This is a genomic window from Acinetobacter tibetensis (assembly GCF_023824315.1).
GTDB lineage: Bacteria > Pseudomonadota > Gammaproteobacteria > Pseudomonadales > Moraxellaceae > Acinetobacter > Acinetobacter tibetensis.
On record NZ_CP098732.1, the window covers coordinates 922744 to 1384116 of the forward strand.

A 461373-nucleotide genomic window follows, 5' to 3' on the forward strand; every position below is an offset into this window, starting at 1 on the left:
ATCTTCTTGGCTAATACATAAACTGAGAATATTAGATAAATCGTTCAGGCTAGCATTGAAGTTTTCTGGTGCTTGGAAAAAAGCAGCCATATTACGTTCTATATCAATCAGGCTACGTAAACGCGCATCTGTGAACAGCAGATTATCAATTTGATTAAATGCCACATGAACCAGTCCCCAGTATTGTTGACTTGGTAATTGGTTAGCTAAGCCTGCTAAATAGGTACCCACAATGCGAATTGCTTGCAAATCGAGTTCTGTTTCTTGCTGCTGGAGCAATTTGTTCAAGGCAAGTTTATATAAGCGGTGCACATACTCGGACTTTTCTAGGGTCGGAATATGAGGTAACTGGAAGTTTGGTTCTATACAGTTCAGCAGTGATTCAAGATGCTGACCTTCATGCGTCAGTGGTTTACCCAAAGCCAGTTCTAAGCGATTTAAAGTATCGAGTAGAAATTGAGGAATTTTGACTTCACGCAGGCAGATAAACTCAATATAGCGTTTTAGCATGGTCGTGCCTTCACTGAGCGCGATCACGTCCTGTGTGTTGATATTTTCAGGATTTGCCATAATCTTGCGCATGAGTTCAGCAGCGTATTGAGCAATTTGTCCTAAGTTTGGCATATCAATTAAGACTAAAACTTGAGCACATTGTTCAAATTGATTCAGCGCATCATCAATACCAAACGGTAGAGTATGATCCTCTGCTAAGGTACTGACGGCAGACTCAACTAACTTGATCGAGTTATCAACCTCATTTTTTATTATCAGTAAGGCCGTAGGATCAAAATGAATAGAGGTTTGGTAAGACATTTATCTGCACCTTTCCTAGTGTATTATCTGTTTATGTTTGGCTGAGTTAGAGCGTTATTTCTTGTATTTAACTATAACTGATGTCCCCAAAGTTTAAATACAAAAAATAACAGAATCTGTAGAAATTATTTTGAAAAAAAGCAAGATTTGCCCTGTTTTTCCTCAATTTGTTTGACCCAAGTCTCATGTGCGGCCAATTCTTCTTCGGAAGGTAAGATGACGGCTAAGCCCGTTTCATCAACTTGGCGTCGTCCACTTGTGCCTTGTTGTTGTTCACTTTGCGATAGCGCATCGATATCAAATGACACTTGTCCGCCCGTCATTGCCAAATAGACGTCGGCTAAAATTTCAGCATCGAGCAATGCACCATGGAAAGTACGGTCGCGTTGTGCGATTTCGTAGCGTCGTACCAAGGCATCCAAGGAGTTCTTTTGTCCAGGATGTTTGCTTTTTGCCATCGCTAAAGTATCAGTGACTTCGCAGACTTCAGAGAGTGCACCATGACCTGTACGCTTAAACTCCATATTTAAGAAGTTCATATCGAAGGTCGCGTTATGCGCAATAATCTCTGCGCCTTTTAAGTAGTCAAACAAGACGTCTGCAATTTCTGCATATTTGGGTTTGTCTGTTAAAAACTCATCGGTAATGCCGTGGACATTGACCGAGTCACCGACTTCCTTTTCAGGATTGATATAAATATGGATGGAGCTGCCTGTGAGTTTACGATTGATCATTTCAATCGCACCGACTTCAATAATGCGATCGCTGTCCTGAAAATAGAAACCTGTGGTTTCGGTATCCAGAATTAACTGACGAGGACCAATGGCTTCAACGGTTGAAGGCGTAATCACAATATGCGGATGCATCGTAGTCGTTTGTTTTTGTGAATCTTGAAGCATTTCCATAGGAATGGTGGATTCAGAGACTTCATCTTCAACACATTCAGGTTCCACAGGCTCAGCTTCTTCTCCTGCAAAATCTAGTCCGAAAGGGTCGTCAAAAAGCCAGTCGGATTCAGCTTTTTTTTTATCTTCCGTGTTGTTTTCTAGTACTGCTGTTAAATTTTTTGCGGTTTGGTCAGCGCCTAAATTCGCTAATTGATCTGCCATTTCGTTGCCCGCGTGACCTGAATGACCTTTGATCCAGTTCCATTCAATTTCTCGACCTTGGCAGACACTATCCAACTTTTGCCATAAATCGGGATTCTTAACATCTTTCCAGTTTTTCTTTTTCCAACCATGAATCCATTCGGTAATGCCTTGTTTGACATAGTTGGAGTCTGTCCAGATAATTAACTTGGCAGATTTGGGACAAGCGAGTACGCCTTCAATTGCTGCGGTTAACTCCATGCGGTTATTGGTGGTTTGAGTTTCGCCGCCAAAGATTTTACGTTCTTCGGTCGCTGTAACAATATAAGCTCCCCAACCTCCGAGTGCACTATCTTTACCATTTCCGCGACAAGCGCCATCGACATAGAGCGTAATTGTTTCAGACATAAAGGGTCATCCAGCCAGCAAAGAAAGTTAACAGAAGCGAATCTAATTTCGTATTGTATAACGCATTTGTGCTTTGGAAGTGGATTACATGGTTAAATTTTAATTTCTTGTAACATTTATCATGGAATCGCGCTAAATTATTGCCTTGAGTCTCTGCCGTGCTTCACTACAATGGCAGTGCTAAAAATAAATTTTATACGAGTTGTTTGGATTTTTTTATGTATAAACCAACCACGTTCTTGTGGCAGCCCTCGGTTCCGACATTATTTAAGATTACTGTATTGGGTTCAGCACTTGCTGCATTAGGATTAACCACAGGTTGTGCATCGAGCCAGAGTGCAACTAAGGCTGCTGCATCAAAACAGGTTGGCTCGAATTATTTAGATGCAAATAGTTTAGATTCTTTGGAAGATCTTTTATCTGCCACCGATATGCGTGCCGTAGAAGGGGATCGTCTACTTATTTTAAAACATGGTGATGTGTGGAAGCGCATGACGGTCGGTTTTAAAATGGATCTCAATCACTGGGATTCGCGTATTGAAGCACAGCGCAGTTGGTTCGTCTCTCGACAACCCTATATTGAGCGTTTAAGTGCGCGTGCATCACGTTATCTTTATCACACTGTAAAAGAAGCCGAGCGTCGTGGTTTGCCGACTGAACTCGCGCTATTGCCGATTATTGAAAGTTCTTATGACCCTGCTGCAACCAGTAGTGCGGCGGCGGCGGGACTTTGGCAGTTTATTCCAAGTACGGGTCGTATTTATGGGTTAAAACAGTCTGGCATGTATGATGGCCGTCGTGATGTGGTCGAATCTACCCGTGCAGCTTATGAATTCTTAGGTAGTCTGTATAACCAGTTTGGTTCTTGGGAGTTGGCTTTGGCAGCGTATAACGCCGGTCCGGGGCGAATTCAACAGGCGATTAACCGTAACCGTGAGGCTGGATTGCCAACCGATTATTGGTCTTTACGTTTACCACAAGAAACCATGAACTATGTGCCACGTTTCTTGGCAGTGGCGCAGATTATTAAGAATCCGAATGCTTATGGTGTGACATTACCTCCGATTGCCAACCGACCGCACTTTAGAGAAATTAGTGTAGGGCCAGCAAACTTAAATGATGTTGCTGCGATTACAGGTTTAAGCCGCGCAGAATTGTATGCGCTCAATCCAGGTCATCGTGGTGATCAGATTGATAGTAGCAGCCCAATGCGTATTTTGATTCCTGCGGATATTAGTCCATCGATTGATGCAAAATTATCTAAATTACAATCGAACTCAGGCGGTTTATGGGCAAGTGCTGCACCTATTACGAATAATAATTCGACTGCGACGGTCATTACGCCAAGTAAAGCCACACCGCCGACTTTGGTTGCCAGCAACACCACGAAAACAACAAGTTCGAAAACGACCACTACAGTGACGACGAATACAGGCCGTCCTTTATCCACTACACCACGCGGTGCGGATGCTTTAGCGGCTTTTGCTTCGAATACAGTTGTTCCGAGCGCGCCACGTATTCCTGTTGCAGTCACACCTGCTAAAGATGTGAAGCCAGTGAGTGTAGAACCACCAATTTCTGCGGTGGAACGTGAGCAGATTATGGCAGCGGTTCAAGCGGAAGATGCAACCAAAACTGTGGATCAAGTCTTACAACCTGTAGCAACTAAGGCTGAACAAGAACAAGTGGTTGCAGAGATCAAACAGATTGCACCGCAGGGCACAGAAATTGTTGATCCTTATGATGGCAAGATTAAACTGACCGCTATTCAGACCAGCCAATCTGTAGCAGAGCAACAAGGTAAAGAGTTAACCAAAGGTTTCGCTTATCCAAAATCGGTAACAGACAATACCAAGTTAGACTCAGAAGAAGCTCAACTGAATAAAGACAAGAACTATGTGAAAACAGCATCTGAAGTGGTTGTGGTACCGCCTAAAGGGAAGCGGACCACTTATACAGTTCTGCCAGGTGATACTTTAGCAACGATCGCATTGAAAAACGGCGTGAACTGGCGCGATATTGCCAAATGGAATCAGATTGATCCGAATGCAATGTTATTTGTGGGCACCAGTATTTATTTATACGATGCTAAACCTGTTGCGCAAGATCGTTCTTCCAATAATGCCAATAGCAAACCAGACAGTTATGTGGTGCAAGCCAATGACAATTTGACCAGTGTTGCAAGCCAGTTTGGTTTATCGGTGAAACAGTTGGCGGACTATAATGATTTGACCGTGACCAGCGGTTTATTTGTGGGTCAGAAATTGTCTTTAAAAGACAGTGGTTTAACCACAGCGAAGAAGTCGACTGAAAAAGCCGCGGCAAAGAGCAGCAATATTAAAACCAAATCATACGTGGTGAAACGCGGTGAGTATTTAAAACTGATTGCTGACCGTTATGCTTTATCTAACCAAGAGTTGGCGGAATTAACATCTGGCTTACATGCGGGTAGTGATTTAATGGTTGGACAAAAAATTAATGTTCCAGTCAATACCGTAAATCAGGATGCATCGACATCGGAAAAAAATATCACGGTAAAAGTAGACAGTCCAAAAGTTGAGACCAACATTAAGACTGAAACTTATAAAGTTCAGCGTGGCGATACCCTATATAGTATTGCATCACAGTCGAAAATCTCGCTCAGTGATTTGGCTGAACTGAATAAGATTTCAACCAACAGTGGTGTTTACGTTGGACAAACCATTAAAGTACCAGCAGGTTCTACTGTGCCAGAAAGTTATGTGGTGCAATCTGGCGATAGTTTGTCCGCTATTGCCAGTAAATACAATTTAAACCAAGCCAATTTAGCGACCTTAAATGGCATGAGTCGTAATGCCAATGTTCGTGTTGGGCAGCGATTAAAACTCACAGGGGAACTTCCTGAGATTGAACAGCCAAGTGAGAGTTCAGTTACTACAAAAGACCTGCATGTGGTGAAATCGGGTGAGACCTTAAGCAGCATAGCCAAGAAATATCACTTGCAGTTAAGTTATTTGGCAGCGCTAAATGACTTGTCAACCAATGCTTCGGTTCGTATTGGGCAGCGTTTAAAAGTTGAAGGTGATTTACCAAGCAAGATGACAGCTAAAGTTGATACAGCCGTGAAAAAAAGCAGTATGAGTAATAAAGATACTGAGAAATATACGGTAAGATCGGGCGAGTCATTGAATGCAATTGCGAATCGTACAGGTATTTCAGTTTCCGAATTGGCAAGTTTAAATGACATGAGTTCGCGTACTGGCTTACAGGTTGGTCAAACCATTCTGATTCCGAAAACGGTGAAAGAATATAAGGTGAAATCAGGTGATAATCTGATTCGCTTGGCTATACGTTATGGTGTTGAGGCAAGTGCTTTGGCTGAAATGAATGATTTGAAACCATCTGCACAGTTAAAAATTGGTGATGTGATTAAAGTTCCGAATCTTTAATTCGTCAATCTAAGATGTCGGATGTTCGTTTAACGAGCCAAAAAGTTGCCATGCTATTGCTATGTTTAAGCAGTGGTATGGTGACGCAGCAGGTGTGGTCAGCTTTGCAGACGACGCCGTATATTGCTGTACATGGTCAGCCCCAATATACCAAGCTCAAGGCAATGCCTTATGCTAACCCTCAGGCCCCAAAAGGCGGATATATCAGCACTGCTGCAAATGGTACTTTTGATAATCTCAACAGTATGAATGGCAAAGGTAGTGCAACAGAAGGTGTCAATTATTTATTCGATACATTAATGGATAATTCCTTAGATGAATCTGGGGTGATGTATCCGTTATTGGCAGATCAAGTCACGTTTGACCCTGCAAATCCGCAATTTATGATTTTTCATTTGAATCCTCGGGCGCGTTTTAGCAATGGAACGCCTGTGACAGCAGAAGATGTTAAATTCAGTTTTGATGCGTATCAAACCAAAGCCAATTTAGGCTTACAGATGTATTTGTCGAATTTGGCGAAAACAGAAGTCCTGTCCAAATCACAAGTTAAATTTATTTTTAGGTCGAGCAAAAACAAGGAAATGCCACTGATTGTGGCGAGTTTACCCATTTATTCCAAATTAGATTGGAAAAATAAGGATTTTACTCGAATTACCTTGCAACCCATTTTAGGCTCGGGTCCTTATTTAATTGAGCGTATAGATGCAGGGCGCAGTATTACCTATAAGCGCAATCCGAATTATTGGGCAAAAGATTTAATGGTCAATCGGGGGCGTTATAATTTTGATCGGTTGAAATATGTCTATTACCGTAATAATGATATTGCCTTTGAAGGTTTTAAGTCGGGACAGTACACCTTACACGAAGAAAAGAAGACCAAGACATGGGTCACGGGCTATCAATTTCCTGCTGTAAAAGCAGGATGGGTCAAGCGATATAGTCATCGTTTAGCGCGACCCGTGGTCAATCAGAGTCTGGTCTTGAATACGCGTAAAGATCTTTTTAATGATATTTATTTTCGTCAGGCGCTGAGTTATGCCTACGATTTTGAATGGCTGAATAAAGCGTTGTTCTATGGACAGTATCAGCGTTTGCAAAGCCATTTTCAGAACAGCGAATTGGCAGCAACGGGACAACCGAGTGCTGCTGAATTAAAATTATTACAACCTTATTTACCCAAGTTACATCCTGTGCAACGACAAGGTGCGCTCTTCAATTGGCAGTATCCAAAATCGGATGCGGGTGGATTCAATCGCCCGAATTTACTCCAAGCACGCACTATTTTGCTGAAGGCGGGTTACCAATATCGACAAGGTCAGTTGTATGGTAAAAATGGACGGGCGATCCAGTTTGAAGTTTTGCTTTATCAAGAAGGCGCACAGCGTACGATTATGCCGTGGATTCGAAACCTAAAAAAATTAGGTATCAATGTGAAGCTGCGTCAGGTTGATGTCTCGCAATATATGGAACGGATGCGTCGTTACGAATTTGATGTAACCACTTTGGAAATGCCACAATCGCTTTCACCTGGTAGTGAGCAAGCACAAATGTGGAGTAGCAGTGCAGCGCGCGAGTTTGGCAACTATAATTATGCAGGCATTCAAAATGCTGCCATCGATGCTGCGGTGCAACAGGTCATTCAAGCACCGAATCGGCAACAATTAATTCTGCGCACTCGAGTGTTGGATCGCTTGTTGCGGGCAGGTTATTATCAAATCTTGACCTATGGTAAAAATGACAATTGGTATGCGTATTGGAATATGTATCAACAACCTAAAGTCAAACCAAAACTATCTTTGGGTTTAGATTATTGGTGGAGTGACCCCACTCAAGCCCAAAAAGTCAGTCAATTTCTCGGTAAGTAAGACGAGAAATATGCCCGTTTTGACAGAGATAACCAGATCGGGAAGGTAAATTATACAGAAGATAAGGATAAGCAATTGGGTACGTATATTCTAAAAAGGTTATTCCTGATTATTCCGACCTTATTTTTTATTTTGTGCATTAATTTTGCCGTGATTCAGATTGCCCCAGGTGGACCTGTGGAGCGTGCCATTGAACAGGCGGAGTCTTTTCAGCGCTTACAAGCCGCGAAAGTGGGTGTCTCTGCTGAAAACAGTAATTATCAAGGGGCGAAGGGACTCAGTCAGGAGATGATTCATCAGATTGAAGCCCAGTATGGTTTTGATCAGCCTGCGTATATACGTTTTGGCGTGATGCTTAAGAATTATGTCACTTTGGATTTTGGTGTCAGTTTTTTTAAAGATAAACCAGTGACGCAATTAATTTTGGAAAAAATGCCAGTCTCTGTTTCACTCGGGCTGTGGAGCAGTTTGCTGATTTATTTTATTGCGATTCCTTTGGGGATTAAAAAAGCCAAGCAACATGGTTTATGGTTTGATAAAACAACGTCTCTCATTTTAGCCATTGGTTATGCTGTCCCAGCTTTTGTTTTTGCTATTTTGTTGATTGTTTTTTTTGCAGGTGGCAGCTATTTTCAATGGTTCCCGTTGCAAGGTTTGGTCTCGGATAATTTTCAACAATTGAGTTTACTGGGTAAAATTCAGGACTATTTCTGGCATTTAAGCTTGCCTTTATTGGCGATGGTTTTGGGAGGCTTTGCCAGTTTGGCTTATTTGACCAAATATTCTTTTTTGGAAGAATTGAATAAACCTTATGTTTGGGCAGCACGTGCCAAAGGCTTGAGTGAATCTCGTGTTCAGTATGGGCATATATTTCGAAATGCTGTATTGGTGATTATGGCGGGTTTACCCGAAGCATTGGTCAGTATTTTCTTTGTTGGTAATTTATTTATCGAGATTGTATTTAACCTTGACGGCTTGGGTTTGTTGGGATTCGAGGCCATTATTCAGCGCGATTATCCTGTCATCTTCGGGACGTTATTTGTTTTTACCTTATTGGGCTTAATTCTGCGTTTAATTTGCGATGTGCTCTATCAATGGATTGACCCACGAATTGATTTTGAATCACGAGGGAAATACTAATGTCTCCCATGATTCAAACACGTCTACAACGTTTTCGACAAAACCGTTTGGGGTTTCTTTGCTTTATTTTATTTAGTCTAATTTTTGCGGTGTCCTTAGCTGCAAATTTAATTGCCAATGAAAAACCCTTATTGGTCAAATATCAGCAGTCTTTTTATTTTCCTGTATTTAAGAGCTATCCCGAAACCACATTTGGCGGGGTATTTGAAACAGAAGCTGATTATAAAGATCCTGTAGTACAGCAATTGATTGCTGATCAGGGCTGGGCGGTATGGCCCGTGATTCGGTACGCGGCACAAACACCAAATTTAGATTTAGCGGTACCTGTTCCGTCTGAACCGACAGCGCAAAATTGGTTGGGTACGGATGATCAAGGCCGAGATGTGCTCGCCAGAATTTTATACGCTTTACGTGTTTCACTATTGTTTGGTTTTGCTGTAACCCTATTTTCAGCAGTAATAGGTATCTTTATTGGAGCAGTACAAGGCTATTATGGTGGTTGGGTCGACTTAATTGGTCAGAGGATACTGGAAGTATGGGGTGGTTTACCCATGCTATTTATGGTCATGATTTTAGTCAGTATCTTCACCCCGAGTGTGTATTGGTTATTTTTGATCATGTTGTTCTTTGGTTGGACCACGTTGGTGAATTTAGTTCGGACGGAGTTTTTACGTGCACGAAATTTCGATTATGTTCGAGCTGCGCGTGCGCTAGGGGTTGTTGATACACGTATTATAGTTCGGCATATTTTACCGAATGTCATCAGTTCCAGTTTGTCACAGCTCCCTTTTATGTTAACTGCCAATATTACTGCTTTAGCTGCTTTGGACTTTTTGGGGCTTGGATTACCTGCTGATACAGCCTCCTTGGGGGAACTCTTGTTGCAAGGTAAAAATAATTTAAATGCGCCGTGGTTGGCTTTATCTGGTTTCTTCACGTTGGCTATTGTCTTGTCACTTTTGATTTATATTGGGGAGGCTGCACGAGATGCATTCGATCCACGACAATAACCATGCAGCAGGCGTGATTTTAGATGTCCAGAAATTGCATATTCAACATGAACAAACGACATTACTGGACAATTTATCCTTTCAACTGTATCGGGGTAAAACATTGGCTCTGGTGGGTGAGAGTGGTTCGGGTAAAACGATCAGTTGTTTAGCGCTGTTAGGTTTATTGCCCCCAAGTTTGCTCAGATCCGGCAGGGTAAATTATGCTGATATTGATTTACTCAAACTTTCTACCCAGCAGTTACAATCTATTCGTGGTCATAAAATTGCTTTGATTTTCCAAGACCCAATGGCAGCATTGAATCCATTACATCAGGTTGAAAAAATTGTTGGGGAGGTCTTAATTTTACAAGGCTTGTCTAAGCAATTTGTCCGTCAGCAGGTGATACAGTTATTAAATGATGTTGGATTAACTCAAACAGAAGCCCTTCTAAAGCGTTATCCGCATCAGCTTTCGGGCGGTCAGCGACAGCGTGTGATGATTGCTGCTGCTTTAGCGTTAGACCCTGAAATTTTAATTGCGGATGAACCTACAACTGCTTTGGATGTGACCCTGCAAGTACAGATTCTAGATTTGATCAAGACGCTGCAACAACAGCGCCAGATGTCCCTGATTTTGATTAGCCATGATTTGAATTTGGTCCGTCAATATGCAGATGATGTGATTGTGATGAATCAAGGGTGTGTTGAGCAACAGGGGGCTACCGAGCAGGTATTTCAACATCCTACAACGGACTATACCCATGAATTGATGAACCATGATTTTGGGGAAGCACTCGCACCTTCTGTGACTCCAACAGTCCTGCAACTAGAACAGTTATTGGTGCAGTATCCAATTAAACAAGGTTGGCTGAATCGTGTGACGGGTCAGCAGATTGCAGTTGAGATTCCTCATCTAACGTTAATGCAGGGTGAATGTTTAGGGATTGTGGGAGAAAGTGGATCGGGTAAAAGTTCTCTGGCCTTAGCTATTGTGCGTTTGGTTCAGAGTCAAGGACAGATCCTGTTTCAGCAGCAGAATTTAAATACTTTGAATCAGAAACAATTACGTCCGCTACGCGCAAATTTCCAGATTGTTTTTCAAGATCCTTTTAGCAGTCTCAACCCACGTTTAACCGTGCAACAGATTATTGCTGAAGGATTGACGCTCGGTCATCAATATGAAAATCCTATTGAAGCGAAAGTGAGTCAGGCTTTATTGGATGTTGAGTTGGATGATAGTTTCAAACATCGTTATCCTCATGAATTATCAGGTGGTCAGCGTCAGCGGATTGCTTTGGCTCGCGCACTGGTGTTACAGCCACGGTTGATGATCTTGGATGAACCAACATCTTCTTTAGACCGTACGACACAACGAGCTATTGTGCAGCTATTACGCCGTTTACAGCAGCAGTATCAACTGAGTTATTTATTGATTAGCCATGACTTACATGTAGTACGTGCAATTAGTCAAAAAGTTTTGGTATTACGTGCGTCGCAAGTGATTGAAATGCAGACCACGGAAGCACTGTTTGCTCATCCCTTACACTTGTATACTCAGCAATTGATCCAAGCCAGTCAATATCACTCAATTGACAAAGTTGACAAAATAAATTGTCAGAAATGACTTGACCTCAGTAACAAACCGATTAGAGTAAAACATCTAAATATAAGAATGAGGAAGTTCACATGAGTCATATTGCAGCGCCTTTGCAAATTCGAAATACAACCTTTAAAAACCGTATTATTAAAGGGGCAATGAGTGAGGCTTTAGCCAACCATGCGGGACAACCGAATCGATTACATTTAGGTTTATATGAAGCTTGGGCAAAAGGTGGCTTGGGCTGTGCCATTACGGGTAATGTGATGGTGGATTTTCGTGCCAAGAATGAGCCTGGGGTCGTGGTCGTAGAATCTGAACGTGACATGGCTGAATTGAGTCAATGGGCAGCTTTGGGTAATCAATATGGGATGGTGCAGTTGGTTCAGCTATCCCATCCTGGACGACAATGCCCGAAAGGTCTAAATAAAGAAACCGTAGCCCCTTCGGCAGTGCCGTTTAGTCCAATGCTTGCCACCACTTTTGGTACACCACGTGAACTTCGTGAAGATGAAATTTTAGACATTATTCAACGCTTTGCCCGTGCAGCGCAGATTTGTGAAAAAGCGGGATTTGAAGGCGTGCAACTGCATGGTGCGCATGGTTATCTGATTAGTCAGTTTCTCTCACCATTGACCAATAAACGTCAAGATCAATGGGGCGGTAGCGTTGAAAATCGTATGCGCTTTTTGTTGGAAATTTATCAAGCTGTTCGTGCAGCGACATCAGATAACTTTATCATTTCAGTTAAGCTAAATTCTGCGGATTTCCAACGTGGCGGCATCACTGAAGAAGATGTGATTGCTGTGTTTAAAGCGATTGATGCAGCAGGTATTGACCTGATTGAAATTTCGGGTGGTACTTATGAAGCTCCTGCCATGGCTGGTGCGAAGGAAGATAAACGAAAAGCCAGCACCATCGCTCGCGAAGCCTATTTCCTCGACTTTGCTGAAAAAATTCGTCAGCAGGTCAGTTGTCACTTGATGGTGACAGGTGGCTTCCGTACAGTGCAAGGTATGAATGCTGCACTTGACAGTGGTGCCTGTGATTTTATAGGGATTGCACGTCCATTTGCCGTAGAAACTGATTTGACTGAGCGTTTATTGGTTGGGCAAGATGTCCGTTATGCGGTGGATAAGATTAAAACGGGTATTCCAATGGTGGATAAAATGGCCATTATGGAAATTATTTGGTATGCCGCTCAATTTAAGACCATTGCGCAAGGTAAACAGCCAAATCCGAAACTTTCTCCGCTTAAAGTGTTCTTCCATTATGTGAAGGGGAATTTAAAAGCCGTGATTCAAGGGCAAATCAACTCCCGTAAAAGCGCATAATACTAGTTGGCTTCGGTCCAATACTGTTTGAAGATTGAGGCAGACCATTGACCTTTTGACAAAGCGCGTTGAAAGGCGGGTCTGTCTTCAATCTGTTGTAAATAGCTATTGATCGCAGGGTAGTGCATATAACGGTCATTTAGATGGGTGCAGGCATGTAATGGAAACCAGAGCAAGATATCCGCAATAGTCAATTGAGAGCCTGCCACCCACGGTTGTGTGGTGAGATGCTGATTGATCATTTGCATTTGTTGTTGCAGTAGGGGATTTAAATAGCCTCGGTTAAATCCATATTGAATGGCTCGTGGAATAAAACGTATAGGCCAAGGTGTTCTGATCGCCAATTGGGAAAATATCTGTTTTAACGCCAAATTTGGCATAAATGAGGCTTCAGCGAAGTTTTTCCAATAGTAGTAATCCACTAAGGCAGAACCGTCTAAATTCATTGAACCTAAACTTTGCTGGTGAGCACTGAACCATTCAGCAATAGCACTGGTTTCAGATAAGAAAAAAGTATGCTCAAGTTTTGTTATTTTGACTGTTGGAAATTTTGCCAAAGGATGTGCTTGTTGTAATTGATGCGTATTGGCATCGTCTAGTGTGTCGCAAACCAAAATGTCATAATCGAGACCGAGTTCTTCGAAAAGCCAGACAATACGTTGCGAACGTGAATTGGGTTTATGGTAAAGTTGAATCTGCATTTTGTTGTTTCAATTGCCTTTTATTAAATATGTTTTTTATTTTGCTCAAAGCGTATTACTGAAATAATCATATTGATTAGTGCCACAATATATACCTTTATCAAGGTCTGCTTTAGCTTCTAATAATACAGTTTTACCTTCACTGGTTCTATTTACGCAAATGCTTTGTGCATATGATTGGTCTGTTTCAAGGATAACATCATATGGAAGAGACTCTTTAAATTCAGAAGATTTAATTTTAATACAGTTCTCTTCAATAATTTGCATTTTAAGATTAAAAAAAGTTTTTGAATAAGAATCATGAAAAGTATTAATCCCATCTGCTTTTCCCATATAAATTAATGTCTTGTTATCAGATATTTTATCATAACCTCACTTTTGTAAATACACACACATCATTGTCTTTAATTTTTACATTTAGGGTGGCATATGGAGAAGCACTAACAGTACAACTAATAAACAGCAACAAATACAATAATTTCATTCAATTTTTATCTTGTTGATGATAATTAATTACTATCAGGGTTAAAATTTTATTTATATTTAGCATGACATTTTTCTATAAAAGCTGAGTCCTCCTCTCTACTATTTTGTAATAGCACGTTATTTCCTTTTATACAGAAACCTAGAGATTTTAGGCTAGCATTTAAATCATGATCATTTTCTTGAGTCATAACATAAAAATAAGCATGATCTGGTATAATATTGTATTTTGAAATATTTTCTATTTTTATATGATCAACTTCTTTGTAGTATGAGTTTTCTAATACTTTTCTATACTCTTTTGGTCCATTTGAATTTGAAAAATTATCTTTTTCAAAATCTTTAATGGCATAATTTTTAACAAAGATTTTATTTGGAAAATTGATAACTAAGCTATCATTTATTAAGCTTATTTTAAATTCTTCATGCTTATTTTTATTGAGTATAAAAATAATTGAAAGTAAAAATAATGCTATTAAGGTGTACCCAATAATTTTTCTGTCTTTCATATCGATCTGCTTAATTTTCTCTCTTATTCTGTAAGTCAAATGGAGGTATCACTAATAATCATTGAATACTATGAGAATTTTTTAAAATTTTAAATTAATTTTAATCCTGCTTAAGCCAATATTTCCATAACCTGAATCATCGGCTTATTTTGATGACATATTTGATAAGCATATAAAGATACATAAATATCAGCTAAATAGCCTATAATACTTCTAGTTGTCACCAAATTGTACATCCCTTTCAGCAAACTGAATAAAGTTTCTATTTTATTGCATTTTTTTAGATGGTGTTTATCTGCTTTTGATAATTGTATAGATTTCATATTCTTATCGGTGATAAGAAACTAAATCAATGCCTTGTAATTTCAATCTATTTTTTAACTCCTGACTAATATAGCTACGATCAGCATATAGTTTGGCAGTCATTCCTTATCTTATACGTTTAAAGTTTTGTTTTAAGAATTTCCAATAAATTGATTCGAATTTTAGAAAGAAATCATCAATGACAGAGAATAACTAAGTACTATCAAACATAAGGACTAGAGCTGTAAGTTTGGCGTGGTAACCCAACTGATGGCTCTAGTCTTTCTCTTTTTCAAATCAGTTGCTTATCCTCGATTCGGGTTAAATTATAAATTATTTTAGATTAATGGAGGCAACTAGTAATAAAATTATCATCATTTTTTTTCAGAGTAAACTATATTATGATTCTTAATGCAAAAATTTACTGACTGCATTCCAACTCCAGGTTCATTAAAAATACCTTCTCTAGATATAGATATGTAATATGGTTTTTTTTCTTCAATGCCATAATTTTTATATTTATGAATAACAATCTTAGATACCTTTCTTTCAATATTTTTTTCTAAAACTTGCTTATATTCAAAACTATTTTCTTTTTTATCAAGTAAACTTCTTACTTCATAGCTATGAACTATTACTCCTTTTTTTCAGTGAGAAGATAATATCTAAATTGTTAATACTTACTTCTATTTTATTTTCTTCTTTCTTTGAGAAAAAACTATAAGCAATATAAAATAGATATGAGATAAATATAATAAACGAAATTAATATTACTTTATGACCAAAAGATGAATTACTCATTTCTAATAATTTCTCACCAAAGGTAATTAATTTATTACTTGCCTAATCTTTTGTTCATACATAGGAAGAACTTGTTCTCTATTTCTACTCTCAGTATTTTTCCTTTTGATTCAATCATGTAGATCACACTGTGATTTTTTAGAGCCAATAGTCAGCTAAAATTTCTGCTTGAGATTCCAAATTGTAATCCAATAATTTTTTAGGTAAATGTTTAACTAAATTAGGTATGAATTCTGACTTATATTTTTTAGTTCATGTATGTTGTATAGATGTAGGTCTGATCAAACCATCCTAATCTTGCCGTCTCGACTCCTCGAAATGAACTAGATTCGATCAGTATATAGTAGTAAAAGCTCTTCACTTGAGGAAATGAAGAGCTATAAAAAGAATATAGGTATAGTAAATAAAGTAATCTATAATCTCTTTAAAAGTATTTTAATTTAAAAAATTAATTAACCAATAATAGAGATTCTTTAATTTAGTCCAAAGGCCATTACTAGAGTAATCATATTGGTTAGTGCCACAATATATACCTTTCTCTAAGTCTGCTTTAGTATCTAATAATACAGTTTTTCCTTCAGCAGTCCTATTTACGCAAATTCTTTGCGTATATGATTGGTTTGTTTCAAGAATAACATCATACGGAAAAGGCTCTTTAAATTCGGATGGCTTAATTTTAATACAGTTCTCTTCAATAATAGGCATTTTAAGATTCAAATAAGTTTTTGAATAAGAATCATGAAAGGTATTAATTCCATCTACTTTTCCCATATAAATTAAGGTCTGATTCTCATATGCTATTGTCATAGCCTCCTTTTGTAAATACACAGACATCATTGTCTTTAATTTTTACATTTAGGATGGCATAGGGAGAAGCACTAACAGTACTACTAATAAAAAGCAGTAAATATAATAATTTCATAGAAAGTATGTTGAATATAATTCCAAAAATATTAGGTCTGAGGTTAAGCATCTACGTAATTTTATTTACAACCTCATAAATCATGGCATTTTTGAATAAATGCGGAAGTGTTTTAATTTTGTTGCTTAGTAAGAATTTTCTCTTTATGTAAACAAAAACCTATTGTAGTGAATCCAACACCATTTTTATTTAACCCTTGTTTGCCTAGGAACATATAATAAGCATGATTTTCTAAAATTTTATTTATAGTTATCTAAAATAATTTCTTTCATTTATTTGTTAATTTCTTTAGAAACAAATAATCACTTATAAGTCATGCAATCTGATTCAAAGTTTTCATAATCGTTAATTTCATAATGATAAACCAAAACATTTTTATCTTTTGAAAATGAGAAATGAAGATTTCCTTCATTTTTATAAATAGCGATATCAGTTCTTACACTGTTATGATTTGTACATCCAATAACTAGAAATAGAAGAAATGAAATAAATAGAATATTAAAGGGTTTCATATAAATTACTTTGAATTTAAAAGACCTAAAATAAGCTAACTAACCAATAATAGAGATTCTTTAATTTAGTCCAAAGGCCATTACTAGAGTAATCATATTGGTTAGTGCCACAATATTTTCCTTTCTCTAGATCTGCTTTAGCTTCTAATAATATAGTTTCTCCTTCAGAATTTTGATTTACGCATACCCGTTGATTATATTCTCTATCAGTTCCAAGCCAAATGGAATAGGGAAAATTATCTTTAAACTCTGATTTATTAATTTTAATACAGTTCTTTTCAATAATAGGCATTTTAAGATTAAAATAAGTTTTTGAATATAAAGAATGAAAAGCATTAATTCCATCTACTTTCCCCATATAAATTAAGGTCTGATTTTCATATGCTTTATCATAGCCTCCTTTTGTAAATACACACACATCATTGTCTTTAATTTTTACATTTAGGATGGCATATGGAGAGGCGTTAACAGCACTACTAATAAAAAGTAGTAAATATAATAATTTAATTTTATCTTGTTGATAATAGTTCATTGATATCAGGGTTAAAATTTTATTTATCTTTAGCATAACATTTTTCTATAAAATCTGAATCAGTCTCTCTACTATTTTGTAATAGCACATTATCTATTTTTATACAAAAACCAAGACTTTCAGTCTGGAATTTAAATCATGATCATTTTCTTGAGTCATAACATAAAATAAGGATGATCTAGTATAATGCTATATGTTGAAATATTTTCTATTTTTATATGATCAACTTCTTTGTAGTATGAGTTTTCTAATACTTTTCTATACTCAGTTGCTCCATTTGAATTTGAAAATTATCTTTTTCAAAGTCTCTAATTGTATAATTTTTAACAAAGACTTTATTGGGGAAACTAATAATCAAGCTATCATTTATTAAGATTATTTTAAAATCTTAATTCTTGTTTTATTAGGTATGAAAATAATATTATTAAGGTATACTCAATGATTTTTTTTATGCTGTCTCGTTTAATTTTATTATTTCTTTAAATAAATGTAAACACTTTAATCAATTTAAGTGGTTTTTATCTGTATTAGGTTTTTAAAGATAAAGAGATTGATATTTTATAGATTAATTCAATCATTTGGAGCTGAATTGAATAGTTTTAAAAGCCCTGAATGATCAGGGCTTTTTTATGGTTTAAGTTGAAAACTAATTGATAATATATTTCTTTTGTTTTTGAATAACCTGCTCATATTCATTTAAATTGTATAACTTTAAACAGTTCATCAATATTGCAGTTTTTCCTGTAGATTGATAGACATCTTTACTTTTAGTTGAGAGTTTTTCAATAAATAGTTTTACATTTTCATAAGCATTTTCATCATAAACACCATTTTGAAAATACCCTCCCATTGCTAAAGATGCTTCTTTAGCGACTGCTTCGTTATCAGATCTTGATAAACAATATGAAAAGCCAAAGTTTTTTAAATTGATTTCATTTTTATTTAGTACAGGTGCTGCAATATTTTTTGCATAGCATGAACTAATTAACCCTATAGTTAACAATACAAAGATTAATCTCATCACTTTAAATTCCAAAATAAGACTTCTGTAGTAGTCACACCTTGTTGATGGTGAACAAAGTAACAACTATCACCACAATCGTTACCATTCCATAAAGTTACATGTCCTGTTGCATCCCCCCAGCCACTAACTTTGAAGATAATGATTCCTTTTTTATTACTTAATTGACTTGATACATCTTCATTGTTTTTAGGTCTTAAGGTAATATCAGCTTTACCTAAATTATTTTCAACAAAAGAGATCATTTCTTTGACGCGTAATAAATAAGGTTTGTTATCTTTGCCTTTAACTTTATAGCCTTTTGTTGTTTGTTTAATTGGCATTCCACCATAATTTAAGGCTTTACTTAATCTTAGTGCACAGGCATTTGCATATCCTGTTGGATTTTCTTGATATAAAGCAAAAGCTTGACCACCAACAGTTTGATAAACATCAGGTGCAGCCATTTTGATGGGATAATTTTTCCATAATTCATAAAATAGCGGTCTATTCACCTGAATAGTTGAGGCTTGCCCACTTGATGTAGCTCTTATGCCAGTACCCATACTTAATATTCCGTATCTATTATTAAAGTTTTACCACGAAAGACATCTTTTAATATTCCTTCACCATTACTATCGACTTTAATTGTTATTGCAAATGGTTCAAATGTTGAGATATCGGAATTTTCAGGTTCTATACTTATTGATACGTTCTCACCTTGTGAATAACCTGTAGTTTTGACATGAATATTTAAATCATTAAAAAATCTAGATTTATCATTTAATGGATTGAAATTATTACCATAACTCCAAGTGATCTCTGTAACTTTTTTCTCGGTATTATTCTCGGAAAAATTATTTTTCTGCGTAGTTTCTTTTACAGAATAAGGACTACCACTATCTCCTACAACATGAGACTGTTGTGGTTGAATGGTCGCTCCACACGATAGCTTATCACCTGCATATGCCACTGACTTACCATCACAAATCACATGGTCATGACTTTTAATAACTACAGACCAACACCTACATTTAGGACACATATGGCCATCACCAGCTCTAACAAACAAATTCCCCATTTGAGAACTTCTCGCTTGCGTAGAAGGAATGACTCCACCATGATCAGTAATAGCATTGTGAATTGCAAAACCTTTAGCCATGATTTACTCCTTATAAATTAGTCATGACTTAAAAAGTTTTTAGGCTTTGGTTGATCTTTGTAAATTCTGATAGCAACAGTAGTATTTGGACTCTCAATAATCTCATCACCATTTTCTAAGAGACTACCCACTAGAGCTACTGGTGATCCCTCAACAACACATGCAGTCCCTGCACCAGAGATAATCTTGGAGGTTGTGCCATCTGTATAAATAACTTCATCTCCAACACAGGCAATAGATAAACCGTCAATTTTCCCACTATTAGAGGATGCATTAACTAAACCGCCATTTTGAGATTTAGCACCATCTACAACAACATGGTATATGGTATGAGGTTTGTCATTCCAATAAAGTTGTTCAGCATTAGAAATTTGTAGAATGTCATTTTCTGAAAGCTTTTCTAATTGCTGAATAGAAAGGTCTTGTAAAAAAATAGAGCTTGTCATTATGTTTCCTGATCTAATTTTCAAAACAATAATATAAAAATTACTCAAATTAAAAAATAAGTTATATGTAAATAATAAAATAGTAATTGGAAAGTATGATTTCATCCTTTTTGGTGAAAAGGTAAGTATATTTTTAAAACATATTAGTACTATAACCCGAATCCTGTTTAAGCCAAAGATTCCATAATTTGAATTTTCGGCTTATTTCGATGGGTTAATTGATATGCGCATAACGATGCGTAAATCCCACTTAGAAATCCATGAATACTACGAGCTTTACTCGTCACTAAATTGTATTGGCATTTCAATAAGCTGAATAACGTTTCTATTTTATTACGCTGTTTTAAGTGATATTCATCTGATGCACAGAGTTGAACAGACTGCATATTCTTTCGATGATAGGTAATTAAATCAATCCCTTGATTTTTTAATCTGCTTTTTAATTCTTGGCCGATATAGCCACGATCTGCATAAAGCTTTGCTTCTAAGCCTTCAACTAAATGCTCAACCATTTTTATGTCAGCCACATGTCCATTAGATAAAGCAGAACATGCTATTTCACCCAATTGATTCATCGCGATATGTAATTTACAGCCATAAAACCAGCCCATCGAGCTTTTACCACGTGATGCAATTTTGGCTAATGATTTATGGCGTTGAATCCGTTGATTTTTACAGACTGGTAAAGTGGTTGAATCAACCCATAAATATTGACTGCGTTGGCCTTTCATTAAGGCGACATGTAAAGCATGTAGCGCCAATTGATGCATATTGATGAGGTGAATCATCCGTTGGTAGCAGGGTAAACTTTTAAATAAATGATTTTTATCCTGTTTCAACCATGAAAAGAATGCTTTGAAATTGTTGATATGAGAACACTTATACCAAATGGCGATAAAATTGATTTCTGAGAGACTCAATTGAGCTGGGCGAATTCTTACGGAGTGACGACTTTGTTTGAGAAATTTCCAATAAGTTGCTTCAAATTTAAGAAAGAAATCATCAATTACGCAGAATAATTCGGTACTATTGAACATTAGGACTAGAGCTTTAGGTTTGGTGTGGTAACTCAACTGATGGCTCTAGTTCCTTTATTTTTCAAGTCAATTTCTTATCCGCGATTCGGGTTACTATACAGTATTTGATTGCTACTGAACTTTCGTATAGATTTTATCTTTTTTTAATAATTTAAAATTTTTGATATGGTGTGTCACTAGTGTTAATAATATTTTTACTAAGTGATATTTATACTGGTTGTACAGGGTTAGTTTTAATAGCTCATTTAGATAAGAAGAAATAGACAGCTTTCATGAGTGATTATATTTTAAAATAAGATTCATACAATTAAGTCATGTTAGTGATCAAAATTATTTCTTGATGAGAAATAATTTTCTAGTTTATGTCAAAAAGTATTTTTCTAGACTAAGTGATGATGTACATAAAAATAAAAAAATAGGATGGACTTGTAGATTATACACTTTCTAATAACAGGGTGTGGATTACTATAGGCAATGAAATATAAGATTGAGAAGGAGTTTTATAATTCCAAAATCCTTATGTCTTCTTTTTCTCGTAGTTCAAGTCAATCTTGAGCAATAAGTTAAAAGGTATTAATCATGCTTGATTAGCTTGTTTGATTTTACTATCACATTCACTAGCTAGGCCGCTATCTTCTGCAAGTTATCGTTTTCCTTCATCATGGAGCTCTTCCTTGCTCATTTTAGTGTAATCGTTGGATAAACTCTTTGAGTAAGTGTATTACACCTTTAGTAATTGAATGGGCATTGTCCATACGCAAGTATTTGCTACTACTTTTATTGGTCTGTAAATAACCCCCGATAGGTGCGTTTGTTACTAGTAGGCTCATTAAATTTTTTACTTTTAAGGTTGTTACTCTATTTATTCATCTAGACATAACTGTTTCCCCCTTAATGGTATCCTAGAGGTACCAAGATAAATCGTTTAGAGTGGTGGATTTGGGGGCGTGAATAGCTATAGACAACAAAAAACCCTTGAACTTAATGAATTCAAGGGTTTGTGTACTACTGTATAAAATACAGTAGATTTGAATATGGCGTCCCTACGGGGATTCGAACCCCGGTTACCGCCGTGAAAGGGCGATGTCCTAGGCCTCTAGACGATAGGGACTTAATGAGGCAGTTACTTCTGAAAACTAAACCATAAATTAAATGGCGTCCCTACGGGGATTCGAACCCCGGTTACCGCCGTGAAAGGGCGATGTCCTAGGCCTCTAGACGATAGGGACGTTTCAGAGGTGGGCGTATATTAGGGTGAATATAGGAGAGTGTCAAACGTTTTCTTGAGCATAATCATTAAAAAAGAATTGAGTGAATAAAAAGAATACAAATTTGTGAAATATACTTTATGGTGGTTGTTTTTTAGGCTTTAAGGTATCCAAAATACTTTGGATAACAGTTGAGTTTTCTAAATAATCGGTAATTTGATAGGGTCTGTTCACAAGTGTAGTGATTGCTTGATTAATGATCGGTGATTCAAAATTGAAAGGTGATTCAGATTAGGGGAAGGCGGTCAGGAAATCATCAGGAGAATAAAAATTAAACCAATCACCATGTAGTTGAGGTGGTCGAGAAATCGGTAAGGTGAGTTTTTCTTGAATCACTTTAAAGGCAAGCGGTGAATCGAGAGTAATAAAACGATGTGCTCTAAAATGGGTAAATTGATGTAATAAGTGATAGGCAATGACGGTACCTAATGAATGAGCGACAATAATGTGATCTTTGCTTGGATGAAGATGCGACATAATTCTGTGGTGAACTTCAGGCATAAAATCAGAATTGGATAAGTATAAATAGGTCTCAATGAGAAATTTATGCATGAGTGTTTCATGGGGTTTGGGGTAATGATTGAGGAACATGATTAATTCTTTAAATGCATGATCTTTGCTGAGTGCTGTAATGACAGATGCAGGGTAAGCGACTCAGATTGCTCTGGCTTGAAGCTGGGTGAGGGGTGGCACATGGACTATGTTCTTGAACAATTGATGTGTTATGCCAGAGATGAAAAGGAAAATGTAAATGCGACAGTGATTTAGGAAGCAGTGTGTTTAAATCTAAACTGTTATTGAGTTGGTGTTTGGTGAGTAAATCACCATAAAAAGGGAGTTTGATATCTAGTGCTTTAAGTTCGATATTTTGCTCGGTATGACTCAAGCCAGTTTTAAATAAATTTAACTAATGCTGTTTTAAAGTCTCTTCATCATAATTTTGTTGATTTATACCGTGAATAAAAATGATTTTCATACAGGGTCAGGCTTTTTATAGAGAACATTGTTTATATTTAGCTTAAAAAAAGAGTGGTACTTGACCACTCTTTTTTATGTGTTAATTTTGCTTTCGATAAAAAATATAATAACTTAGATAACACAAGGCGATAAAGATTAAACAGCCAATAAAGCCTGCAATCATTTCAGGGTCTGCTGCCATACTGATGCCAGTAATAAAACAGAATGTAAAACCTAAAATTGGCACAATTGGAAATAGTGGTGCTGCAAAGCCTAATTCTTTCGCAGTACGACCCTGCTTATACCATTGGCGACGGAAATTGAACTGGCTTAAGCAGATGCTCATCCACACCACGACCATCGTAAATGCAGCGACACCGAGTAGGTTTTTGAAAATGGTTTCAGGCGCAAATTGTTCAGACAGCAATCCCGGAATTGCACCAAACATGGTGACAATAATGGCAACAAAAGGAATGCCTTTATGATTTAACTTAGAGAACACTTCAGGCAGTTGCTTTTTGTAAGATAAAGACCACATCATACGTGAAGCAGCATATAAGCCTGAATTTGCCGCTGAAAGAAGCGCGGTAATAATCACAAAGCGGATGATGTCTTCTGCATGTGGAATGCCAATATAGTTAAACACCGTTACAAAGGGACTGCTGCTCACGCCATTACCGCCTAAGCCCGCCATTTGATGTGGAAGCAGTGCGCTAATGACTACAATCGTACCAACAAAGAAGATTAATAAGCGCCAAATGGCTGCATTAATCGCTTTAGGCACATTTTTCGCTGGGTCTTGAGTTTCACCTGCCGCAACACCAATTAACTCTGTGCCTGAAAAGGCAAAGTTCACAATCAGCATGGTCGCAAAAATAGGGAAGAAGCCCTGTGGAAACCATCCTTCTGCGGTCAAATTACTAAACAAAGGTGCAGAGCTATAACCTTGAAAAGACAGCACACCAAAAATGGCCAATAAACCCAAAATAATGAAACTGATGACAGTGACGACTTTGACCAGAGACAACCAGAACTCTGATTCAGCAAACAGTCGGGTTGAACTCATGTTTAAGCTAAAAATAATGGCAGCAAATATGAGCGTCCAAATCCAGACTGATATATGGGGAAACCATTCTTGCATAAGCAAAGCAGCAGCAGTGAATTCAGTACCGAGCGTTGCCGTCCAAGTCAGCCAATATAACCATGTAATTGTGTAGCCTGTCCCTGGACCAATATACTTTTGTGCATAAGCACCGAAAGAACCCGATACAGGCATATGTACCGCAAGTTCTCCCAGACATAGCATCACCATATAGGCAATAATTCCACCTAAAATATAAGCGATGATGGCACCTACAGGCCCCGTTTGTGCAATGACTTCACCCGACCCTAAAAACAGACCAGTACCGATTGCACCACCAAGTGAAATCATGACCAGATGTCGAGTACTCATAGCGCGTTTTAAAGGCGCAGAATTGCCCTGATGCATAGCATCATTCGGAGATTGAGATGACTGCATAAGAGAGAGAAAATAGAATAATGAAGCGCGCTATTGTAGTGCAAAACTACAAATCTGCAATCGAATAATAATGAATTATGCGTTTTGAATGATCGTATAAACGATAGATGGCGTCCCTACGGGGATTCGAACCCCGGTTACCGCCGTGAAAGGGCGATGTCCTAGGCCTCTAGACGATAGGGACGTTGCGAGGTGATGCGTATATTATGTATTTTTTTCTTTACTGTCAAATATGTTATTACAATATTTCTAAAAAATGGGTTTGTTTGTGTAAAAAATGTCTTACTTGCAGGATATAACGCAATTTTTTACGTTTTTCGACATGCTAGATCTATCTTTTTTATTGGTGGGGGAATGCTAAATTCATTTGATGGCCTAAGCATGAAGGTTTTGATGTGACTCTGAGAGTCGGTTTAATTAGATTGCATGTATTTGATATGGAGAAAACCGAAATTTCAATAGGATGGATTCATAGAAAAACGAAAGCACCCAGCAAATTTAATGTTCAGGCGTTGGGTATGGTGTGTGAGCTTTATCTGACTTTACCGCATTAGATGTGGGTGGTGTAGGTTTTTGCTGTTCATTGGCAATATAGAGATAAACAGCAGAAGGAGAAAGAATGAGTAAAACCAGTAATATTTTCTTTAACATGGGTCAATCGGGAAAAATAAAGACAACAGTATAAACAATGCTTAAGAATAGAATGAGATGGAAATTTTAAAATTAAAGTTTTGCGAGTGCAAATAGATGGCGTCCCTACGGGGATTCGAACCCCGGTTACCGCCGTGAAAGGGCGATGTCCTAGGCCTCTAGACGATAGGGACGTTTAGAAGATGGCGGTATCTTATTGATCCGCCACCATGGTGTCAAGTAGGTGTGGGGACAGTTTGTTCAAAATATAGCAAAACAGTTCAGCAGTCTTTCGAGTGTCATACAAAGCCGAGTGTGCCTCTTTGCCATCGAACTCAATTCCAGCTTGAATACATGACTTGGCAAGTACCGTTTGACCAAAGGTAATGGCACTTAAAGTCACTGTATCAAACACAGAGAAGCTGTGAAATGGATTTTGATTTTTAGTGCCAGTACGCGCAATCGCAGCCTGAACAAAACCTAAATCAAAGTGCGCATTGTGACCGACCAAAATCGCGTGAGTACAATTTTGTTGGCGACGAACGTCATTCACGGCTTTAAAAATACGTTTTAGTGCTGATTTTTCATCTTCTGCCATTGCAACACGCATAGGATTAAATGGATCAATGCCAATAAAATCTAATGAGCGTCGATCCAGATTGGCACCTGCAAATGGATTGATGTGTGCATGATGGGCTTCACCTGGAACGAATTGGCCTTCAGCATTATAAATAATTGGAATCGCAGCTATTTCTAGCAGCGCGTCAGTTTGCGAATTAAAACCTGCAGTTTCGACGTCGACTACCACAGGTAAGAATCCACGGAAACGCTGACCAATTACTGGTAGAGTTTCATTTGTCACACTTTTCTCCACTGGATGGTTTTACCTGCATAAAGCGGGATAATCTTGTCACCATCTAAATAATCAAAACTTTCAGGAATGACTTGCTCTTCTTTAACCAGTGTAATGGTTTCAGTATTACGCGGAAGACCATAAAAGTCTGCACCAAAAAGACTGGCAAAGCCTTCCAGGCGTTCGAGTTTGTTTACTTGGTCAAAAGCTTGAGCATACAGTTCTATTGCTGTTGGTGCGCTATAGCAACCCGCACAACCACAGGCATTTTCTTTGGCATTTTTTGAGTGTGGTGCACTGTCTGTGCCTAAGAAAAATTTAGGATTGCCACTGGTTGCCACTTCCAACAGGGTTTGTTGATGTGTTTGGCGCTTTAAAATTGGCAAGCAGTAGAAATGAGGCTTAATCCCGCCCACCAACATGTCGTTACGGTTGAACAATAAATGTTGAGGCGTAATTGTTGCAGCAACATTACGGTCTTGTTCTAACACAAAATGCGCAGCTTCGCTGGTAGTAATGTGCTCAAGTACCAATTTTAATTTCGGGAACTGTTTTAATAGTGGTGCTAAAACTTCATCTAGGAAACGTTTTTCACGGTCAAAAATATCGACGTGATTATGTGTGACTTCACCGTGTAACAGTAATGGTACTTGATGTTCTTCAAGTTGCTCAATCACGGCGTACACTTTACGAATATCGCTTACGCCATTGTCCGAGTTGGTGGTTGCACCCGCAGGATAAAGCTTGATGGCATTAACAAACTCAGAGTCTTTAATTTTTTTGACTTCGCTTGCAGGCGTGCTATCAGTAAAATACAGCACCATACGCGGGTCAAATGCGTTACCTTCAGGCACATGCGCCATAATTCGCTCACGATAAGCAAGCGCTTCTTCCACAGTTTTTACGGGTGGAACAAGGTTTGGCATACAAATCGCACGCTTAAATTGCTTAGCTAAATCTGGAACAGTGCGTTTCAGGGCAAGGCCGTCACGTAAGTGGGCATGCCAATCGTCTGGCTGCAAAAGAGTAATCGTATTCAAGGCGATTTCGGACTAAAAAATAAATCAGATGATAATCTATATCAGTCTGTAATGCTAAGCTGAATTACAGATAAATGGCTTAATTCTGGTAAATAAAAAAGGCTTTTTTATTGTTTTTGTGTGATTAAGAAATGTCAAAAGCAATCAGTTCTTTGATTGAGGCTATTTCATCTGCGAAGAATCAATACGGGCAGGGCGTGACTCATTAAAAGAAAAAACCGCCAACTTAGGACGGTTTTTTCTTTAGGTATTCAGCAATTGAAAACTTAGTTTTTGTCTTTCAATTGTGGAACTGCAGAACCAGTACCTACAGCTAACAAACCTGAGTTTGTATAAATGCCGAGTTTTGCACGTGTATCTGTAATATCGAGGTTACGCATAGTAAGCTGACCAATACGATCCATCGGCGTAAACATTGAATCACCTTTTTCCATGGTTAAACGCTCAGCTTCATATGTGAGGTTTGGAGATTCGGTGTTCATGATGGTGTAGTCATTACCACGACGTAATTCTAAAGTAACTGTGCCCGTAATGGCTTTAGCAACCCAACGTTGTGCAGTTTCACGCAACATAAGTGCTTGAGAATCGAACCAACGACCTTGGTATAACAAACGACCTAAACGTAAACCGTTAATGCGGTATTGTTCAATGGTATCTTCGTTATGAATACCAGTAACTAAACGCTCGTAAGCAATATGAAGAAGGGCCATACCCGGTGCTTCATAAATACCACGAGATTTCGCTTCGATAATACGGTTTTCGATTTGGTCAGACATACCTAGACCATGACGACCACCAATACGGTTCGCTTCAAGAATAAATTCGACTGGATTTTCAAAACGTTGACCATTGATTGCAACAGGGAAGCCTTCTTCAAAAGTAATCGATACTTCTTCAGCTTTAACTTCTACGTCGTCTTTCCAGAACGCAACGCCCATGATTGGGTCAACAATTTTGATACCCGCATTGAGGTATTCAAGATCTTTTGCTTCGTGAGTTGCACCCAACATGTTTGAGTCAGTTGAGTAGGCTTTTTCTTTTGACATTTTGTAGTCAAAGCCGTTGTCGATCAAGAATTGTGACATTTCAGCACGGCCACCTAACTCATCAATAAACGTTTGGTCTAACCAAGGTTTATAGATTTTAAGTGCAGGGTTGGTCAACAAACCATAACGATAGAAACGTTCAATATCGTTTCCTTTATATGTTGAACCATCACCCCAGATGTTTACATCATCTTCTTTCATCGCGGTAACAAGCATGGTGCCTGTTACTGCACGGCCAAGCGGAGTCGTGTTGAAATATGGCATACCGCCAGTGCTGATATGGAATGCACCACACTGAATCGCCGCAATACCTTCAAGTGCAAGCTGTAAACGGCAGTCTACTAGACGTGCTTTTACTGCACCGTAAGCTTCCGCTTTTTTTGGAATCGCATCGTAGTCGTCTTCATCAGGCTGACCTAAGTTTGCTGTATAAGCATAAGGTTCTGCGCCTTTTTGTTTCATCCACAAAAGTGCAGCTGAAGTATCTAGACCACCAGAGAAGGCAATACCAACTTTTTTGCCAACTGGGACATTCTGCAAGATAGTTGCATTATCAGTCATTGTTAATCCTAACGATATAAATATAGGCACCGAGAATGGGTGGCCTGAAAGAATACATATGTCCGCGATTGTAGCACTTTTCCAAATGGTTTTTCTAAAAAATCATAACGCTTTAAAAATATTAAAGCTCATGTACATATCGATACTGCTGAAAAAATTCTGGATAAAATCGGTTTCTATATTGTGTGCTCAATTTTTGTCTTTCTAGAAGATGTTTGGGCTGTAAATTAATCAATAAAGGGGTTCGGTTAGTTTGGTTTTAAATTGGTATTACCAATATTGTGTGATTTTTCCAATTTTTGCGTATTAAGCTAGGTTTGAGTGGGGTGATTATTTTTTATATTATTAGACTAAAGTCTAAAATTAGCTATATTTTCATAAAAAAATAAGTAAAAACAATAATGTGAATTTGATTGAAATATGATCGGGTTTGTAAAAGTTGAAAATATTGGTCATACCAAAATCAACTTTTAATTGAAGTTTTACTTCGTTTTAAATCAAAATAAGCCAAGTATAAGTCATTATTGGTTTGTTTCTCTTTACAGTTGCTTATATTGGTCTGTCCAATATGAGTAAAAGTACCAATAATATGCTCAAAATTAAATCTTAGTAAGCATTTCAAGGAGATGACAATGCTTCAATGGCAGCAAATGTATGACCCTATGGGGAATATTTGGATTTCAAGTCTAATTGCACTGATTCCGATTATCTTTTTCTTTTTGGCGCTCGCGGTATTCCGTTTAAAAGGCAGTGTGGCAGGTACGATCACCGTTGTACTTGCACTTCTTGTTTCTTTATTTGCCTATAAGATGCCTGTGCTGATGGCATTCGCATCGATGGCCTATGGTTTCCTCTACGGTTTATGGCCGATTGCATGGATCATTATTGGCGCTGTATTCCTGTATAAAATTTCAGTGAAGACAGGCCAGTTCGACATCATTCGTTCTTCTATTCTTTCGATTACTGAAGATCAGCGTTTACAAATGCTGTTGGTGGGTTTTGCTTTTGGTACCTTCTTAGAGGGTGCAGCAGGCTTTGGTGCACCTGTGGCGATTACCGCAGCACTATTAGTAGGTTTAGGCTTTAAACCTTTATATGCAGCAGGTCTGTGTTTAATCGTAAATACTGCACCTGTGGCTTTTGGTGCGATGGGTATTCCAATTATCGTTGCGGGACAAGTGTCTGGTGTCGATACGATGGAAATCAGTCAAATGGTGGGTCGTCAGCTACCATTTATGGTACCAATCGTGCTGTTCTGGATTATGGCGATTATGGATGGCTGGCGCGGTATTAAAGAAACATGGCCAGCGGTTATTGTGGGTGCAAGTAGCTTTGCAATTGCGCAATATTTAACCTCGAACTTTGTCGGGCCAGAATTGCCAGATATTACGGCTGCAATTGCATCCTTGGTTTCTTTAACAATTTTGTTTAAATACTGGCAGCCGAAGCATATTTTCCGTTTTGCAGATCAAGACGCAAATATGAATGAAGATGTTGCAGCACAAAAACAGAAAAAATATAGCGTTGGCCAAATTGCTAAAGCATGGTCTCCATTCGCGATTTTAACTGTGATGGTAACGATCTGGAGTGTGAAACCGTTTAAGGATTTATTTGCCAAAGACGGTGCATTGCATGATCTCGTGATTTCAATCAAAGTGCCATTTTTGCATCAAATGATTCAAAAAATGCCACCTGTAGTTGCTGAAATTAAAGACTATGACGCGATTTACAAGTTTGATTGGATCTCGGCAACAGGAACTGCGATTTTTATTGCAGCATTGATCACCATTGCCTATTTGAAGATGAAACCGAAAGATGCTGTGGTGACTTTTGGTGAAACCCTGAATGAGTTGAAAGTACCAATTTATTCAATTGGTATGGTGTTGTCTTTTGCTTTTATCGCAAACTATTCAGGTATGTCTTCGACCTTGGCTTTGGCTCTTGCACATACGGGTTCGGCATTTACGTTCTTCTCACCTTTCTTGGGTTGGTTGGGTGTATTCCTCACAGGTTCAGATACCTCTGCCAATGCACTATTTTCAGCACTTCAAGCCACTACAGCTCAGCAAATTGGGGTGCCAGAAGTTTTACTGGTGGCAGCAAATACCAGTGGTGGTGTGACTGGTAAGATGATTTCACCGCAATCAATTGCGATTGCGTGTGCAGCGGTAGGACTTGTTGGTAAAGAGTCTGATTTATTCCGTTTTACCTTAAAACACAGTATAACGTTCACAATTATGATGGGTATTATGATCACCCTACAAGCTTATGTGTTCCCATGGATGATTCCATAACACAAATTGTGTATCAACGTTAAGGAAAGCAGATGAAAGTCTCCGATAAAGCTGTACAAAGCCTGCGTGTATTGATTGAACAAAGCAATATGCAAGTTGGAGACCGTCTGCCTGCTGAAAGAAAACTGTGTGAACAGCTTCAAGTCTCTCGCTCTTCTTTAAGAGAGGCTATTTCGCAACTGACCAGCATGGGTATGTTGGTCAGCAAAGTGGGGGCGGGGACTTTTTTAAAACAATTACCAGCAACGTGGTCCAGTTATCAAATCGTACAACCGATCAGTAATTTGATGAGTGAAGATCCTGCTTATCGATTTGATGTGCAAGAGGCGCGCATTATTTTAGAAGGCGGGACGACGTGGTATGCAGCACAACGCGCAACCAAAGAAGATTTGGTGAACATCCGATATCATTATGATCAGATTAATCATTTTCAGGCTTTGGGAAATGACGACGAGGCGGCTCGTGCAGATGCAAAATTTCATTTGGCGATTGCTGAAGCGTCTCATAATTTGGTCTTGATTCAGATGATGCGTGGTCTGTTCGATTTGTTGCAGTTCAACGTCGCTTTGGGACGCCGAAAAGTCTATAGCGAAGCACACCGTTTTGATCAATTGCATGATCAGCACTTTCAAGTCATGAATGCAATTGAACGTCGTGATCCAGAAGCTGCACGTAAAGCAGTCTGTGGACACATTGAGTTTGTAGTACAACAGGTGCGAATGATTGATGAAGAAGAAGCTCGTCGTCAGCGCGCCAGTCGATTAAACAGGATATAAGCATGATTATTTCTTCTGCCAATGACTACCGTGAAGCGGCACGACGTCGTTTACCACCATTTTTATTCCATTACATTGATGGTGGTGCGTATGCAGAATATACCCTGAAGCGTAATGTAGAAGATTTATCAAAAATTGCTTTGCGCCAGCGTGTACTGAACGACATGTCGCAGTTAAGTTTAGAAACCAAACTGTTTGATGAAACTTTGTCGATGCCTGTTGCATTATCTCCTGTGGGTTTAACAGGCATGTATGCGCGTCGCGGTGAAGTTCAAGCTGCGGTTGCAGCAGATAAAAAGGGTATTCCATTTACGCTTTCTACCGTTTCAGTGTGTCCAATTGAGGAAGTTGCGCCTGCGATTCAGCGTCCAATGTGGTTTCAGCTCTATGTGCTGCGTGACCGTGGTTTCATGAAAAATGCTTTGGAACGTGCTAAAGCGGCAGGCTGTTCAACCTTGGTATTTACCGTGGATATGCCTGTACCGGGTGCGCGTTACCGTGATGCCCACTCGGGTATGAGTGGTCCAAATGCAGCAATGCGTCGTTATATGCAGTCGTGTTTCCATCCACATTGGGCGTGGAATGTCGGCATGATGGGCCGTCCACATGACTTGGGTAATATTTCTAAATACTTAGGTAAGCCTACGGGTCTCGAAGATTACATTGGTTGGTTGGGTTCTAACTTCGATCCATCTATTTCATGGAAAGATCTAGAATGGATCCGTGAGTTCTGGGATGGCCCAATGGTCATTAAAGGAATTCTAGATCCTGAAGATGCCAAAGATGCAGTACGTTTCGGTGCAGATGGGATTGTGGTGTCAAACCATGGTGGTCGTCAGCTCGATGGTGTTTTATCTTCGGCACGTGCGCTTCCGCCAATTGCCGATGCAGTCAAGGGCGATATTAAAATCCTCGCAGATTCAGGTATTCGTAATGGTCTAGATGTTGTACGTATGCTGGCATTGGGTGCGGACACGTGTATGCTCGGTCGTGCCTTTGTTTATGCTCTAGGTGCAGCAGGCGGTGAAGGTGTTTCCAATCTTTTAGAATTGATTGATAAAGAAATGCGTGTTGCCATGACCTTAACAGGGGCAAAAACCATTGCAGATATTACGTCTGACTGTTTGGTGAGGTTAGAGCGAGAATTGGCTGAGTGATGATCTACCCGAACTCTTTTTTTTGATAAGAAGAAGTTCTCCCCTCTTTAATAAAGAGGGGTTAGGGGAGATTTTGAGAATTTATAGATTCCAAAAAAATAGTTTCGCTTTTTTAGTTTTTCTCTAAGTATCTGTTAATCATATACATAAGAAATTCCAACAAGGCGAGTTTAGACGGAGTCTTATCATTAAAAAGCAACTACTTGCAGCTTAGCTGTTACTTTGGTTTTGCCCAAAGTAACCAAAGGCATTTGTCACCCGTTGAACTCGTTAAATAACAAAATGAACTAATCTCTCGCAGAAACATAAGGTTCATATTTCAGTCTGCCTCAAACAGCAACGGATGACGTTTTCGTGTATCAAATGTTTTAGTTATTACGATATTTTTAAAGCGCATTAAAAGAGCGGTGAGTAGCTCAAAATGACTTTAGAAAAGGATTAGAAATATGTTCATGCAATCAGTTGCACAGCAAACCATTCAAAAGCTCATCGCTATTGTCGGTAAACAACACGTTTTAACCGAAGATAAAGACACACGTTTATACCGACAAGGTCGTCGCTATGGTGCGGGAAAAGTGTTGGCTGTTGTCGCACCGGGTTCATTACTTGAACAATGGCAAGTCCTACAAGCTGCTGTTGATGCGGATTGTATTGTAATTATGCAAGCGGCCAATACAGGTTTGACAGGTGGTTCAACCCCCTTTGGCGATAATTATGACCGCCCTGTGGTACTAATGAGCACGCGACGTTTGGCAGGCATTCAAATTATTCGTGATGGGCAGCAAGTGATTTGTCTGCCTGGAGCAACGTTAGATCGTTTGGAAAAAGAACTGGCGCCATTTAATCGTGAACCACATTCGGTGATTGGGTCTTCTTGTATTGGTGCATCTGTATTGGGTGGTGTGTGTAATAACTCAGGCGGTGCCTTGGTACGTCGTGGCCCTGCTTATACTGAGCTGGCACTTTATGCACGAGTCAATGAATCGGGGCAACTGGAGCTGATTAACCATTTGGGGGTGGATTTAGGTACTACGCCTGAAGAAATCCTATCTCGTCTACAAAACCAGCAATATCAAATGCTTGACGTGCAGCATAATCCAAGCTGTTGTGCATCTGACCAGCGTTATGCCCATGATGTCAAACAAGTGGATGAAGCGACCCCTGCACGATTTAATGCCGATCCATCTCGCTTGTTTGAAGCATCTGGTTCAGCAGGAAAAATTTGTGTGTTTGCAGTTCGACTAGATACCTTCGAGAAGATTCCAAGTCAGGTGTTTTATGTGGGCACCAATGCACAGGATGATTTGACCGAAATTCGTCGTTTTTTACTGAAAGATTTACCGCGATTACCCATTGCAGGGGAATACATTCACCGCGTCGCATATGACATTGGTGCAGAATACGGTAAAGATACTTTTGTCTTTATTGAAAAATTTGGGACTGCCAAAGTGCCTGCTGCCTTTGCCATGAAGGACAAAGTTGATGGTTATTTGGAAAAAGTAGGCTTGAAAGGATTATCCGATAAAGTTCTGCAATTGATCACCAAGTTTATGCCGAATCATTTACCAAAACGTATGAATGAATTTCGTGATCTTTACGAACATCATCTGATTTTACGTATTGAAAATCAGGATGTGGAGCAAGTGAAACAGTTCCTGAGCGGCTATTTCGCTCAACGTACGACAGGCAATTTTTTCCATTGTACGGATGAAGAAGGGCGAAAAGCCTTTTTACATCGCTTTGCTGTCGCGGGCGCTGCGATTCGTTATCGTGATACCCACCGCAGTGAAGTGGAAGATATTGTCGCGCTGGATATTGCTTTGCGTCGTAATGACCGTGAATGGGTAGAAACCTTGCCTAAAGAAATGGACGAGATGATCGTGCATAAACTGTATTACGGTCATTTCTTATGTCATGTGTTCCATCAAGACTACATCGTCAAAAAAGGCGTCGATCCTTTGGCGATGGAGCATCAAATGTGGCATTTACTGGATGATCGTGGTGCTGAATATCCAGCGGAGCACAACGTTGGTCATTTATATGTGGCGAAACCTGCGTTAAAACAGCATTATCAAAAACTCGACCCAACCAATAGTTTTAATGTGGGCATTGGACAGACTTCGAAGTTAAAATACTGGAAGTAAATACAACAGATGATTCATAAGTTGTGATAAAAGTGTAGTCAACTCGTAATAGAATTTGGCTACACTTTTTTATTGGCTGATTATTTTGCGAATCAGTCTGCTAAAGCCATAAACAAAATAAAAAATCACGTTAAAGTATTATGCAACAAGTTGCAAAGCAAATAAATTATAAGGATTCACCATGACCACACCCTATGCAAATATTTTGAAACCCCTACATTTGGGTTTTACCACCATTAAAAACCGTGTGGTGATGGGCTCTATGCATACAGGTTTAGAAGACCGTTTTTATAATTATCCTAAACTGGCTGCCTATTTTGGCGAGCGCGCGAAAGGTGGGGTTGGGCTGATTATTACGGGTGGAATTTCGCCGAACCGTCAAGGTTGGCTACTTCCAGCAGGCGGTACCATGAATACTATGGGGGATATTGCGCCACATCGTTTGGTGACCCATGCGGTGCATCAGCATGGGGCTAAAATTTTGATGCAGATTTTGCATTCAGGTCGTTATGGTTATCAACCTTTCGTGGTGTCTGCTAGCCCGATCAAGTCGCCAATTTCACCATTCAAACCACGTCAAATGAGCGAAAAGCAGATTTTGGCGACTATTCAAGATTATGCCCAAACATCACATCTTGCAAAATTGGCAGGTTATGATGGTATCGAAATTATGGGTTCTGAAGGTTATTTACTGAATCAGTTTTTAAGCCGTCATGTCAATCAACGACAAGATCGTTGGGGTGGTTCGATTGATAACCGTATGCGTTTTGCGGTTGAAATTGTCAAAGCAATCCGTCAGAAAGTGGGGGAGAAATTTATTATCTGTTTCCGCTTATCTATGTTGGATTTGGTCCATGATGGCAACACCATGCAAGAAGTGATTACCGTTGCACAAGCTTTAGAAAAAGCAGGTATTACGTTATTAAATACAGGCATTGGTTGGCATGAAGCCCGTATTCCAACCATTGTGACTTCGGTGCCACGTGCAGCATTCGCTGACTATACCGCAGAAGTGAAAAAGCATGTGACAGTACCTGTGATTGCCTCAAACCGAATTAATATGCCAGACACAGCGGAAGAAATATTGGCGCAAGGCAAAGCCGATATGGTGCAAATGGCACGTCCATTCTTGGCAGATCCTTATTGGGTCAATAAAACTGCGACTAATCGGGTAGATGAGATTAATACCTGTATTGCCTGTAATCAGGCGTGTTTGGATCATACCTTTAAAAATCAACGAGCAACTTGCTTGGTCAACCCACGTGCAGCATTTGAGACTGAATTGGTTTATGTCAAAACCGCTAAGCCTAAACGTGTCGCGGTTGTAGGTGGTGGTGTGGCAGGCATGTCGGCAGCGACAGTTGCGGCAGAACGTGGACATCAAGTGACATTGTTTGAAGCCAGTCATGAAGTAGGTGGACAATTTAATTTAGCTAAAGTGATTCCTGGCAAAGAAGAATTCCACGAAACGATTCGCTATTTTAAAGTGCAACTGGAAAAAACAGGGGTTGAGCTACGTTTAAATACCCAAGTCAGCCGTGAACAATTAGAACGAGAAGGTTTTGAAGAGGTCATTATTGCTACGGGAGTCGTGCCACGTGCCTTAAAGATTCAAGGTAGTGATACGCCGAATGTACTTTCTTATGCGGAAGTACTGCGTGGAGCAGCAGTCGGTCACCGTGTTGCCGTGATTGGCGCAGGGGGAATTGGTTTTGATGTGTCCGAATTTTTGTTGAAACCACCACATCAGCCTCAGCCACAACCTTTGGCAGAATGGAAGCGAGAATGGGGCGTCGATCCTGAAGCGCACTATATGACAGAAGGTGGTTTACAGCGCGCAGAAGTTGAAGCGCCTGTACGTGAAATTTATTTATTACAACGTAAAACCACGCCGTTAGGCATTGGGCTGGGTAAGACTTCGGGTTGGGTGCATCGAGCCCAATTAAAAAAGCATGCGGTACGCATGTTACGTGGTGTGCAATATAAAGCGGTGACCAATGAAGGTTTATGGGTTGAAACCAATGGTCAGGATCAGTTACTTCGAGTGGATACAATTGTGGTGTGTGCAGGACAAGAATCTGTGAAAGATTTAATGCCAAATGAAGGGCAAGCTACTTTAGCCAATTACCATATTATTGGTGGTGCAAAGCTTGCAGCAGAGCTTGATGCAAAGCGTGCAATCCGCGATGGTGCTGAAATTGCAGCCAAACTTTAAGGAATTGATGAAACAATATGCACTTGAATGCTTTAACCGTATTTTTTACTTGTCTAAAATGGAAAAGCTTAGTATTCTTGCGCACATGGAAGCGTGGCAGAGCGGTTTAATGCACCGGTCTTGAAAACCGACGAGGGTGTGAGTCCTCCGTGAGTTCGAATCTCACCGCTTCCGCCAAATTCAAAAAGCCCCTATATCAATATAGGGGCTTTTTTATTGTCTATCATTTTGTAAAGAATGGTCACTACATCAAATTTTGGATTGAATTGGCTTCTTTTAGCCGTATTTAGAAGATTAAGGAATGTAGTTTAAAAAACTGTATTTAAATCTGACTATATTCTTATTCAAACATTTCATAATTCTAAATAATTTCAATTATTCATTCTTTTAGCTGACTTGACGCTCTACACCGTGCAGATGATCTCCTTAGCCTGCTGACCTACATCGTCAGTGGATTTTGACAGACCCATAAACAAAGACAATATGTGAAACCTCATTTTACATGTTGTGGAGCAGCTAGTCCCTCTTTTTTTGTGGCAGGGCTGAGGGGGCACCTTCGGGTGTGCTGATTCTTAGGTTCAGTCGGCTTTGTTGCACAAAGATTTAAAGATTAGATTTACCCTAAGCAACTCAGGTTTAAGTGACAACTTGGGTATGAGGTCGGCCTAATTCCGTAAATTTATTGAGTACGGCCACACGGGCATGAATCCCATTCACTTGGCTTTGAAAGTTCCTAGCACTGAGTTTATCTCCCAATAATTTGATGCAATGCATCTTGGTTTCTACCAAGCTTCGCCTATTATACCCAGACCATTTTTCCAAATCGTTCTTCCTAGTCCATTTGATTGTTTTCAGTAATTCATTTCTCTCTAAATATCCCAGTTTTTTGTTTTTTTCAAGGCTTCGTATTTTCTCTTGGTAGAATCACTGCATGCACATGTCGGTCTGCAATGAACTATTGGCAGTGTTTCGTGTTATAAGCTCCATAGATATATTTGTTCGTGACTTCGTTGAGGCTAAAAGGAGAAAAGCTACTCTCTACCGAATACAGAAATGTACGCCAGAAAATAAACGTTGATTGCGGTAAAGGTCATATATGGAATCCTACTTTCCAGAGTATATTATACAATGACTCTTGGTGTCCTACTTGTGCTGGTGTAGGTCGAAGAACTTATGGGAAACGTCTTAGAGTACAATCTTAATCGCTAATGCGATTTAATGATTCGGCATGTTATTTTTGCTTGATTTATCGTCTATACGATTTTACGCTCTGGCTCCCTACAAATGAGGGAACCGTTGTTCAGTGAATTAAATATTACTATCTAAAATATTCAAGGTATGTTTCCACGGATCATTTAAATAAATGAAGTTTTCATCAGAACTTTTGGGTGGATTATTGTGAATGAAATTCGAGAGTTGTTCTCGTTGATGCTGGGGTAAAGTTGAAACAATGCTCGAATTTTCAGCAATACTTGCTCCAATACTACTGATTACAGTATCTCTCACAGTAGTATCCTTATTATTTAAAGCTGTTAATACAGTAGATAACTCTTTTCCATTCAAAACTGATGTTGCCAAATAACTTGCTTCATTCGGCGTAATCCTACTTTGGCTCAAAATTTCATTGCCTGAGTATCTTCCAATGATGGGTTAGTTGCAGAATAGGTTGAAATCAACGCTTGTTTTACTTTAGCTGACGTATCTGGGTTTGATTTCAATTCATTTACAGCTTCAGAAATTCGTTTACGTACTGCCTCATTTTCAGGCAATGAGCGTTTCAATTCATGTTCTTTTTCAGTTAGAAGCGAAGCATTATTAAGAGCACCAAGCGCTGTACTTTGGACCTTTGGATCAGAACTCTTCAGATAAGGAATAATATCATCTGCAGCCTCAATAGGATTTAGAGCAGTCAATGAAATAAGGATTCCACTTAAAGCTTGTGGATTAGATTCATTTTGTTTGAGCAGTTCAACTAAATTTTGAATTTTATCTTCTCGTGAATATGCCAGATTATCATTAATATCCATAAGATTCTGTGCCCATTTTGGTGGTGTACCGCTTGGCAGATTTTGCGAGTCAATCATTGAACCATCTTCAGTTTTGGTAGGGGCCATTGGATTATTTATTTTATCCTTAGTGCTAACTTGCCCATCTAAATTTGCATTATTACTTTTTTTTGCATAAATGATGATCCCTACAAGAAATATCACTACTACCGAAATGCTGATATAAAGCATTTTACTGTTATTTTTCATACAACCTTTTATTTCAAGTCAATATACCCTTACCTGTGTGAATCACTTTCAAGTAAGAGCATTGTTAAAGCTTTAAGTTACGTTCGAGTAATTGTGAGTAATGAGCTGCCAAATGTCGTATTTGGGAAGCTGCCACCTAAATCGCCGTTACCTGTTTAGGTATATAGCCATTTGACAAATGCATCACAGCGGAAAGAGCCTTTCTGCCAAGTATATGAAGTACATGTACCACTTGAACTATACGATGAGCATACCTGTACAGCAGGATTGGCAGTTAAGGATCAAAGTTATAAGAAACATGAGGCTTTTGTTGAGTAGAAAGTGTGTTGATCTGATTGGTTGCTGAAGTATATGGTGATTTCTAAGTGAATTTTGACTTAGCTTTAGCTCCCCAATATGTATCTACTTTGAAGCCTGAAACAGTTACGTTTTGAACCACGTTCGCATAGGCTGTAGCATTCATAACTTGGGCAACATTGTTAGATGAAGCAAGGATACCTAAGTGCCCCAATGCACCAAAGCCAGTCACGGATAAATCACGTCTTAAGACATCGCCTATCTAAAGGCTTATTCAATAATATAATTATTCAGATGAATAAGCCTACACCATTAAACTCTTACGTTTTTCAAGATACGCTTCACTAAGTCAGCAGCTTCAACTTCATCTGGCAGTAAAAATAGTTAAAGTGAGAATGTATTGAGCATGAATTTATCTTGGCTTGAGGCTTGAGGTTTAGATAAACCAAAAGTTTTATAGCGTAATAAAATCATTTCTGCCCAATTACGATGTGTCGCTGGTTCTAACATGGAGCCGTGGCTTTTAAATACACTTTTCGCATCTTGCGCTAAAATTTGCTGTGCTTCATTAAATTCTTCGCTATTGATTTGAAAGGCGCGATGAATATATTCAATTTGTGAGGGATGAATGGCCGTTTTGGTATAAATGCCGTTATTCATATCTTGGCATAATTCATCCATCAGCAATTGCGTGCGGTCAATATGTTCACATACGGGTGAACTGAGTTGAAAGCCCGCTGGAATAAATAAGCCTGCCAATTGTGCAATTAACATCCCCACTGGAGTTTGGTAAATCGTACTGTTTTTAGGGCGACGTAAATGTAAACAGGACAACAGGTCATTACCGCCAATTCTTAGACATAGGGTTTTATGAAAGTCATATTTGAGTGCTTGATTAAGCTCCATATTATGACCCATATCAAAAATTTCTTTGGTTTCAAGCGTCGGCATCAGGTTGATATTGGGTGGCAAAATGTCCATCCACTGCTTTAAATCGTGCAGCGTAAACTTGGGTAAAATCATGCCACTATAGGTGTGATTTAAGTCCCAATCGACAATATGTTTCGCCATTTCAATATTTCTAGGGCGAATAAATATCGCAGGTGCTTTTAAGTTTGGCTGCTCTAAACGTTTTTGTAATAAGTGCTTTAAGTTGACCATGGCTGTTTGTACATCTTTTTCCAACACGGCATCTTCTAAACAGACCGCAATAGACTTCAGTATCGGAAATTTAATGCCTTCAGTCACTTCCCATAATTGCTCATGGGTTGCAGGAATGTACATGGTTGCACCCAGCTCAATCGCATGTTGCAGTTGTTTCATTTATTTTTCTCGACTTTTTTTATCAGAGTCACTGCATGATATGGGCCTAACTTGGCACCTAAAATATCTACGGCAATATTCCGTTCTTTGGCAAAATGCAGCAGTAATTGTACATGTGGATTGGATGGATCACGGATTAATATTTTTTCAGGAACGCGTCTTAATACAGCGCGCGTGGCTTCTGCAATGCTGGGCTTAATATGATTAATATTTTTAATCGCGTAAGTCTCAGATATCCAGTCAATGGTGTCTAAACAAATTTTTTGTTGTTTGAGTCGAATGTGATTATTCCAATTTGCCAAATCGCTATGCGGATGCTGTTGAATAAGATTTAATATTTTGTCGATAAACTCAACTGAAATATCATACTGAGCCAGATGTTGATAGATTAAACAGCTATGCCAATTATTCGGATCGTAGCAATTTTTCTTTGCCAGATCGAAATCAATTGTATCTTTTAAAATAGTTCGTGAGATTAAGCCTGAGATCACGGAACCTAGCATACCAAAAGGAATCAGCCAATCTTCACAACTGGCACTTAACCACGAATAACCACCTAAATCGGCTAAGGTCACAAGGCGAGGAACCTCCCACCCTGCATCAAATAATGCCGGATAATCTGCCAAATTTTGGGTCAATTCTCGACAAATTGCACCCTTACCCGTCCAGCCATCGACAAAAACAATATTTTCCGCGCCGTGTTGTTCGATAATCGCCTGCAATGCTGCAAAATCAATACCGCGATCACGGATAATACTAATCCCGTAATGCTCACAATCCTGATGCTTGTGAATATAGTGTTTAAGGAGTACACCTAAAGGGACGCCAGCGCGAACCAAGCTAACTAAAATAATCGGTTGCTTGGGAAATCGAACCATCAGTGAGTTGCCAATCTTCTGCACATCACTTGCCAGACGTTCAGCACCTTGCTCAAAAGCGTATTCAAAATGTCGCATTTGCTCATCTGAAGGTGGATGTTCAACACTAATCATTTGTGAATAGTGTTTTTTCCCAGATTGAATCAGATACTCTTTTTCAGCTACGGGTGTGGGGTCTATTTCATCAATATTGAGCAAGAAGGTCACATCTTCAGGTCGATAAGAGCCATGGAACCCCAGTGTTTGAAGACTAGATGCTAACGCATGGTTTTTATACATGTCCTAAATATCCTTTTGCCTGATGATCTTGTGCTAGATTTTGTACTAAAAATTTATCCAACTGACTATTTTTAGGCATACCAAACCAATCACAGCAGCCTAAAAAGCCTGCATCAGACAAACTATCGCCCCAACCTAAAATGGCACGTTCGCGATTTGGGTCATATTTATTGATAAAAAATTCAACCGCTTTTTGTTTAGACACAAACTTGGGAAGAATGGCTAAATTATTGCCATTGATATGGACATAGCAGTGTTCAAGTACTTCAGCAGGTAACTGTTCAATCATTTGGTGCAGAAATAAAGGCGCAGGATCATTTTGCTTGGCAACGGTATAAATTTTCCCACCATTTTCTTGCATCGTCCACGTCCGAATTGAACCAAATGGTTTGGCATAATCGAGCAATAGCGCTGGCAATTCATCCAGTAACTCATCCAATTCAGCCGCCGCCTTGTGCTGGATGGCAAGCCATTCCTGATCAACCTGTTGATCTGCCGCTAAAATGGTTCCACCATGTGAGCATACCGCACCATGCAGAAAAGGAAGATGTACCCGCTGCAAGCCTGCAACTGAGCGTGCAGTCACAGGAATAACATCAGCAGATGCCAACAACCAATTCACAAAAATTTGCTGTTTGGGAAGCATATAAGACAGCGGCTCACCAAATTGATCTAGCGTGGCAATTTTATGTAGCGGTGTCGGGGGACTTTTACGATTTGTTTGAAACAGCGTGTCATCTAAGTCAACAAAAATTAACGGCTTAGGATTCATAACTAATAATTTCCAAATTTTTTATTTGTTCAAACAGGACAGGATCGACGCTATCTTGTGCTGTTTCAATGACCAATAAAACCCGATCAAACTGTTGATGTTTAACGTTATAGGCATAGTTATTAATATTCAGTCCATAATTGTCTTTAAATGCACAAATACTTTCAACGGCATGACCTTGTTTGATGGGAGAGCGCGTGGTTGAGCTGTAATAAACTTCCGCCCCTTGCTGCTCTAATTGCTCGGCAATTAGAAATGGAACCCAACTAAACTCACCCGAACCTAAGACCAAGATTTTTTCATGAGGCAAAGGCGGTTGAATATTTTGCCAAGCGCTACAATCTAGAAAGGTTGGTTCGCGTCCCCAATCATGAGGAGCAATAATTTTTTGAGCTTGCTGCTGGGTTGAGCTGACATCGGGCATGTCAATGTCAATAGGTTGTTGGTTCGGCTGCCACTGCCAATGACCATGTAATAATGACACCACTTCAACTGGAATCCCTAAGTCATCAGTGACTAAATGTTGTTCCGCCCAATTGACCAAGGTCACCAAAATAATCCGTTCAACCTGTTGTAAACCCGATTTTTTTAGGCTCAAGATTAAATTTCTAAAGGTCTTTCCTGTTGAAATTTCATCATCAATTAAAATGAGCGTTTTCGATGCAATAATATGTTGATGCTTAAGCGGATCATGACTGGATAAAATAAATTGATCTTGTGCATGGCTATGTTCTTCTAAAAACAAGCCTAAGGTCGGTAAGGTTTCAACGGGATGTCGCGTAGTGGTTAAAAAAATGGCATTTTGCCCAAAATCTTGTTTGAGTTCGCGATAAACGCCTGCCCCTAAACCCACTGCGGTCTCTGCCATACCAATCACGCTAATGGGGTAGGGCAAATCTTTAGGAATGATTGCAGCAAGGTCTTGATAACTTTTTTGCATTGCCGATGGTGCAACAGGGATATGTTTTCCAAGAACTTTAGAAACAAATAAGAATGCACGTTTGGGGTTAATTCTTTCTGCAAAACTGAGCAGATCATCCAATTTCCATTGTGGATGATGCTGATTCACAGTCACACTAATACGACCACGACTTAAATCAATATGTTTTATCAATGCGTACAATCCATTTTGAAACTTTGTGTAATGGGTAAAACTTGAACGAGGGGAACGAAGTCAGTATGTTGCAGTGTCAATTGCAATTTTTCAGCCATCAGTTCTGCAATTAAATTAATTCCAGTATGTTGTGTATAGGCAAAACCACCTGCGGGACGCGGGTTAATTTCTAAAATATGCCATACCCCCAGATCGTCTTGCTTAAATTGAATATTGATCAATCCATCACATTGGAAATGTTGCACCAGAATTTTGCAGATTGCATGACAAGGATGCTCGATATAGCATTGCTGATAAAATTTAAATTTAACACGGGTCACTAAGGCTAAAATTTGCCCATGGCTACAGGCAATATCCACGGAACATTCTTGTCCTGTTAAAAAAGGCATAATCAAATATTCAATAGGTTGATCTAATTGAGCATAGGCCTCTATAAATTGTTGCGTATTACACTGCGTATTGAGTTGAAATTGCTTAAAATATGAAACTTCATCTCGTAGTTGAACAAAACCAGAACCATATACGCCGTACACAGGTTTTGCACAAATATGTGAATATTTTTTTTGATAATCATCAATCGCTTGCTTTAATCCAACGACATGATCCACTTTTGCAGCAGGAATGTTTGGTAGGTTTAAAGCTTCACAAATTTCTCCGAATAGGAATTTATTGTTCATGTTTTCATGCTGTGCTATGCCAGTGGCACCTGTCACCAGTTGAATATCATGCCGAGCAAATTCTTCACGAAATTTTTCAATAAATTGACTGTGTTTTCCACAAAACAGCAGTTGAATGGAATGCACTTTACATTGTTCTAAAAGCCAATCTGCACTGTGTTCAACGGGAGGTTGTTGAAAAAAATAATCTGCGCAGAGTTTTAATTCTGGACGTTGTTTACTATGAGAACAAAAAATCGTCAGATGGGCAGATAAATTTGAGCGTTTTAATAATTGAATAATGTCATTTTGACAGGAGTAACTTTCAGCAATCCAGATATTATAGTGCGATTTCACAGTTGATTTGATCTCAATTTTCTTGAATAACAATTATTAATTTGTGCTTGTCATATATACCGCGTCGGGAATATATAGTTTTTTATGCTGTTGATGCAATAATTTTGTAAGACCTGATATGAAATTGCCAAAATTGATTAAAAAACTCAATTTTGCTATTGTGCTTAAAAAAAATATGTTAAAACATTAGGGGCTTATTTAACTCGTTTTTTGACGAGCAATCTTAATTTTTTATATCAATAATTCATGTGGTTAATGAATTAAAAGAAAATATTACAATATCATAAGAGGATAATATGCAACTTGTTGCTGGTGGGAATATTGCTTTAGCATCTGAAATTATTGAAATACTCATAAAAACAACTGTCCCTATGCAAATAGAACTCGATCTGACTGCATATCTTTTAGCAAAAGACACCCAAAAAGTGCGCGGTGACCAAGATATGATTTTCTATGGACAGCCTCAAACCCCGAATCAGAGTGTTGTTTTAGTTCAATCTAGTTCAAATGATCCCTATTTAACTCAACTTAAAATTAATACCGCATTGCTTGATCCAGACATTCAAAAAGTCACCTTATGTGCAACGCTCAATGAACCGAATAATTTTAGTCGAATATCTCCTATTCAGATGGAACTTTTATCCGCTCATCAAACCATCGCCAATGCATTGATTCAGACTCAGGCTAAAACTGAAAAAGCCCTAATTTTGGCTGAAGTGTATAAGCATAATGATAAATGGAAATTTAGATTTATCGATCAAGGTTTTAATGGGGGCTTAAAACCTTTGGCTGAAAACTTTGGTGTGGTGATTGAGGAGACTCAAAGTAACATTTCACCAACACCAACACCAACACCAACACCAACACCAACACCAACACCAACACCAACACCAACACCAACACCAACACCAACACCAACACCAACACCAATACCATCGAAGTCGAACCTTAACTTGTCAAAAATTAAGTTAGATAAAAATAATTCTAGAATTAATTTAACTAAAAAAGGCGCAGGCTTTGGCAAAATTTCAGTGAATTTAAACTGGAATAAATCTGCAGCTAAATCTGAATCCTTTTTCCAAAAATTAACCCGTTCTAATTCAATTGATTTAGATTTAGGGGCGATGGTACAGCTTAAAGATGGCAGTATTGATTTAGTCCAACCGCTTGGAAACCGATTTGGTCATTTTGACCAAATGCCTTATATCAAATTAGATGCAGATGATCGTACGGGTGCATCTATAAATGGTGAAAATTTACATATTAATGGTAATCAATGGGATCGCATTGAGCGAATTGTCATCTATACCTATATTTATGAAGGTGCAGCGCAGTGGGCAGCAACAGATGGGGTAGTGACCATTCATCTTCCAGATCAACCTGAAATTGAGGTACGTTTAACTGAAGGTAATCAATTAACTACCTGTGCAATTGTAGAATTAAAAAATATAAATGGCGAAATTCAAGCCAATCGAGAAGTCCGTTATTTTGAAGGTCAAAAAACCTTAGATCAGTTTTATGGTTTTGGTTTCCGTTGGACCAAAGGCTCAAAAGATTAACGCTATCCATTTAATTTACATGTAATAAAGAAGAGGGAAAATTATGGCGATTTCATTAAATAAAGGTGGAAATCTATCTTTAAGCAAAACAGATCCATCACTTAACCAAGTTTTGATTGGCTTAGGTTGGGATGCTCGGGCCACTGATGGCGTAGATTTTGATTTGGATGCTTCGGCATTTTTATTGGCGGCAAACGACAAAGTTCGTGCTGAAACAGATTTCATTTTTTATAACCAAACACGCTCTCCTGAAGGTTCTGTAGAACATACTGGTGATAACCGTACGGGCGCGGGTGAGGGTGATGATGAAGCGGTTAAGATTGATTTAGCGAAAGTTCCCGCTGAAGTGCAAAAAATTGCCATTACTGTCACCATTCATGATGCAGCAAGCCGTGGTCAAAATTTTGGCCAAGTGCAAAATGCGTTTATTCGCGTCGTCAATGATCAAACGAATGTTGAAATTGTACGTTTTGACTTAAATGAAGATTATTCAACAGAAACCGCGATGATTTTTGGCGAGTTATATCGTCATAACGGTGAATGGAAGTTCAGAGCCGTGGGTCAAGGTTATAACGGTGGTTTAAGTGCCATGTGCCGTCAATATGGCATCAGTATTTAAACGCTATTTTTAGGTGAAAAATGAAACATTTCCGTTTTTCGATCATCTTTAGCATTATCTGCTTGGCCATTTCGGCATATTGGGGTTTTACTCATGGCCCTCAAGCAGGCTTAATGGCAATGTTCAAAGTCTTGGCTATTACTGCAATTTTAGCGGTCATGGAGGTATCACTCTCCTTTGATAATGCAGTCGTCAATGCCTCTGTACTGAAACATTGGAACCAATTTTGGCGAACCCTATTTTTAACCGTGGGTATTATCGTTGCTGTTTTTGGTATGCGACTCATTTTCCCGTTGCTTATTGTCGGTGTCACCGCCGATATGAGCATGATTGAAGTCGCTAAATTAGCATTAAATGATCCTACAACTTATTCAGAAAAACTGATGGCCCATCATGCTGAAATCGCAGCATTTGGTGGCATGTTCTTATTATTGGTATTTCTGAATTTCTTGTTTGATGATGAAAAAGATGAACATTGGTTTCATTGGCTTGAATCAAAATTAGCAGATTTAGGCAATATTCAAGCGATTTCAGTTTTCATTTCATTGGTTGTGCTACTTATTCTGGCAAGCTACATCCCTGATACATCACGTTTAGTTGTGATGATGGCTGGTGTTTGGGGTATTGTCGTCTATGTGGGGGTGAAAGTTATTGGCCATCTATTAGAAGGCAGTAGCAATGATGATGAATCTGAAAAATCAAATGGTGCCACTGCAACAGGTACGATTGTCAAAGGTGGTATTGGTGGTTTCTTATATTTAGAAGTATTAGATGCCTCTTTTAGTTTCGATGGTGTAATCGGTGCTTTTGCAATTACCAGTGATGTGGTAATTATAATGCTGGGTCTCGCCATCGGTGCGATGTTTGTCCGTTCAATGACCATTTATCTGGTTGAAAAAGGTACGCTTGATGCTTATGTATATTTAGAACATGGTGCGCATTATGCAATTGGTGCACTTGCGTTGATTATGTTGGCGAGCGGTACAGGATTACATATTCCAGAGGTTATTACCGGATTAGTGGGTGTTGCCTTCATTGTTTGGGCTGTCATCTCTTCAATTTCATATAGTAAAAAGCAACAATCTTCATAAACGAAAGTTAAGGAAACAAAAATGGCTATTAATTTATCAAAAGGCGGAAATATTAATCTTTCCAAAACTGCTCCGACAATGAATAAAGTCGACTTGGGTTTAGGTTGGAATCCACGCGCAACAGATGGTAAAGCATTCGATCTAGATGCTGTTGCATTCTTAACAGGTGAAGATGGTAAAGTCCGTTTAGATGGTGAATTTATTTTCTTCAATCAAAAAGTTTCACCATGTGGTTCAGTTACCCATAAAGGTGATAACCGTACTGGCGATGGCGAGGGTGATGACGAAACAATTTCTGTAGACCTGTCTAAGGTTCCTCAAGAAGTTGCAAAAATTGTATTTGCTGTGACGATCCACGAAGGACAGCAAAATGGTCAAAACTTCGGTATGGTGGATAAAGCCTATATCCGTGTGATTAACCAAGATGCAAATGCAGAAGAGTTGGCGCGTTTCGACTTGTCTGAAGACGGTAGTACTGAAGTTGCGATGATTTTTGGTGAGTTATATCGTCACAATGGCGAATGGAAATTCAAAGCAGTCGGTCAAGGCTTTAATGGTGGTCTGGGTGTGTTAGCAGCAAGTTACGGTGTTGCAGTTTAAGCGAATAAATTAAAGTACTAAAAGAGTCATCTTTTAGTACTTGAAAGTAATTGGTATAAATCTATTTTATATTGAATTATTTTCAAGTACTAAAATAGAGAAGAATAATGCAATTAGTTTCAGGACAAAAAATAGCGCTCAATCAAGTTATTCAAAATGATCAAAAATTTACTTTACGTGTGCAATTTAAAGCAGCATTTGATGTCGATATATCCAGTTTTGGTATAGGACAAAACGATCAGCTTTTCCATGATGATTATATGACTTTTTATAATCAACCCCAGACGCCTCACTGTGAAGTGCAATATCGTCAGCAAGACAACCTGAATTTATTTACTTTTGATTTAAGTAAAATAAACGCGACACAGACGCCCCGATTTGTCATTTGTGCAACTGTAGCAAATGATCAAGCAACGATGCAAAATATTCAAAGTGGTCGAATTGATCTTGTGAATCAGCAAGGCGAAGTGTTGGCAAATTATCAATTAAATCCATCAAATTTTAGCCAAGAAAAAGCAGTCATGTTGACTGAAATTTACTTTAAAAATGATCTGTGGCGAATGGCTGCTATCGGACAAGGTTTTAATGGTGGATTAACCGCATTAGTGAAACATTTTGGCGGGGAGGTTGCTGAAAATTCTTCTCCTGCCCCTGCAGCGTCTAAAATTGATTTAAAGAAAAAAGTTGTTTTAGATAAGGTGGAAAAATTTGCACCCCATTTGCTTGATATCACTAAAAAATCACTGATTAGTTTAGAAAAAAATAAGTTACTTGAGGTAAAAGCAAGAGTGGCATTGATATTGGATTATTCAGGTTCAATGTCGCATCAATATAAATGTGGTGATGTACAGAAAGTTATGGATCGCATTATACCTTTGGCAATCAATTTTGATGACGATGGCAGCTTTGAGTGCTGGGCATTTGCAGAAAAAGCACTCCGTTTAAATGATGTAAGCCTGAATAATTTGAATAACTATATAGCTTCAGAACAAGGAGGCTATAAAAAATGGAATGCGGGAGCTGGCTATAATAATGAGCCTGCCGTTCTTGAAGAGGTGTTACATTATTTTAGCAAGGAAAGCCCATCCAATTTACCAGTCTATATTGTTTTTATTTCTGATGGTGGTGTTTCTGAAGCTAGAAAAATTAAAAAGATTTTACAAGAGGCATCATTGCAGCCCATATTCTGGCAATTTGTAGGGATTGGTGGCAGAAATTACGGTGTGTTAGAAAAATTAGATACCATGGAGGGGAGAGTGGTAGACAATTGTAATTTCTTTAAAATTGATAATATTGAAAGTATTTCTGAATCAATGTTGTATGACTTTTTACTTCAAGAATTTCCGATATGGTTAACAGAAGCAAAAAATAAAAATATCGTGAGAGCATAGGTAAATGTAATGGCAGAATTTAATCTTGTTGGTAGCCCAGAACCTTTTTTACATGTCAGTATGCAGCAAGGTGAAGCAATCTATTGTGAATCTGATGCGATGGTCATGGTTGAACAAAATCTTGAAGTTGGCGGTAAATTACGTGGCGGAATTTTTCAAGCTTTTATGCGTAAATTTACCTCTGGAGAGTCTTTGTTTCAACAGCAAATTAAAGCCGTGAAAGGTGCAGGAGAGTGTCTTTTATCACCGAATTTGGATGGTGATATGCAGATTCTGGATGTGGGTCAACGACAGTATATTTTATCTGATGGCTCTTTTGTTGCAGCAACCGAACACACCATGATCAAAGCAAAAGTGCAAAGTAATATAGGCGGTGCATTGTTCGGAGGCACGGGCGGTTTTGTGGTCATGGAAACCAGTGGGCAGGGTAAAGTGTGTATTTCTGGCAGTGGAACTTTACTCGAACTGGATATTACACCAGAGCAAGGTGAAGTTACCATCGACAATGGTCATGTTGCGGCTTGGGATGCATCGTTAAATTATAATATTGGCATTCCAAGTTCAGGTAGCGGTGGTTTTGTTGGCAATATCGTCAATAGTTTTACCAGTGGTGAAGGTTTAGTGATTAAGTTCCGTGGACATGGCAAAGTGATTGTGTGCTCACGTAATCGTGCGAGTTATTTACAGTGGTTAGCTACGGCTTTAGGTCGTGGTCATTCAAATTCAAACTGAAGGAAATTATAAATGGGCATTAGCTTAGTAAAAGGTCAAAAAATTTCTTTAGAAAAAGGTGATGGTTCATCTTTAACTAAAATATTTCTTGGTGCAGGTTGGGATGTCGCAAAAAAAGGCGGTTTACTTGGCATGTTTGGCGGTGGTGGTGATTCGATTGATCTTGATGCCTCTGCAATTGTTTTTGATGAAAATAACAAAGCGTTAGATAGCATTTGGTTCGGTCAATTACAGAGTCGTGATGGCAGTATTAAACATTCTGGTGACAATCGTACTGGTGATGGCGCAGGTGATGATGAGGCGATCCATGTGGATCTGACTCAAGTTCCTAGCCAAGTAAAATCAATTGTATTTACAATCAGCAGCTTCCGTGGACAAACTTTCGAAAAAGTTGAAAATGCTTTTTGCCGTGTAGTTGACGCTACAACCAATGTTGAAATTGCAAAATATAATCTTTCAGCAAAAGGTAATTATACAGCGTTAATTATTGCTAAAGTTTATCGTCACAATGGTGCATGGAAAATGTCTGCATTAGGCGAAACCTGTAATGGCAAAACCATTCAGGATATGGTTCCATCCATTTTACCTATTTTATAAAGTCGTTTAATTTCGTTAAAGTGGCTAGATGAATGCAATAAAAGGGTTCATCTAGCTTTTGCTCAACATAAATAATAGGTTTTTCATAAACCATTTTTACTCAGTTCCAAGTTGTAGATTTCGGCGATTAAATTAAATCTCAAACTGAGTCGTTGATATCTATTTCGATAGCATTCCGCAAGGAGCTTGAAGGTTTTCAGGCTACCAAACACATGCTGAATACCTATTCTTCTTTTATTGATTTCCTGATTATAGATTTTGAGTTCAGGACTCAATTTACTGTGTCTTTTGGCTTTTAATGGCAATAGGCTATGTTGCTCGAAATCATAAGATGATTCCTATTATTCCGAGAAAATCGAACAGCAAAAAACCAAAGATAGACTTTGATTCCTATCTCTATCGTCTAAGGCATCTTTTTGAAAATGCCTTCGCACGACTAACGCATTTTTGTGGTATCGCCACTCGTTTTGAAAAGTTAGCTCGCAACTATAAGCCCATGTTGTTCTTGGCTTGTTTGTTTATTTGGTACAAAACCAAATGAGGACATGCTCTAGTCAGTACCGGTATAGAGTTCAACATGAAGAATAAAAAACAATTGGTACTCTTTCACCGGCATTAAATGGCTCTCGTATCTTTACTCAAAAAAGTTCAAATTAAGGGCATAGAGCAAAGATATTTAATGCTTCTTAAGGTCTGAAGGGGAGGACCCATCTCTTCAGACCTTGTTTTATCTTATTGATATTAATTTTGATGATTCAAAAGTATAAATTTATCAATTCATATTTTTTCAATGTGCGCATGATTTTATAGCGTATTCATTCATCATTATTGATTTAATCTCGTTTATTAAATGATAGACCTCAATGTTCCCGTCAGGCTGATGAACTGTATATCGATATTGTGCATATGGTTTGTAAGAGGATTGGATATTTTATTTTTTAATTTAAACGCAATTCAAGATCGCTCTTTGTGTAACTTTACATTTCAACGGTTACTTAACTTGCGGTATTTTTAGTTTAAATAACGTAAGTTTTTGAAAAATATAATCAACCTGAATCGCAGATAAAAAATAATTTGAAAAAAAGGTGGCTGAAAACCCTTAGGGCGTTACCATACCACCTATGCCTTCAGCCATCATGTTCGATTTTTACATATTCCTTCTGCATGATTGATGATTTTTTCAAAAAATCGAAGCAACCTATTGGCAATGTTTAAAACACAACAACAATCGTTTGAGAAAGCTGTTTTCTCAATTGAAAATTTCAGAGATTGTCTTCATCACCATTTGGTATAAATGCTCATATTTCAATAACGTCAAAGCATTTTTCTTTTCATGAAAGAAAAATCACAATCAACTCTTTAGATATTTATCGTGTTGCCAATGGATCATTTATCTCATCAGAACAGACAAATTGGCACTGCATGCCTTACACTTTGCTTTGATAAAAGATTGTCAAAGCAATCATTTATAGATAGCTGCTATGACCACTACCGAGACGTATTGCAATGGTCGTACATTAAATTTTATGACAGTATGTATGACCTGTCATAGAAAGCATCATAGATTCCTCAAGTAAATAGTTTATGTAACTTGTGTTTCGATTTATCGCTCATCTTAAAAAGGGTGAGCGCCAAACATTTTTAAGTTTGTATTTATCGTATCCTTACTTTGTTCAACAGTTGAGTAAAAAAACGCATTTGAACTGCCAAGCATTGCACAAGAATACATAAAGCTTAGAAATTCATCATTAAACTACCGATTTCAATTTGCATATAACTGGTTCAGAATAGATGGAAACCAATCGTTGAGTCTTGATCTTAGGAACAGTGTATGAGCGTGATTTTACCCGTTGCCCAACGTGGAGAAGACATCTTAAAATTGAAAGCTGCACCTGTTGCCGAAGCAGAGTTTAATAGTGCATGGCTGATGCAATTGGCTTCAGCCATGCACGCGACCATGCTAGAGCGTAATGGTGTCGGGATAGCCGCACCGCAATTGTATATTTCTAAACAGGTGATTATTGTTGCTTCGCGTCCGAATCCACGTTATCCCGATGCGTCTGAGATGCAGCCTGTGGTCATGATTAATCCGCAAATCTTAGAGTTTTCTGAAACCACGTGTCTAGGTGAAGAAGGTTGTCTAAGTGTGCCCAATCAACGTGCGCAGGTTGAGCGTGCACAAGTCATTAGAGTGCTTTATCACACATTGGAAGGGGATGTCATGGAAACAACTTTTGAAGGATTTCCAGCACGCATCGTGCAACATGAAGTAGATCACCTCAATGGTATTTTATTTGTTGACCGATTAACTGCCTAAGCTATATCGGCTGTTTCATTCATCTGTATATTTAAATTGCTGCGGTGTTTGCCCGAAATGTCGTTTAAACATGGCACTAAATGCGCTTGGATTGCTGTATCCCAGTGCCCTAGAAATTTGTGCAACAGATTCGCCACTGGCGATTTTACTTAAGGCCTGCGCAATATGCATTCGTTGCAGCCACGCCCGATAGGACAGCCCAGTTTCCTTTTGGAACATCCGCATCAGTGTTCTGGTACTGGTGCCAATTTCATCTGCCCATGTGCTTAAGTCTTTAGGATATTGTGGTTCATGTAAGAGCGTTTGACAGATGTTTAACAGCCGTTTGTCTTGGGGCCAAGGGATCTGAATGGGTAAAGAATTGGCTTTCTGAATTTCATCAAAAATCAAAATTTGTATTGCACGAGAAAGCTCATCCGAACTCAGTAATTCGGATGCGGGAATATGTTCAATCACATTTAAACGAATGAGGAGTTCATGCAATAACTTGCTGACCCGAATAATAAAACACTGTTGACCCAATACTGATGCTGCGTGAGCTTCGACCAGTGCAGTATTCATTTTGACCCGACTTAAAGAAATTACACTATGTTCAATATGTGCAGGAATCCATAGCGCACACATGGGCGGAATCAACCAAACATGATTCGGTGTAAACACCTGAATAATCCCAGTCGAGGCATACAGGAACTGTGCCCGTGAATGGTGATGGGCAGGAGTAATTTCGCGGTAAGTATGCTCAGAGGAAAGTCCAATCACCAATTCAGACATTTCTGTTTCAATCAGAGAATCTGATATTTTCATGAAATTTGTCACTTATACAGGGATTATTGGAAGATAATACTATGAATGACATTTTACAATATTGGTTGAAATATCAATGATTGGAGTTTTTCAGCTATGACGTCTTCAATACAGACGAAGGAAAGCATGGATGAAGCTGTGGCAAATCTTCAGCCACAAGGGATGATTGTAAAAATTGTAGGTGCTGTGGCACTGGCACATCTACTGAATGACTTGATTCAAGCCGTTCTGCCTGCGATTTACCCGATGCTGAAAACCAACTTCTCGCTGAGCTTTGCTCAAGTTGGACTCATTTCATTGGTATATCAAATTACTGGTTCATTACTGCAACCTTGGATTGGTCTTTATACCGACAAAAATCCTAAACCGTATTTATTGCCACTGGGTATGTTAGTGACCTTGAGTGGTATTTTATTGTTGGCATTTTCTCCTAGTTTTACGGTATTGCTTATCGGGTCTGCTCTGATTGGCGTGGGGTCATCGACCTTTCATCCAGAGGCTTCACGTGTGGCGCGTATGGCATCGGGTGGGCGTTTTGGCACAGCACAATCGACCTTTCAGGTGGGAGGTAATACAGGAACTGCAATAGGACCTTTATTGGCTGCGCTGATTATTGTGCCCTTTGGACAGCATGCAGTGGCCTTGTTGATTGTGTTTGCATTACTTGCCATTTGGGTATTGTTTGGTGTGAGTCGTTGGAGTATCGGCTACAGTAAAAAACAACTGGCGGCCAAAGCACAACAAGTACAAAGTAAATTGCACGGGCGCCAGTTAGTGATCGCGCTCTCGACCATCTGCGTGCTGATGTTCGCCAAATTTACTTATATTGCCAGTATCAGTAATTACTTTACTTTTTACTTGATGCATAAATTCCATATCAGTTTGCAAAGCGCTCAGTTGCATTTATTTGCCTTTTTGGCTGCGGTGGCATTAGGAACCTTTGCAGGTGGACCAATTGGTGACAAGATTGGACGTAAAGCAGTGATTTGGGTGTCGTTTGTCGGCATGGCACCCTTCGCTTTAATGATGCCGTTTGCCAATCTTTTTTGGACCACAGTATTGTCGGTAATCACAGGCTTGGTGTTGTCTTCTGCCTTTGCTGCCATGGTGGTGTATGCACAAGAAGCGGTACCTGGACGAGTGGGCATGATTGCAGGTTTAATGTTCGGTTTAATGTTTGGCGTGAGTGGCATTGCCGCGGCAGGTTTGGGCTATTTGGCAGATTTAAAGGGCATTGAATGGGTATTTGGTGTGTGTTCGTTATTACCATTACTGGGTTTTGCCACTGCATTTTTACCGAAGACCCAAGCAAATTAAACCGAATACCGCAGAACTTTATGCTCAGACGCGCTATCTTAGAAAATGAACAAGATGGCGCGTTTGTTTTTTACTGGGTTGTTGTGTCCAAAACCAATACAACGATGGGTGAACCGTTTTGATTCTGGAAGATGAATGTCATGACTACTCCCGATGCTGTAATAAAAATTTCCTTAGGCTTGGAGCAGCTCAGCTTTGAACTCGATGGGCAGCACTTTCAGATTGATAAAGGCTTACAATTCATCAAGTCGAATAGTATGCGTCATGGTCTACTAGACGAACTCGCCATTGAATTGATGATCTATGTGATTGAAGAAATATTAGAATCGCTTCCCATTCAATATGCTCCACCCAAAAATGCAATCACTGAGGATGCTTTATTTCAACAAGTGTTGAGCTTATTTTTTCCGAATCAGCACAATATAGATCGAGTGCAGCTTGAAAGTGGCTTTAATGAGTTTATCGAGTATCGCGAATATTATGTGTGTAAAGTAGCGGAGCAGGGCGTATTCAGTCTGGTTTACTTTGTATTTTTACGCGAGATGATGCATCACTGGAATGTGATCGATACGAAATTTGAATCGCTTGAAACCGCTAAATCACTTTAAAAGCGTAAAAAATAAGGAAAGATCGACAGTAGAATACCAATACTACCAAGCAAAACATTGCTTTCAATAAAATAAGGGAAAACCATTAGAACCAGACCGACAACAAAAGGCACGGTCAGTTTTTGTTTTTTGCCATACAGAAAATAGCCTAAACCAATTGAGCTAAAGATCACGCCGAGAAAAAGTTGGGTTGCGTTCATGATGATGTTTCGTGCATTGTTATTTTCTGGTGAATATTATGCCAAGATTCTTAAAAGAATATTTAAAAAAAAGAGCGTCATGATGCAACCTTATAACAAATACTTAAAACTTCCATCGCGTGATTTACGCAACAATATGACCGATGCTGAACACTGGCTATGGCAAAGATTACGCCGTAAGCAAATTTTAGGATTACAGTTTTATCGGCAAAAGCCAATTCTTAACTTTATCGTGGATTTTTATTGTTCCTCTGCGAACCTCGTCATTGAGTGTGATGGAGGACAACATTACACCGAAGATGGTCGTTTAGCAGATCAAATTCGAGATCAGGCTTTAAGTGAGTTAGGACTAGTGGTGCTGAGGTTTAGTAATCGGCAGATTTTGACTGAAACTGATGCTGTGGTGGAACAGGTTTATTGGATTGCGAAACAGAGGTTGGAATCCCCCTAAATCCCCCTTTGTGAAAGGGGGACTTTACGCGAATTTGATGATGGTTTTTTGATTCTCGGTACTCCCTCCTTTTTAAAGGAGGGTTGGGGAGGATTTATTTGAAGATTTTATCCCAAAAAATATTGTAATCATGCATCATTGCTTCAAAAGATTTTGAATCAGCAGTTTTATCTAAATTGCTTATAACTGTTTCATATACTTTATTGCTTTGATCTTCTGAAATACCGCTAACCTTGACTTGGATTTCTCTAGCCTTATCTTTCATATAACCTAATAAATATTCTGGCATAACCAAATTTGATGGTCGTAGAATTCCTTGTTTAAGTGCAACTCTACTAGCTCGCATTTGTTTTGAATATTTTGAACTGATAATACCTATAATTAAGAATGTTGGGAGTTTAGTGAAAGTATAGATATCTTTGTCACCTGTAAGAACATCAATACCAATACTTCGAAGAAAGTAGCGATTAATATTTGGTGGAAAATTCAATGATTCAGGTAGTTTTTCTATTTCAGATAAAGGAAAAATATGTTGTTCATATTGATCTAGGTTAGATGTATTTCCTAATAGAAAGTTTCTTAGATGAGTTTCAGCTTGATGCATTTGTTTTTAAAAATACTCTGACTCATCGTTAAAGTCATTATTTTGTCGTTTTATATATATTAATGTCCGCCATGATAGTGATGCACAAAATTTTGAAAGCCATTCACTGTAAGATGAAATATATTGTTTTTTGTCTAAGCTAGGCAAAAATATTTGTTCGGAAAATAGCTTTTCCCATCCTGAAAATAAAATTTCACAGTTATGACAAAGTAGATATTCTTTGAAAATATCTTGTTGCCTTTTATTTATATTCTTTATGTCACGGAGATAACCTGTAGCACTTGTTCGTTTTAACCATTTGCCTACAAATTTTGGAATTAAATGGCTTTCTTTTAAATTAGTTTCATCTTTACAAAGAGCGCAGATACCATGCATTTACAAACTCATTAGAATATTGAATAGGTTGTTATTTGATCTTATATAAAATATTTGAATGCAACAATAATCCCTCCCAACCTCCCTTTAAAAAGGGAGGGGCTGTCACGTAATTCACTTGATACGCAAAAGTTCCCCTCTTTTTAAAGAGGGGGTAGGGGATTAAACAATCGAATCATCTAAATTCGGCCCTAACCAACGCTTCGCTTCATCGAGTGTCCAACCTTTACGTTTTGCATAATCTTCAAGTTGGTCTTGAGATATTTTGCCCACGTTAAAGTATTCACTTTGAGGATGTGAATAATAGAAACCACTTACTGAAGATGGTGGCATCATCGCAAAGTGCTCAGTGAGTTTAGTGCCGATTTTGTCTGTAGACCCTAACCAGTCAAACAACACCGCTTTTTCAGAGTGCTCTGGACACGCTGGGTAACCCGGCGCAGGGCGAATGCCGACATATTTCTCTTTAATCAGCTCTTCATTGGTGAGTGTTTCATCTGCTTTATAACCCCAGAACTCTTTACGAATGCGTTCATGCAAATGTTCGGCAAAGGCCTCAGCAAAACGGTCTGCCAATGACTGAACTAAAATTGCAGAGTAGTCATCGCCTTTGGCTTTGTATTCATTCGCTAATTCTTCTGCACCAAAAATCGATACAGTGAATCCACCTAAGTAGTCCTGTTGCTCACGGTCAGTACGAATGTAATCTGCCAAAGACAAGTTTGGTTTACCTGTGACTTTGTCAGATTGCTGACGCAAATGTTCAAATGTATGCGTAACATTTTGACCCGCTTCATCAAATACGCTGATGGTGTCGGCGTCAGTGCGCTGAGCAGGGAACATACCAAATACAGCACGTGCATCAAAAAGGTTGTTGTCGATAATATCTTTCAACATTGCTTGAGCTTGGTTGTACAAATCTGTTGCAGCTTCGCCAACCACTTCATCTTGTAAAATTTTCGGGAACTTACCAGCCAAGCTCCAAGAAATGAAGAATGGTGTCCAGTCAAAATATGCAACCAATGTTTCAAGCGGGTAGTTTGTTAAAACTTGAGTTCCCAAAAGGTTTGGTTTTGCTGGAACGTAGCTTTCATCAATTTTAAAACCGTTTTTAACAGACTCTGCATAAGTTAGCTTGGCAGCTTTAGGTTGTTTGTTGGCTAAGCGCTCACGAATTTTGGCATATTCAGCACGGTGTTCTTCAATGAATTTTCCACGCATTTCTTTTGAAAGCAGTGTAGTTGCAACACCCACAGCACGTGAGGCATCGGCAACATAAATCACCGCATCGTTATGGTACTGAGGATCAATTTTTACTGCTGTGTGTGCTTTCGATGTCGTAGCACCACCAATTAATAAAGGAATATTAAAACCTTTACGTTGCATTTCTTTCGCAACAAACACCATTTCATCTAAAGATGGAGTAATCAGACCTGACAACCCGATGATGTCACATTTTTCATCAATCGCAGTTTGCAAGATTTTCTCACAAGGTACCATCACACCAAGGTCAACAATGTCGTAACCATTACAGCCGAGTACAACACCCACAATATTTTTACCAATATCGTGTACGTCGCCCTTAACAGTTGCCATCAGGACTTTACCTTTAGATTGGCTACCTGTTTTTTCAGCTTCAATGTACGGGTTGAGCCAAGCCACAGCTTGCTTCATGACACGTGCAGATTTCACAACCTGTGGTAAGAACATTTTGCCTGAACCGAACAAGTCACCGACCACGTTCATACCGTCCATCAAAGCGCCTTCAATCACATCTAATGGACGTTTAGCTTTTAGACGAGCTTCTTCGGTATCTTCGTCAATGTATGTGGTAATACCTTTGACTAATGCATATTCAAGACGTTTTTCTACAGGTTCGTTACGCCATTCAAGGTTTTCGGCTTCACGTTGTGCTCCGCTATGACCACGGTATTTTTCAGCGACTTCAAGCAGTTTTTCTGTGGCGTTTTGGCCAGACTCACCTTGGTTCTGGTTTAAAACAACATCTTCAACCGCATCTTTGAGTTCTTTAGGAATATCATCATAAATTGCCATTTGGCCAGCATTTACAATCCCCATAGTCATGCCTTGTTTAATGGCATGGTACAAGAACACAGAGTGAATGGCTTCACGAACAGGCTCATTTCCACGGAATGAGAACGATACGTTCGATACACCACCAGAAATCATGGCATGAGGTAAGTTCTGTTTAATCCAACCTGTGGCTTCAATAAAATCGACGCCATAGTTATTGTGTTCTTCAATACCTGTTGCCACTGCAAACACGTTCGGGTCAAAAATAATATCTTCAGCAGGGAAGCCAACATCATTGACCAAAACATCATAAGAACGTTTACAGATTTCACGTTTGCGTGCAGCAGTATCTGCCTGACCTGTTTCATCAAAGGCCATCACAATAATCGCGGCACCATATTGACGGCAGAGGCGAGCCTTTTCGACAAACTCGTCATAACCTTCTTTTAACGAAATCGAGTTAACAACAGGTTTACCTTGTACACATTTTAAGCCTGCTTCAATGATTTCCCATTTTGATGAGTCAATCATGATTGGCACACGTGAAATATCTGGCTCAGATGCCACAAGATTTAAGAAATGAACCATCGCATTTTGCGAATCGAGCATCCCTTCATCCATGTTAATGTCAATAATCTGTGCGCCAGCTTCCACTTGTTGCTGTGCAACTTCTAAAGCTTCAGAAAAGTTTTCTTCACGAATAAGACGTAAGAATTTTTTTGAACCTGTAACGTTAGTACGTTCACCCACGTTTACAAACAGTGAGTCATCATAAATATTAAATGGTTCTAAACCACTTAAGCGGCAAGCTGGTTTAGTTTCAGGAATTTGACGGGGTGCAATGTCTTTTACAGCATTGGCAATAGCACGAATATGGTCTGGTGTTGTACCACAGCAACCGCCGGTAATATTGATCAAACCACTTTCTGCAAATTCTTTTAAGAAGGCAGCAGTTTGTTCTGGTGTTTCGTCATATTCACCAAAAGCATTTGGTAAGCCTGCATTTGGATGAGCAGAAATGAACGTATCAGCAACATCAGATACGGTTTTAACGTGAGGACGCATGGCATCTGCACCAAGGGCACAGTTAAAACCAATTGAAAGTAAATCACCATGACGCACAGAGTTCCAGAACGCTTCGGCAGTTTGACCTGTCAAGGTACGGCCTGAGGCATCGGTAATGGTGCCTGAAATCATGAGTGGTAATTCATGACCAATTTGCTTAAAGACTTCTTTCACCGCAAAAATTGCAGCTTTACAGTTTAATGTATCAAAAACGGTTTCAATCAGAATGATATCTGCACCACCTTCAATCAGCGCATGAGTGGCCTCAATGTAGTTTTCTTTTAGCGCATCAAAGGTAATGTTACGAAAGGCAGGATCATTTACATTGGGTGAAATTGAACAGGTACGCGATGTTGGGCCGAGTACACCCGCTACAAAACGAGGTTTGTCAGGTGTTGAATATTTTTCACAAGCTGCTTTGGCTAAACGCGCTGCTTCACGGTTAATCTCGGGAACAAGGTCTTCCATGTGGTAATCAGACATAGAAACACGTGTGCCGTTAAAGCTGTTGGTTTCAATAATGTCTGCGCCTGCATCAAGATAAGCTTCATGAATGCCTTGAATGATTTCTGGCTGTGTTAAAACTAAAAGGTCATTGTTACCTTTTAAGTCATGTGCCCAATCTGCAAAACGCTCACCACGGTAATCTTCTTCTTCAAGCTTATGGCGTTGAATCATGGTGCCCATCGCACCATCAATGATCAATATACGCTCAGCGAGAAGCTTTTTAAGGGTGGTAAGCGTGGACATAAATAACCCCAATACACGGCAAGTCTTGAAATGGAGCATATTTTAACAGAACTCAGACTTAATTTTATTTTAATTCAGCTTTTTGACTGTCAAGTTAGTAGTATTCATGCAAAAAAGAAGAGTTATTTGGCGATTTCATTGAAATGCAATATTACATAGGCATGATGAATCTATTTCGATTTCAAGGTGAAAGCGCATCAGAGAGTGACAAATTTTTTTACAATTCTGAAAATCAACTACTTTTTTGCATGAAATATTTTTTTGTTATAAGTATTTGAAAAAAACAGATTTACAGCTAAAAATCCTCCCCATCGTAGCGCGGAGTGATTTAAAACAGGTCAATTGTTAAAAATTTGGCTTTATATGACACCTGTTTGTCATATAATTGTCATAATTTAATTGAACAATAAGGGGATTTTATTATCCTCTTAACCGTCTGCATGAATTCAAAAACTCCTCCCGTCCAAGATCGTATGCATTCAGCATCGAACAAGTCGACGAATGTGCATGTTCCAACACCGAAGTTTTTTATGCCGGTGTTTTTTACGGTCATTATTGCGACCCTCATTTATATTGGGTTTCAGGTATCTGCGGACTTGTCGCATGTACCACCATTAAGTTTGTATTCTGTTATTCTTTTAGCGACGGCATTATTGATTGCACTAGGCTTTGAGTTTGTGAATGGTTTCCATGACACAGCCAATGCAGTTGCAACAGTGATTTATACCAATGCACTGTCTGCGCCTGTTGCGGTGATGTGGGCTGGTTTTTGTAATTTCCTTGGGGTTATGGTCGCTAGCGGCGCGGTTGCTTATGGCATTATTGCTTTACTGCCAGTTGAACTGATTATGAATGTGAGTTCAGGGGCAGGCTTTGCGATGGTCTTTGCCATGCTGATTGCTGCAATTCTGTGGAATTTAGGTACTTGGTTCTTGGGTATTCCTGCATCGAGCTCGCACACTTTGATTGGTTCTATTTTGGGTGTAGGGATTATGAACTACCTATTACACTCGGGTAGTGGTGCCAGCGGTGTCGATATGGACCAAGTGATGAAAGTGGGTAAAGCATTACTGTTTTCTCCTTTAATCGGTTTTGCATTTGCTGCTGTTGTTTTCTTATTGGTGAAAAAAATCTTCAAGCGTCAGCTCGAATTATTCCAACCACCTGAAGGCAATAAGCCTCCACCACCACTTATTCGTGCCATTCTAATTTTTACCTGTACAGGGGTAAGCTTTGCACATGGTTCAAACGATGGTCAAAAAGGCATGGGCTTAATCATGTTAATTTTGATTGGTTTGGTGCCATTGGCTTATTCACTGAATAAGAATTTAGACTCAGCACATATCCAGTCATTTGAGCAATTGTCATCTCAAGCTGCGGTTGCTATGTATCCCGCACATGCAGACATTCCAGATGAACAAGCGCGTCAAACCATTACTGCTTATATTCAAACCAAAGAAATGACTCCAGAAGTGGTGCCTGCTTTGGCAAGTTTGACCGATCATTTGGGTGACCGTATTTCGCAATATGGCGACTTGAAAAATATTCCTGAAGATGCAATTTCATCTATTCGTAATGATATGTATTTGAGCACAACAGCGTTCAAACGTTTGGATAAAGCAGACCAGTTACCTGCGATGCCTGAAGCTCAGCAAAAGGTGGTGAAAGAGTATCGTAGCAAGTTGGATAGTTTCTTACAGTACATTCCAACGTGGGTAAAAGTTGCAGTCGCTTTGGCTTTAGGTCTAGGTACAATGGTGGGTTGGAAGCGTATTGTGGTGACTGTCGGTGAGCGTATTGGTAAGCATCACATGACGTATGGTCAGGGTATGTCTGCTGAACTTGTGGCAATGTCGACCATTGCAGCGGCGGATGGTTTTGGTATGCCAGTTTCTACAACTCACGTATTAAACAGTGCGGTTGCAGGTACGATGGTAGCCAACAAGTCAGGTTTGAATTTTGCCACTGTAAAAACAATTCTTTCGGCATGGATTTTTACACTTCCTGCCACCATTTGTTTATCTGGTGGTTTATACTGGATTTTCCTCCAGTTCGTTTCTTAAAGTTCTTAAGAGACGGAATTAAAGCGCTGCATGGTCAGCGCTTTTTTTATGCCTGTTTGATTATAAACTCCATCGTTTTGATGTGAAGAAAGGCTGCTTTAGCACAGGTACTCATTGCGATTAGAAGCAGATTGATTGCTATGCTTCAATCAGATTCACGCCTATTTTCATAGATATTTCAAAAGCAAAAGTGTCAATGATGATTAAAACAAGAGGCAGGCAGCTTTGTTTTTATTTTGGCAAGGATTTAGATGCGGCAATACTTTGGTTTTGAAAAATACGAATTGAATAAAAAAGACCCCAAGATATCTTGAGGTCAATTGTTTTAAAAAGGGGAGCAGTGATCTATATTTCATTATGCTAGATCAACGATTTGCCCTTGATCATTATGATGAACCACGGTGATTTTATGCTGTCGAGATTGTTCAATTTTTTGGTTGCTGAGCTCGAAATAATCGGCATATTGCTGTGTCGTTAAAGACTGTTCTTGCTCTACTTTAACACTTGCAGACGGCATAAATCGACTCCAGAGCAATAACCCCACACTACAGAGCAGCAGTTCTAATCCACCATATTCAATGCTTATACTCAGTGCACTTAACAGATGGTGTACCGCTGAACTTTTCTGTAATTGTATGAGAATCCAGACCAGTAAGAAGGGACGCCAAAGCATGAACCATGCACCCCACATTAATGCCGTAGTGGTATTCGACATATAGCGTTTATGCCAAGGCAGTAAATGACGCAAATCAATCACTAAATCATGTTGAGATTTCATTTTGAGATACTCTAATCGTGTTGAGTGTTATAAACGGATACCACGGTCTGGGCTGACCCAGCGCGCGCGCTTATCTTCACCACGTAACAGTACTTTTGGAAAAGCCATAATGGTGGCACTTATAGTAATGAGCCAGAATACAAATGGATACCAAATCATCCAGAAGTAGTTCTTGCCTAAATTCGGTTCATAACGACTATCCATCCATTTGCTTAAAGCAAACTGAATAAGACAGGTCGCTCCCAGTAATACACCACTGCCATAAGGTAAGAATGGAGAGCTAATGCTACTCAATGCGGCTATTGAGAAAATAAAATGCACAAGCCACAAAACGGCCAATAACAACATTAAATAAGACCAAACCAGCGTCAGACAAAGCTCTAACATCAGTGGCCATAAAAAATTGAGTTTGGGTTGAATGAGTACATCCAAATTTTTGATTAAGACCTGAGCGCCACCCATTGCCCAACGGAGACGTTGTTTCCAAAGTCCAGAAAGCGTTTCAGGCATTAAAATCCACACCAATGCATTCGGTTCAAACTGAATGTCCCAACCCGCACGCTGCAATTTCCATGTGATGTCAATGTCTTCGGTGAGCATGTTTGGCGACCAATATCCAACTTGATGCACGGCACTTTTACGAAATGCAGTAACCACTCCTGAAACTGTAAATAGACGTCCGAAGCTGCGCTGGGCACGTTTGATCATTCCCACAATCGAAGAAAACTCACCCACTTGAATACGTCCCAAGAGTGTTGAACGGGTGCGAATACGTGGATTGCCTGTCACTGCTGCAATCTTCGGATTGGCAATGAAATGTTGCATCATCCATGTTGCTGCATGTGGATCAAGTAGTGCATCCCCATCAATTCCTAATAGGAATTCTGCTTCTGTCACAAGGCTACCTGCTTGTAACGCCATGGCTTTACCTTGATTTTTCGCAAGGTGTACCACACGTAGGCGTTCATGTTGATGTGCCAATCGGTTCAATACTTCAGCGGTGTTGTCCGAACTACCATCATTAATCGCAATCACTTCAAAATTCGGATAGTCGAGTTTTAAGGCATGACTAATGGTTTCTTCCGCATTATCACCCTCATTAAAACAAGGAATTAATACCGCAACCAGAGGGTAGTGCGGTAATGTCTTGGGTTGTTGATAGGCAGGTTGTTTGCGCTCTTTACGATAGAAAATTAGTGCACCTAACATCCACAGGTACGACATGAACAAGGGGTAATAAAACACAAAGTTGAGCGCGTGACGCAGCCAAAGATTGAAATGAGGTAACATACTCAACTGCCTTTATGGAATTAATTGAGAAGATTTGGTTGCAAAGACATCATGCATGACTTTTGGGTCTGGATGTCCTTGAATTGGGTCGTCAGGGTAATAGGCAACATGCATAACCCCTTGGCTGTATAAGGACTGAATCGTGCTTGCTAGTTCCTGTGACGGAATTTTCTGATTGTTACGCCAGTTGGTCGCTTGCAATTCAAAGACTGTTTTTTTCATACCATTCGGGAAAGATTTGACCCGTTGAACGATGTCACGATAAAACTGATCAGCATCAGGGGTCTGTTCCATATAGGGCATTGCCATAATTGCAGTAAAGTCGTAACGTTTTAAGGACTCTTCAAGTGACTGTGAATACCAGTTTTCTGCATAAGGTTTTAATGCGACTTGCGCATATAAATTACGTGCAGTGAGCAGAAAGGGTTCGTACTGACGGACTTGGCTGGTAAGTTGCATGGCAAAATCATCAATCGTTTTGGTTTTATACGCTGTCCACTTTTGCAATAAGGCATCATCTGCACGAATTTTTGCTAAATCAGTCGGTAAGCCTTGTGCTGCATAGGCTGTTAAAGCATTTGGGCTGGCATCTTCGTAATCGGAGAGGGTGGTATCGTCATGGAACAGAATGCCATTAAACGGTGTGGATTTTGCTAAGTCTTGATAGATCTCACTGATGGTCTGGCGTGCGCGAGGAGAATAAGGCGATAAGCGTAGATAGCCCATATTTAAATGATCTTGGCTGACTTGTTGGGTCTCAACCACATCTTTGCTTACTGGATCCGTTTGAGGGAGTTCCCATGCCAAGAGTGGCATCCAAGCATAAATACGGCTGACTTGGGTTCGAGTCTGAATTTGCCAAGCCACATGATTAAATAGATCAGCACGCATAGGTAAATGACGATTGGGGAAATACACCATATTGGCAGAACCGTCACCATCAGAATCTGAAAATGCCTGAAGATAAACAGTATTGATTCCCATAGCACGAATGCGATCTAGCAAAATGCCAAGGTTGCGTTCTTGTTGTTTAGGATTAGGGTCATAAACATAATCCAAATCGATATGCATGATTTTTTGTGGGCGGTTGTTATCGCCCAAATTCATTTCACGATTTTTGATTTCTTGTGCCAGATCGGCGGTACTCATATTGCCTTCGACCAAAATACGGTTCAGCGTTTGCAAAGAACCATGCACATGATCGGGGCCATCATCCAGAGTGATGGTAATTGGCATACCTAACTGTTTCGCAATATTCACATCCTGCATGTTATAGCGACCATATGGCCAAACCATGACACGTGGTGCTTTTAAACCATGAGCTTGGAGTAACTCGTTGTTATGCTTTAAATCTTGGGTGATGTGGGTGGTATATTGCTGATCATTTTCATAGCGTTGCTGTTTTGCATCATATTCACGTGTAATGGCTGCAGGTTCAGAGTTACCTTGCGGATTGGCATTGATACCACGATGTAAATTAAAACTATGATTCCCAATCTCGACTAAACCACTGTCCTGCATTTCTTTCAGTTCTGACCAAGTCAGAATTTTGTCACGCGAAATAACATCATCGCCAAAATGTACAGCTTGATTGGCTTTCGGAGTGAGCCATGAACCGACCACAGCAAGTACGACAGGAATATGTTTGGCTTTAAGAATAGGGTAGGCATGGGTGTAAAATGATTGATAGCCATCATCTACGGTCAATAACACAGGTTTACTTGGCAAGCGGTATTTGCCTTGGTGGGCTTGAATCAATTGGTTGACATTCACAAAGTGAAAACCATTGTTTTGTAGCCAGTCAAGGTGCTGACTAAACTGTTGTGATGTTACTGCATAATCGGGGATCAGGGCATTTTTTTGATCGGTAATTTCATGATAGCCAATAATGGTTAGGGTAGATGAGTCAGCTTTGGGAGGCTCGGCTGCCATACTGAATGACGCGCTGAGCGAACACAATAATCCTAGCGAAAGGGGAAACCAAGGAGATGCAAAGCGAGCAAGCATAGCGATATCTTCTAAAAAACTTTTAGTGCGGGAGATTAGTGATCACAAAAACTCAAAATTGTTCTTATTTCTGGGAGTCGACTAAGGTCTTTTGTTCATTGCGCATTTATAAATTCTGAACCTGAACGTTTTCTTAAAAAATGCACTTTTTAAAGAGGTAATACAAAATAAAAACAATTGATTGCAGATGTATTGCATTTGGGATGGGGTGATGCAGAGTAATTTTAACAATGTCACCATTGTAAAAATAAAAAACCCAGTGCGGACACTGGGTTTTTTAAAGATTGAACCTGAAAATTCGTTCTTAGGTAATTTTCTGTAAGATTTGCAATAGCACATCAAATTCGCTTTGCAATGGTGTGCTCTTACGAGTAATTAATGCCAATGTGCGACTCGGTGCATCTTGAATCGGTTTTACAATCAAGTCTGGGTTGGCTTTAATCATATTGGTGTGCAACGCAATTTCAGGCAATAAAGTAAAGCCCAAGTTTGCAGAGACCATTTCAATTAGAGTCGGTAATGAACTTGCCTTTAAGCGGTGATCATTTTTACGTTCCCCAATTGGGCAGGCACTTAAGGCATGATCACGTAAGCAATGTCCTTCTTCCAACAATGTTAAACGTGATAAATCTAAATCTTCCAGCGTTACCGCTTGTGCTGAACGTTGGTCAGATTTATGACACACCAAGAACAAGTCTTCTTTTGCAATTTCAGCAACTTTAAGTCCACGCGTGTCAAATGGCAGAGCCAACAACACCATGTCTAAGTTACCATGTTCCAGTTTTTCAACAATTTTTTCGCTTTGTGCTTCATGCAAATGCAACTGAATTTTAGGAAGTTGCTTATGCACTTCGTTAAGTAGTTGTGACAAAATAAAAGGCGCAATCGTTGGAATAACACCTAAATGTAGATCGCCAGTCAAAGGCTCACTCATTTCACGACTTAAGCGCATTAAGTCTTGAGCATCAGCAAGTAGAACACGGGCTCGAGCGACAACTTGTTCGCCAAGCGGGGTTAAACGTACATTTTGGCGATCGCGTTCAACGAGGACGCCACCCAGTAAGCGTTCAAGTTCCATGATCCCACCCGAAAGAGTAGATTGGGTCACGAACGAACGACGCGCCGCTTCAGTGAAGTGCAGCGTTTCAGACAGTGTTACAAGGTATGACAGCTGTCTCAGGGATGGTAATGCAGCCATAGTGTCCTAATGTTTAAGATTTAAAATGATGAGCAAATAATCCGCTAAGATGAGGAATGAAATGCGGAGGGATATCATGCCCCATTCCATCAATTAATTCAAACTTAGCGCCTGTAATTGCTTTTGCAACAGCTTTACCATGACTAGGCGGGAGCAAGCGATCACGTGAACCATGTACCACAAGGGTCGGTTGTTGAATCTGCTTGTCCAGTTGTAACAATGAGCCTGTACATAATATTGCTAAAAACTGTTGAAGTACACCCGCTGGGTAATAACTTCGTTGATATAATCTACGAGCGGTTTGCATGGTTTCAAGCTGATTGATATAACCAGGTGAACCAATAATGTTAAATACTTTTAAACTGTGATTAATAATTCCTTCCTCATCATTTGATTCTGGTCGGCCAATAAGGCTGAACAGTTGCTTTGGAAAAGGAGGAGGGAGTAAAGGTTGATTGTTGCTGGTAAACACCAATCCTAATTTGCTGACTTTATCTGGATTTTTTGCAGCTAGAATTTGTGCGATCATTCCGCCCATGGATGCACCCAGTACAAAGACGTTTTCTAGTCCCATGCGTTCAATGAGCAAGGCGGCATCATCGGCCATATCATGTAAATTATAAGGTGCGCCTTGGTTTTCTAAGCCCAGTGCAAAACGACCCATTAATTTAATGGTATTTAGACGTGGTCCCTGATGACGTATTTTAGAAGACAAACCAATATCACGATTATCGTAACGAACAACGCGATAGCCATGATCAATCAGTGTTTTACAAAAGAAATCGGGCCAGAATAATAATTGAGCGCCTAAACCCATAATAAGTAAAATAGTTGGATGCTCAGGTTGACCACCAACTTCGACGTGTAATTCAATTCCATTCCCCAAGTTTACCTTGGTTTCATGCATAAACGGGGTGTAAGGTGAATTTTTGAATTGTAATACGCTATTCATTCTTCTTTCTCCCCTAATAAGAGGACATTCAAAAATGTGAACGTCCTCTCTATTTTGAACTTAAACTGATACAGGAATCAAGTCTGGAACTAACTTGGTTAGTGTTAATCGTTGTTTCGCTGCTGTTGCACCTAACAGTACAAAACCACGTAAAGTCCCTGTACTATCAAATGCTTTGGCTAACATGCCATCATCAAATTCTTCCGTTTCCCAATTCACGTCAACATCAATCGGCGCTGGTAAAACAGTGAGTGGTGCCGCAGGCGTTTTGACCGCTACAGGCATCGCAGGATAATGTACTGCAGTATGCTCACCATTTAAGGTTTTTGCCAGTGCTCGTGCTTGCTGCATGATTGGCATTACATATGGAAGTAGTGTGCCATTCACTTCTGCACAGTCACCCACTGCATAAATATTCGCTTGATTGGTTTCTAAATGGCTATTGGTCAAAATGCCACGACTGGTGTGAATATTACCTGTTTTAGCCAAACTAATATTGGGCTGTAAACCAATTGCTGAAAGTACTATATCAGCGATTACAGATTGTCCATTGGCTAAAGTGACAAGATAATCGCCATTTTCGACTTTAGATACTTTCTCAACAGTCGTGCCCAATACAAAATGAATACCTGTTTCTTCCAGATTTTCTTGGAAGGCTGAAGCAATATGCGCAGGCAGTAGTCGACCTAAAGGTTGTGCAGCCAAATCGATGACCGTGGCATGATATCCTGTATTTTGTAGATCATTGGCAAACTCGCAGCCAATTAATCCTGCACCTAAAATCACCACACGTTTATCTTGACGTTTGTCTAGGTTTTCACGGAATGCTTTATAGTCATTGAGAGAGTTGACCACATGAATATCATCACTGCCATCTCCAGCAATTGCTAGACGAATTGGATTTGCACCTACCGCAAGAATCAGTTTTGCATAGTCTAAGGTACTCGATTCACCGTCTTTTTCTAAGACAAGTTGATGTTGCTCACTACGAATTTCTTTAACCCAAGTATGGGTTTCAATGCGCATATTGAGCTGAGTACTCATTTTTTCTGCATCGCCCAAGGCGATTTGTTCAGGAGATTTTTTGCCTGCTAATGCATTAGATAAGGTTGGCTTCGCATAATTGCTGGCATCATCTGCGGTAATCATAATCAGTTCTTGTTCCGCATTGAGTTTGCGAAACTCACGTGCCACGGTATAGCCAGCCATGCCTGAACCAATGATAACGATAGGCTGCATTTTTTTCTCCAAAAATAAGGTGTAAAAAAAGACCACTAGAAGGGTCTTTTAGTTATTATTAAATTTCAATCATTTCAAAGTCGGCTTTAGAAACACCACAATCTGGGCAAGTCCAGTCATCTGGAATATCATCCCATTTGGTGCCCGCAACGATACCGTCTTGCGGCCAGCCTTCTGCTTCGTCGTAAATCCATCCACAAACGATGCATTGATACTTTTTCATCTGATTCTCCAATTCTGATCGGGATATTTTAGATCAGCAATAACTCATATACCGCATGGCTCTAATGATCTAATTGCTAGCGCTATTTTCGCCTAAATTTTTACGCAGTTCTAGGACGAATGTAAAGCAAATATCGGATTTTAATTAGAGAATTACAGATCTGAATGGCTGAGTAGGACAAAACTTATCAATTCAAACGTAGCCATGTATTTTTGTTAGACAATTTAGAGAAAACTCATTACAACGGGTTTTATTGGAGGATTATCAGACTAAGGTCGAGCAGATTTAAAACAGTAAAATTGCTATATTAGAATCATACAAGTCTATAGTTAATATTTATTATAAAAATTATTTATATAATTCAAGTTTTTGTAGAAATCAATAAAAAATATCCTCGCCTGAAAAGTTGGCTATTATCTATCCTGAACGTCGAATAAACGTTAAAATTCACCTATTCTTTTCGTTTTAAATTCTCTCCCATGAAAAATTTGTCTGCTGTATTGTGGTCACACATTCGTACTGTCCAAGATTTCCCAAAACCGGGAATTTGTTTCTATGATTTGACCCCATTGTTTATGAGTAATATTACGCCATTAGCCGATGCTCTTATTGCAAGTATTCCAGCAGAACAGTTGGCAGAAGTAGAGAGCTTTGTGGCAGTTGAAGCACGTGGTTTTGTGCTTGCAAGCCTATTGGCTCAACGCTTAAATAAAGGTCTTTTATTGGTTCGTAAAGCAGGGAAATTACCACCTCCAGTGGTTGGTGTGGGGTATAGTCTTGAATATGGTGTAGATCGTTTAGAAATTGCAGCCAATATTCAGCCACAAAAGGTGATTATTGTAGATGATGTGCTTGCCACAGGCGGGACATTAAAAGCTGTAAAACAATTAATGGATAAATGTCAGCATCAAGTATTGGGTGCGAGCATTTTCTTAGATTTACCGACATTGCATCAAGATTTAGGCTTTAAGGTTTGGACAGTGTTGGAAGAAAACTCAAAACCATTAGAAGCTGCTGTCGCTTAAGCATTTAATATCTGCAAAAAAGCCAATCAAATGCATTTGATTGGCTTTTTTATTGCGCTAAAAAATAAAGGTTTGTTCCATATAATGAATGAGATGGTTGATGCGTTCTGGTGTAACCAGTCGATGATGCCCACCTTCAACCGTTTCGACTTGCATATAAGGTTCTAAAAAAGCTGTAGTCGCGTACATGTCTAAAACCTCATCACCAAGCTCAATGTAGGCAATTTGAGGAATATCATGTTCTAAATCTAATTCAGTAATTGCAGGATAATCAGAGCGGAAATCTGGAGTTAAATTGGGATTCGCTACAATACAAGGAATTCGGTGTTGTAAGGACATTTTGAGCGCCCAATATCCGCCTAAACTGTGGCCTATTAATAAGTCTGGTTTAATAGTGACTAAAGCATTTTTATAAAATTCGGCAACAGTGGAATAGTTTAAATTTCTGTAATCGACATCTATACAATATTTTTTTGCAGAGTCAATAGCATGGAATTTGGTCGATTCTTTGGACGAGTCTAATCCATGAAAAAAAAGAATTTTCGATTGGTCTATATTGATGGTTATCGCATTCATAGGCTCTCTTTTTGCAAAGATAGAACGGATTAATAAACGTTCACTTTTCAACTTTTTTAAATTGTTTTTATTTTACGAATCTTCAGTTGGCATTGATCTTAGCATTTGGTCTAAGGGGGATGTGTGCAATAGGGTGATATGGTTTTTAATAATAGATAAAACAGAGAGATATGTTGTGTTTATTGCTAAATTAGCAAAGTTGATAAATATTTTTTAACGATTTATTTTACTGCTTATTGTAATTATTCAGTAGTTTGGAAGGAACTCGTTTGAGAAAAACAAAATGATGGAACATCTACGCTTTAGTATCTGTATAGAGGCAAGCCCTGAAAAAATATGGAATATTCTTTGGTCTCCAGATACTTATACTGAATGGACCAAGTTCTTTACGGAAGGATCAAAAATACAGTCCGATTGGACAGTTGGCGGAAGAACTTTATTTATAGACAACAAGGGCGATGGTTTGATTGCCACCATTTTAGTTTATTTACCGTATTGTTCAGTTATTTTTCAATATCAAGGTCTATTACAAGGTGGGGTGGAGGATTTAACTAGCCCTGAAGTTCAGCAGTGGCAAGGATTGCTCGAACAATATTCTTTGGAGGAGGTTGATGGAAAAACTGTACTGAGTGTCGAATTGGAAACGATGGAAGATTATAAATACATGATGGAGCAAGCTTTTGAACAAGGACTGCAGCGTGTTCGAGAATTAGCAGAACAATAAAATAATAGAGTTGTAAAAAAGAAAGTTAAATTCACGGTCATTATTTTGTTTAAGAGAAATCATACGAAATCATGAATGAATCTGCTATGCTATAGCACTTCATTTTTTAGTATTTTTACGAGGCAGAGATGACGCAAAACAACGCTCAATCGACTTCTGAACAACCTATTTCCGAAAACGATTTAATTGCACAGCGTCATGCCAAGTTGAAGCAAATTGAAGAGCAAGCCAAACAAACGGGCGTTAGCCCATGGCCGAACTCGTTCAAGCGCGAACATTATGCACAAGATTTACAAGAACAATTCCAAGATCAATCGAAAGAGCAGATTGAAGCAGCCGAGCATGTTTATGTAAAAGTTGCAGGTCGTGTCATGTTAAATCGTGGATCATTTATTGTGATTCAAGATATGACAGGTCGTATTCAGCTTTATGTTGCACGCAAAGAGTTAGACGAAGCCACTTTAGCGACCATTAAAGGTTTAGATCTTGGTGATATTATTGCGGTAGAAGGCTATATTGGTCGTTCGGGCAAAGGTGATTTATATGTTCATATTCAACATTTTGAATTATTGACGAAATCATTACGTCCACTGCCAGATAAGTTCCATGGTCTAAATGACACTGAAGTTAAATACCGTAAGCGTTATCTTGATTTGATTGTGAATGAAGAAACACGTAAAACTTTTGAAATTCGTGCCAAAGTTGTTGCAGGAATTCGTACATTCTTGAACAACGAACGTTTCATGGAAGTTGAAACACCGATGATGCATGTGATTCCAGGTGGTGCATCTGCACGTCCATTTGAAACGCATCATAATGCTTTGGATATGCCTTTGTTCTTGCGTATTGCGCCTGAACTTTATTTAAAGCGTTTGGTTGTTGGTGGTTTTGAGCGCGTGTTTGAAATTAACCGTAACTTCCGTAATGAAGGGGTTTCAACGCGTCATAACCCTGAATTTACCATGATTGAATTTTACCAAGCCTATGCAGATTACAAAGACTTAATGGCTTTGACTGAAAATATGCTGGAAAAATTGGCTTTGGATATTTTGGGCAGCACTGATGTGCCGTATCAAGGTGAAGTCTTCAGCTTTAAAGGGCCGTTCAAGAAAATTTCAATGTTTGATGCAATCTTGGAAAACAACCCAGACTTCACCCCTGAAAATGTAAATGACCGTGAGTTCTTGGCTAAATTCACCAAAGAAGTGTTGAAAGAAGAAGTGAAGCCTGGTTTTGGTTTGGGTAAATTACAAACTATCGTGTTTGAAGAAACGGTTGAAACCAAATTACGTCAACCGACCTTTATTACTGAATATCCAGCTGAAACTTCACCTTTAGCACGCCGTAATGATGATAATCCGCATATTACCGACCGTTTTGAGTTCTTTATCGGTGGTCGTGAATTAGCAAATGGTTTCTCAGAGTTGAATGATCCAATTGATCAAGCAGAACGTTTCCAAGCACAAGTTCAGGAAAAAGATGCGGGTGATGATGAAGCGATGCACTACGATGCAGAGTTTGTTGAAGCACTTGAATACGGTTTGCCTCCAACTGCGGGTGAAGGTATTGGTATTGACCGTTTAGTCATGTTATTTGCTGACGCGCCAAGTATCCGTGATGTGATTTTATTCCCACACATGCGCCGTAAAGACTAAGCTTTGTATCTCATAAAAAACTCGCTTTATGCGAGTTTTTTTATTGCTGATTTACAACAAAAATCAATACTCAGGTTGCAATATTGAATCAAAGAAAATATGGTAGTCGGCAGAATTAAGTAACGAGAAAGTCACGATAATGTTTTTAAAAAGATCTTTAGTTTCGGCGTTGTTGGTGGTATCTGCGTCATCTGGTTTTGCGCAAGGGATTGTCGTGAATAATGAAGATTTACGTTCGGATTTGAACTGGTTAAATCAACAAGGTGTTATTCAAATTAGTACCTCAACATGGCCAATGAGTGGGGATGAAATTCAACGTGCGTTATCCCAAGCCCGCATCAGTCAACCAGAACAACAAAAAGTAATTGACTCTGTTCTAGCCAGTCTAAAAGCAGACAATCATCTGGCGAAAGTGAGTCTTTATGCTGCAACTGACGAAAAGCAATTTCCACAAGCATTTGCTACAAGTAACAAGTCTCAATATGTGGGTGCATTGGAATTAAACGCGGGTAGCGAGAATTGGGATGCCAAATTAAAAATAAACGTTGAACATGACCCGATGATTGATAATGGGGAATATGTAAATGTTGAAGGTTCATATTTGGCGGGTAAGCTGTGGAACCAGTGGTTGATTGCAGGTCAAATGCCAACGTATTGGGGGCCAGGACATGATGGCAGCCTAATCCGTGGTGATGCAAGCCGTCCTGTTTATGGTTTGACCATGCAGCGTGCTGACCAAAGCGCATTCGAAACTAAATGGTTATCGTGGATTGGATCTTGGCAATATCAAGCCTTTGCAGGACAACTCGCGGATTATGATGCTATTCCAGATACAAAACTCATTGGCTTGCGTTTAACTGCACAGCCTTTGCCGTATTTGGAGTTGGGTGCATCGCGCATGATTCAATGGGGAGGGGATGGGCGCTCGGAAAGTTTGGATTCATTATGGAATGCAATTAAAGGGAATGATAATTTCTATAATTCGGATGATGATAAATCGAACCAACTTGCTGGCTTTGATGCACGTTTAAATTTGAATCAATGGTTGAATACACCGCTGAGTGTTTATGGTCAGTATGTGGGTGAAGATGAGGCGGGGCTGCTTCCATCTAAAAAAATGTATTTAGCTGGCGTAGATTATTCTTCAAGCTTTAAAAATATGCCATTCCAATTGTATACAGAGTGGGCGGATACCCGTACCAATGGTGATGTAAAAGGTATTTCGTATAATCACTATGTCTATAAAGATGGTTACTACCAACATGGCTTCCCATTAGGTCATGCGATGGGTGGTGATGGTGAAATGTATTCAGTCGGCGGTAATATTCGTTTGGATCCTATGAACCGTGTTTCTGGACGTGTTTTAGTGGCTAAAGCCAATCAATCTAATCTGGATATTAATCAGGCATTTCCAGAAAAAGATGAAGTGAAAGCACTCGATTTAACATGGTCACATTATCTTCGTCCAGATATTCCTTTGAAATTAAATGGATGGGTGAGTGATTCAGATGTGCATGGTAATGATACAGGGCTTTCAGTTGCTGTAGATTTACCATTAGACCCAAAAGCTTGGGGCTATTAATTTCTAAATAGAATAAAAAAACCTCACAATTGTGAGGTTTTTTTATTACAGTGTTACCAATATAAGTTAACTTCGATAATGAGATAGCATTCAAAGACATTAGTAAATCAATCCCATGCCTAGCAATGCATGTACTGATTAAACAGGTAAATCAAACCAAATTAATTGACTGTCTGCCAAAGCTTTAATTTCAGCTTCTTCGGCAAATGCTAAAGCATCACCTGCTTTTAAGGTCTCACCTGCAATTTCAAGCTCGCCAGAAATCACATGGACATAATTGAGTTTCTGCGTCGCTTTGATTGCTAAACTATGCATCGCTTGTATAAAGGCGGTTTTAACCTCAGCCTGCTGACGGATTTGCATAGCAGCATCACCATTTGGACCTGCAATGACATGCCATTGATTCGGATGTAATTTTGGATCACATTGAATCTGTTGGTAATTAGGTTCGGCATCACGTACATTAGGATGAATCCAAATTTGCAGCATGTGTACGGGAACATCGCCCTGATTAATTTCGCTATGTTGTACACCTGTACCTGCACTCATGAGCTGCCATTCACCCGCAGAGATATGACGTTCATTGCCCATACTGTCTTTATGAGAAATTGTCCCTTCAAGTACACAGGTCAAAATTTCCATATTGTCGTGTGGGTGTGTGCCGAAGCCATTATGGGCTGCAATTAAGTCATCATTAATGACACGTAATACGCTTACACCCATATATTTTGGATCGTACCAACTACCAAAAGAAAAACTATGTTTAGACTCTAGCCATCCTGCTTTGACATGACCGCGATTTTCACTACGATGTAAATAACTTTGCATGATCGTTATCCTATTTTTAATTTGTTCATGGGCTCATTATAGTGTTTCGATTATGTTGTTTAAATTATATAAAAGCGACAATTCGTTCTATTTTTGCAACAAAAAACTGTAAGAAATGTAGCTTAAAAAAATAGCCTGCAAAAGCAGGCTATTTTTGACTGCTTTTCTAGAATTACTGTAAGAATTTCACAGTCACGCCAGAACGAACTTTTTTACCGAGGTCGTTGGCATCCCAGTTGGTTAAACGGATACAGCCATGCGATGCAGTTTTTGAAATTGCAGATGGGTTAGGTGTACCGTGAATACCAAATGATTTTTTGCTTAGACCAATCCAAATATTACCTACAGGGCCATTTGGACCAGGTGGTAAAGAAAGCGGCTTTAAGTTTTTACCTTGTACAAAGTTGCTTGGTGAGTAGCTATACCACGGGTTTGGTGCTACACCAGTGACTTTATAGGTACCTTCTGGTGATGGGGTATCCGAGCTACCAATGGTCGCAGGGAAAGAAGCAATCATTTGGTTGCGGCTATTAAATAGATACAGTTGTTTTGCACCTTTATGCGCAACAATTAAATGAATGTCTTCTGGGAGTTCATTGCGAATATTCGTCACAATAATCTTTTCACCAGCTTTCTTGAATGTTGCTTTTGGATTAAGTTTCTTTAAGAAATCTTCATCCATATGGAATTTTTCACCCAACATTTCAGTCACACGAGTGTAGTACAAACCTTTCATTTTGGCTTGTAATGCGTAGTCGTGTGGAATAGATGGTGCATATGGACCTTTAAGGTCAGCATCGGTAATGGTGTATTCTACAAATGCTGGACGATTCCCTTGTTTAGCCACTAAGGCATCCCAAGTTTGTTTGGTTAACGTCCCAGTTGGTTGTAAACCATTCATTTGCTGAAAAGTAGCAAGTGCTTTTAATGTATTTTTACCACTGGTACCGTCGATTGCGCCTGGCGAAGCATGTGAGTTATTCAACATGACTTGCGTTCGTGCATAGACAGGGAATTGACCTTTACCAATGTTGTCAAACCAAGATGCATTATTTAGACCATCAAGTGTCCAAGAGGCCTTTGCAGCAGGAGAGGTAGGTGCTGTTGCTGAACTCGTTGCTACAGCCGCGCTAGCTGGAGCAGTTCCAATATCTGCTGTGTTATCTTCAGATTGTTGAAGATTTTGTAAAGTCTGTGACGCTTTATTTAAGTCTTGCTGTTCTTGAGGCGTAATTTGTGTATCTTGTGCTGAAGATGCAGAGCCTATTGCAAGAGGATTAATTGGGTCTTCTACGGCAGTATTGGTAACGACTTTGGGCTTTAATGGTTGTTCAGCAGTAGTAGCTGTGGCAAAAGCTGTGCCAGCAAAAAGGCAGCCTAAACTCATTGCGAGTATTGTGCGAACGAACATGTAATTCAACCTTAAGAATTATTCATTTACTAAGTGACAAACGACACAAGTATTGCAGAAAAAAATGGCAGATGCAGTATTTGTTTTGTGTAAATAGACATTTGTCGAACAAGAACATTAAATTTTAATCATGCGAGAAGTTATTAAAATTTAGTCCTTTTTGTTATGATGCTGCAAAGATTAAATTAAGTTAGGAAAGTCAATGGCGACCTTAAAAAATGATCGTTTTCTGCGTGCTTTATTGCGTGAGCCTGTTGATACTACGCCTGTATGGATGATGCGTCAGGCAGGGCGCTATTTACCTGAGTATCGTGAAACACGTGCAAAGGCAGGTGATTTCCTTTCTTTATGTAAAAATACTGAGTTTGCATGTGAAGTCACTTTACAACCTTTACGTCGTTATGACTTAGATGCCGCAATTTTATTTTCAGATATTTTGACCGTTCCAGATGCCTTGGGTTTAGGTCTGTATTTTGAGGCAGGTGAAGGTCCAAAGTTTCATAAAACTGTACGTACTGAACAAGATGTCATGAATTTACCGACATTTAATGCAAAGTCGGATTTAGATTATGTCATGAATGCAGTATCGACCATTCGTTCGGCTTTAGGCGGTCAGGTACCGTTGATTGGTTTTTCGGGAAGCCCATGGACTTTAGCGACTTATATGGTTGAAGGTGGTTCTAGCAAAGACTTCCGCTTTACTAAGAACATGATGTACGCACAGCCTGAAGTTTTACATGCTTTGCTTGATCGGTTGGCTATAGCAGTTATTGATTATTTAAATGCGCAAATTGATGCGGGCGCACAAGCTGTTCAAATTTTTGATAGCTGGGGTGGGGCATTAGCACATCGTGAATACATCGAATTTTCATTAAATTACATGCAAAAAATTGTTTGTGGCTTAAAACGTGAAAAAGATGGTCGAAAAATTCCAGTGATTTTATTCACTAAAGGTGGTGGTCAATGGCTAGAGCCAATGGTTGCAACAGGTGCAGATGCACTTGGATTAGACTGGACGACGCCACTAACTGTAGCACGTAAAATTGTCAATGGTCGTGCAGCATTACAAGGTAACTTAGACCCTGCAACCCTATACGGATCATCGCAAACGATTCAAAAAGCCACTCAAGCCATGTTAGATGACGCGTATGCCAATGGTGAAAAAACGGGGTATATTGCGAATTTGGGTCATGGTATTACCCAATGGGTGAACCCAGATCATCCGAAAGTGTTTATCGACACCGTACATGAATATAGCGCAAAGTATCTATAAATTTAGGTTGAGTATTTACAGTGTTGCGTGTTGCTCAATCTTGTGTTGAGTTTTCTTATAAGGCAGCTTCGGCTGCCTTATTTGGAATACTTTTATTATTGGCTTTTGTATTTACTGCTCCATTAGGTTATGAGCAACATTATGGTTTTTATCGTTATGACTACCTGTTGTTTTATGCCTTAATTATTCAGTGCTGCTTATTATATTTAAAATTAGAATCTTGGGCAGAAGCCAGAGTCATCGCGCTGTTTCACATTATGGCAATGGGGATGGAAATTTTCCTTACGCATCCAGCCATTGCTTCATGGCAATATCCACAACCTGCAATTTTTAAACTGTGGACAGTGCCCTTATTTGCTGGATTTATGTATTCAGCCGTCGGAAGCTTTTTTGCTCGTTCTTTACGGCTTTATACCGTGTCTTTTAAGGCTTTGCCAAAGTTCAGTCATATGTTGACCTTGGCGGTGTTGTCTTATTTAAATTTTATGAGCAAATTCTTTATTCCAGATATTCGCTATGTATTGTTTGGCTGGAGTATTGTGATGTTTTGGAAAACCAAGATTCGTTTTGAGTTACAACATCACACCATTCAATTGCCGATGTTGCCTATTTTGTGGGTCTTGGCTTTTGTTATTTGGCTTGCAGAAAACGTGAGTACTTTCTACAAAATTTGGCTTTATCCGAGTCAGGTCGATGCTTGGCATATGGTGGGTTGGGGCAAGCTAGGTTCATGGTATTTGTTGCTATTATTAAGTCTAGTTTTAGTCTTGAAAATACTTGGAATACGCAACTCAAAGGGTGATTGGCAGTTAAATAATGATGAATATGAATAGTTTAGTTTTATTTTTTTAACTTTAGAATAAATTGTTTTGCGTTATTAAAGATATGCGGATAATCTAAGTTCGTGTAATCCATTATTACATGTAAATAATTAGAACACTCATAGAATAATTCTGGAGAAGTGCGATGTTAAAAAAAGTAGCGTTAGCAGCAGTATTGGCAATAGGTTCTACAGCAGCATTTGCAGATAGCGATGCAGGTTGCGGTATTGGTTCTGAGATTTGGGCGGGTCAATCAGGTAAAGTGCCGAAGTTACTTGCTGCTACAACAAATGGTTTATTTGCCAACCAATTATTTGGTATCACCTTTGGTACGCTTGGTTGTAGTGGTTCGGGTACAGTCACTGCACAAGCAGTCACGTTTACCAATGAAAATGCAGAAGCTTTGGCGCGCGATATGGCGGTAGGTCAGGGCGAAAGCTTGAATGTATTGGCTGAATTACTCAATATTAAAGCGCAAGATAAAGCGCGTTTCTTTGCCGTATCTAAGCAAAACTTTGCTGAGATTTACTCTACAGAGAATAAAGATTCCTACCAAGTGCTCACATCACTACAAGCTGTAATGGCAAAAGACCAAGTTCTTAAAGCTTACGTCTAATCGATTGTTGTAAAACCCTGTCAATCTGACAGGGTTTTTTATATCTCAAAAAAATTAAATTTAATGAAAAAGATTGCTTTATTTACGGCTTTATTCGGTTCTAGTCTGGCGTATGCGGTTGAACCGACATCATCTATCCACTATGTTCAAATGGCGACCCAGCAACATCTGGTACAAGAGACAACTTGGCAAAGATTAATGTATGCCAATGCCAAAGGGCAAAGTGAAGTTCACTATGCAGGTTATTTTTTGAGTCCAGAAGGGCGCACACATTTACAAAATGAATTAAATGCCAATATCGAAGCATTGTTCTTATCCGCAGCGCCGAATCAATCAGTACGTTGTAAATTTCCAGCACGCAGTCAATGGTTAATCAAGCAACTGAATATTTCCGCGACAGATTTACCACAAGTTGAATGTCCTGAATTAGACAAGTGGATTGGTGAAATTAAACCCTATAAAGCGACTTTAATTTATGCAACTGACTTTATGGGCAATCCAAGTTCGATGTTTGGGCACACTTTATTGCGTTTAGACCCCAAAGATCAGAAACAATTAAATTTGGTTTCCTATGCGGTGAACTATGCAGCCACGGTCGCAGGCGCTGATGGTTGGTCTTTTGCTTGGAAAGGCTTAACTGGACAATATCCTGGCGAATATTCTTTAATGCCGTATTATCGCAAAGTAAAAGAATATGGAGACTTAGAAAGTCGTGATTTGTGGGAATATGAACTTAATTTAAACCCAGAAGAAACTCGCTTTTTGGTACAGCATATCTGGGAAATGCAACATGTGACTTTTCCCTATTATTTTGTCAGTGATAACTGTGCTTACCGACTGTTAGGACTGATTGATTTGGTGCGTCCCGAACTTAATTTAAGTCAACAGTTTAAAGTCGCAGCCATTCCAATGCAGACCATTAAAGCCATTGATCAGCAAGGAATTGTTCGTGAAACAGTCTATCGTCCTGCCTTAGAAACCCAATTATTGGCACAAGCCAAACAGCATGGGCAAAGTTTGGCTAAAACAGCCCATCAGGTTGCCTTTACCGAACAAAAACAAAGATTAGAGATTTTGGCAGCTTATTCTGCGGAAGATCGTGCCAAAATTTTAGAAATGGCCTATGACGATTTGTATTTGCAATTGGTCGCACGTAAAGTAGACGTCGCTTTTGCACAGCCTAATCTACGTGAATTACTCATTTTACGCAGTACGATTGATTTAGATAAGCAGCGCCAAGCGCCTGAGCGCCCACGTATTGATCCGACAAAATCTCATGATGCTCGAAATTTCTCGGTAAAAGCAGGAACTGTGCAAGGCGATGAATTTATTGAGTTGGGACACCGTCAAGCCTATCATGATTTGATTGATCCTCAAGGCGGATACCGAGTCGGAACACAATTGTTGTTTTGGGATGGCGCCATTCAATTGCGTGAGGATGAATTAAAGTTAGAACATTTTGACTTTCTGACAGTAAATTCTTATAACCCGATTACAGCGTTTAAAACGCCGTTGACATGGGGGTTCAATCTGGGTTGGCAACAAGAAGCGACTGATTCTTCGGGAAATTTTAGCGAACAGGATCAACATGGTGTTGCCAGTTTGAAAATGCAGATGGGTTATAGCTATGCAGATTCAAACCGAGAGAATCTATGTTATGCACAAATGCAAACCTATCTTCAAGGTGGAAAATCATTAGATAAAGGCTGGCGATTGGGTATGGGGCCGACGGTCGGTTGTCAGAATATTTGGACAGACCATATTAATTCGATTGTGCAGGTCGAATTGCCATATTGGGAAGATTCACACCAGTGGCAAGTTCGATTGAATTCGCAAGTGCAGTATGCCTTGAATGCGCAGAATGCATTACGTGTAGGGTGGGAATACCAATATCAAGATGAAAAAGATTGGAATAAATTGAGCTTCGGTTATGTTCGATTCTTCTGAATTTAATGCTAGAAAAAAGGTGCATCGAAAGCCCCTTTTTTCTTAAATCCATTTTACTTTTCAATCCATTTTCCTTGATTAATCGCTCACCATTTTTTTGTTAAAAGAACCCCGTTGTGGTGCAGAAAGAATTTTAAGAACGACTTCGGAGGATCGACATAACCTTACGCCAAGTTCCGTTACCACAAAAGGACGATTGATTAAAATTGGATATTGCAGCATAAAATCAATAAGTTACTTATCACTATGCATTGACTGCTCCAATTTTAGTTCTTCATAAGATGGAAAATTTTCGCGTATAGCGTTACGAACAGATAAACCTGAGCGCTTGATTCAATCGATCAATTTCTGGTTTAGTAGGCAGGGTTTTAAGATATTCAATTATTTCTGATTTTTGACCTGTGTTTGGTATTAGACCAAGGGTATTTCTGGACGTACCACAAGCAGGATTATGATAAATCTTAATCATTTTTTAGACATCATTTTTCATTAAATCAACTTTATCGCACTTATATGTGGATATGTGTATGCTTTAAATTATTAAATAATAGGCTGCAAAATGGATCAAACTGATTTCTTTAAATGTCTCTCTGACGCCACTCGCTTGGAGATTATTAAGTGAATCATGGTGCGGGAAAATATTTGCATCTGTGAACTGACGGAATTATTGCAATTGAGTTAGCCTAAGATTTCACGACATTTGGCATTGTTAAGAAATTTATCGGTTTTATTGGATCAGCGCAAAGGGCAGTGGTGTATTACCGTGTGAATCCAGATTTACCTGAATGGGCGAATGTGGTGTTAAAGATCATTGCTCAGTCAGCGTAAACAGACAGAAATTCTTTATTTGAATACTTCGACCAATATCCATTGTGATTGATCTTATGGTCGTTTCTTAGTACAAGAGTTGGGATGAATTTAGCAGTATTTCGGTGCTGAAGTTAGGATTTTCATCCCAAAGCTTGACCTTGACCAGAAGATGGCGCAATGAAGCCATCATCCTATTACAATCGTATTGTGGGTATGATGGGAAGAAGTGTACAAATAGATTGTATTGACCCGTGGACAGCCAGCCTATCTAACGGATCGTTATTCGGAACGTGTTGAAACCGCAGAGCAGTTGTCGAAGCGCGTGAATTAGCGTTCGCAATAAGATAAAAATAAACCCCGAATGTTTCGGGGTTTATTTTTTAATTCATTTGAGATGAATCAGTAACTTTCAGGTACTGCACTAAGGAATTCACGACGTGATTCTTTATCTGTTTTAAATTCACCGACAAATGAAACCGTACGTGTCGTCGATTCTTGTTTGCCCACACCGCGCATCATCATGCACATATGTGCAGAATCAATAACTACGGCAACACCACGCGCTTGCGTTACTTCAGCAACAGCTTCGGCAATTTGTTGAGTCAAGTTTTCTTGAATTTGTAAACGACGTGCGAACATTTCAGTAATGCGAGCAAATTTAGATAAGCCAAGCACATGACCTTCAGGTAAATAAGCGATATGCACACGACCATAGAACGGGAGGAGATGGTGTTCGCAAAGCGAATAAAATTCAATATTTTTCACCAAGACCATTTCACGGTTGTCCGATGGGAACACCGCTTTATTGGTCACTTCTTCTAGCGTCTTACTATAACCAGACGTTAAATACGAAAACGCTTTAGCAGCACGCACAGGTGTATCAAGTAAACCTGGACGATTCAGGTCTTCACCAACGGCAGTTAAAATGTTTGCGTAGGATTGCTGCATAGACATAAGACGTTTTCACTTACTCTTATATTGAACAAGGACGGCATTGTACCAGAAAACCGAAAAAATACCGTGTTTAATATCAAAATCCGATTACTGTTTGTGTTTCGGATTTTTTTCTGAACGTTTTAGTAAAACTAAAACAGCACCCGTACCACCCTGATTATCCGGTGCACTGACAAATGCCAGTACGTCACGATGCTGACGTAACCAGCCATTCACATAGGTTTTTAAAACCGCTTCAGGGCCTTTGCCGTGTACAATTTTAATGACATTTTGATTTTCATCTTTTGCCATTTGAATAATTTGAAGTACGGCAGCACGGGCTTGCTCTACGGTACAGCCATGCAAATCTACCGCTTCAAACCAACGTATTTTACCTGCTTTTAAATCTTCAAAAACCTTATGTTGCAATGTCGCAATGCGATAACTCAAATTCGCTTGACTGGCAACTGGGTTGAGCATGGCTTGTGTGTCGGAAAGTTCAGCCATTTCAGATTCAGTTGGACCAACAGCCGCTGCTCGCTTTGCTAAAACCTGAGCATCTAATTTCTTTTTCGGACTTTTGGCAATTTGAGCGATATTGCCGACATCCATTTTGTGTACGCCTTGCATGGATTTTAGAAATAATTCGGCATCATCGGGTTCAGCCACCACCGCTTGCTTTTGAGTTTCAGCCTGCTGCTCAATCGCTGTTGAATGGGGATGATTGATTTGCTTTTTAAAGGCTTTCAGTAAGTTGTACTGATCTTTAGAAAGCGATGAATCATGTTTGCTCATAATTTTCAGACATAACTGCAAGATAAGGTTTAAGCGGCAATTATAATCTGAAATTGCTGTAAATTGAACTGAATTACATTCAAAGGCTGTTGTATGTAATATGAACAGAAAATGTGGATTAGCTGCTTTATCTATGTATTTAAATATTTATTCTTTGGGTCAGAAAATGTTTGATATTGATTGTTCAAGTACCTGAAGAGCCGACTAAGTCGTGATTGCCTAGTTTAGAAACTTTTATTTTAATTGATCTTATGGAAGGGTGGGCTTGAATTGAATGCTGATGAAGTAGCCATCAGAGTACAACGTTGACTCTGATGGCATTCAGCTTAAATTTCGACAGGCTGACCAAATAATGCGCTAAAAGCATGGTCTGGACGTGGTTGCTTCATGAAGCTTTCGCCCACCAAGAAGCTGTGAATATCATGCTCTTGCATCATCTTCACATCTTCTGGGGTTGCAATACCGCTTTCAGTAATGAGCAAGCGAGAAGGATCGAGTAATTTCTTCAAACGAATTGATGTATTTAAATCCACATCAAAAGTTTTAAGGTTACGGTTATTTACCCCTAACAAGCAGCGCTCAGAAAGTTGTAATGCACGTTCAAGTTCTTCCTCATCATGCACTTCAACCAAAACATCCAAATGATGCTCAAACGCTGTTTTTGACATTTCTTCTAATTGTTGGTCCGACAAGCAAGCCACAATCAGTAAAATACAGTCAGCATGCAGGGCACGCGCCTCGATGACATTGTACGGGTCGACTAGGAAGTCCTTACGCAGTGCAGGCAAAGCACAGTGTGTACGCGCGATTTGAATATTTTCATCTGCACCTTGGAAAAAATCGACATCAGTTAAAACTGACAGGCAAGCCGCACCCGCTTGTTCATATTGTGCTGCAATTTCCGCAGGATTAAAGTTTTCACGAATAATCCCTTTTGAAGGAGAGGCTTTTTTGATTTCAGCAATCACACCAGGGCGTTTGTGAATCAGAGCTTGAGCAAAACCACGCACGGGTGTTGCTTCTTGTGCCCATTGTTCTACATCATGCAGGCTACGTTGCTTGAGGCGTGCTGCCAGTTCTTCATGTTTACGATCAACAATTTTACCTAAAATTGTATTTACGATATCGACCATGTGAGCATCCTTCCTTAAGCTTCGTATTGTTTGAGTGTTTTGGTAAATTCAGATAGCACACTCATTTTTTCTAAAGCCTGCCCACCATAAATAATGTCATGTGCTAAAGCTACGCCTTGTTTATACGTTTTGGCTAAACCTGAAACATAAATGCCTGCACCAGCATTTAAGGCAATCATGTCTGCGGCTTTGGCACCACGATCAGATTTTTTTCGGCCCAGCGCATCTTTAATCAGGGCTAAACTTTCAGCAGAATCTTCAATGATTAAGCCTGTGAGGGTTTGCGATTCAATCGCAACATCTTCAGGATTAATTATCCATTCAGTCACTTCACCATCTTTGAGTTCCGCAACATAAGTCGATGATGCGAGGCTAATTTCATCTAGTCCGTCTTTAGAATGCACCACCATCACGTGTTCAGCGCCAAGTTGCTTCATCACTTCTGCAATTGGGCGGCACAATTCATTCGAGAATACGCCAATCACCAAACGCTTTACTCCAGCCGGATTCGTAAGCGGGCCGAGTAAGTTGAAGATGCTACGGATACCGAGTTCCTTACGTGGACCCACTGCATATTTCATGGCTTTATGATGGTTGGGTGCAAATAGGAAACCAACGCCAACTTCACGAATGCAACGCTCAGTTTGTTGCATGTTCAAATCAAGATTAATGCCTGCTTGTTCTAACAAGTCGGATGAGCCAGACTTGGTTGATACACCGCGGTTACCATGTTTGGCAATAGTGGCACCAGCCGCAGCGATGACAAAGGCTGAAGCGGTAGAAACGTTAAATAAGTTTTGTCCATCACCACCTGTACCGACAATATCAATCAGGTTGGGTACATCACTCACATCAATTTTTGTGGCAAACTCACGCATCACGCGTGCAGCAGCCGTAATTTCATCAATGCTTTCGCCCTTTAAGCGTAGCCCCATCATTAATGCACCAATCTGTGCATCAGTGGCTTCACCACTCATGATGGTGCGCATGACCTCTTCCATTTGAGTCTGGGTAAGATGGATATTTTTGGTAATATGATTTAAAGCTTGTTGAATATTCATTTATGCATAAATCTCTAAAAAGTTTTTGAAGATTTGGTGACCGTGTTGGCTAAGGATTGATTCAGGGTGGAACTGCACACCTTCGACAGGCAGTGTCTTATGTTTTACGCCCATAATTTCTTCCATTGAGCCATCAGCTTCTTGGGTCCAGCAAGTGACTTCTAGGCAATCTGGCAAACTCGCTTGATCAATCACCAAAGAGTGATAGCGGGTTGCAGAGAATGGGGAAGGTAGATTGCTAAAAATTCCCTTGTCACTGTGATACATGTCCGATAAACGCCCATGCATGACGGTTTTGGCGCGAATAATATTGCCGCCAAAAGCTTGTCCGATACTTTGATGACCTAAGCACACACCCAACAATGGAATTTTTCCAGCAAAATGTTGAATGGCTGGAATAGAAATGCCTGCTTCAGTAGGTGAGCAAGGTCCCGGACCAATGACCAAATACTTCGGTTGCCATCGTTCAATGTCTTCCAAAGTCACGGCATCATTACGGACTACGTTCACTTCTTGGTTCAACTCGCCAAAATATTGCACGATGTTGTAAGTAAAGGAGTCATAATTGTCGATCATGAGAAGCATTTCAGATGTAACCTCTTGAGTTGCATAATTTTATCGCTTTGTACTTTTATCGTTACTCATCTAGTTACTCATTTAAAAATGAGTGCCATGGTGAGGCAGCATAAAAAAGCCTGCTAAGCGCAGGCTACTTTATCAGTTTTTAACTGTCTTGTGATAATTTCATACACAATCATCATGCTAGGAAGAATTTAATTGCTATTTAAACCCAAGTGCATAATCCGAATTTTGGTTTCTTTAATGGCATCTTTTACTTTCTGTTGAAAGTCCTGCATATGCGCTGTGTTTAAATGCTGCTCCAAATGAGCTAAAGATTGCCATTTTTCAAACATAATAATCGAATTTGCAGGTTTGTACTGGAAACTGGCGTTACTGTCTTGATCAATATAAAGCTCATAACCAAAACAACCTGCTTCCTGTAGCACTTTAGGCGTGACATCCTTAAACGCATTCAGGACAGTTTCAAAATGTGCTGTACCTTCATGAATTTGAATTTCTGCAATGACAGTTAACATGGCGATGTCCTTTATACCGTAAAAATCGTGTCTAAGTGTGAGCGATAGGCTTCTAAATATTGAGGTACATTTGGTGCTTTAATGACATCATTGACAATGAAAGTTTCTAAACCTTGCATACCTAAAAATTGATTTGCTTTGTGAAAGGGCAGATAGACACCATCGACACCGACTCCTTCAAAGAACTGTTCTTGATCTTCAAATGCTTCAATCGGAGCATTCCACGTGAGAGAGAGCATATATTTTTTGTCGTGAATTAGCCCACCTGATCCATATGTCTTAGTTGCATCACTACGTGAACGTCCATCATTGGCATACAACGTACCATGACCAATGGTAAAAACATCATCGATATATTTCTTCATAGTCCATGGAGCGCCCATCCACCAACCTGGCATTTGATAAATAATTACATCCGCCCAAACATAGTTTTCAACTTCTTGCTGAATGTCATATTCAGCATCTGTTCTGGTAATGCGGACATTGTGTCCCTGTTGGCTTAAATGCGTGTTTGCGAAATTGGCTAGTGTGTCGTTAAGTTCGCCATTTGAATGCGCGAATTGTTTTGCACCGTTGACAATCAGAATGTTTTTCATTGGATGAATCAACCAAATTTTTTGAATTGGGCAAAAGTATAAGTAAGTCTTTGATGCTGAAAAATCGATGAATCTGCAAAATATTATTGATTATAAGTCAATAATTGGATTTCAGCTTTAACCCATGTTGATCAGTCAGCATTGTACGAGGCATAACTTATGTTTTGCTGTACTAAAAAATGCATCTTTTATTTCTAAGTACTCATTTAAATGTGGACCAGTATTAAGATTTAATCAAGATATTGATTTTTAATCATAAATTTAGATGAGTATAGAGTTCGCTATATAAATCTTAACTTGTATACAAGATAGGATGCATAAAGTGAGCATACTTCAATCTCTCGGTTGGAGCATTGCAGAATGGCAAAATGCCTATAAAACACAACAAATTCAATTGACGGATTTAATTAACTGCGTGCAGGCTTTTGATACAGAAGATACCGCTTAGATTTCCCTTACGACTCCCCAAATTTTGCAACAACAAATTGAAGAATTAGAAAAACACAGTGCAACAAGTACAGCATTATTTGAACAGTTTCCCCTGTATGGCATTCCATTGCTGTCAGTTTTTCATCAACAGCAGGTTGTATGCTTTTAAAAGATATTGTGACTGAAGATGCGAAAACTGTAGGTTTGCTAAAACAGGCTGGTGCGATAGTGGTGGGTAAAACCAACCTTGATCAATTTGCAACAGGCTTGGTTGGTACGCGCTCTCCATTTGGTGTAGTCCCAAATAGTTTTAACTCTGAGTATGTCAGTGGTGGTTCAAGTTCAGGTTCTGCCAGTGTGGTGGCACGTGGTTTAGTACCATTTTTATTAGGGATAGATACCGCAGGTTCTGGTCATGTAACTGCCGCTTTTAACAATATTGTCGGGTTAAAATCAACCAAAGGACGCTTTTCTAATTATGGTTTAATGCAAGCCTGTAAAAGCATAGCCTGCATTTCTGTATTTGCCTTAACAGTAGACGATGCAGAAGTTGTGGCACAAGTGTTGGAACAGTTTGATGTCCGTGATAGCGATTCACGACATCATCCTAAAACGGCACCTGCAAAATTATCTTCGGCTCTTAATTTTGCGATTCCAAAAACCTTGCAATTCTTTGGCGATGCGCAAGCAGAGTAGGCTTTGAACAGCAAGATTATCTGAATGATATTAAACAGCTTTCATAACTAAATGAAGATTTTCACTGTACTTTGGTTCGGGCAGCAGGCAATAATGAGATGGCGCGGATTCACCTAGACTTAAGTGAAAAAATACGGATTATTCGCCGTTTAGATTTTTTAAAACAGTACCCTATTGAAGCCACTTATCAGGAACATCAATATATTTTAAACCTGATTTTTGAGCAAAAAACTGAAGACGCAATCGCGGAAATAGCCACCCATATTCTGCAAAGTCGGGATGAGGTGAAAAAGATAACCTTACACATGTTGGATCCGAGCCAGTTTGTTTAAGTGTGTATTCAATATCAGTTTAAAAATGAATTCGACAGTAAATGAGTGGTTAAGCTCTGCATGTAACGAAAGTGAAGATTTTGTTATACTATTACATTGATCTTCACCTTTCGTTTGGCTTGCGAGCATCTCATTTTGAAACTGTTAACCCCACAAAAATCCGTGCCTACCCATATTATTTCTGGATTTTTAGGTGCAGGAAAAACCACATTACTGAATAGTTTATTGGCACAAAAGCCTGAAGATGAAGTCTGGGCAGTCTTGATGAATGAGTTTGGTCAAATAGGGGTGGATCAAAACCTGCTTCCGCAAGCCGAAGGCTATGCCGTGAAAGAGCTTTTAGGCGGTTGTTTGTGTTGTAGCAGTCAATTGCCAATGCAAATTGCATTATCGCGGTTATTGTCTGAAACTCAGCCGGATCGTTTATTTATAGAACCTACAGGTTTGGGGCATCCAGCTCAACTGTTAGAACAACTGACTGAACCACATTGGCAAAACCAAATTCAGATGTGTGCTTTGGTCACGGTGGTGGATGGTTCGCGTTTGCATGAACAGGAATGGGTGAAACAGAACCTGTATGCTGATCAGTTGAAAGCCGCACAAATCGTAGTGATTTCACATATGGAACATATGCAAGCCGCTGATGAAGAGGCTTTACAACAGTTGCAGCAGGAATATTTGGCTTATGCCCAGACATGGCTAAAACCTACTTTGGGGCAACTCCAACTGATAGAAATTGATTTGCCATATCAAGGTGTGCAACGCAAAATCCAGCCATTAATTCAAATTCAGAAACAGTACAATAATGAGTCAGCATTACCTGAAATTAAGCAGTTACCCTATCATTATGTAGAAACTGCACAGGGTTATAGTGTGGCAGGGTGGAAGTTTTCCAAGCGTTGGCAATTTGATTTCTACGATTTACTGGACCTGTTATGCGAGCAACAGCAGTGGCTCAGAATCAAGGGCATTTTTAATACCAATCAAGGTTGGAAAAGTTTTAATTTCAATCCGAATCAGTTTAATTATCAGTCTGCACCTGAAAATATCGATAACCGTATTGAAGTGATTGTACAAACTGAACGAGATTGGGCGTTATTCGAAACTCAGTTACTTGCCTGCCGTATAGATAGTGAAACGGACTAAAACTGTTCAGCAAAATTGTGTTAAATCTTATATGCTAGGCGCCAAAATTGAGGAACATTTCATGGCGCTAAAAGCAACAATTTATAAGGTAGATTTAAATATTGCCAACATGGATATTCACCAATACGGTGATTATCAATTCACGATGGCATTGCACCCATCTGAAACGATTGAACGCTTGATGGTTCGAATTTTGGCATTTGCACGTTACGCGAGCGAACAGTTGGAATTTACCAAAGATCTATTTGAAACTGATGAGCCTGCATTGTGGTCAAAAGACCTGACTGGGCAGTTGGTACAATGGATTGAAGTGGGTTGCCCTGATGAAGATAAAGTCAAGAAAGCCAGTGCACGTTGTAAGTCAGTTGCCGTGGTTACTTATGGTACAGCCGTGGACGAATGGTACAAGCGCAATAGCAAATTAAAAACCCTCAGTAATGTTGAAGTTTGGCAATTATCGCCAGCGACTACCGAAGCCATTCAGCAATTGTGTGAACGTACCATGCAATTACAGCTCAATGTGATGGATGGTGAGTGGACGCTCATTGGGGATCATGCCCAAGCTCAAATTGAGTGGATTCAGTTACAGTAAAAATAAGTGATTGTGAGGAGTAATGAAGATGTCAAATGAATTAGAAATTATTGATTTAGTTGTAGGCGAAGGTAAAGAGGCGGTAAAAGGCGCTTTAATTACCACGCATTATACAGGTTGGTTAGAAGACGGAACGAAGTTTGACTCTTCGCTTGACCGTGGCAACTATTTTGAATGTGTGATTGGTACGGGCCGTGTGATTAAAGGTTGGGATCAAGGCATTATGGGCATGAAAGTGGGGGGTAAACGTAAACTGATTGTACCTGCGCATTTAGCCTATGGTGAGCGAAAAATGGGTAATATTATTCCAGCCAACTCGAATTTAATTTTTGAAATTGAATTATATGACGTGAAAACACGTGACTAATAATATTTGAAAAATAAACCATAGCATGTTTGGGAAAAAGCGTGCTATGGTTAAAATTGCTACTGAAAATAAACGGTTTTTAGTACATTCTATTTTATATTAAAAATCAAATTCGCGAATAAGGAATAAACGCGACTTGAAGATAACAATATTTAAGCCATATGCGATATTGCATTTTATCCTTTATGCGCTGACATGTTTCATGTTGCTCTTACAGCAATCCAGTTGGGCACTGTATGAACCAGTTGCCGAGTCTTATTACGCGTATCAAAAGAATATTAATTCAGTCTCATTTGAAGAAAATACAACCACGTATTTGTCAGGACAATGGCAGTATTATCCAAAACAATTATTGCAAACCGCAACACCGACCAGACCTTCTGGAACCGTGATTTTACCGATTTCCTTTAAAGAAATGGGTTATCCGCAAAATACTTATGGAACTTTTATCGGTCACTTTAAGATACCGAAAGAATTTATTGGACGCCGTATTGCCATTTGGATTCCAAATCAATACGGTGCCTATCGAATGTATTTAAATGGTGACTTTCTATTAAGACTAGGTGAGGTTGGTAAAACAATTCAAACTCATAAAACCGAGAATACCCCACGGTTTGCCTATTTTATTGCTGAGAATGAATATTTTACAGTCACCATGCAGGTATCAAGTTTTCAAAGTTTACATGGTGGTTTAGAAAATCCAATGCGAATTGGTGTCAGTAAAACAGTAAACTATCAGTTTCAACAATTAATGATGAGCATTGCGGGCGTATGCGGTGCAGTGATTGGTGTTGGTGTATTTACAATATTGTTTGCCTTTTTTCGTGGGGTCAGGAATGGCCAAAGCCAAGGCTTTTTGGTATTTGGTAGCTTTATTATTTTTTTAGCCTTACACAATTTATTTTCTGCACCTTATGTGTATACGGTGTTCACCAATATTGATTGGTTATGGGGAACACGGCTCGAATATATTTTTACCTATCTATCGGCGTTCTTCTTTATCAATTACATGTTTTTACTCAATCAGCGTTATTTACATCCCGCAGTTTTTACGATTGCTGTATTTGTATTGAGTTTCGACATAGTGATTACCTGTTTATCAATGCCATATGTTTTTGAAAAGTTGGCATTTTATAGTTTTCTTTTGGGAATCATTGTGGTGCTGAACTTCGCTTACGGGTTCTATCAAACCATAAGCAGACATGAGCCATATTCCACCATTAATTTATGGGCAGTGGTATTGTTGTGTGTCACTTTTCTACATGACTTTTTACTCAATTTAAACTGGATTGATTCGGTTAATTTATCCTTTGCTTCGACCAGTTTTTATGCCTTTTTGATTATGGTGCAACAATCTAAGAATTATGCGTATCACTCCGATCGAATTGAGAAGTTGAATAATAATTTATTAGAACTGAATTCCTCATTGGATCAAAAAGTAAGAGAACGAACCGTCCAGTTAAGTGAGCTAAATGAAAGGCTAGAATTACAGGCGAAAACAGATGCACTGACAGGGGCTTTTAACCGCCGTGCTTTGAACGCCGAAATTCAGCGTCAGTTTAATGAAACTGCCCAACAGCATAATGCTGTGTTGGCATTTGCGATGTTGGATGTTGATTATTTTAAAAATTATAATGATTATTATGGACATCTAAAAGGGGATGAAATCCTGCAACAATTGGTGCAAGTGATTCAAAGTAATTTACCAGAACATGCCTATTTGGCACGTTATGGCGGTGAGGAGTTTGCGGTCATATTACGAAATATGCCTGTAGTGGTGGTGGAAAAATCATTGCAGCATTTGCTTCATATTATTCGCGAACATCAGTTTGAACATATGAACCGAGGGGATATTAAACAATACGTTACCGTCAGTATTGGCGCTGCCTATATGGATCGAAATCGTCTTTATCATGATATTCATGAACTAATGAAAGCAGCCGATCAGCAGCTTTATCTCGCCAAGAATGCAGGGCGAGATCGACTGGAAATGTAAAAGACTAAATATATTTAATCATGGGGATCGTGTGTTGTTCTGGCGTGGCATATGCACGGATTTGGAAACCATGCTTTTGGTAAAACGACATTGCTGTTTGGGTACTATCGAGTGTAATTTGTTGCAAACCTTTCAGTTTTAAATGGGAAATGGCACTGTTGAGCAAGGCAGAACCAATACCCTGATGCTGCATTTCTGGCAGCGTATAATTCAGCAATATTTTGCCAGTGTCACTGACCATAATAAAGCCGACAGTCTGTTGATTGATGCTATAAATCCAACTGTCGTTATAATGCATCCATAACAATAAATGACTATGCGTTTTGTTTTCCAGCCAAGCCTGAATTTTACTTTCCACACGTTGATGATCTTGTACACAAGAACGAATACTTTCCTGCAATACATGAAGAATCTCAGGAATATCCTGAATTTTTGCTGCCCTAATCATTGTTTGTTCTTATTTCCTGAAAACAGGCTTATTTCATGTGAATTCGTGACATTGGAACAGTAGAGATTTGTTGTTTTTTTGGTGTGTTTTAGGGTTGATCTTTTAATAAAAAGTAGCCTTCAAACTTGAAGTAAATCACAAATTTGAACGAACTGTATATGCATTTAACTGATTTTTAAGATAATTGGACTCATCCAAAATATAAAACAGCGTATGATATAAGTGACTGTAATGCTGAAAATATGCCTGAATAGGGGGACAATATGTTTAAAATTATTGTTTTGTGTTTATTAGGCTTTGCCCTGACAGCAGCGTGGCAAATTTTTATCAAAATCAAAGTGACTGAAAAGTATCGTGCTCGCTATTTTTCTAAAATCCTACCTAAAGATGTTCAAACTGAGCTAACGCAAACAAAAGTAAGAGAAAGCAAAGTAATCGAAATTGAATATTATGATCAAGTGCTGTTTGATGATGCTGTGCAACAGTTTTTTGAACAAAATATACATATTCGTGACATTCACGCGGCGGAAGAAATCCAACATAATCTGCTCAAAAAATTACCCGCCAAAGCGTTAACCCAAATTCGTAAGTTAGATTTAAATGAGTGGTCGATTTATTGGAATTTCTATGACCAGTCACTCGAATATTATGTTGGAAAGTATGGCGTGTTTTGTAGCCATGTTGACCGAAATGGTGCGGAACATAAGTCTGAGTTTAAGATGCATCCTCAAGCCAAAGATCTCGTCTCTTAATCGTGTCAAAAGTTTAAAAATCGCCTTGTCTGCCTCTTTTATTGCAACTTGCGTTCTATCAAAAATTTCTCATAATGTGCCATCGGTTTTTAAAGTGAATCATTGATGTCTGGACTGGAAATTTTTGCTGTCATCATCAGCGTGATTGGCGTGGCGTTAACCATTAAACGCAACATGTGGTGTTGGTGGTTTAACTTTCTCGCCTTCGTTTTATATGCTTATTTGTTTTATACTTTTAAATTGTATGGAGAAACCATTTTACAGTTTTTCTTTATGGTGGTGAATTTCTACGGGTTTTATCATTGGCTAAAAGGTAAGCAACAAGACCATGATATCCGTATCGAGCCGATTAAAACTAGTACGGTAATTTGGCAAATGTTGCTGGCTGCGCTGGCTGGACTAGCCTTTGGCTTAAGTCTGAAATTCTGGACAGATGCAGCAGTACCGATGTTAGATGCGCAATTGGCAGCATTTAGCTTATTGGCAACCTATTGGACCAGCCGCAAGCATATTGCGACATGGGTACTTTGGGTATTTGTTGATATTGTGTATGTTGGGATGTTTATTTATAAAGACCTGTTTTTGACCGCAGGTTTATATGCAGCCTTTGTTGGCTTAGCGGCTTTTGGTTGGTCGCAATGGATTCAAGTCCAAAAGAAACAACAATTGGCAGGCACGGAAGCTGCATAGTTGGGGGTAAGCGGATGTTGATCCATTTTAATCAAGCCAAGTTACAGCAGTTTGATGAACTTGCTCAAAAAATTATTCAAAATCCAGAACAATATTTACAATTTGATTCTGTTTCAGACTTTTATCAAGCAGCTTGGCTTGACCTATTTCCTAAAGGTACGACTTGGGCTGCAACAGGTTTAGATGATGGTGCAACAGAATTCTATGCCATCATTGAATTTCAACAACATTATTTAAAGATCAATTGCTTATCAGAAATCAGTGTTACTTTTGGCATTTCCAATACGTAAAACAAAAAATAGGTCAATGACAGTCTAAGCAGAATTGAGTTTAATGAGCCATAATATCAACGTATAGTGAACGTTGTTTTGTAATAAAATACTTGTACTTTTCCAACAGGACAAAACAAAAAATAAGGAACCATCATGGCACATCAGTTTATTGTCAATGCAACCATACAGGGTGTATCTCTAGAAGAATTTAAACGTTTAACAGCCGATACTAGTTTACATGAACAAGTTTGCCGTCGAATTCCAGGTGAACATTTAGAAATTTTAGAATCAAAAAAAGTAGGGGACATCTACACCCTTAAACGTGCTTATAATTTAGATGTAAACATTCCAGACATTGCCAAAAAACTATTAAAAGATGCATTCCGCTTACACCGTACAGATGTTAGTAATCTCGAAGCGATGACATCTACTGTCGATTTAGGTGCAAATTTACCTTTACATGCCAGTTGCAACCGTTCGGTTAAAGGTTCAGATCAGCATATTGAATTTCAATTGGAATGGACTGTCAAAGTAAAAGTCCCTTTAATCGGTGGATTGTTAGAAAAACATGCTGAGGGTGAAATTCGTAAGTTCAGTGAAATTGAATTGACGATTGTTGAAGACGAGTTAAAAAAGAATTTAACCGTTTAAGTTTATTTGGGGCTGAGATAAAAGCAAAGGGCGCCAGCTTGATGGCGCCCTTTGCTATTTCAAGCGCTTAGGCTTGATTGACTTAGATATTTTAATATTTAGCTTTTTAACTTCGCCAACGCTTTTTTAAGCGGAAGTTTATCTGTAGCAAAGCCATAAATTGCAGCAAACGGTAGTGCTGTTCGTGCCAAATAAGCTACACGCCATAATCCACCATGATTGGCCCCCTGCATCATCAACTCTAATGGATGATCCATCACTGTTTCAGGATTTGCGACTGATTCAGGGTTACGTAAATCATGAATCCACAGTGCTGCCATAATGGCATTGGTCGTTTCAGGTTTAAACGCTTCGACATCAAATAAACTGGCACCATTAAATGCGGCTTTTAGCAGCGGATTTTTCGTCACCGAGTGTGTGGTGGTTGATGGGGCAATATTAATACTCACGCGTTGCCCTTCATGACGGGCTAAAGTTGCACGCCATTGCTGAATTCGTTTCGCCAATGCGTAGTTTGGGCCTTGCTCAATCACTAGGCAGTCTGCAATGCCATAAGCTTGACCATTGTCAGATTTAATCAGGTCGTGCAGGTTTTTCTGGAAAAAATGCTTTAACGATGCTGTTGCCACGCCCTTGGTCAACAACTTCTGCATTTGAGAGCGATAACGGAATTTATTTGCTGAAGATTCAACTACCTCTTTAGGTACCGCATAGACATCGGTTGGCGTACACATAAACATTAAGCTGGTATCGGCTTTTTGTTCACTAACGACTTTCATAATGCTGTCCATTGCCATCGCAACACGGACATGCTTCTCGCCATCGAGATAAGCAATTGCTGCTAAATCTAGTTGATGTTGGCTTTGTAATAGCCATTGGGCAATTTCAGGAGTTTGGGTGAGTAAATTTGCCCCAAGCTTGGCACTGAGTTCACGAGTTGGCGTTTGATCAGGAAGAGAAGTCTGACTTGGCGCATACAAGGTCGCGTTACCATTTTGAATGGTATTGAGAATTTTTTGCCAAACTTTGGTGTTGGGTAAATCTACTGCCACAATATTGGCTTTCCATTTGGACAGCCATGTGAGTGGACCTGCCTCAGAACCTGCACCAAACAGTACCATGGTACGGTCAGAAAGATCGAACCATTCAGGATGTGCATTGGCTAAACGTAAGGCATCTGCATGAGAAGGTTCAATAATGCCGTCATCTTCCCATTTTTGAACTTGCGCAAGTAAAGCTTCACCTTTCAGATTTTGCCCGTGATAAGGAATGTACCATTCAGGCTCAGCTAAACTTTCGCCTTTTAACTGAACAGTATGCAACTGAGCTAAGGGCACATCCATCATGTCTTTTAATAAATAACGTTGACCATTACGGTAAAACTCAAAACTATGTTCTGCTTTATGCAGACCTTGCTTGGCAATAGTAATGGGATTACTACAATTACGAATGCCATGTTCGACCAAGGCTTTAAAGTATTTAGGATAGTTTTTACGCCATTTCTTTTCTTTTAGCACTTGCTGGGCAGATTGATTGTCTACAATCGATAATGCCTCAGCAATAATTTCCTTGCCTGTGCGAGTTGTACTTGGTTTTTGAGTATCGGGTTGAACAGGGAACTGTAGACCCTCTAAAGTGCTGGACATGCAAAAAATCTCGTCTGATTACAGTATTAATATACAGATGTATTCATTATCTATGCCAAATTAAAGTTTGGGGTGGCATTAACTACCAATTTATGTCCCAAGCGTCTAAAGTTTTAAACTCAGTTGTTGAGAGCTTGGAACAGCGCAAGGACGCTTACACATTTTGAGGGAACTAAGTTGAAATCGTCTGGTACTCTCAGTCAGGGCAATAGACCGAGAGTCAGAGGAAATTCAATTTAAGCGATGACTAACAACGCCCTTTCTTGGCTTGACCCGGTGGGCAGAAATCACCGCCATGTTCGTAGTGTCCTAAGTTGCCATTTGGATCAACCACAATACTGCCTTCGCGTGTATGTACTGCACAAGCCGTTAGGACATTTAAACTGAGACAAGTGGCGATAATCATGAGAAATTTATACATATATTTATTCTCCATATTCTATTGTTTTAAGCTTAATTTTAGAGAAATCACTTTATTGTTACGATTTATTTTATGTAAAAGATGTAATCAAATAAAATTTTATGTTTAAAAGTGAAAAGAAAATGGACAGAGACGGTTAATGTCTCCATCCATTCATCAATGATATAAAGCCTTGATTAAAAATATTTAAAATGGCAATTGAGTTAGTTTATTGAAGAAGTGTGGAATTAAACGTGGCTCAAGTAAAATGGTCACAACGACGCCATATGCTGCGCCCCATAAGTGCGCACTATGGTTAATATGAGAGTTACCTCGTTTGCCTGACCAAATGCTATAGGCAATGTAGAGCACCGCAAAAATAATGGCAGGAACAGGAATAAAGAATACAAAAATCAGCTTCCATGGTTCAAATAGGATGTACGCAAAAAGAACTGCGGAAACTGCACCAGAAGCACCAAGGCTGGCCCATTGAAAGTCATTTTTGTGCTTTAAGTAACTTGGTAAAATGGCAAAAATTAATCCACCCAAATAAAACAAGGCAAAGCCAAGGTCATAAAAGTACTGACGATAAAAGCTTTCAATAATACTCCCAAAGAAAAACAGGGTGATCATATTGAACAATAGATGAGCGCCATCGACATGAATAAAACCGTGCGTGATAAAACGGTCATATTGTCCTTTTTGCATTGCTGGTGGCCAAAAGATCAATCGACTCATCAATTTCTGATTGGAAAACGCCAGAAGTGAAACCACCACAGTAATGATAATCAGCGCTACAGTATGGTTGAAAGGCAGATTTAGCATATAGAAAAGGTTCAATTTTTAATGACTCAAGCTCAATAATGCCATTAATTGTTTAATTGCACAGGACTTTTAGAATAAATCCGACAATTTTAGTTGATTTTTTTTAATTTAGCCGCATCTTCAGTTAAAATGGCAACTTCAGCTAGAGGAAATATTGTTATGTCGACTGAGAACACCAGCACTGCAGTTGCAGAAGAAATTCCAAACTTATTGATTACACCAACTGCACAAGAGTATTTACGTGATTTATTGGCGAAACAAAATACTCCGGGTATTGGTGTACGCGTTTTTGTGGAAAATCCTGGAACACCTCGTGCTGAATGTTGTATGGCATATAGCGCACCTGAAGAAGTTGTGCCAACAGATTATAAGCAAGACTATCCAGATTTCCCTGCCTATGTTGATGCACCATCTATTCCATATTTATTAGATGCAGTGATTGACTACAACAAAGACCGTTTTGGTGGTCAGTTGACTTTCCGCGCACCCAACTCAAAAGTGCCACGCGTTGGCCCTGATGCTTCTGTCGAAGAGCGTATTACTTATATTTTACAATCTGAAATCAATCCAGGTTTGGCAGGTCATGGTGGTAACTGTGCGTTGGTTGAAGTGGTTGAAGATGAAGAACATGGTTTAACTGCTGTACTTAAATTTGGTGGTGGTTGCCAAGGTTGTTCAGCGATTGATGTGACCTTGAAACAAGGGGTTGAAACGACGCTGAAACAGCATGTACCAGAGTTACAGCGTGTGATTGACCAGACGGATCATACTCAGGCAGAAGGTGCATATTTCAAGTAAATATTTGCATGAAATAAATAAAAAACCTCCATAGAATGGAGGTTTTTTTACGTCTGTTCAATATAAAACGATGAATAATATAAGCAATCAATACATGTTAATGATAATTATTATTAATAGTAATTGCATTTATATTTATGTTTGTTACACTCTGAAACCGAAATTTCACGTTTTTTTCTATCTTCCACATCTTTGGGATATTTGTATGAACAGACGTATTGTCCAATCAGCATTAGCACTTTCAATTTTGTCGGTCATGAGTGTGATGAGTAATGCTGAAGATTTACAGACAGAACAGCAAACTTCTTCAACTGAGCAAATTACGACACAACAAACAGATCCAACCAAACTCGAAAAAATTGTTCTGACTGCTGAAGAACAAGTAAAACAATCCTTAGGGGCATCTATCATTACTGAAGAAGATTTAGATAAGCTTCCTGTAGTGAATGACATTTCTGAATATGTTCGTCGTATGCCTGGTGTGAATTTGACGGGTAACAGCGCAACAGGACAACGTGGTAACAACCGCCAAATTGATATTCGTGGTATGGGTCCCGAAAATACCTTAATTTTGATTGATGGTAAGCCTGTTAATTCTAGAAACTCAGTCCGTTATGGTTGGCGTGGTGAACGTGATACGCGCGGTGACTCTAACTGGGTTCCCGCAGATGCAATTGAATCGATTGAAGTGTTACGTGGTCCCGCTGCTGCACGTTATGGTTCAGGTGCCATGGGTGGTGTGGTCAATATTAAAACTAAGAAAGTAACTAATGAAGTGCATGGTTCGGTAGAGCTGTATGGCAATCAGCCAGAAGATTCTAAAGAAGGGGCAACCAATCGTATTGGCTTTAATTTAAGTGGTCCGATTGTCAAAGATGTCTTGTCTTATCGCTTGTATGGTAATTACAACCAGACCGATGCAGATGCACCAGATATTAATCCTCTCACTGAGTCAGGAACGCGTGCAGCAGGTCGTGAAGGTGTAGAGAATCAAGATATTGCAGGACGACTGGCTTGGCAAGTGAATGATCAGCAAACCTTTTTATTGGATATTGCGACAGGCCGACAAGGCAATGAATATACAGGTGATATTCAAAACAGTAACTTTGATGCCGCTGGTACAGGTGGAAGCTTTAGCAATGCAGATTATGTCCGAGGCTTATTAGGGCAAGAAACCAATACCATGTATCGTGATAGTTATGCCTTAACGCATGAAGGAAAATGGGACTGGGGTGATACTAAACTCATCGCACAATACGATAAAACCAAGAATAAACGTATTCCAGAATCCCTTGCTGGTGGTCCAGAAGGAAGTCCAAATTCATTTAATAAAAAGACTTCAACTTTAGAAACATTACGTTTTAATGCAGAAACGAACATCCCTTTAGAGATTGTTGTTCCTCAAGTTTTAACCTTGGGTGCTGAATGGGTAGAAGATGATTTCACCGATCCATCGAGCACAGTACAAACCGATGCTTCTGGACTCATTAGCTTAGCTGCCGATCGTGAGAGCATGGAGTCTCGAATTGCTTCTGCCTATATTGAAGATAACTTTAAGGTGACAGATAGTACTGATTTAGTCCTTGGAATTCGTTTCGACGACCACAATAAATCAGGTTCGAATTGGAGTCCAAGCTTAAACATTACCCAGAAATTGGGCGATTACTTTACCCTGAAAGGCGGCATTGCAAAGGCGTATAAAGCACCAAATATGTATCAAACTTCAGAAGGATACTTATTATATACGCGCGGAAATGGTTGTCCGATTAAAGCTACGCAAATTTCTCAATGTTATTTAATTGGTAATGCTGATCTAAAGCCTGAAACATCTATCAATAAAGAATTAGGTGTTCAATTCGAAAAAGATATGGTCAATGCTAGCTTGACTTGGTTTAGAAACGATTATGAAAATAAAATTACAGCAGGTGAAACGGTTTTAGCCACTTCAACTGCGGGGCATAACATTTTACAGTGGGAAAATGTACCCGAAGCATTGATTCAAGGGATGGAGGGAAGTGTAACTTTAACCTTTGATAACGCAAGTTGGACCAATAATGTGACATATATGATGGATTCGGAGAATAAAAAGACTGGTAACCCGCTGTCGATTGTGCCGAATTATACGATTAACTCTATCTTTAACTACAACGTCACCGATGCCATGGATGTGAACTTTGTATATACCCAGTATGGGCGTCAAAAACCACGTCAATACGCAGAATCGAATACTGAAAATGGTGATATGAATGTTACGGCTGTGAAAAGTTATGGTATAGCAGGCATCAATGCGGGTTATAAATTCACGGATCAAATCAGTGGTCGTCTTGGTGTTAGCAATTTGTTTGATGAAAAGTTATTACGTGATAACTCAGTGAATCAAACTTACAACGAACCAGGTCGTGCTTATTATGCAAGTCTGAAATATCAGTTTTAAGTTGATTTAAAGGCAGAACCAAAAGGCGCTATTCAGCGCCTTTTTTCAAGATTGCTAAGGTACTGTCGGAATAATAGAACTTTTCTAAATAATGACGCGCACGTTGAGCTAGGTAATCTGTTTGCAGCATATTCTGAATAATCGGTTCTAACAGATGCTGTAACTGATTTTGGATTAATGCTTCATCAATATTTAAGTCTCTGAATAATAAATCAAAACTTCGGTCTTGATTGCGTGCATACCATGCAGAGATACCATCTTTCACTTGCTGTTCTAAGTATTCCGTTTGGCGCAAATGATCCCAAATTTCATGACCTAAGCCAACAGTTTGAGGCAAGTCATCAATCTCAATATAATTTTTTAACACATTGAGCGGAAGGTCTTTAATTTTATGCCATAAATTGGCTTGAAAATGATAAAGCTTATCGTCATTAAAATGCTGATTTAGCACTTGTTCACTCATTTGACTGAGTTTCTGAATATTTTTCTGTAAATAATGTTGAATGGCTTGATCTAAGTTTGAATCAGTCACACTTTCTAAAACCGATTTCCCCATTTTCATAAAACGAGAAACACCTGGCACATGCTTGACCATGACGGAGTTATCTAAATAGTCATGAATCGCGTGCTGAATGAGTTGTGTAATCATGGCAGAGAAAGATGGGTTGTTCACGACGGTATGAATTAAGCGTTGTCTATGCCCACTTTTACTGGCGACATATTGAGCAATTTTATCGACCGTAAGCACAGGAATTGCATCTGCGATTTTGGTCTGGTCATTTGTGGGATGAACCAAGGCAAAGCGAATATGCTCTGCAATTTGTTCAATTAAAAAATCACTGGCAGGCGTCTTTAAGATTTGCTGGTCAATCAATTGATGAATCTGCTCAACAGTCCAAATCTGTTTTAATTTTTGTTTTCTGAACCAATGATAAAATTCAACAAACTCATTTTTAATGGTTTCTGACTGAGTAAATTCATCATTTAAAAATTGTAGATGAGCTTCGATCAGTTGCTCAATCATGGGGTGTTTTTGCATAAAAATTCAAATTTAATGTAAGGGAATCAGTTGGTCTGCCAAGGGATTTTTCAGACTTTGGGTCTTTGCAAGAAACGGAAGATAGTAATTCGCAACTTGTTTATCTGCTTCCAACAAAGGCATATGACCTACATTATTCAGGATGACAGGTGCTTCGGCACGTTTCAACAGAGATTTTAATTCATCTGCAACCTCAACATTAAAAATTTTATCTTGTTTGCCCCATAAAATTAAAGTTGGTGCTTCTACATTGCGGGTAATTCTGGCAAAGGTTTCAGGGGTATAGATGCGATTTAATGTCGAAATTTGCTCAATGACCAGATTATTTCTACCTGCTTGTGCAATCAATAATTGCTCTTTAGCACGTTTGAGTTCGGGTGAAAGTTTCGGTGGATTTTGCATAATCTCATGGCGAACTTCGTCATAATCACCAGGTTTTGACACAATAATATGCTTTAAAAAATGAGGATCTCTCGTGTAAGGCGTGTTGGCTTTTTTATAGATGCCTGCACTATTTAACAGAAATAAGCTTTGCGTATCAAAAGGATATTGCGCAGCATAGAGCGTAGCAATTGAGCCACCCAAAGAGTGACCTGCAATATTCAATTTATTTTCAATATCAATGGCTTCGGCAAATTGTCGAAGGCTGGAGGTGACATTGGGAACAGCAATATCAAAATTTGAAGGAACTTTGGTGTCCCCATAAATGGGTAAATCAGGCACAATCACGTGATAGTTTGGCGTTAGATAAGAGGCGACACGGTTCCAGTTGTCACGATTTCCTCCAAACCCATGAATCAGTAAAACAGTAGGTTTTTGGCTCGATCCTCCTTCGTTATAGCTCCAAAGAATATCCCCTACTTTGAGGGTTTTGGTTTTTAATCCGGAATCTTCACGTTCTTGTTGTAAATAATTTTGTAGCGTAATTTGCTCAGAAGAAAGCTGTAGGGGTTTGGCAGAAGCAATATTGAGCAATGACATTGTAATGAGGATTCCTATTGCAGTAACAAAATGAAAAAAATATTGACTGCTTTGTGTCATTGACTTAAATCCTTGTTACTAAAATTCTGTTGTCGAAAATCTATTTTTGAAACTGCAAAAAAGCTGGAATTGGTATAAAGAATAATCTTTGACTTTATAAAGATCTATTGTAAATACAATCACTAAAATGTCACGAACAAGTTTATTGAGATGATTGATATAAAAACCCAATAATGTGATTTACTTCAATGTAATGGAAAAAGTGTTTGAACTTTTTTGCCAATCTAAAAATGCCTAGCAGTATTCTTTTTTGCAAGTGACATTCATTTTTGCTGGTATTAGAATATTGACACTTCAAATCATGGTGGAAAAAAGAATGCTAACGGCTCAAGAAGCATTAGACCGTCTTAAAAAAGGAAACCAACGTTTTGTTTCTGGGGAAACAACCCTCCCTAAACAATTGACGCACCAAGAACGTGCTGAAATGTCGGAAGATCAGAATCCATTTGCAATTGTACTGGGTTGTTCTGACTCGCGTGTTCCTGCCGAGATGGTTTTTGACCAAGGCTTAGGTGATCTATTTGTTATTCGTGTTGCGGGTAACGTGGTTGCGCCTTCGCAAGTGGGTAGTGTGGAATTTGCTGCTGAACGTTATGACTGCGCAGTGGTTGTTGTTCTTGGCCATAGCCATTGTGGCGCCATTCAAGCGACCATTGACACTTTAATGAACCCAGACTGTCCACCATCAAATAATTTAATGTCAATTGTGAACCGTGTGCGCCCATCTGTCGAAACTTTGATGCAGACTGAGCTGAAAAACGATTTGAAAAAACTTTCGAACCACGCCGTTCGTTCAAATGTATTTGCTTCAGTCAATCAATTACGCCATGGTTCGGCTGTATTGGAACAATTAATTGCGAAAGGCAAAATGATTGTTGTGGGTGCTGAATATTCATTAGAAACTGGCGAAGTGATTTTTTTTGATTTCTAAGACATCTGATCTATAAAAATATGGATGTGATTAAAGGCGCTTTATAAAGCGCCTTTAATGTATGGATAAGCGAGATTTAATAATTTTACTTGTGCTTGTGCATTGGGATGAATTAAATCGTTTTGCATTAAATTTTTATGACCTGCGATGCCTTCTAAAAAGAAAGGCAGTAATTTCACTTGATAACGTTGACTGACAATAGTGTAGTTTTGTTGAAAAGCCTTGCTATAAGCGGTGCCATAATTCGGTGGAATTTTCATTCCAAACAAAATAACTTTTGCTTTCGCCTTTTGGCTTTGCTCAACTAAACGTGCTAGATTTTGTTGAATCATTTGTGGTGGTTGACCACGCAAACCATCGTTTCCCCCCAGTTCGATGACCACAATATTTGGCTTATAAGTTGCAAGTAGTTTGGGTAAACGTGCTAAAGCACCACTGCTAGTTTCACCACTCACACTCGCATTGACCACTTGATGCTGTTTCGGATACTGTTGGTCTAATCGTTTTTGTAACTGTGTGACCCATCCTTGTTGTGGCTGTAGACCATAACCTGCGCTAATACTATCACCGAGAATCATAATAGTTTTAGCTGAGGTCAGCATTGGATTTAGGCAGAGCATTAGCCCTATCACTGAAGAATAAACGAATACTTTGAAACGATATTGACGCATAGTAACTGACGAAAACCTGAGCACAATAGAAGAGAGATTCATCATGCCACAAGCCGTAATTTCTGCCCAGAATTTGACACAAAAAATACAACTTGCAGATAAAAGTCTCTCAATTTTTGAAAATTTAAATCTCGACATTATGGAAGGTGAACAAATTGCCATTACAGGACGTTCAGGTTCTGGTAAGTCGACTTTGTTGGGAATTTTAGCAACTTTAGATCAAGCCAGTGGTGGTGAGTTAACCGTTTGTGGAGAAAATATTGCTGCGCTTAATGAAGAACAGCGAGCGCTTGTCCGTTTGAAGTATATTGGTTTTGTTTTTCAATCTTTTCAACTTTTACCGCACTTAACCGCATTGGAAAATGTCATGTTGCCTTTGCGTTTGCATGCTAATTTTCAATATGCAGAGGCAGAACAACGTGCTTTAGAGCTACTTAAAAAGGTCGGGTTAGAGCGACAGGCGGAGCAAACGCCAAAAGTACTTTCTGGTGGAGAACAACAGCGTGTGGCGATTGCGCGAGCTTTAATTAGCCAGCCTAAAATTATTTTTGCAGATGAACCTACGGGAAATCTAGACAGTCAAACTGCCAAAGACATTGAGCAGTTACTATTTGCTTTAAATCAGGAGTTAGGCACCACACTGGTTTTAGTCACGCATGATTTGAAATTGGCGAGACAATGTCAGCGCCATGTGCATTTATTTGAAGGTCAGTTGCATGAACACGTGCAGGGCGGTGATCACGCATGAGTGCTCTATTTCGACCTTTATTCAAGCAAAGTCTGAAAAGTAGCGGTATGTATTTGTTGATTATTGCTTTACTGCTGGCCATTAGCGTGACCACAGCACTCAAATTTAGTAATGAGCAAATCCAGAATGCAGTGACTTTGCAAGCCGCAGAGCTGATGGCCGCAGATTTGGTGTTGTCGGATCAGTCGGAAATAGAACAGCGTTGGAAAGATCAGGCGACTGCGTTACATTTAAAACAGTCGCAAGTCACTGTGTTTAACTCCATGGCACATACTGAGTCACAATTTGTCATGGTGAATGTTAAAGCTGTTGATGCACATTTTCCATTGCGAGGACAGTTACAGCTTCAGCCTCAACAGCAGGCGATTCAAAGTGGGGAAGTCTGGTTAAGTCCACGGGTGATGGATTTATTACAGGTGAAGTTGGGAGACCAAATTCAAATTGCAGATGGCACGTTTAAAGTCTCTGCAAAGATTCAGCATGATTCGAATCAGGAACTTGGTTTTTCGGGTTTTTCACCAACAGTGATGATTGCACAACAAGATATTGCACGAACCAACGCCATTCAAGTCGGCAGCCGAATTGATTACCGTCTACTGATGGCGGGCGATGCGAAGAATATTCAACAGTTTCAAACGCAATTTAAGCAGCAACAAGCAAAACAACAATCCACCGCTGTCAATACTGAAGATGCCAATGGGTTGAAACTGCGGAATGCTACTGAAGGTAATACGCGCTTGATGCGCCCAATTGAGAATTTAGATACCTTTTTACAGTTGGCAAATATCTTGACCATTTTGCTGTGTGGTATCGCGATTGCATTGACCAGTCAACGTTATGTACAGCAAAACCAAGACTATATTGCTTTATTACGTTGCATGGGGGCTTCCAAAGCCCAAATTTTAAAAGTCTACGCTTCTCTTTTGTTGGTTATATTAAGTATTTCCATTTTGATTGGGGTGTTACTTGGAATGGCTTTAGGGTATGGGTTGTTACAGCTTATGCTGCAACTGATTCCGAATTTGCAGCTTCAGTTTTCTGCATGGGCAATGTTGAAAGGACCATTACCGATTGCCATATTGACCAGCGCAGTGGTATTAACTGGTTTTATTTTGCCGAATTTGTGGCAATTGATGTACACCCCACCAATCCGAGTGATTCGTCAGCAAACGCAGTCTATGCAAGTTCTATTATGGACCTTACTGTCGGGCACACTGAGTTTATTTATTTTTAGTCTGATACTGACAGAGAATTTACTGTTAACCAGTTTGGTGATTGGTGGCATTATTGCCCTAAGTGTGCTCTTGTATGTTGTGGTCTGGCTGGTTTTAAAAGCTTTAAAACGCTTAAAAATGGCGGTTTCGGCCTATGTTAAAGTACCTTATCAGACTGCATTTCAGATTACCGCTTTGGCACTAGGACTAAGCTTGATTACAGTTTTGGCCGTCCTGCGTACAGACTTGTTAGAACGTTGGCAACAACAGTTGCCACAAGGTACGCCTAATCAGTTTGTGTATGGTTTGCCGCCATTTGATCTACCTCAGTTTAAACAGCAATTACAGGCACATGGCTGGAATAGCACACCATTGTATCCGAATATTCGAGGTCGATTGGTGGCCAAAAATGAACAACCTTTTTCGGAGCAATTGGTTAAAGAAAATAACTCATTACGCCGTGAGTTAAACCTGACGCAAAGTAGCAGCTTGCCAACAGACAATAAGATTGTGCAAGGACAAGCAAAATTTACTCATGTTGGAGAGGTTTCTGTCGAAGCGAAAACCGCGGCAGAATTGGGTATACAGGTGGGTGATCGGTTAAGCTTTAGTTTGCCTGAAGGCATGCTACATGCCAAAGTAGTCAATTTAAGAGAAGTTGAATGGGAAAGTTTTAGCCCGAACTTTTTCTTTATCTTTTCACCACAAACGCTCGATGAAAATGCAGGCAGTTATTTGGGGAGTTTTTATGTTCCAGAACAAGACAAACCAAAACTGATTCAATTAATTCAGCAATTTAGTAATACCGTCTTTATTGATGTGGGCTTAATACTGGATGAGATTAAGCGCTTGATGAATGTGTTGATTCAAGTCGTCACTATTCTTGCTTCATTGGTCAGTCTTGCGGGTATTTTGGTCTTAATTGCCTGTCTTAATTTATTGATGGATGAGCGAAAAAGGGAAGTTGCTTTACTCCGTTCATTTGGTAGCTCTAAGCGCATGCTCAAAAATATGCTGACACTGGAAATTGGCTTTATGGGGTTATTGGCGGGTATTGTGGCTTGTTTCTTTGCCGAATTGATCAGTGCAATTGCCAGTTATCGAATGAATCTAAGTATGCAAGTCCATTGGGAAATCTGGTTGATTCTACCCGTGAGCATGATGTTGTTATGCGCGCTGATTGGGCGTTATCGTTTGAGTTATCTCTGCGATATCCCACCTTTACAAAGTTTAAGAGAGATGAATCAATCTTAAGATTCCTCTCTCTGTCTTTAAAAATGGTAGCGTTGACGCATAGCCTGTAATAATTCAGCCCAAATCGGTTGAATCAGTTGAACTTGTTGCAGGCAATACTGGTATAGAAACCAGCAGCTCACGACGGCTACAGTTGTACCTAAAATGAAGCTTAGGGCAGGTTTTTGCCACTTTTGGCACAAATACCAAATACCTGCGAGAACCGCGCCCATTAGCATTCCGCCAACATGCGCAGCATTATTAATTCCAGAGATCGTGAGTCCAATCACCAAGTTAATGCCCATGACCATAATTAAGGTCTTTTTATCTAGAATAAAGCGTTGTTGTGGTAGAACAGGAAAGAGGGATAGTAAGGTTAAAGCACCACCTAAGCCCATCACAGCACCAGAGGCACCTGCGCTGACATGTGGCAGTAAAGAGGGATCAATCACCTGCTGATTCAACATACTTAGCGTGTCATGTATTGCCAAATAACCACTAAAGAGACTACCCATTAATCCTGCGGCAAAATAGAGCATGAAATAATAGAACCGACCAAAGAGTTGTTCTGCGACACTGCCAAAAATATACAATGCCCACATGTTTAACATTAAATGAATCAGCCCAAAATGAAAAAACATGCTGCTGAACAGGCGAGTGGGTTCCTCTAAAAAGGTTAAAGGTGCATAATCAGCTCCCCAGCGAATAGCATCTGCTAGGCTTGGATCGCTGACATTGACCCCTGAGACAATTTGCCAGAGGAATAAACCCACATTGATGGCAATGAAAAGGGTGGTGAGCCACCAATCCTGCATATTCAGTTTGCTTGGAACCCAAGGTGGTGTTGAATGAGACATGCTATTGTTTGACTTTGAATCTACATTTTAACCAAGCTTAGCACGAAAGAATGAAAATATTAGGAGCAACTTACTGACATGAAAGCTTTTTTTGTTCGAACTTTGTTAGTCATTGTCAGTTTGATTCTACTTGTACAGCTATGGATTTTTAGTAGTTTAGTCTGGTGGCGTACACATCCAGTTGAAACCACGATGTTTATGCGTCTAGATTACTGGTCTGAACCATCAAAACCAATTCAGCACACATGGCGGGATTATGATGAGATTAGTGATTATGTAAAACGCGCTGTGGTCACTTCTGAAGATGGAAAATTCATGCACCATCATGGTTTTGACTGGGAAGGCATGCAATACGCTTTAGAACGTAACCAAGACAAAGGCAAAGTGGTTGCGGGCGGATCGACTATTTCTCAACAGTTGGCGAAAAACTTATTTTTATACAATAAGCGTTCTTTTATTCGTAAAGGGCAAGAGGCTGTCGCCACTTGGATGATGGAGCTTATGTGGTCAAAACAGCGTATTCTGGAAGTCTATTTAAACTCGGTAGAGTTTGGGGAAAATATTTACGGGGTTGAAGCAGCAACACAGCATTATTTTGGCAAAAGTGCGCGAAGTTTAACCCGTGATCAGGCAGTATTTTTAGCAGCAATTTTACCTAATCCTAAATACTATCAAGATCATCAAAATGATCGAAAAGTCCAAATTCGTAAAAGAATGATTCGTAAATATATGCGTTATAGCCAAATCCCTTAATACGGCCTAATTCAGCGATCAGTATAAAGCAACATAAGCCCAAATTATTTTGGGCTTTTTTATGAAAATGTCACAAAATTGAAGCATACTTATGACTATACAGATAACGTCTTAAAATCATGGGTTGATTATGAATACGGCGGCACAGACTCCATTAGAGCCAGTTGAATATACTTATAATGATCGATTTATTAATCGGGAACTTTCAATTTTAGATTTCCATTTACGTGTTCTTGAGCAAGCTGTCGATCCGTTGCATCCATTGCTAGAACGCATGAATTTCTTGCTGATTTTTTCAAGAAATTTAGATGAGTTCTTTGAAATTCGTGTTGCTGGCATGTTGGAACAGTTGGATTTGGGCAATGAAAGTCATACCCCCGATGGTCTGACCCCAAAACAGGTTTTAGATCAAATTTCGCAAACGACACATGCTGCGATTGAACGCCAATATCGTATTTTAAATGAAGAAATCTTAGCGAAACTGCGCGAAGAAGATATTTGTTTTTTACGTCGTGGCGAGCTAACCCCCGCTCAATCTTCTTGGGTGAAAAAGTATTTCCAAGAACAGGTTGCTCCAGTATTAACCCCGATTAGTTTAGACCCTGCACATCCATTCCCACGTTTAGTTAACAAAAGCTTGAACTTCATTGTGACTTTAGAAGGTAAAGATGCCTTTGGTCGTCAAATTGATTTGGCTGTCGTACCTGCACCACGTTCATTGCCGCGTGTTGTACGCTTACCCGATGAGCTGACGGGTGGTAAAGAGCACCATGTCATGTTATCTGCGATTATTCATGAGCATGTTTCCGACCTATTCCCGGGAATGATCGCAACGGGTTGTTATCAGTTCCGCGTAACGCGGAATGCAGACTTGGCTTTAAATGAAGATGTAGAAGACTTAGCGAAAGCGTTAAAAGGTGAGCTAAATTCACGTCGCTTTGGTCGTGCGGTACGTTTAGAGGTCACTGAAAACTGCCCTAAACATATTTATGATTACTTGCTGAATGAATTCGATTTAGAAGAAGAGCAGTTGTATAAAGTGGATGGTCCAGTAAATTTGGCACGATTGTTGTCAAATTTTAAGCGTCCACATTTGCGCTATGACTCACATACGCCTGTAATTCCTAAAGTGTTGAAAAAATCTGAAAACATTTTTTCAGCGATGCAAAAGCAAGACATTTTATTGCATCATCCGTTTGAATCCTTTGCTCCAGTCATTAACTTGTTACGTGAAGCTGCGCGAGACCCACAAGTTCTAGCAATTAAGCAAACGTTGTACCGTAGTGGAGCAGATTCTGAGATTGTACAAGTCTTGGCAGAAGCAGCGCGTAATGGTAAAGAAGTCACCGCGGTGATTGAGTTACGTGCTCGTTTTGATGAAGAGTCGAATATTGCAGTGGCCAATGTTTTACAAGAAGCAGGCGCTGTGGTGGTATATGGTATTGTTGGCTATAAAACGCATGCCAAAATGATTCTAGTTGTCCGCCGTGAAAATAATAAACTGGTACGTTATGTCCATTTAGGTACAGGAAATTACCATGCAGGTAATGCCCGTATTTATACCGACTACGGTTTACTCACAACCGACAAAGAACTGTGTGAAGATGTACATCGCATTTTCCAAGAGTTAACAGGTATGGGCAAAATGGCAAAGCTGAAAAAGCTTTTGCATGCGCCATTTACGTTACATGCCCAGTTGATCAATTTTATTGATGATGAAATTGCCAATGCCAAAGCAGGAAAACCAGCACAGATTATTGTGAAGGTAAATGCCCTGACGGAATTGCAGTTGATTAATAAGCTGTATGAAGCTTCGCAGGCGGGCGTGCAGATAGACCTTATTATTCGTTCTATTTGTTGTTTACGTCCTGGGCTTCCGGGTTTGTCAGAGAATATTCGTGTACGTTCTATCGTTGGGCGTTTCTTGGAACATACACGGGTTTACTATTTTAGTAATAATGGCAATCCACATATCTACTGTTCAAGTGCGGACTGGATGGATCGTAATTTATTTAATCGTGTTGAGGCTTGCTTCCCAATTGAAGATCCTGCATTAAAAAAACGGATTTATCAGCAGGGCTTACTCACTTATCTAAAAGACAATCAACAAGCATGGCTATTACAAGGTGATGGTTCATGGGTACGTGCTCAAGTGGCAGAAGGGGAAGAGCCACATAATGCCCAACGGACCTTGTTAGAAATCATTAAATAACAGTCAAAAGAAAGAGCCTCAAGTAGGCTCTTTCTTATTTATGACTTAAATGCCGGTAAATCGATTTGATCCGCCCTTCTACGCTGTAAAGAGGAATCCCCAATTTATGCGCAATTTCACGAGTATTTAACTGATTTGCGAGCAAAGATAAAATTTCTAACTCGATATCAGAGAACAATTGGCTTGGGCTTTCTTTAAAATGGTTGATGAATTGTTGAGCTTGGTTTTGAGTCTGAGTATTGAGAATATATTGTGCCAATTCGCCATGTAAGGTTGCACCACCCCTTAAAATGGTTCTGATCTGTTGCAAAATCTCACGGTCAGTCTGCTCAATAAAAAAGTAGCCATATGCGCCAGATTGAATTCCTCGGAAGATTTGCTCTGTTTGCCCTTTGGGCGCCAGTAAAATAATGACCACATAAGGATGATAAGCTTTTAATGAGCGTATTAAATCGTGTAAAGGCACTTGCGTAAAATTGAGATCGACTAGGACAATATTGGGTAAATGTAAACGGTAGATTTCAAGTGCATCATCTAAATAAGGTGTAGAGTGAATTAAAGGCGCAGGGTAGCCTAACTCCATCAATAATATTCTAAGGCGAAGGTCTAAATTCATTTCTTCCGAGAGAATTAATACGGGTGCTGGGAGTAAAAGCTCATTCACTATTTTTTGTCCTAAACTTGAGCATCCAATTACCTTTTGACTGTGTTCCAAATACTGAAAATGTTCTATACCTGTAAATTGGGATTTTCTGTCTCTGGTGCTAGTGTAAGTATTTGTTGAATAAAAATTAATTGAAAATGGTTTTAATTTTGTTGTGAATTTTAGGTAATTTGTTGAGATTGTTTTTTTTATTAGAATAAATGTTCATGAATATTATTGTTTAAGAGAAATTAAAGTAAATCTTTGCGCAGTTCGCGTGCACTTGGTATAGAGGTATAACGAAATACCGTATAACCTGCTTCTGTCAGCATTAAGTCGCGTTGACGGTCTTCATCTTCTTTACCAATATGACTTGGGTCATCTAATTCAATAATTGCGATAACTTTCATATCACGATTTAACACCACAAAATCTGTGACTTTTCGATTGAATTGTTGACGTATTTTGAAATTGTCACTGGTAATTAGGGCACTAAATGCGACTTGTGCCAAAATATGATGTTCAGGCAGTGCTTCATTCAGTCGAACAAACATTTTTTGTTCAAAGGCCGTAATGAGGGGTTTTTGATAAAATTGCTGCCGATTCCAAAAAAAATGTTGGAATAGCATCAGAAGCAAAAAAAAACTTGCCAGACAGCCAATAATAAAAAACAGCGTTTGAATTGATGTAAACACAAATTGAACTCAATAAAAAACCCACTACAAACTGAGTGGGTTTTTAGAATCTTGGCTCTCCAACCTGGGCTCGAACCAGGGACCTGCGGATTAACAGTCCGTCGCTCTACCGACTGAGCTATTGGAGAATCTGGAACGCATTTTAGGGGGCGAAGCGCAAGTGGTCAAGTAAAAAGTTAAAAAATTCAAATATTTTCAGTTAAGTGAATTAAAAATAGGCAAATAGATTATTTAATACGCTGTATTGCGTCAATATAAGTGGCTTGCGTTTTGAGGGGATTGGCTTGGCGACATGAATTGATCAATTGCATGAGTTCTTGTTGAGTCATATTCGAATGAATTTGTTTTTGAATCGCTGTTAAGACGCTAGGGTTTTTCCCAGCTAAATCACGACTACATTGATATAAGCGTTCGTACATCAGGGCAGAAGCAGACTTATTATTTTCAGACTTTTGTGTGCATTGAAAGGCAGCAAAAATAACCACAATGATAACAATCCAAAAAATCAGGGATTTTAGCCAAGGCAGATTCATTTTTATTCTCTATGCTGTTGTTATGTGGTGAAGATATTCAAAATACGACGAAATTACAATTTGCAATTAGATTGATTTTAAAATATAGGCAATAAAAAACCCACAACATAATGTGTGGGTTTTTTAGAATCTTGGCTCTTCCACCTGGGCTCGAACCAGGGACCTGCGGATTAACAGTCCGTCGCTCTACCGACTGAGCTATGGAAGAATAGTGGCTCTCCAACCTGGGCTCGAACCAGGGACCTGCGGATTAACAGTCCGTCGCTCTACCGACTGAGCTATTGGAGAATCTGATGCGCATTTTAGGGATGAAAGTAGGCGTCGTCAACCCGTTCCTGAAGATAATTGTTTTATTTGATTTATAATTATTCAGTTAAAGCCTAAAAATGAAAAAATCACCCGTAAAGGGTGATTTTTTATGCAGAAAAATAAAAATTATTTTTCAACACCAGCAGCTTGACCTGCATATTTCGCGTTTGCATAGTCCCAGTTCACTAAGCTTTCTAAGAAAGTTGTGATGTATTTAGGACGAGCATTGCGGAAATCGATGTAGTAAGCATGTTCCCAAACGTCAATGGTTAATACTGCTACTTTACCGTGAGCAAGTGGAGTATCGGCATTTGCAGTTTTCATAATAGAAAGCGCGCCATTTACTTCATCAGCCACTAACCAAGCCCAGCCTGAACCGAACTGAGTTGTTGCCGCAGCAGCAAATTCTTCAGCAAATTTTTCGTATGAACCAAAAGTTTCATCAATTTTTGCTGCTAATGCGCCAGTTGCTTTACCGCCACCGTTTTTAGCCATACAGTTCCAGTAGAACGTGTGGTTCCAAACTTGAGCTGCATTGTTGAAAACACCTACTTTAGCAGCATCGCCAGCAGAAGCTTTGATGATTTCTTCTAAAGTTTTACCTTCAAGGTCAGTGCCTTTGATTAAGTTGTTTAAGTTAACAACATAAGTATTGTGGTGTTTGTCGTGATGGTATTCTAAAGTTTCTTTGCTGATATGAGGAGCAAGATCTTCATAGCCATATGGAAGTGCTGGTAAAGTGATCGTTGTCATGATTTCAATTCCTTGCATTTTGCTGGGTTTTGACATTAAGTGGCACTATTGTAAAGGATTCTGGGCTAAATTTGCGCAATACTTTTAAATAACAATACAGAATAGCGCTCGAATTTATACGTATATAAAAAATACTTTAAATCTAATCACACTGCTTTAAATCCATATTTTAAGTAAGGAAAATTTGCCCAGCCCAAATTAAATCGGATTGTTTAATTCGAAATAACTATACTCAAGATTAAACTGTTCTGAAATAGCTTGTCCTAGGCGTTGTACACCATAACGTTCAGTCGCATGATGTCCGCAAGCGTAGTAATGAACATCCAATTCTTTCGCTTCATAATACGTTCGTTCGCTGACTTCTCCAGATATGTAGGCATCACAAAGTTGCTCAGCAGCTTTGCCAATAAAGTCTTGCGCTGCACCTGTACAAAAACCCACTTTCTGAATGGTTTTTTTATTCGCATTTAAATGAATAGTGTTAAAGCCTAAGCGTTCCGTGAGGATTTCCTTAAAAGCTTCTGGAGAAATCGCTTGCTTTAAATAACCAATATTGCCGATAGGGTGGCGTTCTGAAGCATCTAAAGCCTCAATATTTTCCAGTTCTAAAATTTCAGCAATTGCAGCATTATTTCCCAGTATTGGGTGTGAATCTAAAGGAAGGTGATAAGCCACCAATGAAATATCATTTTGGATCAGTGTCTTAATACGCTTTCCACGCATACCCGTAATCGGGTAGGGTTCGCCTTTCCAAAAATAACCATGATGGACTAAGAGTAGATCAGCTTGCTGTGCAATCGCGGCATCAATTGCCTCTTGAGAAGCAGTGACTGCGCAGAGAATTTTTTTAACTTCAGAGCGTCCTTCAATTTGTAAACCATTGGGTGCATAGTCTTTAAACTCTTGAGTTTTTAACGTGTCATTACACCATTGCAGAATTTCTTGCAGAGTCGCCATAAAAGTCTCTTAAGTTACGAATTAATATCATCAAAACATAGTTTGAATTGTAACTAAAGCATCACAAAACTCTTGCATGAATTTTGTGTACCGAACTGTATTTGCCTTTACAATAAGCATAAATTCTTCGTTATTAATAAATTAAAATATTTTAAGAGGATAGAAACGTGCGCCGGACCTTTACATGGTTACCTTGGGTGTTACTCATTATTGTGATTATTGGTTTTATTGCATGGCAACAATACCAAAAACCAAAAGCGCCTGTTGCTCCTGATGGCGTAAAAATGCCTGCTGAAAAAGTTGAACCGCTGATTGATACGTCCAGAACGGGTGGGATAGTGTCTTATAGTGCAGCGGTAAAAGTTGCTGCACCTGCGGTGGTCAATATTTTTACCACACAGAAAGTCAAACAACTTGATCACCCGCTCATGAATGATCCTGCATTTAGAGAGTTTTTTGGTAATCAACTTCCAGAACAATTAAATCCTGAACAAAATGAAAATAGTCTGGGGTCTGGGGTGATTGTTCGCCCAGATGGTTATATTTTGACTAATAATCATGTGGTTTCTCAGGCTGATCAAATTATTGTTGCATTACAAGATGGTCGACGTGCGGCTGCTAAAATTATTGGTACAGATCCTGATACTGATTTAGCTGTGATTAAAATTGAGTTGGATAAACTGCCTGTATTACCTTTTAAGCTGAGTGGTAATGAAGTGGGGGATGTGGTACTAGCGATTGGTAACCCATTTGGTGTTGGTCAAACTGTAACGCAAGGGATTATCTCTGCAACAGGGCGTTCAGATTTAGGCATTAATACTTATGAAGACTTTATTCAAACTGATGCGGCAATTAATCCTGGTAACTCAGGTGGAGCCTTGATTGATGTAGCAGGCAATTTAATTGGGGTCAACACTGCTATTTTCTCACAATCAGGTGGTTCACTGGGGATAGGTTTTGCGATTCCTGCAAAAATCTGTCAGCAAGTGCTTAATTCAATTTTGAAAGATGGTCGTGTGGTTCGTGGTTGGTTAGGTATTAGTTTAATGCCTGTACAGCAAGAAAATATTATTGAACCAAAACAAGCGGGTGTGGTTGTTGCAGACGTGCTAAAAAATGGGCCAGCAGCTCAAGCAGGATTATTAAAAGGCGATAAAATTACTCAAGTGAATGAGGAAAAAATTACCTCAGCATCGCATTTGATTAATTATGTGGCATTGCAAGCGCCGAACAGTACCGTCAAGATTCAAGTCGAACGTGCTGGTAAACCATTAACTCTGAATGTGGTGGTTGGGGAACGTAAAGTCCAGAATTCGGATTCGCAATATATTCCGTTACCGCAAAGATAAATATTTTAAAAACAAGCTCCTGAAAAGGGGCTTTTTTTATACCTAGAGCAAACTCACTTAGGCGAATTGATAAGGACGTTTTACTTCATTCGTTTATCCATTTATGGTCAAATACAGCGTGAGAATATAAAGCAATATAGGGAAACATCATGACAAATCCAATGATGCATCAGGTAGTGATTACCGAAGTAGGTGGACCAGAAAAATTAGCCATTGAGCAAACTGTGGTGCCAGAACCTAAGGCTGATGAGGTTTTGGTTCAAGTCCATGCTTTTGGATTGAATCGACCAGATATTTTACAGCGTCAAGGTTTATATCCAATGCCAAAAGGTGTGACTCCTGTGCCAGGTTTAGAAGTTGCTGGTGAAGTCGTTGCAGTCGGATCGGATGTTCAGAAGTTTGAAGTCGGTGATCAGGTGTGTGGTTTAACCAATGGTGGTGGTTATGCCGAATATTGTGTTGTACCTGAAAGCCAAACTTTAAATATTCCAACAGGCTTAAGCTATGTGCAGGCTGCGGCAATTCCAGAAACATTTTTTACGGTATGGGCCAATGTGTTTCAAATGGGTAAAGCCAAAGCAGGAGAAACGGTGCTGATTCATGGTGGCACAAGTGGTATTGGGACCACAGCATTAATGTTATGTAATGCACTGGGTCTGAAAACCTTTGCAACCGTTGGCTCAGATGAAAAAGTTCAAGCTATTGCTCATTTAACGGATGCAATTAATTATAAAACACAAAATTTTGAAAGTTATATTTTAGAAAAGACCGATCAGGCAGGTGTTGATGTCATTCTAGATATTGTGGGTGCACCTTATCTTGAACAAAACCTGAACTTATTACGTAAAGATGGTCGTTTGGTTTATATCGCCTTCCTTGGTGGAGCAAAAGCCAAAGAGGTCAAGCTTGGTCAAATTATGATGAAGCGTTTGACGATTACGGGTTCGACCATGCGTGCGCGGAATACAGCCGAAAAAGCAGAAATTCGCCAAGGTTTGCAAGAGCATGTTTGGCCGTTATTGGAGCAAGGTCAATGTGTTCCAATGATCTATAAAACTTTTAAATTTGACCAAATTCAAGATGCACATCGTGCTATGGATACAGGTGAGCATATTGGTAAAATTGTGGTTGAAGTGATTTAACCCATTGAGTTATTGATCATGAAGTAAGCTTAAATATAGCGTAATGAGAATATATTGAAGCTTCTCTTCATGTTCATCCCTAGGCATGAAGTAAAGACTGCTCTTTATGTTGGAAATATGAGAGAATAGTAGATTCCTTTTAATGTAAATGAGCAGTGCATGACTGAACAATCTCCTGAGCAATTAAGTGATATCGAAATTTTAGACATCTTAAAGTCTATGAAAAACGATAAGCTCAATGTTGAAGCCAATCAAATCATTCGTGATGGAGGCAAGGCTGGACGTCAGGAAGCACATAAACAGGCTTTAGTAGCATTACACCAAGCTTTTGAAGAAAATTTTGTTGAAGCAGTGACGTTGGCTTTACATTTAAATTCAACTCAAGCGAAAAAAATTCGTTATAAAAAAGACCGTATTCGTATTTTAAAAGCGCAAGGGATTGATTATTTAGCCATTGATGGGGCTGAAACAGCACAAGTTCTGGCGCAAATTGCACAAGCAATTACCCGTGAAGAAGCGATGGTGACAGAAGATTTGCATAATATTTTCCCATTCTGGAAGCAGGGTTGGCCAATGGTGCAGTTCGACAACGCCTACAAAATTCTAGAAGATGATATTTTGATTCACTATCAATCTGTTTTAGAGGCTTTATTGGAAAAGTATTAATCTTTTAATGCACAATGAAAATAAAAAAGAGCACCATGAGATGCTCTTTTTTATTAGCAGTTTTTTATCCAAGTGTTGAATAAAGTGGAAATATTCCAAAAATTACAGCAGTGACTAACATCACTAAGCAAGTAATAACTGCCCACTTAATGGTGAACTCTTGATGTTCACCAAAATTGATTCCTGCAAGTCCGCACAATAAATAAGTCGATGGAACCAAAGGTGATAAGAGATGTACAGGTTGTCCAACAATTGCAGCGCGAGCCATTTCAGCAGGGCTAATGCCATAATGCCCAGCGGCTTCAGACAATACGGGTAGTACACCAAAATAGAAGGCATCATTTGACATAAAAAAGGTGAGTGGCATACTTATCACAGCAGTGATAGGTGCTAAATAAGGTCCCATGCTTGGAGGAATAATTGCTACCAATTCTTTGGACATAGCATCGACCATACCAGTGCCTGAAAGAATACCTGTGAATATACCTGCGGCAAAAATAATACCGACCACAGCCAATGCACTTGCAGAGTGATTGCCAACTAAACGCTTTTGCATATCTAAATCTGGATAATTCACAATCAACGCAATACACAATGCCACCATAAATAAAATTGGTGCAGGTAAAATACCCATAACTAAGGCAAACATGAGTCCCAGTGTTAACACCGCATTAAATACACGCAGATGATGGCGGTTCGCTTCAGGGACTTGAGAGATTTGAATGTTATCTCCATGACTAATATCTAATTCGACTATTCCAATACGTTTACGTTCCATGCGACCATACATAAAACCTAAAAAGTATAACCAGATAATTGCGACAAACATTGGAAATAGCATTGGTACAAATACATCATTTGGGTCTACGTGTAGTGCAGTTGCAGCACGTGCCGTTGGTCCACCCCATGGAGTTAAATTCATGATGCCGCTGGCAAGCATCATTAAGCACGCCATAATCAAAGGGCTCATACCAATACGTTTATACAGTGGTAGCATCGCAGCAACACAGATCATATAAGTCGTTGAACCATCACCATCTAATGACACAATCAGGGTCAATGTGATTGTCCCTAAAGTCACTTTCAGAGGGTCACCTTTGACTTGTTTTAAAATCCATTTCACAGATGGATCAAACAAGCCTGTATCAATCATGATGGCAAAATAAAGAATAGCGAATAACAGCATGACACCTGTCGGGGCAAGTTTCTTAATCCCCTCCATCATCATGTTGCCTAATTCTGAAATATTAAATCCTGCTAGACTGTCAACAAAAAAGCTTAAAGCATACGTAATTAATGCAAAAAGAATTGGAATTAAAGTTAAAGCGACAAGAGCGCTCAAACGCTTGGACATGATTAAATACATAAAGCAAATAATCATGCCCAAGCCTAAGATAGTCAGCATGGATCAGTCCTTTGAGTGTGATGGTTTTATTTAATATTTGAGTGAAATTGATAGTATTCAAATACTGGTGTTTTTTAAAGATTATTTAACAAATGGTATTTTTTATTCTATTTTTCTAATAAATAATATATATCGATAAAGTATGTCAGAGTACCAAATTGGTATGGATTTGCATCAATTGGGTGCAAAAAAAACCTTGCATCATTTGCAAGGCTTAGAAAGTAAGAAATAGCTAACTTTTATTCTTGCGGTTCCGTGTTATTGGAGTCTTTTGACTCTGGAAGTAGGCGAGTCACTAGCAGTTGGTCAATCTTAAAATGATCGACATCGACCACTTCAAATTTAAAACCTGCGTATTCTACGGTATCGGCAGGGCGTGGAATTTTGCGTAGACGGTACATCATAAAACCAGCCAAAGTTTCATAATTTTCTTCATCTGGCATTTCGTCGATTGCCAGTGCATGTTTCATGTCTTCAATCGGCGTGCTGCCATCAATTAGCCATGAATTATTATCACGTTTAATAATCTGTTGTTCAGCTTCAATCGGAGTAACCCAGTCGCCCATCACTGTAATCATAATGTCTGACAGGGTGATGACGCCCACAACTAAGGCATATTCGTTAATCACCACTGCAAATTTTTCTTTGGTTGAGCGGAAACGGTCTAATAACTCAGATAAGGTTAATGTGTCTGGAATGGTGAGAACATTACGAATGGTACTTTCATTGAGTTGGAGTAAAGATTGATTATTCAGAATACGGACCAGAATGTCTTTAGCATCGACATAGCCAATCACATCATCAATATTTTTACTACACACCAAGAACTTTGAATAAGGATATTCCGCCAATTTTTGACGGATGCTGGCTTCGGATTCATTTAAAGTAAAATACACCACATTTTCACGTGTGGTCATACTTGAAGGTACGTTACGTTCTTCAAGTTCAAATACGTTTTCAATGAAATGGTGTTCTTGCTTTTGTAGCACTCCGGCTTGTGCGCCAGCATCCATTACGGCAGAAATGTCATCAAAGGTAATGTTGTCATCACGGATGGTGTTGACTTTAAATAGACGAAATAACAAGTTGGCAAGGGCATTAATAATCCAAGCCAAAGGTTTGCAGACCTTAATAAACACCTGAATGGGGTTAATCACCGCAATAGAGATTTTTTCAGGAGCAATCATAGCCAAACGTTTCGGCATGAGGTCGGCAAACAAAATAAACAAGGAGGTGACTAAAGTGAAAGATAGAGCAAAGCTAATAGTTTCAGACCAAGGGCCAGTATAAAAACGAGAAACAAAGCTCATGAAGTAAGGACGAAAAGCCCCTTCACCTAAAATACCACCTAAAATTGCGACTGCATTTAGACCAATTTGGGAGGCTGCAAAAAAATCAGCAGAATTTGCCTGCAAATCTAAAACTTTTTGCGCTCGCTCTTCGCCAGCTTCGGCCAGAATTTTCAATTTGACTTTGCGTGCACCAGCAAGTGCAATTTCAGTCAGTGACAGAAATCCCGCCCCTGTAATCAGAAGTGCGATGATTATAATATTCTGGAAGAGACTCACGAAATCCACCTGCGGATCATCATTATTATGAAATATTTTTAACACAAAAAAGCACTAGGGGAATAATCGAATTATGCCCGAAGTGCTAACAGTATAATCTTAAAAAAGAAGAATTTAAGAAAAATCTAATTAATAATGTGAAAATTGTGAGTTATTTAATAAAAATTCACGATTTTCTTCTTCGATCATTTGACGAGCGACATATAAAATTAACTGGCGTAACCAACGGTGTGCTGGATGATGATGTAACAGAGGACACCATGCCATTTTTAACTCGAATTCAGGAATATAGAACGGTGGGTCTTTGATGAGTAAATGTTGGCTCTTGGCTTGTAAACGTGCAATACGTGTTGGCAAAGTTGCAATCAAATCGACATTTGATGCTAATAGTGCCGGCATTTGATAATGGCGGGTAAAGACAGAAATTTTACGCTTTTGCCCGATTCGTTCTAATGCTTGATCAATCCAACCTAAGCCCGCTTGTTTTTCAGGATTTACCCCAAAACCTACACCCATACCTGTTTTAGACACCCAAATATGTTGCGCATCGAGATAACTTTTTAAGTTTAAATTTGATGCAGCAGGGTGCTTACCATTCAATAAGCAGGAAAAACTGTCACGCCATACTAAAACTTGATGGAAACTTTGCGGAATTTCATTAAATCGGTTGATGGCTAAATCGACTTTACCTTGTTCCATATCACGATAGGACACGTCACTCGGAGTTAAAAAGTCCAACACGACGTTGGGTGCTTCTGAGCGTAAGGCTTTAACTAAACGAGGAACCAACGTGGCCTCGGCATAGTCAGAAGTCATAATGCGAAAAACACGATTAGAGGTATAAGGACGGAACTCTGTACGTGGTTCTAAAATCATGGAAAGGTCTGACAACGCATCGCGAATTCTTGGCTGTAATTCAAGCGCACGTTCGGTAGGGGTCATACCTTCGGAAGAACGAATCAATAGAGGGTCATTAAAGAGATTACGAAGGCGACGTAAGATGTTACTCATTGCAGGTTGGGTAACGCCCAATTGTTCTGCTGCACGCGTGACATTTTTTTCACGCAATAATACATCAAGATAAATGAGTAAATTAAGGTCGACCCGCTCCAGATTCATAAAATAAATACCAAGAATAAACTTATGAAATTATGTTGATTATGCCATAAGCGATAAGGCTTGTGTAGAAAATATGATGAAAAAAAGCTGGCGGGAGGTGAAACGAATTGCGAATGAATAGTAAAGGAAAATGACTAAAAATAAAAGTTAAAAGCCTTAAAAATCCAAGACCCCATGATTCTGAGTTCATGGTTAAAGTGCCCCTAGAGTTTATGGTTTTTCGATTTAAAGAATTGCTAGACAAGGAACAATCGAGTTTATATTTTATACAGTCGTATTTAAATGTTAGAGCTCAAAACTGCGAAATAAAATCGCTGAAATTAGACGGAAATAGTCAAAACTAGGGGTGCAAGACTTAAGTCTAATGCTTGTTTTGTGATCTAATCTCTCATTTTGTAAGAAATAATATTTTTTCTTTTATTTAATAAATAATTAAATAACAGGTATTTACAATATATTGGTTTGCTTATAATACGACTTTGATCTATATATTTTTTTAAAAAATACCGAAAATTACTTGAGGATATTGGATTAATTTTACAACTCAATCTAATCTGTATTCATCGTAATGAAGTGTAGTAAATCTGAACAAAAATGATTATTCAGATTCTAGTGCTTCAATTGATGAAATCCTAATATTATTACAGGAAAATATCATGACAACATACCAAACAGCGATTGATGCAATCCGCGAATTAAAAGCAAAATTCGGAAGCACTTGGGCAGACATCAGTCCTGAAGATGCTGCGCGTATGCAATTACAAAACCGTTTCAAAACTGGTTTAGACATTGCTAAATACACAGCTGCAATTATGCGTCGTGATATGGCTGCTTATGATGCTGATTCAAGCAAATATACTCAATCATTAGGTTGCTGGCACGGTTTTATCGCACAACAAAAAATGATTGCGAACAAAAAATATTTTGGTACTACTGAACGCCGTTATATCTACCTTTCTGGTTGGATGGTTGCTGCTCTTCGTTCAGAATTTGGTCCACTTCCTGACCAATCTATGCACGAAAAAACTTCAGTTCCTGCATTAATCGAAGAAATTTACACTTTCTTACGTCAAGCTGATGCGAAAGAACTAAACGACTTGTTCCGTGCGCTTAAAAAAGCTCAAGAAGCTGGCGACACTGCTAAAGCTGCTGAAATTACTGCTCAAATCGACAACTTTGAAACTCACGTTGTGCCAATTATTGCGGACATCGATGCTGGTTTCGGTAACGAAGAAGCGACCTACTTACTTGCTAAGAAAATGATCGAAGCTGGTGCTTGTGCACTACAAATCGAAAACCAAGTATCTGACGCGAAACAATGTGGTCACCAAGCTGGTAAAGTAACTGTTCCACATGAAGACTTCATCTCTAAAATCCATGCATTACGTTATGCATTCTTAGAAATGGGTCTTGATGACGGTATCATCGTTGCGCGTACTGACTCTGAAGGCGCTGACTTGACTCAAAAAATCCCAGTGGTTAAAGAGCCAGGTGACATCGCTTCTCAATACATCGGTTTCTTAGACACTGTTGAAATTGACATTGCTGATGCGCAAGAAGATGAAATCCTAATCAAACGTGATGGTAAACTTCACCGTCCAAAACGTTTGGCTTCTGGTCTATACCAATTCCGTCCAGACACACAAATTGACCGTGTTGTTCTTGACTGCGTATCTAGCCTTCAAAATGGTGCTGACCTTCTTTGGATCGAAACTGCGACTCCAAACGTAGAAGAAATCGCTCACATGGTTAACCGTGTACGTGAAGCAGTTCCAAATGCGAAGCTTGTTTATAACAACAGCCCATCATTCAACTGGACTTTAAACTTCCGTCAACAAGCTTACGACCGTTGGGTTGCTGAAGGTAAAGACGTTTCTGCTTACGACCGTGCTAAATTAATGAGCGCTGAGTACGATGCTACTGAATTAGCTGCTGATGCAGACGCTAAGATCCGTACATTCCAAGCAGATGCTTCTCGTGAAGCGGGTGTGTTCCATCACTTGATCACACTTCCGACTTACCATACTGCTGCTCTTTCTACTCATGAGCTTGCACAAGGTTACTTTGGTTCTGAAGGTATGTTGGCTTATGTTGCTGGCGTACAACGTAAAGAAATCCGCGGTGGTATCGCTTGTGTTAAACACCAAGCAATGGCTGGTTCTGACATCGGTGATGATCACAAAGAAATCTTCTCTGGTGACAACGCGCTTAAAGCACATGATGATGCTAAAAACACAATGAACCAATTCGCTGCTCACTAAGTCGCGATCTGATTCAAAAAAACCCTGCGTAAGCGGGGTTTTTTAATGGAGAATTTTAAATAAAAATTACTTTAGTTAATTGCTTTATTTAAGATGTAATGTTCAGCCAAGTTGCCTTCAATTTTCTTACCATCTTGGTCAAGTGCATAAAGTCGATTTTCTGCAATAAAGTATTTGCGCTGATCACCATTTTTATCCAATGTAATGACACTACCACTATTGTCAAAACTGAATTGACCTTTAGCGTTAAATGGATTGTTATCACCTTTGCCTAGGTATGTTTCAGTTAAGTGATAAGTTGAATCGGCATTTAAAACTAATAAGGTCTTAATGCCTTCACAGTCTGCACAAGGCAATGTGCCCTGATAATCTCCAGCCCAATCTAAAGAATTTTGGGCATTATGCGCAGAATCAATTTCAGTTGAAGATGCAACTTTCGCTTCGGATGTTGTGGTGTTTACTTCAGCATTTTGAGTAGGTTTGGAGCAGGCAGTTAATGCACAAGCAGCTAATAATGTAGCAATCAGTGTTTTATTCATCATTAGATTCCCAGTATTGTCATGGAGTAAATGGTTAATTGATTTTATGACCAAAAGGTAAAATAAATTATCTGATAAATAAGTAAAATATTTAAAATGTAAAGCAAAGTAGCATTGTGTAATGTGGATCCTCATCATTAATCAAGTTGAGTTCAGGTGGCATAGTATTGATTGAATGGTAATGACGAGATATTTGCTTACAAATGAAATGCGCTGTAGCAGTGAACAGTACTGCGGCATAAATAAGAATTAATCACCTATTTATCTATATTTACCGAAGTTTAATGTCTAAAAAATTACATGATGAAAATCATTCAATAATTAAAAGGTTGAGTTAAAAAGCGGTAATAAACAATTTATACATTTATATATTAATGGGGTGATTTTTAATCAATTGGTGCTTTTTTTATTCAATTAGACTGGTAGAATTCGCTGTCTTTTTTTGTTGGTTTTGGTGTTGCTGTGTTTGAGAAGTTGGCTGAACAATCTTTGGCATTGATGGGGTGGAAGACAGATAATCAATGGCCTGAGCATTTAGATCAATGTGTCATGATTGCTGCACCGCACACCAGTAATTGGGATGCACTTTACGCACGTTTGGCTTTGAAAGCCCTTGGTGTCAATGTTCGTCTGACGATCAAAGACAGTTATATGAAATTACCTTTTGGTCCTTTTGTACGTGCAATGGGTGGAATTGGTATTAATCGTCGCCCTAAAAATGAAGGTGAGGCTCGACCAAGTATGGTGGAGTTAATGACTGATTTATTTAAAACACATCCTAAATTAGTCATGCTGGTTACACCTGAAGGCACGCGTTCAAAGCAGGAACAATGGAAAACGGGTTTTTATCATGTGGCCGTCAAGGCAGGTGTACCGATTGCGTTGGCCTATATGGATTATGTAAAAAAAGAAGCGGGTGTCGGTAAGATTGTTTACCCAACAGGTAATTATGAGCAGGACATGCAAGAAATTATGCAATTCTATGCCGATATTCAGCCTAAGTTTCCAGAAAAATTTAGTATTGATACCCGTTATTTGAATCAACAAGATGCCTGATAAATTTGAAATCATCTTTCAAGCGAGGTCGTTACAGACGGACCTCGCTTTTTTATGCCTGAAAATCTTATTGGCTTAATCCCCCAAGTAACTGACAAGCTTCTTTATAATGTTCATATTCTGCCGAAATGACTTCAGGTAGCGGTTCATGAAACAGAATGTCGCCATCTTTATAGCTTTGAACATACGCTTCAACTTTTTGTCTAGAGTTTCCTAATGCGTGTTCATAATAATTAATGATGGGACTGTGCATCATTTGGCTAGATTCAATATTGTGGCATTGAAAATGTTCGAGTAATTTTTCAGCTTGTTTTATTTCTTTGCTGGTGCCGAAAGCACAACCTGTGAACAGCAGGGCGCAAGCAATGAAGGAAAGGCGTAACATGAGGAATTGTGCTTTATAAAAGTGCTCAGCATTCTACGTGTCAATCAAATGATATAAAATCTTTTTAATGTATAGATTTGATTCTTTGCCCGTAAAGTAAACAGTGGTGCGGTAAAACCAAAAAAGAAAAATTCAAATAATCGTTTTTGAATGGTCAGTAGAATTCTAAAGCAGTAAGATAGTGCAGAATCAATTGCTGGTCCAAATCATGAAAATTGTGGCTGATGAAAATCTTGCTTTTACCGATTATTTTTTTGCAGAATTTGGTGCAATCCAACATGTCCCAGGTCGCAATTTAAGTCATTCTGATGTTGTAGATGCTGATGCACTCTTGGTGCGCTCGGTAACCAAAGTAAATGCCACATTGGTACAAGATACAGCACTTCGTTATGTGGGTAGCGCCACCATTGGTACGGATCATCTAGATATTCAAGCTTTAAATGCTGCGGGTATTCCGTGGTCGAATGCTGCGGGCTGTAATGCTCAAGCGGTTGCGGAATATGTGATTACAGCTCTTTTACATTTAAAACCTAAACTGATTTCTGCCGAGCAAAATTTTTGCTTGGGGATTGTTGGATTAGGTAATGTCGGTTCTCGTCTAGCAACTATGGCGCAGCTATTGGGCTGGCAGGTGATTGCCTATGATCCTTTTGTGCAAAGAGATCATATCACGCAAGTGGATTTTACACAGTTATTACAACAAGCCGATGCAATTTCAATTCATGTGCCTTTGACCAAAGCAGGTCAACATCCAACTTATCATTTATTTAATGCGACAACTTTGGCTCAAATGAAGCCAAATGCCATATTGATTAATTCGGCACGTGGACCTGTGATTGCGGAAGCTGATTTAATGGTTGATATTCGGAAAACCAATCGTACTGTGGTATTGGATGTTTTTGAGCATGAGCCAGAAATTTCATCTGAACTATTAGAGCTTTTGGCGTTGGCGACACCACATATCGCAGGTTATAGCTTAGAAGGCAAGGCACGTGGTACTCAGATGATTTATGAGGCATTTTGTCAGGTCTTTGCTCAAGCTGCGACAAAACGGTTTGAAACTCAACTTCCAAGTTGTGAGCAATATTTTGCCCAAGCTGATTTTAAAACCGTGCTGACTCAATATTTAAACCAGATTTATGATATTGCTCAAGATGATGCCAATTTAAGAGCATGTGTAAAGCAAGGAAAAGTCGAACAGCAAGCCTTTGATACTTTAAGAAAAAACTACCCGCTACGACGTGAGTGGGCAGCACATGGAGGTCCACAGGCGTGAGTCAAGTTCATTATCAACCGACTTGTGATTTAGCGGCAATGCAAGCGCGTGCCAAAATGTATGCACAAATTCGACAGTTTTTTGCTGAACGTCAAGTTTTAGAAGTTGAAACTCCAATTTTATCGCAAGCAGGTGTAACAGATGTGCACTTAGCTTCGGTGCAGGCACAGCGCCATGTACAAGGTAAACTTGCAACACATTATTTACAGACTTCACCAGAATTTGCCATGAAACGTTTATTGGCAAGTGGCAGCGGACCAATTTATCAAATTTGTAAGGTTTTCCGTGACGATGAGCATGGGCGTAAGCACAACAGTGAATTTAGTATGCTGGAGTGGTATCGTCCGCATTTTAGTTTGAAAGATTTAATGTTCGAAGTTACTGATCTATTAAATGTGACTTTGGCACAGCGTTTTGGCGAAATCCGTCCGACCATTTTAAGTTATAAACATGCGTTTATGGACCGTTTGGAGTTAAATCCTTTACAGGCTAGCTTGAAAGAACTGAAAGATTGTTGTCAGCGCGTCGGTTTAAATCTGGATTTGGGTGATGATCGACTGGGATATATTGATTTACTGTTTTCACATTTTGTAGAACCTAGTTTAGGTTTTGACACGGCTGTATTTTTGACAGATTTCCCACCTGAGTTAGCATCTTTGGCAAAAACCAAACATGATGAAGATGGTGAATTGGTTGCAGCACGTTTTGAACTGTATATCGAAGGTTTGGAATTGGCGAATGCTTATGATGAATTGATTGATGCAGATGTATTGCGTCAACGTTTTGAGGCAGATAATCAAGAGCGTAAGCAGTTAGGTTTGCATGTCATGCCTATTGACGAATATCTATTAGCTGCTTTGCCGAATATGTCAGAATGTGCAGGGATTGCTTTAGGCTTAGATCGTTTATTGATGGTGGCGACTGAAAAAATGCGCTTGGAGCAGGTGATTACTTTTCCAGCACAGATTGCATAATCATAAATAACTGGAAGATTCAAAGCCCCTGATTGATTGAGATCAAGGGCTTTTGATTATTCTGGCTTATTTGTCGCAGTATGCTGTGATTTATAAGCTTCCAAAGCCTGAATACGACGTTGAATCAACATTTCACCGATTTCAGAGCCTTGAACATTCTCAGGTAAATCTTGTGCTTTAATTGTACGCACAATTTCCATCGCATCACGCATATAAGTGGCTTGCGGATACTCACGATCTTCAAGCCCAAGACGTCCGCGTGCATCACACTCACAGGCTTGTATGAAGGCTTCAACTCGTTCTGGACGGCGTAGTACATCAAGACGTTGTAGTAGGCGCCAGAGTGTTCCAGGCTTTAAAGCAAAAGCTTGATGGCACTTTAAGTGTTCTTTGCAGACGGCTAAGGCCAATTGTTTGGTTTGAGTCGGTACTTTTAATCGATCACAGACTTGAGTTACGGGTTGAATCCCACGCTCTTCATGCATGATATGCCGAGGTAATTCATGCTCAGGGGTGAGGGCTTTACCCAAATCATGCACCAAAACAGCAAAGCGTACATCCAGTGAATAATTGGCTTTACAGGCTTGATGGAGAGACATGAGTGTATGAACACCACAGTCAATTTCGGGATGATACTCAGGGCGCTGTGGAATGCCAAAGAGTGCATCAATTTCAGGAAATAAAACTTTTAAAGCACCACAAGCTTCTAAAACCTCAAAATAGACATCTGCATGAGTTTCCATCAGCGCACGTGAAGTTTCTTTCCAGACCCGTTCTGGGGTAAGCGCATTTAATTCACCTGATTCAGCTAATTCCCGCATTAAATCAAGCGTTTCTGTGGCTATGCTAAAACCTAAAGGTTTATAACGCGCAGCAAAACGAGCCACACGCAATACGCGAAGCGGATCTTCAACAAAGGCATGGGATACATGGCGGAGTATTTTATTGGCTAAATCTTGTTGACCTTGATAGGGATCATAGATTTTCCCAGCTTCGTCCATGGCTATCGCATTAATAGTTAAGTCGCGGCGAATCAAATCATCTTCAAGGGTCACGCTAACATCGGTAAAGAACTCAAAACCATGATAACCCTGTCCTGACTTACGCTCAGTACGGGCTAAGGCATATTCTTCTTTTGATTCTGGGTGTAGAAAAACGGGAAAATCTTTGCCTACAGGCTGATAGCCAAGTGCCAGTAATTGCTCTGGAGTAGCGCCAACAACAACATAATCTTTTTCGTGATAGGGGTGTCCGAGTAAGTGATCTCGTACTGCACCGCCTACTAAATAAACTTGCATGAAAAAACCTCTATTCTTCAAGCAATCATGCTACAGAATAGAGGTTTTCTCAAGTCAATAACTTGAGCTTTTCACTAAAGATTAAAGTGCTTCAGTTTCAGCTTGCTGAATTTCAGCCACAGTTAATGCTGTCATGTTTACTAAACGACGTGTTGTAGTCGTTGGGGTAAGAATATGAACAGGTTTTGCTGCACCTAATAAAATAGGACCAATAGTAACGTTGTTACCAGAAGTTGATTTCAAGAGGTTGAATGAAATGTTAGCAGCATCTAAGTTCGGCATAATTAACAAGTTAGCAGAACCTTTGAAACGTGAGTTCGGGAAGGCAAAATGACGAATAGTTTCGTCCATTGCTGCATCACCGTGCATTTCACCTTCAACTTCAAGTTCAGGTGCGATTTCACTCAAGATTTCAAATACTTTACGCATTTTTTGTGCACTTGGATCATTTTGATCTGAACCAAAACTAGAATGTGAAAGTAGAGCAACACGTGGAGTAATACCAAAACGACGCACTTCTTCAGCCGCTAAAATGGTCATTTCAGCCAACTGTTCAGCTGTTGGATTCGTATTTACATAAGTATCCGCAATGAACAAGTTACGATCTTCAAGCATTAATGCATTGAGGGTAAAGAAGTTGGTACGACCTTCTTTCAAGCCAATCACATTTTTAACGAAGTCTAAGTGAATGTCATAGCTTGAATAAGTACCACACAACATACCATCCGCTAGACCATGTTTAACCAACATACCTGCGATTAATGTAGAACGACGACGCGCTTCACGATGTGCGTATTCAGGTGTTACCCCTTTACGTTGCATGATGTCGTAATAGTCTTCAGCAAATTTTTCGTAGTTCGGGTTTTGCTCTTGGTCAACAATTTCAATGTTTACGCCATGTTCTAAGCGTAGACCTAATTTCTTAATGTTGGCTTCGATCACCGCAGTACGACCCACCAAAATTGGTTTCGCCATACCTTCATCTACAGCAATTTGTACAGCACGTAATACGCGGAGGTCTTCACCTTCAGCATAAGCAATACGCTTAGGATCTGTTTTTGCTTGAGCGAAAATCGGTTTCATAATGAATGCAGAGTTATAAACAAACTCAGACAAACGTTGGCGATATGCCGAGAAATCTTCGATTGGACGTGTCGCAACACCAGAATCCATAGCTGCTTGCGCAACTGCTGGTGCAATTTCAAGGATTAAACGTTGATCAAGTGGGCGTGGAATTAAATAGTCACGACCAAAAGATGCAGATTTTTCACCATAAGTTGCAGCATCTGCTTCAATGTGTGCCATACGTGCAATGGCGTATACGCAAGCAATTTTCATTTCTTCGTTAATGGTCGTTGCACCTACATCGAGTGCACCACGGAAGATATATGGGAAGCAAAGCGCATTGTTCACTTGGTTCGGATAGTCTGAACGACCTGTTGCCATGATCACGTCATCACGAACTTCATGTGCATGTTCAGGTAAAATTTCTGGATCTGGGTTAGCAAGGGCAAAAATAATAGGATCTTTTGCCATGACCTTAACCATTTCTTTGGTTAAGATACCTGCCGCTGAAAGGCCAAGGAACATGTCAGCATCTGCAATCACGTCAGCCAGTTGTGTACCTTCAATGTCTTGTACATAGCGTTTTTTAGAGTCATCTAGACCTTCACGCTGAGTCGTGAGTAGACCACGTGAGTCAGCGACGATAATGTTTTCTTTCTTTGCACCAATTGCGCAAAGTAAGTCTAAACATGAAAGGGCCGCAGCACCTGCACCCGAAGCGACAATTTTGATTTCTTCAATTTTCTTGCCATTTAACTGAAGTGCATTCAGTAAAGCAGCACCTACAATGATTGAAGTACCGTGTTGGTCATCATGGAACACAGGAATATTCATGCGTTCGCGAAGTTTACGCTCAATGTAAAAACATTCTGGCGCTTTAATATCTTCGAGGTTAATCCCGCCAAAAGTTGGTTCTAACGCTGCAACAATATCAACGATTTTGTCTGGATCATTTTCAGCGATTTCGATGTCGAAGACATCAACACCAGCAAATTTTTTGAACAGGACGCCTTTACCTTCCATTACTGGTTTTGACGCTAATGGACCGATGTTACCTAGTCCAAGTACTGCGGTACCATTAGTGATAACGGCAACAAGGTTACCACGTGCAGTATATAGGGCGGCAGTTGAAGGGTCGCGTTCAATCTCTAAACAAGGCGCAGCCACACCTGGGGAGTAAGCAAGTGCTAAGTCATGTTGGTTGACCAGCTGCTTGCTAGGTGTAACACTGATTTTACCTGGGGTTGGAAACTCGTGATAATACAAAGCTTGCTGTTTTAATGATTGATCGTCCATCTGAATCTCGTTTGTTACTGAGTGGTCCAGCTTATGCTGGTGGTTTTGCTGAATTTGCTCGAATATACCATTACTTGTCTTTTAAGCCCAGTCGAACACGCTTCTTTTTTACACAAACTTAGACCTCAAGCCTATTGACTTAGACTAAGAAGGGATAAGTTTATGTAATTGCAAGTATTCGGTGGCATTTTTTTCAGAGAGTGGTTTAGAAAAAAGATAACCTTGGGCAATGTCGCATTGTAGTTTTTCGAGATAGCAGAGCTGCTGTTCAGTTTCAATCCCTTCTGCGACGACAGTTAATCCCATTGCTTTACCCATGGCAACCATGGCACTAATAATGGCATCTTGTTTGCCATCTCCAATGTTGGCGATGAAGGCACGATCTATTTTTAGAATATCAATCGGGAAATCTGCGAGATAAGCAAGAGATGAATAGCCTGTACCAAAATCGTCTAGAGCAATATTAATATGACGTTGCTTAATTTGATCCAATAATATTTTGACCGTTTTTGAGTTTTCAATCAGGGAAGATTCAGTAATTTCAAGTTCTAAACTTTCACCAGAAATTTGATACGTTGCAATGGCTTCATCTAAATCGGAGAGAAGTTGTCCACGTTGTAATTGTTGAGCAACGACATTGACAGATACGCAAATATTTTTAAAACCAATCGAATTCCAATAGCTAATTTGCTTAGCTGTTTTTCGAATGACAATTCTTCCAATATCTGAAATTAAGCTGGTTTTTTCTGCCATTGGAATAAAGAGTGCAGGAGGAATAATGCCTTTAGTTGGATGATTCCAGCGAACCAAAGCTTCAAAACCGTAAACATGTTGATCTTTAAAGTCGATTTTAGGTTGGTAATAAACAACCAGCTCATCATTACGAATAGCTTGGCGTAAGTCACGTTCTAAATAAATGCCTTGTTCAAGCAATGCTGTGTTATCACTCGAGTAATATTTCATGGTATGCCCCCCCAAACGCTTGGCTTCAGTTAAGGCTTGTTCGGCACAATTATTTAAATAATCGAGTTGTCGACCATGTTCAGGGTAGAAGGAGATCCCCATGGAAACCGTAATAATATGATCCTGTCCAAAAATATCAAATGGTTCAGCAAAAGCATCTTGAATACGCTCACAATGCTGTTGAATGGATGGGCGGATATGAGAAATCTCATACACAATCGCAAAGTCATCGCCATTTAAATGTGCCAGGAACAACGCATCTGTGTTGGTTAAGCGTAAACGTTGAGCGACTTGTCTTAACAGTTCATCACCACCATTATTGCTTAAATATTCATTGAGTGGTCGGAATCGGTCAATATTGAGTCGAATCACAGCGAGTTGTTGAATGGAATCTTGATGCGATACTAAATATTGATGTAGTTGATAATTATAGTAAAAACGGTTTGGTAAGTCCGTTAACGTGTCATAATTTTCAAGATAAGATAAACGTTGTTCTTGAAGTTTACGTTCTGTCAGATCGGAAACAATCCCAATATAGTTGATGACACGATTATGTTCGTCGTGTATCGCATTAATATGTAGCCAAAACGTCAGCTCTTTGCCTGTACTGAATTTTTCAGTGAGTTCACCGTCATATTCACCTGTGCGTGCTAATTGTTCTAAAATAGCCTGATGGTTTTGTTGCTGTACGGATTTAAGGTTTGAGGTGATTGCGAAAAGATGCTGTCCTAAGCAGAGGTCTTTATTAAAGCCTGTGATCTTTTCATAAAAAGGATTTACATTGACATAATGCAAATGTTTATCGAGGATAAAAATACCCTCAGCCGCTTGTTCTAAGACACTTGCAGCCAGTTTTAGACGTTCTTGATCGGTGCGTTCCTGATGAATGTCGCGTTGTATGCCAACCATGCGCAAAGGCTTTTTATTGGTTGGATCTCGTTCAATCACACGTCCAATATCGTGTACCCAACTCCACTCACCATTGGATTGCTGTACACGATAGGTGGCTTCATAGCGATCAGTCTCGGCACGAAGATGCTGTTTTAATGCTGCTTTGAAGCAGAATAAATCATCTGGATGAATGATGTTTTGTAGCTGAATACTGTGTTCTTTTGAATGTTTACGTTTTTTCTGTTGTTGGTAGTTACTGACAGATATATGACGTTCTTTAATATTCCAGTCCCAAGGTTTTAAACCTGCAATTTCATGTGCAAGATCCAAGTTTTGTTGCTGGTTTTCTAGATTACGATTCATTTGCTCAATATCAAAAGTACGTTCTTTAATTTTGTGCTCTAATTGCTGGTTATTTTGCTGTAGTTGTAATTCAATTTCTTTGGATTTGTTCATTTCATTTTGCAGTTGTTCACATAATTCTTCAGTCCGAGTCACTTGTTGCTCAGCATTTTTTATGAGTTGACCATTACGTAAATATAAAGCAGATAAGCGTTTATGGATTCGTACAGTAGAATTGGCACACAATAAAATGACGATAAGAACAAAGTTCACGGTTAGATGAAATAATTGGTTAATTTGGTCAGTAAGAATAAATTGAGATATAAAGTAAGGAATAATAGACGGAATGAAAATTAGACAAAAATAATCAAGGCGTTGGGTTAGGAAGGTAAGCGCTAATGTTTGAGTCACGATTAACAATAAGGCGGATAATGTTAAAGCATGAACAGGTTCAAAACTTGGATTGACCAGAGGTAAATAGTAATAAATAAGACTAATTCCAGTTGCAATGAGTATGCCGATACCTATGCAGAGAAATTGCACCCAGTGATGCGCTTGGGAAATAGAATATTGTTCAAATTTAAATCGAGTTGCGGTCAGTAACCAAAAACTGCCGACAAGGAGCTCTGTGAGCAAGAACCAAACATTGAAATAGATGGAAAAGTGGGAAAAGTTAAACTGATAAACACAATAAACATATAAAAAAATAATGAGAATACTGGCCAAAAATAATTGGATATGCCTTATGGAATTATGAATTTGCGCAGCACGTAACTGCGATCTAAGATTCGCATCTAAAAAATCGGGCATAATATTCATAACCTTATTTTTGTTTTGTTCTAGATACTGTAGAGGTTATACGTTCCATTCATCTGCTTAGTCGTTTAATAAAATCACAAAATATTGAATCAGTTTTAGATTAATCAGGTTATTCATAAATATCAATCTTATCCATCTGTATTTTCATCTTTTTAGAAAAACTATGGTCTAACATTGTAATTTAAGATGGATAATGCAACCACAGGGGTCGTTTCGGTACGTAATACTCGTTCGCCGATACACCAGTTGACAAAACCTACATCATTTGCAGCTTGAATTTCTGCTTCACTCAAACCGCCTTCAGGCCCGATCAGCAGTGCGATATTTGGTTTGGCATTGTTCAAAGGATTTGTCTCATCCTTATTTGGTGCGAGCACAAGTTTCGTCTCTGGCAGTTCAGACACAAGCCATTTCTCTAAACTGAGTGGTGCAAGGATTTTTGGCACAAGGTTCATGCCACATTGTTCGCAAGCAGCAATCGCAATGCCTTGCCAATGATCTAACTTCTTTTGGTCGCGGTCATATTTTAAACGCATTTCACAACGTTCAGAGGTCAACAATTGAATTTCGGATACACCCAGTTCAACGGCTTTTTGAATCGCATAATCCATACGGTCACCTTTACTCATGACTTGACCAAGTAAAGTATGAATGGCTGGAGTACGATTGGTTGGGTTAAAAGCAGTGACCTGAACCGATGCTGACTTTTTGGCAACGTCACTTAAGGTCACTTCATATTCGCCGCCTTGTCCATTAAACAAAGTCGCTGTTTCACCGACTTGAGCGCGTAAAACTTTTACCCAGTGGTGAAACACTGTTTCAGTCAGTTCGACAGTGTGATCAACATTGAGTTCTGCTTCCATAAAAAAACGAGGCATTCGGTTTTACTCTCAAATAAGGTGAGTCTAGTTTAAATACTTATGCCAAACCTAGGTCTAGTACAAGCTGACGGGTAGGGTCAGTCGTGTTCATGGTGTAGAAGTGCAAACTTGGTGCACCACCAGCAATTAGGCGTTCGCAAAGTTTCACAATCACTTCATGACCAAATGCTTTAATGCTTGCCGTATCATCACCATAGGTTGCCAATTGCTTGCGAATCCAACGTGGAATCTCAGCGCCTGTACCATCTGCAAAGCGAATTAAGTTGCTGGCATTGGTAATCGGCATAATGCCCGGTGCAACTGGGATGTTCACACCTTCTTTTTGAATGCGATCGACAAAGTAGAAGTAGGCATCTGGATTAAAGAAGAACTGGGTTAAACCAGCGTTAGCACCTGCATTGGCTTTGTCGCAAAAACGTTGAATGTCTAAGTCAAAGCTTTCTGCTTGTGGATGCATTTCAGGATATGCAGCAACTTCAATGTGGAAATGGTCACCAGAATGTTCACGAATAAAGCGGACCAAATCTGTTGCATAAGGTAATTCGCCTAGACCGACCTGACCTGAAGGTAGGTCACCACGTAGCGCCACAATACGGTCAATGCCTTGTGCTTTATAAATGTCGAGTAATTCTGCAATACGAGCTTTGTCATCACCAATACAAGAGAGGTGAGGGGCAACAGGTGTACCTTTGCCATTAAATTCAGCAATGGCTGCTAAGGTACGTTCACGGGTTGAACCGCCAGCACCGTAAGTAATTGAAAAGAACTCTGGATTTAAGCGTTGTAGTTCTTGGTGTACGACTTTCAGTTTTTCTGCACCCGCATCCGTTTTGGTCGGGAAAAACTCAAAAGAAATAGGAATGTGTTTAGACATGTTCAAATCCTTTTTTATAAATGCTTGTATTCTTTTACCCTCGCCCTGACCCTCTCCCAGAGGGGGAGAGGAACCTCGCGGTATTTAATTCAGGGAAAAGTCCTCTCCTCTTAAGAGAGGATTTAGGAGAGGTGAAAAATTAGTATTTATAAGTATCCGATTTGAATGGGCCTTCAACTGCTACACCTAAGTAGTCTGCTTGTTCTTGAGTCAATTGAGTCAGAACACCACCAAAACCAGCAACCATCGCAGCAGCAACTTCTTCGTCTAATTTCTTAGGAATAAGTTCTACACGGATTTTCGCAGCTTTTTCAGCTTCAGGAAGATCTGCAAATTTCTCAGCGAACAAATGCATTTGACCCAATACTTGGTTAGCAAAAGAACCATCCATAATGCGTGATGGGTGACCTGTTGCATTACCAAGGTTAACCAAACGACCTTCAGAAAGCAGGATTAGGTAGTTATTTTCATCTTCTGAACGGTAAACTTGGTGAACTTGTGGCTTAACTTCAACCCACTTGTAACCACGTAAGTAGTTTGTGTCGATTTCAGTATCAAAGTGACCGATGTTACAAACAACAGCGCCTGCTTTTAATGAATCAAGCATTGCAGCGTCACATACGTGGTAGTTACCCGTTGTAGTTACGATTAGGTCAGTGTTTTGAAGAAGATCAGCATTTACGTCTTCTTTTTTACCTGTTTGTACGCCATTTTTGTATGGAGATACAACTTCGTAACCGTCCATGCATGCTTGCATAGCACAGATAGGATCAACTTCAGTTACACGTACAATCATACCTTCTTGGCGAAGAGATTGAGCAGAACCTTTACCTACGTCACCGTAACCGATTACAAGTGCACGACGGCCAGATAAAAGCATATCTGTACCACGTTTGATTGCATCGTTAAGTGAGTGACGGCAACCGTATTTGTTGTCGTTTTTAGATTTAGTAACAGAATCGTTTACGTTGATTGCAGGAACTTTTAAAGTGCCATCACGAAGCATTTCGTACAGACGTTGAACACCTGTTGTTGTTTCTTCTGTTACACCGTGAATTTTAGCAATGACTTCTGGATATTTTTCATGAACAAGTAGTGTTAAGTCACCACCATCATCCAAAATCATATTGGCATCCCAAGGTGTGCCATTGACATTGATTTGTTGTTCTAAACACCACATGTATTCTTCTTCTGTTTCGCCCTTCCAAGCAAATACAGGTACACCAGAAGCCGCAATTGCAGCAGCAGCGTGGTCTTGAGTAGAGAAGATGTTACAAGATGTCCAGCGAACTTCTGCGCCCAATTCAACCAATGTTTCAATGAGAACAGCAGTTTGAATGGTCATATGGATACAACCAAGGATTTTTGCGCCAGCAAGTGGTTTTGCAGCTGCATAACGCTTACGTAGACCCATCAATGCTGGCATTTCTGCTTCAGCAAGTTTAATTTCTTTACGGCCGTAATCAGCAAGTGAAATATCAGCAACTTTGTAATCTGTAAATGAAGCAGTAACCGCGTTCATCTGGATCTCCTAGTTATTAAATAACAATAAAAATAGATTGGATCGTTATGTTCGCGGATGCCGTTGTTAATCAAAACCAGTATTTCACAGAAGTTTTGACCGAATCGTCGAGCCTAGCGATTTCACATTACTGTTTTTGAAAATCAGCCTGTGAAAAAGTCGCAGCACCCCTCGACGAGTTGCATATTGTACTTGGAAATTGTTTTAGTTCCAATCAGTAATTGGTTATTATTTGACTGATAAATGAGTACTTAGATAACTTAGTGATGAATAAAGAAATAAATTATAAAATAAAAAATTGGAGTGATATTTCGGCTGACTAGGTTAATGGCAGTGTAATCATTGGTAACGGTGCTGGTATGGCGCTTCATTCGAAATTTGTTTTAAATCTTTAAAAGAAAAAGCTGAAAAATTACAACTTTTCAATGAAGACATTTCAATGCTTTTTCAAGAATTTGATACCATCGACTTTGAGTTAATTCTTCGTTTAGTTTGGCATGCAAAATTGATTAATGAAAAATTGCGAATAGAAGAGAGTACGACCAATAAAGCCTATGAAAATATAAAAAATGCATTGATTCAAGTTGTGCGAGCAGTACATTGTTCTAGAGATCAGATTGCAGGTCAGTTCCCCCAACTTTATGAATTTACAAAATGCTTGAGCACCATTTTCTATGAAGTTTTGCCAGATTGAATAACGCAAAAACTAATTTGGTGATTTACGGTTGGGGTATAGGGAAACAAGAGTCTCACTTGGTTGATCAAATTTTTAAGCATAAATTAAGTGGCAAAATTGCAATTTCTACTTACTCTAAAGATCAATCAGAGTGTCATCGTATTTATACTGAAATAAATAAGTTAGCTCCACAAGTTGAGGTGGAATTTTTTGATAGTCAAAGCTCAGGTTGTTGGAATAATCCTTGAGTTTAAATCTGTAAGCATTATCATCCGCCTCATATCATCTTGAGAGTGAACCTATGGCTTTAGAGATTCCTGATTCTTTGCTGAATCTAGAAGCGAATTGTGGTGTATTTGCCGTTTGGATGTTGCTGCAACATCATGGTGTGCATGTCGACATGAATGAATTGATTAAGTTATGCCGACATGATCGTCAAGATGGTACCTTTACGATTGCACTAGCCGTTGCTTTAAAAAAGATCGGATTTAAGGTCACTTTCTCTACAGACCCCGACCCCAACATAGATAGAACTGAAAGACAAAGTTATGCCGAGGCGAAAGCTTTACGCATCCCAATTGAGCCTGCGCTGAGCTATACCCAGATCCAGTCCCAGATTGAGCAGGGTAAAATGGTCATTGTCTACTATGACACTTTAGATGAAGTGGGCAACCAGTCCTTGGTGTATTCAATAGATGATCAGGAAATTTGTTTCTTTGATAATTTTGAACCAATGCCAGCCTTAGTGTTTGAACAACAACGAAAAGCAGAAGGCATCTGCCGACAGGTTATTATTATTGATGATCGTGAGGCGAAACTTCAATCAACTCTATTGAACTGATTGCATCGGACTTTGGCTTTATTTATTTCGTTAAGATGCCGAATAGATAAAGCCATATTGTTGAGTCGATTTGCAGATCAAGATTGAAGGGTAATATTGATCTGATTTTAAATTATCGGTTTACTAATAAAGTATTGAAGAACTAAAAAAACAGAAGAAGGAAGAATCAGATGAAATGGAGCTATGGTTTAGGGCTGTTGTGTATATGTGGTTTGGTGAATGCCAATGACAGTACCGGTTTTGTGGCAACAGGCGGTGTGCAATATCTGAAAAATCCTAAAATCTCCATGCAAAGTGAAGATTTGTTTGTGAGTAAAAAGCAGATCCGTGTGGATTATCAATTTAAGAATCTGACCAATCAAGACCTTCAAGAAACAGTGTTATTTCCTTTACCGCGTGTGGGAAGTTCGCGTGAAAGCGATTTTGCAAATACTGAACATTTGCTGCAAAGCTTTAAAGTGCAAGCCAATGGCAAGAGTATTCAACCCCAACAGCATGTGCGTGCATTTTTACCGACGTTGACCAAACAAGGTGAAATTAATTGGGAAGGTGAACCTGTTGATGTGACCGCTGCTTTAAAAAAATGTGGATTTACTGAACATGATTTGATGTATCCGTGGAGTATGCAGCAAGATATAAATTACAGTGGTCGGATGTTTGCCTGTAAAGAGCCTCAAGTGCAGCAGTTGTTAAAACCGTATCAAGCGGGCGATGAAATCTATTGGGAAGCGCAGGTTATTTATAGTTGGCAGCAAAATTTTAAAGCCAATAGTACTACGCGCATTCAGCATCAATATGCACCATTGGTGGGCGGTTCAGTGTCACTTTATCCAGAAGAAGATGAAAAAACCTACTGTATGGATAAGCACTTTAAAGCGGGACTCGCCAAAGCCAAGGCACAGCACGCACCTTATCAAGCATTGAGCTATATTTTAACGACAGGGGCTAACTGGGCTAAACCCATTGCAGATTTTAAACTGACCGTTGAGCGAGATGCAGGAGAGTTAGTTTCATTCTGTTGGGAGGGCAAAGTTGAAAAAATAAGCCCAACACGGTTTGAAATGCGGAAAAAGAATTTTGTACCGAAATATGATTTAGACCTTATTTTTGTCCATATCCGTCAGTAAATTGATTGAATAAAAACAGAAACCCATTTTGGACGGGGTTTCTGTTGATTTTTTATTGTTCGCGTTTAGTTGGATTGTTGCGCTTTACTGTTCCATTCATCTGCTTTGGCTTCATCAATTTCAACACCTAGACCATGTGCATAGATACAAGCTAAATCGCGCATGGCTTGTACGTCACCTAGTTCTGCGGCTTGTTGTACCAAGGCTACAGATTTGGCAACATCTTTTTCGACCACATCACCACGACGGTAGAAACCTGCAAGTTCTAAAATAGAAGCCGCATGTTTGACGCTACTGGCTTGCTTAAGCCAATGGTAGGCTTGTTCAAAATAATATTTGGCTTCTTTAGGATCTTCTTCTAAAAGGTCCTTTGCATAAACGGTATAACCTTCACCAAGCCAGTACATGGCTTCGACATTGCCATTTCCAGCAGCTTTCAGTGCCCATTCTTCAGCAAGTTCAATGTGTTGTTCATCTTCACTTTCCATGTATAAAGTGGCAACTTCGAACTGTGCTGCTGCATTTCCGGCAATTGCACGATTAATCAGTTCTGCTGAAATAGAAGGAAGCTGAGACATAGAAATTCCAAAGGCAGTCAATTAAAAAAGCCAATCTGATGATTGGCTCAGTGATTATAGCCTAAAAGCCTTGGCGAAGTGCAGCATTAAAACCAAGCGATCAAAGCACTGACTAAACTGAGTGCAGAAAGTAGATAGCCACCTAATTGCCAAAGCAAAACGATAAAACACCATGCAATGATATTTGAGTAGATTGGAATTAGATTGTGGATTTGATTTTGAGGATGGAGGCTAAACAGAGAAATCCATATTTTTATTGATGATGAATTAAAGCAAAATGGTCGAAGGTTTAGTCAAATTTTCTGGGGGTGAAACCAATATACATGTTTGAAGTGATCGTGCTTGCTTGTATTTTAAGAAGTAATCATTCAACAATACGCATATTTATGTAGATTTGAAAAAAAGGGTACTTATGCTGAAATTAATTTATTACGTTCCAGAGAGTCACCTAGAGTCGACTAAACAAGCAATTTTTTCAGCAGGGGCTGGGGGAATTGGCAATTATGAACACTGTGCTTGGCAGGTTTTGGGGACAGGGCAGTTTAAGCCTATGCAAGGTGCAAATCCATTTATTGGTGAGTTGGACAGTTTAGAACAAGTACCTGAATGGCGTGTAGAAACCATTGTGCCAGAAGCCCATGCCAAAGCTGTGGCTCACGCGCTTAAAATCAGCCATCCTTATGAAGAGCCTGCTTTTGAGTTTATTCAAATACTGGATATTTAATATTAAAGAAAGCTTAGTAGTGTCTTTATTGTTGATGTTGTAATTTCGGGTTTGACCCATTTCGTCTTGCACTGCGATTGAAATATATTTCAATCTTGTTCAGGTTCGACCTACTTTTCTTTCGGGAAAAGTAAGCAAAACCATTGTCATCAGCAAAACTCGGCAGAAATGATTATTTGATGTAGTGGATCGCAGAAACTATACGAAACATATTGATCTTGCCTCGAACAGTTGCTGATGACGTGAATGTGTATCCAACTTTTGTGATGAATTCAATTGAGTTTAAAATTAAACCTTCTGAATAAATAACTCACGATTAAAACGATATTGTGGGAAAAACACGCCGTCTTTCGCACGTTCGCCTGCTGCAATGACCATGACAGGATATTGCTGCTCATTCAGTTTTAAGATTTTTCGAACCATTGGCTCATCAAAACCTTCCATCATGCAGCTATCGAAACCATAGGCACGCAAAGCCAAAACCAGATTTTCACACGCCAGCGCTGTGGTTTTGCTTGCCCATAATTTGGCATCAGCCGCATTAAAAGCCGTGACGGGCAATTGCTTATCAAAGGTACGTACCAACTTGAACGCGACTTTTTTAACATTGCCTAAGGCATTGAAGTAACCAGTTTTATAGTTATATGGAATCACTCGATAATATTTTTGCACCGCGGGAGGTGTTTCAGGAAATGGAAATTCGCTGATGTTGCGTTTTGCCATATCATCCAAACGGTCTGTACGCGCAATACAGACAATCAGTTCGGCAGCAGTTTTGGCCGCCAATTGATTTAAGCAGGCTTTAATTAGTTGTTTTTTCTTGCTGGGGCTTTGTACCACATAAAAAGTCCACGGTTGTAAATTGGATGAGTTGGGCGCGAGCAGTGCTAAATCCAAACAAGCATCTAAAACTTCGTTAGGAATGGCACGGTCTGTAAATTTTCGCACTGAACGACGGCTTTCAATCACTTTACGGAAATTAGCAACATCAATATCTTGTGGTGCAGGTTCGTAATAACGTGGTTTGCCTGAGTCATCTGCAATGAAATTTGTATGATTGGTATCTGTCATAGGATTTATAAATTTTGAAAGTTGTTGTTTTAGAATATATCGGGTGCTGTTTAACAGGTGTTGTATTTGGGTGAGCTAAAATAAAGGGGCATAAGGCCCCTTTTGAGGTTCAATTAGTTAAATTGAGCAAAATCAGGTTTACGTTTTTGCATAAATGCAGCAACCGCTTCAGCCATTTCTGGTGAAGAAACACGCTGCATGAAAATCTCAGCCTCATGGTCAATACAGTCCACGATGCTGTCTAGGTTATGCTTCATGAGCGCTTTGGTTTGACGTAAAGATGCCAATGGTAATGCCGCTAAAATTTGCGCTTGTTTGAGTGCTGCTGCATAAACATCTTCTTCGATGCTGTTGACTAGACCTGCTGCAACTGCTTTTTCACTGTTAAATTTTTGGGCAGTAAACAACAATTCAGCCGCTTTGTGGTAACCCGCTTGTTGAATCAGTAATTGGCTAGCTGCACCTTCTGGTGAAAGCCCAAGGCTGACAAATGGGATTTGGAATAATGCAGTTTGGTCGCTATACACAAGGTCAGCATGCAGCAAAATAGTCACGCCAATGCCAATGGCCACACCACGCACCGCAGCAATTAATGGTTTAGAAAAACGCGCCGCGGCTTTTAACACCACAAAAGGGGGCGCATCGCCAGATTTTCCTTGTAGTGGGGATTGAATGAATTGCATAAAGTCTTGCATGTCATTTCCCGCAGTGAAATCTGCATCTTCACCCCGTAAAATCACTACGCGTACATCTTTAGATTGATCCGCTTCATTTAGGGCTTGAGCAATCCATAAATACAATTCACCATACAATGCATTTTTTGCTTTTGGGCGGTTAATGGCTAACGTCAAAATACCGTTGTCTAAATTTGCATTTAAATGTTCATGTGGTTGTTGAATACAACTGAGCGTCATCGTACTATCCTTGCTTTAAAATTTAGTTAAATTTTATGAGCCATTATGTCGTATCTTAAACAATAACGCTGCTACTGATGAGTTCATAAAAAAGTTCATTCTCTATGAAACATACATTTGATTATCTGGTATTTATTGGTCGTTTTCAGCCGTTTCACTTGGCACATATGCGAACCATCCAAATTGCGCTGGAACTGAGTGACCATGTTATTTTGGCATTGGGTTCAGCACAGATGGAACGAAATATTAAGAACCCATTTACCGCTCAAGAACGTGAACAGATGATTTTGTCGAATTTCTCTGCGGAAGATGCTGCGCGTATTCATTTTGTACATGTTGTCGATGTTTATAATGATAAAAAATGGGTGAATTTGGTCAAAAGCTTAGTTGCAGTGGTGGTAAAACCTGAACATAAAGTGGGGTTGATTGGACATTTTAAAGATGAATCTTCTTATTATTTAGAACTTTTTCCAGAATGGGAAATGGTTGAAATTGACAGTTTAGAAGGTGCGATGTCTGCGACCCCTATGCGTGAAGCTTATTATCGTGGGGAGATTTGGGAAGATACTTTTCCGCAAGGCACGGTTGCCTTTTTACAAAACTTCAAGCAAAGCGTGCTTTATCAACAATTACAACACAAATACCAGACCCAAGATAAAACCAATCTTGAGTAAACTATATCTTCATCACCTCGTTTGAGGGAATGGATATGCGATACCATGTTGGAGCTTACGGGGCTTCACGTCCACCTCGGGTTTCTGGGTATATTTATGCATTTGCCATGATTATGTCTATTCAAACTGCATTGGCTAGCCCATGGCATTTATCTGCGGATTCTGAAGTTGGTTTTCATATTGACTCTTTTGGCGTGACTTTTGTGAAAGGTCAGTTTGAAAAAGTCCAATCCAGTCTTCAGTTTGATTTGAAACAACCCGAACAAGCCACAGCCGAGGTGATATTCGATATCACCAGTATCCGCTTGAATAGACCGTCTTTCAAACAGATGGTTTTGGGCCCAGACTTATTTTATGTAGAAAAATATAAAACAGCGACATTTACCAGCACTCAATTTAAAGCGCTTGGAGATCATCGTTATCAGATTCTCGGCAATTTGACCTTAAGAGGTGTGACCCATCCAATTTCGTTTAATGCTAGATTAGTTCCGAATTCGAATAATCCTGATGTGTTAGATGTCGAGGCGTATACCATAATTCGCCGTAGCGATTTTGGTATGAAAAAAGCCCTAGGTGGAATTGGTGAAAAAGTAAATATTCAAGTCATCGGACAATGGAAAAAGGCTGACTAAACCCGATGTGCTCAGTTCATGCGTAGCGTGTCTGATTAAAAAGAAGTATTCATTTGCTGATTCATATAGCTTGGCGCTTTGTCGATCATATCTCGCGTGAGTTGTGCCAATGGCGGTGATTGTTGCTTCCAGTGGTGCCAATATAATTGAATATTGATATGTGAATCGGGTAATAGTTCAAGCCATTCTCCCGTATGTAAGCGCTGTCCAATTTGATAATCTGGTACCATTCCAAATCCTAAACCAAATTCTATCGCTTCTACAAAAGCCGTTGAAGAAGGAATAAAGTGGTGTGGATAGCTCTCAATATTTAAGCCAAATTTTTCCAGAATAATATCGGTATGCAGATGGTCTTTATCATTATAAATCACCGCTGGCGCCATTCTTAAGCTCTGACGGTTTAAACCTTGTGCAAACCAGCGTCGGCTGAATTCTGGGGTTGCCACCATTCGATAATTCATACAGCCTAAGCGCTTTGCAACACAGCCTTTCATTGGTTGCTGTTCCGTTGTAATACAGGCACTGACTAATCCTGCTTCAAGTAAATGGTGAGTTTGGGTTTGATCATCTACTTTTAAATGCACCACAATTTTTTCACGTAACAAGGTTTCGCGTATTGCTCGCAGTAACCAAGTCGCAAGGGAATCATCATTAGTGGCAATATTGAGTTGATAGAATGGTGATTCAGGTGTTTGTCCCGTTAAGTCCTGTAACAGGTTCTGTTCTAATCGTCGAGTGTGTTGCAAATAATGTAATAAGGATAATCCTGCCTGAGTGGCACGGCAAGGACGCTCACGCACAATTAAAAGATGCCCTAAAGATTTTTCTAAACTTTGCACGCGCATGGTGACGGCAGATGCCGTAATACATAAACGTTCTGCCGCCAAATCAAAACTACCTGTTTCTGCAACAGCTAAAAACGCATCGCATTGTTTACTGTTCAACATGATGGGGTTTTAGTCCAAGCAATAAGTCATGGTTATAATCTAAGATAAATTGAGTTAAATTGATATTTTTTTAGTTTTATTTAGTTAAATAAAAAATGATTGATAATGCGATGGAGCAAAAAATAGAGTTGAAAAAGTCATGTTACAAACGTATTTACAGGGGATCGCGATTGGTTTTAGTCTAATCGTGGCGATTGGGGCACAGAATGCTTTTGTTTTAAAGCAGGGTTTAAAACAGCAGTCGGTATTTTGGGTTTGCTTTGTTTGTGCGCTGTCCGATTCGATTTTAATTCTATTAGGAATCACAGGTTTTTCAGTAGTACTTCAGCATTACCCTGAAATATTGGGCATGGCGAAATGGGCAGGGGCATTATTTTTATTTTGGTATGGCTTACAACATTTACGTGCGGCTTTCAAATCCAATCAGGCTTTGCATGCAGCAGAGCAAAACGAAACAAAATTGGGTCAAATCTTGATGGTGTGTTTGGCATTAACTTGGCTCAATCCACACGTTTATTTGGATACTGTGGTCCTGATTGGCTCTATCTCAACCCAATTTGAGCAGAGCAAACTCTATTTTGCGCTGGGTACTATGACTGCATCATGGTTATTCTTTTTCAGTTTAGGTTATGGGGCACGATTATTAACGCCAATTTTTGAAAATCCTAAAGCATGGAAAGTTTTAGATGGTTTAATTGCCTTGATGATGTGGGGTATCTCACTGTCTTTAATTATGGGTGTTTAAGGGGTAAAGCCGCTGACCTTGCAATGTTCAGAGTGACAGCGGCTTTGGGTCTTAGGCTTGTAATGCTTTTAGATCTGCAAGAACTTGTTCTGCATGTCCCGCAGCTTTGACTTTACGATATTCTTTAACGAGCTTGCCTTGATGGAAAATAAAGGTTGAGCGTTCAATGCCCATGACTTGTTTGCCATACATATTCTTTTCTTTAATCACATCGAAGTGTTTGCACAGAACTTCTTCTTTGTCACTGATTAAATTAATCGTTAAAGCCTGCTTTTCAGTAAAGTTCTGATGGGCTTTAACTGAATCACGTGAAACCCCAAAAATACTGGTATTAAGTGCATCAAATTGGTCTTTTAAACATGAAAAACCAACGGCTTGTGTGGTACAGCCTGGCGTTGAATCTTTCGGGTAGAAATAAACAATTAACCATTCAGTAGGTACTTCAGTTAAATTGATTTCGCCAGTAGTGGTGGGGAAAGCTTGATTTGGAAGTTGAATTGTATCCGTCATGGTTTATCCTTCAATCTGGTGTTGTTCTAGTTCAAGGGGTAAAAAGGCGTAATTTTCGTGATAGAGAATATCACCTTTCATAATGTTGAGCGCATGTTTAAAAATAGGGCCATTAATCACTGTTGTGTGGAATTCACCCGCTTCACCACAAGGGTCAATACCTCTTTCCACAAGCTGTTGAATATATTCAAGCGTGAGGATTTGCCCTAAATCTTCAGCTTTCATGCGTAGGTTAAGATTCACGGTAACAATCATGCTGTGAAATCCCAGTGAAATAAATTCCTGTACAATGTCTAAACGAGGACGTTGCCAAAGTGGCATACATAAACTGAGCTGACTTTTATCGCAAACCGATTGATTCCATTCAGCGTGTGCCATTAAATCAATATCACCTGTGACCAAGGTTTCCGCACCGAGGGCTTGGGCTTTTTGCAGCAGTTGAATGAAATGACTTTCATAATCTTGCCAAGTTGCAGAAGCAGTAAAGATGGGTAATCCAATGGCATTAGCTTGAGCATGAATAATGTCGAGCGACATACCATGTGAGCGTGACTTTAAGCCTTGTTCTTCAAGCATAACAATTAGTGCAACAGGCTGACCCATTTGCATGGCTTGGTAGAGTGCAAGAGTGCTATCTTTCCCACCGCTATAAGAAGCGACAAATTTTTGACCTTGAGCGTTTGTATTCCATTCAATGCACATAGTTTCGAGTTCTATCAATTTTGTGACATAGAAAAAGCCTGCATAAAGCAGGCTTCATTCACGTTGAGCGAATTATTTTTTCGCTTGTGCGTTTTTCATTGCTGCTTCAGTTAATGACTTTAATTTTGTCGTTAACTGAGGACCAAAGCAGGCTTGTAAATCTTTATTCTGCTTTTGAACAAAAGCCAATGTGCTTGGGCTTTTCTTTTGGTTAATTGTGCTTTGAATTTCCCATTTTTGAGCATTGGTTAATTTACCATCTGCTTCAACTGCACAAGTACAGTATTTGCTTACTTCAGCGCTCGATAATTTATTACCTTTGGCTGTTTCTTCTTTACAAACATTAATTAATGCAGCTTTTACATTGGTGCTTTTATATGCTTCTTGTAGTTTGTTTGACTCAGCAGCATGTGAAGCTGTTGCGAACAATGCCGCTGCTGAAACCAATGTAGAAAGAATAATGTTTGATTTTAAATTTTTCATAAACTGTACCCTGTAATTACGGTATGTAACGTGTTGGGTCTGCTACGCCTGCATCTTCAAAGCCTTGTTTGCGTAAGCGGCAGCTGTCGCATTTACCACAAGCACGTCCTTGGTCATCTGCTTGGTAGCAAGACACCGTTTGACTATAGTCTACGCCATGTTCTATACCTAAGCGAATGATATTTGCTTTGGATAAATGTAACAGAGGTGTTTCAAATTTAAGAGGTTTTCCTTCCACGCCAACTTTAGTTGCCAAGCGTGCCATGTTGGCAAAAGCGTCAATAAATTCAGGACGACAGTCTGGATAACCTGAATAATCAACGGCATTGATGCCAATCACAATGGCCTCTGCACCAAAAACTTCCGCTGCCGCTAAAGCATAAGATAAGAAAATAGTGTTACGTGCTGGAACATAAGTTACAGGAATACCTTCTTGCAACTGTTCAGGTACATCAATGCTGTGATCTGTTAAAGCAGAACCACCTAAGTTACCTAAATCAATATTAATGACACGATGTTCTACACCAGCACGTTGAGTTAATGCACGAGCAGCATCAAGTTCAGTGGTCGAGCGTTGACCATACATAAAACTGATTGCAATACATTCATAACGTGCTTGCGCCCAAGCCAAACAAGTTGTTGAGTCTAAGCCGCCAGATAACAAAACTATGGCACGAGGGCGCATATTAAAATCTCCAAATAGATGTATTTAAGAACAGAACTAAATTAACGACCAGTTTCATCATTCCAAAGCAATTTGTGTAATTGCAATTGGAAGCGAACAGGGAGATGGTCTTCTAAAATCCATTGCGCTAAGTCTCGCGCAAGTTGTGGTAAGCGTACCGCACCTTTTTCTACAGCAAAAGCAGGGGAGAACCAAACGGTACTGACTTTATCCTGTAGTTGGTATTCTGCAACCTGTAATTTTGACCACTCATAATCTTCACGGTTGCAAATCACGAATTTAATTTGGTCGTGTGGTGTCAAGTAATCAAGATTGCTGATTAAATTGCGCTGTTCTTCACCGGAAGTTGGGGTTTTAAGATCTAAAACTTTAGAAACACGCGGGTCAACTTTAGAAACGTCTAAGGCACCACTGGTTTCTAAAGACACTTCACAGCCAAGGTCAGCTAGACGTTGCATTAATGGTAAAGCATTGGGCTGTGCCAGAGGTTCACCACCTGTCACGCAGACATAGGGGGTTTTAAAATCGAGTGTGGTTTGAATAATGTGTTCGAGCGATAGACGCTCTCCACCTTCAAAGGAGTAGGTAGTATCACAATAGGTACAGCGTAGTGGGCAACCCGTTAGGCGAATAAATACCGTAGGGAGTCCTGCTGCATTTGCTTCACCTTGTAATGAATAGAAAATCTCCGTGATGCGTAAGCCCGCAGCCGGATCAGAAACAGGAATAGCCGAAGATCTGAGAGTATTCATAGTACAAAATAACCACAAGATAGAAAAATAAAAATCTCTACGATCATGTCTGACCGTAGAGACCGAAAAGCATTTTGAAAAATTAGTCTTCGCGTAATAATTCGTTCAAGCTCGTTTTAGAACGTGTTTGCGCATCAACTTTTTTCACGATAATTGCAGCATATAAGCTGTAAGTACCGCATTTAGAAGGAAGGCTACCCGCAACAACGACAGAACCCGCAGGTACGCGGCCGTAGTGGATTTCACCAGTTGCACGGTCATAAATCTTGGTTGATTGACCAATGAATACGCCCATTGAAATGACAGAGCCTTCTTCAACAATCACGCCTTCCACGATTTCAGAACGTGCACCAATGAAGCAGTTATCTTCAATAATGGTTGGGTTTGCTTGCAATGGCTCAAGTACGCCACCGATACCTACGCCACCAGACAAGTGTACGTTTTTACCGATTTGTGCGCATGAACCTACAGTTGCCCATGTATCAACCATTGTGCCTTCATCTACATAAGCACCAATGTTGACGTATGATGGCATCAATACTACATTTTTGGCTTGGAAGCTGCCTTTACGAGCAACTGCTGGAGGTACTACACGAACACCTGCTGCTTTGAACTGTTCTTCAGTCCAACCAGAGAATTTAGTGTCTACTTTGTCGTAAAAACGAAGATCGCCTGACTCGATTGGCTTGTTGTCGTTTAATTTGAACGATAACAATACTGCTTTTTTAAGCCATTGGTGAACAACCCACTCACCATCGATTTTTTCTGCAACGCGTAATGAGCCATTATCTAAACCTGCAATCGCTTGTTCTACAGCGTCACGGATTTCAGCAGAGCAGTCTGCTGCTGTGAAATTGGCACGGTCTTCAAAGGCTTGTTCGATAATTGTCGAAAGCTGAGACATGATCTTCCATCCAAAAAAATTTTGAAGATTTTACACTATATTTGCTCCAAAATAGATGAAAAATCGTCTTAGCATCGGAATTTATAATTAAGGTAGTTAAGTAAAAACCTATGTTAAATTGTATAAGTTTCTAAACTGATAGGTATTTGCAAACTATATTTTATAAAATGTGTATCAAAAGTTAACAAAAACCAAGCAAATCGTTCATAAAAAATACTGATGTTCTGGTCTATGATGAGTTCATCAAAACAACTTCACGATTAAAAGTTTAATCTTCTGAGGAGACCGGTAATGAAAAAACTAAGTTTAATTGCGATTGCAACCACAATGACCGTTTTTGCAGGTACTGCAATGGCAGAAGAACCAGTCATTAATGATGGTCGCGTTTCTAATCAATTAATGCCAACTTCTGTCCGTGCTGAAGCGGGAACAACAGGGTATGGTGGTGCTGTCACTTGGACCGCAAACCCATATGTTGGTGTAACCCTTGGTTATAATGGTGGTGATGTTTCTACTACTGATGATATTTCAGTTGATGGCACCAAATACGATCTAGACATGAAAAATAATACGACTTATTTGAATGCAGAGATTCGTCCTTGGGGAACAAGTGAAGGTAAGTTTGCTAAAGCTGTCTATGTTGCTGCAGGTGCCGCATACATTGACAATGACTATGATTTAACTAAACGTTCTCAAGATGGTACGATCAAAATTAACGGAACCAATTATTCTTATAATGGTTCAGTAAATGGTCAGATGTCCTATAAAAATACCATTGCTCCTTATGTTGGTGTAGGCTTTTCTCCTAAAGTGACCGATCGTGTTGGTGTGTTTGGTGAAGTCGGTGCTTATTACACAGGGAACCCAACTGTAGAGTTGGATAAGCAAGGTACCTTTGTGAACGCAGCAGGCGGCAATGCTGAGCAAGATTTACGTGCTGAAGAAAACAAAATCCGTAATGACGATAAATATGCGTGGATGCCAGTGGCGAAACTGGGTGTAAGCTATCACTTCTAAGTAACATCTTACGTATGAAAAAACGGGCGTTAAGCCCGTTTTTTTATGCCAAAAGACTGTATGGATTAAAAGTGATGACCGATTTTGGCACCAAAGACCCAAGCATCATTTTGATTGACTGAATATAAGGTGGCGAGTTTGGGATTTACCTCAGTGTTTTGTAGCGTTTTGGCTTTATTGAAGTGCAAATATTGTGTGCCTAAAGCAAAAAAGGATTGGGGTTGCCAGTAGTAAAGTCCACCAAGTCCTAAACTGTAGTAACCATCGACAGGGCTTAGAGTAGAAGCGGTATTGCCACTACCTACATCCCAGCCCAAATCAAAGGTTGAAACCCAACGCTGATTATATTGATGTGCGATTCCAACCTTTCCAGACCACTGATCTTCTTGATATTGAATCATTTTGAATGAGGCAATTTCAGGGGCATATTGCGCGGCACTGTCAATAATGGCGGCAAACTGTGTGGGCTGAATGATGTAGTCACTCCAATTAACCCAGCGCAGTGAAGCATAAAGCAGATTTTTCTGCGAAATCCCTGTTTGAAAATCAAAATTAACCGAAGCGGGTGTTTCTATCTTGGTTTTATTTTCAGTCGTTAAGTGAATAGGCTGGTTCTGAATCGATTCATTTACATGCACTTGATGTTTAATTGCAGAGCGATAAGTGAGACTACTACGTAATGCGTATTCTGGAATTTGATAATTTAGACCTGCAAGCCAACCTAGCGCATGATCTTTTTTGAATTCGGCACGATAGCCATTTAAAAAGTAGAAACTTTGCCCAAAAACCTGTAAGTCGCCTTTAAAGCTTTGTACACCTAGGCCTGCATAAATTTGCCAAGTAGGGTTGAGTTGATAACCGAATAAGGTGGTGATGTTCTGACTGTCAAAATGAATTTCTGTAGATTCTATTTCAATAGGTCCAATCACGGTATTGGGGCGATAATGGTATTGAATATCCACACCAAAGGGTTGATCGAAGATAAGACCGAATGAAACTTTCGGATAAGGCTGAAATTTTAAAGCAGCCTGTACAAAATTACGATCTTCTACAAAGTTTCCTGTAGAAAAGTCAGTGACCCCGATTTCAGCCAATTCAGCTTGATTTTGGACTTGACCTGAAATATCTGCATTTAAGCGAGCTAGCGTTATTTCAGTATAATTACCTTGCTCAAAGAAAGGTCCAATGGATTGACCAGACAATTCCATGCCACCCGCCTGCAATGTGGGGGGAATAAAAATAACCATAGAGGTAAAGGTTCGGATCACCCACATATTGAAATACTCTAAATTATTATAAAAAGAGGTTTTGTTTTGGTGTGCGAGCGATTGTTATTGTGTGGAATTCTACAGAGTGAAGCAAGAGGTTTATGCGATTCAGATTTTCATTGAATAGTAAATTTTAGTGTTGCAGCGTCCTATGAAAGACAAGGAGGCAATTCATAAAATTGCCTCCAATATCAATATTTATTCTTCAGGATATGCGACTCTTTTCAAAGCTTTGATATCCGTTTCGGGCGAGCAAAGTGAAATAAACTCATAGCCATAACCACGCAATAAATGCCCTTTGCGTACTGCAAGCCATGTGGTGTTTACACCAAAAATATCAGTTTGAATTTGCTTTAAGCGATAGTCACGTTCGGCATCATAAGCCACATTATTGACAATCCCAACGCCCATACCAAGTTCAACATAGGTTTTAATGACATCGGCATCCAGTGCTGACATGACGATATCGACATCGATATGCGCTTCTTCAAATGCTTTATCAATTTTAGAACGACCCGTGAAACCACCGTGGTAAGTGATTAATGGGTAATGTGCTAAATCTGCTAATTCAATCGTTTCTTTTTGCGCCAATGCATGTTGTTGTGGGGTAATAATGCAGTGTTGCCAATTATAAAATGGCACACTGGCTAAATTATCTTCAGTGGTCAAGGATTCTGTCGCAATACCGATATCCGCTTCGCCTTGTAACAACATTTCTGTAATTTCAACAGGGCTGGCTTGTTGCAGAATAAGATGAACTTTAGGAAATTCTTTTTTAAATAAGTTCACAATTGGCGGCAGGACATAACGCGCTTGGGTATGCGTGGTTGCAATGGTCAAAGTCCCTTCATCTACTTTATTAAAGTCATCGGCTAAACGTTTAATATTGTCAGCATCGACCAACATCCGTTCCACAATGCCGAGTAGGGCTTGTCCTGGTTCTGTTAAGCCCAGTAGACGTTTACCCTTACGAATAAATAATTGAACCCCTAATTCATCTTCTAAGTCTTTAATATGTTTACTTACCCCAGATTGAGAGGTGTATAAAGCCGCAGATGCTTCGGTCAAGTTGAAGTTCTGTCGCACTGTTTCTCGAATAATTCTGAGTTGTTGGAAATTCATTTCTCTATACCTTAAAGCGGGTGAGGTGTTGATGCCTCACCTCTATGTCTCTATGCGACTTGATTTTCGAATAAGTGTAATGCAGTTGCACTCAACCAAACAGTTTGATTTGGTCTAAATTGATGTAATTTTGACTCTTCTGGGCTGAGTGTAATTTCAATCAGGTTGCCTTGGCGGTCTTGTAACTCAGCCAAGACTTTGCCCGCAATCCAAATTTCACGTAAGAATGTGGCTTGAATCGCATTGTCTTGGGGTTGAGTATGAATGCGTAATTCATTGGGACGTGCAAAGGCAATGACATTGCCATGTGGCACATATTGAGCAGCATCTAACTGAATACGGTCTTCACCCAGTTGAATGATGCCTTGATGATTGTGTCCTTCAAAGCGATTCGCCTGCCCTAAAAAGTCAAAGACAAACGGTGTGGCAGGTTTTTCATAGACTTCGCGAGGCGAACCAATTTGTTCGACATTGCCTTTGTTCATCACCACAATTTGATCGGCAACTTCTAGTGCTTCTTCCTGATCGTGCGTCACGAAAATTGAAGTAATGTGCAATTCGTCATGTAAGGTACGTAACCAGCGACGTAGTTCTTTACGTACTTTGGCATCGAGTGCGCCAAAAGGTTCATCCAGCAGCAATACTCGTGGCTCAACTGCTAAGGCACGTGCCAAGGCAATACGTTGACGTTGTCCACCTGAAAGTTGCGCAGGATAACGGTCTGATAAGAAACCTAACTGAACCAAATCCAGTAAACGGGTAACACGTTTTTTAATTTCTGCTTCTGAAGGGCGTGTTGCACGTGGACGAACGCGTAAACCAAAGGCAATATTGTCAAAGACCGTCATATGACGGAATAGGGCATAGTGTTGGAATACAAAGCCAACTTGGCGCTCCCGCACATGTACATCAGTGGCATCTTGACCTTCTAAAATCACTTGTCCACCATCTGCCGATTCTAAACCCGCAATAATACGGAGCAGGGTGGTTTTACCGCAACCTGAAGGACCAAGCAAAGCCACCAATTGACCCTCAGGGAAATCTAAAGAAATATTTTTAAGTGCATGGAATGCACCAAAGTTTTTTTCAATGTTTTTGACTTGAATACTCATGGGGACATTCCTATTTAAAGACTTGAACTGCTGTTACTTTTGTTTTGCTTTTCCTGACGATATTCAACCCAAGTTTTCAAAATCAAGGTGACAATCGCCAGTAAAGCCAATAAGGAGGACACTGCAAAAGCCGCACTAAAGGTGTACTCGTTATAAAGAATTTCGACATGCAAGGGTAAGGTGTTGGTTTCTCCGCGAATGTGTCCTGAAACTACGGATACTGCACCGAATTCACCCATAGCTCGTGCATTACACAGAATCACACCGTAAATCAGACCCCATTTAATATTGGGTAGGGTGACTTTCCAGAAAGTTTGCCAACCTGAAGCACCAAGAACCATTGCGGCTTCTTCTTCTTCGGTACCTTGCGCTTCCATAAGCGGGATCAGTTCACGTGCTACAAAAGGAACGGTAATAAATATAGTGGCAAGTACAATGGCGGGTACGGCATACAGAATTTTAATGTCATGGTCGAGTAACCAATTTCCCATCCAACCTTGGGTACCAAAAATAAGCACCAACATTAAACCTGCAATGACAGGCGAAACAGAAAATGGCAGATCAATTAAGGTGGTCAAAATGGATTTACCACGGAAATTAAACTTAGCCACCGACCATGCTGCTGCTACGCCAAACACCACATTTAATGGAACTGCGATTACTGCTGTGAGTAAAGTAAGTTTTACCGCAGACAAGGTGTCTGGATCGACCAGTGCCTGAATATAAACCGTAATCCCTTGCTTAAAGGCTTCTACAAAAACCAGAATGAGCGGAAGAATTAAGCAACTTAAGAAAAAAATTAAGGCAATGCTCAGTAATGTGTAACGGACCCAAACAGGTTCACGGGTGGCATCACGAGACTGTAGGCGTTCAGCAAAGGCATTGCTGTTGGTAACTAAGCTCATATTGCAGTTCTCCCTGTGCGACGACTTGCCCATCCTTGTAATAAGTTAATTAAAAAGAGCAGTGCGAATGAAATTAACAGCATGACCACAGCAATGGTGGTTGCACCAGCATAATCATATTCTTCCAAACGAGAGATAATCATGAGGGGTGCAATTTCAGTTTTGAATGGTTGATTGCCTGCAATAAAAATGACAGAGCCATATTCGCCAACACCACGTGCAAATGCCAAAGCAAAACCTGTGAGTAGCGCAGGGAATAAAATCGGTAAAATAATTTTAGTCACAATTTGCAGACGATTCGCACCCAAAGCCGAAGCGGCCTCTTCTAGTTCTGTTTCTAAGTCACTTAATACAGGTTGAACAGTACGCACTACAAAAGGAATACCAATAAAAATAAGTGCAAGCGTGATCCCGATAGGGGTGTATGCCACTTGAATACCTAAAGGATCGAGATATTGTCCAACCCAACCGGTAGGTGCATAAAGTGAAGTTAACGCGATACCTGCCACCGCAGTGGGTAAGGCAAAAGGTAAATCGACCAAGGCATCGACAATGCGTTTACCAGGAAAACGATAACGAACCAAGCACCACGCCAGTAATAAGCCAAAAATGACATTAATGATGGCTGCTAAGAGTGCAGTACTAAAGCTGAGTTGCAAGGCTTTTAAGATACGTTCAGAACTTAAAATTTCCCATAAACCTGACCAACCAATATCTAGCGATCGAATAAAAACTGCCGAAAGTGGAATCAGTACAATTAAAGATAAATAGGCGAGGGTAAAACCTAGCGAAAGTCCAAACCCTGGCAGCACTCGGGATCGCTGCGACATGACAATTCCTCAAAATGTGAGAATACTGATCAAATAAAATCAGTAAAATAATCAGTAAATTAAATTATGCAGACCCTAGTGTGCATAGTTTAGAAAATGTGGGTAATCATCAGACAGACACATTCGAGACATTGAGCATTCAGGAATCAGGTAGTCATAAATTTCAGGAAATGGGCCAAAACCTGATGCAACATTAATATGTCCCACTTGACCTAAATTCACAGGTTGCAGCTTCCAGCTACGTGCCAATTGCTGTGCATCTTCAAAGCTTAACCATGGATCATTTTCACTAATGAGCAAGGTTGTAGGCACCTGAATCTTCAATTGGTGAAAGAACGCTTGATAATCAGTTTTACTGTCACGTGCGAAACCTGCTTCGCCAAATCGGGCAGGATTGGCAGGCGCAACTAAAATCAACTTTTTCACATGCTTGTTCAGTTCAGGATGCAATGCCAATGCAGCCACTGTCGTTAAACAGCCAAAGCTATGAGCCACAATTTGTACATCACTTTGAAGAGGGCGCAGAGTTTTCGTAAATTGCTCTACCCAGTGATTAAGGACAGGTTGGTTCCAATCGGTCTGATTTACACGGGAGCTAGACATGAGGTTACGTTGCAACCAAGATTGCCAGTGTTGTGCTTCACTACCACCTACACCCGGTACGATTACGGTATGAATCATGACGTTGCTCCTGTGGAATTAAATAACGTTTTATTTTGCGCTATTGATTTTCACGATTTGATCGAAAATACCGCCGTTGTCAAAATGCTGTTTTTGCACTTTGCTCCAACCACCAAATTCTTTATCAATTGTGACCAGTTTTAATGGTTTGAAGGTTGTTGAATATTTTTTCAGTACGCTTGCATTACGTGGACGGTAATAGTTCTTCGCTGCGATCTCTTGTCCCTGAGGTGAATACAGAAAGTTCAGATAACCTTTCGCAAGATTTAAATTGCCATCTTTTTGTGCGTTCTTTTCAACAATCGCAACGGGAGGTTCCGCTAAAATAGATAAAGATGGTGTGATAATCTCGAATTTACCTGGTTGTTCACGTACAGCGAGGTAAGCTTCATTTTCCCAAGCCAGTAATACATCTCCGATCCCGCGCTCAGCAAAAGTTGTTGTGGCACCACGGGCACCTGAGTCGAGTACTTTGGTTTGTTTATAAATTTGACGAACAAACTCTTGTGCTTTGGCATCAGAACCATATTTGTGTTTAGCCCATGCCCATGCCCCTAAATAGTTCCAACGTGCGCCACCAGAGGTTTTTGGGTTAGGTGTAATAATATCTACACCTGGCTTAACCAAATCGCCCCAATCTTTGATTCCTTTAGGGTTGCCTTTACGAACCAAAAACACGATAGTTGAAGTATAAGGTGTCGAGTTTTGTGGGAATTTCTTTTGCCAGTCTTTCGGGAGGAGGCTAGTTTTGTCTGCAATCGCATCAATATCGGCTGCCAAAGCCAACGTAACAACGTCGGCATCTAAGCCATCAATTATGGCACGTGCCTGTTTTCCTGAACCGCCATGAGATTGTTTAAAATTAATGTCTTGACCTGTGCGGCTTTTCCAATATTGTCCAAACTGTTTGTTAAAGTCTTCATAGAGTTCACGTGTCGGATCATAAGACACGTTCAGGAAATCTTTTGCCGAAGCATGTACTGCTGTAATTGAAATTAGTGCAGCAACCACCCCGAGTTTAAGTGTAGAAAAACGCATTTTCAGACCTCAATAATTCTAAATGTTCGTTAATATGGGCCAAGAATAGCGCTGTGTTTTTTGCAAAAAAAATAATAAAAAACGAATTTGATATGAATAAAAAAGAAATAAGTTGGATAATCTAGTCCCTAAACTACAGCAGGATCTTTGGGGGAGTCGTTATGCTTTGTTTTAAGAATGCACAGGAAGTTAGGAACGTCACATTGCTTGATCGTGCTTTTCATTATGGCGATGGCTGCTTTACGACTGCACGAATTGTGAATAATCAAATTGAGCTGGAAAGCTTACATTACGCACGGTTACTGTTGGCATGTGAGCGTTTATCACTTCATGCAAATTTAGATTTGATTGCTGAAACTTTAGTAAAAATGCAACAAGGTTTTGGACAGCTAAATGGGACTTTAAAAGTTGTCATTAGCCGTGGGGACGGACAACGCGGTTATAGTCTGCCCGATCATATTGCCGACGTCTGGGTGTTCTTCTATCCGCAAGCTGTCGACACATTTCATTACCAGAAAATTCAGTCGGGTATCTTGCAGCGTGTTATGGGGTTGAGTATGCCAAACTTGGTTGGCATAAAAACTTTAAACCGTTTAGAACAGGTCATGCTTAAACAAGAAGCCGATCAACAGGGGTGGCTAGAGGCTTTGGTGTTGGATGTACAAGGCTCAGTTGTTGAAGGGATAAGCAGTAATTGTTTCTTTCGCATAAATGACACATGGATTACCCCTGAACTTCGTTATAATGGCGTGCATGGTGTCATGCGTGCTGAAATTCTTCGTCGTATGCAGCAGCAAGGTATTCCATGCGAACAACGTTTGGTGAAATCGGAACAGATAGTAGATATACAAAGCCTATTTTTCTGTAATGCCTTGCAGCCCATGAAAATTGCCACAGTGTTAGATCAGCAAACATTAATGGTTGAACCCTGTATTGAACTTTTTAATACCCTAGAATTGAATCAGATAGCCTAATTTTATTATGAGCAGTAAACCAAAACCGAAAAAAAAGCCTGCTAAAAAAGGCAAGCCAACAGCAACATTCTCCGCTAAAAAATGGGGAATTTTTATTGGGCTATTTCTAGTTGTTGTGATAGGTATTCTTTGGTCGAGTTTATTTAAGACCTATCCAGTTGAAGGGAAAAAACAGCTTTTAGCCATTGGTCAGGGGGATAGTTACTCAGGTTTGATTGATCGGCTATCGAAAGAAAATAAGATTCATTTTCCGATCATTTTAAAGCTTTATCAAAAAATCATGATTCACGAGAGCTTAAAAGCGGGTGTTTATGAAATTGATCAGGGGATGAGTGTACGTCAGGTTTTGGAGTTTATTTCCAATGCTGAAAATGCGCAGATGAATCGTGTTTTGGTCATTGAAGGCACAACCTTTAAACAACTGGTAGAGCAATTACAACAAAATCCAATGGTGAAAAAAGAGGTTTCAAACTTGCCTCAGGCTGAAATGTTGCAAGCCTTGAATATTCCTTTTTCACATCCTGAAGGTTTATTTGCACCAGATACCTATTTCTTTAATAAGGGTGAATCGGACAAGAAAATTTTGACAGACTTGTACCGCCGTCAAATGAAAAGTCTCGATCAGGCTTGGGAAAATCGTGCTCCGAATCTACCCTATAAAGATAAATATGAAGCGCTGATTATGGCGTCGATTATTGAAAAAGAGACCAGTTTGGACAGTGAATTACAGCAAGTTTCTGGTGTCTTTGTACGCCGTTTGCAACAGGGTATGCGTTTACAAACCGATCCAACCGTCATTTACGGAATGGGAGATCGCTATAAAGGCAATATTACCCGCCAAGATTTAAGAACACCGACTGCTTATAACACTTACACCATGAGTGGTTTACCCCCAACGCCTATTGCTTTACCAAGTAAAAAGGCGATTGAGGCAGCAATGCATCCAGATGACTCCAACACGATTTATTTTGTTGCCACGGGGAATGGTGGTCATAAATTTAGCGCAACCTTGGACGAGCATAATCGTGCTGTCAAAGAATATTTATCCGTATTAAAGTCGAAGCAGGAGTGAAGCATGTTTATTAGTTTTGAAGGCACAGAAGGTGTCGGGAAAACCACTCTCATTCGTAAAATTCATGAGCATTTTCAACAGCAAGGCAAAGATGTTGTGCTGACGCGTGAGCCAGGCGGAACGTCAATGGCTGAGCAAATCCGTAGTCTACTTCTTGCCGTGAATCATGATGAATTAATGTCAAATGATACGGAATTATTGTTGATTTATGCCGCGCGTGCGCAGCATTTACAACAAGTCATTGTCCCAGCCTTGCAAGCAGGTAAAACTGTTTTATGCGACCGTTTTACCGATGCAAGTTTTGCTTATCAATGTTCAGGACGTGGCTTGGATCAAACCAAATTAAATTTATTAAACGATCATTTCGTTTCTCATATGCCGAATATCACTTTTTGGCTTGATGCTCCAATTGAAACTGGGATGGCGCGTGCACGGGAACGTGGTGCTTTAGATCGTTTTGAGCAAGAGAAAGTCAGCTTTTTTGAAAAGGTTCGTGCAGGTTATCAAACGCTTTGGGAACAACAACCTGAGCGTATGAAACGTTTAGACGCAACGCAGACACCAGAACAAGTTTTTGCCCAAGCTTTGTCATATTTGGTGTAATCGTTGATCAATTTTCCTAGTGTCGATCACTGAATAATCTTTTATAGTGATGATCGAATAGGGAAGACGGATCATAATACGCAATGAATATGCAAAGTAAACAAGCTGAAATTATTCAGTTTTTGATGCAACATTTTCCGCAAAGTTTGGAAAAATGTGAGATCGAATCCATTACGGAACGGGCAGCAACAGTCATTTATCATATTGATGATCGAGATTTGCGTCCTGGTGGTACGGTTTCGGGACCCACCATGATGACGGTTGCAGATTATGCCTTGTATATTGCAATACTGGGTGAAATTGGGATTGTCGGGCTAACGGTTACCACCAATTTGAACATTAATTTTTTACGAAAACCCGCTGCTTCGCAAGACCTGCGTGGTGTATGTAAACTGATAAAAGTAGGCAAAGCCCTTATTGTGGGAGAGGTCTGGATCTATTCAATGAATGAAGATGAACCAGTAGCACATGTGACAGGAACATATTCAGTACCACCACCGCGAATTCCATCAAATATTGAGTAATTGTTTTTTTAAATTGAATGATAGATTGAATGTTTTAATAGGCAGGTACAGTTCAAAATAACTGTACCTGCCGTATTTTATTCAGCATTCACCAAAGGTGTTTCAACTTGAAAGTTTGGCGGCGTGAGTACAGTTTTACGTAGTTCTGGCGCCAATTCAGGATAGTCTAAAGTGAAATGTAGCCCGCGAGATTCTTTGCGTTCCATTGCACAACGAACAATCATTTCAGAGACCAATACCAAGTTACGCAGTTCAATCAGGTTTTTACTGACCTGATAGTCTTCATAATATTCCGTGATTTCACGCTTGAGCATTTCAATACGGTGTAAGGCGCGCTGTAAGCGTTTGGTGGTACGGACAATGCCCACATAGTTCCACATGGTTTGACGTAATTCATCCCAGTTCTGCAAAATGACGACATCTTCATCGGGATTCATAACTTGCGAGTCATCCCATTCTGGAACTTGAGGCGAGCTATAGTTTTCAACATAATGTGATTGAATATGTGTAGCAGCACTCATGCCGTAGACGAAGCATTCGAGCAGGGAGTTACTCGCCATACGGTTGGCGCCATGTAGACCTGTATAGGAAGTTTCACCAATCGCGTATAAACCGTGGATGTCAGTTTGGCTATGCTCATCAACCACCACGCCACCACAAGTGTAATGTGCAGCAGGCACCACAGGAATCATTTCCTTAGTAATATCAATGCCCAATTCGAGTAGACGAGCATACAACGTTGGGAAATGTTCTTTTACGAAGGCTTCAGGTTTATGTGTAATGTCTAACCAGACATGACGAATCCCTAAACGCTTGATTTCATAGTCAATGGCGCGGGCCACAATATCGCGTGGTGCCAGTTCAGCACGTTCATCAAAACGCAGCATGAAACGCTCGCCATCAGGCAATCTTAAATAAGCTCCTTCACCACGCATCGCTTCAGTGATAAGGAATGAGCGGGCTTGTGGGTGGTATAAGCAAGTAGGATGGAATTGGTTAAATTCCATATTTGCCACGCGGCACCCTGCACGATAGGCCATGGCAATCCCATCACCAGTCGCGATGTCCGGATTCGAGGTATACAGATAAGCTTTCATTGCTCCGCCACAAGCCAAAGCAGTAAATGGCGCTAAGAAAGTATGGACTTGTTCAGTTTTTTCATCGAGTGCGTATAGACCAAGGGCACGATTATGCGCTTCGTCGAGACCAAGTTTTTGCGAAGTAATTAAATCTATCGCGATAAAATTTTCAAAAATCGTAATATTGTCTTTTTCTTGCGCACGTTGTACCAACGTGGTCGAAATTGCACGCCCTGTTGCATCGGCTGCGTGAATAATACGACGTTGTGAATGACCGCCTTCACGGGTTAAATGTAACTGCGATTGTTCATCTAAAGTGAACTGCACGCCATTATTAAGCAGGAAATCTACAGAAGGTTTACCGCCTTCAACGGTTTGTTTGACTGCATCAAGTTCACATAAATGTGCGCCTGCAATCATGGTGTCATCAATATGCTGTTGAATGGAATCCGTTTCATCCAGAACAGCGGCAACCCCGCCTTGTGCATAATAAGTGCTGGCATCTGTAAGGGTTGATTTTGCTAAAACTGCAATGTTGAAATGATGAGGTAATGACAGTGCTAAACTTAAACCTGCGCCACCACTGCCCACAATAATCACATCAAATTGATGCGTTGAGCTTAAATTAGACATTTCCATCAGCTAATTTTAAAAAAAGTTTGGTAATGACAACGCTTTTTGCGATAAAAGGCAAGTGTAAAATAGTCGAGTGCTCATTAGAAAAAGCAATTAACTTCCTATAACTTAATCTAAAAATAAGTACTTGTTTTGCTAAAACATAATTGAACATATTATTACGCAAGAATAACGAGTTTTATGATAAAAATTTTTTGTTTAATACGTAACAATAATTGAGTGAATGAGTTTTATGAAAAGTGGCTATTTACAAAAAGGAATGTATGCTGCGGTTTTTACAATGGTGGCAGTACAAACTCAAGCCGCACCAGCAGTGGATTTTTCAAATTTAGTTGAGCAAGTTAGTCCTGCGGTTGTGAGCGTGAATGTGGTCAAAAAAATGACCCAAGAAGAAATTATGCAGCAACAAGTACCAGAGATCTTGCGTCGTTTTTTTGGTAATCAAGTCATAATTCCGCAGCAGCAAGTTCCACAAGAAAAGACTGCCTATGGCAGTGCATTTTTTATCAGTAAAGATGGTTATTTGTTGACGAATCATCATGTGGTCGAAAATGCTTCAAAAGTCACGATCATGATGAATGATCGTCGTGAGCTAGATGCAACGGTGATTGGTAGTGATGAACGTACCGATGTGGCATTGCTCAAAGTCAAAGGTACTCAATTTCCTGCATTAACAACGGGGAATGTGGATCAACTGAAAGTCGGTGAGCCTGTATTGGCCATCGGTTCGCCGTTTGGCTTTGATTATTCAGCTTCGGCTGGGATTGTCAGCGCCAAAATGCGGAATATGATGGGTGAAACATCGGTTCCATTTATTCAAACGGATGTTGCCTTAAACCCTGGTAACTCAGGTGGGCCATTATTTAATCAGCGTGGTGAAGTGGTTGGGGTCAACTCGCGTATTTTTAGTGGAACAGGTGGTTATATGGGCTTGTCTTTCTCCATCCCAATTGATGTTGCTATGGATATTGCCGACCAGTTGAAGAAGAATGGCAAAGTAACGCGTTCTTATCTGGGCGTCATGATGCAGGATATTGATCGTAACTTGGCAGAATCTTACAATTTACCAAAACCTGAAGGTGCCTTAATTACAGATGTAACACCAAATTCACCCGCAGCAAAAGCAGGTCTGAAAGCGGGTGATATTGTGCTGAAGTACAATGGTGCAGCGATTTCACGCACTTCAGAACTACTCAATTATTTAAACCGTTCTGTACCGAATCAAACCATTCAACTTGAAATATTGCGTGATGATAAAACCCGTAACATTTCTGCAACCTTAACCACAGCACCAGATGATACGCCTGCCAAAGCTGAGCAAGATGCAGAAAATGCTGGCCCAAAAATTGGGGTGGCAATTCGTGATTTATCGCCATCTGAATTAGCACAACTAAACATTAAAGGTGGCGTATTGATTCAAGATGTTATGCGTGGTGGGGTGGCATTTCAAGCACGGATTTTACCAGGTGATGTTATTACCCAATTGAACAATACAAGCATCAATAATTCGAAAGAGTTCATCAAAACAGTTTCGGGTTTAAAGAAAGATAGCATTGTGCGTGTTTCACTGATTCGTGAAGGACAGCGAGCTATTTTAGGGATGCGTATTTAAGCATCTTGATGTGAAATCATGACATGAACTAGTAAAAGCCAGTCTATTCAGTTTAGACTGGCTTTTTTGACTGATGTTCGGACAGTCAAATCAGCTTAAGTGTGAAAAAATATACATGGTTTTTTAAACTTTAACCTAACCATGGACAGGACAAACAAATTAATGAGCGCGATTTTTGATTTAAATTTGATGGTAAGGCCAGAACATATTGATGTTTTGGGGCATGTGAATAATGTGGTTTATGTACAGTGGATGCAGGACGTTGCAACAGCACATATTGATCAGTTAGGTTTAGGCATTCAACAGTATTTAGAACTGAAACATGCCATGGTCGCAGTCGAGCATCATGTCCAATATCGAAAAGCAGCCTTATTAGACGACCCAATTGTGTTACGTACATGGCTAAGTGACATCAATAGTATGTATTTATTTCGTCAGTATGTTTTTTACCGACCAGCCGATCAAGCTGTGCTATTTATGGGGCAGACCAAATGGGCATGTGTGGAAATTGCAACAGGAAGACCTAAACGTATTTCACCGACATTTTCGCAAGCGTATCAACCTTTAAATGATCAGATTAATCCATTAGATTTTACGCATAGTTACACAGTTTAAAAGTCTACTAGCAAGTGTTTGAAAAATGTACAGTCTTAAAAACCTAAACCTTTAAACGAATTTATCACTTTTTCATTTTTGCAATCTGCTATAATCGGCAGCAATTTGTCTAACCGCTTACGCTTAGTATCTCAGCTTTGTACTTGGCACTATTTTTTTCTTAAGGTAACTCATGGCGCAAGCTAAAAAATCCGTGGATATCAATAATATCCGAAATTTTTCGATTATTGCTCACATTGACCATGGTAAGTCGACTTTGGCTGACCGTTTTATTCAAATGTGTGGTGGTTTACAAGATCGTGAAATGCAAGCCCAAGTTTTGGACTCAATGGAGTTAGAACGCGAACGTGGGATTACCATTAAAGCGGCGTCTGTAACCTTGTATTACACGCATCCAAATGGGCAAGAATATCAATTGAACTTCATTGATACGCCTGGACACGTAGACTTTTCTTATGAAGTTTCTCGTTCTTTAGCAGCTTGTGAAGGCGCGCTATTGGTTGTAGATGCTGCACAAGGTGTTGAAGCACAATCGGTTGCAAACTGTTATACCGCAATTGAGCAAGGTCTCGAAGTTCTTCCTATTTTAAATAAAATTGATTTACCACAGGCTGAACCTGAACGTGTAATTCATGAAATTGAAGAAATTATTGGCATTGAAGCAACAGATGCTCCAACTTGTTCTGCAAAAACTGGTTTGGGTGTCGAGGGTGTACTTGAGCGCTTAGTCGATGTCATTCCAGCACCTGTGGGTGATCGTGAAGCACCGTTACAAGCCTTAATTATTGACTCTTGGTTCGATAACTATTTAGGTGTTGTATCCTTAGTTCGTATTAAACAAGGTCGTATCCGTAAGGGCGACAAAATGTTGGTTAAATCGACAGGACAAACTCATCCAGTCACTTCAGTGGGGGTATTTAATCCTAAGCACACTGAAACAGATATTCTTGAAGCTGGTGAAGTAGGTTTTGTGATTGCAGGGATTAAAGATATTTTCGGTGCACCCGTAGGTGACACTATTACCCTTGCTGCTACACCTGATGTTAAAACCTTACCTGGTTTTAAAAAGGTTAAACCACAGGTTTATGCAGGTCTTTTCCCGATTGATGCGAGTGATTTTGAGCCATTCCGTGAAGCACTACAAAAATTGCAAATCAATGACTCAGCTTTATTCTTTGAACCAGAAAGTTCAGATGCATTAGGTTTTGGTTTCCGTTGTGGCTTCTTGGGAATGCTACACATGGAGATTGTACAAGAGCGTTTAGAGCGTGAGTATGATCTTGACCTCATTAGTTCTGCACCTACCGTAATTTATGAAGCATTAACCAAGAAGGGTGAAACGATTTATATCGATAGTCCATCAAAAATGCCAGATGGATCTACTGTAGAAGATTTGCGTGAACCGATTGCAGAATGTCATATCCTTGTTCCTCAAGAGTACTTAGGCAATGTAATGACCCTATGTATTGAACGCCGTGGTGTTCAAAAAGATATGAAATTCTTGGGGAACCAAGTTTCGATTACCTTTGAAATTCCAATGGCCGAAGTCGTTATGGATTTCTTTGATAAATTGAAATCATGCTCTCGTGGTTTTGCATCGCTAGACTATAACTTTGTGCGTTTCGAAAGTTCAGCTTTAGTTAAGGTTGATGTATTAATTAATGGTGACAAGGTTGATGCCTTGGCTATGATTTGTCACCGTAATGACGCGCGTCATCGTGGTATTGCATTGGTTGAGAAAATGAAAGATTTGATTCCTCGCCAAATGTACGACGTGGCTATTCAAGCAGCTATCGGTGCGCAGATTATTGCTCGTTCTACTGTAAAAGCGATGCGTAAAAACGTATTGGCTAAATGTTATGGCGGTGACGTTTCACGTAAGAAGAAACTTCTTTCTAAACAGAAGGAAGGTAAGAAACGTATGAAACAAGTGGGTAGTGTAGAAATCCCGCAAGAAGCGTTCTTGGCTGTATTGAAAGTAGAAAGATAAGAATTAGAGGTCGTTTAGCTCATGGATTTTGATTTTAATTTAATACTCGTGCCTGCCACGCTGATTTTTTTCTTGGTGTGGTTGTTGGATAAGTTTGTATTTAAGCAAAGACAAACCAAGGGTAGGGGTAATGAAAACTTCATTATTACATGGGCTTACGATTTCTGGCCTGTACTGGCAGTGGTTTTGGTTTTACGCTCATTCTTATATGAACCATTTAATATTCCGTCAGATTCTATGGTGCCGACTTTAGAAACTGGTGACTTTATTCTGGTGAATAAATTTGACTACGGTGTACGCTTACCAATTGTGAATAAGAAAATTCTCGATGTGGGTGAGCCAGAACGTGGTGATGTCATGGTTTTTCGTTATCCACCACAACCGACGATAAGCTATATCAAGCGTGTTGTCGGTTTGCCAGGTGACCATATTATTTATGATCATGGTCAGTTAACGATTAATGGGCAAAAAGTTGCGAAAGTTCCAGTTGAGTTCAGTCGTGAGAAAGATGCCTTGGATACACCGACCTCAATTTATCATAAGGAAACTTTGGGTGAGCACACCTTTACTATGCGTGAGTTGGAAGGGGTGAACGTTGCTCGTCAAGCGCCATTTATTAATTATATTGAAAATGGTAAATACTCAACTGAAAATGGTTTATATTGGGAAGTAAAAGTTCCTAAAGGGCACTACTTTGCGATGGGGGATAATCGTGATCAAAGTGCTGACAGTCGTTTTTGGGGATTTGTACCTGAAGAGAACTTAACTGGGCGAGCATTTTATGTTTGGATGCATAAAGAGCCTGGCTTTAAACTGCCGTCATTTAGCCGTAACGGCAAAATTGATTAATTGAGCGAAATGGAAAATAAAAAATGCGTCGAAATCAAAAGGGTGCATCATATATTGGTATTTTAATTGCAGTTATTGGCTTTGCTTTTTTGGCAAAAGTTGCAATTGCAGTTTGGGGATCCTATTGGGATGATCGCGTGATTGATAGTCAGATTACAGAGTTATTGCAAAGTAGTCCTGTCGATATCAGTCCATCGAAATTCTCAAGTCAAATGGGGCAGCGTTTAGATATGAATAATGTTCGCGATATTAAATTCGAAGACATTGCTCAAGTGACAAATGTTGATGGTTTACAAGTGAAAAAGAGTTACGAGGTAAGAAAGCCTTTCTTACTGAATATTGATTTAGTGTTAAAGTTTGAGAAAAGTTTTGATCAAAGGTCAGCCCAAACTAAGTGATATTCGCTTGGTCAGTCGTATAGGTTATCAGTTTAAGCAAGCGGAACTACTTCAGCTTGCCTTGACGCACCGTTCGGTAAGCCATAAATATAATTATGAACGCTTAGAGTTTCTAGGTGACGCGTTGTTAGGAATGATCATCGCCAATTATTTGTACAATGCTTATCCACATGAAAATGAAGGTCGTTTAACGCGTATGCGAGCGACCTTAGTTCGACAGGAAGCATTAGGTAAAATCGCAAATGACTTAAAACTAAGTACCAATTTAATTTTAAGTACAGGTGAGTTGAAGTCAGGCGGACATCATCGCGAATCGATTTTGGCAGATACTGTTGAAGCCATTATTGGCGCAATTTATGTGGATTGTGCTGACTTAACGGTGTTAGAGCGTATCGTGCTAAAATGGTACGAACCTTACTTAGACTATATCGAACCGACAGATCAACTGAAAGATCCTAAATCAAGATTGCAAGAGTATTTGCAAGCGCGTAAAAAGCCACTTCCTATTTATGAAGTGGTCGATATACAAGGGGATGCACCTAACCAACATTTCAAGGTGAATTGTACGGTTGAGGGTTTGCCTCTATTTAAGGGTGAAGGTTCAAGTCGTCGTTTTGCAGAACAGGCTGCAGCGGCGGATATTTTAAAACTTTTGGAGCAGTAATCTGCCATGTCAAATTCTTCCGATCACATTGATGCTGATCACGAGTCGCCAAGCGACACTAATGATTTAATTAGCCAGTTTTTTAGTGAACAAGGCACCACGATTCCTTCTGATTTCAGAAGTGGTTTTGTTGCAATTGTTGGTCGCCCAAATGTGGGTAAGTCGACACTGATGAATCACTTACTGGGACAAAAACTTTCGATTACTTCACGTAAGCCGCAAACCACGCGTCATAAAATTGTCGGTATTGATTCGCGTGAAAAATCTCAGGCGGTGTTCGTTGATACACCTGGGATGCATAAAAAAGAAGTGCGAGCCATCAATAAAATGATGAACCGTGCTGCATCTTCTGCATTGCGTGATGTAAATTTGGTCATGTTTGTTCTGGATGCAGACAAGTGGACTCAAAACGATGAGCTCGTTTTGGAAAAACTTAAAAATGCAGAGATGCCTGTGATTTTGGTGATCAATAAAATTGATACACTTGAAAATAAAAATCATGCCTTACCATTAATTCAAGAGCGCGCAAAATTGATGAATTTTGCGGAAATTGTTCCTGTTTCTGCACTTCGTGGTGCGAACTTGGAACATCTACGCGACACCATTGAAAAGTATTTACCTTTCCAACCGCCAATGTATTCGTTGGATCAATTGACTGATCGCTCTGAGCGTTTCTTAGCATCAGAAATTATCCGTGAAAAGATTATGCGTCAGCTTGGTGAAGAACTTCCGTACGATTTAACTGTGCAAATTGAGTCATTTAAGACTGAAGAAGCAACAGTGAATGAAAAAACAGGTCGTCCAAAACCAGCATGTACCTATATTGACGCAACGATTTTTGTAGACCGCCCAGGTCAAAAAGCCATTGTGATTGGTGAAAAAGGCGCTAAGCTTAAAAAGATCGGTATGGATGCTCGTATTGATATGGAAAAAATGTTTGAACAAAAAATTATGTTAACCCTTTGGGTGAAAGTGAAAGGTGGTTGGTCAGATGATGAGCGAGCACTGAAAAGCTTGGGTTATAGTGATATCTAAGTTTTAAATGAAATAGGAGCTGTAATGGTAAAAATTTTGTTGGTTGTGGCTAGTGTATGTTTTTTACAAGGTTGCATTCATAAGATTGTTACAGTTCCTATTAAAGTTGCATATAAAACCACCAAGGGTGTAGTGAAAGGTACAGTGGCGGTTGTCGGTGCTGTAATACCTGATGGGGATGATGAGGACAGCGAACAAAATGATAAAGATAAGAAAGATTAGTTAATTTCTCATGCGTAATGAAGTTTTACATGGTTACTTGATACATCACCGTAAGTACCGAGAACGTAGCCATATTGTGCATTTATTCACCCAAGAGCATGGGCGAGTTGATGGTATTCTTCGACAGACGCCACCACCACAATACCAGCCATTGCGTTTGCAAGCGTCAGGAAAGTCTGAACTCAAAAATTTCAGTAAACTTGAAATTATGCATCATCCCATTTTCTTTTTTGGCGATGCATTTTTTTCTGGATTTTATCTGAATGAAATTTTACTACGTTTATGTCCGCTTGAAGTAGAAATGCCTGAGACTTTTCGGCAATATTCTGCAACTATTCAGCATTTACAAACACTCAGTCATCAAGTTAATTCAACACTATTTTTAAAACAAATCCTTCGACAATTTGAGCATGCATTGTTGGAAGAGTTGGGTTATCCACTTGATTTTACAATAGATGCAAATCAAGTTTCGATTCAATCACATCAAAATTATGCTTTTCAGTTAAATGATGGCTTTATTCCAACAACTCGGGCCTCATCTTCTACGCTATTGGGTCAACAAATTCTGAGTATGCAGAATTATGAAAGTGGTAGGGAATTTAACCTAGAGCAGTTACAATTGTTGTCGAAGCTATATAGGCAAATGATTACATCTTTGTTGGGAGATCGACCGTTGAAAAGTCGCCAACTCTGGATTCAAAACACTCAATCTAAAACATGATTAGGAAAAAACGATGGCTGCTTTGCTTGGTGTAAATATTGACCATGTTGCAACTTTGCGACAAGCACGTGGAACAACCTATCCAGACCCAGTTAATGCCGCTTTAATTTGTGAGCAAGCGGGTGCTGAAGGAATTACACTGCATTTGCGTGAAGATCGTCGTCATATTCAAGATGATGATGTGCGTCGTATGCGTCCAGTATTAAAAACTCGTATGAATTTGGAGCTTGCTGTAACGCCTGAAATGATTGCATTTGCGAAAGAGATTCAGCCACAGCATGTGTGTTTTGTGCCAGAAAAGCGTCAAGAAGTAACCACGGAAGGTGGGCTGGATGTGCTCGGTCATTTTGAAGAAGTCAAAGCGGCGACACAAGAACTTATTGCTATAGGATGTGATGTTTCGCTCTTTATTGATGCAGATTTTGCCCAAATTGATGCTGCTGTTGCATGCGGAGCACCAACCATTGAAATTCACACAGGGGCTTATGCAGATGCTGAAACGCCTGAAGCACAGCAATATGAGTTGGATCGTATTGTGAAAGCTTCGCGCTATGCCGCTGAAAAGGGGTTGGTGGTGAATGCAGGTCATGGCTTAAATCTAGAAAATGTTACCCCGATTGCACAAATTCCTGAGATTCATGAATTGAATATTGGTCACTCTCTAATTGCAGATGCTGTATTTGTTGGTTTGGCGCAAGCTGTGCAAGAAATGAAAGCAGTGATTAAAGCTGCACGTTAATTATCTATTTTAAGATTCAAATATGTCGAATATAAATTACGATGAACTAATGAAGCCAGTCATTGGCTTCTTGGGTTGTACTACGCCAAAAGCTTGGTTGGATGAAGCATTGAATCATCTTGAGATTCTGATGCAAGACCATGCCAATTGCGAAAAAAAAGCAGCAGGTACGGCAATGAACCTGATGTTTCGTTATAGCTTTTTTACGGATCTACAAGTGAAGCTGGCTCAATTAGTACGTGAAGAAATGCTGCATTATGAGCAAGTGCTTGAGTTTATGAAGAAGCGTGGTCAAGCGTGGTCGAACTTGAGTGCAGGGCGCTATGCAGGTGGATTACGTAAGGAAGTACGCACTTATGAGCCGGAAGCTTTAATTGATATTCTGATTATTGGGGCTTTTGTTGAGGCGCGTTCCTGTGAGCGTTTCTATGCACTTGCTCCACTCGTAGATGATGAGTTAGGGCGTTATTACCGTTACTTGCTTAAATCTGAATCACGGCATTTTGAGGATTATTTGGCTTTGGCACTAGAGGTTGCGCGAACAGGCAAATTGAAAAATCCTGAAGAAGATATACAGCAACGTATTGAACATATTCGTGAAGTTGAAGCAAATCTGATTCTATCGCCAGATGAAACTTTCCGTTTTCATAGTGGTATTCCAGCCATAGTTGCAGCGTAACATTGAATCATGGTGTTTCAATAGTATGAAGCACCATGATTCTGCTGAATTTTCTTTAATCAGGTGTGCGGAAAAAAAGTCCAATACCAATCAAAAAAATAAGACCAGTTTGCATGAAAAAAGCAGAATTAAATCCAGCATAAAATTGTTGTGCATAGCCTGCAATAATCAGGGCTCCAATTCCATAAAAAAGCCTGTACAAGGGTCTAGCGAAAGCATAAAGCACCCCAGCTAAACTAAGTAGAAAACAGCCTAAAACCATGTAGTGCAAATCCCAAATAACACTATGAATGGCAAACAAAATACAGACCAATAATCCAATAGAAAGATTCCGATAGCTTTGAAATCCTTTGTCTATACGATAGAGATGAGCCGCGAGTAAAGGAATGAAAAGTAATAAAAATGGGAAATATATCAGCTTGTTACGTCCCAAGAAAAAACTCGAAGGCTTGGGGGTAATTGGATTTTCATTAAAGCTTAATCTGAGCCAACCATTTGGATAACCTTCTGGTATTTGGGCATTCACTAAAAATTGTAATTGTTGTGAGTGTACAACAGGAAGTACATAAGCATCGCTATGTCCATAAAAGTGCCAAGATTGATTGGTTTGGATCGCTTGATAGTCAGTGTTATTTGCTGTGTTGAAATTAAAAAATGCGATGGGGGTGGGTTTGGGTGATAAGGATGTACAGGCTTGTGTTAATGTTCCATTCGTACAGATTGGTAGTACATAGAATTCAGCATCTTTACGAGAACTTTGTTGACCACCAAAATCCAAATAAAAATGAAGTTGGCTGCTTTGATTATTAAATGTGGATGAGGGGCTGAGCCAAGCATGCTCCCCTAAGCTTTTGGCTAATTCATTTAGGTTTAAATTGGTTTTAATCGCATTTGAGCCAAACTGGCTTATAGGAATAAGCCATTGTTGCGTAGTGGGTATGGGTTGATTGCTAATTGCATCATACAACACAGGAGGAGTGGTGCTAAGCTGTTCGACCTTACCTTGTGGATGGCAACTGATTAAAACAAGGCTGATCAGAATAAGAAAGCTGATGAATACAATGATAACAATTTTGAGTCTGAGTATGGCTTGTGGATTTTTTGCATTCATATATTGTGCTTTTTTTATCAAGATATGAGGTGTTTTGTTTTTCATTATTTAGACGTAAAAAAGCCCGCTTTAATGCTGCGGGCTTTTTTGTATTTGGCTCTCCAACCTGGGCTCGAACCAGGGACCTGCGGATTAACAGTCCGTCGCTCTACCGACTGAGCTATTGGAGAATCTGAGTGCGATTATAAGCAGATTTTAAAACAGGTCAAGCATTAGTGGCATAAAAAGAGAGATTTTATAGTTGTATGTTTTATATTTGAGCAAACAAAAAGAATTTAAAGAAAAAATTAACTTTTGGCTTGTGCTTTAAAAAAAGCATTGCTAGATTAATTAAAGAAAGTTGTTGAGGCAAAAACCTCAACAGTGTGGATTTAAACCAACTTGCCAGCACTAAAATGGCTAAATCGGAGTAAGCGAATGAATACGCTCAGCATCCCTGAAATTTTTTCTCAATTCTCATATTATCAAGAAAATTATCTATCTTTGATTCAGCAACCAGAACTGTATTACACGGCTGTGGAAGGTGCATTTGTATCTGTTCGTCCATTTGCTACAGTACAATTGTATTTGGGTGATTTACTTCAATTATGGTTTTCAGAAAAATGGCTGGTTGAATCTGCACGTGAAAGTTGGATTGCAACATATTTTTCTGAGCAGATCGAAGCACAAGAACGTGTATATATTTATGCTTTAGAAGGGCAGCTTTGGTCTAAGCCATTACAAGCTCAAGCTTGGTTGAAATCAGAGCATGCCTCTTGCATTGTTCAGCTAGAACATACTCTGAAATATTATTGCTATTACAAAGCTTTATCTGCACCACAGTACAAATTGAAACCTGCGTAAAAGACTTATCATCATGCTTAATTTGATGTTATTGCACAACATGAAGGGGTGTTGTGCAAGAATATTTAAGCACGAATAATCATGCAAGTTGCGGTAGCATGTGCATAAAGTTTTCCTTCTTCATCCACAATTTTCCCTTCAGAAATCCCTAAATTTTTGCTCATATTGATGACTGTGCCAATCGCAATCAGGTCTTTATTCTGAGGGATAGGGCGGCACATTTTAATATTCAAATCAATGGTTCCGTAGCCTACACCCGCCTCAAGCATGGTATGAATTGCACAACCTGTCACTGAATCAAGTACTGTTGCTGCAAAACCACCATGTACGCCACCTAGAGGGTTTAAATGGCGCTGATCTGCCTTGGCTTTAAAATGAATGCTGCCAAGCGTGACTTCATAAGGTGTCATAGGAATCGTTTCACTGATACTCGGTGCAGGGGCTTTTCCAGCACACATGGCTTTGAGCAACTCTAATCCAGTCATTTCTTTTATGTTCATTTGTAATCCTTTAATTTAACAAGTTCTAAAAAGGAACTATATGGTTAAGATAATAGTGAGCACAAAATGAAGTCAAGAAAAGATTGGAAAACGTCTTTAAGCGTCTAATTCATAAATTTTATCGAGGCTGTCTGCACCTATTAAAATATGCAGAGAAATACATTCACCAGTTGCCCATGTGGCTTGATCAGAGTTGAGGTCAACATCAATAATATCTAAATCACGGCAAAGGGTTAAAGCACTTTCGATGACAATAAATTGGGGGGAGCGGGCTTTTAAGCATTTAGCAATGTAACGTTTAATATTCTGTTGTCGGTATACATCGATAATCTTATAGCGCATGATGAACTCATAGGCGTTTAGCTGTGTGTGAGCGTATCTTAGAAGATCATCTCATGAGTTGCTATGCCTAATGTGTTGCGAAATGTTTGATTCATAAAAATAAATAAGATTTACATTTATTTATAAAGTGTAAACAGTGAAATGATGAGTGTTATTTTTTAATACCAATCGATTAAAACTAAAACAATGCAAAGGAAGATTTAAAAGTGAAAAATGCATGCACAGTGTTTATGTGGGGGCTACGCAATTTGATGTGGATTTAATGAATGACCATATTGATGTGTGTCATTTCCGCTTTGTCATCGACAAAGTAGTGGTTTGCACATGAGCATTGATGTTAAGCCAAGCAGTTTAGTTTTTCAAAAACAAAAGCAATTGGGAATTTTTAAAGCATCGGCGTGGGGTGAGCTTGGCTTTTGCAAGCAATGTGGAACGCCATTGTTTTGGCGGATGCAAGATCATCGTTATTGTAATATTAACGTGTTTACTCTGGGTGAATTACCCAAAGAGCTAAGCTTAGATATGGAATTTATATTGATAATAAACCTGATTTTTATTCACTCAGTCAGCCAACTAAAAAATTAACGGAGGCTGAAGTGGTGGCGAGGTTGAACCGCTAAAGCTATTGGTCGATAGTGACAAAATATGAAAATAAAAAAAAGAGCCCAAATAAATTTGAGCTCTTTTTTTAAAATAATCGGCTAGATTATTTTGCAGCTTTTTCAGCTTCGATTGAGGCAATCGCAGCATCAACGCCTTCGATTGAATCTGCAGCTTTCTTAATACGTGCAAGCGCATCTACAAGCACTTCGTCAGCAGTTGCGTAAGAGATACGCATGAAACCGCCAAGACCGAATGCATCGCCAGGAACTACAGCTACACCAGTTTCTTCCAACAACCATTCTGAGAATTCTGTGCAAGATTTTAAGCCTTTTGCACGAATTAACGGACGGATGTTGGCATAAGCATAGAATGCACCATCGGCAGGTAAGCATGAAATACCGTTGATTTCATTTAAGCCGTTTACAACTAAGTCATGACGACGTTTGAAAGCTTCAATCATTGGCTCAAGTACGTCTTGAGGACCATTCAATGCAGCTTCGGCCGCAACTTGCGAAATTGAAGTTGGGTTAGACGTTGATTGAGATTGGATTTTTTTCATTGCGCCAATGATTTTTGCAGGACCCGCTGCATAGCCAATGCGCCAGCCAGTCATTGCATAGGCTTTAGACACACCGTTTAATACGATTGTACGGTCATATAAGTCTGGGGCAACAGTGGCGATGTTGTAAAACTCATCATCCCAACGGATTGGTTCGTACATGTCATCAGATGCAACAAATACTTGTGGGTGACGACGTAATACATCAGCTAAAGCTTCAAGTTCAGCTTTGGTATAAATCATACCTGTTGGGTTAGATGGGCTGTTGAGTACCACTAAACGCGTTTTTTCAGTGATTGCAGCTTCTAATTGTTCTGGTGTGATTTTGAAACGTTGTTCTTCACCACATTTCACAATGACAGGTGTACCTTCAGCAATAATCACCATGTCTGGATAGCTTACCCAGAAAGGTGCAGGAATAATCACTTCATCACCTTTGTTTAACAAAGCCAATGCCAAGTTAAAGAAAGATTGTTTACCACCACAAGAAACCAAAATTTGGTTCGCTTGGTAGTCAAGATTATTGTCGCGTTTAAATTTTGCGATAATTGCTTTTTTAAGGCCTGGCGTACCATCGACAGCGGTATATTTAGTAAAACCGTTGTTAATTGCTGCAATAGCGGCATCTTTGATGTGTTGCGGGGTGTCAAAATCTGGTTCACCAGCTCCCAAGCCAATGACATTTTTACCAGCAGCTTTAAGTTCAGCAGCTTTGTTGGTCACAGCTAGTGTAGGGGACGGTTTGATGGCATTTACACGATCAGATAGACGTACGTCCACGGCGTTATTCCTTCTTATGGAGGGTAAAAAATAAAAAGCACAATATCTTAGCCTAAAAACAATGACTACGTCGTTTAAAATAAGCTCAAACACATAAAAAAATTCAATTTCGAAGCATCATTTTCAAAAATGTACAGAATTAGGAAGTTTCTCGCATCTTTATGAAAAAAACTTTAAAATAAGCCCAATTTGATGAGAGTGATGGACATGAGTAAGCAACAGCCTACTTCTAAAAAAACTTTGGTGAATCTCCCATTCCCAATGCCAAATGCTGAGCAAGGTGCTGACGATGATGTCGCACATAATCAGGTGCGCCCAAAACCAGAGCAATATGCAGATCGAACTTGGATGCCACCACGCGGTACACGACGTTCAATGGGTAAACGTTAAAAAAAGAAGTGCATATGCACTTCTTTTTTTATGGGGAAAATTAACGTGCACGACATTCATTGTGCTCATAATACTGTTCTTTATTTAGATACATCATTTGATCTGCGTGTTTAAGTATGTCTTCAATGTGTCCATGCAGTTTGACTATCGCATGTTCGGGACGAGTAATATAAGGTGTTTTGAATGAGTTGATTTAATATTCCACCCGTGCGTCGAAGCAGTCCATCACCAACATCATGTCCTAAACTGTTGTTGACTTCTTTTAAACCATTCATGTCAAGGAAAATACAGGAAACGGGGCGTAAGAGGCTATGTTCTAAGTGGTTCATTTCTTTGGTGTAAAATGAGCGATTATAAAGTTTGGTCAAGACATCATGTTTGCCCAAATATTCCAGATAATTTTCGGCTTTTTTACGTGCTGTAATATTTTAATTTTACGCGCGCACTCTAAGACGCATGACTCATCTTCGAGTAAAAATTGTTGGAGGTCTTGGATGCCTTGCGCTTACCAAAGATCAAATTGTTTTTTGACCTCACTAAAGTCTTCTAGCCACATGGCGATGGAGGCTAATTCAAAAATTGAGGAATCGAGTAATTCCATGAATTGCTCATATTTATTATTTAAGTTGAGCTTCGTATAGGGATAATTTTTTCATTTTTAAATCATGTGATGAATAAAAGTATTACATCTTATTTTGTGATGATTTTGGCATTAAACTTGCCATAAAATGGGGTTGTCTGAACTTTATTTTCAACACATCCCCATGTTGATGGTGCTGAATTAGTGAACTGATCTTCGGGCTTTATTTTCTGGTTTAGGTGCGGCTATTTCGCGTTGATGATTCCAAACATCGAGGAAATCTTGCTCATTGATGTTGTAAAGCTCGAGTAACGCAAGTATGACACCGCCAATGACCATACGGCTTTCTAAAGGTGAGTCGATACGAAATTCTTTTTCATTTAGATTGTGCAAAATATCTTCAATTTCGAAAATGCGATCTCGTCCATTGCTATCAGTTGGATACATTGGCGTATTCAAAATAATTTGTGCCAGACTTTTTTCATTGTCTGCCAATGGGAGTTGTTCAATCACTTGATCAAGAGCTTCGCTTGGGAAAATGACGTGGTCTTGCAAGACCGCTTTTAAGAACGCTTGACGTAATTTAGGTAAAGTTTGTTCCACAAAAGGACGGAATGAGGCAGGAAAAATGACATTATGAGAAATGCCTTTAAACATCGGTGCAATTTCTTCAACTTTGTAACCTGCAACGCCACAACCTACGGAAGTAATGAAGTATTTGGTTTTAGGATGATGCTGAGTATAAATTTTAAAATCATCAATATAATGCTGAATCTGTGAAAGCGGCATTTGTTGTAAATGTTCATTCATGGTCGGAATAGCATAGCTTTGACCTGCCCAGCCTCGTCCTGCACCTTTCATGGCACCAAAATGTAACAAAGCGATTTTAGCAGCACCACCCGCATGCGTACCCGCCATATTACTGCCAAAAACAAACACGGTATCTTCAGGTAAACTTTTAACAATGGTTTCATCATGGTAATGGTAGCGCATAAGTATTTTATCTAATCATCATTATTGATTCATGTTGCAACTGAATAGGGCATGGGTCAAGTAGCAGGCTGTGCTTTTTTAAATAGATTATTTATAGGGTTCATTTAAACAAGACGCTAAATATTCAGTCTGCCTCATGCGAAAGTCCAAGAATGCATGTTGCATGTTGCTCAACTGCCCCCATACTATGTTAAGTCATAAGTGTGCCGAAGATGGAAACCATGCAAGAGCGTCAAAAACCTGTGCAAGATAGCCAACAACCTTTTGATTTGGTGACTCAGTTTCAACCTGCTGGGGATCAGCCACAGGCGATTGAAAAACTGGTACATGGTGTTGAACAAGGTTATCGGAATCAATTGTTACTTGGGGTGACAGGGTCTGGTAAAACTTACACCATGGCAAATGTAATTGCTCAGACGCAACGTCCGACTATTATCATGGCACATAACAAGACTTTAGCTGCGCAGCTTTATGGTGAATTTAAAGCATTTTTCCCGAATAATGCGGTTGAGTATTTCGTCAGTTATTACGATTACTACCAGCCAGAAGCGTATGTACCGTCTTCAGATACTTTTATTGAAAAAGATGCCGCGATTAATGATCATATTGATCAGATGCGTTTGTCTGCAACACGGGCTTTGCTTGAACGTCGGGATGCCATTATTGTGGCTTCGGTTTCTGCCATTTATGGTTTGGGTGATCCCAATGCCTACATGAGTATGTTGTTACATATTGTGCAGGGCGACCGAATGAACCGAGATGAGATTATTCGTCGTCTGGTTGAAATGCAATATAGCCGTAACGAATTAGAATTTTTACGTGCGACTTATCGTATCCGTGGCGAAATCATTGATATTTTCCCTGCCGAATCGGATCAACATGCAATTCGTATTGAGTTATTTGATGATGAGGTCGATTCGATTCGTTGGTTTGATCCATTAACAGGGAAAATGATTAGAAAAGTTCCACGCGTCACGATTTATCCGAAAAGCCATTATGTGACACCCAAAGAGAATCTTGAGCGTGCGATTGGTACCATTCGAGAAGAACTAAAAGAGCGTTTGGTATTTTTCCGTGAACACGACAAATTGCTAGAAGCACAGCGAATTGAACAGCGCACCCGTTATGATTTGGAAATGATGCAACAGTTGGGTTATACCAATGGCATTGAAAACTATTCACGTCATTTATCTGGACGACCATCAGGGGAGGCACCGCCCACCTTGTTTGATTATATCCCTGATGATGCCTTGTTAATTATTGATGAGTCGCATGTGACTGTGCCGCAAATTGGCGCTATGTATAAGGGTGACCGCTCACGTAAAGAGAATCTGGTGAACTATGGCTTCCGTTTGCCAAGCGCGCTAGATAACCGTCCAATGAAATTTGAAGAATGGGAGCGCATTGTTCCGAGCACTATCTATGTGAGTGCAACCCCAGCAAAGTATGAATTAGAAAAATCGGAACAAGTGGTTGAACAAGTAGTACGACCAACAGGATTGGTTGATCCTGAAATCGAAATCCGTCCAGTGTTGACCCAAGTGGATGATGTACTGTCTGAAATTAATATTCGTAAAGAATTTAATGAACGTGTTTTGGTGACGACATTAACCAAGCGTATGGCAGAAGATTTGACTTCATATTTAAAAGAATATGGTGTGAAAGTCGCGTATTTACATTCAGATATTGATACAGTTGAGCGCGTTAAAATTATTCACGAATTACGTTCAGGTATTCATGATGTTTTGGTGGGGATTAACTTGTTACGCGAAGGCTTAGACATGCCCGAAGTGTCTTTGGTCGCAATTTTGGATGCAGATAAAGAGGGTTTCTTACGCTCAGAACGTGCCTTGATTCAAACCATTGGTCGTGCCGCACGTAATTTAAAAGGTAAGGCTATTTTGTATGCAGATCGTATCACCGATTCTATGCAAAAGGCGATTGATGAAACCGACCGTCGTCGTGCCAAACAAATTGAGTTTAATTTGGAGCATGGTATTACTCCGCGTAGTGCTGTACGTCAGGTTGTTAGGGAAATTGACACTGGTGAAGTACTCAATGATGACCAGATTGATGCCAATATTGCAGATCAGGCTCAAGCATTGTCTGCGGATGAACAACATATTTTGTCGAATCCAAAGTTGTTCAGTAAACACATGGCAAAACTGGAAAAAGAGATGTTAAAAGCATCGAAAGAGTTGCAGTTTGAACAGGCAGCACGTTTGCGAGATGAAATTGTGCGCCTTAAAGCCCAATTGCTGCGATGAGTTCACACACGTGTTCTGCAAAATCATTACATAACACTACAGTGTGTCGGGTCAAAGCCCGCTATTTTTTAAGAAATTAAATTTGGGCTTTGACTAAATCAATCTTTTTAAAGGATATGTAGTTATGCGTAAAAATAATCTTCCTAAAGCAAGCTGGCGTATTACAAAAATTGTGATTGGTGGGGCAATCTTGGTGGGGTTGGGCGCAGCGACTTTGGCCTATGCGCAAACCAAACCTATGCCTGTGGTGGAAAAGGTTGAATTAGATCGTTATTTGGGTGTTTGGTATGAAGTTGCACGCAAGCCCATGTATTTTCAAAACAAATGTGCAAGAGATATTTCAGCAACCTATACCTTAAATGAAAATGGTAATGTAAGTGTGGATAATCGGTGTTATTCAAAAGATGGCATCTTACAGCAGGCGATAGGTGAGGCTTTTGTTAAGAATCCGCCTTTTAATTCTAAGTTACAGGTAAGTTTCCTGCCAGAAGCAGCACGTTGGATCCCTGTGGCACGAGGGGATTATTGGATTTTAAAACTGGATGATGACTATCAAACGGTGTTAGTCGGTGAACCACGCCGAAAATACATGTGGGTACTCTCGCGTACACCAGAAGCGAAGCCTGAAGTCATCAATGAATATTTAGAATATGCCAAAACACTGGGTTATGATTTGAGTGATTTAATTCGAACAACACACAGTAAAGTCAAACCAAAATAATAGACAACTTGCATAACTCATAAACCGAACAATCATTTGCTGTAATTCTGCACCGACATTTTTTGATATTTCATGCATAATTTATGCATGAAATATATTGATATACAGAAACTGACTGATCCTCAGTTCAAACGCCTAACAGGAATATCTTGGTCTACTTATAAAGTGATGATTGATGTACTCAATCTTCATTTATCATCAACAGGGCGACCCTCTAAATTATCCATAGAAGACCAATTGCTTCTCTGTTTGAGCTATTGGCGTGAGTACCGTACTTTATTCCATGTTGGAATGACTTATGGTGTGTCAGAAGCAACAGCTTCAAGAATTGTTCGCTATACAGAAGACTGTTTAATCCGCTCTAAGAAATTTAATTTACCGAAAAAATTACCTGTTGGTGGAGGTTTAGATTGGGATGTTGTTATCGTAGATGCAACAGAAATAGTCGTACAACGTCCTAAAAAAACAGAAGAAAAGCTATAGCGGCAAGCAAAAGGCACATACGTTTAAAGTACAAGCGATCATTCACTATAAAACACAGCAAATCCTAAGTTTATGTATGTGCAAAGGTGCAGTACACGACTTTGAATTATTTAAAAGAAATCAGCATTTAATTCCAAAAGAATCGTTTGTATTAGCGGATAAAGGTTATCAAGGGATCTATGCGATTTATGAAAAAAGTTTAATACCAATAAAAGCAAAACGAGGATGTAAATTAGATCCTGTATTAAAACAACACAACCGTGAAATCAATAAAAGAAGAATAGGAATTGAACATGTATTTGGTGTACTCAAGACCTTCAAAATACTTTCAGAGCGCTATCGAAATAGAGGGAAAAGGCTCGGTTTAAGATTCAATTTAATTGCTGGAATTTACAACTTAGAATTGAATGAAAAATGAGTTATGAAAGAGATCTAATTTTTAAGGCTTAAAGCCTATTTTAACGATTAATAATTCGACAAAATTTAAGCCGTGACTTGTGTGAAAGTTATTTTAATGGGGACGTATTTTATTTAACTTATCGGTATACTAAGCCCAGCAAATCGTTTGGGTGAAAAGATGTATAAAGGCGTAGCACTGTCGGTATTGGCATCCGTCACTTTTGGCGTGCTTTACGGTTATACTGAATTTTTAAAACCCTTAGATAGCGAACATACTTTCGCTTGGCGTATGTTGTCGACGTTACCTTTTTTAACCCTGTTTATGTGGTGGTCAGGCGAACTCAAGCTTATTGCTGAATTATTCAAAAAAGTTTTTCAAAATCCAATTTATCTACTTTGGCTGTTCATTAGTTCTTTATTGTGTACATCGCAGTTGTGGCTATTCCTCTGGGGGCCAATCAATGGGCGTGGTTTAGAAGTATCTTTAGGATATTTTTTATTGCCTTTGGTTATGGTGTTGATCGGATGTGTATTACATAAAGAAAAGCTTTCCCGTTGGCAATTACTGGCAGTCATTTTGGCGGCACTAGGTGTCATACATGAGATTTGGCGCATCGGTAGTGTTGCGTGGGAAACACTGTATGTTGCTTTGGCATACCCTTTATATTTTTATTTACGCCGACTATTCAAATCAGATCACTTAGGTGGTTTTTGGTGGGATTTATTTTTAGTTTTACCGATTGCTTTTTATCTGTTGTCCGATGCAGAAGCTTTAAGCATCATTGAACACTACCCACATTTAATCTGGGCGATTATTGGTTTGGGTTTTTTAAGTGCGCTTGGCTTGGGAAGTTATATTCTGGCGAGCCGTTTTTTACCTTTTGTTTTATTTGGTCTGCTCAGTTACTTAGAACCTGTATTGTTGGCTGCCGCATCCATTGCTTTGGGTGAGCAAGTTGCCCCAGAAGAATGGCTGACTTATATTCCAATTTGGTGTGCGGTGTTGGTCTTGGTGATTGAAGGGTGTTTGCATTTGTACAAGCAGCAGCGTCAAAAGCGCAATCTTGAACGTAATATTGCAAAAACGGATGCACGTATAAATGATCAATTATAAGAGAAGTCGGTGTAAAACCTGATTTAAGTTGATGTGCTTTTACAGGGGGAAATCTCTATTTTTTCTGTTTCCGCTCTTTTTTATTTGAACCGATTTTTCTTAAATTTGGCTCGAAAAGTAAAATCACATCGAAAATTACAACTATTTTGTAAATTTATAATGAATATGTAGGAAAATAGCAGCGGCTGCACCAGCTTTTGATTCAATCTTGCTGACAATTCCTTTACAATTGTCGCGTTTTGAAAATTATGCCTAGATATACAATTTAATTAGAGGACGTATCTGTGAGCAAAGAGACTATTACCGCCCTACATGCAGAGCACCAAGGTCGCTGGAAAAACCGTGAAGAAATCGCGGAACAAATGATTGCTTTAATCGGTAAGCTTTACCGTGAAAAAAATATTGTGGTTTCAGTGTTTGGACGTTCTTTAGTTAACCGTTCAGTTATGCAAATTTTAAAAGCGCACCGTTTCACTCGTATGATGGACGTTGAGCTTTCAGTTGTACATACGTTCCCAATTCTTCAAGCATTGGCGAAAATTGAAAATATCGGTACTGCTGAAATTGATTTAGGTAAATTAGCCGTTGCATTTAAAGAGCAAGGTGGCGATGTTGATGCATTTGTTGCAGCGGCTGTTAAATCTGTAGAAGGTCGTGCGACTTCAGTAGAAGGTCGTGACGTTGTCCTTTACGGTTTTGGTCGTATCGGTCGTATTCTTGCACGTTTAATGATTGGTCAGTCTGGCCTTGGCCGTGGTTTGAACCTAAAAGCGATTGTGGTTCGTAAGTCATCTGATGGTGATTTAGAAAAACGTGCGTCTTTATTACGCCGTGACTCAATTCATGGTCCATTTTCTGGTACGATTTCTGTAGATGAAGAAAACGAAGCAATCATTGCAAACGGTCAATTCATCAAAGTTATTTATGCGTCAAATCCAACTGAAGTTGATTATACCGATTATGGTATTACCAATGCGTTGGTGATTGACAACACGGGTAAATGGCGTGATGCAGAAGGTCTTGCACAACACCTTAACTGCCCAGGTGCTGCACGCGTAATTTTAACTGCACCTGGTAAAGGTGACATGAAAAACGTAGTGTTCGGTGTTAACCAAGCAGACATTCTGGATGAAGATCAAATCATCTCAGCTGCAAGCTGTACAACCAACGCAATCACGCCAACATTGAAAGTATTACATGACAAATACACAGTGTTAAATGGTCACGTTGAAACAGTTCACTCGTTCACAAACGACCAGAACTTAATCGACAACTACCACAAAGCGGATCGTCGTGGTCGTGCTGCGACTTTGAACATGGTAATTACTGAAACTGGTGCGGCTAAAGCAGTTGCGAAAGCACTTCCAGCACTTCAAGGTAAATTAACAGGTAACTCTGTACGTGTTCCAACACCAAACGTTTCACTTGCGATTTTAAACTTAACTTTAGATAAAGAAGTTGATCGTGATGAAGTGAATGAATACATTCGTAAAATCTCAATCAGCTCTAGCCTTCAAGGTCAGATTGGTTATACCAACTCGACGGAAGTTGTATCTTCTGACTTCATTGGTTCGCGTACTGCGGGGGTATTTGACGCGCAAGCGACAATCACTTCAGGCAACCGCTTAACTGCATACGTATGGTATGACAACGAAGTAGGTTATAGCTGCCAAGTATTACGTATTGCTGAACAAATGGGCGGCGTAAGCTATCCAAAAGTTCCTGCTGAAACAAATGCATAATTTGTTCAGTTAAGAAAAAAGAGCTTCAGTAATGAAGCTCTTTTTTTGTCTCTACAGTTCTTAAGTGTCCAAAAAGAGTTTTTTAGTTGACTTAAATAACAAGGTGTATGCAAATCAGGTCAATGCAATAATTCCGACAAAATTAGTAGTATTAAATTTAATACGTTATGCTGGTGCTGATCTGGCATATCAAAATAGATGTGATGATTGCTTGATCTGAGTAAAGTGGTTGTCCCTAGAATGACTCAAATGAATTGAGTCAATTAAAAAAACGAACTTAAAGGATTAAGTCATTGCAAATAAAAAGAGTGCTTGCTGGTTTGGCATTTTTGGGGTTAGCGACCCTCAGCGGTGTCTTACTCGCAATTTGGGTGTTTCAACATTTCAATATTTATATTCCGCTGAACAATCAAGATGTGAATATTGACCTGCAAGAACCACTACAAGCGAAAGTTAAAATTCATGATGCTTTGGATGTGAATGTCTCAGGGAAAATTCGTGCTGAAATTCCAATTAAAGAACAGTTAGACATTCCTTTAGCACAGACATTGACTCCACGAGTTTATTTTGATAGCCAAGTCCCCATTAAAACCATGATTCCTGTGCAGGAAACTTTAAAGGTACAGCAAAATTTACCCATCGATACGCGTGTAAATGTGGTGATTATGGGGCAAAACATCAGCTTACCGTTAAAAGGCTCAATTCCAATCAATCTAGATGTGCCGATTCATATTAATGTGCCATTAGAACAAAATGTGCACTTAAAGTTTGATGCACCCGTACGAACGGTACTGAAAGAGAATTTGCATATTCCGTTAAATGCCACATTAAAGACAGAGATTCCTGTACAAGGACAATTGAATGTCCCAATCAAGACTGCTTTAAATGCCACAGTGGATGTACAAAATACCTTGCCTGTGAAAATTCAGAAGGGGGAATTAAAAGTTCCTTTGAATACGTTAAAGCTCTCATCAGCACAGTTTGAACAACCGCAGTTGGTTCGAGCTGAATAGGAGGTAAGTCGTGTTTTCTTCCTATCGTTTTTGGTGTTTCAGTTTTATTGGGCTAGTCGTCGCGATAGCGATTTTGTTCTGGTTGTATTTGAACGTGATTGCCTCTATGCAAATTTCGACACATCGTTCGGAAATTATGTTGCCAGATGCTTTAGCAACCAAAATTCATGTAGGTAACTATTTAGATATTCACTCTCAAGGCAAGTTGAATACGCAAATAGATATTGATCGTCAACTGAATCTACCTTTGAAAGGAAAATATCTTGCAGATTTAAAATTCGAAATAGAAACACCGATTACCGTGAATATTGACTATCAAACCATGATCCGTATTGATCAGTTAATGCCTGTAGAAACGACGACCGATTTAATTTATCAAAATCAATTGTTGCCCAAGTTCCCTTTGAAACTCGATATTCCTGTTCAGTTGGATGTGCCATTTGAACTTAAACGTGCCTACACCATTCCTGTGAAGATTCAATTTGATGGACCTGTTTACTTCGAGTTTGATGAGCGTGTTGGTTTACACGTAGTCCACCGTTTTTCACCGCAACTGAACTTGAATGACCCAATGAAAATGGATCGTATTGCCAGTTTTGATGCCACTATGTACAACGCCGTACGAAAAACTTTAGTCAATTTAGAGCTGAATATGCATTTGCCTGTACATCATATTCATCCTTGAATAACGCTCAATATCCATAACTTCAATGGACATTTTAGATGTGGTTTATCTACTCTAGGCTTGGAAAAGAATGAATCACTTCCTTGATGGTTAAAGATTAATCTGATAGCTTACCGAATGAAAGTATAGATAAGAAAAGTAAGCAGCTACTGCACTGAGGGGAGTTTATGAGTACGTATGTAACCAGTAAGTTATTGGGTCAGGTTTTGTCGACAGCTTGTCCTTCCCGCGAAATACTTGAGCATCTTTCCAGTAAATGGTCACTATTAGTGCTGCATTGTTTAAGTGAAGGTGTGCATCGTTTCAGTGAATTAAAAGTAAAAATTGAGGGGATTAGTGAAAAAATGTTGTCGCAAACCCTTAAAATATTAGAACAAGATGGTTTTATTTTACGTACCGTATATCCAATTGTACCACCGAAAGTGGAGTATCAATTGACGATTATAGGTTCGCAGGTTGCGGCAAAGGTCAATGAATTCATTTATTGGATAGAGCGAAATTTACCTGAAATTTTAGAACAGAAACCTAAAATAAATATCTAAATTCATGGCTCATTCAGTAGTTTATGCTTGAGTGTCATATAACACGCTAAATGAGTTCGACTTTGAGTGAACCATTAAATTAAAATTTAATGTTTCAGCTATTTAAAGATTATTTTCAATAAATCAATGTAAAACAAACATAAAAATAAGCAGGACTATAAAAATAATGAGGGAAATTCATATTTAGTTGAATAATACTATTCGAGAAATGCTTTAAAATGTGGCACAATAAGCGGTTTTAAAGATTTTAGAGGATTGGCAGTATGCGCTTTGTTGATGAAGCAGTCATTACCGTAGAGGCTGGCGACGGTGGCAATGGCGTAGCCAGTTTTCGCCGTGAAAAATTCGTACCTTTTGGTGGTCCAGACGGTGGTGATGGTGGTCGTGGTGGCAGCGTTTATATTCAAGCTGATGATAATACCAGTACCCTTGTAGACTTCCGTTATACCCGCCGCTTCCGTGCGGAACGTGCTAAAAATGGCCGTGGTGCAAACTGTGCAGGCCGTGGTGGTGAAGACACTGTATTAATGGTTCCTGTGGGTACAACCATTGTTGATACAGATTCTGGCGACATTATTGGTGACTTGGTTGAAAATGGTCAGCGTGTGCTTGTTGCCGCTGGCGGTGATGGTGGTTTAGGTAATACTCACTTTAAATCATCAACCAACCGTACACCGCGTAAATGTACCCATGGTTTTAAAGGTGAATTCCGTGAAATTCGCCTAGAACTTAAAGTATTGGCAGACGTTGGTCTATTGGGTATGCCAAATGCAGGTAAATCAACCTTTATTCGTGCAGTATCAGCAGCAAAACCTAAAGTTGCAGATTATCCGTTTACTACGATGGTGCCAAACCTAGGTGTAGTCGATGCGGACAGCCATCGTTCATTTGTCATGGCGGATATTCCAGGGCTAATTGAAGGTGCTTCAGAAGGTGCGGGTCTTGGTATTCGTTTCCTTAAGCATTTGGCACGTACGCGTATCTTATTGCACATTGTAGATGTACAACCTATCGATGGTTCAGATCCTGCATATAATGCTAAAGCGATTTTGGCTGAGTTGAAAAAATTCTCTCCGACACTTTCAAAGCTGCCAATCGTGCTGGTTTTAAACAAAGTCGATCAGCTCGCAGACGATACGCGTGATGAATGGTGTCAGCATATCCTAGATGAAATGCAGTGGGATGGCCCTGTATTTAAAACTTCAGGTTTGATGTCTGAAGGGACAAAACCAGTTGTGTACTATCTAATGGATCAAATTGAGCAACAACGCGAACGCGAACTTGAAGATCCTGAATACGCAGCAGAAGTGAAAGCATTCCGTGATCAGCTAGAAGCTGAAACACGTGAACAAACCATTGCCGCTAAAGAAGCTTATCGTGAAATGCGTCGTCAACAGCGTCTTGCTGGTCTATTGGACGATGATGAAGACGATAATGATGAAGATGGCGACGACAGCGATATGGAAGTGTTTTACGTTCGTTAAGAACAACATGTAACTGAGGACAAGATGATAGAAGTGGTAGATGGGCAACGTCAGCTCAAGGCTTTAAAGCGTATCGTTGTTAAAATCGGATCATCTTTACTCACAGCAAATGGGCAAGGCTTAGATTTAGATGCAATTTCGCATTGGGCGAAACAAATTGCAGATCTACATCAAGCTGGACATGAAATTATTCTTGTCTCCTCTGGTGCTGTGGCTGAAGGTATGGTTCGAATGAAGCTAGAGAATCGACCCACCGATCTACCCAGTCTTCAGGCATGTGCTGCAATTGGTCAAATGGGCTTAATCCATACATGGTCAAGTGTACTCGAACAGCACAACATTCAAACAGCACAAGTACTTTTAACCCATGATGATCTTGCGGATCGTCGTCGTTACCTAAACTCTTGTGATGCTTTGCAGAATTTAATTGATTGGCGCGTGATTCCAGTCATCAATGAGAATGACACAGTTTCAACTGACGAAATTCGTTTTGGTGATAATGATACGCTTGCGGCGATGGTTGCAGGTCAAGTCCATGCTGATTTGTTGATTATCTTAACGGATCAGCAAGGTATGTTTGATTCTGATCCACGCTCAAACCCAAATGCAAAACTATTCCATACCGTGCGGGCTTTAGATGAAAGTTTATTCGATATGGCTGGTGGCGGAGGCAAATTTGGTCGTGGTGGTATGCTCACCAAAGTTCGCGCAGCACGACTGGCGGCCAAGTCAGGTTGTCCGACCCTGATTGCGAGTGGTGAAAGTGATCAAGTGCTTGCCCGTTTAATGGCAGGTGAAATGTTGGGTACGTTGTTTATCACAGACAATGACCGTATTACCGCGCATCAGCAATGGTTGGCCGCACATTTGCAAACTGCGGGACGTCTAATTTTAGATGATGGTGCGGTTAAAGCCATTAAAGACAATCATCGTAGTTTGCTACCTGTGGGTGTGAAAGCGGTTGAAGGGCATTTTGACCGTGGCGATGTTGTGGAGTGTGTTGATCCTTCTGGCTATCGCGTCGCGGTTGGGCGGGTTAATTTTAGTTCGCGTTCGGCTGAATTGGTCAAAGGTTTGTCTTCAGATAAAGTTTATCAAGTTTTGGGCGAAGCACGTTCGCTTGAGATGATTCATCGTGATCATATGGCAATTTACTAAATGATTTTAAAAATCCCGCTTTCGAGCGGGATTTTTTATTTTAAGACCAAATTATTTAATATAGCCTTTTTGAATTAGGGGCTTAAACAAGTAGAAATGAAGCGTCAGTACCCATTCCATCAGTTTTTCTTTATAGCGATTCCAGAGCGTTAAACCAAACAAATTCAACGCAAAAGCCAGAACAAAGGCACCGAGCATATCTAAAGGAAAATGAACACCTACATAAATGCGTGACCATGCGACCAACCAAGCCAGCATAATTAAGAAAATGCCAAGTTTACGGTAAGTTGAAAAGAAATAAGAAAAAGCAATACTGCTAAAAATGAGCATATGATCGCTAGGAAAAGAGCCATTGGGTGAGTGATAAATCAAAGTTCGTCCGACATCCATCACAAAAGGGCGTGGATGATAGTAGATGTGTGAAATACACTGACTGATGAAAATGACAATACTGGTAAAAATAAAAGCTTTAAGAATTTGTTTTTTTATTTGGTAGTCACCGCGTAACCAAAACCAAGCAAAAAGCGCAATCATGCAATAGAGTAAGTCATTGGCAATGAAAATGGCAAAATTAATGCTGGCATTACTGGCTTCAGGAGATACATTAATCCATGAAAAAAGCGAGAGATTGAGTTCAGAAAGAGTCATGAAAGTGGATGGTGTTTATAAAGTACAGAAGAGGGTCATAATTTTGTCATATTGTTAAAATAAAAAAGACCACAGAATTGTAGTCTTTTTTAAATGTTGCAGGATACCTGAGTCAGGCGTGATTAACTTTAAAAATCAAATGACGTTTGTAGGTAGAAAGTACGTGATTGCCCTACATATTTACCGCTAGTCGAATCGGTAGAATGTGTTAAATATTGTTGATCAAACACATTTTAAAGTTCAATCTAAAATTATTTAAACTGAACTGTACCGTTCGCATTCACAGTAATTTTAGATTCACCTGCTGCAACTTCAGGCATTGGTGCTGCTTCTGCATCGGCAAATTTTGCCATACTGCTACGCATCATGATCGGCTGAGGGTAGTTGTTACTGGTGTTTAAGTTTAAATTGACTAAATTGTAGCCTGATTTATTCCATGACTGACTCAATAACTGTGCGCGTTGTTGGAAGTTTTTAGAAGCTTCAATCATGAGTTCATTTTCAACTTTTTTACGCTGAGCATCTGAAACGGTAAAGTTGATCGATTGCGTTTGAAAGTTTTGCTGTAATTCATTCACTAACTGACTCGCAGCTTTAAAGTCAGTACTTTCAATTTGAATTTCAGCACGGCCACGCCATTCTTTTAATTTGCGACTATCATTGTCATAAATTGGATAGGTGGTTTGAGACCCAGTTTCAACTTTTACATTTGGGTACTTACGCGAAGTCGCAATCGCCTGATTCATGAGTTGAGTGATTTGAGTTGCCAGCTCAGCAGGTTGTTTATTGCTCTTTTCAATATAAAGTACAGCATGCATTTCGTCATTGGAAACTTGACGTGATGCTTCGGCTTGTACGTTCACTAAATTGTAATTCAAAGCTTCTGTTTGCTGTGCAAAAGTAGTGCTGCTGAATAAGCCACCTAAGAGGAGGGAAGAAAGTACAAAATGGCGCATAAGAAGTAACCTTTATTTGAATTTTTCAAACTTATTTGATTAGATCAATGGTAAGGGCAGTTCATGGGGAACTTTTGCAGGAATTGTGGTGAGTTTGTAAATTTTTGCATTAAAATCAAGCTAGAAATACTTAAATTAAATATTCTTAAATCAATGGCTTAATTTTCTAAAGAGCAATAAATAAAATGATAAAATAATGAAATTTATAAAAAGTAAAAAAACTCATATTTTCTTTCACTTGTCACAATGTAAGATGATAATGAAAGGACTGGTTAGGTCTACAGTTTATTTCAAAAAATTAGGGCGGATATTTGCTAAAAGTTGTTTATTTTCTTGAAAAATTCGGTATCATGCCGCTCCTAGTTATTTATTTAAATATTGTCTAACTAGATTCTATAAAGCACCGAGTCAAAGGACCGCAAGTCACCAGACTTATTTCTTTCAACCCATATCAGAGATGGTAATTCGATATGAGCGTTTCTTCTGTAAACCCTGCCACTAATTCTACTAACGAATACTATTTGACTCGCCAAAGTCAGATGGAATCCAATGTTCGTAGCTATCCACGTAAATTACCGTTAGCGATAGCAAAAGCATTAGGTTGCTGGGTTACCGATGTTGAAGGTACAGAGTACCTTGATTGTTTAGCTGGGGCAGGAACATTGGCATTAGGCCATAATCATCCTGCGGTCGTTCAAAGTATTCAAGATACACTGACAAGCGGCATTCCATTACATACTTTAGATTTAACTACACCGTTGAAAGATGCTTTCACGGAAGCCCTGCTTTCGTATCTTCCAGGCGGTAAAGAAGAGTACTGTTTACAGTTCTGTGGTCCATCTGGTGCAGATGCGACGGAAGCAGCAATTAAACTAGCGAAGACTTATACAGGTCGTAGCTCAGTAATCAGCTTCTCTGGCGGTTATCATGGTATGACACATGGTTCTTTGGCAATGACAGGTAATTTGTCTGCTAAAAATGCTGTGAATGGTTTAATGCCAGGCGTACAGTTTATGCCATATCCGCATGAATACCGTTGCCCACTGGGTTTAGGTGGTGAAGCGGGTGTTGATGCGTTAACGTATTTCTTCGAAAACTTCATTGAAGATGTTGAAAGCGGTGTCACTAAGCCAGCAGCAGTTATTCTTGAAGCGATTCAAGGTGAAGGCGGTGTTGTGACAGCGCCAACCAAATGGTTGAAAAAAATCCGTGAAGTGACTGAAAAGCACAATATCGTATTAATTCTTGACGAAGTTCAAGCAGGCTTTGCTCGTTCAGGTAAAATGTTTGCCTATGAACATGCAGGTATTGAACCAGATGTAGTTGTAATGTCAAAAGCTGTTGGTGGTGGCTTACCACTTGCAGTGCTAGGTATTAAACGCAAGTTTGATGCATGGCAACCAGCGGGTCACACGGGTACTTTCCGTGGTAACCAGTTGGCAATGGGTACTGGCTTAGTCGTATTAAAAACGATTACTGAGCAGAACTTAGCGCAAAATGCACAAGAGCGTGGTGATTTCTTACAAGCTGAATTGAAAAAATTAGCACAAGAATTCCCATGTATTGGTAACGTTCGTGGCCGTGGTTTAATGATTGGTGTTGAAATCGTTGATGAGCGTAAACCAGCTGACCATATGGGTTCTTTACCAGCAGACGGTCAATTGGCAGCAGCAATTCAAGCGGCATGCTTTGATAACAAACTTTTGTTAGAAAAAGGTGGTCGTAACGGTACAGTGATTCGTTTACTTTGCCCATTAATCATTACGCAAGAAGAATGTGTAGAAGTGATTGCTCGCTTTAAGAAAGCAATTGCTGAAGCGCTTGTTGCTGTGCGAGGCGCTCAATAATGGTTGATTTTGCAGAACACCGTAAAGCGTTACTCTGCAATGATGCCCAATCCATTGCTGACTATGAGTCAGCAATGGAGCAAGCTACCAAAGCGGTAGCGGCATGGTTGCAAAATGACAAAATGTACACAGGCGGTAGCATTAAGGAATTACGTAATGCAATTGCTTTTAATCCAACCCCAGAAGGTTTGGGTGTACAAAAGTCATTAGATCGTATGGTTGAGCTTTTCTTAAATAAAAGCTTAAAAGTACATCACCCTCATTCTCTCGCACATTTGCATTGCCCAACCATGGTTGCAAGCCAAATTGCAGAAGTTTTGATTAATGCAACCAACCAATCTATGGACTCATGGGATCAAAGCCCAGCGGGTTCTTTGATGGAAGTTCAATTAATTGATTGGCTTCGTCAAAAAGTCGGTTATGGTGCAGGTCAAGCAGGTGTGTTCACTTCTGGTGGTACACAGTCTAACTTGATGGGTGTACTACTTGCGCGTGATGCTTGCATCTCGAAAAACTGGAAAGACGAAAACGGTAATCCGTGGTCTGTACAGCGCGATGGTATTCCAGCAGAAGCCATGAAAAACGTTAAAGTCATTTGTTCTGAAAATGCACATTTCTCTGTGCAAAAGAACATGGCAATGATGGGCATGGGCTTCCAGTCTGTTGTGACGGTTCCTGTAAATGAAAATGCTCAAATGGATGTTGATGCCCTAGAAAAAACCATGGTGCATTTACAGTCAGAAGGTAAAATCGTGGCGTGTGTGGTTGCAACTGCGGGCACAACCGATGCAGGTGCAATTGATCCATTGAAGAAAATTCGTGAAATCACCAACAAATTTGGCGCGTGGATGCATATCGATGCGGCATGGGGTGGTGCACTGATTTTATCGAACGATTACCGTTCGATGTTAGATGGGATTGAGTTGTCTGACTCGATTACGCTTGATTTCCATAAGCACTATTTCCAAACTATTTCTTGTGGTGCATTCTTGCTTAAAGATGAAGCGAACTATCGTTTCATGCATTATGAAGCTGAATACTTAAACTCAGCCTATGATGAAGAGCATGGTGTTCCAAACCTAGTATCGAAATCTTTACAAACAACTCGTCGTTTTGATGCGTTGAAATTGTGGATGACAGTAGAAGCTTTAGGTGAAGAGCTTTATGGTTCAATGATCGATCACGGTGTTAAATTGACTCGTGATGTTGCAGATTATATTAAAGCAACAGAAGGTCTTGAGCTTTTAGTTGAACCACAATTTGCTTCTGTATTGTTCCGTGTAGTACCAGCAAACTATCCTGTAGAGTTGTTGGATACATTGAACCAAAACGTTGCTGACGAACTGTTTGCACGTGGTGAAGCGAATATTGGTGTAACTAAAGTGGGTCAGGTGCAATCATTGAAAATGACGACGCTGAGCCCTGTTGCTACACTAGAAAACGTACAGAACTTGCTGTCTCTTGTTCTTGCAGAAGCGGATCGTATTAAAGGTCCTATTCAAGCAGGTACTTATACGCCAGCGATTGACTAATTGTCATGTTGTTCAAAGAAAGCCTGGAATTTTCCAGGCTTTTTTATTTTTTATATGTGATAGAGAGAAAAATAGTTAAGCTGAATGTACATGATGGTGGTTATAACTTTTCGATTTCAGCAAAAAGTGATTCTGTTCCTTGATTTTTTTCAAAACAATGTAAGATTTAATGTGCCCAATAAAAGAATAGGTTAATAAGCGTTCTGTTACAAAATGGGAAAGTTGCTCTAAGTTTTCAGCCACTACTTTCAGAATAAAATCTGCATCGCCACTGATCGAAAAGGCATCCTGAATATTGTCTTCCGCTTCGATGAGCTCTTGAAAGGCCTGTTGGGAAGATGCTTCATGTGTTCTTAAGTTAATATGAATCATGGCGGTCACTTCCATGCCTAAAGCTTGCTGCTGTATGCGAGCGGTATAGCCTAAAATAATGCCTTTTTGCTCCAGTAGCTGTCGTCTTCTCGAACATTGCGATGCAGATAAACCAATTAAGTCGCCAATTTCCTGATTGGTGAGCCGTCCATTTTTTTGTAGTGCTTGAATGATTTGCCAGTCGAACTTATCCATGCATAAAATCCCTTTGTGATACACAAATCTTGTATTTTTATTAAAATTCGGTTTCATTATGCACGAAATTTACGGGCTAGATGAAATATTATTTTTCTATGGAATAAAAAATTGGTCTCAAAGGATATCGAGCAATGTTCATAGAAATTGGTGAATTTTTAAATCTTCGTTTAAAACAAATGGGTATACAGCATCTTTTTGGTGTACCAGGTGATTTCAATCTTTCCTATCTGGAACAAGTTGAAGCAGATACTCAGCTAGAATTTATTGGCAATTGTAATGAGTTAAATGCAGCCTATGCAGCGGATGGTTATGCTCGGATTAACGGTTTCGCAGCATTGGCAACCACGTATGGTGTAGGTGATTTAAGCGCAATTAATGGCATTGCTGGGGCATATGCGGAAAATGTTCCGATGGTGCATATTTCAGGTATTCCACCCTTACATGTAGTTCAAAAAGGAATTCTGGTTCACCATACGTTGGTCGATGGTAACTATGACAATATTATGAATTGCATGAAAGAATTTACTGTGGCGCAAACACGTTTAACACCTGCCAATGCAGCCTTTGAAATTGATCGTGTATTGCGTCAGTGTTTTCTGGAGCGTCGTCCAGTACATATTCAGCTTGCGTCGGATATTACCCATGTAAAAATCGAAGTAGATGAGCGTCCACTCAATTTAAGTTATCCATCGGTTGAACCAGATTTACTGAGTAGTGTCGTTGATCAGTTGTGTGGCATTTTGGCAAAAGCAAAAAGCCCAGCATTGTTGATTGACAATGAGGCTGCTGTTTTTGGGGTGACCTCTCTATTACATGATTTATCTAACAAGTGCTCGATTCCATTTGCTGGTATGAATACAGCAAAAAATATTATGGATGAAGGCTCACCGCGTTATATCGGAACTTATGTGGGCGGGGCGAGTCAGCCACATGTAAAAAATGTGATTGAACAGTCGGACTGTTTAATTGGTATTGGGGTTCGCTTTACTGATGTAGGCTCAGCAGTGTTTACGCATCAAATAGCCACTCAAAATTACATTGAAATTAAACCTTATGGTTTGAATATTTTTGGACAGGATGTGCCTGGGATAGAAATAGGTCAACTGTTGGTTGAATTAAATAAGAAAGTAGCACCACGTAAAGCACCGCAACCTGTTGTGACTCAGCAGCCTGCACAGAGAAAACATGAAGTTGCTGAACAGCAAAAACTGAGTCAAGAGCTGCTTTGGAATGCCATCTCAGGTTTCTTTAAAGATGATGATGTGATTATCGGAGAAGTTGGAACTTCAAACTCTGCACTATCGGGTTTAAAGCTACCTGCCACAGCAAAATATATTTCTCAGCCACTTTGGGGTTCTATTGGTTATACTTTGCCTGCTTTACTGGGAAGTCTGCTGGCTGCCCCAGAACGCCGACAAATTTTGTTTATTGGTGATGGTTCATTCCAATTAACTGTACAGGAGCTTTCCACGATTATTCGTCATGGTTTAAAACCTATTATTTTCTTACTCAATAATGGCGGTTATACCATCGAGCGCTTAATCATGGGGGAAAATGCTGCATATAACGATATTCAAAACTGGAACTATGCAGAAATTCCAGCAGTGTTCAATGGAACACAAGCTTATCAATCTTGTGTGGTAGAAACAGTGGGGCAATTGCAGTCAGTCTTAGACAATATCCATCTTCAAGATAGCCTGACTTTTGTGGAATTAAAGTTACCTGCTATGGATGCACCCTTGAGTCTGAAAAAATTCGCCAATGTAATTGCACGATTTGATTATGGTGATCGTGGTTATGAAATTTTAACCCAGCGTTCCAATGCAGTGGAATGTAAGAAAGCAAGCTCGTTTTAAGCTAAAGACCGGAGCGTCTTTTTAAAAAATGGAATTAAATTAAAGCATATTCAGTCCGAAGGTCAATTATAGGTCTTCGGTCTAGTGCTGAATAATGGTGTACAGGATGTGACACTTATAATGGAGAAAATGTATGGATGAACACAATCAGCATGCTTTGAAACAAGGCTTGTCGAATCGACATATTCAATTGATTGCCTTAGGTGGCGCAATTGGTACAGGGTTATTTTTAGGACTTTCACAAACCATTAAGTTGGCAGGACCTTCTATTTTACTCGGCTATGCAATTGCAGGAGTTATTGCCTTTTTAATTATGCGTCAGCTAGGGGAAATGGTGGTTGAAGAGCCCGTCAGTGGTTCATTTAGTCATTTTGCCAATAAATATTGGGGCAAGATGGCAGGCTTTATGTCAGGCTGGAATTATTGGGTCCTGTATGTACTGGTCAGCATGGCTGAATTAAGTGCAATCGGTACATTTGTTCAGTTTTGGTGGCCTGAAATTCCAACGTGGCTTACCGCTTTGTTTTTCTTTATTTTGATGAATGGCATTAATTTGGTTAATGTTCGCTTCTTTGGCGAATCAGAATTTATATTTTCTTTTATTAAGATTGTTGCGATTTTGAGCATGATTGGGTTTGGGGCTTATTTACTGTTATCGGGTTCGGCAGGGCCGCAAGCAGGTATTGCCAATTTATGGCAGCATGGTGGATTTTTTCCACATGGTATACATGGTTTTGTTATGGCATTGGCGGTCATTATGTTCGCCTTTGGTGGTTTGGAATTGATTGGAATTGCAGCAGCAGAAACCAAACAGCCAGAAACCACTATTCCTAAAGCCGTCAATCAAATTGTCTATCGTATTTTGATTTTCTATATTGGTGCAATTGGTATTTTATTGTGTCTTTATCCATGGAATATGGTGGCAGAAGGCGGTAGCCCATTTGTATTAATTTTCCAGTCGCTGAACAGTAATGGTGTTGCGAACGTTTTGAACTTTGTGGTGTTAATCGCTGCAATTTCTGTCTATAACAGTTGTATTTACTGCAATACTCGCATGCTGCATGGTTTGGCGGAGCAGGGTAATGCACCTGCATTGTTGAAAAAAATTAACAGCCGCGGTATTCCTGTCCCTGCTACAATTGTATCGGCATCAATCACGGCACTCTGTGTCTTGGTGAATTATTTAATTCCAGGTCAAGCTTTTCAGTTCTTTATGATGTTGGTGGTGGCTGCGTTGGTAATTAACTGGCTCATGATTTCTGTTACGCATTTAAAATTTAGTAAAGTCATGAAGTTGCAGGGGCGTCAAACCAAGTTCCAAAGCATTCTTAGCCCATGGAGTAATTATTTAACCATTGGTTTTGTTTGTTTCATTTTATTGATTATGGCATTTACACCTGACATGAGGTTGGCTGTTATTTTAGGCCCAATTTGGATGGTTGCTTTGGCAATTCTGTACGTCGTTAAATATAGAAGCAAAGTGGCAGTATTGCCTGAAGTGCAATCAAGTCCATAACTCAAATTTTAAAAATTGTGTGGGTTAGTTAATGAAAATTAGCTAGCCCATTATTTTTATCATGATTTTTTAATTATCGAATTTCATGCTTCAAGTCGGGCTTGTAGTGTATACCGTTAGAAATTTTGAGCAGTCCAGGCACATCAAAATGCATTTTTTCAAATTTTGAGCTTGTGCATTGAGGTTGTATTGTGCACGTAGCAGCATGCTTAAATGACATTAAGATGAATTGTTACATTTTACTGATCAAAATAAAATCATAAAAATAAGAATATAACTTGTGTTACATATTGAATATCAAAGAATTTTAAATAAATCATTCATCAAGCTGTAATTATCATAAAAGCGTCATATTGCTGTAACTTATTTGTCATATTTTAAAATCAAAATGCACATATCGAAAAAGTACAAAACTGAATAAAAAAGTGGCGTACTCCAAATTGTATATAAATTAAGAGAGATGAGCATGCGCTTAAACCACATCGCACTTGCATTGGCAGTAACAGGCTCAGTTGTAGCAACAACTGCAAATGCAGCACGTGACACAATTCAAATCGCTGGTTCTTCAACAGTATTGCCTTATGCAAGTATTGTGGCTGAAGAGTTTGGTAATACTTTCCCACAATTCAAAACTCCAGTTGTGGGTTCTGGTGGTACTTCAGGCGGTTTAAAACAATTCTGTGCAGGTGTAGGTGACAATACGATTGATGTGGCAAATGCATCACGTAAAATTAAAGATACAGAATTAGCTGCTTGTAAAAAAGCAGGTGTAAATAAAATTCAAGAAATTAAAATTGGTTATGACGGTATTGTTTTTGCATCAAACTCAAACAAAGCATCATTCAAGTTAAAGCCTTACCATGTATTTGCTGCTTTAGCTGAAAAATTACCATCAAATGGCAAGTTAGTTCCAAACCCATATACACGCTGGAACCAAATTGACAAAACACTTCCAAATGAACCAATCACGCTAGTGATTCCAGCTTCTAACCACGGTACGCGTGAAGTGTTCCAAGAGAAAATGGTTGAAGCAGGTTGTGAATCTTACGATTACTTCAAAAAGTTAGACAAAGATGCTCAGAAAAAAGCATGTTCATCTTTCCGTAAAGACGGCAAAGTCATTGAAATTGCGGGTGATTACACTGAAACTTTGGCTCGCTTGAAAACTTCTCCAAGTGCAGTGGGTGTGTTTGGTTTAGGTTTCTATGATCAAAACCGTGACAAGTTACGCGTAGCGACAGTGAACAATGTTGCGCCATCTGAGAAGACAATTTTGAATGGTTCTTACCCTGTTTCACGTCCATTATTCTTCTACGTGAAAGGTGAACATCTTCAATCAATCAAAGGCTTGCAACAATACACAGAATACTTCTTAAGTAAGAAAGTATCGGGTAAAGGTTCTAAGTTAGAAAAAGCAGGCTTGATCTCTATGTCAGACAAAGAGCGTGCAAAAATCCTTGCTGATTTTAAAGCAGGCAAAGCGGTTAAGTAATTCGGTGAAATAGGCAAATGGTGGGATCTCCCACCATTGGCTTTTTGTACTTAGTGAGTTTTTTCAAAGAATGAAAATTGAAAAAACGGTGGAGAATACATGAATCTGCTACTTATAGGCGTGTTACTGGCATTGATTGCGATCGCTTACCAAATTGGTCTCGCAAAAAGTCGTAACTTAGCAGGTAAGGGAAATAACTCAGCAATGTTGCATTCACGCCCAGGATATTATGGGGCCTTGGTTGCGTTGTGGTGTGGTATCCCTGCTTTTTTAATTTTGATTGTTTGGAATATCGTTGAGCCAAATATTTTGCGTCACATTGTTATGAACAATGTGCCTGCAAATGTGTTAAGTGGTTTAGATGCTGCGGGTGTTGAAGTATTGCTAGATCGTGTACAAGCAATAGCATCAGGCTTTGGGGTGAGTGACCAAGCAGCGCCTTACGAAATCGCAGCAGCACAGCAATTGGCAAAAGTAGAAAGCATTGGCTCTTTTGCGAAATTGGCTGTGGTGATTTGTACGGCTTTAGTGGGTTTAGTTTGGGCGAAAAAACATGTACAAGGGCAGTACCGCGCACGTAACCAAGTTGAAAAAATCATCAATATTGGTTTGGCTTTGTGTTCCGGTGTAGCGATTCTGACCACGGTTGGTATTGTCATGTCCATGTTTACCGAGGCAATGCATTTCTTCCGTTTTGTCAGTCCAATGGACTTCTTCTTTGGCACCGAATGGAACCCTGGTTTTAGTACTTCTGGGAATGCAGAAGGCAGTTATGGTTTGCTTCCATTGATTTGGGGCACACTCATGGTCAGTGGTATTGCACTACTGGTTGCTGTGCCTTTAGGTCTCATGATTGCGATTTACTTGGCAGAATATGCTTCTTCAGGTTTTCGTTCTTGGGCAAAACCAGCCATTGAAGTCCTCGCAGGTATTCCAACCATTGTTTATGGTGTATTTGCGATGATGGTCATTGGTCCATTTTTTAGAATGCTCGGTGAGCAAGTCGGTATCAACATCAATGCGACCAGTGCACTGACTGCGGGTTTCGTGATGGGCATCATGATTATTCCATTCGTATCTTCACTTTCAGATGACATTATCACTCAGGTGCCTCGTGCATTACGTGATGGTTCTTTAGGTTTAGGTGCAACCAAGTCTGAAACGATCCGAAAAGTGGTTTTGCCAGCAGCTTTACCTGGAATTACAGGGGCTTTCTTACTGGCTGTTTCGCGTGCGGTAGGGGAAACCATGATTGTTGTTCTGGCCGCAGGAAATAGTCCATTACTTCATGCAAATCCACTTGAAGCGGTTTCTACGGTAACAGTGACGATTGTAAAGCAATTGACAGGGGATACAGATTTTGCGAGTCCTCAAGCATTGGTTGCCTTTGCATTGGGTCTGACTTTATTTGTCATTACTTTGGGTCTGAACATTATTGCACTCTACATCGTGCGTAAATATCGCGAGCAATACGAATGAGCACATCGAATTCTTCTCCTCTGGATCAATCATTTGATTCACAATCGGCTGCTGAATTGCGCGAAAAACGTAAAAGAATGATTGAAAGTTCTTTGTCTAAACGTCACCGCAAGGAAAAACTCTTCCGTAGATTTGGCTTGGCAGCAGTAATCTCTGGCTTATTCTTCGTGGTTTTACTGTTTGGTAGTATTTTAGCCAAAGGCTTACCAGCTTTCTGGCAAACAAGTATTTCAGTACCAGTTTATTTTGACCCAACGATCGTGAACGTAGGTGCTAAACCAGTACAACGTGCAGGTGAGTCTCCAGCTCAGTTCCAAGAGCGTTATGTCGCTTGGCAAACCGAAATGGGTATGGTCGATTGGGATGCTTTACTGGTGAATGGTCTGATTAAAAAGGATCCGACACTTGCAGCACAGCGTGATGAGCTACCGAGTATTTATACCGATTCAGAATCGTATCGTTTGCGTGATATGGTCTTGGCTAATCCATCTTTGATTGGTAAAACCGAAGACATTAAGCTGTTAACTGACGCCAATGTTGATGTGTGGTTGGCGGGCAATATTGACCGTAGTCTTTCGGATGACCAGCAACAATTAAGTCCAGAAGTACGTCAGTTGGCTGATTCTATGGAAGCCAAAGGAATTATTGAAAATACATTTAACACCAATATTTTCACTAATCCAGATTCACGTAGTGCGCCAGCAACTTCAGGTTTAGCGGGTGCATTTATGGGATCGCTATTCATGATGTTGATCGTGATTTTTATCTCAATTCCAATTGGGGTGGCATCAGCAATCTATCTTGAAGAATTTGCGCCAAAAAATATCATTACCGATATTATTGAAGTGAATATTAATAACCTTGCAGCCGTTCCTTCGATTGTATTTGGTTTGTTGGGTGCAGCAATATTTATTGGCTGGATGCAGTTACCATTGTCTGCGCCATTGGTTGGTGGTTTGGTATTAAGTTTAATGACTTTGCCAACGGTAATTATTACCACACGCGCATCTTTAAAAGCAGTTCCGCCATCCATTCGCCAAGCTGCATTAGGTTTGGGTGCATCGCGCATTCAAACTGTATTCCATCATGTGCTTCCTTTAGCACTCCCAGGGATCATGACAGGTTCAATCATTGGTGTTGCACATGCACTGGGTGAAACTGCACCACTATTATTAATTGGAATGAGTGCCTTTGTTGCCAGTATTCCAAGTACACCATTAGATCAAGCCACAGCATTACCTGTACAAGTTTATTTATGGCAGGGTAATGAGCTACGTAACTTCTTTGAAGGACGTACTGCGGCAGCCATTATCGTACTCCTTGCATTAATGATTGGATTAAACAGTCTTGCAATTTGGTTACGTAAGAAATTTGAAGTCCGCTGGTAATTGAGGGCAATATATGAATACCGTTGTAAATAACTCTTTAGAGCAGGACAAGTCAGTGAATCCACAACAGACTCAATTTACATCTCCTGAAACTGATTCAAAGCGTCAAACGTCGTTTATTTCACAGTTTGATACGCAAGCATCTGCAAAAAAAGAAAATGAAACTGCCAAAGTAAAGCTCAGTACATCTGATGTGCATGTTTATTATGGTGATGCTGAAGCCATTAAAGGCATTGATTTGCAGATTTATCAGAATGAAGTCATCGCTTTTATTGGTCCTTCGGGTTGCGGTAAATCGACCTTTTTGCGTACTTTAAACCGTATGAACGACACCATTGATTCATGTCGCGTGACAGGTAAAGTATTGCTTGATAATCAGGATATCTATGATCCAAATCTAGATGTCGTTTTACTTCGTGCACAAGTAGGGATGGTGTTCCAAAAGCCAAACCCATTCCCGAAGTCTATTTTTGAGAACGTTGCTTACGGGCCAAAACTGCATGGGCTAGCACGTGATAAATATGACCTAGAAGAAATCGTTGAAAATAGCTTGCGTAAAGCAGGTCTTTGGGATGAAGTTAAAGATCGTTTGAATCAACCTGGGACAGGTTTATCGGGTGGTCAGCAACAACGTTTATGTATTGCACGTACCATTGCGGTGAGCCCAGAAGTGATTTTGATGGATGAACCATGTTCTGCACTTGACCCAATTGCGACTGCAAAAGTAGAAGAATTGATTTCTGAACTTTCAACGCAGTACACCATTGCCATTGTGACTCACTCTATGCAGCAAGCAGCACGTGTATCAGACCGCACCGCATACTTCCATTTAGGTGATTTAATTGAGGTGAACTCGACTGAAAAAGTCTTCACGCAACCTGATCATCAATTAACTGAAGCCTATATTACAGGTCGTTTTGGTTAATCAAACGTTCTGCAATCTAACCGCAAATTTTAATTTGCGGTTTTTTTTGCCTTTAAACTTTTTCTTGCTTTAAATTAAGAAAGTGAATGATTTCAAGGAAATTTTTTATGTTGAGATTCTTGCAAAAACGATATTGAATTTTTGCCATAAAAGCCCCATCTTATACTCAACCCAAACAAAATTGAGAATTACTTACATATGTTATTTCAATTGCCGAAGTTGCCTGCGGAAATACGAGTTAGTCACTTAAACGCGCGCGTAAATGAACAAAGAAAAAAAATTGCGCAAACAACTGCTTCAAAATTAGAGCTTTTACAACTGACACAACAATTGGCGAAAGAAGCACGTGCACGTAAAAAGAATAATCAAAAAGTCTATGTATTAGACTTTAAAGGTGATACAGCAGCATCTGCCGTAGATAATATTCGTGAAGAAATTACCCTGATTTTGGCAACTGCAAAAGCAGGGCGTGACCGTGTTGTTGTAAGACTTGAAAGCCCAGGTGGTATGGTGCATGGTTATGGTTTAGCTGCTGCACAGTTGGTGCGTCTACGTGATGCAGGCTTTCATTTAACCATCTGTGTGGATAAGGTTGCTGCAAGCGGTGGTTACATGATGGCATGTATTGCCAGTGAAATTATTGCTGCGCCTTTTGCAGTGGTTGGTTCTATTGGTGTTGTGGCACAAGTACCAAACTTTAACCGTTTATTGAAAGAGCATCATGTTGATTTTGAATTGTACACAGCAGGTCAATTTAAACGTACAGTGACCATGTTTGGTGAAAATACACCTGAAGGTAAAGCAAAATTTGAAGAAGAATTACAACAAACCCATGAGTTATTTAAGCACTTTGTAGAGAAATATCGTCCACAATTGAATGTTGAAAAAGTTGCAACAGGTGAACATTGGTATGGTCGTGATGCGCTAGATTTGAATTTGGTAGATAAACTACAGACTTCAGATGAATACTTGCTTAATTTATTGCCACAACATGATGTGTATGTGATTCAAACGCGTCGTAAACCTACATTGGGTGAAAAAATTGGTTTACAGGCAGCACAAATTGCAGATCACTTGGTTCCAAGTGTGATGTATAAAGTGATGGAAAGTTTAAGCAATGCAAATGTAAATTTGGTGCAAATGCGTGATCCTAAATTATAAGATTTTATTAAGATCATGATTTATAAGCTCACTTCGGTGGGCTTTTTTATGGCTGAGAAATGCTATAGTGCTTTGAATTAATAAAAATACATCACAATTTAAACTGTTATGGATACATTTTTAGGATTTATTGGTTTTCTAATTTTGATTATTTGTCCGATATATTGTGCTATGTATATGGACGCAAATGAGAAAAATGAGGACCAGAAAAAGATGACTTTTTTTCTTGCGTTTATTCCGAGCGTCCTTGTTTTGATTTTGGCTGTGTATTTGAAAGCTGATCAACCGACCGAAACGTCACAAGCCTGTGGAGTGGTCAAGTTCTATAAAAAATATGCAATTAAACATGACCATTTTGAACGAATAGCCATTCAATTTGAGCATTCTGAATACAATAGGCATCTGTTATTTGATGAAAAACTGCTAAGAAAATCAAAAGGAGAATACGTTTGTTTTGAATATCTGGATAAGTTTAAAAATACGGGTTTGGCTGAGTCCAAAATTCTAAGATGGATTGATGAGTAGCGAATAGCATTTAAATGATTTATTTAAGTTTCATATGCATTGATTTTCATTAGCCAGATAAATTAGTTCTTAGCTTTAGCTTGTTGCAGCAAATAAATACCGCCTGTGATCATGGCACCTAAAGTTGCAAGCAGCATGTCCACATGGGCATCCCAGATATCACCTTGCTGCCCATTGTAATTTTCTGCATCTTCGGGAGAAAGTTGAATAGCAATCAACCATTCAATCCATTCATAAATCAGGCTGGTTGCCATTACAAATTGAATCACCAATAGAAAAAGCACATAAGGTTTAAGGTTAGGTAACCAAACTTGAAATACACGATAGAAAAAAGGGTAAAGCAGAAGACCATAAGCCAAATGCACCCAACGATCATACATGTTGCGAGTCCAGCCCATAGTTTGATTTAAATCAAAATGAAAAACTTGCAGGATCCATTCGTTATAAGGTACATAAGAATATAAATAATGAGCTGCTAAAATATGGATCAAAAGAAAAGCTAAATAAAGAGCAAAATTGACAAAGCTTAAGCCTATTTTTTTCAAAGTAATGTACAACACAAGCAGCATAAAAATGGTTCCTGCTTGATGAAGTAAATACGATTCAAATTCTAATGGATGAATACTGGCAATTGAAATTGTAGCAGCAACAATCGCTAAACAAATCCAGTGTTTAAAAGTAAGTTGGTATTCGATCATTAAATTTATTCATATAAATAGTTAAGCATAAAAAAGCGAAGCCTAAGCTTCGCTTTTTAAATTAACAGCAAATTAGATTTTAGCAATTAAATCTTTAATTTGTTTTGCTTGTTCAGCAGCATTACCTGTGTAGCTTGCAGGCGTCATTTCCGCTAAACGTGCGCGATCCGCAGCAGGCACAGCTTCAAGTTCAGTACCATTTACGAAGTCTAGCATCATCTCACGCGTCATGGCTTGACCACGAGTAAGCGCTTTTAATTTTTCGTATGGCTTTTCGACGTTATAACGACGCATCACTGTTTGAATAGGTTCTGCAAGTACTTCTTGAGCATTGTCTAAATCTTCAAGAATACGGGCTGCATTCAATTCAAGTTTACCAATACCTTTTAAGCAAGCTTCAAATGCAATTAAGCTTTGAGCAAAACCAACACCCATGTTACGCAGAACAGTTGAGTCAGTTAAGTCGCGCTGCCAGCGAGAGATTGGTAATTTTTCGCCCAAATGTGCCAATACAGCATTGGCAAGACCCAAGTTACCTTCAGAGTTTTCGAAGTCAATTGGATTTACTTTGTGTGGCATAGTTGAAGAACCGACTTCACCATCTTTAAGTTTTTGTTTGAAGAAACCTAAAGAAATATAACCCCATACATCACGGTTAAAATCGACCAAAATGGTGTTGAAACGACGTAATGCATCAAAAAGTTCCGCCATGTAGTCATGTGGCTCAATTTGTGTCGTGTACGGGTTAAAGTCTAAACCTAAAGATTCAACAAAAGCTTGTGAGTGTGCAGGCCAGTTGATGTCTGGGTAGGCAGATAAATGCGCATTGTAGTTACCTACAGCACCGTTAATTTTGCCTAGTAATTCAACATTTTGGAATTGTTTAATTTGGCGTGCTAAACGGTATGCAACATTCGCCATTTCTTTACCCAAAGTTGTTGGGCTGGCAGTTTGACCGTGTGTACGAGAAAGCATAGGCTGTTCAGCGTGTTTTTCAGCCAATGCTGCAATTGCATCAATAATTTGCTGCATAGATGCAACCAATACATCACGACCACTTTTGAGCATTAATGCATGAGACAAGTTATTGATGTCTTCAGAGGTACATGCAAAATGAATAAATTCACCCGCATTTTTAAGTTCATCAATATTGGCAATTTTCTCTTTTAAGAAATATTCAACCGCTTTTACATCATGGTTGGTTGTGCGTTCAATGTCTTTAATACGGTTGGCATCGTCTTCAGAAAATTGAGTAACGATAGCATCTAAAGCTGCATTTGTTTCAGCACTAAACGCTGGAACTTCAACAATTTCAGGGTGGTTCGCAAGCGCTTGCAACCAGCGCACTTCAACAGTCACACGAGCATGGATTAAACCAAACTCAGAGAGGAAAGGACGCAAAGCATCACATTTGCTAGCGTAACGTCCATCTAATGGAGAAAGTGCAGTTAAAGCGTTCATGGTGATTCCTTAAACTTTGGAATAAAACGTAAAACGAAAATTTCGTACAGCATGAGGTTAGATCACCTGATACTGTAAACGAGCGAGATCTTGAATGTCTTGGAGCAGTTTACGTTTGCTAAAAATCATGCCCCAAGAGCTTCCTCCAAGCTGACGCCACAAATGTGCCATTTGTAGACCAGTAAAGAGGGCAGCACGAATTCGGTTGGTATGCGCTGTATCCTTAAATGCTTCTGCATTGCCACGCACCATAATACGAGGATTAATTTGTCCTGCGGTATCGACATAGGTTTGGGCTAAGTTGGCAAGAATGCTCGGATGCGTATAGTTATTGTCGAAAAAAGAGAGTTGTTTTAGAATTTTTTGCTGTGATTTTTCAATAATTTCTACAAACTTTGGATTACTGTAGACCTTTTTTTCTAATTGTAATAATGCCATAGCATAGGACATGGGAAGCTTGGCATTCGAGAGTTTGGGTAAGCGGGATTTCGGTGCAGGATTAAACGGTTGGGTAATACTGCTTTCTAGGGTTTTCAATCCTAGAGAGATATCAGCAAGTTGATTGAAAAAATCTAAGGTTTGACAGGATTGATTGGACGTTGGACGGATATTTAGGCTGGCTTTAATGAGCTGTTCTAAATAGAAATTCCCGCTATCTCCGATGCTCTGTCGCCCAGAAATAGCTGTCATATGGGTGAGTTGTGTTGCCTGAAACACAGCCGCAAGCGCCAATGCACGATTTTGGCGTTGACTTAAAGTTTGAGGCTGTTGAAACGGTAACTCAACCATACCGAACAATCCTTTTATGCAATAAAATCTGGCTTAGGGGCATTGGTATGATGAATGACACCACCACCTAAACAAATATCATCTAAATAAAACACGACACTCTGACCTGGAGTAACAGCACGTTGTGATTCATCAAATTCAACGCGAACACCATTTGGCATTGTGTCATCTTTATATAATACGCAAGCTTGGTCGGGCTGGCGATAACGGGTTTTTGCCGTACAGCGGAAACCTGTAACAGGGATGTCTTGTTCACCTGCAACCCAGTCAATCGCTTCACTCCAAAGCATTGTACTTTGCATTAAGGGGTGATCATGACCTTGACCGACCACAAGGCGGTTATGTTCAATATCTTTATGTAAGACGAACCAAGCACCTTCGTCAGCACCTTTCATACCACCAATGCCAATGCCGCCACGCTGACCGAGCGTATAGTACATTAAGCCGTGATGATCACCAACCTCTTTCCCGTTATCCAATACAATTTTTCCGGGTTGAGCGGGTAAGTATTGTTTCAAGAAGTCATTAAATCGGCGTTCTCCAATAAAACAAATACCTGTTGAATCTTTTTTCTTTGCAGTAGCTAAGCCAAGTTCTTCGGCAATGCGACGAACTTCTGGTTTTTCAATTTCACCCACAGGGAACAAGGTTTTATTAATTTCACGGCCATGTACGGCATGTAAGAAATAAGTTTGGTCTTTGTTTTGATCTAAACCACGTAGTAATGGCGCATATTCTTCACCACGTGAGTTGGTCAGAGTTTCACCGCGACGGCAATAATGACCTGTGGCAATAAAATCCGCACCTAAATTCACGGCATGGTCGAGGAAGGCACGGAATTTAATTTCTTTATTACACAAGATATCTGGGTTTGGGGTACGACCTGCGGCATATTCAGCAAGGAAGTGTTCAAATACACGATCCCAATATTCCATGGCGAAATTGGCAGTATGTAATTTAATTCCAATTTTATCGCAAACGGCTTGCGCATCGGCAAGGTCTTCCATTGCGGTACAATATTCCGTGCCGTCATCTTCTTCCCAGTTCTTCATGAAAAGTCCTTCAACTTGATATCCTTGTTGAAGAAGAAGTGCTGCAGATACAGAAGAATCTACACCACCAGACATACCGACGATGACACGTTGTTGCATAGGATTAAGCATCCAGATTTGAGATAAGAGGAGAGTTTTGGTGCTCATAAATGAGCGATAAAGGGTATTGTTGCCCAGCGAGCGCATCTTTCACTGCTTTAATCACTAACGGGCTACGGGCGCGAGCAGTTTCTTGAAGTTCATCCAAGGTCATCCATTTTGGACCGATAATCCCTTGATCGAGTTCAGCTTCAGGAAAATACTCTAGAACATGTGCTAAAAAACAAAATCTAAAATAAGTACGGTCAGGAAACATGGGTGGAGTGTAAGTATAAATGCCTAATAGAGCATCTACTTCAACCGCATGACCTGTTTCTTCCATAGTTTCACGAACAGCCGCTTGAATAATGCTTTCACCACATTCAACATGCCCAGCAGGTTGGTTAAATACCGTATGTGTAATGCCTTCGCTATATTCTTCGACAAACAGAAACTTTCCGTCTTTTTCAACGACAGTAGCTACAGTGACATGAGCTGCCCAAGCGGTCATAAAAAAGTACCATGGAATAAAAGGAGTATTCTACAAAATTTAGAAGGCGGTGGCTATGTTGACAGGCAGTTTTCTTTGGGGGAATCAATCCTCTGTTGGTTTAATCATGCTGTTTTATTTATTTCTTAGATCTTCATTGATTGATGAAATGGTTTGAGTAAAGATGCATTTTTAAGTTTAAATATAATTATAGCTCACTTGTTAATTTTTTCAGGGAAGGCGTTAGCTTTGTAAAGCAATTTTCAAATTTTGAAAGAAACTTTTGAATTTTGGTGATAATCTCACCAAAATCTTGAACATTCTCTATTTTTTCAGAGTTGTATTTAAAAAATTTTAATACTCCATTAAGGTTGAATCTAGAATTTAACGATAGAAAATAGGTTTAGCAATAGAAATACTTTATAAGCTGTAAATGATCTGAATTGGAATAAGGCTACATTTACAGTTTATTTAAAATTAAATTATTCTGGGATTATATTTTTGTCACGAGGAATTTCAGAAAATAGAGTGTAGAGCATATCTGGATTTTTCTTTAAGCCAGCACCATCTATATACTTCCACTCCTGAGATTCAAGTGGGCGTACAGCGAGCATAAATGACTTATCTCCTGTCATAGCTTTGCCATTCATTAAGATAGTCAGTTGTTTGGGAATGATACAAAACTCTTTTTTTCCAAAAATATAACTATTTTTGTGGTGGCTGAATATCGATTTTCTTGACTTGGATATTTCTATTTTTAAAGGAGTTAGCTGCGAGTGCTAGAATGGCATTATAGTTTTCTTTACCACCTGAAAGTTCAATAATAGATGAATCTGATTTTTCTGCAATATATTGATAATTAGAGCTATTTAATGCAGTACTCATTTGGGTTATTTCTTTGGAAATGACTTTGTCATAATCTTTCTTGCATTGAGTTGCATCAGCAAAAGCAGTTGTTGAAGATAAAATCATTCCTGTGAAAAAGATTTTTATGAATTGTGATGTATTAAATTTATATAGCATTAACGGTTACTCAGAATTTGAATCAATATTTGTCTACATAGATGAGATGTGTTAAACGCACTTATAAAAAGTATGAAATAAGAAAATTCTAAATGATTAATCTTGTTCTCGGTAATTATTTGCCACTTTCACATAATGTCGTGCAGAGTAAGTTAAAAACTCTTTTTCTTTATCGGTTAAAGGACGCGATTTTTGCACTGGGCTACCGACATAGAGATATCCACTTTCCAAACGTTTACGAGGTGGAACTAAACTACCTGCGCCAATCATTACATCATCTTCGATAATCACATCATCTAAAACAATACTGTTGATTCCGACCAATACACGATTGCCAATGGTACAGCCATGTAAAGTGACATGATGTCCAATCGTGACATCTTCACCAATAATAAGAGGAGAACCGTTCGGTTTAGCATCATTTTTATGGCTAACATGCAGCATGCAGTGATCTTGCACATTACTGTATTTGCCAATGCGAATACTATTTACATCGCCGCGAATCACTGCGAAAGGCCATACGGAAACATGATCTGCCAGTACGACATCTCCAATCACAATAGAGGCATCATCAACATAGCAGCTTGCATCAATCTTTGGTTTGCTATTTAGATAAGGACGGATATTTTTTTTCATGTTCATACAGCATCATTCAGCAATTTAGAGCAGAGTATAAAAGAAAAAAGCACTCGTATTTACATACGAATGCTTTAACTTTAGTTTAAGTCGTTAAATCTTAAAATAAGTTTGCAAAGAATTGTTTAATATGGTCGATTAAACGTGCAAAGAATCCAGCTTCTTCAACCGCTTGTAATGCAATCAAAGGTTTCTCTGAAATCACTTTGCCATCTAAGCTTGCAACGTACTTACCAACCACTTGACCTTTTTGTAAAGGAGCAGTGAGTTTAGGTTGAACCACAAGTTGCGTTTTAATCGCATCTGCTTTGCCTTTAGGCATAGTCACATTGAAGTTTTCGGCTAAGCCAATTTGAACTTCATTTTCTTTACCAAAGTAAACTTTTGCTTTAGCCAAAACTTGGTTTGCAGGTTGAACTTTAACAGTTTCAAAGTTTGCAAAGCCCCAAGCCAATAAGCTACGTGTTTGTGTCGCACGCTCTTGTACCGTTGGAGTACCAAATACCACAGAGATCAAACGCATTGGACCACGTTTTGATGAAGTGGTGATGCAATAACCTGCTTCTTCCGTATGACCTGTTTTTAAACCATCTACACTTGGGTCAGTATAAAGCAGGGCATTACGGTTGCCTTGTTTAATACCATTAAATGCAAATTCTTTTTCAGAATAGATTGGGTAGTATTTTGAACTGTCATGAATGATATGTTGTGCAAGCGTTGCCATATCTTTTGCAGTTGAATAGTGACCATCCGCAGGCATACCAGTTGAGTTGATGAAGTGAGTATTGGTCATGCCCATACGTTTTGCTTCTTCATTCATCATGTAAGCAAAAGTACCTTCATTTCCAGCAATATGCTCAGCCATTGCTTTAGACGCGTCGTTACCTGATTGGATAATGATACCACGCAACATTTCTAAAGCTGTTGCCGTACCATTAAGTGGTACATACATACATGATTCTGTGCTACTACCACGACACCATGCAGATTCGTTCATACGAACTTTTTCATCTTCAGTCAGCTCACCCTTCAACAGTTTTTGTTCAATGATGTAACTGGTCATCATTTTTGTCATTGAAGCAGGTGCTAACTTTTCATTTTCATTTTTCGCTGCGAGGATTTGCCCCGTCTCATAGTCCATCAAAACATAAGATTTATTATTGAGTTCTGGCGGCGTAGATAAGACAGTTGCTGCGAAAGAGAAACTTGGTAATAGTAATGTTGCAGCAAGGGCGCTTTTACGGATCATTTCTAGCGGGTTCCAATATCTTGATGTAAGCACAAAGAACTTAGCATTCTAGGACAAAGCATAGCCGACTTCTACCTGTGAAATCGGCTTATTTCAAAAGTATTGTAACCAATTTGTTTCAATTACTATAGGTGGTCAATTCTTGACAGATTTCTTTATTTTTATCATCACCCGCAGTTTTAGCATCAGATTTTGCCTCAGCTAAAATTGGCTTAAATTTTTTGTTTTTACTTAATTCAGCCAATGCAGAAACAGCATCTTTTTCTTCAGGAAGATGTTCATGTGCGAGTTTGGCATAGCCTTGTTCAAAGCCATTTTTATTGTCAACTAGGTTAGGGCAAATTTCTGAAAGTACATAAATTGCAGCAAGTTCTTGTTGAGTAACTGTTTGGTTTGGTGTGACTTCAATATTTTCGTCTTTGCTTTCTTCTGCATGAGTGAAAGAAAAAGTAAACGCGGTGAGTAAAGCTAAAGATGTTGTTTTTAAAGCAGTAAATTTCATAAACAATAAACTCAAAAAGATCAATCTATGTGAGCTAAGGTTAAACAGATTATGTAGAAATGGAAGAGGGAAAGTGTATATAAATGGTTGAAATAGTGAAGAAGTTGTGGACTTGGTAAAACACAATTAAAGCTTACGAACAACTTGGCTTGAAGTCATTCGTAAGTAATTTCAGCAATTACGCTTGATATTCAACAACATCCATACATACAGCTTGTTGTTCTTCTTGACTGGTTTCTTGAGCAGCTTTACGTGTTTCTTGCAAAATAGATTTATATTCTGGGTCAGACTGGAGTTGATCTATAGTTGTTGAACCAGAGTAGTCTTTTAAATACATTTGGGTGAGTAATTTTACATTTGCATCTAATTTTGCATTCTTCCCAATAACCGCAGGGCAGACTTCAGCCATAATTTGAGTAGATGCGATATCTTCTTTTACAATGCTATTGGCTTCTTCTGGGCTTAAACCATCATTTGCGTTGACTGCTTGAGTAAATAAAACTGCAAGACCAAATCCCAAAACACTACGAAATGATAAAGTTTTAATCATTGTAAGGCACTCATTTAGTGATAGATATTGAGCGCTAATATATATAATTTCACATATAATTCAATGAAATGTTCTAGTCAGTCACTTTTTAAGGCGAGTTTTTTGTGAATATTCTAATAGCCAATGATGATGGTGTTTTTGCGCCAGGGATACAAGCTTTAGCACGTGCGCTAAAACCATTAGGTCGTGTGGTGATTGTAGCACCTGAAAGTGAACGAAGTGGTTTTTCCAGTGCTTTAACTTTAGATCGACCGCTGCGACCAATCTCTATTGCACCAGATGTTTGGGCGGTGAATGGAACACCAGCGGATTGCGTGTATCTTTCAATGAACGGATTATTCGATTTTGAGTTTGATTTGGTGGTCAGTGGCATTAATAGCGGTGCCAATCTTGGTGATGATGTACTGTATTCAGGTACAGTCGGTGCAGCATTTGAAGGGCGTTTAATGAAACAACCTGCAATAGCAGTTTCTTTAGCGGGAAGCAATGTACGTAGTTATGAGCATCCAGAAGATTACACAGTTGCGGCACAATGGGTGCATGACTTTATTCAGGCAGGTTTACCAGAATTACCACCGCGTCATATTTTGAACATTAATATTCCTGATGTCGTCGAGTTGCAAGGTCAGAAAATTACCTATCAAGGTCGTCGCTATCAATCTAAACCGATTACCAGTCATGTCGATCCACGTGGTCGTCAAGTGTACTGGATTGGTTTGTCTGGTGAGGCAGTGGCTGAACCAAAACAGGGGATTGCAGGTATTGAGTCTGATTTTTTTGCTGTTGCTAATGGTTTTGTCAGTATTACCCCCATTCAAATGGATGCGACCAATTATGAAATTTTACAGAACTTGCATGAACAGTATCGCTAAAACATCAAAAGTCTTGTAAATGTTGTAACTTTGTGAAAAAGTCCGTGAATGCGGATTTTTTCAAAATATTTTTGCTACTCTTACGCGCATGAAAACCAATAAAGACATATAGAGAGGAAGATAAATGCCTGCGATGTCGCAAAATCGGATCTTTGCTACGCCAACAGCATTGTTGAAAACCCTAGTAATCTCAACTGCTATTGTGACCACTGCTATTTTAAGTGGATGTGCATCTAAACCTCAAATTAATAATCCGACCCGTTACGCAACGGCTCCAGACTATTATACTGTGCGCTCTGGCGATACCTTGAGTGGAATTGCGGCACGTTATGGACTAAGTTATGTCAGCATTGCCGATATGAATGATGTTGCGCCACCGTATCGCATATATGTAGGCCAGTCGCTCAAGCTGAAAGGTTCTGGCAATAATCGTCGTACCACCACGACTCAAGCAGTCACTCAAACTGCTCCGATTCAACGTCAGGCAATCACATTACCAACCACTCCGTCGGCCACGACAACACCTTCGACCACCAGCTCTGTACCTGCTACTCCAGCACAAGTAACTTCTTTGCGTTGGGTTAAACCATCGAATGGCGCTGTAATTGAAAACTTCAATTTAGCCAATAATGTGAAAGGTATTCGTTATAGTGGCAATGTAGGTGATCCAGTGTACGCCGCTGCAAATGGTCAAGTGGTTTATGCTGCTGATGGACTGAAAGAATATGGTAACTTAATCTTGGTTAAGCATATTGATGGCTATATTACGGCTTATGCACATAACAGCAAGATGATTGTGAAAAGCGGAGAAAATGTAACGGCTGGTCAAAAAATTGCGGAGGTGGGTTCATCTGGTGCAAGCCGTACCATGCTTGAGTTTCAAGTACGCTTAAATGGTAAACCAATCAATCCGACCAATGTTTTACCAATAAATTAAATTAAGATCATTACAACTTTTAAATTTCACCGTATAATCCAATGAGTTGCTTTTATCGAAAGGTAGGAGCATCTCATAAGTTTAGAGGGAAATTTATGTTAGATCAACTTCGAGCAATGGGAGTGTTTGCTTGTGTTGTGGAAAAATGTTCGTTTAGCGGAGCCGCACGAGAGTTAGGAATTACTACAAGTGCTGTAAGCCAACAGATTCGTTCTTTAGAACACGAGATGGAAGTGATCCTTCTACATCGTTCGACACGGAAATTGAGTTTGACTGAAGCTGGACAAGCTTTTTTTCATAGCTGCCAAGAGATGCTAGCTGCTGCAGAGCGTGGGAAGATTCGTATTAACGAATTACGCGATGACCTAGTTGGGGAGTTGCGTATTTCGACAACTCCAGAGTTAGGTGCAAATCACGTTATTCCTGCATTATCACATTGGATGTCGGCCCATCGAGGTTTAGCTGTTCATTTGGAAGCGGACAATCATTATATTGATTTGATAGAAGGTCGAATTGATATTGCGTTACGCATGAGTCCGAAAATTGAAGATCAAAGTTTACATGCGGTTCCACTGGCCCGCGTTGAACAAGTGTTAGTTGCTTCACCAAGTTATTTAAATCAGACGGCACCAATTTCGCGGCCAGAAGATTTAAAGAATCATGATTTGATTCCTGTTAACTTAATGAAAAACTATGAAAGTTTTGCATTCCAACATGGTATTTCTGGTGAAACTGCGAGTATTGAAATGAAGTCGCGTTTAACCACCAATAATGTGTTGGTTGCCAAGTCTTTATGTTTGCAAGGACATGGAATTTCTCGAATTTTATATCTTGATGTTCAAAAAGATTTAGTCAATGGTACATTGGTAGAGGTATTACCAGAGTGGAAATTACCTAATTTTTACTTATATGCGATTACATCTAAACGTGAACAACAGCCGATGAAAATTCACCGTTGTTTAGATGCATTGAAACAATATTTTAGCCAGTTACCCGGTGGCAGAATTTATCAAGAAGCTTCATAAAAAGCTGAAATAAAAAAGCCGCTAAACGCGGCTTTTTTTGTTGTGCAATGTCTTATATTTTACCTTGCTTTATGATTAAGCAAGGTAAGTTCGAATCATATTTACCAAACGTTGAATCAATTGATCGGCTTGTTCTTGCGTGATATTTAATGGTGGCAATAAACGTACCACTGAACCCGCAGTTACATTAATAATCAGTTGATGTTGATCACGCGCAATATGAACCAATTCTGCACATGGTTTAGGTAATTCGATACCAATCATCAAACCAAAACCACGTACTGCTACTTTTTGATCAGAAAGCTGTTGTGCTAACTGCTGAACAATATAGCGTCCCATATTTGCTGCATTTTCAAGTAAGTTTTCTTTCTCGATCACATCGATAACAGTGTAAACCACACGTGAACCTAGAGCCGTACCGCTATACGTTGAACCATGGTTTCCAGCAGTGAGCACACCTACACCACGACCTTGGGTCATCACAGCACCAATCGGGAAGCCATTACCTAAACCTTTAGCTGTAGTAAGTACGTCTGGCACAATATTGGTGTGTTGATAAGCAAAATATTTACCTGTACGACCATTACCTGTTTGAACTTCATCAAGCATCATTAACCAATTGTGTTGATTACAGATGCGACGAATATCTTCTAAATAACTAAAGCCTTGCGGTGCAGTATTTACACCACCTTCACCTTGAATAGGTTCAACCAAAATAGCCACAATATCAGGGTGTTGAATTGCAGCTTCTTCAATGGCCTCTACGTCACCAAAAGGTACGCGAATAAAACCTTCAACCAAAGGTCCAAAGCCCTCTTGGACTTTCTTATTTCCTGTCGCAGATAAAGTCGCTAAGGTGCGCCCATGAAATGAATGGTCTGCGACAATAATTTTAGGCGTTGCAATCCCTTGTAAGTGTCCGAATTTACGCGCAATCTTGATTGCACCTTCGTTCGATTCTGCACCACTGTTCGAGAAGAATACTTCTTCCATACCTGCAACTTGTGCAAGTTTTTGTGCAGCAGCAGTTTGCCAAGGGACTTCAAATAAATTGCTGGTATGAATAAGCGTAGCTGCTTGTTCTGCAATAGCTTGGGTCACTTCGGGATGCGAGTGTCCTAAACCACAAACTGCAATACCTGTTAAGGCATCTAAATACTCAGTTCCATCTGCGGTGTATAAATACGTTCCTCGACCTCGGACAAAGCTGATCGGTTGACGGCCAAACACTGGCATCAAATGAGATGGTTGATCAGTTTGTATAGGGGCTTGAGTAAAGGTATTCATAACTAACTCGTATTTGATAAGAAATTAAAAGCTTCACTAGCATCGGCATATGGAAAGTATGAAAATGATAGTGGATTGATTTTTCAATTCGATGAGAATTGGAAAACAATGCCTATATAAGCAAAATCTCATCTAGAATTAAAGTCTGAATGCAAATAAAACTGGAAATATTGCTTTAAGCATACTGTTTTGTTGTGTTTTGGGTATAATGCAAGGCAGATTAGTTGAGGATTCATCAATGACTGAACAAACACGCGATACAGAAGCGTTAATTCGTGACCAGATTGCTAAACACGCAGTTCTTCTTTACATGAAAGGCACTCCGCAATTTCCACAGTGTGGTTTTTCTGCACGTGCGGTAGAAGCTCTCAGTCAAATTGGTCGTCCGTTTGCTTACGTTAATATTCTAGAAAATCCAGATATTCGTGCAACATTACCGCGTATTGCGAACTGGCCAACATTCCCACAATTGTGGATTAACGGTGAGTTAATCGGTGGTAGCGATATCATGCTCGATATGTTCCAAAAAGGTGAATTGAAGCCTTTAGTTGAACAATACAGCCCTGCACCAGAAGCATAAGCAATTGCTGATGTAGTAAAAAGCCAACAGTTAGTTGGCTTTTTTATGCGTAGGAATATAGAAGTTGAGGGCTGTTACGCCATTTTTAAATGTGGTCGTAATGCGGGGAGGTCTTGGTCGTGTCCCACCATATAGGTATATTGTGCTAGGCTGAACATTTCCAAATCTTCTTCACTATTACCATAAGCATAAATGCTTGCATATTCAGTCACAGGATATTGCTGAGAAACACGGTTCTTCTTTTCAATTCGACTACAGTCGGCAGATTGATAATATCCTGTAAGTCGACCATCTCGAATTTCAGTTTCAGTACAAATGAGATCAATCGACAATAATTGGCATAATGGTTTCAAATATAAATCGACTGATGCCGAAACCAAAACCACATCATGTTCAAGTGCTTGATGTTGTCGCAATTGCTCAATAAATTTAGGCTCTAATTCGTGCATCAGTTGATGTGCATATTCTTCAGCAATTTGCTGAATTTCAGCATAATCTGTGTCTTTAAACATGCCATAGAACAGTTTTGGTCGCATGGCGTGGGCAGGGTAGACATTTAAATAGTAGGCTTGAATCCATGGCAAGAGTTTCAAGCCTTGTTTAACAATATGTCGTTTGGAGAGTGCAAAAAAAATAAAGCCAGTAAAGCTGTCTTTTTTGCACAAAGTGCCATCAAAATCGAATAATGCTAGATTTTTATGCGTTTCGCCCGTTGCATACATGTTTCATAACGTCCATTCACACGGCTGGCAAACCAGTTGGTATTATAATCACGGCTTAATTTGGGTCCAGAAATGACCACTTGAGGCATCATGGCATAGAATGCCTTTTTACCTGTTTTTTCTTCATATAATTTAGTCACTGCGCGATAGGTCGCAGTTTCTTCAAAATCTTTCTCTTTTTCTTTTTTCAAATCACTGCGAATTTGCCGTGGTGTGACTAAAACGTTATTTTGAGCAAATACATTGATTAACTCACGTTCTGACTCGCTTTTTGCTGAACGTACAGAACCATCTTTATTATAGAGTAATAGGTCGCCGTCAAGGCTGAGTTCGGCTTCAGTCAAGTCATTTAACATGCTTTGGAAAGCGGCATTGCGACTCGAATACATCCCTGAGTTGTAATCAGCGAAACGGTAAATCGCCTTGTCATAATCCGTTGGATACATCATTAAACGGTGAATGCCGTAATATAATCCGCCGTATTGGCTGTATAAATCGGTACGTAACTCAGCAATATTACCACCTTGACGCTTATGCGCCTTGGCATATCCAATATGGACTTGCATAGAACCCAATGTTGTAATTGGATTCATTTTTTCACCGACATCTTGCCCAACCAGTTTGGCAGCGCCAGTAAGTGCACTAACATGATAATGCTGCGACATATAGTCGAAAATTTCACGGTAAAGTTCGTCTAATTGGCGCTCGGTTTGTACGCGGCGCATTTGACTTAAATAGTTATCTTCAGGGCTTGGTTGCGTTTTTAAGACTTCTTCAAAATAACCAGCAACGGTACCACCAATTTTTTCACCCAATTTATCGGTAAATTTTTCAGTGAGGCGGTCTTGCACTTCTTTAACTGCTTTTTCACCCAAACCTGGCACTTTAGGATCGGCAACAAAGTTAGACTCTTGATCGACTACGGCCACAATGCTGCAAATATTTTCTTTGGTTTGTGGAATACCCAACTGTTCGGTAATGTCGAAAATATCTTTAGCCCAAGAACTACGGTCATTCGTACGTGATGGAATAAGACGCTTAATTTGATCACTGTTTAAAGTAGGCTCGTCATCTTTCCACCATGAGTGATCACCACAGGCAATAAGACTAAATGAGAGTGCTAATACACTTAATGGCTTTAGTGATTGAATTAGGGATACAGAAAAAGCAGTTTTTCTCATAGTCTCTGGGCAATAGGTAAGGGGTGAGCAAATAGAGCAGGTGCAGTATACTATGTTGCTGATTAAAAGTTATGAATATATGTATATTGGTCTCTATCAACTGTCAAATAATTTAATTGTTGCTCCTGCGACAGTGGGGGAGTAAGTCGGTTTAAGAGTTGATATATTAAAAATTTTTATAGTTTAGGTGCTGAAGGAGACGTAGATTGATTTTCTCTAAAGAGGGCTTAATCGCATTACTTTGATGATATGGGTTGTTTGGGCTATATAAATAAAACAGTGAATGAATAGGCTTGGTCAAAATTTATTATATGATGTGTGAAGACGTTAATGTTCAGAATTAATCATGCCAGATAGTCAAGATGACTGGAGTTTGATTAACATAAAATATGTGCTATTAAATTTTAAACAGCATTTTATCATGAACTGATTTTGTATTCTTTTGATGTTTTTCACTGAAATTTAAAAGACTTGCGACCTACTGCGATTGATATCATTTATATTTATAATAAGTGTTTGGATTATATGAGTTTAGTAGGTATAAATAAAATTTAACTAATACGCAGCTATGGAAAACTATTCAATTTGAAAAGACTATTTGATAGAATAATGCCGGCTGGTTTTTGTTAGTCGATTTATTTTAAAACTCTGTTGCTTTAACTTGCTTCAATTATTTAAGTTAACGCTTAAAGTTGTTGTTTTGTGTTATTTTTTTGTAAATGCTATAATTTGGCATTGATAATATTTCTTTCTTAATACTGCTAATTATGATGCAACTCCACATATCCCGCTTGAATATGAGTTCGGTTGATCAAGAATTACCAGCTATAGAAAAAATTCCTGCGATGCAACGTCGACGCTTATCACATCTCGCAAAACTGGCGTTGAACAGTGCAATGCAGACTTTAGACACCTGCAATGTCGATTATATTGTTTGGGTGTCGCAATATGGCGATGAAGCAAAAACACTAAATATTTTAGAAGATGTGTTAAGCGAGCAAACCCCTTCACCGACTCAATTTTCAACGTCGGTACATAATGCAATTTCAGGCCTCTATTCTATTTTATGTCAGGATACGACACCTGCGACCAGTTTAGCGGGTTCGTGGAATGATGGGCTGATTGAAGCCTATGCGTGGTTAAAAACAATGCCCGAAGCCCGTCAAGTTTTACTGGTGTATTATGATGAAGCCTTGCCAGAAATGTATATCGAGCATCAGCCATTTGCTGCTTTTGCGATGGCAGCGATGATTTCATTAGCGCCTGCCAATTTGATGTTGACGCCAAAGCATACGGATTCAACGCCAGCGTATCAGCAGGCTTTAGCATTTAATGCGTTTTGGGCTAATCCTGAGCAAACTGAATCTGAAGCGTGGACAAAATGCTGAAATTAAATCGAATCAAGCAAAAAGCCAACTATGCATGGCGGGTTGGGGCGACAGGGTTTAGTTTTGCCAGCTTTGGCTTAGGTGGCGTGGCGATTGGTGGTTTGATTGCACCCCTGGTCAAGCTGAGTTCAGCAGACCTTGAGCTTCGAAAGCAGCGTACTCAAAAAGTGATTAAGCACAGTTTTAAAGGTTTCACCGAAATGATGGTGAAACTGGGCATTATGACCTATACGGTTGAAGGCTTAGATAAACTACAGCACAGCCAGCAGGAGTTGGTCATTGCTAATCATCCGACACTGATTGACGTGGTGGTTTTAATTGGTTTAATGGAACAAGCAAACTGTGTGGTCAAGCAGGCGCTGTGGTCAAATCCATTTACCAAAGGCCCTGTACAAAGCGCAGGCTATATTTTAAATGCAGGTTCTGAACAATTTATTCAGGACTGTGTACACAAATTACAGCAGGATCATGCGGCGTCCTTGTTGATCTTCCCTGAAGGGACGCGGACGGCAAAAGGTGAGCATCTAAATGACTTTCAGCGTGGTGCGGCCAATATTGCTCTGCGTGCAGGTGTGCCGATTCGCCCTGTGCTGATTACCTGCACGCCATCGACCCTGACCAAAAATGAAAAATGGTATCACATTCCAGAACAGCCTTTTCATATCCATGTGAAAGTGTTGGATGCGATCCGAGTGGAAGACGTATTGGATGATGTAACGGTCAATCCCAAAAATGTGCGTCAATTAAATCAACAATTACAGTGGTTTTTTAACCAAGAGTTATCCGTAAATGAGCAATCTTGCTGACGAATTAAAGCAAATGATTATTGATGTCCTCGCCCTTGAAGACATCCGTATTGAAGACATTGATACAGATGCGCCTTTGTTTGGTGATGGTCTGGGTTTGGACTCGATTGATGCTTTAGAACTGGGTTTGGCATTGAAAAAGCGTTATGGCATTCATCTGAATGCAGAGTCAGCAGATACCAAAGAACATTTTAAATCAATTCAAAGTTTAGTGGCTTTGGTTGAAGCACAGAAAACAGCATAAGAGGTTGCTATGCTTGCTCAAGAAACCGTGTTAGAAAAATTACGTGAATGGATGGAAGATTTGTTTGAAATTGCGCCTGAAGAGGTGCAGTTAGAATCAAACTTGGCTTCAGACCTTGATGTCGACAGTATTGATGCCATTGATTTAGTTGTGAAAATTAAAGAACTAACAGGTAAACAAGTCAATCCTGAAGACTTTAAGAATGTGCGTACCGTGCAAGATGTAGTGGTCGTGATTCAGAATATGTCTGCTGCATGAACAATATTTTAAAAGGGATAGCAGGGGTCGGATTGATTCTCTATCCTTTTTTTGTGGCTTATGCTTTAGCGCATGGACAGTATGTCTGGGTCAGTGCGGTATTGATTGCACTAGGCGTCCTGCGCTTATTGAGTAAGGGTAATGCCTTGCTGTGGCCATTAACGGGTTTTGCCATTTTATGTGGTGGACTGAGTTTGATTTTAAAAGATCATGCGTGGCTTAAGCTTTATCCAGTCTTTATGAGTCTCGGAGCGCTGTTTATTTTTGCCAGTACCTTGATTCGACCGCCTTCAATGATTGAACGTTTTGCACGTTTGGCAGAGCCTAATTTGCCCGAAGAAGGGGTAGAATGGACCCGTCAAGTGACCAAAGTTTGGTGTGGATTTTTCTGCATCAATGCGGTCATTGCCTTGATCACCGTTTTTTTCGCACCAATGAAGATTTGGGTGCTGTATAACGGCTTGATCTCTTATGTCTTGATGGGTGGACTGTTACTAGGTGAGTTTATCTTGCGTAAGCGTCAACAGCGACTGCATCAGGCACAGAAATAACAGCATTTCCGTTAGGGCAACTTAAACGGTGGCCTCGAACTATAGCGATTAGAAATACGGTTTTTAAAAACAAATTTTATGTCTTGTCATTTTCAGCATCATCTGCATTCATCGCGTCCCTTGTGTATTCAGGCGGACTCAGGTCTCATTTCATTTCAAAATTTTTGGGTAGATGTGGCTGAGCAAGCTGCGCAAATTCAACAGTTGGAACAGCCTGTATGGGCGCTTTGGGAACAAGACAGTTATGAGTTTTTAGTATTGTTGTTTGCGGCATTGCAAGCAGGCAAGCAAGTGCTATTGCCGCCGCATCGGGTCAGCGACTTAGAAAAAGAACTGGCTGAGCAGCAGATTTATTTTTTAAAACGGTTATCGCCGACAGCGCCGTCGACATTCGAGCTTCAATTTGATGCTGCCTTTTTCAATCAAGCCCAGTTGTGTTTTTATACTTCGGGCTCAACTGGGCAGCCTAAAAAGATTCCGCGCACTTTGCAACAACTGTTCAATGAAGTCTGTGGTTTAGAAGCCAGTTTTGATTTGCCTGAGCAGGCGGTTGGGATTGCCACGGTGAGCCATCAACATATTTATGGGTTGTTGTTTAAGTTGTTGTGGCCCTTAGCCAGTGGACGCAGTTTTTACCAAAAACAACTGGCTTTCCCTGAAGATGTGGTTGATGTTCAAAAGAAAATTGCCCATGTGCAACTGCCCAATTATGTAATTTCTAGTCCTGCTTTGTTGAAGCGCTGGACTACAGATGTGGTATTGCAAGACTGTCATAGGGTCTATTCCTCTGGTGGAAAGTTGGATGCAGGCGTGCGTCCTTTGCTGAACCGTCCGATTACTGAAGTGTTTGGCAGCTCTGAAACAGGCGGGATCGCTCACCGTCAGGCAGATGATGCGCTATGGACACCCTTCGCCAATGTCGAAATTAACTGCGCCGAGCAGCAAGAGTTAGCCGTTAAAACCAACCATGCCTTTAGCGCGGATTGGATTTTGACCGGGGATAAAGTGCAGCTCGTGGATGCAAAGAATCCTAAAAGTTCGTTTCAGTTATTGGGGCGTTTGGATCGGATTGTCAAACTCGAAGAAAAGCGTTTAAGTCTCGATGCAATAGAAGCGAAACTCGCTGAACTGGCCGAAATACAACAATGTCATGTCCTAATTCATGAAAAAGAACAGCGTCAGATTTTGGCGGTGGTGGCTGTGCTGACCGAAGATGCTCGGGCGCTGCTCACCGAAAAGGGTAAAGCTGCCTTTACCGTACAGTTGAAAAAACAATTACAACAAAAACTGGAAAGCATTGCGATTCCGCGGCAGTGGCGGTTCTTAACGCAAATGCCACAAAATGCACAATCGAAGCTGAATAAACAGTATTTAAAATCACTCTTTCAACCGATGATCTTGCCTGTGGTGTTGATGCAGCAATCTCAGGATACGCAGATCAGTTATGCTTTAGAATTTATGCCTGAGTTAGAGTGTTTTAAAGGCCATTTCCCGAACTTCCCGATTTATCCAGGCGTGGGGCAAATTGGTTTTATTCAGCATTTTGCCAAAAAAAACTGGGCGGATTTACTGTGGTGTAATGGTTTTGAGCAGTTAAAATTTCAGGGACTGATCCAGCCCTATCAAACGGTGGAACTGGTGCTCAGCCGTAAAGCGCATAAGGTCAGTTTTGAGCTGAAAAATCATGACAAAATATTGGCATCTGGACGTTTGCTGTTTGCTGTTCCTTCAGACGTTTAAGCCGAGAGACAAAATGAAACACTGCTTTGTGATTCCTGTGTATAACCATCCGCATTATTTGGCCGCGTTATTGTCACATTTAAGCTCTTTTGAGTTGCCTATCATTATGGTGAATGATGGCAGTGATATCGATTGTACGGCAGTTTTACATCAGCTCGCGCACGACTACCCAAGGGTCGATTTGGTTGAACATACCCACAATCAAGGTAAAGGGCAGGCGGTGATCACGGGGCTCAAGCATGCCTTTCAATGCGGCTATAGCCATGCCTTGCAACTGGATGCCGATGGGCAACATGACTGGCAAGATGTACAACGCTTTTTAGACACATCTATCCAGCACCCCAAAGCCATGATTATTGGTCAGCCGATCTTTGATGCGACTGTTCCGAAAAAACGTCTCTATGGTCGTTATGCAACGCACATTTGGGTGTGGATTAACAGTCTGTCTTTTGAGATTAAAGACAGCATGTGTGGCTTCCGCGTTTATCCTTTGGCGCAGACAGTGAACATTCTAAACACAGCCAAGTTTGAACCGCGAATGGGCTTTGACTCGGAAATTTTGGTGCGGTTGAAATGGGACAATGTGCCGTTTATCAATCTGCCCACACATGTGATTTACCCTGAAGGTGGCATTTCACATTTCGATGTTTGGCGTGACAATCTGGGCATGGCGCGCGCGCATAGCCGCTTATTGGGTGGCATGCTGCTGCGGTTCCCCAAACTGATTTATCAGAAAGTCAAAAGCTAAGGCGGTCAGAGAAGCATATGCAGAAATGGAGCACCGTAAAAGAGCGCGGCGGGATGTTACCGCTGATGCTGATGCTGGGTTTCTACCGTTTAGGTGGGCGCTGGCTGTGCCGAGCCGTATTGTACTTTGTGATTTTATGGTACTGGCTCTTTTCCAATAGCGCGCGTCAGGCTTCCCTATTGTACTTAAAAAAACTGCATCATTTTGCAGGTGCACAGTCGCCGTTTCAGGCTGAGCCGCAGCTTTGGCACAGTTATACGCATTTGATGCAATTTGGCGAATGTATTTTAGATAAAATTGAAGGTTGGCTTGGACATATTCCTGAGCAGAACTTAAAGCTACATGGTCATGCGCACTTTCGTTCGCACTATCAAAAAGGTGCGGTCATTGTGGTGTCACACTTTGGCAATATTGAATTACTGCGCGCAATCAAAGCAGAGCATTCGCAGAAAATTAATGTGTTGGTGTATCAAAAACATGCCACCAAGTTCAATGAGTTTTTAAAAAAACTAAATGAACATGCCGATGTCAATTTGGTTTCGGTGGATGAGTTGGGAATAGAAACAGCACTGATTTTGCAGGATAAATTGGATCAGGGTGAATGGGTGATTGTGGCGGCAGACCGCGTACCCGTGCAGTCGGATCGGGTACAATCGGTTGCTTTTTTAGGCGAGCAGGCACTATGGCCGCAGGGCGCATGGATTTTGGCCAGTTTGTTGAAAGCTCCAGTGTTGGCGGTGTTTTGCTATCGGGTCAATACGCATTTTGAAGTGCATATTCATAAAGTGGCGGAGCAGTTGAACTGGCCGCGTAAAGAGCGTTTACACGCTATGCAACAGACCACACGACAGTATGTAGCCTTGTTGGAACAACATTGCATACGCGCGCCCTATCAATGGTTTAATTTTTATAATTTTTGGAATAAAGGATAAGTCTTGTGTTAATTGTTAGGGAAACTCCGCTCAGTATTGAAGATGTTGTGGCTGTAGCACGTAAAGAAAAACAGGTGGCATTGCCTACCTCTGCTGAATGGACAGCATTGATTCAACGTGGTGCAGATTTCCTTGATCAGTTGTTGCAAGACGAAGGCGTCATATATGGTGTGACCACGGGTTATGGAGACTCATGCTTAGTTGAAATTCCAACTCACCAAGTGCATGAGCTGCCGCTACATTTGTCGCGTTTTCATGGCTGTGGCATGGGGCAAAACTTAGACCTGATTACAGCGCGAGCTGTCGTGGTGGTGCGTTTATGTTCTTTGGCACGCGGTTATTCAGGTGTTTCGCATGCCTTGTTGCAGCGTTTGGTCTGGATGCTGAATGAAGATGTCATTCCTGTGATTCCCTCGGAAGGTTCGGTGGGTGCCAGTGGGGATTTGACGCCTTTGTCTTATATCGCTGGGGCCTTGGTGGGTGAGCGCGATGTGTATTATCAAGGTCAGATCGTACCGATTGCACAAGTGTATGCTGAAAAAGGTTTGCAACCTTTGGTGATGCGTCCTAAAGAAGGCTTAGCTCTAATGAATGGTACAGCGGTCATGACCGCCATCGCCTGCCTGAATTATAAAAAAGCAGAACAGATTTCTTTTGCTAGTACCTTGATTACTGCACTGAATGTTTTAGCCCTTGAGGGCAATCCAAGCCATTTTGATGAAGTGTTGTTTGCCCAAAAACCTCATCCAGGACAGCAACATATTGCAGCCCAGTTACGTGACTGGTTAAACAGTGAGGTACAGACCGAGCACCAAAGTTCACGCCTGCAAGACCGTTATTCACTACGGTGTGCACCGCATGTGATTGGGGTGTTTGAAGATTCTAAAGTCTGGCTGCGTCAGTTTATTGAAAATGAGCTGAATTCAAGCAATGACAACCCATTGATTGACCCAGTCAACCTGCGTGTATTGCATGGTGGACATTTCTATGGCGGACATATTGCTCAAGCCATGGATAGTCTAAAAATCATGATCGCCAATATTGCCGACTTGATGGATCGTCAATTGGCGCAGTTGGTCGACTATAAAATGAACAATGGCTTGCCACGCAATTTAACTGGCTCAAGTGCTGAGCGTTTGCCGCTGAATCATGGCTTTAAAGCGGTGCAAATTGGGGTTTCGGCATGGACAGCAGAAGCCTTGAAGCAGACGCTCGCTGCGTCAATTTTCTCTCGCTCAACCGAATGTCATAATCAAGACAAAGTTAGCATGGGCACCATTGCTGCGCGTGATGCCAGCCGTGTCATTACCCTGACCGAACAAGTGATTGCAGCACTCAGTTGTGCAGCGGTTCAGGCGGTCAAACTCAAAGGTGTAGATACAGAACTCAGCCCTGTTTTAACAGCATTTCAACATTGGGTGCTTCAGAGCTTCACCTATGTAGAGGAAGATCGTCCTTTGCAACATGAACTTCAGGCATTGGTCAATCGCTTTGAGGATTTAGAACTGTTAGACAGCATTGCTGTTCAATATTCATAGGAAATGAGCATGTATGCTGATGTAATTATTGAAGTGCCCTTTCATGATGTCGATACCATGCATGTGGTGTGGCACGGTCATTATTTAAAATATTTTGAAATTGCACGTTGCAAACTGCTGGATCAATTTCACTATAACTATAACCAAATGCGTGACTCAGGCTATGCATGGCCTGTGATTGAAAGCTATGTCCGTTATGTACAAGGCATTGAGTTCGAACAGAAAATTCGCGTGCGCGCTGTTTTGAAAGAATGGGAAAATCGCTTAAAAATTGAATATCTGATTTTTGATGCGGTTTCGGGCAGAAAGCTGACCAAGGGCTTTACTTCGCAAGTGGCGGTACACATTGAAAAACGTGAAATGTGCTTCCAGTCGCCACAGGTATTGCTGGACTGTTTACATGCATGGCCTGAGTTTAAGGTGGAGTAATGCAAGCATGATTCGATACAAATTTTCTAAGCCGATTTTCGTTGTGTGTACAGCCAGTGTGATGACTTTGCTTGCTCCCGCAGTGAATGCACAAAGTACTGAATTGAAGCAGGTGTTTACTCAGCTTGGTGCAACGCCTGTGGTGCGTGCCCAATTTGAGCAGCAGAAAAAATTGGCCTCTTTAAATAAAACCTATGTGTCCAAAGGCACGGTGCTGTTCAGCAAAAATCAAGGTGTGCTGTGGCAGATTCAAAGTCCAGTTAAAGCCGATTTGGTGGTGACACCGCGTAAGTTGGTACAAAAGACGCAGCGTACTAGCAGTCAAATTGAAGTCGACAAAACCCCGTATGGCTCTGTAGCGACGATGTTTTTACAGTTGATGTCGGGCAATGAAGCGGCACTCGCTAAAAACTTTAATGTGGTGTCTGCCAATTACAGTCCGACGCAGTGGAATGTCAGCTTAACGCCGAAAAGCAGTCTATTTAAAAAGCTTTTTGTCCAAGTCGATGCGCAAGGGCAGCGTTATGTGGACCGTATCACGATTTTAGAACAAGCCAATAACCGCACCATCATTCGTTTTAGCCAGCAAACGGCTCAACCTCAAACTTTAACGGCTGCGGAAAATGCACTTTTCCAATTGGCAAAATAAATTTAGCGCCCTTTGGCTGTTGGTGCTGTGTGTCATTGCTTTGGCACTGGGCGTGGCTTGGCTGAATAAAGGTATTAAGATTGAGACCAATATTTTTGCTTTGCTGCCTGAGGCACATCAAGATGCTCATCTGGAACAAGCACAGCAATATGTCAGTCAGCAGTTAAATGACAAAGTTTTTGTGGTATTGGATGCCAAAACGGATCAACAATTAGAACAGGCAACGCAAGCACTCAAAACCCAAGCCGACCAAAGTCAACTGTTTTTACCTGTTCGTCCACAGCTTGATCCTGATCAATTTGCCCAAGCGCTGTATCAGCACAAAGCAGGGCTATTATCCAAGACCGATCAGCAGATTGTGCAGGAGCAGGATGATGCCGCACTGATAGAGCAGGGCTTGTTACAACTGATGAGTCCGGGCATGCCAATCACGGCTGAAATGTTGAAGCAAGATCCCTTGCTGCTGTTTCCGCGTTATGCAGTGGGTTTAAGTGCCTTACAAAGCAATGCTGATATTAATTTAGAGCAGGGCTTCGCCACAATTCGTGATGAGCAGGGTATCTCGCGCCTGATGGTACTTCAACTTAATAATAGTCCCTATAACATTGCCTACCAAGAGCAGACCGCTGCCTTTATTCAAAATATCAATCAGCAGCTCAACCAGTTGCAGGTTAAACCGCACTGGACAGGTACGTTATTGTTTGCACAGTTTGGCACCAACTCTGCCAAAGAGGAAATCTCGACCATTGGCGTGGGCTCGACTATTGGGATTTTACTGTTGGTCTGGTTTGGCTTCCGTTCGATACGACCCATGCTGACGGAAATGGTTGCGGTGGGCACAGGCAGTTTGGTGGCCTTTGCGGTAACATATTGGATTTTTGGCGAAATTCATCTGATGACACTGGTCTTTGGTGCCAGTTTGATTGGGGTCTGTGTCGATTTTTCATTTTACTTCATGGCCATGCAGTCTCAGCACCGACAGATCGATGGATTTACTGTTTTAAAACCATTATTGCCGAGTCTATTTGTGGGGCTGATGACCACGCTATTGGCCTATGTGGTGCTGAGTTTTACCCCATTTCCGGGTTTTAAACAAATTGCAGTCTTTTCCATGGTTGGATTGAGTGCCGCATGGGTGACCAGTATTTTACTGCTGCCGCGTCTGCCTGCGCTGAATGCGGAACCAGCGATACGTACACTGGGTTTTATTGGCAAAGCACGTAATTATGTGCAAAGCCACAACACGCTGCGCTATGGCATGATTTCACTGATTGTACTGGTAACAGGCAGCAGCCTCGCCTTTCTGAAAAGCAATGATGACATCCGTAATTTACAAAGTATGGATGCCACTTTAAAGCAGGAAGATCAATACATCCGTTCGCGTTTTATGCAACAGCAAAGCAGCGAATATTTTGTGGTACAGGGCAGAACACCCGCAGAATTAGAGCAACATGAACAGCAATTGCTGGCAAAACTTGCTCCCTTACAGCAGGCTGGCAAATTGGATGCTGTGCAAGCTTTAGGGCAGTGGATTCCATCGCTTGAGCAGCAAAAACACAATATCGCAATGTTACAGGCGATTCCTCAGCCCGCTTTGGTGGAATATGCGCAAGCGTTGCAGCTCAACGTAGCCGATGTTTTAAACTGGCAAGCGCATTTAAAAGACCAATCTTTATTGACCGAAGCAGTCTTTAAAGATCATCCGTTGCATTTTCTGCACATGAGCGCGACGCAGCGTTTAGTGATGCTACAAAATGTGCATGATGTGAACGCCGTGCAGCAGCTTGAAAATCCTGATGTGCAACTGTTACGTCCCGTTCATCAACTGTCTGAGTTATTCAAACAACATCGTGAGCAGGCGCAGTGGCTATTGCTCAGTGCTTTGGTGATTTTAGCCATTGGCTTAGGCGTCCTTTATGGCAAAAAATCCATTCTGCCTTTGGTGTTGCCTGTCAGCATGGCTCTAATGACCACATTTGCGATTCAAGCATGGCTGGGTGTCGAGATTAATTTATTCAGTATTATGGGCACCTTTCTGATCATTGGGATTGGAGTGGACTATGCGATTTTCTACCGCCACGGACATGATCACCCGCAGGTGGTGGGCATGGCTTTATTCCTATGTATGATGTCGACGTTCTTCGGGTTTGGCTTATTGTCGTTTAGTCATACTTATGCCATTCACAGTTTTGGCTTAACAGTTTTATTGGGCGTTATTTTTTCATTTCTTTATGCCACACTTTTTACATCTTCCGATGCAAAACATGTTGTGGTTCAACAATATCAGCCAAAGAGCTGAGTTAAAGGGTACAGTGCAATGAGCACCATGCAACAGACAGATGTTTTAATTATTGGGGCGGGACCATCAGGCAGTTCGGCGGCAGCTTTGCTACGCCAAAAAGGCCATCAAGTCACAGTTATCGAAAAGCAATATTTTCCACGCTTCTCCATTGGTGAGTCTTTATTACCGCAGTGTATGGTGTTTTTAGAAGAAGCGGGTTTATTGGATACGGTTCGTGCACATGCCGACGAATATGCCTTTCAGTATAAAAATGGTGCAGCCTTTTTAAGAGGCACGCAGCGCAGTTTTTATGACTTTACCCAAAAATTTAGTGAAGGTCCTGGCACCACATGGCAGGTACGACGTGCCAATTTTGATCAGCTCTTAGCTCAGCAAGCCGAAAAAATGGGCGCAGATATCCGTTTTGGTCATGAAGTTTTGGCAGTCGATGTGGCATCTACACAGCCGATTTTGACGGTCAAAGATGAGCAAGGCAACAATTACCAAATTCAAGGTAAATTCTTATTGGATGCCAGTGGTTTTGGTCGCATTTTGCCAAAGTTTCTCGATTTAGAAAGTCCGTCGGACTTTCCAGTGCGCCGTGCGGTCTTTACCCATATTGAAGATGGTTTGTTGGATGATCCTGAGTTTGACCGTGAGAAAATTTTAATTACTGTGCATGAAAAAGACCACCGTGCATGGTATTGGCTGATTCCGTTTGCCGATGGACGTTCTTCATTTGGTATTGTGGCGGAGCAAGATTTCTTTGAAAAATACGGCTATGACGGCAGTGCAGATTATGACTTAGAAGCCTTGCAGAAACGTATTTTAGCGGATGATGTCAGTTTGTCACATGTGCTGCGTCACGCCAAACATGATACTCCTGTGCGGACTTTAGTAGGCTACTCTGCTGATGTAAAACACTTGGCATCTGAAAACTATGCACTGCTGGGCAATGCTGGTGAGTTTCTAGATCCTGTCTTTTCCTCGGGTGTAACGATTGCATTGAAATCTTCCAGCTTAGCGGTGCCTTTGGTCGAGCAAGTACTGCAAGGTCAGGCGGTAGATTGGATGGAGCAATACGAAAAGCCACTGCGTAAAGGCATTCAAGTGTTCCGTGCCTATGTCGAGTCATGGTATTCAGGTGAGTTTCAGGATGTGGTGTTTTCAACTCAGCAGGATGAAAAAATCCGTCGTATGATTGCATCTTTACTGGCAGGTTATGCATGGGATACGACTAACCCGATTCACCGTAATGCCAAGCAACGTTTGAGCACCTTGGCAGAATATTGCCGAGAAGCACAACAAGAGAAAGAGTTGCTGACCGATGAAACTTAAGCTGTGTTTAAAGACCATCAGTTGGGTTTTAGCCAGTGCTTTGCTCTGTAGCGCTTGTCAAAGTTGGATCTCTAAAGCACAAGGATTGGCGACCCCGCAGTGGGTGGCGCAAAATTATCAGCGCCAAGACCAAATTGAAGTGCAGTGGAAAACGCAGAGTTTCAGTTTTTTACTCTATCAGCAGCAACAGGGACAGTCGCTTGACATGCTGGCACTCAGCCTTACAGGGCAGCAATTGTTTAAGCTTAGTTTTGATGGTCAAAAGGTTAAAGTCGAACAGCGGATTGAGTCCATGAAGTTGTTACCATTTGATTATGTGGTGCGCGATATTCTGTATGCAACTTATCCAAAGTTTGCTGCATTACATGCTGCTCAAAATGCGGTCATACAAAAAGACGATACCATTTATATTCAGCAGCAGCCTGTGTTGAAAATTCAGCAAACTGAGGGGGCAATTGAGCTAGATAATCTGCAAGTGCCTTATCAGATGGTGATTAGCGCAGTGAGCAATACTTTAGAAGATGATCAAGGCGACCATCATGACTAAAAATCTACAACATGTTTCAGCCGTCGGTATTCAGTTCAGTGCGGCGCTATCGGCTTTGGGACAAAATGCCGCTGAGCTTCAACGTGCCTTAACAAGCACAGAAAATACCTTGTCGCAACGAGAGGATCTGATTGCGGGGCGTACGGTATGGGTCGGCGCATCTGATCAAACCTTAGTTCAAGAAGTCTCTGAACGCTTGAGTGGTGCGGACTCACGGAATTTACGCTTTGCCCTGACGGCTTTGGCAAAAATTGAAACCGAGATTCGTGACTATACCACACAGTTTTCCAAACAACGTCTTGCGGTGATTATTGGCACGTCAACGTCAGGCATCGCGGATAATGAGCCTGTATTGAAAGTCCAGTTTCAACAGCCAGTGCCACAGTCTGTACAGCATCAAAAACAAGAAATGGGCAGTTTAGCAAAAGCCTTACAACAGTATTTGGGTTGGGAAGGACCTGCCTATACCATTTCTACCGCCTGTTCCTCAGCAGCCAAAGCCATGGCAGCGGCGCAACGTCTGCTCAATGCCGATTTGGCCGATGCTGTGTTGGTTGGAGGCGTTGATACCTTATGTAAGCTGACCTTAAATGGTTTTGACAGTTTGGAAAGCTTATCGAGCGGAGTTTGTCAGCCTTGTGGTGCCAATCGTGATGGCATCAATATTGGTGAAGCAGCAGGACTATTTTTATTGTCGAAAGCGCCTGCACCTGTGATGTTGCTATCGAGTGGTGAGTCAATGGATGCTTGGCATATTTCAGCGCCACATCCAGAAGGGCGAGGGGCTGCGGAGGCGATGCAAAAAGCATTAGCTGTTGCACAGCTTGAAGCAGGTGATATTGGTTATTTGAACTTACATGGCACATCAACACCGCAAAATGATGCGATGGAGATTAAGGCGGTACAGACCATTTTTTCAGATGAGACTGTGGCATTGAGCAGCACTAAACATAAAACAGGACATTGTTTAGGGGCGGCAGGTGCAATCGAAGCCTTTATTTGCCAGCAGGTTTTATTGGATCAATCATGGTTGCCGCTGCATCATACAGGTGAATTGGATGATGCTTTGGCTGGACAAAATTATGTGCTTACTCCGCATTTGACTATACCCATTCGCTATGCGATGAGTAATTCTTTTGCGTTTGGTGGCAGCAATATCAGTTTAATTTTTGGGACGGCTTTGCCATGATGGATGCAGTACAGTTTATTCCGCATGAAAAACCGATGGTTTTTGTCAGTCATCTGATTGAAGCCAATAATGAGTTTGCCATTGCAGAACTTCACATCACGCCTGATTTGATGTTTTGTGAGTCAGAAGGTTTGCCGACATGGAGCAGTATTGAGCTGATGGCACAGACCATCAGTGTCTATGCAGGCTATAAAGGACAAACTCAAGGATTGCCACCGAAAATTGGTTTTTTATTGGGAACGCGTAAAATGCAGTTGCCTTGTGCCTATTTTAGTTTGGGTACAACTGTGCGGATTCGGGTAGAACAAAGTTATCTGCATGAAGGTTTAGGGCAGTTTCATTGTGAAATTGAATATCAAGAACACAAATTCAGTGCCATGTTGAGCGTATTTGAGCCTGAAAATATGAATGAAATCATTGGAAAATTAGTGTGAATAGAAGAATTTTAGTTACGGGTTCGAGTCGTGGAATAGGTAAAGCGATCGCTTTAGAGTTAGCAAAGGCAGGCTTTGATGTCACGGTACATGCACGTTCAAGACAATCAGAAGCAGAAGCCGTGGCACAGGAGATTCAAGCCTTAGGTCAAGACAGCCATGTGTTGATGTTTGATGTGAATGACCGTGAAAAAATTGCAACGATTTTAGAGCAAGATATTGCACAGCATGGTGCTTTTTATGGGGTTGTGCTGAATGCAGGACTGACCCGAGACGGCGCTTTTCCTGCATTGACCGATGATGATTGGGATGATGTGGTTTCAACTTCATTAAATGGTTTTTATAACGTGCTAAAACCAGTAATGATGCCAATGATCCGCTTGAAAAAAGGCGGACGTATTGTGACCATGTCTTCAGTGTCAGGAATCATGGGGAACCGTGGTCAGGTGAACTATAGTGCTGCCAAAGCGGGTTTGATTGGTGCGACCAAAGCACTGGCACTGGAATTGGCAAAACGCAAAATCACGGTGAACTGTGTAGCTCCGGGCTTGATTGAAACCGAAATGGTGAGCGAAGAAGTTAAAGAACATGCTTTGAAAATGATCCCACTGCAACGCATGGGACAGGTAGAAGAAGTTGCAAAAGCGGTGAAGTTTTTATGTAGTGATGATGCCAGTTATATCACCCGCCAAGTGATTTCAGTCAATGGGGGGCTGATCTAATGAAACGTGTTGTTGTGACAGGAATGTCTGGAATTACCTCTTTAGGCGAAACCGCAGAACAAATTTTTGAGCAATTTGCACTAGGCAAAAGTGGCATTCGCTATATGCCTGACTGGGAGATTTATTCCGATTTACGCAGTAAATTGGCCGGCCCCGTTGAGTCTTTTACCGTACCCAAGCATTTTAACCGCAAGGTTACTCGAGGTATGGGACGTGTTGCCTTAATGTCTGCCGTATGTGCTGAAAAAGCATTGGAAGATGCAGGATTACTGCATGCGGATATCTTAAAAAGTGGTGAAACTGGTGTCGCGTTTGGTTCATCTGCAGGAAGTGTGGATGCTGTGCGTGAGTTTGGCTCGATGTTGATTGAGCACAATATGAGTCAAATGAATGCCACGACCTACATTCGTATGATGTCGCATACCAGTGCAGTCAATATGACCGTGTATTTTGGCCTAAAAGGTTTAACGCTGCCGACCTCAAGTGCGTGTACTTCAGGTTCTATGGCCATTGGTCAAGCTTATGAAGCGATTAAATATGGCAAACAAACCGTGATGATTGCAGGTGGGGCAGAAGAACTCAGTGCCGCAGGTTCAGCGGTGTTCGATGTGTTGTTAGCAACTAGTATGAAAAATGACCGTCCAGAGAAAACGCCACGTCCGTTTGATGCAGACCGTGATGGTTTGGTGGTCGGTGAAGGGGCAGGCTGTTTGATTCTAGAAGAATATGAACATGCCCAAGCGCGCGGTGCCACCATTTATGCCGAGATTGTCGGTTATGGCAGCAATACGGATGGTCAGCATGTGACTCGACCTGATTCTGAAATGATGGGTCGTTGTATGCAGTTGGCGCTGAAAGATGCACAGCTTACTGCCATGGATATTGATTATGTCAATGCGCATGGGACCTCGACTGATCAGGGGGATATTGCTGAATCACAAGCGACTGCGCGTATTTTGGGTAAAAAACCGATCAGCTCATTAAAAAGTTATTTTGGGCATACGCTCGGCGCGTGTGGCGCAATTGAGGCGTGGCTGAGTATTGAAATGATGCGACGCAATCAGTTGGTGCCTACACTGAATTTAGATCAGATTGATAGTGCTTGTGGTGATCTGGATTATATCGTTTCAGATATGCGTTCAGCAGAAACGCAAATTATGATGAGCAACAATTTTGCTTTTGGGGGGATTAATACCTCCTTGATTTTTAAACGTGTCTAATAAGATAAGGGTAGAACAATGTTATTCAAAAAAATCTGTGCAGTCGCTGTGTTGTCTTTAGGTGCGATTGCATCAGCTCAGGCTGCCGATAAAATGTATGATTTTAAGTTTCAAGACGCAGTGAATCGTGCTGTTGCAGATGGCGTGCTGGATGGCTCGGTAAAATTTTATTTGGCAGGAACCAAGTCGGGCGGCAAAGTGATTGAAAAGGGCTTAGTGACCAATAAAAAGACCAATGGTTTTGCCAAGTCTGCGGAAACTTCATGTGATCATGTCCTCCGTTCAGCATTGATTCAATTCCAAAATACCGCGAAAGCCAATGGTGCAAATGCTGTGACTAATCTGGTGAGTTTCTATAAGTCGAATGAAACACGTAGCACCACCACCTATCAATGCGCGAAAGGTACGGCACTAGCAGGCGTGGCATTGAAAGGGGATTTGGTAAAATTTTAGATCAATAAGACGTGGGGGAGAAAATCCCTCACTGTTTTAAGCAATAATTTAGAAATTTTCTTGAGCAGTAATGAATCGTATTCGATTTTCGTATAGCTCATCTAAAGTCAATGTTCTGCGGTGAAATCTATTCGATTGTGGTCTGGCATTGCTGATTGTTTTAAACAAAATAGAATTAATTTTATCCAAATTTAGATGTTATTCACGAAAATAAAAACATAACATCAACGATCTAGATAAACCTATTTGAAATCCATCTTTAATGGATAGAGGTCTGGTAATTGGTTAAAACCAATCATCACCTTTTCAAAGGCTGCAATAACATGTAGAGGTGTACGTCAAATATATTCAGTGTGAACCCGTACAGCTTTTATGAAATCCCATCACGACCAGTGATTTGATCACTTGTATCATGCACAATTGTAAAGTCTGAAAAATCTTGTCATGTTAATGAATAGATATTTTTCTCCGAAATCTCTACACTAGCCATCAATTTTAAAGCGCCTGTTTTTGTTCTAGCGACCCTTCCTAGTATTGACCAATAAATCCAGCCAATGTTTTGTGCTTAAGCTCAGTCGTTGAGTGAAGTATTCTTTCTGGATTTAATTCAATTTCTGTTTCAGTTCGTTTTATTCACGTATCTGCACGTGATTTCTTACTGAAACTCTTTGAAGCCTTCAATGCAGGGTAGTTTTCATACTGAACTCAGACTTGAGCTTTATCGTGTATTGTAACGTTTGCGAGTTGGCATTTAGTGATTATTCCCATGCAATTTACACCATAATTTTTTATAAGGTGCAAATAGGGTGTAGCAAAAAAATCATTAAAACTCAACTAGAAGCGACTAAACGAAGTTAAACGAGGTTTAAGAAATTGAGTCAAAACAACACTATTAAAGACTTGTTTGATAGATCAATAGATAAGAAACTTTGGGTCGCTCCTATGGCGGGTGTGACAGACCGTCCGTTTCGCACGCTTTGTAAATATTTTGGTGCTGGTCATGCGGTCAGTGAAATGATGACAGCGGACAAAACCTTACGTATGAGTAAGAAAAGTTTGTATCGTGCCAACTTTGATGGGGAATTGGCACCAATTTCAGCACAAATTGCAGGTTCCGACCCTAAAGATTTGGCAGAGGCTGCACGTTACCAAGTCGCAAATGGGGCACAAATCGTCGATATTAATATGGGGTGTCCTGCCAAAAAAGTCTGTAATAAGTTGGCTGGTTCGGCTTTATTACAAGATGAAGATTTGGTTGCGCGAATTTTAGATGAAGTTGTTGCTGCGGTAGATGTACCCGTCACGCTCAAAACACGTTTGGGCTTTTTAAATGGGCATGAAAATATTTTGCGTGTGGCGCAAAGAGCAGAGCAGGCGGGTATTGCTGCTTTGGCATTACATGGGCGTACTCGTGAGGACATGTACTTAAATACGGCACGTTATGACTTAATTAAAGAAGTCAAACAGTTGCTGAGCATTCCCGTAATTGCCAATGGTGACATTGATAGCCCTGAAAAAGCCAAATACGTATTGGATTATACTGGGGCAGACGCGATTATGATTGGGCGTGCTGCACAGGGCCGACCTTGGATTTTTAGAGAAATTGCACATTATTTAACAACTGGGCAGCACTTGGCTGCACCACAGATTTCTGAAGTCAAAGAAGTTCTACTGGGGCATTTGACCGAACTCTATCAATTCTATGGTGAATACTCAGGCTGCCGAATCGCACGTAAGCATATTGCTTGGTATACCAAAGGACTACGAGCAAGTAATGAATTTCGTCAGAGCATGTATAAAGTTGAAACGACAGTAGAGCAGGCCCAAGTCGTTGAGAACTATTTCAATTTATTATTAAGTGAAGGGCAAACCATGCATGATGTTCAGGTCGAACAGATTAATTTGCTTGATGTGTAGAAGTCTTATATCAAAAGCCCAGCGATTGCTGGGCTTTTTATTTATTGCGCCTGACTTAATTCTAAGACCAGTTGATTGATGAGATCAGCAGCTTCCAGTTCACGAATTTGAGCGACATTAGAGCCTGCCCAAAATGCGCCATAGCCATAGTCACCGTGTTTATTCGCAGCAGCATTTAATTGTTTGGCTAAGTCATAAGTGTATGGATAAGCTGGTACGGCAGGACGGTTAGGTTGATCAATTTCAGTATGCCAAGTGTTCACTAATCCACGTGCTGGACGACCAGAAATACTGTCTGTAATTTGTGTAACAGGGGTGTCCAACAATGCTTTACGATAAGCGGCATTGGCATTTGAACTTTTACATTGTACAAATGCTGTACCGAGCTGAACAGCTTGGGCGCCAAGCTGTAGCATCAGATATGCTTGTTGACCCGTCATAATTCCACCTGCTGCAATCACGGGTATATGGCAGTGTTGACTTAGCAGTTGTACTAAATCGGAAGTTTGGATTGCACCATCAATACTTTGGTTGAAAATACCTCGGTGACCACCTGCTTCAATTCCTTGTGCAATCACGACATCTATTCCTGCTGCTTCAATTGCAAGTGCTTCAGGCAAATTAGTCGCAGAGACCATAGTGATGATGCCTGCAGCTTTTAATGCTGTTATTTGATATGGGTGCGGAATACCGAAATGAAAGCTTACGGCTTTAGGTCGTGTTTCCAGCACAAGATTTAAAAAATCATCATTGTCTAAAAAACTTGGATAAATACATTCGAGCTGCTGAGGAGCAGGGACATGTAGGCGCGAGAATTGTGGGCTTAAATATTCGATCCATTGCGCTGCAATCGCTTGATCTAAAACTTGGCTTTGGTGGCAGAAGAAATTCACTTGAAAGGAATGATCTGTTAAGGCTTGAGTTGCGAGAATTTGTTCGCGTGCAGAATTTACAGAGCTTGCCCCTAAGCCTAATGAACCTAATCCACCTTGATTAGAAACCTCTGCTGCCAATGTGGGTGTTGAAACACCTGCCATAGGCGCTAGAAAAATAGGATGTTTAATTTCTAGTTGTTCTAATAAAGACATAATCAGGCTCCATGTATTTACTTAACTGTGCCCAAGCTATATAAAATAAGCAAATAATATTCACTATTTAATCTAGAAATATGTTTTGAGAAATACAAAAGTGAGCGTTGTTTTATGATGGGTGTTGGTGTTTTTTCATAGCATTATAGTTAAATCAATACGTTTTTATAGGCAATAAAAAACACCCTATAACAGGGTGTTTTTTTATTAAATATTACTGTTGTGCTTTTTCTTTTACATCACCAGCACCTTGCTCAACAGCACCCGCAACATGAGCTGTTGCATCTTTTGCGGCATCTTTCACGTCTTTTGCAGCAGCTTCGGTTTTAGCAGCGGCCTCATCCGTTGCAGTATCAATTTTATTTACAGCTTCATTCGTTGCAGCTTGAGTTTTGGCAGCAGCCTCACTAGCCGCATTTTCCATATCATAGTTCGCTTGTTGAGCAGCATTTTCCAAATGCTCGCCTGTCGTAGCACCTGTTTCTGGGGCTTTTTCTTTACTACATCCAACCAAAGTCACAGCAGCAGCAAGACCTAAAGCAATAAGCAATTTATTCATAAGATGTTTCCTTTTTATTTGTTCTATCCGACTAAGGGATAGACAAAATATAAAGTAAATTTACTGAAAGTATGATCAAAAAATGTTAAGTATTTGTAATTATTATTAATAGCCAGATGTGGGGCTGAAACATAGAGAGAGTATTATGTAAAAAGTCAGTGATGTGATTTGAACGCGTTAAAATATTAGAAATTTAAGATGGATTTTATTGTATAAAGTGATTACGAAGAATTAATTTCTGCACTGTTTGTTTCATTTTTAAAAGGGTGAGTGAGTTCTATTTTGAATATAAATGATGTTTTGAGCAAAAATGCAAATCCAGTATTAATTAAAATATATTTGAGTTCATTATTTAATAATCATTTAAAACAATGATTTAAATCCTGTTTGATGAGATTTTAAGCGTTGAATTGGATTAAATACCTATAAATATTAAGTGATTTTATCATCTTATTTTTTATTAAATGTTAAAAAAATGATGTTTAATGTCAATCAAATTCATTATAATGTGAAATAAGTCACACTTTTGTTGTTTGGGTTAAGTCATGATTTTACAACAATACAAAATAGTTTTTGGCGGGACCATGGGAGCAGGCAAGTCTGCTGCGATTAAAACACTTTCAGATGTAGCGGTGATTAGTACAGAAGCTGTGAATACAGATACACAAGCTCATTCTAAACTTTTGACCACAGTTGGAATTGATTATGGTGAGATTAGATTAGATGACGGTACACAAATAGGCTTATATGGGACTCCAGGGCAAGATCGATTTGATTTTATGTGGTCAATTGTCTGTAAAGGAGCGATAGGGATTGTACTGCTGATTGATCATAGTAGTTCCGAACGATTGCTCGATTTAGAATTTTACTTAAAAGCATTTGACAATTATGGTTCCAATATTGTGGTGGGTATCACACATATAGATGTGGAACATGAGTTAAAGTTGAAAATTTACAGAGATTGGATGCACGTCCATCAAAGAAATTATCCTATATTTGCTGTGGATGCGCGTGAGAAAGATGACGTGTTGCTTTTAATTGAGACATTAATTGCAATGCTTGAAAGTCAAAACCTTGTAGCTATTTGAGTAGCAAGTAAAAAGGTCTATTTTAGGTGGAATGCCATAGTCACTTAAGGGTTTTATTCATGCATAACGATATGATTTTATAAATAGTATTACTGGATTAGTAGTGTTAATTATGTTTTGTATGTTAGATGGCTTGGAACAGGTAATAGTATCGAAAAAATATTTTTGAGAATCAAGGTGAAACTGTAGTGGCCAGTCGTTCGATTTTAGCAAAGGTTTCTGCGGTTATTACCGAAAGCCTCTTAAGGTATTGTCAGACTATTGGTTTAGATACAGAAAATGGGAAAGTTTTTTATCAGTGCTGAACCACTTTAACGCTCTAATGGTTTTGATGGTTGTTGTCTATAAAGATATTTTAATTGATGAAAGACGTTATCACTTTCAAAAATTAAATGAACAACAGGTTCAGATTCATCAAAGTTAAGCATCAGTTTATTGTGGGAATCACTGAATAATTGATGGAATTGTCAGTGTAAGGATATGTTTTAAATCTTAAAATTATGGTTAATTTTGAATGAACAGCATTTTAAATATTGCAGTATTTGGGCTAAGTTTAAGCACGTTAGATCATATTAAAACGCAGGTTTTACTTGCGTTGCCATCGTCTACTCAGGTGAAATGGGTAAATTTGGCAGAGAAAAAAATTGATCTGTTGCTTGTCAATGATGTGTTCTTTAATGCACCAGGGATTCAGAAAGTTTTGAGTAATCCTCAAATTACTTATTTACGCTTAGTCAAAAAGGTCGAACATGCTGGGCGTATTATTGGTGATCAGTTGTTTTATCCATTTTCAAATTTAGAGCATTTACATGAATGGCTGTCTGAAAAATTGGTTCTAGTCACAGCTATGCCTTTTTCATTACCCATAAGAGAGATGAAAGCAACCCCAATTTTGCCAACGATTACTCCTCAAGTTGAAATATCAATTGAGCGTGTATTTACCGAAATATTCACTCCCAGAAATGGTTTTATTCAATTATTTGATGCCAGCGGTTTTTTAGCATTGATTGATACACGAACAGAAAGAGTATGGGTGGATGCAGGCAAAACGATTCAACTGAACTCAACCTTAAATCAAACGTATGCAACAGCGCAATTTGTGCAAGAAATAACAAAGCATAAAGAAGTCTATGATTTACGCGTATGGTTGTGGAAAGTGGTAAATGCATCAACAGATTTGAAATTACCTGTAGTTGACCTCAATCAGAATTTCAAACTCGAAATTTGGCCTCAATTTGAACGTGATTTGAAACGAAATGAGTTTTTAAAAATGGCAGCATGTTTCTCACATGGTGCAAAAATAAGCGATGTAAGGCATTTTTTGAATTTAAGTCATGATCAGATATTGAATTTTGTATCTTGTGCTGTTTTACTGCAACAGGGGCGTTTTGTAAATCAAAATGAAGTGAAATTTCAGGAAGATACAAAACAAGTAGAATCTGGCCAAGGACATAAACTCCGTAGTTTTATTGGTAAATTACGTAAAAAACTTGGCTTATAAATAATCTGCGCCTAATCATAATTTAAACGGGGTAATTCCCATATCAAGAGGAAACAAGGAATGGCACGTATTAGTCTAGATGCTTTAACAAGTTTAGATGGTTTTGTAGCAGCAGCACTGGTAGATAGTGACAGTGGTCTTGCTTTAGCGACTCAGGGGAATGGTGTAGATTTAGAACTTGCAGCTGCGGGTAATACTGAAGTGATTCGTTCTAAACGCAAAGTGGCAAAAGCATTGCAACTAAATGATAATATTGAAGATATTCTTATTTCTTTAGGTAAGCAGTATCACTTAATTCGTCCTTTAGATACCAATGAAACATTATTTTTGTACTTGGTACTCGACCGCGCTAAATCAAACTTGGCTATGGCGCGTTACGAATTAAAAGGCTTTGAAAAAGGTCTTGATTTTTCTTAATAAAATTAAAGCGGTTCAAATGCCAATGTAACTCACATTGGCATTTTTTTTGATTTAATTTTAATAATAAATTTGGTGTGCAGTTTTAAAAGTACTTAAATGGAGCTGTACTAATTCAGGCAAAGCTTGATATCCGCCAGCCAAGACAAACATTAATGGAATTTGGTTCTTTTTTGCCAATCGAAAAATTATTTCATCTCGCTTTTCAATCAGTTCAGTACTAAACCAAGAAGATCCACAAGGATCATCCTGATGACAATCCATTCCTGCTTGATAGACAATCAGATCGGCATTCCATTCTATTGCACGTTTAAAAGCATGGTGAATGGCGAGAATATATTGGCTAAAGTTACCATTATGCTTATGTATGTGACTGGTTTCAGAACGTTCATAGGTTGGACAGCCAAAGGCAAGACCATAAATACTATAATTAAATAAATTTTCGTATCGCTTGGTAAATTCAGCAGTACCATTACCACCGTGTTGATCACAATCGAGCACAAAAATACGCTTATTGGGGAATTTTTTGGCGATGAGTGCTAAACCATTAAACGTACAAAATGAGCTACCAAATTCATAAATTGCATGATGGAATCCTTGGGCAATATTGGCAGAAATTTGATGTTTCCACGCCAATTCAGCCGCAAGAATTTGACCTGCATTAATTTGATATACAGCATCGCGAAGTTGCGTATTCCAAGGTTTAAAACCCTGAAATGTCGCCATTTTCTCAGGCATGCCTGTATGAAAGGCATCAACATATTCAGGTGCATGTAACTGTTTTAAAATATCGATCCCTAGCGGATCAGGTGTATGGAACTTGGTGATCCCTAAGGGTTTTAATGCCTCAGCCACCGCTGTTAATTTCTCCATACTATTGGTATGAGTTTGTGCGAAGTACTGTGGAGAGTAACAAACCTGTAGCATGGGACTAACCTTGAATTTGCATTAAAGCAATATCCTGTAATTGTTGAAGTTGAGTTGTTCCCGGACTAAATAAGCCGTTATCAACTTGTTGTTGATAATGCGTCGTAAATGCTCGTGCACGATTTTCAGGAGAAACGGCTAGGGTGGTGAGGCGTAAAAACCAGAAACCATTGATTGCAGAATAAGGCATAATGTAACCCTTAAATTTCTGATTGGGTGCTTTTTCTTGAATGAGTGCGCGATCATAATTCACAGAAAATAATGATCCTGCGGGTAAGCAAACGCCGTTCATTAAAACAGGTTTCAAGCTAATACAGGAGTGATTATCTCCCATATTTAATTTTTCTAATAAAATCGGTTGCTGTTGTTCATCGACAAAAATATTGATTTCACCTTGTCTGAGCATGCGACCATGCGCGATTTTAAGGAAGAAATTTTCTGCCATTGGGCATGAACCGACTTTAGGTTTTTCCTCTAAAGCTTTTAATTCCACCATACCTGTTTGTGCAGATGTTCTGGGTAAAATAATATCGGCAATTAAACCACAAAGCAGTTTGCTTTCTTCTAATGTTGCCTGTGAAGAAATTTCACGGAGTTTTTGTTGCAGTTTAATTTGCTGCTGTACTTCAAACTTAAGCTGTTCAGGCGTGGAGTCGGGAAGTGTATGTGCGGCATGATTTTGATCTAAATTATGCCAATCCGAAATTGCGAACTGTGATTGTTCAAGCAAAGTTTTGAGTGCCTTGGTTTCAAATTGATTAAAAAGTTTTAAATCAGAAAAATCTTGTGGCAATCGAGAGGTATTGATGTATTCAGCCAATACACGAGTCGCTTGTGTGTAGCCACAGCCTCGGCGTTCGGTTTGATGTGAAAAATGCTCATTGAGCATTTCGGTAAGTTTAGATGATAGCGGATGAATATGTTGTTTAAACAATTGAATAATTTCGTGATCTGTTTCGTTCATCCTTGCCTCATTTTTATGCATAAAAATCATTTTGAAGTACATTTCTTTTAAATGAAATGTCTGATTTATTCTCAAGTTTTATTAGAGATTTATAAGGTCATACAATAGCAAAAAAATATTTGAATAAAATCACTTATACTATTTTTATTCATTATATTGGATGATTTTTATACCTTTGTTCAAAAGAGAATATAAAAAAACCAGCCTCGAAAGGCTGGTTATTCTTTAGGGTTCAAATTGAGTTAGTGTTGAAGATTTGGCTCACTTACAGACACTTCTACCGCTTCACTACTTTCTTTAAGTAATTCATCGGTCAATTGCTCAGGTACTTTGGCTTTTTTCTTATTTTTTTTGGCTTTTTTCTTTTTTTTCTTTGGCGCTTCTTCAATTTCTGCACCATCTTCGATTGCTTGCCAATATTCAAGCTGTTCCATGACCGCAGCGTAGATTGAGCCTTTGCTATAGCGACCTTTTTTATCGAGTGTGCCTACAGGTCGAGCCATTAAAATTTCAAGGGCTTGATCAATGGTTTCAATCGCATGAATATGGAATTGACCTTGTTCAACGGCTTCGCGTACATCCAAACGTAACATTAAGTGCTGCATATTTTGACGTGGAATAATAACCCCTTGCTTACCGGTAAGCCCCTGAAGCTTACAGGCATCGAAGAAGCCTTCAATTTTGGCATTAACACCGCCAATAGGTTGTACTTGACCTAATTGGTTCATAGAGCCAGTAATCGCCCATGATTGATCAATCGGTAATTGGCTAATTGCAGAAATGAGAGCTGACAGTTCAGCAACGGTCGCACTATCACCATCGACCTGACCATAGCTTTGTTCAAAGGCGAGGGCAGCAGAGAAATGCAGAATCTGCTCACGACCAAAATGTGCTTTTAAGAAGCTCGACATTAATAGAACGCCTTTGGCGTGTAATGAACCACCCAGTTCAACACTGCGTTCAATATCCAGAATATCGCCACCCCCTTGATATACAGAGGCCGTTAGGCGAGAAGGTAAGCCGAATTCGACATCTGCATAGTGGATGACGGATAAAGCATTGATTTGTCCTAAGCGATGACCACGTGTTTCAATCAGTTGTGTGCCACGGGACAGATCTTGCCAATACAGTTCACGTAAATAGCCTAAGCGATACTGGCGATGTTGTAAGGCAGTATTAATATGTTTGTCAGCTACAATTTTATCACCTGCTTGTACAGCATGATGATGAGCCTCCCGAATTAAGTCACCCAAAGTCAACGCATGGAGCGAGAGGGAGCTTTGGTCTTCGGCTTGGCGGCTCGAATCTGTGAGCAAGGCAGCCAAGGCTGAGCGATCAAAAGGTAACAATTTATCGGCTTGTACATAATCTGCAATCAACTGCATATAAGCTTGTTCATTGGCATCATTACGTTGCAGCGTGTCGGTAAAATCAGCACGAATTTTAAATACACTGCCCAGTTCAGGCTCGAGTTCCAAAATTTCATAATAGACTTCTGGCTCTGCCAATAATACGACTTTGATATTCAGTGGTATTGCTTCAGGTTCAATAGAAATACTGCCCGTAAGCGTTAACATGTGCTCAAGCGAAGAAAGCTTTAATTTCCCAGATTTGAGTGCACGCTTTAACCCTTGCCATGCATAAGGTTGCTCAAGTAATTGTTCTGCTTCAAGCATTAAGAATCCGCCATTGGCTTTATGCAATGCACCTGGGCGAATTAGGGTGAAATCAGTCGTAATCGTGCCATGTTGAGTCAGTTGTTCAACATGCCCCAATAAATTGTAATGGGTCGGGAAGTCCTCAAAAATTACAGGTGCGCCACTGTTGGGCTTATAGGTGACAATAATATTGGCTTGGTAACGCGCGGGTACTCGGCTAAATAATCCTGGCGTAAAATCGTCTTCTTCTTGCTCAAGCACAATTTCAACATTGTTAATAATGTCTTCGGCATAAAGTTTTAAGTATTCGGCTAAACCTTCAACTTTAGAAAACTTATTGAGTAACAGATCAATGCGAGGTATAACCACTTGATTGGCAATATCACGATTCAGCTCTTGTACTTTGTCACGTGCGTCATCTTCTAGATCACCTAAATGTAATCCTAAACGCTCGAGCTTTTTATCCATATAGCGCATGTTTGAGACAATTTCTGCGCGCTGTTTACTATTTAATGCATCAATATCCTTTTGCGACATCTCTTGCATTTGATCGTCTTTAAATTGCACAGGAATAAAGCAGTGCTCGTCATGGCGTGTGACCAATTTTAAGCTGAGCTCTTCACCTTCTTTGGTTAATTCAACCAAAGCTTGTTGTTGTTCATCACCTGTTTGTTGGCGAATCAGTTCAATCCGATTGTGATAAGTTTCAGTGGTAAAGCGACGTTCGAGTTGCTTTAAAATGGTTTGCCATGTTTGGTGCAATAAAGCCTGAAATTTGGGTGCTTGTCCCGCAGGAAGCTGAAGCGCGATGGGCTGGCGTGAGGATTTGAAATTATTGACATAAACCCAGTCATTAGGCGTAGGCATGGTTTTGGCATGCTGCTGCAACAGGCGTTTAACCATGGTGCGTTTACCTAAGCCCGCAGTACCTACAGCAAAAATGTTATAGCCAGAATATGGCAAAGCAATACCAGCTTCTACAGACGCACGCGCACGATCTTGTCCAAGAAAATTATTGAGCGGTTTAATACGTTTTGTTGAAGTCGGAATGTTGGTTAAATTCGGAATATGCGTGAGTTGTTCTGATTTTAAACGTGTTTGATTGAACGTGTTTTGAATTCCAGTTTGCTCGAAGGCGGTAATCAGGTGGTTTTGCGGATCTCGTGCTTTATTATTTGAAAGGTTGGTGGATAAAGAAGAATTCATCTGTTCAAGTTTTTGGGTCACTGTGAAATCCAAAACAAAATATTGCGGTAGAGGTTTAAGGTATACAGGTTTAGTGGAAAAATTCAAGCAAAGCCGCTGTTTTTCTCATCAAAATAAAGCAAACATTTCATAAATACTGTTGAAACCCGAGCACTTAAACGGTTGAATAGCACACATGATTTTTTGTAGAAAATAATAACCTAATGACAACTCAAGCAAATGGATGGAAGGCTGCATTTCAGGCATTTCTAGATCGGCGCGCTGCAATTATGCTGTTCCTCGGTTTTTCAGCAGGTATTCCAATCTTGCTGATCTTCTCTAGTCTGTCTTTATGGCTTGGTGAAGCAGGTATTGAAAAAAGTGCCGTGACTTTTTTTAGTTGGGCAGCTCTGGGTTATTCCTTTAAGTTTGTTTGGGCTCCCTTGATTGATGAACTTCCTGTTCCATTTTTGACCAAACGTTTGGGACGTCGCCGTGCATGGTTGCTAATTGCGCAGTGTCTCATTATTTGTGCCATTTGTATTATGGCATTTTCAGACCCAGCTTTAGGACAAAGCTATTTGTACCAAATGGCAGTTGGCGCGGTATTGTTAGGTTTTTCTGCCGCGACACAAGATATTGTCATTGATGCCTACCGTATCGAGTTGGCAGAAACAGAAATGCAAACAGTTTTGGCGTCGACTTATAATGCAGGTTATCGCATCGGGATGATTGTGGCGGGTGCAGGGGCGTTATTTCTGGCAGCGTCATTAGGTACAGCGAAAGGCAATTATATCTATAGTGCATGGAAAGTGACCTATTTAGCCATGGCTGCGGTCATGGTCGTCGGTATTCTGACGACCTTGATTATTCGTGAACCACAGGTCAATCGTATTTATAAAGAATATCAACGATCAGATTATTATCGTTTGGTCATGGTATTCTTTATTGCTGTGATTAGTTTTGTCTTGTCCTATATTTATTCCGGCACTTTAATTGAAGCTTTGGTTGCATCTTTAGCGATCAAAGATTCATTTCTACTGTTTTGTTTTGAGGCATTACGTTTTCTGGCTTCAGGTGCTATAGCACTGGTTATTGGCGCACTGTTGGTCAAAATGGGTGCAGTCAATAAGCAAATGGCATTTGAAACGTGGGTCAATCCGATTGCGGATTTCTTCAAACGTTATGGGGTAAAGCTCGCTTTAGTTCTCTTGTTATTGATCGGTTTTTATCGTATTTCAGACATTATTGCAGGTGTTATTTCCAATGTCTTTTATCAAGATCTGAATTTCACCAAAGAGCAAATTGCTGAAGCGGTAAAAATTTACGGTGTTATTTTTAGCCTTTTAGGCGGTTTTTTAGGTGGTTTACTGGCGCAGCGGATGAATATCATGAAACTGATGTTTGTTGGCGCCATTCTTGCGAGTTCAACCAATCTCATTTTTATTGGCTTAGTAAAATCAGGCAAGCCTTTGCAGCAAGTCGACGTTTCTATTGGCGCACAGCATTATCAAGTTCAGGCAGATGAAGTGGGTTATTGGAAGCTGAATGTTCCTGTTCAGGTGTTGAATCAGTCCAATCAAATTCATGCTTCAGTTGCATTTACTGAAAAGTCTGATGAAAAATCATCTGTAGAGATGCCTTATTTAATGGGTTCAGCGGCTAAAGCCATTATCTTATTTCCGTTAACTGCGGATAATGCTTTAAGCCCGAAAGAAGTTCAGCAATCCGTTGTGGTGAAAGGTCAAATTCAAGGTGTTGATGCTACTCAACTACAGCCAGAGCAACCCGTCAGCTTATGGTTAGACGGTCAGCAATATCCTGCAAAACTAGATGCACAAGGCATTTTTAGTGGAGCAATTGATGGCAAGTTATTAGAAAATGCCAAAAACAAACAGGTGATCGCTCAATTAAATACGCTGGAAACTTCGTCATCCGTCAAGGTCAGTCATCCTTATCAAGTATCTAGCCAACAATCTGCTTTAGAATTGACGATAGATCCGATACTCGCTTCAGCAGATTCAAAGCAAGACGTACAAATTACAGGCAAGGTGATTAAATCGTATAGTACTTTATGGCTGTATTTTGCCATTATTGTCGACAATTTAGCTTCTGGATTGGCAGGGGCGGCGTTTATTGCCTTTCTTTCTAGTTTGACCAGCGTTTCTTTTACTGCTGTACAATACGCTATTTTTAGTTCACTGATGACCCTTACGCCTAAAATTTTAGGGGGTTATTCGGGTACTATAGTAACAAACATTGGTTATCCAAGTTTTTTCTTGATGACCACCTTAATTGGAATTCCAATTTTAATTCTGGTGGTTTGGGTCGCGAAGTTACTTCGAGATCATCAAAACAAACAACTTCAACTGAAGGATGAATAATATGCGAATGCTCCATACCATGCTACGTGTAGGCAATTTAGAACAGTCATTAAAGTTCTATACCGAAGTGCTGGGTATGACTTTGCTTCGTAAACGTGATTATGAAGAAGGTCGTTTCACATTGGCTTTTGTCGGCTATGGTGATGAAGCCAATACCACAGTGCTTGAATTGACGCATAACTGGGATACGAATCAGTACGATTTAGGGAATGCTTATGGTCACATTGCAATTGGTGTTGAAGATGCCTATAAAGCATGTGAAGAGATTAAAGCACGTGGCGGTAAAGTGGTACGTGAAGCAGGCCCAATGAAAGGCGGCGTAACCGTGATCGCTTTTGTTGAAGATCCAGATGGTTATAAAATTGAGTTGATTCAGCAAGATTCAAATGCACGTAATAACTAAGCATAGTGTTATTGATTAACTAAATATCGAATATAGCACTTGAAAAGCTAGCAATATTTGAACAGCCCAGTAAGATGAAGTTGACCTACAGGTAAAATTCGTCTACTGGGTTTTATTTCATCTTTACTTTTTAAAATATATATAACAGGATGTTAAGCAATGAACATGCTCAAGCTTCTTGCCTTGGATCGATTCACTTTACTCTTGGTTGCCATGGTTGTACTGGCATCGTTTCTTCCTGTTTCTGGTTCAGCCGCCCATTTCTTTAGTGTTATTACTACGATTGCAATTGCAATTTTATTCTTCTTACACGGTGCAAAACTTTCCCGTGAAGCAATTGTCCAAGGGATTATGCACTGGAAATTTCATGTATTGGTGTTTGCTTTCACCTTTGCAGTATTTCCAATTTTAGGCTTACTTGCAAAACCTGTACTGTTGCCAATGCTGGGGCAAGAACTGTATTGGGGTTTCTTGTTCATGTGTTTTTTACCTTCGACGGTACAATCTTCAATTGCATTTACTTCAGTTGCTAAAGGTAACGTCGCCAGTGCGGTATGTAGTGCTTCATTTTCTAATATCATTGGAATGTTTATTACACCTGTATTGGTGAGTGTATTTATTCTGGGCAAATCAGAACATGGATTTGATCCAACATCATCCATTATTCAAATTACCTTATTGTTGTTGCTGCCGTTTGTATTGGGACAACTGTTTCGTCCACTCGTTTACCCACATATGATGAAAGTACCGCGCTTGGTTAAAAGTTTTGATCAAGGTTCTATTTTGATGGTGGTTTATGGTGCTTTTAGTAGCGCAGTTGTTGCAGGGCTGTGGAACGAAGTCAGTTGGAAAACCATGTTGATTTTAGTCTTGGCATGTTCGGTATTTTTAACTGTAATTATGTTGTTGGCGTATTATCTGCCGAAGTTATTCGGTTTTAACCGTAAAGACCAAATCGCGATTTTCTTTTGTAGTTCAAAAAAGACTTTAGCGAGCGGTGTACCAATGGCTCAAATTCTGTTTATTGGACAGCCACTCGGAATGATTGTTCTGCCCATTATGATCTTTCACCAAATACAGTTGATGGTCTGCGGTATTATTGCAAATCGTTGGTCTAAACAAAATCCTGATGAAAGCGGAGAATAGTTCGCTATCTAGATTTATTTGGCGTATAATGCTGTCCACTTGTTGTGCTTAGCTCTGACGGTATCCGTCTCGGTGGGCCAAGAGAATGGTCTGTTGTGGTATTGACCTGCTTTAATTAAAGCTTTCCTTGCAATATGCAAGAGCGGTCAATTGCGATGACAGCATAAGCCTTTCTTACACTTAGGAGTAATCGACCATGCGCGCCGATATTCACCCAAAATATGAAAAATTAGTAGCTACTTGTTCTTGCGGTAACGTAATTGAAACTCGTTCGGCTGTTGGTAAAGAAGCTCTTTACCTAGACGTATGTTCTGCATGCCACCCATTCTACACTGGTAAGCAAAAGAACGTTGACACTGGTGGTCGTATCGACAAATTCAAGCAACGTTTTTCTGGTATGTCTCGTTCTATCAAACGCGACTAATATCCCAGTTGAAAAAAACGAGCCATTGGCTCGTTTTTTTATGTCTGTAGAAATAGGATTCTACAAAAGTACAAGACCTATTGGTCTTGTACATCAATTAAATGATCCAGTTTTTTCTGGAAATAGTCACCTTGCAGATAGCGTGCTTCAACGTTCCATGCATTGGCAAACATTGTCATATTATTCAGTTCACGTAATAACATTTGTGTTGCTTTAATTTCATGGAAGTGATTAATACGCTCTTGTAATTCTTCAGTAGATTTGTCTGAATCGAGCATCTTCGTTAACTGAGGATGTAAGGTAACATGATTAATACTCATCTGATTTAAAATAGATTCGCTATAAATCGAGTTACCAAATTCACGTAATGATATTTCTGCACCACTCTGAATTAATTGAGCTGTATATTTCTGCGCATCATTTAAATTCTTGGCAATATCTTCTTCCGAGAATTGTAAAATGAGCGGGTGGCTTTGTTTGCTGCCCACAATCGTAATTAATTTGGCAATAAACGCGGGGAATGTACGGTCAGAGAAGAGAACTTCTTTGTTTAAATTGACAATAATTTTCGCATCAGGATATTGGGTAATAAAGTTATGTAGCTGTTTACACGCCTCAACTAAAATCCAACGATCCAGTTTAATCGAGAATTCAGGGTCATCTGCAAGTTCACGAATTGATGTAATATCTTGCCAAGCATTATTGTAAATGAAGCCGCTGGTAACTTCGTAGGTGTATAGGTTACTGTCTTGTTTATCATACAGTTGTTGATATTTAAGATGAATTTCCCCACGCTCTAAACTCTTTTGCAGTGCTTTTAATAAGCTAGAGTGTTCTTGTAGATTCAGATGAGAATCCATTAATTCAATATGAGGATGGGCTATTGGGTTAAGTTCAATATTATTTTGTTCTTGCCCAGATGGCAGGGCTGTGTTGTACGCTTGTTCTATTAGCTGTTGGAACTGTTGCTCATCCTTTATATTGTGTTGAATCAACGTGTAACCCATTCTTAAATTTAATGGGAAGGTTTGTTGATTTACACCTAATAATTGTGGTTTAGATAAAGCACTTAATCCAATCAGTTTAGATTCCAACACACTTTCACTAGAGCCTTGGAATAGGCCTGCATATAAGGCATGGTTGACCTTAAACAATGGAACATTGGTTTGTTCTTTTAAGAAGCTATGAATATTCGAAAAATAGGTATTTGAGGTTGCCCAGTCTTGTTGGAATATAGATTCTGGACAAGATGCAAGTGAGAAAAGTACAAGCGCATTGAAATCAGCAGGTTGCTTGGCAATGGTTCTGTTAATCAGTTGATAGGTATTGGGTTGTGCGGCAGGGGCTTCAACTTGGGCTACCGTAGGCTGAGCTGACGCAGTGTTTTCACTTTGATTTAACTCAATCGTGATTTGTAGGGCATCATCTTCAATCGCTGCTAAAAACTCAATTTTTAAAGGATTTGTTTGGACATGACTATTGAGCGTCGTCAGCTCGAAACGACCTTGATCTAATTGACCTTGCGAGATTTTTTTAAAGCGCAGTTTAAAATCATTCAGATCTTGGGGTTGCAATACATCCAGTAAAGGCAAGCCAATAATTTCATCTTCGCTTTTTAAACCAAAGAGATGAAGGTATTCCTTATTGGCTTCGATATGAATCCCTTCTTGAATAATGGCAACAGCTTTATTGCTTTCACTCACCCATGCTTGTGCTTGGGTCTGCACATTTTCAAGCTCTTGCATGAGATGTTGTTGCCCTTGATTCAGGCGACTAAAAGAGAGTGCGCGCAATAAAGACAAGTAGAATCGATCTGGAAAATCTAAATTGGCGACATCATAGACACCTTTTCGGATATAGGATACGTATTGGTTCGGCTCATAATTATCTGGTTTGAGTAAAATAAGTGGTAATTCAGGTTGCTTAGACAGGCGAATAAGACTTAAGGCCTGTTCATATTTCAAATCGTAGGCACGACCGAAAATAACAATATCCCAATTTAACTGGAGTTGTTTTTCAAAAGTTTGTAAGTCATCCAATAAAAAAGCATGTAGCTGATGTTCACTTGTCGTTAATAAATCACAAATTTTATTAAAACGAATTTGGTTGTCATCGATTATGAGTAAACGAGTTTCCGTACGTTTTAATTTTTTGGACAATAGTGGATTTCTCACTTCAATGCTTCCCATAAATCATGATTCTTAATTTCATTGGTTTGTTTTTGAATAAAATTTTTGATCAAATATTCTTGCTGATCATTCAGTAATTCAAAATCGAACCGCATAAAACTTTGCGTAATTAAGTGTGCTTTTAGCAAATAGACTTTCAGTTCATCTTGTTCTAAGCGTAAATGAATCGTTTGTTTTTCTCTGAATAAGTGTGAACCAGGCAAAATAAGCGTGGTCGATACTTCATTCAACTCGGCAGTTTGAACCAATAAGGCAGGATAGTAGTTGCCCGTATTACGATCACTCTTCACATAGACAGCACAAGGGAAAATATCTTGCGCTAGCATTTCGAGTCCGAGTTCAAGACTTTTCTCGGTCGACTGTTTAATCCAGCGGACAACACCACCACGCCATTCACTTTGTGCATTTTCCTGCACAAGAATAAATTCACCTGTTTTTAAATTTTTCGGGGTATTTCCAGACCATTTAATACGGTATCCATTGACACTAATATCAAGGACTTCAGCCGGATAAATTTGTTTTGCTTCGCGATCTAAAGTTTTAATATTGCTCGTACTTAACAGATTATTGTCATTCATGGAGCTAAAAATATTACTTTCAGATTGTAAACCGTAATGTGCATCTAGGTTCAGTGTCTCATTAAAGTTTTTGCCTTTCGACAAATAGAAATGAGCGACATTTAAACCGAAGCAGATATGCAACTGGGCAGAATATTCATAACGTTCATGGCGGCGTTCAGCAGTACTGGTAAGTAAACTATGAATATGGAAATGTAAAGCAGGGGTGAGGAAGATTTTCTCATTCCGAGAAAGATATTCACCGTGCTTACCTTGAGCTTCTGTTAGATGGTCTAATAAATTTTGAGTAGAGATATAAATTGTCGGATTAAAACTACTATTTTGATGCGCATTAAATACAGGCGGATGATCTAATGAAGTATCCACAATATAGCGCGATAAGGTCGTTTCTTTAGGTAAAACCTGAATTAACTTTGCCCAATCATAACTGCATAAGAATAGCCCTTGAATTTCGGATGGTCGAATCTGATGCGGGTTTAAAATATCTAAAAGAATAATTTGTGCATAGATTTGACTAATCGTTTGTAGTTGGTGCTGTGTACCTTGCAATTGATTGATATTGGTTTGGCTAAAATTATGTTGAATTGCACTTTCCATTAACTGGTGGGTGACTAACCATTGACCAGACAGTGGATTGGTATACAGAATTTGCTGTTGATATAGGAGTTGAGCAAGCTGCTGCAAACCATAATAGCTGGAGAGAATACGTGCAGTTTGTAAATTTTTCTTTTGACTAAAAGCAAAAAGGGAGAACTTTTGTTGATTTAGTTGTTGGTCACAGCGTTTCGCAATATCAATATATGTTTTTGCAAAACAACTGCGCAATAACATGGCCAATTCAATAATATGATCATTCCGATCTGTTGTTATTAAACCTTGATTAAAAAAATGTTTTTCTAAACTGGTTAATACATTTTCAATGGTTGGATGAATAGCATGAATTAAATCAAAGCGGAGAGTTTCACTACATTGAAGTTCAGAAATTTCAAGTAGGGCATTAAATAGTGCACGAGAGGAATCACCTAATTGTAAAATAGATAAATTGGACACCCAATCCTGAATGTCCGTCACCGTGCTTTGGCAAAAACTCAATTCATCCAACTTTAATTCAGTCGGTGTTTGAAACATTTCTGCGGTGCTCATATTCATAATTGTTATTTAACTCAGAAAGTTGAAACTCCAAAAAGCGGTGTTTTGTTTTTTTCGCCCGCAATTTCCCTGACAAGTTTAGGTACCAAATATCCTGGTAAGCTTGCTAAAACCTCTTTGTAAATTTCATCAATTTCATTTGAAGCCAAATCAAAGTGCTGTGCACCTTTTACCTTATCGAGAACATGCAGATAGTAAGGCATCACGCTAGCTTCAAATAGTCGATAACTTAAATCGACCAAAACTTGTGCAGAATTATTAACCCCATTTAATAACACTGACTGATTTAAAACGGTGATTTGATTCTGAACCAATGTTGCAAGTTTGGCGCAGGTAAAATCATCTAATTCTGCTGCATGGTTTGAGTGTACCACCAGAATTATGCGTAGCCTACTGTTTTTTAATAAAGAAACAAGCTCTTCATCGACACGGTTGGGGATTACAATAGGAACCCGTGAATGAATTCTCAAAAATTTAATTTGCGGAACAGATTCTAATCGTTCCAACCAGAGTTTTAATTTGCGATTCGATAAAGTAAGCGGGTCACCACCACTTAAAATGACTTCATTCACCTCAGGTTGGCTTTCAATATAATTACGAATATTGATCCAATCTTCATTCTTCGGTAAATTTTCCTGATAAGGAAAATGACGTCGAAAACAATAGCGGCAATGAACAGCACATGCACCTGTTAACGTGAGCAAAAAACGCGATTTATATTTATGTAATACGCCTGGTTGTTGATTGGCTTGTTCTTCACCCAATGGATCGGTAATAAATTCGGGATGATCATTTAATTCTAAATGATGAGGGAGTACTTGCAGTAAAAGCGGGTCTAGAGCATCGCCAATGATCATTTTTTCGACGAACGCACGTGGAACACGCAATTTGAACTGTTCAGAAGCCAAGATTGCCCCTGATAATAATTGGTCTGGTGATAACTGGAGCGTTTCAAGCAACTCTAAAGGGTCTGTTATTAAGTCACTCAGTTGAGATTGCCAGTTTTGCTCTTGATACAAATAGTTTATCATGCCACGTGTTAAAAATAGTGCTAGTCTAGCATTAATAGACTATTCTAGCATTAATAGATTTTAAGTTAGCAAGTTTGGAGTGTGCCAGTCATGGCCAATTATTCTACAAATGATTTCAAGCAAGGCCTTAAGGTTATGCTTGACGGTAACCCATGTTCAATCATGGAAAACGAATACGTAAAACCTGGTAAGGGTCAAGCATTTAACCGTGTTAAATTACGTAACCTTAAAACAGGTAAAGTATTAGAAAAAACATTCAAGTCTGGCGACTCGCTTGAAGGTGCGGACATTGTAGAAGTAGAAATGAACTACTTGTATAACGATGGTGAATTGTGGAACTTTATGGATCCTGTAACTTTTGAGCAAATCGCGGCTGATAAAACAGCAATGGGCGATGCTGCAAAATGGTTAAAAGATGATTCTAACGAACTTTGCACAATCATGTTGTTCAATGGCGTACCGTTAAATGTAAATGCACCAAACTTTGTTGTATTAAAAATCGTTGAAACGGATCCAGGCGTTCGTGGCGATACTTCAGGCGGTGGTGGTAAACCAGCGAAATTGGAAACAGGTGCTGTAGTACGTGTTCCATTATTCGTACAGCAAGAAGAAAGTGTTCGTGTAGATACTCGTACGGGTGATTATTTAGAACGTGCATAATGGTTTAAAAATAGACTATTATCGAAGGGATGATGAAAATCATCCCTTTTTTTATGCCAAAGTCGTAGTGGCATACTAAAGTATAGGGAGTAAAGTCGACAAGGAATTCGGCAGAGATAACGCGAACAAGAAAACTAAACTGCTTAATAAATCTTTAATGAGGTCATGAATGGATACGATTCAACGAAAATCTACGCTCCCCTCCAAACTTATCTGGGGTTTAGTCGCGATTATAGGCGCGGTATCTTTTGGAATATTGGCGGTTAGTCGCGGCGAGCATGTTAACGCAGTTTGGCTGGTTTTAGCTGCCATCTGTGTATACAGCATTGCTTATCGTTTTTATAGTTTATTTATTGCAACCAAAGTTTTTGAACTTAATCCAAGACGGTTAACTCCAGCACATCGTTTAAATGATGGTTTGGACTATGTACCGACCAATAAATATGTTCTTTTCGGCCACCATTTCGCGGCAATTGCGGGTGCAGGCCCGTTAGTTGGACCTATTTTGGCTGCTCAAATGGGATACTTGCCTGGTACTATTTGGTTGTTGGTGGGTGTTGTTCTTGCAGGAGCTGTTCAAGACTTCTTGGTCTTGTTTATTTCAACCCGTCGTGATGGACGATCACTGGGTGAAATGGCAAAGCAGGAGTTGGGCTCATTTGCTGGTATTGTGGTTATGCTTGGCGCGCTTGGCGTAATGATCATTATTTTGGCTGTATTGGCTTTGGTGGTGGTCAAAGCACTTGCACATAGTCCTTGGGGTGTATTTACTATTGCTGCAACAATACCGATTGCGTTGTTCATGGGTATTTACATGCGTTACTTGCGCCCAGGCAAGATCGCAGAGGTTTCCATCATTGGTTTTGTATTGATGATGGCGGCAATTGTTTATGGTGGTAATGTTGCTGCAGATCCATACTGGGGACCATTCTTTACGTTAACAGGCATACAGTTAACGTGGTGTTTGATTATTTACGGTTTTGTCGCTTCTGTTTTACCTGTGTGGTTATTGTTAGCGCCGCGTGATTATTTATCTACCTTCTTAAAAATCGGGGTCATTGCAGGACTTGCAGTCGGGATCATGGTTGCAATGCCGATGTTGAAAATGCCTTCTGTAACGCATTTTGTCGATGGAACTGGTCCTGTATTTGCGGGTTCAATGTTTCCATTCCTTTTCATTACCATTGCTTGTGGTGCAATTTCAGGTTTCCATGCTTTAGTATCTTCAGGAACCACGCCTAAATTGATCGATAACGAAGTAAATATTCGTGTGATTGGTTATGGTGGCATGTTAATGGAATCATTTGTTGCCATTATGGCAATGATTTGTGCGACTGTGCTAGAACCTGGGGTGTATTTTGCAATTAATGCACCTGCTGCTGTGCTTGGGACGACTGTAGAATCCGCAGCAGAGGCAGTACGAAATTTAGGCTTTGTGGTAACCCCTGAAACCTTAAGTTTGCTTGCAAAAGAAGTGGGCGAAACGACGATTCTTTCGCGTACGGGCGGTGCACCGACTTTTGCGATTGGTATGGCACACATCATTACGGAAATTTTTAATAACCGTTCGATGATGGCATTCTGGTATCACTTTGCGATTCTATTTGAAGCATTGTTCATCTTAACTGCGGTTGATGCGGGTACACGTGCATGTCGTTTCATGGTGCAAGATACTGTAGGTATTGTGGTTCCTGCACTTAAAAACACACACAATTTTTTTGGAAACATGGTCGGTACAGCAGTTGCTGTTGCAGGATGGGGTTTCTTTGTTTATCAAGGCGTTGTTGATCCGCTCGGTGGTATTAATAGTTTATGGCCACTCTTCGGTATTGGTAACCAGATGTTGGCGGCTATGGCGTTGATATTGGGTACTGTCATTCTGTTTAAAATGAAGAAAGAGAAATATGTTTGGGTCACCATCATCCCGACGGTTTTCTTAATCATTACCTGTATGACAGCAGGTTGGCAAAAAATCTTCCATGAAAATCCAAAAATTGGTTTCTTGGCGCAAGCAGATAGATTCTCGGCTGCTATTGCGAAGGGTGAGATTTTAAAACCAGCGAAAACATTTGAAGAAATGCAAACGATTGTATTGTCGAATCAAATCAATGCTGCGCTTTGCGCGTTCTTTATGATTGTGGCGGTGGTGATGATCTTTGCTGCGATTGGTGTAATTCGTCGTGCCTTGGCAAGCCCAGTGCCAACAGTCAATGAAGCACCAGCTGTGTATGCAGATCCTGAAGAAGTGACGATTTCTAAGTCACATTAATGTTTTGCGATATGACTTTGCAAGTAAATAAGGTGGGATGAGTAAGATGAATCTTAGATTTGCCAAAGGCGGTAAAACGGTGATTTATAAAATCATCAAGATGACCATCATGTCGCAAAAAGGCTTAATTTTTTCGCCAAAAAATTGGTCAAGAATTGCAACATTGTGGCAGGGTTTACAGCAAAGCTTTCGGTTGATGGTTGGTGTTCCAGATTATGAAAATTATGTGGAGCATATGAAAAAGCACCATCCTGATTTAACTCCAATGGATGCGAAAACCTTTTATCGTCATTGTATAGATTCACGTTATCCAACGGCTGGTGGCAATTTAAAGAAATGTCCGTGTTGATGGATATATAGAAAGTCACTGATTCCTTTGGAAAAAGTTAAAAACGGTGTATGTTAATCATGCACCGTTTTTATTGGGGAACATTTGTGATTTGGGCAAAACAGAAAGAAGAGCAACACTTAGCAGAAGACACACGAAAAATAGATGCCAAAATTCAAGCCTATGCCAGTAAAGTTCAGACTTTTTTGACTCAAATTAACCAGATTATTTTAGATAAAGAACAACAAACCAAGTTGGCGTTGAGCTGCTTGTTGGCAGGCGGACATGTACTTTTTGAAGATTTACCCGGTTTAGGAAAAACCACGCTTTCAAGTGCTTTGGCACATATTGCAGGTCTGCAATTTCAACGTATTCAGTTTACCAATGATATGTTGGCGAGTGACGTGATTGGCGTCAATATGTTTAATCAAAAAGAGCATATGTTTGAGTTTAAACAAGGTCCAATTTTTACCCAAATTCTTTTGGCTGATGAAATCAATCGTTGTAGCCCAAAAACGCAAAGTGCTTTACTCGAGGCGATGGAAGAGGGTGCGGTTACTGTCGATGGGATTCGTTATACCTTACCGCAACCATTTTGGGTGATTGCGACACAAAACCCGTTATTCCAGAGTGGAACATATGCCTTACCTGAATCTCAGCTAGATCGCTTCTTAATGCGGCTGTCTCTGGGTTATCCTTCGCGCTCAGCAGAAAAATTATTATTACAGCAAGATTCAAGACAAGTTTTAATTTCAACTTTGGCACAAGTCTTTCAGCAAGATGAGATATTGCAATTACAACATTTGGTGCAGCAGGTTTATGTGGGCGATGTTGTCATGGATTATCTTCTAGATTTGGCACAAGAAAGCCGTAAAGGGCGCCACGGTTTATCAACACGCGGGCTATTGGCATTAAAAAAAGCAGCACAGGCACACGCTTTAATTGAACAGCGTAGTTTCGTCACTGCGGATGATGTTCAAGCCATTTTTGTTGCGGTTACGGCACATCGAATAGGTCTCAGTGAAATTGAAACTGCACAGCTTATGCGACAGATTCCGATCAGTTAATGGCAAGGAAATTTAAGTTGATTCAGTCATTGTGGTCGAAATGGACAAAAAAAAGATTTAGTTTTGAGCAACAGAAAACATTGACGCAAAAAGATGTGTTGGTTTTTATATATCAGCAAGGTTACTTATATCTGGTGTTGATTTTAATTACCTTTATTGCGGGGGTGAATTATGCCAATAACTTAATTCTTGGTTTTTGTTTTCTGATTAGTGCCATTTTATGTATTAGTTTTTACCTGACCTTTAAGCAGTTGCATGGTTTACAGATTGAAGTTTCCTATACGGAACTGGGGCAAGTGGGGCAGCCTTTAAGCTTAGAGCTCTACTTTAAACAGTCTCAACTTCAAGCACGTTATTTATGGATTAGTGTCGATACGCAGATACATCGGATCATGTTTGCAGATCTTCGATATCGCTATGTAGTTGAACTCAAACCAAATAAACGTGGAGCATTTGAATATCCTACAATCAAGCTTTTTTCAGTCTATCCTTTCGGACTTGTTCGGGCATGGACTTATATGTATTTAAAAGGGCAATCTTGGATTGCACCACATGCTCAATATTCAGTAACGCAACAGCAGTATTCGCGACAAGCACAGGAATTAGATTTGGACGAATTTCGAGAGTTACGTGATTTTCGACAAGGTGATTCTATTCAAACTGTTTCTTGGAAGCAGGTGGCACGGGGACAAGGGCTTTATGTGAAAGTTTTTGAGCAACATGATGATTTACATAGCATAGATATTGATTATCTACATATGCCGAGTACAGATCATGAGGAAAAGTTGAGTCTGATGATGGGCTTAGTTGAGCAATGTGAGCAGCAGCAATACGCTTATCGTTTGCTTTTACCACATGCTGAACTGGTCAAAGGGCTTGGGGAGCAACAAATGCTACAAGCGAAACGGCTGCTGGCACAGGCTTAAATAATGAAAAAGACACTCAACTCTTCGGTCAAATTAACCATTTTATTAAGCTTAAGTTTAATTTTGATAGCGCAAGCTGCATATTTGCCAATGACGCTGTCGGTACTTCTACTAACGGCAATTACAACGCTATATATTCATTTTAGACAAACCGAATTACACGCTTTTTCAAAATTGTGGACAGCTTTGGGTGTACTCGCAGCACTTATGGGCATTTATTTTAGCTATGGCACTTTTATTGGTGTTGAGGCTGGAGTTGCTATATTAACCACGTTTCTTTTTGCAAAAGCCTTAGAAATTAAAAATACGCGTGATGTCATTATTATTTTTAATTTTGCTTTATTCGTGGCTGCGAGTTCATTTTTATTTAGCCAGTCCATCTGGATGGCAAGTATTGTACTTGCCTGTTTAGTTAGTTGTTTTATGGGATTATATCGGCTTCAAACCGCAGGTTTTCAGCATCAAGATAGCACAACAAGTGGGTTTAAGCAGGATTTAAAACATGTTGCAAAATTCATAGGGCTCGCGCTACCTTTTTTTGTGTTGTTGTTCTTATTTTTTCCACGCTTACCGCCGTTATGGCATATCCCAATTCCTGAAAATAAAGCCGTTACAGGCATGAGTGATCGCATGTCACCAGGAGATATTGCAGAATTATCTCAATCCAGTGCTTTAGCGTTCCGTATTTTGGGTGATATGTCGAAGCTACCCCCACGTTCAGAACTGTATTGGCGAGCGATGGTACTCGATCACTATGATGGTCAAACGTGGACCAGTAGCCCATTTAATCAGCAAAATTATAACTCTGGAAATCAGACACGATTGGTTCAGCACACGCAGTTTACATATCGATATTTAGCAGCGGATCCGCAGAGCAGTTGGGTAATGGGGCTGGATCAATCTATCCCGAATAATCCTCAATATTTCTTAAAAAATGATGGCAGTATCGTGCCAAATCGCGCTGTACAGTTGAATGAACCGATAGATTTACAGTGGTTGGGAAAAAATACTCTTACTGATTTTGTTAAAGAGGATCCAACCACTAGAAAAAGTACCACTAAATACCCGGCGGATTTGGATCTTCGCGCACAAAAATTAGCACAACAATTATTTGAACAAGCAGGTCGTGATCCAGAACGATATATCCATCATGTTATTGACTGGTATAAGCACCAACATTTTGCATACACCCTACAGTCAGGATTACTGGGACAGAACCGTATTGATGATTTTTTATTTCAATCGAAGCAAGGTTTCTGTGAACATTATGCATCGAGTTTTGCTTTATTGATGCGATATGTGGGGCTACCAGCGCGTATTGTTGTGGGTTACCAAGGGGGAGAATTAGCACCCGATGGCAAAAGCTGGGAGTTAAGGCAGCTCGATGCTCATGCGTGGACAGAAGTGAAGTTGCATGGTAAATGGATGAGGATTGATCCGACCGCGATTATTGCACCACAGCGCATAGATACGGGGATGCAAAACTATATGGACACTGAACAAAATGTTTGGGGAGCAGAAAGATCTAATGTAAGTTATCAGCAGTATGCTTTACTTAAAAAAATGCGCATTTGGAGTGATTATGCAAGCTATCAATGGCAAAGTAAGGTAGTTGGCTATAATGCTGAATCACAACAAAGCTGGTTAACTCGTTTAGGTATTCGTTCAACCTATGCAATGGTTATGGTATTGATCTTAAGTGTTTTATCTCTTTTAGCAGGGTATTTTCTCTTTATCTTTTATTTAAAATGGAGAAATACCTCTGAAATTGATCGTTTACTTTGGCAGTTTTCTAAAAAATTACAGCATGATTTACGTAAGCAAGAGTCTGAAACAATTACTGTTTGGATGCAACGTCTTAGTGATGAGATAGAAATGGATGATATCCAGATCTTTGAAAATATCGCTCAGTTACACCGAAAGATTATGTATGCACCGAAGCATAGTGAGCAAGAGATGGAACAATTTGCTGAAATGCTTAAAACTTGCACGTTTGTGTTGAAAAATAAAAGAAAGATCTTGTCTAAGTGAAAAAAACTGAATATTATGCGTGACATATAGGCGTATAGCTCAGTTGGTTAGAGCGCTACGTTGACATCGTAGAGGTCTCCAGTTCGAGTCTGGATATGCCTACCAAATATAGCTGTTAATTCAGCAACTTAAAGCCCACTTCAAAAGTGGGCTTTTTGTTTTCGGGGAACTTTCGGGGTATTTTCGGGGAATGAAATATTTTCCTACTGTTAATAACTCGCCCATTTAAATTTAAAAACGATGACTAACGGTAGCTAAATAATTAACTATTTGGACATCTATTCTTATTTAATCTGGACATTTTTTTCTGTTTTAGGGTTAAATGTGATTACACAAAGCCGTGGAACATTGTTTAATAAGTAATCGTGGAACATGATAAACTATTAAAAAATCCCAATACATCTGAGTTGGGGTTTATCAAATCAATTAATACATTGAATTATATGAAATAAAAAGCGAATTGCGTTTAACGTGCATTATGTTAATTTTAGAAAAACTTTAAAGCACTTATTCAGTTCAATGGAAAAAATATTAAATTCCGAAAGTATTATCTTTTGAGCATTCTACAAAAATTAATTAACATACCACCTTAAAAAACGCCCATCTTCATCAAACATTTTCTGAGTTAATGAATAAGGACAAATTGATAAAAAATACCAACCTAAATAACCATGCTCTTCATCCAATTTGTCCATTTTTTCCTTACCAATCCATATTTCTTTAAGTAAAGCTAGCTGCTCATCTGGTGATTCTGTTAAACGTTCCCCGCGTTTCGGATGCTCAATACAATCACCGTAAAACAAACATGCATCACCTCTTTTTAAGAGCCTTTCTAAGGCCATAAAAAAAGCAGTATCAGGATTAAATTCAAATTTTACGTCTGGATAATTTTCATAATCTATCTCACCATCACAGCTATACCATAAATATTCTATTCCCGCATAAGGGTGCCATTCTTTAAAATGTTTTAAAATTACATCTATTTGATTCATGGAAATTTAACTCTAATATTTTAACTTTTTTAAGTGGTTTTTTGAACATCGACTCAAAAACAGACTTGATATTTAATTTTATGACGTAAAGTATGGTTTTGTTTGAGTGAGGCATCTATACAAGTATGAAAACTGAACCTTGGATTGAGGATTGTGATCCATTAAAGCCCTACTATGGGAAATTAAGTAATCAGGAATATACCAATATTTCTAAGATATTTACTTTATGGATTAATCATCATAATCATATTGATCCTTCAGTAATTCATAAAAATAAAAAATTAAATTTATTAGACTACTCAAATAAGTACAATGGAAAATGCAGTCAAGATTTATACCAACTGCTATGTGAGAGTCTAAAGCAAACAGATGGATATCTTTATTGGCTACCCATAAATAGTATAAAAAATAAAAATACCTTTTCCGCATATTCTCCAGCAATGATTGCTAAGACTCCGATAAAAACTAGGTATTTAGATTATGCTTCTCGCTCTTTTCTGCAAATGCAAAATGGCGGATATGCCATTATTGAAAGCAATCTAAACTTTATAGCTCTGGTTGCTGATGGCTACTATATGCAGGTAGCATTAGATCCAAGCTTTATGAATGATCAATTTCAGAAATATCTAGACAGTTGGAACGAAATAGAAAATAACCTTGATGAAACTACAGCACAATGGCTTTCACAGGCCTATTACGTAGATATGAATGATGTAAGAGATGGATTGCTGCTCTTGGAAATGGATGAAAATAGTCTAGAGAAATATACATACTCATTGAAAGATATGAAGAAAGTAGTCATTCATGCACTTTCTGAAAGCGTATCAAACTATTGGCCTGAATTAGCTTTAAACTGGCTTCAAAAAAAACCTGAGTATCTTGATAGTGATGTATTATATTGGATTGAAAATCTAATTAAGGATAAAAATAAGTATTCTCAGAAGGTTAGACATCTGGCCATAAAGATACGTAAGGATTTTTTGGAAATAAGTGCGTTAAAACGCATCTGATCGCATTTTACTTATTTAAATTTTGGAACAATGTAGGCTGTTTATGTCATTTGACTTCGTAAAAATCTTTAAAGAAATTGATCTTCATAAAAATGATCTAGATATTGATAATTTCATGACAACGATCATCAATCATTGTCATGAAATGCAGCCAAACAAAAGTTGGGACCTATTCAAAGAATTAGATTACACAACAGAAGTTAAAAGTTTAGCAGCCCACGTAATTGACTCTTTAGAAAAAGAGGCTTTTCCCTTTATAGAGCAAGGGTTTTGGTTTGGTCTTTCTGATAATGGATATCTATATTTTGCAGTATCAGATCAATACATTGCAGAAGAAGATAACTTAGATTGGATGTCTGAAGCTAAAACATACTATCCTGAGCAAGGCGCTTTTAGCTCTGAAATTTTACGATCTATTGAAGATTTAGCAGATGAAACAGAACTGGATAATTATGCTGAATATCCTTTGTTCTTAGCTTATGCACTTAAACTGGCACAAGCGTCAATGAATCATTATAAAACCGCTTACCCAGAGAGAAAGGTTGGGTACTCTATTGGATATGATTCAGGAGATTTTATTACTGGAGGATGGATCTAATTCTCCCATTTAACATAATGGCAATTATACAAACTTTTAAGTTGGGTTAAATGTACCAAAGCTGATGATCCATTTAAAGAAATCATCAGCTTTGGTATGACTAACGGTAGCTAATCCGCTCTGGTTTTGGCGCTTCATGTCCTTCTAAATAGTGGTCTGTCATTTTCACATTTGCATGTCCAGCCAGTGCTTGTGCGTACTTTTTCCCATACTTCTGTGTAATGTTATAAATGCCCAAGGCACGTAAGTCATGCAGTGATGGTCGTTGGTTTGGTTCCAAATGATCATACGCACCTGATAAGTCCCGATACTTCTTAAACTGTTTGGTAATGTGGTCTTCCGTTACTGCTAAAGGATGTAGTTTCGCATTACGGATTTGCTCGTTAATGCGCTCTGGTCGAGTCGCAATGAGGTAAGGGCAGCGCAGCTTCATAGAATGCTCTACACACTGCAGCACAACTTCTCTTAACTCTGGATGCATGTCCACTTCAATAAACACAGGCTTGTCGTAATTCAGCGATTTATGCTGTAGTACGGTCATGGTGTTGTCTTTGATGTTAATGCTTGAACGCTCCATGACCACCAGATCGGCACGCCGTTGAATAGAATGCAATGCAAGATCTATTGCCAGTTTTAACCACGGCGGACAAACCGACTTCACTAATTCAATCGACTCGTTGGAATGTCGAGTTCGCAGCTTTTCAGGTCGAATTGGTTTTAAGGTTTTCTCGGCAATATTGTCTGGTGCCCAGCCGTTGGCCACTAAGTATTTCCAGATGTCGATAAGCTGTGAACGGTGCTTTTCTGCCTGAAAGTCTGTTTGCTTTTTCAGGTATTCTGAAATCATGAGCAGGGTAATATCGGTACAGTAAAGATGCCCCCACATGTCCTGATATTTCCCAATATTCGCCGTGACATTCACCAAGGTATTTTTGGCAAGTTTCTTCTTGGGTAAATGCAGCTTTTCATATTCACCCAAGGCTTGGCCAAAATTAGGAACACTACTTTGTTTATGTGCTTTTTCTACTGAAGATAGAATTTTTGACACTATGTCAGGGTTACGCTCAAGCACAGTGTTGAGTGCCTGAGCTGCCTTAATGGCTTCGTTTCGATCTTTACCTAATGACTTGCGCTGTCCGTTTGGTAGTAGGTAGCGAAAGTACATGGTGCCATTGGGCTTTTTGTCTACTTCGACATGGGGAGGTAGGTCCAAGTTCCCCGATTTACGACCTCGAGGAGCCATGTTAAATCTCCGCCAATATTCGGTCTGCAATAGAGTTACCCGTTTTAGGTGGAGACTCTAGTTCCACCTTAGGTACATCATCTGAATAGTACAAAGGAGCACCCCAAGATGTGCATTCGACATACCATTGTTTACCAATTTTTTTACCACTGAGCCAACCACGTTTTATATGGCTGACCAGTGTGTCGCGTTTTGGGCGGGATGCTTCGTCTTGCCAATAGCGTTCAGCAAATACCTTGAGCTTGAGGCGTTGGATATTAGATGTCATTTGGAGTTTCCTCCTTATTGCATTTACATAGACCGAAAAGAGCGTATGTCAGTGGATTTGGTGCATCATCAGGTGTGACGTCACGAATGTTTTTGAAATAACTTTTCTTCTTCACAACTACTTCGCAAATATCACCTGCAATATCTATAACTTTGCCAGTTTTTGATGAAAATCTTGCGCTATTGGATGTCTGGTAGGTTGTGGTGAAACTAACTTCATCACCAACTTTAATGTTTGAGCGATCTACTGGAATGTATTTATCACAGCTTTTACAGCGGTAATCATAAGTAGCCATGTGCTTACCCTCCAATTACAACATAGAAGAATTGGATGACTAGCCACAGAACGAAAGCGAGTAGGGCAAACAGGCTAAATTCTTTGGCGTTGGTGTAAATGATTTGCCAACGTGACGGGCGTAGTTCTACTGTAGTAGGGTGTTGAAAAAGGATAGGCGTCGTTTGACTGGATATAGGCTTTTGTTTCATACTCATCTCGCAGTTATCTGTAAAGCACCCATGAGTTCGAAGGCAGGGGTGCTTTTTGTTGTTTACGAGATAAATATTACCAAAAAGGTAATTAAATGCAAGTTTAAATTACCTTTATCGTAATGATAGCGTTTTTTCACCGTCAATATATTTTCGTGTAATGTAAGGCTGCATCGGTTCATATATTTCTGAAGTAGCACAAATTATTTGGAAAGGTGGGGATAGCATATTGGATACTCGTACAATTATAGCTTGCAAATTTTCTGCACGTGTTTGTTCTAGTCCACCATCATTAATACCATCTAATATTAAAAATTTAGGTAAACGCATAGATGACTCTTCATTTGCTACTAATAATAATGCCAAATGGAAAAGTTGTTTAAGTAATATCGAGGAGCTTTGAGAGAAATGGCTTGTACCATTTACAGTTATTTCATTATCTTCGAATATTACAAAAATTTCATTTTCTGGATCCATAAACTCCGTTTGTAATCCAGTATCTAATGAAAGTAAGTATTTTAGTGTTTTATTTATTTTATCTAACAATCTGTGTCGTTCATTCTCTGAGCGGTCTTGTAAAAGCTGTATATGGTCATTAATTTTATTAAGATGACTTTGTAACTTATCACGATGAACTTGGAGTTTTGTAACTTCTTGAGCAATCTCTAACTTCTGACGAACATTAGTAATTTCAGTTTCGATCTCCCCTAATTCCTTGTAAGCTCTGATACTTTCAATTTCAAAATCAGTATGCCATCTTGAAGTTAAGAGCCTGAGATCTTGCTCTTTCTTATTCATATTACTTTTTATCTTTGAATACTCCTCATTTAATTTTAAAAAATTATTATTGTTGTCTTTAATTATTTTTGCAATTTCCTGAATTTGAAAATTTATTTCAGTTTTCATTTGTAATAAATTTAAATTATTATTTAATAGCCCTGTTGGACTTTTACACAAATTACAAGTATTCGGGTCAGCAGCCTTAATAATTTTTTCATGACAGCAAGGACAGAACTCAAAATCAATATCATTTATTATTAGGTTAGAACTTATAGCATTTTCAATATCAATAAGTCTGTTGTTAAGTTCAATATTGAACTGGTCTAAATCAGTGTTCTCATAATTTATTTCATTAATTTTATCTTCGATTGCAAGCATACCTTTATTTAAGGCGCTAAGTTCATTTTTTAGTTTTGTTTGTTCATCTGTTTGATTGTCAGATGTGCTAATTTCTGTAATATTTTTATTTAAATTATGAATTTTTTCTAATATAGTGCCTTTTCTTATTTCTAAATTATTTATTTCACTTATTAAAAAATCTTCAATTAAATGCTCAGATGTTTTTCCAATGATTTGAAAAAAAGATTGGATACGATTAATTGTAGCAGTTAATTCTTTATCTGTTCTTCTTCTATTTAGTTGTAATTCATATAGCTCACCACTAAAGATTCCTAATACATAATCTCGAATTGCGGTACGCTTCTCAGAATTATCCCAAGGGTCTTCTCGATATATTGGTAAGTTATTGTTTTTTTGCTCAGCATAAAGTAAACGTAAAACTTGATGAGTTGTAATACTTGTTTCCGTAGAAACTGTTGATGGATAATTTAAATAATCAAAGAAAAACTTAGAAAAACCAGATTTTTCCTCTGTAGAATTATAAGGTAGTTTTAACCAAGTATCATTAGGAGAAGCTAATGAGTTTTTGATATCTCCGAAAAAAATTAATAAAGGAGCTCTAGAGTTTTTAATTTCTCTTTTAATCGTGATAATTGATTCTTGGATACTTACCTCAAGAAAAACAAAATCACATGCTAAGGCAGCAGGTTTAAATTTTATATTCTCTGCACCAAGTGCATAAGCTATTAAATCTAATATAGTTGATTTTCCAACACTATTGTTTCCATATATGACATTTAAACCATTATTAAAATTAAGGTCAATTACAAGTCTTCCAGATTTTGAACAAGTTAAATTTTTAACAATAAATGTATTATAAGTTGTCATATCGATATTCCATTAAAAGAGTTCTATGCTTAATTCCATCTTTACCTTTCAATGGATATATAGTTAAGTATTCAAGAAATAATTTTTCAGTTTCTTCTGATAAAAAAGGACTTAATTTTCCATCAATGGTAATTTTAGAAAAATTCTCTCCTCTACAATATGAGTTCGTGTTTATATTAAACTCTAATATTTTATTACTAACTAGTTTTTTCAAAACTTGTTCTTGAATTCCCCCCATCTTTCTCGCCATATAAAATGGATTGCTACAAGGTCGATAGGTATCATCTATTCTTTTTAATTCGCCTTTAAGCTTTTTAAATTCATTTGGAACTCTTGTTGTACTAAGCTTTTTTGGGAAAACTATATAAAAATCAATGATTTTTAATCTGTCAATTTCCAGTGAAATACTTGGATGAAGATGTCTAAAGAGTGTGATTAATCGATAGCAACAATTACTTGAATCAAAAGCTGGGTGATAAATTAACATTTTTTATCCCAACAAATATGACAATTACCAGCAAGAAAATACATTAAATGAATTACACAATCATCATTATAAGATAGTGGTGTACCAATTAGTGTACTTTGTATTGGAGTAATTACTTCTTTAAAAATTTGTGCTTCAATTATTTCAATTGAAGCATCCGCTTGAATTAGTGGAACTATTAATGAGTCATAAGTTATTTTTATCTTACTGAGTATTCTACCAATAAGATATTGTAAAGCAGGTTTATCTTGATTTTTTAAGATAAATTTAGAAGCTTTTAATTTATATCTTAAAGCGTCATCAACCATATAATATCGACCAGAATCCTTTAACTTTTGCTCAAGTCCTCTAACATCACTTCGGTGATGTTGTGAATAATGTTCAATATCATCTAATTCATTTTCAATATCAATGGTATCCCCACTATCAATTTTTGCCATTATGTCAAGGAATGGTTGAAGTAGGGATACATGTCCATTTGCTGGTAAATGAATATGATAGCTTTGAGATTTATCAATATCTCCGCCAGCAACATCCCCCCCAGCTTGAATATCTTTTTGGCTAGTCATTTTTTAACAGATTTATCAATATCTCCGCCAGCAACATCCCCCCCAGCTTGAATGCCTTTTTGGACTACCTTTTTAGAGTTATTATTTCTACTTTGGTATATTGTTATTCCTATACCACTAGCCAAAATCACACCAAGTATAGAAAGAATTTCTGTTAAATGCTGTTGAATAAAGTCCATGATTTTTCTCGCTTTAAATTAAACATCTCTATATAAACCCACAACTTTTCCAACCAATTTGCATCCTTCACGAAGCTCCATGATTTTTCCAAGCCATTTCAGGTTTAAGGGTTCTAAATACATACCATTGCTTTCTACTATCAATTTCTTGAAAGTTGCTTCTGTTTCACCATCGCAAGCAACGATAACCAAATCACCTGTTTTTAAATCACTTATTTGAAAGTCAGGATTTACATAAATTTTATCGCCAGGGCGGAAGTCTGGAAGCATAGATTCACCAACAACTTCCAAACCATAGCCATGTTTTCCACATTTAGGGTTAGGTGGTAACCATTCTTCAAACTGTGTGCCAGCTGGAACAGCTTCTACAGTAGTCCAAGCACCAGCTTGAACCCAAGAAATGACAGGAACAAATTCACCTTTCATTGGAATCGGTGCAGAGACATTTCCATCCGTTATATTTTGCTCATCATGTGGTAGATCTAGCCAACCATGTGGCTTATCGAAAGCTAACTCAATTTCTCGAGCTACTTTATTGCCAATACCTTTTATTGGATTCGTACCTGCAAATTGACTAGTTTGAGATTGTCCTTTTCCAATTTTGTCAGCAAAACTAGACACACCACCAACTTGTTCAACAAGTAAGCGGGTGTTTTTGTATCTGATTGATTTGCTGTCCATATATTCCCTTAAGTTTTCTGTGACAAGTCACATGAGCTAATTGTAGTTTCATCACCAAAAAGGTAAACAAGAAAAAAGATTGTTTTTTTATTACCTAAAAGGTAATATTTGGATTGATACGAGAGGATCAATCAATGAATTTCCGAGATTTCATACTTCAGCAAAGCCCAAATGAATTAGAACAATATGCAAAAGATGCAGGAACAACAGTTGGTTATATAAAAACTCATTTATTTTATGGGTATAAAGAGCCTCGTAAAAATCTCCGCAAAGCCTTGTCTACAGCGAGTAAAGGAAAAGTTTCTGAAGCTGAAATACATCAACATTTTGGTTTATATCCCGCATTGGTAGAAAACAACCAAAATGGTAATAAATCAGCCATCTAATAAACACGTTCAAAGGAACTCGTTATGAACATATTAGATGCTGCTTACCACACCGTGCACGACTACAAAGGTGGAGCAAACGCACTCGCACCACGTATGGGCATCAAAAGTCCCGCCGTGCTGAATAGCAAAGTCAATCCAAATACTGACACTCATCACTTAACGCTGCTCGAAGCATCCAAGTTGATGACGCTGACCAACGACTACCGAATACTGCAAAGCCTCAATGCCCAACACGGCAAAGTCGCAATCAACCTGCCTGACATACCCGAATGCAGAGATACAGCACTCACAGATTTGGTGCTGAGCTTTGGCATGAAAGGCGGAAACGTCTACACGCTGTTTAAAGAAATGATGGCAGACGGACGCATCACACGCGGAGAAGCCATAGACATGTCTAAGGTCATTCACCGACTACACGAAATACTTGCCGAACTGGATGCACAAATACACCAGTGCGTAGACGACAAATAGAGGTAACCCCATGAGCAGGTTTGTTCCAAACTCATTTCAAATCACAAATGCTTTTGTCGATGATGCGATGAATAAGCTTAGTGATGCTTCAGTCAAGATTTACTTACTGATCGTACGTAAGACCCGCGGCTGGGGAAAAGAGAGCGATTCATTATCATTGACACAATTGGAGGAGTTGTCCCGCAAAAGCCGTCCAACAGTTGTGAAATGCCTCAATGAATTAGTAAAAGTTGGTCTGGTGCAAAAACATAACCAATCAAAATTTGGCAATATTTACTCATTGATCGACAACTACAACATCGGTGAATTATATAAATTCCCTAGTAAAAAATTTTTACTAGTAAAGTCCTTCACACCATTTGAAATTGACCTAGTTAAAAATTTTAACTACCTAGCATTTGGGTATAAAACAGGTGTAAAACCTGTTCAAACAGTCACTGAGATCCGCTTAAATTTCCCTAGTAAAGATTCTTTACTAGTTAAAAGTTTTAACCAGACTAGTAAAAATTCTTTACCGCAACTAGTAAAAATTTTTAACACACATAAAACAACTATCAAAAAACACTATCAAAATAAAAAAAAGAGCTGGTTGGTTTTGAAAAATTTGAAAGATGAAATTGTTCTGGCAAATGATTCGATACCAGTGGAGAAAATCACAGAAGCGACTTGGTTCAGTCGAGAGCTTGCAGCATTTGAAAATTTTAATGCTGGCAAAAAACACAATCACGAGTTTTTAACCTACCTGTTTGCAGATTGGTTGATACGAGCATATTTCAAATATGAAAAACAGGCTTATGCCAAAACTTCAGCGGATAGATCCCAATCTACTGGTTCAGCAAAACCATCGGCAGAACCGAAGCAGCTCACTGATAAACAAATCTCAGCGTTTGCACAGAAACTTGCACATCATCCTGAGTTCGCCAGCAAGCACAGCGCGCCGGGTGATTCATACGAGCAACTGGCATCACGCATTGCCATCAAACTCATGAACCCAGCACAGGCGAAGAAATGGGAGTCATACCTCAAGCAAGTGGGCTTCACTGGCAGTTTGCAGGGGGCAGCATGATTCCACACGGCGCAACCCACGTTGAAAACGATGGAACCTTTTGGAATTGCACCAACGGCGTTTGGACTTACTGGAGTGATGTCTTTGGATGGTGCGGATACATTGGGGCAGTTAATCAGATGTTCTTAGACAACAAAAGCGAATTGGGGACGATGTACGCATGAAAAACCAACTCAGTGGAACAGTGGAAGACATTTCCCCAATGGACATACGAGAAAAATTTGAAGCATTTTTTACGACTCAGCCATTTTTCAATAATTTGAAATACATGCACGGCGACCGACTTTTTGATTTTGACGTAGGCATTGGCTATCGCAATTTAACAGTACAAGTTGGCTATGTGTGTTTCTGCAAAGGTGATCGGGAGTTTGTATTGAATGACTAGAATCATGATTGGCATTGATACAGGTGTGAATACTGGCTTCGCCGTTGCTGCTGATCGTGGCAATGGTGGTGAGCTAGAACAGGTAGAGTCTTTATCGATTACACAGGCAATGGAGAAGGTAAAGGCGTTAATTGAAGAATGGGAAATAGGTAACGTCTGTTTATACATTGAGGATGCTCGGCAACGTACTTGGTTTACGGGTGGCCGTGAAAAGGCACAGGGTGTTGGATCGGTCAAACGTGATGCACAAATTTGGGAGGATTGGTGCAAGGAGCAAGGTTATCTGTACAAGATGATCCATCCCGCAGCCAATGCCACTAAAAAGAAAGCGACAGACTTTAAGCGTATGACTGGTTGGGTCGGTCGTACCAATGAACATGCGCGTGATGCAGCTATGTTGGTTTTTAAAAGATTTGCGAGATTTTAAGGGGGAATGGGATGAATGTAGTGGCAAAGCAAGAACATATTTTACAGGCAGTCGATTGGACACGTTTTGATTTAGAGGGGTGGTTATATCAATTTGGTGCTTGGATGAATTCCGTATCTGTTACATGTGGGAAGAGTATCAATCCAATTGCTATAGCGATGGATAGCGCTGTGAAAGCGCAAAAATATAAGAAGCTGACTAAAGCGCAGCAACAGCAGATTATTGTGGATTACTTAACTGGTGATTTTGAACCGCTAAAGTCACGACCTAGCAAACTAACTTGTCAGATTGATGATAATGAAGCCCGCGCCGTACAACGTCTAATATTAGATATGCTTGGTCAGTCTGAGATCATGGATGATTGGATGGATGCAATTATCGACCGTTACTTTTATGGCAACTCATGGGCTGAGATGGTGACAGATGAACGCAGTCAGATGGATGCACGTATGGATGTTAAATGTGGCTTGGCTGCGTTGCATTGTCGGTATGGGTTTATTGGGTATTAGCTTAAACATAATGAAAGAATGCTTAAATGTTTAGGTTTAGATTACTAAAACATTTAAGAAACGTTAGCTTAAAACTCGGTCTAATGTTTCTTAAAAGTTTTTATTATATGTACAAAAGAATAGTTTATTGATCTAATACTTTTAAATACTGTAAGTCACGGGTGACTTTATCCCCGTTGCAATATGAGAGTTGTATGACGATAAAAAAATGGATTCCTCCAACTGCACAAGAAATAAAGCAGTTGAGGGAGGTGACAGGTTTTACACAGGCAAAAACGGCTCATCTTTGCCGTATAGGTCTGAAAACTTACCAAAAATGGGAGCAAGGTGATGCAAGTCCAAGTCAGTCAGCTTGGACCATCTATACTTTTGAGTTACGAGCACAAAAGATTGGATTCCAGTCTTTAGATAATTTAATGGATTTTTTAGAGCAGAAACATAGTACTTGAAATTACCTCATAATGAGGTAATATTAAAAATAAGGCTGTAATTGCATGGTCTGACGCTAAATCCCAGCGTACATAAATTGGGAATGGTACAAAGTTATGAATACTGTTCAATTAAACAACAATGAAATTTCTATTGTTAATTTTAAATCTATTCCAGTTGTTACTACGGCAATGCTTGCTGACTTTTACGCAACTGATGTTAATAACATTCAACAGAATCATTTGCGTAATACAATGCGTTTTATTGAAGGCAAACACTTCTATAAACTTGTTGGTACTGAATTAAAAGCATTTAAACAACTGACTGACTCAAAGACGGTCAGTAAAAATGCACGCACTTTAATCCTTTGGACAGAACGTGGTGCAGCCCGCCACGCCAAAATGCTTGACACAGACCAAGCATGGGAAGTTTTTGAACAGTTGGAAGACTGTTATTTCCATAATAATGTCTGTCAGCCAACGAAATTAACTGATATTAATGATCGCATTCCTTTGGCGAATGCCGTTGGAATATTGGTAGGTAAGTCCGACTTCAATACGAAAGAAGTCTACGATATGCTGCAGCAGCGTTTTTCAGTAAATCATGTTAATCAGATTCCACTGCAATTACTGCCAAGTGCTGTGGAATATGTGCATAACCTAACTGCGGTAGTCGCACGAAGTAATGAGCTACAACGCCAAGACCAATATGCTGTTCAACAATTAGTAGAAGCCGTCATCCAACAAAACTTTAAGATGATGGGTGTTTGGAATGCATTGAGATATTTAAACCCAAACGATTTCTTTACTTACTCAGGCTTGATCGTTCGCTCTAATCAGCTTGCTCTGAAACTAAGTAAACGATACAACTTGAAAGGGGAAAATGGCGAACCATTAATAAGCCAAAATTTTAGACAGGTTTCTTTTTCTAACGGTGAGTTGATGGAGACAAATCCAAATTGGTTTAATGCGCCAGCATGAAAGTTACTACTTAATTTTCAAAACCCTGCGGATGTAGGGTTGTAACTAAAAGTAGATAATTTACATAACTTGACCTTGTACAAAGGTTATGGCATATTTCTGCTATAGTGAGCGAAGTTATAATAGTTCACTGATTATTAAGCCTGACATATTTGTTGGGCTTTTTTATTGCTTGAAAAATACACAATTTCATATATAAATAAATCTGTACTCTGAAATTGGAACTGACCAAGAATATGGGCTTAAATTTTCGAAAAAGCTTTAAGATCGCACCAGGTGTTCGCTTAAATGTTGGTAAAAAAGGTTTAAGCAGTGTTTCTCTTGGTGGGAAAGGTGTGAGAGTGAGTGTCGGTAGAAAAGGTACACGAACAACAGTAAGTGCTCCTGGCACTGGTTTGTCATACTCAACATATAAACCGCACAAGAAAAATAACACTGATCGACAACGACCTGACTATAGCAACCCAAATAATTTAATCGGCTATCCAAAATCAGAATGGATGGCAGCGGGTATAGTTGGGTTGATAGTTTTGATTGGATTTATATGGTTCATTGGTTAAGAGAACACCTCTAAATAAACAGATCTTTTGTTTTCAATTAGAGTTGAATTAATTAAAAGAAAAAATAATATTTTATTGCAAACTGTTTTTATTCTATAGTGCTAATCTTTTAAAGATCATAAAACATTATCTACATGAAATTTATAATGAATATTTTATTTAAAACCCTAATAAGCCTGATTTTTTGTCTGAGTTTCACTGCGAATGCACAGGATGTCCAAACCATTAAAGAACAACCGAAAGGCGTAAAATGGCAAAGAGCACCAATAATAAAATTCAAGAATAGAGAACTTTTAGGATATGACCGAATAGTGAGGGTTGAGTTAAAGACGAATGCAAATGGTATTATTAAATCCGCAGAAGTAATAGAAAGTAGTGGGCTTGAATCAATAGACACAAAAGTACTAAATGCAGTAAAGCGTTCTAAATTTCAGCCTTATCAAGAGAATGGAATTTATTATCCTATTAGAGCAGTACAACCTTTTTTATTAGAGGTTTCAAGAGAGCCTAAATATAAACATTATCCGAAATTCTTTTTTGTGAAGCAAAAGCTTGAAGGTCAAACCTTATACGTTGGAATATATGCAGAAGCTGATGATAATGGAAATTTAACCAAATCTGAGATTAAAGTGAGTAGTGGATTACCAGAATTGGATAATTATGCTTTAAATGAATATCGTAAGCAGGCTAATTTTTATCCATTAATTGTTAATGGTAAGCCATATCCTATACGTATTACTAGTTCTTTTAGATTTTCTGAAGACTCAAATACGATCGACTAGTTGTTATTTAAACAGTTAAATTTTACCAGTCTGAATGAACTAAATCCGACAATCTTTTAAATTGTAAGTAAACCACCTTCGGGTGGTTTTTTATTCTCCTTGGCCGAATGGATTACGGCACACAAAACCCCGCTCAATTCTAGATATTGGCGGGGTTTTCTTTTTATTCGAGGTTACCCATGGATAAAGTTGAAGCTCAAAAGAATTTGAAATGCTACAGAGAGAACATTCAAGGCGCATCAATGATTTATCCATGTGATATGCCTCAGAAGCTAATAGATGAAATCGCCGTATTTATTCGGGAACAAAAGCGATTAGTTAAGAATTTAGAAAGCAATTTGGAATCTACCAAATGACCTGTCAAGGCTGTGAAGCCCGCCGTGAATGGATGATAAAACATGCAAGACAAGCAAAAGAAAGAATGCAACGGGTGCTCATGTCACTTGGTATTGGAACAAAACAATCAGTTGATTCAATTGATCAGCCAGATGGTGCAGATCAACAACGAGCAGAACGCACAGATCAATGAGCTTTTGATTCGATTGGAAGATGAAGCAGAAGAGCCGAGACGTTCTGGTAATTTGGATGATTAGTTATGGCGAAGCTACCAAGACTACAGACCAGACTTGAAACGGTAATACCTAAGCAGCCAAGACCACAAAAGAACTGGGGCACTGGTCGCGGTGGTAGACCATGGCGAAGACTTAAAGACAAGATTCATCTGCGTGATGGATGGACATGCCAGTGCTGTAGTCGAGTAACCACTGAGCTTGAGCTAGACCATATCATCAATGTTGCACAAGGTGGAACGGATGATGAGTCCAATCTTCAATCGTTGTGCCCAGAATGCCATAAGAAGAAAACGCAAAAGGAGAGTCGGCAATGAGTATGTATTGTGATAATGACCATCATGCCAGAGTACTTGCGACAGCAATTGTTTTTAGCGTTGTTATTATTCAAACGGCTTTGATTAAGACAGTATTTGAATCCAATCCAGATTCAACAATCATTGTAATTCTCGGTTTTCTTATTGCTGACGTTCTTGCTGTTTTAACTTGGTTAACATTTTCAAAAAAATCGTAGCATTAGGGGGAGGTAAAAAGTTCAAACTCTTTTACTAGCGGACACCACCGCCCATCTCACGTATAAAAAAATTTCCCTTTTTAGTTAAAAGTTAACTTTTCGAGTTAAGGAGTCGCAATGGCTTTAACAGCAAAAATGAAAGCTTTTGCTCAAGCTGTTGTTGATGGTATGAGCAATAAAGATGCTGCAATTTCAGCAGGATACAGTGAAAAATCTGCAATGCAGCAGGGTTCAAAATTAGCAAAAATCCCTGAAGTAATTGCATATATAGAACAATTTAAATCAGTCAAAAAGTTAACTTCTAAATCTGAAAAGTTAACTCCAGAAAAACCAAAAGTTAACTCCGTGGATAGTGGGGAAAATGACAACCCTTTCGAGGATGACTACGCGAAAGATGATCCTCTGCAATTTCTAATTGATGTCATGAATAACAAAGACAATGAAATGGGGATGATACTGCATGCTGCAAAATCAGCGCTTCCATATGTACATGGCAAAGTTGCAGATAAGGGTAAGAAAGAATCCAAAGCAGAAGAAGCTAAGAAAGCCAGTCAAACTGGAAAGTTCGGCACTTTGAATAATCAACTACCGAGTTAAAACATGACCGCAATGCTCCCAGAATGGACAACAGCTTGCCCAGACTGGGAGGAGCGTATTGTCAAAAAACAGTCGCTCATGCCATGTGAACCATTATTTCCTAAAGTGGCAGATGTCGCAGAGCGCATTTTTAAAGAGCTGATTCTTGTTGATGTGATGGATAGCCCAAAGATGGGTGATGTCACACTGGATTGGGTCATTGAATTTGTCCGTGCAATTTTTGGGGCATATAACCCGAGCACAAAACGCAGATTGATTCGTGAGTTCTTTCTTCTGATTTCCAAGAAGAACACCAAGTCTACGATTGCTGCCGGTGTGATGCTGGTTGCGTTGTTGTTGAATGACCGGCTTTCAGCAGAACTTATTATCTTGGCACCAACGAAAGAAGTTGCAGACAACTCTTTCAACCCGATCCGAGACTTCATCAAAGCTGATGAAGAACTCAGTGCCATGATTAATATTTCTGAGCACACTAAAACGGTAACGCATTTAGGCACTGGTGCCACACTTAAAGTGATTGCAGCCGAATCTAATGCCGCGGCAGGTAAGAAAGCCTCAATCATTTTGATAGATGAGGTTTGGCTTTTTGGTAAACGTGCCAATGCGGAATCCATGTTCCGTGAAGCGAAAGGTGGTTTGGCATCTCGTCCAGAAGGATGTGTGATTTATCTGTCTACCATGTCAGATGAAGTTCCATGCGGGGTATTTAAGCAATTATTGGATTATGCCCGCGATGTAAGAGATGGAATCAAAGAGGATAAAGCCTTTTTACCGCTGATTTATGAATTCCCTAAGCATCTGGTGGAAGCTGGTAAGCACTTAAAACCAGAGAATTTCTACATCACCAACCCGAATTTAGGTGCTTCTGTTGACCTTGAATACCTGATTTCAGAGTTCAATAAGGTTAAAGATGCGGGTGAAGAATCACTTCGAGACTTCCTTGCAAAGCATTTGAACATCGAAATCGGCATGAACCTGCGTGCAAACCGTTGGGCGGGTGCTGAATATTGGAATCAGCAAAAACATGTATTTAGTCTTGAGCAATTAATTGAACAATCTGAGTTGATCACCTTGGGGATTGATGGCGGTGGCTTGGATGACTTACTTGGTTTTGCAGCCTTAGGGCGGTTGAAGAAAGATCCACGTATTTGGTGGCTTTGGAGCAAGGCCTGGGCAAATAAACTTGCCTTAGAACGCCGTAAAGAGAACATTCCCAAATATAGGGACTTCGAGAAAGAAGGGAGCCTTGTTGTTGTCGATAAAGTGGGTGAAGACATTGATCAGTTGGCGCTAATCGCAAAGCAAATTTATGACAGCGGTAAGCTCGACAAAATTGGACTAGATCCGCAAGGTCTAGGTGGTCTTATTGATGGATTAACTGGTTCTGGCATCCCTGAAGAAGTTCTTGTCGCAGTACCGCAAGGTCATAAGCTCATGGGCTATATCATGACAACCGAGCGTAAATTAGCAGAGGGCAACCTTTGGCATGCAGGGCAACAACTTATGGTTTGGTGCGTAGGTAATGCACGAGTCGTGATGATTGGTAATGGGATGCGAATCACCAAGCAGGACTCTGGTATTGGCAAGATTGATCCCGTGATTGCGATGTTTAACGCTGTGGCATTGATGAGTCTTGCACCTGAAGCAAAGAATTTTGACATTGACGGGTATTTAGAGGATGTCGTGATAGCATGAGCGATTTACAAGACACGGGTTTTTGGTCCCGTTTCTGGTCACGATTGACTGGAAGAACCCAATTGAAAAAGGGGGATACTTCATATCCTTTTGATAGCTATCTGTCATCTGGTGGAGCGGTCGTCAGCCCTGAAACAGCCTTAAAGCTTTCAGCAGTTTGGGCATGCGTGAAATTGCGTGCTGAAACCATCTCAACACTACCATTGCATTTATATGATTCAAATAAAAAGATCGCCAAAGATCATGGTCTTTACCGAGTTTTACATGATTCGCCCAATGCAGATATGTGCGCAAGTGAATTTTGGCAGATCCAGTCTGCATGTTTAGATCTATGGGGTAATGCCTACAGCTATATTACACGCCGAAATGATCGAAGCGTTATTTCATTAGAGCCACTTTTCCCAAGTGAAATGGTTAAGAAGCGTTTGAAAGATGGTGGCTTTGAATATCATTACACCGAAAATGGCAAAGTTAAAATCTATACTGATGATGAAATCTTACATTTTAAAGGTTTCACCTTGGATGGTTATGTTGGACTTTCAGCAATTCAATTTTTTGCCCAAACCATTGGCATGCAGTTTGATGCTAATAATCAGGCTCAAGACTGGTTTAAAAATGGATTAAAGGTTGGTGGATTCCTTGAAACAGGGGAGCAAACGCTCACAGGTGAGCAGCGTACACGGATGCGCAACCATTTAGCAGAGTTCAGTAAGCCTGAAAATTCAGGTAAATACATGATTCTTGAGGCGGGGATGAAGCTTGCTTCTGCCAGTGCTATTCGAATCAATCCGATTGATGCGCAACTTCTTGAATCTCGCTACTTTGGAATTGAGGAAATTTGTCGAGCATTTGGGGTTCCACCGCAATTGATTGGACATACGAATAAAGCAAGCTCTTGGGCATCTAGCCTTGAGCAGACTAATCAAGGTTTTTTGACCTACTCACTGAATCCTCAATTGGTTCGATATGAGCAAACCATTTCTCGCAAATTGCTATTGCCGCAGGACAAATACAAATATCGCCCTAAATTTGCGGTAGATGGTCTATTGCGTGCAAATAACACGGCAAGAGCAGATTTCTACGTGAAGATGACCCAAAACGGGCTATATACCCGAAATGAAGTACGTGAGCTTGAGGATATGCCACGTGCTGAAGATCCAACGGCAGATCAACTCATGGTGCAAATGCAAATGGTGCCTTTGGGACAAGATCAGGGGAAACCTAGTGAATAGAAAAAGTTTTAATTTAGAGATTAAAGCCGTCCAAGAGGACGGTTTTTTTTCGGGCTATGGGGCGGTTTTTGGCAATGTCGATTGGTACAACGATGTGATTCTGCCGGGTGCATTTACAGCATCCCTTCAAAAGTGGAAATCCAAAAAGAAATTGCCACCAGTGCTTTGGAATCACAACGACAGTGAGCCTATCGGGATCTATACCAACATTTACGAAGACGAAAAAGGACTATTCGTTGAAGGGAAATTGCTTATTGATGATGTGCCGAGAGCTAAATCCACACATGCACTTCTGAAAGCGGGTGCCATTGATGGTTTAAGCATTGGATATTCCACCAAGAAGGCAAATCAGCAAGGCAATGGGATTCGAGAGTTGATCGAGGTTGATATTGGTGAAATCTCTATCGTGACTCAGCCAGCGAATGATCGAAGTCTGATTACTTCAGTTAAATCCAAATTAGATGAAGGCGAACTGCCAACGTTACCAGAATTTGAAAAATTCTTGAGAGAGTCAGGATTTTCAAAATCGCAATCTACTGCCATCGCTAGCAAAGGGTTGCGCTCTCTTCTGAGCGAGTCAGAGGAAGAAATCAAAGAAGCGAAATCAATTTCAAATGCTTTAAATATTTTAAAAGGAGTCAGCAATGCCTGATCAAAATTTAGAACAACTCGCTCAAGAGTTTAAAAAACAAGTTGATGAAGTCAAAGGTATTGCCGAAGACTTCAAAGGTAAGCGTGAACATGGTGATAAAATTGCGGAAGGTGCCAAACAGGCAGCCGATGAAGCGATTACCAAGCTCAATGAAACCAAAGCGCGTTTAGATGAACTCGAGCAGAAAATGGCTCGCCGTCCGAGCGATACACCTGAAGAATTTAAGTCTTTGGGGCGTCAGTTTGTGGAAACTGAGCAATTTAAATCATTGCAAGGTTCAGCAGGACAGCGCGGTAAAGCCAATCTTGAAATTAAAGCCACTATTACTTCTGCAGTTACTGATACTGCGGGTGCAGCAGGTGACTTGGTTCAAACTACTCGCATTCCAGGAATTATTGCGCCACCAGATCGTAAGCTTACGATTCGTGATTTGCTTATGCCTGGTCGTATGGATGGCAACGCTTTGGAATTCGTACAAGAAACAGGTTTTACCAATGCAGCAGCAATGGTCGCGGAAGGTGCAGTGAAGCCACAGTCTGATATCAAATTTGATTTGAAATCGACAAATGCAAAAGTAATTGCACATTTCATGAAGGCATCGCGTCAAATTTTGGATGATGCATCGCAGTTACAGTCTTATATTGATGGTCGCTTACGTTATGGCTTGGCATTCAAAGAAGAAAACCAAATTCTGAATGGCGATGGTACCGGTCAAAACTTACTGGGTATCATTCCACAAGCAACCCCATATGTTCGTCCAGCCGGTGTCACAACTTCAGCGGAAAGTAAAATTGATACCTTGCGCTTCGCAATGTTACAAGCAGTCCTAGCTGAATACCCAGCAAGTGGACATGTATTGAACCCGATTGATTGGGCTGCAATCGAAACACTAAAAGACACTTCGGGACAGTACATTATTGGCAATCCACAGGGAGCATTAAACCCAACTTTATGGAAATTGCCAGTTGTAGAAACCCAAGCAATTACAGTAAATAAGTTCCTGACGGGTGCTTTCTCTATGGGGGCTCAACTGTTTGACCGCTGGTTATCTCGTGTTGAAGTAGCGACAGAAAACGAAGATGACTTCATCAAAAACTTGGTAACGATTCTTGCTGAAGAGCGCTTGGCTTTGGCGGTGTATCGTCCTGAAGCATTCATCTATGGTGACATTGTTCCTGTACCTTAATCGATTTAAATAAGGGGTATTTAGCCCCTTATTTTTGGAGTTTGAAATGGCACTTTATACAGTTAACCGCGAGCATTATGGCGATAAGTTCTATCTCACAGGTGAACAGCGAGAAGCTAATCCTAATGATGTAAAGCATCTGGTGGATAAAGGGGTATTGGTGGAAGTTGTGGAAGAAACAAAACCCAAAACAACTAAAGCACCAGCTAAGCAGGTGAAGCAAGATGATCGACCTACCGAAGGCTAAATTACATTGTCGTGTAGACGATGACACTGAAGATGATCTTATAGAGGGCTGGATTGTTGAAGCCAACGTCGTAATTCAGAACGATCTAGACCGTAAGATTATTGCAGATGAAGCAGACCGAATAAATGAAACAGATTTGGTTGATAACGAGGCATTAGATTCTGCACGCCTTATCTTTGTTCAGTACCGTTACAGCCGAAGCTTAGATGATAAACCTCAGGCTTATTGGTCATTGTTGCAAAAGTTCCGAGAAATGGGAGTTTAGTTTATGGACCTAGCCCAAGAACTCTGCCATCGAGTCACGATCCAGAGCAAAACACCTGGCTACGATGAAAACAACTACGAAACAGATCCAATCTGGACTGACTTCAAAAAGCTTTGGGCTAAGGTTGAGTTTTTATCAGTTAAAGACTCAATCAATGCCAAAGCTGCGGGTTCACAAACTACCGCGCGCCTAAAACTACGTAAACGTAGCGACATCACCACAGAGATGCGCGTGCTTTGGGATGGATACACTTTTGAGATTGTTTCACCGCCTAAGCCCGACAATCTGAACGGTAAGATCTACATGACGTTGGAGCTTGCGGTATTGGAGTAGGTCATGGTTATTGAGGTTGAAATAACAGGGGCGGATGAAATTGAGCGAAAGCTCAGAGCCTTGGCTAATCCACGTTTAGCAAAAAATGCTGCAAGGCGTTCAGCGCGTAAAGCTATGGCAATTGTCCGTGATGCAGCACGTAACAATGCAAAGACTTTAGATGATCCAAGTACATCAGAGCAAATCTATAAAGAAATTGTAATGCAGCCCGGTAAGTCTAGGGACAAAAATACTGTGGTTATGCGAGTTGGTGTCCGTGGTGGAGCAAGAATTCCGTATACAAACAATGCTCAAAATAGACAATCAGGCAGAGTAGGTCAGTCTTACCAAACTGATGGACGCGTATTTTATTGGAGATTTCTAGAGTTTGGTACATCCAGACAACCACCAACCCCATTTATGCGACCTGCTTTAGAAAATAACATTCAGGCTGTGACCGATTCATTTGCACAGAACTTTAGTGCTGAGCTCGATAAGGAACTTGCAAAACTATGAACATCCTTCCAGTAGTTCCAACATTAAAAGCAGATTCAAATGTCACAGCATTACTAGGGAATAACCCCTTAAAAGTGTTTGAGGATATTGCACCAACAGGCACAGCATATCCTTATGCAGTTTGGTCGGTTGTGACTGCAAATCCTGAAAACAACTTGGACTGTGCAGCAAATATTGATCATGTGTCTTTCCAGATTGTTGTTTATGACAGCAATCAAAAGCGTGCTTCTGATATTCGAGCAGCCATTCGTACTGCACTTGAACCATATTGTTATGTAACCAGTATTCACCCCAACCATTTTGAGCGAATTCTCGATACTAATGTTTTTGGACGTGGGTTTGATGCGAATTGGTGGTTGGATCGATAAAATGTATGATAGGTATTGATATAACTGCCGTTCGTGGTATTTTATTTCTAGAGTGGTCGTAATAGACCCTAAATTTCAAAACCTCGCTTATGCGGGGTTTTTTTATGCCTAAATGGGAGATAGTCTCAATAAGTTGGAATTTCTTATTGCCTAGCACATTTTAAATATGCAGTAAATTGAACTTCCTAGATTGCTTTTTGATCAATTTTAAATTTAGGAAGATGTAAAAAAGCCAGTTTTTGATTAGTTCAAACTAAGCCTTACAGAAATGTAGGGCTTTTTTATTGCCTGTACCATTCACCACAACTTTCTGATGCTCAGGTGAATGGCTTAAATCAATTGAGCATCTAGGAGTAAATCATGTCAAATGTTCTAACAACCCAAGAGATTGTGATTGTGGAAAATGACAAGCCTTTAACTACATCTTTGCATATTGCGGATGGAGCAAGAGCGAACCACAAAGCTGTGATGCAGCTAATTAAAACGCATATTCACCACTTTAATAAATTTGGAAGGGTGGCATTTGAAATGCGACCCTTTGATACAGAAGGCGGTGTGCAAACTAGACGCATTGCATTACTCAATGAACAGCAAGCAACTTTTCTTATGACTTTGATGCGCAACACAGATCGAGTTGTGGATTTCAAATGCGCATTAGTCCAAGCATTTTTCGAAACAAAGTCGTACTTGAGCGAACAAATGCAGGCACACACGGTAATACACAACAAATTAAGTTTGCAGCTTGATCTTGAAAAGGCAGATGCAAGTTTGGCAGGGCATATTCTTGGCAGCTATCGAAAAAAACGAGATGTATTGGTTGGAGCAATCCAAGAAGTAGAGCGGTTAATGCAACCATGCCTTTTTGAATAACGAACTATTTTTAACCAATGCCACCTTCGGGTGGCTTTTTTATGCCTAAAAAGAGGAGTAGCTACTCATGGCAAAAGGCGTTTTATCACAAGGTACGCACGTATGGATTCTCCATGGTGCAACTCCTTCATTGATCCGTATTCTATGCATTAAGTCGATTGCATGGGGGGATGACAGCTCAACGGAAATTGACACCACCTGCCTAGATGAAGAAGAAACCAAGACTTCCGATTTTGGCTTGGTAACACCTGGTGAAGGCTCATTGGTTATCAACACTGATCCAACGAATGCAACGCACATGACTTTGCTAGGCTTGGCAGATACTCGTGACGAAGTTGGTGTGTATGTAGGTTGGTCTGATGGTCCTGGTGTTCCAACTTTAACAGGCTCAGATGTGACACTTCCTGATACGCGCTCATGGTCATATGCGACTGTGAAGCTTCGTAAAAACTCACCAGTGTTTGATCCTGATGCACTTGTGAACCACACAATCCCGATGAAGCGCCAAACTAAAGTAATTGAAGAATTTAAGGTGGGTCCATAATGGCTAAAGCTAACTTAAAAGCCCTGCGAAAAGTCACTCAAAGCGGTGCACCAATTGAACGTACTGTAAAGTGGAAAGTGTTTGCCACAGAAGATAACCTTGGAGACCTTAAGGATCTGACAGGTAAATCAGAAGTAGCAATTGGTGATGAAATTGAACTTGAAGGGCAGGTCTTTATTAAGCGACTTTCATTCATTGCTCAGCAAGAAGTAGCAAAGGCTTTTGAATGGGATGTCGTGACCAACCCAGATGACCCAGTGTTAAAAGAAATCAATGGTAGTCGTTTAGTGGCTTCACGCTTGATAGGTTCGATTTGTGAAGACGGGAAAGGCACGCCGTTCTTCACTTCACTTGCTGATGTATATACTTCTGATCCAAAATTTATTGATGCGGTATATCAAGAAGCTGACAAAGTGAATAACTTTACGGGAAAGTTACTGAAGAAGAATTCGAGCGAAACGAATTCTGGTGCGAACTCGTCCTCAACGGAATCGGTGGAAGGACCATCGAAGAAGCACAAGCAAACATAAACAATGCCGAACTAAACATTTGGAGAGCCTACCGTCAAAAGTATGGCTCTTTGTTTTTTGGTCGCCGTATTGAGCAAGGCTTTGGTAATTGGATGGCACATTACACTCGATTCAAAGTTAAAGAAGGTACCGAAGTTGATGCGACTGAATTTATGCCGCATGAACCAACACCAGAATTGACCTATGAGCAGATGCGTATGATTGAAATTAGGAAGCAGAAGGAATCAGCTTAGGTTTGTTTCTCCTGCTTGAAAAATATTCTACATCTGATACAAATGAGGCATTACTTTATAATAAGACTGCTGTATGAAGAAAATACTAATTTTTATTTTAATTACTTCATTTGGGACAACAGCTTATTCGCATGGCGGAAGAACTGATAAAAATGGGTGTCATAAAGATAGTAGAACAGGTGATAGGCACTGCCACTAAGGAGGTATTATTGTGGGTTTAAACTTCAGAAAGAGTTTTAAGATAGCGCCTGGTGTCCGACTAAATGTAGGTAAAAAAGGGGTTAGTAGTGTTTCAATTGGTGGAAAAGGTGCACGCGTAAGTATAAGCAAGAAGGGAACACGTTCCACTGTCAGTGCTCCTGGAACAGGATTATCTTATTCAACATTCAGACCACATGCCAAAACTAGGACAACAAATAATTTTCGTAGTCAAGAATCAAATGTGGTTCTGAATTTAATTGTTGGATTTGTCATTTTAGCTTTTATCATTTGGGTTTTTAGTTGAATGAATGAACCTCCTACGGGAGGTTTCTTTTGACCAAATATCAATTATCTTGGTCTAAATTATAGATTTTGGACCAGTATGCTAAAACTATTTGTGTTCATGATTTTTGCTTCTTGCAGTATATCAAGCGTACTAGCATCACCTAAAAATAATACTGATTTGGCTATTCATGAGCAGAATTGCTTAGATCTTGCTGATGCTGCAAGTGCGATAATGGAAGCCAGACAAGGTGGATCATCGCTTTTAGAAATGATGAAAATTGCAAATATGGAAGAAGATTCAGGTAAAAGATTTATCATTAAAACAATCGTTGCTGACTCTTTCAAAAAGCCAAAGATGCAAGAAGAATCAAAACAGAAAGATGTTATAAATGAATTTTCTGCTAACTATTATCTTGCATGTACTGAGATGTATAAGTAGTAAATGACATTCGAATGGAGTTACTTTCCATTATTTAGATATCCATAAATTAAACCCCGCATAGCGGGGTTTTTTATTGCCTGAGGAAAAGTTATGGCAGCAGCTTCACTGGGCAGACTAACCCTGGATTTAGTCGCACGAATTGGTAGTTTTACTGAGCCAATGACAAGAGCGGAACGTCAAGCAAGAAATTCAAGCAATAATATTGCAGACAGTTTTAGCGTTGCAACTGTGGCTGCGACTGCATTAGGCGCGGCTGTCGCAGGAATTTCAGTAGGTGGTTTAGTTGCTTTTGCTAACCAAACGATTCAAACAGGCAGTGATATTAAGAAATTTGCACAATTAGCAAATACTACTTTTAGAGATTTCCAATACTACGCAAAAGGTGCTGAAACCGCAGGTATCTCAATGGAGTCTTTTGCAGACAAAATGAAAGATATGCAGGATCGCATTGGTGATTTTCATCAATCTGGCGGAGGTCCTTTAGCTGACTTTTTTGAGAATATTGCCCCATTGGTTGGTGTAACTATTCAACAGTTCCAAAAGTTATCTGGTCCAGAAGCCTTGCAGCTTTATTATGACTCTCTTAAAAAAGTAGGCGCCACTCAAAATGACATGAAGTTCTATATGGAGGCGATCATTTCTGATTCCTCTTTATTGATTCCTTTGCTAGAAAATGGCGGACAGGGCTTCAAAAAGTGGGGGGATGCTGCTGAACGAGCAAACGCAATTTTGTCGGATGACATGATTCAAAGTCTAGCATTGGCAAAAGAGAATGTTCAGTTATTAAATTTACAATGGGAAGGTTTGCAAGCCACTTTTGTGAATGCTGTAGTACCAGTGGTTCAAACTGTTTCAGACAACATGGATAATGTCAAAGCTGTTGCGCTGGCATTGACGGCAGCTATTGCAACAAAGTTGGTTATTCAGGGTGTAATTTTAGCGGGCACATTTACTATGGCTGCAATTCGTGCCGGAGTAATGGAAGTATCATTGATGGCGCTTCAAGGTAGAGCTACAGGAACTGCGGCCAGCATGGGCATACTTCGTGGGGCAATGGCATTTCTTGGTGGACCAGCTGGTTTAGCCATGCTAGCTGTTCAGGGGATTGCTGCTGGGGCAGCGTTCCTATATATGAAGAAGTCTAGCGATTCTTTGGATCCATCTTTAAGCACACAGGGTAAATCGATTGCTGAATTAACAGCAGAATATGAAAAGCTGGATGCCACTCAGAAGCGTGTACTCACTCGAAAAGCAACTGATGAACTTAATGAGGCTAATAAAGTTTATCGGGAACAAAAGAATGAGCTACTAGGACTTATAGATGCAGTTACGCGCAATTCAAAAGTTTCTGAGAAGGATCGAGGTACCGCTGCGCAACTTTTTGAACAGTATCGACAAGGTAAAATCAGTTCTAACGATTTGGCTACTGCTGTAAATAGCTTGGCTACAGTAAGCGATGCTGCGAAATCAAGTATTGATAAAAAGGCAGAGGCTGTTGGTAAAGAGTCAGATACAGTCAGTAATGCCCAATCTATCCTCGATGTGTATAACGGTAAAGTCAAAGAAAATACTAAAACAAATCGAGAAAATGCTAGATCTATTAGCGATCAAGCTAGTGCATTATCACTTTTGACTCAAAGGCAACGAGAGGCATTAAAGGACATTCAGGATCAGGTTGCTAAAGCCAATTATGTTGACGCCAACATGGCTGCTGGATGGAGCCGAGAAAGGGCGGAATATTTTGCCGATTATCGTCAAAATGCTGGGTTGAGTTTTACAGGAGCTTCATTATCTGCTCAAGAAATTAAACAAGTTGAGGCAGGCTATAAGCTTCAACAACAAACCAAGGCGCGGGAAGAATCTGAAAAGAGGATTGAAGAAGCGAAGCGCAAACAGATTGAGCAAACCCAAAAACAATATTCCTACAGCGGATCTGAGTTGAAGATGTTGCAAAAAGTAGCTGAGCTTAATGCAAAGCACAATTTGAATGCGATCGGCGCAACGAATGGCATCCCAGAAAATTTGCTTGCTGCAGTTATCGCGCAAGAATCTAAAGGGGATGTGAATGCTAGAAGCCCAACTGGTGCTAGAGGTCTATTCCAGGCAACCAGTATCTTTAGAAAGCAATATGGGTTGTCTATAGCAGACTCTTACAATATTCCAGTAGTAGCAGAGGCGGCGGCTAAAGACTTGGCTGCATCATATAAAATTTTCGGAAATTGGACTGATGCTGTTACTGCATTTAACGCTGGGGTTACAGGAACTAAAAATCTTTTAGCAAAAGGATTTACAGGATCAGCAGCCAAAACCAAAGAAGCTAAGGGATATGCACCTTTGGTTGGTAAATGGCTTGCTGGTTTAAATGGGACAACTGCAAAGGGTTCTAGCATCTTGGATGGGGATGCAGCGGAAAATGTCAAAGCCTGGGGAGATTACTGGGCTGAAATTGAAGCAATCAAGGCTGAGTCACTGGAGCGTCAAAAGAATGTTGCTCAAACATACTTTACCGAAGAGCAACAACTATCAGCCGATAATGAACAGAAAATCAAAGATATTAAACTGGCGTTTGCAGGTGATCAAACATCTATTGATGAGTATCTTAAACTTCAAAAGATCGCTTATCAAAAGGATGTTGCTGAGTTTGATATAGCGTTAAAGCAAAAAAAAATCAGTGCTATAAATGCTTATAAACAAATGCAAGATGGCATTAAAGGCTTGTCTGGTAATGCTGATAATATTTTTGCCAAAGCCACTATGTCGCCAACGGACTATGCGAGTTGGTCTTTAGCAAATGATCGAGACAATGCTAAGGCATCACTAAAAAATCAGCATATCGGTGTTCAGCAAGACATAATGGCTGCACCAACAGATGTTTATGCAACTGATGACGATCGTTATGTTGCGTTATTACAAGCGCATCAAGAATATCGAGATGGGTTGGCAGCTATTGATGTTCAGTATGATCAGCAAGTTAAGGATCTAGCTCAAAGTCAACATGATACCCAAATGAATATTTGGCAGGATTTATTGACTCGGACAGGGACCATCTTTAACGATATGGCTGCGATGGTAAAAGAAACATCTGGTGAATCAAGTGCTGCTTATAAAGCTATGTTTCTGGTAAACCAAGGTATTTCAATGGCACAAGCTATGATTAATACGGAAGTTGCTGCAACTAAGGCTATGGCAGAAGGTGGTTATGTGGCGGGTATTCCTATGGCTACAGCAATTCGTGCACTTGGTTATACGTCAGTAGGTTTAATTGCTGCTCAAACAATTTCAGGTATGGCTCACAACGGGATTGACAACATTCCTAGCGAAGGCACTTGGTTGTTGGATGGTGGTGAACGTGTGCTGAATCCACAACAAAACAAAGACTTAACTAATTATTTGGCAAATCAGAATTCAAGCGGTGGGGGTGATGTAAAAATTCAAGTCAACATCACGGATTCAGGAGTGAATACTTCAGGCGGCAATTCTCAAGATCAGAAACAACTTGGACAAATGATTGGTCATGCTGTTCGGGCAGTGATTCGTCAAGAACAACGGCAAGGGGGATTATTAGCAAAATGAGCAACCTTAAATTTATATGGAAACAAGACCTTGAAAGCAACTCTCAGACATCGACATTCAATGTGCTTTCAAGTCAATTTGGTGATGGTTATGAGCAGAATGTCTCTGTAGGAATAAATAACTGCAAAGGTCAGTGGAACTTTACAAAAACTGGAAAAAAGGCTTTGATTCTCGAAATAAAGGCCTTTTTTGATACCCATAAAGGCGCAGATTCATTTTTATGGGATTCACCTTTGGATGGTGAGGTTCGCGTGAAAACGGGGGATTACAATCCAGTATGTCTTGGTGGTGATAATTGGCGAATTTCAACCACCTTTACCCAAGTCTTTTACCCTTAAAATTTATTCAATTTCATGCCCTGCTTAGTCAGGGCTTTTTTGTGAGCAAATTATGGCTAAGCAAACAGTTAGTTTGGGCACAGCTCCCACTGGCGCAGGCGGAGATACGTTCCGATCAGCTGCCTCCAAGCTTCAAGCAAATGATAATGAACTCTATGCCGCATTAGGTGGTGCGTCTGGTACATTGCCATCCGCATTACCCATCGCAAATGGTGGTACAGGTCAAACCACAGCTTTGACTGCATGCCGAGCTTTGAGAGTTTGGAAGGGTGAAAGAGCTGTAGATATTGATTTAAATACAATAATCGAACCTGGATTCTATGGTAACGATACTTTTGCTTCGGGTTTGGTCAGTAATAATTTCCCCGTTTCAGGTCAAACTGGGTCACTTCAGGTTTTGGATATATCTGGGTCGAATGGTTATAGAATCCAGATTTATAAAACTGCAACAACCAATGAAACCTATTCACGTATTACAACAAATTCAGGAACCAGTTGGTCTGCATGGAAGCGAGCTATTGATGCCAATGATGCAGTTTATCAGCAGTTAGTTTCTAATGGTTTGGGGGCTGGTGGGTTTTCATTAGGAGCAGTAGATTTAAATACTTTGGCAGCGCAAGGTTTTTTTGTGGGGCTACAAAACCAAAGTACTGCTGCAACGGCAGCAAAAAATTATCCGACTACAGCATCTCAGTTCATTCTTGGATTTAATATTAAAAATGCGACTGAGCATGAAGCACAGTTATCTCTTTGTACTTCAACGAGTCAGATGTTTTTTCGACGTAAAAGCTATGGTGCAGCCTATAGCGCTTGGTTTGAATTGAAAACAACGGCAAATACAACCGTTGACGGCTCTGGTTTTATCAAAGCTGCATCACCAGTGGTCAAACTCTTCAATGATCACATTGAATTAAATGATGATGCTCAAAAACAGCCTATCACGTTCGAAAAATTGGGTATTGGGGATTACCTGGTAAAAGGTTCACTCGGTCTTGCCCAGGAAGGTTGGTATATCGAAGTCCCAAAAGATGCTAATGGCAATACTGTTGTCGCGGTTATCTATACCACCTTAGAAAATGGCGACATTTCAGTAAAAACCCATAAGCGTAAGTTTGATTTTGAACTGGCTGCAGTGGTGCCAGATTTAGATAATCCTATCGATATTCCTGATACCCGTTGGATCGATCTGCGCTTACATGAAGAACCTCAACTAGAGGAAGCGATTGATGACACTGAACAGTGATTTTCAAAAACTCTATGTCGATGGATTAATTACTCTGTATGAACTTGATGCCAGCCAATTAGGAGCTGGTATTTTACGTTTTCATGGGTATATTTCTTTTCAAGATTGGGAACGTATCTATACCTCAATTGGATCAGCCGGATTGATAGGTTCAGATACTGGCTCCATTGGTAAAGTCTTTGATGTAGGTTCTGAGAAAGTTTGGAACCGAAATATTTTCTGGCAGGGTCAGAGCTTTGAACCTTTACCACTTGAAGTGACGGGGCTAGAGATGCGTTCCGATGGTAAAGCATCGGCTCCGTCCTTAACGATGGCCAATAATATTGCAGGGGTACAAAATGCCGTTTCTGCATATTGTTTACAGTTCAATGACTTTGCTGGAGCCAAACTCAAAGTTATTCGCACTTTAGCGAAATACCTAGATGCGGAAAACTTTAGTGCAGGCAACAGCAGTGCTTCGAATGAGGCCAGTGAACAGCTTTGGTATATCGAGCAAAAGACCTCAGAAAGTTCAGCTCAAGTCTCATTTGAACTATCCAATCCAATTGATTTTGAAGGTCAAAGAATTCCAGTCCGTCAAATTACCAACATGTGCCACTGGTGCGTGATGGGCAATTATCGTGGTGAAGAGTGCGGCTATACAGGTGCAGCCATGTTCACTGATAAAGATCAACCAACGGATAACCCTGCATTAGATAAATGCGGGGGACGTTTAAGTTCCTGCAAGTTACGCTTTGGCAGTAAACCTTTACCGATTGGGGGTTATCCAGCAGCCAACTTAATTGGGTGAATTATGCAATTATCAACAACTATCAAACATGCCGTTATAGAGCATGCAGCACAGGTGTATCCGCAAGAATGCTGCGGTGTCATCGTGAGTGGTATTTATCTACCATGCCGAAACGTCGCTGATGATTTGAGTCAATTTGAAATTCATCATGAAGACTTAGCAAATGCAGAAGACATGGGTGAAATTGAAGCCTATGTGCATTCACATCCGAATGCCAGTGCGCGAGCATCTGAACTGGATTTAATCCAAATTGAATTGCACCAAAAGCCGTGGGTGATTTGTGCCTATCCAGAAGTTGAATTTCAGGTGTATGAACCATTTGGTTATCAACCTGCTTTGGTAGGGCGTAATTATTACCACGGTTGGCAAGACTGTTATGCCTTGATCCGTGATTACTACCAACGTGAACTTAAGATCACACTGCCAGACTTTCAACGTATTGATCGTTGGTGGGAAGATCCAGCACATGCGTCACTGTATTTGGACAATTTTACAAAAGCAGGCTTTTATGAAGTGGATACTTTACAGCGCGGTGATGTGCTTATTTGTCGCGTGGGTCGTACTGAACACCCTAATCATGCTGTTGTGTTTCTTGCTGATGATGGCCAGCTCCGGTCAGAACAAAGTGAACCCTGCATAGGCTCAGCACTCATTCTGCATCACCCTTATGGACGTAAATCGGTACGTGAAATTTACGGGCTACAGTGGCAAGAACGTGTGGTCAAGATAGTGAGACATCGGGATGTTAAAAACCATTAAGTTGTACGGCATTCTTGCAAAGAAATTTGGCAAACAATTCAAACTGGATGTGGCCAATACCCGCGAAGCGATGCGAGCTTTATCTGCACAAGTTCCTGGCTTTGAAAAGTTTATGTTACATGCACATGAGCATGGTCTGGGCTTTGCAGTGTATCAGGACAAACATAATATTTCAGAACAAGAAATTGATATGTCGACTGAGGCAGCAGTCATCAAGATTGTTCCTAAAGTTATGGGTGCGGGAGGAGATAATGGCATATTGCAGATCGTGCTTGGGGTAGTCTTAGTTGTAGCGGGTTACTTTACATTCGGTGCAACCTCTGCCTACGGGATGGCCTTAATCGGTGCAGGGGCAGGGATGGTGGTCGGTGGTGTTGCGCAAATGTTGATGCCAAAAGTGAGCAATACACAAGACAATAATCAGGATGGCAATAAAGCCAATATGGGCTTTAGTGGTGCAGTGACCACAGTGGCACAGGGTAATCCAGTGCCTGTGTTACGTGGTCGTCGTGAAGTTGGCGGTTTTATTGTTTCAGCAGGGCAATATCCAGAAGATCAAATCTAATCATCTTAATTTTTATGGGCGCTTTAAGCGCTTTTTTAATGCTTGGGTAGGCGTATGAATCGAGTGGTGCAAGGTGCGAAAGCGGGCAGCGGTGAAGCGAGAAAGTCTGTCATTGCTACAGACTCGGCACAATCCAAAACCTTTATTAAAATTCTCTATGGTTTATCAGAAGGGCCAATTAAAGGCTTGGTTGATGGCATACGTTCAATTTACCTAGACGATACCCCTTTACAAGATGCCAATGGGATCTGGAACTTTGAAAATGTCACGGTTGATTCACGTCTAGGCACTAACGATCAAACGTATATTGAAGGCTTTCCAGACATTTCTTCAGAAACGGGCATTGGGGTTGAGCTTAAATCCAGCGCAGCATGGGTCAAAAGCTTTACCAACCTTGAACTGGATGCACTCCATATCCGTTTACGTTGGGGGCCACTACGCCAACAAAATATAGACAATGGAGATGTCAGCGGCATCACTATTCTCTATGCAATCGATTTACAAACCGATGGTGGGGCGTGGACCGAAGTTTTAAATACTAAAATCTCCGATAAAACCTCAGCCAATTATGAGCGTTCACATCGTATAGATTTACCCAAAGCCAATTTTGGTTGGCAGGTTCGTGTCCGTCGTATTACTCCAAATTCAAGTTCAGAATCGGTCAGTGACAAGATGTACGTACAGGCAATCACTGAAGTCATTGATGCCAAATTACGTTATCCCAATACAGCCTTGTTAGGTCTGCAATATGATGCAGAAACTTTTTCCAACGTAGCGAAAATGGCTGCTGAATGTGAGGGTGTAGAAATTCTACTCCCAAGCAACTATAACCCCGTATCGCGTGAATATACGGGACTGTGGGATGGTACATTCAAACGAGCTTATAGTAATAATCCTGCTTGGCATTTTTATGATGTGTGTGTCAGTAAACGCTATGCACTGGGTGATCGTATTAATTCAAGCATGATTGATAAATGGTCAATTTATCGCTTGGGTCAATATTGTGATCAATTGGTTCCAGATGGAAAGGGTGGGCAGGAACCACGGTTCACTTTGAATGTCTATGAGCAATCCCAAGATGATGCCTGGTCTGTGCTCTCCAAAATGGCAGGGGCTTTTCGCGCCTATATATATTGGGACGGTCAAGCCATCGTTTGTGATGCTGATATTCCACAAGATACTTATTTTACCTATACCGCAGCCAATGTCATTGATGGGCATTTTGAATATTCAGGTACGCGTGCACGTGATCGGCATACTGTTGCGAAAGTCGCATGGGATAATCCAAACAACCGCTATAAAACTGAATATGTATTTGTTCGGGATGAGGCAGCGATTGCACGCTTGGGGATTCGTATTGCTGAAATTGCTGCTTATGGTTGTACCAGTGAAGCTCAGGCGCAACGTGCAGGGCATTGGGCACTTAAATCTGAACAGTATGAAACGCGCACAGTGACGTTTAAAGTCGGACTAGATGGATTTATTCCGCGCCCTGGTAAAGTCATTGAAATTGCAGATCCTTTGTTTGCTGGTCGAGCCAATGGTGGTCGTATTGCTGCAGTCAGTGCAGACCTCAAAAAGATCACTTTAGATCGGGATGATGTGATTTGTCGTGCAGGTGATCGCTTAGTGGTTAATGGTGAAAACGGTAAAGCACAGGCACGTATTGTTCAATCGATGACGGGCCGTGTGATTACTGTAGTATCTGCATTTGAATCTGTCGCAGCACAAAATGTTTGGGTTGTAGATGCGCAAGACTTGGCAACGATGAAGTTTCGTGTAATTTCAATTACCCAGGATGATACCCATCAATTTACGATCAATGCTTTGCAATACAATGCATCGAAATATGATGCGATTGATAACGGGGCATTTATTGATGAACGGCCAATTTCGATTATTAATCCGAGACTTCAAAACCCTGTCGCTTCCGTAACGATCAGTTCTGAACAAATGGTGCAGCAAGGTTTAACTGTTGCGACGATGATCATTACTTGGCCACAAGTTGAAGGTGCAACCAAGTATCAAGTGGAGTGGCGCAAAGATGATGGTTCCTGGTTAAAGTTGCCGATCACTGGGAATAACTCAGTTGAGGTGCAAGGGATTTACACGGGTAACTATCAAGCGCGAGTTGTTGCAATTAATGCCTTTGATATTGCTTCACTGGCCACCTATTCAACATTAACAGCACTGAAAGGAAAGCAGGGTAATCCACCTAAACTGGCGTTTATTACTGCGACAGGCATCTTGTTTGGTATGCATTTGAAGTGGGGCTTTCCTGCAGTGGGTGCTTTAGATACTGCTTATACGGAAATTCAGGTTTCACCCGATGGGATCAGTAATATTGCTCAGCTTGGATTATTTTCATATCCGACCACCACACATACGATTCAAGGCTTACAGCCAAATTTAACCCAGTTTTATCGGGGACGTTTGATTGACCGCATTGGTAATATTGGGGATTGGTCAGACTGGACAAATGCCACCACGTCAGCAGATGCATCAGCAGTACTGGATATTCTGTCTGGGAAAATAACTGAGTCGCAGCTTCATCAAGATTTGCAAACCAAGATTGATCGCATAGATACCGTTGAGGGTGATATTGCAGACATTATTCAAGCTGTTAATAACGTTGAAGATGGTGTCACGCAAGAACGGACTGAACGTATATCAGGTGATCAAGATGTATTGAATCAGTTAACAATCTACAAGGTGAGTAATAATCAGGCTGTTGCAGCAGTTGTGGAAGAGGTTGACACTCTTGCGGATCAACAAGTGATCATGTCATCAAAAATAGATGGAGTTTATGCACAAGTCAATCCGTCATTGATTGGTGATGATTCAATGTTGATTGGTTCTACCGCAGGTTATGCAGGGGTTTGGTCTGAACAATCTGCACGAATTGAAGAGGATATTGCTCAGTCACTTCGAACTGATTCTGTAATTGCACAAATGGCAGCGAATGATGCGATTTATCAAAGCCAAATCCAAGCCAATGCCAGTGCAATCGCTGCGAATGTCTCTGCCACAACAATTTTGCAAACTACAGTAGGGCAAAATACGGCAAGTATTCAAACACAGCAGCAGTCAATTAATGGCATCAACCTGCAATACACCTTGAAGCTTGATAGTAATGGTTACGTGGCAGGTATGGGCGTGATGAATGATGGTAAAACATCAAACTTCATCATCAATTCAGATATGTTTGCGTTAGGAAATCCCGCAGGTTCCGTGGGGACGACTTACCCATTCATTTTTAGAACCACGCCTTATACAGATCCATTAACTGGAACAGTCTTCCCGGTGTCTGCCTACATGAAGTCGGCAATGTTTGACTATCAATCGGTCAAAACATCACATATTGAAGATCTGGCAGTGAAAACAGCGAAGATTGATGCTTTGGCTGTGACAACCGCAAAAATTGATAATTTAGCGGTGACTGAAGGGAAAATTGCGAATCTTGCGGTTGATACCCTCAAGATCAAAGACAATGCGGTGACTGTGCCTGTTTCAGCATTTGCCGAAGCAGCAACGACAGTGGGGACCGATTACATCACCATTCAAACTTTGGCTGTTCCATCAGATATGGGACATACCATTTTGACTTTTGGTGCTGTATTCAGTTTTACCTCTTATACATCACAGCAGCGGTTACTTTGTCGTGTCCTGAAAAATGGCAATGTCGTATTTGAAGATTTGGAAGTTCATTTTGTTGATTATGATTCAGTGGGTGTAACTTCTGACAATAGTGGCCAACATCAACATAGTGTGAGTGTCACAGTTAATGGTTCGGCAAATGATGCAGGGAATCATTCACATTCATTTAGTGGTAGTACTGGTAATTCATCTGCCGGTTCAGTGGCTAACTCTTTCCACAGTCATAACTACAATGGTTCAACAAATTCAGGAGGCTCACATGGTCATAACTTAAGTTTGAATGCAAATGCTTCAATGGGACTTGATGGTATTCATAGTCATAATATTACGATTCGTGGTAGTGCTCGTAGTGCCGGTACATTGAATATATCAAGACATGATTCAACGGGTATCGCGGGAACATTCCAACTGCAGCTTAAATCAGGCTCTGGCGGGAATGTAAGTGTTTCACAACGATATATACATGCAATGACAATGAGGAAGTGATGGCTTATTTTGCGGTATTTGATATAGAGACAGGCAGAATTGAAAATCTTGTTGAATGTCCTGAGTTCCTGGCGAATTCAATTCACTTGGAAGCTAATCAGGACATGATCCAAGTTGAGTCTCAAGTCTCAGCAACACAATACCATGTGGTTAATCGAGAGCTTTATAAACTGGTTTAAGAAATTTGATTGAGTGATGGCACCCAGTAGGGTGTTTTTTATTGCCGAAAATAGGGGGTAGGTGTGTCTGATAGTCAGCAAATTGTAGATGCATCAGCAGCAATTGCAACAAGTAAGGCAGCAACGTATGCGGGGTCTGGAGCTGCAGGCGTTTCCGCATGGATGGGATCAATCGATTGGGGGTTTTGGGTCAGTATTGGTATTGCAATAGCGGGTTTTGCAATGAACTGGTACTTCGCCAAGAAAAAAGATTTACGTGATGAAATTGAACACAAGGCATATTTAGAGAGTCTTGAAGGAAAGTGTGATGCAGAACAAGACTAAAATTTCAGTCGCAATATTAGCAGCTTCGGCTGCTTTTTTTACGTCTTTAGAAATACACGAAGGCTATTCGGCGAAGCCTTATAAAGATACTGGTGGAGTTGTGACTCAGGGTATCGGTTCAACAGTCAAACCGAATGGCCAATCGATCAAAATGACCGATCCACCGATTACGCGCAAAACAGCGATTGATTGGGCAAAAACGCATGTGGCCAAAGATGAAGTTGTTTTCCGAAAATCTATGCCTGGTGTGAAGTTGTCTCTAGTGGAATATGACGTATATCTCGACTTTACTTACAACTTTGGCCAAGCCAATTGGAATCAATCTTCAATGCTCCGCAACTTGAAAGCGGGGCAGTACGTTGCCGCTTGTAAGTCGCTTTTGAAGTGGAAGTATGTGGCCAAGAAAGATTGCTCAATTCGTAAGAACGGCTGTTATGGCGTTTGGGTTCGTCAGCAAGAGCGTTATCAAAAATGTATGGAGGTGCAGTAAATGCCGATACTTATAGCCTTATGGAAGTTCAAATACTGGGTCGCATTCGCGGCCATTTTTATTTTATGGGTGTTGCAAATTGCATACACTAATCACTTAGCTGGACAGTAAAAAGACTCAGGCATATTTATCCGGATGCTAAAAGTGCACAAGTTGCCGCGCAGTCTGCCTTGGATTCAGCCAAACGTGGAGAGGAAACCTTAAGTCTGACATTACCAGGTAATCCATTACTTTCTGCGGAAATGCCCTTAGAGATCAGTGAGGTTAGAGATGGGATAAATGGTTCATGGATGATTGAACAAGTGACTCATACGATTGATAAGTCACTTGGGTATAGCTGCGGGATAGAGGCTGTAAAAGAGATTGAATAATTTTTCTATTACTGTATATTGTATATATACGCTATACGAATGGATGCTAAAGCTTGATTAAGAGTTTTAAACATAAAGGTCTTCAGGCTTTTTTCCAAACTGGTACAACAGCAGGTATTCAAGCAGCGCATTCTGCCAAATTACGTTTAATCCTTGCAGCATTACATGCTGCTTCCACAGTGAATGATCTAAGAACTCCACCCAATTGGCGATTGCACAAGTTAAGTGGAAATCTACAAGATCAATGGTCGCTGACTGTAAACGGTAATTGGCGGGTAATTTTTAAATTTGAAGATGGTGATGTCTACATTGTGGATTATCTGGACTATCACTAAGCCTTTCAGCGCAGGAGTACTAAGATGAATATGATGTTCAATGCACCACATCCTGGTGAAATGTTACGGGAATATATTGGTGAAACTCCTGTGACGGAGGCGGCTCAAGCACTAGGCGTTACTCGTGCAAATCTTTCTCGTATTTTGAATGGTCATACTGGTATTTCAGCAGATATGGCAATTCGTTTAAGCGAGGCTTTGGAAACTTCTCCAGAGTTTTGGTTGAATTTGCAGATGCAGTATGACTTATGGAATGCCAGCCAACGTCAGCGACCAGTTATAAAGAAATTGGTTCAGGATTTTGCATAAGTAAAGCGCCGTGAGGCGCTTTATCTTTTCTTCTTCGGGCACTTTGTACCATATCCACCCAGCAAGCAGTCACATGCTTTACCTCAAGCACTGCCAGAAGAAGGCTATTTTAGTAGAAATTGTTAGACGAAAAATATTACTTTTTTGAAAAATATAAGAAATCAATACTATGATCTATTATAAATTATTTGACCTAAGTTCTTTATTCAGAAGCAAAAATATGTGAAGATAAGCAGGCTAAATTTGAAAAGTACTTTTGAAATGAATTACAAACTACTAAATTATTTTTTTATTATAAATACAAATTATGTTACGCCTGATGCCACCAATACACAGTTGATTAGGCAGTTCATGGATCTATTCATAGAGCAACATTTCTTTCCGAGAGTACAAGAGGCTCAAACTTTTCAGTTCCAAATGAATGGTAATAATCAGCCTAAAACCGTGATACGTAAAACTTTGGGTTTGATTAGCTTGGATAATCGTTGGATTATTAACTTTCTACCTGAACAAATCGAAATTGCATATAATAGTGATTTGGAAAGTGATGATATCGGTGTTTGTGATTTTTTAAATAAAGTGAAAGAATATTTAAGATTAATTAATAATGTAACTAAGCTTAATAATATTTACAGATTGGGATTTGTAGTTAATTATTTTTCTGAAGGGTTGAATATCGAATATAATCAAGCTCATTTCCCAAGTGAATCATTAAGTGATGATTTGGTTGAGGTTCAGCATAATAGCGTTAAAAGAAAGAGTATTGATGGTATTGATTTTAATATTGTAAAAACACTTGGATATTATAGTGAAGCTGAAATTAATTATATAAATGGTACCAAAAAATTTAAAGGGAATGTTAAAAAGATAGATGTTAATACTGTTGTAAGTGAAAATAATAAATTTTCACTAGATATTATTGATCTTTTGTCAAATGAAATCTTTAGTGATACATTATAATTATGCGTAACAAGTATATTATATCTTCTGATGAGAAATACTCATCATGTCTATATGAATCGACTAATCAACTGTCTAAGTTTATAACTACTAATCATAGTTATGAATCAAGTGGTGATTTTTCTAAATTTAGTCGAAATATGAAGTTCGAATCTAGTAATAGAATAAGTACTTCTAGTGTAAGTAAAATAAGTACTACTGATTTGGTTAATTACATTGATGGTTTTATTAATCACTCTGAGGTTAATTACAATGAGCTTTATAAAATTCAATTGAAAAAGAAATTTGAACCAATCTTATATAAATCATTAAGGGATCCATTTGTTGAAGATGAAGAGTTATTAAGTTTAAGTTATGAACTAAAGCTGCATTTAAAGCTTAACTTTGATGTAACATCTAATTGGTTAAGTGAGTTTTATTTAAGTAATTTATCTAAGGAAAATATACTTAGTAACTTATTAAGATTATTAGCACTTATTGAAGGTCATTTACTAATTTTTTCAATCGTTGTAATGATCGCTCAAGCCGTTTCTATTAAATTTATTCAAGTTAAAAGGAGCGCACTGCAGCTTTTGGAAAGTTTAATATTAGAAGGAAGAAATGATGCGTATAGTCTTCTAAATCAAATGGATGTAATTAAACAGCCTAGGTTGGAAAAATATAGACAAGCAATTCTTGCTGATAATAGAAATTTAATGGTGTAAGAATGGTTTATTTTGTTAGACGGTTAAATTCTGATGTATGGCCTGAAGATGAAGAACAGATTAATATTGCTCTAGGTAATTTTGATGAAATTAGTGCAGATCCTTTTTCTAAATGCCTAAAAACACATAACAATACCTTATCCTTATGGAAGGTTAGTTCAGATGGTGAGGTTAATAAATCAACTCTCGCTAAATCAATAATTGCTTTAGTTACGGCTCCGAATCAGAAAACACTATCACCTCTTGATGTTATTTATTTTTCTGACAATGATTTAAAAGAAGATGAGTTATTAATTGAGCAAACAGATGGTGAAACATCTATCCCTGATTTGGTGAATACTCACTTTGATATAATTGGCATTAATTATAAGAAGCTTGAAAATGTAGGTAGATTAGTATTAAAAACGTTATTGAATAATTCTATTGAAAGTTTCACTAGAAAGGAAGTAATAGATTTATTGAACTCATATTTAGATGAAGATATTGAGAATAATTATAAGAATATTAACGAAAATATTTTAATATTTATGGGTGAAATAACACAAAGAAAATTGGTTAATACTGATTTTTATAAAGATTTAAACTGTAAGTCTTTTTTAGATTTAAAAATTACAGTGTTAAATGACCTTTATAGTAAAGATAAGTTATTACTTGATGAGAAAATTCATCAACTTCCTCCTCGGGAAAAATCGGCTTTTCGTATTGATGTGAATCAAAAAGCTAATTCTAAAAAGGAATATAATGAATTGATTGATTTTGTAATGGAAAGAACTAATTAATTCAAGTTAAAAAAGCACCTCACGGTGCTTTTTTTAATCCCTAAAACTCTCACCTCTAGGAATAGAATACCAATAACGAATCTTCTTTCCATCGTTTAAAGTTTCAATATTGATTAGCTGGTATTCAGGATTGTCATAAAAAATTCTTGAGATCATTTGCTCAACACGTGCTGTACGCTCTTGTAACGGCTCTTTTGGGTAATCCTCAATGCAGTTCACATCATTAAAATAAATAGAACGACCAGATTTTCCCTCTACTTTAGATTTGAAACCTAAGTCCATTAGTTCAAGCATTGCCGTATTTAGCGATAGATTATTTTTTTCGGCATAGTCCATTAGTGATTCATATTGTTCCTGAGGCATACGGACTTGTGTACGTTTCCAATCATCTTGAGAAACTGCTCTCCCAGTTTTATTTTCAGCCATTATATGTGCTCGTAAATACATTTGACATGATAATAACACTATGAAATACTAAACTCAATGACAAGATAATCATGTCATTAAAGCTTAAATAAAAACGCCCCGAACAATCTTGGCGGATCACGGGGCGAGTTATCAATCTTCATAGAGAGAAAACTGATATGAACAGTCTATCATTTAACGCAATACAATTTCATCCAATCCAACGAAAGGATGATCAAATTTGGATTACATCTGCTGAGTTAGCAAATGCATTAGGTTATAAGCAAGCAGATGCAGTAACCAAAGTATTTAACCGTAAGTCTGATGAATTTACTTCCGATATGACACAGATGATTGAGAATCCTCAGACGCCCAATTTGGGCGTACGGGTTTTTTCACTTCGCGGTTGTCATTTAATCGCTATGTTTGCAAAAACACCAGTCGCCAAAGAATTCCGCAAATGGGTACTCGACGTACTGGAAAATGAAATACAGCATCAGCAGATTGATACTCGAGTAAAAATCAACTCAGAGCAACAAGCCATACTTAAAGAAATTGTCGACCGACGTTGTGAGGGCAGCACAAAGAAACGTACCGAACTCTGGGCTAGACATAACAAGCACTTTCGCATCCCACGTTATAGCGAACTCTTTGCCATCCACTTTCAAGACGCAGTGGACTACCTAGAAACCATGCAAATCAAAGCTAAAGGGGACATTCATATAGATGAAAACCAAACTATAGAAATGCTCTGTGGTCATGCTCGGCTGTTTCAAGCATGGTGGAATACCCATAGCCCAGCACTGGCAAAGCTCAATCCACAACTGGTCTATATGCTGCATGACAATATGTTCTATATGACCTATGCCATATCGGATCTATGCAAAAAGTACAATGTAGAACTGCCAGCGTATGACTACCAACACATGTTTGAGCTGAACACTTTACCGCATGAAAGGTACAGCCTAATCAAGTAAAAATGACCGCCTGAAAGGGCGGTTTTTTATAATTGCGTTATAGCTCTGGCAAAGCAATTTATAAGATAAATTTGCTATTAAGAATTTTAGGGAAAGGGCTAGAAAAGTTGTAGAGAAATGATGCTCTAAATCATTGATTTTATTGGGTCTAGTTGGGTAAATTTTTGACTAAAAAAAGCTCAAAAATAACCTATCAAATTGTTATATTCCAATGGCTTATATTAGGTCATAGCTTGATATTGACATCGTAGAGGTCTCCAGTTCGAGTCTGGATATGCCTACCATATATTTATCAAAGGTTTATAAGCGAAAACAGTAGCTTATAAACCTTTTTTAATGCCTTTCATTTGCTTCACCTCCTTTAATTGCTGTATTTAATTCTGCTAATAAAGCTCATTTTGTGTCAGGATTTGTGGCAAAAATACGGTTGGAACGCGTTCAATAAAACATTGTGCTCAATTTTCATATAACTTCGCTAAGATGGTGGGTACATATGAAATTACTTAAACCTAGGTAGCGTGGCAGTAGTAGGTCCGTATCTATTATGGTCTACGGTAAAAGAGCATAACCTTTTGGGAATTTACTCTTCAAACCATGAGCATCATTGAAAGTCTGACATTATGAGTAAATAAATTGGGTTTGTAACAGGGGGCTACAAAACATAAAGCATACTTTGAGGAAAAAACTGAGTAAAAATCACATAAATAATCAGTCGTTCTAAATATCTAAAGCAAAATTATGTTTTCAAACTAGTATTTCTATAATTGGACCGAATAGTAAAATTTAATAAACAAAATGAAACAATATCTGTTCAGAGTGAAAGGAGTTCTTCTTTACAGCCTAATATCAAAATGCTAATAATCATAATGATTTATCTAGAATAAATTAATCACTTAAAGGAGACCTAAAGTGATGAATAGAATAGATTTAAAATTAATAAAAAATGGTACAGGAGAGGAGTTGGTTTTAAAATATTGTATCGTTCAGTCAATAATGATTACTAGTAAAGACATAGAAATACCCGTTGAAGAGGGAGATTTTCTTTACCATTCATTGCCCGATGGAATTGTTGAAAAATACGTAATAGATGAAGTGATTTCAAATAAGAATACAAATCCACATTACGAAATTTATGTTTCAAAACTGAATTAAATTAATTGTTTAAACGACCCACAATGCTCAGATGATGAAAATTATCTGAGCATTTTTTTTGAAAGAATAACTCTAAAAAACATAACTGGGTTGGTTTAACCTTTCTTATATGAAATGTTCACAAGTAATCTGTAAAAAAACTTTTGTAAGAGGGGATGCGACAAATCACAAAGGATGATCTGAGTGATGAAAGCTGAATAATAAGTACAAAAGCAAAAAGCCAACAACGGCAATTCTTGGTTTTTAATTTCCAACCTTTAGATGAAGTAATGATCAAAAATATGAGTCATTACGATACGAAATATTAGTTAAGCTTCTAGGTGCAACAATCGAAGCTAGCAACTTAAAACCAGCAAGTTTTGTGAAAATATTCTGGAATCTCACTTCTATCGCAATAGTCTTAATAGTGACAAACATACTTCTAAATATAGTTTTTATTTTATGTAGGGCTATAAGAATGATGAGAAAACTAGCTAAAAATAAGGAATTACGTATTTGGCCGCATATAGTTTCCTAATATCTTACTTGGAGTTTGGACAGCTCAACTTGCATCGATGCATTCAGTTATTGATATTTAAAACATTGTAAAGTTTAAGGGAAGTTACAAGCAAACTGATCAAGAATTGATTGATCGTCGTATAATATAAAAAGTTATTGGCTAATGATTCGAGAATAAAAATGACAACTAAGAAATTACACTGGTACATGGTTAACTTGAATTTTTTACAAGATAGCAATCCATTCCCTAAGAATCATGTCGTATTCCTTTCAATGGAGGAGAAATATGAAAACATGAATGCAGCCATGGTGAAGCATTTTTCGATGCTAGGAAAAGATTGGCTAGAGAATAATGGGCATCCACAAATTATGGACATATTCGCAACGTGTATTACTTATTTAGGGTTTATGTCTAATGAAGAGTTTTATGCGGAATAATGTATATCGTTCATAGAGATTATTTTAATTGGACGATCTCTAAATCTCTCTTGTAATTGACGTGTCGAATGTGTTCATTCGATGAGCTGTATTGTATTTGGACCTCATCTGATAAGACCATTCCTTCAATCATGCAGTTAAGTTGAAAGTATTCGCTGCTGTTCGATATTTATATAGCCTTAAACACAATATCGTGTGCAGCCATCGAGAGAACTATACTGTAGTGGGATCAATTTAAAGTCTATCGCCTGATAGTGAGCGTCTATCCTGAATGAAAATTATTTTATGACAGAGTTTTTTAAAATCAGTTTGACTTGATGAGTGGATAGCACCTTATAGATAGTCACTAAGAGAAATAGACTTGATACAGTCTTATCAGCTCTATTGAACGTCGAGTACCAATATTTCTAGCCGAGCGCATTTCAAATATTAAGGCTTCTAGTTCCGCATTGACTCGAGTATTCAGAAACTTTAATGGATATTCACTCTGGGCATTTAATCTATAAAGACCTTGCGCAGAATATTTTTCCCACCACCTGCGTAACATTGGTCTAGAAATGTACATCTTTGACAAACCAGACCTACATTGGTGATCTCTTTAAATAATTTAACCCATACAAATCGTGGTTTTATTTCTGTATTCATAGACACCAATCATATTGAAAGAATGTCTATGAATCACACAGATAATAATACTAAATTTAAAAAATACATATTTTCAATCAATTACACATATATGCTAACTGAATTCAGTTACTCGGCAATCTTGGCATTCCTAATATTATCAACATTTTTATTCATTAAATGTCTTACTATATTTTTGAACATTATCTCTTGAATAAAGCTAAGTTGTTGCTGGTGTTGGTTATAATCGAGTAGTGAAGTTTCTTTAAGATATTGTTCCATAATTTATATTCCAAATCTAAAGTTAGTAATTGAACTCAAAACTATGGAGTAAGTCTAAAGTCAAGGTGAAGCAGGACAATAGTTCCTGACTAACTAGATATGTTCAAACGTAAGTCTATTTAAGAAATTAATGTTTTTAACAATATGTGTCCGTATATTGCCACTTATAAAGGATTTAACTATTTTTTGGATGGGGGAGGGGCAGCTCAGGAACAACATGATAATAAGCTTATGTTGTTGTTAGGATAAGTTCAAAATTGACACATAATCACACCGAATTTCATGTGCTAAAGTGAATTATGTTTCTTTTATTTCCGAAGATTACGTAATCCCGACTCAGTCCATTGGGTGAATTTTTAGTAAACAATACACGAATAACTATGATCCAGTCTTTGTGTGAGAGCTTTAAATACAGAGCAGTGGAAGTTTTTTAGCTAAGATATTGAATAGAAATAAGATATAAAAAGACTTTTTCATGACCTTAAAGTAAATTTAAACTATCTTCAATCATAATGAACTATCAAAATGTTAAAGGGTAAATTAAGGTGCTGATTGGTCAAAAAATTGTGTACAGAAGCGTAAAATTTCAAAAATATATCATCCAGTCATTTAAAAACTATATTTGTGCTAAATAGATTCTATTTTCCCTAAACAAAGTGAACTAGAAAAAATTATAGTGTATATTTTACCAATAATTAAAAAATTTATTTTATTATAATGAAAAAGTTCCTTATACCCGTGTTTCTATTGATGGTCTGTATCTTAGGCTTGAGTGTATATTACGAATCTGAGAGCAGGCAAAAGCAAGAAATTGACCGTTTGATAAATGAAGCACACAGTTCGTTACAGAAAATTGAAGCAGATGCTCAATCAAAAAATATTTTGAGAAAAAAAGATCAATAGCAGTATGAATTCATTTTTGTAATTAAAGATTTAAATTTACTTGTATCTCGTTTTTTTAGGTTTAGTCGCTGTCGTGCGTAAATTCTAGAAACAACGTGAAAATCAATATGTTATAATCCACGCCGAATTTAAAGAAATGTTTATGTTTTTTATTTAAGCTATTGATTTAAAAAGTATAAGTATCAAAGCTGCATAATTTATGCAGCTTTTTTCGTTTACTTGTATGAGGGAGTCTTATGTTATGCAACAACAGCTTCCTTATTTAGCTTGGAAAAAGCATCAGATATTTGGCATACCCATTGCTTTAAATTTCGAGAATCAAATGGCAAAAAGTTTAATTTTTAGCCCAATTCGGAATTTTGGCATAATGTTTTTTTACAGGGGCTAGGTCATGACGACTCCTAATCCATCTTCAGAAAACGTACTTGAACGCTTATTTAAACTAAGCGAAAACAAGACGACTTTTCGTACTGAAGTTCTTGCAGGTGTAACCACATTTTTAACCATGTGTTACATCATTATTGTTAACCCAATGATTTTATCCGAAACAGGGATGGATCATGGAGCTGTCTTTGTCGCAACATGTCTCGCAGCAGCGATTGGCTGTTTAGTGATGGGGATTATTGCGAACTATCCAATTGCTTTAGCACCTGGTATGGGACTTAACGCCTACTTTACCTATTCTGTTTGTATGGGAATGGGTGTGCCGTGGCAAACCGCTTTGGCAGCAGTATTTGTTTCTGGTTTAGTTTTTATTGCCATTAGCATGTTTAAAATCCGTGAAGCGATTGTCAATGCAATTCCAATGTCGCTTAAGTTTGCGATTGGCGGCGGTATTGGTTTGTTCCTAGCGCTGATTGCGTTAAAGAACTCAGGCATTATTGTTGATAATCCAGCAACATTGGTTGGTTTAGGTGATCTTAAGCAACCCACAGTATTGTTGACGTTGTTTGGATTCTTAATGATTGTGGTACTACATCAGTTTAAAGTACGTGGTGCGATTATCATCAGTATTTTGGTACTGACTGCAATTTCTACCATGATGGGGTTAAGCGAATTCAAAGGTGTTGTAGGAGAAATTCCTTCAATTGCACCAACATTCTTACAGATGGATTTTGAAGGCTTATTTACCGCGAGTTTAGTGGGCGTCATTTTTGTCTTCTTCTTGGTGGACTTATTTGACTCAACGGGTACTTTGGTAGGTGTCGCGCATCGTGCTGGCTTACTACAAGATGGTAAATTACCTCGTTTGAAAAAAGCATTATTTGCTGACTCAACAGCTATTGTTGCAGGTGCAGCATTAGGTACGTCATCAACAACACCATATATTGAATCTTCAGCAGGTGTAGCAGCAGGCGGTCGTACAGGTCTTACTGCTGTTGTGGTTGGTGTGTTATTTATCTTGTGTTTGTTTTTAGCTCCATTAGCACAATCTGTACCTGGTTTTGCAACAGCTCCTGCATTGTTATTTGTGGGTGTGTTGATGATTCAGGGGATTACCCATATTGAATGGGATGATATTACTGAAGCTGTACCTGCATTCTTAACTATCGTATTTATGCCATTTACATACTCAATTGCAGATGGTATTGCGATGGGCTTTATTAGCTATGCGTTAATTAAATTATGTACAGGCAAAGCTTCAACTGTTCCTTATATGGTTTGGATTGTTGCAGTGCTTTGGGCAATTAAATTTGCATTTTTTGGTGGTTAATACCCACACCAATGTTAAGGGTGTAAACTTGTTTACGCCCTTTTTTCTTTTTAAGGATAAGGTATGAATCAACTTGAGCTCATCCGTGCTTTACCAAAAGCGGAATTACACGTTCATATTGAAGGGACTTTTGAGCCTGAACAGATGTTTGCAATTGCACAACGTAATCAGATTGAAATTCCTTACAAATCAGTTGAAGAAGTCAAGCAAGCTTATAATTTTCATAACCTGCAATCCTTCCTAGATATTTATTATGCAGGTGCAAACGTACTGGTGCATGAGCAGGATTTCTATGATTTGGCTTGGGCATATTTCGAAAAATGTCATGAAGATCGCGTCATGCATACAGAAATGTTCTTTGATCCGCAAACACATACCGATCGTGGGGTCGCATTTGAAACCGTAATTAATGGTTTACAGCGTGCTTGTGATGATGCTCAAACCAAATATGGCATTAGTTCACGTTTAATTATGTGTTTCTTGCGCCATTTAAGTGAAGAAGCTGCATTTGAAACATTGGCACAAGCCATGCCATTTAAAGATCAAATTATTGGTGTTGGGTTGGACTCTAGTGAAGTTGGACATCCACCTTCAAAATTTGAACGTGTCTTTGCCAAAGCACGTGAAGCAGGTTTCTTGGTTGTTGCACATGCGGGTGAAGAAGGTCCAGCAGAATATGTTTGGGAAGCTTTAGACTTACTTAAAGTCAACCGTATCGATCATGGTGTACGTTCAGAAGAAGATCCTGCTTTAATGCAGCGTTTAATTGCAGAGAAAATGCCGTTAACGGTTTGTCCACTCAGTAACTTAAAGCTGTGTGTAGTTGATGATATGGCACAGCATAACATCCGCCGTTTATTGCAACAGGGCGTGCATGTTACAGTGAATTCAGATGATCCATCTTATTTTGGTGGTTACATGAATGACAATTTTGTTGCCATTACTGAAGCATTGTCTTTATCAAATGATGAGTTGAAAAAGTTGGCTCAAAATTCCTTTGAAGCATCATTTATTAGTGATGCTGAAAAGCAAAAATGGATTGCAGAAATTCAAAGTTTGTAATTCTTTTGATATAAAAAAACCGCACGTGATTGTGCGGTTTTTTTATGATTTCGTTTTACTTAGGTTGGCGCGTCATACTGCTGAGCACACCATCTTTATCAATAAATTGATGCTTTAATGCAGCAGCAATATGTCCGATAACCAATAAACCTGCTGCCCAAGACAGATAGATGTGTAACGGTTTTACAATTTCCAATACATCATAGTTTTCTTCTAGAAGGCGAGGAATCTCAAACATATATAAAACAGGTGCAGGATGACCTGCACTCCAACTGAATAAACACCCCGTGATTGGTAAGGCAAGTAGCATTAGATATAAAGCCAAATGCCCAAGATGTGCCAATACTTTCATTGTTGGCGACATGCTATCAGGTAGTGAAGGGGCTGGATGTGTATAACGCCAGAAAATACGGATCATGACCAAAAAGATAATGGTCGTAGCAATGTTTTTGTGTAAAGTGATGACGTCACCTTTGAAGCTACCATCAGTCTCATAGCTTAAAAAGTTTCCGCTATAAAAACCAATGATCCAAGCGACAATAAAAATAATTGCCATTAGCCAGTGTAATACTTGTGCAGTGCGCGTGTAATAGGGTGTTGTATTTTTCATAAAGTATGAATAAATAGGTTGAATAATTTTTATAATCTTACTGAAATTAAAAATACAAGAAAATGCAGATTCTGCAACGATGCGTATATTTGTTGCAACGCTGATTTTATTTGCTAAGCTTTTGTTGGTAAATTATGCAAACAATTGATCATCAGCTTAATCAGGGCTTTATATTTATGGGTGTTACGGCACAATAGCCCTACTTTAAATTGATCACCAAGGTAATATTGTGAAAAAAAGATTAGCTGCATTGGCACCTGTTATTTTAGTACTTACTGCTTGTGCTACCACAGAAACAGCAACAACCACTGCGACAACAAGTCAGCAAGTGGGCATGGCAGCAATCAAAATTGCAATTAATTCAAAATGCGTGACAGAATTAAATAATACACCTGCTTGGAAAACCGCTACACAACTTATGACTGCGGAGCAAAAACAAAATATTCAAACGGATATTTGTGGTTGTGTGAGCGAAAAAGCACCACAAAATGTGACGACTTTGGATTTAGCAACTGCTGCAATCGATCCTACTGCAAGAGCAACGATTGTTAACCAAGTTGTATCTGAAACTGTGAATGCTTGTGTTTCAGAAGCATTGAAGAAATAAAGTCAAAGATAAGAACGAAGCTGAATTTTCTCGGCTTTGTTCTTAAAAAAATAATTTTATATTTTCTTGTAATTTTAAGTCGTTTTCAGGTGATCAAACCGTTAAATTAACTATGATGTTATTCAACTAAAATGGTAAATACATGCATAAGAATAAATTTTTTTTAGCGCTTTCAGCAGTCTTTGCTTTAGCTGCTTGTAGCACCGTACAAAGTAGTGAGCAAAGTAATTTAAAATTGGGGACTTCTGCAATTCAGTTTGCTGCACAGACCAAATGTAATCATGATATTGATGACTTTGCTGCTTGGAAAATTGCAAGTAAATTAATGACAAAGTCCCAGAAGAAAGAAAAGAAGACCCAGATTTGTAAGTGTGTAGGAAAAAATGCACCCACTGTACTATCACCTTCTGAATTAGCGCTTGCTGCGGTGGACTCTAAAGCAAGAACAGCTTTAACAGGTGTTGCAGTGGCGAAAACTATGAATGCATGTGTGTCAGAAGTGGTAAAATAGTTTGGTATTCCATTGACTTTGATTGGCTGCTGAAATGCAGCCAATTTTTTGTGAGTAAATTATGTTTATTGCTGGTGTAGATGAAGCGGGGCGTGGTCCTTTAGTTGGTTCGGTTGTAGCTGCAGCGGTAATTCTTGACCCGAATAACCTGATCGAAGGTCTAAATGATTCAAAGAAACTCACAGAGAAAAAGCGTGAAAAATTATTTGTAGAGATTCAAGAAAAAGCATTGGCATGGGCAATTGCGGAAGCAAGTCACGAAGAAATTGACCAAATCAATATTTTGCAGGCTTCACTTTTGGCAATGCGTCGTGCAGTAGAAGCATTACAGATAGATCCAGAGCATGTTTTGGTCGATGGGAATAAAATTCCACAAGGCTTGAGTGTGAGTTGTGAGGCTGTAGTTGGAGGGGATGCGTTACATGCAGAAATTTCTGCAGCAAGTATCTTGGCCAAAGTCACACGCGATCGCGACATGGTGGCTTTAGACCAGAAATACCCACAGTACGGTTTTGCCAAGCATAAAGGCTATCCAACCAAAGCACATTTTGAAGCAATTACGATGCATGGCGTTATTGCGGAACATCGTCGTAGTTATGCACCGGTAAAAAAGGCATTGGCACAATTTGACTAGAGCTAAAAAATTTAAAGCGGCTTAGAAAAGCCGCTTTAGGAGATAACATTTAATTTTAACGATTAAAGTTATTCTGGGAGTAATTATCTTCTTCAAAAGAAGGTTGATAATCTTGATCGATATGTTGAAGGTGTTCGTGCATCGCACGTTCATGTTGAATGCGTTGATAAATTTCTTCGCGATGAACTGATACTTCTTTTGGAGCATTTACGCCAATACGAACTTGATTGCCTTTAACACCAAGCACAGTAACACTGACTTGATCCCCAATCATTAATGTTTCTCCGACACGACGGGTCAGAATCAGCATGTTTATCTCCTTGCAAAATGCTAAACCTGCATTGATTAAAAAGTTAAAAAAACACAACCTTGGTTATAAAGAAAATTTTAACAGAACTTATAAAGACAAATAGGTGGGTATTTATAGAATTCTGTTGAAATTTACTAAAACGCTTCTGGGCTAATATAACAGAGCCACTATAGAAAAAACTATAGTGGCTCTGTATTTTTATGGAATTTTAAAGATAATTGTCTTACAAAAGACAATTATCTTTTAAGCGCGAGCGCTTGACTCACCGTGTTCACGGTCTAGGCCAAATGCTGTGTGTAAACAACGAACAGCAAGCTCTAAATAGTTTTCTTCAATAAGTACAGAAATTTTAATTTCTGATGTTGAAATCATTAAAATATTAATGCTTTCATCTGCCAATGCTGTGAACATTTTGCTCGCAACACCTGCATGCGAACGCATACCTACACCAACGATTGATACTTTAACGATATCATCACGAGTAACAACTTCACATCCTTCAATGCTGCTCGCTGTTTGCTCTAAAATAGCTTTTGCTTTTGCCAAGTCTGTGCGATTTACGGTAAAAGTAAAATCTGTTGTGCCATCTTCTTCTACGTTTTGGATAATCATATCCACTTCGATATTGGCATTGCTGATTGGCGATAAGATTTTAGATGCAATTCCTGGTTCATCAGGAACACCCAAAATAGTGAGTTTTGCTTCGTCACGGTTAAATGCAATACCTGCGATGATTGGTTGTTCCATATCGTCTTCTGCCTCAGTCGTAATTAATGTGCCTACGTTTTGTTTGAAATCTTCATCAAATGCACCATCATCATCATTATCAAAACTTGATAATACGCGCAGTGGAACTTGATATTTACCTGCGAATTCAACAGAGCGGATTTGTAAAACTTTTGAGCCTAAAGATGCCATTTCTAGCATTTCTTCAAAAGAGATACGGTCAACTTTTTTCGCTTTCGGTGCAACGCGTGGGTCAGTGGTATAAACACCATCTACATCGGTGTAGATTTGGCATTCATCTGCTTTCAGCGCAGCCGCCAGTGCTACCCCAGAAGTATCTGAGCCACCACGGCCTAAAGTTGTGGTATTGCCATCGGCATCAAAGCCTTGGAAACCAGCAACGACAATGACACGACCTGCATCTAAGTGCTTAGTCATTACGTCGGTATCAATCGATTCAATACGTGCTTTGGTGAACGCACTGTCCGTTTTAATACCAACTTGGCGACCCGTGAGTGACTTAGCTTCAACGCCAATTGAATTGAGCGCCATCGCTAACATGGAAATCGTTACCTGTTCACCCGTTGAAACCATTTGGTCAAGTTCGCGTGGGTCAGGGGTGTCCGTAATGGCTTTCGCGAGAGCTAATAAGCGGTTTGTTTCACCACTCATTGCTGATACTACAACCACTACCTTGTGGCCGTGGTCATGCCAGCGCTTCACACGACGAGCAACATTTAAAATGCGCTCGGGGGTACCCATAGAAGTACCGCCATATTTTTGAACGATTAATGCCATAGTTGTTCCATATAAGCCATGACCCTGAAGTGCCAATCAGGGTCAGTTACACAAAAGGTGAAGTTTTATTTTGCTTCAAGCCAAGCAGTTAAATCTGCCATCACTGGTGCAAACTTCTCGTTTAGTGGCGCGCCACCTTGTGCCAAGTCAGGTTTACCACCACCTTTACCACCTAGCTCAGTTGCCAAGTGTTTGATGATGTCCCCCGCCTTTATAGAAGCAGTAAATTCTTTTGCTACAGATGCGATCAAGCTAACCTTGTCACCCTCTACACCTGCAAGAACGATTACTGCATTTTCTAATTTTGATTTCACACCGTCATGAAGGTTACGAAGTGCTTTTGCATCCATGCCTTGAACAGTTGTGATTAAAGTTGTGCGACCTGCAAGTGTTTGAACTTGGCTTAAAAGTTCCGCAGCTTGCAAACTTGCTAATTTTTGATTGAGTTGCTCAATCTGTTTTTGTAAAGCAGATGAAGTTTCAACAATGGCTTCAACTTTTTCTACAGTTTGATCTTTCTGAGCTTTCAATACACCATTGATATGTACAATATCCGCTTCGGTTTTTTGTACAACGTCTAAAGCTTTAGTACCTGTCACTGCTTCAATACGACGTACACCCGCAGCAACACCGCCTTCAGAAGTGATTTTAAATAAGCCGATGTCGCCAGTACGTTGTACGTGAATACCACCACATAGTTCAATCGAGAAGTTCTTCTCTTCAATAATTGAACCCATTGAAAGTACACGAACTTCATCGCCATATTTTTCACCGAACAACATCATCGCGCCTTTGGTTTTTGCAGATTCGATGTCGAGAAGTTCCGTGGTGACAGTGCTGTTTGCAATCACTTCTGCATTGACCAAACGCTCAATTTCTTGAAGTTGTTCAAATGAAACAGGCTGATCATTGGCGAAGTCAAAACGTAAGATGTCTGAGGCAACCAATGAGCCTTTTTGCTGTACGTGTTCACCTAAAATCTGACGTAGTGCGGCATGCAAAAGGTGAGTTGCAGAGTGGTTACGTGCAGTTGCAGCGCGGATATCTGCTTTGACTGTTGCTTCAACAGTTTGTGATGCTTTCAGACTACCAACAGTCACGATGCCTTGGTGTACAAAAGCGCCACCCGATTTCTTGGTGTCTTGGACTTCAAAAATACCTGTGTCATTTTTGAAGATACCTGTGTCACCAATTTGACCGCCGCTTTCTGCATAGAACGGAGTTTGGTTCAGTACGATAAGGGCTTCGTCACCTTCAACGACTTCATCAACTTGCTCGCCATCTTTATAAATCGCGATAATTTGACCTTCGCCAACCGTTGCATCGTAACCATTAAACTGAGTTTCGCCTTCAACTTTTACAACGCTGTTGTAGTCAATTGCGAATTTACCAGCATCACGTGCTCGTTGGCGTTGTGCTGCCATTTCAACTTCAAAGCCTGCTTCATCAATGGTTAAATCACGTTCACGTGCGATATCAGCCGTTAAGTCTGTAGGGAAGCCGTAAGTATCGTAAAGTTTGAAGACCACTTCACCTGGGATCACAGAACCTTTTAGTTGAGCTAATTCACCTTCAAGCAATTTCAAACCTTGCTCTAAGGTTTTGGCAAACTGTTCTTCTTCTTTCAGCAATTGTGCTTCAATACGCGCTTTCTGTGCTTCAAGTTCAGGGTAAGCTTGACCCATCACTTCAATTAAAGGTTGTAACATTTTATGGAAGAACGAACCTGTTGCGCCTAGCTTGTTACCATGACGCACTGCACGACGAATGATACGACGCAGTACATAACCACGACCTTCATTAGAAGGGTTCACACCGTCTGCAATTAGGAAGCAGCATGAGCGTGCATGATCCGCAACGACTTTAAGTGAAGCAGGGTACTGAACTGGTGTGCCTTTTTCTTTTGCTTCAGCTTCAAGCGCAGCGGTATCTAAACCAATAATTTCAGCAGCAGCTTTTAATAAGTGCTGGAATAAATCGATTTCGTAGTTTGAATTTACGTGTTGTAAAACCGCAGAAATACGTTCTAAGCCCATACCTGTATCAACAGAAGGTGCTGGAAGAGGGTGAAGCACGCCATCCGCAGTACGGTTAAACTGCATGAATACGTTGTTCCAGATTTCAATGAAACGGTCGCCATCTTCTTCAGGTGTGCCTGGTAAGCCACCCCAAATATGATCGCCATGGTCAAAGAAAATTTCAGAACAAGGACCACATGGACCAGTATCACCCATTGCCCAGAAGTTATCTGATGCGTATTGACCACCTTTGTTATCACCAATACGAATAATGCGCGATGCATCTAAACCAATTTCTTTGTTCCAGATGTCAAATGCTTCGTCATCAGTGTGATAAACCGTGGCGTAGAGTTTGTCTTTTGGTAGTGCTAACCATTTATCGCCAGTCAGGAATTCCCACGCAAATTTAATGGCATCACGTTTGAAATAGTCACCAAATGAGAAGTTGCCTAACATTTCAAAGAAAGTGTGGTGGCGTGCAGTATAACCGACGTTATCTAAGTCATTGTGTTTTCCGCCAGCACGGACACACTTTTGCGATGAGGTTGCACGTACATAATCACGTTTTTCAAGACCTAAAAAGCAGTCTTTAAACTGGTTCATACCAGCATTAGTAAATAATAATGTTGGGTCGTTGGCGGGTACTAGAGAACTCGACGCGACACGTGTATGCCCTTGCGATTCAAAATAGCTTAAAAAAGCTTCGCGAATTTCAGCGGATGTCATAAAACGAGTACTCACAACCAAGTCACTCCATAAATCTTGAATTTGGCTAAATGTATTGTTTATAGGTGGTTTTAGCACATTCTATAAAATACAGGCTTAATTTTTTAAAACGCCAAATTATAACGGAAAAAGCCTCATGCACCAATCACTTTACTATGAATTAATGACAAAACTATGGAATTGTAAGTCATCCTTTAGTCTGTATTTATTTTATGTAAATAAACTTTTTAAAATTTTCTAAATTTAAGTCAATCCAGTAGATGGTGCTGTTCAAGTTGAATTTGGCTAAAGTTTTTTCATTAGGATCATCATTTTTTTTTAATTTTATGCTGGATTTGTAAGAAAATATCTTGGCTAAAGTGCAAAATCAATTAACATAAGGCAGCTTAAATTAAGGTTTCATACAAAGGAAAAGTCATGCAAAAGGTGGCGATTAATGGATTTGGTCGAATTGGTCGTAACGTTTTACGGGCATGGTTCGAAAATCCTAAAGATTTCCATTTTGAGATTGTGGCAATTAATGATATTGCCGATGTTGAAACCTTAATCCACTTGTTTAAGTACGACACGACACATGGCCGTTTCAAGGGCAAAGTCGAACTTGAGCATGAAAATGAGCAAATTTATTTGCATATTCATGCGGGGCTTGCCAGCCTAAAAGTTCAAGTTTTGTGTGAGGCCGAACCTGCTCATTTGCCGTGGCAACAGTTAAATATTGATGTGGTATTGGAATGTACGGGTTTATTCCGTTCACGTGAAGCGGCTACTCGTCATATTCGGGCTGGGGCAAAGCGTGTGATTATTGGTGCTGCACCTTTTGATACGGTTGATGCGGCAATTGTTTATGGCGTGAACCATCATGAAGTGAAAGCTTCAGATCAAATTATTTCCAGTGTGTCTTGTACCACGCAGGCATTGGTTCCTTTAGTCAAAATTCTTGATGATGCTTTTGGGATTCAAACTGCGTTAATGACCGAAATTCATGCGGTAACCGCTGATCAATCGGTTTTGGATCATGCACATCGAGATTTACGTCGTGCTCGTGCATCTGGGCAAAATATTATTCCCACGACATCTTCAGCATTAGGGGCGTTAAAGCAAGTGATGCCGAAAATGGAAAACCGCATTGATGGCTATTCCATTCGTGTTCCAACCATTAATGTTGCTGCAATTGATTTGACCTTTGTATCGCAATCTCCAGTTACCGTACACAGACTGAACGAAGTATTGATGGGTGCAGCAGAAAGTGACTATGCTGAAATTATGCAAGTGACCGATGAAGCGTTGGTATCTAGTGATTTTAACCATTCACCTTATTCACTGATTGTAGACTTAAGTCAGACTATGGTGGTGGGGCATCAGGCGAAAGTATTTGCTTGGTATGATAATGAATGGGGCTATGCCAACCGCTTACTGGATTTGTGTGAATCTTTTGTATAAGTCATCAAGCACCTTATTTGGTTCTGCAAATAAAGTGCTTTGGTCGTTATTCTTCTTCGGTTTCGTTTAAAAAGCCTTCTTGAATTTCTTTAGGCATATCTTGATGCCACCAAGTATAGATTTCGGCTTTGATGTTGAGATCTTCATCTGGATCATTAAACGGTTCATCATCTTCACGAATGAGTTCATCACCTTCAAATTTAAACCAGAATTCCCAAGGGTCATCATCGCCACAACCCCATGCTTGTACATGTAATGCAGGGACTAAGGCTTTTAAGAAAAACAGGATGGCTTCCATGATGTCATCGCCCTCTGAACCGTGGACAAAGTGCAGAATACTAAATCCAGCAAGTCGATAGGCTGTTTCTGGTGCAAGGTCATACTCGATTTGATCCACTTGATCAATAAGTTCTTGTGCAAGTTCGGCACCATACTCCGCATTAATCGCGCTAGCCAATTGCACAAAAGTTACAGGGTTGTCTTGATGTTGTTGGAATAAATGATCGAGTTGATCCATGATGATGTGATCAGGATGGTGATAGTAAAGATTGCTATGTAATTCCATAGTGATGATCCAAATGAACAGTTTTTTCTAAAGTTGAATAATTGTTAGCGAATTGAATATATCGGTTGATGTGCATTTCTGAAATAGAAAACATGTATCAAAATATCATTCGTTTGGCTTTGGTTGCTTCGGTTGATATCAATAATAGGCATGATGAGTGAGCGATTGAAAAATATCGGGTTTATCTTTTATTTTTTATAAAAATTAAAGTCATCTTGGCATATTATAAAAGAAAGACATAATGACAATGAGAAACATATGATGATGTTAATTTGGGGATTTATCCTGTTATTAGCAGTTGCAGTTATTTTTCTGGTGTGGTTTCAATTTAAACAGCAAGGTGAGAGCACAGAGGATACAGAGTATCAGCAACATCTGGAGCAGAAAGTGGTACACCTTGAAGAAAACTTAAAGAAAACGCTCGAAATTATGCAAGACCTTGCCAAGAAAATGCATGTACAACAAGAAGCAATTGATAAAACTGTAAAAAGAACACATCAGTTGGAGTTGCAAAATGCTGAATTGGTGAGTTTGTTAAGCAAGTCAGTCGGGCAAACAAATCGCTAATTTTGAGCGAATTACGCCAAACTTTAAATTAAAATTTGGCGTAATAATGCTGCGCTTAACATACTGATGATGACAGTTGAAAGTAGCGGCAGTCGAGATGCTGCCAATAAAGTAATTGCGATTGCAATTAAGTCGGCTGGATTATCTTTGACAAAATAAGGCGCAATGACGGAAATCAGGACACAACCTGGTACAACTTCTAGAATCTTTTTGTGTTTAGCCGACATGGTTTTATTTTTTAATAAAACATAACCCAATAAGCGAGTTAGATAGGTGGTTAAGGCGACGAAGAGAATCGCAATTAAAGTGCTGCCATGAATCATTTATCTTCTCCTATCAAGAAAAGGGCAGATGCAACACCACTGATTGCACCTAAAGGCACGTGCCAACCCGCAGGCAAGTATAAATAAGAAATTGCGGCAACCACCAAACTCACTAACCATGGTCGTGCAGCAGCAAATCCAGTCCACATTCCACGTAGCAGCACTAAAATGATGGCTGGGAATGCCATGTCAAAACCATACGGATGAATATCTCCTAAGACTGGACCGAGTACAGCACCTAGGGTGGTGACTGATACCCACATCACATATAGCGCTAAACACACCCCTGCATAGTAAGGCATATTAAATGCATGCCTTAACCCAACCTGATGAATCCTTTTTTGTGCATTGGATAATCCTAAGGCCCAGCTTTCATCACAAAGAAAAAAGAGCGCAGGGTAGACTTGACGGTCAGGTAAATGTCTTAAATAGGGGACGAGGCTTGCTCCCATAAGGAGATGTCGACTATTGATTAAAAAGGTGATGAACATCAGCAGTAGGAATTGTGGAGGGTTGGTCCACACTTCCAGAATGGCAAACTCCGAGCCACCTGCAAAATTTAATCCTGTAAGCAGGGATACTTCTACAATGGAAAACCCTTTTTGTGCCGCTTGAGTACCCAGTACCAACGCCAAAGGAACAAAACCAAGCAGCATCGGTAACGTTGTTTTAATGCCACGTAAAAACTCAGCTTGGTCTTGACTGTTCAAAATCAACGAATGGGATGAGCTGCTTTTAAAAGTGGACATGGGGGAACCTCACAAAGTAGGAAGTTATTTTAAAAACTTTGTGATGATATTTGACGCTAAAATAAGCAATATTTGCGGTATATTGAGCATAAAATTGCTCTAAAATTAAAATATAAAGTATTTTATGCTAAGAGGGTGGATATGGATAAAATTGACCGAAGAATCCTACAGACGCTACAGCAAGATGGAAAATTGGCGAATAATGAATTGGCACAGCGGGTTGGTCTATCGGCTTCACCTTGTTTACGTCGTGTGAAGCAGTTAGAAGATGCTGGGATTATTGAAAAGTATGTGGCTTTGGTGAATCCACAGAAAGTAAATTTAGGCTTAACTGTATTTGCACGAATTTGGTTAAAAGGCCAAGATGCGAAAACAGTCAATCATTTTATTGATTCAGTTCGAGAAATTCCTGAAATCGTGGAATGCCAATTGATGGCGGGTGATTGTGACTTCTTTTTAAGAATTGTGGTGTCTGATTTAGATGCTTATCGAAAATTCCAAATTCAGCATTTAAATAAAATTACAGGCATTCAGAACGTAAAAACTGAAATTCCACTCCAGAGTATTAAACAGACGACTGAACTGCCCCTTTAACTGCAATTGCGTAGAAATAAATCAATTTGTTGATAACAATCGTTGACTTAGTGTGTGATTGAGCCATGCTAGATTTGTGCAGAGAATGATATTAAATGTAAAAAATCTCAGTGCATGGTGTGAACTATCGTGCTAAACTAGGAGAAATCGGGTGTGCTCCCGATTTTTTTATGCGGATTACTTCCGCGCTGACAAGAATTTAGGTTTACAACATGCCCATTTCAGAGACATGGTTATTACCTGATGGTGTAGCTGATGTATTACCAGAGCAAGCGCAAGTAATTGAAAACTTGCGCCGTGACGCCTTGGATTTCCTTGCTTCTCGAGGTTATCAGTTGGTGTACACGCCGTTTATTGAATACATAGAATCCCTTTCTTCTTTATCCGAATCAAATCACGATTTAGACCTTGCAACGTTTAAAGTAATCGACCAATTATCTGGGCGTTTACTTGGGGTGCGTGCGGATATGACGCCACAGGTGGCGCGTATAGATGCACACGTTCATCCCGTAGAAGGTGTGGCTCGCTATTGCTATGCAGGCACTGTTCTGCATACCAAGCCGCAAGGCTTTAATACCACACGTGCACCGTTGCAATTAGGTGCAGAGTTGTTTGGTTCAGACAGCATTGATGCTGATGTTGAAATGGTCGATGTAATGCTTGGTCTGATTAAAAAAGCAGGCTTGGTAGATGGCATCCATCTGGATTTAGGGCATGTGGGTTTATTCCGTAGCTTAGTTAAGCGTGCGGGTTTAAACAAAAACACGGAGCATGAACTGTCTGACCTTTATCAACGTAAAGCGCTGCCTGAGTTGGCGGAATTTACCCAAGATTTAAACTTCGGTGCAGACTTTTATGCATTAGGTCGCTATGCAAGTGATCTTGATGCCTTACAACTTCATCTTAGTGCAGAAATTTTAGCAGATGCGGCATTCAAACATGCTTTGGATGAGTTAAAAACCACGCAGTCGGCAATTCAGGCACGTTGGCCAAATCTACTGATTGGCGTTGATGTTGTAGAGTTGCGCTCATACCACTACCACACAGGTTTAATGTATGCCGTGTATGCACCAAACCGAGCTGCTTCTTTGGCACAAGGTGGTCGTTATGACGGCATTGGTGAACATTTTGGCCGTGCACGTCCTGCAACAGGTTTTAGTTGTGACTTATATGCACTCAGTGCAGGGCAGTTTAATGCAATCTCTGTAGTTGTCGCACCGAAAGGCACGAACGCTGATTTACAACAAGCGATTGCGTCTGTGAGAGCACAAGGCTTAAGTGTAATTCAGTTATTGGGTAATGATGATTTAAACTCTATTCCAAATGCAACACATCAACTGGTTGATGTTGCTGGTGAGTGGCAAGTTAAACCAATTTAACCACTGCGAGTAGTGTTCATGTCACTACTTGGAGTTTTAATTTTAACAGCATGATGTAATGAGGCTATTATGGGCAAAAATGTTGTGGTACTTGGTACCCAATGGGGCGACGAAGGTAAAGGTAAAATCGTCGACCTGCTCACAGATCAAGCGGCTGCGGTAGTTCGTTATCAAGGCGGACATAACGCAGGTCATACTCTCGTGGTTGGTGGTAAGAAAACTGTATTACACCTCATTCCATCAGGTATTTTACGTGAAAACGTATTGTGCTTAATTGGTAACGGTGTTGTGCTTTCACCAGAAGCTTTAATCAAAGAGATGACCATTCTTGAAGAGCAAGGCGTACCTGTTAAAGAGCGTTTGCGTATTTCTCCAAACTGTCCATTAATTCTTCCGAACCATATTGCACTTGACCAAGCACGTGAGAAAAAGCGTGGCAATGCAAAAATTGGTACAACGGGTCGTGGTATTGGTCCAGCGTATGAAGACAAAGTTGCGCGTCGTGCAGTACGTGTCGCGGACTTGGTACGTGGCGGTGAAGCATTAAAAGCACAATTGGCTGAAGTATTGGATTACCATAACTTCCAATTAACTCAATACTACGGTGTTGAAGCAGTTAAGTTGGAAGATGTAATTGCACTTTGCGATCAATGGCGTGAAGTTGTTGCTCCGTTAGTGGTTGATGTAACTACAGAATTACACAACTACCGTAAAAACGGTGACAACATTATGTTTGAAGGCGCTCAAGGTTCATTACTTGACGTTGATCATGGTACATATCCATTTGTGACTTCTTCAAACACGACTGCTGGTGGCGTAAGCTCTGGTTCAGGTTTGGGTCCATTGCATTTAGACTATGTATTGGGTATCACTAAAGCGTATACAACGCGTGTAGGCGCTGGTCCATTCCCAACTGAATTGCATTACGATGCTGCGACAGATACAGGTGATGCAATTGGTCGTCACTTAGGTACTGTAGGTCATGAGTTTGGTGCTTCTACAGGTCGTCAACGCCGTTGTGGTTGGTTCGATGCAGAAATTCTTCGCCGTTCTGTAGACGTAAACTCACTTTCAGGTATTTGCTTAACTAAACTTGACGTATTAGACGGTTTAGAAGAAGTAAAAATCTGTGTGGGTTATGAAAACACAGATTCAGGTTGTGTAGGTTCTTCAGATGCGCTTGCATACGAAAACCTCAAACCAATCTATGAAACTATGCCGGGTTGGACTGAGTCTACAGTTGGTGCGACCACTGTAGAGCAGCTTCCACAAAATGCAATTAACTACATCAAGCGTATTGAGCAGTTAATTGAGTGTCCAATTGATATTATTTCAACTGGCCCAGATCGTGCAGAAACCATTGTATTGCGTCATCCGTTTGATGCTTAATCGATAGTTCATGTTAAAAAGCCTCGCAGATGCGGGGCTTTTTATTGTGCATGCATTGCAAAATTGTAGGGCTTTTAAAATCCAGACTAAAGTTGCATTTGCTTGCAGGCTTTTTCAAAATAGCCTTGATACAATAACTTAACAGTAAATCTGGATTTAGGCAGGATGCACAAAAATATTTCAAATACTATTTTATATTCTTTAATTTTTGCTATGGGCGGTGCGCCCACCATTGCCATGATGATTATTGAAGGGCAAACCACTGATCCAAATGTAATTTATAATGCTTTAATTGGATTGTCTGTGATTATTGCTTGTGTTTTGGTGCCTATTGTACTGATTCAAAATGCCTATTTATGGTTTAAGCGTAATGATGAGAAATTAGCAGAAAAAATCAAACCTGTAGGGCAGATTTATCTGGTATTGAATGTGGTGTGTTTAATTTATTGGTTAAGTTACCAGTTTATGCATTAAGTCAATTACATAAATACTATGTTTATGAAGTTGTTATTCATTCAAAGCTCCACACTGATTGCTTATAATGCGCATATATTGACGTGATCCAAGAATGGTGGAGATTAAAAGAATGAAGAACAAACTGATGTTGAGTTTGTGTGTGGCAGGAGCTGTCACACTTTCTGGTTGTACAACAGTTGCTGATATGGCGGGTGCAGATACAGCATCTTTAAATGTTGCCGCAACCCAAGGTTTTAACAAAACTGTTCAGGAAGCTCGTGGTAACAATACGCTAGATACCTCTTCTTCGACGTATAAACGAGTTTATGCCGTATTCACGCGCTTGAAACCTTATGCTGATCAAATGAACCAAACAGGGACTAAATTTGATTGGCAATTGGCAGTATTAAAATCTGACCAAGTTAATGCCTATGTTGCCCCTGGTGGAAAGGTGGTGTTCTACACAGGTATTGTGAATAAACTCAACCTGACTGATGCTGAAATTGCCGCAGTGATGGGTCACGAGATGGTTCATGCCTTGGAAGAACATGCAAAAAACAAAATTGGTGCTCAAGCATTAACGGATCTAGCACTGGGTATTGGTTTAAGTTATGCGGGTGACAGTGTAGGTCAATTGGGTGCTGCGGCAGCACAATTAGGGACACAGGTTGGAGTAGGTTTACCTTACTCACGTAGCCTAGAAAGTCGTGCTGACCAGGGTGGACTGATGCTCATGGCGAAAGCAGGCTATAACCCACAAGCAGCAATTACGCTTTGGGAAAAAATGAATAAGCTTGATGGTGCGGGCGGTTCGGCTTTCTTATCGACTCACCCTTCAAACAGTCAGCGTATTGAAGCAATGCGTAAAAACCTACCTGTAGCACAAGCAGTATATAACAAGCGTTAATTGTTTAATTTATATGAAAAAAGGATGCTTCGGCATCCTTTTTTTGATTTTGGTGGCACTGCTTTAAAATGCGATAATCATTTGTAGTAGATCGGTCAGAATTATTAGGGTGCTGGATTGGGTTGTTGGCGATGAATGGCTTCGATACCTTGAATCACTTCAGGAGATAGATCGAGTTCAAAGGCAGCGATATTTTCTTTGAGTTGATCTAGATTGGTTGCTCCAATAATTGTACTGGTCACGAAAAACTGTTGCTTAATATAAGCGAGTGCCATTTGTGTTAGGCTTAAGCCGTGTTGTTCTGCAAGAAGTACATATTGTTCTGTTGCCCATTCACTTTCAGGATTGCTATAACGACTAAAGCGTGAAAATAAGGTAATACGAGCATTGGCAGGGCGGGCACCGTGACGGAATTTTCCAGTCAGATAACCAAAAGCGAGTGGGGAATAAGCGAGTAATCCGACGCCTTCATATTTTGCAATTTCAGCCATCCCAATTTCATAACTACGATTCAGTAAATTATATGGATTTTGCACACTGACGATTTTTTCGAGCCCTAGTTGCTCTGCCAAATGGATAAACGTCATGGTTCCCCATGGAGTTTCATTAGAGAGTCCAATGTGGCGAATACGTCCTTTTTTAACTTCATCAGCTAATGCGAGTAATGTATCGGCAAGTGCAGTGATAGGCTTTTCATCTAAGGCTTCTGCATTGCCATAACCTAATTTTCCAAAGAAATTGGTATTGCGCTGTGGCCAGTGGAGTTGATAAAGATCAATATAGTCTGTTTGTAGACGTTTGAGAGAATTATCTAAAGCAGAGCTAATTTCACTTGCGGTAAAACGGGTCTGTCCATCACGAATATGACCTCCTCCTTGTGAGGGGCCTGCAATTTTAGAGGCAATCAATAATTGGTCACGAGCACCATGTTGTGCAATCCAATTCCCAATAATGGTTTCCGTGCGACCTTGTGTTTCAGGTTTTGGTGGGACTGGATACATTTCTGCTGTATCCCAGAAGTTGAGTCCATGCTCTAAAGCATAATTCAGTTGTAGAAAGGCTTCTTGCTGTGTGTTTTGTTCACCAAAAGTCATGGTGCCCAAGCAAATTTCTGGAACAAGAATACCGCTATCGCCTAAAGGTTTGAATTGCATAAAGACTATCCTGAATAAGAGCTGAGCAATTTCTTCAGGCTATCGTAAACATACGAGTTTGTTAATGAGTACTTGTATATTCTTTTGTGAAAAAATTGAATTAGTTAGCATAAAAAAAGCAAATCATTCGATTTGCTTTTTTTTTAGATAATCGGAAGATTTACTCTTCATCATCTTCGTAGTCATCATCAGTATTTGACTGTTCTAAAGATACATCAAAAATAAGAATGGCTTTACCGTCAGTTTGAATCATGCCCTGATCTTCGAGGGTTTTGAGTACACGACCAACCATTTCGCGTGAGCAACCGACAATACGACCAATTTCTTGACGTGTAATACGAATTTGGCGGCCATTTGGTAAAATCATGGCTTCTGGTTGTCCTGACAGGTCAATCAGGCAGCGTGCAATACGACCAGAAACATCAATGAAGGCAAGGTCGGTTACTTTACGTGTGGTGTTTTTTAAACGACGAACCAATTGAGCAAATACCGCATAGCTCAAGTCTGGGTATTGCTTACTTAACTCGTGGAAGTTTTCATAGGTAATTTCAGCAATTTCACAAACATCACGTGTACGCACTTCAGCAGTACGCTGTGGATTTGATTCGAAGAGCCCCATTTCCCCAAAGAAGTCTCCTGGATTCAAATATGCGACTACAATTTCACGCTCATCATCTTCACGTAAAATAATAGATACTGACCCTTTTAAAATCAAATAAAGTGATTTTGATTCCATCCCTGCATCAACAATAGTTGTACGTTTAGGATAACGGTTTATATATGCTCGTTTTAATAATGCTTTGACTGATTCAGGTAATTGACCTGGCGATAGCGCATCAGTGCTTAGCTGTGAAAAATTTGAAGTCATGCTTTTGGTTTCCGAAAATGGATAAATAATAGATCGCACAAGACCTAAAATGAACTTGTCACACTGAAGAGGTGAAATTCCTTATCAACTCAAATTATGTTAGTGTACAGGTACACGGTAAATTTATAGCTTTTTTTAGGTAGTTGCAATGCAAACAAGTGTACATTGGCTAGAGAATGTTGCTTTTGAAGCGAAATCAGAAAGTGGCCATAGTGTGGTGATGGATGGATCCCCAGAGTATGGTGGTGAAAACCGTGGACCACGTCCCATGGAGCTTATATTAATGGGACTTGGTGGGTGTGCTTCCTTCGATATTGTGACAATATTGAAAAAATCTCGTCAAGATGTGACAAATGTTGTATGTCAGCTTAAGGCAGAACGTGCCGATAGCATTCCAGCAGTGTTTACCAAAATCCACCTTCATTTCGTTGTAACAGGTAAAGCAGTGAAGGAAAAACAGGTTGCAAAAGCAGTTGAACTCTCTGCAGAAAAGTACTGTTCAGCGAGTAAAATGCTGTCGGATGGTGGTGTTGAAATTACCCACGATTTTGAAATTATAGAAGCGGTATAAGCGTGGAAAAGCTGGTGATTCATCAGCTTTTTTTTGGTTTAAAATATGCTAGTTCATATCTGAGGATGGCAATAAAACAATCTTAGAATTTAGTTTTTAGCGAGCGAATCTCTTGGGTAGAGAAAAATTACATCAATACTCTTGAAAATAAAAATAGTAAGACCAATATTATAACTAAATTCTATTATATTTTTTAATTTAAGATATTGAAAAATATGTGAAAATTAGTTTGAAATCTAAAAATAAGTTCCCATATATCTTACAAGTTAAAAATTTGTTGTGAGGAATAACAAGAATGCGTTTTGAAAAATTTACAAACCGTCTACAGCAAACCCTTTCTGATGCTCAATCTTTGGCAATGGGGAAAGATCATGCCTCCATTGACGGGATTCATGTGCTGTCGACTTTATTGGAAGAAGCTTCGAATGCCAGTCTTTTGCAACAGGCAGGTGCAAATTTACGTGAATTGCAAAGCAAATTGCAGCAAGCGCTGAAAGATGCACCTACGCTAGCAAACCCGACAGGTGAGATCAACCTTAGCCCAGAAGCAGTCAAAGCACTGAATTTGGCAGATAGTTATGCTCAAAAAGCAGGAGATGAGTTTCTTTCTACGGATTGGGTATTGCTCAGTCTTGCTGAAGTAGGTGCAACCAAGTCTTTATTAAATAGTGCAGGCGTAACCAATGATAGCTTGCGTAAAGTGGTTAATAAAATTCGAGGGGATGAAAAGGTCATGAGTAATAATCATGAAGATCAACGTGACTCACTGAATAAATATACCATAGACCTGACTGAGCGTGCCTTAGCAGGCAAACTAGACCCTGTTATTGGGCGTGATGATGAAATTCGACGCACGATTCAGGTGTTATCTCGTCGTACTAAAAACAACCCTGTACTGATTGGTGAGCCGGGGGTAGGTAAAACAGCAATTGTTGAAGGTTTGGCACAGCGTATAGTCAATGGTGAGGTGCCTGAAAGCTTAAAAGGTAAGCGTGTCTTGTCTTTAGATTTAGGTTCATTACTTGCAGGTGCAAAATATCGTGGTGAATTTGAGGAGCGTTTAAAAGCCGTTCTTAAAGATTTAGCCAAACACGAAGGTGACATTATCCTATTTATTGATGAGCTGCACACCCTTGTAGGGGCAGGGAAAGGTGATGGGGCAATGGATGCAGGGAATATGTTGAAACCTGCTTTGGCACGTGGTGAATTACGCTGTGTTGGTGCGACTACACTAGATGAATATCGCCAGTATATTGAAAAAGATGCTGCGCTAGAACGTCGTTTCCAAAAAGTTTTGGTGGATGAACCTAGCGTGGAAGACACCATTGCAATTTTACGTGGTTTAAAAGAGAAATATGCAACGCATCACGGTGTGCAGATTTTGGACTCTGCCATTATTGCTGCTGCCAAAATGTCGCATCGTTATATCACAGACCGTCAATTGCCAGATAAAGCGATTGACCTGATTGATGAGGCTGCATCTCGCATTAAAATGGAAATTGACTCGAAACCTGAGCCACTGGACCGTTTAGACCGCCGTTTGATCCAGTTGAAAATGCAATTGGAAGCGGTGAAACAAGATGCAGATTCAGTCAGTAAGGCTGAAGTTGAATATTTGGAAAAGCAAATTGAAGAAGTTCAACGAGAATATAACAATTTAGAAGAAGTGTGGCGTGCTGAAAAAACCTTGGTTGAAGGGACGAGTCAAGCTCAGGTTGAGTTAGATAAAGCCCGCACTGCGTTTGAAAAAGCACAACGTGAAGGTGATTTGGCTGAAGCAAGCCGTTTGCAATACGGAGTGATTCCTGAATTGCAAAAACGTCTTGCGGCGGAAGAAGTGGCGGAAGAAACGAATGAAGAGCCAAAATTGATTCGTACCAAAGTGACTGAGAATGAAATTGCAGAAGTAGTGAGTGCAGCAACAGGTATTCCAGTCGCAAAAATGTTGCAAGGTGAACGTGAAAAACTTCTGCAAATGGAAGATTTTTTACATAACCGTGTGGTGGGACAAGATGAAGCGGTGGTTGCTGTATCGAATGCCGTCCGTCGTTCACGAGCTGGTTTGTCTGATCCAAATCGCCCAAGTGGTTCGTTCTTGTTCCTTGGACCAACAGGTGTCGGTAAAACCGAACTTACCAAAGCATTGGCAAACTTCTTATTTGATGATGATGATGCCATGATTCGTATTGATATGAGTGAGTTCATGGAGAAACACTCGGTCAGTCGTTTAGTTGGTGCTCCTCCGGGTTATGTTGGTTACGAAGAAGGTGGTGTATTGACTGAAGCTGTACGTCGTAAACCGTATAGCGTGGTGCTGTTCGATGAAGTTGAGAAAGCACATCCAGATGTCTTTAATATATTGCTACAGGTATTGGATGATGGTCGCCTTACGGATTCACAAGGTCGCGTGGTCGACTTTAAGAATACGGTGATTGTGATGACCTCTAACCTTGGTTCACAAGATGTACGTGAATTGGGTGAGGGCGCTGCGGATGATGAGGTACGTGCAGTGGTGATGAGTGCGGTATCTCAACACTTCCGTCCAGAGTTCATTAACCGTATTGATGAAGTCGTAATTTTCCATTCATTGAAGAAAACACAGATTCGCGGTATTGCGGATATTCAATTAGATCGTTTGCGTAGTCGTTTAGCTGAACGTGACCTGAGTTTAACTGTGGAAGACACAGCATTCGACCTATTGATCGATGCTGGTTTTGATCCAATCTATGGTGCACGCCCATTGAAACGTGCCATTCAGCAACAGATTGAAAATCCATTGGCTCAGAAAATTCTGGCTGGAGAGTTTCAAGCCGGAGATACGATTTTAGTTAAATCGGATCATGGGCATTTGCTGTTTGATAAATTGAAACTAAGTTAATTTTAAGTATAAAAAAACCAGCTTCGGCTGGTTTTTTTATGTCACAAGGTCTGTTTTAATTTGATATTTTGGGTCATAAACTGACAATTAAATGCATAATAGTGTGATGGTGGTCACCTGTAAGCCACTTATATGTAAAACAATTATCTTTATATGTTATTTTTAATTATACTGCGGAAACATAAAAAACACATAATATGAGATATATTCATGTCGAAAATAAAGTGGGGTGTTGGTGGCGTCATCGCGGTTGCAACATTGGCTGTTGGCGGGAATTTATATGCAGATAAAAGTTTGCAAACTTATTATCAGCAAGAAGCGAAACAACCAAGTAAAAATCTAAACTTGAACTATAAAAACTTCCAGATGGGGGCTTTGCAAGGCAGTGCCGACTGGACAGCCGAGTTGATTCTTGATCCATGTAAGCCGAAAGATGTGATTAAAATATCTGGGCGTGATCATATTCAACGCAGTTGGAATGGTTACCAAATTCAGTCAGATATTAAAGTTGTACAAGCTGATAGCGCATTCAAGCCTTTATTGGATCAACCTTTAAAGCTTAAAACTCATGTGAATTGGTTAGGGGGAATGAACTCAACGTTGACCACACCTGTGATTGTGCGAAACGAAGCTAAAATACAAACGCGTTTAGATCCAGTTACTTTGGAATATCGAACCAAATCGGTTGATGATCAGCTTCAGGTGCAGGATTTAACTTTAAAAATTCCAAATTTAACAGTGATGGATGCAGAAACTCATTTTCAAATGACCGGTTTGAAAATTGAAACAAATCAGGGTTTGAATGGTAATTATCTGGAAGCAGGGAAAACCACGGTTCAAATGGATTTGCTAAAAATGGCAGATCGTGGTTTGAATAATCCAATGAGTGCTGAATTAAAAAACTATCGGATTGAAGCAGAAAGTGATTTGACGGATCGCGTTTTAAATACAAAAATGGCAGTTCAAGTTGAAGAAATGAAAATGACATTTTCACCTGTCATGCAAAATGTGAAGTTTAATTTTAACGTATTGGATGTGAACCGTGCCAAACTTCAAGCGTTGTTCGATATTATCGAAAAGAGCGAAAATAGCTGTTTAGCAAAAGAGAAATTATTACAAGATTTAGAACCAGCTTTACTTGCGGTTATCAACGAAGGCTTTAAGTTTGATTCTAGCGATAATCAAATCAAGATTGGAACTGGTGAAGCCAAAGCTAGTCTAGCGGGTCGTTTTATGCCAAGCCATCAAAAGACCTTAAAAGGTATGGTGGCCATGGTACCAAGTCTAGTTGAATATAAAGCTGATGTGCAATTTGATAAGAACATGGTTGCTTCCATCATGAATAGTCTTCCTGGTAAGGGGTCACAGGCTATGTCGGATCAGGATATTGAAACGATGCTCAGCAGTATGCAGCAATCGGGGCAATTGAAACGTGATGGTGATGTGCTGAAAATGTCGATGGAATATAAATATGGTGAGAAGAAATTTTTAACGGAATGATTTTATAAAATATTTTAAAACTAAAGCTCTATCTAACTTTGGTGTTTATTAAGCGAGATAGAGTTTAATAAGCTTCCTCATGCTCAGCGGTTGGATGAGGAAGTTGAATTGGTTTAGAAATTCATTACAAAATATAATGCGATTGGTACTGTTATCAAAGCCGACATGGTACTCAACATCACGGATGTCGCTGCTTTTTCAGGATGAAGTCCTAATGTATTAGAGATAACAACGACATTACCAGCCATAGGTGTCGCAACCATTAGCGCCACAATTTGAAGTATTTGTTTATCTACAGGAATAATAACCATAAACATCAAAATACCAACGATAGGATAAATCAAATGTTTCCATGTCAAAGCCAATGCTGAGAAAAGCCAATCGATCTCGATTTTTGAAAATTTTGCAATTGTAATCCCGATGGTCATCATTCCTAAAATACTATATGCACCTTTAAAATTCGCCAAGAATGAAAGGAATACTTCATCGAATTGAATATCGAGATATTTAAAAATCATCCCTAAAAATGCAGCATAAAGAATAGGCATTTTTATGACTTTTAAAATACTTTCCTTAATATTCAATGAGCCTTTAGCTGTAATGAAATAACCCACTGTAAATTCGTATAGGTTAATACCTATAATAATAAAAATAGCGATGGCTATTTGCGTCTTATCGAAGATTGCAAGTACCAGTGGTAATGCAAAATATCCAGTGTTACCCGTACCCGCTGCAAAGCCAAATAGATTTACTCGACTGTCTTTCCAAAAGCACCTTGCAAAGCATAACCCTATTACAGCCATGAAGGACGCCAATAAGAATGCGCCCAACGAAAACTTAAGATAAGTCCAATTTGCTGGTGATTCGACAATTGAATAAAAAATCACAAATGGGGAAATAATATAGACAAGCAAAGTTGAAATATCTTTGGAATCTAGTTTAAATTTCTTACCAACACCCCACCCAATAATAGAGATTGCGATTAACAAAAAAACCCTTAGTACAACTTCAAAAATCATCTGATAAGCAACTATTCAATGTCTAAAACTGTGGTTGATGAGAATGTATATGTGCCATAACACCGCTGTAACCATCGGTTACCTTTTATTTCACCATGTCCGTGCAAACAACGCAGATTGTTAAAAATAATGAGATCTCCAACATTCCAAGATTTCTGAATTTGATTCTCTGAAACAATTGATTTCAGTTCATGCAATGCAGATTCACTGTCTTCATCTGTAGCATTAATGTTGTGTAATGCCGCTTTAATTTCATAATTCCCATCGACCAAGTCAAAAATGGAACTCTTTATTCGCTTATTTTGCACTTTAAAGGTTTCGGGGGCTGTATGAACAAACCTTGACTCAGCCAACACATTTTTTGATTTATGGCTTAATTTATTAATTACATCAGAAATCTTCACTAAATTAGTAGCAGTCTGTTTCTCATCTACTAGGCACATTAACGACAAAGTATGCGGTCTAATATTTCTCGACAAATAGGCTCCATCGGTATGAAAGTCAAACTTAGCCATACCTTGACTAGAAGCGCGAGTATTATCTTTTAAGTCTTTAGGCGTGATCTGATGTACTAATGCTCCATTTTTTTCTTCTTTATAAGCAAAAGGGTTTAAACCACAGGCTTTTGTAACTCCGAGCAGCACTAATTCTGATACATATCCTTTAGGGTGGGGGCTTGAAGTGCTAGATAGGGGGTGGCAGAGCTGATCGTCAATTGGTAGGTTAGAGAATTCAAGTAATCCTCCACCTATTTTTAATTCATTAAGATGAACATTTCTCAAATTTAGATATTTTTGTGCCAATTTTGCACTATGCTCAATAAGCTCTGTCGAAAGACATTTATTAGTTTTTGGCAATAATTTCAATTCATTTTTCCAAGCATTAGCGCAATGCTTATCAAGCTTAATTTGCATGTTTTACCTATTTCGGAATTTAATTCTTATAAAGCTTTTAGAGATTTACCATTTAAATAATTGAGCAGAATCTTAATATCTATTATTTTGATTCTACCTTGAAGATTAAAAATATAATTACAATGCTATTTTAACCATCTTCTTCCTTGTAAATTAATTAATGTATTCATCAGAATTTTCAGTTACATAGAGTTGTAAATACCAGTGCCTAAATCATATGTAAAAAATTCAATCATTTTACCAATCAGTAAAAATATAGTTTGTAACTGAAATGGTAAATACAATTCAAGATGTATATTTAAGATTTATTAATCAATTAAGTCATTGGCGAATTATTTAAAATACTGTAATTAGCTATGCATTATTTGCATAGTTTTATACTTTTTTTCATTATTAATTTTCTTTCAATTTGTTTAAATTCCATCCACATTGTTTCTGAATCAAATAGGATTTGATTTTGATGAAATTTGATTAAAGCTATATTTTTCAATATCTTGCTTTGTCGTTTTTAGGGTTGTAAAAGGACATTTGATATGAATCAGAAAAAACTGCTGAAGTTTATTCTTATTGCCATGGTTTTAGGCATCGTTATTGGTTGCATCTTCCACTATTATTTAACGCCTGTTCAAGCAGAAAATATTGCGTCATATTTTAAAATTTTAACCGATATATTTTTAAGATTAATTAAAATGATTATCGCCCCATTGGTGTTTGCAACAATCGTTTCAGGCATTATCTCAATGGGTAAATCCTCAGCTTTAGGTAAAATCACCTTAAAGGCAATGAGTTGGTTTATTGGTGCATCTTTCATCTCTCTTTTATTGGGTTTAGGACTCGCTAACTTTTTCCAAACAGGCGTTGGAATGAATCTACCTATTCCGACTGCTCCAGTCGATGTAGGGGTTAGCGCAACAAACCTGAGTTTACAAACTTTTATTACTCATATATTCCCAAAAAGCTTTGCTGAAGCGATGGCGAATAATGAGATTCTTCAGATTCTTATCTTCTCTATATTTTTCGGTTCGGCTTTAGCTTACGTTAATCATCTTCAACAAAATGGCTCTATTATCGGTAAGATGATTGATGAATTAAGCCTAGTGATGTTCAAGATCACGGATTACGTAATGACGTTTGCTCCAATTGCCGTTTTTGCTGCTGTTGCAGGAGCAATTACTGTAAAAGGTCCAAAAATTATTCTTGATTATGGCTCGTTCATGGCTGAGTTTTATGCCAGCTTATTTATTCTTTGGGCAGTTATCATCACGGCTGGATTTATCTTCTTGAAAAAGGATGTGTTCAGATTGTTAAAAACAATCCGTGAGCCTGTTGTTTTAGGTTTTGCTACAGCGAGTAGTGAATCTGCATATCCAAAATTGATGGAATCTTTAGAAAAGTTTGGAGTTCCGAAGCGAATCACCAGCTTCGTTTTACCATTGGGTTATTCTTTCAACCTTGATGGTTCGATGATTTATATGACATTTGCAGTCTTATTTATTGCACATGCATATAACATCGACCTTAGCCTTTCTCAGCAATTATTAATGCTTTTAACGCTAATGATCACCAGTAAGGGCATTGCTGGCGTTTCTCGTGCTTCACTGGTTGTTATTGCGGCTACATTGTCAATGTTTAAACTTCCAGAAGCAGGGCTATTGCTTATCCTTGCAGTTGATCACTTCCTTGATATGGGACGTACAGCAACCAATATTATTGGTAATAGTGTCGCAACGGCTGTTATTGCTAAGACAACGAAGTTGGATGAGGAAGAAGCTCCAAGCCTTATTGCTGTAGACGTACCACAAAATGAAAAAGTTTAGTATGGACTTCTCATCAAAAAAAAGACCGCTTTAGCGGTCTTTTTTAATGTCGGGATTAATTTTTTGGATGACTAATTTTCCACGCACGGTGGATTTTTTGGTTACGTTTGAAATCTGGCCCAATGGTTTCACTCGTAATTTCTTCGACATCAAAGAATGCCAAAATTTCTTCATCCATTTCAAAACCACGGTAGTTGTTTGAGAAGTATAAAGTCCCTTCAGTGGTTAGACGGTTCATCGCACGTTTAAGTAGTGATAAATGGTCACGTTGCACATCAAAAGTACCGTGGAACTTCTTCGAGTTAGAGAAAGTTGGTGGATCGATGAAGATCAGATCATATTGTTCATGACCTTCTTTAAGCCATTCAAAACAGTCACTGGCAAAGAACTGATGTTGTTCATCGGCATGATCAACAGTTAAACCGTTTAATACGAAGTTTTCTTTTGACCAGTTTAGGTAAGTGTTTGACAAGTCCACACTGGTGGTACTTGCAGCGCCACCTAAAGCCGCATGTAGGCTGGCAGTTGATGTATAGCTGTACAAGTTAAGGAAATGCTTACCACGTGCTTCTTTGGCAATACGTAAACGTATTTGACGGTGATCAAGGAACAGACCTGTATCAAGATAATCCGTCATGTTGACTAAAATTTTCGCTTGACCTTCTTGTACAATAAAGCGTTTTGAAGCTGTACTTTGTTTGGTGTACTGATTTTTACCTTCTTGACGTGCACGGGTTTTAATAAAAATCGCATCTCGACCTAAACCTGTGACTGCACGAATTGCAGCTAAACCCAAGTTAAAACGTTTTTTAGCTTTTTCAGGATCAATTGTTTTCGGTGGTGCATATTCTTGCACATGCAAACGATCACCATATAAATCGATCGCAAGGTTAAAGTCAGGTAAATCGGCATCATATAAACGCAAGCAGAATACGCCATCTTTTACAGCCCATTTCTTTAAGGTTTGCATATTCTTTTGCAAACGATTGGCAAAATCTTCGGCACCTTCAATCGGTTCGAATTGTAGCGGTTGCCATGTTTCCAAGAATGGTTTGACGACTGTTGCAGGTTTAATTTTACCTAAGCGAATATAGATTGGTAATTTACCATTCATCAAACGCATAGTCTGTGGGTCACTAAACGCCATTACATCGGCTTGTTCTACTGCTGCTGCAATAACTGCTGCCGTTTGATTTGGGAAGTGTTTTTGGAGCAATGCAGATAAGCCCAAATATAAAGCACGATTCGATGCTTTTTCCCCTAAACGTTCACCATAAGGCGGATTGGTCACAATAAAGGCGGTTTTGTTGCCGAGCTCAAAATCTGGCCAATCGGAAAGGGTGCGCTCTTCGATTTGAATTTGATCGAGCAGATTTTCAAAGCCTGCTGCAATGATATTTTGCTTGGTTGCTTTAACCGCTTCCCAGTCTGCATCAAAAGCATAAAACTTCGGTAAGGGTTGTGTCACTGCCTGCTGATGACGTTCCGCTGCTTCAGCCTTAATCGACATCCATAACTCGTTGTTATGACCATTCCAGCCATTAAAACCAAAACGACGGACTAAACCAGGAGCACGATCAGTTAACAACATTAAAGATTCAATAATGAAGGTACCTGAACCACACATTGGGTCTAAAATAATGTCTGGATTAAGTTGTTGCAGTTTCGCTTTTTGCAAAATTGCAGCAGCCAAGTTTTCTTTAATCGGGGCATCCGTCATATAACGACGATAACCGCGTTTATGTAAAGAATCGCCCGATAAGTCTAAGCAATAGGTATGTTCTGTTTTACCTGCAAGGACATATAGGGTAATTTCAGGTTGCTTGGTATCAATGCTTGGTCGACGTCCAACTGCTTCCATGAATGAATCCACAACCCCATCTTTAACACGTAAAGTTGCGAATTGTGAGTTGACCATAATGTCACGTTCAATGTGTAAACGAATGGCGAAAGTACTTTGTGGTGCAAAAATGAGTGACCAGTCAAAGCTAATCGCACCTTCATAAAGTTCTTCAGCGACATCACGAGCATCATGACTGCGTTCTAGTTCATGGGTATGAATAGGGAGTAGAACACGTGAAGCCAAACGTGACCACATGCAAATACGATAGGCTTGTTCTAATGTACCTTTAAAAATTAAACGCCCTGGAAAGCGTTCAATTTGTGCAATGCCTAGACCTTGTAATTCTTCTTGGAGTAAGGTTTCAAGCCCATCTGCACATGTGACCCAATAGTTGCTTAAACGTGAAGAGCTATTCATAAATTAGATAGACCAAGATTTTAAAAAATACTTTGCAAAGTTTAACTGATTTTGGCTTTGAAAGCTTTTTAAATTGCTTGTTTGAATAATCAGATCATAAAAAAATACACTTTTAACGACTTGGTTCTCAAAATTGGTATGTATTTTGCTAAGTTAAGTACATTAAATGGCAATGTGCATTTGAAATTTCACTTTATTTGCGCAATCTGCTTTGAAGTCATTATTCGTATTAAATTCAATAAAACTGGGGGATTGAAAGAGATGTCTAATCATGGATTCGTTGCTCATCCTGAGGCTTTTTCTGCTGCGACTTTGATTTATACGCGATTACGCCGCGTTTCTGGGCGTGTCATTGATGCTATGTATCTTGCGGAAAATAAGGCGTATGCAAAACATGTGGTTGATTTGGCATTCGCTACGGGCGATGCAGAGTTGGTGCGTCAAGCCGAGCGTTTACGCAGTTTTATGGATTTAGATACTGAAATTGAACCCGAAGTCGTCCCTGAAAAAGCACTTGAAAATACTCATTATCGTGAAGAAGAGGTGACTGAGGACGAAATTTATCGCGCTCAGGTGCATCATCACTATATTGGTGCATTACGTTAAATCATGTCGCAAAATAGCTTGCTGATCATGTAATTCAAGCCAATCATCTTACAATGCTAAATTGATGATGATTGGTGTTCTCATTTACAGTGCTAAATTTTGTTTAAATTATCTTATTGAAATAACGCATAGGAAATAAGGAATTCATTTTAAAAATTTTGGGCGATTATCCTTGAGTGATGAAAACTTCAACTGCCAAAACAGGGGAATCTCTGTATAATACGTTAACTTAACGTATAAGGAATCTCTCATGCACTTGGCGGCATTGCATACTCCGAGTCAGATTCAACTCAATAAAGATGGGAATTTAAAACATTTCCTGACCATCGAAGGGCTATCGAAAGCCACACTCACTAAAATATTGGACACTGCGCAGTCCTTTTTTAATGACCAAAATCAGCTTATTACCAACAACCTACTCGAAGGTCGTACGGTAATGAACCTGTTTTTTGAAAATTCCACGCGTACTCGTACTACATTTGAAGCAGCAGCAAAACGATTATCGGCCAATGTCCTAAATATTGATATTGCACGTTCAAGTACTTCTAAAGGTGAAACTTTACGCGATACGCTTTGGAATTTAGAGGCAATGGCGGCGGATATTTTTGTGGTGCGTCATTCATCTTCGGGCGCTGCACATTTCATTGCTCAGACGGTTTGTCCGCATGTCGCAATCATCAATGCGGGTGACGGACGTCATGCGCATCCAACCCAAGCCATGTTGGACATGTTGACCATTCGCCGTGAAACCAAAAAACCATTTGAAGAAATGAGTGTGGCGATTATTGGCGATATTAAACATTCGCGTGTGGCGCGTTCAGATGTTGCTGCGTTACAAACTTTGGGTTGTAAAGATATCCGCGTGATTGCTCCGAATACATTATTACCGTATGGCTTTGAAGAATATGGTGCAGGCGTTCGTCTATTTAATAAAATGGATGAAGGTGTGAAGGATTGTGATGTGATCATTACCCTGCGTATTCAAAATGAACGTATTGATTCACCCGCCCTGTCTTCACAGTCTGAATTCTACAAAATGTTTGGTTTGAACAAAGAGCGTTTAGCTTTGGCGAAGCCTGATTGTATCGTGATGCATCCTGGTCCAATGAACCGCGGTGTGGAAATCGATTCAAGTATTGCAGATGGTCCGCAATCGGTAATTTTAAATCAGGTCACCAATGGTATTGCGGTGCGTATGGCTGTTTTAGCTTTATCAATGCAAGGTCAATTACAAGAACAAGGTCTATTAGAAGCGATTGCGGGATAAGAGAAAGTCATGAGTATTGTAAAAATTGAAAATGTCCGTGTCTTAGACCCAATTCAGCAAACCGATTTGGTGCAAACTGTTTATTTAGAGCAGGGTAAATTGGTGGCTGCTTCTGAACAGGTTGAAACAACTCTGGATGGGCAAGGCAAATGGTTAATGCCAACCATGGTCGATTTGTGTGCGCGTTTACGTGAGCCAGGTCAGCAGCAGCATGGTACGCTCAAGTCGGAAGGTAAGGCTGCACGTGAGAATGGTATTCTGCATGTGTTTACGCCACCAGATTCAAAGCCAATTGTGCAAGACAATGGGGCTTTAATTCATGGTTTAGTTGAAAAAGCCATGTTAGATGGAGGTATTTACCTTCAGGTGATTGGTGCGCAAACCCAAGGTTTAAAAGGGCAACAACCTGCGAACATGGCAGCTTTGAAAAAAGGTGGTTGTACCGCGGTTTCAAATGCCAATGCATCTTTTGCGAATGATGATGTGGTCATTCGTACCTTGGAATATGCAGCAGGTCTGGGTTTAACCGTTGTGTTCTATGCGGAAGAACCACAAATTGCCAAAGATGGTTGTGTACACGAAGGTTTTATTGCGTCACGTCAGGGTTTACCAATGATTCCTGTGCTGGCGGAAACCGTTGCGATTGCTAAATATTTACTCATGATTGAAGCAACGGGTGTAAATGCACACTTTAGTTTGCTGTCATGTGGTGCATCGGTTGAGTTAATCAAGATTGCCAAAGAAAAAGGTTTACCAGTTACCGCTGATGTGGCGATGCATCAATTACACTTAACAGATCGCTTGATTGATGGTTTTAATGCATTGGCACATGTGCGTCCGCCACTACGTTCTGAAAAAGATCAAGAGCGTTTACGTCAAGGTGTAAAAGATGGTGTGATTGATGCAATTTGTACTCATCACGAACCATTAAGCAGCTCGGCAAAAATGGCACCATTTGCAGAAACTGAACCTGGTTTTACTGCATTCGATACCTATGTATCTTTAGGGGTGCAATTGGTGAAAGAAGGTTTATTTACGCCTTTAGAATGGGTAGAGAAAGTAACCCTAGCACCTGCCAAAGTTGCCAATATGCAAGAGCGTTGGGAGCAAGAAGCAGGATGGGTATTGGTTGACCCAGAACTTGAGTGGACCTTAACCAAAGAAAGTATTCTTTCACAAGGTAAAAATACCCCATTAATCAATCAGACTTTAACAGGAAAAGTACTGCAAACTTTTCATGCTTAATTCTTAAGCGTTATAAAAAAGCCAGCAATCGCTGGCTTTTTTATGCCTAAAATTTGAGATGGAGCGAAAGTGTTGCTGCAAATACAATAATTTACATTGTATAAAAATTGAACATATAAACTAATTTAATAAAACAACAAAATAAAATAAGAGGGCTGGAAATGCTGACAAATATCATCGAATTACTACAGCAACAGGTCACACCCATCGTTTTACAATCTGAGATAGAGCATTTGCTAGAAAAGAAGCATGCATTAGATAATTTTTATCCAATTTTACTCAGTTTATTAAAACAAAAACCAGATTATATTACAGAGTTACAGAATCATTTAAATCCTAGATTGAGCGATATTTTTACAACACATCAATCACTTAAAGAAAAATTTATTGAGGCAATTGGTTCGACAGCGCCGCCATCTGAAATTGAAGAAACCTTGAACAATGCAATTGCACCGACTTTGGGGGTTTTAGAGACACAAGCGGGTTCGAATAATCAACAGGCGATAGAGCATTTTTTGCTGAATCACAGTACTGATATAGCGGTGGCTTTACCTTTATGGGCTAAACCATTACTTGCAGCATTAGGTGTGAATACACTGGTGGGTGAAACTCTACATCAAAGCCCAAGTAACGCTTCTTATATTGGTTCAAAAAAGCAAAACCGGTGGTGGGTGCCAGTTTTATTTATTATTGTATTGGGGGTGATCTGTGCCTTACTTTTTAAAATGTGTAGCCGTGATGAACAACCTAACTCGGTGGTAGAGAATACCAATATTGCCAGTAAGCCAGCTAAATTCCAGTTAACTACTGGACAGGATGGAATGTTGGTCACCTGTCAAATCTTCACATCTAACAAGTCTTATATTGATATTTTACAAACGGAAGTTAAACAGATATTTACTCATCCTGTTGGATGTGGGGCCGATGATAATAGTCAATTTCATCAAACTTTGATTGATCAGGAGGCAATTCCTAGTGTGTTGAAAATGATAAAAGGAACGCCGAATGTTTCAATGACTTGGATGGGTGATCAATTGTCGATTCAAGCTAAAAGTAATGCAGTTGCGACCGAGCTTGCCCAAAAAATCCAACCGTTAGTTAAAAATATGCAAATAGTGAAGCAGCAGCCTTTAGATGTAAATCAAGCTGTAGGAAGTAGCGTCAGCAGTGCCGAAAAAGCACTGGCGAGTTTAAATCCAGAACACGTACGTGCCTTAGATGTAGCAACGGCTTTAAATTTACAAATCATCAATTTTGAACCTTACTCAAGCGAAATTCCTGAAATTAATCAATCTATTCTAGATCAAGCAGCAGCGTTAATTCGACGTGCACCGCAAGTTAATTTGGTGATAGAAGGGCATACGGATAACGTAGGTACTGCACAAGACAATAAAGAACTTTCAGTTAAACGTGCTCAAGCAGTCATGGATTATTTAATTAAAAAAGGGGTTGATCCAGCTAAACTGCAAGCTGTGGGCATGGGGGCTGAAAAACCCATTGCTGACAATAATACGCCAGAGGGACAGTTTAAAAATCGTAGAATTGAATTTACTGTGCTGAATACTGAAACGGGTAAAGCACGCCAAGTGAATGAGCAAGGCGTGAGTACGGGGAGTTATTAATACAAGAATCTAATTTGGAGGTGGTGCATATCCGTGCATGGTTATGCTCCTAACTTTGTATATAGTGCTGCTTAGAAGAAATATGGAAAAGTTTTGTAAATCCAATGCTTGGGTTAAGAGAAGATTAAGAATATTGGTTTAATATCGGTATTTATGTGGCATGAATAAAAAATCAAGATGAGAGCGTTGATGAGAAGATCCATACATATAGAGAAACACAATTTAGAGAAAACAGGTTGGTTACGTGCAGCAGTTTTGGGAGCGAATGATGGCATTATTTCAGTCACCAGTCTGGTTATTGGGGTTGTGGCAAGTGGAGCAGGGCAACAGACGGTTCTGATTACTTGTCTAGCAGGTTTGATTTCAGGTGCGATATCTATGGCTGCGGGGGAATATATTTCAGTCAAGTCGCAAGCCGATATTGAAGAAGCTGACCTAGCATTAGAGAAGCGTGAATTGGAAAATAATCCTGAACAAGAATTAAGAGAATTGACACAAATTTATATCCATCGTGGGTTGGATGAAAAGTTGGCGCATGAAGTGGCAATTCAGTTAACCGCACACGATTCTTTGGCGGCACATGCCCGCGATGAAATTGGTATTAGTGAAATGACGGCAGCGAAACCAGCGCAAGCCGCTTTATCTTCAGCTCTATCTTTTTCAGTTGGGGCAGCAATTCCTTTGTTGGCTGTGCTTATGGCACCACAACATTATTTAGCCAATGTTATTGTGATTGTGTCTATTTTTGCCTTAATAGGCTTAGGTGCACTGGCGAGTTATACCGCAGGATCATCAATATGGAAAGGTGCTTTAAGAGTGTTGTTTTGGGGATGCTTCGCCATGCTCATTACCAGTGCCATCGGGTCATTGTTTAATGTAAATGTCGCATAACGAATAAAGTCTATAATATGAGTTTACTTTCCGACGAAATGCAATTCAAGCTAGAGTAAATTATTTGCCATTCGATAAAAATATGATAATTATAATGCAATGTATCTAATCATCTGGATGCATCGATGTTTCAGGACAGAAACAAGCGTGAGACAGAAAAAATTAAACAAGGAGTTTAAAATGTTTCAATTACTCAGAAAGTTACTTTGTTTCCACATTTATGAATATGAACGAATGGAGGAAATAGGTGAACATCTGGAATGCAGAAAATGTGGCGAGAATAAGACCTCTTAGTCTTAGAATTGCTCTAGTTAAATCCGAAGTGAGTCAATCATTTCGGATTTTATACATTCTAGGACAGCTATTTTTTTAGATAATTTTTTGTATTGCTTCTCGTATTTTATTAAAGCCCGATACAATACAAGGTATTAACTTTATTTTTTTGACCAAACATGTCTAAAGATTTTCAAAAAGAAAGCTATATTGTCGATGAGCAGTTGATAGATACGCTCACGTGGTTATGTCATCATCAGGATTGTTATGAACGTTTTGAATATGATGCTGTGAGTGAGCAGTTAACTGTTTATCATGCCAACGGTGCAGATATTATTCGAAAAGGGGATTATCTGAATGCACAATATGGCATTTTGATTACGGCACATAACTTTGCGGGTTAAGGTGTGATCCTTCATTTAGTTAATGATTGATAGCTTAAGCACAAATAAAAATGCCAATTCATAGAATTGGCATTTAATTCAGGTGAACAACTTAAAATAAGTCAATTAGCCTGCCATTGCATCTACAGAAAGTTCAGAAACAGTCGGTTTTGCTTTTTCAGCAACCAAACCTAATTTATTAAATAATTGCTTGTCGCGACCTTCGCCTGCATTTGGCGTTGTGAGTAACTTTTCGCCTGAGAACAGGGAGTTTGCACCAGCCATAAATGCCAATGCTTGGTCTGAATCAGTCAATGATTCACGCCCCGCAGAAAGTCGAATATAGCTTTTTGGCATAATAATACGTGCAACAGCAATGGTACGAATCCATTCTGTGACATCAAGCTTTTCTACATCTGCCAATGGGGTGCCTTCAATTGGAACCAGCATGTTAATTGGCACAGATTCTGGATGAATAGGTAATGTTGCAAGTTCAAGTAATAGACCAATACGATCAGCAGTGTCTTCACCCAAACCAACAATACCACCACTACACACTTTCATGCCTGCACCACGTACATATTCAAGCGTATTTAAACGATCATCGAACGTACGGGTACTGATGATATTTGAATAATACTCACGCGAAGTATCAAGGTTGTGATTGTAGTAATCGAGACCAGCATCTTTTAAACGTTCAGCTTGTGACTGGTTTAACATGCCTAAAGTCATGCAAGTTTCTAAACCTAAAGCTTTTACTTCACGAACCATTTCTAGTACATAAGGCATATCACGTTCATGCGGGTTACGCCATGCAGCACCCATGCAGAAGCGTGAAGAACCAGACTCTAATGCTTCTTTGGCTTCGCTAATGACTTTGTCTACAGCAATACGCTTTTCTGCTTCTAGTTTTGAATCATAACGTGCAGATTGAGAGCAGTATTTGCAATCTTCAGGGCATTTGCCTGTTTTAATTGATAATAAAGTGCTGACTTGAATGGTATTGGCATCGAAATGCTCACGATGAACTTTTTGCGCTTGGAAGACCAAGTCTAAAAAAGGTTGTTCATATAAAGCTTGAATTTCTTCACGCGTCCAATCATTACGTACAGTCATTCTAGAAGTCCATCATCTGTATTCTTTATTGGCTTTTATCATACAGATTTCGTGCCAAAACCAAAGGCAAAAAAAACCAAAACTTATAGTATCTGACGATTAAAAAAGGTCGATGTAATGAGTGATTAGATGCAAGTTTTAGTCACAAAGTCGGCTATTTTTAGTGAGTATTCCATGCAAAGTTTTTATTTAGTTCAATAAATTTTGTGCCAAACACGTAACTATCCTTTTTATAAAACAATAACTTTGCAAAGAACTGGATATGCAAAGTTTATTTATTAATAAGGGAGTAGCGATTTTAAAATGTTTGAGATTTAATCAATTGTTCTTGAATAGCCCAATCAATATGGACTTGCACAATATCATCATGCAAGTGACGAGTTTCGTGCAAAGTTTGTAGAATTAAGCTAGAAAAAGGGGCATTTCCTAAACCAATTGCAATATTACGCATAAAGCTTTGGTAGCCTGTGCGCCGTATTGGGCTGCCTTCGGTATTGCTTAAAAAAGTTACCTCATCCCAGTGCCATAAATCTAATAAAGTGACCCGATCTAGATCATGACGTGGATTAAAATCTTCGATACTGGCTTTTTGCGCAAAACTGTTCCAAGGGCAAATCAGTTGACAGTCATCACAGCCAAAAACCCGATTGCCGATTCCACGTCGGAGTTCCTCTGGAATAACGCCTTTGTATTCAATGGTCAAATAAGCAATACACTTTCGTGCATCGAGCATATAAGGTTCGACAATGGCTTGTGTCGGGCAGATATCAATACAAGCTGTACAGGAGCCACAATGCTTAGTGGTTGGCCCATCAAAAGGTAAATCGAGAGAAGTAAACAATTCCCCTAAAACAAAAAATGAACCTGATTTTTTATGAATGAGTAAAGTATGTTTCCCAGTCCAGCCCATACCTGCATTTTCAGCCAAAGACTTTTCAAAAATGGGTGCAGAATCTGCAAAAGGACGAGATTCGAAATCTCCCACACGTTCACGAATACGCGTCGCTAATGTTTTTAGACGCCCACGCATAATTTTATGATAATCCCGCCCACGTGCATAACGCGCAATAATGGCGGCATTCGGTTCATTGGGAACATAACGTGGTTTGGGGGTTTCGACCAAATAGTTCATACGAACACAAATAATGCTACGTGTGCCTGGAACCAGTAGCGTTGGGTCGGCACGCTTGTCTAAATTTTCTTCAAGATAAGTCATATCTGCATGATAACCACGCTTTAAATATTCTTTAAAACGTTCTAATTCTGCTTGAGCATCTGGTTTGGCAATGACACAATCAGCAAAACCCAAGTCTAAAGCCTGCGTTTTGATCCATGTTTTTAGCTCTTGAAGATCAAGCTGTTGCAGTGAGATGTTTGAGGAAGAAGAGGTCGAAGCCATAAACCAATAATAGGGGAAATCATGCAACGTTCAGTTTACCATAGCAGCGAAATTCAAGCATGGGAGCAACGTTGGTTTGCTCATAAAAATTCATCATTGGGCTTGATGCAGCAAGTCGCTTGGACAATTGTGCAACAGTTATTACCACAATTTGAACAAAAGCAGATTAAAAAAATAGCGGTGTGGTGTGGGCAAGGCAATAATGCGGGGGATGGTTATTTTATTGCAGGTTACTTAAAACAGGCAGGTTTTCAAGTCACTGCATTAACTACTGAACGGGGACCATCACCAGATTTACGTCAGGCATATTTATTTGCTCAGTCGCAGAATGTGTCTTTTGTTGCGATCGAAACGTTTCTAACACAGTCTAAGTTGCAACAACAATTAGAATATTTTGAATGCCATGTAGATGCCTTATTTGGAATAGGGCTGAACCGTGAATTGGGTCAAGATTGGCAAAGGATTATTCACTTATTCAATGCACAAACTGGATTAAAAATAGCCGTCGATATTCCGAGTGGCTTGCAGGCGAATACAGGTCAGGCTTTACCTTGTGCTATTCAGGCTGATCAAACGTTTACTTTACTGGGCTATAAAGCAGGATTATTTACAGGACAAGGCAAACAATTTGTCGGTCAGTTACATTTAGTTAGCCTTATTCCTCAAGATGATGAATTACACCCCATCGGGCAGTTATCGCCAAAAAAGATTACTTTGCCGCAACGTCAAGCCTTCGGACATAAAGGTAGTTATGGTCACGTATTGGTGGTGGGTGGTCATGCCAATATGGGGGGAGCAGTCATTATGGCGGCTGAAGCAGCCTTTCATGCAGGGGCGGGTAAAGTCAGCGTAGTGTGTCATGCCAAGCATCACCAATCAATTTTGGCACGTGCGCCAAATATGATGCTACGTGATATTAATGCTTTAGATTCTGAGGCAATTCAACAGTTATTAAACCATGTCGATGCAGTTTGTTTTGGGATGGGGTTAGGGCGTGATGATTGGGCTGAGCAGATTTTTCAGCAATGGTTTGAACTACTCAATCAAAGTACACATTTAGAAGTGGTGTTGGATGCAGATGGACTTTGGTTTCTTGCGAAAGATAAGCAGAAATTGAGTGCTCATATTTATGTAACACCCCATTCGGGTGAGGCTGCAACTTTGTTGGGCTGTACAGTTAAAGAGATTGAACAAGACCGTATTGCCGCGATTCATCAATTACAAGATACCTTTTCGGGGCAATGGGTTCTCAAAGGTTCAGGTAGCTTGGTTTTGGAGGATAGATTGTATATTTGTACCCAAGGCAACGCAGGAATGGGGACTGGCGGTATGGGTGATGTGCTCGCAGGTATGGTGGCAAGTTTAAAAGCTCAATTTCATGAGCAAATTGCCTTACATCAAATTGTCAGTTTACATGCTCAAGCAGGGGATGTATTGGCTGAATCAGGGATGCGTGGTTTACAGGCACATGATATGGGGCGAGCAATTTATTCTGTTGTGAATGGAGATTAAGATGCAAAAAGCATTTCGGCTCATCATTTCAGGACGGGTTCAGGGCGTTGGCTATCGGAGATGGTTTTATCAGCAGGCTCAAGCTCTAGCGTTAAAAGGTTATGTCAAAAATTTAGCAACAGGCGAAGTAGAGGCTCTAGTGATCACTGATGCAGAAAATCTGTCACGTGTGATCGAACTGGCTTATTTAGGGCCACCTCATGCCGAAGTGCATCAGGTGAGCAGTTGTGAAGTTTCACAAGATCTCGCTATGAATGATTTTCAAAATATTCGCGAATGAAATTGCTTAATCATTAACGACGTCGGCTGCTAGAACGACTTCGTCCACGAGCCATGCCCCCTAAAGCATTAAGTACAGCCAGTTTACTCATAGTTCCTGAAGCATGTGCATGACAAATGGCAGCAGCCAGTGCATCGGCAGCATCGGCTTGGGGAGTCACACTTAAATTCAGTAATTTCACCACCATCATTTGTACTTGTTCTTTATCCGCAGCACCATAGCCAACCACTGACTGTTTAATTTGACGTGCGGTATATTCAGCAACTTGTAAATCTAAATTTACAAGCGCGGCAATGGCTGCACCACGAGCTTGTCCTAATTTTAATGCAGAATCAGGATTTTGAGCCATAAACACTTGTTCAACCGCGGCTTCAGTCGGACCATGAAATTTCACAATCCGTTCAACACCTGCAAAAATACGTTTCAGGCGTTCTGGCATGTCTTTGCTTTCGGTCCGGATGGTGCCAGCATCTACAAAGCGTAATTTTTGACCGTCTTTTTCTATAATTCCATAGCCTGTAAGGCGTGAACCTGGGTCAATCCCAATAATTAATGACATAATAAAAACTTGGTAAGATCTGAAAAAATGATGCAGAGATTGCAATCGATCTGTGAAGTATATGATTTTATAGACATGGAAGAACAGTTATTTCGCTTTAATCAAGGTGTTGTTGAGCGATCTTTCTAAACTTTTCACACTCACATTTGTTATGGTTGAAATTTTAAGAGATGGCGCAGCGCATGATCACCCATGGGTAAAACCCGAAAATTTTACAATTAACGGGTTCGAACAAGGATTTAGAATTTCCACTGCAATGCAAGAGATGCATTTAATGGATCGCCGGGTTGAATCCAAAGCTCGCTATAACTTGCAACATAGTAGGTTTCATCCAATAAATTATTGATATTGAATTGATAATGGAGTTGCTCTGATGGCGCATAATAGGCGTGTAAATTGACTAAAGTGTATGCAGGTAGGGTAAATCCATTATCACTGCTATGCCCACTACGATCTCCAACATAAATCGCGGTTGCACCGATGCCCATTTTATTGGCATTTGCCAATGACCATTCGTAATTTCCATTGATTGAGCCACTGTGTTTCGGCACATTACTTAATCTGGAACCTTTAACAAGTGTTTGGTCTTTTTCAACTTTTGCATCGGTGTAGCTATAATTGGCACGTGCTGAGAATTGATCATTCAGTTGCATTTCTAAATCAAGTTCAATGCCTTGACTAGAGACTTCACCTGCCGCGACTTGATAATTACTGTCTGTGGGATCGGTGGTTAAGACATTTTCTTTCTTCATTTTAAATAAGGCGAGGCTAAACAGACTTTGTGGATTGATCTGATATTTGCTCCCAAGCTCGTAACTTATGCCTTTTTCTGGATCAAAAACTTGGTCATGACGGTCTACACCGCTGTTCAGTGCGAAAGAATGTCCATAATTTGCATACCATGACCAATCATCATTTAGTCGATAATTTACTCCTAATCGTGGGCTAGTTTGTTGTAAGTCTCTTTTACTCGAGTTATTAATCAGTTTATTTTGAAAATTTTGCGTGATATGGTCAAAACGTGCACCAAGTAAGGCACTCCATTGATCATTTAGAAAAACTTGATCTTGAAGATTCAGAGCAAAATAGCGTTGTTGTTCTTCAGTATTAATGAATAACGGAAGTTCAGGAAGATATTGTCCATACACGGGGTTATAGATGTCGATCGTATTGGGGATGCTCGTGCTATGATTACGTCGCAATTGAAGTTGGCGATAATTCAAGCGTCCAATCTCACCGCTAACTAGAACTTCGTGTCTGGCCCAATCTTGTTGAATCATGCCCAGTAATTCCGTTTGAAAAAGTGCATCATCACTTTTATTGTCACGATAACGACGTTGTCGCTCTAAAGTCTGACCATCACTTTGAATTTTACGTGGTTCACTAGAAAACCCTTTTAATTGAGCATCTTTAAAGCTCAAGGCATTATTGATTTTCCAAGCGTCATTATATTCGTGTGCGAGACGGAGCTGATAAAAATTGTCCTTTTGAATATGCTGACCATCATTGGGTTCACCTGAAAAAGTTTCAGGTTGCATGACAAATTGTTTTTGATAACTACTGATTCCACGGTCAAAAGTACCCCTTTGTTGCGTAAACTCGCTATCAAAATCGAATTGAGTTTGATCAGAAATTTTCCAGGTCAATTGAGGTGAAAAAAACCAACGTTCACTGGATACATGGTCACGGAAACTTTGATTATCTTCATGCACAATCGCAAATCGATAGGCAATATCGTTATTGATAGGCCCTGTATGCTCAAAGCTCGCACGGTATTTTTCTAGGCTATTGGTGCGTAGGTTAATTTCACTTTGGGACTCCCATTTAGGCTGCTTGGTGTTGATATTCAAAAGTCCACCTGTTTCACCACGACCATAGAGTGCAGCCATAGGACCCTTTAAAAAGTCGAGTGATTCAATATTGACCATATCCCGTGGAGCGCTGAGTCCGCGATTTACACTAAGACCATTTCTAATCATTTGAGCCCCAATATTGGGATCGGTACTAAAGCCACGGAAAGAATAGTTGTCCCAAAAGCCCCCTCCATAATTGGTTTGATGATATACACCACTGACCTGAGCCAGTGCATCATCTATACGTTGTACATCTTGCTGTTGGATAAGGTCTTTGGACAATAGGCTGCGACTAAAAGGAATATCGAGGATATCGTGTGAAAACTTGGTTAAGGCAGTCGTTTGTTTTGGACTTTCTGTTAACGTTTCGGCCTGTAATTGTATGGTTTTAAGTACTTCTGGTGTACTTTCAGCCCAACAGAATGGAGTAAATAGAGACAAGCTGAGGCTAGAATAAAATATGTGGAAAGGTTGTTTCATACGTCATAAGAAAGATTAATGTAATGTTATAACATTTTATATTTTTGTGATCAGAATGCTAGAGCAATTTCTATTTGAAATATAAATAACAAAAATGAGTAATTCTCATGATTTCTTCAATTCAAGTTGTACTGACTGAGAAGCGTAAAATTCTAATAGCGCGTTTAATCAATAAAATTGTAAGAACAGCAGCAAGATCGTCACTAAATTTGAATAGTTTGTACAATTTTTTGACCAAGGGCTTTAAAAATAAAAAACTGCCCTTATAGATATTCTTAACCATAGAAAAATGCTGAACACTTTGACAGCTATAGAATATGGTCAATTTTTTTATTTTAGAGATTTGATTAATTTTCATGAAATTATTTCTGATTGTACTTGCTGGCTTAATTCTAGAAGTATTCGTCTGGATTGGCGTGGGTGACCTCGTTGGTAGTATGTGGTACGTGTTTTTCTGGTTTGTGGCTGCCTTCTTTATTGGATTAAATATTATCCGTAAATATTCGGCGGGAATTATGCCGCAGATGCAACAAATGCAATCAGGTCAGGTAAGTTCAGACCCTGCATTTACAGGCAATTTGCCTAAAATATTTGCAGGTTTTCTATTACTGATTCCTGGTTTAATTAGTGATGTATTTGCCGTTTTATTGTTAATTCCTGCTGTTCAAAAAGCGTTGCAAGCTGCATTTATGAAAACCATGATGAAACGCCAACAAGCCATGATGAACAAAATGATGGGTGGCATGATGGGCGATATGGGTGGAGCAACAGGTGCACAAGGGCAGAATCCATTTGCAGATTTAATGCGTCAAATGCAAGACATGCAAAATCAGCAAGGTGGTGGTCAATACCGTGATTCAAGCATTATTGATGGTGAGGCACATGAAGTAACACCAGACGCCAAGAAAATTGAAATGAAAGATGTAAATAAATGATCTAGCTGATTATCTATATATCTGAACCGAAGTCCCTCAAAAGTACTTCGGTTTTTTTATTCTTAATACGTGATTAATGCAGTAAAAATTTAAACAGGCGTTATAATTCACCCATTGAAAAAATGGTTAATTTATAAAAATATGTCTTTATTGCTTACCATCTGTGCTTTACATTTTGTCGCACAATTAACCCCTGGGCCTGATGTTTTATTGATTGCAAAAAGCTCAGCTTCTACAACACGCTTAAATACCTTAAAAATCATTTTGGGCATTTCGGCAGGGATAGTTGTTTGGGTTGTATTAACCTTATTGGGCTTTACAGTATTGGTTAAACAATTCCCTTGGATTCAGCAAATTTTGATGCTCATTGGGGGATTCTTCTTGGCCCGTATGGGGTGGGGAATGCTGAAAGAGGGACTTACTTCTGCACAAAGTCCTCAACTTGAAGGCACTTTAACTCTGCCAAATGGTCAGCAAAAGTATTTTTTATTGGGATTATTCACCAATTTGTCTAATCCAAAGACTTTAATTTATTTCAGTAGTGTCTTTTCCTTAGCGCTAGGTTCATCTGCAAATGCCAATTTAAAAACACAATTGGCATTCATCATCCCACTTCAAACGTTTTTGGTGTTTAGTTTATTCATGTTCATCATGTCTACACCAAAAATTAAAGCCTTGTATCAACGAGCAGGTCACTCTATTGATATTCTCTCGGGGGCTTTATTTCTGATGTTTGCCATCTGGCTTTGGTACGACGCTATTCGGATGTTTTAGATTGAGTGTTGGTTTCTTGAATCTGTGCTGAAGTTGAGTTGACGATTTCAGCATTTTTCGTAGTGTCTGCATAGCTATTGGGTTTGAGCGTGGTCTCAGTATTCTCTGAGCCTTTAAATTTACGGCTACGATTTGCGCGTTCCCGTAACCCGCCTTTTTTAATCAATTGTATCATCGCTGAAATCCACACTAAAAAACTGAATCTAGACGGCTATATTACTTGAATTATGGAAGGAGTTGAATTTTATGAAACTCAAACCTCGTTACATATTCATCAAGGTCATAATTTCCATAAAAGAAAAATCAAAACAGTAGACTAGAGATGTACTCATTAATTTTGAACGCTCCAGTCGACTTTTGTTTGTGACTTCACTTGTGCATTTACAAATACTCACATAACATGAAGAAAGATTACATTGCCATGTACTTGGGAATGTAAAAATAAATACAACCACTACAGTGAAATAGGAGCATACCTATGCTGTATCAATACCATTGTGCTTGCTGTGATTTAGTGGTCGATTCGGATGTTAAAGAGTGCCCGAATTGCGGTTCACATAACATTAGAAGTCCATTTGGTTTCTGGATTTTTTGTATAGCGACGTGTTTAGCCGTTGTGATTGTCTTTAAAGTGGCGCAAGTTTATCTTCATAATCAGGCTGAAACGCCTGTGCAGCCAACTTTACTTGAAACATTGCATTTAAGTAATGATAAGTCCTGACAGATTCAGGACTTATTATTTTAAAGTGGTGCATGGTTGATTTTTGAAAGATCTATATTCACTTGAAAAATTTTGCTGCGAATATTGCTGATACCGAAACTTTCTAAACGTGCGCAGTGCATAGTTAAATAATTGGTGGTATTTTCTATAGAATCAAATAGATAGACTCCACCTGCTTCTTGAGCATCTTTATTTTCTGTCCAAATTTTCCAAATAAGACCAGTTTCCTGATTAATACTTTCTGCAAGTGGAGTAAATGCTTGAGTCATTTCTGCTGCAAAAGGTCCAGTACTGGGAAAATCGATTTGTAATAAGACTGTCATGTTAATAATTCCGAAAGCTTCAATTATTTTAGGATATTTTTTGCTGAACTTAGTTTGAAAAAAGGCTAGCAGAAATGAAAAAAGAGATCTAATCAGATCTCCTTTAAATTCTATTTACACAACTTTATCTGGTGTCATTAATACTTGATTAATATACAATTTGATTAAGCGTTCACGTGAGCCAATGGCTTTTTGGTAATTCGTTGAATTGAGCAATAAGCAGGCACCATAAGTGACAGTCCAAACATAAGACTGATAGTCTCGAATCGACATCGCACTATTGCTTTCTTTTAAATATTTTTCAGTGATTTCTTTAATACTTAAAATACGCGCTTCACGGATTTTGTAGAGTTCGTCAAATAAGTTATTCAGCTTACGTTCGTTATTGGTCAGACGTTCCTCAATAACATGCAGTAGAATTGTGCGGTTTGAATTTAACATGTTGTAGAGCATGTATTCTGAAACGTAAGAATTGATGTCTATGTTAAATTTGTGTGAAATATCGAGTAAACGCTTTTCGTTTAGAATAATAAGTTCTAAATAAAGTTGATTTTTACTGTCGAAATGCTTGTAAATCGTACCTTTCGCGATATCTAACTCAGAAGCAAGTTCTTCAAGAGTAATGTCCTGATTATTATCGAGTAATAATTTTTCAGCCATTGCTAAGATTTTTTCTTTACGTAAAAGAAAATTTTGTTGGCGTTCTGAATTCATGCATATGTTCCGTATAAGATCACTATAAAAGAACTTGTGAGAAGACTATAGCAATTTTTTCTTAAACAGAATTAAACTATTGTAGAAGAAATGCCGATAAAACCAACAAATAATCAAGTTTAATTAAGGATGAAGCAATATTACTATAACCTGATGAGAGATATCTAAAGTTTGGATACCCAACTTTAATTGGGTCAAAATAATGATTTAAAAAGGTTTTGTAAAGTTTAAGCAGAAAGCAAATTGAAAGAAATTATGATCATGATTCTTTTTCTAATTAAATCAGATAATTATTTTGAAAATTTGAGCTTTATATGAAATTTATAAAAGTACATTATCCATTATGTGATTATTTTTTAACATTTGTAGGAACAAAAATTTGCTTGTTTTTGATTCTAATAAATTTAACTGTGTAATCTTAAAACTTTTTCGAAAATAAAAAATAAATACTGGAAATAGAAATTAAATTGGCAGTGTGACAGCAGGGTATTCTTCGCTGTAGCTTTCACCTGAACAACCATAGTAAATGACATGTAACGAAGTTGACCACGTAGCGGATTATTCCAGCAGACCAGATGGCCTGTAAAAATTCTGGGAATGTAGTTTGACCCGCTTGGTCTGCTCGTAATGCATGGATAAGTAAGTCTTGATTAAATTTAGGAATGTCTGTGGCGGTTGTGATCAATGCTGAGTTGGGAAAGATGACAGACCCTTTATTGGTCTGGTAAAGACTTTGGCAACTTGGAAGAATCCATTCATTTATGGTCACGCCTGCTTCACGTAAAGCTTCGGCTAAATAAGGGAATCCAGCAATTTGAGAACGATAATTCATGCCTTTTTGTAGCGCTTGTTCAATGATTTCTATAGCTGCACTCATATTTTTTATTTCATTATTCTGTTGGTTTAATTATGACAAGGGCAGGTGAATATTCGTTGTTTTTTTCATTCGATTTTCTGTATACGGTGATTAAAGCTATGATCAATTATCACGAAAAGATACATAAGAATTAAGGCTCGTGTTTGTAAAAGAAGAAAAGGCAAGGATTAAAGCTAGAACTGACAGGACACCTGAATGCATTTCAGTGTTTATAGTGTAAAAATATAAACAAAATAATAAGACTTATTTAGTGCTTTTTCACTTTATTCGCTCGAATACTTCAATAAGATTATTTCGTATAAAACCAGAAATAAGTCAGAGAAAAGCATTGTTCTATACGTGAAAATTGTGAATACTCATGCCCGAAAATTCATGCTGTAAGATTATCTTTTGGGGTTAGGCAACGACTGTGAATACGTATCCATTTTCATTTTCTCATTTACAAAAAGCATTACTGGCGGTTGGTTCATTTTCATATCTAGGACTGAGTTCAGGAATGGCTTATGCAGCAGATGAAAATGAAACCGCACAACTTGCGACAATCACGGTGACGGCAGAACAAGCGCAGGCTGCGTATTACCAACCTCAGGTGAATTTGACGGGGTTTACACAGCAAACACAGGCAGAAATTCCAGCCTCACTGACGACCATCACCGCGCAACTTATTGCAGATCAACATGCTAAAACACTGACTGATGTGGTGAAAAATGATGCAGCAGTCGGTGATGGTTACGCACCAATTGGCTACTACTCAAATTTTATGATGCGTGGCTTTATGCTCAATGCGGGATCCAGCTATTTACTGAATGGTAATCTACTTCGTGGTCAACAAAATGTAGCCCTTGAAAATAAAGCACAAGTTGAGATTTTAAAGGGTATTAGCGCTATTCAAAGTGGTATGTCAACGCCCGGCGGTGTAATCAACTATGTCACGAAACGTCCTGAAAATGTTCGCTCTTTAACGATTGAAGGAGACAGTCATGGCGGTAATCGTGTCGCAACAGACCTAGGTGGCTTGTTTGGCGAGAAGCAGCAGTTCGGCTATCGAATTAATCTTGCAAAAGAAGAAATCCACCCTTATGTGGATCATGCGGATGGTCAGCGTGTATTTGGTTCTTTGGCTTTGGACTGGAAAGTATCAGATCGTTCAAAATTGGAATTTGATCTTGAATCACAACGTCAACGTCAACGTTCAGTACCGGGCTATCAGTTACTTGATGGCACAACCGTACCGACTGGGGTTGAATGGGATCGATTACTGGGTTATCAAAGCTGGGGCAAACCTGTTACCAATGAAAGTCTAAATGCTGGCTTAAAATATACCTACCAATTTAATGACAATTGGACAGCGAACTTAGCTGCTTCACAAAGTCGTGTAGTGGTCGATGATTACTCGGCATTTCCATATGGCTGCGCTTACAGCACTGAGTGTCAGTATACGGGGTTAGGTAATACCTTTGATCAAAATGGTAATTACGATATTTATGATTTTCGTAGTCCAAATGACAGTTACCTCACCAATCAGTTTAAAACGGGTCTAAACGGGAAGTTCAATACAGGTACATGGCAACATAAGTTAAGTTTGGAATTATCACAGACCTATAAACGCCATGCACAATACGATGCGATTTTTGAACCAGTAAACAGTGATTTTGAAGCTACAGGGAATATTAATAGTGACCCTATTGAATATATCCCAAGTGAAAAATTCTTAGGTAATCACTATAAATCTCTTGATAGTCAGCAGACAGCCTTAAACGTATTGGATCAGATTGACTTTAATCCTGAATGGTCAATTTTGTTAGGCGGTAAGTTGTTACATTTAGATGAAAATGCTTATGCCGCAGATGGAAGTAATATTCGAGAAACCAATTTAAATCGCTTCTTGCCACAATTCGCAGTGATGTATCAACCGTGGGAACGTACGCATGTGTATGCCTCTTATGCCAAAGGCTTAAGTGACGGTGGACAGGCACCGTGGATGGCGTTTGGTAATCTTGATAAAGGTATAGAAGGTAATGCTTATGCGACTTTAGCACCTGTGCATTCAACTCAATATGAACTGGGAATTAAGCAGAAGTGGCAGGCATTTTTATTCACCGCAGCCTTGTTCGATCTTAAACAGGACAATCAATATACGAACTTAGACAATGTGTATGTCACGGATGGTGAACAGCATAATCTGGGTCTGGAACTGGGTGTACAAGGGCGTTTAAGTCAGAACCTTGATATTTCATCGACCATGGCTTTTATTCATTCACGACTTAAAGGTATTGATGCGGCTGAATATACTGGGCATCAAACACAAAATGTACCGAAATTACGTTTTGCGAGCCATATTTCATATGCAGTGCCACAAGTAGATGGGCTGAGAATGTTGGCAGGTATGCAATACAGTAGTGACAAATATGCCAACAAAGCAGGTACGGTCAAAGTTCCAAGTTTTACTGTGTTCGATATTGGTTCAGCTTATAACTTCCGCGCTTATGGGTATGACAATACGCTGCGTTTAAATATTGATAACGTGTTTAACAAGAAATATTGGCGTGATGCAGGAAGTTTCTCTGGGGATGATTACTTATTCTTAGGCGCACCACGTTCAGCTCAATTTTCATGGACAGTGAATTTCTAATTTTACATTTTAGACGTTGAAGAAGTTGCTTGAGGGACATTGATCGGATGATGAATGTCCCTTATTTATTTTAAAGTTGAAGCACACTTTTATAAACCTATTTACTTTTTTCAGTTCTATAAATTTCGAACAGCCATATTGAAACTTTGAAGTGAAGCTAGGCTCTTGATATTGGATTTCAGTAATAAAAGAATATTTTTAAAGTTAGCTTCATCAAATTCTGCGGACATGGAGTTGTTAGAGGACTTATAAATAACTTGACTATATCTGTATATACCTTTTGAGGGGTACAGGGTAAACTGCGAAGAATTAAGTTAATCTGTATCGAGTAATTACATGGCAATAAAAAAAGAGCCTAAACAAGACCTAAATTTGACCATTGATGCAGATAGTCCAATCCCGATTTACATGCGTGTTAAGCAATTAATTACCACCAAAATTAATCAAGGATTATGGTCGACCAATCAAAAAATTCCGTCTGAAAGTGAATTGGTCAACCAGTTGGGTTGTAGCCGCATGACCATTAATCGTGCACTACGGGAGTTAACGGCAGAAGGTGTATTGGTTCGAGTTCAAGGGGTTGGTTCTTTTGTCGCAGAGGGGCAAGGACAAACTTCGTTGTTTCAAATCAATAATATTGCTGATGAAATTCAAGCGCGAAAGCATGAGCATCGTGCCGAAGTCATTGTTCTGGAAAGTATTCATGCGAATGCTTTGCAAAGTCTGCAAATGCAAGTGCAGGAAGGTCAGCTACTTTATCATTCCATTATTATTCATTACGAAAATGATATTCCTGTGCAGGTTGAAGATCGATTGGTCAATTCATATTTGGTGCCGAATTATTTAAAACAAGATTTTTCTCAAATCACTCCGAATGCTTACTTGATGCAAAATTCGCCTATGACCGAGGGAGAGCATATTGTAAAAGCAGTTTTGGCATCTGCTCAAGAATGTAAATGGCTCAAAATCAATAAGGCAGAACCTTGTTTATTTATTCAGCGTAGAACATGGTCAAATAAAAACCTCATTTCTAGTGCGCGTTTGATTTATCCAGGCAATCGATATCATTTGGAAGGTAAGTTTAATCCGTAAAACAACGGATGGATGAAAATACGTATTTAAAGTTGCTTATATCTCAGTACGCAGCTTTGTCTAAACAAGATAAAAATTCAAATTTTCAGAAGTGGCTCATTCAATTTTGAGTGTTCATCTAGCATAGCCTGCAACTTTTTTACTCTAGTTTGTTAATCATGCAAGATGATTGAACAGCGTAAAACTATACAAGTTTTAAACTTTATGATTGAAATTTTAAGCATATTTTGGAAATGCATAAGTCATCTTATGCATTTTTTTTGTATTTAAATTAATGGGTTGATGGAAAATTAAAAAAATTATTGTATAAAAGAAAAAATCTATAGTATATATATGTATATACAAGTATGAACATGTGATTTCCCATAAGAAGTTTCTTGTGGATATTAATTTTTTGAAAAGGAAAGGAGTCCGCCTGTGACAACAACGACAACAAAATTTCGTGATGTAGAAATTCGCGCACCTCGTGGTACAAAGCTCAATGCAAAAAGTTGGTTAACTGAAGCGCCATTACGTATGTTGATGAATAACCTTGATCCGGATGTTGCAGAAAACCCGAAAGAGTTGGTTGTATACGGTGGTATTGGCCGTGCTGCACGTAACTGGGAATGTTTTGATAAAATTGTAGATACTTTAAAAAATCTAGAAATTGATGAAACTCTATTGGTTCAATCAGGCAAACCAGTAGGTGTATTTAAAACTCATAAAGATGCACCACGTGTTTTAATTGCAAACTCAAACCTTGTGCCACACTGGGCAAACTGGGAACACTTTAACGAGTTAGATGCAAAAGCTTTAGCAATGTATGGTCAAATGACAGCAGGTTCATGGATCTACATTGGGAGCCAAGGCATTGTGCAAGGCACTTACGAAACTTTCGTTGAAGCTGGTCGTCAGCATTACAATGGTGATTTAAACGGTCGTTGGGTATTAACTGCTGGTTTAGGTGGTATGGGTGGTGCTCAACCTTTAGCTGCAACACTTGCAGGTGCATGCTCTTTAAACATTGAATGCCAACAAGCAAGTATCGATTTCCGTTTACGTACGCGTTATGTAGATGAACAAGCAACTGATTTAGATGATGCTTTAGCGCGTATTGATCGTTACACGAAAGAAGGCAAGGTTATTTCAATTGCACTTCATGGTAACGCTGCTGAAATTTTACCTGAGCTTGTTCGCCGTGGTGTGCGTCCAGACATGGTAACAGACCAAACAAGTGCACACGATCCACTGAATGGTTACTTACCAGTAGGTTGGACTTGGGATGAATACCGTGAACGTGCGAAAACAGAACCAGAAGCTGTTGTAAAAGCTGCAAAACAGTCGATGGCGAAGCATGTACAAGCGATGCTCGATTTCCAAAAAATGGGTGTTCCAACATTTGACTATGGAAATAACATCCGTCAAATGGCGAAAGAAGAAGGTGTAGCAAACGCTTTTGATTTCCCTGGCTTCGTACCTGCATATATCCGTCCATTATTCTGCCGTGGTATTGGTCCATTCCGTTGGGCAGCGCTTTCTGGTGACCCAGAAGACATTTATAAAACAGATGCCAAAGTTAAAGAGTTAATTCCAGATGATGAACATTTACATCACTGGTTAGACATGGCACGTGAACGCATTAGCTTCCAAGGTTTACCAGCGCGTATTTGCTGGGTGGGTTTAGGCTTACGTGCAAAACTTGGTTTGGCATTTAACGAAATGGTTCGTAGTGGTGAATTATCTGCACCAGTTGTGATTGGTCGTGACCACTTAGACTCAGGCTCAGTTGCAAGTCCAAACCGTGAAACTGAAGCAATGCAAGACGGATCAGATGCAGTATCAGACTGGCCTTTATTAAATGCTTTGTTAAATACAGCAGGCGGGGCAACTTGGGTGTCTCTACACCATGGTGGCGGTGTAGGTATGGGCTTCTCTCAACACTCAGGCGTTGTGATTGTGTGTGATGGTACAGATGATGCTGCTGCACGTATTGCTCGTGTACTGACCAATGACCCTGCAACAGGTGTTATGCGTCATGCCGATGCAGGTTATGAAATTGCGATTAACTGTGCGAAAGAGCAAGGCTTAAACTTGCCAATGATCACTCAATAAAAACACATGGAAAAACTAGCGGTGCTTTTTGCAATTGTGAAAAGCACCGTCTCAGCAGAATATAGTGCCAAAAATTAGGAAGCCAACATGGAATTATTGATCCAACCGGGAAAATTAACCTTAGCTGATTTACGTCAAGCTTACCTCAACCCGATTAAAGTTAAATTAGATGACAGTGCTTCAGCTGCAATCAACGCAAGCGTGGCTTGTGTAGAACAGATTGTAAATGAAGGGCGTACAGCTTACGGCATTAACACAGGTTTTGGTTTACTTGCTTCAACCAAGATTGCTCCTGAAGATTTAGAACAATTACAGCGTTCGTTAGTTCTTTCGCATGCAGCAGGTGTAGGTGAGCCACTTGATGATGCAATGGTTCGTTTAATTATTCTATTGAAAGCAAATAGCTTGGCACGTGGTTTCTCAGGTATTCGCCGTAAAGTCATTGATGCATTGTTGGCTTTAATTAATGCAGAAGTTTATCCGCACATTCCTCTTAAAGGCTCAGTAGGTGCTTCGGGTGACTTGGCACCACTTGCACATATGTCATTGATTTTGTTGGGTGAAAGTAAAGCGCGCTATAAAGGTGAATGGATACCAGCAGTTGAAGCTTTAAAAATTGCAGGCTTAGAGCCAATTTCTTTAGCAGCTAAAGAAGGCTTGGCACTTCTAAACGGTACACAAGTTTCGACCGCTTATGCTTTACGTGGTTTGTTTGAAGCTGAAGATTTATTTGCTGCTGCAACTGTATGCGGTGGTTTAAGTGTTGAAGCAATGCTTGGTTCACGTTCACCGTTCGATGCACGTATTCATGAAGTACGTGGTCAACGTGGTCAAATTGATGTGGCTGCGGCTTATCGTGACCTCTTAACAGAATCAAGTGAAATTGCACATTCACACGAAGACTGTAGCAAAGTTCAAGATCCGTATTCTTTACGTTGCCAACCACAGGTCATGGGTGCATGTCTAACTCAAATCCGTCAGGCTGCTGAAGTTTTAGCAATTGAAGCAAACGCAGTGTCTGATAACCCTCTTGTTTTTGCAGCAGAAGGTGATGTGATTTCAGGCGGTAACTTCCACGCAGAACCTGTTGCTATGGCGGCAGATAATCTGGCATTGGCAATTGCAGAAATTGGTTCACTTTCAGAACGTCGTATTTCGATGATGATGGACCGCCACATGTCACAGCTTCCACCGTTCTTGGTCGCAAATGGTGGCGTTAACTCAGGTTTCATGATTGCTCAAGTTACAGCAGCAGCGCTTGCGAGTGATAACAAAGCGCTTGCACATCCGGCGAGTGTTGATAGCTTACCGACTTCAGCGAATCAGGAAGACCATGTTTCGATGGCCCCGAATGCGGGTAAACGTCTTTGGCCAATGGCCGATAACGTGCGCGGCATTCTAGCTGTTGAATGGTTAGGCGCTTGTCAGGGTTTAGATTTCCGTGAAGGCCTAAAAAGCTCGCCTAAACTTGAACAAGCCCGTAAAATCTTGCGCGCTCAAGTGCCGTACTACAGCGAAGACCGTTTCTTTGCTCCTGATATTGAACAGGCAAGTGAATTACTTTCGAGTGGTTGTCTAAACGAGTTAATTATTCCAAACCTACTCCCTAGTCTATCTGAAGTGTGATTAATAAAACGGTCACATGGAGTGGCCGAATCTAACTAAATATCCTCAAGGATTGGAGATTATAATGTCACAAAACTCCACACTACAGCGGGGGTTGAACACCCGTCACATTCGTTTCTTGGCATTGGGCTCAGCAATTGGAACTGGGCTTTTCTATGGTTCGGCAACTGCTATTAAAATGGCGGGGCCTTCGGTCTTACTAGCGTATATCGTTGCAGGGATTGCAATTTATATTGTTATGCGCGCACTGGGGGAAATGGCTGTCCATAACCCTGTATCTGGTTCATTTAGCCACTATGCATCACAATACATTAGTCCACTGGCAGGTTTTACCACAGGTTGGACTTATGTTTTTGAAATGGTGATTGTTGCACTTGCCGATGTCACTGCTTTTGGTATTTATATGGGATTCTGGTATCCCGATGTACCACGGTGGATCTGGATTTTATCGTTAATTATGTTTTTAGGCGCTATTAATTTAATTCACGTTAAAGTCTTTGGTGAACTCGAATTCTGGTTATCCATTATAAAAGTTACCGCCATTGTTGCCATGATTTTAGGCGGTTTGGGCCTTATGTTCTATGGTTTTCAGGCTGACCATAGCAATATCGTACCGGGCATTTCAAACCTATGGATTTATGACGGTTTTATGCCGCATGGTATTGCCGGTTTGGTGGCATGTTTATCTGTAGTTGTATTTGCCTTTGGTGGTATTGAGATTATTGGCATTACAGCGGGTGAGTCGCAAGATCCGAAAACGACTTTGCCAAAAGCAATTAATGCTGTTCCGGTTCGTATTTTACTTTTTTATGTGCTCACGATTTTTGTTCTGATGTCGATTTTTCCATGGAACCAAATTGGTAGCCAAGGTAGTCCATTTGTCCAGATTTTTGAAAATTTAGGCATTAAATCAGCAGCAAATATTTTAAATATTGTCGTGATTACAGCGGCTGTTTCAGCAATTAACAGTGATGTATTCGGCGCAGGCCGTATGCTTTATGGCATGGCAAACCGTGGTCAAGCACCTCGAGTTTTCCAAAAACTGTCACGTAATGGTGTGCCATGGATGACTGTTGTGGTGATGGCTGGTGTGCTATTGACGGGCGTGGTACTGAACTACCTTATTCCTGAAAATGTATTCATGATCATTGCATCAATTGCGACTTTTGCAACCGTCTGGGTTTGGCTCATGATTTTGCTTTCGCAAGTGGCGATGCGCCGTAAATTATCTACTGCTGAGATTAAAGCGCTTGATTTCCCTGTATGGGGTTGGCCATATGCACCTGCGTTCGCGATTGGTTTTATGGTGTTCATTTTAGTCATGATGGGTTATTTCCCTGATTCGCGTCCTGCAATTTATGTAGGTATAACATGGCTTGTACTCTTAACTATTGCTTATCGCATATGGGTAAAACCAGACCAGAACTTGGGCAAGAAAAGTAATCCTATCCATCAAAATGTTGAGATAGAAAGCTAACAAATGAACTGCCCAATGGTTTAACTATTGGGCAGTTTTGAGGAAAGGCTAATGAAAAAACTCTGGCAAAATTGCCATATTGCGACCATGCAAAATGGGCAATATTCCTACATTGAAGATGCTGCAATTGTTACAGAAGGGCATCTCATTCAGTGGATTGGAAAACAACAACAACTTCCTACCGACACATATTCCGAAACAGTTGATTTAAAAGGCGCTTGGGTTACCCCAGGGTTCATCGACTGTCATACGCATAGTGTATTTGGTGGCAACCGTAGTGTTGAGTTTGAAAAACGCTTGCAAGGTGTGAGCTATGCTGAAATTGCAGCAAGCGGTGGTGGCATTGCAAGTACAGTGCGTGCAACCCGAGAAGCCAGCGAAGAACAATTATTAAATTCAGCACTTAAACGTATTCGCTGTATGCAACAAGACGGTGTAACAACCATCGAGATCAAATCTGGCTATGGGCTCAATTACGAAAATGAGCGCAAAATGCTGCGTGTGATTCGTCAAATTGGTGAAGCTTTACCGATGACGGTAAAAAGCACCTGTTTAGCTGCACATGCTTTACCGTCAGAGTACAAAGACCAAAGCGATGCTTATATCGAGCATATCTGTACCGAAATGTTGCCTAAACTGCATGCTGAAGGTTTAGTCGATGCAGTTGATGCATTCTGTGAGCATTTAGCATTTTCACCTGCTCAGGTTGAACGTGTTTTTAAAACAGCACAGTCTTTAAATTTACCCGTTAAGCTTCACGCGGAACAGCTTTCATCGCTAGGTGGTTCAAGCTTGGCAGCACGTTATCATGCTTTGTCAGCCGACCATTTAGAGTACATGACCGAAGACGATGTCAAAGCAATGGCAGAGTCGGGTACGGTTGCTGTTCTGTTGCCGGGTGCTTTTTATTTGCTGCGTGAAACACAATATCCACCAGTTGAAAGTCTAATTAAACATGGTGTGCGTATTGCGCTATCGAGTGATTTAAACCCGGGCACATCTCCAGCACTTTCTTTACGTTTAATGCTCAATATGGGAAGCACGCTTTTCCGCTTAACTCCAGAGCAAGCATTGGCTGGTGTCACCATTCATGCTGCACAAGCACTCGGTTTAGAGCAAACGCACGGCAGTCTGGAGCAGGGTAAAGTCGCTGACTTTGTGGCTTGGGATATTGAGCATCCATCTGAAATTGTTTACTGGCTTGGCGGAGATTTGCCTAAGCGAGTAATTCAGCATGGACAAGAAGTTATTTTTTAAACGGTATCACCATGAATCACACATTTAAATGGCAAGGCCGCCATGATGGCGAAGGTGAAGCACACCAACGCATTCATCATATTATCAACAAAACTCAACATGCTGAATTTGCGCTGATTGGTTTTAGCTCTGATGAAGGCGTGAAACGTAATAAAGGTAGAGTCGGTGCTGCTGATGCGCCAGATGCAATCCGTAATCAGCTTGCCAATTTACCTATTCATCGTCCAGTCAGTATTGTCGATTTAGGTACAGTAACCTGCGAATATGACAATTTAGAGCAAGCTCAAACTGAGTTGGCTGAGCAAGTCGCAACCAGCCTACAAAATGGTTTAAAACCGATTGTACTTGGTGGTGGACATGAGGTTGCATTTGGCAGCTTTAGCGGTTTATTCCAATATGTACAAGCGTATGCGCCTGAACAAAAAATAGGGATTATTAACTTCGATGCCCATTTTGATTTACGTGAAGCAGAACAGGCGACATCTGGAACCCCTTTCTTACAGGCAGCTCGACTTTCAGAACAACATCAAAAACAATTTAATTATTTATGTATTGGGGTCGCCAACCATGCCAATACTAAAGTTTTGTTTGATACAGCCGATGCTCTAAATTGCTCATATTTACGTGATCATGAGGTTAATATTTTTAACCTGAACAACGTACTTGCAGCGGTTGATGCTTTTATTGAAAAAGTAGACTGCTTGTACGTTACGATTGATTTAGATGTATTTGCTGCTGCGGTAGCACCTGGGGTGAGCGCACCTGCTGTAAAAGGAATTGATTTAGCCACTTTTGAAGCAATTTTTAAGCATATTCAAGAGACTGGAAAAATCAAACTTTTAGATATTGCTGAGTGCAATCCAAAATTTGATTTAGACAATAGAACAGCAAAACTGGCTGCCTATATTGTTTATCAATACTTATTTAATCAATAAGTTAAAGAATATACTTTTAACTCAGGTCTTCAGTTAAGGCCTGATTTAAAAGGGCATTAAAAATATAATATAATAATGAAAAATATAGTTTCTTTTAGAATTTTAAATTGGAAAAATAATGAATCAGAAGAATAGCCCGATTGGAATGATTGATTCTGGTTTAGGTGGACTGTCTCTCTTTAAGCATATTCGGCAGGCTCTTCCGAATGAAGATATTATCTATTTCGCTGACTCAAAATATGTTCCTTATGGAGACAAAGAAAGTGACTGGATTGTTTCAAGGACTACGCACTTAATTGCAAATCTAGTTAATCATGGCAAATGTAAAGCGATAGTGATTGCGTGTAACACCATGACGGCTGTAGCGATTGAAACAATCAGAGCGCAAATGAATGTGCCGCTTATTGCAATAGAACCAGCGGTAAAACCGGCAGTGACAATAACACAAAGCAAGCATATTGCTGTCTTGGCAACTGCTACGACGGTTAAGGGAAAAAATCTCAAGAATTTAATCGAAACTTACGCACAAGATATCAAAGTGTCTTTAGTGCCTTGTATTGGTCTGGCCGAAAAAATAGAAAATGGCAAAGCACACACAGCGGAAGTTAAAGACTATTTAAACAATATTTTAGCGCCGCTAGTCGAGCAAAAAGTTGATACGATTATTTTAGGTTGTACACACTATCCATTTGTATCAAATACTATTCAGGATATTGTGGGTCATGATATTCAAATTATTGAGCCTTCCGAAGCTGTAACAGCACAATTAATTCGGCAGCTTAATCAATATCATTTAAGTTCTGAACGTCCAAATGAGGGGAGTCATATTATTTGGACCAGTTCAGACCCGTTGAAAGTCGCTGATGTTACTTTTTCTTTGTTAGGTACGCATTTACCCGTAGAAACTACTGGTTTTTAAAGTTAAGAAAACGTCTAAGCCCATAAAAATGAGTCCACCCTTAATGGATATAGATTTTTTGATTTCGTAAATTTTTGACTGATGTAATTGGCTAAAAACTCACAAACAACATCAGCAGATTCGGCTGAGATTTTTATGATATTACAGGCAATATTTCGTTATTAGGTGTGAACCTGTTATATGAAATGCTTTGTGTTTTATTCAATGTGAAACTCAAAAGCAGTCAACAAATTTAGTCCGATTTAAAAAAGCTCGAAATGATTTCGGGCTTTTTTTATTTAATGTCATGCAGTCATAAGCCTGAAATGAGCATCCTTAAACAAAGAAAATAAAGGTTAAATAAATTTTAATATTTTGTTTTATATCGTTATTTTAAAATTTTACGCAACATTTACGTTACTTCATGGCATGCCTCATTTATCTTGAGTCCATTCAAATGAATAGGGTTTAGATAATGAGTAGCTTACTCACGATACAAGATAAACAACACAGTTCTAGAATAAACATCCCCCTTGATACTTCAACTTTAGATTTAGATGAAATATTGTTTTTAGATGAAGTAGAGAGCTATTTCACTCGATATCCCAATACCAAGCATATTGATATTTGTCTGCATGACATTAATGGGCATATGCGCGGTAAACGAATTGATGTAAGCAGTCTCAGAAAACTGAGTAAAGGGTGTTATTTTCCGCTCTCAATTTATGCGATGAGCCTAGATGGGGAGGTGATAGAAGAAACTGGATTGGGAAAACAAATTGGAGAGCCAGATTATTTTTGCAAACCAGTATTAGGCAGTTTACAGCCTTGTCCATTAGAGCCTGAATTGAATGCTCAATTATTATTAAGTATGAAAGAAGGGAGCGCTGATTGCCAATATGAACCCCGAAATATTTTAAAGAACATATTGGCACAACTCGAAAAGCAGCATTTATATCCATGTATGGCTGCGGAATTAGAATTTTACCTATCCGATCTGAATGCAAATGCAAGGACTATGGTATCTAGCCAATGTTTTGATGTTCAGGCACCTAATAGCTATCAACAAGTTCTCGATGAAGTTGAATATATTGCTGCTTTGCAAGGCATAAACATTACGGGCATTGTGGCGGAATCATCTGCTGGGCAATATGAAATTAATATTCAGCATATGGATGATATTCTTAAATTATGCGACCAAATTATGCTTTTAAAGCGCACGATCAAACAAGTGGCTTTAAAAAATGGATTAAGGGCCAGTTTCTTAGCAAAACCTGATCTCCATAAAGCAGGGAGTGGTATGCACTTTCATATGAGCCTTTTAGATCAAGCCAAGCGGAATGTGTTTCGTATGCAGCCAAATGAATCGGTATCTTCTGAATTATTAAAAGTGATTAGCGGGCTGATTCTACTTTTACCACCAAGCATGGCGATACTAGCACCCAATATCAATTCTTTTCGACGCTTTCAGAAAGGCAACCATGTACCTTTAGAGGCAAATTGGGGACTGAATAACCGCAATGTCGCGATTCGGATTCCATGTTCAGATGCTGAAAATAGTCGATTAGAATACCGTGTAGCAGGCGCAGACTGTAATCCATATTTGACCACTGCCATAATGTTGATTGGCACATTACATGGTTTGACCCATCGTTTAGCGCTCCCTACAGCAACGAACCAAATGAGTGATCCTGCTGAACGTGTCTTTTTAGCGACAAATCAGTTGGATGCTTTAGCTTTGTTTAAAGAAAACCATATTTTACAGACGTATTTGGGAAAGCGTTTTATGGAACTGTGGTGTGCTGTCAAACGTGCAGAACATCAGCATGTGTATAGTCAAATTACCGCGATAGAACAAATGTGGAATATTTAAAACTGCAATATAGCCGCATCAATAAAGTCGAATCGTCTGATAGGGAATTGACTCGCATGATTCTCAACTGTCCCTGAAATATAATTTTCAAAATGTCGATGTGGAATTATGAATGTCTAAATATTGTGCATCCTCTAAGTATAAAAAACGATTGATATGGTGATACAAGAACAAGGTATTCCCAAAATGAGCTGCATAACACTTTGATTCAACATTGGATATGGTTGATTAAGGAATGGTTTTTAACAGTATTTCGAATTTTAGGCAGGGTAATTGATTCAAGTGTTACATCTATGTTAGTTTCCCGCGTTCATCATTTCAGACGGGATAGGGTTGAGAGCATCTTTTGTGCTCGCTTTAATAGCGATGTGGATACATGTTGCAGTTTTTTTGCAGCCCCTATTACCTGAGAAGTTTCAAATTGCTCAGGTCTGTATCACTATTGCTGAATTAGCAGTTCAGACGAAAGAAACTCAGCAGACCAGCCATCATCCACATTCTAAATCTGTGCATGATTTGCAAAACATGCAGCACTCAGATTCTCAGCACAAACATTCTGTTGATCATCACTGTATTTTCTGTACGGTGTATGGGCATTTAGTGGCTCATTTGAATCTTGGTATCCAAGAAGTCTTTACGCGTATGCAAGTTCGCATGCTTGCATTCCAAAAAGCATTTAAGCACGTCTTTTTTGTTTTACAGCGGCTATTTCTCACGCCTCAAGGGCGAGCCCCACCTTTATTTGCCTAAATTCCAGAACATTTTAGTCAGAGAACTTTTCTAAGCATGGAAAGTTCTTAGGGAATTTTATGCATTAAAGGAATTGAAATGTCTCAATTCAAGTTAAATCCGTTCCTTAAAGGGAATGGCGTGATGGTTTCGTCACATGTTCAAATACAGATTAACCCTCGAATTTTTAAAGTTTTATGCAGTGTAATACTGGGTGCGATGTATGGCTTAAATGCTCAAAACAGTCATGCAGCAGAGGGTGAAGCAAAAACAGAAACAACCCAATTGTCCACCATTACTTTAACCGCTGAAAAGCAGGATGAAAGACACACCTCATCTCAGGCGATTACCCAGTTTAATCATGACTTATTAGACGTTCCATTTACAAAGTCCCATGTTTCCAATGAGGACATTCAAAATCATCATGTTCAGCGGATCAGTGATGCCTTGTCATTGGTCAATGGTGTGGTTTATCAAGACAGTTATGGCGGTGGTTTTTGGGATAATTATTCTTTTCGAGGATTTAGCACAGACCCGAATATGGGTACCATCTACATGCGCAATGGTTTAAGTTCGGTGAGCGGTATTCATACACCACGAGATATGGTGAATATCCAAGCGATTGATTTCCTGAAAGGCCCGATGGCGGCGATGTATGGGCAAGGGGCAATTGGTGGGATTATGAATATCACCACTAAACAACCCGAATGGGAATCTATAAATAGCCTAAGTCTAAGTGGTAGTACCTTTGAAGAATATCGTGCTGCATTGGATACCACAGGGGCAATTAATCAGGATGTGGCTTATCGATTGGGATTGGCTTATGAAAATAATCAGAGCTTTCGAGATCAGGTGGATAATCAACATTATTATATTGCGCCGCAACTGGCTTGGAAGCTTTCAGCGCAAACCCAGTTGAATTTGGATACCGAGTTTGCTCAATCGAAAGGGGTATTCGACCGAGGTATTCCAATGGTTAATGGGCAATTGAACCTGAACAAAAAAACATTTTTGGGCGAACCCAGCGACGGTGATATTGAAATTCAAGATCAAATGGTTCAACTGCGTGTGAATCATGCATTTAATGATGATTGGAACAACACCACGGCAATCACCTATAGTCATGGTGAGCGAGCGGGGACGTCGACTGAAATTTCTTCCATCACCGCAGATGGACAGAGCGCAAACCGTTTCCGTCGTTCACGTCAATTTGAAACCGAGACGACGAACTTTCAGTCGATTTTGCGGGGTAAGTTTAATACAGGATCAATTCGACATGAGTTGGTCACGAATATAGAAGCAGGTCACTATACGATTGATCAACTTCAAAGAAGAAGTACTAAAGGTGATTTAAGTGAGATTAATATTTATGTTCCAGTATATGGTCAAAATATTCTGCCTTTAACTCGTGTTACTAAAGAAACTTTTGAGACTCAAAATATTATTGGAGTCAATTTACAAGATCAAATCTTCTTAAGCGATCAATGGAATGTACTTGTTGGTGGGCGTTTAAATCGTTTAGATCAACAAATTGATGACCATCTTACTGGTAAGTCAGCGCAACAAGACTTCACACCATTTACTCCTCGAGCAGGAATCAATTATCAACCCACTGAGAAACTATCTTTCTATACGAATTGGGGCAAAGCATTTGAACTGAATACAGGATTAAATAAAAACAATGACTTGTATGATCCTGAGAAAACTGAAAGTTGGGAAGTCGGTGCAAAATATCAATTCCAAGCCAAAAGCTGGTTGGGACTCACTTATTTTGATCTCGATAAACAGCATCTTTTGACCGAAGGGATTAGTGATAGTTACGTCGATAGTGGACGCGTGCAAAGCCACGGGGTTGAATTTGAATTACAACACCAGTTCACAGATCATCTGCGTTTAAATGCAAATTATACGTTTACGGATGCTTCAATTGTAGAGAGTGAAGTTGAGGCAAAAGGGGCAAGATTAAAGAATATCCCGAAGCATACGGCAAATTTGAGTGCAAATTACCAATTCAACCTTGCGGGATATCATGCTGGTTTGATTGGTCATGTGAATTATTATGGCAAGCGCAGTGCAAACTATATCGACAATGGTACGAGCTTACCTGATTTTACGGTTGTAAACGTGGGTGTGTATGCACAACTTCGTCCTGATTTACGCGTGCAACTTAATATCGATAACCTCTTCGATCAAGATTATTACGTTGCAAGCTATACCAATAATTGGGTTCAGCCTGGCGAGCCACTTAAAGCAACTGCTACCTTGAACTGGACATTCTAAATGAAAAAAACATTACTGTGTTCATTCGTTTTTGCCAGTGTATGTTTGGGCTGTAGCCAGTCAAAACAAGCTGAACATTCAACCAGTGAAACTGAAAAATCGATAAAAGTTGTAGATCCGCAATTGCAACTGTGGGTGGGGCAATACCGAGGTATTACACCATGCGTGACTTGTCCGACGTTCTGTGATGGCTGTGAAGGATCCACAATTGACCTGAAATTAAATCAGGATCAAAGCTTTGAATTGGTGCGAACAGTCAATAGCGGCAACAAGAAGTCTGAAACTTTTAATGGGAAGTTTGCATTTAATGATGATGGAAAGCTCCAGATTCAACTTCATGGTGTGAAAGAGCGTAACCTCATCGTATGGGGGCAAAATTATGTGGAAGTTATTGACCCTAATTCGGGGCGACCATTTGATGCATTTGAAGATTTTCAATTAGAGAAATTGAGTTAGGCATATTGTCATCAAAATTGTGATGCCAAGCTTACATGGGGCGAATTGACCGAAAGACAGACTTTTGATATTTCCTTGAAAATTCAGGGGAATATCACGCTGTTTCATGAATACATGATTCATCTGCACAGTGAATGCTATATATATTGTTTGGATGTATTTTTTGAAAAACCTAACAATTGAATATAGTGCATATTTAAAATGTATAGGCTTATTGGAAAAATTGCATAAATCTCAAGATAGCATTTCCACTTTGAGCCAGAAATCTGTAAAATCTACGCGCATTCGTTAAGCCGTTTTTTAATCAGCTCCAAGCCTTTGGCTGATTCTTTTTGCAAACCAATTTCTTCATTGCATTCTGCTTTTAATTCAATATTTTCGACGCTTATCTGTCTGGTGTAGGCATATAAGCATCATTAGGTGCCAACATGGAAATTAAAGTCAATTATCTCGATAACCTTCGACTCGAAGCTAAATTTGATGACTTTACTGTAATTGCTGACCAACCTATTCGCTACAAAGGCGATGGTTCAGCCCCAGGACCATTCGACTATTTCTTAGCATCTTCAGCGATGTGTGCCGCTTACTTTGTTAAGGTCTATTGCCTTGCACGTAACATTCCAACCGATAACATTCGCTTATCGCAAAATAATATTGTTGATCCTGAAGACCGCTATAAACAGATTTTTAAAATCCAAGTTGAGCTACCAGCCGATATTTCAGAAAAAGACCGCCAAGGGATTTTACGTTCGATTGACCGCTGTACAGTAAAGAAAGTGATCCAAACAGGACCTGATTTTGTCATTGAAGAAGTTGAAAGTATTGATGCAGATGCACAAGCGCTTTTAATGCCGAATCTGGCGTCTGAACACTTGACTCATATCACAGGCAAGGACTTACCTTTAGAGGAAACAATTGCCAATATGTCTGGGTTATTGGCGAACTTAGGCATGAAAATTGAAATTGCGTCTTGGCGTAATATTGTACCTAATGTGTGGTCGTTACATATTCGTGATGCGCATTCTCCGATGTGTTTCTCGAATGGTAAAGGTGCAACCAAAGAAAGTGCTTTAGCTTCAGCCTTGGGCGAGTTTATTGAACGTCTGAACTGTAATTTGTTCTATAACGATCAATTCTGGGGTGAAGAAATTGCCAATGCCGAATTTGTACATTATCCAGATGAAAAATGGTTCCAACCTGGGCCAAATGGTGAATTACCACCAGAGATTCTGGATGAGTATTGCAAAGCAATTTATGATCCTGAAAATGAACTTTTAGGCACGCATTTATATGACACCAACTCGGGTAATGTTGAGCGTGGTATTTGTTCATTGCCTTATGTACGTCAGTCCGATGGCGAAGTGGTGTACTTCCCAACCAATTTGATTGAAAACTTATATTTAAGTAATGGTATGAGTGCGGGGAATACCCTTGCCGAAGCACAAGTACAGTGTTTATCTGAAATTTTTGAACGTGCGGTGAAGCGTGAAATCATTGAAGGTGAAATTGCACTTCCAGACGTACCTGCGGATGTACTGGCACAATATCCAAGTATTATTGAAGGGATTAAAGGCTTAGAAGAGCAAGGTTTCCCAATTTTGGTGAAAGATGCCTCATTGGGCGGCAAGTACCCAGTGATGTGCGTGACCTTAATGAACCCACGTACGGGTGGGGTATTTGCTTCGTTTGGTGCGCATCCAAATATGCAAGTGGCCATTGAGCGTAGCTTAACGGAATTAATGCAAGGTCGTAGTTTTGAAGGCCTGAATGATTTACCAAAACCGACGTTCAGTTCACAGGCGGTTACAGAGCCGAACAACTTCGTAGAACACTTTATCGATTCGAGTGGCTTGGTGTCTTGGCGTTTCTTTAGTGCGAAATCGGATTATGACTTTGTAGACTGGGACTTCAGTGCAGAAGGGCATGCAAAAAATATCGATGAAGCCAAAATCTTGTTTGATATCCTAAAAGATATGGGCAAAGAAGTTTATATGGCTGTTTATGAGCATTTAGGTGCAACAGCTTGCCGTATTTTAGTGCCTGGCTATTCAGAAGTGTATTTGGTTGAAGACTTAATTTGGGACAATACCAATAAGGCGTTGTGGTTCCGCGAAGACACGCTGAATTTACACCGCCTAGATGATGAACAGCTTGAAGCCTTGGTTGAACGCTTAGAAGAAAGCGAGTTGGATGACTACACCGACATCAAAACCCTGATTGGCATTGAGTTTGATGATAATACGGTTTGGGGACAACTCACGATACTTGAACTCAAGCTAATGATTTATTTGGCTTTACAGCAATTTGAAGAAGCCAAAGATCTGGTTGAAACCTTCCTGCAATACAACACCAATACGGTTGAACGCGGTTTATTCTACCAATGTTTAAATGTCGTGTTAGAAGTTGAACTGGATGATGAAATGGAACTTGAAGATTATGAAGTCAATTTCCGCCGTATGTTTGGTGATGAACACATGGATGCAGCCGTAGGTTCAGTCGATGGTAGCGTTCGATTCTATGGTTTAACGCCAACCAGTATGAAACTTGAAGGGTTAGATCGTCATCAACGTTTACTTGATAGTTATCAAAAACTACATGCTGCACGTGCCAAATATTCGAATCTTGCCAAAGTCGAATTGTTGGCCTAATTGATTTCATTCGATTGTAGTCATCGAGTTAATTCTAGCCATACTTCTTGAGAAAAAGTAGTGTGGCTTTTTATTGCTATCATAATTAAAAACTGTCTTATTTAAGCACCAAGATTTATATATTAATGACTGACTTTTAAACGCAATATATAAAAAATTATTCAAAATTTGGGGCTATTTTGAGTTTTTAAAAACCATAATTTTCTAAGTGATTCATGTCGGAAGTCCTCCTTATGAGCAAAGCCAAATGGAGGGTAACTTTTTCTATGTGTCTTCAATATTGCTTTTTAGATCAAAAAAAGAACAATTGAAAGTTGAATTGTGTATTAAAAAATCAGAACTTTATCTCCTTTGTTTTTATAAAATTTATATGAGTTTTTGAAATTTAGTTAAAATATGTTTTTGAAAAATATATAAAAATAAATCTATTTAATTTTGTTGTTGCTGATATTTCAAGCTAAATCTTTCTTCTAGTCTAGTTAAATTTTTCATACTATTTATTAAATAAATGTTCACTATCATTTATTTGTATTTTATTATTTTACGATACATTTTGATACAACTCTAAGCGCAGCGGAACGCTAGACAATTATTTGATGATTATGAATCGAACGTTTCCTAACCATCAAACAATTGGAGAAACAACAATGCAACTGGAAAACAAAAATTGTAAGACACGCATCGTAATTGTCGGTGGTGGAGCTGGCGGGCTTGAACTCGCTACGCGTTTGGGGAATCGTTTAGGCAAAAAAAATAAAGCCGAAATTATCTTGGTCGATGCAACTTTAACCCACATTTGGAAACCGCTTTTACATGAAGTGGCTTCAGGAACGTTGAATTCACATGATGATGAATTGAATTACTTTGCCCATGCCAATAAAAATCATTTTGAGTTCTTTTTGGGGAAAATGATTAATATTGATCGTACCGAAAAAAAGATTCAACTTGCAGAATTAAGTTCCCATCAAGGTGAGCAAATTGCACCATGTCGTTCTATTGCTTACGATATTTTGGTGGTTTCAGTAGGATCGACTTCAAATGATTTTAATACAGAAGGTGCAAAAGCACATTGTGTATGTCTGGATTCACGTGCACAGGCAGATTATTTACAGAAAGAGTTTTTAAATCTATATCTCCAAGCTCAAGCCAATAGCCTAATTGAAGATACGCAGCACAGCTTACTGAATATTGCGATTATTGGTGCAGGTGCAACAGGGGTTGAATTGGCAGCGGAATTGCATTTCGCGGCGCATCAATTTTGTAAATATGGTTTAGACAGTATTCAACCAGACAATGTATGTATTACCCTAATTGAGGCGGCAGATCGAGTATTGCCAGCGCTGAATTCTAAAATATCAAGTTTGGCAGAAGCCGAATTAGTCAACATGGGTATTCAGGTCAGAACCAAAAGTCGAGTACAAAAAATTGATGAAACACACATTTATTTTGATGATGGAACTCAATTAGCTGCTGACTTAAAAGTTTGGTCTGCGGGAATTAAAGCCCCAGATTTTCTCAATAATATTGCCGAATTAGAAACCAATCGTATTAATCAACTCATTGTTAAATCGACCTTGCAAACGACACGAGATGATTCTATTTTTGCGATGGGGGATTGTGCGAGTTATACACCAGAAGGCAAGGAGCGTCCCTTAGCACCGCGTGCTCAAGTCGCCAATCAACAGGCAATTTTTTTGGAAAAAGCCTTGGTAGCTTATATCGCAGCTCAGCCACTTCCAGAATTTGTCTTTAAGGATAAAGGCTCACTCGTGTCTTTAAGTGACCGTAATAGTGTTGGACATGTCATGGGCAATATCAATATTGAAGGCTTTGTTGCTCGTTTAATGTATATGTCACTGTACCGATTTCATCAAATTGCATTGCACGGGCTATTTAAAACCAGCATTTTGATGTTAAAGGATGTGTTATCTAAGTCGGCTAGACCGCAATTAAAAATGCATTGATATTTCATAGAAAAATTTAGTCTATTGATATAAATCGGTATAAATAGCCAGCTCAAATTTGAGCTGATTGTTACTCATTTATTGGGCTAATGATCAGGTTAAATTTGAGTTTTTTACGCAAATTTACTCCCAATTAAAAAAATATTGTGCTTGGTTGAGTTAAATAATTTTCATGCTTTATCGCTTCAAGGTTTACATCATAATCTCCAACTTTGATCTCAACTGAATAGCCATCTATTAAAACCCTCACTCAAGCAGTGTCGTAAAATGCTAAGTGAATGTCGTCTTATGTGAAGTGGTGCAGCTCTATTCAAGGAGCATATGCTGAAATAACAGTAAGTTAGTTATATACCTGTTATGAATGGCAGAGGTTCGTGAAATTGTTATATTGAAAGTCGTATGTATCGTAGAGGCAACGGGCTTAGCAAGTCTTGTTAAGTACAACAAAGCATTAAACTATTGCACAACATCTTCTATTGTCATCATCAAATTTTGTATTGAGAAACACATCTTATTGATGATATCTGAGATAGGATGCGCACTACAATAAATGATAGTGTAATTAATAGTAATTATCATTTACATTTTAAATTGATCAGTATATCTTATGCCTCACACTATTTTTACTTAATAGATAGAAGTGATAACGATGAAATCAATTACGGATAAGATCGCTTTACAACATTTAATTAATTCATATCTACAAGAAACAGGAAATGGACATTTGATTCCCGTGACCGAGCAATCACAACATTTACGTGAGCAGGGTCAGAGCAAGGTTTTGGTGTGTATTCCTTTGGATAGCATTGCTGGATATGTTTATGCACCGCTTGAATATATGAGTAAAGTGGGTCGGCATCGTTTGGCTGATTTACCATGGGTTGAGCAAGATAATCAAATTTTAAAAATTAGTGCTGTAAATTTGGCCGCCAATTTATTGGAAAATCTAACTATAAAAGAGAGTGAAAAACAGTTAGATAGCTCATCTTTACTGGAGTGCTGGATTCAAAGCCGTCGGGCATTACAACAGTTTTTAACTCATCGAAAAGATCAAATGGATGAAGTCATTGCGCCGAAGCAAAACTTTGTTCAAAGTGAGCAAGCACTTGTCCTTGGACATAGTATGCATCCTTCACCTAAAAGCCGTCAGGGTTTTGTACAAGATGATTGGAAGCGTTATTCGCCAGAAACTCAGACCGCTTTCAAAATGCATTTTTTATATGTGCATCCAGATTATGTCATTCATGATAATGCGCATAATTTATCGATTCCGAGCCAATTAAAACAAGATTTAGCAGCATACTTTAATACTTATCATCATGAAAAAATGGCGCAGCATCCTGATTACGCGTTGCTGCCGTTGCATCCGTGGCAGGCAAGATATTTAAAAGACAAAGACTGGTATCAGCAGTTGTTACATGAGGGAGCATTGATTGATTTTGGTGCTTTGGGCTGGGATGTTAAGGCGACGACATCAGTGCGAACTTTATATAGTGAGCAAGCACCTTGGATGTTTAAGGCTTCAATGACTGTGGCTGTGACCAATTCGATTCGTGTGAATCTCTATAAAGAGTGCCATCGCGGTTTATTGAGCTACCAATTATGGAATGATGACTGTCTTGCAGATTTTAGACAACGTAATCCACGATTACAGACCATCAGTGATCCCGCTTGGATTGCATTAAAAGTGAATGGTCAAGTTCTGGATGAAACCATCTGTATTCTAAGGGAAAACCCATTCAAGCAAAGTGATGATGTAACCTGTATTGCTTCGTTGTGCCAAGATCATCCGTTTGAATCTAAAAATCGTTTTAGTCAAATTTTTGCTGAAGTTTCAACGCAGACTGGACTGAGTCAAACAGATGTGGCTTTACAGTGGTTCGAGCGCTTTTTAGAAATTACAATTTTACCCCTTATGGAGTTGTACCATGAGTTTGGTATGGCATTTGAAGCCCATCAGCAAAATACACTGATTGAACTTGAAGATGGAATGCCAAAAAATGTTTGGTTTAGAGACAATCAAGGTTTTTATTATATTCAAGAATTAGCCAACGAAATTTTGGCACGTTTTCCGACCTTGGCGACAGAGGGTCAGGCAGTTTGCCCACAGGCTTTAGTGGATGAGCGTTTCCGATATTACTTTATTGGGAATACCTTATTTGGTTTGATTAATGCAATTGGTATAACGGGGGTAGTTCAAGAACAGCAACTGATTGAAAAATTACAATCTTATTTAACTCAAGCGTATCAAAAATATCCTGAAAGCCAACTGTTAAAGACAGTTTTACATCAAAGTACATTCCCTTATAAAGGTAATTTGATGACGCGCTTGTATGAATTGGACGAGCTACAAGCCGATATTTCTCAACAGTCGATTTATGTCAATTTAAAAAACCCACTGTATGTTGCCCAAACTGTAGTGGAGACTGAACATGCTTGATTTTATCGGTATTGGTTTAGGACCATTTAATTTAAGTTTGGCTGCATTGCTCAATCAACATGCTTCACTGAAATATCAATTTGTGGATAAGCGGCATGAGTTTGACTGGCATGCAGGCATACAGTTGCCGAATGCGATGATGCAAGTTCCCTTCATGGCAGACTTGGTTAGTTTGGTCGAACCGACCAGCCCCTATAGTTTTCTGAATTATTTAAAAGCCCATCAGCGTTTATATAAGTTTTATTTTCGGGAAAATATGTATATTCCACGGCAAGAATATAATCACTATTGCCAGTGGGTGGTCAAACAATTACGTAATTTACAGTTTGCAAGCCGCGTAACAGACATTGCACCTATTTCAGGTGGTTTTCAGGTGATTACTGAGCATAAAGGTCGTTTGTCGGTTCAACAAACCCAAAAGTTGGTCTTAGGTACAGGCACTATACCTAAGTTACCGCAACCGCTACAGCGGGTGGCTGAGCAGACACAGCAGTGTATACATTCATCAAATTATATCGATCAGTGTAAGGATCATTTATCAGGAAATGTAGTCCTGATTGGTTCAGGTCAGTCTGCCGCTGAGATATTCATAGATTTATTTGATAAGCAAATACATCCTGAAACGGGTAAATCACAATTTCATTTATATTGGCTGACGCGTTCGGCTGGGTTTTTCCCGATGGAAAATACGCCACTCGGTTTGGAAAGTTTTAGCCCAGACTATATGTCGTATTTTTATCACTTGCCTAAAAAACTCAAAGATACTTTACCTGTGACACAGGCAAATTTATATAAAGGCATTAGTGCTAAAACCATTCGTGATATTTATGAGCGCTTATATCAGCGTAGCATTGGAGATGCAGAGATACATGTCACGATTGCAGGACATCATCAGCTTGAAAATGCTGAAATAATCAACGGAAAAAGTGTTCAACTGAAATTTTTCCAAACCCAGAAACAGCAAGTTTTAAACCTTCAGGCCAGCATGGTGATTGCGGCAACGGGTTATCAATATCCTTCGTTAGACTTTTTAACTAAGTTGAGTCGTGATATTCCCCTAGATGGACAAAATCATTGGGAGATCAATGAACACCATCAACTGAACTATCAAGGTGAAGGCAAAATTTATATTCAGAATACTGATTTGCGACATCATGGCGTGGGTACACCTGACTTAGGATTAGGGGCTTTTCGTTCTGCAAAAATTGCCAATCAGATTTTGGGTGAGTCTTATTTCAATATCGAAGGGCGACAAAGTTTTCAGGATTTTCACTACCAAGAATCTGATCGTCCATTTGCGAAGAGTGCGATATCTAAAACCCATGCTCGTACGGATGTGATGTCATCGCAGATTTCAAGAAAAGCTGCGGATCACTACCCTGAATATTTGATGAAGTAGGGCTGGGAATAGGCATGGCTGAAATGTCAAAGTTAGATTCTCACGCGACTTCTGATACTTTGGTGTCGCAACGTTGCGTTATGCTCTCCGTGATGCTGGGTACAGGTACAGTAAGTATTAATAACAGTAGTTTTAATCCTGCTATTCCTCAACTGATGCAAGATTTCCAAATTGCTGAAGCAACGGTAAGTTGGGTCATGGTGATTTTCCTTTTAACCATGAGTCTAAGCTTGCTGCTGACTGGTTTTCTCAGTCAGCGTTGGGGCAAGCGTCGTGTGTATTTAGCTGCATTAAGTCTTTTTATGTTGAGCTCGGTTTGTGGGGCTTTCGCTTCGCAATTTGAGACCGTGTTAACGGTCCGAGCCTTACAAGGATTTGCCAGTGGGCTGATGATTCCTTTGTCATTGGGAATTATTTTTTCAGTTACGCCGAAAGAACAGAGGGGTGCAGCAACGGGGCTATGGGGAGCAATGATTATGCTGACCTTAGCCTGCGGTCCAATGTTAGGTGCATTGATGCTCGCTGTGTCCAGTTGGCATGCCTTATTTTTATTAAATGTACCATTGGCAATCATTGCTTTAATCATGGGGTGGTTTTATCTGCCTCGGCAACCCGCCATGCAAAATTTAAAATTTGACTGGCTTGGTTTTGGATTATTGTCAATTCTCATTATTTGCTTCGTGTTGGCTTTAAGTCTTATTCAACAATTGCAGGATATCTATCAGCCTGCGTTCTGGTGGTTATTGGGACTGAGTGGTTTTGCAGGGTTTGGATTTTTTTGGGCTAGCCGAAAAAAGTCAGATGCCATTATTACTTGGTCTTTATTTCAAAGTCGTGAGTTTAATTACAGTTTGATGTTATCGGTTGTGCATACCATCGGCTTATTTTTGAGCTTATTTTTGATTCCTCTACTCATTCAAAATAGTTTGCAGTTAAGTCCACTTTGGTCAGGGCTATTACTCATGAGTAGTGCCTTAACCACCAGCTTGTGTAGTAAACGTGCTGGTCGCTATTTAGATCAGCATGGGGCAAAACGGCTGTTAAGTGTGGGTATCGTGCTGACCGCAATATCCTTTGTTGGCTTAGGGTTGGCAGCTAATCACTCTATCGTCTTATTAATGCTGTGCATGGTGATGCATGGTTTGGGGTTTGGCTTGTCTTATATGCCTGCGACCACAGCAGGACTGAATCATTTACCCAATCCAGAACTTGTGACACATGGTGCGGCTGTAAATAACTTATTGCGTAGGCTTTGCGCTGCAATTGCAGTCGTGATAGCCGCACTTTATTTGCAAATACACACGCAAAATTTCTTAGAAAGTCCTGAATTAGCCATCGTACAAAGGCACGTCATTCAAGAGCTATTTTTCTTCTGCGCCTGCATAACGCTCTTGGCCCTGCCTTTTGCATGGAAGTTTCCGCATCAAAAACAGCAACATATACACATTTAAAATTTAATATGAAGGAATCGGTTATGGGTCATTTACATCCCACATTAACGAACAAAAACAATGCCTCTTATGTCGCAACTTTAGCTTGGCAACAACCCGATCAAACTGCAATGAAGAAAGTAGAACAACGTGTCATCAAACAATTGCTTCAGGCTTTAATTTTTGAAGAAGTGATTGATGCAAAATTTGAAAATGACGTATTTATCATCCAAGCATTCGATCAAAATCAAAAAGAAATTCAGTACCGTGCAGCAGGCAAGCACTATCTGAGCTTTGGTTTAGTCCGTTTGGATGAACAAGAGGTGATTCGTCAAGACTATGCAGGACAACAGTCAGCGGCACAACTAAATCAAGTGATTGAGGAAATTGTCCGTGCGATTCCAAACGCAGCTAAATTGGAAGATTTCATTTATGAATTAAAACGGACCTTTATTCATGATGTGCAATCACAACACTGCCAAAACCAATTTCAACTTCCTGCGACACAGTACAATTATGATGTTCTAGAAACGTATTTAATGGATGGGCATCCTTATCATCCTTGTTACAAGTCACGTGTTGGTTTTAGCTTACAGGATAACCTGAAATATGGGGTGGAATACGCGCAACCGATCCACTTGGTATGGTTAGCCATCCATCATTCCTTGCTTTCAGAAAATGCTTCGAAGTCTATTCATGCGGAACAGTTTTTACAGCAACAATTAACTGAGCAAGATCAAGCGCTGTTTTCTCAAACTTTGAGCGCTCAGGATTTAAATACCAGCGAATATACCTGGCTACCCGTACATCCTTGGCAATGGGAAAATACGCTGGTTCATACCTTCTTTGAAGAAATTGCGAAACAAAAAATTGTCTATTTAGGTCACGGAAGTGATGCGTACATAGCGCAACAGTCCTTAAGAACTTTGACTAATTTACAGCATCCAGAAAAGCCCTACATTAAACTTGCAATGAGTTTAACCAATACTTCCAGTTCACGAATTTTAGCGGCGCATGCTGCAATGAATGGTCCGTTAATTACGGATTGGTTACAGCGTCTAATCGAAAATAGTGAACTGGCAAAGTCTTTAGATTTTGCAATTTTAAGAGAAGTGCATGCCACTGCGGTTGATTTTACCAAATTACCTACGTCACACGCCAAACAAGCCTATGGCACGATTGGGAGTTTATGGCGTGAAAGTGTTCACGCTTACTTAAAGCCAGAAGAAGATGCTATTCCGCTCAATGGCGTCAGTCATGTTCAACGTGATGGGCAGTTGCTTATTCAACCGTGGCTAGAAAAATATGGTACGGAAGCGTGGCTTACACAATTCCTCTCTGTGGTGATTCAACCGATTTTATTTCTATTACATGCAGAAGGTATTGGTTCGGAATCGCATGGTCAAAATATTATTTTAGTGCATAAAAATGGCTGGCCTACGCGCATTATTTTGAAAGATTTTCACGATGGTGTTCGCTTTAGTCCAGCACATTTAACTCATCCTCATGAATATCCTCAACTACATGCCTTACCCGCAGAACATGCAAAAGCCAATCGCATGTCATTTATTTTGACTGATGATTTAAATGCCGTACGAGATTTTAGTTGTGCCTGCCTATTTTTCGTTGCTTTAAGCGATATTGCGATGACATTACAGCAGAAAATCAATTTTCCTGAACAACACTTTTGGCAAATTGCGGCCAATATTATTCATCATTTTCAACAACAAAATCCTGAACATCAAAATAGATATGAAAAATTTGATGTATTTGCTGCACAGTTCTGCATCGAATCTTTAACCAAAAGACGTTTGTTTGGCGATGGCGAGGTACAACTTCGTCTGGTGAACAATCCACTTTATCAGTTCCGTAAACCAACTGCTCAAGAGGGTTAAAGATGAATACGATGTTGTTTTCACCAACCGTAACGACCCAAATGATTTTGGTGGATTTGGTGAATAGTTTTTTGGTGGAAGGTTATATTCCAGAGCATGTTATTTTTACTAAGACACAAGTATTAGCACTGTTAAAAGATCGTTTTGAGCAGAATTTCAATGCTTTGTTCGAGACGTATCTAGATCAAACCTCTTTCGCACTTTTATTTCACTCCGATTTTTCGGAATTTATGGTTCTCCCGTTACAGCAGGCAATTCAACAGGATTGGGTCATTCAAGCGCATATGCCTGCTTACCAAGTATGGATTCAGGCAGAGCAAAATTATCAATTACGCGCATTAAGCGCATTAGATTTTTTTGATGTGATGCAGCGTTTTGGCTACTTTTCTCACTGTGAAACTGCCAAGTTAGAGACATTTAGAGATGATCTGCAACTGAGCATGATGCAAAGTCAGCTCACTGCACAGCATCAGATTCGTACCGAAACATGGGGTTTAGATTGTCCTGCCGAATTGTTTATTCAACTTGAACAATATGCAGGACTGAGGGATCGTCCATATCATCCGCTGGCCAAATTAAAAGATGGTTTTTCGGCAGAGGAGTATCTGCAATTTAGCCCAGAGTTTTCCCAGCCTATTCCTTTGCGTTGGGTCGCGGTTAAAAAAGCAAAACTGGTCTATGGTCAGGCGGTAACGCAGATTGAAACCCAGCAACCCGCTAAAATTTTTTTAGATCATGAGCAATATGCTGCCTTAGAGCAGGAATTAAATCAAAAAGAAATCGGTGATGAGTTTTTGGTTTTACCGATGCATATTTGGCAGTTTAAGCATATTTTGTCGGAGAAATTTGCTCAAGAAGTGGTAGATGGCGTGATGATTCCATTGGAATTTCAATCTACCGAAATGTATGCGAGTTCGTCCTTAAGAAGTTTATTATCAGCCTCAAAACCACAGGACAGTCTAAAGCTGCCTTTGGCCGTGAAGTCTTTGGGTTCACTGCGTTTTTTGCCGATTGTGAAAATGATCAATGGACAAAAAAACCAAAAGCTGTTGCAAGATGCGAAGAAACTGGATGAGGTTTTAAACACGCGTTTGTGGTTGTGTGATGAAAATCAGTGGTGGGCATATTTGCCCCATCAGCCTGAAAATTTAACTCCAGATAATTTGACTTTATTTGATGAGCAGCCCATGCATTTAGCGGTACAACGGCGCCGTATTCCTGCTGAACTCTTACAACAACCTTACCAAATTATTCCGATGGCTAGTTTAGGACAATGTTTAGCGGGAGAAACATATCCATTTGAGTTTATTTTAAAGGCGCAAAAGCTTCAGTCGACCAAAGAAAATATCATTGCGACTTTCAAGATGTTGTGTCGAGATTTTTTTGACGTGAATTTAAGGCTCTTCCGTCTGGGGTTAATGGGGGAAATTCATGGTCAGAATATTTGTATTGTTCTTAAACAGGGTCAGTTTGCTGGGTTGATGTTGCGTGATCATGACTCATTACGCATTTATTTACCTTGGCTACAACAACAGGGTTTGGAAGATCCGCAGTACTTAAGCCCACATGATTTCAGAATCACGCTTTATCATGATTCGATAAAAGATCTTATTTTGTACCTACAGACCTTAGGGATACAAGTTAATTTAGCCAGCATATTGGAGTCAGTTGCTGAATATTATCAGCTCAATACATTCGAGTTATGGCAGATTTTGGCTCAAACGTTGCAGGAGGCTCTAAATGCCGTGCCATTCAGTGATGAAGCCCGTTCAGCCTTACAGCATATTTTATTTGAAAAAGAGCATTGGCCATATAAACAGCTTATTCGCCCTTTACTCGAGCAAGATAATCGAACTGGGAGCATGCCAAGTCGTATGGGGCAAACCTGTAATTTCGTCAAGAAGTTGCAGACTGCTGAAAAGAATGATTGAACAGGTCAGTATAGCGTGCGTTCCCATATCTCTGTCGTAAATGTTGTCTCAGAGCCTGAATTTGAATCATTGGGTCTTTCTCAAGCCAAGCATGTTTTGGCTGAAAGGCTCAATATTCAAATCAATTTGCATATGCACGATGCATGTAGTTTCGCCGATCTATTAGATCCTGAGCAGTGTTTAAAGGTGCTCACTGAATTTTCAACACGTATACAGGCTGTTAACTTAACCTGTTCAGGTTCAATGTTCATGAAATATTGGGCAGTTCCACTGTTGTTCCCTTATTTATATGCATTGTTAACGGAACAGGTGAGTTTGCCTTGGGAATTGTCTGCACTTTCAGTGCAAATAACATCGACATGGTATTGGGACCGCCATTTAAATATTAAACCCACTTTTTTAAAAAAGGATACGTGGTGGACGCAACAGCAAACGTATCAAGCAACCACGCTGAGGATTTTTGATGATTTAAGTCAAGTGTTTGAGGTCATGAGTAAAGTTGCCAAAGTACAGAAGTTTTTGCTTTGGGAAAACACAGCGCTCAGGATTTTACAGTTCTATGACCTGATGCAGAAACAAAATTCATCTCAACAGACTTTGACAAAAATTTTGCAGCAACGCCAATTCTTATCAAATTTATCTGCGGAATCTTTTGGCTTAAAACAAAATCCATTTCTTTTGTTAGAGCAAAAACGAAAGTTAAACAGTGGAACTTATCTAAGGAAAAAGTGCTGTTTTTATTTTCAACTTCCCGAATCCAAACGTGAATATTGCAGCAGTTGTCCTCTAGCTAAAAAGGATCAAGAAAGAGATCAAAGTCCATGTCAGATCAATTAAATCGTTTATTTATACAGTATGCCAATATTGCCAGCTCAACCATAGGGCATGTTTTAGATACGGGTTATTTACCTGAAATTCATGCAGTTAATTCAGTTCAACATGTTGTAGGGAGGGTGCGAACGGTCACTTTAAACTCCATGAATGCCATGCTACTACGCAATGCACTGTTAGAAAGCAAAGCGGGTGACGTACTGGTGATTGATGCGCGGAAACTGGGTTACCGTGCTTGTTGGGGAGAACAACGTCATCGTGCAGCGATTTACCATGAATTGGCTGCCATCATTGTTCTTGGTGCGGTCACTGATATTTGTGCTTTACGTGCCATGAAAGTTCCCGTATTTGCTCAAGCGGTGAGTTGTTTAACCACCCGAGCAGAAGGAGAAAGTCTGGTCGACTTTGACCAAGATATTCAATATTTTGATTCAATCATTTCAACAGGCGATTTAATCGTAGCTGATGCAGATGGCGTTTTCATTTTAAAGCCTGAGGTAGCTGCATTCTATTCAGAAAAATTCCAACATATGGAACTTTTGGAACAACAAAAAAGAGAGCAGTTTTTTAGTCAGCATCCCACTGAACAGTATTATCACAGCATTTAAATATCGGTCTAAGACAAAAAGAAAGGACTTCTATGCAAACATTATCCTCAAGTCTTCCTCATTATTTTTCTTATGCAGAAAAAGGGATTTCCTATGCATTGCGTGCAGTGGTTTTACCTGAAGATTTTCCATTGCTTTATAAATGGATGCATACACCTCATGTCATCCCGCAGTGGCAACTGAACAAACCTGAACTGGAGCTGGCTGTCTATTTTGAGAAGATGCTGATTGATGACCATCAACGTTTGTATATTATTCAAATTGAAGGGCAGGATGTGGGTTATTTAGAAATTTATGAGGCTAAACGGGATCGGTTATCCTTATATTATCCTGCATTAGAGCATGATTTAGGATGGCATATCTTATTGGGCGAAGAAAGTGTGGTGGGAAAAGGGCATTTTAAAGCTGTAATGCGCATGATGAGTTATTTTATTTTTGAGCATTCTCCAGCAGAGAAAATTGTAGGGGAGCCCGATGAGAGTGTGAAATCTTATGAATATGTCGCCCATGAGATTGCTTTTGAAGCCCAGAAAAAGATTCACATGTTAGAAAAAACAGCCATTTTATATCATTGTTTTAGAGAAAAATTTTATGAACGGTGTGGAGCATTAGCTCGTTCATAGAAAAGATTGTGAGTATTTTAGAAATGTCTTCCATTCGGGAGACATTGTTTAGCTTATATTTTAAACGAAGCATAGTCCTACAACTCTATTGATAAATAGCCGATTAAAATCCATAAAAAAATAAAAAATTGAAATAAAAGTTTTTACAATAGTAATAATAATGATTACTATTTGCACCAATATTAATACTTACTACTTGGAAATAAAAATGCGCTTGTCACACTTTAGTCTTTGCTTGCTTACAACAGCAATTTGCACCCAACTTTATGCGGATGATTCCGTTACGGCAGGTGTTGAAACACAAAATGCCGAAGCGAAGCTCCCAACGATTATCATGACAGCAACACGAACACCAAAAAGTATTGCGGAAATTGCGGGGACGGTCCAAACCATTTCAGCAGATGAAATTGCACAGCAGGCAGGTACAGGTCGTAAAGTTGCTGATATTTTAGCGCAACTTGTACCTTCGCTTGCGCCAAGCAGCGGAACAAGCAGTAACTATGGTCAAACCATGCGCGGACGTAATGTACTGGTGATGATTGATGGGGTGTCTCAAACAGGATCACGTGATGTCGCGCGTCAACTGAACAGTATTAGCCCGAATATGATTGATCATATTGAAGTCGTTTCAGGTGCGACCAGCATTTATGGTTCTGGAGCAACAGGCGGTATTATTAACATTATTACTAAACGAGCAGACAAATCTGAACCTGTCAGTTTTCAGACCAAGTTGGGTGTGACCGCCGCCGATAATTTCCGTAGTGACAGTCTGGCTTATCAAGTTGGACAGACCGCTTCTTTTGCGAATGACAAAGTGGATGGCTTTTTAGGGGTGGATTATACCAACCGCGGTTCCCAGTTTGATGGTCGAGGAGATCGTATTTCATTAAGCCCGTGGCAGGGCAGCACAATGGATACCGATACCATTGATGTAAATGGACGACTGAATTTTAATTTGACTGATAGCCAAAGTTTAAGTTTTGGTGCGCAATATTATAAAGATGAACAAGATACCGATTATGGGGTGGATTACGATACTACTTCAGAATTCTATACACCTAAAAAAGGATTACAGTTACAAAATCAACCATTTACTAAGCGTTATGCTGTAAATACTCAGTATCAAAATACAGATATGTTAGGTCAAATATTAAATATCGAAGCCTATTATCGTAATGAGGAATCTCGTTTTTATCCAGCACGTCGGGCAACTTCAACCACTTTCTCTCAGTCTCAGTCAAATGTTGATTACGCAGGTATTCGTTCCACTATTCAGTCAGATTTAAAAGTTGCAGACAGAGACTTAAAACTTACGTATGGTCTAGATTATGACCGAGAAAAAGATCATCAATATGTAGATTGGTTAGAGTCAGATAGTGGCTATTTAAAATTTACAAATTCCAACCCTAATAATTATGTTTCGGATTATGGACCAGATACAACCATTCAAAATATAGGGACATTTTTACAAGGCGACTATGCTTTAACAGATCGCTTAAATGTTCAAGCTGGTGTGCGCTATCAGTACATTCAAGCGGATAACGAGAGTTATTATCGTAATGGGCGTGCTGCAAGTGACTCTACATATAGACCTGCTGGATCAACAGATTCCGATAAATTCTTATTTAATTTAGGTACAGTCTATAAACTGACTGATGCGCAGCAAATTTATGCTAATTTCTCTCAAGGCTTCAGTTACCCAGATATACAACGTGTTTTACGAGGTAATAGCGTAACAGCGAATATTGATTCTTCTGGTATTGTGCCAATTTCTGTAAATAGTTATGAGTTAGGTTGGCGTACTAATCAGGATAATGGTTTAACAACAAATATAACGGCTTTTTATAATACTTCGGACAAATTCGTCAGCTTTGCGAACAGTGATGTCAGAGTAGTCGATACCGACCAACGCATTTATGGTGCAGAAGCTACAGTGAGTTATCCATTTATGGACAACTATAAAGTGGGGGGAACTTTGGGTTATACACGTGGTCAGTACAAAGATGCTGCGGATAATTGGCACGAATTAAATGCTTTTGCAGTTTCACCAATCAAAGGCACTTTATTTGCAGAATGGAGTAATGCCGATGGTTATGGTGTACGCGCTCAGATGTTAGCCATTAAAGGGACAGACAAAGCCTATAAAGATGATTTGGAACTTGCTGCTAAAGGGTATAGTGATGATTATAACGCCGCAGCAGAGATTAAAGGTTATACCACTATGGATGTGTTGGCGCACTTCCCTGTGGCAAAAGGCCGAGTCGATTTCGGAGTTTATAACGTATGGGGTAAGCAATATAAAACCGTATTTGCTCAACAAGCTGCGGTGACGAATACCAACTCACTTCTGGCAATTCCTGCGGAAGGACGAACGTTTGCCTTGAGTTATACCATTAATTATTAAGTTCCTGATTAATTATGTTCATGAAAGTATCCGTAATTAAGGTTATGGATACTTTCTAGAAAACTTAACTAAATTGATATTTAAATCAATGGTATATGGTTCGTGATTATTGGCGATATTAGCCCTCTTTTATAAATCCAAAAATGAGTTTTTGGATTATTGGTACTTCATGTCAAACGATTACATTCATTTCAGCGAGTAACCCACTCCACAGTCTTATGCATGGTTTCTTTCAGCTCGGTTGGAGGGATTTTCCATTGTTGATTTAGTCGATTGAATGCTCCCAGATCAAGCTGCTCAGTTCTGATAAAGTTTAGCATTTCAGGGGACATATCTAGTTTGTTTGCTAACCAGCGCCACTTTAAAACCCATTTTAGAAAAGAGATAGAAATAAAATGGCGTGGAGGATTAATCTGTAACGACTGAGCAATGATTTGTACTAAAGTTTGAAGCGATATTTGCTGAGGATTCGCGACTAGAATTTCTTGTTTAAGTGTGTGAGGGTCTTTACTTGCATGTACCATAGCATTAACCAACATGGTGACTGATACCAAAGGTAGAGAATGTTGTGGGGTGCCAGGAAGGGCATTCATTTTTCTTTGTTGAAGCTGTTGAATGAGAGCAGTAATAGGTTGAGATGATGGAATTTCACCAGTTATTTCATCTCCAATCACGGTTGCTGGGTGGATGATTGTCCAGGGTATATTTAATAGGTCTGTTTGTTTAATCCAGTTAAAATGTCCTTCAATCTTTGAAGCTTCATAAGCGCCTAATGCCTCATAGATTTTTGGCCAGTCAGTTTTTTCGATATGTTCTCGGTATATGCCTGCTGCTTGTAAATGCTGATCTAGCGTCAACATAAAGCCTGATAAATGTACCGCACGTTCTAAATGGCAATGCTTGTTCACGCTATGAAGCAGATTGGTTAGTCCATCGACATTGACTGCTTGAGCCTGCTGCATAGACAGATGCCATTTGAATAATGCGCTAGCATTGTATAGATAATTCACCTCTTTCAACGTTTTCCAATCTTCAGGCGATAGCCCCAAATCGGGCTGAGTAATATCGCCCTGAACAAAACGCAGCTCTTGATGATTGATGTTTTGCTGTGTCAGCCAACGACGTAATTGAGGTTCCTGTTCATTGATATTGCGACATAAAGCAAACACTTTTGCATTATCTCTAAGTAATTGTGCGACAAGGAACTTACCAATAAATCCGGTTGCACCGACCACAAGTGCAGTTTGAGATGACATAAGCATAAAATTAAACTCATTAATTGTTAGTGCTTAAGCTAAACTATGGAGTACAGACCACGGTCAAGAGCTTTTTAAAAGAATATAAAAGGAAATTGCATATGCTAATCGGCGAGCTATCACAACAAGTTAATTTAAGTCGGGACACGATCCGTTTTTATGAAAAGATGGCATTGATTCAGCCTTTAGTACGCAATAATGGCTACAAGGATTATCCTGAACAGACACTGCAACAGTTAAAACTGATCCTGACCGCCAAAAACCTTGGATTTACACTTACGGAAATAAAGCAAATTATTGATATTATTGGTGAAAATGAGATTCCTGCCACGCAATTTAATACGATTTTACAAGAAAAGTTGGGCATGATTCAGGAGAAGATAATGCAATTGCAACATATGCAAAACATGCTTGAAAATTTGCTGGGGGGTGAACCTTGTCCGTTGAGAAAAGAATGCGAAGTCAATGGGATTGAATAGTGCTTAAAATGCTTAATTTGAAATGGTTATTTGATTTGGGCTTTATGCATTATAGTTTTCGTACTTTGTGATGTACTTAAATATGGCTTCCGATGAGTGTGAATAGCGTTGGTCGTATTTTGATGCTGAATTTTTAAATGAGCAATTGTGTGATGTTATATTTTAGGTTTAAGAAATTTTTATAAAAATAAACTTATATAAAATCAATAAAGAAAAGGCGCTTATCTTTTGATAAGCGCCTTTTAAATTTTGGAGCGGGAAACGAGACTCGAACTCGCGACCCCAACCTTGGCAAGGTTGTGCTCTACCAACTGAGCTATTCCCGCAATATGGGTGTGCATTATAGAGAGTTTAATTCGACTGTCAACTCTTTATAATGCAATTGCTGAATTAATCAGCACGACGCCATACAGTACCTTGACGTGTATCTTCCAAAACCACACCTTGATCTAATAGTGATTGACGAATGCCATCGGCTTTTGCGAAATCCTTAGCTTTCTTTGCATCTTGACGTTGTTGAATAAGGTCTTCAATGTCAGTTTCAGACAAGCCTAAAGCTTCTTGCCCAATATCTGACTTTAAAAACTCTTCTACGTCATGCTGTACCAGACCTAGAATATTGGTCAAATGGCGCAACGTTGAATAATAAACCGCTGCTTGTTCAGCATTTTCTTCTTTGACTGAACGATTCAGCTCTTTGTTAATTTCAAACAACACAGCAATTGCTTCGGCAGTATTAAAGTCATCACGCATTGCAGCATTAAAACGTTCAACTAGGTTGTCATCTAATTGTTCCACGATATTCGTGCCGTAGACTTGTTGGTAGGCTTTAAATGAATGATAGAAGCGACTTAATGTGGTTTTAGCTTCTTTTAATGCAACATCCGAGAAGTTCACAGGGCTGCGATAGTGTGAAGACACAATAAAGTAACGAATGACTTCAGGATGGAATTTATCCATTACATCACGGATGGTGAAGAAGTTGCCTAAAGACTTCGACATTTTTTCGCCATCAACGTTAATAAAGCCCACATGCATCCAATAATTCACATATTGTTCGCCTGTTGATGCTTCACTTTGTGCAATTTCATTTTCATGATGTGGGAACATGAGGTCTGAACCACCACCATGAATGTCAAAATGGTTGCCTAGGCAGCACGTCGACATTGCAGAACATTCAATATGCCAACCTGGACGGCCATTGCCCCAAGGCGAAGCCCAAGCTGGCTCATTTTCTTTGGCATGTTTCCAGAGTACGAAGTCGAAAGGATGTTTTTTCTCAACTTCCACATCAACACGGTCCGATGCACCTGCTTGCATATCTTCCAATTTACGACCTGAAAGGCGACCATATTTGGCAAATTTTTCTACTTGAAAATAGACATCGCCATTATTTGCAGGGTAGGCAGTGCCTTTGTCGACCAAATTGCCAATCATGCTTTGCATTTGGTCAATATATTCTGTCGCGCGGGGTGCTTCATCTGGGTGTAAGCAGCCTAAATTTTCCGCGTCTTCATTCATGGCTTGAATAAAGCGATCGGTGAGTGCGGTAATACTTTCGCCATTTTCATTGGCGCGTTTAATAATTTTGTCATCAATATCGGTAATGTTACGAACGTACTTGACGTTCCAGCCCTGACTGCGCAAAAAACGAATAATATAGTCGAATGCAACCATCACACGTGCGTGTCCGATATGACAGTAGTCGTACACGGTCATGCCGCAGACATACATATCGATATGACCTTCTTTACGTGGTACAAATTCTACTTTTTTACGTTGCTCTGAATTGTAAAGAACAAAAGGTTGCATAGGGCTTACATATTGCGATAACAAAAAGATTTCTCATCATAACGTAAGGTCCATGATTCACAAAGTTTTATACGTTATTTTTATAAGCAAGTGAAAAGTTATACATTTAGAAACGTTGCATTTGCATAGATATGATAAAATTGCGAAAATTATTTTTTACTTGAGACTGGGGTTGATCATTATTTAAATAATGATGAATTGCCCTGAAATCAACTCTTATCGAGTTTAAGGTTGCCAACGTTGAATTTACAAACCATGCCGAATCCAATCGATTTTCAGAAAGCCGCATTAGAAACTTTGCGCATTGAAGAACAAGCTTTAGGTGTATTAGCAACGCAAATAGATGAGCGTTTTAGTTATGCCTGCGAAATTATCTTGCAGTGTAAAGGACGCTTAGTGGTAACAGGCATGGGTAAATCAGGGCATATTGGTCGTAAAATGGCGGCTACATTTGCTTCTACAGGTACACCTTCATTCTTCATGCATCCTGGCGAAGCAGGACATGGCGATTTAGGCATGTTGGTTCGTGGTGATGTACTCATAGCAATTTCAAACTCAGGTAAGAGTGATGAAATTATGATGTTGATGCCGTTAATTAAGCACTTAGAAGTGCCTTTAATTACCATCAGTGCTGATGATACAGGCCCAATGCCACAAAATGCCGATGTCGCACTTACTTTAGGCAATATTCAAGAGGCTTGCCCATTAGGTCTTGCCCCAACCTCAAGTACCACTGCGACATTGGCTCTGGGTGATGCATTGGCGGTGGCTTTATTAGATGCACGTGGTTTTACTGCGGATGATTTTGCACGTTCGCACCCCGCTGGAGCTTTAGGTAAGCGCCTGTTATTACATGTAAAACACCTAATGCATACGGGTACAGACCTGCCGAAAGTTGCACCTGAAACTCCAATGAATAAAGTGTTATACGAAATTTCAAATAAGCGTTTGGGTTTAACCACGGTTGTAGATAGCGAAGATCGTTTATTGGGAATTTTCACCGATGGTGATTTACGCCGTTTAATCGATAAGCAGCAAGGTTTTGATGTGAACTTACCAGTTTCAGAAGTGATGATTCAAAACCCAGCAACCATTTCTCAAGAAGCACGTGCAGTAAAGGCTTTAGAAAAATTACGTGACAAAAAAATCAATCAATTTGTAGTTGTTGATGATGCCAATAAAGTCATTGGTGTGATTAGCATGCATGACTTAATTCAAGCAGGGGTAAATTAATCCATGGCATCTTATGTTTTATTAGAACAAGCACGTCATATTCAAGCGCTCGTATTAGATGTCGATGGTATTTTAAGTGATGGTTTTGTGACTTTAACCAATTCAGGGGATGAAATTAAATCCTTTGATATTCGTGATGGTTTAGGCATGAAGTTGGTACAAAAGTCTGGTATGAAAGTGATTATTATTACTGGTCGTAAAAGTAATATTGTAGAAAAGCGTATGTCAGATTTAGGTGTAGACTTAGTTTTTCAAGGGCGTGAAGATAAAGGTGTGGCTTTGCGTGAAGCGTGTGCTCAACTCAACCTTTCACCAGATGATTGTTTATATATGGGTGATGACTGGCCTGATCTTTCAGCTTTTGCTATTGCAGGAATGAAAGTAACGGTACCGAATGGTCATGTTGAAGTTCGTCGTCGCGCTGATTTAGTCACACAAGCGATGGGTGGTCGTGGTGCAGTACGTGAAGTTTGCGACATGCTGCTGATGGCAAAAGGGACTTACCAAGAGCTACTTGAAAAATTTATTACAATCCCGCATTAATGTTTATATACGTACATAATTGTTTTTAGTGAAGAACCACACTTATGGATACCAAAGTTTTATATATCACGGCGATTGCAATTGCTGCTGTAAGTGGTGGTTATTACTATTACAGTGGTAAAGGGAATAAATTAGAAACAGCATCTGCGCGAAGTATGACGTATTCCGCAGAAAAAATTAATTTAACCCAAACCGATGATGCTGGGAATTTATATATTCGTGCTCAAATTGATCGACTTGAACAGGATATGCAAAAACAAACCACTAAACTCGAGAACTTGAATGCTTCAATGTATAAAGATGGCGCTGTAAATGCGACTTTTTTTGCTAAGCAAGCCAACGGTTATGAAGACAATAAAAAAGTTGTTTTGTCTCAACAGGTTGTTGCTACCAAGTTTTTAGATCAAGGGCAGGGGAAAATGCAGTTTTTAACTGATGAGCTGACGGCATTCCCGCAAACCCGTGTAATAGAAACAAACCATCAAGTGACTGTACAATCGCCACAAGCAGAGTTTGTCAGTCAGGGATTGAAAGCCAATTTAAATGATGGTCAATACGAATTTTTTAATATTCGAGGAAAGTATGAACCAAAATCTTAAGTTTCAAGCTTATAAAGCTTTCCTTAAAAAAGCAGTTGTACTCAGTATAGGAATTGTTGCGGCATCTAGTGCTTTTGCAATTCCTTCAGATCGCAATCAGCCAATTTCTTTGGTGGCAGACCGTGCGACTTTTAACGAAAAAACTGGGGTAACGACTTACTCTGGCAATGTGATTATTGAACAAGGCACCATGCGTTTACAAGCAAACTCAATTGTTGCCAATCTGAATCAGAAAAAAGAGATCAGTACAATCACAGCAACAGGTGGGCCTGCACGTTTTCAGCAGCAATTAGATGCCAATAAAGGCTTAGCAAAAGGTCAAGCGCAGAAAATTATTTATAATGCTGGTACAGGTATTATTACCATGTCTGGTGGTGCGTTATTAGAGCAAGATGGTGCGAGTATTCGTGGTAACACATTAAAATACAGCATGAATAAGGGTGATATTGAAGCGACAGGAACACCAAATAGCACAGGTTCATCGTCTGGTCGTGTACAAATTGTGATTCCGCCTTCAAGTACTAAATCCTTCCCAGGAGCACGTGATTAATGGATCAGGTTGAGACTGCGACACAAACCCTTTGTATTAAGCACCTTGCGAAGAACTATAGTAAACGTTGGGTCGTAAAAGACGTTTCCTTTAGTATGCAAAGTGGACAAATTGTAGGTTTACTGGGTCCGAATGGCGCGGGTAAAACAACCAGTTTCTATATGGTGGTTGGATTGGTGCGTATGGATAAAGGCGAGATCCATCTGGATGATTTAGATATGTCCGACCTTGCCATGCATGAACGTGCGCGTAAAGGAATTGGTTATTTACCGCAAGAAGCCTCTATTTTTAGAAAATTGACGATTTCTGAAAATATTATGGCAATTTTAGAAACCCGCAAAGATCTAAATAAGCAACAACGACAACAACGTTTAACCGATTTATTGGCGGATTTTAAAATTACCCATATTAAAGACTCATTAGGCATGAGTGTTTCGGGTGGTGAGCGCCGTCGTGCTGAAATCGCCCGTGCCTTAGCTGCAGATCCTAAATTTATGCTGTTAGATGAGCCATTTGCAGGGGTCGATCCAATTTCTGTAAATGACATTAAAGACATTATTCGTACACTCAAAGATCGTGGCATTGGGGTATTAATTACGGATCATAACGTGCGTGACACATTGGCGATTTGTGAGCGTGCTTATATTGTCAGTGAAGGGTCAGTTATTGCTGAGGGGACACCGCAAGAAATTTTAGAAAATGAAACAGTTCGTCAGGTGTATTTAGGCGAAGATTTCATGGTTTAAGCTTAAACGCTGAATAATCTTTAAGATAAAACCTCCATATATATGGAGGTTTTTTATTACCCTTGGTTTAAGTTGCTTATTGAAACACGTTACAATTATTCTATTCCTGTTAGTTATCTTTGAATATGCCATTCACTATCGCAGCCCAAGTCAGTTATGAAGAAGAAATAAAGAAAAGCCGTTTTCAAGCGATAGCTGTTCCTGTCGAAAATGAAGAGGCTGTAAAAACGTTTCTTGAAGCAAACAAAGACATCACGACGACCCATCAATGTTGGGCATGGAAGATTGGACATCAGGTTCGGTTTAATGATGATGGTGAGCCCTCTGGCACGGCTGGGCGCCCTATATTGGCAACCATAGAAGGCAATGAGCTGACGAATGTACTGGTGCTCGTGAACCGTTGGTATGGCGGGGTGAAATTGGGTACAGGCGGTTTGGTACGTGCCTATGGCGGTAGTGCGGGACAATGTCTACTTTTAGCAGAGAAAATTGAATTAATCGAAAAGAAAATGGCACATTTTAGTTGTCAGTTTTCGGAGTGGTCGATTTTTCAATATGAAATGCAACAGCAGGGAATTGACTTTCAAGAGCAATACACAGCAGATGGTGTTGTTGTCGAGTTACAGTTGCAAGTCCATCAAATTCCAGAATTAGCTGATAAAATTCGTGATGTTACACGTGGTCGTGAACAACTGAAGTTAGTGGAAGAGCAGCATGACTGAACAAGATCCTTTACTTAAATATCGTGAACAGCATAAACACCGACTTAATTATATGCCTTGGCTTTACTGGACTTTAAAACCGAAACATCGTGCATGGGCGGAACAATGGCAAAATGAATATCAACAATATTTAAGAGAAATTGAAACGGTTGAGATTGGCAAGAACTGTTTTATTTCGCCATTGGCCCATATTTTTGCAGAGCGTGGACGTACCATCAAAATTGGAGACAATTGCTTTATTGCAGCGGATTGTACTTTGCATGGACCACTCGACATTGGCAATGAAGTCGCAATCAATCATCATTGTATTTTGGATGGCGGTCGTGTCGGAATTAAATTGCATGATCAAGTGCGTATAGCCGCCTATAGCCATCTTTATGCATTTGATCATGGGATGCAGCTCGATCAAGCGATTTATCAGCAACCTGTGCGCTCACAAGGAATTGAAGTTGGGCGTGATGTTTGGTTGGGTGCACATGTGGGCGTCAAGGATGGAGTAAAAATAGGAGATCATGCTATTGTTGGAATGCAGAGTATGGTCACCAAAGATGTCGGTGAAAAAGAAATTGTGGCAGGTAACCCCGCCCGTTTCATTCGTTACCGTGAATAGAATAATTGTATATTTTTCATCACTCTCGGTTACACAAAAGATGCCAACTCATCACTAGATGTGCTAAGTTTAGAGACAACAACTAGACCTATAGTCCCCAGAGACTAATTGAGAGGCGAACAATGAAACGGGTAATAGCGTGTATAGATTCTTCTCCCTGCATCAATGCTGTCGCAGAAGCAGCGGCTTGGATTGCAAAGCAAACACAACGCGAACTCGTGTTATTACAAGTGCTAGATTACTATCCCGCCAGTTACCATTTAGGTGAAATTAGCGGGGTAATCGGTTTTGAAAGTAATGCAATGTTACTGAAAGAGCTAGCAGAACTTGAACAAAAACAAAGTCAATTAGCACTAGATTATAGCAATAACCTACTCAATCACATTTCTGAAATGGTCAAAGATAAATATGGTTTAGATGCGACCCATATTCAGGAAAAAGGTGACTTTCTAGAACAAAGTTTTCATGTACTTAAAGAAGATGATATTGCGGTGATTGGTCGGGTGGGTGAGCGCTCTGCTGAGCGTAACAAACCGATAGGCGGCAATGTTGAAAACTTTATTCGTGGTGTCAACAGTACTGTACTGACAGTTGGTGAAAAATTTGTTCCACCTACACGATTTATTTTTGCTTATGAATATTCACCGACTTGTATCAAGATGATGCACCGAATTGCTCAGAGTGATTTACTGCGCCTATTACAATGTCATTTGCTGTATGTGGGAGATCATCCCGAAATCTTGAATGAGCCTTCACAGTACCTGCGTGATGCGGGTTTAGATGTCGTGGTGGAATACCGTTATGGTGATGTTTCAGAAAACATCTTGGAATATCAGCGAGAACATGATATTAAATTAGTGGTCATGGGGGCATTTAGCCACAGTAAAATTCACCAGTTCTTTTTGGGAAGCATTACCACCACCATATTTAGAAATTCAACAGTTCCACTCTTGGTTGCGAAATAAAGAACTTAGAGTGGATTACGCCGATTTATAGTTATCCGCATTATATGTGGATAACTATATGGACAATGTTTATAAGTAATTGTATTTTAAAATAAAAATGCAATAGAGTGTTTTTTGTGCTTTGTTCGCTATTTTACAATCGCAATTGCAAAACCATCATGCCCTTTGCTGCCGACCGTCTGTAGCGCTGTACAAGACAATAATCTTGGGTGGTTTTGCAAGCGTGCAAAAGTTTCCCGAATACCTTCAATGCTCGGTTTGTGATTGTCAGGATTCACGATATCACCAGCACGAATCACATTATCTAACACAATAATTGTACCTGAGTGAGACAAGTCTAAGCTGAGTTCTAAGTATTCAGGATAGCTTTGTTTGTCGGCATCAATAAAAATAAAGTCAAAAGGTTCAAAATCAGCGGGCAGGGCTTTAAGTACGTCTGCTGCACGTCCGACTTTCAGTTCAATGGTTTGTGGTAAATTGGCGCGGTCAATATTTTCTTGACCCAGTGCGGCATGCGTATCACGTCCTTCAATGGTAAGAATATAGCCATCTTCAGGCAATGCACGGGCCAACCACATGGTGCTGTATGCAGCAAAAGTGCCGAGTTCAAGGACACGTTTACATTGATTCATTTGAATGAGCATTTGTAACAGCATGCCTTGATTCGGAGCGACAGCTAGATGATCAGGAAAACCTTTTTGAGCCGTGTTTTCAAGTGTTTGTAACAGAATTGGGTCTTCAGGAATTAAATGTGTATCGATAAAATTATCAATCTCTGACCACATTTCTTGCATAATCTTGGCGCCTAAATATCGAATCAGTGCATTTTAAACATTTCTAGACAGAGTTCAATTCTCTCTGAATATTAATCACTGAAAATAAAAAAACAGAGGTACGTAGACCTCTGTAATGGGATTGGGGTTAGTAATTACACATAGATGAGTAACGACTTAAATCTGGACCCCAAGTACGGTAGCCTTGAGTATCAATATGAATTTGTCCAGAAGCGTACAAGCCTAAGCCCATATTGAGACTTTGACCGTATTGTTCCCAGAACTGGCACAGTTTAAATTTGGTATTTTCAATAAAAGCGTAATCTTCTGGTTGTGGATATTCAGGGCCAATACGGAAGTCGATGGCTGAATTAAACAAGTGGCGCGAAGAGCTTGCACCACCCGCACATTGGTTGAGCGTTAAGTCGCGATAAACGGACGTGACTTCAAAGTCGGTTAATACTTTGGATGCTACAAGATATTTAAAAACTTTTAATGTCGGCACCTGATTGGCCCATAATTCACGTGTCGGAATCATGTATTGAGAGCGTCCACATTTTTGCCAGTCGCGGGCAGTACGTAATAACTCAAAAGTTGGAATAATATTACCAACGCTATTTTTTTCTAGGAAAACTTCATATTCACGTACGCGTCGCAAGTTATCACTGGCAGCGACCCAACTGTTGTAGGTATACGGAATAATTTTAGGAGGAATTGGGCGTTCAATAATGACACGTTCTTTCGGAATAAAAATACGTTTTCCATGAGGTGTGCCTTGCCCAGATTTATAAGGAGATGAACTACATCCGATCATAACCAAAGGGATTATACTCAAACTGAGCACACCCTTGAAAAAATGCTTCATGTATGAAAATCAAATGCTTAGAAATATAGCTGCTTATTTTAATCGAAAAGGGTTATGTAAATTTGGAAATTTTGCAATCAAATGTGTGCTTTTGGTATAAAAAAAGATCAGCAACTGCTGATCTTTTTTTAATGGCTTATTTTTCAAGATATTGTAACTTGTCTGCTTTACCATTCCATTCTTCACGGTCAGCAGGTTGGTCACCAATTTGAGTAATGTTTGGCCATTTTTGCGCAAGTTCTGCATTTAGTTCGATAAATACTTCTTGACCCTCTGGCAGTTCATCCTCAGAGAAAATTGCATTTGCAGGGCATTCTGGTTCGCATAGTGCACAGTCAATACATTCGTCTGGGTTAATCACCAAGAAGTTAGGACCTTCGTAGAAACAGTCAACAGGGCAAACTTCTACACAGTCTTGATATTTACATTTAATACAGTTTTCAGTGACAACAAAGGTCATGGCGACAGCTACCTAAAAATATGGTTTTAATTACTCATGCAGTATTTTAGGCAAAAATGGGGATAACTAACAATTGCTTTTATTGATATTTGTTATTTAAATGCGTGACATAAGGCTATATTGATGAAATTTATTAACTTTTAACCCTATTTTTACACCCAATTTATAGAAAAAATAGAGCATTAAGAAAGTATAGAAAACAAAGACTTAAAATAGAGTTTTGCAGGTGTAACTGACGTCACATCTGCAAATGCAAGTGTAATTCCAATATCAACATCATTCCATGAAATTTCGTGCGTAGATGCATAAACTTCAGGCATTTTTCTGTGGTATGACCCGTAAGTTGCTGTGCAGACTTGCCAGCTTTCTTGTATATGAATATCGAAAGCACTTGAACTTCATGGAAAGTAGGAATTTATTGGCTCTTCAAATCTGGGTCAGTATTCGAGTTTTTGACAGCAGTTAGAAACTGGTGTGATAAATTTTGGCTATCCATTTGGGTTCAATGTTGCTTCTTAATTTTTAAAGGTTGTCCTTCACTTTGTGGTGCCTGGTGAATCATGACCCGACTTAAAATATGCTGTTTGTATTGGTCTAAAACTTATTGTAGTTCGGTATCCACTAAGATTTTAATGGCTATACGGATTAACGAGCAGAATTTGCATTCTTCTACAACTTGACAGCAGTTTGAGTAAAAAAACGAGTAATAATCAACATATTTAAATTAATTTGTAAAAAAACACACTTATTTCTTAAAAATGGTACATTAAGCAATGGATATCAAAAAAATGTTGATTATTATAGCTTTTTTAAAATACTGGGGATTTCATTATGCGTAAAATTTTTTTTTATCCTTTTTTATCCTAGCTCCCGTTATTACAAACAATACTTATGCATCTGAAGATCAAATTTCTACTTTAATTTTAAAAGTTAATGCTAAATCAAACAATAATGCTGAAATTGACTTAATAGAGAATAAGTTGCTCGGGCGCGCTAGCTGGAAAATAAAATGTCAATACAAAGTATTTGAAGACATGAAAGCCTGTGTGATGAGTAAAGGACCTATTTCTATTTTGCATGTTAATCATCAATATATTGTCAATATTGGTGAAAAACATTTAAAGGATAATCCAGCTTTTATTCATATAGATAACAAAGAAATCCTCCAAGAGCGTGAAGGATTATTTAGAAATGGTTCCGAACTGATTAAACAATTTAAAGGCGGGAATTATGCTTTTACACGATTCCAGAATAATAAAAAACAACTTATTGAGAATAAAATTTCATTGGATGGCTTTACTGATGCATTTAACGATATGGAAGCGCAATTTTCAAAACTAGGTGCTGATAGAAATTATAGCTTCTAATTATGGCGTTACGGAGTATCTATGAATGATTGTATTTCACTAGATATTCCGTAGAGCTTCAACTTTGTATTGTACTCAAAACCACTGACTAACAGTGAATCTTTGATTTGTTGTTTAGAAATGCCTCAATATCCCATGAAAAATAGGAGTTCATTCTAATAAAACCTCTTATTTGATTTAAGAATGTCTATAGTGCTCAACCTCCGATCTTATTTAATGGGATCAATTTCAGTTTCTTAAGGTGTCATGGTGTTGAATAATTTTTGCAAGCTTAGTTACGGCTTGCTCCATTTGTTGAATATCAAAGTCTCCCAATCCAAGAATAAGTCCAGAACGTTTCGCTTGATTTGAATAAGTGGGTGAAACAGCTTTAATGGATATTCCTGCTTCAAGTGCTGATTGGGCAATTGCACGGTCATCTAAATGATCGGCTAACCATAACAACATATGCATACCTTGATCGCCCGATTGTAAAAAACCAAGGTATTTTGGAATATGGCGTTCTACCATATCGATTAATTGCAGACGATTTTCAGCATAAACTTTCCGTATACGCCGAATATGGCGTTCTAAATGACCTTCTTGAATAAAGGCTGCCAATACGTGTTGATCTGCTGAAGGTGGGTGGCGGTCAATCAATGCTCTTAGCCCACAAAATGGGGCAACCAGTTTTTTTGGCAGAATGGCATAACCTAAACGTAATGATGGAAACAGGACTTTGCTGAACGTACCTAAATATATAACTTGATCCGATGCCATGCCTTGTAGTGCAGGAAACGGTTGACCGCTGTAGCGAAGTTCGCTGTCGTAATCATCTTCAATAATCCAAGCGTTCTGTTGTTTTGCCCATGCGAGTAATGCAGTTCGTCTCGCTAAGCTCATGGGCATACCAATCGGGTATTGATGAGAAGGGGTGACAAATGCAGCACGTGCATTTTCAGCAAGTGTATGACCTATATTGACTTGAATGCCTTCTTCATCAACAGGTACACGTATGATTTTTAAATGATGTAATGAATGCTCAAGTATGGCTGTAGTTCCACGATAAGCAGGATCTTCAACCCAAACTGTATCATTCGCATTGAATAAAATTTGACTGCAAATATAAAGTGCTTGTTGGATTCCGCTAGTAATCACAATTTGTTCAGGGTCACAGTGCACAGAACGCGAGCGCCGAACATAATCGGCAATAGCAATGCGTAGAGACAATATGCCTTGCGGATCATCATAACCTGACGGTGCTGCAATGCCCCGAGCACGGTATTGATTGCCATATTTTCGCCACATATCATTCGGTTGGGTACGACCCATAGGCACAGAAATGGCAAAAGGTCGATGGGGTAAAGGTTTAAATTCCTTTAATATTTCAGAAAATGCTTGTGCGACTGCTGTAAGCGGGATGTCGGTTTCTTGTTTTTCTCTTTTTAAAGTCGCTGTAGTCGAATGGTTTAAAGTTTGTGAAATAAAAGTCCCTTTTCGGGCATGAGATTCAAATACACCTTCTGCGATAAGTTGTTCATAAGCTTCAATCACAGTACCTCGGGCAACATTTAATGTTTGTGCTAGCTCACGGGAAGAGGGTAAGGCATCACCAGATTGTAAATCACCTTGTTGAACGGCTGCTCTAAAGATATGAATGAGTTGAGTGCTGATTTGCCCATTCGCCTTATTCAGTTTTGTCATGGATGGAAGATCTATTACTTTTGTCATTCTTGCCATAATTCTGGTCTACTAAAATTTAGATGAACTGGTTCTTTTTTATAATCCAATTAAAACTGAAAATTTACAACATGTAAGACAAATTAAGATTTGGAAAATAATAGGAGCTATAGACCATGTACGTCCCCGCAGAATTTGAAGAAACCAATATAGAAGTCATGCATGAACTTATAAAACAATATCCTTTAGGAATTTTGCTGACGCATGGACAAAGTGGTTTAGATGCCAATCATCTGCCTTTTGAACTTGGTACTGAGGTGACTGAATTGGGTGTACTGCATGCACATGTCGCAAGGAAAAATCCAGTTTGGCAAGATGTTCAAGATGGTGATGAAGTGTTGGTGGTGTTTCGAGCAGGTGATGCCTATATTTCGCCACAATGGTATCCGAGCAAGCAAGAGCATCACCAGCAAGTGCCGACTTGGAACTATCGGGTGATCCATGCGCATGGCAAGGTCAAAATACGTGATGATGAGCGTTATGTGCGTGGAGTGGTAGCACGTTTAACCCGTACCCATGAAGCCACGCAAGTTGAGCCATGGAAAATGTCGGATGCGCCAAAAAATTATATCGAGACGATGTTGAAAGCCATTGTGGGGATAGAGATCGAAATTACTAAAATTCAGGGCAAATCCAAATTGGGGCAGAACAAAGAGCATCGAGATATAGTTGGTGTCGCCAAGGCATTATCTACAACAGGCAAGCAGGAGATAAGCGAAGCCATGCATAAGATAGCAGCATCTAAGAAATTAGCTTTAGAGGTAGATGAAACATGCCGTGGTTAAAGCCAGTCACCCTAGTGGGTAAAAACATTAAATTGGAACCCTTAAGTTTAGAGCATGAGTTAGCACTGAGAGAAGCGGTGTGTGATGGTGAACTCTGGAAACTTTGGTATACCTTGATTCCTAAACCTGAACTTATGCATAGCGAAATACAAAGACGACTTGAATTGCAGCACAAGGGAAGTATGTTGCCTTTTGTGGTGATTGAACAGAACAGCGGTCAGATTCTTGGTATGACCAGTTATATGAATGTGGTTGCTGAACATCGTCGTGTTGAAATTGGTTCAACTTGGTATAGACAATCTGTACAGCGGAGTCATGTGAATACAGAGACGAAGCAATTATTGCTTCAGTATGCCTTTGATGTATTAAATTGTATTGCCGTTGAGTTCAGAACATCGTCTTTTAATTTGAAAAGTCGTGCTGCAATTGAACGCTTAGGGGCAAAATTAGATGGCGTGTTAAGAAGCCATCAAATAGTCCAAGATGATATTTTACGTGATACTTATGTATATAGTATTTTGAAAAATGAATGGCCTGCCGTGCAGCAAAATTTAACGTGGAAGCTTGAGTAATCGCGATGCTTAACGTAGAGGCTCGAAACGGGCAATAAAAAAAGGTCGGTGATATTCAACCGACCTTTTTTAAAAGCTTAACTTTCTAATTGTTCTTTCAATAGATACAAATGCTGTAAAGCTTCACGTGGGGTTAGGTTATCGACATCTAAGTCTTTTAAAATTTCAAGCGCAGGAGATACTTTTTCCACTTCAACCACACGTTCAATGATATTTGGTTCTGCTTGCACGGCAGGTGCAAATAAATCACGTTGTACCGCCGTATTAACATGCTGTTGCTGTTGGCGTTCTAAAATTTTTAAACGGTTTTGTGCTTCTTTAATCACATTTGCAGGTATACCCGCTAATTTTGCGACTTGTAGACCATGACTCTGACTGGCAGGACCTTGTTGTACTTTATGCAGCAAAATCAAATTGCCATTTAGTTCTTTGGCACTGACATGATAATTGTAAATGCCCGATTCTTTACTCAGTTCAGTCAGTTCAAAATAATGGGTGGCAAACAGACAGAGACATTTCACTCGTTTACTTAGGTCTAAAACACAAGCCCAAGCCAAGGATAAACCGTCATAGGTACTGGTACCGCGACCCACTTCATCCATAAGCACCAAGGATTGGTTGGTGGCATGATGTAGAATTTGCGAAGTTTCGGTCATTTCCACCATAAAGGTTGATTTCCCAGTTGATAAATCATCGGCGGAACCAATACGGGTGAAAATACGGTCAATAGGACCTAGCACAGCGGACTGCGCAGGGACAAAACTACCACAATAAGCCAGTAAACTAATGAGTGCAGTTTGACGCATAAAGGTCGATTTACCGCCCATATTGGGACCTGTAATAATCGCCATGCGATGTGCATAATCCAAATGTGTGTCATTTGGGGTAAATGCAGTTTTATTTAATGCTTCTACCACTGGATGACGACCCGCCATAATTTTGATGCCCGTTTCTGGGCTAAATTCAGGTCGAGACCAGTTTCTTAAACGGGCTTGATGTGCAAAATTACTGAGCAAATCAATTTGAGCAATCGCGGCACTCATAACTTGTAAATTTGCAATATCTTGACGTAGCTCTTCCAATAGCATTTCGAACAGCATTTTCTCACGCGCTAATGCACGAGATTCACTGGATAATACTTTATCTTCAAAACTTTTCAGTTCTGGCGTGATATAGCGTTCGGCATTTTTGAGGGTCTGACGACGAATATAGTGTTCGGGTGCCTGTTCTGCCTGAGCACGTGTCAGTTCGATGTAATAGCCACTAACACGGTTATAGCCAATTTTTAGGGTAGCAATTCCAGATTGTTCACGCTCTTTAATTTCTAGATCTATCAGGAATTGCCCAGCATGGTCACGAATTTTGCGTAATTCATCCAGTTCGCTGTCAAAACCTTCCGCGATGACATTGCCATCACGTAACAGTACGGGTGGATTTTCGACAATTGCTGACAGTAGGCGCTGGTATAAACCATTAAAATCACCCAACTCCTCATTTAATTGTTGAACCAGTTTAGATTGTTGGCTGGCAACAATTGGGTTGAGTGTATGGCGTAAAAACGGGAGTTGAGCACTCGCTTGGCGTAATTGTACGAGGTCACGTGGACGAGCACTGCCAAGAGCCACACGGCTTAGCACGCGTTCAATATCACCAATTTCTTTAAGGACTAAGCGAATAGGAGATTCATGATAACCATCAATAAAAGCTTGAATGGCATCAAGACGTGCATCGAGTAGAGCTGTATCCCGCAGCGGTTGCATGAGCGTGCGGCTTAATAATCGACTTCCCATAGCAGTCTGACAGTCATTGATGAGTTGAAATAATGACGTCCCATGTTCGAATAAAGGGTCTACAATTTCTAAGTTGCGGCGTGTTACAGGGTCGAGCGCTATAAAGTCGCTGCTTTGTTCTAGCTGAATACTGCGGATATGCGGTAATGCGGTTTTTTGCGTGTCTTTGGCATAATGAATCAGTGCTGCTGCCGCAGCTTTTGCCAAAGGTAAATGATCGATACCAAAACCAGAAAGTGTTGAAACGCCAAGCTGATCGCACAAGGTTTTTTGTGCATTATTTAAATTAAAGTCAACATTGGGACGCTTAGTTACAGGACAGTCGAGTTGTCTTTTAACGTGTTCTAAAATGTTGGGGTCCACAATATCTTCATCGACCAGAATTTCACTTGGCATGAGTCGTGCCAGTTCGATGCTCAGTTGTTCCAGCTTGAAATCTTGTTGTTGAACTTTAAAAATGCCTGCACTTAAGTCAAGGAGGGCAATACCAATTTGGTTTTGTTGTAAGCACAGCGCGACTAAATTAGAAGATTGATGACTATTGAGTAAGGCATCATCTGTAAGCGTACCAGGGGTGAGAATACGAACCACCTGACGATCTACAGGTCCTTTACCTGTGACTTCGCCGACTTGTTCGCAAATAACAACGGTTTCGCCTTTTTTAACTAAACGTGCAAGGTAACCTTCTGCTGCATGAAAGGGTACACCTGCCATCGGGATTGGATTGCCATTGGTTTTACCACGGTGGGTTAGCGTTATCCCTAGTAATTTGGCTGCTTTATGTGCATCATCAAAAAAAAGTTCGTAGAAATCGCCCATACGATAAAACATTAAGGCATGAGGATGCTGCATTTTGACTTTTAAGTACTGTTGCATCATAGGGGTGTGTGAATCGATATTGGCTATGATGTCTTGCAAGCTCATGTATATGAAATCCTTAAGTTTCAATAGTATAAAATATAGGTTGGATTTTAGAATTTACAAAAATGATGATTTGTAGATTCTATTATAAGTAGAAATAAGACCGTCTATAAACATGTAAAAGATCTTGGATGAATGAGTGAGTTAGTTCCCTATCGCCTCAAGTGGCTATGGTAGCAAATTCAGGTGAATGAACAAAAGAGAAAAGAAATATTGGAAAAGGTTGATGCTAAAAAAGTAGCTTTATCTGCGCGTGCAATAGGAAAAATGAAAGCAGGTGATAAAGATAAAACTGATGTAGGTGCATATTCAACTGAAGTGTTGTCTGTCAAAAATGTTGTTGATTTATATTTAGAGAATGTAATAGAAGATAGGCATATTTTTGATGAACAGAGTAAGACAAAGAAAATAGTTAAAGGCAGTAGAGCAATCAAAGGGAAAATTGAAGCTAGACGTACCCTATATGTTGATGTGGTAAGTTCTATTGGTGAAAAAGCTGCGGTAGAAATCACACGTAAAGATGTAGTGAGTCTGATTAAGGGAATTATTGATCGTGGAGCTCAAGTTCAAGCTGGAAAAGTGTTATCCGAACTAACGGCTGCTTATGAATATTGTATTGGCTTAGATTACTTCCCAGATACTTTTGCGAATCCAGGCTTACTTGCAAAGTCTAGTTTGAAGCAAACCAGAATTAAATTAACCGTTAATAAGCGACAGCGTGTGCTGAGTGAGATCGAATTAAAAGCAGTTTTGCAGTGGCTTCCTAAGTCTGGTTTTTCAAAACATCATAAAAGCATATTAATGTTGACTCTTTGGACGGGTTGCAGAACGGGCGAAATCAGTAATGCAGTGTGGAAAGCTTTTGATTTAGAAAAAGCAACATGGCATTTAAAAGCTACAAAAATGGTAGTGAGCGATATGTGCAGTTATCATCTCAATGCGTAGGACATTTGAAAAAGCTTTTAGAATTTGGTGGCGAGTATGTGTTTCCTTCATACCGTACTGGAAAGCCGATTGCACAGAAAACAATTACCGAAGCTAAGTGGTTATTAAAAGAAAAGACTAGAGCCAAAAAACATTCATTTAAAGATGAACAACTTTGGCCAACCGAAATGGAGGATTGGAATCCTCATGATTTGAGAAGGACGATACGTACAGGTTTATCACGATTGGGTTGCCAAAGTGATGTCGCTGAAGCAATTCTTGGGCATTCTAAAAAGGGGATCGAAGGAACTTATAATTTGCATGGATATGAAAATGAATGTGCAAAGTGGTTGCAACAATGGGCAGATTTTCTCGATCAAGAAACTGTGTAGAAAGGGATATGAGTCGAAGTCATCGACTATTTAAATCGTATGCTGCAAAATAATGATTTCTTGGCTTCGAAAAGTTAGTGTTCATCAGACGTGTTGCATATTCGCTCATCAAGTGGGATTTAATCAGGTAAATCATCAAGGACTTGTGAATCCCTGACATTATTTGTCGTGAGCTGAACAGAGCGAGTATTTGCGCAGTTATAGCATCTAACCTATCTGAACTTACGCCATTGCCGACAATATTTAGGCTAATATTTCTTACGTTTTCATTCGTCTTCATCTAAAAATTTCAGGCCAGTGGAATTGATGAGTAGATGCAGTCATCGCTGCTTTTCTGATAGCTAAACTTTGAATAATTTCTCTTTAAAATTTTATTTCCGCATTCATAATGGGTTAACGCAATATACTGAAGTATTGAGCTTTTTATTCTAGTGTATATATAGGGTGTTCGACTATTCACCAGAAATAGGATTGATATAAAAAAATAGACAGACCTGTATGTATTCAATAGAATACGTCCGTTTATGATCTAAATATATAAAAATGTAATGTCTAAGAATATTTCTCAAGTTTTAGAGAGTTTTGGTTTTCTCTCCAAGCATCGTTCGGTGTATCTCCAATTTTCTGACACCTCCCTGAATAGTCAGGTTTTTTTACAACGTATAGATGGGCAACATTATCTTAATCAGGGTATGACAGCAGAGTTGATTTGTTTATCAACCAATGCCCACATTGCACTTAAACAATTTATTGGGGTGCAGATTGCTGTTGATCAGGTTACAGAGATCAAGGCCAACTGTTTCGTAGCACAGGTATTATTACCAAAGCTTCACAGGGCCAAAGTGATGGTGCTTTAACCTTATATAAACTTAACGTATCTGATCCAACTTATCTTTGGCATAAACGCAGAAACAGTCGTGTGTTTATGAGCAAGAGTGTTTGGGAAATTACTGAAATACTGTTTCAGGAATGGCAAGGTAAAAGCCCATTATTTGCTTCTAGTCTGACTTTAGATCTAAGAGGTTTAAAACAGACCTATGACATACGCCCTTTTGTGATGCAGTTGAACCAAAGTGATTATGAGTTTTTAACTCACTTGTGGCGGAGTGAAGGGATTAACTGGCTGATTGATGAAGCTGAGCTTACTGTATCTAGTAATATAGATCATATACAGCCGCAAAAATTATACGACTCATTGATGACAATCGCCAATATCAGGCGCTGACCAGAAAAACAATCCGCTACCATCGTAGTAATGCAACTGAATACTTTGACAATATGACTAGCCTGATCGCTAGTCGTAGTTTGCAGCCAACTTCAGTTTTTGTTCAGCGTTGGCAGTCAGATGAATTACAACAAACAGATGGCGCAGGCAGTGTACAAAGTACCCATCAGCATAGTGCCAACTATGACAATCAAAGCTTAAGTCTTGAAGATGCATGGCACTTTAGTCCGGCATGGATGCAAGATTTAAAAGGCGAAGATGGTGCAACATCAGCAAGTAATCAACAATTGGAAAAGTTCAATCAGAACTTAAGCGCTTACCATGATGCCCAAGCTAAACAGTTTGTTGCTCAAACCACAGTAAGGGATACACAAGTTGGCTACTGGTTTGAGCTGAATGAACATCCTGAAATTGATCTTCATAATGGTGCAGATAAAGAATTTCTCATCATTGGGAAGCATTACTACAACCAGAACAACTTACCCAAAGATTTAAACCAGCAAATTCAGGCTTTAGTTCAACAAAGCCATTGGCAAGCGGTTCATACAGACGAGCGCCAAGGCAATCAACTGATTTTACAACGTCGTCATATCAAGACAGTTCCAGAATACCAGCCATTACGAGATCGACCGAAAGCCTCTGTACAACGTGCTCGTGTAGTTGGACCAGAAGGGGAAAGCATCTATGTCGACCAGTGGGGGCGCATTAAAGTCCGTTTCTTGTTTACTCGAGCTGATGACCATCGCCATGATGGTGGGGCAGGAAGTAACGACAATGATACCGACTCAGCTTGGGTTGATGTACTGACCCCGTGGGCTGGAAAGGGTTATGGGGCACGATTCTTGCCACGCGTAGGGGAGATCGTTGTTATTGATTTTTTTGACGGTAACGTTGATCGTCCGTTTGTGGTGGGACGTATTCATGAAGCTGAACGCCATCCAACTCAATTTGACCAGAAAGGACAACTACCAGACACTAAAAAATTGAGTGGTATCCGCTCGGAAGAAGTTGATGGCAAAGGCTTTAACCAATTACGCTTTGACGATACGACTGGACAAATTAGTGCACAGTTACAAAGCAGTCATGGTGCCAGTCAGTTAAATCTTGGGAAACTGAGTCATCCTAAAGATAAAGAAGAAAGTGAAGACCGCGGTGAAGGCTTTGAACTTAGAACAGATCAATGGGGTGCAGTACGTGCAGGTAAAGGTTTATTAATTAGCGCTGCAAGCCAAAACAGTGCTTCAGATATTCAGTTGAATATTCAAGAACTGTTAATGCAACTGACGGAGTCTTTGGATCAACTTAAAACTATAGAAAACAATGCTCGAACCAGTAAAGTCTTTCAAGATGAAAATTATCAAATTAGTCAAGATCTTCTAACTCAAGTTGAGAGTACCTTAGAGAAATTCGAAGAATCCAATATTTTAGTCAGTGCTCCCAAAGACTTTATTTCAGTAAGTCAGCAAAATCAAACTTATGTTGCTAAAGAAAATATAAAAATGATGGCTGGGAAACAACTTGATTTGAGCTCATCTGGTGAATTGACTGCTCATGCAGCAAAAGGCTTAAGTTTTTATACACAAGAAAAGGGAATTAATGCTTTTGCCACACAAGGGAATATCAAAATTCATGCACAAAATGATGAGCTAGATTTAGCATCTTTAAAAGATTGCAAGATTATGAGTACTGAAAACGCCATCACGATTGCAGCCAAAAAAGAAATTATGCTGACTTGTGGTGGTGGGTACATCAAAATAAAAACTGATGGTTCAATTGAAATTAATAGCCCCGGATTAGTCGAAGTAAAATCTTCTCAAACTAAGTTCCTTAAAGGGACCAATCATAATTTTCAGTTGCCGAATATTTCTAGCAAAATCTGTATTCCATGTTTGTTAGATGCAGCAAGGAAATCATTACCGTTTGTACATCGGGAAATTTGATATGAATACTATTCAACTCTTTGATCATATTTCTCAACAGCAAGAATCGAATCCAAATTTAAACTTTTATTTGCTTTTAGATACTGCGAAAAATCATATCTACATCAGACGGTGGTTAAAGACACTGTCGGAAAAACAATTCAATCAAATTGGGAACTTATTTCACGGCACTATCGATGAAGCTTCGCCTTTAGAAGTATCTCCTTTGTTGATGGGCATCGATCAAGGAAACAATGAAACACTGCAACGGACACTTTTAGTCAGCGAGAATATAGGGATGTTTTCACTAATAGAAACATCTTTGTCTAAACAATCACTAATAAAGCATTTACAGCCTTTTTTACAGGCTGAGATGCCGAATGGTGAACTGGCTTTGTTCCGGTTTTACGATCCATCTATTACTAAAATCTTAGATAAGATGTTGGATAAGCAGGAATATCAAAAATTATTTAAGCCCTTGAATAATTGGTGGGTTCAACAAGCCAATGACACCTTTAATAATTTAGTGAGCGATTGATATGGCAATTAAGTTTACGCAAGAACAAATCGATTCATTCATTACAGACCGTGAAGAAGAATTAGCTTTGTGGAATTGGAATAGGTTAAAAGAAAAATTTCCATCGCTTTCCAAAAAATATTTTGACGATGATGAGAAAAAAGGTGTTGATTTTTTACTTCTTGCCCAAACTCGCGTGAAAGAATATTTACATGGTTTGGAAGATGACATCGACTACAACAAATGGCGCGCGGTCTATGGGGAGATTTGCTTCATTGTGAATAAATATAATATTGATGAAGACAAATGGAATAGAGGAATTTTGGAAGAAAGGTTATGGCCCCCATATTTAAGAATAGACGTTTTAGCAGGGATTGTAGAAAGTTGCTTGAATAATTCTGAATCCCAAAAATTCTATGCTGCCTTGGAGAAAGAAACATGGCAGTAGCAGCAGATATAGGTAGTTTAGGTGGATGGGGAACAGTCTCTGAAACGGCAGGTACTGTTGTTAAAACAGGTACTAGAGCAAATCCTATCAGCGCGATATTGATTGGAGTTTTAACCCCATCCACATTAGGTGATGGGGCAATTTCAGGAATGCATAATATTAATATTAATGTAGCAGAAGAAGATATAGAGGATGGTCGATCATCTATTTCACAGGAACAAAAAGATAGAGCATTAGCATCAAGTAAAGCAAAGACTAAAGAATTAGAAAAATCTTGTAGTAATAATAAAGAATGTAATAAAGGGCAACACAGTGGCCGAATCCAAGCACAAAATGGAGAACGCATGATTGTAACTGCCACTGAAGCTGGCAGCGCTTGGACAAATCAACCAGTCCCACCACCATTACTTCTATGTAAGCAATATGCACTTTCAATGCGCATAGCTATGTTGAAAGTAGAGGGGCATAGTAAACCCGATCAAAAGACAAACAATAAACCTGTTGATTATCATAAAGGTGCAACGAAGGCATATAAAGCTTTAATAAAATGGATGGAACAGAAAGTGCCTTATGGGGTTAGTTCTAGAGGGGCGAATAAACATTCCTTTAGCTTTGATGGGTCATATCAGCTTGGTAGATTAAAAGAAGGGCAAGATTGTAGACGTATTGACTTAGATGTGATGAAAGGCGAGATATTAAAGAGTTAATTATGAGTAAAATTGAGCAAGTCGTAAATTTCTTTCGTAATCATCCTCGGTTTCCATTTTTAAATTGGAATACTAATTATGATGATTACTGCGCTATGTTTTTATGTTTGACGAATATTTTAAAGTGTTATATTCCAAAAGAAGCATATATGGATTCATCATATGCATACGGTTATATGGAATTCAGAGGAAATCCGGATGGAATAGTTGCTTTTCCATTAACATGTAAACTGTCGGAATTAGAATTAGTTATTTTTTTAGGAACAAGAGAAATAATACAACATAACAATGGTGAAGCTTATTTTTCAGTTCAAATAAGTAGAGATGATCGTTGGGGTGATCGTTGGGAGAGAAATACTCCTGAAAATGAATGGTATAATGAGATTGCTATTCTTTTCGACTTTAATAATCCAGTAGCATTACAAAAGATAGATACAATTTTCAAAACAATCTTTGAAAAGAAAATGACTTTTAAAGATTTAAAATCTCTTGAAGAAAGTAATTTGAATTTTGATGATGAGTGAGTTGTGTAAATATTCAAGCTCACTCTTGAGTTGGTTTTGGAGGAGAGGTTAAGACTTTATTTGGTTCTGATAAATTATAGCATCTTGGTAGATAAGAAGCGGCAAAATTGTAGACATATTGACTTAGATGTAATGAAAGGTGAAATACTAAAAAATTAATTATGAATAAAATTGAGCAAGTCGTAAATTACTTTCGTAATCATCCTCGGTTTCCATTTTTAAATTGGAATACTAATTATGATGATTACTGCGCTATGTTTTTATGTTTGACGAATATTTTAAAGTGTTATATTCCAAAAGAATCATATGTGGATTCATTATATGCATTATGGAGGCTAAACCTGATCAGCCCAAACAGGACAATACATTTAAAGATAAACAAGTAATGAGTATTGCGGAAGCAGAACAATTGATCGAACAATATAACAAACAAGAACTTGACCACTTATTAGATGAATATTTCCCTGATGAAATACAGGCCATGATAGATGGGCAAGGTGTAGAGTATGATGACCATATCAATGATTATGAGGAAAAAGCTTTAGAACAACAAAATAATTCAGATGATGCTATTGCTGATCATGCAGAAGAAATCCCATTGAATGAACAAGCAACGCCACATTTTGGTTTTGGGGCGGATGTATGAGTACAGCAGTTGCAAAGTCATCTGTTAAATCCATCAGAGTCACTAAAAAAGGGGAACAATCCGCAGCCGACTGGATAAAAGGTGTATTAGATGGGAGTGGATCAAGCCCGGCACAAATTATTGTAGCAGTTGTGATTGGCTGTATCCCTTTTGTGGGGCAAGGAGTCGATGTCAGTAATGTCATTGTTTCAATTGTCAAAATTTCAGAAAAACCGAATAACAAAGACAACTGGTTTGATTTAGTCTTTAATTTAATTGCATTTGTTCCTGTGGCCGGAGATGGACTTAAAATTGTATTTAAGCAATTGCGTTCTGGTAAATCTATGGGAGCAATATTAGATGCAATTCCAAGTAAAACCATGCGTGGCAATGTTGAAAAATGGTTTAGGAACTTAAATTGGAACGCTTATACCAAACAATTGCAGACCACCACTAATAAAATAATCGATCGACTCATTAATGTATTTGATAGCTGGATGACCAGAGCGGTCTTGGGACAAGCCCGATTAAAGACACTTGTGATGCAACTGAGACAAATGGAAAAAGTTGCGAACAAGCAAATTGAAATGGTGATGAAAGACCTGTAATTAGCGCATAAAAAAGCTTTGGCAACCCCTTATCCAAATACGACAGCGAAGGCACCCATCCATACGCCAGGTGGTTCAAAGAAACCTAATTCTACGTCTGCCCCTCGTACACAGCAGAATGGTCAAGTTTTTAAAAATACACGTGGTAATACAGCCAATACCGGAACGATGAATACCTCAACTAAAAGACAATCTAAAAAGCGCAGTAATAAGGAATTAGGTTCGGGCGGTGAACACATCACGGATTATTACTTTGTGAAGCGGAAAAAGAGCCGTACCAAAATTAATAATAATGGTGTGCTGTATGAATATCATGATACTGGGCATGATGGTATTGACCATGCCTGGTATAGCAATAGTATTGGTCATAAGTACCGGATTACCGATAGCAAAGCGACGAATTTAGCCAGTCATAGAAAAATCATGACTCCTAAAGCAGCAATGGATGCTTTAAGCATGGGCTTGGATGTCTATGTAAAGTCTTCCAAAGAGAAAAAAACTAAAAATGCATTGGGTAAAACTGCAAGTGATGGAGCACAAATGTCACATCTTTGGATTGCGAATAAAATTCGTAGCGCAAATATTACGTCAAGTCATAAAGTTAAATTACTTGAGCAGATTGAAGCTTGGAGGCGTGTTAAATTTAAGGCTCGTACTGAAAAAAGAGTAGGTAAAACTGTTGCAGTGCAGTGCCCTTATGATAGGAGTTTAGTCACGATAACGGGAAATCAATTTGACCACCATAGTCAATGTAAAGGTCTGGATAAGCCGAAATGTACTCGTACAGTGACCTCGCATGCAATTACTTTAGAATTTGTTTTGCCGAATGAAATGCTGGAGCGTTAAGAATGTCAATAACAGTCAATGATCAAGAAATAGATTGGCAAAAATGGTTAGAGTTAGAAGTTACTGACGAGAATGATTTTAGAGATAATCATTTATTAAAACAGGACTATCATGAAAATTTTGATGAGCTTGTAAATGGATTATATTCGGTTACAGATGGTTTTAGTGATTATAAAAAAGAAAAGAAGTTTGGTGGTTATATTGCTGCGGGTCACCAACGTTTATACGATGCACTGAATTTAATGTCTTTACACTATTCTGCAGGTGGAGATAACACTAATCTTGCTGAAATTAGAGCATGGGCTAAAAAAGAAGCAGATACTCGACTTGCTTTAGCAAATAGAGTTGAGTATGCCAATGCCTTGGCTAAGAAACAATTTATAGAACTTGATCGTAATAAAGGGAATGAAACATTACATTCTCCTTTAAAACAAGCGATGGAAGAAACGCCAACTAATATTAAGTCAGTTTCAGCAGAGGCTGCATTTTTAAGTACAAAAGAAAGCCAAGTATTTAAACATGATTGGAATTTTACCGATGAAGCAATGTCACTTAACGAGTTAACCGAGATTGCCATTGGTAATGATGTCCTGCTGAATTGGGAAGTTTTGGATATGCGGGATTTGACGGCAGATGAAATTGTAAATCTGCCACCGTCGATTCGAGCTGATGATGTCAAAATTCTTAAAATAGAAGACTATACAGGTATTCCAACGAGTGCCGAAAATGGCATCACTAAAACTATTCAGATTGTGATGATGGATGATGCGTATATGACCAAAAACTTTGGTGAGGGTACAGATGCGTCATTCCAATTGGCAAAAATTCCGAATAGTAAAGATGCAGTTTCTTATTCTAATATTTGGAAAGAAGATCATAGCCCATTGACGATTTATATGAATAAAGAGCTGTTGAAAACCGTTGAAGGCTTTAACGCCACCTTGGCGCGTATGGAAGATAGTATCACCCAGATGGTGGATACCTTGAAAAAGGCCGATGATGCGAACAAGATCATTACCTATGACAAGCTACAAAAAGAAGTGGACAGTTTTATGGCGGATTATGCCTATACCACTGACCTGACTCAACGTCCGAACTTCTACAGGATATTAAAGTGGGTGATATGGTTTTATCTATGCCTGAAGCAGGTGTTGGAGAAAAAACATATAAACCTGTATTACGAACTATTCATACGCCTGAAAAAGAGGTATACCGTTGTACTTATTGGGCAAGAGACCAGTATGAAGAAGATGAACCAGAAATTAGCTATGTTTTAGCAACTGCAGAACACCCAATTTGGTCGATGTCTGAAGAAAGATGGTGTCCTGCAAAAGGATTAAACACAGGCGATAAAGTATTTACCTTGGCAGTTGATAAACAGTTCCATTTTTTATATGCAAATAAATTGTATAAAACTACTGATAGTGTTGGAAAAATATATGGTCATACCTCACCACCATTACAGGATTTTGAAGATGCAGTTAGAATAGATACTTTTTTTGAAATAAATAAAGATTATATATATGGTTATAACCAAATTTATAGAAATAAATATAAGCCAGCACTCTTAAATGAACTTGACTTAAAATTGGTAAAGGAGCTCGCAGGTGCTGCAGACTCAACTAGTTTGTTATGTGATGTATATAATCTGGAAGTAGCAGAAAATCATACTTATTTTGTAGGCGAAGAAGGTTTATGGGTACATAATTGTGATAACTGCTTTAATAGTGACTTAGTCCGAGAATATGTCCCAGTTGTACCTAGCGATGGTACAGGTACGGTTTATTACAAAAGTGGTTTATCTAATTAGTTCTTAGTTCGGTTGATGCAAATGGCAACTCTATTGCAAATAAAGACTTTATTAATAATCCAAGAGTACTAGTTTTCTTGCCAGTCAAGGGCATTTACAAACTTTGGCGGAGTTAAAGGCGCCTATGGATAACAATATACAACATACCTGTTTTGTAGCAGGGACATTGGTTCATACCAATCAAGGTTTAATTCCGATTGAGCAATTAAAAGCTGGTGATTTGGTACTTTCAAAACTTGCAAATGGAGAATTGGTCTATAAACCAATTTTACGGACCATTGTGACAGAAAATGTACAAGTTTCATTGATTGAGTTGGAACAATGGGTAGATCCACCACTACCTATGAGAGAGCGTTTGAATTTAAGAAGATTAGTAAATTAGCAAAAACCAATACAATTATTGGTTACTGCCAATCATCCTTTCTGGATTGAAAATAAAGGTTGGCGAACAGCAGAGGAGATGACATGGGAGGATCTTGCTGTAAGTAAAGATGGCACTCGGTTTGTTGCAAGAAGTGGAAATAATCCCTATAAAGATAATGTACTTGCTCTAGTCTATAAAACTGATCGGCCTGATATTGGATTTGTCCCTTATTTTGATGAAGATAATCCACCATCAAATGGCAGTTTAATTTGTTTGAGTACAACAGAGGAAATAGGCAATGCTGATTATAAACCTGTTTTAAGCAAGTTATTTGTTTATGATAAGCAGTGGAAAGAAAATTTATTAGGTCAATTACCAGAAAACCAGTGTGCAAATGTAGAGTTTTATGGCTTTAAACAAGGACATTGGGTCGATCCCGAAACCGTAGAATGGAATGAGGGTGAGGGTTTTCTCACTACAACAGTTTATAATCTTGAAGTGGCGGATACACATACTTATTTTGTGGGTGAAGCTGGGATTTGGGTACATAACTGTGGTGGTGAAGAAACTACTGTTAATAGTCTGACACTTGAAATGGTAGAAGCATTGTTACCAGCAGCTAAACAATACTGGATTAATGATATTCGTTTAGTTGAAACTTATACTTCAACAGTAAATCAGGTCTATGCAATGGTAGGGCAAACCACTTACTTGCCAATTATTGCTGCTCGTAGTAATGATCAAGATGGTTCAGAGCGAATCAAGCTGGAATTGACAGGCTTTAGTCAAGGCACAGTACTTACTGATGGAGCAAACTACATTACGATTAGTTCGACTCAGCAGTGGATAGATATCAGTACTTGGGATTGGGCTCAGTTACGCTTTGCGGGTAATCGTAATCAGGACATGACGATTCAGGTAAAAGCCACAGCCATTGAACAAAGCAACCAGCACAGTGCAAGTAGCTTGAAAACAATTTCAGTGAAAATGCTAGGTGGACAAGCCTGTGTAAGCCCTTGGCAATTGGTCAATGGTTTTGTTTCTACATGGGTAAACCGCGTTGAATCTATTCCATTACAGGTAAAAGCGCATTGGTCATGCCAGATTCCACTGCTTTCAACTCAGTTAGAGTTAAATAGCCTGCCAAAAGAAGAAGATGAGGATCAGATTCTACTCCGTCGGGAAGAACAGTCCGACGCATGGCTTAAAGGTTTGGAACAAACTGCACAGCAACATTGGAAACAATTGTTTTAATGAACAGCGGGGTAGGGATGAATGAGCCATCCCTACTTTATTTCTAATCTAAACTTAATAATCTTAAAAGGAATAAAAATGCCCCCATTATTTTATATCTGGGATGCAAAGCAGCATCATCCTGATGTCCAAATTAATGATCTTGAACAGGCTGAGTATTATGCAACTCATCCACAGAATATCGGGTATAGCGATAATCTAGAACAATGTTTACGTGCTATTATTAAAATAGTGACTGACCCCGAACTTTCAGAAAACTTTGATCAAGATATTATAGATTTTTTTGATAATGCAGAGGGATATATTGTACCCACACAAGAGAATGTGTTGGATATAGATCGTTATTTCTTTGAAAAAAGTCAATATTTATATAAAATTGTTGTTGAAGCGATTATAAAATATGATGTGGTAGGCTTTGATGCAGGGGCGTATATCTTCTTCAGCAAAGACAATATATTTCCAAAACAGACCAGTATTCAACGCTGGCTAGATACAGTTCAACCCATTACCAAAGATCAGTTAAGCCAGTTTAAAGCATTACCAGCTAATAAAAAAAAATTAGCAGATTTTTATAGAGCATGGCTGATGCAATATAGAGAAAAAATAAAATTTACGGAAGAAACAAAAAAAAATCAATATAATAACGGTGTTTGTTTATATAGGGATTTGAATGAAGCTATATATGAAAAAATTATTATATTAACTGCATCAAATTTATCTAAATATGAACTTGGATATTCGAAAGTCTCATTGAGTAGTTATATCCAGTATTCTGAAAATAAAGCCTTTTGGATTCGTAGAGAGCATTTTATTAAAGGTTTTACTTTGCAATATATACCAGAACTGCATGGTGTAGAGGGCGAGCCTTTAGCAATAACACATCCTAAACAGCTTGAAAGTATTTTTAAGCAAATTTATGATTTTTTAATTTATGATGCTGAGCAACATAAAGATTTAGAAACTTTAAATCAGTGGGTTAATCATGGTGATGAAAAATACTATATTACAGGTGGGGCTGTATTCAATCGTTTAGCTTTTGCTAAATATTTAAATGATCCTTTGTATGATGAATTAGTGCAGGAAGCATTGCCTTTTATTTTGAAAGATGAATATTATAAAGATGTGACAATTGATGAAATATATAAAGAGGTTGAAAGAAGATATAACGATGTAATATCTTGAGTTGATTTGGTGGTTTTTTGTAAAATGAGTTATTTAATAGCTCATTTTTTTATTTTATTAGGATTCTAATAATTTTAGAAGGAATAAAAATGTCCTCATTATTTTATATCTGGGAAGGGCTTTGTTGCACAAAGATTTATTATCCTAAGCGACTCAGGTTTAAGTGACAACTTGGGTGTGTAGTCAGCCTAGCTCAGTAAATTTATTTAATACTGCTACACGAGCATAAATTTCATTTACTTGGCTTTGAAATATCTCCCAATAATTTGATGCAATGCATCTTGGTTTCTACCAAGCTTCACCTGTGATACCTAGACCACTTTTTCCAAATTGTTCTTCCTAGGTATTTGACCGTTTTCAACAATTCATTTCTTGCCAAAGATCTCATTTTTTTGTCTTTCCAGAGCTTCGCATTTTTTCTTGGCGGAATCACTGCATATGCCTGTCGATCTGAAATGACTTTTCTGCAGTATTTCGTGTCATAAGCCCCATCTGTATAGACAGAATCAATCCACTCATCCAGTGGAATTTGATCAAGTAAAGCTGCATCAGAATAGGGTTGATTTCGTCCGTGTTTACCTTGTGGTTGAGCATACCATTAAGTAGTGGGATCAAACCAAATCGATATGTTTCCTCGATTGATCAAGGCTTTATTGTAAGAGCATCAATTTGTTGTACGGTAGCCTTTAGGTATAGGCTTATTCATTTGTAAATTATATTGCTGAATAAGCCGTCATGAATAGGTTTGTGCAACAAAGCCAGTAGATCACGCCAAGGACAGTCAGTTCTAATTCTATAAAAAATTGCTTCGATAAAACCTCTGAGATTATGTTTGAGATAGATACCAAACTGTGGACAATAGATTTCAGCTTTAACCCGTATTGATCTGCTAGCATTGGTTGGTGCATAGTGATATGTAAAGTAAATTGGCTTTTAATAAACCTAACATTTTTGAGCTGACAAAAATTCACTATACTCAGTATTTGTATCCATGAAAAAAATTACACGTTCAACTAAAGACCAATGATTTGATTTAAAAAATTTCCTTTAATCTGGCTTGGAGAATAGAATTGCTCGTTACCCGTTATAAGCCTTTAATCATAATCATACTACTGGTTTTGCTCGTCAGTTTTGCTACATATCGTTGGTGGCAAGGACCATTGTTACCTAGTTATGAAGTCGTATCTAGTCCATTGATTCAGACAGTTGTTGCTTCAGGACGGGTAGAGAAAGTATCTCGGACTCAGATTGGCAGTGAAATTACAGGGGTTGTTCTTGAGCGCTTGGTTCAAGAGGGGGATCGGGTCTCTCAAGGGGATGTTCTTTTAGTACTGAAATCTGATGAAATTTCAGCGCAGGTGCGGCAGGCAGAAGCTGAATTAAAGGAACTCGCAACCACTAGACGTCCGCAAGCAGAAGTCGATTTAGCGAATGCCAAAGTGCAATTAGAACAGGCTCAAAGAGAGGCGGTACGCAGACGAAATACCGAATTAGGAATATTATCAGCAGAGGAAAGGGAGAAATCGATAGAGGCAGAAAAACTCGCTCGTAATAATTTGGAATCAGCTCGATTAAAAGTTGCTTCACTTGCCCCAGATAAAGTTGAAGAGACAAAATTACGTGAGCGACTCGCTGCACTACAAGCGCAACTCGCCAAGACCAAAATTCGTGCAGAAGTTTCAGGTATTATTTTAACCCGTAATGTTGAGCCAGGGGATTTGGTACAACCGAGCCAGACTCTCTTCACTATTGCACTGGATGGTGCGACTGAAATTCGAGTGCCATTTGATGAACGAAATTTACCACTGCTGGCTTTACAACAAAAAGCAGCAGTGATTACGGATGCCTATCCAGATCAACCTTTTCCTGCCCATATTAATTTTATTGCCCCAAGTATTGATGCTCAACGTGGCACAGTAGATGTCCGATTAACAGTTGATCCAGTCCCTGATTTTTTGCGTCAAGACATGACGGTATCAGTAAATGTTGAAACCAACAAGCGCGAGCGAACCTTGGTCATTCCAAATGATGCTTTAAGCAGTATAAGTGGCAATAAGGCTATGGTTATTTTAGTAAGAGATAGAAAAATTCAACGTCATCCTATCACACTGGGTTTACGTGGTTTGGTCATGTCTGAAGTTGTAGCTGGATTGAAAGAAGGTGATCACGTCCTTACCGATGCAGAATCAGTGCTTAAAGATGGAACTCGTGTCCGAATAGAGCAAACTAAACGTGTTTTGCAGAGTCAAACGGATCCGACAAATAGCAAAAATGAATTACCGGTGAAATTCGATTGAAAAACTTTTTTGGGCGACTTTGGACAGAGTGGACTATCGCAATCAGTTTTCTGCGAGAGGGTCGCACACAGTCGATGATGATTACCATTGGCGTCGCGGTGGGGGTAGCGGTCATTGTGTTCATTAGCGCCTTAATTCAGGGCTTACAATCGAATATTGTAGAAAGGACTTTAGGGACGCAGGCGCATATTCGTTTGCTCTCACCAGATGAGGTGAATCACATTGTGCCACCAGCAGCAGGAACACTTCAGTTGTTACAAGAAGATCAGCGTGCGCAACGCTTACGCTCTATTAATAATTGGCAGCAGATTACTGAGACTTTAGATCAGTTGCCCGTGTTGACGGCGGTTTCTCCTGTGGTCTCTGGTCCTGCATTTGTACAGCGCGGAGATGCGATTCAATCGGTTGCTTTGGTTGGTATCAATCTTGAACGTTATCAACAGATTATTCCGTTAAAGCAATATATGGTGAGTGGTGAATTACGGGTCAGTGCGGATAATGTATTAATTGGGCGTCAATTGGCCAAAGATTTGGGTGTGCAAGTCGGAAGCAAATTAAGGTTAGATACTGGACAGCAGAAAAATGCAGTGGTGAACATCTCTGGAATATTTGAACTGGGCGTGCGTGAATTGGATGCGCGCTATGTTTATCTGGATTTGAAACAGGCGCAATCTTTACTTAATTTGCCGGGTGGGGTGACCGTGATTGATCTGACGATTCAAAATATTTTTCAGGCGGATCAAACTGCCTCACAAGTCGGACGCTTGACAGGATTAAAAGCAGAAAGCTGGATTGAAACCAATGCTCAATTAATGAATGCGATTACTGCTCAGAGCCTTTCGACCAACATGATTATTGTTTTTGTGGGGATTTCAGTCGCTTTTGGCATTGCCAGTGTGATGTCGGTGAGTGTGGTGCAACGGACTCGGGAAATTGGTATTTTACGTGCGACGGGGGCGACGCAAGCGCAAATTTTAAGAGTTTTCTTATTTCAGGGAGCAATTTTTGGTCTGCTTGGTTCCATGCTTGGTAGTGTAGTCAGCTATGGTTTGATCTGGGGATTTAATCAGTTTGGTCCTGGTTTGTTTTATATTTCGATTTCAATCAAGCTTATCTTGTCGGCATTATTCTTGGCGACTTTGACAGGGGTTTTGGCTGCTGCAATACCATCCCGTCGGGCGGCTGCACTCGATCCTGTGGAGGCAATTCGTCATGTCTGATTCATCTCAGGAAGTACTGCGTTTAGAAGCATTGCGAAAGTCCTACAACGTTGGGCAACCTAATGAAGTGGAGGTATTACATGGAATTGACCTGTGTATTCAACGCAACGATTTTGCTGCATTAATTGGTCCTTCTGGTTCAGGAAAAAGTACTTTACTGAATATTCTTGGCTTATTAGATCAGCCTAGTCGTGGTGAGTTGTACTTGTTGGGTCAGGCGACAAGCTGTATGGATGATACGGCTCGGACAGCGTTACGTGGCAACAGTATTGGTTTTGTGTTTCAGTTCCATCATCTTATACAGGCCTTTACGGCCTTAAATAATGTACTCATGCCATTAATGCTGAAGCAAGGCAAGCCAGATCAATTTGCGTTGCAATATGCCCATGAATTATTGGCCGCCGTAGGCTTAGATAAGTTCGCTGACCGTAAACCGAATGAGCTTTCTGGGGGCCAACAGCAGCGCGTGGCGATTGCACGTGCACTGATTACTCAGCCTGCACTATTGTTGGCCGATGAACCGACAGGTAATTTGGATACTCAAACTGCTGCGGAAATGTTTGAATTATTTCGTAAAGTACATCGCGAACATGACTGTGCAGTCCTTTTGGTGACTCATGATCCTAGATTATCGGCAACCTGTGATCGAACTATTAATCTGGTGGATGGGAGAATTCAGAGTGATTTCAAACACGAGATGAAATAAGGACAAATACGGATCACACGTCTGGGAATAGCAGTTCAAAACATATACCTTCTGCGCTATTGACTGCCTGATACATTCCCTGATGAAGCGTCAAAATGGATGCCACAATCGACAGGCCTAAACCGCCCGTTTGATGAGGGCTTTGTCTGCTGGAGCTGCACTGATAAAAACGCTCAAAGAGATGAGGCAAATGTTCAGGGGCAACTTCTAAACCACTGGTGATCACAGATAATGTAATCATCTGCATATTATTAATGATCTTTCGGCGGCTAAGCACATAAATAGTTCGGTGATTGCCGCCGTGAATGAGCGCATTTGATATCAGATTATACAGCGCTTGTTGTAACAGTTCTGGATCTGCCAATAGCTCAGTCGCTTCAAGCCTTAAAACAAAATTGCAGTGTTGTTCTTCAGCTTGATACTCGAAAATACTGAATATATCTTCTATAAATGATTTGAGCTGAATTTTCTGTTTGTTTAAGCAAACTTTGTGTGCATCTGCGCGGGCTAGAAATAACATGCTGTCAATCATTCGTTTTAAACGTTGATAGTCCTCCAAGTTGGAAATCAAGAGTTCCTGATACTGTGCGGGACTACGTTCATTCATGAGTAAAATTTCAGTCTGCCCGATTAAATTATTCAATGGGGTTCTAAATTCATGCGCAATGTCTTCAGAGAAGCGATTCAGTTGGCTATATCCCATTTCAATACGGTCAAGCATGGCGTTGATATCGGATGCTAGTTGTTCAATCTCTTGAGGGGGATGAACTAGATTGAGTCGCTGCTCAAGTTTGTGAATATTGATGGCATGGGTTTGTTCTCGCAGAGTTCTTAATGCGTTCAATCCCAGACGGCTAGCAATGGCACAGAGTATGAAAATGGCCAAGATGCCTGTAAATACATAAATGAAAAGACGTTTTTGAAAAGGCGAGATGATGGCTAAACGTTCAGACCACTGTTTGCCTGCAATTAACACATAGGGCTGCTGATTGATTTGAATGGTTTTCCAAGCAATACGCGTGGGGTAAGTATGAGCCGATAAATCTTGGAATTGAATCTGGGGTTGATGGGTAAATTCAGGCAGCGGAATACCAAGAGGATTGATGTTGATGAGAATCTGATCGCCTTGAATCAATAAAAACAAATTATCCTGATTTCCCAACATGTTTTGATACAGCTTCGGGCGAGCGATAATCTGTTCAATATTGCTACTGTCTTGCAGCAAAATTTCCAGTCGCTCAATTCGTTCAACCAAAGCCCGATCTTGCTGAGCAATTAAAATATGGTTGATACCCAGATAGGTCATAAATGCTACAGCGCACAAGACCATTGCAGCACACCCTGTAACCAATAGTGTTAATCGGAGTTCTAAAGAGCGAATGGGCTTGAACATTATGCTTCAACCGAAATTTTATAGCCCAAGCCACGGACAGTATGAATGAGTTTTATCTCATGCCCCTCGTCAATTTTACTGCGTAAGCGTCGTACCGCGACATCAATAAAATTCGTATCGGTATCAAAATTGATATGCCAAACTTCGGAAGCAATTTGCCTACGCGTAATAATTTCATTTGGGTGCCGCAGCATAAAGTGCAATAAATTAAATTCTTTTTTACTGAGTTCAATTAACTGCTCATGTCGCCAAACTTTATGATGGATTAAGTCCATTTTTAAGTTGCCCATGCATAGCTCGTTTTCCTGAACATACTGTTGCCGTCTCAGCAAGCTTTTAATGCGTGCGAGTAATTCAATATATGAAAAAGGTTTGGCCAGATAGTCATCGGCACCCAGTTCCAGACCTTTGACCCTATCAATAATCTGGTCTTTGGCAGTGAGAAAAATCACGGGTATATGGGAAAATTGACGCAATACTTTTAAGACTGCCCAGCCATCAATATCGGGTAGCATCACATCTAGTATGACCAAACTATATGAATGCATTTTTAATTTTTCCAAGCCTTCTAGCCCTGAATGAACACATTCAGCCGCATAGCCAGATTCACTTAAGCCCTTCACCAGATATGAGGCGATCTTCACTTCATCTTCGATAATTAGAATACACATTTTGCTTAGACTCATTTTGAAGATGACAACTTTGTAATGTGATTGTCATGCTTCAAATCATTCAGGTTGTATAAGATTTTGTAAAACTTAATTCGGGGCAATCATGATGAACAATCTCAAAGGGCTTGTTTTAACAGTAATGCTGATGAGTAGCAGTACTTTTGCACAAACTGTTCAATTGAATCAAGTTTATTCACTCGATTCCAAAGCTGCACACACCCTTGTTGATGCCGCAGTGGCTGCTTGTCAAAAAATACAGCACAACATTGCTGTGGTTGTGGTTGATCGGGGAGGAAATACCTTGATGGCAAGTAGGCATGAAAATGTCGGCCCCCATAATTTGGGCGCAGCCGAAAAGAAAGCCTATACCGCTTTATCGACCAAAACAGCGACCTTGCTGTTAAGTCAAAATGCCCATGAAAACAGTGATGCAAAAAATTTAACCACTTTATCTAATTTGCTGTTGTTAGGGGGTGGTTTACCAGTGCGTTATGAAAATCAGGTGGTCGGTGCAATTGGGGTTGCGGGTGCAGGAGGTGCCAAAAATGACCAGTATTGTGCTGAGGCAGCCATTCAGTCTAGTTTTAATCGTTAAGGATTCCATTATGTTTAAGAAATTTTTACCACTCTCAACATTGTTATTGACATCAATGACGTTTGCACAAAATAACCCATTAAGTGTACACGTGTTAAATCTAGAAAATGGTTTACCTTCTGCTGATGTTGAAGTAGTGCTCGAAAAGAGTTCTGGCAATAAATGGGTGAAGCTGAATCAGCAAGTTACAGGACAAAATGGTCGTATTGCGGCACTTTTTCCTGAAAATCAGCCGTTAGCACAAGGGATTTATAAGGTTACGTTCAAAACAGGAGACTGGTTCAAAAAGAATAATCAGAGCACTTTTTTCCCAGAAGTCCCCGTTATCTTCAAAGTTGATGGCAGTGTCAGTCACTACCACATTCCCTTGTTATTAAGCCCCTATGGATACTCGACCTATCGAGGTAATTGATAATCTAAAGGGCTGGTAAAACTAGCCCTTTTATTTGCTTATAATTTAATACAAAGAAATGTATTTGTTCATCATTTCTGGGAAAACATATAACAAAAACAAATTTGCTGAATCAGTTTGATATAAAAATATACTCTAGAGGTATTTCACAAAATTAATTTTTTCATTTAAAAAAGGAAAAAGATTTTGTCTTGAGATATAGTCTAAATGAATGGATAAAAGAATGACCAATCGAAGGATTTTGATTGGCATAAAAGTTGCTGATTTAAGCAATAGGGTCTTAGCTAGGTGAAAAGGATATGACATCACTCAGCCAACAGATGAATGTGAACCACTATTCTCGGCAAGCAGATTTTGCTCAGAATTTAATGGCGAGCATTTGTGGTGAGCATCGTTTAGAGACAAGTGCACGTGATACCTTAGATTTTCATTATGATGGTATGCGGTTACCTAATCGAAAAATGGCAATTGGCACGATTCGTTATGGTGCAAATGTTGCCATCAATATTTCCAATTTAAAAGCCTACAGTATTAGCTTGCCTTTGCAGGGGAAACAAGCCTTAAGTATTCGTGGTGAAAATTATGTTTCGGATGAGAATAGAGGGTTAATTGTCTCGAATAATCATTGTCAGGAGTTAATTATTGACCGTGATTGCCAGAAATTGCAGGTGGTGATTCCTGAGCGAAGTATGCACATGGTTTTGGCAGATTTGTTGAATCAGTCAATTGATCAGCCCATTATTTTTAATCCAGAAATGCACATTGATTCGACACAATTAATTCATGCATGGTGGAAAAATATTCAAAATTTCTTGCAGTTTAATGCACAGAATAATGGTTTTTTTGGCTTGCAAATGTTGTCTGATGACTATGAAAATTTTGTGATTAAGGCGTTATTGCTTTCTCAGGAGCACAATTATTCTGCGGCATTAAAAGTACATGCACAGCAACAAGAGCCGATCTATATTCGCAAAGTTAAAAATTTTATTATTGAGCATGCACATGAAGATATTCGTGCTGATGATTTACAACGTTTGGCAGGTGTTTCAAAGTCAAAACTATACGATGAATTTCAGCAATATTATGGTACTAGCCCGATGTCTTTTTTGCGCAAATATCGCTTGCAGCAAATTTATAAAATTTTAAGTCATACCAATATGAGTGCTAAGTTATCGATTTCAAAACTGGCTTACGATTGGGGTTTTACTCACCTCAGTCGTTTTTCCCAAGACTATAAAGAGGAGTTTGGTGAAAAGCCAAGTGAAACTAAAAATAAGTCGCGTGAATAAATGATTAGATATAAAAACCCCCCTGATTGAGAAATTTCATCAGGGGGTTTTTCTATGCGATATGCAAATGTGTTAGACCGAATTTTCTAAGTTATAGATTGCTTTAGATTTGGATTTTTCATAGATGACTTTTAGGGTTAAAGCTATAAATGAAATGAAAGTTGGGATAGCCAGTACAAAGAAGATGCCACCTAAGCTTAAGTTAAAGGTGAAAATGAGTGAACCGAAGAATGCACCTAAGATTGCGCCAATCCGTCCAATACCATGCATCCAAGACACACCAACTGCGCGGCAAACGGCTGGATAGAACATCGTTGCTAACGGTAGCAATGAAGACTGCGCACCAGCAAGCAATGCACCAATCAAGAAAATGGTGATACCGAGCAACAAAATATTTGAGCTGACTACACCTGCAACAAGGAATAAGCCGAATGCAATGAGATAGGCATATTTAATTACGGTGGTTGGATTCACTTTATCCATATACCAACCCATGATGGTTGCGCCAATTACGCCACCAAAAGGAAAAATTGCGGCAATTAAGCTAAATTGTTGTGTGCTAAAGCCTGCCGTTTTTAAAATAGTTGGCATCCAACTGGTTAAAAGATAAAACACCAATAGACTGGTAAAACAGCATAACCACAACATGCTTGAACCCCACAAGTATTTGCCCAATACAATTTTTACAGGATTTTCATTGGTGGTTTCGGTTTGTGGTAAGACCAGTTTCACAGGTTCATTAAAAGGATGACCTTGAATCTTTTCTAAGATGGCGAGTGCTTTGTCTTGGCGGTTACGTGCAATCAGCGATTGTGTTGATTCAGGCAATGCAAGTAGCAAGACAATCACCAACAGTAAAGGAATACTACCGCCAAGAATAATGACCTTAGACCAACCAAATCCTTCGAGTAAATAAGCGGACAATACACCACCACAAGAAATGCCTAACATAAAACCACAACCTGCGAGTCCTGTGAGGAAGGCTTTGCGCTTAACTGGCATATATTCAGACACCATGGTACTGATGTTTGGCATAGCTGCACCTAATCCAATCCCCGTAATAAAACGGTAAATCATCAGTTCTTGGGTAGAGCTGGCAAAACCGCAAAGAATGGTAAATACTGAAAATAGCAGTGTGGTTGTGACAATAATGCCTTTACGACCAAACTTATCGGACAGGGGACCTGAGATAATCGCACCGATTGACATGCCGACCAATGCGGCACTGAGTACGGGTGCCAGTTGTGGTTTGCTAATGCCCCAATCATCCAGTAAAGCAGGCGCAATAAAGCCAATAATTCCCGTATCTAGACCATCACAGAAAAAGACCAAAAAACCCAGAATAAAGACGAGCCATTGTAAGGGGGAGAGCTTCTCTCGATTGATAATATTGGTTGCTTCAATTGTTCTCATAATTCTTCCTTTGAAAGTATGATTTAACTCGGTTGGATTGACCCTTTTTATACAAATTTATTCATGGCATTGATGGATGAATTTTGCGTGAGCAATGTTCTTATGCCATGAGCATGAGTGAAGGGTATTCTATTTACACCAGAGTCATAACCTTATTTTGATAGGTATCAGGACTCTTTAAACGGTAGAGTAAGCTGTGATATCGCGAGGTATGAACATATCTTGATTGAACTATTTTTATACTTGGAGGACTATCCACTAACTCCTGAACTTCATCCATTTTTTCCATTCGTGCTGGATCGTTTTTTTTTACAGATTATTTTGTGCCACCTACACAAGCAAAAGAAGCATCCATATTTAGAAACGCGATATAGAATTGCGCATGGATTGGATAGTGCTCGCAGCTTTTGGACAGTCATCCTAAAAATTTGGATAGAAGATAAAGCCATAACAAAGTCAGGAGTTGACGATTATGGCTGGTCAAACGATTCAGATAAAAACCGAGACTGGTAAACAATTTAGTGCTTACTTGGTCGCCCCATCTTCAGGTAAAGGTCCAGGCATTGTGTTGTGTCAGGAAATCTTTGGGGTCAATGCTGCAATGCGGGAAAAGGCAAACTTTCTTGCCGAGGAAGGATACACCGTTCTTGTTCCTGATTTATTTTGGCGTAGTGCGGCCAATATTGAATTGGGCTATACCCCAGAAGATTTTCAAAAAGCTTATGCACTTTATCAGCAATACGATGAAAATTTAGGCGTAGAAGATATTCAGGACAGTCTGGCTTATCTGCAAACACGACCTGAATGCGATACGTCTACAGGGCTGGGTGTTGTTGGATATTGCTTGGGCGGAAAACTGGCATATTTAGCTGCCTGTCGTTTGCCAGAAGTTACTTGCGCCGTTGGGTACTACGGGGTTGGTTTAGAAAATGTATTGGATGAGCTAGCTAACCTAAAAGGACGTTTGGTACTGCATATTGCAGAGTTAGACCAATTTACGCCACCAGATGCACGACAAGCGATTTTGCAAGCCGCGAGTCAATATAGCAATGTCAAAGCTTATGTCTATGAAGATGTCGATCATGCCTTTGCTCGACCGAAAAGTGAACACTACCACAAACCATCAGCCCGATTTGCCCATGAGCGAACGGTGACTGCACTGCATGACACGATTGGACCACATTATGATTTGGTGGCGTTATGGGAAGAGCATATTCGGCATGAGTTTGATACACGAGATGTCCCAGCGACGATGGCAACCATGGTGGCAGAACCCTATGTCAATCATATTCCAACGTTGACAGGTGGTGTGGGTCAAAGTCAGTTAGCGCGTTTCTATCGTTACCATTTTGTCCATCAAAACCCTGAAGACATGAAGATTACCTCTATATCACGCACGGTGGGATCAACGCAGGTGGTCGATGAATTTATCATGAGTTTTACTCACGACACCGAAATTGATTGGCTACTGCCAGGGGTGAAACCAACAGGAAAATACGTCGAAATTCCTATGTTGGGTGTTATTCAATTTCGCGGTTCTAAACTGTGTCATGAACATATTTATTGGGATCAGGCATCGGTACTGGTGCAAATTGGTTTACTCAACCCTGAAGTATTGCCTGTGGCAGGTGTTGAGACGGCTAAAAAACTCCTGAATGAAGATTTACCTTCCAATACGCTGATGCCGTCATGGAACAGCAGCGAAGGCAAACCCATTGGTGAGGGAGTTTGAAGATGAATATTGATTTAAAAGGCAAGGTTGCCGTGGTCAGTGGCGGTGCAACTCTCATTGGCAAAGCCGTGGTTCAGGCTTTGGTAAATGCAGGCGCACGCGTTGCCATTCTAGATATCGATGCCAACGGAAAGAAAATTGCAGAAAGTTTTCCTTATGACGTGATGTTCATACAAGTGGATTTGACCAGTGATGTTGCGATTCAGCAGGCCGTCAAGAACATTCATCAGCATTTGGGTGAAGTCAGTTGTTTAGTGAACTTGGCATGTACTTATTTGGATGATGGCTTTCAGTCCTCGCGTCAGGATTGGCTAAAGGCATTGGATGTCAATGTGTTGTCTGTAGTGGAATTAACGCGTGCCTTTTATCCAGACTTAAAAAAACATCGTGGTTCGATTGTGAATTTTACTTCGATTTCTGCCAAGTATGCGCAAACAGGACGCTGGTTATATCCCGTATCCAAAGCGGCTATTCGCCAATTAACTCAAAGTATGGCCATGGATTTTGCCGTTGATGGCATTCGGGTCAATTCGATTTCCCCAGGTTGGACATGGTCGCGGGTGATTGCCGAAGTCAGCGGCAACAACCGTGAAAAAGCAGATGGCGTTGCCGCAGATTATCACTTATTGGGTCGCTTGGGACATCCAGAAGAAGTGGCGAATGTGGTGCAGTTCTTACTATCACCTGCAGCGAGTTTTGTAACTGGGGCAGATTATGCCGTTGATGGTGGATATTCGGTCATGGGACCAGAAGGAGCACAACCAGCCATTCCACGCTTAGCCAGCTAAAACAGACATTCATTATTCAGAACATTAAAAAATTTGGAGAAGCACATGCGCCGTATTGCAATTGTTGGAGCAGGACAATCAGGTCTGCAACTTGGATTAGGTCTGTTAGATACAGGCTATGACGTGACCTTAATTACCAATCGTACTGCCGATGAAATCCGTCAGGGCAAAGTCATGTCGAGTCAATGTATGTTTCATACGGCTTTACAAACAGAACGGGACTTAGGGCTGAACTTTTGGGAAGAACAATGTCCTGCAGTGGAAGGAATTGGCTTGGCTTTGGTCAATCCTGAACATGGTGGCAAAGCATTTGAATGGAGTGCGCGTCTGGAACGCTATGCACAATCGGTCGATCAGCGCGTAAAAATGCCCTTTTGGATGCAGGAATTTGAAAAACGTGGTGGACGATTAATCATTCAGGATGTTGGTATTGAAGAACTAGAGCAATTGGCCAATGAATATGAGTTGGTCTTACTCGCCGCAGGAAAGGGTGAGGTCGTCAAGCAATTTGAACGTGATGCGGAACGAAGCACTTTTGATCGACCGCAACGTGCCTTGGCACTGACCTATGTCAAAGGCATGAAACCCGTCTCGCCATATTCACGCGTCACTTTCAACATCATTCCAGAAGTGGGGGAATACTTCTCTTTCCCTGCACTGACCATTAATGGACCATGCGACATTATGGTTTTTGAAGGCATTCCCAACGGCCCTATGGACTGTTGGCAGGATGTACAAACGCCTGAACAGCATTTACAGCGCAGTCTTGAACTGCTTAAAAAATATGTGCCATGGGAATTTGAGCGTTGCAGCAATGTTGAACTTACCGATGCAGGCGGCTATTTGGCAGGTCGATTCCCACCAACAGTGCGTAAACCTGTTTTGACGCTGCCTTCAGGTAAAAAAATCTTTGGTATGGCCGATGCTCTAGTCGTAAATGATCCAATTACAGGTCAGGGTTCAAATAATGCTGCCAAATGCAGCAAAATTTATTTCGATGCCATTTTGTCTAATGATGATCAGGTCTTTAGTGAGGCATGGATGCAGCAAACCTTTGAGCGATATTGGGCCTATGCCGAAAAAGTCGTGGCGTGGACCAATAGTCTGCTGTTACCGCCGCAACCGCATGTTGTGGAATTACTTGCAGCAGCCAGCCAGAACCAAGCGATTGCATCAGTGATGGCAAATAACTTTGATGACCCACGAGATTTTGCACCGTGGTGGTTTGATGCGGAACAGGCTCAGCATTTTCTTGCCATGAAAACAGCTCAAAAAGTTGCCTAATCAGGTTTTGTAAAAAGGATCTTACTCATGATTGATAGCATTGAAGATATGGCATTACAGCCAGTAAACGTGGAAAACCCAAGAGAAATACGGAATTTACTTGGGCAGTTTGCAACAGGCGTAACGGTCATCACGACACGCAGTAAGCAGGGACGAAAAGTAGGCATGACTGCGAACTCTTTTTCTTCCTTGTCACTCGACCCGCCATTAATTTTATGGAGTTTGTCTAAAACTGCCCCAAGCCTGTCAGATTTTGTTGATGCTGAACATTTTGCGATTCATATGTTGGCACAGGAACATCATTCACTTTCAGGACATTTTGCCAAAGCCTCTGCCGATAAATTCGCAGGAATTGCACATCGAGAATGTGATGTGGGTGTACCCATTCTGGAGGATGTACTGGCAACCCTTGTCTGTCGAAATGTGACCCAATACGAAGGAGGCGATCACCTTATTTTTATTGGTCAGATTGAGCAATATCAACAACGGCAGGGAGAGCCATTGGTTTTCCATGCGGGGAAATACCGAGTCGCGGCTGCTCATCCAGAGCTAAGCAATTAAAGATTTAGTCACGATGTTTCATCGTGACTTTTTTATTTAGGAAAAAACAATGAAGTCTCATGTAGTACAAAAAAGTGTTTTGCTCTGTAGTTTGAGTTGTATTTCTGTCATGGTACAAGCCTATGATTTGCCGACTGTAAATTTAGGTATGACCAGCTTTTTAGATGGCGGCTTACCTGCGGGAACAGGTTGGTATGCACAGACCTATTTTCAAAACTATGAAAGTGATGAATTGGTCGATGCACATGGAAACAAACTCCCTTTACCGAAAACAGACCTCAACTATCAAGTGATCGTGGAGCAAATTAGCTACTTATCTAATGTTAAATTAGGCGATCATGCCAGTTTAGGGATTAACTTTCTGATTCCATTTGTGAGCAAAATGGATATGGACGATGGCTTGAATAATCTGGCAATCAAGTCGCAAAGTGGTTTTGGCGATGTCATGATTGGTCCTTTTGTGCAATTCGATCCAATTATGGGCGCAGCAGGTCCAAAATTTGTACATCGGATTGAGTTCCAAGTGAACCTGCCAACAGGGGATTACAGTTCACAAAAAGATATCAATCCAAGTAATCATGCCGTTTCGTTGAATCCATATTGGGCTGCAACCTACTGGTTTAATCCAAAGTGGACGGCTTCGACACGCATTCATTATCTGTATAATTTTAAAAATGATGATCCAAGTTATGCATTTTCAGGTGCAGATGAGCTTCAAGCAGGGCAGGCATTACATGCAAACTTTGCTACAGATTATGCAGTTACGCCACAATTTCGCTTAGGGCTAAATGGGTACTGGTTAAAGCAAATCACCGATACCGAAGTGGATGGCGAGAAAGTAAAAGGACGTAAAGAAAAAGTTTGGGCAATTGGTCCAGGTGCAATGTACAGTTTTTCACCAAATAACCATGTGGTTGCCAATGCCTATTTTGAACAAGATGCAGAAAATCGTCCTGAAGGGACGCGAATGCAAGTTCGTTATATTCATCATTTCTAATTCAACTTCGCCTTTTATCCATACAGGATAAAAGGCGATTTATTTCTTTGAGCGCTGAATTGTAGATTGTATTTAAATTGGGTTAGCTACAACGACGGGTAGATGATGGCAAAGTTCCAAAGCGTCTTTTATATTCTTGAGAAAATCTACCTAAATGCGTAAATCCCCATTTAAATGCCACGTCCGTAACAGTTAAATGTTCATTTCGTACAAGTTCTAAGTGTGCCTGCTCAAAACGTAATTCTCTCAGATATGCCATTGGGGTCGTGCCCAAATAGTTTTTAAAGCCCGTAAATAAAGTACGAACACTTACACCTGCTTGTTCGGCCAGCGTTTCCACACTTAAAGGCTCATGTAAATGTTGTTGAATATAGGCTTCAGTCCGTTTAATAAAGTGTGGCGAAATCGTTTTATCTTTATGAGAATCAATTTTATCCAAGCCATTATTGGGCTGCCCATAAATCAGCGCGTTTAATAGATTCGATTCAAACTGTTTAAAAGCCAATGGATGATGCAGTGGATGTTTGTCGCATGCCAGAGCATCTATTAAGGTGCGGAGCAATTGCAAAAAGTAGCTGCCATTTTGGCTAGTAAAATCGAGTTTAGGATCAAAAATAAGCGGAGTGTTGTCAGTGTCAGGAATATGTTGGCGACAATGATGCAGAAAATCATCTTTAGAAATTTTTAAAATGAGTTGCGGAGAGTTGGCATGCCAATGCATCCGTAAAGATTGTTGTGGTGAGATGATGGATGCGACTTGCGAATAGGACATAAATTTTTGACGTCCAAATTCAATTTCAGCATAACCGTGGGTTGGAATCTGGATTAAATAAAATTTGTCTAAATGGTCGGGTTCTATAATCACATCCGCACCGTAGACTAGACGGCTAATCGACAGGGCACCTGTTTTAATATGGTGCATGGTTGCACTAAAATTTTTCTGTGGCTTGGAGATTTTTAACAGGTGAGGTTTAAAAACTTGCCCCACATTTTTACAGATTTCATTTATATCTTGATGGTTGAAAAGTAAATTATGGGGAGAAAAAATAGATTCCTGCTGGAAATTCCGTCCATTTAATTCAGAAGAGTTGGCTTGATACATATCGTTATTCCTTTGGCTAACTCCTGCTTGTATTTCACCTTTGAAAATTCTGCTCGGAAGAATTTTGAAGCGGGTGTAAATACTGCACTTAGATGATTCAGTTGTGCGCAAAATATATAAAGATCAATGCAAGATACAGACCAGAATTGCCAAAAAATGCTGCTTTCAACAAGTATTCAGTGAAGGAATCAATATCCTTATTTTAAGTGTTTAATAACAGGCATATACTTGAAGATTCCATTCCATGCGCTTGGTTTTCTTATTCAGATCTTAGTCCTTAAGATCGATACAATTTTATAGCAAATCCAAGTGATCTGGTCAATTTTATGATCACTTGGATGATGCTGATCTTATTGAAATATGATGTATTTAAATGAATGTATGCTTATAGACATACATTCATTTGTAGGAAATTCATAAGATTCTGATTAAACGTCGTTGGCTGTTCCACATTAGAAATATGCGATGCATCAATTTCTACCAACTGACTGTTCGGAATCTGACTCTGCATAAACTCAGCATCCGCCACGGTTGTCACAGGATCTTGCCGTCCTGCAACAATCAACACGGGCACTGTAATTGTCTTTAATTGTTCCCGAACATCCGCTTTAGCCAAAGCTTCACAACAACTCGCATAACCTTCTGGGCTGCCAGCACCTAAGTCGTTTGAAAGCGTTGCAACTGTTGCTGCGTTGCTTTGGATAAAGGGAACTGTAAACCATCGCGAAGCTGCGGTGTCCGCGATGGATTGTAAACCTTGAGATCTGACTAAAGCCGCCCGATCCAGCCACGCCTGCTCCTGACCAATTTTAGCTGCCGTATTACACACCACCACATGGCTAAAACGCTCAGGATAATGAATAGCCAACCATTGACCGGTTAAGCCTCCCATAGAAATCCCACAAAATGCAGCGTGTTGAATCCTTAAATGATCCAGCAAATGAATCACATCTTCCCCCAATTGTTGCAGGCGATAAGGACCTTGCGGGGTAGAGGAAGCACCATGGCCACGCGTGTCATAACACACCACAAAAAACTGCTCTTTTAAAGCATTAAACTGCTGCTGCCACATGCCATAATTGGTGCCCAAAGAATTGGAAAATACCAAAGCAGGATTGCTGGCATCACCAAAAGTTGCGTAATTGATGGTTGCATCATTTGAAATAAATGTTGGCATAAAATCCCTCCCGACCTCCCTTTAAAAAAGGGAGGGGAAATATCTTAAATAGTTATGATTTGTTAAACCCGCTGAATAATCATTGCAATGCCTTGACCGACACCAATACACATTGAACACAAGGCATAGGTTCCACCCGTTTGTTCCAATTGGTTTAAAGCCGTGGTGACTAAACGCGCACCCGATGCACCGAGTGGATGCCCCAAAGCAATCGCCCCACCATTTGGATTCACCTGTGTCGTATCGTCTGCCAGACCTAGGTCACGGGTAACCGCCAGTGCTTGTGCCGCAAACGCTTCATTCAGCTCAATCACATCCATCTGTTCAAGACTGAGATTGGCTTGTTTGAGGAGCTTCTTAATCGCTGGCGCTGGGGCAAAGCCCATGATGCGCGGTTCAACCCCCACAGCCGTAGATGCAATAATCTTGGCACGGGGTTTGAGGTTGTACTGTTGAATCGCCTGTTCCGAAGCAATCAGTACAGCAGCCGCACCGTCATTGATGCCTGACGCGTTTCCCGCTGTGACGGTGCCTTCTGCTGTGACGACTGGCTTCAGTTTAGCCAAACCTTCTAATGTGGTCGATGCACGTGGATGTTCATCTGTATCCACCACAATTGGATCACCCTTACGCTGCGCAATACTTACAGGGACGATCTCATGTTTAAAAAAGCCTTGAGCTTGCGCGGTTGCGGTGCGCTGTTGACTCGTCAAGGCAAACTGGTCTTGATCTGCACGATCAATATGAAACTGTTGTGCCACATTCTCTGCGGTTTGCGGCATGGTCTCTACACCATACATGGCTTTCAGCTTCGGATTGATAAAACGCCATCCCATGGTGGTGTCTTCAATCTTCTGGCTACGACCATAAGCCGTTTCCGACTTGCCCATCACAAAAGGTGCGCGAGACATACTTTCCACACCACCTGCAATGATCAGATTCGCTTCACCGGCTTTAATCGCACGGGCAGCCATGGCAATCGCATCCAACGATGAACCACATAAACGGTTGACTGTTGTTGCTGGTACTTCAACTGGTAAGCCCGCCAATAATGCCGACATACGACCGACATTGCGGTTGTCTTCACCGGCTTGGTTGGCACAGCCGTAAATCATGTCATCGACTTGGGTCCAATCGACACTGGGATTACGTTGCATTAAGGCTTGAATCGGTACGGCACCCAAGTCATCGGCACGGATTGGGGCTAAACCACCTGCATAACGGCCGAATGGGGTACGGATGGCATCGATGATATAAGCGTTTTTCATTCTTACGTTTCCATTTTGAAATCTGTTGTTGTCACTGCCACAAATGATGGATTTATTCATTTTCCTTTGCGTAGGCAAAGCCTCACTTTTGATAGGGCAAAAGTGACAAAACCCTTTGTTACTCAGACACAACATCCTTGTTGTGCTGAGCAACGAGGCGACATCCTTGTCGCTAGCCATGTGAGCAAAGACAGTTTTAAATTTCTTTCCCAGCATTTGCTCGTGCTCAACGTCATCAACAACCTACTCAAATCCTGATCAGGATTGTTTTTGCAATCCAATTGGATAGATGCCTATAGTGAACAGGTTTTGTTGATGACAAAGTTTTTCTTGCGTGACGTTGTCACTCATTTTTTAAAAAAGTAACAAGAACGAGCGGTTGGACTTTGAATCCCCCTTTAAAAAGGGGGAAACTCCTCCCTTTTTAAAGGGAGGTCGGGAGGGATTAATTATCCTTGTGTCGCATCCACCAACGGAGCGCCCGTCATGGCCTGCAATTCTGCAAAGCTTAGACCGTCGACTTTCTCAATCACATTTAAGCCGTCTGCGGTGACATCAATCACACACAGATCGGTGTAAATACGATCGACACATTTCAAACCTGTCGCGGGATAGCTCAATTCAGCCACGATCTTCGGTTCACCTTGTTTGGTCACATGGTCGGTGGTGATAAAGACCTTCTTAGCACCGACGGCTAAGTCCATTGCACCACCCACAGCCGGAATTGCATCGGGTGCGCCGGTATGCCAATTGGCCAAATCCCCATTGGCCGCGACTTGGAAGGCACCGAGAACCGCAATATCCAAATGCCCACCCCGCATCATGGCAAACGAGTCCCCATGATGGAAAAAGGCTCCGCCTTGTAACATGGTCACATATTCTTTACCTGCATTGATCAACTCAGGATCTTCTTCACCTGCGGCGGGCGGTGGACCAAAAGCCAATAAACCATTTTCAGAATGTAAGAACACATCTTTATCTGAAGGCAGATAGCTGGCTATCTTGGTCGGTAAGCCAATACCGAGATTGACATAAGCCCCATCAGGAATATCTTGTGCCACACGTTCTGCAATTTGGTTACGGCTGAGTTTTTGATAGCTCATGATGTTCTCCTGATTACACAGCCACAGGTTCAGGTTGAACCTGTACCACATGTTGAACAAAAATACCTGCGGTGATGATGTGTTCAGGGTCTAAAGCACCGAGTTCCACCACTTCAGAAACTTGAGCAATGGTCACATTGGCTGCCATGGCCATGATTGGGCCGAAGTTACGTGCCGACTTGCGGTAGACCAAGTTGCCCCAACGGTCGCCTTGCTGGGCTTTAATCAAAGCGAAGTCGGCTTTGATTGGATATTCCAGTACATAATCTTTACCGTCGATATGGCGGGTTTCTTTGCCTTCGGCCAATAAGGTGCCGTAGCCAGTTGGGGTAAAGACTGCCCCGAGTCCCATGCCTGCGGCTTGAATACGGCAAGCGAGGTTACCTTGAGGGACCAGTTCCAATTCGATTTTGCCTGCACGATAGAGTTCATCGAAGACCCAAGAGTCGGACTGACGCGGGAACGAACAAATGACTTTTTTCACGGCACCGGCTTTGAGTAATTTCGCCAGACCATAGTCACCATTACCAGCATTGTTACTGACGATGGTAAGGTCTTTAATGCCGAGTTGAATTAAGCCATCGATCAGTTCAGCAGGCTGTCCTGCTGTACCAAAACCACCGATCATAATGGTTGAGCCGTCTTGTATCTGGGATAAAACTTCATGAATTGAAGCGGTTGATTTATTGATCATGTAAAGCACCCATACATTGATTTTCGGATCTGCTTCATTCGTGCAAATATCAAATGTCGAAAAGGGGAGTTGGAAATTAAAAAAATGTAGCGTTATTTGGAAACTGAATGGAATGAGCTAAGAGTTGTCTTAGCTCATTCATAATTTTATTTCTAAGCGTTAAGCCACCGCACGACGACGATCAACTTCAGTTGAAGGAGCAGAAGCCGCATCTTTGACCAATTCAATATTGAATGTGATGTGCTTAAATGGTTTGTCTAAACCACGACGTTGGATTTCAGCAGGATCAGTGACATCTACCGCAGTTGCGACTAAACCATCACGGGTTGCAAAAGCAAAGTCATCCCATAAATATTGATCACCTTCAATATTGAACTGGGTGGTTAATTTACGGAAACCTGGGGCAGAGACAAAATAATGCACATGTGAAGGACGGTTACCGTGACGACCTAACTTATTTAGTACGGCTTGCGTTGTGCCTTCAGGAGGGCAGCCATAACCGACAGGCATAGTGGTTAAAGCCACATATTGACCTTGTGCATCGGTTAAAATGGTGCGGCGTAAATTAAAGTCCGATTGAGACTTATCAAAGAATGAGTAGTTGCCTAAGCTGTTCGCATGCCAAACTTCAACTTTTGCATTTTCAATGATTTGACCGTCTGCATCACGGACAATCCCTTCAATAATTAAAGTATCAATTTTGTCCGATTCACTGCCATCATCCATGCGTGCAAAGCCTACAGTTTCAGGTGCACCTGCCACATATAAAGGACCTTCGATGGTACGTGGTGTACCACCTGTAACACCTGCTTTGGCATCTGCTTCATCGGCACGTAAATCGAGATAATGTTCCAAACCTAAGCCAGCAGCTAAAAGACCAAGTTCATTGGCTTGACCTGCATCGGTAAAATATTCCAAGCCTTTCCAAACTTCAGAGGGTTGGATATCTAAATCTTCAATGGCTTGGAATAGATCGCCAAGCAAACGAACAATAATTTGTTGAATGCGTGCATCGACAGGTCCTTGTGCGGTATCGACATTCATTTTTTTTACAAGTGCATCAATTTGTTGACGGTTCATACTATAACTCCTGAAGTATGTAGATTATGGATGGCATTATTATTGGCTATTGATTTAGCTACTTGGTTCTAATGCCACAGTCCTTGTTATGTTTAAAATACAGATTAATGGTGATTCAGCTTTTATGAATCATCCTCTCGGATAGAAGAAGGGTGTCGATTTAAAGGCATGACTTCAATTTTCATAAATGGATAGAGTGGCAAACCTTGTAAAATGTTATGCAACTCTTCATTACTCGCAACATCAAAAATACTAATGTTGGAGTACTGTCCCGTAACACGCCAGATGTGTCGCCATTTTCCAGAGCGTTGCAATTCCTGAGAATATGCTTTTTCAACAGCTTTAATTTCATTGGCTTTTTCAATGGGCATATCAAGCGGAATATGCACATCCATGCGTACGTGAAATAACATTTACGGCTTCCTTGTCTTTACGTCGTAGTAGTTCAATTTTGTCTTCGTCAATTTCAATGCCTAAACCTGCACTTGTAGGCAGATGAAGTTCAAAATTTTCATAGCGAAGTGGTGTTTTCAAAATTTCTTCGGTCAGTAGTAATGGACCAAATAATTCTGTCCCAAAGGCTAAAGATTCGAAGGTCGAGAAGGCATGTGCAGAGGCAATACTGCCAATAGGACCTTCCAACATGGTGCCACCGTACAAATCAATGCCTGCCAGATTCGCAATTTTGGCAACTTCACAGGCTTCGAGCAGTCCGCCCGATTGTTCAATCTTGACTGCAAATACATCTGCACCATGACTTTTGGCAATACGATAAGCACTGTCAGGGCCTGTAAGGGCTTCATCTGCCATAATGGCAACGTCAAAACGCTGAGTTAGACGGGCTAAAGCATCCGTATTTTGAATAGCACACGGTTGTTCAATGAGGTCGATACCGCCATCTTGAAGTTGCTGAATACCACGGATACATTCCAGTTCTGACCAAGCACGGTTTACGTCTACACGTACACTGATGTCTGCACCCAAGGCTTTTTTAATTGCAATCACATGATCAACATCTTGCTGTAAAGGACGTGCACCGATTTTGAGTTTGAACGTGTTATGACGTTTCAGCTCAATCATTGTTTTCGCTTCAGCAATATCTTTTTCGGTATCACCCGAAGCCAGTGTCCACAGTACAGGTAAACTTTCGCGTAAACGTCCACCGAGTAATTCGCTGATGGGTAAGCCTAAACGTTTGGCTTGAATATCCAGCAGCGCAGTTTGAATGGCGCACTTGGCAAAGCGATTGCCATTAATATTTTTACGGATCAGTTTTAAGGTTTGTGCAACATTTAACGCTTTCACTGAAGCCAGTAATGGTGCAAAGTAAGTATCAATATTGGCTTTAACACTTTCGGGGCTTTCTTCGCCATAATTCAGCCCACCAATGGTGGTGGCTTCGCCCCAACCGACAAAACCATCCGTAGTTGTTATTTTTACTAATACCAATGTTTGAATACGCATCGTTGTCACAGACAGTTGATGCGGGCGGATTGTTGGAATATCCACGAGTATGGTTTCTATGCTTTTATACATGAAGTTTCAACTGTTTCGAACTTGTTTGTATACCATAGAAGAATGTAATGACCTAAAATAGATATGGACTGGTATTTTAAAATACTAAAAAGGTATGTTAATGGAATTAAGACATTTACGATATTTTGTGACCGTGGTTGAAGAGCAAAGTATTACCAAAGCTGCGGAAAAGCTGTTTATTGCTCAGCCACCATTAACTCGCCAAATCAAAAAATTAGAAGAAGAATTGGGGATCGATCTTTTTGAAAAAGGTTCTCGACCCTTAAAAGCGACGGAGGCTGGCTTATATTTTTATCAACATGCGGTGCAGATTTTAACGCATGCGGCGCAAGCCACGACCATGATCAAGAAAATCAACGCAGTCAATACCAGTGTAAAAATTGGGTATGTGAGTTCCTTGTTGTATGGTTTATTGCCACAAATTATTTATTTATTCCGTCAAAAAAATCCAGATATTCAAGTCGAGTTGATTGAATGTAGCACCAAGGATCAGGTCGAAGCATTAAAACTAGGTAAAATCGACATTGGTTTTGGTCGGTTGCCGATCAGTGACCCTGCAATTAAAAGACTGTTGCTACGCAAAGAAAAATTAAAACTGGCGA

At 39.6% G+C, this 461373-nt stretch carries 437 protein-coding genes, 11 tRNA genes and 22 pseudogenes (2 of these 470 cut by a window edge); 283 read left to right on the forward strand and 187 right to left on the reverse strand.

All coding sequences use genetic code 11. The features are described 5' to 3' along the window. Together M5E07_RS04400 and dnaQ are read right to left on the reverse strand one after the other, a co-directional pair. A protein-coding gene (locus M5E07_RS04400) for a chemotaxis protein (RefSeq protein WP_252222374.1) crosses the window boundary here: on the reverse strand, positions 1-813 show its 5' end (the start). It extends 837 nt beyond the left edge of the window; only the first 813 of its 1650 coding nucleotides appear in the window; its start codon is at positions 811-813; its stop codon lies beyond the left edge, outside the window. Positions 814-938: 125 nt separating this feature from the next. After that, complete coding sequence (dnaQ, locus tag M5E07_RS04405; RefSeq protein WP_252222377.1) at positions 939-2309, reverse strand: DNA polymerase III subunit epsilon; 1371 nt, start codon at positions 2307-2309, stop codon at positions 939-941. Between the two features lie 218 nt (positions 2310-2527). Between dnaQ and M5E07_RS04410 the strand changes: the two genes are divergently transcribed. The 6 genes from M5E07_RS04410 to M5E07_RS04435 all read left to right on the forward strand — a co-directional run bounded on the left by M5E07_RS04410 (position 2528) and on the right by M5E07_RS04435 (position 12665). After that, positions 2528-5737 (forward strand): LysM peptidoglycan-binding domain-containing protein, encoded by a 3210-nt coding sequence (locus tag M5E07_RS04410; protein WP_252222380.1) that lies wholly within the window; start codon positions 2528-2530, stop codon positions 5735-5737. 50 nt (positions 5738-5787) lie between these two features. Next, positions 5788-7602, forward strand: a complete 1815-nt coding sequence (locus tag M5E07_RS04415; RefSeq protein WP_252223681.1) for an extracellular solute-binding protein — start codon at positions 5788-5790, stop codon at positions 7600-7602. 75 nt (positions 7603-7677) lie between these two features. Continuing rightward, complete coding sequence (locus tag M5E07_RS04420) at positions 7678-8742, forward strand: microcin C ABC transporter permease YejB (protein WP_252222383.1); 1065 nt, start codon at positions 7678-7680, stop codon at positions 8740-8742. Beyond that, the gene (locus M5E07_RS04425; RefSeq protein WP_252222386.1) at positions 8742-9752 is read left to right on the forward strand and encodes an ABC transporter permease; all 1011 of its coding nucleotides are present in this window, start codon (positions 8742-8744) and stop codon (positions 9750-9752) included. The genes M5E07_RS04420 and M5E07_RS04425 overlap by 1 nt, the downstream gene beginning before the upstream one ends. Further along, the gene (locus M5E07_RS04430; RefSeq protein ID WP_252222389.1) at positions 9730-11358 is read left to right on the forward strand and encodes a dipeptide ABC transporter ATP-binding protein; all 1629 of its coding nucleotides are present in this window, start codon (positions 9730-9732) and stop codon (positions 11356-11358) included. Before M5E07_RS04425 ends, M5E07_RS04430 begins: the two co-directional genes overlap by 23 nt. 62 nt (positions 11359-11420) lie before the next feature. Further along, positions 11421-12665 (forward strand): NADH:flavin oxidoreductase/NADH oxidase family protein, encoded by a 1245-nt coding sequence (locus M5E07_RS04435; RefSeq protein WP_252222392.1) that lies wholly within the window; start codon positions 11421-11423, stop codon positions 12663-12665. Between the two features lie 2 nt (positions 12666-12667). Here the strand turns inward: M5E07_RS04435 and M5E07_RS04440 are convergent, their stop codons facing one another. The 21 genes and pseudogenes from M5E07_RS04440 to argG form a co-directional block, all read right to left on the reverse strand. Then, entirely contained in the window at positions 12668-13366 is a 699-nt protein-coding gene (locus tag M5E07_RS04440) for a glutathione S-transferase family protein (RefSeq protein WP_252222395.1), read from the reverse strand. Next, positions 13344-13850 (reverse strand): annotated as a pseudogene (locus M5E07_RS04445) (NF045616 family extracytoplasmic (lipo)protein). The gene M5E07_RS04440 and the pseudogene M5E07_RS04445 overlap by 23 nt, the downstream one beginning before the upstream one ends. A gap of 49 nt (positions 13851-13899) precedes the next feature. Next, positions 13900-14358 carry a hypothetical protein gene (locus tag M5E07_RS04450; RefSeq protein ID WP_252222401.1) on the reverse strand — a complete coding sequence of 153 codons (459 nt, stop codon included), beginning with the start codon at positions 14356-14358 and terminating at the stop codon, positions 13900-13902. 110 nt (positions 14359-14468) lie between these two features. Then, positions 14469-14787: pseudogene (locus M5E07_RS04455) on the reverse strand (transposase); the annotation flags it as partial. A gap of 1110 nt (positions 14788-15897) precedes the next feature. Continuing rightward, positions 15898-16384 (reverse strand): annotated as a pseudogene (locus M5E07_RS04460) (NF045616 family extracytoplasmic (lipo)protein). A 537-nt stretch (positions 16385-16921) separates the two neighbouring features. Next, on the reverse strand, positions 16922-17404 hold the full coding sequence (locus M5E07_RS04465; RefSeq protein WP_252223683.1) for an NF045616 family extracytoplasmic (lipo)protein: 483 nt from the start codon (positions 17402-17404) through the stop codon (positions 16922-16924). A gap of 670 nt (positions 17405-18074) precedes the next feature. Then, a complete protein-coding gene (locus M5E07_RS04470) occupies positions 18075-18449 on the reverse strand; it encodes a type VI secretion system amidase immunity protein Tai4 (RefSeq protein WP_252223685.1) in 375 nt (124 codons plus the stop codon). Next, the gene (locus M5E07_RS04475) at positions 18449-18994 is read right to left on the reverse strand and encodes a type VI secretion system amidase effector protein Tae4 (RefSeq protein ID WP_252222407.1); all 546 of its coding nucleotides are present in this window, start codon (positions 18992-18994) and stop codon (positions 18449-18451) included. The genes M5E07_RS04470 and M5E07_RS04475 overlap by 1 nt, the downstream gene beginning before the upstream one ends. Positions 18995-18996: 2 nt before the next feature. Then, a complete protein-coding gene (locus M5E07_RS04480; protein ID WP_252222410.1) occupies positions 18997-19590 on the reverse strand; it encodes a PAAR domain-containing protein in 594 nt (197 codons plus the stop codon). A gap of 17 nt (positions 19591-19607) precedes the next feature. Further along, positions 19608-20036 carry a PAAR domain-containing protein gene (locus tag M5E07_RS04485; protein ID WP_252222413.1) on the reverse strand — a complete coding sequence of 143 codons (429 nt, stop codon included), beginning with the start codon at positions 20034-20036 and terminating at the stop codon, positions 19608-19610. Positions 20037-20203: 167 nt separating this feature from the next. Continuing rightward, on the reverse strand, positions 20204-21073 hold the full coding sequence (locus M5E07_RS04490; RefSeq protein WP_252222416.1) for an IS982 family transposase: 870 nt from the start codon (positions 21071-21073) through the stop codon (positions 20204-20206). Between the two features lie 1035 nt (positions 21074-22108). After that, positions 22109-22184, reverse strand: a tRNA-Glu gene (locus tag M5E07_RS04495). Between the two features lie 42 nt (positions 22185-22226). Beyond that, a tRNA-Glu gene (locus M5E07_RS04500) sits at positions 22227-22302 on the reverse strand. Between the two features lie 270 nt (positions 22303-22572). Beyond that, positions 22573-22893: a hypothetical protein gene (locus M5E07_RS04505; protein WP_252222420.1), complete on the reverse strand. Its 321-nt coding sequence runs from the start codon at positions 22891-22893 to the stop codon at positions 22573-22575. A gap of 505 nt (positions 22894-23398) precedes the next feature. Further along, positions 23399-24817, reverse strand: coding sequence for an amino acid permease (locus M5E07_RS04510; protein WP_252222423.1), 1419 nt, complete (start codon positions 24815-24817; stop codon positions 23399-23401). Positions 24818-24925: 108 nt separating this feature from the next. Next, positions 24926-25001, reverse strand: a tRNA-Glu gene (locus M5E07_RS04515). 314 nt (positions 25002-25315) lie between these two features. Continuing rightward, positions 25316-25468, reverse strand: coding sequence for a hypothetical protein (locus tag M5E07_RS04520; protein WP_252222426.1), 153 nt, complete (start codon positions 25466-25468; stop codon positions 25316-25318). A 97-nt stretch (positions 25469-25565) separates the two neighbouring features. Then, positions 25566-25641, reverse strand: a tRNA-Glu gene (locus tag M5E07_RS04525). Positions 25642-25661: 20 nt separating this feature from the next. Further along, positions 25662-26321 (reverse strand): ribonuclease T, encoded by a 660-nt coding sequence (gene rnt, locus M5E07_RS04530; protein WP_165815716.1) that lies wholly within the window; start codon positions 26319-26321, stop codon positions 25662-25664. After that, positions 26306-27340, reverse strand: a complete 1035-nt coding sequence (pyrC, locus tag M5E07_RS04535; protein WP_116762306.1) for a dihydroorotase — start codon at positions 27338-27340, stop codon at positions 26306-26308. Before pyrC ends, rnt begins: the two co-directional genes overlap by 16 nt. A 266-nt stretch (positions 27341-27606) precedes the next feature. Continuing rightward, complete coding sequence (gene argG / locus M5E07_RS04540; RefSeq protein ID WP_116762308.1) at positions 27607-28947, reverse strand: argininosuccinate synthase; 1341 nt, start codon at positions 28945-28947, stop codon at positions 27607-27609. Positions 28948-29573: 626 nt separating this feature from the next. On the opposite strand from argG, the gene lldP reads away from it, so the two are divergent. The 6 genes from lldP to M5E07_RS04570 all read left to right on the forward strand — a co-directional run bounded on the left by lldP (position 29574) and on the right by M5E07_RS04570 (position 37710). Next, positions 29574-31241, forward strand: coding sequence for an L-lactate permease (gene lldP / locus M5E07_RS04545; protein WP_252222429.1), 1668 nt, complete (start codon positions 29574-29576; stop codon positions 31239-31241). Positions 31242-31273: 32 nt separating this feature from the next. Next, a complete protein-coding gene (gene lldR, locus M5E07_RS04550; protein ID WP_116762313.1) occupies positions 31274-32017 on the forward strand; it encodes a transcriptional regulator LldR in 744 nt (247 codons plus the stop codon). A gap of 2 nt (positions 32018-32019) precedes the next feature. Continuing rightward, complete coding sequence (lldD, locus tag M5E07_RS04555) at positions 32020-33174, forward strand: FMN-dependent L-lactate dehydrogenase LldD (protein WP_116762315.1); 1155 nt, start codon at positions 32020-32022, stop codon at positions 33172-33174. 446 nt (positions 33175-33620) lie between these two features. Beyond that, positions 33621-35318 carry a D-lactate dehydrogenase gene (dld, locus tag M5E07_RS04560; protein WP_434087794.1) on the forward strand — a complete coding sequence of 566 codons (1698 nt, stop codon included), beginning with the start codon at positions 33621-33623 and terminating at the stop codon, positions 35316-35318. 181 nt (positions 35319-35499) lie between these two features. Beyond that, positions 35500-37533: an NADPH-dependent 2,4-dienoyl-CoA reductase gene (locus M5E07_RS04565; protein WP_252222432.1), complete on the forward strand. Its 2034-nt coding sequence runs from the start codon at positions 35500-35502 to the stop codon at positions 37531-37533. Positions 37534-37620: 87 nt separating this feature from the next. Next, positions 37621-37710, forward strand: a tRNA-Ser gene (locus M5E07_RS04570). A gap of 459 nt (positions 37711-38169) precedes the next feature. Here M5E07_RS04570 and M5E07_RS04575 read toward each other — a convergent pair. The 8 genes and pseudogenes from M5E07_RS04575 to M5E07_RS04610 all read right to left on the reverse strand — a co-directional run. Further along, positions 38170-38527: pseudogene (locus tag M5E07_RS04575) on the reverse strand (transposase); the annotation flags it as partial. 314 nt (positions 38528-38841) lie between these two features. Further along, positions 38842-39039: a hypothetical protein gene (locus M5E07_RS04580; protein ID WP_252222435.1), complete on the reverse strand. Its 198-nt coding sequence runs from the start codon at positions 39037-39039 to the stop codon at positions 38842-38844. A gap of 107 nt (positions 39040-39146) precedes the next feature. Further along, positions 39147-39788 (reverse strand): HEAT repeat domain-containing protein, encoded by a 642-nt coding sequence (locus tag M5E07_RS04585; RefSeq protein ID WP_252222438.1) that lies wholly within the window; start codon positions 39786-39788, stop codon positions 39147-39149. A gap of 681 nt (positions 39789-40469) precedes the next feature. Then, positions 40470-41408 (reverse strand): HpcH/HpaI aldolase/citrate lyase family protein, encoded by a 939-nt coding sequence (locus M5E07_RS04590; RefSeq protein WP_116762325.1) that lies wholly within the window; start codon positions 41406-41408, stop codon positions 40470-40472. Continuing rightward, positions 41405-42565 carry a cysteine protease StiP domain-containing protein gene (locus M5E07_RS04595; protein WP_252222441.1) on the reverse strand — a complete coding sequence of 387 codons (1161 nt, stop codon included), beginning with the start codon at positions 42563-42565 and terminating at the stop codon, positions 41405-41407. The genes M5E07_RS04590 and M5E07_RS04595 overlap by 4 nt, the downstream gene beginning before the upstream one ends. Next, positions 42558-43337 (reverse strand): HAD family hydrolase, encoded by a 780-nt coding sequence (locus M5E07_RS04600; protein WP_252222444.1) that lies wholly within the window; start codon positions 43335-43337, stop codon positions 42558-42560. Before M5E07_RS04600 ends, M5E07_RS04595 begins: the two co-directional genes overlap by 8 nt. Further along, positions 43327-44448: a phosphoribosyltransferase domain-containing protein gene (locus M5E07_RS04605; RefSeq protein ID WP_252223690.1), complete on the reverse strand. Its 1122-nt coding sequence runs from the start codon at positions 44446-44448 to the stop codon at positions 43327-43329. Before M5E07_RS04605 ends, M5E07_RS04600 begins: the two co-directional genes overlap by 11 nt. Next, a complete protein-coding gene (locus tag M5E07_RS04610; protein ID WP_252222447.1) occupies positions 44448-45464 on the reverse strand; it encodes an ATP-grasp domain-containing protein in 1017 nt (338 codons plus the stop codon). The genes M5E07_RS04605 and M5E07_RS04610 overlap by 1 nt, the downstream gene beginning before the upstream one ends. A 296-nt stretch (positions 45465-45760) precedes the next feature. Here M5E07_RS04610 and M5E07_RS04615 point away from each other — a divergent pair, with 296 nt between their 5' ends. From M5E07_RS04615 to M5E07_RS04645, 7 genes are all read left to right on the forward strand, one after another. Then, positions 45761-47023 carry a TerD family protein gene (locus tag M5E07_RS04615; protein ID WP_252222450.1) on the forward strand — a complete coding sequence of 421 codons (1263 nt, stop codon included), beginning with the start codon at positions 45761-45763 and terminating at the stop codon, positions 47021-47023. A 43-nt stretch (positions 47024-47066) separates the two neighbouring features. After that, on the forward strand, positions 47067-47642 hold the full coding sequence (locus tag M5E07_RS04620) for a TerD family protein (protein ID WP_252222453.1): 576 nt from the start codon (positions 47067-47069) through the stop codon (positions 47640-47642). A 20-nt stretch (positions 47643-47662) separates the two neighbouring features. After that, positions 47663-48733, forward strand: coding sequence for a DUF475 domain-containing protein (locus tag M5E07_RS04625; RefSeq protein ID WP_252222457.1), 1071 nt, complete (start codon positions 47663-47665; stop codon positions 48731-48733). A gap of 21 nt (positions 48734-48754) precedes the next feature. Then, entirely contained in the window at positions 48755-49333 is a 579-nt protein-coding gene (locus tag M5E07_RS04630) for a TerD family protein (RefSeq protein WP_074945855.1), read from the forward strand. 107 nt (positions 49334-49440) lie between these two features. Next, positions 49441-50724 (forward strand): vWA domain-containing protein, encoded by a 1284-nt coding sequence (locus M5E07_RS04635; RefSeq protein WP_252222460.1) that lies wholly within the window; start codon positions 49441-49443, stop codon positions 50722-50724. Between the two features lie 9 nt (positions 50725-50733). Then, entirely contained in the window at positions 50734-51456 is a 723-nt protein-coding gene (locus M5E07_RS04640; protein ID WP_252222463.1) for a TIGR00266 family protein, read from the forward strand. Between the two features lie 12 nt (positions 51457-51468). Further along, positions 51469-52053 (forward strand): TerD family protein, encoded by a 585-nt coding sequence (locus M5E07_RS04645; RefSeq protein WP_004649611.1) that lies wholly within the window; start codon positions 51469-51471, stop codon positions 52051-52053. 83 nt (positions 52054-52136) lie between these two features. On the opposite strand, the gene M5E07_RS04650 is transcribed toward M5E07_RS04645, so the two are convergent. Beyond that, entirely contained in the window at positions 52137-52358 is a 222-nt protein-coding gene (locus M5E07_RS04650) for a hypothetical protein (RefSeq protein WP_350464051.1), read from the reverse strand. Positions 52359-52369: 11 nt separating this feature from the next. Here M5E07_RS04650 and M5E07_RS04655 point away from each other — a divergent pair. Together M5E07_RS04655 and def are read left to right on the forward strand one after the other, a co-directional pair. Then, positions 52370-52594: pseudogene (locus M5E07_RS04655) on the forward strand (IS5/IS1182 family transposase); the annotation flags it as partial. 1290 nt (positions 52595-53884) lie between these two features. Beyond that, entirely contained in the window at positions 53885-54370 is a 486-nt protein-coding gene (gene def / locus M5E07_RS04660; protein WP_252222468.1) for a peptide deformylase, read from the forward strand. A 15-nt stretch (positions 54371-54385) separates the two neighbouring features. On the opposite strand, the gene M5E07_RS04665 is transcribed toward def, so the two are convergent. Beyond that, entirely contained in the window at positions 54386-55168 is a 783-nt protein-coding gene (locus M5E07_RS04665; protein WP_252223692.1) for an AraC family transcriptional regulator, read from the reverse strand. 102 nt (positions 55169-55270) lie between these two features. Between M5E07_RS04665 and M5E07_RS04670 the strand changes: the two genes are divergently transcribed. Together M5E07_RS04670 and M5E07_RS04675 are read left to right on the forward strand one after the other, a co-directional pair. After that, positions 55271-56491 (forward strand): MFS transporter, encoded by a 1221-nt coding sequence (locus M5E07_RS04670; protein WP_252222471.1) that lies wholly within the window; start codon positions 55271-55273, stop codon positions 56489-56491. Positions 56492-56631: 140 nt separating this feature from the next. Next, entirely contained in the window at positions 56632-57099 is a 468-nt protein-coding gene (locus tag M5E07_RS04675) for a hypothetical protein (protein ID WP_252222474.1), read from the forward strand. Here the strand turns inward: M5E07_RS04675 and M5E07_RS04680 are convergent. Beyond that, positions 57096-57299: an amino acid transport protein gene (locus M5E07_RS04680; RefSeq protein ID WP_252222477.1), complete on the reverse strand. Its 204-nt coding sequence runs from the start codon at positions 57297-57299 to the stop codon at positions 57096-57098. The genes M5E07_RS04675 and M5E07_RS04680 overlap by 4 nt on opposite strands. Before the next feature lie 82 nt (positions 57300-57381). On the opposite strand from M5E07_RS04680, the gene M5E07_RS04685 reads away from it, so the two are divergent. Beyond that, positions 57382-57750 carry an endonuclease domain-containing protein gene (locus tag M5E07_RS04685; RefSeq protein WP_252223694.1) on the forward strand — a complete coding sequence of 123 codons (369 nt, stop codon included), beginning with the start codon at positions 57382-57384 and terminating at the stop codon, positions 57748-57750. A 94-nt stretch (positions 57751-57844) separates the two neighbouring features. Here the strand turns inward: M5E07_RS04685 and M5E07_RS04690 are convergent, their stop codons facing one another. The 3 genes from M5E07_RS04690 to metH form a co-directional block, all read right to left on the reverse strand. Then, a complete protein-coding gene (locus tag M5E07_RS04690) occupies positions 57845-58354 on the reverse strand; it encodes a hypothetical protein (RefSeq protein WP_252222480.1) in 510 nt (169 codons plus the stop codon). A 6-nt stretch (positions 58355-58360) separates the two neighbouring features. Next, positions 58361-58729, reverse strand: a complete 369-nt coding sequence (locus tag M5E07_RS04695) for a hypothetical protein (protein WP_252222483.1) — start codon at positions 58727-58729, stop codon at positions 58361-58363. Positions 58730-58891: 162 nt separating this feature from the next. Next, positions 58892-62578, reverse strand: a complete 3687-nt coding sequence (metH, locus tag M5E07_RS04700) for a methionine synthase (RefSeq protein ID WP_252222486.1) — start codon at positions 62576-62578, stop codon at positions 58892-58894. 440 nt (positions 62579-63018) lie between these two features. On the opposite strand from metH, the gene M5E07_RS04705 reads away from it, so the two are divergent. Then, complete coding sequence (locus tag M5E07_RS04705) at positions 63019-64641, forward strand: inorganic phosphate transporter (RefSeq protein ID WP_116761848.1); 1623 nt, start codon at positions 63019-63021, stop codon at positions 64639-64641. Positions 64642-64996: 355 nt separating this feature from the next. Here the strand turns inward: M5E07_RS04705 and pgaD are convergent, their stop codons facing one another. The 7 genes from pgaD to rubA all read right to left on the reverse strand — a co-directional run bounded on the left by pgaD (position 64997) and on the right by rubA (position 72328). Next, the gene (gene pgaD / locus M5E07_RS04710; RefSeq protein ID WP_252222489.1) at positions 64997-65419 is read right to left on the reverse strand and encodes a poly-beta-1,6-N-acetyl-D-glucosamine biosynthesis protein PgaD; all 423 of its coding nucleotides are present in this window, start codon (positions 65417-65419) and stop codon (positions 64997-64999) included. A 27-nt stretch (positions 65420-65446) separates the two neighbouring features. Beyond that, positions 65447-66709, reverse strand: coding sequence for a poly-beta-1,6-N-acetyl-D-glucosamine synthase (gene pgaC, locus M5E07_RS04715; RefSeq protein ID WP_252222492.1), 1263 nt, complete (start codon positions 66707-66709; stop codon positions 65447-65449). A 12-nt stretch (positions 66710-66721) separates the two neighbouring features. Beyond that, positions 66722-68716, reverse strand: a complete 1995-nt coding sequence (gene pgaB / locus M5E07_RS04720) for a poly-beta-1,6-N-acetyl-D-glucosamine N-deacetylase PgaB (protein ID WP_252222495.1) — start codon at positions 68714-68716, stop codon at positions 66722-66724. Positions 68717-69020: 304 nt separating this feature from the next. Further along, positions 69021-69914 carry a LysR family transcriptional regulator OxyR gene (gene oxyR / locus M5E07_RS04725; protein ID WP_252222498.1) on the reverse strand — a complete coding sequence of 298 codons (894 nt, stop codon included), beginning with the start codon at positions 69912-69914 and terminating at the stop codon, positions 69021-69023. A gap of 13 nt (positions 69915-69927) precedes the next feature. Beyond that, positions 69928-70866 (reverse strand): esterase EstB, encoded by a 939-nt coding sequence (gene estB, locus M5E07_RS04730; protein ID WP_252222501.1) that lies wholly within the window; start codon positions 70864-70866, stop codon positions 69928-69930. Between the two features lie 60 nt (positions 70867-70926). After that, on the reverse strand, positions 70927-72105 hold the full coding sequence (rubB, locus tag M5E07_RS04735; protein WP_252222504.1) for a rubredoxin reductase RubB: 1179 nt from the start codon (positions 72103-72105) through the stop codon (positions 70927-70929). A gap of 58 nt (positions 72106-72163) precedes the next feature. Continuing rightward, complete coding sequence (gene rubA / locus M5E07_RS04740) at positions 72164-72328, reverse strand: rubredoxin RubA (protein WP_016166951.1); 165 nt, start codon at positions 72326-72328, stop codon at positions 72164-72166. A 479-nt stretch (positions 72329-72807) separates the two neighbouring features. Here rubA and M5E07_RS04745 point away from each other — a divergent pair, with 479 nt between their 5' ends. Continuing rightward, the gene (locus tag M5E07_RS04745) at positions 72808-73353 is read left to right on the forward strand and encodes an adenine phosphoribosyltransferase (RefSeq protein WP_116761835.1); all 546 of its coding nucleotides are present in this window, start codon (positions 72808-72810) and stop codon (positions 73351-73353) included. Positions 73354-73410: 57 nt separating this feature from the next. On the opposite strand, the gene M5E07_RS04750 is transcribed toward M5E07_RS04745, so the two are convergent. Continuing rightward, on the reverse strand, positions 73411-73929 hold the full coding sequence (locus M5E07_RS04750; protein ID WP_116761833.1) for a YqiA/YcfP family alpha/beta fold hydrolase: 519 nt from the start codon (positions 73927-73929) through the stop codon (positions 73411-73413). 283 nt (positions 73930-74212) lie between these two features. Between M5E07_RS04750 and M5E07_RS04755 the strand changes: the two genes are divergently transcribed. From M5E07_RS04755 to M5E07_RS04765, 3 genes are all read left to right on the forward strand, one after another. Beyond that, the gene (locus tag M5E07_RS04755) at positions 74213-74653 is read left to right on the forward strand and encodes an SRPBCC family protein (protein WP_252222507.1); all 441 of its coding nucleotides are present in this window, start codon (positions 74213-74215) and stop codon (positions 74651-74653) included. A gap of 128 nt (positions 74654-74781) precedes the next feature. Continuing rightward, the gene (gene lysS, locus M5E07_RS04760; RefSeq protein WP_116761826.1) at positions 74782-76308 is read left to right on the forward strand and encodes a lysine--tRNA ligase; all 1527 of its coding nucleotides are present in this window, start codon (positions 74782-74784) and stop codon (positions 76306-76308) included. Positions 76309-76447: 139 nt separating this feature from the next. Then, the gene (locus M5E07_RS04765; RefSeq protein ID WP_252222510.1) at positions 76448-77890 is read left to right on the forward strand and encodes a capsule assembly Wzi family protein; all 1443 of its coding nucleotides are present in this window, start codon (positions 76448-76450) and stop codon (positions 77888-77890) included. Positions 77891-78028: 138 nt separating this feature from the next. On the opposite strand, the gene M5E07_RS04770 is transcribed toward M5E07_RS04765, so the two are convergent. Together M5E07_RS04770 and M5E07_RS04775 are read right to left on the reverse strand one after the other, a co-directional pair. Next, on the reverse strand, positions 78029-78718 hold the full coding sequence (locus M5E07_RS04770; RefSeq protein ID WP_252222513.1) for a pirin family protein: 690 nt from the start codon (positions 78716-78718) through the stop codon (positions 78029-78031). A gap of 172 nt (positions 78719-78890) precedes the next feature. Continuing rightward, a complete protein-coding gene (locus M5E07_RS04775) occupies positions 78891-80129 on the reverse strand; it encodes a L,D-transpeptidase family protein (protein ID WP_252222516.1) in 1239 nt (412 codons plus the stop codon). A 202-nt stretch (positions 80130-80331) separates the two neighbouring features. Between M5E07_RS04775 and hemE the strand changes: the two genes are divergently transcribed. From hemE to M5E07_RS04795, 4 genes are all read left to right on the forward strand, one after another. Further along, a complete protein-coding gene (gene hemE, locus M5E07_RS04780) occupies positions 80332-81402 on the forward strand; it encodes a uroporphyrinogen decarboxylase (RefSeq protein WP_044737410.1) in 1071 nt (356 codons plus the stop codon). A gap of 23 nt (positions 81403-81425) precedes the next feature. Then, positions 81426-82235, forward strand: a complete 810-nt coding sequence (locus tag M5E07_RS04785; protein WP_252223696.1) for a DUF817 family protein — start codon at positions 81426-81428, stop codon at positions 82233-82235. 133 nt (positions 82236-82368) lie between these two features. Then, the gene (locus M5E07_RS04790) at positions 82369-82839 is read left to right on the forward strand and encodes a DUF3015 family protein (protein WP_252222519.1); all 471 of its coding nucleotides are present in this window, start codon (positions 82369-82371) and stop codon (positions 82837-82839) included. Between the two features lie 63 nt (positions 82840-82902). Beyond that, a complete protein-coding gene (locus M5E07_RS04795) occupies positions 82903-84786 on the forward strand; it encodes an Lnb N-terminal periplasmic domain-containing protein (RefSeq protein WP_252222522.1) in 1884 nt (627 codons plus the stop codon). 52 nt (positions 84787-84838) lie between these two features. On the opposite strand, the pseudogene arsC reads toward M5E07_RS04795, so the two are convergent. Beyond that, positions 84839-85255, reverse strand: a pseudogene (arsC, locus tag M5E07_RS04800) (arsenate reductase (glutaredoxin)); the annotation flags it as partial. Positions 85256-85345: 90 nt separating this feature from the next. Here arsC and M5E07_RS04805 point away from each other — a divergent pair. Both M5E07_RS04805 and M5E07_RS04810 read left to right on the forward strand, forming a co-directional pair. Beyond that, positions 85346-85614 (forward strand): annotated as a pseudogene (locus M5E07_RS04805) (ArsR/SmtB family transcription factor). Positions 85615-85761: 147 nt separating this feature from the next. Then, positions 85762-85927 (forward strand): annotated as a pseudogene (locus M5E07_RS04810) (arsenical resistance protein ArsH); the annotation flags it as partial. A 68-nt stretch (positions 85928-85995) separates the two neighbouring features. On the opposite strand, the gene folE reads toward M5E07_RS04810, so the two are convergent. The 7 genes from folE to M5E07_RS04845 form a co-directional block, all read right to left on the reverse strand. Beyond that, on the reverse strand, positions 85996-86544 hold the full coding sequence (folE, locus tag M5E07_RS04815) for a GTP cyclohydrolase I FolE (protein WP_171458336.1): 549 nt from the start codon (positions 86542-86544) through the stop codon (positions 85996-85998). Positions 86545-86637: 93 nt separating this feature from the next. After that, positions 86638-87324 (reverse strand): Smr/MutS family protein, encoded by a 687-nt coding sequence (locus M5E07_RS04820; protein ID WP_116761808.1) that lies wholly within the window; start codon positions 87322-87324, stop codon positions 86638-86640. A gap of 326 nt (positions 87325-87650) precedes the next feature. Continuing rightward, positions 87651-88457 (reverse strand): indole-3-glycerol phosphate synthase TrpC, encoded by an 807-nt coding sequence (gene trpC, locus M5E07_RS04825; protein WP_116761806.1) that lies wholly within the window; start codon positions 88455-88457, stop codon positions 87651-87653. Positions 88458-88471: 14 nt separating this feature from the next. Beyond that, positions 88472-89518: an anthranilate phosphoribosyltransferase gene (gene trpD / locus M5E07_RS04830; RefSeq protein WP_116761804.1), complete on the reverse strand. Its 1047-nt coding sequence runs from the start codon at positions 89516-89518 to the stop codon at positions 88472-88474. Further along, positions 89519-90103, reverse strand: a complete 585-nt coding sequence (locus M5E07_RS04835; RefSeq protein WP_116761802.1) for an anthranilate synthase component II — start codon at positions 90101-90103, stop codon at positions 89519-89521. 188 nt (positions 90104-90291) lie between these two features. Beyond that, positions 90292-90615 carry a putative quinol monooxygenase gene (locus tag M5E07_RS04840; RefSeq protein ID WP_252222525.1) on the reverse strand — a complete coding sequence of 108 codons (324 nt, stop codon included), beginning with the start codon at positions 90613-90615 and terminating at the stop codon, positions 90292-90294. Between the two features lie 11 nt (positions 90616-90626). Continuing rightward, positions 90627-91211 (reverse strand): NAD(P)H-dependent oxidoreductase, encoded by a 585-nt coding sequence (locus M5E07_RS04845; protein ID WP_116761798.1) that lies wholly within the window; start codon positions 91209-91211, stop codon positions 90627-90629. Between the two features lie 313 nt (positions 91212-91524). On the opposite strand from M5E07_RS04845, the pseudogene M5E07_RS04850 reads away from it, so the two are divergent. The 6 genes and pseudogenes from M5E07_RS04850 to M5E07_RS04875 all read left to right on the forward strand — a co-directional run. Then, positions 91525-92333, forward strand: a pseudogene (locus tag M5E07_RS04850) (amidase family protein); the annotation flags it as partial. Positions 92334-92341: 8 nt separating this feature from the next. Continuing rightward, positions 92342-92668, forward strand: a pseudogene (locus M5E07_RS04855) (FCD domain-containing protein); the annotation flags it as partial. A 135-nt stretch (positions 92669-92803) separates the two neighbouring features. Then, entirely contained in the window at positions 92804-93814 is a 1011-nt protein-coding gene (locus tag M5E07_RS04860; protein ID WP_252222528.1) for a CobW family GTP-binding protein, read from the forward strand. 61 nt (positions 93815-93875) lie between these two features. Then, complete coding sequence (locus M5E07_RS04865) at positions 93876-94406, forward strand: YaeQ family protein (RefSeq protein WP_116761861.1); 531 nt, start codon at positions 93876-93878, stop codon at positions 94404-94406. Between the two features lie 28 nt (positions 94407-94434). Further along, entirely contained in the window at positions 94435-94773 is a 339-nt protein-coding gene (locus tag M5E07_RS04870) for an FKBP-type peptidyl-prolyl cis-trans isomerase (protein ID WP_016166921.1), read from the forward strand. A 202-nt stretch (positions 94774-94975) separates the two neighbouring features. Then, the gene (locus M5E07_RS04875) at positions 94976-96769 is read left to right on the forward strand and encodes a sensor domain-containing diguanylate cyclase (RefSeq protein ID WP_252222531.1); all 1794 of its coding nucleotides are present in this window, start codon (positions 94976-94978) and stop codon (positions 96767-96769) included. A 4-nt stretch (positions 96770-96773) separates the two neighbouring features. Here the strand turns inward: M5E07_RS04875 and M5E07_RS04880 are convergent, their stop codons facing one another. Next, positions 96774-97217: a GNAT family N-acetyltransferase gene (locus M5E07_RS04880; RefSeq protein WP_252222534.1), complete on the reverse strand. Its 444-nt coding sequence runs from the start codon at positions 97215-97217 to the stop codon at positions 96774-96776. Between the two features lie 263 nt (positions 97218-97480). Here M5E07_RS04880 and M5E07_RS04885 point away from each other — a divergent pair, with 263 nt between their 5' ends. The 4 genes from M5E07_RS04885 (at position 97481) to M5E07_RS04900 (ending at position 99582) form a co-directional block, all read left to right on the forward strand. Further along, the gene (locus tag M5E07_RS04885) at positions 97481-97969 is read left to right on the forward strand and encodes a hypothetical protein (RefSeq protein WP_252222537.1); all 489 of its coding nucleotides are present in this window, start codon (positions 97481-97483) and stop codon (positions 97967-97969) included. Positions 97970-98074: 105 nt separating this feature from the next. After that, positions 98075-98659: a nicotinamide riboside transporter PnuC gene (gene pnuC, locus M5E07_RS04890; protein ID WP_252222540.1), complete on the forward strand. Its 585-nt coding sequence runs from the start codon at positions 98075-98077 to the stop codon at positions 98657-98659. A 14-nt stretch (positions 98660-98673) separates the two neighbouring features. Beyond that, a complete protein-coding gene (locus M5E07_RS04895; RefSeq protein ID WP_252222543.1) occupies positions 98674-98949 on the forward strand; it encodes a hypothetical protein in 276 nt (91 codons plus the stop codon). Positions 98950-99084: 135 nt separating this feature from the next. Then, positions 99085-99582 carry a DUF2505 family protein gene (locus M5E07_RS04900; RefSeq protein ID WP_116761786.1) on the forward strand — a complete coding sequence of 166 codons (498 nt, stop codon included), beginning with the start codon at positions 99085-99087 and terminating at the stop codon, positions 99580-99582. A gap of 98 nt (positions 99583-99680) precedes the next feature. Here the strand turns inward: M5E07_RS04900 and M5E07_RS04905 are convergent, their stop codons facing one another. From M5E07_RS04905 to M5E07_RS04915, 3 genes are all read right to left on the reverse strand, one after another. Further along, positions 99681-101228, reverse strand: coding sequence for a hypothetical protein (locus M5E07_RS04905; RefSeq protein ID WP_252222546.1), 1548 nt, complete (start codon positions 101226-101228; stop codon positions 99681-99683). A gap of 247 nt (positions 101229-101475) precedes the next feature. After that, on the reverse strand, positions 101476-101649 hold the full coding sequence (locus M5E07_RS04910; RefSeq protein WP_434087795.1) for a hypothetical protein: 174 nt from the start codon (positions 101647-101649) through the stop codon (positions 101476-101478). Positions 101650-101835: 186 nt separating this feature from the next. Further along, the gene (locus M5E07_RS04915) at positions 101836-102453 is read right to left on the reverse strand and encodes a rhomboid family intramembrane serine protease (protein WP_116761782.1); all 618 of its coding nucleotides are present in this window, start codon (positions 102451-102453) and stop codon (positions 101836-101838) included. A gap of 159 nt (positions 102454-102612) precedes the next feature. Between M5E07_RS04915 and nfuA the strand changes: the two genes are divergently transcribed. Then, positions 102613-103251, forward strand: coding sequence for a Fe-S biogenesis protein NfuA (nfuA, locus tag M5E07_RS04920; protein ID WP_116761780.1), 639 nt, complete (start codon positions 102613-102615; stop codon positions 103249-103251). Between the two features lie 205 nt (positions 103252-103456). Beyond that, positions 103457-105685 carry a TonB-dependent siderophore receptor gene (locus M5E07_RS04925; RefSeq protein ID WP_252222548.1) on the forward strand — a complete coding sequence of 743 codons (2229 nt, stop codon included), beginning with the start codon at positions 103457-103459 and terminating at the stop codon, positions 105683-105685. A 28-nt stretch (positions 105686-105713) separates the two neighbouring features. Here the strand turns inward: M5E07_RS04925 and M5E07_RS04930 are convergent, their stop codons facing one another. Then, entirely contained in the window at positions 105714-106724 is a 1011-nt protein-coding gene (locus M5E07_RS04930; RefSeq protein WP_252222550.1) for a hypothetical protein, read from the reverse strand. Positions 106725-106736: 12 nt separating this feature from the next. Then, positions 106737-107705 (reverse strand): alpha/beta fold hydrolase, encoded by a 969-nt coding sequence (locus M5E07_RS04935; protein WP_228157543.1) that lies wholly within the window; start codon positions 107703-107705, stop codon positions 106737-106739. A gap of 376 nt (positions 107706-108081) precedes the next feature. On the opposite strand from M5E07_RS04935, the gene M5E07_RS04940 reads away from it, so the two are divergent. Beyond that, positions 108082-108696, forward strand: a complete 615-nt coding sequence (locus M5E07_RS04940; protein WP_116761772.1) for a carbonic anhydrase — start codon at positions 108082-108084, stop codon at positions 108694-108696. Between the two features lie 41 nt (positions 108697-108737). Here the strand turns inward: M5E07_RS04940 and M5E07_RS04945 are convergent, their stop codons facing one another. Beyond that, positions 108738-109316, reverse strand: coding sequence for an arylesterase (locus M5E07_RS04945; protein WP_416224527.1), 579 nt, complete (start codon positions 109314-109316; stop codon positions 108738-108740). Between the two features lie 94 nt (positions 109317-109410). On the opposite strand from M5E07_RS04945, the gene M5E07_RS04950 reads away from it, so the two are divergent. Beyond that, a complete protein-coding gene (locus M5E07_RS04950) occupies positions 109411-110115 on the forward strand; it encodes an ABC transporter ATP-binding protein (RefSeq protein ID WP_252222552.1) in 705 nt (234 codons plus the stop codon). Next, positions 110112-112583, forward strand: a complete 2472-nt coding sequence (locus M5E07_RS04955) for an ABC transporter permease (RefSeq protein WP_252222554.1) — start codon at positions 110112-110114, stop codon at positions 112581-112583. Before M5E07_RS04950 ends, M5E07_RS04955 begins: the two co-directional genes overlap by 4 nt. 17 nt (positions 112584-112600) lie before the next feature. Here M5E07_RS04955 and M5E07_RS04960 read toward each other — a convergent pair whose 3' ends face one another. After that, positions 112601-113419 carry a rhomboid family intramembrane serine protease gene (locus tag M5E07_RS04960; protein ID WP_252222556.1) on the reverse strand — a complete coding sequence of 273 codons (819 nt, stop codon included), beginning with the start codon at positions 113417-113419 and terminating at the stop codon, positions 112601-112603. A 78-nt stretch (positions 113420-113497) separates the two neighbouring features. On the opposite strand from M5E07_RS04960, the gene mtgA reads away from it, so the two are divergent. Both mtgA and ppk1 read left to right on the forward strand, forming a co-directional pair. Further along, positions 113498-114172, forward strand: a complete 675-nt coding sequence (gene mtgA, locus M5E07_RS04965) for a monofunctional biosynthetic peptidoglycan transglycosylase (RefSeq protein WP_252222558.1) — start codon at positions 113498-113500, stop codon at positions 114170-114172. Between the two features lie 130 nt (positions 114173-114302). Beyond that, complete coding sequence (gene ppk1, locus M5E07_RS04970) at positions 114303-116384, forward strand: polyphosphate kinase 1 (protein ID WP_252222560.1); 2082 nt, start codon at positions 114303-114305, stop codon at positions 116382-116384. A gap of 34 nt (positions 116385-116418) precedes the next feature. Here the strand turns inward: ppk1 and M5E07_RS04975 are convergent, their stop codons facing one another. The 8 genes from M5E07_RS04975 to M5E07_RS05010 all read right to left on the reverse strand — a co-directional run bounded on the left by M5E07_RS04975 (position 116419) and on the right by M5E07_RS05010 (position 120274). Beyond that, the gene (locus M5E07_RS04975; RefSeq protein WP_252222562.1) at positions 116419-117048 is read right to left on the reverse strand and encodes a helix-turn-helix domain-containing protein; all 630 of its coding nucleotides are present in this window, start codon (positions 117046-117048) and stop codon (positions 116419-116421) included. 230 nt (positions 117049-117278) lie between these two features. Further along, on the reverse strand, positions 117279-117722 hold the full coding sequence (locus M5E07_RS04980; RefSeq protein ID WP_252222564.1) for a DUF2726 domain-containing protein: 444 nt from the start codon (positions 117720-117722) through the stop codon (positions 117279-117281). 52 nt (positions 117723-117774) lie between these two features. Then, positions 117775-117850 (reverse strand) — tRNA-Asn (locus tag M5E07_RS04985). 99 nt (positions 117851-117949) lie between these two features. Beyond that, positions 117950-118255 carry a hypothetical protein gene (locus tag M5E07_RS04990; RefSeq protein WP_116761756.1) on the reverse strand — a complete coding sequence of 102 codons (306 nt, stop codon included), beginning with the start codon at positions 118253-118255 and terminating at the stop codon, positions 117950-117952. Between the two features lie 132 nt (positions 118256-118387). Beyond that, positions 118388-118463: transfer RNA gene (locus tag M5E07_RS04995), tRNA-Asn, on the reverse strand. A 4-nt stretch (positions 118464-118467) separates the two neighbouring features. Further along, a tRNA-Asn gene (locus M5E07_RS05000) sits at positions 118468-118543 on the reverse strand. 147 nt (positions 118544-118690) lie between these two features. After that, positions 118691-119317 (reverse strand): superoxide dismutase SodB, encoded by a 627-nt coding sequence (sodB, locus tag M5E07_RS05005; RefSeq protein WP_116761857.1) that lies wholly within the window; start codon positions 119315-119317, stop codon positions 118691-118693. A gap of 198 nt (positions 119318-119515) precedes the next feature. Then, positions 119516-120274, reverse strand: a complete 759-nt coding sequence (locus tag M5E07_RS05010; protein ID WP_116761754.1) for a Nif3-like dinuclear metal center hexameric protein — start codon at positions 120272-120274, stop codon at positions 119516-119518. Positions 120275-120441: 167 nt separating this feature from the next. On the opposite strand from M5E07_RS05010, the gene M5E07_RS05015 reads away from it, so the two are divergent. From M5E07_RS05015 to M5E07_RS05025, 3 genes are all read left to right on the forward strand, one after another. Further along, positions 120442-121623, forward strand: a complete 1182-nt coding sequence (locus M5E07_RS05015) for a S1C family serine protease (protein WP_116761752.1) — start codon at positions 120442-120444, stop codon at positions 121621-121623. A gap of 149 nt (positions 121624-121772) precedes the next feature. Next, on the forward strand, positions 121773-122765 hold the full coding sequence (locus M5E07_RS05020) for an NAD(P)H-quinone oxidoreductase (RefSeq protein WP_252222566.1): 993 nt from the start codon (positions 121773-121775) through the stop codon (positions 122763-122765). 159 nt (positions 122766-122924) lie between these two features. Then, entirely contained in the window at positions 122925-123431 is a 507-nt protein-coding gene (locus tag M5E07_RS05025; RefSeq protein ID WP_116761748.1) for a hypothetical protein, read from the forward strand. Positions 123432-123495: 64 nt separating this feature from the next. Here the strand turns inward: M5E07_RS05025 and M5E07_RS05030 are convergent, their stop codons facing one another. From M5E07_RS05030 to M5E07_RS05040, 3 genes are all read right to left on the reverse strand, one after another. Next, positions 123496-124836, reverse strand: a complete 1341-nt coding sequence (locus M5E07_RS05030) for a CitMHS family transporter (protein WP_252222568.1) — start codon at positions 124834-124836, stop codon at positions 123496-123498. Positions 124837-125075: 239 nt separating this feature from the next. Beyond that, positions 125076-126404 (reverse strand): polyamine export protein PaeA, encoded by a 1329-nt coding sequence (gene paeA, locus M5E07_RS05035; RefSeq protein ID WP_116761856.1) that lies wholly within the window; start codon positions 126402-126404, stop codon positions 125076-125078. Between the two features lie 129 nt (positions 126405-126533). Next, positions 126534-127523 carry a LysR family transcriptional regulator gene (locus tag M5E07_RS05040; RefSeq protein WP_016166891.1) on the reverse strand — a complete coding sequence of 330 codons (990 nt, stop codon included), beginning with the start codon at positions 127521-127523 and terminating at the stop codon, positions 126534-126536. A 656-nt stretch (positions 127524-128179) separates the two neighbouring features. Between M5E07_RS05040 and M5E07_RS05045 the strand changes: the two genes are divergently transcribed. Then, complete coding sequence (locus tag M5E07_RS05045) at positions 128180-129784, forward strand: isocitrate lyase (RefSeq protein WP_252222571.1); 1605 nt, start codon at positions 128180-128182, stop codon at positions 129782-129784. Between the two features lie 71 nt (positions 129785-129855). Here the strand turns inward: M5E07_RS05045 and M5E07_RS05050 are convergent, their stop codons facing one another. Further along, positions 129856-130323, reverse strand: coding sequence for a copper resistance protein NlpE (locus M5E07_RS05050; RefSeq protein WP_252223700.1), 468 nt, complete (start codon positions 130321-130323; stop codon positions 129856-129858). Between the two features lie 462 nt (positions 130324-130785). Here M5E07_RS05050 and M5E07_RS05055 point away from each other — a divergent pair, with 462 nt between their 5' ends. Continuing rightward, the gene (locus M5E07_RS05055; protein WP_252222573.1) at positions 130786-131379 is read left to right on the forward strand and encodes a 1-acyl-sn-glycerol-3-phosphate acyltransferase; all 594 of its coding nucleotides are present in this window, start codon (positions 130786-130788) and stop codon (positions 131377-131379) included. Positions 131380-131446: 67 nt separating this feature from the next. Here the strand turns inward: M5E07_RS05055 and M5E07_RS05060 are convergent, their stop codons facing one another. Continuing rightward, positions 131447-131764, reverse strand: coding sequence for a hypothetical protein (locus tag M5E07_RS05060; protein WP_252222576.1), 318 nt, complete (start codon positions 131762-131764; stop codon positions 131447-131449). Between the two features lie 208 nt (positions 131765-131972). Here M5E07_RS05060 and M5E07_RS05065 point away from each other — a divergent pair, with 208 nt between their 5' ends. Next, complete coding sequence (locus M5E07_RS05065) at positions 131973-133040, forward strand: 4-phosphoerythronate dehydrogenase (protein WP_252222578.1); 1068 nt, start codon at positions 131973-131975, stop codon at positions 133038-133040. A gap of 38 nt (positions 133041-133078) precedes the next feature. After that, complete coding sequence (gene epmA, locus M5E07_RS05070) at positions 133079-134014, forward strand: EF-P lysine aminoacylase EpmA (protein ID WP_252223702.1); 936 nt, start codon at positions 133079-133081, stop codon at positions 134012-134014. A gap of 56 nt (positions 134015-134070) precedes the next feature. Here epmA and M5E07_RS05075 read toward each other — a convergent pair whose 3' ends face one another. The 6 genes from M5E07_RS05075 to ahcY form a co-directional block, all read right to left on the reverse strand. Continuing rightward, the gene (locus M5E07_RS05075; RefSeq protein WP_252222580.1) at positions 134071-135312 is read right to left on the reverse strand and encodes a multifunctional CCA addition/repair protein; all 1242 of its coding nucleotides are present in this window, start codon (positions 135310-135312) and stop codon (positions 134071-134073) included. Positions 135313-135393: 81 nt separating this feature from the next. Then, complete coding sequence (locus M5E07_RS05080; RefSeq protein ID WP_116759161.1) at positions 135394-137673, reverse strand: NADP-dependent malic enzyme; 2280 nt, start codon at positions 137671-137673, stop codon at positions 135394-135396. 144 nt (positions 137674-137817) lie between these two features. Beyond that, positions 137818-140679: an EAL domain-containing protein gene (locus tag M5E07_RS05085; protein WP_116759162.1), complete on the reverse strand. Its 2862-nt coding sequence runs from the start codon at positions 140677-140679 to the stop codon at positions 137818-137820. A 170-nt stretch (positions 140680-140849) separates the two neighbouring features. Continuing rightward, entirely contained in the window at positions 140850-141566 is a 717-nt protein-coding gene (locus M5E07_RS05090; RefSeq protein WP_252222582.1) for a 16S rRNA (uracil(1498)-N(3))-methyltransferase, read from the reverse strand. 40 nt (positions 141567-141606) lie between these two features. Further along, on the reverse strand, positions 141607-142443 hold the full coding sequence (gene metF, locus M5E07_RS05095; RefSeq protein WP_252222584.1) for a methylenetetrahydrofolate reductase [NAD(P)H]: 837 nt from the start codon (positions 142441-142443) through the stop codon (positions 141607-141609). Between the two features lie 139 nt (positions 142444-142582). Continuing rightward, positions 142583-143965 (reverse strand): adenosylhomocysteinase, encoded by a 1383-nt coding sequence (gene ahcY / locus M5E07_RS05100; RefSeq protein ID WP_131263492.1) that lies wholly within the window; start codon positions 143963-143965, stop codon positions 142583-142585. 433 nt (positions 143966-144398) lie between these two features. On the opposite strand from ahcY, the gene M5E07_RS05105 reads away from it, so the two are divergent. The 4 genes from M5E07_RS05105 (at position 144399) to M5E07_RS05120 (ending at position 146609) form a co-directional block, all read left to right on the forward strand. Further along, positions 144399-144659, forward strand: coding sequence for a DUF4917 family protein (locus M5E07_RS05105; protein WP_252223704.1), 261 nt, complete (start codon positions 144399-144401; stop codon positions 144657-144659). After that, positions 144656-144889 carry a DUF4917 family protein gene (locus tag M5E07_RS05110; protein ID WP_252222587.1) on the forward strand — a complete coding sequence of 78 codons (234 nt, stop codon included), beginning with the start codon at positions 144656-144658 and terminating at the stop codon, positions 144887-144889. The genes M5E07_RS05105 and M5E07_RS05110 overlap by 4 nt, the downstream gene beginning before the upstream one ends. Before the next feature lie 53 nt (positions 144890-144942). Continuing rightward, entirely contained in the window at positions 144943-145482 is a 540-nt protein-coding gene (locus M5E07_RS05115) for a cysteine peptidase family C39 domain-containing protein (RefSeq protein WP_252222595.1), read from the forward strand. Positions 145483-145652: 170 nt separating this feature from the next. Further along, positions 145653-146609 carry a DUF4424 family protein gene (locus M5E07_RS05120; RefSeq protein WP_252222597.1) on the forward strand — a complete coding sequence of 319 codons (957 nt, stop codon included), beginning with the start codon at positions 145653-145655 and terminating at the stop codon, positions 146607-146609. A gap of 65 nt (positions 146610-146674) precedes the next feature. On the opposite strand, the gene M5E07_RS05125 is transcribed toward M5E07_RS05120, so the two are convergent. Continuing rightward, on the reverse strand, positions 146675-147187 hold the full coding sequence (locus tag M5E07_RS05125) for a tetratricopeptide repeat protein (RefSeq protein WP_116759168.1): 513 nt from the start codon (positions 147185-147187) through the stop codon (positions 146675-146677). A gap of 412 nt (positions 147188-147599) precedes the next feature. On the opposite strand from M5E07_RS05125, the gene M5E07_RS05130 reads away from it, so the two are divergent. Continuing rightward, entirely contained in the window at positions 147600-147911 is a 312-nt protein-coding gene (locus M5E07_RS05130) for a YqfO family protein (RefSeq protein WP_116759169.1), read from the forward strand. A 288-nt stretch (positions 147912-148199) separates the two neighbouring features. On the opposite strand, the gene M5E07_RS05135 is transcribed toward M5E07_RS05130, so the two are convergent. Then, positions 148200-148982, reverse strand: coding sequence for a nitroreductase family protein (locus tag M5E07_RS05135; RefSeq protein ID WP_116759170.1), 783 nt, complete (start codon positions 148980-148982; stop codon positions 148200-148202). 113 nt (positions 148983-149095) lie between these two features. Next, positions 149096-149896, reverse strand: coding sequence for an enoyl-CoA hydratase-related protein (locus M5E07_RS05140; protein WP_116759171.1), 801 nt, complete (start codon positions 149894-149896; stop codon positions 149096-149098). Positions 149897-150000: 104 nt separating this feature from the next. On the opposite strand from M5E07_RS05140, the gene M5E07_RS05145 reads away from it, so the two are divergent. After that, positions 150001-150570: a nicotinate-nicotinamide nucleotide adenylyltransferase gene (locus M5E07_RS05145; RefSeq protein ID WP_116759172.1), complete on the forward strand. Its 570-nt coding sequence runs from the start codon at positions 150001-150003 to the stop codon at positions 150568-150570. Between the two features lie 29 nt (positions 150571-150599). Beyond that, positions 150600-151202 carry a YceI family protein gene (locus M5E07_RS05150; RefSeq protein ID WP_434087796.1) on the forward strand — a complete coding sequence of 201 codons (603 nt, stop codon included), beginning with the start codon at positions 150600-150602 and terminating at the stop codon, positions 151200-151202. Between the two features lie 35 nt (positions 151203-151237). On the opposite strand, the gene M5E07_RS05155 is transcribed toward M5E07_RS05150, so the two are convergent. Continuing rightward, the gene (locus M5E07_RS05155; RefSeq protein ID WP_252222601.1) at positions 151238-152149 is read right to left on the reverse strand and encodes a LysR family transcriptional regulator ArgP; all 912 of its coding nucleotides are present in this window, start codon (positions 152147-152149) and stop codon (positions 151238-151240) included. 139 nt (positions 152150-152288) lie between these two features. Here M5E07_RS05155 and M5E07_RS05160 point away from each other — a divergent pair, with 139 nt between their 5' ends. Further along, the gene (locus M5E07_RS05160) at positions 152289-152894 is read left to right on the forward strand and encodes a LysE/ArgO family amino acid transporter (protein ID WP_252222603.1); all 606 of its coding nucleotides are present in this window, start codon (positions 152289-152291) and stop codon (positions 152892-152894) included. 51 nt (positions 152895-152945) lie between these two features. Here M5E07_RS05160 and M5E07_RS05165 read toward each other — a convergent pair whose 3' ends face one another. The 6 genes from M5E07_RS05165 to dapD all read right to left on the reverse strand — a co-directional run bounded on the left by M5E07_RS05165 (position 152946) and on the right by dapD (position 156930). Next, on the reverse strand, positions 152946-153404 hold the full coding sequence (locus tag M5E07_RS05165) for a peroxiredoxin (RefSeq protein WP_252222605.1): 459 nt from the start codon (positions 153402-153404) through the stop codon (positions 152946-152948). Between the two features lie 3 nt (positions 153405-153407). Beyond that, the gene (locus M5E07_RS05170) at positions 153408-154106 is read right to left on the reverse strand and encodes a Dph6-related ATP pyrophosphatase (RefSeq protein WP_252222612.1); all 699 of its coding nucleotides are present in this window, start codon (positions 154104-154106) and stop codon (positions 153408-153410) included. A 72-nt stretch (positions 154107-154178) separates the two neighbouring features. After that, entirely contained in the window at positions 154179-154589 is a 411-nt protein-coding gene (locus M5E07_RS05175) for a hypothetical protein (protein ID WP_252222614.1), read from the reverse strand. 16 nt (positions 154590-154605) lie between these two features. Further along, positions 154606-155274, reverse strand: a complete 669-nt coding sequence (queC, locus tag M5E07_RS05180) for a 7-cyano-7-deazaguanine synthase QueC (protein ID WP_116759179.1) — start codon at positions 155272-155274, stop codon at positions 154606-154608. Between the two features lie 41 nt (positions 155275-155315). Beyond that, on the reverse strand, positions 155316-156026 hold the full coding sequence (gene queE / locus M5E07_RS05185) for a 7-carboxy-7-deazaguanine synthase QueE (protein WP_252222615.1): 711 nt from the start codon (positions 156024-156026) through the stop codon (positions 155316-155318). An 82-nt stretch (positions 156027-156108) separates the two neighbouring features. Next, a complete protein-coding gene (dapD, locus tag M5E07_RS05190) occupies positions 156109-156930 on the reverse strand; it encodes a 2,3,4,5-tetrahydropyridine-2,6-dicarboxylate N-succinyltransferase (RefSeq protein ID WP_252222617.1) in 822 nt (273 codons plus the stop codon). A gap of 291 nt (positions 156931-157221) precedes the next feature. Here dapD and carO point away from each other — a divergent pair, with 291 nt between their 5' ends. Then, positions 157222-157947, forward strand: coding sequence for an ornithine uptake porin CarO (gene carO, locus M5E07_RS05195; protein WP_116759182.1), 726 nt, complete (start codon positions 157222-157224; stop codon positions 157945-157947). 65 nt (positions 157948-158012) lie between these two features. Here the strand turns inward: carO and M5E07_RS05200 are convergent, their stop codons facing one another. The 7 genes from M5E07_RS05200 to M5E07_RS05230 form a co-directional block, all read right to left on the reverse strand. Beyond that, positions 158013-159221: an OmpP1/FadL family transporter gene (locus tag M5E07_RS05200; protein ID WP_252222619.1), complete on the reverse strand. Its 1209-nt coding sequence runs from the start codon at positions 159219-159221 to the stop codon at positions 158013-158015. A gap of 192 nt (positions 159222-159413) precedes the next feature. Further along, positions 159414-160337 (reverse strand): CysB family HTH-type transcriptional regulator, encoded by a 924-nt coding sequence (locus tag M5E07_RS05205; RefSeq protein ID WP_252222622.1) that lies wholly within the window; start codon positions 160335-160337, stop codon positions 159414-159416. Positions 160338-160387: 50 nt separating this feature from the next. Further along, entirely contained in the window at positions 160388-161449 is a 1062-nt protein-coding gene (locus tag M5E07_RS05210) for a sulfate/molybdate ABC transporter ATP-binding protein (RefSeq protein ID WP_252222626.1), read from the reverse strand. A 14-nt stretch (positions 161450-161463) separates the two neighbouring features. Then, positions 161464-162354: a sulfate ABC transporter permease subunit CysW gene (cysW, locus tag M5E07_RS05215; RefSeq protein ID WP_252222629.1), complete on the reverse strand. Its 891-nt coding sequence runs from the start codon at positions 162352-162354 to the stop codon at positions 161464-161466. Then, positions 162351-163184, reverse strand: coding sequence for a sulfate ABC transporter permease subunit CysT (gene cysT, locus M5E07_RS05220; RefSeq protein ID WP_252222632.1), 834 nt, complete (start codon positions 163182-163184; stop codon positions 162351-162353). Before cysT ends, cysW begins: the two co-directional genes overlap by 4 nt. Before the next feature lie 75 nt (positions 163185-163259). Further along, on the reverse strand, positions 163260-163865 hold the full coding sequence (locus M5E07_RS05225; protein WP_252222636.1) for an alpha/beta hydrolase: 606 nt from the start codon (positions 163863-163865) through the stop codon (positions 163260-163262). Positions 163866-163895: 30 nt separating this feature from the next. After that, complete coding sequence (locus M5E07_RS05230; RefSeq protein ID WP_252222639.1) at positions 163896-164903, reverse strand: sulfate ABC transporter substrate-binding protein; 1008 nt, start codon at positions 164901-164903, stop codon at positions 163896-163898. Between the two features lie 161 nt (positions 164904-165064). Here M5E07_RS05230 and pabC point away from each other — a divergent pair, with 161 nt between their 5' ends. The 4 genes from pabC (at position 165065) to M5E07_RS05250 (ending at position 168076) form a co-directional block, all read left to right on the forward strand. Continuing rightward, the gene (pabC, locus tag M5E07_RS05235) at positions 165065-165877 is read left to right on the forward strand and encodes an aminodeoxychorismate lyase (RefSeq protein ID WP_252222644.1); all 813 of its coding nucleotides are present in this window, start codon (positions 165065-165067) and stop codon (positions 165875-165877) included. Positions 165878-165884: 7 nt separating this feature from the next. Next, positions 165885-166949 (forward strand): endolytic transglycosylase MltG, encoded by a 1065-nt coding sequence (gene mltG, locus M5E07_RS05240; protein WP_252222647.1) that lies wholly within the window; start codon positions 165885-165887, stop codon positions 166947-166949. Positions 166950-166952: 3 nt separating this feature from the next. After that, positions 166953-167552, forward strand: a complete 600-nt coding sequence (gene tmk / locus M5E07_RS05245) for a dTMP kinase (protein ID WP_252222650.1) — start codon at positions 166953-166955, stop codon at positions 167550-167552. An 89-nt stretch (positions 167553-167641) separates the two neighbouring features. After that, a complete protein-coding gene (locus tag M5E07_RS05250; RefSeq protein WP_252223706.1) occupies positions 167642-168076 on the forward strand; it encodes a PaaI family thioesterase in 435 nt (144 codons plus the stop codon). Between the two features lie 77 nt (positions 168077-168153). Here M5E07_RS05250 and nadB read toward each other — a convergent pair whose 3' ends face one another. After that, the gene (nadB, locus tag M5E07_RS05255; RefSeq protein WP_252222653.1) at positions 168154-169794 is read right to left on the reverse strand and encodes an L-aspartate oxidase; all 1641 of its coding nucleotides are present in this window, start codon (positions 169792-169794) and stop codon (positions 168154-168156) included. Positions 169795-170023: 229 nt separating this feature from the next. Between nadB and M5E07_RS05260 the strand changes: the two genes are divergently transcribed. The 11 genes from M5E07_RS05260 to M5E07_RS05310 all read left to right on the forward strand — a co-directional run bounded on the left by M5E07_RS05260 (position 170024) and on the right by M5E07_RS05310 (position 179315). Continuing rightward, complete coding sequence (locus tag M5E07_RS05260) at positions 170024-171403, forward strand: Do family serine endopeptidase (protein ID WP_252222656.1); 1380 nt, start codon at positions 170024-170026, stop codon at positions 171401-171403. A gap of 162 nt (positions 171404-171565) precedes the next feature. Then, positions 171566-172018 (forward strand): acyl-CoA thioesterase, encoded by a 453-nt coding sequence (locus M5E07_RS05265; protein ID WP_252222659.1) that lies wholly within the window; start codon positions 171566-171568, stop codon positions 172016-172018. A gap of 172 nt (positions 172019-172190) precedes the next feature. Beyond that, positions 172191-174008 carry a translation elongation factor 4 gene (lepA, locus tag M5E07_RS05270; RefSeq protein ID WP_116759197.1) on the forward strand — a complete coding sequence of 606 codons (1818 nt, stop codon included), beginning with the start codon at positions 172191-172193 and terminating at the stop codon, positions 174006-174008. A 21-nt stretch (positions 174009-174029) separates the two neighbouring features. Continuing rightward, positions 174030-174857: a signal peptidase I gene (lepB, locus tag M5E07_RS05275; protein WP_116759198.1), complete on the forward strand. Its 828-nt coding sequence runs from the start codon at positions 174030-174032 to the stop codon at positions 174855-174857. 23 nt (positions 174858-174880) lie between these two features. Next, entirely contained in the window at positions 174881-175255 is a 375-nt protein-coding gene (locus M5E07_RS05280) for a DUF4845 domain-containing protein (protein WP_116759199.1), read from the forward strand. Next, a complete protein-coding gene (rnc, locus tag M5E07_RS05285; protein WP_116759200.1) occupies positions 175227-175919 on the forward strand; it encodes a ribonuclease III in 693 nt (230 codons plus the stop codon). The genes M5E07_RS05280 and rnc overlap by 29 nt, the downstream gene beginning before the upstream one ends. A 6-nt stretch (positions 175920-175925) precedes the next feature. Next, positions 175926-176954, forward strand: coding sequence for a GTPase Era (gene era / locus M5E07_RS05290; protein WP_116759201.1), 1029 nt, complete (start codon positions 175926-175928; stop codon positions 176952-176954). A 24-nt stretch (positions 176955-176978) separates the two neighbouring features. Further along, positions 176979-177176, forward strand: a complete 198-nt coding sequence (locus tag M5E07_RS05295) for an NF038104 family lipoprotein (RefSeq protein ID WP_252222662.1) — start codon at positions 176979-176981, stop codon at positions 177174-177176. Between the two features lie 10 nt (positions 177177-177186). Next, positions 177187-177897: a DNA repair protein RecO gene (gene recO, locus M5E07_RS05300; protein WP_252222665.1), complete on the forward strand. Its 711-nt coding sequence runs from the start codon at positions 177187-177189 to the stop codon at positions 177895-177897. 13 nt (positions 177898-177910) lie between these two features. Continuing rightward, a complete protein-coding gene (gene pdxJ, locus M5E07_RS05305; RefSeq protein WP_104441741.1) occupies positions 177911-178636 on the forward strand; it encodes a pyridoxine 5'-phosphate synthase in 726 nt (241 codons plus the stop codon). A gap of 22 nt (positions 178637-178658) precedes the next feature. Further along, the gene (locus tag M5E07_RS05310) at positions 178659-179315 is read left to right on the forward strand and encodes a MiaE family protein (protein WP_252222668.1); all 657 of its coding nucleotides are present in this window, start codon (positions 178659-178661) and stop codon (positions 179313-179315) included. A gap of 55 nt (positions 179316-179370) precedes the next feature. Here M5E07_RS05310 and M5E07_RS05315 read toward each other — a convergent pair whose 3' ends face one another. Both M5E07_RS05315 and M5E07_RS05320 read right to left on the reverse strand, forming a co-directional pair. After that, on the reverse strand, positions 179371-180426 hold the full coding sequence (locus M5E07_RS05315; protein WP_252222671.1) for a hypothetical protein: 1056 nt from the start codon (positions 180424-180426) through the stop codon (positions 179371-179373). A 94-nt stretch (positions 180427-180520) separates the two neighbouring features. Next, positions 180521-180596: transfer RNA gene (locus M5E07_RS05320), tRNA-Asn, on the reverse strand. A 247-nt stretch (positions 180597-180843) separates the two neighbouring features. Here M5E07_RS05320 and M5E07_RS05325 point away from each other — a divergent pair. After that, on the forward strand, positions 180844-181269 hold the full coding sequence (locus tag M5E07_RS05325; RefSeq protein WP_252222674.1) for a hypothetical protein: 426 nt from the start codon (positions 180844-180846) through the stop codon (positions 181267-181269). 65 nt (positions 181270-181334) lie between these two features. On the opposite strand, the gene M5E07_RS05330 is transcribed toward M5E07_RS05325, so the two are convergent. Both M5E07_RS05330 and M5E07_RS05335 read right to left on the reverse strand, forming a co-directional pair. Further along, entirely contained in the window at positions 181335-181769 is a 435-nt protein-coding gene (locus tag M5E07_RS05330; RefSeq protein WP_252222677.1) for a PaaI family thioesterase, read from the reverse strand. Positions 181770-181865: 96 nt separating this feature from the next. Beyond that, on the reverse strand, positions 181866-182111 hold the full coding sequence (locus tag M5E07_RS05335) for a hypothetical protein (protein ID WP_116759208.1): 246 nt from the start codon (positions 182109-182111) through the stop codon (positions 181866-181868). Positions 182112-182324: 213 nt separating this feature from the next. Here M5E07_RS05335 and M5E07_RS05340 point away from each other — a divergent pair. Then, positions 182325-182731, forward strand: a pseudogene (locus M5E07_RS05340) (GFA family protein). An 86-nt stretch (positions 182732-182817) separates the two neighbouring features. On the opposite strand, the gene M5E07_RS05345 reads toward M5E07_RS05340, so the two are convergent. Further along, positions 182818-184053, reverse strand: coding sequence for a pyridoxal phosphate-dependent aminotransferase (locus M5E07_RS05345; RefSeq protein WP_116759209.1), 1236 nt, complete (start codon positions 184051-184053; stop codon positions 182818-182820). A 207-nt stretch (positions 184054-184260) separates the two neighbouring features. On the opposite strand from M5E07_RS05345, the gene M5E07_RS05350 reads away from it, so the two are divergent. Further along, positions 184261-184443: a hypothetical protein gene (locus tag M5E07_RS05350; protein WP_252222680.1), complete on the forward strand. Its 183-nt coding sequence runs from the start codon at positions 184261-184263 to the stop codon at positions 184441-184443. Positions 184444-184598: 155 nt separating this feature from the next. Here the strand turns inward: M5E07_RS05350 and M5E07_RS05355 are convergent. Both M5E07_RS05355 and M5E07_RS05360 read right to left on the reverse strand, forming a co-directional pair. Further along, a pseudogene (locus tag M5E07_RS05355) lies at positions 184599-184871 on the reverse strand (diguanylate cyclase domain-containing protein); the annotation flags it as partial. 353 nt (positions 184872-185224) lie between these two features. Continuing rightward, positions 185225-186016: an A1S_2505 family phage non-structural protein gene (locus tag M5E07_RS05360; protein ID WP_252222683.1), complete on the reverse strand. Its 792-nt coding sequence runs from the start codon at positions 186014-186016 to the stop codon at positions 185225-185227. 221 nt (positions 186017-186237) lie between these two features. Between M5E07_RS05360 and uvrB the strand changes: the two genes are divergently transcribed. The 11 genes and pseudogenes from uvrB to proB all read left to right on the forward strand — a co-directional run bounded on the left by uvrB (position 186238) and on the right by proB (position 197624). Next, positions 186238-188283 (forward strand): excinuclease ABC subunit UvrB, encoded by a 2046-nt coding sequence (gene uvrB, locus M5E07_RS05365; protein ID WP_252223708.1) that lies wholly within the window; start codon positions 186238-186240, stop codon positions 188281-188283. 124 nt (positions 188284-188407) lie between these two features. Further along, complete coding sequence (locus tag M5E07_RS05370; RefSeq protein WP_252222686.1) at positions 188408-189004, forward strand: lipocalin family protein; 597 nt, start codon at positions 188408-188410, stop codon at positions 189002-189004. A gap of 72 nt (positions 189005-189076) precedes the next feature. Continuing rightward, entirely contained in the window at positions 189077-189487 is a 411-nt protein-coding gene (locus tag M5E07_RS05375) for a transposase family protein (protein WP_080754119.1), read from the forward strand. 34 nt (positions 189488-189521) lie between these two features. Then, positions 189522-189905: pseudogene (locus tag M5E07_RS05380) on the forward strand (transposase); the annotation flags it as partial. Between the two features lie 159 nt (positions 189906-190064). Further along, positions 190065-191000 carry an EamA family transporter RarD gene (gene rarD / locus M5E07_RS05385; RefSeq protein ID WP_252222690.1) on the forward strand — a complete coding sequence of 312 codons (936 nt, stop codon included), beginning with the start codon at positions 190065-190067 and terminating at the stop codon, positions 190998-191000. A gap of 284 nt (positions 191001-191284) precedes the next feature. Continuing rightward, positions 191285-192742, forward strand: coding sequence for a glyceraldehyde-3-phosphate dehydrogenase (locus M5E07_RS05390; protein WP_116759214.1), 1458 nt, complete (start codon positions 191285-191287; stop codon positions 192740-192742). A gap of 293 nt (positions 192743-193035) precedes the next feature. After that, positions 193036-193755, forward strand: coding sequence for an MFS transporter (locus tag M5E07_RS05395; RefSeq protein WP_252222693.1), 720 nt, complete (start codon positions 193036-193038; stop codon positions 193753-193755). A gap of 10 nt (positions 193756-193765) precedes the next feature. Then, the gene (locus M5E07_RS05400) at positions 193766-194440 is read left to right on the forward strand and encodes a hypothetical protein (RefSeq protein ID WP_252222696.1); all 675 of its coding nucleotides are present in this window, start codon (positions 193766-193768) and stop codon (positions 194438-194440) included. A 167-nt stretch (positions 194441-194607) separates the two neighbouring features. Continuing rightward, a complete protein-coding gene (locus tag M5E07_RS05405; protein ID WP_252222699.1) occupies positions 194608-194982 on the forward strand; it encodes a winged helix-turn-helix transcriptional regulator in 375 nt (124 codons plus the stop codon). 263 nt (positions 194983-195245) lie between these two features. Beyond that, the gene (gene cgtA / locus M5E07_RS05410; RefSeq protein ID WP_116759218.1) at positions 195246-196466 is read left to right on the forward strand and encodes an Obg family GTPase CgtA; all 1221 of its coding nucleotides are present in this window, start codon (positions 195246-195248) and stop codon (positions 196464-196466) included. Between the two features lie 24 nt (positions 196467-196490). Further along, on the forward strand, positions 196491-197624 hold the full coding sequence (gene proB / locus M5E07_RS05415) for a glutamate 5-kinase (RefSeq protein WP_252222702.1): 1134 nt from the start codon (positions 196491-196493) through the stop codon (positions 197622-197624). A 51-nt stretch (positions 197625-197675) separates the two neighbouring features. Here proB and M5E07_RS05420 read toward each other — a convergent pair whose 3' ends face one another. The 3 genes and pseudogenes from M5E07_RS05420 to M5E07_RS05425 all read right to left on the reverse strand — a co-directional run bounded on the left by M5E07_RS05420 (position 197676) and on the right by M5E07_RS05425 (position 199228). Beyond that, positions 197676-198272, reverse strand: a complete 597-nt coding sequence (locus M5E07_RS05420) for a phosphatase PAP2 family protein (protein WP_252222705.1) — start codon at positions 198270-198272, stop codon at positions 197676-197678. Positions 198273-198400: 128 nt separating this feature from the next. Continuing rightward, a pseudogene (locus M5E07_RS16385) lies at positions 198401-198505 on the reverse strand (hypothetical protein); the annotation flags it as partial. An 18-nt stretch (positions 198506-198523) separates the two neighbouring features. After that, the gene (locus M5E07_RS05425; RefSeq protein ID WP_252222708.1) at positions 198524-199228 is read right to left on the reverse strand and encodes an SIMPL domain-containing protein; all 705 of its coding nucleotides are present in this window, start codon (positions 199226-199228) and stop codon (positions 198524-198526) included. A gap of 470 nt (positions 199229-199698) precedes the next feature. Here M5E07_RS05425 and M5E07_RS05430 point away from each other — a divergent pair, with 470 nt between their 5' ends. Both M5E07_RS05430 and M5E07_RS05435 read left to right on the forward strand, forming a co-directional pair. Next, positions 199699-201075, forward strand: coding sequence for a diaminobutyrate--2-oxoglutarate transaminase (locus M5E07_RS05430; RefSeq protein ID WP_104441753.1), 1377 nt, complete (start codon positions 199699-199701; stop codon positions 201073-201075). Next, the gene (locus M5E07_RS05435) at positions 201075-202607 is read left to right on the forward strand and encodes a pyridoxal phosphate-dependent decarboxylase family protein (protein ID WP_252222711.1); all 1533 of its coding nucleotides are present in this window, start codon (positions 201075-201077) and stop codon (positions 202605-202607) included. The genes M5E07_RS05430 and M5E07_RS05435 overlap by 1 nt, the downstream gene beginning before the upstream one ends. Before the next feature lie 75 nt (positions 202608-202682). Here the strand turns inward: M5E07_RS05435 and M5E07_RS05440 are convergent, their stop codons facing one another. After that, positions 202683-203174 carry an Lrp/AsnC family transcriptional regulator gene (locus M5E07_RS05440; RefSeq protein WP_116759222.1) on the reverse strand — a complete coding sequence of 164 codons (492 nt, stop codon included), beginning with the start codon at positions 203172-203174 and terminating at the stop codon, positions 202683-202685. A 134-nt stretch (positions 203175-203308) separates the two neighbouring features. Here M5E07_RS05440 and M5E07_RS05445 point away from each other — a divergent pair, with 134 nt between their 5' ends. The 8 genes from M5E07_RS05445 to M5E07_RS05480 all read left to right on the forward strand — a co-directional run bounded on the left by M5E07_RS05445 (position 203309) and on the right by M5E07_RS05480 (position 213519). Next, complete coding sequence (locus M5E07_RS05445; protein ID WP_252222714.1) at positions 203309-205033, forward strand: alpha-keto acid decarboxylase family protein; 1725 nt, start codon at positions 203309-203311, stop codon at positions 205031-205033. A gap of 133 nt (positions 205034-205166) precedes the next feature. Then, positions 205167-206549, forward strand: coding sequence for an amino acid permease (locus tag M5E07_RS05450; RefSeq protein ID WP_252222717.1), 1383 nt, complete (start codon positions 205167-205169; stop codon positions 206547-206549). 466 nt (positions 206550-207015) lie between these two features. Next, entirely contained in the window at positions 207016-208041 is a 1026-nt protein-coding gene (locus M5E07_RS05455) for a substrate-binding domain-containing protein (protein WP_252222720.1), read from the forward strand. A gap of 99 nt (positions 208042-208140) precedes the next feature. Continuing rightward, positions 208141-209520, forward strand: a complete 1380-nt coding sequence (pstC, locus tag M5E07_RS05460) for a phosphate ABC transporter permease subunit PstC (protein ID WP_116759226.1) — start codon at positions 208141-208143, stop codon at positions 209518-209520. Continuing rightward, positions 209517-210908, forward strand: coding sequence for a phosphate ABC transporter permease PstA (gene pstA, locus M5E07_RS05465; RefSeq protein ID WP_116759227.1), 1392 nt, complete (start codon positions 209517-209519; stop codon positions 210906-210908). The genes pstC and pstA overlap by 4 nt, the downstream gene beginning before the upstream one ends. A 13-nt stretch (positions 210909-210921) precedes the next feature. Next, positions 210922-211833 carry a phosphate ABC transporter ATP-binding protein PstB gene (pstB, locus tag M5E07_RS05470; protein WP_116759228.1) on the forward strand — a complete coding sequence of 304 codons (912 nt, stop codon included), beginning with the start codon at positions 210922-210924 and terminating at the stop codon, positions 211831-211833. A 198-nt stretch (positions 211834-212031) separates the two neighbouring features. Next, complete coding sequence (sohB, locus tag M5E07_RS05475) at positions 212032-212994, forward strand: protease SohB (RefSeq protein WP_252222723.1); 963 nt, start codon at positions 212032-212034, stop codon at positions 212992-212994. 108 nt (positions 212995-213102) lie between these two features. Further along, entirely contained in the window at positions 213103-213519 is a 417-nt protein-coding gene (locus M5E07_RS05480) for a hypothetical protein (RefSeq protein WP_252222726.1), read from the forward strand. A gap of 62 nt (positions 213520-213581) precedes the next feature. On the opposite strand, the gene M5E07_RS05485 is transcribed toward M5E07_RS05480, so the two are convergent. From M5E07_RS05485 to M5E07_RS05535, 11 genes are all read right to left on the reverse strand, one after another. After that, complete coding sequence (locus M5E07_RS05485; protein ID WP_252222729.1) at positions 213582-214217, reverse strand: DUF2238 domain-containing protein; 636 nt, start codon at positions 214215-214217, stop codon at positions 213582-213584. Between the two features lie 72 nt (positions 214218-214289). Continuing rightward, entirely contained in the window at positions 214290-215678 is a 1389-nt protein-coding gene (gene purB, locus M5E07_RS05490) for an adenylosuccinate lyase (protein WP_116759232.1), read from the reverse strand. A gap of 57 nt (positions 215679-215735) precedes the next feature. After that, positions 215736-216467 carry a high frequency lysogenization protein HflD gene (gene hflD / locus M5E07_RS05495; RefSeq protein ID WP_116759233.1) on the reverse strand — a complete coding sequence of 244 codons (732 nt, stop codon included), beginning with the start codon at positions 216465-216467 and terminating at the stop codon, positions 215736-215738. 14 nt (positions 216468-216481) lie between these two features. Beyond that, positions 216482-217618 carry a tRNA 2-thiouridine(34) synthase MnmA gene (mnmA, locus tag M5E07_RS05500; RefSeq protein WP_252222732.1) on the reverse strand — a complete coding sequence of 379 codons (1137 nt, stop codon included), beginning with the start codon at positions 217616-217618 and terminating at the stop codon, positions 216482-216484. Positions 217619-217622: 4 nt separating this feature from the next. After that, entirely contained in the window at positions 217623-218108 is a 486-nt protein-coding gene (locus M5E07_RS05505; RefSeq protein WP_252222735.1) for an NUDIX hydrolase, read from the reverse strand. Positions 218109-218569: 461 nt separating this feature from the next. Continuing rightward, a complete protein-coding gene (locus M5E07_RS05510; protein WP_252222737.1) occupies positions 218570-218737 on the reverse strand; it encodes a hypothetical protein in 168 nt (55 codons plus the stop codon). Between the two features lie 55 nt (positions 218738-218792). Further along, positions 218793-219110 (reverse strand): hypothetical protein, encoded by a 318-nt coding sequence (locus M5E07_RS05515; protein WP_252222740.1) that lies wholly within the window; start codon positions 219108-219110, stop codon positions 218793-218795. Between the two features lie 96 nt (positions 219111-219206). Then, positions 219207-219746 carry a gamma carbonic anhydrase family protein gene (locus M5E07_RS05520; RefSeq protein WP_252223710.1) on the reverse strand — a complete coding sequence of 180 codons (540 nt, stop codon included), beginning with the start codon at positions 219744-219746 and terminating at the stop codon, positions 219207-219209. A gap of 100 nt (positions 219747-219846) precedes the next feature. Next, positions 219847-220995: a D-alanyl-D-alanine carboxypeptidase PBP5/6 gene (gene dacC / locus M5E07_RS05525; protein ID WP_252222743.1), complete on the reverse strand. Its 1149-nt coding sequence runs from the start codon at positions 220993-220995 to the stop codon at positions 219847-219849. Between the two features lie 118 nt (positions 220996-221113). Continuing rightward, the gene (locus tag M5E07_RS05530; RefSeq protein ID WP_252222746.1) at positions 221114-221497 is read right to left on the reverse strand and encodes an MCR_0457 family protein; all 384 of its coding nucleotides are present in this window, start codon (positions 221495-221497) and stop codon (positions 221114-221116) included. Between the two features lie 178 nt (positions 221498-221675). Then, complete coding sequence (locus M5E07_RS05535) at positions 221676-222047, reverse strand: MCR_0457 family protein (protein WP_252222749.1); 372 nt, start codon at positions 222045-222047, stop codon at positions 221676-221678. A 104-nt stretch (positions 222048-222151) separates the two neighbouring features. Between M5E07_RS05535 and surE the strand changes: the two genes are divergently transcribed. The 3 genes from surE to M5E07_RS05550 all read left to right on the forward strand — a co-directional run bounded on the left by surE (position 222152) and on the right by M5E07_RS05550 (position 224881). Continuing rightward, on the forward strand, positions 222152-222919 hold the full coding sequence (surE, locus tag M5E07_RS05540; protein WP_252222751.1) for a 5'/3'-nucleotidase SurE: 768 nt from the start codon (positions 222152-222154) through the stop codon (positions 222917-222919). Between the two features lie 124 nt (positions 222920-223043). Further along, positions 223044-223856 (forward strand): peptidoglycan DD-metalloendopeptidase family protein, encoded by an 813-nt coding sequence (locus M5E07_RS05545; RefSeq protein WP_252222754.1) that lies wholly within the window; start codon positions 223044-223046, stop codon positions 223854-223856. A 95-nt stretch (positions 223857-223951) separates the two neighbouring features. Beyond that, a complete protein-coding gene (locus M5E07_RS05550) occupies positions 223952-224881 on the forward strand; it encodes a LysR family transcriptional regulator (protein ID WP_116759241.1) in 930 nt (309 codons plus the stop codon). Between the two features lie 75 nt (positions 224882-224956). Here M5E07_RS05550 and M5E07_RS05555 read toward each other — a convergent pair whose 3' ends face one another. Beyond that, on the reverse strand, positions 224957-226168 hold the full coding sequence (locus M5E07_RS05555; RefSeq protein ID WP_252222757.1) for an aspartate aminotransferase family protein: 1212 nt from the start codon (positions 226166-226168) through the stop codon (positions 224957-224959). Between the two features lie 238 nt (positions 226169-226406). Between M5E07_RS05555 and grxD the strand changes: the two genes are divergently transcribed. Continuing rightward, on the forward strand, positions 226407-226748 hold the full coding sequence (gene grxD, locus M5E07_RS05560) for a Grx4 family monothiol glutaredoxin (RefSeq protein ID WP_016166729.1): 342 nt from the start codon (positions 226407-226409) through the stop codon (positions 226746-226748). 74 nt (positions 226749-226822) lie between these two features. Here grxD and M5E07_RS05565 read toward each other — a convergent pair whose 3' ends face one another. Continuing rightward, the gene (locus M5E07_RS05565; RefSeq protein WP_252222761.1) at positions 226823-227470 is read right to left on the reverse strand and encodes an HAD family hydrolase; all 648 of its coding nucleotides are present in this window, start codon (positions 227468-227470) and stop codon (positions 226823-226825) included. After that, positions 227437-228651, reverse strand: a complete 1215-nt coding sequence (locus tag M5E07_RS05570) for a DUF1615 family protein (RefSeq protein WP_252222764.1) — start codon at positions 228649-228651, stop codon at positions 227437-227439. Before M5E07_RS05570 ends, M5E07_RS05565 begins: the two co-directional genes overlap by 34 nt. 767 nt (positions 228652-229418) lie before the next feature. On the opposite strand from M5E07_RS05570, the gene M5E07_RS05575 reads away from it, so the two are divergent. The 20 genes from M5E07_RS05575 (at position 229419) to dusB (ending at position 248035) form a co-directional block, all read left to right on the forward strand. Continuing rightward, positions 229419-230039 carry a beta-ketoacyl synthase chain length factor gene (locus M5E07_RS05575; protein ID WP_116759245.1) on the forward strand — a complete coding sequence of 207 codons (621 nt, stop codon included), beginning with the start codon at positions 229419-229421 and terminating at the stop codon, positions 230037-230039. Beyond that, on the forward strand, positions 230033-230845 hold the full coding sequence (locus tag M5E07_RS05580; protein ID WP_252222767.1) for a lysophospholipid acyltransferase family protein: 813 nt from the start codon (positions 230033-230035) through the stop codon (positions 230843-230845). The genes M5E07_RS05575 and M5E07_RS05580 overlap by 7 nt, the downstream gene beginning before the upstream one ends. After that, positions 230829-231089 (forward strand): phosphopantetheine-binding protein, encoded by a 261-nt coding sequence (locus tag M5E07_RS05585; protein ID WP_004684308.1) that lies wholly within the window; start codon positions 230829-230831, stop codon positions 231087-231089. The genes M5E07_RS05580 and M5E07_RS05585 overlap by 17 nt, the downstream gene beginning before the upstream one ends. Positions 231090-231098: 9 nt before the next feature. After that, the gene (locus M5E07_RS05590; protein ID WP_116759247.1) at positions 231099-231347 is read left to right on the forward strand and encodes an acyl carrier protein; all 249 of its coding nucleotides are present in this window, start codon (positions 231099-231101) and stop codon (positions 231345-231347) included. Then, positions 231344-231898, forward strand: a complete 555-nt coding sequence (locus tag M5E07_RS05595; protein ID WP_252222771.1) for a COG4648 family protein — start codon at positions 231344-231346, stop codon at positions 231896-231898. Before M5E07_RS05590 ends, M5E07_RS05595 begins: the two co-directional genes overlap by 4 nt. 78 nt (positions 231899-231976) lie before the next feature. After that, a complete protein-coding gene (locus M5E07_RS05600) occupies positions 231977-233638 on the forward strand; it encodes an ApeI family dehydratase (protein ID WP_252222774.1) in 1662 nt (553 codons plus the stop codon). 13 nt (positions 233639-233651) lie between these two features. Beyond that, complete coding sequence (locus M5E07_RS05605; RefSeq protein WP_252222777.1) at positions 233652-234386, forward strand: glycosyltransferase family 2 protein; 735 nt, start codon at positions 233652-233654, stop codon at positions 234384-234386. A 17-nt stretch (positions 234387-234403) separates the two neighbouring features. Then, a complete protein-coding gene (locus M5E07_RS05610; RefSeq protein WP_252222780.1) occupies positions 234404-235318 on the forward strand; it encodes a lysophospholipid acyltransferase family protein in 915 nt (304 codons plus the stop codon). Positions 235319-235323: 5 nt separating this feature from the next. Continuing rightward, positions 235324-236856, forward strand: a complete 1533-nt coding sequence (locus M5E07_RS05615; protein ID WP_252222783.1) for an HAL/PAL/TAL family ammonia-lyase — start codon at positions 235324-235326, stop codon at positions 236854-236856. Between the two features lie 9 nt (positions 236857-236865). Further along, positions 236866-237285: an acyl-CoA thioesterase gene (locus tag M5E07_RS05620; RefSeq protein ID WP_252222786.1), complete on the forward strand. Its 420-nt coding sequence runs from the start codon at positions 236866-236868 to the stop codon at positions 237283-237285. A 61-nt stretch (positions 237286-237346) separates the two neighbouring features. Beyond that, complete coding sequence (locus M5E07_RS05625; RefSeq protein WP_252223712.1) at positions 237347-237934, forward strand: LolA family protein; 588 nt, start codon at positions 237347-237349, stop codon at positions 237932-237934. Continuing rightward, positions 237909-240233: an MMPL family transporter gene (locus tag M5E07_RS05630; protein WP_252222789.1), complete on the forward strand. Its 2325-nt coding sequence runs from the start codon at positions 237909-237911 to the stop codon at positions 240231-240233. Before M5E07_RS05625 ends, M5E07_RS05630 begins: the two co-directional genes overlap by 26 nt. An 18-nt stretch (positions 240234-240251) precedes the next feature. Next, positions 240252-241553 (forward strand): NAD(P)/FAD-dependent oxidoreductase, encoded by a 1302-nt coding sequence (locus M5E07_RS05635; RefSeq protein ID WP_252222792.1) that lies wholly within the window; start codon positions 240252-240254, stop codon positions 241551-241553. Continuing rightward, on the forward strand, positions 241543-242100 hold the full coding sequence (locus M5E07_RS05640) for a DUF3261 domain-containing protein (protein WP_252222795.1): 558 nt from the start codon (positions 241543-241545) through the stop codon (positions 242098-242100). Before M5E07_RS05635 ends, M5E07_RS05640 begins: the two co-directional genes overlap by 11 nt. After that, on the forward strand, positions 242093-243289 hold the full coding sequence (locus M5E07_RS05645; RefSeq protein ID WP_252222798.1) for a beta-ketoacyl-ACP synthase: 1197 nt from the start codon (positions 242093-242095) through the stop codon (positions 243287-243289). Before M5E07_RS05640 ends, M5E07_RS05645 begins: the two co-directional genes overlap by 8 nt. After that, positions 243286-243723, forward strand: a complete 438-nt coding sequence (locus tag M5E07_RS05650) for a hotdog family protein (protein WP_252222801.1) — start codon at positions 243286-243288, stop codon at positions 243721-243723. The genes M5E07_RS05645 and M5E07_RS05650 overlap by 4 nt, the downstream gene beginning before the upstream one ends. Continuing rightward, on the forward strand, positions 243720-244445 hold the full coding sequence (locus tag M5E07_RS05655; RefSeq protein ID WP_116759259.1) for a 3-ketoacyl-ACP reductase FabG2: 726 nt from the start codon (positions 243720-243722) through the stop codon (positions 244443-244445). Before M5E07_RS05650 ends, M5E07_RS05655 begins: the two co-directional genes overlap by 4 nt. After that, complete coding sequence (locus tag M5E07_RS05660) at positions 244445-245665, forward strand: beta-ketoacyl-ACP synthase (RefSeq protein WP_252222804.1); 1221 nt, start codon at positions 244445-244447, stop codon at positions 245663-245665. Before M5E07_RS05655 ends, M5E07_RS05660 begins: the two co-directional genes overlap by 1 nt. An 18-nt stretch (positions 245666-245683) precedes the next feature. Further along, entirely contained in the window at positions 245684-246118 is a 435-nt protein-coding gene (locus M5E07_RS05665) for an excinuclease (protein ID WP_252222807.1), read from the forward strand. A 942-nt stretch (positions 246119-247060) separates the two neighbouring features. Further along, a complete protein-coding gene (dusB, locus tag M5E07_RS05670; RefSeq protein WP_252222810.1) occupies positions 247061-248035 on the forward strand; it encodes a tRNA dihydrouridine synthase DusB in 975 nt (324 codons plus the stop codon). A 41-nt stretch (positions 248036-248076) separates the two neighbouring features. Here dusB and M5E07_RS05675 read toward each other — a convergent pair whose 3' ends face one another. Both M5E07_RS05675 and M5E07_RS05680 read right to left on the reverse strand, forming a co-directional pair. Continuing rightward, positions 248077-249123, reverse strand: coding sequence for an NAD(P)H-dependent flavin oxidoreductase (locus M5E07_RS05675; protein ID WP_252222813.1), 1047 nt, complete (start codon positions 249121-249123; stop codon positions 248077-248079). A 214-nt stretch (positions 249124-249337) separates the two neighbouring features. Then, a complete protein-coding gene (locus tag M5E07_RS05680; protein WP_116759264.1) occupies positions 249338-249682 on the reverse strand; it encodes a hypothetical protein in 345 nt (114 codons plus the stop codon). A gap of 545 nt (positions 249683-250227) precedes the next feature. Between M5E07_RS05680 and M5E07_RS05685 the strand changes: the two genes are divergently transcribed. The 3 genes from M5E07_RS05685 (at position 250228) to M5E07_RS05695 (ending at position 252688) form a co-directional block, all read left to right on the forward strand. Beyond that, the gene (locus M5E07_RS05685; protein WP_116759265.1) at positions 250228-250770 is read left to right on the forward strand and encodes a GTP-binding protein; all 543 of its coding nucleotides are present in this window, start codon (positions 250228-250230) and stop codon (positions 250768-250770) included. Positions 250771-251284: 514 nt separating this feature from the next. Continuing rightward, positions 251285-252271, forward strand: a complete 987-nt coding sequence (locus M5E07_RS05690) for a hypothetical protein (RefSeq protein ID WP_116759266.1) — start codon at positions 251285-251287, stop codon at positions 252269-252271. Positions 252272-252331: 60 nt separating this feature from the next. Beyond that, complete coding sequence (locus tag M5E07_RS05695) at positions 252332-252688, forward strand: roadblock/LC7 domain-containing protein (RefSeq protein ID WP_116759267.1); 357 nt, start codon at positions 252332-252334, stop codon at positions 252686-252688. Between the two features lie 60 nt (positions 252689-252748). On the opposite strand, the gene M5E07_RS05700 is transcribed toward M5E07_RS05695, so the two are convergent. The 3 genes from M5E07_RS05700 to M5E07_RS05710 form a co-directional block, all read right to left on the reverse strand. Then, positions 252749-253615 carry an arginase family protein gene (locus M5E07_RS05700; RefSeq protein WP_252222816.1) on the reverse strand — a complete coding sequence of 289 codons (867 nt, stop codon included), beginning with the start codon at positions 253613-253615 and terminating at the stop codon, positions 252749-252751. 4 nt (positions 253616-253619) lie between these two features. Beyond that, positions 253620-254579, reverse strand: a complete 960-nt coding sequence (locus M5E07_RS05705) for a hypothetical protein (protein ID WP_116759269.1) — start codon at positions 254577-254579, stop codon at positions 253620-253622. 242 nt (positions 254580-254821) lie between these two features. Continuing rightward, positions 254822-257464 (reverse strand): Lon protease family protein, encoded by a 2643-nt coding sequence (locus M5E07_RS05710; protein ID WP_252222819.1) that lies wholly within the window; start codon positions 257462-257464, stop codon positions 254822-254824. A gap of 182 nt (positions 257465-257646) precedes the next feature. Between M5E07_RS05710 and M5E07_RS05715 the strand changes: the two genes are divergently transcribed. The 4 genes from M5E07_RS05715 to rpmE all read left to right on the forward strand — a co-directional run bounded on the left by M5E07_RS05715 (position 257647) and on the right by rpmE (position 261779). Continuing rightward, complete coding sequence (locus tag M5E07_RS05715) at positions 257647-259806, forward strand: AmpG family muropeptide MFS transporter (protein ID WP_252222822.1); 2160 nt, start codon at positions 257647-257649, stop codon at positions 259804-259806. 1 nt (position 259807) lies between these two features. Then, positions 259808-260209, forward strand: a complete 402-nt coding sequence (gloA, locus tag M5E07_RS05720) for a lactoylglutathione lyase (RefSeq protein WP_252222825.1) — start codon at positions 259808-259810, stop codon at positions 260207-260209. A gap of 159 nt (positions 260210-260368) precedes the next feature. Further along, positions 260369-261355 (forward strand): bile acid:sodium symporter family protein, encoded by a 987-nt coding sequence (locus tag M5E07_RS05725; RefSeq protein ID WP_116759273.1) that lies wholly within the window; start codon positions 260369-260371, stop codon positions 261353-261355. Between the two features lie 196 nt (positions 261356-261551). Then, positions 261552-261779, forward strand: coding sequence for a 50S ribosomal protein L31 (gene rpmE / locus M5E07_RS05730; protein ID WP_116759274.1), 228 nt, complete (start codon positions 261552-261554; stop codon positions 261777-261779). A 77-nt stretch (positions 261780-261856) separates the two neighbouring features. Here the strand turns inward: rpmE and M5E07_RS05735 are convergent, their stop codons facing one another. Genes M5E07_RS05735 through epmB form a run of 3 tightly spaced genes read right to left on the reverse strand, consistent with a single transcriptional unit; the run spans position 261857 to position 266726 of the window. Then, positions 261857-263968 (reverse strand): EAL domain-containing protein, encoded by a 2112-nt coding sequence (locus tag M5E07_RS05735; RefSeq protein WP_252222827.1) that lies wholly within the window; start codon positions 263966-263968, stop codon positions 261857-261859. Next, positions 263950-265695, reverse strand: a complete 1746-nt coding sequence (locus M5E07_RS05740; RefSeq protein WP_116759276.1) for a cyclic-di-GMP receptor FimW-related protein — start codon at positions 265693-265695, stop codon at positions 263950-263952. Before M5E07_RS05740 ends, M5E07_RS05735 begins: the two co-directional genes overlap by 19 nt. A 14-nt stretch (positions 265696-265709) precedes the next feature. Continuing rightward, positions 265710-266726 (reverse strand): EF-P beta-lysylation protein EpmB, encoded by a 1017-nt coding sequence (epmB, locus tag M5E07_RS05745; protein ID WP_116759277.1) that lies wholly within the window; start codon positions 266724-266726, stop codon positions 265710-265712. Positions 266727-266816: 90 nt separating this feature from the next. On the opposite strand from epmB, the gene efp reads away from it, so the two are divergent. The 7 genes from efp (at position 266817) to M5E07_RS05780 (ending at position 274112) form a co-directional block, all read left to right on the forward strand. After that, a complete protein-coding gene (gene efp, locus M5E07_RS05750; RefSeq protein ID WP_116759278.1) occupies positions 266817-267386 on the forward strand; it encodes an elongation factor P in 570 nt (189 codons plus the stop codon). 169 nt (positions 267387-267555) lie between these two features. Next, a complete protein-coding gene (locus M5E07_RS05755; RefSeq protein WP_252222830.1) occupies positions 267556-269655 on the forward strand; it encodes a carbon starvation CstA family protein in 2100 nt (699 codons plus the stop codon). Positions 269656-269701: 46 nt separating this feature from the next. Continuing rightward, the gene (locus M5E07_RS05760; RefSeq protein WP_116759280.1) at positions 269702-270004 is read left to right on the forward strand and encodes a YbdD/YjiX family protein; all 303 of its coding nucleotides are present in this window, start codon (positions 269702-269704) and stop codon (positions 270002-270004) included. A gap of 86 nt (positions 270005-270090) precedes the next feature. Next, a complete protein-coding gene (locus M5E07_RS05765; protein ID WP_416224515.1) occupies positions 270091-271050 on the forward strand; it encodes an AAA family ATPase in 960 nt (319 codons plus the stop codon). A gap of 20 nt (positions 271051-271070) precedes the next feature. Then, on the forward strand, positions 271071-271976 hold the full coding sequence (locus M5E07_RS05770) for a DUF58 domain-containing protein (RefSeq protein WP_434087805.1): 906 nt from the start codon (positions 271071-271073) through the stop codon (positions 271974-271976). A gap of 3 nt (positions 271977-271979) precedes the next feature. Next, positions 271980-274007 carry a transglutaminase TgpA family protein gene (locus M5E07_RS05775; protein WP_252222836.1) on the forward strand — a complete coding sequence of 676 codons (2028 nt, stop codon included), beginning with the start codon at positions 271980-271982 and terminating at the stop codon, positions 274005-274007. Positions 274008-274035: 28 nt separating this feature from the next. Continuing rightward, positions 274036-274112, forward strand: a tRNA-Val gene (locus tag M5E07_RS05780). Positions 274113-274579: 467 nt separating this feature from the next. On the opposite strand, the gene M5E07_RS05785 is transcribed toward M5E07_RS05780, so the two are convergent. After that, positions 274580-274999: a hypothetical protein gene (locus M5E07_RS05785; protein ID WP_252222839.1), complete on the reverse strand. Its 420-nt coding sequence runs from the start codon at positions 274997-274999 to the stop codon at positions 274580-274582. A gap of 125 nt (positions 275000-275124) precedes the next feature. Here M5E07_RS05785 and M5E07_RS05790 point away from each other — a divergent pair, with 125 nt between their 5' ends. Both M5E07_RS05790 and M5E07_RS05795 read left to right on the forward strand, forming a co-directional pair. Next, positions 275125-276009 (forward strand): hypothetical protein, encoded by an 885-nt coding sequence (locus M5E07_RS05790; protein WP_252222842.1) that lies wholly within the window; start codon positions 275125-275127, stop codon positions 276007-276009. Positions 276010-276052: 43 nt separating this feature from the next. Continuing rightward, positions 276053-276607 carry a hypothetical protein gene (locus M5E07_RS05795; RefSeq protein WP_252222845.1) on the forward strand — a complete coding sequence of 185 codons (555 nt, stop codon included), beginning with the start codon at positions 276053-276055 and terminating at the stop codon, positions 276605-276607. A 100-nt stretch (positions 276608-276707) separates the two neighbouring features. Here M5E07_RS05795 and M5E07_RS05800 read toward each other — a convergent pair whose 3' ends face one another. The 8 genes from M5E07_RS05800 to M5E07_RS05840 all read right to left on the reverse strand — a co-directional run bounded on the left by M5E07_RS05800 (position 276708) and on the right by M5E07_RS05840 (position 282526). After that, positions 276708-277850 (reverse strand): tyrosine-type recombinase/integrase, encoded by a 1143-nt coding sequence (locus M5E07_RS05800; protein ID WP_252222848.1) that lies wholly within the window; start codon positions 277848-277850, stop codon positions 276708-276710. A 1-nt stretch (position 277851) separates the two neighbouring features. Further along, on the reverse strand, positions 277852-278118 hold the full coding sequence (locus M5E07_RS05805; RefSeq protein ID WP_116763134.1) for a hypothetical protein: 267 nt from the start codon (positions 278116-278118) through the stop codon (positions 277852-277854). Next, a complete protein-coding gene (locus tag M5E07_RS05810) occupies positions 278108-278413 on the reverse strand; it encodes a hypothetical protein (protein ID WP_252222851.1) in 306 nt (101 codons plus the stop codon). Before M5E07_RS05810 ends, M5E07_RS05805 begins: the two co-directional genes overlap by 11 nt. A gap of 304 nt (positions 278414-278717) precedes the next feature. After that, complete coding sequence (locus tag M5E07_RS05820; protein ID WP_252222857.1) at positions 278718-280610, reverse strand: AAA family ATPase; 1893 nt, start codon at positions 280608-280610, stop codon at positions 278718-278720. Then, positions 280597-281097 (reverse strand): ABC-three component system middle component 5, encoded by a 501-nt coding sequence (locus tag M5E07_RS05825; protein WP_252222860.1) that lies wholly within the window; start codon positions 281095-281097, stop codon positions 280597-280599. Before M5E07_RS05825 ends, M5E07_RS05820 begins: the two co-directional genes overlap by 14 nt. Further along, complete coding sequence (locus M5E07_RS05830; protein WP_252222863.1) at positions 281091-281666, reverse strand: ABC-three component system protein; 576 nt, start codon at positions 281664-281666, stop codon at positions 281091-281093. Before M5E07_RS05830 ends, M5E07_RS05825 begins: the two co-directional genes overlap by 7 nt. Next, positions 281663-281845, reverse strand: a complete 183-nt coding sequence (locus M5E07_RS05835; protein WP_252222866.1) for a hypothetical protein — start codon at positions 281843-281845, stop codon at positions 281663-281665. Before M5E07_RS05835 ends, M5E07_RS05830 begins: the two co-directional genes overlap by 4 nt. Positions 281846-281863: 18 nt before the next feature. Then, positions 281864-282526, reverse strand: a complete 663-nt coding sequence (locus M5E07_RS05840) for a LexA family protein (RefSeq protein ID WP_252222869.1) — start codon at positions 282524-282526, stop codon at positions 281864-281866. A gap of 134 nt (positions 282527-282660) precedes the next feature. Between M5E07_RS05840 and M5E07_RS05845 the strand changes: the two genes are divergently transcribed. From M5E07_RS05845 to M5E07_RS06070, 46 genes are all read left to right on the forward strand, one after another. Then, a complete protein-coding gene (locus M5E07_RS05845; protein WP_252222872.1) occupies positions 282661-282912 on the forward strand; it encodes a hypothetical protein in 252 nt (83 codons plus the stop codon). Between the two features lie 24 nt (positions 282913-282936). Further along, complete coding sequence (locus M5E07_RS05850) at positions 282937-283386, forward strand: phage regulatory CII family protein (protein ID WP_252222875.1); 450 nt, start codon at positions 282937-282939, stop codon at positions 283384-283386. A gap of 10 nt (positions 283387-283396) precedes the next feature. Continuing rightward, positions 283397-284452, forward strand: a complete 1056-nt coding sequence (locus tag M5E07_RS05855; protein WP_252222878.1) for a replication protein — start codon at positions 283397-283399, stop codon at positions 284450-284452. Positions 284453-284612: 160 nt separating this feature from the next. Beyond that, positions 284613-284837: a hypothetical protein gene (locus M5E07_RS05860; RefSeq protein WP_252222881.1), complete on the forward strand. Its 225-nt coding sequence runs from the start codon at positions 284613-284615 to the stop codon at positions 284835-284837. After that, positions 284830-285264: a hypothetical protein gene (locus M5E07_RS05865; protein WP_252222884.1), complete on the forward strand. Its 435-nt coding sequence runs from the start codon at positions 284830-284832 to the stop codon at positions 285262-285264. The genes M5E07_RS05860 and M5E07_RS05865 overlap by 8 nt, the downstream gene beginning before the upstream one ends. Before the next feature lie 11 nt (positions 285265-285275). Beyond that, the gene (locus tag M5E07_RS05870; protein ID WP_252222887.1) at positions 285276-285773 is read left to right on the forward strand and encodes a hypothetical protein; all 498 of its coding nucleotides are present in this window, start codon (positions 285276-285278) and stop codon (positions 285771-285773) included. A gap of 194 nt (positions 285774-285967) precedes the next feature. Continuing rightward, complete coding sequence (locus tag M5E07_RS05875) at positions 285968-286222, forward strand: helix-turn-helix domain-containing protein (protein ID WP_252222891.1); 255 nt, start codon at positions 285968-285970, stop codon at positions 286220-286222. Positions 286223-286318: 96 nt separating this feature from the next. Next, positions 286319-287182, forward strand: a complete 864-nt coding sequence (locus tag M5E07_RS05880; protein WP_252222894.1) for an ORF6N domain-containing protein — start codon at positions 286319-286321, stop codon at positions 287180-287182. 236 nt (positions 287183-287418) lie between these two features. After that, entirely contained in the window at positions 287419-287742 is a 324-nt protein-coding gene (locus M5E07_RS05885; RefSeq protein WP_252223714.1) for a DUF4236 domain-containing protein, read from the forward strand. 146 nt (positions 287743-287888) lie between these two features. After that, the gene (locus tag M5E07_RS05890; protein ID WP_252222897.1) at positions 287889-288524 is read left to right on the forward strand and encodes a TonB family protein; all 636 of its coding nucleotides are present in this window, start codon (positions 287889-287891) and stop codon (positions 288522-288524) included. Positions 288525-288876: 352 nt separating this feature from the next. Further along, positions 288877-289053 (forward strand): hypothetical protein, encoded by a 177-nt coding sequence (locus M5E07_RS05895; protein ID WP_252222900.1) that lies wholly within the window; start codon positions 288877-288879, stop codon positions 289051-289053. Positions 289054-289119: 66 nt separating this feature from the next. After that, positions 289120-289410, forward strand: a complete 291-nt coding sequence (locus M5E07_RS05900; RefSeq protein WP_252222903.1) for an HNH endonuclease — start codon at positions 289120-289122, stop codon at positions 289408-289410. Continuing rightward, a complete protein-coding gene (locus M5E07_RS05905) occupies positions 289407-289607 on the forward strand; it encodes a hypothetical protein (protein WP_252222906.1) in 201 nt (66 codons plus the stop codon). Before M5E07_RS05900 ends, M5E07_RS05905 begins: the two co-directional genes overlap by 4 nt. Before the next feature lie 117 nt (positions 289608-289724). Beyond that, a complete protein-coding gene (locus M5E07_RS05910) occupies positions 289725-290204 on the forward strand; it encodes a terminase small subunit (RefSeq protein WP_252222909.1) in 480 nt (159 codons plus the stop codon). A gap of 3 nt (positions 290205-290207) precedes the next feature. Continuing rightward, positions 290208-291899 (forward strand): terminase large subunit, encoded by a 1692-nt coding sequence (locus M5E07_RS05915; protein WP_252222913.1) that lies wholly within the window; start codon positions 290208-290210, stop codon positions 291897-291899. Further along, positions 291896-293131: a phage portal protein gene (locus M5E07_RS05920; RefSeq protein WP_252222916.1), complete on the forward strand. Its 1236-nt coding sequence runs from the start codon at positions 291896-291898 to the stop codon at positions 293129-293131. Before M5E07_RS05915 ends, M5E07_RS05920 begins: the two co-directional genes overlap by 4 nt. Then, positions 293124-293783 (forward strand): HK97 family phage prohead protease, encoded by a 660-nt coding sequence (locus M5E07_RS05925; protein WP_252222919.1) that lies wholly within the window; start codon positions 293124-293126, stop codon positions 293781-293783. Before M5E07_RS05920 ends, M5E07_RS05925 begins: the two co-directional genes overlap by 8 nt. Next, positions 293776-294969 carry a phage major capsid protein gene (locus M5E07_RS05930; protein ID WP_252222922.1) on the forward strand — a complete coding sequence of 398 codons (1194 nt, stop codon included), beginning with the start codon at positions 293776-293778 and terminating at the stop codon, positions 294967-294969. The genes M5E07_RS05925 and M5E07_RS05930 overlap by 8 nt, the downstream gene beginning before the upstream one ends. A gap of 46 nt (positions 294970-295015) precedes the next feature. Next, a complete protein-coding gene (locus tag M5E07_RS05935) occupies positions 295016-295216 on the forward strand; it encodes a hypothetical protein (protein ID WP_252222925.1) in 201 nt (66 codons plus the stop codon). After that, positions 295194-295481: a head-tail connector protein gene (locus M5E07_RS05940; protein ID WP_252222928.1), complete on the forward strand. Its 288-nt coding sequence runs from the start codon at positions 295194-295196 to the stop codon at positions 295479-295481. Before M5E07_RS05935 ends, M5E07_RS05940 begins: the two co-directional genes overlap by 23 nt. Before the next feature lie 3 nt (positions 295482-295484). Then, positions 295485-295814 carry a phage head closure protein gene (locus tag M5E07_RS05945; RefSeq protein ID WP_252222931.1) on the forward strand — a complete coding sequence of 110 codons (330 nt, stop codon included), beginning with the start codon at positions 295485-295487 and terminating at the stop codon, positions 295812-295814. Between the two features lie 3 nt (positions 295815-295817). Next, on the forward strand, positions 295818-296309 hold the full coding sequence (locus M5E07_RS05950) for an HK97-gp10 family putative phage morphogenesis protein (protein ID WP_252222934.1): 492 nt from the start codon (positions 295818-295820) through the stop codon (positions 296307-296309). Beyond that, positions 296306-296677, forward strand: a complete 372-nt coding sequence (locus tag M5E07_RS05955) for a DUF3168 domain-containing protein (protein WP_252222937.1) — start codon at positions 296306-296308, stop codon at positions 296675-296677. Before M5E07_RS05950 ends, M5E07_RS05955 begins: the two co-directional genes overlap by 4 nt. A gap of 360 nt (positions 296678-297037) precedes the next feature. Then, positions 297038-297547: a Rha family transcriptional regulator gene (locus tag M5E07_RS05960; protein ID WP_252222940.1), complete on the forward strand. Its 510-nt coding sequence runs from the start codon at positions 297038-297040 to the stop codon at positions 297545-297547. 67 nt (positions 297548-297614) lie between these two features. Continuing rightward, positions 297615-298091, forward strand: coding sequence for a phage tail tube protein (locus tag M5E07_RS05965; RefSeq protein WP_252222943.1), 477 nt, complete (start codon positions 297615-297617; stop codon positions 298089-298091). Beyond that, entirely contained in the window at positions 298091-298621 is a 531-nt protein-coding gene (locus tag M5E07_RS05970; RefSeq protein WP_252222946.1) for a phage tail assembly chaperone family protein, TAC, read from the forward strand. The genes M5E07_RS05965 and M5E07_RS05970 overlap by 1 nt, the downstream gene beginning before the upstream one ends. A gap of 17 nt (positions 298622-298638) precedes the next feature. Next, positions 298639-298854: a hypothetical protein gene (locus M5E07_RS05975; RefSeq protein ID WP_434087806.1), complete on the forward strand. Its 216-nt coding sequence runs from the start codon at positions 298639-298641 to the stop codon at positions 298852-298854. Positions 298855-298927: 73 nt separating this feature from the next. Then, on the forward strand, positions 298928-299053 hold the full coding sequence (locus tag M5E07_RS05980) for a YHYH domain-containing protein (protein ID WP_252222949.1): 126 nt from the start codon (positions 298928-298930) through the stop codon (positions 299051-299053). Positions 299054-299065: 12 nt separating this feature from the next. Continuing rightward, positions 299066-299359 (forward strand): DUF4236 domain-containing protein, encoded by a 294-nt coding sequence (locus M5E07_RS05985; protein ID WP_252222964.1) that lies wholly within the window; start codon positions 299066-299068, stop codon positions 299357-299359. A 78-nt stretch (positions 299360-299437) separates the two neighbouring features. Continuing rightward, positions 299438-299779, forward strand: a complete 342-nt coding sequence (locus M5E07_RS05990) for a hypothetical protein (RefSeq protein ID WP_252222968.1) — start codon at positions 299438-299440, stop codon at positions 299777-299779. A gap of 93 nt (positions 299780-299872) precedes the next feature. Next, positions 299873-303355, forward strand: coding sequence for a transglycosylase SLT domain-containing protein (locus tag M5E07_RS05995; RefSeq protein WP_252222983.1), 3483 nt, complete (start codon positions 299873-299875; stop codon positions 303353-303355). Beyond that, positions 303352-303693 carry a phage tail protein gene (locus M5E07_RS06000; RefSeq protein ID WP_252222987.1) on the forward strand — a complete coding sequence of 114 codons (342 nt, stop codon included), beginning with the start codon at positions 303352-303354 and terminating at the stop codon, positions 303691-303693. Before M5E07_RS05995 ends, M5E07_RS06000 begins: the two co-directional genes overlap by 4 nt. Positions 303694-303745: 52 nt before the next feature. Next, positions 303746-304936 (forward strand): pyocin knob domain-containing protein, encoded by a 1191-nt coding sequence (locus M5E07_RS06005; protein ID WP_252222990.1) that lies wholly within the window; start codon positions 303746-303748, stop codon positions 304934-304936. Next, complete coding sequence (locus tag M5E07_RS06010; protein ID WP_252222993.1) at positions 304920-305726, forward strand: phage minor tail protein L; 807 nt, start codon at positions 304920-304922, stop codon at positions 305724-305726. The genes M5E07_RS06005 and M5E07_RS06010 overlap by 17 nt, the downstream gene beginning before the upstream one ends. A 3-nt stretch (positions 305727-305729) precedes the next feature. Next, positions 305730-306485, forward strand: a complete 756-nt coding sequence (locus M5E07_RS06015) for a C40 family peptidase (RefSeq protein WP_252222996.1) — start codon at positions 305730-305732, stop codon at positions 306483-306485. Then, positions 306469-307050, forward strand: a complete 582-nt coding sequence (locus tag M5E07_RS06020) for a tail assembly protein (protein ID WP_252223000.1) — start codon at positions 306469-306471, stop codon at positions 307048-307050. The genes M5E07_RS06015 and M5E07_RS06020 overlap by 17 nt, the downstream gene beginning before the upstream one ends. Before the next feature lie 54 nt (positions 307051-307104). After that, positions 307105-311193, forward strand: a complete 4089-nt coding sequence (locus M5E07_RS06025) for a TipJ family phage tail tip protein (RefSeq protein WP_252223003.1) — start codon at positions 307105-307107, stop codon at positions 311191-311193. After that, positions 311193-311372, forward strand: a complete 180-nt coding sequence (locus M5E07_RS06030; protein ID WP_252223006.1) for a hypothetical protein — start codon at positions 311193-311195, stop codon at positions 311370-311372. The genes M5E07_RS06025 and M5E07_RS06030 overlap by 1 nt, the downstream gene beginning before the upstream one ends. Before the next feature lie 63 nt (positions 311373-311435). Further along, positions 311436-311696 carry a holin gene (locus M5E07_RS06035; RefSeq protein WP_252223009.1) on the forward strand — a complete coding sequence of 87 codons (261 nt, stop codon included), beginning with the start codon at positions 311436-311438 and terminating at the stop codon, positions 311694-311696. Next, positions 311680-312186, forward strand: coding sequence for a lysozyme (locus M5E07_RS06040; protein WP_252223012.1), 507 nt, complete (start codon positions 311680-311682; stop codon positions 312184-312186). Before M5E07_RS06035 ends, M5E07_RS06040 begins: the two co-directional genes overlap by 17 nt. Before the next feature lie 170 nt (positions 312187-312356). Further along, a complete protein-coding gene (locus tag M5E07_RS06045; RefSeq protein WP_252223015.1) occupies positions 312357-312557 on the forward strand; it encodes a hypothetical protein in 201 nt (66 codons plus the stop codon). Positions 312558-312610: 53 nt separating this feature from the next. After that, a complete protein-coding gene (locus M5E07_RS06050) occupies positions 312611-312892 on the forward strand; it encodes a type II toxin-antitoxin system RelE/ParE family toxin (RefSeq protein WP_044738568.1) in 282 nt (93 codons plus the stop codon). A 24-nt stretch (positions 312893-312916) separates the two neighbouring features. Beyond that, positions 312917-313201: a HigA family addiction module antitoxin gene (locus M5E07_RS06055; RefSeq protein ID WP_201706383.1), complete on the forward strand. Its 285-nt coding sequence runs from the start codon at positions 312917-312919 to the stop codon at positions 313199-313201. Between the two features lie 243 nt (positions 313202-313444). Continuing rightward, complete coding sequence (locus M5E07_RS06060) at positions 313445-314161, forward strand: hypothetical protein (RefSeq protein WP_252223018.1); 717 nt, start codon at positions 313445-313447, stop codon at positions 314159-314161. Between the two features lie 140 nt (positions 314162-314301). Beyond that, on the forward strand, positions 314302-314865 hold the full coding sequence (locus M5E07_RS06065; protein ID WP_252223021.1) for a hypothetical protein: 564 nt from the start codon (positions 314302-314304) through the stop codon (positions 314863-314865). A 2-nt stretch (positions 314866-314867) separates the two neighbouring features. Next, positions 314868-315644, forward strand: a complete 777-nt coding sequence (locus M5E07_RS06070) for a hypothetical protein (RefSeq protein ID WP_252223024.1) — start codon at positions 314868-314870, stop codon at positions 315642-315644. Between the two features lie 33 nt (positions 315645-315677). Here the strand turns inward: M5E07_RS06070 and M5E07_RS06075 are convergent, their stop codons facing one another. Next, the gene (locus M5E07_RS06075) at positions 315678-316070 is read right to left on the reverse strand and encodes a hypothetical protein (protein ID WP_252223027.1); all 393 of its coding nucleotides are present in this window, start codon (positions 316068-316070) and stop codon (positions 315678-315680) included. A gap of 158 nt (positions 316071-316228) precedes the next feature. Between M5E07_RS06075 and M5E07_RS06080 the strand changes: the two genes are divergently transcribed. From M5E07_RS06080 to M5E07_RS06090, 3 genes are all read left to right on the forward strand, one after another. Continuing rightward, entirely contained in the window at positions 316229-317026 is a 798-nt protein-coding gene (locus tag M5E07_RS06080) for a BRO-N domain-containing protein (protein ID WP_252223030.1), read from the forward strand. 912 nt (positions 317027-317938) lie between these two features. Further along, complete coding sequence (locus M5E07_RS06085; protein ID WP_116763258.1) at positions 317939-318178, forward strand: hypothetical protein; 240 nt, start codon at positions 317939-317941, stop codon at positions 318176-318178. Between the two features lie 678 nt (positions 318179-318856). After that, positions 318857-319114: a hypothetical protein gene (locus tag M5E07_RS06090; RefSeq protein ID WP_252223033.1), complete on the forward strand. Its 258-nt coding sequence runs from the start codon at positions 318857-318859 to the stop codon at positions 319112-319114. 753 nt (positions 319115-319867) lie between these two features. On the opposite strand, the gene M5E07_RS06095 is transcribed toward M5E07_RS06090, so the two are convergent. Further along, positions 319868-320020: a hypothetical protein gene (locus M5E07_RS06095; RefSeq protein ID WP_252223036.1), complete on the reverse strand. Its 153-nt coding sequence runs from the start codon at positions 320018-320020 to the stop codon at positions 319868-319870. Positions 320021-321314: 1294 nt separating this feature from the next. Between M5E07_RS06095 and M5E07_RS06100 the strand changes: the two genes are divergently transcribed. After that, positions 321315-322637 carry an NCS2 family permease gene (locus M5E07_RS06100; protein ID WP_252223039.1) on the forward strand — a complete coding sequence of 441 codons (1323 nt, stop codon included), beginning with the start codon at positions 321315-321317 and terminating at the stop codon, positions 322635-322637. Positions 322638-322700: 63 nt separating this feature from the next. Beyond that, positions 322701-323699 carry an adenosine deaminase gene (locus M5E07_RS06105; protein ID WP_252223042.1) on the forward strand — a complete coding sequence of 333 codons (999 nt, stop codon included), beginning with the start codon at positions 322701-322703 and terminating at the stop codon, positions 323697-323699. 55 nt (positions 323700-323754) lie between these two features. Here M5E07_RS06105 and M5E07_RS06110 read toward each other — a convergent pair whose 3' ends face one another. Further along, complete coding sequence (locus M5E07_RS06110; protein WP_252223045.1) at positions 323755-324309, reverse strand: cytochrome b; 555 nt, start codon at positions 324307-324309, stop codon at positions 323755-323757. A 229-nt stretch (positions 324310-324538) separates the two neighbouring features. Between M5E07_RS06110 and M5E07_RS06115 the strand changes: the two genes are divergently transcribed. From M5E07_RS06115 to rnhB, 3 genes are all read left to right on the forward strand, one after another. Next, the gene (locus tag M5E07_RS06115; RefSeq protein WP_252223048.1) at positions 324539-324916 is read left to right on the forward strand and encodes a hypothetical protein; all 378 of its coding nucleotides are present in this window, start codon (positions 324539-324541) and stop codon (positions 324914-324916) included. Between the two features lie 142 nt (positions 324917-325058). Then, the gene (locus M5E07_RS06120) at positions 325059-325427 is read left to right on the forward strand and encodes a hypothetical protein (RefSeq protein WP_252223051.1); all 369 of its coding nucleotides are present in this window, start codon (positions 325059-325061) and stop codon (positions 325425-325427) included. Between the two features lie 61 nt (positions 325428-325488). Beyond that, positions 325489-326061 (forward strand): ribonuclease HII, encoded by a 573-nt coding sequence (gene rnhB / locus M5E07_RS06125; protein WP_116763241.1) that lies wholly within the window; start codon positions 325489-325491, stop codon positions 326059-326061. A gap of 55 nt (positions 326062-326116) precedes the next feature. Here rnhB and csrA read toward each other — a convergent pair whose 3' ends face one another. From csrA to alaS, 3 genes are all read right to left on the reverse strand, one after another. Further along, positions 326117-326371: a carbon storage regulator CsrA gene (gene csrA / locus M5E07_RS06130; RefSeq protein WP_116763239.1), complete on the reverse strand. Its 255-nt coding sequence runs from the start codon at positions 326369-326371 to the stop codon at positions 326117-326119. A gap of 243 nt (positions 326372-326614) precedes the next feature. Then, positions 326615-327895, reverse strand: a complete 1281-nt coding sequence (locus tag M5E07_RS06135; protein WP_131263116.1) for an aspartate kinase — start codon at positions 327893-327895, stop codon at positions 326615-326617. Between the two features lie 65 nt (positions 327896-327960). Further along, positions 327961-330654 (reverse strand): alanine--tRNA ligase, encoded by a 2694-nt coding sequence (gene alaS, locus M5E07_RS06140; RefSeq protein ID WP_171304989.1) that lies wholly within the window; start codon positions 330652-330654, stop codon positions 327961-327963. A gap of 402 nt (positions 330655-331056) precedes the next feature. On the opposite strand from alaS, the gene M5E07_RS06145 reads away from it, so the two are divergent. After that, the gene (locus tag M5E07_RS06145; RefSeq protein WP_252223062.1) at positions 331057-332079 is read left to right on the forward strand and encodes a type I glyceraldehyde-3-phosphate dehydrogenase; all 1023 of its coding nucleotides are present in this window, start codon (positions 331057-331059) and stop codon (positions 332077-332079) included. 46 nt (positions 332080-332125) lie between these two features. Here M5E07_RS06145 and M5E07_RS06150 read toward each other — a convergent pair whose 3' ends face one another. Beyond that, a complete protein-coding gene (locus M5E07_RS06150; protein WP_252223064.1) occupies positions 332126-332644 on the reverse strand; it encodes a hypothetical protein in 519 nt (172 codons plus the stop codon). A 261-nt stretch (positions 332645-332905) separates the two neighbouring features. On the opposite strand from M5E07_RS06150, the gene M5E07_RS06155 reads away from it, so the two are divergent. Further along, entirely contained in the window at positions 332906-333211 is a 306-nt protein-coding gene (locus M5E07_RS06155; RefSeq protein WP_116763264.1) for a hypothetical protein, read from the forward strand. Positions 333212-333234: 23 nt separating this feature from the next. Here the strand turns inward: M5E07_RS06155 and M5E07_RS06160 are convergent, their stop codons facing one another. Further along, complete coding sequence (locus M5E07_RS06160; RefSeq protein ID WP_252223066.1) at positions 333235-333534, reverse strand: AzlD family protein; 300 nt, start codon at positions 333532-333534, stop codon at positions 333235-333237. Beyond that, positions 333531-334283 carry an AzlC family ABC transporter permease gene (locus M5E07_RS06165; protein ID WP_252223068.1) on the reverse strand — a complete coding sequence of 251 codons (753 nt, stop codon included), beginning with the start codon at positions 334281-334283 and terminating at the stop codon, positions 333531-333533. Before M5E07_RS06165 ends, M5E07_RS06160 begins: the two co-directional genes overlap by 4 nt. Before the next feature lie 141 nt (positions 334284-334424). Between M5E07_RS06165 and M5E07_RS06170 the strand changes: the two genes are divergently transcribed. The 5 genes from M5E07_RS06170 to M5E07_RS06190 all read left to right on the forward strand — a co-directional run bounded on the left by M5E07_RS06170 (position 334425) and on the right by M5E07_RS06190 (position 339008). Continuing rightward, positions 334425-334877: an Lrp/AsnC family transcriptional regulator gene (locus M5E07_RS06170; RefSeq protein WP_016166574.1), complete on the forward strand. Its 453-nt coding sequence runs from the start codon at positions 334425-334427 to the stop codon at positions 334875-334877. Positions 334878-335089: 212 nt separating this feature from the next. Further along, the gene (locus tag M5E07_RS06175; RefSeq protein ID WP_116763227.1) at positions 335090-336256 is read left to right on the forward strand and encodes an ATP phosphoribosyltransferase regulatory subunit; all 1167 of its coding nucleotides are present in this window, start codon (positions 335090-335092) and stop codon (positions 336254-336256) included. Positions 336257-336325: 69 nt separating this feature from the next. Next, positions 336326-337645, forward strand: coding sequence for an adenylosuccinate synthase (locus tag M5E07_RS06180; protein WP_131321730.1), 1320 nt, complete (start codon positions 336326-336328; stop codon positions 337643-337645). Between the two features lie 165 nt (positions 337646-337810). Further along, complete coding sequence (locus tag M5E07_RS06185; RefSeq protein WP_252223070.1) at positions 337811-338119, forward strand: phosphoethanolamine transferase domain-containing protein; 309 nt, start codon at positions 337811-337813, stop codon at positions 338117-338119. Between the two features lie 112 nt (positions 338120-338231). Then, entirely contained in the window at positions 338232-339008 is a 777-nt protein-coding gene (locus M5E07_RS06190; protein WP_116763223.1) for a M48 family metallopeptidase, read from the forward strand. A 104-nt stretch (positions 339009-339112) separates the two neighbouring features. On the opposite strand, the gene M5E07_RS06195 is transcribed toward M5E07_RS06190, so the two are convergent. Both M5E07_RS06195 and crp read right to left on the reverse strand, forming a co-directional pair. After that, positions 339113-340162, reverse strand: a complete 1050-nt coding sequence (locus M5E07_RS06195; RefSeq protein ID WP_252223072.1) for an NADP(H)-dependent aldo-keto reductase — start codon at positions 340160-340162, stop codon at positions 339113-339115. Positions 340163-340322: 160 nt separating this feature from the next. Beyond that, positions 340323-341030, reverse strand: coding sequence for a cAMP-activated global transcriptional regulator CRP (crp, locus tag M5E07_RS06200; RefSeq protein WP_116763219.1), 708 nt, complete (start codon positions 341028-341030; stop codon positions 340323-340325). A 148-nt stretch (positions 341031-341178) separates the two neighbouring features. On the opposite strand from crp, the gene M5E07_RS06205 reads away from it, so the two are divergent. The 3 genes from M5E07_RS06205 to M5E07_RS06215 all read left to right on the forward strand — a co-directional run bounded on the left by M5E07_RS06205 (position 341179) and on the right by M5E07_RS06215 (position 345979). Further along, positions 341179-341601 (forward strand): OsmC family protein, encoded by a 423-nt coding sequence (locus M5E07_RS06205; protein ID WP_116763217.1) that lies wholly within the window; start codon positions 341179-341181, stop codon positions 341599-341601. Positions 341602-341896: 295 nt separating this feature from the next. Next, on the forward strand, positions 341897-344479 hold the full coding sequence (gene clpB, locus M5E07_RS06210) for an ATP-dependent chaperone ClpB (protein ID WP_116763215.1): 2583 nt from the start codon (positions 341897-341899) through the stop codon (positions 344477-344479). Positions 344480-344689: 210 nt separating this feature from the next. Continuing rightward, positions 344690-345979, forward strand: a complete 1290-nt coding sequence (locus M5E07_RS06215; protein ID WP_252223076.1) for a DUF945 family protein — start codon at positions 344690-344692, stop codon at positions 345977-345979. A gap of 113 nt (positions 345980-346092) precedes the next feature. Here the strand turns inward: M5E07_RS06215 and M5E07_RS06220 are convergent, their stop codons facing one another. Both M5E07_RS06220 and M5E07_RS06225 read right to left on the reverse strand, forming a co-directional pair. Further along, on the reverse strand, positions 346093-346998 hold the full coding sequence (locus M5E07_RS06220; protein WP_252223079.1) for an AEC family transporter: 906 nt from the start codon (positions 346996-346998) through the stop codon (positions 346093-346095). An 11-nt stretch (positions 346999-347009) separates the two neighbouring features. After that, positions 347010-347912 (reverse strand): TauD/TfdA family dioxygenase, encoded by a 903-nt coding sequence (locus M5E07_RS06225; protein ID WP_252223082.1) that lies wholly within the window; start codon positions 347910-347912, stop codon positions 347010-347012. A gap of 533 nt (positions 347913-348445) precedes the next feature. Here M5E07_RS06225 and M5E07_RS06230 point away from each other — a divergent pair. Further along, positions 348446-349729, forward strand: coding sequence for a dicarboxylate/amino acid:cation symporter (locus M5E07_RS06230; RefSeq protein WP_252223085.1), 1284 nt, complete (start codon positions 348446-348448; stop codon positions 349727-349729). 55 nt (positions 349730-349784) lie between these two features. Here the strand turns inward: M5E07_RS06230 and rlmKL are convergent, their stop codons facing one another. Continuing rightward, complete coding sequence (gene rlmKL, locus M5E07_RS06235; RefSeq protein WP_252223088.1) at positions 349785-351989, reverse strand: bifunctional 23S rRNA (guanine(2069)-N(7))-methyltransferase RlmK/23S rRNA (guanine(2445)-N(2))-methyltransferase RlmL; 2205 nt, start codon at positions 351987-351989, stop codon at positions 349785-349787. A gap of 252 nt (positions 351990-352241) precedes the next feature. Between rlmKL and M5E07_RS06240 the strand changes: the two genes are divergently transcribed. The 6 genes from M5E07_RS06240 (at position 352242) to M5E07_RS06265 (ending at position 358297) form a co-directional block, all read left to right on the forward strand. Further along, positions 352242-352595 carry a hypothetical protein gene (locus M5E07_RS06240; protein ID WP_416224533.1) on the forward strand — a complete coding sequence of 118 codons (354 nt, stop codon included), beginning with the start codon at positions 352242-352244 and terminating at the stop codon, positions 352593-352595. 250 nt (positions 352596-352845) lie between these two features. Beyond that, complete coding sequence (locus M5E07_RS06245) at positions 352846-353862, forward strand: aspartate carbamoyltransferase catalytic subunit (RefSeq protein ID WP_116763617.1); 1017 nt, start codon at positions 352846-352848, stop codon at positions 353860-353862. A gap of 9 nt (positions 353863-353871) precedes the next feature. After that, positions 353872-355107, forward strand: coding sequence for a dihydroorotase (locus tag M5E07_RS06250; protein ID WP_252223091.1), 1236 nt, complete (start codon positions 353872-353874; stop codon positions 355105-355107). A 161-nt stretch (positions 355108-355268) separates the two neighbouring features. After that, complete coding sequence (locus tag M5E07_RS06255) at positions 355269-356729, forward strand: OmpA family protein (RefSeq protein ID WP_252223094.1); 1461 nt, start codon at positions 355269-355271, stop codon at positions 356727-356729. Positions 356730-356918: 189 nt separating this feature from the next. Continuing rightward, the gene (locus tag M5E07_RS06260) at positions 356919-357620 is read left to right on the forward strand and encodes a VIT1/CCC1 transporter family protein (RefSeq protein WP_116763611.1); all 702 of its coding nucleotides are present in this window, start codon (positions 356919-356921) and stop codon (positions 357618-357620) included. 452 nt (positions 357621-358072) lie between these two features. Next, the gene (locus M5E07_RS06265) at positions 358073-358297 is read left to right on the forward strand and encodes a hypothetical protein (protein ID WP_252223097.1); all 225 of its coding nucleotides are present in this window, start codon (positions 358073-358075) and stop codon (positions 358295-358297) included. Positions 358298-358402: 105 nt separating this feature from the next. Here the strand turns inward: M5E07_RS06265 and bioB are convergent, their stop codons facing one another. Both bioB and queG read right to left on the reverse strand, forming a co-directional pair. After that, on the reverse strand, positions 358403-359392 hold the full coding sequence (gene bioB / locus M5E07_RS06270) for a biotin synthase BioB (protein WP_116763607.1): 990 nt from the start codon (positions 359390-359392) through the stop codon (positions 358403-358405). 298 nt (positions 359393-359690) lie between these two features. After that, complete coding sequence (queG, locus tag M5E07_RS06275; protein WP_252223100.1) at positions 359691-360791, reverse strand: tRNA epoxyqueuosine(34) reductase QueG; 1101 nt, start codon at positions 360789-360791, stop codon at positions 359691-359693. Between the two features lie 21 nt (positions 360792-360812). Between queG and M5E07_RS06280 the strand changes: the two genes are divergently transcribed. Beyond that, positions 360813-362303 carry an NAD(P)H-hydrate dehydratase gene (locus M5E07_RS06280; protein ID WP_252223103.1) on the forward strand — a complete coding sequence of 497 codons (1491 nt, stop codon included), beginning with the start codon at positions 360813-360815 and terminating at the stop codon, positions 362301-362303. Between the two features lies 1 nt (position 362304). Then, positions 362305-362583, forward strand: a complete 279-nt coding sequence (locus M5E07_RS06285) for an acylphosphatase (RefSeq protein ID WP_252223106.1) — start codon at positions 362305-362307, stop codon at positions 362581-362583. Between the two features lie 13 nt (positions 362584-362596). Here the strand turns inward: M5E07_RS06285 and ruvC are convergent, their stop codons facing one another. Together ruvC and M5E07_RS06295 are read right to left on the reverse strand one after the other, a co-directional pair. Continuing rightward, positions 362597-363142, reverse strand: a complete 546-nt coding sequence (ruvC, locus tag M5E07_RS06290) for a crossover junction endodeoxyribonuclease RuvC (RefSeq protein WP_116763599.1) — start codon at positions 363140-363142, stop codon at positions 362597-362599. Positions 363143-363381: 239 nt separating this feature from the next. Next, the gene (locus M5E07_RS06295; protein ID WP_252223109.1) at positions 363382-365475 is read right to left on the reverse strand and encodes a TonB-dependent siderophore receptor; all 2094 of its coding nucleotides are present in this window, start codon (positions 365473-365475) and stop codon (positions 363382-363384) included. A gap of 356 nt (positions 365476-365831) precedes the next feature. Here M5E07_RS06295 and M5E07_RS06300 point away from each other — a divergent pair, with 356 nt between their 5' ends. Both M5E07_RS06300 and M5E07_RS06305 read left to right on the forward strand, forming a co-directional pair. Then, on the forward strand, positions 365832-366410 hold the full coding sequence (locus tag M5E07_RS06300; RefSeq protein ID WP_252223112.1) for an FxsA family protein: 579 nt from the start codon (positions 365832-365834) through the stop codon (positions 366408-366410). Between the two features lie 141 nt (positions 366411-366551). Then, a complete protein-coding gene (locus tag M5E07_RS06305; RefSeq protein ID WP_252223115.1) occupies positions 366552-367184 on the forward strand; it encodes a LysE family transporter in 633 nt (210 codons plus the stop codon). Here M5E07_RS06305 and M5E07_RS06310 read toward each other — a convergent pair. Further along, positions 367168-367359: a hypothetical protein gene (locus tag M5E07_RS06310; RefSeq protein WP_131325138.1), complete on the reverse strand. Its 192-nt coding sequence runs from the start codon at positions 367357-367359 to the stop codon at positions 367168-367170. The two genes, M5E07_RS06305 and M5E07_RS06310, sit on opposite strands and share 17 nt — an antisense overlap. 303 nt (positions 367360-367662) lie before the next feature. Here M5E07_RS06310 and M5E07_RS06315 point away from each other — a divergent pair, with 303 nt between their 5' ends. After that, complete coding sequence (locus M5E07_RS06315; protein ID WP_116763586.1) at positions 367663-367905, forward strand: FmdB family zinc ribbon protein; 243 nt, start codon at positions 367663-367665, stop codon at positions 367903-367905. Between the two features lie 20 nt (positions 367906-367925). On the opposite strand, the gene M5E07_RS06320 is transcribed toward M5E07_RS06315, so the two are convergent. The 3 genes from M5E07_RS06320 to M5E07_RS06330 all read right to left on the reverse strand — a co-directional run bounded on the left by M5E07_RS06320 (position 367926) and on the right by M5E07_RS06330 (position 369819). After that, the gene (locus M5E07_RS06320) at positions 367926-368228 is read right to left on the reverse strand and encodes a monooxygenase (RefSeq protein WP_252223118.1); all 303 of its coding nucleotides are present in this window, start codon (positions 368226-368228) and stop codon (positions 367926-367928) included. Positions 368229-368342: 114 nt separating this feature from the next. After that, on the reverse strand, positions 368343-368942 hold the full coding sequence (locus tag M5E07_RS06325) for a TetR/AcrR family transcriptional regulator (protein WP_116763582.1): 600 nt from the start codon (positions 368940-368942) through the stop codon (positions 368343-368345). 505 nt (positions 368943-369447) lie between these two features. After that, complete coding sequence (locus M5E07_RS06330) at positions 369448-369819, reverse strand: DUF1398 family protein (protein WP_252223122.1); 372 nt, start codon at positions 369817-369819, stop codon at positions 369448-369450. A 409-nt stretch (positions 369820-370228) separates the two neighbouring features. On the opposite strand from M5E07_RS06330, the gene M5E07_RS06335 reads away from it, so the two are divergent. The 8 genes from M5E07_RS06335 (at position 370229) to murI (ending at position 381851) form a co-directional block, all read left to right on the forward strand. Then, the gene (locus tag M5E07_RS06335) at positions 370229-372451 is read left to right on the forward strand and encodes a TonB-dependent siderophore receptor (protein WP_252223125.1); all 2223 of its coding nucleotides are present in this window, start codon (positions 370229-370231) and stop codon (positions 372449-372451) included. 336 nt (positions 372452-372787) lie between these two features. Further along, a complete protein-coding gene (gene hutC, locus M5E07_RS06340; protein WP_252223128.1) occupies positions 372788-373543 on the forward strand; it encodes a histidine utilization transcriptional repressor HutC in 756 nt (251 codons plus the stop codon). A 417-nt stretch (positions 373544-373960) separates the two neighbouring features. Then, positions 373961-375637: a urocanate hydratase gene (hutU, locus tag M5E07_RS06345; protein ID WP_252223131.1), complete on the forward strand. Its 1677-nt coding sequence runs from the start codon at positions 373961-373963 to the stop codon at positions 375635-375637. A gap of 87 nt (positions 375638-375724) precedes the next feature. Then, on the forward strand, positions 375725-377263 hold the full coding sequence (gene hutH / locus M5E07_RS06350) for a histidine ammonia-lyase (RefSeq protein ID WP_003654215.1): 1539 nt from the start codon (positions 375725-375727) through the stop codon (positions 377261-377263). Positions 377264-377327: 64 nt separating this feature from the next. Next, the gene (locus M5E07_RS06355) at positions 377328-378740 is read left to right on the forward strand and encodes an amino acid permease (protein WP_252223134.1); all 1413 of its coding nucleotides are present in this window, start codon (positions 377328-377330) and stop codon (positions 378738-378740) included. A gap of 51 nt (positions 378741-378791) precedes the next feature. Continuing rightward, positions 378792-379997 (forward strand): imidazolonepropionase, encoded by a 1206-nt coding sequence (gene hutI / locus M5E07_RS06360; RefSeq protein ID WP_116762886.1) that lies wholly within the window; start codon positions 378792-378794, stop codon positions 379995-379997. Positions 379998-380008: 11 nt separating this feature from the next. Continuing rightward, the gene (gene hutG, locus M5E07_RS06365) at positions 380009-380932 is read left to right on the forward strand and encodes a formimidoylglutamase (protein WP_252223137.1); all 924 of its coding nucleotides are present in this window, start codon (positions 380009-380011) and stop codon (positions 380930-380932) included. Between the two features lie 118 nt (positions 380933-381050). Further along, positions 381051-381851 (forward strand): glutamate racemase, encoded by an 801-nt coding sequence (gene murI, locus M5E07_RS06370; protein ID WP_252223140.1) that lies wholly within the window; start codon positions 381051-381053, stop codon positions 381849-381851. Here the strand turns inward: murI and M5E07_RS06375 are convergent. Beyond that, positions 381825-381973, reverse strand: a pseudogene (locus M5E07_RS06375) (hypothetical protein); the annotation flags it as partial. The gene murI and the pseudogene M5E07_RS06375 overlap by 27 nt on opposite strands. A 332-nt stretch (positions 381974-382305) precedes the next feature. Here M5E07_RS06375 and M5E07_RS06380 point away from each other — a divergent pair. From M5E07_RS06380 to M5E07_RS06450, 15 genes are all read left to right on the forward strand, one after another. Beyond that, on the forward strand, positions 382306-383703 hold the full coding sequence (locus tag M5E07_RS06380; RefSeq protein WP_252223143.1) for a glutamine synthetase family protein: 1398 nt from the start codon (positions 382306-382308) through the stop codon (positions 383701-383703). Positions 383704-384069: 366 nt separating this feature from the next. Beyond that, complete coding sequence (locus tag M5E07_RS06385) at positions 384070-384453, forward strand: DUF2946 family protein (RefSeq protein ID WP_252223718.1); 384 nt, start codon at positions 384070-384072, stop codon at positions 384451-384453. A gap of 198 nt (positions 384454-384651) precedes the next feature. Beyond that, positions 384652-386712 (forward strand): TonB-dependent receptor, encoded by a 2061-nt coding sequence (locus tag M5E07_RS06390; protein ID WP_252223720.1) that lies wholly within the window; start codon positions 384652-384654, stop codon positions 386710-386712. Beyond that, positions 386713-387168, forward strand: a complete 456-nt coding sequence (locus M5E07_RS06395; protein ID WP_252223146.1) for a copper resistance protein NlpE N-terminal domain-containing protein — start codon at positions 386713-386715, stop codon at positions 387166-387168. It abuts the gene before it with no gap. Positions 387169-387596: 428 nt separating this feature from the next. Continuing rightward, complete coding sequence (locus M5E07_RS06400) at positions 387597-389816, forward strand: OsmC domain/YcaO domain-containing protein (RefSeq protein ID WP_252223149.1); 2220 nt, start codon at positions 387597-387599, stop codon at positions 389814-389816. 647 nt (positions 389817-390463) lie between these two features. Further along, a complete protein-coding gene (locus M5E07_RS06405; protein ID WP_252223152.1) occupies positions 390464-391780 on the forward strand; it encodes an NAD(P)/FAD-dependent oxidoreductase in 1317 nt (438 codons plus the stop codon). 649 nt (positions 391781-392429) lie between these two features. After that, positions 392430-394220 carry an IucA/IucC family protein gene (locus tag M5E07_RS06410; protein ID WP_252223153.1) on the forward strand — a complete coding sequence of 597 codons (1791 nt, stop codon included), beginning with the start codon at positions 392430-392432 and terminating at the stop codon, positions 394218-394220. After that, on the forward strand, positions 394213-395619 hold the full coding sequence (locus tag M5E07_RS06415; RefSeq protein ID WP_252223155.1) for a lysine N(6)-hydroxylase/L-ornithine N(5)-oxygenase family protein: 1407 nt from the start codon (positions 394213-394215) through the stop codon (positions 395617-395619). The genes M5E07_RS06410 and M5E07_RS06415 overlap by 8 nt, the downstream gene beginning before the upstream one ends. Positions 395620-395633: 14 nt before the next feature. Then, entirely contained in the window at positions 395634-397070 is a 1437-nt protein-coding gene (locus tag M5E07_RS06420) for a DHA2 family efflux MFS transporter permease subunit (protein ID WP_252223157.1), read from the forward strand. A 23-nt stretch (positions 397071-397093) separates the two neighbouring features. Then, complete coding sequence (locus M5E07_RS06425) at positions 397094-398944, forward strand: IucA/IucC family protein (RefSeq protein ID WP_252223159.1); 1851 nt, start codon at positions 397094-397096, stop codon at positions 398942-398944. A gap of 2 nt (positions 398945-398946) precedes the next feature. Next, on the forward strand, positions 398947-400875 hold the full coding sequence (locus tag M5E07_RS06430) for an IucA/IucC family protein (RefSeq protein ID WP_252223161.1): 1929 nt from the start codon (positions 398947-398949) through the stop codon (positions 400873-400875). Positions 400876-400890: 15 nt separating this feature from the next. Further along, entirely contained in the window at positions 400891-401712 is an 822-nt protein-coding gene (locus M5E07_RS06435; RefSeq protein ID WP_252223163.1) for a (2Fe-2S)-binding protein, read from the forward strand. Then, positions 401697-402314, forward strand: a complete 618-nt coding sequence (locus tag M5E07_RS06440) for an RraA family protein (RefSeq protein ID WP_252223165.1) — start codon at positions 401697-401699, stop codon at positions 402312-402314. The genes M5E07_RS06435 and M5E07_RS06440 overlap by 16 nt, the downstream gene beginning before the upstream one ends. Positions 402315-402346: 32 nt before the next feature. Further along, positions 402347-402937 (forward strand): GNAT family N-acetyltransferase, encoded by a 591-nt coding sequence (locus M5E07_RS06445; protein WP_252223167.1) that lies wholly within the window; start codon positions 402347-402349, stop codon positions 402935-402937. A 208-nt stretch (positions 402938-403145) separates the two neighbouring features. Then, complete coding sequence (locus M5E07_RS06450) at positions 403146-405341, forward strand: TonB-dependent receptor (protein WP_252223169.1); 2196 nt, start codon at positions 403146-403148, stop codon at positions 405339-405341. Positions 405342-405532: 191 nt separating this feature from the next. Here the strand turns inward: M5E07_RS06450 and M5E07_RS06455 are convergent, their stop codons facing one another. After that, positions 405533-406603, reverse strand: a complete 1071-nt coding sequence (locus M5E07_RS06455) for an SDR family oxidoreductase (RefSeq protein WP_252223171.1) — start codon at positions 406601-406603, stop codon at positions 405533-405535. A 95-nt stretch (positions 406604-406698) separates the two neighbouring features. Between M5E07_RS06455 and M5E07_RS06460 the strand changes: the two genes are divergently transcribed. Further along, positions 406699-407076 (forward strand): MerR family transcriptional regulator, encoded by a 378-nt coding sequence (locus M5E07_RS06460; RefSeq protein ID WP_116762852.1) that lies wholly within the window; start codon positions 406699-406701, stop codon positions 407074-407076. 250 nt (positions 407077-407326) lie between these two features. On the opposite strand, the gene M5E07_RS06465 is transcribed toward M5E07_RS06460, so the two are convergent. Together M5E07_RS06465 and cysS are read right to left on the reverse strand one after the other, a co-directional pair. Next, positions 407327-407402: transfer RNA gene (locus M5E07_RS06465), tRNA-Gly, on the reverse strand. Between the two features lie 64 nt (positions 407403-407466). Further along, complete coding sequence (cysS, locus tag M5E07_RS06470; RefSeq protein WP_252223172.1) at positions 407467-408888, reverse strand: cysteine--tRNA ligase; 1422 nt, start codon at positions 408886-408888, stop codon at positions 407467-407469. 255 nt (positions 408889-409143) lie between these two features. Here cysS and M5E07_RS06475 point away from each other — a divergent pair, with 255 nt between their 5' ends. The 8 genes from M5E07_RS06475 to M5E07_RS06510 all read left to right on the forward strand — a co-directional run bounded on the left by M5E07_RS06475 (position 409144) and on the right by M5E07_RS06510 (position 414856). Beyond that, positions 409144-410121: a KpsF/GutQ family sugar-phosphate isomerase gene (locus tag M5E07_RS06475; protein ID WP_116762848.1), complete on the forward strand. Its 978-nt coding sequence runs from the start codon at positions 409144-409146 to the stop codon at positions 410119-410121. Positions 410122-410124: 3 nt separating this feature from the next. Next, positions 410125-410664 (forward strand): KdsC family phosphatase, encoded by a 540-nt coding sequence (locus M5E07_RS06480; protein WP_044737935.1) that lies wholly within the window; start codon positions 410125-410127, stop codon positions 410662-410664. A 44-nt stretch (positions 410665-410708) separates the two neighbouring features. Next, a complete protein-coding gene (gene lptC / locus M5E07_RS06485; protein ID WP_116762846.1) occupies positions 410709-411263 on the forward strand; it encodes an LPS export ABC transporter periplasmic protein LptC in 555 nt (184 codons plus the stop codon). Next, entirely contained in the window at positions 411247-411813 is a 567-nt protein-coding gene (lptA, locus tag M5E07_RS06490) for a lipopolysaccharide transport periplasmic protein LptA (protein ID WP_116762844.1), read from the forward strand. Before lptC ends, lptA begins: the two co-directional genes overlap by 17 nt. Beyond that, on the forward strand, positions 411813-412559 hold the full coding sequence (gene lptB / locus M5E07_RS06495) for an LPS export ABC transporter ATP-binding protein (RefSeq protein WP_252223173.1): 747 nt from the start codon (positions 411813-411815) through the stop codon (positions 412557-412559). Before lptA ends, lptB begins: the two co-directional genes overlap by 1 nt. Positions 412560-412684: 125 nt before the next feature. Further along, a complete protein-coding gene (locus tag M5E07_RS06500) occupies positions 412685-413281 on the forward strand; it encodes an IMPACT family protein (protein WP_252223175.1) in 597 nt (198 codons plus the stop codon). Further along, positions 413274-413891 (forward strand): acyltransferase, encoded by a 618-nt coding sequence (locus M5E07_RS06505; RefSeq protein WP_252223177.1) that lies wholly within the window; start codon positions 413274-413276, stop codon positions 413889-413891. Before M5E07_RS06500 ends, M5E07_RS06505 begins: the two co-directional genes overlap by 8 nt. A gap of 122 nt (positions 413892-414013) precedes the next feature. Then, on the forward strand, positions 414014-414856 hold the full coding sequence (locus M5E07_RS06510; protein ID WP_116762836.1) for a universal stress protein: 843 nt from the start codon (positions 414014-414016) through the stop codon (positions 414854-414856). Positions 414857-414984: 128 nt separating this feature from the next. On the opposite strand, the gene M5E07_RS06515 is transcribed toward M5E07_RS06510, so the two are convergent. From M5E07_RS06515 to fdxA, 3 genes are all read right to left on the reverse strand, one after another. Further along, the gene (locus M5E07_RS06515) at positions 414985-415650 is read right to left on the reverse strand and encodes an O-methyltransferase (RefSeq protein WP_116762834.1); all 666 of its coding nucleotides are present in this window, start codon (positions 415648-415650) and stop codon (positions 414985-414987) included. Positions 415651-415777: 127 nt separating this feature from the next. After that, positions 415778-416494 carry a M15 family metallopeptidase domain-containing protein gene (locus M5E07_RS06520; protein WP_116762832.1) on the reverse strand — a complete coding sequence of 239 codons (717 nt, stop codon included), beginning with the start codon at positions 416492-416494 and terminating at the stop codon, positions 415778-415780. Positions 416495-416630: 136 nt separating this feature from the next. Continuing rightward, complete coding sequence (gene fdxA, locus M5E07_RS06525; RefSeq protein WP_004938070.1) at positions 416631-416954, reverse strand: ferredoxin FdxA; 324 nt, start codon at positions 416952-416954, stop codon at positions 416631-416633. 1049 nt (positions 416955-418003) lie between these two features. Between fdxA and M5E07_RS06530 the strand changes: the two genes are divergently transcribed. Next, positions 418004-418321 carry an invasion associated locus B family protein gene (locus tag M5E07_RS06530; protein ID WP_228157507.1) on the forward strand — a complete coding sequence of 106 codons (318 nt, stop codon included), beginning with the start codon at positions 418004-418006 and terminating at the stop codon, positions 418319-418321. Positions 418322-418549: 228 nt separating this feature from the next. Here M5E07_RS06530 and pdxR read toward each other — a convergent pair whose 3' ends face one another. Then, positions 418550-420040: a MocR-like pyridoxine biosynthesis transcription factor PdxR gene (pdxR, locus tag M5E07_RS06535; protein ID WP_252223185.1), complete on the reverse strand. Its 1491-nt coding sequence runs from the start codon at positions 420038-420040 to the stop codon at positions 418550-418552. Between the two features lie 116 nt (positions 420041-420156). Here pdxR and M5E07_RS06540 point away from each other — a divergent pair, with 116 nt between their 5' ends. Then, positions 420157-420825: an FMN-binding negative transcriptional regulator gene (locus M5E07_RS06540; protein ID WP_252223187.1), complete on the forward strand. Its 669-nt coding sequence runs from the start codon at positions 420157-420159 to the stop codon at positions 420823-420825. Then, positions 420813-421397: a GNAT family N-acetyltransferase gene (locus tag M5E07_RS06545; protein WP_116759695.1), complete on the forward strand. Its 585-nt coding sequence runs from the start codon at positions 420813-420815 to the stop codon at positions 421395-421397. Before M5E07_RS06540 ends, M5E07_RS06545 begins: the two co-directional genes overlap by 13 nt. A gap of 77 nt (positions 421398-421474) precedes the next feature. Here M5E07_RS06545 and mutS read toward each other — a convergent pair whose 3' ends face one another. Continuing rightward, complete coding sequence (gene mutS / locus M5E07_RS06550) at positions 421475-424111, reverse strand: DNA mismatch repair protein MutS (RefSeq protein WP_252223198.1); 2637 nt, start codon at positions 424109-424111, stop codon at positions 421475-421477. A 318-nt stretch (positions 424112-424429) separates the two neighbouring features. On the opposite strand from mutS, the pseudogene M5E07_RS06555 reads away from it, so the two are divergent. Further along, a pseudogene (locus M5E07_RS06555) lies at positions 424430-425424 on the forward strand (tyrosine-type recombinase/integrase); the annotation flags it as partial. Between the two features lie 122 nt (positions 425425-425546). On the opposite strand, the pseudogene M5E07_RS06560 reads toward M5E07_RS06555, so the two are convergent. Beyond that, positions 425547-425767: pseudogene (locus M5E07_RS06560) on the reverse strand (IS5/IS1182 family transposase); the annotation flags it as partial. Between the two features lie 205 nt (positions 425768-425972). On the opposite strand from M5E07_RS06560, the pseudogene M5E07_RS06565 reads away from it, so the two are divergent. The 12 genes and pseudogenes from M5E07_RS06565 (at position 425973) to M5E07_RS06620 (ending at position 437453) form a co-directional block, all read left to right on the forward strand. Then, a pseudogene (locus tag M5E07_RS06565) lies at positions 425973-428589 on the forward strand (type VI secretion system Vgr family protein). Position 428590: 1 nt separating this feature from the next. Next, positions 428591-429106 (forward strand): DUF4123 domain-containing protein, encoded by a 516-nt coding sequence (locus M5E07_RS06570; RefSeq protein ID WP_252223200.1) that lies wholly within the window; start codon positions 428591-428593, stop codon positions 429104-429106. Between the two features lies 1 nt (position 429107). Beyond that, positions 429108-429533: a hypothetical protein gene (locus tag M5E07_RS06575; protein ID WP_200029378.1), complete on the forward strand. Its 426-nt coding sequence runs from the start codon at positions 429108-429110 to the stop codon at positions 429531-429533. Continuing rightward, positions 429524-430240, forward strand: coding sequence for a hypothetical protein (locus tag M5E07_RS06580; RefSeq protein WP_252223202.1), 717 nt, complete (start codon positions 429524-429526; stop codon positions 430238-430240). Before M5E07_RS06575 ends, M5E07_RS06580 begins: the two co-directional genes overlap by 10 nt. 2 nt (positions 430241-430242) lie before the next feature. Then, positions 430243-430764, forward strand: a complete 522-nt coding sequence (locus M5E07_RS06585) for a hypothetical protein (RefSeq protein ID WP_252223204.1) — start codon at positions 430243-430245, stop codon at positions 430762-430764. Between the two features lie 328 nt (positions 430765-431092). After that, positions 431093-431410: pseudogene (locus tag M5E07_RS06590) on the forward strand (type VI secretion system tip protein VgrG); the annotation flags it as partial. Beyond that, positions 431407-432843: pseudogene (locus M5E07_RS06595) on the forward strand (hypothetical protein). The pseudogenes M5E07_RS06590 and M5E07_RS06595, both read left to right, overlap by 4 nt. Positions 432844-432845: 2 nt before the next feature. Further along, complete coding sequence (locus M5E07_RS06600; RefSeq protein ID WP_252223206.1) at positions 432846-434120, forward strand: hypothetical protein; 1275 nt, start codon at positions 432846-432848, stop codon at positions 434118-434120. Positions 434121-434146: 26 nt separating this feature from the next. After that, positions 434147-434653, forward strand: a complete 507-nt coding sequence (locus M5E07_RS06605; RefSeq protein WP_252223208.1) for an HINT domain-containing protein — start codon at positions 434147-434149, stop codon at positions 434651-434653. Between the two features lie 124 nt (positions 434654-434777). Continuing rightward, positions 434778-435035, forward strand: coding sequence for a Hint domain-containing protein (locus M5E07_RS06610; RefSeq protein ID WP_252223210.1), 258 nt, complete (start codon positions 434778-434780; stop codon positions 435033-435035). A 78-nt stretch (positions 435036-435113) separates the two neighbouring features. Further along, positions 435114-436271: an HINT domain-containing protein gene (locus M5E07_RS06615; RefSeq protein ID WP_252223212.1), complete on the forward strand. Its 1158-nt coding sequence runs from the start codon at positions 435114-435116 to the stop codon at positions 436269-436271. Between the two features lie 21 nt (positions 436272-436292). Continuing rightward, complete coding sequence (locus tag M5E07_RS06620) at positions 436293-437453, forward strand: hypothetical protein (RefSeq protein ID WP_252223214.1); 1161 nt, start codon at positions 436293-436295, stop codon at positions 437451-437453. A 183-nt stretch (positions 437454-437636) separates the two neighbouring features. On the opposite strand, the pseudogene M5E07_RS06625 reads toward M5E07_RS06620, so the two are convergent. Both M5E07_RS06625 and M5E07_RS06630 read right to left on the reverse strand, forming a co-directional pair. Beyond that, a pseudogene (locus M5E07_RS06625) lies at positions 437637-438099 on the reverse strand (transposase). Between the two features lie 95 nt (positions 438100-438194). Beyond that, positions 438195-438361 (reverse strand): annotated as a pseudogene (locus M5E07_RS06630) (transposase); the annotation flags it as partial. Positions 438362-438523: 162 nt separating this feature from the next. Between M5E07_RS06630 and M5E07_RS06635 the strand changes: the two are divergent. From M5E07_RS06635 to M5E07_RS06645, 3 genes are read left to right on the forward strand one after another with little or no spacing between them, the layout of a single operon-like run. Beyond that, positions 438524-439750 (forward strand): efflux RND transporter periplasmic adaptor subunit, encoded by a 1227-nt coding sequence (locus tag M5E07_RS06635; RefSeq protein ID WP_252223216.1) that lies wholly within the window; start codon positions 438524-438526, stop codon positions 439748-439750. Further along, positions 439747-440970 (forward strand): ABC transporter permease, encoded by a 1224-nt coding sequence (locus M5E07_RS06640; protein WP_252223218.1) that lies wholly within the window; start codon positions 439747-439749, stop codon positions 440968-440970. The genes M5E07_RS06635 and M5E07_RS06640 overlap by 4 nt, the downstream gene beginning before the upstream one ends. Beyond that, a complete protein-coding gene (locus M5E07_RS06645) occupies positions 440963-441676 on the forward strand; it encodes an ABC transporter ATP-binding protein (RefSeq protein ID WP_252223220.1) in 714 nt (237 codons plus the stop codon). Before M5E07_RS06640 ends, M5E07_RS06645 begins: the two co-directional genes overlap by 8 nt. Before the next feature lie 13 nt (positions 441677-441689). Here the strand turns inward: M5E07_RS06645 and M5E07_RS06650 are convergent, their stop codons facing one another. Together M5E07_RS06650 and M5E07_RS06655 are read right to left on the reverse strand one after the other, a co-directional pair. Further along, positions 441690-443072: a heavy metal sensor histidine kinase gene (locus tag M5E07_RS06650; protein ID WP_252223722.1), complete on the reverse strand. Its 1383-nt coding sequence runs from the start codon at positions 443070-443072 to the stop codon at positions 441690-441692. Continuing rightward, complete coding sequence (locus M5E07_RS06655; RefSeq protein WP_252223222.1) at positions 443069-443740, reverse strand: heavy metal response regulator transcription factor; 672 nt, start codon at positions 443738-443740, stop codon at positions 443069-443071. The genes M5E07_RS06650 and M5E07_RS06655 overlap by 4 nt, the downstream gene beginning before the upstream one ends. Before the next feature lie 106 nt (positions 443741-443846). Between M5E07_RS06655 and M5E07_RS06660 the strand changes: the two genes are divergently transcribed. The 3 genes from M5E07_RS06660 to M5E07_RS06670 all read left to right on the forward strand — a co-directional run bounded on the left by M5E07_RS06660 (position 443847) and on the right by M5E07_RS06670 (position 446036). Next, the gene (locus M5E07_RS06660; protein ID WP_252223724.1) at positions 443847-444335 is read left to right on the forward strand and encodes a GlcG/HbpS family heme-binding protein; all 489 of its coding nucleotides are present in this window, start codon (positions 443847-443849) and stop codon (positions 444333-444335) included. Between the two features lie 10 nt (positions 444336-444345). Next, positions 444346-444747: a hydroxyisourate hydrolase gene (uraH, locus tag M5E07_RS06665; RefSeq protein WP_252223224.1), complete on the forward strand. Its 402-nt coding sequence runs from the start codon at positions 444346-444348 to the stop codon at positions 444745-444747. A 299-nt stretch (positions 444748-445046) separates the two neighbouring features. Further along, a complete protein-coding gene (locus M5E07_RS06670) occupies positions 445047-446036 on the forward strand; it encodes an AraC family transcriptional regulator (RefSeq protein WP_252223226.1) in 990 nt (329 codons plus the stop codon). A 72-nt stretch (positions 446037-446108) separates the two neighbouring features. Here the strand turns inward: M5E07_RS06670 and M5E07_RS06675 are convergent, their stop codons facing one another. After that, entirely contained in the window at positions 446109-447449 is a 1341-nt protein-coding gene (locus tag M5E07_RS06675; RefSeq protein ID WP_252223228.1) for an MFS transporter, read from the reverse strand. A gap of 472 nt (positions 447450-447921) precedes the next feature. Here M5E07_RS06675 and M5E07_RS06680 point away from each other — a divergent pair, with 472 nt between their 5' ends. From M5E07_RS06680 to M5E07_RS06700, 5 genes are all read left to right on the forward strand, one after another. Beyond that, positions 447922-449181, forward strand: coding sequence for a dienelactone hydrolase family protein (locus tag M5E07_RS06680; protein ID WP_252223230.1), 1260 nt, complete (start codon positions 447922-447924; stop codon positions 449179-449181). Between the two features lie 2 nt (positions 449182-449183). Next, complete coding sequence (locus M5E07_RS06685) at positions 449184-449969, forward strand: SDR family oxidoreductase (protein ID WP_252223232.1); 786 nt, start codon at positions 449184-449186, stop codon at positions 449967-449969. Positions 449970-450014: 45 nt separating this feature from the next. After that, positions 450015-451253: a styrene monooxygenase/indole monooxygenase family protein gene (locus M5E07_RS06690; RefSeq protein ID WP_252223234.1), complete on the forward strand. Its 1239-nt coding sequence runs from the start codon at positions 450015-450017 to the stop codon at positions 451251-451253. Positions 451254-451283: 30 nt separating this feature from the next. Next, complete coding sequence (locus M5E07_RS06695; RefSeq protein WP_252223726.1) at positions 451284-451814, forward strand: flavin reductase family protein; 531 nt, start codon at positions 451284-451286, stop codon at positions 451812-451814. Positions 451815-451923: 109 nt separating this feature from the next. Further along, positions 451924-452811, forward strand: coding sequence for a SphA family protein (locus M5E07_RS06700; protein WP_416252058.1), 888 nt, complete (start codon positions 451924-451926; stop codon positions 452809-452811). Positions 452812-452893: 82 nt separating this feature from the next. On the opposite strand, the gene M5E07_RS06705 is transcribed toward M5E07_RS06700, so the two are convergent. The 8 genes from M5E07_RS06705 to M5E07_RS06740 form a co-directional block, all read right to left on the reverse strand. After that, complete coding sequence (locus M5E07_RS06705) at positions 452894-453913, reverse strand: AraC-like ligand-binding domain-containing protein (protein WP_252223238.1); 1020 nt, start codon at positions 453911-453913, stop codon at positions 452894-452896. A 385-nt stretch (positions 453914-454298) separates the two neighbouring features. Continuing rightward, positions 454299-455090: a 3-oxoadipate enol-lactonase gene (gene pcaD / locus M5E07_RS06710; protein ID WP_252223240.1), complete on the reverse strand. Its 792-nt coding sequence runs from the start codon at positions 455088-455090 to the stop codon at positions 454299-454301. 62 nt (positions 455091-455152) lie between these two features. Then, positions 455153-456358 (reverse strand): 3-oxoadipyl-CoA thiolase, encoded by a 1206-nt coding sequence (gene pcaF / locus M5E07_RS06715; RefSeq protein WP_252218595.1) that lies wholly within the window; start codon positions 456356-456358, stop codon positions 455153-455155. 449 nt (positions 456359-456807) lie between these two features. After that, positions 456808-457461 (reverse strand): 3-oxoacid CoA-transferase subunit B, encoded by a 654-nt coding sequence (locus M5E07_RS06720; RefSeq protein ID WP_252218593.1) that lies wholly within the window; start codon positions 457459-457461, stop codon positions 456808-456810. Positions 457462-457474: 13 nt separating this feature from the next. Then, positions 457475-458155 (reverse strand): 3-oxoacid CoA-transferase subunit A, encoded by a 681-nt coding sequence (locus tag M5E07_RS06725; protein WP_252223242.1) that lies wholly within the window; start codon positions 458153-458155, stop codon positions 457475-457477. A 159-nt stretch (positions 458156-458314) separates the two neighbouring features. Beyond that, complete coding sequence (gene catA / locus M5E07_RS06730; RefSeq protein WP_116759637.1) at positions 458315-459235, reverse strand: catechol 1,2-dioxygenase; 921 nt, start codon at positions 459233-459235, stop codon at positions 458315-458317. A gap of 122 nt (positions 459236-459357) precedes the next feature. Then, positions 459358-459648 carry a muconolactone Delta-isomerase gene (gene catC, locus M5E07_RS06735; protein ID WP_116759635.1) on the reverse strand — a complete coding sequence of 97 codons (291 nt, stop codon included), beginning with the start codon at positions 459646-459648 and terminating at the stop codon, positions 459358-459360. Continuing rightward, the gene (locus tag M5E07_RS06740) at positions 459608-460771 is read right to left on the reverse strand and encodes a muconate/chloromuconate family cycloisomerase (protein WP_252223244.1); all 1164 of its coding nucleotides are present in this window, start codon (positions 460769-460771) and stop codon (positions 459608-459610) included. Before M5E07_RS06740 ends, catC begins: the two co-directional genes overlap by 41 nt. 100 nt (positions 460772-460871) lie before the next feature. On the opposite strand from M5E07_RS06740, the gene M5E07_RS06745 reads away from it, so the two are divergent. After that, a protein-coding gene (locus M5E07_RS06745; protein WP_252223246.1) for a LysR family transcriptional regulator crosses the window boundary here: on the forward strand, positions 460872-461373 show its 5' portion. 410 nt of this gene lie beyond the right edge of the window; only the first 502 of its 912 coding nucleotides appear in the window; the start codon lies at positions 460872-460874; its stop codon lies off the right edge, out of view.

Bases quoted from the DNA above. Each gene is read 5' to 3' on its own strand.
- M5E07_RS06450 (WP_252223169.1), top strand. From the start codon at position 403,146: ATGCGCTTGTCACACTTTAGTCTTTGCTTGCTTACAACAGCAATTTGC.
- dapD (WP_252222617.1), bottom strand. From the start codon at position 156,930: ATGTCTCAGCTTTCGACAATTATCGAACAAGCCTTTGAAGACCGTGCC.
- M5E07_RS05350 (WP_252222680.1), top strand. From the start codon at position 184,261: ATGAGTAAGCAACAGCCTACTTCTAAAAAAACTTTGGTGAATCTCCCA.
- M5E07_RS05150 (WP_434087796.1), top strand. From the start codon at position 150,600: ATGGATATGCGATACCATGTTGGAGCTTACGGGGCTTCACGTCCACCT.
- M5E07_RS06505 (WP_252223177.1), top strand. From the start codon at position 413,274: ATGACTGAACAAGATCCTTTACTTAAATATCGTGAACAGCATAAACAC.
- M5E07_RS06475 (WP_116762848.1), top strand. From the start codon at position 409,144: ATGCCGAATCCAATCGATTTTCAGAAAGCCGCATTAGAAACTTTGCGC.
- pabC (WP_252222644.1), top strand. From the start codon at position 165,065: ATGCTTTGTTTTAAGAATGCACAGGAAGTTAGGAACGTCACATTGCTT.
- M5E07_RS04690 (WP_252222480.1), bottom strand. From the start codon at position 58,354: ATGCATCAAGCTGAAACTCATCTAAGAAACTTTCTATTAGGAAATACA.
- M5E07_RS06265 (WP_252223097.1), top strand. From the start codon at position 358,073: ATGTCTAAAGATTTTCAAAAAGAAAGCTATATTGTCGATGAGCAGTTG.
- rnhB (WP_116763241.1), top strand. From the start codon at position 325,489: ATGTTTATTGCTGGTGTAGATGAAGCGGGGCGTGGTCCTTTAGTTGGT.
- M5E07_RS05550 (WP_116759241.1), top strand. From the start codon at position 223,952: ATGTTAGATCAACTTCGAGCAATGGGAGTGTTTGCTTGTGTTGTGGAA.
- M5E07_RS05250 (WP_252223706.1), top strand. From the start codon at position 167,642: ATGCAAAGTAAACAAGCTGAAATTATTCAGTTTTTGATGCAACATTTT.
- M5E07_RS05335 (WP_116759208.1), bottom strand. From the start codon at position 182,111: ATGCGCTATAAGATTATCGATGTATACCGACAACAGAATATTAAACGT.
- M5E07_RS05530 (WP_252222746.1), bottom strand. From the start codon at position 221,497: ATGAAATTTACTGCTTTAAAAACAACATCTTTAGCTTTACTCACCGCG.
- M5E07_RS05510 (WP_252222737.1), bottom strand. From the start codon at position 218,737: ATGAATGGCAAAGCTATGACAGGAGATAAGTCATTTATGCTCGCTGTA.
- M5E07_RS05020 (WP_252222566.1), top strand. From the start codon at position 121,773: ATGACAAATCCAATGATGCATCAGGTAGTGATTACCGAAGTAGGTGGA.
- M5E07_RS04895 (WP_252222543.1), top strand. From the start codon at position 98,674: ATGTTGATCCATTTTAATCAAGCCAAGTTACAGCAGTTTGATGAACTT.
- M5E07_RS05545 (WP_252222754.1), top strand. From the start codon at position 223,044: ATGCCTGCGATGTCGCAAAATCGGATCTTTGCTACGCCAACAGCATTG.
- M5E07_RS06095 (WP_252223036.1), bottom strand. From the start codon at position 320,020: ATGGAACAATATCTTAAAGAAACTTCACTACTCGATTATAACCAACAC.
- M5E07_RS05955 (WP_252222937.1), top strand. From the start codon at position 296,306: ATGAACATCCTTCCAGTAGTTCCAACATTAAAAGCAGATTCAAATGTC.
- M5E07_RS05945 (WP_252222931.1), top strand. From the start codon at position 295,485: ATGGACCTAGCCCAAGAACTCTGCCATCGAGTCACGATCCAGAGCAAA.
- M5E07_RS06150 (WP_252223064.1), bottom strand. From the start codon at position 332,644: ATGGAATTACATAGCAATCTTTACTATCACCATCCTGATCACATCATC.
- M5E07_RS05085 (WP_116759162.1), bottom strand. From the start codon at position 140,679: ATGCCCGATTTTTTAGATGCGAATCTTAGATCGCAGTTACGTGCTGCG.
- M5E07_RS05715 (WP_252222822.1), top strand. From the start codon at position 257,647: ATGACAACTCAAGCAAATGGATGGAAGGCTGCATTTCAGGCATTTCTA.
- csrA (WP_116763239.1), bottom strand. From the start codon at position 326,371: ATGCTGATTCTGACCCGTCGTGTCGGAGAAACATTAATGATTGGGGAT.
- M5E07_RS05915 (WP_252222913.1), top strand. From the start codon at position 290,208: ATGACCGCAATGCTCCCAGAATGGACAACAGCTTGCCCAGACTGGGAG.
- M5E07_RS06390 (WP_252223720.1), top strand. From the start codon at position 384,652: ATGTATGGCTTAAATGCTCAAAACAGTCATGCAGCAGAGGGTGAAGCA.
- M5E07_RS06740 (WP_252223244.1), bottom strand. From the start codon at position 460,771: ATGTATAAAAGCATAGAAACCATACTCGTGGATATTCCAACAATCCGC.
- sohB (WP_252222723.1), top strand. From the start codon at position 212,032: ATGTTATTTCAATTGCCGAAGTTGCCTGCGGAAATACGAGTTAGTCAC.
- M5E07_RS04990 (WP_116761756.1), bottom strand. From the start codon at position 118,255: ATGAATCTGCCTTGGCTAAAATCCCTGATTTTTTGGATTGTTATCATT.
- M5E07_RS04905 (WP_252222546.1), bottom strand. From the start codon at position 101,228: ATGTCCAGCACTTTAGAGGGTCTACAGTTCCCTGTTCAACCCGATACT.
- M5E07_RS06005 (WP_252222990.1), top strand. From the start codon at position 303,746: ATGGCTAAGCAAACAGTTAGTTTGGGCACAGCTCCCACTGGCGCAGGC.
- folE (WP_171458336.1), bottom strand. From the start codon at position 86,544: ATGCAGCAATCCTACGCAAACATTTTAACTGCCGTTGGTGAAGACCTG.
- trpD (WP_116761804.1), bottom strand. From the start codon at position 89,518: ATGAATATTCAACAAGCTTTAAATCATATTACCAAAAATATCCATCTT.
- M5E07_RS04835 (WP_116761802.1), bottom strand. From the start codon at position 90,103: ATGCTTCTCATGATCGACAATTATGACTCCTTTACTTACAACATCGTG.
- M5E07_RS05230 (WP_252222639.1), bottom strand. From the start codon at position 164,903: ATGCGTTTTTCTACACTTAAACTCGGGGTGGTTGCTGCACTAATTTCA.
- M5E07_RS06425 (WP_252223159.1), top strand. From the start codon at position 397,094: ATGGGTCATTTACATCCCACATTAACGAACAAAAACAATGCCTCTTAT.
- M5E07_RS04440 (WP_252222395.1), bottom strand. From the start codon at position 13,366: ATGCAGATTCAACTTTACCATAAACCCAATTCACGTTCGCAACGTATT.
- M5E07_RS05590 (WP_116759247.1), top strand. From the start codon at position 231,099: ATGCTTGCTCAAGAAACCGTGTTAGAAAAATTACGTGAATGGATGGAA.
- M5E07_RS05485 (WP_252222729.1), bottom strand. From the start codon at position 214,217: ATGATCGAATACCAACTTACTTTTAAACACTGGATTTGTTTAGCGATT.
- M5E07_RS05950 (WP_252222934.1), top strand. From the start codon at position 295,818: ATGGTTATTGAGGTTGAAATAACAGGGGCGGATGAAATTGAGCGAAAG.
- M5E07_RS05735 (WP_252222827.1), bottom strand. From the start codon at position 263,968: ATGGGAAGCATTGAAGTGAGAAATCCACTATTGTCCAAAAAATTAAAA.
- dacC (WP_252222743.1), bottom strand. From the start codon at position 220,995: ATGATCCGTAAAAGCGCCCTTGCTGCAACATTACTATTACCAAGTTTC.
- hutI (WP_116762886.1), top strand. From the start codon at position 378,792: ATGAAAAAACTCTGGCAAAATTGCCATATTGCGACCATGCAAAATGGG.
- M5E07_RS06355 (WP_252223134.1), top strand. From the start codon at position 377,328: ATGTCACAAAACTCCACACTACAGCGGGGGTTGAACACCCGTCACATT.
- M5E07_RS05315 (WP_252222671.1), bottom strand. From the start codon at position 180,426: ATGAATGCAAAAAATCCACAAGCCATACTCAGACTCAAAATTGTTATC.
- ppk1 (WP_252222560.1), top strand. From the start codon at position 114,303: ATGAATACGGCGGCACAGACTCCATTAGAGCCAGTTGAATATACTTAT.
- sodB (WP_116761857.1), bottom strand. From the start codon at position 119,317: ATGACAACGATCACTTTACCAGCACTTCCATATGGCTATGAAGATCTT.
- M5E07_RS04425 (WP_252222386.1), top strand. From the start codon at position 8,742: ATGTCTCCCATGATTCAAACACGTCTACAACGTTTTCGACAAAACCGT.
- M5E07_RS05690 (WP_116759266.1), top strand. From the start codon at position 251,285: ATGAACAGCATTTTAAATATTGCAGTATTTGGGCTAAGTTTAAGCACG.
- M5E07_RS05705 (WP_116759269.1), bottom strand. From the start codon at position 254,579: ATGAACGAAACAGATCACGAAATTATTCAATTGTTTAAACAACATATT.
- M5E07_RS05865 (WP_252222884.1), top strand. From the start codon at position 284,830: ATGACTAGAATCATGATTGGCATTGATACAGGTGTGAATACTGGCTTC.
- M5E07_RS04870 (WP_016166921.1), top strand. From the start codon at position 94,435: ATGTCAAATGAATTAGAAATTATTGATTTAGTTGTAGGCGAAGGTAAA.
- gloA (WP_252222825.1), top strand. From the start codon at position 259,808: ATGCGAATGCTCCATACCATGCTACGTGTAGGCAATTTAGAACAGTCA.
- M5E07_RS05050 (WP_252223700.1), bottom strand. From the start codon at position 130,323: ATGAATAAAACACTGATTGCTACATTATTAGCTGCTTGTGCATTAACT.
- M5E07_RS06675 (WP_252223228.1), bottom strand. From the start codon at position 447,449: ATGAGAACAATTGAAGCAACCAATATTATCAATCGAGAGAAGCTCTCC.
- M5E07_RS06215 (WP_252223076.1), top strand. From the start codon at position 344,690: ATGTCGAAAATAAAGTGGGGTGTTGGTGGCGTCATCGCGGTTGCAACA.
- M5E07_RS05585 (WP_004684308.1), top strand. From the start codon at position 230,829: ATGAGCAATCTTGCTGACGAATTAAAGCAAATGATTATTGATGTCCTC.
- M5E07_RS06540 (WP_252223187.1), top strand. From the start codon at position 420,157: ATGTACGTCCCCGCAGAATTTGAAGAAACCAATATAGAAGTCATGCAT.
- M5E07_RS05520 (WP_252223710.1), bottom strand. From the start codon at position 219,746: ATGAAAAAAAATATCCGTCCTTATCTAAATAGCAAACCAAAGATTGAT.
- M5E07_RS06705 (WP_252223238.1), bottom strand. From the start codon at position 453,913: ATGTATCAAGCCAACTCTTCTGAATTAAATGGACGGAATTTCCAGCAG.
- ahcY (WP_131263492.1), bottom strand. From the start codon at position 143,965: ATGAACGCGGTTACTGCTTCATTTACAGATTACAAAGTTGCTGATATT.
- M5E07_RS04950 (WP_252222552.1), top strand. From the start codon at position 109,411: ATGCCACAAGCCGTAATTTCTGCCCAGAATTTGACACAAAAAATACAA.
- M5E07_RS05135 (WP_116759170.1), bottom strand. From the start codon at position 148,982: ATGACAGATACCAATCATACAAATTTCATTGCAGATGACTCAGGCAAA.
- M5E07_RS06330 (WP_252223122.1), bottom strand. From the start codon at position 369,819: ATGAGTGCAGCTATAGAAATCATTGAACAAGCGCTACAAAAAGGCATG.
- M5E07_RS06515 (WP_116762834.1), bottom strand. From the start codon at position 415,650: ATGCAAGAAATGTGGTCAGAGATTGATAATTTTATCGATACACATTTA.
- M5E07_RS04685 (WP_252223694.1), top strand. From the start codon at position 57,382: ATGCAACCTTATAACAAATACTTAAAACTTCCATCGCGTGATTTACGC.
- M5E07_RS06405 (WP_252223152.1), top strand. From the start codon at position 390,464: ATGCAACTGGAAAACAAAAATTGTAAGACACGCATCGTAATTGTCGGT.
- M5E07_RS06410 (WP_252223153.1), top strand. From the start codon at position 392,430: ATGAAATCAATTACGGATAAGATCGCTTTACAACATTTAATTAATTCA.
- pstA (WP_116759227.1), top strand. From the start codon at position 209,517: ATGAGCACATCGAATTCTTCTCCTCTGGATCAATCATTTGATTCACAA.
- M5E07_RS05625 (WP_252223712.1), top strand. From the start codon at position 237,347: ATGACTTTGCTTGCTCCCGCAGTGAATGCACAAAGTACTGAATTGAAG.
- M5E07_RS05835 (WP_252222866.1), bottom strand. From the start codon at position 281,845: ATGGACTTTATTCAACAGCATTTAACAGAAATTCTTTCTATACTTGGT.
- M5E07_RS06645 (WP_252223220.1), top strand. From the start codon at position 440,963: ATGTCTGATTCATCTCAGGAAGTACTGCGTTTAGAAGCATTGCGAAAG.
- M5E07_RS05420 (WP_252222705.1), bottom strand. From the start codon at position 198,272: ATGACTCTTTCTGAACTCAATCTCTCGCTTTTTTCATGGATTAATGTA.
- M5E07_RS06000 (WP_252222987.1), top strand. From the start codon at position 303,352: ATGAGCAACCTTAAATTTATATGGAAACAAGACCTTGAAAGCAACTCT.
- M5E07_RS04705 (WP_116761848.1), top strand. From the start codon at position 63,019: ATGAATTCAAAAACTCCTCCCGTCCAAGATCGTATGCATTCAGCATCG.
- M5E07_RS05295 (WP_252222662.1), top strand. From the start codon at position 176,979: ATGGTAAAAATTTTGTTGGTTGTGGCTAGTGTATGTTTTTTACAAGGT.
- M5E07_RS04940 (WP_116761772.1), top strand. From the start codon at position 108,082: ATGCTAACGGCTCAAGAAGCATTAGACCGTCTTAAAAAAGGAAACCAA.
- M5E07_RS04945 (WP_416224527.1), bottom strand. From the start codon at position 109,316: ATGCTCTGCCTAAATCCAATGCTGACCTCAGCTAAAACTATTATGATT.
- M5E07_RS04675 (WP_252222474.1), top strand. From the start codon at position 56,632: ATGACTACTCCCGATGCTGTAATAAAAATTTCCTTAGGCTTGGAGCAG.
- M5E07_RS06145 (WP_252223062.1), top strand. From the start codon at position 331,057: ATGCAAAAGGTGGCGATTAATGGATTTGGTCGAATTGGTCGTAACGTT.
- M5E07_RS04475 (WP_252222407.1), bottom strand. From the start codon at position 18,994: ATGGGTACTGGCATAAGAGCTACATCAAGTGGGCAAGCCTCAACTATT.
- M5E07_RS06685 (WP_252223232.1), top strand. From the start codon at position 449,184: ATGAATATTGATTTAAAAGGCAAGGTTGCCGTGGTCAGTGGCGGTGCA.
- M5E07_RS05155 (WP_252222601.1), bottom strand. From the start codon at position 152,149: ATGTTGAACAGTAAACAATGCGATGCGTTTTTAGCTGTTGCAGAAACA.
- M5E07_RS04765 (WP_252222510.1), top strand. From the start codon at position 76,448: ATGTTTTTAAAAAGATCTTTAGTTTCGGCGTTGTTGGTGGTATCTGCG.
- M5E07_RS04915 (WP_116761782.1), bottom strand. From the start codon at position 102,453: ATGCTAAATCTGCCTTTCAACCATACTGTAGCGCTGATTATCATTACT.
- M5E07_RS05660 (WP_252222804.1), top strand. From the start codon at position 244,445: ATGAAACGTGTTGTTGTGACAGGAATGTCTGGAATTACCTCTTTAGGC.
- hutG (WP_252223137.1), top strand. From the start codon at position 380,009: ATGAATCACACATTTAAATGGCAAGGCCGCCATGATGGCGAAGGTGAA.
- M5E07_RS06160 (WP_252223066.1), bottom strand. From the start codon at position 333,534: ATGATTCATGGCAGCACTTTAATTGCGATTCTCTTCGTCGCCTTAACC.
- lepB (WP_116759198.1), top strand. From the start codon at position 174,030: ATGGATTTTGATTTTAATTTAATACTCGTGCCTGCCACGCTGATTTTT.
- epmA (WP_252223702.1), top strand. From the start codon at position 133,079: ATGCAAGCGCGTGCCAAAATGTATGCACAAATTCGACAGTTTTTTGCT.
- purB (WP_116759232.1), bottom strand. From the start codon at position 215,678: ATGAACGCTTTAACTGCACTTTCTCCATTAGATGGACGTTACGCTAGC.
- M5E07_RS05080 (WP_116759161.1), bottom strand. From the start codon at position 137,673: ATGGACGATCAATCATTAAAACAGCAAGCTTTGTATTATCACGAGTTT.
- M5E07_RS05170 (WP_252222612.1), bottom strand. From the start codon at position 154,106: ATGTGCATTGAATGGAATACAAACGCTCAAGGTCAAAAATTTGTCGCT.
- M5E07_RS05370 (WP_252222686.1), top strand. From the start codon at position 188,408: ATGCGTAAAAATAATCTTCCTAAAGCAAGCTGGCGTATTACAAAAATT.
- M5E07_RS06530 (WP_228157507.1), top strand. From the start codon at position 418,004: ATGAGTAAAGGACCTATTTCTATTTTGCATGTTAATCATCAATATATT.
- lepA (WP_116759197.1), top strand. From the start codon at position 172,191: ATGGCGCAAGCTAAAAAATCCGTGGATATCAATAATATCCGAAATTTT.
- M5E07_RS04820 (WP_116761808.1), bottom strand. From the start codon at position 87,324: ATGAGCAAACATGATTCATCGCTTTCTAAAGATCAGTACAACTTACTG.
- rarD (WP_252222690.1), top strand. From the start codon at position 190,065: ATGTATAAAGGCGTAGCACTGTCGGTATTGGCATCCGTCACTTTTGGC.
- queE (WP_252222615.1), bottom strand. From the start codon at position 156,026: ATGAATACTCTCAGATCTTCGGCTATTCCTGTTTCTGATCCGGCTGCG.
- M5E07_RS05225 (WP_252222636.1), bottom strand. From the start codon at position 163,865: ATGATTCATACCGTAATCGTACCGGGTGTAGGTGGTAGTGAAGCACAA.
- M5E07_RS04795 (WP_252222522.1), top strand. From the start codon at position 82,903: ATGAAAAAGATTGCTTTATTTACGGCTTTATTCGGTTCTAGTCTGGCG.
- M5E07_RS06165 (WP_252223068.1), bottom strand. From the start codon at position 334,283: ATGTCCACTTTTAAAAGCAGCTCATCCCATTCGTTGATTTTGAACAGT.
- M5E07_RS05600 (WP_252222774.1), top strand. From the start codon at position 231,977: ATGTCTTGTCATTTTCAGCATCATCTGCATTCATCGCGTCCCTTGTGT.
- M5E07_RS06170 (WP_016166574.1), top strand. From the start codon at position 334,425: ATGGATAAAATTGACCGAAGAATCCTACAGACGCTACAGCAAGATGGA.
- M5E07_RS05740 (WP_116759276.1), bottom strand. From the start codon at position 265,695: ATGAATATGAGCACCGCAGAAATGTTTCAAACACCGACTGAATTAAAG.
- pnuC (WP_252222540.1), top strand. From the start codon at position 98,075: ATGTCTGGACTGGAAATTTTTGCTGTCATCATCAGCGTGATTGGCGTG.
- carO (WP_116759182.1), top strand. From the start codon at position 157,222: ATGAAAAAACTAAGTTTAATTGCGATTGCAACCACAATGACCGTTTTT.
- grxD (WP_016166729.1), top strand. From the start codon at position 226,407: ATGACTGAACAAACACGCGATACAGAAGCGTTAATTCGTGACCAGATT.
- M5E07_RS05795 (WP_252222845.1), top strand. From the start codon at position 276,053: ATGTCATTTGACTTCGTAAAAATCTTTAAAGAAATTGATCTTCATAAA.
- proB (WP_252222702.1), top strand. From the start codon at position 196,491: ATGATAGAAGTGGTAGATGGGCAACGTCAGCTCAAGGCTTTAAAGCGT.
- M5E07_RS05435 (WP_252222711.1), top strand. From the start codon at position 201,075: ATGGTTGATTTTGCAGAACACCGTAAAGCGTTACTCTGCAATGATGCC.
- M5E07_RS05895 (WP_252222900.1), top strand. From the start codon at position 288,877: ATGACCTGTCAAGGCTGTGAAGCCCGCCGTGAATGGATGATAAAACAT.
- M5E07_RS05430 (WP_104441753.1), top strand. From the start codon at position 199,699: ATGAGCGTTTCTTCTGTAAACCCTGCCACTAATTCTACTAACGAATAC.
- M5E07_RS06690 (WP_252223234.1), top strand. From the start codon at position 450,015: ATGCGCCGTATTGCAATTGTTGGAGCAGGACAATCAGGTCTGCAACTT.
- ruvC (WP_116763599.1), bottom strand. From the start codon at position 363,142: ATGTCATTAATTATTGGGATTGACCCAGGTTCACGCCTTACAGGCTAT.
- M5E07_RS05980 (WP_252222949.1), top strand. From the start codon at position 298,928: ATGAAGAAAATACTAATTTTTATTTTAATTACTTCATTTGGGACAACA.
- M5E07_RS05310 (WP_252222668.1), top strand. From the start codon at position 178,659: ATGTCGAATATAAATTACGATGAACTAATGAAGCCAGTCATTGGCTTC.
- M5E07_RS04645 (WP_004649611.1), top strand. From the start codon at position 51,469: ATGGGCATTAGCTTAGTAAAAGGTCAAAAAATTTCTTTAGAAAAAGGT.
- M5E07_RS06085 (WP_116763258.1), top strand. From the start codon at position 317,939: ATGAATAGAATAGATTTAAAATTAATAAAAAATGGTACAGGAGAGGAG.
- rpmE (WP_116759274.1), top strand. From the start codon at position 261,552: ATGCGCGCCGATATTCACCCAAAATATGAAAAATTAGTAGCTACTTGT.
- M5E07_RS05210 (WP_252222626.1), bottom strand. From the start codon at position 161,449: ATGAGTATTCAAGTCAAAAACATTGAAAAAAACTTTGGTGCATTCCAT.
- M5E07_RS06105 (WP_252223042.1), top strand. From the start codon at position 322,701: ATGAATCAACTTGAGCTCATCCGTGCTTTACCAAAAGCGGAATTACAC.
- M5E07_RS04875 (WP_252222531.1), top strand. From the start codon at position 94,976: ATGTTGCTCTTACAGCAATCCAGTTGGGCACTGTATGAACCAGTTGCC.
- M5E07_RS04505 (WP_252222420.1), bottom strand. From the start codon at position 22,893: ATGCATAAATTTCTCATTGAGACCTATTTATACTTATCCAATTCTGAT.
- lldD (WP_116762315.1), top strand. From the start codon at position 32,020: ATGATTATTTCTTCTGCCAATGACTACCGTGAAGCGGCACGACGTCGT.
- M5E07_RS06245 (WP_116763617.1), top strand. From the start codon at position 352,846: ATGCACTTGGCGGCATTGCATACTCCGAGTCAGATTCAACTCAATAAA.
- uvrB (WP_252223708.1), top strand. From the start codon at position 186,238: ATGCAAGAGCGTCAAAAACCTGTGCAAGATAGCCAACAACCTTTTGAT.
- M5E07_RS06110 (WP_252223045.1), bottom strand. From the start codon at position 324,309: ATGAAAAATACAACACCCTATTACACGCGCACTGCACAAGTATTACAC.
- M5E07_RS06725 (WP_252223242.1), bottom strand. From the start codon at position 458,155: ATGATCAATAAATCAACCGCTTCAATTCATGAAGTTTTATCCCAGATA.
- M5E07_RS06395 (WP_252223146.1), top strand. From the start codon at position 386,713: ATGAAAAAAACATTACTGTGTTCATTCGTTTTTGCCAGTGTATGTTTG.
- M5E07_RS06620 (WP_252223214.1), top strand. From the start codon at position 436,293: ATGAGCCATCCCTACTTTATTTCTAATCTAAACTTAATAATCTTAAAA.
- M5E07_RS05965 (WP_252222943.1), top strand. From the start codon at position 297,615: ATGGCAAAAGGCGTTTTATCACAAGGTACGCACGTATGGATTCTCCAT.
- M5E07_RS04925 (WP_252222548.1), top strand. From the start codon at position 103,457: ATGAACAGACGTATTGTCCAATCAGCATTAGCACTTTCAATTTTGTCG.
- M5E07_RS05620 (WP_252222786.1), top strand. From the start codon at position 236,866: ATGTATGCTGATGTAATTATTGAAGTGCCCTTTCATGATGTCGATACC.
- hflD (WP_116759233.1), bottom strand. From the start codon at position 216,467: ATGGTTGAGTTACCGTTTCAACAGCCTCAAACTTTAAGTCAACGCCAA.
- M5E07_RS06020 (WP_252223000.1), top strand. From the start codon at position 306,469: ATGTTAAAAACCATTAAGTTGTACGGCATTCTTGCAAAGAAATTTGGC.
- M5E07_RS06030 (WP_252223006.1), top strand. From the start codon at position 311,193: ATGGCTTATTTTGCGGTATTTGATATAGAGACAGGCAGAATTGAAAAT.
- M5E07_RS06205 (WP_116763217.1), top strand. From the start codon at position 341,179: ATGCAAACAAGTGTACATTGGCTAGAGAATGTTGCTTTTGAAGCGAAA.
- M5E07_RS05535 (WP_252222749.1), bottom strand. From the start codon at position 222,047: ATGATTAAAACTTTATCATTTCGTAGTGTTTTGGGATTTGGTCTTGCA.
- M5E07_RS06545 (WP_116759695.1), top strand. From the start codon at position 420,813: ATGCCGTGGTTAAAGCCAGTCACCCTAGTGGGTAAAAACATTAAATTG.
- M5E07_RS04490 (WP_252222416.1), bottom strand. From the start codon at position 21,073: ATGTTCAATAGTACCGAATTATTCTGCGTAATTGATGATTTCTTTCTT.
- M5E07_RS06065 (WP_252223021.1), top strand. From the start codon at position 314,302: ATGAAGTTCGAATCTAGTAATAGAATAAGTACTTCTAGTGTAAGTAAA.
- queC (WP_116759179.1), bottom strand. From the start codon at position 155,274: ATGCGCCCTCGTGCCATAGTTTTGTTATCTGGCGGCTTAGACTCAACA.
- M5E07_RS05995 (WP_252222983.1), top strand. From the start codon at position 299,873: ATGGCAGCAGCTTCACTGGGCAGACTAACCCTGGATTTAGTCGCACGA.
- M5E07_RS05680 (WP_116759264.1), bottom strand. From the start codon at position 249,682: ATGAATAAATTGCTTATTGCTTTAGGTCTTGCTGCTGCTGTGACTTTG.
- nadB (WP_252222653.1), bottom strand. From the start codon at position 169,794: ATGGAAATGTCTAATTTAAGCTCAACGCATCAATTTGATGTGATTATT.
- hutH (WP_003654215.1), top strand. From the start codon at position 375,725: ATGGAATTATTGATCCAACCGGGAAAATTAACCTTAGCTGATTTACGT.
- M5E07_RS06070 (WP_252223024.1), top strand. From the start codon at position 314,868: ATGGTTTATTTTGTTAGACGGTTAAATTCTGATGTATGGCCTGAAGAT.
- dusB (WP_252222810.1), top strand. From the start codon at position 247,061: ATGGCGGGTGTGACAGACCGTCCGTTTCGCACGCTTTGTAAATATTTT.
- M5E07_RS06225 (WP_252223082.1), bottom strand. From the start codon at position 347,912: ATGCAAATTAAGCTTGATAAGCATTGCGCTAATGCTTGGAAAAATGAA.
- M5E07_RS05330 (WP_252222677.1), bottom strand. From the start codon at position 181,769: ATGAACATAAAAGAAATGACTGGATTAGAGTTGCTCAAAGCCATGTGT.
- M5E07_RS06400 (WP_252223149.1), top strand. From the start codon at position 387,597: ATGGAAATTAAAGTCAATTATCTCGATAACCTTCGACTCGAAGCTAAA.
- M5E07_RS05200 (WP_252222619.1), bottom strand. From the start codon at position 159,221: ATGTGGGTGATCCGAACCTTTACCTCTATGGTTATTTTTATTCCCCCC.
- M5E07_RS06605 (WP_252223208.1), top strand. From the start codon at position 434,147: ATGTCTGAAGAAAGATGGTGTCCTGCAAAAGGATTAAACACAGGCGAT.
- M5E07_RS04865 (WP_116761861.1), top strand. From the start codon at position 93,876: ATGGCGCTAAAAGCAACAATTTATAAGGTAGATTTAAATATTGCCAAC.
- M5E07_RS06120 (WP_252223051.1), top strand. From the start codon at position 325,059: ATGCATAAGAATAAATTTTTTTTAGCGCTTTCAGCAGTCTTTGCTTTA.
- M5E07_RS06230 (WP_252223085.1), top strand. From the start codon at position 348,446: ATGAATCAGAAAAAACTGCTGAAGTTTATTCTTATTGCCATGGTTTTA.
- M5E07_RS04520 (WP_252222426.1), bottom strand. From the start codon at position 25,468: ATGTTAAAGAAAATATTACTGGTTTTACTCATTCTTTCTCCTTCTGCT.
- M5E07_RS05120 (WP_252222597.1), top strand. From the start codon at position 145,653: ATGAAATGGAGCTATGGTTTAGGGCTGTTGTGTATATGTGGTTTGGTG.
- M5E07_RS04565 (WP_252222432.1), top strand. From the start codon at position 35,500: ATGACCACACCCTATGCAAATATTTTGAAACCCCTACATTTGGGTTTT.
- M5E07_RS05850 (WP_252222875.1), top strand. From the start codon at position 282,937: ATGAACATATTAGATGCTGCTTACCACACCGTGCACGACTACAAAGGT.
- M5E07_RS06185 (WP_252223070.1), top strand. From the start codon at position 337,811: ATGCACAAAAATATTTCAAATACTATTTTATATTCTTTAATTTTTGCT.
- M5E07_RS04680 (WP_252222477.1), bottom strand. From the start codon at position 57,299: ATGAACGCAACCCAACTTTTTCTCGGCGTGATCTTTAGCTCAATTGGT.
- M5E07_RS04880 (WP_252222534.1), bottom strand. From the start codon at position 97,217: ATGATTAGGGCAGCAAAAATTCAGGATATTCCTGAGATTCTTCATGTA.
- M5E07_RS06155 (WP_116763264.1), top strand. From the start codon at position 332,906: ATGATGTTAATTTGGGGATTTATCCTGTTATTAGCAGTTGCAGTTATT.
- M5E07_RS05165 (WP_252222605.1), bottom strand. From the start codon at position 153,404: ATGACGGATACAATTCAACTTCCAAATCAAGCTTTCCCCACCACTACT.
- uraH (WP_252223224.1), top strand. From the start codon at position 444,346: ATGTTTAAGAAATTTTTACCACTCTCAACATTGTTATTGACATCAATG.
- M5E07_RS06315 (WP_116763586.1), top strand. From the start codon at position 367,663: ATGCTGTATCAATACCATTGTGCTTGCTGTGATTTAGTGGTCGATTCG.
- M5E07_RS05845 (WP_252222872.1), top strand. From the start codon at position 282,661: ATGAATTTCCGAGATTTCATACTTCAGCAAAGCCCAAATGAATTAGAA.
- cysS (WP_252223172.1), bottom strand. From the start codon at position 408,888: ATGCAACCTTTTGTTCTTTACAATTCAGAGCAACGTAAAAAAGTAGAA.
- M5E07_RS06440 (WP_252223165.1), top strand. From the start codon at position 401,697: ATGTCAGATCAATTAAATCGTTTATTTATACAGTATGCCAATATTGCC.
- M5E07_RS06015 (WP_252222996.1), top strand. From the start codon at position 305,730: ATGCAATTATCAACAACTATCAAACATGCCGTTATAGAGCATGCAGCA.
- M5E07_RS06460 (WP_116762852.1), top strand. From the start codon at position 406,699: ATGCTAATCGGCGAGCTATCACAACAAGTTAATTTAAGTCGGGACACG.
- M5E07_RS04510 (WP_252222423.1), bottom strand. From the start codon at position 24,817: ATGCAGTCATCTCAATCTCCGAATGATGCTATGCATCAGGGCAATTCT.
- M5E07_RS05075 (WP_252222580.1), bottom strand. From the start codon at position 135,312: ATGCAAGTTTATTTAGTAGGCGGTGCAGTACGAGATCACTTACTCGGA.
- M5E07_RS05450 (WP_252222717.1), top strand. From the start codon at position 205,167: ATGGATGAACACAATCAGCATGCTTTGAAACAAGGCTTGTCGAATCGA.
- M5E07_RS05990 (WP_252222968.1), top strand. From the start codon at position 299,438: ATGCTAAAACTATTTGTGTTCATGATTTTTGCTTCTTGCAGTATATCA.
- M5E07_RS06660 (WP_252223724.1), top strand. From the start codon at position 443,847: ATGAACAATCTCAAAGGGCTTGTTTTAACAGTAATGCTGATGAGTAGC.
- pstB (WP_116759228.1), top strand. From the start codon at position 210,922: ATGAATACCGTTGTAAATAACTCTTTAGAGCAGGACAAGTCAGTGAAT.
- M5E07_RS05910 (WP_252222909.1), top strand. From the start codon at position 289,725: ATGGCTTTAACAGCAAAAATGAAAGCTTTTGCTCAAGCTGTTGTTGAT.
- M5E07_RS06615 (WP_252223212.1), top strand. From the start codon at position 435,114: ATGACATGGGAGGATCTTGCTGTAAGTAAAGATGGCACTCGGTTTGTT.
- M5E07_RS04600 (WP_252222444.1), bottom strand. From the start codon at position 43,337: ATGAATCCTAAGCCGTTAATTTTTGTTGACTTAGATGACACGCTGTTT.
- cysW (WP_252222629.1), bottom strand. From the start codon at position 162,354: ATGAGCTTAGTTACCAACAGCAATGCCTTTGCTGAACGCCTACAGTCT.
- M5E07_RS05970 (WP_252222946.1), top strand. From the start codon at position 298,091: ATGGCTAAAGCTAACTTAAAAGCCCTGCGAAAAGTCACTCAAAGCGGT.
- M5E07_RS05825 (WP_252222860.1), bottom strand. From the start codon at position 281,097: ATGTTAATTTATCACCCAGCTTTTGATTCAAGTAATTGTTGCTATCGA.
- M5E07_RS06385 (WP_252223718.1), top strand. From the start codon at position 384,070: ATGTGGATACATGTTGCAGTTTTTTTGCAGCCCCTATTACCTGAGAAG.
- M5E07_RS06320 (WP_252223118.1), bottom strand. From the start codon at position 368,228: ATGACAGTCTTATTACAAATCGATTTTCCCAGTACTGGACCTTTTGCA.
- M5E07_RS04480 (WP_252222410.1), bottom strand. From the start codon at position 19,590: ATGGCTAAAGGTTTTGCAATTCACAATGCTATTACTGATCATGGTGGA.
- trpC (WP_116761806.1), bottom strand. From the start codon at position 88,457: ATGGTCGATATCGTAAATACAATTTTAGGTAAAATTGTTGATCGTAAA.
- M5E07_RS05935 (WP_252222925.1), top strand. From the start codon at position 295,016: ATGGCACTTTATACAGTTAACCGCGAGCATTATGGCGATAAGTTCTAT.
- oxyR (WP_252222498.1), bottom strand. From the start codon at position 69,914: ATGGCTGCATTACCATCCCTGAGACAGCTGTCATACCTTGTAACACTG.
- mnmA (WP_252222732.1), bottom strand. From the start codon at position 217,618: ATGCAACAACGTGTCATCGTCGGTATGTCTGGTGGTGTAGATTCTTCT.
- M5E07_RS05025 (WP_116761748.1), top strand. From the start codon at position 122,925: ATGACTGAACAATCTCCTGAGCAATTAAGTGATATCGAAATTTTAGAC.
- efp (WP_116759278.1), top strand. From the start codon at position 266,817: ATGGCCAATTATTCTACAAATGATTTCAAGCAAGGCCTTAAGGTTATG.
- M5E07_RS04470 (WP_252223685.1), bottom strand. From the start codon at position 18,449: ATGAGATTAATCTTTGTATTGTTAACTATAGGGTTAATTAGTTCATGC.
- crp (WP_116763219.1), bottom strand. From the start codon at position 341,030: ATGACTTCAAATTTTTCACAGCTAAGCACTGATGCGCTATCGCCAGGT.
- tmk (WP_252222650.1), top strand. From the start codon at position 166,953: ATGTTTATTAGTTTTGAAGGCACAGAAGGTGTCGGGAAAACCACTCTC.
- M5E07_RS06260 (WP_116763611.1), top strand. From the start codon at position 356,919: ATGAGAAGATCCATACATATAGAGAAACACAATTTAGAGAAAACAGGT.
- M5E07_RS05650 (WP_252222801.1), top strand. From the start codon at position 243,286: ATGATGGATGCAGTACAGTTTATTCCGCATGAAAAACCGATGGTTTTT.
- M5E07_RS05890 (WP_252222897.1), top strand. From the start codon at position 287,889: ATGAATATTTTATTTAAAACCCTAATAAGCCTGATTTTTTGTCTGAGT.
- lptB (WP_252223173.1), top strand. From the start codon at position 411,813: ATGGATCAGGTTGAGACTGCGACACAAACCCTTTGTATTAAGCACCTT.
- M5E07_RS05205 (WP_252222622.1), bottom strand. From the start codon at position 160,337: ATGAATTTCCAACAACTCAGAATTATTCGAGAAACAGTGCGACAGAAC.
- M5E07_RS04430 (WP_252222389.1), top strand. From the start codon at position 9,730: ATGCATTCGATCCACGACAATAACCATGCAGCAGGCGTGATTTTAGAT.
- M5E07_RS04910 (WP_434087795.1), bottom strand. From the start codon at position 101,649: ATGTATAAATTTCTCATGATTATCGCCACTTGTCTCAGTTTAAATGTC.
- M5E07_RS04695 (WP_252222483.1), bottom strand. From the start codon at position 58,729: ATGCATGGTATCTGCGCTCTTTGTAAAGATGAAACTAATTTAAAAGAA.
- M5E07_RS05870 (WP_252222887.1), top strand. From the start codon at position 285,276: ATGAATGTAGTGGCAAAGCAAGAACATATTTTACAGGCAGTCGATTGG.
- M5E07_RS06135 (WP_131263116.1), bottom strand. From the start codon at position 327,895: ATGGCATTAATCGTTCAAAAATATGGCGGTACTTCTATGGGTACCCCC.
- M5E07_RS06670 (WP_252223226.1), top strand. From the start codon at position 445,047: ATGACATCACTCAGCCAACAGATGAATGTGAACCACTATTCTCGGCAA.
- M5E07_RS05440 (WP_116759222.1), bottom strand. From the start codon at position 203,174: ATGGATAAGTTCGACTGGCAAATCATTCAAGCACTACAAAAAAATGGA.
- lldP (WP_252222429.1), top strand. From the start codon at position 29,574: ATGACAATGCTTCAATGGCAGCAAATGTATGACCCTATGGGGAATATT.
- estB (WP_252222501.1), bottom strand. From the start codon at position 70,866: ATGAATAGCGTATTACAATTCAAAAATTCACCTTACACCCCGTTTATG.
- M5E07_RS06610 (WP_252223210.1), top strand. From the start codon at position 434,778: ATGGATAACAATATACAACATACCTGTTTTGTAGCAGGGACATTGGTT.
- M5E07_RS06585 (WP_252223204.1), top strand. From the start codon at position 430,243: ATGAGTAAAATTGAGCAAGTCGTAAATTTCTTTCGTAATCATCCTCGG.
- M5E07_RS05555 (WP_252222757.1), bottom strand. From the start codon at position 226,168: ATGAATACCTTTACTCAAGCCCCTATACAAACTGATCAACCATCTCAT.
- metF (WP_252222584.1), bottom strand. From the start codon at position 142,443: ATGTCTAAACACATTCCTATTTCTTTTGAGTTTTTCCCGACCAAAACG.
- M5E07_RS06575 (WP_200029378.1), top strand. From the start codon at position 429,108: ATGGCAATTAAGTTTACGCAAGAACAAATCGATTCATTCATTACAGAC.
- murI (WP_252223140.1), top strand. From the start codon at position 381,051: ATGAATCAGAAGAATAGCCCGATTGGAATGATTGATTCTGGTTTAGGT.
- M5E07_RS05610 (WP_252222780.1), top strand. From the start codon at position 234,404: ATGCAGAAATGGAGCACCGTAAAAGAGCGCGGCGGGATGTTACCGCTG.
- M5E07_RS06055 (WP_201706383.1), top strand. From the start codon at position 312,917: ATGAATATGATGTTCAATGCACCACATCCTGGTGAAATGTTACGGGAA.
- mutS (WP_252223198.1), bottom strand. From the start codon at position 424,111: ATGAGCTTGCAAGACATCATAGCCAATATCGATTCACACACCCCTATG.
- M5E07_RS05695 (WP_116759267.1), top strand. From the start codon at position 252,332: ATGGCACGTATTAGTCTAGATGCTTTAACAAGTTTAGATGGTTTTGTA.
- M5E07_RS05145 (WP_116759172.1), top strand. From the start codon at position 150,001: ATGAAACATACATTTGATTATCTGGTATTTATTGGTCGTTTTCAGCCG.
- cysT (WP_252222632.1), bottom strand. From the start codon at position 163,184: ATGTCGCAGCGATCCCGAGTGCTGCCAGGGTTTGGACTTTCGCTAGGT.
- pdxR (WP_252223185.1), bottom strand. From the start codon at position 420,040: ATGGCAAGAATGACAAAAGTAATAGATCTTCCATCCATGACAAAACTG.
- M5E07_RS05280 (WP_116759199.1), top strand. From the start codon at position 174,881: ATGCGTCGAAATCAAAAGGGTGCATCATATATTGGTATTTTAATTGCA.
- M5E07_RS05880 (WP_252222894.1), top strand. From the start codon at position 286,319: ATGAATACTGTTCAATTAAACAACAATGAAATTTCTATTGTTAATTTT.
- M5E07_RS04770 (WP_252222513.1), bottom strand. From the start codon at position 78,718: ATGCAAAGTTATTTACATCGTAGTGAAAATCGCGGTCATGTCAAAGCA.
- M5E07_RS04625 (WP_252222457.1), top strand. From the start codon at position 47,663: ATGAAACATTTCCGTTTTTCGATCATCTTTAGCATTATCTGCTTGGCC.
- M5E07_RS06455 (WP_252223171.1), bottom strand. From the start codon at position 406,603: ATGCTTATGTCATCTCAAACTGCACTTGTGGTCGGTGCAACCGGATTT.
- M5E07_RS06305 (WP_252223115.1), top strand. From the start codon at position 366,552: ATGTCTTTATTGCTTACCATCTGTGCTTTACATTTTGTCGCACAATTA.
- M5E07_RS05360 (WP_252222683.1), bottom strand. From the start codon at position 186,016: ATGCGCTACCATTACCATGATGAAACCATTGTTAAAAGTTTACCTGAA.
- pgaC (WP_252222492.1), bottom strand. From the start codon at position 66,709: ATGTTACCTCATTTCAATCTTTGGCTGCGTCACGCGCTCAACTTTGTG.
- M5E07_RS05725 (WP_116759273.1), top strand. From the start codon at position 260,369: ATGAACATGCTCAAGCTTCTTGCCTTGGATCGATTCACTTTACTCTTG.
- mtgA (WP_252222558.1), top strand. From the start codon at position 113,498: ATGAAAGCTTTTTTTGTTCGAACTTTGTTAGTCATTGTCAGTTTGATT.
- M5E07_RS04595 (WP_252222441.1), bottom strand. From the start codon at position 42,565: ATGTATAAAAACCATGCGTTAGCATCTAGTCTTCAAACACTGGGGTTC.
- M5E07_RS05885 (WP_252223714.1), top strand. From the start codon at position 287,419: ATGGGCTTAAATTTTCGAAAAAGCTTTAAGATCGCACCAGGTGTTCGC.
- M5E07_RS05425 (WP_252222708.1), bottom strand. From the start codon at position 199,228: ATGCGCCATTTTGTACTTTCTTCCCTCCTCTTAGGTGGCTTATTCAGC.
- M5E07_RS06580 (WP_252223202.1), top strand. From the start codon at position 429,524: ATGGCAGTAGCAGCAGATATAGGTAGTTTAGGTGGATGGGGAACAGTC.
- M5E07_RS05810 (WP_252222851.1), bottom strand. From the start codon at position 278,413: ATGGCTACTTATGATTACCGCTGTAAAAGCTGTGATAAATACATTCCA.
- M5E07_RS05060 (WP_252222576.1), bottom strand. From the start codon at position 131,764: ATGTTACGCCTTTCCTTCATTGCTTGCGCCCTGCTGTTCACAGGTTGT.
- dld (WP_434087794.1), top strand. From the start codon at position 33,621: ATGTTCATGCAATCAGTTGCACAGCAAACCATTCAAAAGCTCATCGCT.
- M5E07_RS06180 (WP_131321730.1), top strand. From the start codon at position 336,326: ATGGGCAAAAATGTTGTGGTACTTGGTACCCAATGGGGCGACGAAGGT.
- M5E07_RS05480 (WP_252222726.1), top strand. From the start codon at position 213,103: ATGGATACATTTTTAGGATTTATTGGTTTTCTAATTTTGATTATTTGT.
- M5E07_RS04930 (WP_252222550.1), bottom strand. From the start codon at position 106,724: ATGCAAAAACACCCCATGATTGAGCAACTGATCGAAGCTCATCTACAA.
- M5E07_RS05960 (WP_252222940.1), top strand. From the start codon at position 297,038: ATGTCAAATGTTCTAACAACCCAAGAGATTGTGATTGTGGAAAATGAC.
- M5E07_RS05175 (WP_252222614.1), bottom strand. From the start codon at position 154,589: ATGAAAAATTTAAAATCAAACATTATTCTTTCTACATTGGTTTCAGCA.
- catA (WP_116759637.1), bottom strand. From the start codon at position 459,235: ATGAACCGTCAACAAATTGATGCACTTGTAAAAAAAATGAATGTCGAT.
- M5E07_RS06570 (WP_252223200.1), top strand. From the start codon at position 428,591: ATGAATACTATTCAACTCTTTGATCATATTTCTCAACAGCAAGAATCG.
- M5E07_RS05605 (WP_252222777.1), top strand. From the start codon at position 233,652: ATGAAACACTGCTTTGTGATTCCTGTGTATAACCATCCGCATTATTTG.
- M5E07_RS04585 (WP_252222438.1), bottom strand. From the start codon at position 39,788: ATGAAAAATAACAGTAAAATGCTTTATATCAGCATTTCGGTAGTAGTG.
- nfuA (WP_116761780.1), top strand. From the start codon at position 102,613: ATGTCGACTGAGAACACCAGCACTGCAGTTGCAGAAGAAATTCCAAAC.
- M5E07_RS05805 (WP_116763134.1), bottom strand. From the start codon at position 278,118: ATGACATCTAATATCCAACGCCTCAAGCTCAAGGTATTTGCTGAACGC.
- M5E07_RS04935 (WP_228157543.1), bottom strand. From the start codon at position 107,705: ATGTCATTGCTCAATATTGCTTCTGCCAAACCCCTACAGCTTTCTTCT.
- M5E07_RS06250 (WP_252223091.1), top strand. From the start codon at position 353,872: ATGAGTATTGTAAAAATTGAAAATGTCCGTGTCTTAGACCCAATTCAG.
- M5E07_RS05630 (WP_252222789.1), top strand. From the start codon at position 237,909: ATGCACTTTTCCAATTGGCAAAATAAATTTAGCGCCCTTTGGCTGTTG.
- M5E07_RS06280 (WP_252223103.1), top strand. From the start codon at position 360,813: ATGCAACGTTCAGTTTACCATAGCAGCGAAATTCAAGCATGGGAGCAA.
- M5E07_RS04450 (WP_252222401.1), bottom strand. From the start codon at position 14,358: ATGAAAGACAGAAAAATTATTGGGTACACCTTAATAGCATTATTTTTA.
- M5E07_RS06445 (WP_252223167.1), top strand. From the start codon at position 402,347: ATGCAAACATTATCCTCAAGTCTTCCTCATTATTTTTCTTATGCAGAA.
- pgaB (WP_252222495.1), bottom strand. From the start codon at position 68,716: ATGCTTGCTCGCTTTGCATCTCCTTGGTTTCCCCTTTCGCTAGGATTA.
- M5E07_RS04485 (WP_252222413.1), bottom strand. From the start codon at position 20,036: ATGACAAGCTCTATTTTTTTACAAGACCTTTCTATTCAGCAATTAGAA.
- M5E07_RS05125 (WP_116759168.1), bottom strand. From the start codon at position 147,187: ATGTCTCAGCTTCCTTCTATTTCAGCAGAACTGATTAATCGTGCAATT.
- M5E07_RS04750 (WP_116761833.1), bottom strand. From the start codon at position 73,929: ATGAATGCGATAACCATCAATATAGACCAATCGAAAATTCTTTTTTTT.
- lldR (WP_116762313.1), top strand. From the start codon at position 31,274: ATGAAAGTCTCCGATAAAGCTGTACAAAGCCTGCGTGTATTGATTGAA.
- recO (WP_252222665.1), top strand. From the start codon at position 177,187: ATGCGTAATGAAGTTTTACATGGTTACTTGATACATCACCGTAAGTAC.
- M5E07_RS06075 (WP_252223027.1), bottom strand. From the start codon at position 316,070: ATGGCTGAAAATAAAACTGGGAGAGCAGTTTCTCAAGATGATTGGAAA.
- M5E07_RS06510 (WP_116762836.1), top strand. From the start codon at position 414,014: ATGAAACGGGTAATAGCGTGTATAGATTCTTCTCCCTGCATCAATGCT.
- M5E07_RS04415 (WP_252223681.1), top strand. From the start codon at position 5,788: ATGCTATTGCTATGTTTAAGCAGTGGTATGGTGACGCAGCAGGTGTGG.
- M5E07_RS05905 (WP_252222906.1), top strand. From the start codon at position 289,407: ATGAGTATGTATTGTGATAATGACCATCATGCCAGAGTACTTGCGACA.
- rubB (WP_252222504.1), bottom strand. From the start codon at position 72,105: ATGCAGCCTATCGTTATCATTGGTTCAGGCATGGCTGGCTATACCGTG.
- M5E07_RS06720 (WP_252218593.1), bottom strand. From the start codon at position 457,461: ATGAGCTATCAAAAACTCAGCCGTAACCAAATTGCAGAACGTGTGGCA.
- cgtA (WP_116759218.1), top strand. From the start codon at position 195,246: ATGCGCTTTGTTGATGAAGCAGTCATTACCGTAGAGGCTGGCGACGGT.
- M5E07_RS05455 (WP_252222720.1), top strand. From the start codon at position 207,016: ATGCGCTTAAACCACATCGCACTTGCATTGGCAGTAACAGGCTCAGTT.
- M5E07_RS04620 (WP_252222453.1), top strand. From the start codon at position 47,067: ATGGCGATTTCATTAAATAAAGGTGGAAATCTATCTTTAAGCAAAACA.
- rubA (WP_016166951.1), bottom strand. From the start codon at position 72,328: ATGAAAAAGTATCAATGCATCGTTTGTGGATGGATTTACGACGAAGCA.
- M5E07_RS05685 (WP_116759265.1), top strand. From the start codon at position 250,228: ATGATTTTACAACAATACAAAATAGTTTTTGGCGGGACCATGGGAGCA.
- M5E07_RS04775 (WP_252222516.1), bottom strand. From the start codon at position 80,129: ATGTTCGTTCGCACAATACTCGCAATGAGTTTAGGCTGCCTTTTTGCT.
- M5E07_RS04615 (WP_252222450.1), top strand. From the start codon at position 45,761: ATGCAACTTGTTGCTGGTGGGAATATTGCTTTAGCATCTGAAATTATT.
- M5E07_RS05900 (WP_252222903.1), top strand. From the start codon at position 289,120: ATGGCGAAGCTACCAAGACTACAGACCAGACTTGAAACGGTAATACCT.
- hemE (WP_044737410.1), top strand. From the start codon at position 80,332: ATGGCGACCTTAAAAAATGATCGTTTTCTGCGTGCTTTATTGCGTGAG.
- M5E07_RS04955 (WP_252222554.1), top strand. From the start codon at position 110,112: ATGAGTGCTCTATTTCGACCTTTATTCAAGCAAAGTCTGAAAAGTAGC.
- M5E07_RS05855 (WP_252222878.1), top strand. From the start codon at position 283,397: ATGAGCAGGTTTGTTCCAAACTCATTTCAAATCACAAATGCTTTTGTC.
- M5E07_RS06010 (WP_252222993.1), top strand. From the start codon at position 304,920: ATGACACTGAACAGTGATTTTCAAAAACTCTATGTCGATGGATTAATT.
- M5E07_RS04670 (WP_252222471.1), top strand. From the start codon at position 55,271: ATGACGTCTTCAATACAGACGAAGGAAAGCATGGATGAAGCTGTGGCA.
- M5E07_RS06220 (WP_252223079.1), bottom strand. From the start codon at position 346,998: ATGATTTTTGAAGTTGTACTAAGGGTTTTTTTGTTAATCGCAATCTCT.
- M5E07_RS05580 (WP_252222767.1), top strand. From the start codon at position 230,033: ATGCTGAAATTAAATCGAATCAAGCAAAAAGCCAACTATGCATGGCGG.
- M5E07_RS05840 (WP_252222869.1), bottom strand. From the start codon at position 282,526: ATGGACAGCAAATCAATCAGATACAAAAACACCCGCTTACTTGTTGAA.
- M5E07_RS06295 (WP_252223109.1), bottom strand. From the start codon at position 365,475: ATGAAACAACCTTTCCACATATTTTATTCTAGCCTCAGCTTGTCTCTA.
- M5E07_RS05640 (WP_252222795.1), top strand. From the start codon at position 241,543: ATGAAACTTAAGCTGTGTTTAAAGACCATCAGTTGGGTTTTAGCCAGT.
- M5E07_RS05860 (WP_252222881.1), top strand. From the start codon at position 284,613: ATGAAAAACCAACTCAGTGGAACAGTGGAAGACATTTCCCCAATGGAC.
- def (WP_252222468.1), top strand. From the start codon at position 53,885: ATGAGCGTGATTTTACCCGTTGCCCAACGTGGAGAAGACATCTTAAAA.
- M5E07_RS04900 (WP_116761786.1), top strand. From the start codon at position 99,085: ATGGCACATCAGTTTATTGTCAATGCAACCATACAGGGTGTATCTCTA.
- pstC (WP_116759226.1), top strand. From the start codon at position 208,141: ATGAATCTGCTACTTATAGGCGTGTTACTGGCATTGATTGCGATCGCT.
- M5E07_RS04635 (WP_252222460.1), top strand. From the start codon at position 49,441: ATGCAATTAGTTTCAGGACAAAAAATAGCGCTCAATCAAGTTATTCAA.
- lptC (WP_116762846.1), top strand. From the start codon at position 410,709: ATGGATACCAAAGTTTTATATATCACGGCGATTGCAATTGCTGCTGTA.
- M5E07_RS06195 (WP_252223072.1), bottom strand. From the start codon at position 340,162: ATGCAATTCAAACCTTTAGGCGATAGCGGTATTCTTGTTCCAGAAATT.
- M5E07_RS06190 (WP_116763223.1), top strand. From the start codon at position 338,232: ATGAAGAACAAACTGATGTTGAGTTTGTGTGTGGCAGGAGCTGTCACA.
- M5E07_RS06080 (WP_252223030.1), top strand. From the start codon at position 316,229: ATGAACAGTCTATCATTTAACGCAATACAATTTCATCCAATCCAACGA.
- M5E07_RS04840 (WP_252222525.1), bottom strand. From the start codon at position 90,615: ATGTTAACTGTCATTGCAGAAATTCAAATTCATGAAGGTACAGCACAT.
- queG (WP_252223100.1), bottom strand. From the start codon at position 360,791: ATGGCTTCGACCTCTTCTTCCTCAAACATCTCACTGCAACAGCTTGAT.
- M5E07_RS05820 (WP_252222857.1), bottom strand. From the start codon at position 280,610: ATGACAACTTATAATACATTTATTGTTAAAAATTTAACTTGTTCAAAA.
- hutC (WP_252223128.1), top strand. From the start codon at position 372,788: ATGGCAATAAAAAAAGAGCCTAAACAAGACCTAAATTTGACCATTGAT.
- M5E07_RS05505 (WP_252222735.1), bottom strand. From the start codon at position 218,108: ATGACCGCTTGGGCAGCTCATGTCACTGTAGCTACTGTCGTTGAAAAA.
- M5E07_RS05115 (WP_252222595.1), top strand. From the start codon at position 144,943: ATGGCTTTAGAGATTCCTGATTCTTTGCTGAATCTAGAAGCGAATTGT.
- M5E07_RS06325 (WP_116763582.1), bottom strand. From the start codon at position 368,942: ATGAATTCAGAACGCCAACAAAATTTTCTTTTACGTAAAGAAAAAATC.
- pgaD (WP_252222489.1), bottom strand. From the start codon at position 65,419: ATGAAATCTCAACATGATTTAGTGATTGATTTGCGTCATTTACTGCCT.
- M5E07_RS06680 (WP_252223230.1), top strand. From the start codon at position 447,922: ATGGCTGGTCAAACGATTCAGATAAAAACCGAGACTGGTAAACAATTT.
- M5E07_RS05065 (WP_252222578.1), top strand. From the start codon at position 131,973: ATGAAAATTGTGGCTGATGAAAATCTTGCTTTTACCGATTATTTTTTT.
- M5E07_RS05830 (WP_252222863.1), bottom strand. From the start codon at position 281,666: ATGACTAGCCAAAAAGATATTCAAGCTGGGGGGGATGTTGCTGGCGGA.
- M5E07_RS06520 (WP_116762832.1), bottom strand. From the start codon at position 416,494: ATGAAGCATTTTTTCAAGGGTGTGCTCAGTTTGAGTATAATCCCTTTG.
- pcaF (WP_252218595.1), bottom strand. From the start codon at position 456,358: ATGAAAAACGCTTATATCATCGATGCCATCCGTACCCCATTCGGCCGT.
- M5E07_RS06175 (WP_116763227.1), top strand. From the start codon at position 335,090: ATGCCCATTTCAGAGACATGGTTATTACCTGATGGTGTAGCTGATGTA.
- M5E07_RS04960 (WP_252222556.1), bottom strand. From the start codon at position 113,419: ATGTCTCATTCAACACCACCTTGGGTTCCAAGCAAACTGAATATGCAG.
- M5E07_RS05575 (WP_116759245.1), top strand. From the start codon at position 229,419: ATGATGCAACTCCACATATCCCGCTTGAATATGAGTTCGGTTGATCAA.
- argG (WP_116762308.1), bottom strand. From the start codon at position 28,947: ATGACTGATAATGCAACTATCTTGCAGAATGTCCCAGTTGGCAAAAAA.
- epmB (WP_116759277.1), bottom strand. From the start codon at position 266,726: ATGATAAACTATTTGTATCAAGAGCAAAACTGGCAATCTCAACTGAGT.
- M5E07_RS05595 (WP_252222771.1), top strand. From the start codon at position 231,344: ATGAACAATATTTTAAAAGGGATAGCAGGGGTCGGATTGATTCTCTAT.
- M5E07_RS06700 (WP_416252058.1), top strand. From the start codon at position 451,924: ATGGTACAAGCCTATGATTTGCCGACTGTAAATTTAGGTATGACCAGC.
- M5E07_RS06600 (WP_252223206.1), top strand. From the start codon at position 432,846: ATGTCAATAACAGTCAATGATCAAGAAATAGATTGGCAAAAATGGTTA.
- M5E07_RS05665 (WP_252222807.1), top strand. From the start codon at position 245,684: ATGTTATTCAAAAAAATCTGTGCAGTCGCTGTGTTGTCTTTAGGTGCG.
- M5E07_RS05930 (WP_252222922.1), top strand. From the start codon at position 293,776: ATGCCTGATCAAAATTTAGAACAACTCGCTCAAGAGTTTAAAAAACAA.
- M5E07_RS05755 (WP_252222830.1), top strand. From the start codon at position 267,556: ATGGATACGATTCAACGAAAATCTACGCTCCCCTCCAAACTTATCTGG.
- bioB (WP_116763607.1), bottom strand. From the start codon at position 359,392: ATGACTGTACGTAATGATTGGACGCGTGAAGAAATTCAAGCTTTATAT.
- M5E07_RS05920 (WP_252222916.1), top strand. From the start codon at position 291,896: ATGAGCGATTTACAAGACACGGGTTTTTGGTCCCGTTTCTGGTCACGA.
- M5E07_RS04590 (WP_116762325.1), bottom strand. From the start codon at position 41,408: ATGAAACAACTGCAACATGCGATTGAGCTGGGTGCAACCATGTACATT.
- M5E07_RS06100 (WP_252223039.1), top strand. From the start codon at position 321,315: ATGACGACTCCTAATCCATCTTCAGAAAACGTACTTGAACGCTTATTT.
- M5E07_RS05030 (WP_252222568.1), bottom strand. From the start codon at position 124,836: ATGCTGACTATCTTAGGCTTGGGCATGATTATTTGCTTTATGTATTTA.
- pdxJ (WP_104441741.1), top strand. From the start codon at position 177,911: ATGGCTGCTTTGCTTGGTGTAAATATTGACCATGTTGCAACTTTGCGA.
- M5E07_RS06420 (WP_252223157.1), top strand. From the start codon at position 395,634: ATGGCTGAAATGTCAAAGTTAGATTCTCACGCGACTTCTGATACTTTG.
- M5E07_RS04790 (WP_252222519.1), top strand. From the start codon at position 82,369: ATGTTAAAAAAAGTAGCGTTAGCAGCAGTATTGGCAATAGGTTCTACA.
- metH (WP_252222486.1), bottom strand. From the start codon at position 62,578: ATGTCCACGCTTACCACCCTTAAAAAGCTTCTCGCTGAGCGTATATTG.
- M5E07_RS06430 (WP_252223161.1), top strand. From the start codon at position 398,947: ATGAATACGATGTTGTTTTCACCAACCGTAACGACCCAAATGATTTTG.
- M5E07_RS05635 (WP_252222792.1), top strand. From the start codon at position 240,252: ATGAGCACCATGCAACAGACAGATGTTTTAATTATTGGGGCGGGACCA.
- M5E07_RS06025 (WP_252223003.1), top strand. From the start codon at position 307,105: ATGAATCGAGTGGTGCAAGGTGCGAAAGCGGGCAGCGGTGAAGCGAGA.
- M5E07_RS05140 (WP_116759171.1), bottom strand. From the start codon at position 149,896: ATGACGCTCAGTTGTATTCAACAACCACATGAACATTTAAATGCAAAT.
- M5E07_RS05760 (WP_116759280.1), top strand. From the start codon at position 269,702: ATGAATCTTAGATTTGCCAAAGGCGGTAAAACGGTGATTTATAAAATC.
- dnaQ (WP_252222377.1), bottom strand. From the start codon at position 2,309: ATGTCTGAAACAATTACGCTCTATGTCGATGGCGCTTGTCGCGGAAAT.
- fdxA (WP_004938070.1), bottom strand. From the start codon at position 416,954: ATGACCTTTGTTGTCACTGAAAACTGTATTAAATGTAAATATCAAGAC.
- lptA (WP_116762844.1), top strand. From the start codon at position 411,247: ATGAACCAAAATCTTAAGTTTCAAGCTTATAAAGCTTTCCTTAAAAAA.
- era (WP_116759201.1), top strand. From the start codon at position 175,926: ATGTCAAATTCTTCCGATCACATTGATGCTGATCACGAGTCGCCAAGC.
- M5E07_RS05090 (WP_252222582.1), bottom strand. From the start codon at position 141,566: ATGCCTCGTTTTTTTATGGAAGCAGAACTCAATGTTGATCACACTGTC.
- lysS (WP_116761826.1), top strand. From the start codon at position 74,782: ATGACGCAAAACAACGCTCAATCGACTTCTGAACAACCTATTTCCGAA.
- M5E07_RS06040 (WP_252223012.1), top strand. From the start codon at position 311,680: ATGCAGAACAAGACTAAAATTTCAGTCGCAATATTAGCAGCTTCGGCT.
- M5E07_RS05700 (WP_252222816.1), bottom strand. From the start codon at position 253,615: ATGCTACAGGTTTGTTACTCTCCACAGTACTTCGCACAAACTCATACC.
- M5E07_RS06300 (WP_252223112.1), top strand. From the start codon at position 365,832: ATGAAATTATTTCTGATTGTACTTGCTGGCTTAATTCTAGAAGTATTC.
- clpB (WP_116763215.1), top strand. From the start codon at position 341,897: ATGCGTTTTGAAAAATTTACAAACCGTCTACAGCAAACCCTTTCTGAT.
- M5E07_RS04845 (WP_116761798.1), bottom strand. From the start codon at position 91,211: ATGAAAAACATTCTGATTGTCAACGGTGCAAAACAATTCGCGCATTCA.
- M5E07_RS05160 (WP_252222603.1), top strand. From the start codon at position 152,289: ATGTTACAAACGTATTTACAGGGGATCGCGATTGGTTTTAGTCTAATC.
- M5E07_RS06310 (WP_131325138.1), bottom strand. From the start codon at position 367,359: ATGATACAATTGATTAAAAAAGGCGGGTTACGGGAACGCGCAAATCGT.
- M5E07_RS04630 (WP_074945855.1), top strand. From the start codon at position 48,755: ATGGCTATTAATTTATCAAAAGGCGGAAATATTAATCTTTCCAAAACT.
- M5E07_RS04640 (WP_252222463.1), top strand. From the start codon at position 50,734: ATGGCAGAATTTAATCTTGTTGGTAGCCCAGAACCTTTTTTACATGTC.
- M5E07_RS05940 (WP_252222928.1), top strand. From the start codon at position 295,194: ATGATCGACCTACCGAAGGCTAAATTACATTGTCGTGTAGACGATGAC.
- M5E07_RS05265 (WP_252222659.1), top strand. From the start codon at position 171,566: ATGAGCGCGATTTTTGATTTAAATTTGATGGTAAGGCCAGAACATATT.
- M5E07_RS05375 (WP_080754119.1), top strand. From the start codon at position 189,077: ATGCATAATTTATGCATGAAATATATTGATATACAGAAACTGACTGAT.
- M5E07_RS05260 (WP_252222656.1), top strand. From the start codon at position 170,024: ATGAAAAGTGGCTATTTACAAAAAGGAATGTATGCTGCGGTTTTTACA.
- M5E07_RS05875 (WP_252222891.1), top strand. From the start codon at position 285,968: ATGACGATAAAAAAATGGATTCCTCCAACTGCACAAGAAATAAAGCAG.
- M5E07_RS05800 (WP_252222848.1), bottom strand. From the start codon at position 277,850: ATGGCTCCTCGAGGTCGTAAATCGGGGAACTTGGACCTACCTCCCCAT.
- M5E07_RS05565 (WP_252222761.1), bottom strand. From the start codon at position 227,470: ATGTATGCAACGGGCGAAACGCATAAAAATCTAGCATTATTCGATTTT.
- M5E07_RS05785 (WP_252222839.1), bottom strand. From the start codon at position 274,999: ATGAATCAAATAGATGTAATTTTAAAACATTTTAAAGAATGGCACCCT.
- pcaD (WP_252223240.1), bottom strand. From the start codon at position 455,090: ATGCCAACATTTATTTCAAATGATGCAACCATCAATTACGCAACTTTT.
- M5E07_RS04435 (WP_252222392.1), top strand. From the start codon at position 11,421: ATGAGTCATATTGCAGCGCCTTTGCAAATTCGAAATACAACCTTTAAA.
- M5E07_RS06285 (WP_252223106.1), top strand. From the start codon at position 362,305: ATGCAAAAAGCATTTCGGCTCATCATTTCAGGACGGGTTCAGGGCGTT.
- M5E07_RS06500 (WP_252223175.1), top strand. From the start codon at position 412,685: ATGCCATTCACTATCGCAGCCCAAGTCAGTTATGAAGAAGAAATAAAG.
- M5E07_RS06655 (WP_252223222.1), bottom strand. From the start codon at position 443,740: ATGTGTATTCTAATTATCGAAGATGAAGTGAAGATCGCCTCATATCTG.
- catC (WP_116759635.1), bottom strand. From the start codon at position 459,648: ATGTTATTTCACGTACGCATGGATGTGCATATTCCGCTTGATATGCCC.
- M5E07_RS05010 (WP_116761754.1), bottom strand. From the start codon at position 120,274: ATGGCGACTCTGCAAGAAATTCTGCAATGGTGTAATGACACGTTAAAA.
- M5E07_RS05405 (WP_252222699.1), top strand. From the start codon at position 194,608: ATGAGTACGTATGTAACCAGTAAGTTATTGGGTCAGGTTTTGTCGACA.
- M5E07_RS05445 (WP_252222714.1), top strand. From the start codon at position 203,309: ATGTTCATAGAAATTGGTGAATTTTTAAATCTTCGTTTAAAACAAATG.
- M5E07_RS04410 (WP_252222380.1), top strand. From the start codon at position 2,528: ATGTATAAACCAACCACGTTCTTGTGGCAGCCCTCGGTTCCGACATTA.
- M5E07_RS05515 (WP_252222740.1), bottom strand. From the start codon at position 219,110: ATGCTATATAAATTTAATACATCACAATTCATAAAAATCTTTTTCACA.
- M5E07_RS05045 (WP_252222571.1), top strand. From the start codon at position 128,180: ATGACAACATACCAAACAGCGATTGATGCAATCCGCGAATTAAAAGCA.
- rlmKL (WP_252223088.1), bottom strand. From the start codon at position 351,989: ATGAATAGCTCTTCACGTTTAAGCAACTATTGGGTCACATGTGCAGAT.
- M5E07_RS06415 (WP_252223155.1), top strand. From the start codon at position 394,213: ATGCTTGATTTTATCGGTATTGGTTTAGGACCATTTAATTTAAGTTTG.
- M5E07_RS05645 (WP_252222798.1), top strand. From the start codon at position 242,093: ATGACTAAAAATCTACAACATGTTTCAGCCGTCGGTATTCAGTTCAGT.
- M5E07_RS06480 (WP_044737935.1), top strand. From the start codon at position 410,125: ATGGCATCTTATGTTTTATTAGAACAAGCACGTCATATTCAAGCGCTC.
- M5E07_RS06255 (WP_252223094.1), top strand. From the start codon at position 355,269: ATGCTGACAAATATCATCGAATTACTACAGCAACAGGTCACACCCATC.
- M5E07_RS05040 (WP_016166891.1), bottom strand. From the start codon at position 127,523: ATGAATCTGGAGCGGGTCGACCTTAATTTACTCATTTATCTTGATGTA.
- M5E07_RS06380 (WP_252223143.1), top strand. From the start codon at position 382,306: ATGAGTAGCTTACTCACGATACAAGATAAACAACACAGTTCTAGAATA.
- M5E07_RS04885 (WP_252222537.1), top strand. From the start codon at position 97,481: ATGTTTAAAATTATTGTTTTGTGTTTATTAGGCTTTGCCCTGACAGCA.
- mltG (WP_252222647.1), top strand. From the start codon at position 165,885: ATGAGCAGTAAACCAAAACCGAAAAAAAAGCCTGCTAAAAAAGGCAAG.
- M5E07_RS05130 (WP_116759169.1), top strand. From the start codon at position 147,600: ATGCTGAAATTAATTTATTACGTTCCAGAGAGTCACCTAGAGTCGACT.
- M5E07_RS04755 (WP_252222507.1), top strand. From the start codon at position 74,213: ATGATGGAACATCTACGCTTTAGTATCTGTATAGAGGCAAGCCCTGAA.
- M5E07_RS05325 (WP_252222674.1), top strand. From the start codon at position 180,844: ATGAATACGCTCAGCATCCCTGAAATTTTTTCTCAATTCTCATATTAT.
- M5E07_RS05675 (WP_252222813.1), bottom strand. From the start codon at position 249,123: ATGTCTTTATTAGAACAACTAGAAATTAAACATCCTATTTTTCTAGCG.
- M5E07_RS04745 (WP_116761835.1), top strand. From the start codon at position 72,808: ATGAAAAATTTGTCTGCTGTATTGTGGTCACACATTCGTACTGTCCAA.
- M5E07_RS06090 (WP_252223033.1), top strand. From the start codon at position 318,857: ATGACAACTAAGAAATTACACTGGTACATGGTTAACTTGAATTTTTTA.
- M5E07_RS05775 (WP_252222836.1), top strand. From the start codon at position 271,980: ATGAAAAAGACACTCAACTCTTCGGTCAAATTAACCATTTTATTAAGC.
- M5E07_RS05790 (WP_252222842.1), top strand. From the start codon at position 275,125: ATGAAAACTGAACCTTGGATTGAGGATTGTGATCCATTAAAGCCCTAC.
- M5E07_RS05570 (WP_252222764.1), bottom strand. From the start codon at position 228,651: ATGAGAAAAACTGCTTTTTCTGTATCCCTAATTCAATCACTAAAGCCA.